At 39.4% G+C, this 405,430-nt stretch carries 317 protein-coding genes and 3 tRNA genes (1 of these 320 only partly in view); 161 read left to right on the top strand and 159 right to left on the bottom strand.

The genetic code is table 11. The annotated features are described in order from the left end of the window. Positions 1 to 32: 32 nt before the first annotated feature. The 6 genes from KO513_RS14125 to KO513_RS14100 all read right to left on the bottom strand — a co-directional run bounded on the left by KO513_RS14125 (position 33) and on the right by KO513_RS14100 (position 10,007). Entirely contained in the window at positions 33 to 470 is a 438-nt protein-coding gene (locus tag KO513_RS14125; RefSeq protein ID WP_215913891.1) for a BLUF domain-containing protein, read from the bottom strand. Positions 471 to 669: 199 nt separating this feature from the next. Beyond that, positions 670 to 2,991 carry a translocation and assembly module lipoprotein TamL gene (gene tamL, locus KO513_RS14120; protein WP_215913890.1) on the bottom strand — a complete coding sequence of 774 codons (2,322 nt, stop codon included), beginning with the start codon at positions 2,989 to 2,991 and terminating at the stop codon, positions 670 to 672. Between the two features lies 1 nt (position 2,992). After that, positions 2,993 to 7,993 carry a translocation/assembly module TamB domain-containing protein gene (locus tag KO513_RS14115; protein ID WP_215913889.1) on the bottom strand — a complete coding sequence of 1,667 codons (5,001 nt, stop codon included), beginning with the start codon at positions 7,991 to 7,993 and terminating at the stop codon, positions 2,993 to 2,995. A 135-nt stretch (positions 7,994 to 8,128) separates the two neighbouring features. Further along, on the bottom strand, positions 8,129 to 8,884 hold the full coding sequence (locus KO513_RS14110) for an alpha/beta fold hydrolase (RefSeq protein ID WP_215913888.1): 756 nt from the start codon (positions 8,882 to 8,884) through the stop codon (positions 8,129 to 8,131). Next, complete coding sequence (locus KO513_RS14105) at positions 8,881 to 9,330, bottom strand: hypothetical protein (RefSeq protein ID WP_215913887.1); 450 nt, start codon at positions 9,328 to 9,330, stop codon at positions 8,881 to 8,883. The genes KO513_RS14110 and KO513_RS14105 overlap by 4 nt, the downstream gene beginning before the upstream one ends. A gap of 167 nt (positions 9,331 to 9,497) precedes the next feature. After that, positions 9,498 to 10,007, bottom strand: coding sequence for a peroxiredoxin-like family protein (locus KO513_RS14100; protein ID WP_215913886.1), 510 nt, complete (start codon positions 10,005 to 10,007; stop codon positions 9,498 to 9,500). A gap of 242 nt (positions 10,008 to 10,249) precedes the next feature. Here KO513_RS14100 and KO513_RS14095 point away from each other — a divergent pair, with 242 nt between their 5' ends. From KO513_RS14095 to KO513_RS14055, 10 genes are all read left to right on the top strand, one after another. Then, entirely contained in the window at positions 10,250 to 11,068 is an 819-nt protein-coding gene (locus KO513_RS14095) for an SDR family oxidoreductase (protein ID WP_215438002.1), read from the top strand. A gap of 37 nt (positions 11,069 to 11,105) precedes the next feature. Next, positions 11,106 to 11,924 (top strand): SDR family NAD(P)-dependent oxidoreductase, encoded by an 819-nt coding sequence (locus tag KO513_RS14090; RefSeq protein WP_215913885.1) that lies wholly within the window; start codon positions 11,106 to 11,108, stop codon positions 11,922 to 11,924. Between the two features lie 45 nt (positions 11,925 to 11,969). Beyond that, a complete protein-coding gene (locus KO513_RS14085) occupies positions 11,970 to 12,446 on the top strand; it encodes a hypothetical protein (RefSeq protein WP_215913884.1) in 477 nt (158 codons plus the stop codon). Between the two features lie 9 nt (positions 12,447 to 12,455). Next, on the top strand, positions 12,456 to 12,587 hold the full coding sequence (locus tag KO513_RS19745) for a hypothetical protein (protein ID WP_256439093.1): 132 nt from the start codon (positions 12,456 to 12,458) through the stop codon (positions 12,585 to 12,587). Positions 12,588 to 13,520: 933 nt separating this feature from the next. Further along, positions 13,521 to 14,876 carry an exopolysaccharide biosynthesis polyprenyl glycosylphosphotransferase gene (locus tag KO513_RS14080; protein WP_215913883.1) on the top strand — a complete coding sequence of 452 codons (1,356 nt, stop codon included), beginning with the start codon at positions 13,521 to 13,523 and terminating at the stop codon, positions 14,874 to 14,876. Positions 14,877 to 15,082: 206 nt separating this feature from the next. Next, on the top strand, positions 15,083 to 16,474 hold the full coding sequence (locus tag KO513_RS14075; RefSeq protein ID WP_215913882.1) for a methylmalonyl-CoA mutase subunit beta: 1,392 nt from the start codon (positions 15,083 to 15,085) through the stop codon (positions 16,472 to 16,474). Between the two features lie 28 nt (positions 16,475 to 16,502). Then, on the top strand, positions 16,503 to 18,611 hold the full coding sequence (scpA, locus tag KO513_RS14070) for a methylmalonyl-CoA mutase (protein WP_215913881.1): 2,109 nt from the start codon (positions 16,503 to 16,505) through the stop codon (positions 18,609 to 18,611). Positions 18,612 to 18,855: 244 nt separating this feature from the next. Beyond that, positions 18,856 to 20,418, top strand: a complete 1,563-nt coding sequence (locus KO513_RS14065; protein WP_215913880.1) for a sensor histidine kinase — start codon at positions 18,856 to 18,858, stop codon at positions 20,416 to 20,418. A 4-nt stretch (positions 20,419 to 20,422) separates the two neighbouring features. Continuing rightward, on the top strand, positions 20,423 to 20,818 hold the full coding sequence (locus KO513_RS14060) for a response regulator (protein ID WP_215437984.1): 396 nt from the start codon (positions 20,423 to 20,425) through the stop codon (positions 20,816 to 20,818). Between the two features lie 166 nt (positions 20,819 to 20,984). Beyond that, positions 20,985 to 21,058: transfer RNA gene (locus KO513_RS14055), tRNA-Arg, on the top strand. Between the two features lie 569 nt (positions 21,059 to 21,627). Here the strand turns inward: KO513_RS14055 and KO513_RS14050 are convergent. The 21 genes from KO513_RS14050 to KO513_RS13950 form a co-directional block, all read right to left on the bottom strand. Next, complete coding sequence (locus KO513_RS14050) at positions 21,628 to 24,009, bottom strand: GumC family protein (RefSeq protein WP_215913879.1); 2,382 nt, start codon at positions 24,007 to 24,009, stop codon at positions 21,628 to 21,630. Between the two features lie 115 nt (positions 24,010 to 24,124). Further along, positions 24,125 to 25,348, bottom strand: a complete 1,224-nt coding sequence (locus KO513_RS14045; protein ID WP_215913878.1) for a glycosyltransferase — start codon at positions 25,346 to 25,348, stop codon at positions 24,125 to 24,127. Then, entirely contained in the window at positions 25,333 to 26,163 is an 831-nt protein-coding gene (locus KO513_RS14040; protein WP_215913877.1) for a glycosyltransferase family 2 protein, read from the bottom strand. Before KO513_RS14040 ends, KO513_RS14045 begins: the two co-directional genes overlap by 16 nt. A gap of 100 nt (positions 26,164 to 26,263) precedes the next feature. Further along, positions 26,264 to 26,926, bottom strand: a complete 663-nt coding sequence (locus KO513_RS14035; RefSeq protein ID WP_215913876.1) for a CatB-related O-acetyltransferase — start codon at positions 26,924 to 26,926, stop codon at positions 26,264 to 26,266. 2 nt (positions 26,927 to 26,928) lie between these two features. Beyond that, complete coding sequence (locus tag KO513_RS14030) at positions 26,929 to 27,915, bottom strand: hypothetical protein (RefSeq protein ID WP_215913875.1); 987 nt, start codon at positions 27,913 to 27,915, stop codon at positions 26,929 to 26,931. A gap of 11 nt (positions 27,916 to 27,926) precedes the next feature. Next, on the bottom strand, positions 27,927 to 29,063 hold the full coding sequence (locus KO513_RS14025) for an EpsG family protein (protein WP_215913874.1): 1,137 nt from the start codon (positions 29,061 to 29,063) through the stop codon (positions 27,927 to 27,929). A gap of 87 nt (positions 29,064 to 29,150) precedes the next feature. After that, positions 29,151 to 30,104, bottom strand: a complete 954-nt coding sequence (locus KO513_RS14020) for a glycosyltransferase family 2 protein (RefSeq protein WP_215913873.1) — start codon at positions 30,102 to 30,104, stop codon at positions 29,151 to 29,153. A 1-nt stretch (position 30,105) separates the two neighbouring features. Continuing rightward, positions 30,106 to 31,206: a polysaccharide pyruvyl transferase family protein gene (locus KO513_RS14015; RefSeq protein ID WP_215913872.1), complete on the bottom strand. Its 1,101-nt coding sequence runs from the start codon at positions 31,204 to 31,206 to the stop codon at positions 30,106 to 30,108. Further along, positions 31,200 to 31,964: a hypothetical protein gene (locus KO513_RS14010; protein ID WP_215913871.1), complete on the bottom strand. Its 765-nt coding sequence runs from the start codon at positions 31,962 to 31,964 to the stop codon at positions 31,200 to 31,202. Before KO513_RS14010 ends, KO513_RS14015 begins: the two co-directional genes overlap by 7 nt. Further along, positions 31,957 to 33,483, bottom strand: a complete 1,527-nt coding sequence (locus tag KO513_RS14005) for a hypothetical protein (protein ID WP_215913870.1) — start codon at positions 33,481 to 33,483, stop codon at positions 31,957 to 31,959. Before KO513_RS14005 ends, KO513_RS14010 begins: the two co-directional genes overlap by 8 nt. 98 nt (positions 33,484 to 33,581) lie before the next feature. Continuing rightward, positions 33,582 to 34,310: a WecB/TagA/CpsF family glycosyltransferase gene (locus tag KO513_RS14000; RefSeq protein WP_215913869.1), complete on the bottom strand. Its 729-nt coding sequence runs from the start codon at positions 34,308 to 34,310 to the stop codon at positions 33,582 to 33,584. 349 nt (positions 34,311 to 34,659) lie between these two features. Continuing rightward, entirely contained in the window at positions 34,660 to 35,136 is a 477-nt protein-coding gene (locus tag KO513_RS13995; RefSeq protein ID WP_215913868.1) for a UpxY family transcription antiterminator, read from the bottom strand. Between the two features lie 801 nt (positions 35,137 to 35,937). Continuing rightward, positions 35,938 to 38,100, bottom strand: a complete 2,163-nt coding sequence (locus tag KO513_RS13990) for a xanthine dehydrogenase family protein molybdopterin-binding subunit (RefSeq protein WP_215913867.1) — start codon at positions 38,098 to 38,100, stop codon at positions 35,938 to 35,940. Beyond that, the gene (locus tag KO513_RS13985; RefSeq protein WP_215913866.1) at positions 38,100 to 38,597 is read right to left on the bottom strand and encodes a (2Fe-2S)-binding protein; all 498 of its coding nucleotides are present in this window, start codon (positions 38,595 to 38,597) and stop codon (positions 38,100 to 38,102) included. Before KO513_RS13985 ends, KO513_RS13990 begins: the two co-directional genes overlap by 1 nt. A 14-nt stretch (positions 38,598 to 38,611) precedes the next feature. Further along, positions 38,612 to 39,226, bottom strand: a complete 615-nt coding sequence (locus KO513_RS13980) for a hypothetical protein (protein WP_215913865.1) — start codon at positions 39,224 to 39,226, stop codon at positions 38,612 to 38,614. A 99-nt stretch (positions 39,227 to 39,325) separates the two neighbouring features. After that, positions 39,326 to 40,759, bottom strand: coding sequence for a c-type cytochrome domain-containing protein (locus tag KO513_RS13975; protein WP_215913864.1), 1,434 nt, complete (start codon positions 40,757 to 40,759; stop codon positions 39,326 to 39,328). Positions 40,760 to 40,762: 3 nt separating this feature from the next. Further along, positions 40,763 to 42,223, bottom strand: coding sequence for a DUF1501 domain-containing protein (locus KO513_RS13970; protein ID WP_215437978.1), 1,461 nt, complete (start codon positions 42,221 to 42,223; stop codon positions 40,763 to 40,765). A gap of 3 nt (positions 42,224 to 42,226) precedes the next feature. Beyond that, positions 42,227 to 44,560 (bottom strand): PSD1 and planctomycete cytochrome C domain-containing protein, encoded by a 2,334-nt coding sequence (locus tag KO513_RS13965; RefSeq protein ID WP_215913863.1) that lies wholly within the window; start codon positions 44,558 to 44,560, stop codon positions 42,227 to 42,229. A 186-nt stretch (positions 44,561 to 44,746) separates the two neighbouring features. Beyond that, a complete protein-coding gene (locus tag KO513_RS13960) occupies positions 44,747 to 45,934 on the bottom strand; it encodes a M20 metallopeptidase family protein (RefSeq protein WP_215913862.1) in 1,188 nt (395 codons plus the stop codon). A 42-nt stretch (positions 45,935 to 45,976) separates the two neighbouring features. After that, a complete protein-coding gene (locus tag KO513_RS13955; protein WP_215913861.1) occupies positions 45,977 to 46,510 on the bottom strand; it encodes a YceI family protein in 534 nt (177 codons plus the stop codon). A 47-nt stretch (positions 46,511 to 46,557) separates the two neighbouring features. After that, positions 46,558 to 47,607, bottom strand: a complete 1,050-nt coding sequence (locus KO513_RS13950) for a formylglycine-generating enzyme family protein (protein WP_252735803.1) — start codon at positions 47,605 to 47,607, stop codon at positions 46,558 to 46,560. A gap of 204 nt (positions 47,608 to 47,811) precedes the next feature. Here KO513_RS13950 and KO513_RS13945 point away from each other — a divergent pair, with 204 nt between their 5' ends. Continuing rightward, complete coding sequence (locus tag KO513_RS13945) at positions 47,812 to 48,492, top strand: head GIN domain-containing protein (RefSeq protein ID WP_215437974.1); 681 nt, start codon at positions 47,812 to 47,814, stop codon at positions 48,490 to 48,492. Positions 48,493 to 48,494: 2 nt separating this feature from the next. Here KO513_RS13945 and KO513_RS13940 read toward each other — a convergent pair whose 3' ends face one another. The 7 genes from KO513_RS13940 to KO513_RS13910 form a co-directional block, all read right to left on the bottom strand. Next, positions 48,495 to 48,677, bottom strand: coding sequence for a CPXCG motif-containing cysteine-rich protein (locus KO513_RS13940; RefSeq protein WP_215437972.1), 183 nt, complete (start codon positions 48,675 to 48,677; stop codon positions 48,495 to 48,497). Positions 48,678 to 48,687: 10 nt separating this feature from the next. Beyond that, positions 48,688 to 49,707 (bottom strand): Gfo/Idh/MocA family protein, encoded by a 1,020-nt coding sequence (locus tag KO513_RS13935; RefSeq protein WP_215913860.1) that lies wholly within the window; start codon positions 49,705 to 49,707, stop codon positions 48,688 to 48,690. 105 nt (positions 49,708 to 49,812) lie between these two features. After that, on the bottom strand, positions 49,813 to 51,177 hold the full coding sequence (locus KO513_RS13930) for a TolC family protein (protein WP_215437969.1): 1,365 nt from the start codon (positions 51,175 to 51,177) through the stop codon (positions 49,813 to 49,815). A 2-nt stretch (positions 51,178 to 51,179) separates the two neighbouring features. Next, on the bottom strand, positions 51,180 to 54,485 hold the full coding sequence (locus KO513_RS13925) for an efflux RND transporter permease subunit (protein WP_215913859.1): 3,306 nt from the start codon (positions 54,483 to 54,485) through the stop codon (positions 51,180 to 51,182). Then, complete coding sequence (locus KO513_RS13920) at positions 54,485 to 55,621, bottom strand: efflux RND transporter periplasmic adaptor subunit (protein WP_215913858.1); 1,137 nt, start codon at positions 55,619 to 55,621, stop codon at positions 54,485 to 54,487. The genes KO513_RS13925 and KO513_RS13920 overlap by 1 nt, the downstream gene beginning before the upstream one ends. A gap of 172 nt (positions 55,622 to 55,793) precedes the next feature. Continuing rightward, positions 55,794 to 56,666 carry a leucine-rich repeat domain-containing protein gene (locus KO513_RS13915; RefSeq protein ID WP_215913857.1) on the bottom strand — a complete coding sequence of 291 codons (873 nt, stop codon included), beginning with the start codon at positions 56,664 to 56,666 and terminating at the stop codon, positions 55,794 to 55,796. Positions 56,667 to 56,846: 180 nt separating this feature from the next. Next, positions 56,847 to 58,757: an ABC-F family ATP-binding cassette domain-containing protein gene (locus KO513_RS13910; protein WP_215913856.1), complete on the bottom strand. Its 1,911-nt coding sequence runs from the start codon at positions 58,755 to 58,757 to the stop codon at positions 56,847 to 56,849. Positions 58,758 to 58,893: 136 nt separating this feature from the next. On the opposite strand from KO513_RS13910, the gene KO513_RS13905 reads away from it, so the two are divergent. Continuing rightward, complete coding sequence (locus tag KO513_RS13905) at positions 58,894 to 59,310, top strand: DUF983 domain-containing protein (RefSeq protein WP_215913855.1); 417 nt, start codon at positions 58,894 to 58,896, stop codon at positions 59,308 to 59,310. Here KO513_RS13905 and KO513_RS13900 read toward each other — a convergent pair. The 8 genes from KO513_RS13900 to KO513_RS13865 form a co-directional block, all read right to left on the bottom strand. After that, positions 59,276 to 60,340, bottom strand: coding sequence for an NAD(P)/FAD-dependent oxidoreductase (locus KO513_RS13900; RefSeq protein WP_215913854.1), 1,065 nt, complete (start codon positions 60,338 to 60,340; stop codon positions 59,276 to 59,278). The two genes, KO513_RS13905 and KO513_RS13900, sit on opposite strands and share 35 nt — an antisense overlap. Before the next feature lie 92 nt (positions 60,341 to 60,432). Next, positions 60,433 to 61,335, bottom strand: a complete 903-nt coding sequence (gene gldN / locus KO513_RS13895) for a type IX secretion system protein PorN/GldN (protein WP_215437954.1) — start codon at positions 61,333 to 61,335, stop codon at positions 60,433 to 60,435. Between the two features lie 59 nt (positions 61,336 to 61,394). After that, complete coding sequence (gene gldM / locus KO513_RS13890; protein WP_215913853.1) at positions 61,395 to 62,957, bottom strand: type IX secretion system protein PorM/GldM; 1,563 nt, start codon at positions 62,955 to 62,957, stop codon at positions 61,395 to 61,397. Positions 62,958 to 63,011: 54 nt separating this feature from the next. Further along, positions 63,012 to 63,668, bottom strand: coding sequence for a T9SS inner membrane protein PorL/GldL (gldL, locus tag KO513_RS13885; RefSeq protein WP_215437948.1), 657 nt, complete (start codon positions 63,666 to 63,668; stop codon positions 63,012 to 63,014). A 148-nt stretch (positions 63,669 to 63,816) separates the two neighbouring features. Beyond that, the gene (gene gldK / locus KO513_RS13880; RefSeq protein WP_215437945.1) at positions 63,817 to 65,172 is read right to left on the bottom strand and encodes a type IX secretion system lipoprotein PorK/GldK; all 1,356 of its coding nucleotides are present in this window, start codon (positions 65,170 to 65,172) and stop codon (positions 63,817 to 63,819) included. Positions 65,173 to 65,295: 123 nt separating this feature from the next. Beyond that, complete coding sequence (locus tag KO513_RS13875) at positions 65,296 to 66,453, bottom strand: formimidoylglutamase (protein WP_215437942.1); 1,158 nt, start codon at positions 66,451 to 66,453, stop codon at positions 65,296 to 65,298. A 109-nt stretch (positions 66,454 to 66,562) separates the two neighbouring features. Then, positions 66,563 to 69,070: a type I DNA topoisomerase gene (topA, locus tag KO513_RS13870; RefSeq protein ID WP_215913852.1), complete on the bottom strand. Its 2,508-nt coding sequence runs from the start codon at positions 69,068 to 69,070 to the stop codon at positions 66,563 to 66,565. Between the two features lie 120 nt (positions 69,071 to 69,190). Beyond that, on the bottom strand, positions 69,191 to 70,489 hold the full coding sequence (locus KO513_RS13865; protein WP_215913851.1) for an LVIVD repeat-containing protein: 1,299 nt from the start codon (positions 70,487 to 70,489) through the stop codon (positions 69,191 to 69,193). A 329-nt stretch (positions 70,490 to 70,818) separates the two neighbouring features. Between KO513_RS13865 and miaB the strand changes: the two genes are divergently transcribed. The 7 genes from miaB (at position 70,819) to groL (ending at position 77,651) form a co-directional block, all read left to right on the top strand. After that, on the top strand, positions 70,819 to 72,264 hold the full coding sequence (miaB, locus tag KO513_RS13860; protein WP_215913850.1) for a tRNA (N6-isopentenyl adenosine(37)-C2)-methylthiotransferase MiaB: 1,446 nt from the start codon (positions 70,819 to 70,821) through the stop codon (positions 72,262 to 72,264). A gap of 29 nt (positions 72,265 to 72,293) precedes the next feature. Continuing rightward, positions 72,294 to 73,562: a sigma 54-interacting transcriptional regulator gene (locus tag KO513_RS13855; RefSeq protein WP_215437930.1), complete on the top strand. Its 1,269-nt coding sequence runs from the start codon at positions 72,294 to 72,296 to the stop codon at positions 73,560 to 73,562. A gap of 59 nt (positions 73,563 to 73,621) precedes the next feature. Next, the gene (locus KO513_RS13850) at positions 73,622 to 74,140 is read left to right on the top strand and encodes an LptE family protein (protein ID WP_215913849.1); all 519 of its coding nucleotides are present in this window, start codon (positions 73,622 to 73,624) and stop codon (positions 74,138 to 74,140) included. 64 nt (positions 74,141 to 74,204) lie between these two features. Next, positions 74,205 to 75,125, top strand: coding sequence for a hypothetical protein (locus KO513_RS13845; protein WP_215913848.1), 921 nt, complete (start codon positions 74,205 to 74,207; stop codon positions 75,123 to 75,125). Between the two features lie 6 nt (positions 75,126 to 75,131). Further along, entirely contained in the window at positions 75,132 to 75,494 is a 363-nt protein-coding gene (secG, locus tag KO513_RS13840) for a preprotein translocase subunit SecG (protein WP_215913847.1), read from the top strand. A gap of 144 nt (positions 75,495 to 75,638) precedes the next feature. Beyond that, positions 75,639 to 75,917, top strand: coding sequence for a co-chaperone GroES (locus KO513_RS13835; protein ID WP_194525858.1), 279 nt, complete (start codon positions 75,639 to 75,641; stop codon positions 75,915 to 75,917). 102 nt (positions 75,918 to 76,019) lie between these two features. Next, positions 76,020 to 77,651, top strand: a complete 1,632-nt coding sequence (gene groL, locus KO513_RS13830) for a chaperonin GroEL (protein ID WP_215437917.1) — start codon at positions 76,020 to 76,022, stop codon at positions 77,649 to 77,651. 434 nt (positions 77,652 to 78,085) lie between these two features. Here the strand turns inward: groL and KO513_RS13825 are convergent, their stop codons facing one another. The 3 genes from KO513_RS13825 to KO513_RS13815 all read right to left on the bottom strand — a co-directional run bounded on the left by KO513_RS13825 (position 78,086) and on the right by KO513_RS13815 (position 81,317). After that, a complete protein-coding gene (locus KO513_RS13825; protein ID WP_215913846.1) occupies positions 78,086 to 78,442 on the bottom strand; it encodes a heavy-metal-associated domain-containing protein in 357 nt (118 codons plus the stop codon). 27 nt (positions 78,443 to 78,469) lie between these two features. Continuing rightward, on the bottom strand, positions 78,470 to 80,728 hold the full coding sequence (locus tag KO513_RS13820) for a TonB-dependent receptor (protein WP_215913845.1): 2,259 nt from the start codon (positions 80,726 to 80,728) through the stop codon (positions 78,470 to 78,472). Positions 80,729 to 80,903: 175 nt separating this feature from the next. Beyond that, entirely contained in the window at positions 80,904 to 81,317 is a 414-nt protein-coding gene (locus tag KO513_RS13815; RefSeq protein WP_215913844.1) for an HYC_CC_PP family protein, read from the bottom strand. Positions 81,318 to 81,531: 214 nt separating this feature from the next. On the opposite strand from KO513_RS13815, the gene KO513_RS13810 reads away from it, so the two are divergent. The 8 genes from KO513_RS13810 to rodA all read left to right on the top strand — a co-directional run bounded on the left by KO513_RS13810 (position 81,532) and on the right by rodA (position 90,635). After that, positions 81,532 to 82,620 (top strand): hypothetical protein, encoded by a 1,089-nt coding sequence (locus KO513_RS13810; RefSeq protein ID WP_215913843.1) that lies wholly within the window; start codon positions 81,532 to 81,534, stop codon positions 82,618 to 82,620. A gap of 87 nt (positions 82,621 to 82,707) precedes the next feature. Next, entirely contained in the window at positions 82,708 to 83,166 is a 459-nt protein-coding gene (locus KO513_RS13805) for a GAF domain-containing protein (protein ID WP_215913842.1), read from the top strand. A gap of 176 nt (positions 83,167 to 83,342) precedes the next feature. Next, the gene (purH, locus tag KO513_RS13800; RefSeq protein WP_215913841.1) at positions 83,343 to 84,872 is read left to right on the top strand and encodes a bifunctional phosphoribosylaminoimidazolecarboxamide formyltransferase/IMP cyclohydrolase; all 1,530 of its coding nucleotides are present in this window, start codon (positions 83,343 to 83,345) and stop codon (positions 84,870 to 84,872) included. A gap of 66 nt (positions 84,873 to 84,938) precedes the next feature. Then, complete coding sequence (locus KO513_RS13795; RefSeq protein WP_013992538.1) at positions 84,939 to 85,967, top strand: rod shape-determining protein; 1,029 nt, start codon at positions 84,939 to 84,941, stop codon at positions 85,965 to 85,967. 89 nt (positions 85,968 to 86,056) lie between these two features. Continuing rightward, on the top strand, positions 86,057 to 86,878 hold the full coding sequence (mreC, locus tag KO513_RS13790; RefSeq protein ID WP_215913840.1) for a rod shape-determining protein MreC: 822 nt from the start codon (positions 86,057 to 86,059) through the stop codon (positions 86,876 to 86,878). Then, on the top strand, positions 86,868 to 87,377 hold the full coding sequence (locus KO513_RS13785) for a rod shape-determining protein MreD (RefSeq protein ID WP_215913839.1): 510 nt from the start codon (positions 86,868 to 86,870) through the stop codon (positions 87,375 to 87,377). Before mreC ends, KO513_RS13785 begins: the two co-directional genes overlap by 11 nt. Before the next feature lie 48 nt (positions 87,378 to 87,425). Next, complete coding sequence (locus tag KO513_RS13780; RefSeq protein ID WP_215437898.1) at positions 87,426 to 89,348, top strand: peptidoglycan D,D-transpeptidase FtsI family protein; 1,923 nt, start codon at positions 87,426 to 87,428, stop codon at positions 89,346 to 89,348. A 3-nt stretch (positions 89,349 to 89,351) separates the two neighbouring features. Next, positions 89,352 to 90,635, top strand: coding sequence for a rod shape-determining protein RodA (gene rodA, locus KO513_RS13775; protein WP_215437896.1), 1,284 nt, complete (start codon positions 89,352 to 89,354; stop codon positions 90,633 to 90,635). Between the two features lie 32 nt (positions 90,636 to 90,667). Here the strand turns inward: rodA and KO513_RS13770 are convergent, their stop codons facing one another. Further along, the gene (locus tag KO513_RS13770) at positions 90,668 to 91,486 is read right to left on the bottom strand and encodes a DNA/RNA non-specific endonuclease (RefSeq protein WP_215913838.1); all 819 of its coding nucleotides are present in this window, start codon (positions 91,484 to 91,486) and stop codon (positions 90,668 to 90,670) included. 155 nt (positions 91,487 to 91,641) lie between these two features. Here KO513_RS13770 and msrB point away from each other — a divergent pair, with 155 nt between their 5' ends. The 4 genes from msrB to KO513_RS13750 all read left to right on the top strand — a co-directional run bounded on the left by msrB (position 91,642) and on the right by KO513_RS13750 (position 93,806). Next, on the top strand, positions 91,642 to 92,106 hold the full coding sequence (gene msrB, locus KO513_RS13765; RefSeq protein ID WP_215913837.1) for a peptide-methionine (R)-S-oxide reductase MsrB: 465 nt from the start codon (positions 91,642 to 91,644) through the stop codon (positions 92,104 to 92,106). Beyond that, positions 92,096 to 92,653: a peptide-methionine (S)-S-oxide reductase MsrA gene (gene msrA / locus KO513_RS13760; RefSeq protein WP_215913836.1), complete on the top strand. Its 558-nt coding sequence runs from the start codon at positions 92,096 to 92,098 to the stop codon at positions 92,651 to 92,653. Before msrB ends, msrA begins: the two co-directional genes overlap by 11 nt. Positions 92,654 to 92,759: 106 nt before the next feature. Continuing rightward, positions 92,760 to 93,173: a DoxX family protein gene (locus KO513_RS13755; protein ID WP_215913835.1), complete on the top strand. Its 414-nt coding sequence runs from the start codon at positions 92,760 to 92,762 to the stop codon at positions 93,171 to 93,173. 132 nt (positions 93,174 to 93,305) lie between these two features. Continuing rightward, positions 93,306 to 93,806 carry a peptide-methionine (S)-S-oxide reductase gene (locus KO513_RS13750; protein ID WP_215913834.1) on the top strand — a complete coding sequence of 167 codons (501 nt, stop codon included), beginning with the start codon at positions 93,306 to 93,308 and terminating at the stop codon, positions 93,804 to 93,806. 56 nt (positions 93,807 to 93,862) lie between these two features. Here the strand turns inward: KO513_RS13750 and KO513_RS13745 are convergent, their stop codons facing one another. Further along, positions 93,863 to 96,004 (bottom strand): carboxy terminal-processing peptidase, encoded by a 2,142-nt coding sequence (locus KO513_RS13745; RefSeq protein WP_215437879.1) that lies wholly within the window; start codon positions 96,002 to 96,004, stop codon positions 93,863 to 93,865. 192 nt (positions 96,005 to 96,196) lie between these two features. On the opposite strand from KO513_RS13745, the gene surE reads away from it, so the two are divergent. The 5 genes from surE (at position 96,197) to KO513_RS13720 (ending at position 101,137) form a co-directional block, all read left to right on the top strand. Continuing rightward, entirely contained in the window at positions 96,197 to 96,973 is a 777-nt protein-coding gene (gene surE, locus KO513_RS13740) for a 5'/3'-nucleotidase SurE (protein WP_215913833.1), read from the top strand. A gap of 67 nt (positions 96,974 to 97,040) precedes the next feature. Further along, a complete protein-coding gene (locus tag KO513_RS13735) occupies positions 97,041 to 97,325 on the top strand; it encodes a hypothetical protein (RefSeq protein WP_215914040.1) in 285 nt (94 codons plus the stop codon). Positions 97,326 to 97,413: 88 nt separating this feature from the next. Beyond that, complete coding sequence (lpxB, locus tag KO513_RS13730) at positions 97,414 to 98,526, top strand: lipid-A-disaccharide synthase (protein WP_215913832.1); 1,113 nt, start codon at positions 97,414 to 97,416, stop codon at positions 98,524 to 98,526. Positions 98,527 to 98,563: 37 nt separating this feature from the next. Continuing rightward, entirely contained in the window at positions 98,564 to 99,118 is a 555-nt protein-coding gene (locus tag KO513_RS13725) for a C40 family peptidase (protein ID WP_215913831.1), read from the top strand. Beyond that, positions 99,119 to 101,137, top strand: coding sequence for a ComEC/Rec2 family competence protein (locus tag KO513_RS13720; protein WP_215913830.1), 2,019 nt, complete (start codon positions 99,119 to 99,121; stop codon positions 101,135 to 101,137). Between the two features lie 5 nt (positions 101,138 to 101,142). On the opposite strand, the gene KO513_RS13715 is transcribed toward KO513_RS13720, so the two are convergent. Further along, the gene (locus KO513_RS13715; protein ID WP_215437864.1) at positions 101,143 to 102,534 is read right to left on the bottom strand and encodes a peptide MFS transporter; all 1,392 of its coding nucleotides are present in this window, start codon (positions 102,532 to 102,534) and stop codon (positions 101,143 to 101,145) included. A gap of 118 nt (positions 102,535 to 102,652) precedes the next feature. Next, positions 102,653 to 104,830: a S9 family peptidase gene (locus tag KO513_RS13710; protein ID WP_215913829.1), complete on the bottom strand. Its 2,178-nt coding sequence runs from the start codon at positions 104,828 to 104,830 to the stop codon at positions 102,653 to 102,655. 154 nt (positions 104,831 to 104,984) lie between these two features. Here KO513_RS13710 and KO513_RS13705 point away from each other — a divergent pair, with 154 nt between their 5' ends. Beyond that, positions 104,985 to 106,307: a hydroxymethylglutaryl-CoA reductase, degradative gene (locus KO513_RS13705; protein ID WP_215913828.1), complete on the top strand. Its 1,323-nt coding sequence runs from the start codon at positions 104,985 to 104,987 to the stop codon at positions 106,305 to 106,307. Further along, positions 106,304 to 107,218, top strand: coding sequence for a GYDIA family GHMP kinase (locus tag KO513_RS13700; protein ID WP_215913827.1), 915 nt, complete (start codon positions 106,304 to 106,306; stop codon positions 107,216 to 107,218). The genes KO513_RS13705 and KO513_RS13700 overlap by 4 nt, the downstream gene beginning before the upstream one ends. A 54-nt stretch (positions 107,219 to 107,272) precedes the next feature. Here KO513_RS13700 and KO513_RS13695 read toward each other — a convergent pair whose 3' ends face one another. From KO513_RS13695 to KO513_RS13665, 7 genes are all read right to left on the bottom strand, one after another. After that, positions 107,273 to 109,387 (bottom strand): peptidylprolyl isomerase, encoded by a 2,115-nt coding sequence (locus KO513_RS13695; protein ID WP_215913826.1) that lies wholly within the window; start codon positions 109,385 to 109,387, stop codon positions 107,273 to 107,275. A gap of 69 nt (positions 109,388 to 109,456) precedes the next feature. Next, complete coding sequence (locus KO513_RS13690) at positions 109,457 to 110,746, bottom strand: hemolysin family protein (RefSeq protein WP_215913825.1); 1,290 nt, start codon at positions 110,744 to 110,746, stop codon at positions 109,457 to 109,459. Between the two features lie 3 nt (positions 110,747 to 110,749). After that, entirely contained in the window at positions 110,750 to 110,953 is a 204-nt protein-coding gene (locus KO513_RS13685; RefSeq protein WP_215437852.1) for a hypothetical protein, read from the bottom strand. Beyond that, positions 110,946 to 111,554 carry an LPS export ABC transporter periplasmic protein LptC gene (gene lptC, locus KO513_RS13680; protein ID WP_215913824.1) on the bottom strand — a complete coding sequence of 203 codons (609 nt, stop codon included), beginning with the start codon at positions 111,552 to 111,554 and terminating at the stop codon, positions 110,946 to 110,948. The genes KO513_RS13685 and lptC overlap by 8 nt, the downstream gene beginning before the upstream one ends. A 4-nt stretch (positions 111,555 to 111,558) precedes the next feature. Next, positions 111,559 to 112,932, bottom strand: coding sequence for a hypothetical protein (locus tag KO513_RS13675; protein WP_246560284.1), 1,374 nt, complete (start codon positions 112,930 to 112,932; stop codon positions 111,559 to 111,561). Between the two features lie 240 nt (positions 112,933 to 113,172). Next, entirely contained in the window at positions 113,173 to 114,459 is a 1,287-nt protein-coding gene (locus KO513_RS13670; protein ID WP_215913823.1) for a hypothetical protein, read from the bottom strand. Continuing rightward, positions 114,459 to 115,187, bottom strand: a complete 729-nt coding sequence (locus KO513_RS13665; RefSeq protein WP_215437846.1) for a type III pantothenate kinase — start codon at positions 115,185 to 115,187, stop codon at positions 114,459 to 114,461. The genes KO513_RS13670 and KO513_RS13665 overlap by 1 nt, the downstream gene beginning before the upstream one ends. A 102-nt stretch (positions 115,188 to 115,289) precedes the next feature. On the opposite strand from KO513_RS13665, the gene KO513_RS13660 reads away from it, so the two are divergent. The 8 genes from KO513_RS13660 to KO513_RS13625 all read left to right on the top strand — a co-directional run bounded on the left by KO513_RS13660 (position 115,290) and on the right by KO513_RS13625 (position 121,367). After that, a tRNA-Phe gene (locus KO513_RS13660) sits at positions 115,290 to 115,362 on the top strand. Between the two features lie 65 nt (positions 115,363 to 115,427). Next, positions 115,428 to 116,402 (top strand): phosphotransferase, encoded by a 975-nt coding sequence (locus KO513_RS13655; protein WP_215913822.1) that lies wholly within the window; start codon positions 115,428 to 115,430, stop codon positions 116,400 to 116,402. Beyond that, a complete protein-coding gene (locus KO513_RS13650; protein ID WP_215913821.1) occupies positions 116,399 to 117,703 on the top strand; it encodes an ADP-ribosylglycohydrolase family protein in 1,305 nt (434 codons plus the stop codon). The genes KO513_RS13655 and KO513_RS13650 overlap by 4 nt, the downstream gene beginning before the upstream one ends. Positions 117,704 to 117,769: 66 nt before the next feature. Further along, entirely contained in the window at positions 117,770 to 118,267 is a 498-nt protein-coding gene (locus tag KO513_RS13645) for a rhodanese-like domain-containing protein (protein ID WP_215913820.1), read from the top strand. Positions 118,268 to 118,325: 58 nt separating this feature from the next. Next, the gene (locus tag KO513_RS13640; RefSeq protein ID WP_252735801.1) at positions 118,326 to 119,003 is read left to right on the top strand and encodes a TIGR04282 family arsenosugar biosynthesis glycosyltransferase; all 678 of its coding nucleotides are present in this window, start codon (positions 118,326 to 118,328) and stop codon (positions 119,001 to 119,003) included. Next, entirely contained in the window at positions 119,000 to 119,815 is an 816-nt protein-coding gene (locus tag KO513_RS13635) for a purine-nucleoside phosphorylase (protein WP_215913819.1), read from the top strand. Before KO513_RS13640 ends, KO513_RS13635 begins: the two co-directional genes overlap by 4 nt. A 90-nt stretch (positions 119,816 to 119,905) precedes the next feature. Continuing rightward, positions 119,906 to 120,676 (top strand): DUF547 domain-containing protein, encoded by a 771-nt coding sequence (locus KO513_RS13630; protein ID WP_215913818.1) that lies wholly within the window; start codon positions 119,906 to 119,908, stop codon positions 120,674 to 120,676. Beyond that, positions 120,663 to 121,367: a TIGR04283 family arsenosugar biosynthesis glycosyltransferase gene (locus KO513_RS13625; RefSeq protein ID WP_215913817.1), complete on the top strand. Its 705-nt coding sequence runs from the start codon at positions 120,663 to 120,665 to the stop codon at positions 121,365 to 121,367. Before KO513_RS13630 ends, KO513_RS13625 begins: the two co-directional genes overlap by 14 nt. On the opposite strand, the gene KO513_RS13620 is transcribed toward KO513_RS13625, so the two are convergent. The 5 genes from KO513_RS13620 to KO513_RS13600 all read right to left on the bottom strand — a co-directional run bounded on the left by KO513_RS13620 (position 121,364) and on the right by KO513_RS13600 (position 125,758). Next, a complete protein-coding gene (locus KO513_RS13620; protein ID WP_215913816.1) occupies positions 121,364 to 122,434 on the bottom strand; it encodes an N-acetylmuramoyl-L-alanine amidase family protein in 1,071 nt (356 codons plus the stop codon). The genes KO513_RS13625 and KO513_RS13620 overlap by 4 nt on opposite strands. A gap of 189 nt (positions 122,435 to 122,623) precedes the next feature. After that, entirely contained in the window at positions 122,624 to 123,505 is an 882-nt protein-coding gene (locus KO513_RS13615; protein WP_215913815.1) for a helix-turn-helix domain-containing protein, read from the bottom strand. 60 nt (positions 123,506 to 123,565) lie between these two features. Beyond that, positions 123,566 to 124,609: a flavin monoamine oxidase family protein gene (locus KO513_RS13610; protein WP_215913814.1), complete on the bottom strand. Its 1,044-nt coding sequence runs from the start codon at positions 124,607 to 124,609 to the stop codon at positions 123,566 to 123,568. Between the two features lie 2 nt (positions 124,610 to 124,611). Further along, complete coding sequence (locus KO513_RS13605) at positions 124,612 to 124,914, bottom strand: carboxymuconolactone decarboxylase family protein (protein WP_215913813.1); 303 nt, start codon at positions 124,912 to 124,914, stop codon at positions 124,612 to 124,614. 97 nt (positions 124,915 to 125,011) lie between these two features. Then, a complete protein-coding gene (locus tag KO513_RS13600; protein WP_215913812.1) occupies positions 125,012 to 125,758 on the bottom strand; it encodes an SDR family NAD(P)-dependent oxidoreductase in 747 nt (248 codons plus the stop codon). 136 nt (positions 125,759 to 125,894) lie between these two features. On the opposite strand from KO513_RS13600, the gene KO513_RS13595 reads away from it, so the two are divergent. The 3 genes from KO513_RS13595 to def are packed head-to-tail and all read left to right on the top strand — an operon-like array spanning position 125,895 to position 127,892. Continuing rightward, positions 125,895 to 126,542, top strand: coding sequence for a VOC family protein (locus KO513_RS13595; RefSeq protein ID WP_215913811.1), 648 nt, complete (start codon positions 125,895 to 125,897; stop codon positions 126,540 to 126,542). Positions 126,543 to 126,550: 8 nt separating this feature from the next. Beyond that, complete coding sequence (locus KO513_RS13590) at positions 126,551 to 127,351, top strand: DUF6503 family protein (RefSeq protein WP_215913810.1); 801 nt, start codon at positions 126,551 to 126,553, stop codon at positions 127,349 to 127,351. Positions 127,352 to 127,361: 10 nt separating this feature from the next. Further along, positions 127,362 to 127,892 carry a peptide deformylase gene (gene def / locus KO513_RS13585; RefSeq protein WP_215913809.1) on the top strand — a complete coding sequence of 177 codons (531 nt, stop codon included), beginning with the start codon at positions 127,362 to 127,364 and terminating at the stop codon, positions 127,890 to 127,892. Here def and KO513_RS13580 read toward each other — a convergent pair whose 3' ends face one another. The 5 genes from KO513_RS13580 to KO513_RS13560 all read right to left on the bottom strand — a co-directional run bounded on the left by KO513_RS13580 (position 127,893) and on the right by KO513_RS13560 (position 132,650). After that, positions 127,893 to 129,164: an outer membrane protein assembly factor gene (locus KO513_RS13580; protein ID WP_215913808.1), complete on the bottom strand. Its 1,272-nt coding sequence runs from the start codon at positions 129,162 to 129,164 to the stop codon at positions 127,893 to 127,895. Positions 129,165 to 129,241: 77 nt separating this feature from the next. Next, positions 129,242 to 129,961 carry a hypothetical protein gene (locus tag KO513_RS13575; RefSeq protein ID WP_252735799.1) on the bottom strand — a complete coding sequence of 240 codons (720 nt, stop codon included), beginning with the start codon at positions 129,959 to 129,961 and terminating at the stop codon, positions 129,242 to 129,244. Between the two features lies 1 nt (position 129,962). Continuing rightward, entirely contained in the window at positions 129,963 to 130,964 is a 1,002-nt protein-coding gene (locus KO513_RS13570; protein ID WP_215913807.1) for a glycoside hydrolase family 113, read from the bottom strand. A gap of 45 nt (positions 130,965 to 131,009) precedes the next feature. Beyond that, complete coding sequence (locus KO513_RS13565) at positions 131,010 to 131,900, bottom strand: hypothetical protein (protein WP_215913806.1); 891 nt, start codon at positions 131,898 to 131,900, stop codon at positions 131,010 to 131,012. Positions 131,901 to 131,930: 30 nt separating this feature from the next. Further along, the gene (locus tag KO513_RS13560; RefSeq protein WP_215913805.1) at positions 131,931 to 132,650 is read right to left on the bottom strand and encodes a DUF547 domain-containing protein; all 720 of its coding nucleotides are present in this window, start codon (positions 132,648 to 132,650) and stop codon (positions 131,931 to 131,933) included. A 238-nt stretch (positions 132,651 to 132,888) separates the two neighbouring features. Between KO513_RS13560 and KO513_RS13555 the strand changes: the two genes are divergently transcribed. The 22 genes from KO513_RS13555 (at position 132,889) to KO513_RS13450 (ending at position 163,633) form a co-directional block, all read left to right on the top strand. Next, a complete protein-coding gene (locus tag KO513_RS13555; RefSeq protein WP_215913804.1) occupies positions 132,889 to 134,235 on the top strand; it encodes an NAD(P)/FAD-dependent oxidoreductase in 1,347 nt (448 codons plus the stop codon). A gap of 11 nt (positions 134,236 to 134,246) precedes the next feature. Then, complete coding sequence (locus KO513_RS13550) at positions 134,247 to 135,827, top strand: 4Fe-4S binding protein (protein WP_215913803.1); 1,581 nt, start codon at positions 134,247 to 134,249, stop codon at positions 135,825 to 135,827. A 67-nt stretch (positions 135,828 to 135,894) separates the two neighbouring features. Further along, positions 135,895 to 136,377, top strand: a complete 483-nt coding sequence (locus KO513_RS13545) for a toxin-antitoxin system YwqK family antitoxin (RefSeq protein ID WP_252735797.1) — start codon at positions 135,895 to 135,897, stop codon at positions 136,375 to 136,377. A gap of 80 nt (positions 136,378 to 136,457) precedes the next feature. Further along, positions 136,458 to 137,153: a glycosyltransferase family 2 protein gene (locus KO513_RS13540; RefSeq protein WP_215913802.1), complete on the top strand. Its 696-nt coding sequence runs from the start codon at positions 136,458 to 136,460 to the stop codon at positions 137,151 to 137,153. A 1-nt stretch (position 137,154) separates the two neighbouring features. Further along, positions 137,155 to 138,639, top strand: coding sequence for a cellulose synthase family protein (locus tag KO513_RS13535; RefSeq protein ID WP_215913801.1), 1,485 nt, complete (start codon positions 137,155 to 137,157; stop codon positions 138,637 to 138,639). 79 nt (positions 138,640 to 138,718) lie between these two features. Continuing rightward, positions 138,719 to 140,080, top strand: coding sequence for a mannosyltransferase (locus KO513_RS13530; protein WP_215913800.1), 1,362 nt, complete (start codon positions 138,719 to 138,721; stop codon positions 140,078 to 140,080). 218 nt (positions 140,081 to 140,298) lie between these two features. Beyond that, positions 140,299 to 140,922, top strand: a complete 624-nt coding sequence (locus tag KO513_RS13525; RefSeq protein WP_215437785.1) for a GNAT family N-acetyltransferase — start codon at positions 140,299 to 140,301, stop codon at positions 140,920 to 140,922. A 53-nt stretch (positions 140,923 to 140,975) separates the two neighbouring features. Then, positions 140,976 to 142,166 carry an argininosuccinate synthase gene (gene argG / locus KO513_RS13520; RefSeq protein WP_215913799.1) on the top strand — a complete coding sequence of 397 codons (1,191 nt, stop codon included), beginning with the start codon at positions 140,976 to 140,978 and terminating at the stop codon, positions 142,164 to 142,166. Then, positions 142,159 to 143,133, top strand: coding sequence for an N-acetyl-gamma-glutamyl-phosphate reductase (gene argC, locus KO513_RS13515; protein WP_215913798.1), 975 nt, complete (start codon positions 142,159 to 142,161; stop codon positions 143,131 to 143,133). Before argG ends, argC begins: the two co-directional genes overlap by 8 nt. 70 nt (positions 143,134 to 143,203) lie before the next feature. Continuing rightward, positions 143,204 to 144,004 (top strand): pyrroline-5-carboxylate reductase, encoded by an 801-nt coding sequence (gene proC / locus KO513_RS13510; protein ID WP_215913797.1) that lies wholly within the window; start codon positions 143,204 to 143,206, stop codon positions 144,002 to 144,004. A 56-nt stretch (positions 144,005 to 144,060) separates the two neighbouring features. After that, on the top strand, positions 144,061 to 145,185 hold the full coding sequence (locus KO513_RS13505; protein ID WP_215914036.1) for an aspartate aminotransferase family protein: 1,125 nt from the start codon (positions 144,061 to 144,063) through the stop codon (positions 145,183 to 145,185). After that, entirely contained in the window at positions 145,185 to 146,384 is a 1,200-nt protein-coding gene (locus KO513_RS13500; RefSeq protein ID WP_215913796.1) for a glutamate-5-semialdehyde dehydrogenase, read from the top strand. The genes KO513_RS13505 and KO513_RS13500 overlap by 1 nt, the downstream gene beginning before the upstream one ends. Positions 146,385 to 146,429: 45 nt before the next feature. After that, positions 146,430 to 147,218, top strand: coding sequence for a glutamate 5-kinase (gene proB / locus KO513_RS13495; RefSeq protein WP_215913795.1), 789 nt, complete (start codon positions 146,430 to 146,432; stop codon positions 147,216 to 147,218). 50 nt (positions 147,219 to 147,268) lie between these two features. Further along, positions 147,269 to 148,204 carry an N-acetylornithine carbamoyltransferase gene (locus KO513_RS13490; protein WP_215437772.1) on the top strand — a complete coding sequence of 312 codons (936 nt, stop codon included), beginning with the start codon at positions 147,269 to 147,271 and terminating at the stop codon, positions 148,202 to 148,204. 4 nt (positions 148,205 to 148,208) lie between these two features. Continuing rightward, entirely contained in the window at positions 148,209 to 148,982 is a 774-nt protein-coding gene (gene argB / locus KO513_RS13485; RefSeq protein ID WP_215913794.1) for an acetylglutamate kinase, read from the top strand. Between the two features lie 2 nt (positions 148,983 to 148,984). Then, a complete protein-coding gene (locus tag KO513_RS13480; protein WP_215913793.1) occupies positions 148,985 to 150,049 on the top strand; it encodes a M20 family metallo-hydrolase in 1,065 nt (354 codons plus the stop codon). Positions 150,050 to 150,127: 78 nt separating this feature from the next. Beyond that, a complete protein-coding gene (gene argH, locus KO513_RS13475; RefSeq protein WP_215913792.1) occupies positions 150,128 to 151,408 on the top strand; it encodes an argininosuccinate lyase in 1,281 nt (426 codons plus the stop codon). 30 nt (positions 151,409 to 151,438) lie between these two features. Continuing rightward, positions 151,439 to 153,043 (top strand): M1 family metallopeptidase, encoded by a 1,605-nt coding sequence (locus KO513_RS13470; RefSeq protein WP_252735795.1) that lies wholly within the window; start codon positions 151,439 to 151,441, stop codon positions 153,041 to 153,043. 289 nt (positions 153,044 to 153,332) lie between these two features. Next, the gene (locus tag KO513_RS13465) at positions 153,333 to 154,400 is read left to right on the top strand and encodes a hypothetical protein (RefSeq protein WP_215913791.1); all 1,068 of its coding nucleotides are present in this window, start codon (positions 153,333 to 153,335) and stop codon (positions 154,398 to 154,400) included. Between the two features lie 67 nt (positions 154,401 to 154,467). Next, positions 154,468 to 162,141 (top strand): BspA family leucine-rich repeat surface protein, encoded by a 7,674-nt coding sequence (locus KO513_RS13460; protein WP_215913790.1) that lies wholly within the window; start codon positions 154,468 to 154,470, stop codon positions 162,139 to 162,141. Positions 162,142 to 162,145: 4 nt separating this feature from the next. Then, entirely contained in the window at positions 162,146 to 163,078 is a 933-nt protein-coding gene (locus KO513_RS13455; protein WP_215913789.1) for a PorP/SprF family type IX secretion system membrane protein, read from the top strand. Positions 163,079 to 163,087: 9 nt separating this feature from the next. After that, on the top strand, positions 163,088 to 163,633 hold the full coding sequence (locus KO513_RS13450) for a hypothetical protein (protein WP_215913788.1): 546 nt from the start codon (positions 163,088 to 163,090) through the stop codon (positions 163,631 to 163,633). Positions 163,634 to 163,800: 167 nt separating this feature from the next. On the opposite strand, the gene KO513_RS13445 is transcribed toward KO513_RS13450, so the two are convergent. The 5 genes from KO513_RS13445 to KO513_RS13425 form a co-directional block, all read right to left on the bottom strand. After that, entirely contained in the window at positions 163,801 to 164,649 is an 849-nt protein-coding gene (locus KO513_RS13445) for a pseudouridine synthase (protein WP_215437745.1), read from the bottom strand. A 25-nt stretch (positions 164,650 to 164,674) separates the two neighbouring features. After that, on the bottom strand, positions 164,675 to 165,625 hold the full coding sequence (locus KO513_RS13440; protein WP_215913787.1) for a carbon-nitrogen hydrolase family protein: 951 nt from the start codon (positions 165,623 to 165,625) through the stop codon (positions 164,675 to 164,677). Further along, complete coding sequence (locus KO513_RS13435; RefSeq protein ID WP_215913786.1) at positions 165,625 to 166,530, bottom strand: geranylgeranylglycerol-phosphate geranylgeranyltransferase; 906 nt, start codon at positions 166,528 to 166,530, stop codon at positions 165,625 to 165,627. Before KO513_RS13435 ends, KO513_RS13440 begins: the two co-directional genes overlap by 1 nt. Positions 166,531 to 166,541: 11 nt before the next feature. Beyond that, positions 166,542 to 167,480 carry a mevalonate kinase family protein gene (locus KO513_RS13430; protein WP_215913785.1) on the bottom strand — a complete coding sequence of 313 codons (939 nt, stop codon included), beginning with the start codon at positions 167,478 to 167,480 and terminating at the stop codon, positions 166,542 to 166,544. A gap of 284 nt (positions 167,481 to 167,764) precedes the next feature. Then, positions 167,765 to 168,850 carry a diphosphomevalonate/mevalonate 3,5-bisphosphate decarboxylase family protein gene (locus KO513_RS13425; RefSeq protein ID WP_215913784.1) on the bottom strand — a complete coding sequence of 362 codons (1,086 nt, stop codon included), beginning with the start codon at positions 168,848 to 168,850 and terminating at the stop codon, positions 167,765 to 167,767. A gap of 92 nt (positions 168,851 to 168,942) precedes the next feature. Between KO513_RS13425 and KO513_RS13420 the strand changes: the two genes are divergently transcribed. Beyond that, positions 168,943 to 169,416: a TspO/MBR family protein gene (locus KO513_RS13420; protein WP_215437726.1), complete on the top strand. Its 474-nt coding sequence runs from the start codon at positions 168,943 to 168,945 to the stop codon at positions 169,414 to 169,416. Positions 169,417 to 169,424: 8 nt separating this feature from the next. Here KO513_RS13420 and KO513_RS13415 read toward each other — a convergent pair whose 3' ends face one another. The 7 genes from KO513_RS13415 to KO513_RS13385 all read right to left on the bottom strand — a co-directional run bounded on the left by KO513_RS13415 (position 169,425) and on the right by KO513_RS13385 (position 177,879). Next, positions 169,425 to 169,964: a DUF1697 domain-containing protein gene (locus KO513_RS13415; protein WP_215913783.1), complete on the bottom strand. Its 540-nt coding sequence runs from the start codon at positions 169,962 to 169,964 to the stop codon at positions 169,425 to 169,427. Then, complete coding sequence (locus KO513_RS13410; protein ID WP_215913782.1) at positions 169,965 to 171,239, bottom strand: NAD(P)/FAD-dependent oxidoreductase; 1,275 nt, start codon at positions 171,237 to 171,239, stop codon at positions 169,965 to 169,967. It abuts the gene before it with no gap. Further along, on the bottom strand, positions 171,239 to 171,934 hold the full coding sequence (locus KO513_RS13405; protein ID WP_215913781.1) for a glycerophosphodiester phosphodiesterase: 696 nt from the start codon (positions 171,932 to 171,934) through the stop codon (positions 171,239 to 171,241). The genes KO513_RS13410 and KO513_RS13405 overlap by 1 nt, the downstream gene beginning before the upstream one ends. Positions 171,935 to 171,994: 60 nt before the next feature. Continuing rightward, positions 171,995 to 173,773, bottom strand: coding sequence for an alpha-amylase family protein (locus KO513_RS13400; protein ID WP_215913780.1), 1,779 nt, complete (start codon positions 173,771 to 173,773; stop codon positions 171,995 to 171,997). A gap of 3 nt (positions 173,774 to 173,776) precedes the next feature. Then, on the bottom strand, positions 173,777 to 176,080 hold the full coding sequence (locus KO513_RS13395) for a glycoside hydrolase family 65 protein (RefSeq protein ID WP_215913779.1): 2,304 nt from the start codon (positions 176,078 to 176,080) through the stop codon (positions 173,777 to 173,779). Positions 176,081 to 176,111: 31 nt separating this feature from the next. After that, positions 176,112 to 176,774, bottom strand: coding sequence for a beta-phosphoglucomutase (gene pgmB / locus KO513_RS13390; protein WP_215913778.1), 663 nt, complete (start codon positions 176,772 to 176,774; stop codon positions 176,112 to 176,114). Positions 176,775 to 176,847: 73 nt separating this feature from the next. After that, entirely contained in the window at positions 176,848 to 177,879 is a 1,032-nt protein-coding gene (locus KO513_RS13385; protein ID WP_215913777.1) for a LacI family DNA-binding transcriptional regulator, read from the bottom strand. A gap of 346 nt (positions 177,880 to 178,225) precedes the next feature. Between KO513_RS13385 and KO513_RS13380 the strand changes: the two genes are divergently transcribed. From KO513_RS13380 to dinB, 4 genes are all read left to right on the top strand, one after another. Continuing rightward, entirely contained in the window at positions 178,226 to 181,336 is a 3,111-nt protein-coding gene (locus KO513_RS13380) for a SusC/RagA family TonB-linked outer membrane protein (RefSeq protein WP_215437700.1), read from the top strand. Between the two features lie 10 nt (positions 181,337 to 181,346). Next, positions 181,347 to 182,921, top strand: coding sequence for a RagB/SusD family nutrient uptake outer membrane protein (locus KO513_RS13375; protein WP_215913776.1), 1,575 nt, complete (start codon positions 181,347 to 181,349; stop codon positions 182,919 to 182,921). Positions 182,922 to 183,231: 310 nt separating this feature from the next. Beyond that, positions 183,232 to 186,204, top strand: coding sequence for a DNA polymerase III subunit alpha (locus KO513_RS13370; RefSeq protein WP_215913775.1), 2,973 nt, complete (start codon positions 183,232 to 183,234; stop codon positions 186,202 to 186,204). Further along, the gene (gene dinB / locus KO513_RS13365) at positions 186,204 to 187,421 is read left to right on the top strand and encodes a DNA polymerase IV (RefSeq protein ID WP_215913774.1); all 1,218 of its coding nucleotides are present in this window, start codon (positions 186,204 to 186,206) and stop codon (positions 187,419 to 187,421) included. The genes KO513_RS13370 and dinB overlap by 1 nt, the downstream gene beginning before the upstream one ends. Before the next feature lie 73 nt (positions 187,422 to 187,494). On the opposite strand, the gene KO513_RS13360 is transcribed toward dinB, so the two are convergent. Then, complete coding sequence (locus KO513_RS13360; protein ID WP_215913773.1) at positions 187,495 to 189,147, bottom strand: solute:sodium symporter family transporter; 1,653 nt, start codon at positions 189,145 to 189,147, stop codon at positions 187,495 to 187,497. A 171-nt stretch (positions 189,148 to 189,318) separates the two neighbouring features. On the opposite strand from KO513_RS13360, the gene KO513_RS13355 reads away from it, so the two are divergent. From KO513_RS13355 to KO513_RS13330, 6 genes are all read left to right on the top strand, one after another. Further along, positions 189,319 to 192,642: a VCBS repeat-containing protein gene (locus KO513_RS13355; RefSeq protein ID WP_215913772.1), complete on the top strand. Its 3,324-nt coding sequence runs from the start codon at positions 189,319 to 189,321 to the stop codon at positions 192,640 to 192,642. Between the two features lies 1 nt (position 192,643). Continuing rightward, positions 192,644 to 196,003 carry a VCBS repeat-containing protein gene (locus tag KO513_RS13350; RefSeq protein ID WP_215913771.1) on the top strand — a complete coding sequence of 1,120 codons (3,360 nt, stop codon included), beginning with the start codon at positions 192,644 to 192,646 and terminating at the stop codon, positions 196,001 to 196,003. An 87-nt stretch (positions 196,004 to 196,090) separates the two neighbouring features. Continuing rightward, positions 196,091 to 199,324, top strand: a complete 3,234-nt coding sequence (locus KO513_RS13345) for a VCBS repeat-containing protein (RefSeq protein WP_215914034.1) — start codon at positions 196,091 to 196,093, stop codon at positions 199,322 to 199,324. Continuing rightward, positions 199,317 to 200,669 (top strand): vanadium-dependent haloperoxidase, encoded by a 1,353-nt coding sequence (locus KO513_RS13340; RefSeq protein WP_215913770.1) that lies wholly within the window; start codon positions 199,317 to 199,319, stop codon positions 200,667 to 200,669. Before KO513_RS13345 ends, KO513_RS13340 begins: the two co-directional genes overlap by 8 nt. Before the next feature lie 5 nt (positions 200,670 to 200,674). Continuing rightward, a complete protein-coding gene (locus KO513_RS13335) occupies positions 200,675 to 201,580 on the top strand; it encodes a GyrI-like domain-containing protein (protein ID WP_215913769.1) in 906 nt (301 codons plus the stop codon). 32 nt (positions 201,581 to 201,612) lie between these two features. Next, on the top strand, positions 201,613 to 202,479 hold the full coding sequence (locus KO513_RS13330) for a hypothetical protein (RefSeq protein ID WP_252735793.1): 867 nt from the start codon (positions 201,613 to 201,615) through the stop codon (positions 202,477 to 202,479). A 29-nt stretch (positions 202,480 to 202,508) separates the two neighbouring features. On the opposite strand, the gene KO513_RS13325 is transcribed toward KO513_RS13330, so the two are convergent. Further along, positions 202,509 to 206,234: a metallophosphoesterase gene (locus KO513_RS13325; protein WP_215913768.1), complete on the bottom strand. Its 3,726-nt coding sequence runs from the start codon at positions 206,232 to 206,234 to the stop codon at positions 202,509 to 202,511. A 39-nt stretch (positions 206,235 to 206,273) separates the two neighbouring features. Between KO513_RS13325 and KO513_RS13320 the strand changes: the two genes are divergently transcribed. Further along, complete coding sequence (locus KO513_RS13320) at positions 206,274 to 207,476, top strand: Pycsar system effector family protein (RefSeq protein WP_215913767.1); 1,203 nt, start codon at positions 206,274 to 206,276, stop codon at positions 207,474 to 207,476. Here the strand turns inward: KO513_RS13320 and KO513_RS13315 are convergent. After that, a complete protein-coding gene (locus tag KO513_RS13315) occupies positions 207,473 to 209,851 on the bottom strand; it encodes a GAF domain-containing protein (protein WP_215913766.1) in 2,379 nt (792 codons plus the stop codon). The two genes, KO513_RS13320 and KO513_RS13315, sit on opposite strands and share 4 nt — an antisense overlap. A gap of 116 nt (positions 209,852 to 209,967) precedes the next feature. Here KO513_RS13315 and KO513_RS13310 point away from each other — a divergent pair, with 116 nt between their 5' ends. The 7 genes from KO513_RS13310 (at position 209,968) to KO513_RS13280 (ending at position 223,261) form a co-directional block, all read left to right on the top strand. Then, the gene (locus KO513_RS13310) at positions 209,968 to 210,870 is read left to right on the top strand and encodes a serine/threonine protein phosphatase (RefSeq protein WP_215437673.1); all 903 of its coding nucleotides are present in this window, start codon (positions 209,968 to 209,970) and stop codon (positions 210,868 to 210,870) included. A gap of 45 nt (positions 210,871 to 210,915) precedes the next feature. Beyond that, positions 210,916 to 211,566 (top strand): hypothetical protein, encoded by a 651-nt coding sequence (locus KO513_RS13305; RefSeq protein ID WP_215913765.1) that lies wholly within the window; start codon positions 210,916 to 210,918, stop codon positions 211,564 to 211,566. A gap of 120 nt (positions 211,567 to 211,686) precedes the next feature. Further along, a complete protein-coding gene (locus KO513_RS13300; protein ID WP_215913764.1) occupies positions 211,687 to 215,409 on the top strand; it encodes an AraC family transcriptional regulator in 3,723 nt (1,240 codons plus the stop codon). Between the two features lie 178 nt (positions 215,410 to 215,587). Continuing rightward, positions 215,588 to 218,653, top strand: a complete 3,066-nt coding sequence (locus KO513_RS13295; RefSeq protein WP_215913763.1) for a SusC/RagA family TonB-linked outer membrane protein — start codon at positions 215,588 to 215,590, stop codon at positions 218,651 to 218,653. A gap of 19 nt (positions 218,654 to 218,672) precedes the next feature. Further along, positions 218,673 to 220,262, top strand: coding sequence for a RagB/SusD family nutrient uptake outer membrane protein (locus KO513_RS13290; protein WP_215913762.1), 1,590 nt, complete (start codon positions 218,673 to 218,675; stop codon positions 220,260 to 220,262). 73 nt (positions 220,263 to 220,335) lie between these two features. Beyond that, positions 220,336 to 222,144 carry an alkaline phosphatase gene (locus KO513_RS13285; protein ID WP_215913761.1) on the top strand — a complete coding sequence of 603 codons (1,809 nt, stop codon included), beginning with the start codon at positions 220,336 to 220,338 and terminating at the stop codon, positions 222,142 to 222,144. A gap of 13 nt (positions 222,145 to 222,157) precedes the next feature. Next, on the top strand, positions 222,158 to 223,261 hold the full coding sequence (locus tag KO513_RS13280) for an acyltransferase family protein (RefSeq protein WP_215913760.1): 1,104 nt from the start codon (positions 222,158 to 222,160) through the stop codon (positions 223,259 to 223,261). A 110-nt stretch (positions 223,262 to 223,371) separates the two neighbouring features. Here the strand turns inward: KO513_RS13280 and KO513_RS13275 are convergent, their stop codons facing one another. Together KO513_RS13275 and KO513_RS13270 are read right to left on the bottom strand one after the other, a co-directional pair. Further along, complete coding sequence (locus KO513_RS13275; RefSeq protein ID WP_215913759.1) at positions 223,372 to 225,606, bottom strand: hypothetical protein; 2,235 nt, start codon at positions 225,604 to 225,606, stop codon at positions 223,372 to 223,374. A gap of 50 nt (positions 225,607 to 225,656) precedes the next feature. Next, a complete protein-coding gene (locus KO513_RS13270; protein ID WP_215913758.1) occupies positions 225,657 to 228,500 on the bottom strand; it encodes a TonB-dependent receptor in 2,844 nt (947 codons plus the stop codon). Between the two features lie 178 nt (positions 228,501 to 228,678). Between KO513_RS13270 and KO513_RS13265 the strand changes: the two genes are divergently transcribed. From KO513_RS13265 to KO513_RS13245, 5 genes are all read left to right on the top strand, one after another. Then, on the top strand, positions 228,679 to 229,365 hold the full coding sequence (locus tag KO513_RS13265) for a response regulator transcription factor (RefSeq protein ID WP_215437653.1): 687 nt from the start codon (positions 228,679 to 228,681) through the stop codon (positions 229,363 to 229,365). Between the two features lie 111 nt (positions 229,366 to 229,476). After that, entirely contained in the window at positions 229,477 to 230,553 is a 1,077-nt protein-coding gene (locus KO513_RS13260; protein WP_215913757.1) for a sensor histidine kinase, read from the top strand. A 10-nt stretch (positions 230,554 to 230,563) separates the two neighbouring features. Continuing rightward, complete coding sequence (trmB, locus tag KO513_RS13255; RefSeq protein ID WP_215913756.1) at positions 230,564 to 231,232, top strand: tRNA (guanosine(46)-N7)-methyltransferase TrmB; 669 nt, start codon at positions 230,564 to 230,566, stop codon at positions 231,230 to 231,232. Between the two features lie 2 nt (positions 231,233 to 231,234). Beyond that, on the top strand, positions 231,235 to 231,864 hold the full coding sequence (locus tag KO513_RS13250; RefSeq protein WP_215913755.1) for a LysE family transporter: 630 nt from the start codon (positions 231,235 to 231,237) through the stop codon (positions 231,862 to 231,864). Beyond that, positions 231,864 to 232,199, top strand: a complete 336-nt coding sequence (locus tag KO513_RS13245) for an MGMT family protein (protein WP_215437643.1) — start codon at positions 231,864 to 231,866, stop codon at positions 232,197 to 232,199. The genes KO513_RS13250 and KO513_RS13245 overlap by 1 nt, the downstream gene beginning before the upstream one ends. 10 nt (positions 232,200 to 232,209) lie before the next feature. Here KO513_RS13245 and KO513_RS13240 read toward each other — a convergent pair whose 3' ends face one another. Continuing rightward, the gene (locus KO513_RS13240) at positions 232,210 to 233,556 is read right to left on the bottom strand and encodes a sensor histidine kinase (protein ID WP_215913754.1); all 1,347 of its coding nucleotides are present in this window, start codon (positions 233,554 to 233,556) and stop codon (positions 232,210 to 232,212) included. A gap of 13 nt (positions 233,557 to 233,569) precedes the next feature. Further along, positions 233,570 to 234,937, bottom strand: coding sequence for a sigma-54-dependent transcriptional regulator (locus KO513_RS13235; RefSeq protein WP_215913753.1), 1,368 nt, complete (start codon positions 234,935 to 234,937; stop codon positions 233,570 to 233,572). A gap of 217 nt (positions 234,938 to 235,154) precedes the next feature. Between KO513_RS13235 and KO513_RS13230 the strand changes: the two genes are divergently transcribed. The 11 genes from KO513_RS13230 (at position 235,155) to KO513_RS13180 (ending at position 249,701) form a co-directional block, all read left to right on the top strand. Continuing rightward, a complete protein-coding gene (locus tag KO513_RS13230; protein WP_215913752.1) occupies positions 235,155 to 236,501 on the top strand; it encodes a TolC family protein in 1,347 nt (448 codons plus the stop codon). Positions 236,502 to 236,544: 43 nt separating this feature from the next. Beyond that, complete coding sequence (locus KO513_RS13225; protein ID WP_215913751.1) at positions 236,545 to 237,795, top strand: efflux RND transporter periplasmic adaptor subunit; 1,251 nt, start codon at positions 236,545 to 236,547, stop codon at positions 237,793 to 237,795. 62 nt (positions 237,796 to 237,857) lie between these two features. Then, entirely contained in the window at positions 237,858 to 238,553 is a 696-nt protein-coding gene (locus KO513_RS13220) for an ABC transporter ATP-binding protein (protein WP_215437628.1), read from the top strand. Between the two features lie 74 nt (positions 238,554 to 238,627). Next, positions 238,628 to 241,063: an ABC transporter permease gene (locus KO513_RS13215; protein ID WP_215913750.1), complete on the top strand. Its 2,436-nt coding sequence runs from the start codon at positions 238,628 to 238,630 to the stop codon at positions 241,061 to 241,063. A 30-nt stretch (positions 241,064 to 241,093) separates the two neighbouring features. Further along, a complete protein-coding gene (locus tag KO513_RS13210; RefSeq protein ID WP_215913749.1) occupies positions 241,094 to 243,523 on the top strand; it encodes an ABC transporter permease in 2,430 nt (809 codons plus the stop codon). A gap of 34 nt (positions 243,524 to 243,557) precedes the next feature. Continuing rightward, complete coding sequence (locus KO513_RS13205; RefSeq protein ID WP_215913748.1) at positions 243,558 to 245,957, top strand: ABC transporter permease; 2,400 nt, start codon at positions 243,558 to 243,560, stop codon at positions 245,955 to 245,957. Between the two features lie 29 nt (positions 245,958 to 245,986). Then, entirely contained in the window at positions 245,987 to 246,649 is a 663-nt protein-coding gene (locus KO513_RS13200; RefSeq protein WP_215913747.1) for an ABC transporter ATP-binding protein, read from the top strand. 168 nt (positions 246,650 to 246,817) lie between these two features. After that, positions 246,818 to 247,957 carry an Mrp/NBP35 family ATP-binding protein gene (locus KO513_RS13195; protein ID WP_215913746.1) on the top strand — a complete coding sequence of 380 codons (1,140 nt, stop codon included), beginning with the start codon at positions 246,818 to 246,820 and terminating at the stop codon, positions 247,955 to 247,957. A gap of 16 nt (positions 247,958 to 247,973) precedes the next feature. Next, complete coding sequence (locus KO513_RS13190; RefSeq protein WP_215438211.1) at positions 247,974 to 248,216, top strand: NifU family protein; 243 nt, start codon at positions 247,974 to 247,976, stop codon at positions 248,214 to 248,216. Positions 248,217 to 248,286: 70 nt separating this feature from the next. Continuing rightward, positions 248,287 to 249,345: an NAD(P)/FAD-dependent oxidoreductase gene (locus KO513_RS13185; protein WP_215437610.1), complete on the top strand. Its 1,059-nt coding sequence runs from the start codon at positions 248,287 to 248,289 to the stop codon at positions 249,343 to 249,345. A gap of 26 nt (positions 249,346 to 249,371) precedes the next feature. Then, complete coding sequence (locus KO513_RS13180; RefSeq protein WP_215913745.1) at positions 249,372 to 249,701, top strand: 2Fe-2S iron-sulfur cluster-binding protein; 330 nt, start codon at positions 249,372 to 249,374, stop codon at positions 249,699 to 249,701. On the opposite strand, the gene KO513_RS13175 is transcribed toward KO513_RS13180, so the two are convergent. The 13 genes from KO513_RS13175 to KO513_RS13115 form a co-directional block, all read right to left on the bottom strand. Next, positions 249,698 to 251,434 carry an ABC transporter ATP-binding protein gene (locus KO513_RS13175; protein WP_215913744.1) on the bottom strand — a complete coding sequence of 579 codons (1,737 nt, stop codon included), beginning with the start codon at positions 251,432 to 251,434 and terminating at the stop codon, positions 249,698 to 249,700. The two genes, KO513_RS13180 and KO513_RS13175, sit on opposite strands and share 4 nt — an antisense overlap. A gap of 125 nt (positions 251,435 to 251,559) precedes the next feature. Next, a complete protein-coding gene (locus tag KO513_RS13170) occupies positions 251,560 to 252,222 on the bottom strand; it encodes a hypothetical protein (RefSeq protein ID WP_215913743.1) in 663 nt (220 codons plus the stop codon). Between the two features lie 60 nt (positions 252,223 to 252,282). Beyond that, entirely contained in the window at positions 252,283 to 253,020 is a 738-nt protein-coding gene (locus KO513_RS13165; RefSeq protein ID WP_215913742.1) for a GDSL-type esterase/lipase family protein, read from the bottom strand. Positions 253,021 to 253,039: 19 nt separating this feature from the next. After that, positions 253,040 to 254,356: a gluconate:H+ symporter gene (locus KO513_RS13160; protein ID WP_215913741.1), complete on the bottom strand. Its 1,317-nt coding sequence runs from the start codon at positions 254,354 to 254,356 to the stop codon at positions 253,040 to 253,042. A 104-nt stretch (positions 254,357 to 254,460) separates the two neighbouring features. Next, positions 254,461 to 254,862: an ACT domain-containing protein gene (locus KO513_RS13155; protein ID WP_215913740.1), complete on the bottom strand. Its 402-nt coding sequence runs from the start codon at positions 254,860 to 254,862 to the stop codon at positions 254,461 to 254,463. Positions 254,863 to 255,045: 183 nt separating this feature from the next. Continuing rightward, a complete protein-coding gene (locus tag KO513_RS13150; protein ID WP_215913739.1) occupies positions 255,046 to 255,924 on the bottom strand; it encodes a pirin family protein in 879 nt (292 codons plus the stop codon). A 68-nt stretch (positions 255,925 to 255,992) separates the two neighbouring features. Further along, positions 255,993 to 256,586 (bottom strand): Crp/Fnr family transcriptional regulator, encoded by a 594-nt coding sequence (locus KO513_RS13145; protein ID WP_215913738.1) that lies wholly within the window; start codon positions 256,584 to 256,586, stop codon positions 255,993 to 255,995. A 70-nt stretch (positions 256,587 to 256,656) separates the two neighbouring features. Next, positions 256,657 to 257,787 carry a PAS domain-containing sensor histidine kinase gene (locus tag KO513_RS13140; protein WP_215913737.1) on the bottom strand — a complete coding sequence of 377 codons (1,131 nt, stop codon included), beginning with the start codon at positions 257,785 to 257,787 and terminating at the stop codon, positions 256,657 to 256,659. A 290-nt stretch (positions 257,788 to 258,077) separates the two neighbouring features. After that, on the bottom strand, positions 258,078 to 258,461 hold the full coding sequence (locus tag KO513_RS13135; protein WP_215913736.1) for a DUF3037 domain-containing protein: 384 nt from the start codon (positions 258,459 to 258,461) through the stop codon (positions 258,078 to 258,080). Then, complete coding sequence (locus KO513_RS13130; protein ID WP_215913735.1) at positions 258,451 to 259,230, bottom strand: HipA family kinase; 780 nt, start codon at positions 259,228 to 259,230, stop codon at positions 258,451 to 258,453. The genes KO513_RS13135 and KO513_RS13130 overlap by 11 nt, the downstream gene beginning before the upstream one ends. A gap of 114 nt (positions 259,231 to 259,344) precedes the next feature. Continuing rightward, a complete protein-coding gene (locus KO513_RS13125; protein WP_215913734.1) occupies positions 259,345 to 260,316 on the bottom strand; it encodes an alpha/beta fold hydrolase in 972 nt (323 codons plus the stop codon). A gap of 52 nt (positions 260,317 to 260,368) precedes the next feature. Then, positions 260,369 to 260,932, bottom strand: coding sequence for a TetR/AcrR family transcriptional regulator (locus tag KO513_RS13120; RefSeq protein WP_215913733.1), 564 nt, complete (start codon positions 260,930 to 260,932; stop codon positions 260,369 to 260,371). A gap of 165 nt (positions 260,933 to 261,097) precedes the next feature. Continuing rightward, positions 261,098 to 261,178 (bottom strand) — tRNA-Leu (locus tag KO513_RS13115). Between the two features lie 149 nt (positions 261,179 to 261,327). On the opposite strand from KO513_RS13115, the gene KO513_RS13110 reads away from it, so the two are divergent. The 3 genes from KO513_RS13110 to pth all read left to right on the top strand — a co-directional run bounded on the left by KO513_RS13110 (position 261,328) and on the right by pth (position 263,702). After that, on the top strand, positions 261,328 to 262,269 hold the full coding sequence (locus KO513_RS13110) for a ribose-phosphate pyrophosphokinase (RefSeq protein WP_215437574.1): 942 nt from the start codon (positions 261,328 to 261,330) through the stop codon (positions 262,267 to 262,269). A 46-nt stretch (positions 262,270 to 262,315) separates the two neighbouring features. Next, positions 262,316 to 262,951 carry a 50S ribosomal protein L25/general stress protein Ctc gene (locus KO513_RS13105; protein WP_215437571.1) on the top strand — a complete coding sequence of 212 codons (636 nt, stop codon included), beginning with the start codon at positions 262,316 to 262,318 and terminating at the stop codon, positions 262,949 to 262,951. A gap of 118 nt (positions 262,952 to 263,069) precedes the next feature. Next, positions 263,070 to 263,702 carry an aminoacyl-tRNA hydrolase gene (gene pth / locus KO513_RS13100; protein WP_252735791.1) on the top strand — a complete coding sequence of 211 codons (633 nt, stop codon included), beginning with the start codon at positions 263,070 to 263,072 and terminating at the stop codon, positions 263,700 to 263,702. On the opposite strand, the gene KO513_RS13095 is transcribed toward pth, so the two are convergent. Next, a complete protein-coding gene (locus KO513_RS13095) occupies positions 263,689 to 264,288 on the bottom strand; it encodes a hypothetical protein (protein WP_215913732.1) in 600 nt (199 codons plus the stop codon). The two genes, pth and KO513_RS13095, sit on opposite strands and share 14 nt — an antisense overlap. Before the next feature lie 77 nt (positions 264,289 to 264,365). Continuing rightward, the gene (locus tag KO513_RS13090) at positions 264,366 to 268,151 is read right to left on the bottom strand and encodes a reprolysin-like metallopeptidase (protein WP_215913731.1); all 3,786 of its coding nucleotides are present in this window, start codon (positions 268,149 to 268,151) and stop codon (positions 264,366 to 264,368) included. Positions 268,152 to 268,203: 52 nt separating this feature from the next. Here KO513_RS13090 and KO513_RS13085 point away from each other — a divergent pair, with 52 nt between their 5' ends. Beyond that, entirely contained in the window at positions 268,204 to 269,130 is a 927-nt protein-coding gene (locus KO513_RS13085) for a bifunctional riboflavin kinase/FAD synthetase (RefSeq protein WP_215913730.1), read from the top strand. After that, positions 269,131 to 270,462 (top strand): HTTM domain-containing protein, encoded by a 1,332-nt coding sequence (locus KO513_RS13080; RefSeq protein ID WP_215913729.1) that lies wholly within the window; start codon positions 269,131 to 269,133, stop codon positions 270,460 to 270,462. Here the strand turns inward: KO513_RS13080 and KO513_RS13075 are convergent. Next, positions 270,459 to 270,836, bottom strand: a complete 378-nt coding sequence (locus tag KO513_RS13075; RefSeq protein WP_215913728.1) for a VOC family protein — start codon at positions 270,834 to 270,836, stop codon at positions 270,459 to 270,461. The two genes, KO513_RS13080 and KO513_RS13075, sit on opposite strands and share 4 nt — an antisense overlap. 79 nt (positions 270,837 to 270,915) lie before the next feature. On the opposite strand from KO513_RS13075, the gene serS reads away from it, so the two are divergent. Continuing rightward, on the top strand, positions 270,916 to 272,187 hold the full coding sequence (gene serS / locus KO513_RS13070) for a serine--tRNA ligase (protein ID WP_215913727.1): 1,272 nt from the start codon (positions 270,916 to 270,918) through the stop codon (positions 272,185 to 272,187). A gap of 69 nt (positions 272,188 to 272,256) precedes the next feature. Here serS and KO513_RS13065 read toward each other — a convergent pair whose 3' ends face one another. Continuing rightward, a complete protein-coding gene (locus KO513_RS13065) occupies positions 272,257 to 272,568 on the bottom strand; it encodes a hypothetical protein (protein ID WP_215913726.1) in 312 nt (103 codons plus the stop codon). Positions 272,569 to 272,774: 206 nt separating this feature from the next. On the opposite strand from KO513_RS13065, the gene KO513_RS13060 reads away from it, so the two are divergent. From KO513_RS13060 to KO513_RS13010, 11 genes are all read left to right on the top strand, one after another. Further along, the gene (locus KO513_RS13060; protein ID WP_215913725.1) at positions 272,775 to 274,559 is read left to right on the top strand and encodes a tetratricopeptide repeat protein; all 1,785 of its coding nucleotides are present in this window, start codon (positions 272,775 to 272,777) and stop codon (positions 274,557 to 274,559) included. 16 nt (positions 274,560 to 274,575) lie between these two features. Further along, the gene (locus tag KO513_RS13055; protein WP_215913724.1) at positions 274,576 to 274,887 is read left to right on the top strand and encodes a DUF4286 family protein; all 312 of its coding nucleotides are present in this window, start codon (positions 274,576 to 274,578) and stop codon (positions 274,885 to 274,887) included. Between the two features lie 4 nt (positions 274,888 to 274,891). After that, complete coding sequence (locus KO513_RS13050) at positions 274,892 to 275,194, top strand: gamma-glutamylcyclotransferase family protein (protein WP_215913723.1); 303 nt, start codon at positions 274,892 to 274,894, stop codon at positions 275,192 to 275,194. A 9-nt stretch (positions 275,195 to 275,203) separates the two neighbouring features. Further along, positions 275,204 to 276,067, top strand: a complete 864-nt coding sequence (gene rsmA / locus KO513_RS13045) for a 16S rRNA (adenine(1518)-N(6)/adenine(1519)-N(6))-dimethyltransferase RsmA (protein WP_215913722.1) — start codon at positions 275,204 to 275,206, stop codon at positions 276,065 to 276,067. 172 nt (positions 276,068 to 276,239) lie between these two features. Further along, positions 276,240 to 277,592, top strand: coding sequence for a magnesium transporter (mgtE, locus tag KO513_RS13040; RefSeq protein WP_215437540.1), 1,353 nt, complete (start codon positions 276,240 to 276,242; stop codon positions 277,590 to 277,592). Between the two features lie 198 nt (positions 277,593 to 277,790). After that, positions 277,791 to 278,753: a 2-hydroxyacid dehydrogenase gene (locus tag KO513_RS13035; RefSeq protein ID WP_215438209.1), complete on the top strand. Its 963-nt coding sequence runs from the start codon at positions 277,791 to 277,793 to the stop codon at positions 278,751 to 278,753. Between the two features lie 86 nt (positions 278,754 to 278,839). Next, positions 278,840 to 279,211 carry a VOC family protein gene (locus tag KO513_RS13030; protein WP_215437538.1) on the top strand — a complete coding sequence of 124 codons (372 nt, stop codon included), beginning with the start codon at positions 278,840 to 278,842 and terminating at the stop codon, positions 279,209 to 279,211. A 2-nt stretch (positions 279,212 to 279,213) separates the two neighbouring features. Then, positions 279,214 to 279,675: a DUF1801 domain-containing protein gene (locus KO513_RS13025; RefSeq protein WP_215913721.1), complete on the top strand. Its 462-nt coding sequence runs from the start codon at positions 279,214 to 279,216 to the stop codon at positions 279,673 to 279,675. A gap of 57 nt (positions 279,676 to 279,732) precedes the next feature. After that, positions 279,733 to 280,119: a VOC family protein gene (locus tag KO513_RS13020; RefSeq protein ID WP_215913720.1), complete on the top strand. Its 387-nt coding sequence runs from the start codon at positions 279,733 to 279,735 to the stop codon at positions 280,117 to 280,119. A gap of 183 nt (positions 280,120 to 280,302) precedes the next feature. Further along, positions 280,303 to 280,569 carry a hypothetical protein gene (locus KO513_RS13015; protein ID WP_215913719.1) on the top strand — a complete coding sequence of 89 codons (267 nt, stop codon included), beginning with the start codon at positions 280,303 to 280,305 and terminating at the stop codon, positions 280,567 to 280,569. A gap of 14 nt (positions 280,570 to 280,583) precedes the next feature. Then, a complete protein-coding gene (locus KO513_RS13010; RefSeq protein WP_252735789.1) occupies positions 280,584 to 281,084 on the top strand; it encodes a GNAT family N-acetyltransferase in 501 nt (166 codons plus the stop codon). 14 nt (positions 281,085 to 281,098) lie between these two features. On the opposite strand, the gene KO513_RS13005 is transcribed toward KO513_RS13010, so the two are convergent. The 4 genes from KO513_RS13005 to KO513_RS12990 all read right to left on the bottom strand — a co-directional run bounded on the left by KO513_RS13005 (position 281,099) and on the right by KO513_RS12990 (position 285,117). Further along, entirely contained in the window at positions 281,099 to 282,910 is a 1,812-nt protein-coding gene (locus KO513_RS13005; RefSeq protein WP_215913718.1) for a GNAT family N-acyltransferase, read from the bottom strand. Between the two features lie 89 nt (positions 282,911 to 282,999). After that, positions 283,000 to 284,250, bottom strand: coding sequence for an aspartate kinase (locus KO513_RS13000; protein ID WP_215913717.1), 1,251 nt, complete (start codon positions 284,248 to 284,250; stop codon positions 283,000 to 283,002). Positions 284,251 to 284,290: 40 nt separating this feature from the next. Then, a complete protein-coding gene (locus tag KO513_RS12995) occupies positions 284,291 to 284,596 on the bottom strand; it encodes a n-acetylglutamate synthase (protein WP_371735718.1) in 306 nt (101 codons plus the stop codon). 41 nt (positions 284,597 to 284,637) lie between these two features. After that, positions 284,638 to 285,117, bottom strand: coding sequence for a GNAT family N-acetyltransferase (locus tag KO513_RS12990; protein WP_215913716.1), 480 nt, complete (start codon positions 285,115 to 285,117; stop codon positions 284,638 to 284,640). Positions 285,118 to 285,227: 110 nt separating this feature from the next. Here KO513_RS12990 and fbp point away from each other — a divergent pair, with 110 nt between their 5' ends. Beyond that, positions 285,228 to 286,238, top strand: a complete 1,011-nt coding sequence (gene fbp / locus KO513_RS12985) for a class 1 fructose-bisphosphatase (RefSeq protein ID WP_215437515.1) — start codon at positions 285,228 to 285,230, stop codon at positions 286,236 to 286,238. An 81-nt stretch (positions 286,239 to 286,319) separates the two neighbouring features. On the opposite strand, the gene KO513_RS12980 is transcribed toward fbp, so the two are convergent. Next, on the bottom strand, positions 286,320 to 286,742 hold the full coding sequence (locus KO513_RS12980; RefSeq protein ID WP_215437513.1) for a TerB family tellurite resistance protein: 423 nt from the start codon (positions 286,740 to 286,742) through the stop codon (positions 286,320 to 286,322). Positions 286,743 to 286,891: 149 nt separating this feature from the next. Here KO513_RS12980 and KO513_RS12975 point away from each other — a divergent pair, with 149 nt between their 5' ends. The 3 genes from KO513_RS12975 to KO513_RS12965 all read left to right on the top strand — a co-directional run bounded on the left by KO513_RS12975 (position 286,892) and on the right by KO513_RS12965 (position 292,060). Further along, positions 286,892 to 287,926: a ligase-associated DNA damage response exonuclease gene (locus KO513_RS12975; RefSeq protein ID WP_215913715.1), complete on the top strand. Its 1,035-nt coding sequence runs from the start codon at positions 286,892 to 286,894 to the stop codon at positions 287,924 to 287,926. Positions 287,927 to 287,988: 62 nt separating this feature from the next. Further along, positions 287,989 to 289,590 carry an ATP-dependent DNA ligase gene (locus KO513_RS12970; RefSeq protein ID WP_215914030.1) on the top strand — a complete coding sequence of 534 codons (1,602 nt, stop codon included), beginning with the start codon at positions 287,989 to 287,991 and terminating at the stop codon, positions 289,588 to 289,590. A gap of 7 nt (positions 289,591 to 289,597) precedes the next feature. Next, positions 289,598 to 292,060 carry a ligase-associated DNA damage response DEXH box helicase gene (locus KO513_RS12965; protein WP_215913714.1) on the top strand — a complete coding sequence of 821 codons (2,463 nt, stop codon included), beginning with the start codon at positions 289,598 to 289,600 and terminating at the stop codon, positions 292,058 to 292,060. Positions 292,061 to 292,144: 84 nt separating this feature from the next. Here KO513_RS12965 and KO513_RS12960 read toward each other — a convergent pair whose 3' ends face one another. Beyond that, on the bottom strand, positions 292,145 to 292,582 hold the full coding sequence (locus KO513_RS12960) for a lipocalin family protein (RefSeq protein WP_215913713.1): 438 nt from the start codon (positions 292,580 to 292,582) through the stop codon (positions 292,145 to 292,147). Positions 292,583 to 292,658: 76 nt separating this feature from the next. Between KO513_RS12960 and pdeM the strand changes: the two genes are divergently transcribed. Both pdeM and KO513_RS12950 read left to right on the top strand, forming a co-directional pair. After that, a complete protein-coding gene (gene pdeM / locus KO513_RS12955) occupies positions 292,659 to 293,291 on the top strand; it encodes a ligase-associated DNA damage response endonuclease PdeM (RefSeq protein ID WP_215913712.1) in 633 nt (210 codons plus the stop codon). Positions 293,292 to 293,387: 96 nt separating this feature from the next. After that, complete coding sequence (locus KO513_RS12950) at positions 293,388 to 294,188, top strand: tryptophan-rich sensory protein (protein WP_215913711.1); 801 nt, start codon at positions 293,388 to 293,390, stop codon at positions 294,186 to 294,188. A gap of 4 nt (positions 294,189 to 294,192) precedes the next feature. Here the strand turns inward: KO513_RS12950 and KO513_RS12945 are convergent, their stop codons facing one another. After that, positions 294,193 to 295,542, bottom strand: a complete 1,350-nt coding sequence (locus KO513_RS12945; RefSeq protein WP_215913710.1) for a dihydrolipoyl dehydrogenase family protein — start codon at positions 295,540 to 295,542, stop codon at positions 294,193 to 294,195. A gap of 302 nt (positions 295,543 to 295,844) precedes the next feature. Here KO513_RS12945 and mfd point away from each other — a divergent pair, with 302 nt between their 5' ends. The 4 genes from mfd (at position 295,845) to KO513_RS12925 (ending at position 303,967) form a co-directional block, all read left to right on the top strand. Further along, positions 295,845 to 299,237, top strand: a complete 3,393-nt coding sequence (mfd, locus tag KO513_RS12940; RefSeq protein ID WP_215913709.1) for a transcription-repair coupling factor — start codon at positions 295,845 to 295,847, stop codon at positions 299,235 to 299,237. Positions 299,238 to 299,318: 81 nt separating this feature from the next. Then, entirely contained in the window at positions 299,319 to 300,617 is a 1,299-nt protein-coding gene (locus KO513_RS12935) for an acetylxylan esterase (RefSeq protein ID WP_215913708.1), read from the top strand. Positions 300,618 to 300,667: 50 nt separating this feature from the next. Next, the gene (locus tag KO513_RS12930) at positions 300,668 to 302,593 is read left to right on the top strand and encodes a CocE/NonD family hydrolase (protein WP_215913707.1); all 1,926 of its coding nucleotides are present in this window, start codon (positions 300,668 to 300,670) and stop codon (positions 302,591 to 302,593) included. 54 nt (positions 302,594 to 302,647) lie between these two features. Next, on the top strand, positions 302,648 to 303,967 hold the full coding sequence (locus tag KO513_RS12925; protein ID WP_215913706.1) for a TlpA family protein disulfide reductase: 1,320 nt from the start codon (positions 302,648 to 302,650) through the stop codon (positions 303,965 to 303,967). A 4-nt stretch (positions 303,968 to 303,971) separates the two neighbouring features. Here the strand turns inward: KO513_RS12925 and KO513_RS12920 are convergent, their stop codons facing one another. Both KO513_RS12920 and KO513_RS12915 read right to left on the bottom strand, forming a co-directional pair. Continuing rightward, positions 303,972 to 304,631 carry an aspartate kinase gene (locus KO513_RS12920; RefSeq protein WP_215437488.1) on the bottom strand — a complete coding sequence of 220 codons (660 nt, stop codon included), beginning with the start codon at positions 304,629 to 304,631 and terminating at the stop codon, positions 303,972 to 303,974. 150 nt (positions 304,632 to 304,781) lie between these two features. Next, the gene (locus KO513_RS12915) at positions 304,782 to 305,141 is read right to left on the bottom strand and encodes a YraN family protein (protein ID WP_215437485.1); all 360 of its coding nucleotides are present in this window, start codon (positions 305,139 to 305,141) and stop codon (positions 304,782 to 304,784) included. Positions 305,142 to 305,336: 195 nt separating this feature from the next. Here KO513_RS12915 and KO513_RS12910 point away from each other — a divergent pair, with 195 nt between their 5' ends. Continuing rightward, the gene (locus tag KO513_RS12910; RefSeq protein WP_215913705.1) at positions 305,337 to 306,830 is read left to right on the top strand and encodes a DUF1800 domain-containing protein; all 1,494 of its coding nucleotides are present in this window, start codon (positions 305,337 to 305,339) and stop codon (positions 306,828 to 306,830) included. 10 nt (positions 306,831 to 306,840) lie between these two features. Further along, a complete protein-coding gene (locus tag KO513_RS12905; RefSeq protein WP_215437479.1) occupies positions 306,841 to 308,553 on the top strand; it encodes a DUF1501 domain-containing protein in 1,713 nt (570 codons plus the stop codon). Positions 308,554 to 308,635: 82 nt separating this feature from the next. Here KO513_RS12905 and KO513_RS12900 read toward each other — a convergent pair whose 3' ends face one another. Next, positions 308,636 to 308,809, bottom strand: coding sequence for a hypothetical protein (locus KO513_RS12900; protein ID WP_215913704.1), 174 nt, complete (start codon positions 308,807 to 308,809; stop codon positions 308,636 to 308,638). A 190-nt stretch (positions 308,810 to 308,999) separates the two neighbouring features. On the opposite strand from KO513_RS12900, the gene metG reads away from it, so the two are divergent. Together metG and KO513_RS12890 are read left to right on the top strand one after the other, a co-directional pair. Beyond that, positions 309,000 to 311,078 (top strand): methionine--tRNA ligase, encoded by a 2,079-nt coding sequence (gene metG / locus KO513_RS12895; RefSeq protein WP_215913703.1) that lies wholly within the window; start codon positions 309,000 to 309,002, stop codon positions 311,076 to 311,078. A 62-nt stretch (positions 311,079 to 311,140) separates the two neighbouring features. Beyond that, positions 311,141 to 313,267, top strand: a complete 2,127-nt coding sequence (locus KO513_RS12890) for a Tex family protein (RefSeq protein ID WP_215913702.1) — start codon at positions 311,141 to 311,143, stop codon at positions 313,265 to 313,267. Between the two features lie 29 nt (positions 313,268 to 313,296). On the opposite strand, the gene KO513_RS12885 is transcribed toward KO513_RS12890, so the two are convergent. Further along, on the bottom strand, positions 313,297 to 313,920 hold the full coding sequence (locus KO513_RS12885; protein WP_215913701.1) for an HPP family protein: 624 nt from the start codon (positions 313,918 to 313,920) through the stop codon (positions 313,297 to 313,299). 542 nt (positions 313,921 to 314,462) lie between these two features. On the opposite strand from KO513_RS12885, the gene KO513_RS12880 reads away from it, so the two are divergent. Both KO513_RS12880 and KO513_RS12875 read left to right on the top strand, forming a co-directional pair. Then, positions 314,463 to 315,365 carry a histone deacetylase family protein gene (locus KO513_RS12880; RefSeq protein ID WP_215913700.1) on the top strand — a complete coding sequence of 301 codons (903 nt, stop codon included), beginning with the start codon at positions 314,463 to 314,465 and terminating at the stop codon, positions 315,363 to 315,365. A 166-nt stretch (positions 315,366 to 315,531) separates the two neighbouring features. Continuing rightward, positions 315,532 to 316,365 (top strand): phosphatase PAP2 family protein, encoded by an 834-nt coding sequence (locus tag KO513_RS12875; protein ID WP_215437464.1) that lies wholly within the window; start codon positions 315,532 to 315,534, stop codon positions 316,363 to 316,365. Here KO513_RS12875 and KO513_RS12870 read toward each other — a convergent pair. The 3 genes from KO513_RS12870 to KO513_RS12860 are packed head-to-tail and all read right to left on the bottom strand — an operon-like array spanning position 316,362 to position 320,376. After that, positions 316,362 to 318,011 (bottom strand): solute:sodium symporter family transporter, encoded by a 1,650-nt coding sequence (locus KO513_RS12870; RefSeq protein ID WP_215913699.1) that lies wholly within the window; start codon positions 318,009 to 318,011, stop codon positions 316,362 to 316,364. The two genes, KO513_RS12875 and KO513_RS12870, sit on opposite strands and share 4 nt — an antisense overlap. A gap of 46 nt (positions 318,012 to 318,057) precedes the next feature. Then, positions 318,058 to 318,615 carry a sugar O-acetyltransferase gene (locus KO513_RS12865; protein ID WP_215913698.1) on the bottom strand — a complete coding sequence of 186 codons (558 nt, stop codon included), beginning with the start codon at positions 318,613 to 318,615 and terminating at the stop codon, positions 318,058 to 318,060. 9 nt (positions 318,616 to 318,624) lie between these two features. After that, the gene (locus tag KO513_RS12860) at positions 318,625 to 320,376 is read right to left on the bottom strand and encodes a glycoside hydrolase family 36 protein (RefSeq protein WP_215913697.1); all 1,752 of its coding nucleotides are present in this window, start codon (positions 320,374 to 320,376) and stop codon (positions 318,625 to 318,627) included. A gap of 567 nt (positions 320,377 to 320,943) precedes the next feature. On the opposite strand from KO513_RS12860, the gene KO513_RS12855 reads away from it, so the two are divergent. From KO513_RS12855 to KO513_RS12840, 4 genes are all read left to right on the top strand, one after another. After that, positions 320,944 to 321,957 carry a GntR family transcriptional regulator gene (locus KO513_RS12855; protein ID WP_215913696.1) on the top strand — a complete coding sequence of 338 codons (1,014 nt, stop codon included), beginning with the start codon at positions 320,944 to 320,946 and terminating at the stop codon, positions 321,955 to 321,957. A 176-nt stretch (positions 321,958 to 322,133) separates the two neighbouring features. After that, complete coding sequence (locus KO513_RS12850) at positions 322,134 to 325,148, top strand: SusC/RagA family TonB-linked outer membrane protein (protein ID WP_215913695.1); 3,015 nt, start codon at positions 322,134 to 322,136, stop codon at positions 325,146 to 325,148. Between the two features lie 19 nt (positions 325,149 to 325,167). Then, positions 325,168 to 326,730, top strand: coding sequence for a RagB/SusD family nutrient uptake outer membrane protein (locus tag KO513_RS12845; protein ID WP_215913694.1), 1,563 nt, complete (start codon positions 325,168 to 325,170; stop codon positions 326,728 to 326,730). 97 nt (positions 326,731 to 326,827) lie between these two features. Then, a complete protein-coding gene (locus tag KO513_RS12840; RefSeq protein WP_215913693.1) occupies positions 326,828 to 330,196 on the top strand; it encodes a VCBS repeat-containing protein in 3,369 nt (1,122 codons plus the stop codon). Between the two features lie 39 nt (positions 330,197 to 330,235). Here the strand turns inward: KO513_RS12840 and KO513_RS12835 are convergent, their stop codons facing one another. From KO513_RS12835 to mutY, 5 genes are all read right to left on the bottom strand, one after another. Further along, positions 330,236 to 331,249: a GntR family transcriptional regulator gene (locus KO513_RS12835; protein WP_215913692.1), complete on the bottom strand. Its 1,014-nt coding sequence runs from the start codon at positions 331,247 to 331,249 to the stop codon at positions 330,236 to 330,238. Positions 331,250 to 331,459: 210 nt separating this feature from the next. Then, on the bottom strand, positions 331,460 to 332,014 hold the full coding sequence (gene gldD, locus KO513_RS12830; protein ID WP_215913691.1) for a gliding motility lipoprotein GldD: 555 nt from the start codon (positions 332,012 to 332,014) through the stop codon (positions 331,460 to 331,462). Next, complete coding sequence (locus KO513_RS12825; protein ID WP_215913690.1) at positions 332,007 to 333,320, bottom strand: gliding motility-associated protein GldE; 1,314 nt, start codon at positions 333,318 to 333,320, stop codon at positions 332,007 to 332,009. The genes gldD and KO513_RS12825 overlap by 8 nt, the downstream gene beginning before the upstream one ends. A 173-nt stretch (positions 333,321 to 333,493) precedes the next feature. Then, the gene (locus tag KO513_RS12820) at positions 333,494 to 333,958 is read right to left on the bottom strand and encodes a single-stranded DNA-binding protein (RefSeq protein WP_215913689.1); all 465 of its coding nucleotides are present in this window, start codon (positions 333,956 to 333,958) and stop codon (positions 333,494 to 333,496) included. A gap of 145 nt (positions 333,959 to 334,103) precedes the next feature. Next, positions 334,104 to 335,135, bottom strand: a complete 1,032-nt coding sequence (gene mutY, locus KO513_RS12815; protein ID WP_215913688.1) for an A/G-specific adenine glycosylase — start codon at positions 335,133 to 335,135, stop codon at positions 334,104 to 334,106. Between the two features lie 178 nt (positions 335,136 to 335,313). On the opposite strand from mutY, the gene KO513_RS12810 reads away from it, so the two are divergent. From KO513_RS12810 to KO513_RS12800, 3 genes are all read left to right on the top strand, one after another. Further along, positions 335,314 to 335,604, top strand: coding sequence for an HU family DNA-binding protein (locus KO513_RS12810; RefSeq protein WP_038236075.1), 291 nt, complete (start codon positions 335,314 to 335,316; stop codon positions 335,602 to 335,604). 283 nt (positions 335,605 to 335,887) lie between these two features. After that, the gene (locus KO513_RS12805) at positions 335,888 to 337,435 is read left to right on the top strand and encodes an Rne/Rng family ribonuclease (protein WP_215437429.1); all 1,548 of its coding nucleotides are present in this window, start codon (positions 335,888 to 335,890) and stop codon (positions 337,433 to 337,435) included. 132 nt (positions 337,436 to 337,567) lie between these two features. Continuing rightward, on the top strand, positions 337,568 to 338,041 hold the full coding sequence (locus KO513_RS12800) for a regulatory protein RecX (RefSeq protein ID WP_215913687.1): 474 nt from the start codon (positions 337,568 to 337,570) through the stop codon (positions 338,039 to 338,041). 11 nt (positions 338,042 to 338,052) lie between these two features. Here the strand turns inward: KO513_RS12800 and KO513_RS12795 are convergent, their stop codons facing one another. From KO513_RS12795 to bioA, 7 genes are all read right to left on the bottom strand, one after another. Next, complete coding sequence (locus KO513_RS12795; RefSeq protein ID WP_215913686.1) at positions 338,053 to 338,550, bottom strand: DUF6646 family protein; 498 nt, start codon at positions 338,548 to 338,550, stop codon at positions 338,053 to 338,055. A 39-nt stretch (positions 338,551 to 338,589) separates the two neighbouring features. Next, on the bottom strand, positions 338,590 to 339,450 hold the full coding sequence (locus tag KO513_RS12790) for a cupin-like domain-containing protein (protein WP_215913685.1): 861 nt from the start codon (positions 339,448 to 339,450) through the stop codon (positions 338,590 to 338,592). Positions 339,451 to 339,517: 67 nt separating this feature from the next. After that, entirely contained in the window at positions 339,518 to 340,612 is a 1,095-nt protein-coding gene (gene bioB, locus KO513_RS12785) for a biotin synthase BioB (protein ID WP_215913684.1), read from the bottom strand. Positions 340,613 to 340,751: 139 nt separating this feature from the next. Next, a complete protein-coding gene (locus KO513_RS12780) occupies positions 340,752 to 342,188 on the bottom strand; it encodes a flotillin family protein (RefSeq protein ID WP_215913683.1) in 1,437 nt (478 codons plus the stop codon). A 4-nt stretch (positions 342,189 to 342,192) separates the two neighbouring features. Beyond that, positions 342,193 to 342,771 (bottom strand): hypothetical protein, encoded by a 579-nt coding sequence (locus tag KO513_RS12775; protein WP_215913682.1) that lies wholly within the window; start codon positions 342,769 to 342,771, stop codon positions 342,193 to 342,195. A 66-nt stretch (positions 342,772 to 342,837) separates the two neighbouring features. Further along, positions 342,838 to 344,022 carry a beta-ketoacyl synthase N-terminal-like domain-containing protein gene (locus KO513_RS12770; protein ID WP_215913681.1) on the bottom strand — a complete coding sequence of 395 codons (1,185 nt, stop codon included), beginning with the start codon at positions 344,020 to 344,022 and terminating at the stop codon, positions 342,838 to 342,840. Positions 344,023 to 344,031: 9 nt separating this feature from the next. Then, positions 344,032 to 345,333, bottom strand: a complete 1,302-nt coding sequence (bioA, locus tag KO513_RS12765) for an adenosylmethionine--8-amino-7-oxononanoate transaminase (RefSeq protein ID WP_215913680.1) — start codon at positions 345,331 to 345,333, stop codon at positions 344,032 to 344,034. A 76-nt stretch (positions 345,334 to 345,409) separates the two neighbouring features. Here bioA and KO513_RS12760 point away from each other — a divergent pair, with 76 nt between their 5' ends. After that, the gene (locus KO513_RS12760) at positions 345,410 to 347,032 is read left to right on the top strand and encodes a glycosyltransferase family 39 protein (RefSeq protein WP_215913679.1); all 1,623 of its coding nucleotides are present in this window, start codon (positions 345,410 to 345,412) and stop codon (positions 347,030 to 347,032) included. A 7-nt stretch (positions 347,033 to 347,039) separates the two neighbouring features. On the opposite strand, the gene bioD is transcribed toward KO513_RS12760, so the two are convergent. The 4 genes from bioD to KO513_RS12740 are packed head-to-tail and all read right to left on the bottom strand — an operon-like array spanning position 347,040 to position 351,803. Beyond that, on the bottom strand, positions 347,040 to 347,657 hold the full coding sequence (gene bioD / locus KO513_RS12755) for a dethiobiotin synthase (RefSeq protein ID WP_215437411.1): 618 nt from the start codon (positions 347,655 to 347,657) through the stop codon (positions 347,040 to 347,042). 1 nt (position 347,658) lies between these two features. Continuing rightward, on the bottom strand, positions 347,659 to 348,042 hold the full coding sequence (locus KO513_RS12750; protein WP_215437408.1) for a putative signal transducing protein: 384 nt from the start codon (positions 348,040 to 348,042) through the stop codon (positions 347,659 to 347,661). Between the two features lie 15 nt (positions 348,043 to 348,057). Next, on the bottom strand, positions 348,058 to 349,203 hold the full coding sequence (locus tag KO513_RS12745) for an aminotransferase class I/II-fold pyridoxal phosphate-dependent enzyme (protein ID WP_215913678.1): 1,146 nt from the start codon (positions 349,201 to 349,203) through the stop codon (positions 348,058 to 348,060). A 41-nt stretch (positions 349,204 to 349,244) separates the two neighbouring features. Further along, positions 349,245 to 351,803, bottom strand: a complete 2,559-nt coding sequence (locus KO513_RS12740; protein ID WP_215913677.1) for a toxin-antitoxin system YwqK family antitoxin — start codon at positions 351,801 to 351,803, stop codon at positions 349,245 to 349,247. Positions 351,804 to 352,084: 281 nt separating this feature from the next. Here KO513_RS12740 and KO513_RS12735 point away from each other — a divergent pair, with 281 nt between their 5' ends. Beyond that, positions 352,085 to 353,890 (top strand): M61 family metallopeptidase, encoded by a 1,806-nt coding sequence (locus KO513_RS12735; RefSeq protein ID WP_215913676.1) that lies wholly within the window; start codon positions 352,085 to 352,087, stop codon positions 353,888 to 353,890. Next, positions 353,872 to 354,420 carry a GNAT family N-acetyltransferase gene (locus tag KO513_RS12730; protein WP_215913675.1) on the top strand — a complete coding sequence of 183 codons (549 nt, stop codon included), beginning with the start codon at positions 353,872 to 353,874 and terminating at the stop codon, positions 354,418 to 354,420. Before KO513_RS12735 ends, KO513_RS12730 begins: the two co-directional genes overlap by 19 nt. 171 nt (positions 354,421 to 354,591) lie before the next feature. Here KO513_RS12730 and KO513_RS12725 read toward each other — a convergent pair whose 3' ends face one another. The 8 genes from KO513_RS12725 to KO513_RS12690 form a co-directional block, all read right to left on the bottom strand. Continuing rightward, the gene (locus KO513_RS12725) at positions 354,592 to 355,101 is read right to left on the bottom strand and encodes a hypothetical protein (RefSeq protein ID WP_215913674.1); all 510 of its coding nucleotides are present in this window, start codon (positions 355,099 to 355,101) and stop codon (positions 354,592 to 354,594) included. Positions 355,102 to 355,169: 68 nt separating this feature from the next. After that, positions 355,170 to 355,448: a F0F1 ATP synthase subunit epsilon gene (locus KO513_RS12720; RefSeq protein WP_155601322.1), complete on the bottom strand. Its 279-nt coding sequence runs from the start codon at positions 355,446 to 355,448 to the stop codon at positions 355,170 to 355,172. Between the two features lie 77 nt (positions 355,449 to 355,525). Next, positions 355,526 to 357,034, bottom strand: a complete 1,509-nt coding sequence (gene atpD, locus KO513_RS12715) for a F0F1 ATP synthase subunit beta (protein WP_215437392.1) — start codon at positions 357,032 to 357,034, stop codon at positions 355,526 to 355,528. 182 nt (positions 357,035 to 357,216) lie between these two features. Next, positions 357,217 to 358,878, bottom strand: coding sequence for a G-D-S-L family lipolytic protein (locus tag KO513_RS12710; protein ID WP_215913673.1), 1,662 nt, complete (start codon positions 358,876 to 358,878; stop codon positions 357,217 to 357,219). A gap of 19 nt (positions 358,879 to 358,897) precedes the next feature. Next, positions 358,898 to 361,690, bottom strand: a complete 2,793-nt coding sequence (locus tag KO513_RS12705; protein ID WP_215913672.1) for a TonB-dependent receptor — start codon at positions 361,688 to 361,690, stop codon at positions 358,898 to 358,900. Between the two features lie 195 nt (positions 361,691 to 361,885). Beyond that, positions 361,886 to 363,733, bottom strand: coding sequence for a glutamine--fructose-6-phosphate transaminase (isomerizing) (gene glmS / locus KO513_RS12700; protein ID WP_215913671.1), 1,848 nt, complete (start codon positions 363,731 to 363,733; stop codon positions 361,886 to 361,888). Positions 363,734 to 363,922: 189 nt separating this feature from the next. Beyond that, positions 363,923 to 365,752, bottom strand: coding sequence for a DUF4270 domain-containing protein (locus tag KO513_RS12695; RefSeq protein ID WP_215913670.1), 1,830 nt, complete (start codon positions 365,750 to 365,752; stop codon positions 363,923 to 363,925). Positions 365,753 to 365,757: 5 nt separating this feature from the next. Next, entirely contained in the window at positions 365,758 to 366,567 is an 810-nt protein-coding gene (locus KO513_RS12690; RefSeq protein WP_215913669.1) for a glycogen/starch synthase, read from the bottom strand. A 108-nt stretch (positions 366,568 to 366,675) separates the two neighbouring features. Here KO513_RS12690 and panC point away from each other — a divergent pair, with 108 nt between their 5' ends. From panC to radA, 5 genes are all read left to right on the top strand, one after another. Further along, complete coding sequence (gene panC / locus KO513_RS12685) at positions 366,676 to 367,518, top strand: pantoate--beta-alanine ligase (protein ID WP_215913668.1); 843 nt, start codon at positions 366,676 to 366,678, stop codon at positions 367,516 to 367,518. Between the two features lie 17 nt (positions 367,519 to 367,535). Beyond that, positions 367,536 to 367,886 carry an aspartate 1-decarboxylase gene (gene panD / locus KO513_RS12680; protein ID WP_215437378.1) on the top strand — a complete coding sequence of 117 codons (351 nt, stop codon included), beginning with the start codon at positions 367,536 to 367,538 and terminating at the stop codon, positions 367,884 to 367,886. Positions 367,887 to 367,888: 2 nt separating this feature from the next. Then, positions 367,889 to 368,854 carry a lysylphosphatidylglycerol synthase transmembrane domain-containing protein gene (locus KO513_RS12675; protein ID WP_215913667.1) on the top strand — a complete coding sequence of 322 codons (966 nt, stop codon included), beginning with the start codon at positions 367,889 to 367,891 and terminating at the stop codon, positions 368,852 to 368,854. A 27-nt stretch (positions 368,855 to 368,881) separates the two neighbouring features. After that, positions 368,882 to 370,024, top strand: a complete 1,143-nt coding sequence (locus tag KO513_RS12670; RefSeq protein WP_215437373.1) for an alpha/beta hydrolase — start codon at positions 368,882 to 368,884, stop codon at positions 370,022 to 370,024. Between the two features lie 67 nt (positions 370,025 to 370,091). Beyond that, positions 370,092 to 371,453 (top strand): DNA repair protein RadA, encoded by a 1,362-nt coding sequence (radA, locus tag KO513_RS12665; protein ID WP_215913666.1) that lies wholly within the window; start codon positions 370,092 to 370,094, stop codon positions 371,451 to 371,453. Positions 371,454 to 371,590: 137 nt separating this feature from the next. Here radA and KO513_RS12660 read toward each other — a convergent pair whose 3' ends face one another. Together KO513_RS12660 and KO513_RS12655 are read right to left on the bottom strand one after the other, a co-directional pair. After that, a complete protein-coding gene (locus KO513_RS12660; RefSeq protein WP_215913665.1) occupies positions 371,591 to 372,631 on the bottom strand; it encodes an NADP(H)-dependent aldo-keto reductase in 1,041 nt (346 codons plus the stop codon). 146 nt (positions 372,632 to 372,777) lie between these two features. Then, entirely contained in the window at positions 372,778 to 373,545 is a 768-nt protein-coding gene (locus KO513_RS12655) for an exodeoxyribonuclease III (protein WP_215913664.1), read from the bottom strand. Between the two features lie 88 nt (positions 373,546 to 373,633). On the opposite strand from KO513_RS12655, the gene KO513_RS12650 reads away from it, so the two are divergent. Then, positions 373,634 to 375,715: a TonB-dependent receptor family protein gene (locus KO513_RS12650; protein WP_215913663.1), complete on the top strand. Its 2,082-nt coding sequence runs from the start codon at positions 373,634 to 373,636 to the stop codon at positions 375,713 to 375,715. On the opposite strand, the gene KO513_RS12645 is transcribed toward KO513_RS12650, so the two are convergent. Continuing rightward, a complete protein-coding gene (locus tag KO513_RS12645) occupies positions 375,712 to 377,262 on the bottom strand; it encodes a glycine--tRNA ligase (protein ID WP_215437362.1) in 1,551 nt (516 codons plus the stop codon). The genes KO513_RS12650 and KO513_RS12645 overlap by 4 nt on opposite strands. A gap of 37 nt (positions 377,263 to 377,299) precedes the next feature. Further along, positions 377,300 to 378,196 carry a hypothetical protein gene (locus KO513_RS12640; protein WP_215913662.1) on the bottom strand — a complete coding sequence of 299 codons (897 nt, stop codon included), beginning with the start codon at positions 378,194 to 378,196 and terminating at the stop codon, positions 377,300 to 377,302. Between the two features lie 56 nt (positions 378,197 to 378,252). Here KO513_RS12640 and KO513_RS12635 point away from each other — a divergent pair, with 56 nt between their 5' ends. Further along, the gene (locus KO513_RS12635) at positions 378,253 to 378,948 is read left to right on the top strand and encodes a ComF family protein (protein ID WP_215913661.1); all 696 of its coding nucleotides are present in this window, start codon (positions 378,253 to 378,255) and stop codon (positions 378,946 to 378,948) included. Positions 378,949 to 379,035: 87 nt separating this feature from the next. Further along, a complete protein-coding gene (locus tag KO513_RS12630) occupies positions 379,036 to 380,610 on the top strand; it encodes an Ig-like domain-containing protein (RefSeq protein WP_252735785.1) in 1,575 nt (524 codons plus the stop codon). On the opposite strand, the gene KO513_RS12625 is transcribed toward KO513_RS12630, so the two are convergent. From KO513_RS12625 to KO513_RS12610, 4 genes are all read right to left on the bottom strand, one after another. After that, positions 380,597 to 381,370: an amidohydrolase gene (locus KO513_RS12625; protein ID WP_215437356.1), complete on the bottom strand. Its 774-nt coding sequence runs from the start codon at positions 381,368 to 381,370 to the stop codon at positions 380,597 to 380,599. The two genes, KO513_RS12630 and KO513_RS12625, sit on opposite strands and share 14 nt — an antisense overlap. A gap of 8 nt (positions 381,371 to 381,378) precedes the next feature. Further along, positions 381,379 to 381,993 carry an NUDIX hydrolase gene (locus KO513_RS12620; RefSeq protein ID WP_215913659.1) on the bottom strand — a complete coding sequence of 205 codons (615 nt, stop codon included), beginning with the start codon at positions 381,991 to 381,993 and terminating at the stop codon, positions 381,379 to 381,381. 13 nt (positions 381,994 to 382,006) lie between these two features. Beyond that, positions 382,007 to 382,480 carry an ankyrin repeat domain-containing protein gene (locus KO513_RS12615; RefSeq protein WP_215913658.1) on the bottom strand — a complete coding sequence of 158 codons (474 nt, stop codon included), beginning with the start codon at positions 382,478 to 382,480 and terminating at the stop codon, positions 382,007 to 382,009. A gap of 155 nt (positions 382,481 to 382,635) precedes the next feature. Further along, positions 382,636 to 384,126, bottom strand: coding sequence for a catalase (locus KO513_RS12610; RefSeq protein ID WP_215913657.1), 1,491 nt, complete (start codon positions 384,124 to 384,126; stop codon positions 382,636 to 382,638). A gap of 352 nt (positions 384,127 to 384,478) precedes the next feature. On the opposite strand from KO513_RS12610, the gene KO513_RS12605 reads away from it, so the two are divergent. From KO513_RS12605 to KO513_RS12595, 3 genes are all read left to right on the top strand, one after another. Beyond that, entirely contained in the window at positions 384,479 to 386,683 is a 2,205-nt protein-coding gene (locus KO513_RS12605) for a PAS domain S-box protein (RefSeq protein WP_215913656.1), read from the top strand. Then, the gene (locus tag KO513_RS12600; RefSeq protein ID WP_252735783.1) at positions 386,680 to 387,096 is read left to right on the top strand and encodes a response regulator; all 417 of its coding nucleotides are present in this window, start codon (positions 386,680 to 386,682) and stop codon (positions 387,094 to 387,096) included. The genes KO513_RS12605 and KO513_RS12600 overlap by 4 nt, the downstream gene beginning before the upstream one ends. Positions 387,097 to 387,167: 71 nt before the next feature. Continuing rightward, positions 387,168 to 387,560, top strand: coding sequence for a response regulator (locus KO513_RS12595; RefSeq protein WP_215913655.1), 393 nt, complete (start codon positions 387,168 to 387,170; stop codon positions 387,558 to 387,560). Between the two features lie 8 nt (positions 387,561 to 387,568). On the opposite strand, the gene KO513_RS12590 is transcribed toward KO513_RS12595, so the two are convergent. Further along, positions 387,569 to 388,948: a DUF5689 domain-containing protein gene (locus KO513_RS12590; RefSeq protein ID WP_215914028.1), complete on the bottom strand. Its 1,380-nt coding sequence runs from the start codon at positions 388,946 to 388,948 to the stop codon at positions 387,569 to 387,571. A gap of 10 nt (positions 388,949 to 388,958) precedes the next feature. Then, entirely contained in the window at positions 388,959 to 391,688 is a 2,730-nt protein-coding gene (locus tag KO513_RS12585; protein ID WP_215913654.1) for a TonB-dependent receptor, read from the bottom strand. Positions 391,689 to 391,808: 120 nt separating this feature from the next. Between KO513_RS12585 and KO513_RS12580 the strand changes: the two genes are divergently transcribed. After that, positions 391,809 to 392,867, top strand: a complete 1,059-nt coding sequence (locus tag KO513_RS12580) for an endonuclease/exonuclease/phosphatase family protein (RefSeq protein WP_215913653.1) — start codon at positions 391,809 to 391,811, stop codon at positions 392,865 to 392,867. A gap of 70 nt (positions 392,868 to 392,937) precedes the next feature. Here the strand turns inward: KO513_RS12580 and KO513_RS12575 are convergent, their stop codons facing one another. The 9 genes from KO513_RS12575 to KO513_RS12535 all read right to left on the bottom strand — a co-directional run. After that, positions 392,938 to 393,531 carry a 3-keto-disaccharide hydrolase gene (locus tag KO513_RS12575; protein ID WP_215913652.1) on the bottom strand — a complete coding sequence of 198 codons (594 nt, stop codon included), beginning with the start codon at positions 393,529 to 393,531 and terminating at the stop codon, positions 392,938 to 392,940. Between the two features lie 42 nt (positions 393,532 to 393,573). Continuing rightward, on the bottom strand, positions 393,574 to 394,014 hold the full coding sequence (locus KO513_RS12570; protein WP_215913651.1) for a hypothetical protein: 441 nt from the start codon (positions 394,012 to 394,014) through the stop codon (positions 393,574 to 393,576). A 92-nt stretch (positions 394,015 to 394,106) separates the two neighbouring features. Continuing rightward, positions 394,107 to 397,361, bottom strand: coding sequence for a TonB-dependent receptor (locus tag KO513_RS12565; RefSeq protein ID WP_215913650.1), 3,255 nt, complete (start codon positions 397,359 to 397,361; stop codon positions 394,107 to 394,109). A 171-nt stretch (positions 397,362 to 397,532) separates the two neighbouring features. Then, positions 397,533 to 399,170 carry a glucose-6-phosphate isomerase gene (pgi, locus tag KO513_RS12560; protein WP_215913649.1) on the bottom strand — a complete coding sequence of 546 codons (1,638 nt, stop codon included), beginning with the start codon at positions 399,168 to 399,170 and terminating at the stop codon, positions 397,533 to 397,535. A 78-nt stretch (positions 399,171 to 399,248) separates the two neighbouring features. Beyond that, on the bottom strand, positions 399,249 to 400,544 hold the full coding sequence (locus KO513_RS12555) for a M23 family metallopeptidase (protein WP_215437332.1): 1,296 nt from the start codon (positions 400,542 to 400,544) through the stop codon (positions 399,249 to 399,251). Between the two features lies 1 nt (position 400,545). Continuing rightward, a complete protein-coding gene (locus tag KO513_RS12550) occupies positions 400,546 to 401,517 on the bottom strand; it encodes a tryptophan 2,3-dioxygenase family protein (RefSeq protein WP_215913648.1) in 972 nt (323 codons plus the stop codon). A gap of 7 nt (positions 401,518 to 401,524) precedes the next feature. After that, complete coding sequence (locus tag KO513_RS12545; protein WP_215437330.1) at positions 401,525 to 402,304, bottom strand: DUF3108 domain-containing protein; 780 nt, start codon at positions 402,302 to 402,304, stop codon at positions 401,525 to 401,527. Positions 402,305 to 402,803: 499 nt separating this feature from the next. Beyond that, positions 402,804 to 403,946, bottom strand: a complete 1,143-nt coding sequence (gene hppD / locus KO513_RS12540) for a 4-hydroxyphenylpyruvate dioxygenase (RefSeq protein ID WP_215437327.1) — start codon at positions 403,944 to 403,946, stop codon at positions 402,804 to 402,806. Positions 403,947 to 404,130: 184 nt separating this feature from the next. Continuing rightward, positions 404,131 to 405,430, bottom strand: the 3' portion of a protein-coding gene (locus KO513_RS12535) for a patatin-like phospholipase family protein (RefSeq protein ID WP_215913647.1). Its footprint extends 962 nt past the window's final position; only the last 1,300 of its 2,262 coding nucleotides appear in the window; the start codon falls outside the window, past its right edge; it ends in the stop codon at positions 404,131 to 404,133.

Below are 405,430 nucleotides of genomic sequence, written 5' to 3'. Positions count from 1 at the left end.
CGCCGTTTTTTTTGTCTTTAATTTAATACCTCCTAGATTTCATCCGGGGGTGCAGTAATGAGCAATTTCATACGCTTCCAGAAAAGTATGGCGGTTTTGTTGGAATGCACCGTTAAATCGGCCAATAGCAACAAGTTTCTTTTGAACTGTTCGTATTCATTTTTGTTCAGGTCATTCTCATCTATGGGATAGTAGACCATGCCCCAATTGGGAAAATTACGTTCCGACACTTCATTTTCCGATAACTGATATACATTCGTGTGTCGTTTGTCTTTCTTTATATTCTCAAAAAGTGATTGTACCTTCTCTTTCTCTCCTTCTAAAATTTGAATAAAACGTCTTTTGTAAAATATTAGGCAACCGGTAATAGTATTAGCCCCATTAAAATTGCGGGCCGTCTCCAAAATAGTCTCGATATCTGCGTTCGTAAGCTCTTTTATCGCTTTTGATTCGTAAGTAAGTGTATACATCAATAGAATGGGGATGTTTAGTTTGCCCGTGAAACCTTCACAACACAATATAAATTCTAAATACTTTATCCTATTCTCAAGCCTTCACTTTAGTTGAATGCCTCGCTTCAGATAATGTTAAGATAGCAAAAGTATCACAATTGAGCACTAAACACCTCTTTATCCTCTTAAAGCTAAGAAATGTACCCTCAAATAAATTTTAAAAAGGGTAACCAATAGCAAAATTAAAAATAACATTTCCGCTTCCTCCGTTTATAAACGGAGTCCGTATGCGCTCGCCTTCCGGTAAGTATGGCACTTGTAAAGGGGAAGCAAAATCAAACCTTATGACAAAACTTTGAATATCTACGCGAAGTCCAAAACCTACCCCAATACCCAATTCTCTTATCCAATCCGAACCAAACTTGCCTTCTGTAGTTAATTGCCGATTAAAAGCTATACTTTCTTCCGATTCTCCCTCGCCGGCTTCAGCCTCATTTGTCAACCATACATTACCCGCATCTACAAAAAGTGCCCCTTTAAGATAGGACCATATAGGAAACCTGTATTCTAGGTTTGCTTCCAACTTAAGATTTCCGGACTGATCAAAGAAGGAGCTGGTACTATCCTCGTCACTACGGAACGTACCGGGTCCTAACGACCGTATCTGAAATGCCCTAACACTGTAAGGGCCTCCGGAATAGAATTGTTTTACAAAAGGTAAGGTAGATGAATTACCATACGGAATTCCCCAACCGGCATACAACCTGCTGACCACCGCGTTTTCTTTGCCCCACTTTAAATAATACCTGAAATCTATATCCGCTTTGGCGTACTGTGCATATTCCAGACCAAATGCCGTGCTCTTTCCTCCGTTCAACAAACTCAAGGTGTTCCCCGCTACATCCAGCGTTGTGGACGCATAAATGGGGCGGTCCTTATTTTCATCTACCAGCTCGTTATAAGTAAACGTATAATTTAGGCCCGCTATAAATTGCTGTTCAAAACTGCTGCTCAAATACGAATTGTTGGCTAGGATTTCCTCGAATTCCTCTGTGGTATCGGTAAGGTTTACGTAGGTTATACTTATAGGGTTTAGCTCATGATACACAAACTTATTTGCATTCCAAGTATACCCAAAAGAGCCGTTAAAAGAGGTTAGCGTATAAAGTTTGCTCCGTTTAAGAATATCACCACCCAAACTTATTTTGGTCTTGGGAACGGCATAGTTAAATCTGCTGGGCGAGAAAGGCACCAATCTTGGCAAGAGCAAATTAGCCTTTAATCCTCCGGCAATACTTGTTAAGCCTGCATTATCACCTCCGGACAGTTGTGTCTCATAAGCAAAATTTCCCGTTAAACTAAAGGTTTCTCCCCCATTAAAAACATTCCGGTTGTTATAGGTTACCGCTATTCCCGGACCGGCAAAACCATTGGATTTTGTCACTGCCTGAAGTTCCGTTCTAATGGACCTTTTAGTTAAAGGCGATAAAAAGATATCCGCATTAAGCAGTCCTTTGTTATCTACCGATGACGTATCCATTTCGTTAAATCTAATATTCACGAATTTATAACTGCCCAGGGCCGCTAGCCGGTTACTGGTAAGGCGCGCCGTTTCTGAATTATATTTCTGTCCTTTTTCAAAAAGGATATAAGGTTCCAAACGTTTGGGTTTAAAGAACTCTTCGTCCTGTATAAACTGAATACCGTTTTCCTCCGTAATTTCAGAAGCTTGTGGTAAGCTATCATTTTCAATGGAATAATTGGGGTATACTGCAATGGAATCAATGGTATACGGAATAATAGACTTCTCCGGTGTACCCTTTTTCAATCGTAGAAATAAATCGAACTTTCTATTCTCATAGCGATTGGTATCGGCCTCAAAAATGAGAAAATCGGGATTAAAGTTATAGTACCCTCGGTTCTTTAAGTACCCATCAATCCGTTCTCGTTCATATTTTAAAAGTTCCAAATCAAAACGTTCACCTGCCTTTAGTTGGGTGTTGGCCATGGCCTGTTCTATCTCGCTATAAATGGGCAGACTGTCCTTATCTATTTTCCACTGCTCTAGGGTATAGGGTTTAGGCAGTTGTGCCGTATAATTCACCGAAGCGTATTTTTTGGTACTGTCTATTTCCGTGGAAACCTTGCTGTAGAAAAAGCCACGGTTATCCAACCTGTTGAGCATAAGTTCTTCAATACGCTGCGTATTTACATCACTGAGGTACACCGGCTCTTCCCCAAATTTTTTATTCAACCATTTATTTAAAAAACCGGGCTTTTCCCGTTGCGCTTTGTAATGATAATAGAGCCCAAGGCGCATTCCCAAAACTGTAGAATTGGCCGCTGGCCTAATCAAGGTATTCAACTCTTGCTCAACGGGGTTTAACGCGCGCTTTTCCTCTTCTGAATCCACCGTAATTTCCGCCCCAGTGAACAAGGTTTCGTCTTCGGGTATGTATTTACCCACGCTACATCCGTACGGGATTGCCAAGCAAAACAGTATACAAATGCGTAAAAAAGGCATGGTGCTCAATTTCATATTATTGTTCCCCTTTTTGTTCTTCTTTATCGGATTTGGCTTTCTTTTCCTTCTCTTCAACGTTATCTTTTAAGGGATTGAACAGCTGACTGAACTTATTAAACTCCCTATTAAAAATAACGGCCATACCGGTTACGATCAACTGACCGTCAATAATATTCTCATACTCACTTTTTCGAAAACCGCGCAAACGGTACCTTCCGTCTTTGGTCAGCAAATATTCCAAACTCACATTACCAATTATGGGCGTCTGTTCCTGTCCGGACTGCGCACTCCCCTCCACATCTACCGCACTACCCGCGGTTACCACCAAGCGGTCATCAAACAATTTTTTCTTTGCGTTTATATTGAGTTGCGTCCGGTCCTGGGGACTGTCCCCTTGATAATCAGTAAAGCTATCCAAGTCAAAATCTACCTCAACCCCTGTATTGCCGAACACCTTATCGGAAAACGCATTAAGCTCACCCGACAATACCTTGTTAACATTATCCCTAGCAATGGCGGCCGTTCCCCCAGAACTTCCATCACTACCTGAATCAGGATAAAACCTATTGAGCGCCAGCAATGAAAACACTTGTTTGTTCAGTTCCGCCTCTTGACCGTTCAGTTGTTGTACACGCCCATATACGGCACCGCTCAAGGCACCTTGCTCATCTTCGGGCATATCCAGGCCAAAGGATAAATCGGGTTGCAGCAGTTCTCCGTCTACGTTCAGATAGACCAGAAAGGGCAATACCTCTTGATATTTTGAACTTACACTAACGTCTTCACTTGAGACTACCGAAGACATTAAAGGCTCCGCCGAGGTTTCTACGCTGTACACCGCAGTAACATCAAGTTTTGCATCGGTAGGGTCTCCTTGCCAGGTAATGGTACTCCCCGGATTTATTTCAAACCTTCGCTTTACCAAATTATAAAGATTAGTCTCATAATGTCCGGATTTCAGCTCGTACCTACCCGAAAGATTGATTCTCCCGTTAGGTTCAATATTCAAGTTCAACGCCGCATCTCCAGAGACTTCAAGATTATCTCCTGTACGTTCGTCTATAATCACATGAAAATCGGCATCCTCGGCAATTTCCAAAACCGTTCGGACATCCATTCCCTGAAAAAAGGAAGGGGTTTCTTCCTGATCGTTACGGGTTAAGATAGCATCCGGATTTTCACGGTTTACAAAGAGTACCACCCCATCCCGTTCCTCAACATCCAATTGCGATTCGGGTACCACATAGGTGATATCGGTAATTTTTCGAATACGTAGTTTGCCACTTACTTTGGGCAACTCCAAGTCGCCCTCCACCTTTATATCGGCATCCAAACTAGCTACTCCGTAATACAGTTCATTATCCTCTTTTGTGGAGTTCAGGACTCTAAAATTCTCTGCATCCAGCTGTAAATCAAAAGAAGGGTTCATAAGTTCTTCGGTAAGCACGGCACCTTGTATCGTAAAATCGCTGCCATCTGCATCCGCTATCTGAAATGCATCAAAATAAATGCCCTCCGTATCCAATTTCAACTGTTCATCGGCAATCTTAAAAACGGAATTTAATGCGGCCACATTAAAATCAACTTTCGTAAAATCTAGGGTTCCGTCGTATTCCGGAGCGGCAGTGGTTCCCGAGACATTTATTTTTCCTGACAAGGCCCCATGCGAATCTTTAATGGCTCCCTGCGTAAACGCTTCCAAGGTTTGTAGCTCTACTCGGTTTAAATCCAAATCTAGGTTCAGTTGCGCCCCATTCTCCGAAGCCGCGTAGTCTCCAATTAAATCAAGGTCTGCACCACCATCTTTTAAGGCAAGGTTAAAATCGTAAGCGGCATTTCCCGTAGAATTTGCCTTTAAGCTTAAATTGCCCAAAGGATTCTCAAGAGCCTCCAGAGCATTGATCTTAAAATCGGCCACCAAACCCGTTGCGCCAAAAGGGTTCTCAATGATCAAATCTCCTTTTACTAGACCGGAGGCCAAGGTTTCATCCGGATTTAAAAGACTAAGAAAAGTCTGTAACCTAAAATTATCGAACACAATACCTATATGCTCCTTCTCTTGACCGGGCAACTGATCACTAAGCGTTAGAGATTGGTCGTTCCGGGTAAATTTCATGTTATTGAACTGTAATAAGTCTGGTCCAACACGAATCTGATTGTCCGCTGGAACCGACCATTTTTTCTTGTTCAGAACCAAATTGGACGGATCTATATGAATGCGAGTGGTATCTTTTGAAAGGGTGAGTTGCGAAGAAATATGTGCGACAGCCTCACTATCATCCATGGCAATAAAATCCATGAACAGTTTTTTGTTTTTCAGATTACCTTCAATAAAAGTTCGTTTTATAAGAACCGGTTCCGATACGAGACCGGCAAATCCGGCCGTAAAATCCAAATTGGTCGCATTCCCCGTTACTCTCGCATTTAAACTATCTACGGAACTTCCTTGATAGGCCACGGAAGGCACATGTACGTTTGCGTTCAATTTTCGCGTAGCGGCATCAAAATCGGCATCTATCAAAACCGAATCCAAACGGTCAACGTCCCGTAAAAACACCTCGGTCAGAAATGGCGTTGGAGACAGCTTTAAATTCATTTTCAACCGCACGGAATCCCTTACGGCCACACTGTCCTGTCCGTCTTTAAAATAGTTTTCAAATTGCCGTGTTAGCGCATTGTTCAAGCCTTGTGGACTAGCGTTGGATTTTAGACTGGCCACTAAAAAATCACTAGTTACCGAGACGTTGGTATTGGTATTGTCTATATACGATTTTAGGTTAACAGGCCCCATTTGATACTGCTCATTGTCATAGACCGCCACGCCGTTTTCTATTTGGGCATCTATGTTATAAGCTTCGGCATTACCCCAGAATTTTCCGTTAAATTGAAGCCCCGCTTTTATATTCTCTTTGGTAACTCCTAGCGCATACAAATCGGCCCCAATGACATTAAGGTCTAAATCTAACTGGGAGTTTACCGAATCCAGAACCACTTGGGTCTTTGCCAAAAGATTCAAGTTTTTATCCTTAAAAGCAAGGTCTACCGCTCCTTTCCCGTTTTTCATCTCACCTTCCAACTTCAATGCCGAAAAATCGTAATTACTGAAAGTCAATTGAGTAAAATCCGTTTTAAGTTTTGCATCCAAATTGTTCGTTTTCCCCCCACCGGAAACATCCATAGTAAATGAAACGGCACCCAGTTGCGGGTTGTTCAACAACGTATTCAGTTGTAGGCTATCTACTTTTAGGTTCCCATCAAAATACATCTCTTGCCTATCTTGGTAAGCGCCTTTGGCGGCAATAGTACCTTCTGGAATTTTTAGTTGTGCTTGTGCGGTAAGGTCGTTCACTTTTCCACTAGCTTGGGCATCTATAGTAATGGTTTTAGGCAGTGAAATTCCCAATTCTTTTTCCGAAACAAATTTTGCCACATCTTCTTTTACGGTATTGAGCGAAATAGTTCTGAAATCAAAATAAAGCGAATCCGGTTGGGTGATGTTTTGCAAGCTTCCCTGTGCAGAAAATTGGGTGGTTTGTCCCCAATTGAGCTGCATATTTTTTATATCGATTTTTTGCAACGTACCTTCTGCTGAAATTCCACCTTGCAGGGGATGTTCCGCAGCGGAGACCATATAGGCATTATCCGCCAATTCCGGTTGTAAGGTGAATGCATCCTGTACATCCACATCTATATCTTGAAGATTTAAATCTACCCGCGTACCTTCCGGGGCATCCAACACGGTTTCTATAGACGGATATTTCAAAGTCATTTGCCCTGCCAAAGAACTGTTGTTAACCGCAAATTGCAGGTCCTCCAAAGCAGCACTGCCATCATCAATCCAGGCATTAAAGTTCAGTTTTCGCAATGTAATACCGCTCTGTTCGGCAAAAGAAAATGCGTTTAATTGCATAGCCACTTCTTGCGGACGGTATTTTACCTCTTCCGCTTGAAGTTTAAAATTAGAAAGTGAAATGGCATTAGGGTTGAATTTGCCTTTTTCTAGCTGGGCCGTACCCATGGTGTAGGTAATAGAATTTTCCTGTAAATCAATTTCATCTACCTGCACTAAAAATTTAGGCCATTCAAAACCTGTAGCGCCATTGGTCGTAACGGTAGAATCTATAGTTTTTGAAGCTGCCGGAAGCTGGAGCGAAATGGCCGAACGCTGCAGCGAAATCCTATCTACTTCTATTTCGTTGGATGCCAGGTTGGCTTTGGGCAGTTCTAGCTCAAAATCCCGAACATCTAGTTTTGCGCTAATGGAATCCGGAACGGAGCTATAGTTGGCTTTCACGTTTCGTAGTTGCAGCAGGTCTACAGCAAAGTACGGTAAAGTGGTTTCCGTAGTATCTTCGGAAACGAAGGGTTTGGTCTGTTTGTAGAAAATATCCGTGTTGGATAATTTCAGTTCATCCAATTCAAATCGCAACTGTTCCAAATCCGTCTCATCTGCGTCTAGCACCAATTCACCTAATTTAATGCGACTGTCTATTCCCAAAAATTGGTCATTATAGACCAACTTAAAATCTTTAAAATCAAGTTCCCCAACGGTTATCTGCATGGGTTCACTTTCTGTGGTAACGGTAGTGGTATCTTCCGCGGCAAAAGCATCGATTAAAAAATTGAAATTGAAGTCCTCGGAATCCGGCTCTCTTGTGATGTTGGCGTTCAAACCTTCCCAAGTGGCCGACTTCAAATTAAGTTCGTTATTGAAAATTAAAGGTGAGAGGGGCAAATTCAATTCCAGATTATTAGAATACACCAAGGTATCCCCTTTGGTATCTTCCAAATACAATCCTTCTAAAAAAATATTTCCTGAAAAGGTTAAGTATAAGCGATTTATCTCAACTTTTGTATTTGTCTGTTGAGACACGTAGTTGGTAAGCTTACCCACTATAATATCCTGCCCCCACTGGCTTCGAATAAACAGTAGCAAACCAAAAAACAATAGCGCCAGCACTAAGAACACCCGTCCTAAGCGTCGCAGCCACCTATTTTTTCTTTTCTCCTTTTGCATTAAGGGCAAAGATCAGTAATAAGCACATGACTTGTACGCTTTTAACAATCATAAATTAACTTATTTGCTTTAAATACGAACGATATCTAATACCGTCACCTGCAAATGCGAATTTTAGGACGGTTTGACAGGAATCTATTTATTAAGTTTTTTAATGATGCGGGCCAGTTTTCTTGGCATTTCCATAGGAATTAAATGCCCTACCCTGCTCAAAGCTACCGTAGAAGGATTACTAAGATTTGGCAACACTTCTTCATAAATGGCTTCTGTAGAAATCACAGGGTCGTCATTGGAGAAAATTACGTCTGTGGGAATATTAAGCCCTTTTATCCGGTCTGCAATATTATTTTTCATCCCCACGTTCAACCACCATTTCCAAGTAGATTCTTCAATCTGCAATTGGGAATTGACCGCATACAACAATCTCTTTTTACCCATTTTCTTTTGGGTAGCCCCATGTACCGTGTTGGCCGCTTCGGCCCTGTCCGGATGGTTCAACATCCGTTTGCGCTCTTGGTCTTCCATGTGTTCTACAGTGGGTGGCGAAGGCGCAATCAACATTAGTTTCTGAGGTAAGTTCGTATTTTTTATCTGTGCGGCATAGAGTATCAATTTGGCGCCCATAGAATGACCGCAAAGAATGTAATCCTTTAGTTTTAACTCATCAATAATCACGTTTATATACTGCGCCATACCATAAATGGAAGGTTCGGCAAGCGGCCTTGTACCTCCAAAACCCGGCAGATTGAGCATGATACAGGTATACTTTTTCCGCAACCTTTTGGCCAACCATTTCCAACTTCCGGCATCACCTCCAAAATAATGCACAAAGACAATGGTTTTCTTTCCATGGCCTATTTTTTCATACCGCAATCCTGTATATTCTTTCATCTTTCTAATTCGTTCAGGCTCTCTTTATTAATCCTGATATTTTTTATTCTCTTTCTATGTTTTTTAAGCAAAACCTGAAGTTTAGAAGGTAATAGTGGGTCCGCAATCATATAGTTCGCTTCTTCCAACACCTTATCATCCTCTTCTATGAGCATAGCTTGAAAAGTTCCCAAATCCCCACAGGACTGCAAAGTATTGTTTCCATACCAAGTAGATAATGCGGTACAGCGTGAAGACGGTACAAAAGGCACGATCAAATCCGGATTCATGAAGAAATTTACCAATTGTGCTTGTACCAATTGCATTTCTTCAATTCGGGATGCGACCAAGGAGCCTCCAAAAGTTAATTCGGACCGCTCTTTTAAAAGTGTTAGATTGGGAATTGCTCCACAGATTTTGTTAAAGTAGATTTTTACTTTCCGATAAATTTTATAATTCAGCTCCATAATCCTATTCATTTAAGTTCGTAGATTGTTTTTAGAAGGAGAAGGGCCTCCTCTCTTAAATTTACGAAATACTTTTTATCTCTCCGAATAGGACTTGCATTAAGGTCAACCTATTATTGTTTAAAGACCACTTAACCCATCACTTGGAGACAGCATCGAGAAATGAATTACTCACCCCCTCTAGCTGGGTAATCGTTCTTTTCTATATAGTCTATGGCATTTAAAATATCTTTCCAATTGGGGCGCGCAAAAGGCATAGTCTGAATAGCACTTGCATACAAGGTATTATCCGGTCTTACCAGAAAAACCCCGGGTTCTGAAAACGTATCCGGTTCGGAATCTTTAATTCCTTCTGAAACGAACAATCCCCAATTTCTAGCCTCTTCAATGGATAATCCGTAGGCAATGGGCAGTTCGGGAACATCCCATTTCTCGCCGGCTTTCTTGCCCCGCTCCTCCGTATCACTGCTAATGGCCACTACATGGGCGCCCCTATCCGTAAAGTCCTTTAACTTTTTGGCCAGGTCTTCTAAATAATTTTTGCAAATAGGACAATGTAACCCCCTGTAAAAAACAAGAACAGTAAAGGTGTCGCTATTCTGCGTGGCTAAATTCCATCGGGTATCGTTAATTAGTGGAAGCTCTAATTTAGGTACTTCTGTTTTTGGCTTTATCATCTTTTATGTATTTTAAATTTCTGTATCTCTCATAACTAGGGTACCCCCTTATCGTTCTCACAAATTAACAGGAACCCCAATTTGCAAATAGCCTTAATAACAAAAAATAATGCCGTAAAACATTATCCAATTCGCTTATTACAAAGGCTTTCCCTTTTAATTGCATTGAGCTATCAATTTTATGTATAGGACTATTCTGGCAGGACAAGACCTGGTAATTTTATGGTCTAATTACTACAGTTATGCAAAAACCCAATAAAAGACTTGAAAACCAAACCTGTATCGTAACCGGCTCCAGTGGCGGTATCGGTAAAGCCGTGGCACTGGCAATGGGTGCAGAAGGCGCCAACGTGGTCGTGAATTATAGAAGCTCAAAAGAAGCTGCAGAAGAAGTTGCCAACGAAATCAACAAGAACAAACTTAGTGGCGAAGCCATTGTTGTAAAATGCGATGTAAGCAAAGAGCAAGACGTAAAAGCTATGTTCAAGACTACTATTGAGCATTTTGGTACTGTAGATGTATGCGTGGCCAATGCCGGTATGCAAATAGACCATCCTTTACACGAAATGCCGTTGGAGGCTTGGCAAAAAGTGATAGATGTAAATCTAACGGGACAGTTTTTGTGCGCCAAAGAGGCCATAAACGAATTTTTACGCCGGGGTATGCGCAAGGACGTTTCCAATTCTTTGGGAAAAATCATTCATATGAGTTCGGTTCACGAAGTTATCCCTTGGGCCGGCCATGCCAATTATGCAGCATCTAAAGGCGGACTTTTGATGTTGATGGAAAGTATTTGCCAAGCATACGCTCCCCATAAAATACGATGTAACAGTATAGCACCGGGAGCTATTAAAACAGATATCAATAAAGACGTTTGGAGCACCAAGGAAGGGCGGGAGAATATGCTAAAACTCATCCCATACAAACAGATTGGTGTACCCGAAGATATAGGAAGTGTGGCCAGTTGGTTGGCTTCGGACGAATCTGAATACATAAACGGAACCACCATTTTTGTTGATGGCGGAATGACGTGCTACCCAGGTTTTACTACAAACGGATAGCATATAACTATATATAATCATTATTTAAAAGAACAGTATGGATTTAAACATAAAAGGAAAAACGGCCTTGATAACAGGAGGCGACTCAGGATTAGGAATTGAAACCGCTAAATTTTTGGCTCGGGAAGGGGTCAACATTGTACTTTCGGACAAGAACAATGGCAAAGAATTAAAAGATGCGGTCAAACAAGTTGAAAAAGACGCCCAGGATGGTGCTAAAGTCATGGGCATTGCTGCGGATATATCCAAAAATCAAGAGGTATTGGATTTGGCCGATAAAATTGGAACCGAATTTGGTGGTGCACACATCATTTTTCATTCGGCGGGTGCACGGGGCGCAGCTGGAGATTTCTTGAAATTAACGGATGAAGATTGGATGAATACCATTCAAGTGGACTTGATGGGTGCCGTTCGTATAGCACGAGCCTTTGTTCCACAAATGCAAAAACTAAAATGGGGACGCATGGTTATGGTAGCCAGTGAAAATGCGTTTCAGCCGTATGTAGATGAGAGTCCGTATAATGCCTGCAAGGCCGCAATTATAAATCTTTCCAAGTGTTTATCTCGGTCCTATTCCAAGGAAAACATTCTTTTTAACTGCATTTCACCTGCCTATATTGAAACGCCCATGACAGATGCCATGATGGAGGAACTGGCCAAGGAAAAAGATATTTCGGTGAAGGAAGCCGTAGAATGGTTCGTAAAGAACAAAAGACCGCACATTGCAATGGAGCGTAGAGGAAAACCGGAAGAAGTGGCCGCTGTAGTAGCCTTTTTGTGCTCTGAACATGCCAGTTATGTAAACGGAACCAACGTACGCATAGATGGTGGTGCCGTAGAATCGGCTTTTGGTTGATTAATACCGAATCAAAAAATTAAAGTTTAATTCAAAATATATATCATGGAACGAGAACGCACTGCGTGGGAAAATGCCTTGAGCGAATTGGTAGCCGAAACACATGCCTGCCAGCGCATGTATGGTACGTTAGTACAATCGGATCGGTATCCTACTTGGCTCTCCTATTTTAAGAAACGCCATTTTGAAGAAGTAGATTTCGAGAAAATCCTAACGGATGAGTATTATGCGGTAACCGAAAGGAAAATTGCCCGTATGGCCCATATAGAACATCCTATTTTTGAATCGTTGGAAAATCAGTTATTGGAAAAGAACCTAACGGATAAGGAGATAAATCTATTGATTACTTCCAAGGAAGACGCGCTAATACTAAAATATCAAAATCTATTGGCGTTTGGTAGCTTACCAAAAACTACAAGCGCACTGCTCCAATCACAGGCCGAAGATTTAAACAGCACTTTGCAAAATTTGCGAATGGATTACAATACCAAATATAAATCGGGACCTATAAAATCCCAATAATAGAGAACTATGAAGAATATTCTAAAAGCGATATTGGCCGGTTGGGGAGCCAAAAAAATAGGAGGCGGCAAATGCGGTTGCATTGGTAGCATTGTAGTTTTTATTATCCTTTATTGGATTTTAGGCTATGTAATCAACTAAGTAAATTAAATGAGTCAATTTCGGAATTTTTTGAATCAATAGCACTTGACAAAGTAATGCATCTTTGTAACTCATAAGTAGGTTGAATAACCGTTTCAATATTGAAATGGGTATTATATAACTCGGAAGGGAGCGTTGGGGAACGCTCCCTTTTTTTGGACCGATATTGAATTTTTTAAATGGAATTGGCCGTTACTCTTTTGAATCAAAATTTCAATTTTTAGCATCAAAAAAGGAAATAAAACGCATGCACCTTTGTAACTCATAAGTAGGTTGATAAACTATTTCAATATTGAAATAGAATTTAAAACTTGAAAAGGGAGTGTTGGGGAACGCTCCCTTTTTTTGTTTATCCATTTAGAATTTTAAATCAACATATACTTCTCTATGCTACCTTTTTTAAATTCCCCATTGTTGCGCTATTTTTTCATAGAATCATCAAAAAATTATCTTACAAATCTGCACATTCACAATAAACCTTTGTACCCACACCTAACCACGTATTTCAAGCATCGAAAAATGCGATGAACGCACACTAAACGCCTAGTTAGGGATTTAATTAATTTTATGGAAAAATCGGAAACTTCAGAATACTCCGTAAGTACTACAAACATTACAACCAACTGCGATTTAGCGAATTAAAATCGATTTTAAGAGTATGGGATAATGATTAAATAACACTTTAAATTTTGGCTGTACTACCCGAAATCCTATATTTGCGCCTGCAATTTTAACCTCCCCCAAAATTAAAAAACGCCCTACAGCGCTAGATGTAAAACATTATTAAACTTGTAAATCTACTGTTATTATGTTATTGCCATTTAGTCAACTTTTACCAACAACTTTTTTTGGAAATGCCGGATGTTTTTTACAATCAACGGCTTTAAATCCTAGGGCCTGTTTCACTACCCATAATTTACAGCAATAGAGGTGATGAAAAGCTTTAAAAATTCGGACTGGGTTATCCCAATTTCCATATTGGTTCACTTGTGTATCATTAATGGTTTACTGTTCTGCTTAACACCGGAAACCTACACCAATGTATATTATATTTTTCATTACAATGTGTCTTGGCTACTTATAACCTATGGTCTAAGCTACTACACTAGAAAAAGAAAGGAACGGTTTTTCACCAACATCCATAAAGTTGTTCAACTCTATTTAATTTATGGTCTTGCCTATTTTGCCCTTTTTGGAATAACAGGTAGAATTTATGAATCGCTGGAACAGCAATTGTTCATCTATTTGATTATATGCGCGGCATTAACGGCCTATCGTGTGGTTTTCTTCTGGCTACGTAGAAAATACCGCTTATGGGGCGGCAACTCCGTTAAAGTAGTAGTTCTAGGCCGTGACAAAAATTTAAAGAAAATACGCAAGGTATTTGATGAACCTGAGTTGGGCTACCGTTATATGGGATATTTTGATGATAAAAAATCCAATAGTCCCACATTTCTAGGCCCTGTTGAAGATTGCTTTCTTTATATTCTAGAGAATAATATAGATGAAATTTATTGCGTTGCCTCCAAGTTTAACAGCAAAGAATTACGCAACCTGATAGACTTTGCGGACAACAACCTTATCCGCGTGAAAATTATACCGGATAACAAAGAAATCTATTCTAGAGGCATGTTTATTGAGCTCTATGAAACCGTGCCCGTACTCAACCTGAGAAGGGTGCCTTTGGATACGTTGTTTGCCCGCGTAGTAAAACGTACGTTTGACCTTCTCTTCTCTTCTTTGGTTATTGTTTTTATACTGTCATGGCTCGTACCCATTATGTTCATTCTTATAAAATTGGAATCACCGGGCAAACTATACTTTAAACAAAAAAGACATGGGCTTAAACGGCAGACCTTTTGGTGCTATAAGTTCAGGTCTATGCGCCCCTCCAAGGATGCGGACTCTAAAATGGCCACCAAAGGAGATATGCGCGTAACCCGTGTAGGCAGGTTTATCCGAAAAACCAGTATAGATGAATTGCCGCAATTCTTAAATGTGTTTTTAGGCGATATGAGTGTGGTAGGCCCAAGGCCCCATATGGAACTGCACACTTGGGACTATGAAGTGAATGTAGATAAATATCTGGTACGCCATTTTGTAAAACCGGGTATTACCGGACTTGCTCAAATAAAAGGCTACCGTGGGGAAATCGGAGAGAAAAAAGACATTCTAAACCGTACTAAACTAGACATTTTTTATGTAGAAAAATGGTCCTTATGGTTAGACGTTAGAATTATTTTCCAAACGGTTGTAAATGCCGTACGCGGGGAGGAAAACGCATATTAAAACCAACACCTAGCTTATAGTTCTTAGTTCTTAGAACAAAGTCCTTTCCCAGTTAATAAAGACCTATTGCTCATCTCTTACCTTATGGGATTCTGATTTACATCAGCACGTTGCTTATTTCCGTTCCCTAGGAAACTTCCCCTCCATATTTTTTGAATCGCACCTAAAATCGTACTTTTCATGAACATTAGGCTTATTCCTTTGACATGAAGCAAAAACTGTTCGACGATTTTGAAAAAGTATCCGCGAAAGCGTGGAAACAAAAGATACAATACGAACTTAAAGGTGCCGATTATAACCAAAACCTAGTTTGGGAATCTCCCGAGGGCATTAAGGTAAAACCCTTTTACCATGCAGATGACCTTCAAAACCCAATTGCCCATACAATAGAAAAACAAACCCCTTGGAAAATAACCCAATCCATACCGGTCAATGATAGTTCCGTAGCCAATAAAAATGCACTTAACGCTTTAAAGGGCGGTGCGGAAAGTATCCTTTTTACCCTCCCCTCGCCCGCTATAGATTACAAAACACTTTTAGCTGAGATTGCTACGAATCAAAAGGTTAGCATTTATTGTGAGTTCAAAAATGTCTCTACCGCAGATAGTATAAAACTAACAGAAAGCCAACCTGTGGAAGCAGCGGCCGTTTCGTTTCAAATTGACCCTATTGGGCAGTTGGCCCGTACCGGAAACTGGTTCACGAACATGGCCGAAGACCTGCAACTGACTCATAAGCTATTACAGGCATCCGCTTCAAAAGAACGCAAGAACAGTATTAGCATAGATGCGGCACTATACCAGAACGCCGGAGGCAATAGGGTTCAACAGCTGGCCTATGCCCTGGCCCACGCCAATGAATATCTTAACTGGTACGGTTCTACTATGGAAACCATTACGTTTAAAGTGGCCGTGGGCAGCAATTATTTTTTTGAGATTGCCAAAATCAGGGCCCTACGCCGACTTTGGAAACTACTAGCCACAGAATACGGGATTACTGCCAATTGCCAAATTGAGGCCGTACCCTCCAATAGGAACAAAACCCTTTATGACTACAATATGAATATGATCCGTACCACTACGGAATGTATGGCAGCTATTTTGGGCGGTGCCAATCGCGTGTGCAATCTTAATTACGACTTCATCTACCACAAGAACAATGCGTTCGCGGAACGTATTGCCAGAAACCAACTCCTTTTGCTCAAAGAAGAAAGTTACTTCAACACCTTGCAAAACCCCGCGGAAGGTGCCTATTATATTGAAAGTATTACGGACCAGCTGGCAGAAAAGTCGCTGCTACTCTTTAAGGATATTGAAGCAAACGGTGGATTTCTAAAACAATTAAAATACCATACCGTCCACAAAAAACTAAAGGAGAGTGCACAAAAGGAGCAAGAGCGCTTCAACACTTCCCAGGAGATACTGGTAGGCTCCAATGCCTATATAAACGGAAGCGAACGGATGAAAGACCAACTTGAAGTCCATCCTTTTGGAAAACAACGTCCTGTAAAGACCCTAATAGAACCCATTTTGGAAAAACGCCTTTCCGAAGGTTTGGAAAAAGAGCGATTACAAACCGAAGGCTGGCAAGCACGATAATCCGTTGGGTAGTATATAAGAGCGATACATGAGAAAAGACATACAACATATTTCCTATAAAAAGACGGCACCGGATACCACCGCAACCCAACAAACGGATTTTGAGCATCTGGATTTTGCGGCCGGAATACCCCCATTTTTACGCGGACCCTACAGCACCATGTACGTACAACGCCCGTGGACCATTAGACAGTATGCGGGATTTTCCACCGCAGAGGAAAGCAATGCCTTTTACCGAAGAAACTTAAAAGGAGGCCAAAAAGGACTTTCCATTGCTTTTGACCTGGCAACACACCGCGGGTATGATAGTGACCATGAACGGGTAGTTGGCGATGTGGGCAAAGCAGGGGTCGCCATAGATACGGTAGAGGATATGAAAATTCTCTTTGATGAAATTCCTTTGGATAAAATGTCCGTTTCTATGACCATGAACGGGGCGGTACTGCCCATTATGGCCTTTTATATTGTTGCAGCGGAAGAACAGGGTGTTGCTCCAAAAGCTCTCACCGGCACGATTCAGAATGATATTCTTAAAGAATTTATGGTACGGAACACCTATATCTATCCGCCTGCGCCTTCCATGGCTATTATTTCGGATATTTTTAGGTACACCAGTAAACTCATGCCCAAATTCAACAGTATCAGCATATCCGGTTACCATTTGCACGAAGCAGGTGCTACGGCCGAACTGGAACTGGCATACACTTTGGCCGACGGACTGGAATACATTAGAACCGGATTAAAAGCGGGACTTGATATAGATAGCTTTGCTCCTAGACTATCATTCTTTTGGGGCATTGGTATGGACCACTTTACTGAAATTGCCAAATTGCGGGCGGGCAGGATGCTATGGGCCAAACTCGTAAAACAGTTCAACCCCAAGAACAGTAAATCCATGTCTTTGCGTACGCATTGTCAAACCAGTGGTTGGAGCCTTACCGCACAGGACCCTTTCAACAATGTGGCCCGTACCACCATAGAGGGCTTATCCGCAGTTTTGGGCGGAACACAGAGCCTGCACACCAACGCATTGGATGAGGCCATAGCCTTGCCTACGGATTTTTCGGCTCGGATTGCACGAAACACCCAACTTTTTCTAAGGGACGAAACTAAAATCACCAAAACGGTAGACCCTTGGGCAGGCAGTTTTTATGTTGAAAAACTTACGGAAGACCTTACCCATAAAGCGTGGGAGCTCATTCAAGAAATTGAGGAAATGGGCGGGATGACCAAAGCCATTGAAGCCGGAATACCCAAGTTGCGCATAGAGGAAACCGCCGCAAAAAAACAGGCCCGTATAGACAGTGGCAAGGATATTATTGTGGGCGTAAACCAATATCAAACCAATGAAGATGACGGACTTCAGATATTGGAGGTGGATAATAATGCGGTACGAAAAAAACAATTGGAACGCCTAGAGCGCATCAAACAGCAGCGGGACGATGAAAAAGTGGCCACGGCACTCCGCAAACTTACGGATGCCGCACACACCAAAATGATAACCGGAGAAAATCATACTAAGGACCCATCGCAATCGGATGAAAATTTATTAGCTTTAGCTATAGAAGCCGCTAGGCATAGAGCTACTTTAGGCGAAATTAGCAGTGCACTAGAAACGGTATTTGGCAGGTACAAAGCAACCATTCAATCTATTTCAGGGGTGTACTCAAAAGAAATACAGGAAGACGAGAGTTTTAAAAAGGCCTGCAGGCTTTCCGATCAGTTTGCGGAACAGGATGGGAGAAGACCCCGTATCCTCATTGCCAAAATGGGACAGGACGGGCACGATCGTGGCGCCAAGGTTATTGCCACGGGCTATGCTGATCTGGGTTTTGATGTAGACATAGGCCCACTTTTCCAGACACCTGCGGAAGTAGCCAAACAAGCGGTTGAGAACGATGTTCATATTCTAGGCATCTCTTCTTTGGCCGGCGGTCATAAGACCTTGGTTCCCGAAGTTATTGCCGAGCTCAAAAACTACGGCCGCGATGATATTATGGTGGTCGTGGGCGGTGTTATCCCCAAACAGGACTATCCCTATTTATTCGATAAAGGGGCCATTGCGGTTTTCGGTCCGGGAACTAAAATTGCCGAAGCTGCCATACTCATTCTAGACATCTTATTGGACAATTTATAAAAACCACCTTTATTTTTAACAAAATACGGTCAAATACATACTCCTAATAGTATTTTGATAATCAGCCATGTATAAAAAATCTAACAATTTCACTTGAAATTCGTAGTAAAAATACTACATTTTAACAACCCGTTAACACCATTTTGCCCATAAATTGAACTATATTTAAGATTACTACCAAACCACTAACACCACTTTTTTCTTGAGAACACTACATTTAAAATACCGGAATACACATTAGATTATGGGAAAAAAATTGATATCCATATCCAGCGTGCTATTTTTAATTACTTGCGTAATTATATGGAACCTCTCCGTACAGCGCATTAAGCTTTTTCATAAGAATATTACCCTAGTTGAAGAAATTAAGGCAAAAAACAAGCTTAAAGATGCGGAATCACGCCTCTTTGAACTCTATAGCATCAGCAAGAAAAACGTCATTTTCTTGAGAGACCTTATAGAAACGGACCTTAAAGCGAACGCTCCATTAGAGGTTCCCCAAAAGAAGCTAAGCCAATTTCTAAAAATAGACCCAAACTACTTTCAGGCGCGCTTTATAGATTTGGAAGGCATGGAAGTCATACGGGTAGAGCATAAAGATTCGGTTATGGCCTCTACCTCACAATTTAAGGGTAAGCGGGACTATTTTAAAAAAACTATGGAGCTGAACAAAGGAGAGTTTTATATCTCCAACATGGACCTCAACATTGAAAATGGCAAGGTTGAGGTGCCGCATAGACCCACAGTGCGCTTCTTTACCCCTATCTATATAAACAACGTGCTTAGTGGTATTGTAGGGCTTAACCTGAATGCGAAAAATTGGCTGGACACTTTTAACGACCAAGAGATTACGTTCTTGAATTCCAAAAATGAAGTTTTCCATAGTGCGAATGACGAAAAGCTATATGCACAATCTACCATAGACCTTGACAAAAAAGACCGTCATGGAAACGCTTTTTATTACCAAAGGAAAGTAAGCTTGGAAGGAAACCAGACTTGGACACTCTATACCAAACCGGATATTCTATCCATTCAGAACCAAATGGCAGAGTATAAGAAATCTACTTATATAACGGCGGCCATCCTCACTATTGGTATTGTCTTGTTCCTATGTATCATTTATATGCTCTACAAAAAGAACAGCTATATAGATACTCTAAACCAGACCATAAAAAATAGACTTAGCGAACGCGATACGCTTTTAAAAGAGATACACCATAGGGTAAAAAATAATCTACAGGTCATTACCAGTTTGCTCAGTTTGCAATCCAGTTTTATTAAGGACGATAAAATAAAAGGGTTGTTCAGGTACAGTCAGTATCGCATCAATTCCATGGCTATTATCCATGAGATGCTTTACCGCTCCAAAGACCTTAGTCGCATTAACTATGGGGATTATGTACACCAATTGGCCTCAAAACTTATAGCATCTATGCGAGGGTCCGAAAAAAAAATAGACCTTAAAATTGAAGCGGAAGAATTGCACCTGAATCTGGATACCTCCGTACCGCTGGGCCTTATGATCAATGAAATCATTACCAATTCTTTAAAATACGGATTTAAGAACAAGGACGAAGGCCTTATTTCCATCAAGTTTGAAAAATTAAAATACCCTAATTTCCTGTTGCGCATTGGCGATAATGGAACGGGCTTTTCGGATGAAATTGATTTTAGGAATACCAAATCGCTAGGCCTGAAATTAATCCATATGCTCACCTTACAATTAAAAGGCACCGTAGAAAAAGACAACACAGAAAGTGGCACACACTATATAATAACCTTTCAAGAAATTGAACAGATATCCTAATACTATGAAACTAAAAGTCCTAATTGTAGAAGATAACCTGATCATACAAATGTTTATTGAGCATATCATAACCAATGTGGGCAGTACCCACGTTAAAACTGCGGATAACGGCACCGATGCATTAGCTGTTGTGGACCATTATATGCCAGATGTAGTTCTGTTGGACATTGGCTTGGGCGGAGACCTCAACGGAATTGAAACCGCCACCATTCTTAAGGAGAAGTACAAAATTCCTTTTGTGTACATCACCGGAAACTCGGATTTTAGCACCTTGGAAAGCGCCAAAAAAACCGAACCGCTACACATTCTAAGGAAACCTATAGACGAGCATGAGCTCAACAAAGAATTTGAGATTATATGCCAGAAATTATTGGAATCCAAACTGGAAAACTCCCAATAAGTGGCTGAACACCCCTGACCATGACCGATTTTCTGAAACGGCAAACACTTTAAAAATTAGGCTACTACGGCATTCTACGCCATTTTTTTTCACCGAAGAACAATTATTGAACCCTTGAAGCTTATTTTTCTAGGAAAATAAACTATCTTTGCACCGCTTTTGAAATGGTCGCGTAGCTCAGCTGGATAGAGCATCTGCCTTCTAAGCAGACGGTCCCAGGTTCGAATCCTGGCGCGATCACTTTAAATTAGAAACCACGTCCTTAGGGCGTGGTTCTTTGTTTTATGGAAAGATGCAAGACCACCGGTCTTGTGATCTTGGAATAAAATGAAGAACTAGAGCGATAGCTCGTGGTTTATAATTTGCAACATTGAGCTCCCTAGGAACACCGAAAAGGTAATCCTGGCGCGATCACTTTAAATTAGAAACCACGTCCTTAGGGCGTGGTTCTTTGTTTTATGGAAAGATGCAAGACCACCGGTCTTGTGATCTTGGAATAAAATGAAGAACTGGAGCGATAGCTCGTGGTTTATAATTTGCAACATTGAGCTCCCTAGGAACACCGAAAGGTAATCCTGGCGCAATCACTCTAAATTAAAAAGGCTTCCGATTTCTTGGAAGCCTTTTTTTATGGTCTTTTTCGTGTAAACGTAGATTTACACGTATACCTTCATTTGATTACTTTCTAGACGCCTTATTTGCTTTTTCAACAGTTACCCCAACAAATAAAAAAAGCGCCCTTTTGGGCGCTTCATTCGTTACGACATACACGTATTGCATGCGATTTTATCGTGCTATACTGGCTTGGTCTATTTTTTTGCTTTTTCGTTACCGTACATATAACCATACTTAGAACCGTAAGTGGCATCTGCAATCTTAACATCGTTCAACAGGAAGCTCATATTCTTTAATTTTCCTTCTGCTTTTGCTTCCAATGCAAATTCCAAAACTTTCTTTTCGGTTTGGCCGGCTCGTATAAGATAGAGTGTTAGATCGGCATATTTACTGATCAGGAACGTATCGGCAAGGATCATGGCAGGGGCAGTATCTACAATTACATAATCATAGGTACTTTTTAACTCTTCCAACATGGCTCCCATCTTATCTTTTCCTAATAACTGTATAGGATTAGGCGGTACAGGTCCGGAAGGCAACACCTTTAAGTTTTTGTTTAGGCTGGAATCTTCCAAATAACTGGACAGTTCTGTATTGGAACTTGCCAAATACGTACTTAATCCCTCCGTACTTATAGGTTTATTTTCATGTCTGTGTAGTTGCGGGTTCCTTAAATCACCTCCTACCATAACCACACTTTTCCCGGACTCCGCAAGTATCAAGGCCAGATTAATGACCGTAAAGGTTTTTCCCTCTCCCTGTGCAGAAGAGGTCACATAAATACAGGAACCTTTTCCAGATGTGCCCTTATCGGGCATCACATAATTAAGATTGGCCCGTAAAATACTAAAAGACTCGGATAGTACAGACCTTTCGTTTACTGAAACTACTGTAGAGTCTGCGGCCATTACATGAGGAATTTCGCCCACTACAGTAGTGCCTTTGGCAACATCTTTTAGTTCCTCCCTCGTATTTATTTTGTTGTTTAAAAACTTATTGGCGGTAATAATAAGGAAGGGAACGATCAGCCCTCCCAACAAGCCTATACCTAAAACCATCTTTTTGTTTGGGGAAATAGGCGCGTTTAAACTATACGCCTTATCCACTATTTTTGCCTTGGGTGCCTTTGCCGCTAGTGACAGGGAGTTTTCTTCCCGTTTTTGCAACAAGAACAGATACAGTGCTTCTTTAATATTTTGTTGTCGCTCAATACCTCTAAACTCACGTTCTTGAGAAGGCACTTCGGAAATTTGGGAACCCAAAATACCGGCCTGGCGGCTTAGGTTATCTTTTGTGATCAAAAGGTTGGAGCGTCTTCTTCGCAAACTTTCACTAATGTTTTCCTTTATTTCTTGTAACTGATTCCCCAAATTTACCACCAAAGGGTTGGTTTCAGTAGCTCCCTTTAACAAACGGTTTCGTTCCAATACCAGTTGATTGTACTCATCTACCAACTGTACCATTCCAGACTCTGCCAAACCCATATTGGCCGGTAACAAATTTAACTTACTGGAACTTACATGCTCAATCATGGCATTGGTCATTTCCAGTTCCGTTAACACCTCTTGTTGCTTGTTATTATAATCACTCACGTTTTGAATGATGATGGAAGATTCCGCTTCAATATTCGTAAGCATATTAGCGGTCTTAAACTTCTCTTTTCCCGTTTCTACGGAATCCAATTCCGAATTGATGATACTCAAGCGTTCATCAATAAAGAATGCCGTATTTCTCGCAATTAGGTTTTTATCTTCAATGGCCTCTTGGTTGTATTCAAAAATCAATTGGTCTAAGATGTCTTCTGATTTTTTCTGAACGTTACCTTCTATATTCAGTTGAATCAAGGTAGAATTTTCATCCATCAAAGCTACCTCCAATTGCCCCCTTAGAGCAGAGGCTACCTGATCTACCAAATAGAACTGTACCTCCACGTTCATATCCAAGTCCAAATCCTCCGTAGCCAAGGTATCCGATACCACGTTGGATTCTACGACAAAATCGGCAAAGCCCATTTCAATAATATCGCCCAATTTGTGCGTTGCCTTGTAATCACTCTCTGCTTGTTCTATGGTTACCGTATTTTCATCTACCTTCTGTATCTCCAACACGTTTTGTTCCGCCAGTATGGTTTTTTGCAACGCCACCTCATCCAAACGTACCAAACGCAATCTGTACGGGGCATCTGTATAGAGTTCTTTTGCCCCAAAACCTTTGGGCTCAAAATATCCAATATTCAGGTCCAACGCCTTTACCGCATTAGTCATTAAACGTTTGGACCGGATAAGGCCCAACTCATTTTCAATACTGCTGGTACCCAGCCCTCCTAACATGCCCAAGTCTACAAAACCACCTGCGTCACCACCGGGAGATTTGCTCTCTTCGTCTTCCAAGATAACCGAAGCTAGTGCTTTGTATACCGGCTGCTTAAGTTTCAAGTACCCTACAGCCAATACCAAGGCCAACAGCACGCTCAATACAAACCACTTCCAAAAACGTAGATACTCTTCTATGATTTCCCTAATCTCAAAAGGCTTTTTTTCTGAAACAAAGCTTTCTTTATCGTCATTATGACTCATATAACTTTCTTTTATAACTAAAAAACAAACTACTCATTAAACATCGCCAACATTCTATAAATCCAAACAATAATCAAATATCGATTATAAAATGCATACACGTATTAAATGATATTTATTTTGAAACACATTTTTCTAAATGTTGCACATAATTTAAAGCAACCTTTTCATCAGTCAAATTACTTGCAGTTAAAAATGCTTGATACGAAATTTCTTTTATCTCTTGTTCAGAAAGACTATTTATTTTGCTGATAATACTTTTCAACTCCTCTACGTCTCCTGCAGTGCACAAAAATCCGTTGACACCATCCTTTATTACCCCATCCATACCTTCGTTTCGAGAAGCAATTGTTATGCATCCGTTTGCCATAGCTTCTAAATACACTAGACCAAACGCCTCAGTTTCACTAATCATTACAAAGACATCTGTATTCATCAAAACACTGTTGACCTCTTCCCTAGGAACTCTACCTCTTAAAAAAACCTTATCATTAACCCCCAGTTTTGCAGAAAATTTCTCCAATGATTTCTTTAAATGACCTTCTCCCAAATAATTTAATTTCCACTCAGAATTAATATTTTCCGGTGCCGAGAGAGCATCTAAAATAGCCGCTGGATGCTTTCGTTTAATAAGCGTACCAACAAATGTATAGGTCTTATTTTTTGTAAAAGATTTTTCCCATTTTGAGGGAATAAATTCTCTAGGCACACCTGAATAACAAAAGAAATCCTTGACACCTGAAATATTATGATCAGCAATAAAAGCTTCTTTAATGGGTCTAGACCTGTACCCCACTAAATCTAGATTACTTACATATACCGGCCATTTTTCTGGATAATCACGCTTTAAAACCGGTGAATTTTCATGAACCACTAAACAAGTTGGCACTTTATACTTCTCCTTTAAATATTGCAAAAGAGCGGCTTGGGGAGTAAGCCAATGCGCTACCACAATATCTGGCATAAAATCATTATCTAAAAGGATTTTATCTATCACCTTTTGTTGAGACACATAACTATTCTCAACAAATTTTTTCTTAGGTAATAATTTCATCATGCTTCTTCGAAACACTTTGACCCCATCTACCTCATAATCAATTTCTTTTGGCTTAAAAGTCGGGAAGTTATATCCTACAATGCTCGCTAACAACTTGTTAAAGGACTTAAGAAATAAATAAACAATAGAAGGAAAAACGGTTTGATTATGAACAACCATTACGGAATGCCCCGTTCTAACCCATTCCTTCGTAAAATAATAGACAACGGGCGTTAAATCTTTTGGTAAATCGGAAGCAGGAAAATGAGAAGTTAATACAAGTATTTTCATTTTAAATTCCATATTTTAGGTAGAAACACCCGTAAATGATTCGTGAAATAATGAAAACATGCTATCACTAAACCATTATGCCTTCTTTCGTAAACAAAGAATTCTTCTGGGTTATTTCCTAAAGGCGAACGAAAAGCTTGCCAGCGTTTTTTAAATGTTTTTTCTGGGTTGCACCAGGTTGCCAAACTCTCATGGGTATCGCACTGCCCCAATATTCCTGGAGCTACTATATTTTCTATTCCTAATTTTTTCGCCCTTTTCCCGTAATCAAAATCGCCTAAAGCATGGTGAAAAACAGGGTCATTGGCCCCTACCTTTTCATATACATATTTTGGAATCAAGACAATATTCCCATTAAAATAGGCACAGGAAACTGCTTGGTCTTGAGGCATCACCAGTTGTCCATTTTGGGTTCTCCCGCCGTAGGTAATGGTTTTTGTATCCTTTAAAGAAGAGGTGCTCCCTACTATAATGGCCTTGTTTAATTTGCTTTCGGAAGTTTGTAGCAAAGTGGTTAAGGCCTGGGCATTTAAAATAGTATCATCATTTAGCCAAACATAAAAATCATATGACTTTGCTCGTGCTGCGCTCTCCCAAGCCAAAAGCATTCCCCTATTCCAAAATAAGTCTCCTTTACTAGTAATGATATGTACCATAGGGTATGATTCCGCTACGGCCTGAGCGGTACCATCCGTACAGCCGTCATCAACTAGATATACGTCTAGAACATATTCATCAGGAATGTCCTGAGCGAACAAGTTCTGTAATGCTTCAAGGGTTTTGGCTTTACGATTAAATACTGTAAGTAAAACAGCGATATTCTTCACTATATTTTTTTTTTAAGTTCCAAAGGGCTCCCTCTAAATAAGGACATCATTTTTTAACCTAGCAATAGACAGAATCAACTTCTACTATTTCCAAAAATACCTACTCTTTTTTCAAATAATTTATAACTCGGCGCGGCTCTAATAACCACCATTTGGACTTTATTATCTGCTTAATTCTATCCTCATTAAATCTATACTTAATTATTTTCGCAGGAATTCCTCCAACAATTGCAAAAGGAGGAACATCTTTAGTTACAACGGCTCCAGCCGCCACAATTGCACCCATCCCAATTTTTACTCCATCCATGATAATTGCACGAGCTCCAATCCAAACATCCGACTCAATTTTTATTGTCTTATATTCCTCAAAAATTAAGCTTTTTTCGACTAAGGAATACTTCAAAGGATTGTTTTTGTTATAGAATATGGGAGAAGTAGATAATAAGTCAATTGGATGTTGCCCTAAACCAATGTTAACATCATGAGCAATAGAACAATAATTTCCAATCTGAGCGTGCTGCACTAAGGTGTTTCTTGCTATATAGCTATAGTCACCTATTTGACTATGGTTGATGATACATCCACGAAAAATACGTGAATTTTTTCCGATTAGCGAATCTGAAGTAAATGTTGATTCCTTATCGATAGTAGCATCAGGAAATCTCTTTTTGTTCTCGATATCACGTGAATGCTTATTTAAAAAATCAATTAAACCCTTAACTGCACCAAATGGAATATATGTAATTCTTTTTATAAATCTCATAACTACCAGTAACATGAACCCTCAACCTCATTGGCGTTTTTGGGTTTATTCTTATTTGTTGGGCGCACCCAGTATTCATTCATTAACTCAGTATAAAAACCTTTAGTTAGACCCCATTGTTCTACACCATAAAATGGGTCTTCCCAACGATTACCTTTAATTCCAAATAACAATTGCAATGCGCCCCCTAAATGAATTGCATTTTTTCCTTGTCGCTTTACATGGGCCGCTAAAGGAAAACCATAAGCACCCGCGCCAATCAAACAGATATCATAATCCCGTTTATCAATTTCATCTTTCATCCATTGGAGGGCATGAAACCAATCGGTAAAACCGTTACTTTCGCCCCCTAAACTCTGAATAGCTGGTATAGTTTGCAATTCAAATTCCGGCAAGACCTCCGGATTCTCAAATAAAGTCTCTCGTTTTTGATATTGCTGCTCAATCAATTCTGCAAAAGGGTGAATGACTAATACTTTTTTTCCCTTTAAAAAACTGCTCCAAGGTTTACTGGACATATAAGGCTCTAGCAATATCAGCTTTACTTTTTTTACCCTACTTAGTTGTTCTTCAAAGTAAAATTCATCAGGAATCCAGCTTCCCAACACATTTACCTCTTGCATATCTCGTAGCATCAATTCGCAAAACTGTTGAATTTTGGCCTCTGTTGGCGGAAAAAAACCGCTCCAACGTTGCATTTGCTGCATCCGATTTTCTTCCCACCACCATGGTAGCGATTTGTTGCGTATATATTTTATCCAATTCTTATCCTCTCCCTTTATCCCCAAATAATTTATCATGACATTCATCTCTGTAGCTCCAAAACGTGCAATCATGGATGGCGTTTCTTTTTGTAACTCATCGTATATTATTCGGGAAGCAACATCAGCATCCTGTTCGCAATCCAATTGAACGATGGAATCCACGCCAAATACCTTACTATATAACTTCCTAAAAGCTTTAAGTCCAAAAATTACTTTCTTGTTCATAATGTGAAATATCAAAAAATAAAATCAAAAATTGAATATCCAAATAAGCTCTGAAGAGGCGGAAAAAACCCACCACGTCTTAACCCGTCAAAACTCATTAAAAAACGTACACCAAAAAAGAGCACAATGGCCCAAGCATAAAGGGTATTGAGTATTTTCTTATCCAACATAACATAGGGCAGCACAAAAGGCAATAGGTACATTCTGGAAATGTACAGGCGGGAAACCAAGCCTTCAGACGTACTTGCCAACATAACACACGTCACCATTAGCACCAGTAAAACATTGGTATAAAAATTAAATACTTTCTTTCTAGTCGTCCATATCATATACGAACAGATGGCTATCAATACCGCTGCGGTTACATATAATGGGCCCATATTGAACACCGTATCGTCTAGCGCACCTGTAGAATTTTTTTCCAAGCGCTTAAACCCATACGCTAAAAACCCAATGCCACTTACTAATTTCCCTATTAAAGGCAGCAACATAAACCCAACTGCCACACCTGCTATTGCATATAAGAACCGCTTTAAATTTCCGCCTTCCAGTTTATTATGAAGTGGTTTTATCAGAAAAAATATTAAATAAAGAAAACTAAAGGTGTGAATAAAACAGGCACTTAAGAACAAAAGCCATAGGTTCTTTTGTTGGGTAACCCTAACAGCAAAAACATACATTACTATACTTAGAGCAAAACATTGTCTGGTGATATTATTCAGGTTACTGATATATTCTGAGAAAAAAATAAGCAATGCCAATGAAGCCACTAGCGTAACCGGATCACTATTGGTTTTTTGCCAGAATATGAATATGGCATAGCTAGTGATTGCTATTGTCAGTACCGTAATACCATTAATAAAACTAAAATAGTCACCCGAGGTTAGGTAAAACCCTATATAATTTATAAAATTCCATACCGGTTCCTTAAACCCGAACACATAGGAAAAAAACGGCATAGTGCCTGCTTGTTCAAAAAGCCCCCAATAGGCCTCGTTATACCAATCTGACGGCTGCCCCGGTTTCCAGATACGTGTAGATTGTACCAAGCATGCATAGAGTGTTATGAGACCAAATAAAAGGGTATCCGTTAAGGTATCTTTCTTGTTATGGACCAATTTAACGAGTATAAAGGTGAGTATCCCCATAAGAGGATATACCGAAAAAATAATTACCCCAAAAAGAATAACAAACCTTAACAACCTATTGTATTTCTAGCACCCATTAATCCTTAATTACTCTCCCAAATATGGATAGCCGCGCATACGCCAACGTATCTTGGTCAAGTATATAAACAACACGCCCAACTGTTTGCGTTTTTTGTTGGCGTACCACTGAAACTCAAACGGACTGAATTTACCAAGAATATCCTTATCCAAATTTTTAAGGAGATAATCAATCATATCATATTCTCCCTTTCTAATAAAGTTCAAGATTTCATGTCTTAACTCATACCGTAAAAATACCGGATAGCTTTTGTTTTTGGACGTACTGTTTTTCCATTTCTCGTGAACATGATTATACCGATCTACAATATGCGAAATAACTTTGCTCGTGGAGGTTTGAGTAGCCTGACCGGGAACCATACCTACATATACGGTTAACGGAAACCCTACATATACCATGGGTGTTATTAGGGCCAAAGCAAAGAAACAAGCGTAATCTTCATTTCTTTTCATTCCTACAGGAAAACCACCTGACTCCAAAAACTCTGTTTTTCTTGCCACTGCCGCACTGGTATGTAAAAAGACATGAGGGTTTTCAAAAAAATCCCTAACAGCTATAGTATCCGTATATTTTTTAGCAAGTCTTGGTTCAATTTCATCATTGTTTCTTACCACACCTCCCGCACAAATCATACCCGCCTCCGGATATTGGGTAATGGCATGATTCACTTTCTCCAGATAATCAGGTTTCCATTCGTCATCCCCATCTAAAAAAGCAATATACTCAAACTTGCTTTCTTTAACTCCCTTATTTCTTGCTGCACTAACCCCTTGGTTTTCTTGCGTTATAATTCTTACTCGTGAATCCTTGGTAAACTGCCTTATAACGTCAACTCCATTATCCGTAGAGCCATCATTAACGATCACAACTTCAAAATCTACAAAACTTTGACCAATAACCGTTTCTAAAGTATTGACAATGGTATGCGCTTTATTATATAATGGAATGACTACAGAAATCATATTAATTCAAGCTAAGTCTTAAAAACTCCTGTCCTTTTGATTTTTCTCTTTCCATCAGTGCATCAACCTCGTGCCAATCTATCTCTTTATCTATGATTTCTTTTAATTTTTGCTCATCTTTCCCCATAACTATCCGCCCACTCAAACCTAGCGGATTTAATAACGATGCAATTCTTTGATTTTCATACGGAGTTATAACGATAAATGGTTTGTGCAATATTAACGAGAACACAACCGCATGAAAGGAACAACATATCATAAATTGACTGTAGTATACATATCTTAACCATTCTCTTGGAGCAACTATTGTGTTTTTAGCATTTTCTAATCGCACGCAAGTACCAGGATTCCTTAAATTTACCAAGTCCACACCTATATGTGTTGTCACGAAATTTACTGCTTGGCGCAATTTTTCATCAAATCTACTTGGCACCAAAATATATGAAGCAATGTATTTCTTTTTCCATTGTTCGTCATCAGATATGATAAATTTTAAATATTCATCTTTTGACAGCAAAAAAGTAGGGTCAGGAACATGATATATTTTTTTATGCTCGCTGAACAAAGATTGTATAAAATTTACCGCTTTGGTCTCCCTCAAACTAACTGAGTTAAACCTTTCAACCAAATCGTGAATTTCTTCATTCAAAAATTCAGGAACATCACACTGCCCCATACTGGCAGCGTATGAAATCTTCTTTATCTCTTTACCTCCAAAATCCAAGTAAAAAGCTCTGTTAATTGTATTTCGAGATGAAACATTCCAAATTTGGTCACTCCCAGCTATATATACATCACATTTTGGTGGATTGTTTTGAATTTCTTTCAAGGTGTAAAAAGTGCTCTCTCCCCTATTCAACAAATCTCCAAAATCCGCTCTTCTACGGAATTTTGCTTCATTATAAATATCCATCCACTTATTCCACATGACCAAAGGACTTTTAGCAATAAAGGAACGTATCGTCAACTTTCCTTCAGTTCTATAATCTATGAATTCAACGTGATGCCCTAAACTTTGTAAATACGTCTGTAATGCATAGGCTTGAAGCATTGCTCCATTATTTAATGCATCTTGAGTGGTCATTATTCCTATTTTCAACATAACTCGTATAATTTAATTTCTTTATAACAAACATCAATTGGCTTACCCAAACTATCCCACAAAATAAATACTAAACCATCCCCGTTTAACAAAGAATTTTTCTCTTGTACACTCAAGATTTCAGTACCATCGACAAAATATTGAAAACTTCCATGGTTAACGTGAATTTGAAAATCATAGTAACGGCCCAATTCCAAACTAATTTTAGCTGAACATATATCATTTACAAAACACCCATTGGAAACAACTTCAAAACTTAATAAGTTATTATCTTTCAAGTTAAATCGATATCTTTTTCCAATATCTTTATAATTGAAAGCGATTTGAAATTCAGAATTTTCTGTTTCCAATTTCGCCTGAAAGGATAAAACATAGGGCTTTTTCAAACTCCGGTTAAATTTTAGATATATCCAATCGTTTTTTCTATTCTCGCTAAAACATTTTATTTCATTTTTATAATATTGAACTTTATCATTTGCGCACTTATTATCAATAAAATATTTTGGATTTTTTCTTTTCATAAAATCTGGAGAAAACAAATCATTCCACATGAAGAAGCCAATGTTCTTTATGTAATTCCAAGTCTCGTCTTTATAGTTGAAAAATCCACCAGTATCTTGAACATCATATAGAATTTTAGTAGGCGTACTCGCAGTCGTTTTTTTACTACAACTAAAATTCTCTCTAATTCTTGAATCATTTTTTTTCTCGAGGAAGGGTTTTATCCTATAACCTATTGAATTTAATACTCTATTCATTTTTTTTCCTAAGTAAGTTGACTATACTATGTATTTTAGCTTTTTCTATTTCTGTAAGTCCAAAAAACCAAATACAAATAACTAAAAGTGTAATTGTAGTCGTTCCCGTGACCAATAGTCTTGTTACTCCCTCCTGTAATAACAAGACTAGTATCAATCCTGAAACTAAAGAAGGTATAACGGCTAAACTTTTAAAGACTACCTTTTCTATGTATTCCTTACGAGAAAGACCTATCAGGTGCTTAGAATAATATAAAACAACGCCAAATGTTCTAACTAATCTTTGCACAATAAAAGTTAGATAAATAAAGTAAGGCGGAAAATCATATTTGAAAAGTATAATTGAAGCCACCAATGGCATTAATAGCAATAGTGATACTGAAATTTGATATTTGGTTATATTTCCTGTTGCAGAAATAGCAGTCGGCAACGTTATGAACAACTGATCAATCAAGGATATTACTAAAATCAAGCGACAAAAGATAACCGTGTATTCCGGAACACTTTTTAACCAAAGTTTAAGAATCAGAGGGGTTTCTATAATTATTGGAATTGCAATTATGGCTAATAAAAAAAAAGAGATTTTACTCCCCACAAACAACGTTTTATGCATTGCATCGCGGTCATTCGCACCCTCACTTTTAACAATTACAGGGTTTAATGCTTTCATCATATTATTTGAAAAAACACTCACCTGTCCATTTATTTGCATTGCGACACCTTGTGCAGCATTTACTACTGTACCAAAAAACATGTTTAAAACTAGACCTTGTCCATAATAGGCAAGCATTGATACGGTTGTTCCCAAAAAACTCCAACCCGCAAAAGAAGTCATTTCTTTCATCAAACTCTTTTCAAAGTACTTTCTAGGCGCTATAACGCATTCTACATATTTTCTATGGCAGTACACTTGCATTATGGTACGACTAATAAAAGGGATTACCGCCATAAGAATACCGTACAGCACCAACTTATCTCCTACATAGTATACAATAATGAGCGCTACGGTTAATTTCAGCAACGATTCCAGGATGCCCACAATGGAGTAATACAACATGTTTTCATGTGCATTTAAGACCGCTTCATAAGGCACACTCATTACCGTAAAGGCCGTACTTAAAATTAAGGAACCATAAATGACCTTAGCAGCGAACACCCGATCAGGAGGAATGTTTAAAATGCCATTAAAAAAGAAGTAGCCCGCCACCAAAAGTATGAACACCAAGCCTATGGCAATCCCAAAATGCAGTACGGAACTAACATTAAAAATGTATTTCTGCTTTTCTTTATCGCCCTTACCCTCGTAAAAGGACATAAACCGTTGGGTAGCGCTAGACATGGCCGCATGTAAAAAGCCCAGCATGGCAATGGCACCTCCTACTAAGTTAAAAATACCAAAATCCGAAGCTCCTAAAGCGTTTAACACCAAACGGGTGGTATAGAGGGAGATAAACATGGTTATCGCCATCTTGGCATATAAAAATCCGGTATTTTTTATAACCCTATGGGCTGTAGACATATATTATGGTTGTTCCGTGTATCTTTTTTATCCCTAAATAAGATGGGAACTATTTTATATTAATTCTGTAAACACCTCCAGACCTAAACAAGGTGTCCTTATTTTTTATCGGTACGCGCTACCAAATGATAGGCAAAGACCCCACCATAATAGAAATAGCGTTTCCACATTCGTTTGGGTTCCTTTACAAAACGACCCAACCACTCCAAACCTAAGTTTTGCCAAACTTTGCCCGGCCGTTGTACCGTACCTGCATAAAAATCAAAGACGGCCCCAATGGAACAAACCACTCCTTTGTCTATGAGCGCCCCGTTCTGGTTCACCCATTTTTCCTGTTTGGGAGCGGTCATACCCACAAACACCACATCTGGTGAAAATTGGTTTATGGCATTTAGAATTTGGGCATTGTCCTCTGCGGTAAACTCCGGTTTATAGGGCGGCGAATAGGTTCCTACCGTTACCTTAGGATATTCTTCTGCAGCGCGCTTTTTAATCTTTTCCAAAACTGCTTCTGACGAACCCATATAAAAGCAGCGCCCTCCCGTTTGCTGCAAATGTTGCAACAGGAACTCATGAATATCCGCTCCCGCAATTTTCTGGATCCGTTCTTTTTTTAACCATTTGGTGGCCCATACGATACCTACCCCATCCGGCAGTAAGATATCAGAATCTTTTAAAGCTTTTTTAAAAGCCGCATCTTCATGGGCTATACAATACGAATATTGATTTATGGTGTTGACCATTAACTTAGGGGCAGACCAATCTACCGTTTCTAACTTTCCATTAAAAACAGGATACCCCAATACTTCTAAATTTCCTATCCCCATACGCTTTGGATTAATTGAACGTTCAACATGGTTACTTCTGCTTCTTTACATCTGCCGTTCCTTACTATACCGGGGGTTTTGAAAAGATTTGCAAACTTCTTTATGACCTACAAACCTTAGCATTAAAAACGGCTCCGCCGTTGCCTGTCACATTGGACACACACATAGCGCTTTACTTTTTTTACTTTTATGACCGCTAATCAATTGGGGTTCTATGACATCAATCCCACACTAACAGCGGCCTATCTTTACTCGATAATCGAGATTTAAAATGCTCCGACACTTGCGTCGAAATCAAAGTTGAATTTCCTTTTAATGCCTCATGGGCTCGCCCTGAGGTCGTTTACCTTTACACTACCTCTTTTAATCTGGCATTGACCACAATACCCATATCTTCCAACACCAAGGAAACCCTGGTTTTACCAATGTGGCGCACAACCGCTATCTGATCTTTTAAAAGACCTCTGCGAATTGTGGTACGATCGCCCGGTTGCAACTGGGAATACATTAACTCTTCTACAGCGTCATTGCTTACCCAATCCTTAAGCACCTCTATTTCTTCATTACGCACAATGGCCGGTTTGCCCAACCAAAACAAATAGCGCTCCACCCCATGTACCGAAAAGGCCATAGACCGATTTTTCTCGGTACTTTTAATAAACACGTACGATTTAATTAAGGGAGTCTCTACTGTTTTCTTGCGATCGCTCCAAAAGCGGACCTCCTTTACAATGGGGCAGTAGACCTGTATATCCATTTTTGTAAGACCCTCGGTTACCTTCTTTTCGTAACCTTGCCTAACTTTCAATACATACCATTGTTCCATATCAATACTTTTTTTCAATACTTGGCAAAAACATTGTTAGGGGGCTGCATAAGTACACAAAATATGTGGGAAAAACCACTTTTCAATATTAAAAAAAGGTATCTAACCGTTTGCCGTTCAATGCGTTTTAAGCTGTGGTTTTTTCATCGAAAAAACAGTTATGTTAATCGATAAAATACACCTCTTACTTGGCCAACCATTACAAAAAACAGGCACGAAACGGGTTAAAATATCCCTACACATAGCACCACTTATTCCAAAAAAACAAAACCGTAAATCGGTCAAATTCAGCAGCAAATCTAACACAAAAAAAGTCCTTAAAAGGGTATGCTACCTACTAAAACCAGAACCGGATTTTTTACGTTACAATTATGTTAAAATTGATTCCTATTTATTAAGAAATCACCAAAAAACCAGACACATAACTTCGTTTTTTTACCTGTATCGAAGTATTATTGCCTTATTTTTAATTAACATTTCGTTAACATTTTGGCCTGTTGAAAACAGACTCTTTTACTTAGCCTAAATTCCTACAATCCCATGACAGCCCATACCCACCACGCTTTTAAAGGCTTCCCACCTCCTCCAACCCTAACTCATTGATTGTAACCTTATAAAAACTGAAACGTAATCTCTAAAATCATAGTTTAAAGAAAACAAACCTCCAGAATCCGCTATAAGTAAGCTCACCCTGTTTACCGAAATACGCTATTAGATTTTAAGCCAACCAAACCCACCTTGCAGACTTTTTAGAAGAAAAAAGGCTTCCAATTTCTTGGAAGCCTTTTATATGCCTATTATTTATGTTAACCGCAGCGGTATAGATTGCAAACGTTTTCCCGTGAGCCTGCGTACGGCATTGGCGATTGCCGCACCTATGGGGCCCATTGGAGGTTCGCCCACCGCACCGGGTTTGTCCGTACCCTGAAGCAACACTACATCTATTTCTTTTGGAGCGTGTTTCATTAACGCCATTTCATACGGGCCATAGATGGTTGGGGTCAACGAACCATCTACCACTTTCATCTGTTCAAAAAGAACGGCACTCATCCCCATAATCACACAGCCTTCGCACTGCGCTTTTATCTGATCCGGATTTACGGCCAGACCGGGGTCCAATACTACCGTTACTTTGTGCACTTTAATACGATTATCCGTTACCGAAACCTCAACTACATGCGCACAGGGCGTACCCGCATCTACGGATGATGCAATACCCATGGCCCTATTATTTTTAACTTCTTCGGTATATCCTGATTTTTCGCCTGCGGTACGTATGACTTCCTTTAAACGTTTTCCGGCAGCATCGTCCTGAATATGTGCCAAGCGGAACTCTACGGCATTCGATTTAGCCTTAATTGCCATTTCGTCCATAAAGCTTTCAATGGCAAAAGTATTGGCCAACAACCCTAAACTGCGCCACCAACTTGTGGCAAAAGGCAAAGTTACATGCCAATATACCGAACGATGATTGGGCACTCCCGAATACTGTATAAACCCACCTCTAATCGCCCCAATATCCGCACCAATAACGGTAGGAACCATATTGGGTATCAATGCCGAATTATTGCCTACATCGCCACTCACAAAATGATGCTCCAAGCCGGTAAGCTTACCAGCATCATTTAAACGGCCCTTTAAAATATGATGGGTGGGCGGGCGAAACATATCATGCTGAAATTCTTCTTCCCGACTAAAAATATATTTTACGGGTTTGCCTACCGCTTTGGACATGACTGCCGCCTGTACCGCATGCGGCGTATGCAACCGTCTGCCAAAACCACCTCCCAAATACGTGGGGATTACATTTACCTGCTCCTCGTCCCAGCCCAAACGGCTGGACACTTCCTTACGGGTAATACCAATTACCTGGGTAGAGATCATAATGGTGGCTTTCTCCCCTTCCACCAGAGCCACTACCCCATTGGGTTCTATCTGGGCGTGCGCACCAATGGGGCTCCTAAATTCCATCTGCTCTACCGCATCGCCTTCAAGGGCTTCCCCTTCTTTCTGAATTATGGAAGATTTTCCGTTGCCTACGGTCATCATGGCCACAATGGCCTCCTGTTGTAAGTCTTCCGGGGCTTCCCAAACTACCGCAATGGCCTTCTTGGCATTTTCCGCTTGGATATAAGTTTCGGCTACGACACCCACAAAATCGTCCTCACTTACAATTTTTATAACGCCAGGCATTTTTTCGGCCTTATCCGTTGTAGCACTTACAAACTTGGCTCCAATTTTTGAAGGTCGTACCACAGCCCCGTATACCATATTGGGCATTATGGCATCTATCCCGAACATGGGCGCCCCATATACTTTATCCGCCAAATCTACTCTAGCCACGGGTTTCCCCACGAACTTATACGAACTTATATCCTTTAAAATGGGTGCATCCGGAACCGTCCAATCCGTTACACCTTCCGATATTTCCGTAAAGGACAGGCTTTTTCCGTTTTCTGAAACAACACCCTCCTTTACGGAAAGTTCAGAGACGGGAACGCCTAATTGCTTTGCTGCTTCTAACTTGATCATCTCGCGAAAGGTAGCTGCCAATTCCCGCAGCGGTTGCCACAGGCCGGAAATAGAGGTACTCCCTCCCGTGCTCACGCTATCTATATTACCCGTGGCCGTAGAGGCATGCACCACTTTGATATTTTCCATAGGTATTTCCAATTCATCCGCTGCCATTTGTGCCATACCGGTAAAGGTACCTTGGCCCATTTCTACTTTAGGCGAGTGTAGGGTGATGATATTATCCTTACCCAGTTCAAACCAGAGCATAGGGTTGTCCGTACTTCCCATATAGTCCAGGTCCATTTCATTTACCTTTTCCAACACGGCCCTTCTAATGGGATTCCGCAATATATAGGTCCCTACGGCTAGCACGCCCAAGGTTCCAAAGCCCCCACGGACCAAGAATTTTCGTCTGGATATTTTCTTTTTTGAAGAATCGTTAGCTGCCATTACTTTGCGTTAGTGGGTTCGTTCATTGGGATGATCTCTTGTTGTTTCTCCGCCGCCCTATGAATGGCTTTTCGCATTCTATAGTAGGTTCCACACCTACACACGTTGATAATGTTATCATCAATTTCCTCGTCCGTTGGATTGGAGATTTTGTTCAACAAAGCCGCCGTAGCCATCATAAACCCAGGTTGGCAATACCCGCACTGGGGCACCACTTCTTCTATCCAGGCCGTTTGTACGGGATGTGGATTTTCCGCATCTCCCAAACCTTCTATGGTAGTGATTTGTTTTCCCTCCGCAAATTTTACGGGATAGGAACAGGAACGTACAGCTTCTCCGTCTACATGTAGGGTACAGGCTCCACAAGCTGCCTTTCCGCAACCGAACTTAGTACCTTTTAAACCCAGCATATCGCGAATTACCCAAAGTAGGGGCGTAAGCTCATCAGCAAGCTCAACGCTACGCGATTCGCCATTGACAATCATTGAAATTTTCATGGTCAGTCTATTTTTTATTGGGATGGAATGGTATGGCCGTTTGAAAACCACTCTTCTACCGCACTGATAAATTCTTCTTTTGATACCGGTGGAAGTTCACGCGGCTCTCCTTTTACATTCGTGCCCGGCTCCCAGGCCCAAAGTACCAAATCATCTTCCGTTAAATGTTTTCTGATTTCCTCCGGGGAACGACCACCGTTACGCTCTGTATCCATCATGGATTTTGCGATTTCAAACCGATTTAAACCTTGCCACCGCATGGAGTGTGGTGCCAAAGACCAATGCGGTGCTCCCGGAGCGCCAGAATACGGATTGTTTTCAGATTGATGACAGGTAGCACATTTGGTAGCTTTAAAACCTTTATCATTTTCTCCCCTGGCCATATCAAAATGATGGGGGTGACTATCCTCTCCCTGTTTGGGAATATTATCGCTTGGGTGACAATTCAAACACCGTGGGTGTGTTAACACATCCATCATCTTATGAAAAGCCACGTCCGATACCGATTTGTTTTCATCTTTACCAACCGGTACAGGTTCATAATTGGTTTCCGCAGGTGTATACATCGAAGCCAACACCAAGCCCACCATCAATAAAAAGAGAAGGAATACGTATTTTTTTAAATTCATAGCTGAAGTAGGCCTAATTGCCTATAGCTATAAAGTTACTCATTAATTGTAGAAATCCTGAAGTCCTGTGCTATTGCGTTAGCATATCTACCAAAAAGACTACTTTGTTACCGTTACAGAGTCCGTTGCCACGAAAAAAGCTTCAATTTCCGGGGCAATGCCATAGTTTACTTGCAGCCCCTTATTTGTATCCTGTAACTCCTGAATCGCATTTTTAGAGATTCCGGTTTTATAGACATACAGGTTTTTTAGGTCTGTCATATTCTTAAAAACAACCAAGCTCTTATCCGTAATGTCGGTTTCGTACACTTTTAAAAGTTTGAGTTTTTTTAAGTTCGATAGTTTTTCCATCTCGGTATCGGAAACGGGCGTTTTATCGATTTCCAGCCATTCCAAATTCTGACATTTAGCTACCACCTCAATTTCTTGGGCACCCAGCGGAAGTCCGCTTAGGTCTAATTCCACAATATTGTTCGCGATGCGCTGCAACGCCAAGATAGGTTTTACATCATACTCCGGTGGCAAATACATATCTATGCTAAGTGCATTGGAATTGCTCGCCACGCGTTCTATAGTAAGATAATCGGAGGCAAGGTTCTGTAACGTACTATCGGCCACAAAAGGCAGTTCCGCCCATTTGGACATAGGGTCCGGTTCCATCAACCCCTTAACGAGGATGGCCAAAGGTTCACTTTTAGGCAACTGATCCAAACGCAAGGTATCCGAAGCCCCCAACGCTACCCAACGTTCCAAAATTTCAATTTCACTTGGTGTTAAGGGCGTTTTTCCTTCCGGTGGCATGTGTTCCTCATTTTCCACGGGCAAATGCAATCTACTGATCAATTCACTTTTAAGCGGGTCTCCCGGAACTAGCGTATTCCCGCTTTCACCGCCTTTCAACAATTCAGAAAAATTGGTCAAGAGCAACTCTCCCTTTTTCTTATTGGAGTTATGACAGGACACACATTTATCGTCTAAAATTGTGGCTACCACATCTGCATAAATTATTGGGTTCTCCGGAAGTTCCTTTTCTTTTTTTGAAGTTGGCAAGGCCAAAAATTCTTCGCCATGCGTAACCATTCCTCCATAATGACCGGTAAGTGCCACCAGAACCACCACAACCACTTGAAGGCCTTTTACATAGATTTTACTGTCCAGACCTTTATTGGCCAAAGCGTACCAGAGGGCTGCAATAAGGGCCACGGCCCCACCCATCCATTGGTGCCACAAGAGCAAATCTCCCTTTACCGGGGTTTCCTTACCCAAGAAAAAACCTAATATAGCGGTTACCAAAGCTGATAATACCCCAATTACCAAAAGTTCATGCGGCACCTTTTTTCCGGTCAAACCCAGAAAAACGGCAATTAGCAAAAGTACGATCGGAAAGTGAAGCACCAAGGGATGCCAACGCCCCAACCATGCCACCAAATTAGGCAATACGATACTGGAATCGAAAACCAAACAAAAAATAAGAAATACGGATAGGCCTAAAACACTATATTCTACCCAACGGCTTTTTAAAAAATTGGTCATTGATTATGCTAAAAGGTCATTGATTACATTTCCGGCTACATCGGTCAGTCTAAATCGGCGTCCTTGATATTTATAGGTCAATTGCTCATGATCTATTCCCATGGCATGCATTAAAGTGGCATGAAAATCGTTTACATGTACCGGGTTTTCAATAACATTGTATCCAAACTCATCGGTCTTACCATAATTGAGACCGGGTTTAATTCCTCCTCCGGCCATCCAAATGCTAAATGCCCTTGGGTGGTGATCCCTACCAAAGTTTTCCGGATTAAAATTACCCTGACAATAATTGGTCCTACCAAATTCACCGCCCCAAACTACCAAGGTATCCTCTAACATACCACGTTGTTTTAAATCCTGAACGAGTGCCGCCGATGCTTGATCAACGTCTTTTGCTTGGCCCGCCATAGCATTGGGCAGATTGCCGTGTTGGTCCCAACCTTGATGGTACAGTTGGATGAAGCGCACACCATTTTCCGCCAACCTACGTGCCTGCAACGCATTTGCCGCATAGGTTCCGGGCACCTGACAGTCTTCACCGTACAGTTTAACAATAGACTCCGGTTCTTTTGAAATATCCATAACATCCGGCACAGACATTTGCATACGGTACGCCATTTCATATTGGGCGATACGGGATTCTATTTCATCATCACCCGTTTCTACATGGTGCATTTTGTTCAACTGGGAAACCTCGTTCAACAAATGCCGTTTGTCCGATCTTGAAAGTCCGTCCGGGTCGTTCAGATACAGTACAGGGTCCTTTCCCGATCGCAACAGCACACCTTGATGCTTGGAATCCAAAAAGCCACTGGACCATAGTTTGGAGTACAACCCTTGACTATTTCCTTTTCCACGTGAAGTAAGCACTACAAAAGAAGGCAGGTTCTTGTTCTCACTGCCCAGCCCATAACTCATCCACGAACCCATACTGGGGCGCCCAGAAATCTGACTTCCCGTTTGAAAGAAGGTAATGGCCGGATCATGGTTAATGGCCTCCGTATGCATACTGCGCACCACGGTAATATCATCGGCAATTTTAGCAATATGCGGGAAATAATCACTGATCCATGTTCCACTTTGTCCATATTGCTTAAAATTGGTAGCCGCAGGCATCAACGGAAATTTATCTTGCCCCGAGGTCATTCCTGTTAACCGTTGTCCGTTTCGAATGGAATCCGGTAAATCCTCGCCCATACGTTTTCGCAACGTAGGTTTATAATCAAAACTTTCAAACTGAGAAGGTGCGCCCGCTTGAAAAAGATATATGACCCTCTTGGCCTTTGGAGCAAAATGCGGAATGCCCAATGGTTGGGTTACAGGTGGTGCCCCACCTCCTTTCAACAAATCGGGAATTAACAATGACCCTAGTGCCAACGAACCAATACCCACACTCAATTGTGAAAAAAAATGCCGTCTGTTTACTTTTAACGGATCCTCCTTTTTGTTTTTGTCTTCTTTCATGGCCTATTCTTTTGTAATGGTTTCGTCTAAATTGTAAATAACCTGTGCCGTAAGCATCAACGCCGCTGTTTTTACGGGACTGACCTGCAACTGCTCAAAATCGCCAACGGCAACTAATTTTTCGGCGCTTTCCACATCATCTTTATATTGCTCCAAAGCATTATGATAATAATTGTTCAATGTTAAGAGTTCTTCTTTTCGCGGGCTACGTACCAATATGCGTTTGAAAAGAGTAGCTACCAAATTGGGATTGTCCGGATCGGCTTCTATACTTCTTTGTGCCAACACCCTTGCCGCTTCCAACACCTGTACATCATTCTGGAGCACCAATGCCTGTAGGGGCGTATTTGTCTTTTGCCTACGTACTTCCGAAAAATCTCTTGTGGGTGCATCAAAGATGGTCATATTGGGTGGTGGTAACGTACGTTTCCAAAACGTGTACAACGAACGTCTATACAAATCCGCTCCTTGATCGGGAACATATTTTGTGAGGATACCACGGTTACCCCCGGCATTGGTTTCTTCCCATAGACCTGCAGGTTGATAGGGCTTTACGCTAGGGCCTCCCAACTCGCGATTAAGGAGTCCGCTTGTAGCAAGAATATAATCCCTGATCATTTCACCACTCATTCTAAAGCGCGGTGCACGGGCCAACAGTTTATTTTCCGGGTCCGCCTTTTTTAGCTCCGGGCGCATTTCCGATTTTTGCTGATATGTGGCCGAAAGCATTATTTTCTTCAGGAGGTATTTGATATCCCAGTTGTGCTCCATAAAATCTACCGCTAACCAGTCCAGTAATTGAGGGTGCGTAGGCAGGCTGCCCTGAACTCCAAAATCCTCGGAAGTCTCTACCAGCCCCTTACCGAACAACATGGCCCAAATACGATTTACATATACTCTTGCCGTGAGCGGATTGTTCTTGTCTACCAACCACTGCGCCAGCCCTAAACGGTTCTTGGGCAAGTCCTCCGAAAAGGCAAAAATGGCCTCAGGTGTTTTTGGCAATACCGAATCCGTAGGTTGATCATACTGACCTCTATCTAATATATAGGTAGTTCTAGGCGCCGAATCGTTCATGACCATTACATTAATAGTTGGCAGACTATCCATATGGATAAAAGACAATACGCCTTCCGTTTCCTCTTTAGAAATGGTCAGATAGGGAGCGTCTGCAAAATACCTTTGCTTTGCCGCAGGTGGCGCGGTCATTTGAAGTCCCTTTTCATTGACTTGATTGAAAAAAGCGAACATCTCAAAATAATTGGCCTGTGAAATGGCATCATATTTATGGTCATGACATTGTGCGCATTCTAGCGTAATACCCAAAACTCCTTTGCCAAGGGTGTTGGTACGATCCAGAACATAGTTAGTCCTATACTCTTCCTGAACAATGCCCCCTTCCTGTGTAATGGGGTGGTTACGGTTAAAGCCGGTTGCAAGAATTTGTTCTTTTGTAGCATTGGGCAACAGGTCACCCGCTAACTGCCAAGTTAGAAATTGGTCATACGGCAAGTTTTTATTGAACGCATGAATCACCCAATCGCGCCAGGGCCACATGGTGCGGTAACTATCATCTTGATACCCGTGGGAATCTGCATAACGGGCCACATCTAACCAAGACTGCGTCATACGTTCGCCATAGGCCGGAGAACTCAAAAATGTATCTATAATTTGCTCCACATCGTCATTGGTGGTAAGTTCTTCCAACTGTTCCAATTGAGGTGGGAGGCCGGTTAAATCCAAACTTATCCTGCGTATTAGAGTTTCTTTGGCCGCCTTTTCCGAAGGGCTCAATCCCTTTTCCTCCAGCTTCTCCAAAATAAAACCATCAATTTCATTTTGCGCCCACTGTGTATTTTCCGTTTGCGGGGCAGTCGTCTTTTTGGGTGAAATATAGGCCCAATGTTTTTCGAATTTAGCCCCTTGTTGAATCCATTTTTTTATGAGCTTTTTTTCATAGGAATTCAAGTCCAATTTTGAATCTGCCGGTGGCATGATAACATCTTTATCTTCAGAAATAATTGCCTGATAGGCGACACTTTTTCTTAGGTTTTTAGAGACCAAAGCATAATTACCTGGATTTTCGGGAAGTTCGGAAAATGCCCCTTCTTCCAAATCCAAACGCAGACCTGCCTTTCTTTTATTGGCATCCGGACCATGACAGGTATAGCAATTATCGGAAAGGATAGGTTTGATATGAAAATTGTAATCTACCGTTTCCGGCAATTTCATATCGGCATATTCATCGTTAGCAGAATCGAATATTCCCTTCTTATACAAAAAAAGAAAACCGATCAAACTGGCCAAAACTACCGCAACTATTATCTTATACTTCATTTTTTGGAATGGTACATTACACACTTAATGTTATTCCATAAAACTAGTAGTTAAAAGGTGTAGCTACAATTCTATCAGTTGTACTTTTTCGTCATTTATTATCATTTTTTGAATACATCGCCCCTATTTAAGCCATATCAACAAATACAACAAGGTTTGACTATGAATATGAAACCAAAATACAGTTTACGCTGAAAGTGTTCTTAAGGCCAGCCACGCCAATAATCCGCCCCCTAGTTCCAAAGCAGATTCATCAATATTAAAAGTAGGTGTATGCAGACCGGATGTAATGTTCTCTTGGGCATTTCCCACCCCTAGCATATAAAAACATGCGGGGTTGCGCTGAGTGTAGTATGCAAAATCTTCCGCTGCCATCCATTGGTCCAATTCCTCAACATTTTCTTCCCCTACATAGTCCTTTGCCTGGATTTTTAGGTTTTCGGTCAAGGTGGAGTCATTTTTTAAATGCGGGTACCCATGATTGATTTTCAGTTCGCAACTGCCCCCCATGGCTTCGGCCATTGTAGTGACCAATTTCTCCAGCTTTTCCAAGGCTGTTTTCCGCCAATCTTCATCCATAGTCCTAAAAGTACCTTCAATAGAAACTTCATTTGGAATAACGTTGATCGCACCATTGGCGATTACCTTACCGAATGAAAGTACGGACGGAATCTTAGGGTCCGCCACACGACTGACCAATTGCTGGGCGGCAACTATAATGTGAGAGGCGATCAGAACCGGATCAATAATTTTTTCAGGCATTGCCGCATGACCTCCTTTTCCTTTTACGGTTAAAAAGAGTTCGTCCATACTGGCCATGAACTTTCCGGAGCGAAAACCTACTTTCCCCACAGGAATATCTGGCCGTACGTGCTGCCCTATATGGGGAATACTGCCTAAAACGGTATATGCTTTTTCCTTGATCACGCTTATGGCCCCTCCCGGACTAAGCTCTTCCGCAGGCTGAAAAAGTAATTTTACACTTCCCTGAAAATCACCTTTCAGTTCCATTAAAATTTTAGCACAAAGTAAAAGGGAAGCACTATGGGCATCATGACCGCAGGCATGCATAACGCCATCTGTGGTGGAAGCGTAAGCTATTGTATTTTGCTCATGAATCGGTAGGGCATCAATATCCGCTCTAAGCAGCACCGTTTTTCCTTTTTCACGACCGTTAATGGTAGCCAACAAACCAGTTCCTGCAACCGATTCAATGTCCGTAATACCCAATGCCAGCAGTTGCTCCTTTAAAAAGGAACAGGTATTGTATTCTTGAAAAGAGAGTTCCGGATGTTGGTGCAAATGCCTACGGACCTCCACAAACTCCGGAGCGTATTTTGCCGCAAGACTCTTAATTTTTGCACGATTCTCCATAAAAAATATTTTAAAGCAGATTACCCACTTGAACCGAAATGCTTACTTCTTTGAAAAAAGTAAATCAAAATTAACGGTAACCTCATCCCCTACTACTATCTGGCCAAACATGGCCGTTGGGGGTTCCATACCGTAATCTTGCAGCACCAACTTCTTTTGACCTTTAATTTTAAGTCCTTCCGATGCCGTTTCCATAGTTACTGGAATCTCTACCGTTTTCTCCGTTCCGGCAATGTTTAAAGACCCCACTAAAGTAGATGTATCCTTTACCTCCTTAAGTTTAAAAATAACCTTGGGATGCGCCTCTTTTTTTAAGGCCTCATGCATTTTTTTGTCCATTGCCGCACCTCTTTCACTTTTAATATCGTCTACGGCAACCTCTAAATCAATTTCTTTGGGTGCAGTACCGTCATAAGTAAGGGTTGCGGACACCGAATTTGCGGCCACTTCCCATTCATGAACGGTAGAAGTCCCGTTTATGGTCAATGTACTGGTATCCGAAAGCGTATATTCATCCTGAGCCCGACCTACAAAGGTAAAAGCCACTAGAAGTACTAATAGAAATGTATTTTTCATGGTATTTAAATTGGCCAAAACATTAATGGCATTTTATAATCAATTTTCTATTCATCCAAAACGGTCTGCCAGAACTTCTTTTGTTCTTCCTCGGTAGGTTGAACTTTTGGACTTACCAATCTAAAACCTACATAGTTGGAATCTGTAAACCACCAAAAACTCTTTGGAATCTGTGGATCGCGCTTCTGCTGTTTTAAGCTTGAAGCCGTTCTGGCCGATGAACGTAATTTATCCGCATCATCATCCCAAGAACCACCCCTATACGAGCGTGGGTGTATTACTGTTGGAGTCACCCAAGGATTCTTCTTGTCCGTTGTGGCATAGGCATCTGCCTTGTATTCATCCAACGTCCATTCCGCCGCATTCCCGTGCATATCATACAAGCCCCAAGGATTTGGTTTTTTGGACCCCACCTTGGCATATTTACTTTCCGAATTCTTGTAGTATACCGCATACTCGTCTATCTGAGCTACATCATCCCCAAAACTATAAGCACTTTGTGTACCTGCCTTAGCAGCGTATTCCCATTCGGCCTCCGTGGGCAATCGGTAAAATTTTCCGGTAACGGCACTTAGCCATTTGCAATATACCAATGCCGAATATGCGGACATGCTTACCGCAGGAAACCCGTCTTTACCCATACCATACGATGGATCCTCATACGGCGGACTGGGACGTGTAATGGCATCAATTTTAATTACACGGTCATCATCCAATTTTACAAAAAGTTCTTTGTTCTGTTTGAAGAAAAGTTCAAACAAGTCCCATGTCAATTCATGCTTCGCCATATAAAAAGCGTCTAGCTCTACCTCCTTTTGAGGACCTTCATCGGCCTTTCTGTTCGCTTCCGATTCCGGACTACCCATGGTAAAGGTTCCACTAGGAATCAACACCATATCAAAACTCTTATCGGTTTCGGGAACGGTTTCGGTATAACCGTTAGAAGCCTCTACGGGTACTTTTTCCATTACTTTTTCTTCCGTTTTTTCCACCGCGGTTTCCTGGGTGGCCGTAACGGCTTGTGTAGATTTACAAGATTGTAGGACCGCCCCTATGAGACAGGCAGACAAGGTAATTTTGGTTAACTGAATTTTCATTGGTAAAATGGTTTTGCTAAAAATAGTTTTTTTTATCTACAATGGTCAAGCTCTACCCATTTTAAACCTTACCAACCCCAACCTCTTAACAACAGCTGTACTATTTGTTTAAAAACTAGCAAACACAATGCTCCACACCCCTTGCTATTGCCCTACAACTACCCAAAATAGCCTATATTTGTGCGAACGCTATAAATTATAAAAATGAAAAAACTACTATGCATAGCAGTGACCCTATTTGTTTCGGCAGGGGTTTTCGCACAAAAGGAAAACACAAAAGAATTAGAGAAGTTTACGGAGCTTAAAGTATATGACCGCATCGTGGTAAGCTTGGTAAAAAGTAACGAGAACAAACTTGTTATTACAGGAGACGATAAGGATGAAGTAAACATCTCCAACAAAAATGGACTCCTAAAAATAAAAATGGAGTTCGATAATTTTTTAGATGGGAACGAAGCCAAGGCCACTTTATACTATACAGAAGAGCTTGCCCTATTAGATGCCAACGAAAATGCAAAAATACGTTCGGACGAGACCATTAAAGGCGACCGCGTAGAAATCAAAACCCAAGAAGGTGGTAAAATAGATTTAAAAATAAACATCAAAGACCTCTACACTAAATCTATCTCAGGAGGGGAAGTTACCCTTACCGGTTCTGCGGACAAACAAGAGGTTATGGTGAATACGGGAGGAAAGACGTATAACAAACAACTAGACACCAATGAGACTACCGTAGTAGTCAATGCCGGAGGAAGGGCAGATGTAAAAGCTACCGATAAAGTAACGGCCAAAGTACGTGCCGGCGGTTCTATCTACATCTATGGCAATCCTAAAAGTATTGAAAAGGATAAAGTTTTTGGCGGTAAGATCAAAGAAATGGATTAGGGCTACTGCTCTATATCCACTGCTTCAAAAGCTACGAGTTCATTATCTTGAAATTGCGGGGTTACCTCAATAGGGTTGCAACATACCTCGCAATCTTCCACATAGGTTTGTTTTGAAACCGAGGGGTCCATTAGCATGGAAATTTCTTCCCAACAATAGGGGCATTGAAAAAAGTGTTCGTACATATAGACCTTTTTAAAGTTGCACCTGTTTTTTACTTTTGGACGATCGATAGATGGCATTTACTAAAGCGACCGATTTCCGCGCCTCTGCACCATCCACCATAGGTTTCCGGTTTTCCCTGATAGCGTTTACCATATCCTGAAGAACCACTTTATGATTGTGATGCCCAATGGCCGTAGGGTCTGTCGCGCCGCTTCCCTGTTCTTTTGAAGTTAATTCCGGAGCATCTTCTCCTTTTACATTCCATGCAATGATTTTCCCGCCTTCCATAATAATGCTTCCTTTCTCACCATATACCTCAACGCGTTCCGGGTAGCCTGGAAAAAGGGCCGTACCTGCCGTAATCGTTCCCATGGCCCCATTCTCATAATTTACCAATACCGCACCAACATCTTCCCCTTCTATTTCATGTACTCTAGTTTGTACATTGGCAAAGACCGAAACTGCAGGCCCCATAAGGTTCTGCAATAAATCTACGGTATGAATACCTTGGTTGATAAAAGCGGCGCCACCATCTAATTTCTTGGTTCCTCTCCACTTGCTATTGGCGTAATACGCCTGTGAACGGTACCAGTTGATACTGGCATTGCCCATAAGCAATTTTCCAAGCTTACCGGACTTTATCGCATTTTCTACCTGTTTGTAATCCGTGCTACATCTGTTTTGAAGTACACAGCCCAAAAGTACCTTTCGCTCTTCGCATAGGGCAATCAACCCATCTATTTTTTCAGTAGTTACCTCAAGGGGCTTTTCACTTAGGATATGTTTGCCCGCCTTAGCGGCAGCTTCTATTGCTATACTATGTTTTCCACTTTCATTACAAACACAGACCAAATCTATTTCTGGGTGCTGTACGAAAGTATTAAGGTCACTATAGATGGGCAATCCAAAATCAGCTTTCAGCTGCTCTACCCTATCCGCAGATTTTGTACAAAGCCCTACTATCCGGACGCCTTCCAGCTCCGAAAGACATTTTACATAGGTATGTACGATTGAACCCGTGCCAATAATTCCAACGCCAATATGAGACATATGATAGTTCTATTTTTGTAAAACTATACTACGAAGAAATTATTTGAAAGGCAAAGAATCCGTGCATTTACGGATGCCTTTTCAGTACGGTTTTAGACGATACGATTAAAATTCAACGTTAAGAAGTTGCCCGGTAAGCTGAAGCAATTGAAGTTCCGCAAGCTTGGCATCATACTTGGCCAAGTTCTTATTGGTCTGCGCATTCAAAAGGTTAATTTGCGCCTGCCGGAACTCTATGGACGTAATCCTCCCCAATTGAAACTGCTCTTTTGAACGTTCAAAATTATTTTGGTTGGTAATTACATTCTGTTCCTGAATCTGATAAATGGTCAATCGGTTTTCGTAGCTCGCCAGAGCATTAAGAATATCACGATCCACTTCTAATGTTACTTGCTCTTGCAACAACTCTTGGTTTTCATAGGCAATTTTGGAATTCTGCACCAAGGTAGTTGTTCTTCCGCCATCAAAAAGGTTCCAAGTAAGACTGGCCCCTAAGCCCAATGTAAGGCTGGTTCTGTTGCTCCCGGGAATAATTTGGCCCGGCAAAAAGGAATTGGGTGCACTTTGGTTCAAATTCCAACCGTACGAGCCCGTAAGCCCAATAGTAGGAAGGTAACCGGAACGATTCACCTTAATATCATACGCATTAATGGCCAAATTACGCTCGGCCTGCAGTATGGTTACGTTGTTCTGCTTGGCCTCGCCTATGAGCTCATCCAATTGCAATCTGGGCACAAAACGAACAATAGTATCCACTTGAAAATCCTCGGTCAAGCTTTGATTGACAATAACATTCAAATCCCTTTTAACATTGGCCAATTGCTGTTTGGTGTTCAATAGGTTAATACTATCATTGGTAACATCTACCTGAGCATTTAGAATGTCCAGTTTGGTATTCTGGCCGTATTCAAAAGCGTACTCCGCCCGTGTAATACGGTCCGTAGAAATTTCCAAAGCCTGTTTCAGCACATTTTCGTTCTCCGTAAGCCTAGCTACTTCAAAATAAATACTAAACAACTGCAACAAGGTATTCTCTATGGTCTCCCTAGCTTGTAATTCCGTAAGTTGATACTGCTCTTTTAGTCTTTTGTAATTGTAGAGCCTTCCTAAACCATCAAACAACGTATAGTTCAAGTTCAATCCGCCATTGAAGGATTGCGATTCCGCATGGTTTATTTCCAGATCAGGTCTGGGCTCGCCGGAGCTTTCAAATTGTCCCGGATATTCCGTATTGCTATTTAAATCATTGTAATTGGCGCCTGCCGTACCCGTAAGACTCGGTAAATAGCCAGAATTGAGTATACCCTGATTGTTATCGGCAATTTCTACTTGATTACCCGCTACCTTAATTCCAAAGTTGTTTTCCAATGTTAAGCGTACCGCTTCTTCTTTGGATAAACGCTTCTCTTGAGCTGTAACTCCTAGGCTGATAAAAAGAAAAATTAAGGGGACTATAACTTGTTTGATCATTCCTATTCTGGTTTCTTAATATTGCTGTTAGATGAGGCACTATTGCTTACTTCCGAACCTTTCATTACATCATGGGAAGTTCCGTTTAACGGCAGCCTAGGCTGCTCCGCCATATGTGCTTCTTCCTTCTGCTCCTTTATAGCACGTTCTACCTCTTCCTTAGTGATATCATCACCGGTTTTCAACCATTTTGTAGTTACTTTAATACGGTTACTGAACGCTAAGAACAGCGGCAATAATAACAAGGTCAGAACAGTGGCAAAAGCAATACCATAGGCAATGGATATAGCCATGGGCTTTAAAAACTGGGCTTGCCTACTACGCTCCAACAAAAGCGGAGCTAGACCTGCAATAGTAGTTATCGACGTCAAAAATATAGCCCTAAAACGTGAGCGGCCCGCCTCAAAAATGGCATCGTCAAATTTCATTCCACCACGCAAATTGCCATTAAACTTACTTATGAGTACCAAACCATCATTCACCATAATGCCTATTAAGGCGATAATACCCAATAACGATAGAATATTGACCGGAAAGTCATGAATCCAATGCCCCCATGCTACTGCAGTTAAACTAAACGGTACCAGCAAAATAAGTAACAACGGCTGACTGAAACTTCTAAACGTAAACGCTATAGTGATGTATATTAACAATAAAACCGATAGACCCACCACAGTTATGGAATCGGACATTTTTTTGGCCTCCCTGTTCTGACCTTCGTACGATGCCGTTACCGTTGGATATCTGGACTGTATTTCCGGCATTACGGTGGTACGGATTTCGTTCATGATATCCGTGGCACTTGTTGTTTTTTCATTTTTAATGTCCGCCGAAACCTGAATTTCCCGTTGTCCTTCCAAGTGGTTTATGGCCACATCTCCCCTTTCAATGATATAGGTTGCTATTTCCTTTAACGGAACTTTATTTCCGTTTGGAGTGGTGATTCGCATTTCATCCAAATCCGTAATGGAAGAGCGGTTCTCCCTATCGTAACGTACCCAAACCTTAATTTCATCTTGCCCTCTTTGAAAACGTTGCGCTTGAGAGCCAAAAAAGCCCGCACGCACCTGATTCATTACCGTACGTAGGTCAAGCCCCAATAAATACGCATTCTCTTTTAGCTCAAGTCTTATTTCCTTAATACCTGCAGGGTCATTATCCGCAACATCTTTTAGTAGGGCATTATTTTCCAGCACGGCCTTTAGCTCTTTTTTGGCAGCCTTTAGTTCGGTGATATTATTCCCCAAAAGCGAAACCGATACCGGATTACCGCCAAAGTTTCCTCCTGAGCCATAAATAAGGCTTTCAACCCCTAATACAGGCCCCATTAACTCTTGCAATCTATTGGTTACCATATCCGAACTAATGGCATCCGGACGTTCCTCACCTGGTAAAAGGTTAATATCCAAAGAAGCGGCAGAGGTACCCGGACCAATTCTCTTAATTGTATTTTCAAAAAGGACTTTATCCGTTCCCTTTAAGTACTTCTCAGTTAGCTCCTGGTTTACAATTTTAGACTTCTCCTCTATCAAAGAAATAATAGAATCCGTGATTTTTTCATTGGTTCCGTTGGGCATCAATAAATCTACGGAAACCCTGTCACTGGCAACTCTCGGAAAAAAGGCCGTTCTAACGATTCCGCCACCCACAGACCCCAATGTAAGTATCAAAGCCATAACAAAGAAAGCGAACATCAGTACTTTATAGCGCAGACCAAAACGTAAAGCAGGGCTGTAAATCTTATCGCGCATCCAAACCATGAAACGGTCTCCCATTTCATTAATGACCCTTAATTTGGCAAAAGCTCTCCCTATTGCCGTTTTTGGTTTCTTTTCTATGACCGTAAGTGCTTTTGAATGGGCCAAATGCGCAGGAAGAATTATTAGGGCCTCTACCAAGGAGACTACCAAGGTGAGGATTACGATTACGGATACCTCACTAAAGAATTCACCTATTCTACCATCTAAAAACAGGAAGATGGAAAAGGCCAATATGGTAGTGATAATTGCCGAAATAATGGGCGGTATTACCTCCATGGTACCATCAATAGCGGCTTGTATTGGACTTTTTCCTTTTTCGTAATGCTGATAAATGTTTTCCGCAATCACGATTCCGTCATCTACCAGAATACCGATTACGATAATCATACCAAAAAGCGATAACACGTTAATGGTAACATCAAAATATCCTGCAAATACGAACATTCCCAAAAAGGAGATAGGTAGACCGAATGCCACCCAAAAAGCCAAACGTGTATTTAAGAACAACGAGAGGAATATGAGTACCAAGATCATACCCACAATAGCATTCTCCGTCAACAACTCCGTACGTTGGTTCAAGGTAATACTACGATCACTGACCACGCTTAACTTTATGTTGTTGTGCTTTTGGTTAAAGTCCTCTATATATTCCTTTACCTTTTCGGCAGAACCCAAAAGGTCTTCTGTATTGGTACTCGTGATGGAAGCACTAACGGAAAGGTTCCCATCAAAATAAGAAGCATTGGGCGATTCTTCAAAACGGTCACGAATGATGGCCACATCTTTTAACCGCACCGCACTACCCGAAGCATCCGCACGGATAATCATATTAGACAGCTCATCTCCGTAATAAGACCTATTGTTGGCCCTGATCAAATATTCTTCGGAGTCGGTTTTAATATTACCTCCAGTAACCAAAATATTGGCATTGGCCACCGCCTGAGATACTTCATTAAAAGATATATTATAAGCCAATAAACTATTTTCGTTTACGGCTATCTCTATTTCTTCCAATGGATAACCACTCATCTCTATTTGAGAAATGCCATCTATGGTACGCAGCTCGTTCTCTACCTGTCTCCCTACTTGTTTTAAAGTAGCCAATGGAATCTGTTCCCCACTTATGGCAAACGTTATGGTCTCTCTAACGGCTTCTAGTTTGGAGACAATTAAAGGCTCCATTCCGGTAGGAAAAGAGGGCACCCTATCTACGGCATTCTTTACCTCCAAAAGCATGAAATCTATATCGCGCCCTTTTTCGATTTCCACATTAATAACCCCACTGTTCTCCCTTGCGGTGGAGGTAACCCGGTCTACACCTTCAAGACCTTTTAAGTTATCTTCTATCTTAAGAACAATACCCTCTTCTACCTCTTGCGGTGAAGCGCCGGGATAGGTTATGTTTATTGATATATTCTTAGAATCCGAAAGCGGGAAATAGCTAGATTTTAACGAAAGAGCGCCGGCAATACCAAACACCATAAACGCCAGTACAAAGACATCTACGGCAACGTGATACTTTATGAAATAAGAGATTATGTTTCTCATTAGTCTTTGGTTTTTGTGTTACTCTCGTCAAAAACCTTAACTAGCATACCGGCATAAGCTCCTACTACCGGTTTTGAAACAATGGTTAATCCATCAGGTACATTTTTTAGGACTACCTTTCTATCGGAAAAATATACCGGCTTAACATCAACCACATCTAAAATGGTGTCCCGTACCACAAAAATTTGGTCATTTTCAAGTAAAAGCCCCCTGTCTATTTCAATTGCGTTTTCCTCTTGTCTGGCATCTAGATTGGCCTCCAAGTACATTCCTTCCCTAAGATTTTCGTCTTTAACATCTATATAGGCCCTTATGGTCTGTGATGCCAAATCTACACTCCCGTTAATACGGGCAACTTTTCCTGTATACGTTTTAGTTCCATTAAGATTGATAAGCTCTACGCTTTCGCCCACTTTTAAAAGATCACTATAGTCCTTGCCAATGGCGACCTCCAACTCATACACGTCTGTATTAATGAATTCTCCCAATTTTTGACCAGATCTTACCAAAGTTCCCTCTGTAACCAAAGCCTCGGTTAGGATACCGCTAAACGGAGCCGAAATTCTATACTTAGAAAGACGTTGCTCCAAATTCTTTACATTATAGTAGTTGGTAAGAATACCACGACCGGAAATAAAATATTTCTCCTTTTCATCTGTCATTTCGGGCAAAGCAGGAGTCGTGTTCCCCATATTAAAATCGCTGAGGTATTTTTGCCACTTAGGGAATATCTCAGGATAATCCAACCTTAAATCCGGCATTATGGAAGTAATTAGATTGTAAAGGTTGCTTTTTGCCGATTGTACACTTGCCGCATATTCCGCAGCATCTATACGGATAATGGTTTCGCCGGCCCGGTAGGTCTGTCCCGCTTTAAAAAGCTTGTTCCCTTTTCTAAACACTCCCTGCACCTCTGAGTAGAGTTCTACCCTTTGTTTAGCACTTAAATTACCATTTGCAGGAATTACTATGGGGATACTTCCGTTTTTAACCGTGTCTACAAAGACGGTCTTAATTACTTTTTCAGGTTTTGGTCTAGGAGTTCTTTTACTGTTTACAATTGATACTGCTGCGTAAACCGAAACAATAATCAGCAAAACACCTAGTACGGTCAAGAGGATCTTTCGTGTATTCATAAGTTAGTTGGGCTATATAACCAGATGGTTGGACTACAAAGCTATCTAATAGTTTAAGTGAGCTTTGTTAAATGTATCTTAAATGTATTTTTTTTGAAATACCCGAAAAAAAAGGGACGCATAACTGCGTCCCTTTAACCAAACTAACTAATAAATTATGGAAATCTATTTTCTATTCTTCGTCTTCAAACTTTGTATCGGCCATTCTAGTTCTGCCGTACTCAACATTTTTGAAATCGATTTTATCATCTTCCTTATCATAATCAAAAACCAAGAACTGCTTTTCATCCATTGAATGAAGGCTCTTGAACGAATCAAATTTGTTGTTCTGAAGCTGTAACACCTCTAAGCTAGCCAATTGACCAAACTCTTCCGGAAGCTCTCCTCCCAATTGGTTATTGGCCAAAACAAGTTCCTTAAGCTTTGTAAGTCCGCCTATTTCCGAAGGAATACTTCCTTCCAACGTATTTTCAAAAAGACCCAAACTTTCCAATTGGGCCAATCCGCCAACAGATTTAGGTATATTTCCTTTTAGACTATTACTGGACAAGTTTAAAATTTTCAGGTTTTTTATTTCCCCAATACTCTCAGGAATGCTTCCGGTTATAAAGTTGTTGAAAGCCGTAAGCTCCATTAAACTTCTCATTCTACCCAATTCTAAAGGAAGTTCTCCTTTAATACGGTTCATTTCTATCTTTAGCACACGTAGTCTCGTAAGTTGTGCAATCTCTTTAGGAAGCTCTCCTGTAATGCCGTTAAACGCCAAGTTTAAAGATTCCAGTTTTTCCAAGTCACCAATACTGCTTGGGATAACCCCTTGAAGATTGTTATTAAAAAGATTGATTTCTACAACGTGGTTGTTTCTGACCGTTACACCCTGCCATGTAGAGATTTCTGCATCCAAGTTCCATTTTCTTTGCCATTCATCACCCTTCATTGCGTTGTACAACTCAATGAGCGATTCTTTTTCTTTCTTCGGAACGTCGGCCATAACCGTATGCACCGTAATGCACAAAAGCACTAAGTAACTTAATAGACTTTTCATACGAATACTATTTTTTTTGGTTGACAGTAAGGTTGGGCGCAATTCAAAGCGAATTACCCTACAAAAATAAGCCTTAATGTGGATGAAAAACAAAAATTATCGTTCAACGGCCCTATAATGTTGTGAAAGCCAGATATTTTGTTGTGAGCACTTTTTTCAAATGGTCATTTACGCCAAATCCTAGTAATTTTCTAGCTCCAAGGTAATTTCTTCCCACTTGGTCATCATTTGTTCCAACTGCTTTTTCTTCTTTTGATAACCATCAAAAAAATTGGGAACAGCAATAGTCTTGTCGTAATCCATTAACAATTTATGGTCTATCTCTGCTATCTCCTTTTCCAGTCTTGCAATGTCCGACTCCACTGAGCTAAGTCGGTTTTTAAGTGATTTTATTTTTTTCTGTTCCTTAAAGTCGGTTGCACTAGATTTTGGCGTGTCGCTTTTTTTTTGAACGTCCTGTTTTTTTTCTATCGCCCTAAAATCTTCAACCTTACGCTGATCCAGATAGTAATCTATATCGCCTAAATACTCTTTAATTTTCTTGTCCTTAAACTCATACACCTTGTTGGTCAGCCCTTGTAGAAAATCCCTATCGTGAGAAACAAGAACCAGGGTTCCGTCAAAATTCTGCAAGGCCTGTTTTAAGACGTTCTTAGATTGAATATCCAAGTGGTTGGTAGGTTCATCCATTACCAACACGTTAAAAGGCTGCAAAAGCATCTTGGCCAAGGCCAAACGGTTTCGTTCACCACCGGAAAGTACTTTTACGTATTTTTCCACCTCATCTCCCTTGAACAAAAATGAGCCCAGAATATCTCTTACCTTACTTCTGTTCTTTTCGTTGGCCGCATCTATCATGGTATCCAATATGGTTTTGTTACCATCTAAGTATTCGGCCTGGTTTTGGGCAAAATATCCAATTTGTACGTTATGCCCCAACTTTAATTTGCCTTCATAGTCCAAATCACCCACCATTATCTTGGCCAATGTAGATTTTCCCTGACCGTTCTGACCCACAAAAGCCGTTTTACTATCGCGCTCCAAAAGTAGATTTATACCAGAAAGTACATCTTTTTCCCCGTAGCTTTTAGAAAGTTCCTCTATTTCCGCAATAACCTTACCCGGAGTTATGGAGACCGGAAAACGGAGGTTCATTACGGCATTATCATCCTGATCTACTTCAATACGCTCCATTTTATCCAATTTCTTGATCAACGACTGTGCCATTGAAGCCTTGGAACTTTTGGCTCGGAACTTCTCGATCAAGCGTTCTGCTTGCTGAATTTCCTTTTCCTGATTCTTTAGGGCGTTCATCTGCTGTTCTTTTATTTCTCCTCTAAGCAAAAGAAACTGGGAATAGGGCTTTCCGTAGTCATAAATACGGCCCAAGGAGATTTCTATGGTACGGTTGGTAACGTTATCCAAAAACATTTTATCGTGAGAAACGATAACAACAGCACCCGCGTACCCTTTCAAAAAATGCTCCAACCAGATAATAGACTCAATATCCAAGTGGTTGGTGGGCTCATCCAGAAGTAACACATCATTGCTCTGGAGCAAGAGTTTTGCCAATTCTATTCGCATTCTCCATCCGCCGGAAAACGTGTCGGTTTTCTTATCAAAATCCTCTCGTTTAAAACCAAGGCCCAGTAGTATTTTTTCGGTTTCACCTTGGTAATTATACCCCCCTAATATTTCATAGCGATGGGTAAGATCGCTCAAGTCTACCATAAGTTGATGATAGATTTCACTCTCATAATCCGTTCGCTCTGCTAATTGGTGGTTAATTTCATCCAACTTAAGCTCTAATGCCTTTATTTCTTCAAAAGCCTGATAGGACTCTTCCAAAACGGTACGCCCCAAAACAAAATCTATATCCTGACGAAGAAAACCAATCTTAATATTTTTCTCCATGGCGATAGTACCCGAATCAATAGGCATATCTTTGGACAACATTTTTAAAAGTGTTGATTTACCCGCTCCGTTCTTACCGATCAGACCCACACGATCACCACCATTTAAACGAAAGGATATTTCCTCAAAAAGATATTCTCCGCCAAAAGAAACGGAAAGGTTATGGATATTCAACATACTTTAAAAATTCTAGATTCAGACAGGCATCATGCCCATAAGGTGGTTTAATTATTTTTGAAAAAACATTACTATTTGTAATGATAGTTACATTGAAAGAAAAGCCAAAGTTGTACTTTTATTCAAAGTTTTGCAAATGTTAAAAAAAGGAAACAAACTATACAGCATTTTAACAGGAAGTTGTCCCAAATGCCACGAAGAGAGCATGTATGAGGATAAAAACCCGTATCATCTGGGCAAAATCTTTGATATGCACGAACGTTGCTCTACCTGTGGCACCAAGTACAAGATTGAACCTTCTTTCTTTTATGGCGCCATGTATGTTAGTTATGCCGTTGGAATTGCTTTTGCCGTAGCAGCATTTGTCATCAGCTTTTTGTTCATTGGTGCAACTTTGACCACTTCATTTATTGCCATTGTTGCCACCATGATAATTTTCATGCCACTAATTATTAGATTGTCCCGAAACATTTGGATCAATTTCTTTATCCACTTTGATTCTGAAGCAGGCAGAAAATTCAGGAAAAAGACTGCTGAAAGTATTTCTGAGTAAAACGTGCAATGTCCAATTCCGAATCTAACTCCTGACCGTCTTCTGCGAACATGTACAGTTGTTTTGCAGCAGACGGACCTATAAGAACCCCCCTTGAGCCAAATCCGTTAAGGATATGCAAGCTTTTAAACTTAGGGTGCCTACCTACCAGCGGTTTTCTATCTACCACGGTTGGTCTTACCCCAGCTACTTGGTCTACCACTTTAAAATCGCACTTTAGCACCGTTCTTAATTTAGCCAATAGTCCTTCTCTGGCACTTTCTGTTGGCAGATTGGTTTTGTCATGGCGTTCGTAATTAGCACCTACCCTATAGATATTATTCCCTTGGGGAATAATGAACACCGAAGACTTTATGGCTTTATCCTCTTTTAGATCGTGAGCTTCAATAAATACGTACTCCCCTTTGGAACCTTGCAAAGGCAAATAATTAAAAAACGGATTTTCCTTTAACCCAAAACCTTCTGCAAACACAATTTTTCGGGCAGAAAGAGCGTCGTATTCTACTCTATCATCGGTATACTGCAAACGGTTGTAATCAAAGGTTTCTTCAATCACTAAGTCTTTCTCTTGAAGGTATTTCTTGTACGAGGAGACTAATTTTTCTGTATCTATTCTTCCTGTATGGCGTACTTCCCCATAACCGAACGGAGCATCTACATGAACATTGGTATTTGCGTGAACAGATGTATTCAAAAACCTATCCAATCCTTTTTTATCGGAAGCTTCAAACCACAGGTTTTGTTCTTCAACAGAATGAAACCTTCTGTATACCGGCAGCTCATAATTTAACTTAACTCCTAACTTGCGTTCCAAATGCGCATAAAAAGCCGATGCCGTTTTCATCTGTTCCTCTGCCTGCCACGCCAACGTAAACCGTTTTAGAATAACGGGGTTATATAGGCCTCCGGCCACTACCGAAGAGGTCTGGGAACTATCTGCAATTACCCTAAAGGTTTTGTTATTCTTCTCTAGCTGCTCACAGAATGAAATACCTGCTAGGCCAAGCCCTACAATTAAATAATCTATCATACGCCAAAGGTAGAAAATTGGCAATCAAAAAAAGCGCCCCGACAAAAACTGTCAGGGCGCTCAATACTATTTGAATTGGAATATTCTTGGCTCTAGTAAGCCCACATATCTTGCTCTCTATCTCTAATGACCTCTTGGATTCTACCTGCTTCCAACAACTGGAACAGAGCATTATCTGTAATGTAATCATTTACTTTACGGTCACCATGAACATTGTCTTCTCTATAAATTACACCATTAAACCTTCTTGCGTTCAACAACATATCAAAAGAGATAGGTTGCGCAGAGTTTCTTTGGTTAAAGACTTTGGCCTCGTGCAAGATGTTTCGTGCATCTGGATACCATACCCAGAATAACTCAACCTTTGCATCACTTGGATCCATAGAGTCATCGTCTATAAAGTTAACGTCAGGAGCTACCGGGGCAATACCTAACAAACGATACTTTAATTCGCCTTGGCGCTTATCAAAATACCACATTCCTTTTATACGGTATTCCTCAATATCGGCCGCAGTTAGGTTTCTTCTCATCACATACTCAGGAGAAAGTTCTTCACCTGCATTGATCTGTTCGTAACCATAATCAGTAGTATCTACTTTTTGCAACGTACTTTGAAGGTCGCTAAATTTACGCTTATCCGTAAAATAAGAATCTGCATAAACATCTTTTAGCTTACCGTTCTTGATATTTTTCAAAAGAACATCATATAATGATCTTCTATCGTTTCCTATATCAATGGTATCTGTAGGATAATATAAAGGGAAATTTACCCTTTCATCAAGATCAATAACTTCCCAAACCGTCTTAGACCAAAGAATGTCACGATCATCTACATACCCATACTCAAGGGGAGCATCATTGTCCAAAGCTTTTTGAGCTTCGGTCTTAATGCCTATTTCCTCAGGCTTTTTGGCGTTCAAGATGTTCGCCTGGGCCATCATGGAAACTGGCAACAATGTTACTGCACCAATTACTAAAGCATTTTTCCAATTCATGTTTGTAAAATTTTAAATTACCGAGCGATCAAAAGACCGCCCGGTTTTACTAGTTTTTATTAGTTTGTGATCTCCACTACAACCGGAGATACCTTCTTCAATTTATAACTCTTGTTATTTGTAATGTAAGCTTGGATATCAAATATCTGAACAGCATCACCTCTTTTAGCTCTTTTAAGGGCAGATTTGGCGTTAGCGTTCAATTTGCTTCCGTTAACACTTACGGTAGGCTGACCTGGAACTTTGAACTTAAATCCGCTTACAGCAAGGTTCAAGTCAAAATCAAAATCTTCCAACATTGCTCCTATAGTTGCAATTTCCATGTTAGCTCTAGGCATTTTAGCACTACCTGTTTGCTTACTTACAGAACCTGCAGGTCTTGGAATATCCTTAATTCTGAATTTGTTACTAAAAGGACCTACTTTCGTACCATCACTTGTAGTACCAGATGCGGTAATTGTAACTTCACGACCTTTACCAGGAGTCATTGTGTAACTGCTTCCTTGGCGTCTCGTCAGACCAGTTGCATTTGCATTAACCTTGTTATCTGCTATTCCCGGTATGGTAATCGACATTGGATTAGCCACACCACGGTAAACAACGTTCATCTTATCTGCAGCAATCAAAGCAGCATTAGGCTTATTTATAGTTGCAAAAGTGTTTTTTACTGGTACAGGAACTTCCTCACCATCTTGCTTAAAGTACAATGTACCTTCCACTGTATGATCTCCAGGAGAACCAGCTCCAATTAACATCTTAACACCACCAGCCTCTAGTTTATAGTCAGTACCTTCAGAAAGTTTTCTTCCGTCTAACGTTAACTCAGCTTTTACAGGAGTAGAAGAGTTATCAGTTTTACTGATGATAATCTTACCGTCATACTTCTCACCGGAGTAAAAAGCAGATTTGCTAGCCTGTAATGATGTTGCAAAATTCTTAAGCGATACTTGGCTTGTTAACTCACCTTCTAACATTCTTTTAAGAGCGTCTTCTTCTGTAGCTTTAACATCTGCCTGAAGAGCAGTAATCTTGGCCAAAGAAGCTACTAAAGGATATCCTTCGTAGTGGTAGTTGATCCAATCTTGCTTAGAACCGTCTCTTTTAGTTTCTTTACCGTTCTCATCTCCAGTCTGGAAGCGAGCGTTTACAGATTCTTTCAAATCTTTTGGTACGATAGCCGATACTTGTGTACGGTAGTCATTAATTCTACTCATGAATTCCTTTCCACCTTCCGATAGATTATCTCCTTGAAAGAATTTTTGATCCAAGAAATCAGAATTATCCATTCTTGCATAGTCCTTAGCATCTTCTAAACCTTCTGTCATGCCTTGCTTAAGGCCTTCTAGATAGTCATAATACTCCTGTGACATCTGCTTGATTTTCTTTGCATCTTTATAAAGCTTTCCGTATTTCTCAGAATCTTCGGAAGCTTTAGTCTCTAGACCACTCAAGAAAGCTAGGTTACTTTCTGTAGTCTTCGCGTTAGAAGCTTCCATCTTTTCGTTCATAATACCGAAAGCTGCAAGTACTTCTTTACTCATGTTTAACGCCAGCATAGCGATGAAGATCAAATACATAAGATTGATCATCTTCTGACGTGGTGTTGCTTTTCCTCCTGCCATGTTTTTTTAATTAGATTTGATTAATTATTTGATTTGGGGTTAACTAATCTCTAATTAGTTTCTGTTCATAGCGGTTAACATACCACCGTATACTCCGTTCAATGAAGAAAGGTTAGTTGCCAAAGATTCCATTTGGTCTTTAAGAGCAGATGCATTCTGTACAACTTCTTCATTAACTGAAGCTTGTTTGCTAGCACTCTCTAATTGTACTTTGTATAAGCTGTTCAACGACTCCATTTGAGCGGCAGCCTGAACCATTTCATCAGAATACTTTCTTGTAGACTCCATAGCGTCAACAGTTGGGGCAATACCCTTAGCTGCACCTTCAAAGTTACGGATGCTAGTTCCAAGGCTTTCCATTAGGTTAGCGTCAACTCCTGCTTCTTTCAATAATTCGTCTAATTTACCAGATAACGAAGCTTCTGCTTCTTTGATTTCTTGAGCTTCGTTGCTTCTTGCAACTCCTGTTGAAGCACCACCGGCCAATTCTGGGTATACTAAAGACCAATCGTATTCATCATCTACTGGTTCAAATGCACTGATCGCAAAAATAAGTGCTTCTGTAATAAGACCTATTGCTAAAAGAAGACCACCTGTTAAAGGTCCGAACTCCCAGTGAAGAATCTTGAACAACGCACCGATAATTACTACAGATGCTCCAAGGCCGTAGGCCATGTTGAATAATTTCTTTGTTGATTTTGACTGTGCCATAATTTAAGGTTTAATTTGAAAATTAATGTTAATAAAAGATTTGGTTTACTGTTTGATTTGTTTATCGTCTTCCTCTATGGCTAGAAGAATCAGATGGTGTATTTGTATTTGTGTATTTGAAAATAACTATAATCCTAATATTACTTTTTTATTGTGTTGAATCTTCTTCACCCATATAATCCTGTACGGTTCTAAAGCCGATGTAACTACGAGCAGAATCTGCATACTCATAATCTCTGGTGCTTACCTGTAGGAAATAAGCAACATCTTTCCAAGAACCTCCACGAATTACTTTTCTTGCATTTGCCCCATCGCCACCGTTAGGGTTCATTGTAGAAACAAATTCGTAAGAATTAGGGTCATAGCTAGAATTGGTCCATTCAGACACGTTACCGGCCATGTTGTAAAGATTAAAATCGTTTGGCTCATATGATTTTGCTTCTACAGTGTATAAAGCTGCATCTGCGGCATAATCACCTCTTTGCGGTTTAAAGTTTGCCATAAAGCAACCTGTATCACTAATTACGTAAGGTCCGCCCCATGGGTAAGTTCCTCCTTCAATACCACCTCTGGCAGCATATTCCCATTCAGCTTCAGTAGGTAACCTGAATTGGTTTACAAATTGCTTGCCTTTACTTTTCTGATCATCATTCTTAAACTTGGTTCTCCAGTTACAGAAAGCTCTTGCCTGTGCCCAAGAAACACCAACTACAGGGTATTCACTATATGCGTCGTGCCAGAAATAATCATTATGCATTGGTTCGTTATACGAATATTCAAAATCACGGATCCAAACGGTAGTGTCAGGATAGATTTCAAGTTCTTCTTGACGGATAAAATCTTTTCTGCTTCCGGTTCTAGAACGAGCTGCAGCTTCAATATCCATCCAGCTATACTTGTACTTCAATTTTGTAACATCAATAGTACGCTGACCGTTATAAGACTCCTCTTCAGGAATATACAAAGAATCCATTACCTCTGTATAATACTCATCTGGATACTCAGAGATATCCCAAATAAGGTCTTGGTCCTTGTTCAAGGCACGGCCTTCAAAACCAGTTTCGCCCATACCGGCATAATTATCCAGCATGTACTTGTCATAAGCAGATAGTTTAGTGGTATCTGCGTCTTTAAACGCATACTCACCAATACCTTCATCCTCAGGCCCTAGACCCAATTCATCTGCCAATACGGCTAAACGTGTTCTGGTAATGGAATCCTGTACCCATTCTACAAACTGGCGATACTCGCTATTCGTAATCTCGGTGTCATCCATATAGAACGATCTGACCGTTACAGTCTTTGTTGGTGCGTTCAGAACTTTAGCCTGGTCCTCTTCGGATTTACCCATGATATAAGAACCTCGTGGAATGAGCTCCATCCCATAAGGTTTCTCAGGATACCACTTCTTTCCTTGGGCCCCGACTAGCTCTCCCTTTGTCTTTGATCCGCAACTGCTGAGCAAAAAAACAAACGCTATAGATGATAACAATAGCTTTTTCATACTTTAGGTTAAATTTCGATTCTGGTTATAAACTGCAAATACTATGATTTAATTCTACACTCTAAAACTGTGATTTCATCAAATTATTGTATCAATGGCAATTATACTATATTTTTTTTCAACTCAATTAAAACCTTTTTTATAGGCCTTGAACCACCGTTCAGGAATGTTTTGGTCGCACGCTTCCAAATAGTCCTTTTTAGTGCATGGTAATAACGCCGATGAATTTGATTTAGTATGCGGCGTTAGTATAGATGGAACCTCTACCCACCACCTATTAGTAAGGTGGCTCTTGTGAAAGGTAAGTTCTTCGGTATCTGTAGGAACTATATACTTTGTAAAGTTTTCGCTACTTTCAAAAGGCGATTCGTTTATTCTAAAGTTATAACCCTCGATGAAATACCAAATTATCTGGGCCATTAACTGACAGGATTGATTGGTGTTTTCCATTTCATAGACCCCAAAAATACTTACTTTGTCACTAATTCCCGAATATCTGGCTATGGCACAAATCTCTCTTCCCGTAAACCCGTTTGGCGAAAAATCATCGGATAATCCTATTTCACTGGCCCTAACCGCACGGGCATCCATACTAATCATATGTGCGTTACGCAGTACAGGTTCTGCTAAGGAAATATCCGAACCCAGCTCTCCCAAACGGTAAGCATCAAAGAAAAGACGCTCCATTAAATCTATTTCTTCCTGTGCATTAAAGTAACTCTGATATCCTATATTGGAGAAATTAAAGAGATTATTGGGCTTATCCGTAATAATCTTGCTCATATAGGAATGCGATGAAATAAGCTCATCATCCATACCAAAATCAAACCTGCTATCTACCGCGACCAAGTTTACCAAGTCTACAATACCATCAAAAGACCGGTACGCAGGATAGGTTATATCTTGTGTAGCACCTATTATTATGGGCACTATCTTTTTCTCCAAAAGTGCGGAAAGTGTATTCTTTACAACAAAATAGGTATCCTCAACTGTTGCTCCTTCTTCAATATTGCCCATATCCGCCAATGTTGAGTTCCAATTACCCAACAACAACTTGTACAACTGAATCCGTATAGCGGCAATATCTAGTTTTTCGGTTTTCTTTTCAAAGGCGTTTCTGGACTCCCTAACCCCAATAATAGCGATTGAAACATTTTCTAGGTCCGGAAGACCATCTCTTTTAGTATGTATTCTAGTATGCTTTCCCAGAGATTGGGCAGCAAACAGTTCGCAGTGGGCCATTACTTTGTCTTCTACTGGAACCAGAAAATCAAATGCCATTTATTTTGAAAGATTATATGTGTTTAAATTATAGAGACGCACGTTATGCGTCTCTTTATCTATCTTTACTACAATTGGCCAATAACCAATACCACTATACTCAAACCTATTACTTTTTTGCTTTAGGTTTGGCTTTGGGCTTGGCCTTTGCCTTTGTTTTCTTCTTTGGTGTTTTTTGCTCAATAAGTTTTTGGGCCTCTTCCAATGATATTTTGGTAGCGTCTACCGTTTTGGCCAACTCCACCTTTATTTTACCCTTTATAATATTGTGCCTACCCCACCTTGCTTTCTCTATTCGGATTCCTTCTTCTGTCCAATTTTGGACCACCTTATCTATCTCTTTCTGTTTTTTAGTCTCGATCAATTCAACAAGGTCTGCCTCAGAAAGATTATCAAAATCGTATTTTTTATTAACGTTGATGAACATACCGTCCCACTTAATAAACGGTCCAAATCTACCGGTTCCTTTGGTTACCTCTTTATCTTCATAGTGATAAATAGGGGCATCGGCCTTTTGTTTTTCTTTTATCAACTCTACCGCACGTGCAAAATCGACATCAAAGGCGCTTTCTCCTTTTTCCAACGAAACAAACTTTTTACCAAAACGCACATAAGGACCAAAACGCCCTACGTTTGCCTCTACTTCCTCCCCTTCGTAAACCCCTAATTTTCTAGGAAGTTTAAAAAGCTCCATAGCCTCCTCATAGGTAATTGTGGTTAAGGACTGATCCGGCAAAAGGCTCGCAAACTTTGGCTTTTCCTCATCATCTACAGTACCCATTTGCACCATAGGCCCAAAACGGCCTAAACGTACAGAAACCTGACGCCCTGTTTTTGGGTCCTCTCCCAAAATACGTTCGCCACTGGCACGGTCTGCATTCTCCTGAACGTCCAATACATTAGGGTGAAAGTCTTTATAGAAGTCTTTCATGACCTTCTGCCAATCTTCATCACCCTCGGCTATCTCATCAAAATCTTCCTCTACTTTAGCTGTAAAGTTATAATCTAGAATGGTTGCAAAATGACTTACCAAGAAATCGTTTACAATCATACCTATATCCGTAGGAACAAGCTTTCCTTTGTCCGAACCTACCATTTCCGATAGTTTCTTCTCCTGAACGGCACCAGCCTCTAACAATAATTGTACATAGTGTCTTTCCGTGCCTTCTACGGTTCCTTTTTCTACATATCCCCTATTCTGAATGGTAGATATAGTTGGTGCGTAGGTTGACGGTCTTCCTATTCCCAGTTCTTCCAATTTCTTAACCAAAGATGCTTCCGTAAAACGGTATGGCGGTCTTGAAAAGCGTTCGGTTGCGGTAATGTAATTGTTTTTTAAGGATTCCCCTACTTTCATGGCAGGAAGCATTCCTTCCTGTTCTTCGGCTACATCCTCTTCATCAAGCCCTTCCATATATACTTTAAGGAAACCATCAAACTTTATTACCTCTCCATTGGCCGTAAATTGCTCTGAATGGGTACTTGCCTGAATTTTTACATTGGTACGTTCCAATTGCGCATCACTCATTTGCGATGCAATGGTACGTTTCCAGATCAACTCGTACAATTTAGACTGGTCACGCTCCAATGACGGAGACTGGTTGGTTATATCCGTAGGCCTAATGGCTTCGTGAGCTTCTTGTGCCCCTTTGGATTTTCCTTTAAAGTTACGAACCGTACTATATTTTTCGCCATAATTATCTATAATGGCATCTTTTGCTGCCGATATGGCCTCACCGGAAAGATTAACACTATCCGTTCTCATGTAGGTAATAAGTCCCGCTTCATATAAACGTTGCGCCACTTGCATGGTCCTACCTACTGAAAAATATAGCTTTCTTGAAGCTTCCTGTTGTAATGTTGAAGTTGTAAAAGGTGCCGAAGGCGATTTTTTAGCCGGCTTCTTATCTAAATTACCAACCGAAAAATCCGCTCCTATATTTTCGTTCAAAAATACCTGAGCTTCTTCCTTTGAAGGGAACGTCTTGTTCAATTTTGCCGTGAACACACTACCTTCTAGCGTTTTGAATTCTGCCGATATCCTAAAAGAAGCTTCTGCGGTAAAGGCTTCAATATCTCTTTCTCGCTCAACAATAAGCCGAACGGCTACAGATTGAACCCTACCTGCCGAAAGCCCTGGCTTAATTTTTTTCCATAAAACAGGAGAAAGCTCATAACCCACCAAACGGTCTAAAACCCGTCTTGCCTGTTGGGCATTAACCAAGTTATAGTTTATTTCACGCGGATTTTCAATCGCTTTTTGAATGGCCGCCTTGGTAATGGAGTTAAAAACTATACGCTTGGTCTTATCCTTATCCAACCCTAAAGTTTCCGCTAAATGCCAAGAAATAGCCTCTCCCTCCCGGTCTTCATCACTCGCTAGCCATATAGTTTCTGCTTTTTTGGCAAGATCACCCAGTTTTTTAACTAGCGCTTTCTTATCCTTATCCACTATATATTTTGGCGCAAAATCATTCTCTACATCTACACCCAGTTCCTTGGAAGGCAAATCGGCAATGTGCCCAAAACTGGACTCTACCTTAAAATCCTTTCCTAAAAACTTTTCTATCGTTTTTGCCTTCGCGGGTGACTCTACTATTACTAAATTCTTAGCCATTCATGGTTTGTTTGATAAAACAAAAGTAATTGATTTTTTTAATTAGCTGTCATACCATATATATAAGGTATAAAAAAACACCCCTATTTTCAGGGGTGTTTTCATTTCTTAAAAATTATTTTACTTTAAGCTGAAGGTACTTAACAACCGTAGGTCATTGTTTAAGTACTTGTATTGATAGAGTACTTTGTCGCCTATCATGAGCAAAGAATCTTCCAAAGGAATAACATCATAAGTAACAACATCCTTAAAATGACTTATTAACTTCAAATCATTAACATTGGTCTTATCATATACCTTTAAACCGGAAGCACCATCGCAAACAAACAGGTTGTTTCCTTTAAAACCAATACCGTAAGGACCGTCCAAAGGATAAAACTTTTCCAACTCTGGACTGGCCAAATTGGACACGTTAACGATATATAGTCCGCTTTCCGTATTGCCACAAGAGTTTTCCCCACGAAGGGTTACAAAAGCATAATCACCATCTACAACTACCGGATCACAGGCTGTGCCATGAACAAACTCCGATATAAATTCTGGCTTATCCGGTGATGATATATCATATATATACATGCCTTGTGTACCTCCTATGAACAAAATATCTCCCTGGTTATATATGGTCTCAATTGTACCATTTACGTATACATCTTCCAAAACCTTAGGGCTATCCAAGTTGGAAATATCAAAAACACTAATGCTTGACCATTCTACCGCATACAGATAATCATCTACAATTTTAAACCGAGCCAATGACCCGCCTTGCCCCGTACCACCAGTTCTTGGAGTTATCTCCGACACTGCATCGTTCAAAGCAAAATCTATAGTGGGATCTCCACCAACACCGTATTTATCCCTAAGCTCATCTTCCGAAAGGCGTTGCGTCTTTACTTCCCAACCCACTATGGCCTCTTTGGAAGCATCAAAACCCTCATAATCATAAAAATCCGCCTCCGGCCAATCCACATCAAAACCAACGGTACACCAAAATTGCTGGTAAATAGCACCCTCTATGCGCTGCACCATTTTAATATCATTGATATTAGATATATCCATAATAACCAAATCCCCATAGCTATCCGCATACAAACGATCGTCCTTTATGGAGATATCATAATTACCTTCGAGCTTTATAAATGAAATAGCACTGGGACTTGATGGATTACTGTTATCCAAAACATGAAAGCCTCTATGCACATCGTTAACGAAAACATAATCTTGGTATGCATAAATTTTACCGGACTCTATCATTGGAACAGGTTCCGTAACATCTACGGCTTCTTCCTTAAATTCAGAGAGATTCGCAATCAAAGGTGTTGCAACATGGTACTCCTTACCCGCAACATCATCTTTATCATCACTACAGGAAACTAAAGTAACAATAGCAGTTAGCAATATAAAACACAGGTTCTTCTTCATAGTTTGGTCTTTATGTTTATTGAGGCAACCTTTACACCCTATACCTTAATAAGATACACAACAATAGAATCCGTTGCGTATGGGCAGAGAGATTTTTAAATTTCCCAATTACCTTACAATCCCATAATGATCACAAAAACAACTAGGAGCAGACCAAGGACCCACAATACGTTATTTGCACTATTAGCTCTGGCTATAGAATTCAGGAAAACAGATGAACTACTATCTAGGGAGTTGTAAAATAATATTAAATTTTACTGTCAATTTGTCACAAACCTGTTTTAAGCCCTATATTTGCTGCCCGTTATATTAGAAAGGCAACAATAGATATGGAGAAAATTATAGACGAATCGCTTCAGGGTTCCGCCCTGGCACTTGGCAAGAAAAATTCCAACAGCAAAAAACTTTATATAGAAAGTTATGGTTGCCAGATGAATTTTTCGGACAGTGAAATCGTCGCGTCCATTTTAGCCAATGAAGGTTTTAACACCACCCAAAACCTTACCGAAGCAGATTTAGTATTGGTAAATACTTGCTCCATTCGTGAGAAAGCGGAACTTACTGTTCGTAAGCGTCTGGAAAAGTTTAACGCCATTAAAAGAGACCGCCCCCATATGAAGGTGGGTGTACTTGGTTGTATGGCCGAACGTTTAAAACATCAATTTTTAGAGGAGGAAAAAATAGTGGACATGGTCGTGGGACCGGATGCCTACAAAGACCTACCCAATCTGATACAAGAAATAGAAGAGGGCCGTAATGCCGTAAACGTTATTCTTTCCAAAGACGAAACTTACGGAGATATTTCCCCCGTGCGGTTGAACACCAATGGAGTAACGGCTTACGTATCCATCACCAGAGGTTGCGATAATATGTGCACTTTCTGCGTAGTTCCTTTTACTAGAGGTCGTGAACGTAGCCGCGACCCACAATCTATCATAGACGAAGTAAACGACCTATGGAACAGAGGCTTTAAAGAGATTACCCTTTTAGGTCAAAATGTTGATAGTTACCTATGGTATGGTGGCGGATTGAAAAAAGATTTTAGCAAAGCCTCGGATATGGAAAAGGCCACTGCGGTGAACTTTTCACAATTGTTGGAAAAAGCGGCATTGGCCCAACCCAAAATGCGTATTCGGTTTTCTACTTCCAATCCACAGGACATGACCTTAGATGTTATCCACACCATGGCCAAATACAAGAACATCTGTAATTCCATTCACCTTCCGGTACAAAGTGGCAGTGATCGCATATTAAAAGAAATGAACCGTTTGCATACCCGCGAGGAGTATTTTGAACTTATTGATAATATTCGCCAAATTATTCCCGATTGTTCCATTTCACAGGATATGATCATTGGTTTCCCAACCGAAACCGAAGATGACCATAAAGACACCTTATCTTTAATGGAGTATGTAAAGTATGATTTTGGTTATATGTTCTCCTATTCTGAAAGACCCGGAACTTTGGCCGAACGAAAAATGGAGGATGACGTTCCCGAAGAAACAAAGAAGCGAAGACTATCCGAAGTTATCGCTCTTCAAAGAGAACACTGCCAAGAGCGCACACAAAGACACTTGGGTAAGGTTCAGGAAATTTTAATTGAAGGCACTTCAAAAAAATCGGACGAGCATTTCATGGGACGCAACTCACAAAATACCGTTGCCGTCTTCCCAAGAGAGCATTATAAAATCGGTGAGTTTGTTATGGTACGAATGGATGACTGTACTTCTGCCACCTTAATCGGTGAAGCCGTAGGATACTCAGACAACAACTAGAAACCAACACCCCCGAAGCACAAAGAACCATGGAAAACGTACAAGCCATAAAACAACGATTTGAGATAATTGGCAATGACCCAAAACTCAACCGTGCTATAGAAAAAGCCATACAAGTAGCCCCTACGGATATTTCTGTCCTTGTAACAGGTGAAAGCGGTGTGGGTAAAGAGGCCATTCCTAAAATAATCCATTCCCTATCCCATAGAAAACATGCCAAATATATTGCCGTAAACTGTGGAGCCATTCCAGAAGGCACTATAGATAGTGAGCTTTTTGGTCATGAAAAGGGCGCTTTTACCGGAGCCACACAAACCCGAAGCGGTTATTTTGAAGTTGCTGATGGCGGAACCATTTTTTTGGATGAAGTAGGAGAATTACCCCTTACCACCCAGGTTAGATTATTAAGGGTTCTTGAAAACGGTGAATTTCTAAAAGTGGGGTCATCCCAAGTACAAAAGACCAATGTGCGCATTGTAGCGGCAACAAACGTAAACATGTTCGATGCCATTAAAAAAGAAAAATTTAGGGAAGACCTTTATTATAGGTTAAGTACAGTAGAAATTAATATTCCACCGCTACGGGAAAGACAAGGAGACATACATTTACTCTTTAGAAAATTTGCTTCGGATTTTGGACAGAAGTACAAGATGCCTACTATTCGTCTAGATGATGATGCGGTAGACCTTTTGTTAAAATACAGATGGCCTGGTAACATTCGTCAATTACGGAACATTGCCGAACAAGTTTCCGTCCTTGAAGAAAGTAGAAGTGTATCTTGGTCTACCCTAAACGGTTACCTTCCAAATTCCAACAATACTAATTTACCTGCCGTCATTGGTCAAAAAAAGGCAGAAAGCGATTTCAGTAATGAAAGGGAGATTCTTTACAAGGTTCTTTTTGACATGAAAAGCGACCTAAACGATTTAAAGAAACTCACCTTGGAGTTAATGAAGAACAATGATGGTGAAAAAGTTCAAGAAGAGAACGAAGGCCTGATCAGAAAAATTTATGGCGACCATGACGAAGCGGTAGAAGAAGAGGAGCGTACGCCATTAGAAGTGTTACACCTTCCCGAACCACGGATAGAAAAGCCCGTTAGCAAACCTACCGTAGAGGACAAGTACCATTTTGCCGAAGAAATTCAAGAAGAAGAAACCTTATCTTTACAGGAAAAGGAAGTAGAACTCATAAAAAAATCCTTGGAACGCAACCGTGGTAAAAGAAAAGCCGCAGCAGCAGAACTAGGAATATCGGAGCGAACACTTTACCGTAAAATAAAACAGTACGATTTATAACAGACCTAGAACACTACATTAGTGTTTTATGCCGTAACAACTTTAATATACATAGTACTTTGAAAAAGAATTTATACTTAGCCTTCAGCCTCATTCTGATCCTTTCGCTTAATGGATGTGGTGTTTACAATTTTACAGGAGGTAATGTAGGTACCGCCACTACATTTACGGTACCTAGGTTTCAAAATTACGCTACCCAAAACCCTGGTTCTACTTTTGAACCCGGACTGGAAAGAGATTTTACCTTGGCGCTCCAAGATCGTATTTTAAACCAAACCAGTCTTGACTTGACCTCCTCAAACGGCGATTTGTTGTATGAAGGCGAAATAGTTGAGTTCCGCATATCTCCAATGAGTGCAACAGCACAACAAACTGCGGCACAGAACCGGTTGTCCATGGCGGTTAAAGTCCGCTTTTACAATAAAACAAAGGAAGATGCAGATTTTGACCAGCGCTTTTCATTTTTCTATGATTACCCCGCAAACTCACAGCTGTCCGCCGTAAAGACCGAAGCCTTGGAAGTTATTTTTGAACGGATAACCCAAGATATATTCAACGCTTCCTTGGCAGATTGGTAAATGGTTTTCTAACTTATAGGTCCAAAAGAACAAGAATACGCAGTATTACCCGTAACCCAACACAATGAACGTACAAGATTTTACATACCTTTTACAGCACCCGGACAAAGTGGTATCTCCACTTCAGACCAAACAACTGGAAGAGGTTTTGGAAGATTACCCGTACTTTCAGGCCGCACGCGCATTACAACTAAAGGGGCTAAAAAACCTAAACAGTTTTAAATACAACAATGCACTAAAAATAACCGCCGCATATACTACGGATCGCGATGTTCTTTTTGACTTTATTACTTCTGAGGAATTTTTACAGAATACCATTGCCGATAAAATTTCGGGCAAAGCCACAACACTAGTTGAAACTGAAATTATTTCGGAGGAAATAGAGACCGCCAAAAACGAAAGCAGCCCAGTAGAAATTCCTATTCCGCTAACATCCGCAGATGCTGACAAATTATTGGACCCAAAACTCTTTCAATCTAAAGACCCTAAGATTGATGAAGAAATAGCGGAAGCCAAAAGAAAAGCTTCGGAAAAATTAGAATTGGGAGAACCCCTACCCTTTACCAAAAGGGAAAAATACTCGTTCGCAGAATGGCTTCAGCTTACCACCTTTACATCTGTTAAAAGAGAAGAGCAAAACACAGCTGCAGAAAAAACTATTAAAGAAGAACCTGAACCTATTGCATTTCCCTTAGAAGAGGAAATCCTTAAAAGGAAAAAGTTTGACCTTATTGACAAGTTCATTGCAGAAAACCCAAAAATAAAACCCAACAAAGACGTTCAAAAGATTGCTATAGAAAGCTCTGTTACGCTTGACAAAAAGGAACTGATGACCGAAACCTTGGCAAAGGTTTACCTAGAGCAAAAAAAGTATAAAAAGGCCATTCAATCTTATAAAATTTTAAGTTTGAAATATCCGGAAAAAAGTGGTTTCTTTGCAGACCGAATTAAAGCGGTAGAAAAATTACAACAAGAAAATAAGTAAGGCATTATGAGTACGTTCACCATTTTTTTAATCCTTATTATTATAGTTTGCTTTTTGCTAATACTAGTCATCATGGTTCAAAACCCTAAAGGTGGTGGGTTGTCATCTTCTTTTGGTGGCGGTGGCAGTCAAATTGTTGGCGGTGTAAAAAAGACAGGAGATTTCTTGGACAAAAGTACTTGGACCTTATCCATTTTACTTGTTGTTCTTATCCTAGCCTCTAACGTTGCCCTTAAAGGAAACTTTAGTGACACAGACTCAAAATTACTGAATGGAGACGGCATTGAGACCGTTGTTCCAGAAACAGTACCGGAAGCTTTACCGGAACAGGTTCCTGAACCAGCAAGTTCTCCTGCCGATAGTTTATAAAATAACTTACATTCATACACAAAAATGCCAGCTTAGTGACAAGCTGGCATTTTTGGTTTAACAATGTGTCAGTTTTCCCGTAATGGCATAATTTCTGCCTAGTACCACCTGAGAATATAATTTTTCAAACTAAAAACTAAAAATATGGCAAAAGTGAACATTAAACCATTGGCGGATAGGGTTCTTATTGAACCTATGGCTGCCGAAACCAAAACAGCATCAGGTATCTACATTCCAGATACTGCCAAAGAAAAACCTCAACAAGGTAAAATAGTTGCCGTTGGACCTGGTACCAAAGACGAGCAAGTAACAGTTAAAGTTGGTGATACTGTTTTATATGGTAAATACGCAGGCACTGAGCTTAAGCTTGAAGGCGTTGATTACCTTATGATGCGTGAAAGTGACGTTTTAGCAATCATATAGTTTCTTTCACATTCCATTAACCACTGGAATTTTCAAGGAAGTACATAAGATAAATTCAAAAGACTCTCACTTTGGTGAGAAAAACTAATACTAATATTTATTATGGCAAAAGATATAAAGTTTGACATTGATGCACGCGACGGCCTTAGAAGAGGCGTTGATGCATTGGCAGATGCAGTTAAAGTAACATTAGGTCCTAAAGGTAGAAACGTAATCATCAGCAAATCCTTTGGTGCTCCACAGGTAACCAAGGATGGTGTTACGGTAGCAAAAGAAATTGAGTTGGCAGACCCTCTAGAAAACATGGGTGCCCAGATGGTTAAAGAAGTTGCTTCTAAAACCAATGACCTTGCGGGAGACGGTACTACTACAGCTACAGTTTTGGCTCAAGCTATTGTTAAAGAAGGCTTGAAAAACGTTGCTGCCGGCGCAAACCCAATGGATTTGAAGAGAGGTATTGACAAAGCAGTTGAAGCTATTGTTGAAAACTTGGCCAAGCAATCTAAAAAGGTTGGTGATTCTTCAGAAAAAATAAAGCAAGTGGCTTCTATTTCTGCCAACAATGACGAAACTATTGGTGACTTGATCGCCCAGGCTTTTGGAAAAGTTGGTAAAGAAGGTGTAATTACCGTTGAAGAAGCAAAAGGTACCGACACATACGTAGATGTTGTTGAAGGTATGCAATTTGACAGAGGTTACCTTTCTCCATACTTTGTTACGGATTCAGAAAAAATGGTTTCTGACCTAGAAAACCCTTACATCTTATTATTTGATAAGAAGATTTCTTCTATGAAGGATTTACTTCCTGTATTGGAGCCAGTTGCCCAATCCGGAAAACCTTTATTGATCATTGCAGAAGATGTTGATGGTGAAGCATTGGCTACTTTGGTAGTAAACAAATTAAGAGGTTCTTTAAAAATTGCAGCTGTTAAAGCTCCAGGTTTTGGTGACCGTAGAAAAGCAATGTTAGAAGACATCGCTATCCTAACAGGTGGTACGGTTATTTCTGAAGAAAGAGGTTTCTCTTTGGACAATACTACACTAGACATGTTGGGTACTTGTGAAAAAGTACAGATAGACAAAGACAATACAACTATCGTAAACGGTGGCGGTGTTGCAAAAGATATCAAGACTAGAGTAAACCAGATCAAATCTCAAATTGAGACCACTACATCTGATTACGATAAAGAAAAACTTCAAGAGCGCTTGGCCAAGTTGGCCGGTGGTGTTGCCGTGCTTTACGTAGGTGCTGCATCAGAAGTTGAAATGAAAGAAAAGAAAGACCGTGTAGATGACGCCTTACATGCAACAAGAGCTGCTGTAGAAGAAGGTATCGTTGCCGGTGGTGGTGTTGCCTTGGTTAGAGCTAAAGCAGTTCTTTCTAAAGTTGCTACAGAAAATGAGGACGAAGCTACAGGTCTACAGATTGTTGCCCGTGCCATTGAAGCACCGTTAAGAACTATCGTTTCTAACGCAGGTGGTGAAGGTTCAGTTGTAATTGCTAAAATCCTTGAAGGTAAAGGAGATTACGGTTACGATGCTAAATCCGAGAAATATGTTGAAATGACAAAAGCCGGTATTATCGATCCTAAGAAAGTAACTCGTGTTGCATTGGAGAATGCTGCATCTGTTGCCGGTATGATCTTAACTACCGAGTGTGCATTGACCGATATTAAAGAAGATGCTCCTGCTGCACCACCAATGGGTGGAGGCGGAATGCCAGGCATGATGTAGTGGCGAGCCGCCACAGGCAATTTTTAGCTTGTTTGCGGACGACATATATTATAATTAAAGCTGCTCTTGAAACTTCAAGAGCAGCTTTTTTTTAATGCACTTATACCAACAAAAAAACCACCTTCTTTATTTACAGAAGGTGGTTTTCATGTCCGAACGGTAAGCGCCTATTCCAGGCCGTAACCTAACTACTTCTTACGAGGAGCAGCTTTCGGAGCAGCCTTTTTACCAGCTTTCGCTGCTAACGGCTTAGCAGATGATTTACCTGCATTTTTTGCTTGTGCCATGATTTTCGTGTGTTAAATAAAACTAATCTAAGGTAGATCAGTTTTTGATCCATGATATTTTCATTGGGAAAAAATTAACTAAAATTTTTTAGCCACTTTAACCTTGCCCCCACACTTTTAACACCCTAGCCATTAGACACTTAAATATTAATGATCAGCACCATCATCTGAATTATCGTCCCTATACCTACAACATGGGTGCACACTTTCGTAAGCTTCCTCTGTAGCTTTCAATTCTTTGGTATCGTGGCCTACTGCTACAATAGCAGTCTTTATTTTCATGGGGTCTGTTTTACGCTCATCCATAATAACCGCCAATTGATGCGTTGGTATATCCCACGAGGCATACTTTACCCCTTTTACATTAAGTGCCGCTTCCTCTATCCGTTCTTTGCACATGGCACATTTTCCATTAACGTCAAAGGTCATTTTCTTATTCTTTTCCTGAGCAAAGGTCACTAGAGTAAATAGGGCCATCGCCATTGATAAAACTGTAGTTTTCATTTGTATATGTATTAATTAGTAGTGTTATTAAATTTTAATTCTAAAACCTCCATAAAACATACGTCCCATAATAGGCGCATATATAATAGTAGTATCAAAGTTGGGGCCAAAAGGGTCGTCAGCCCCTAAAACCGGATTATCTTGTTGTACTCCGGATAAGTTCTCTCCCCCTACATATATTTCAAACGTATTAGAGAACACTTTTGTTATCTGTGCATTCATATGATTATAGGGCGATGATGTAGCCGCCAGTTGATATGCTACTGGATTTGAACTCGTATCCGGCAATCGTTTTTTTCCAACGCTGTGCAGAGTATAGTCAAACTTCCACTTGGAACCATTTTCCTTTGCTTTTGTCTCATAACCAACATTGCCAAAGAATATATCTTGGGCCTGTAACGGCTTCTGAAGACTTCCGCTTTGATAATCGGTTTTTACGTCATAATTTTTATACGCAACCCGCAAATCCAAACGAGGCAAAGGTTCATAATTCACTTCAACCTGAAAACTCTTTGCCTTACTATCTCCTTCCAGATTATAAAATAAGACTTCTTGCGAACTTTCCCAATCTACTACAACCTGATTTTCAAAATCGGTAATGTAATAGTCTACCGAGATATCTCCTTTTCCATTCAGAAAATTAAACCCTTGCAAAAAACTTACCCCATAATTCCATGCATCCTCGGGATCAAGACCGTATACTTCTCCGCTAGAGTTTAAGATTTTTATCTCACGTGCCGAAGCAAAAAGCTGTTGGTTCTCCGCAAAAATATTGGCTGCGCGCTTACCCCTACCAAAAGAACCTCGTAAACTTCCCTTTTCCCAAGGTGTATATCGCATGTGGAATCTTGGGGTAACGAACGTACCCAACCTATTGTGGTTGTCTACACGAACACCGGCAGTAAGACTTACCTTTTCCAAATTCTCATAACTATATTCAAAAAAAGCACCTACCGAACGGTCTTCCCTAGAATAATCAGTAGCGGTTACCATTTCATCATAACCGTCATAAGCAAAGGTCAATCCTGTTTTAAACTTGTTGCGTGTATCTCCTATGATAGAGTTGAAAAGCAAATTGGTGTAGATGCTCTCATGGTTAATATCATAAGTTCTAAAACCAAAATACGAATCCTGTTTGTGTAAACTATAAGCCGTTTGAAAACCGAAACTCTGAAATGGCAACTCCGGAAAAACGTAACCCAGTTTTAAAGAAGTATCAAAACGGCGGGTGTTAATTTCACTCCCCCATACTTCGGCCTCATTCTGCAATCCGTTTGCTCCATCCACCCTATCCGTATCAGGGTTAAAATCTACCTCTCCAACTTGCTTTTCATCATTTAAAAATCGGACGTTAAAAAAGCTTACCCAACCCTTCTCCGCATCTTGGTACTGCCAGCGGTTCATTACGTTGATTTGGTCTGCCAGGGGAGCATCAAGAAACCCATCTCCATTATCATCTTCTTTTTGGGTTCTTTTATTTCCGTGGATATAAAGTCCAGTGCTCCATTTTTCGGACAACTTTTTATTAAAATGGGTATTCAACTCATACCGGCCGTTCTCATTACCATATCCATTTATAAAAATAGAACTATCTGTTAAAGGTTTAACCAATTCCGTATTTATTTGACCTGAAATACTCTCATAGCCGTTTACCACGCTACCCGCACCTTTTGTAATCTGAATACTCTCGATCCATGTTCCTGGCGTAAAAGTGAGTCCGTACGCCTGTGAAGCACCGCGCACCATTGGAATATTTTCTTGGGTAATCATTAAATACGGGCTGGTAAGCCCCAACATCTCAATTTGTTTTGTTCCCGTTAACCCATCGGATAGGTTTACATCTATTGCGGGATTGGTCTCAAAACTTTCAGCCAAATTGCAACAGGCCGCCTTTAACAACTCCGCACTATTTACGGTTACCGTATTTTGTGGGCTAAAGTAGGTTTTTTGAATATGGTCCCGTTCCTGTTGCACCACCACTTCTTCCAGCTCATTGGAGGGCTTTAAACCGTGACGTACAGTTTTAGGGGCATTTACCAATAGGGTATCGGACTCATAGCCCACATAACTAATGATCAGCTTATTGTATTTCTTTTTATAAGGAATGGAGAATTTTCCATCTATATCCGTTACTACTCCTATTTGGGAATCCATCCAATATACATTGGCCCCCGCAAGTCCTAACGGATTACTATTGCCTGCTTCCACCACTGTTCCATCTACCTTTTCTTGAGAAAAAGAGAGCCAAGGCAATAACAAGGAAAGTGTTATTATTAATTTATTCATCTATTTAATTGAATTTTCTATTGTCAATTTGTTTGTTTTATTCGCAGTCCCCTATTGGAACAACCCAATAAAATTAGACCCATAGCCTAAAGAGAAGCTACCTTACCACATGAGATGTTCCGATTAAACCAACCGAAACCATACTACACGGTACAGCACAAAAAATTGAAGAAAATCAAATTAAAAAGACAGCATCAAGTAATTGAATATCCTTGATTATTTTGGGAGGATTGTAATGACCGTACGGAACATGTTTAGCCTCTACTGGCTCAAAAAGAGCCCCATAAGAATAAACGAATGCAACCAAAACCATTTGCTGGTCAAGGTTAAAATCGTTAAAAGAAGGTTTTACATCGTTTTGCCCTTCCATAGCGATCAACTCACTATTACAGCATGACATTTTATCTACGGTAGAACCTATATTCTCATCCAAAGACATTGCCATGCCACAATCCTGGGCATCCGAGAAAAATGCAACATCCACAAGATGCCCCATACAATAGTGCTTTTCTACTTTAAAGGAAGTAGTAGAAACCAACAGCACCAACGCCATGAAGCAAGCAAAATAAGAATGTAACTTTCGGTTCATTAAGGCAAATTTATGAAATAAACTGCCATTCTTATTTTTAACCCTGGTCTTTAACTAAAAAATTAGAGTTTCCCCTAATTCATGATTAAATGAATTTAAAATTGACATTTAGGGCAATAAAATAGAATTAGATCGTTGTAGAGGTACTAATTATAACGGATAATACTTACAGTACATCCGATTCACTAACCGTTTTCAATTTAAAATTTTAGTAATGAAGAAGAATATTAGATCAGTAGTAAAATCTGGATTTGCAATATTTGCATTAGCCTTTATGGCATCTAGCTGTAGTAGCGATGAAGGTTCTGTTTTTGACACTCCCACAGATCAGGAACAAGAAAATCCTGACGGATCAAACACAGCCACATTAATAATCAATGAAAATGATAGCTCCAATGACGTTTTAGTTGCTGAAGCGTCCGGTGAAGTAGGCGCAACCGTTCCTGGACGTATTATTTATACTTCCGTAAACAACCAAAAAAGATTGTACATCACCCAAAACATATCAGGAAGTGGAGATATGCCTTTTAATAACTTCAATATAGAAGGTAAGGACCTTAAAAAAGCATTAAAAGGTGATGGTTCTGTTGACTTAGATGGAGATACCCAAAAAGCTATTGACTTTACTTTTGAACTTCCGGTTCCTGATATTGACAATGGAGAAATAGTATACAAATTCTGGACTACGACCGGAAAGGGAGATTTTAGGGATGCCACTAAAAGAAAAGCATTGGGCGTAGGTACAATTACCGTTACAGTTGGTAATGGCACAAACGCTGCCGCCGAGGTAAGATCTTTTACAGATGTAAAATTATTTGCACCAGATGAATTTGGCAAGACCGAAACATTTTTTTCCCTTCTGAACGGCACCGAGTACAGAATAGATAGCGGCCCTGAATTTAGAGCGTTTTGGGATTTTGGATATTACTACGGGGCTTCTGGTGATTCTGCAAATGACAAAGCTTCCTTTGCCTCTACTGCAACCTATAATGATGTATTTCCTTTTGACGTTAAAGGTCTTGAAGCTGATGATACCGAGGAAAATGCCGCAACAGAAACCTTAAACCACATGTATTTTGACCTATCATCTACTACAACAGCTGAGTTTGATGCAATTGTCTTAGCGGGTGAACTAAATTTCATAAACGAAACCACCTTTGAATCAAGAACAAATCTTGCTGTTGGCGAGGTAATTGAGTTTGTGGACGAATATGGTAAAAAAGGTCTTATTAAAATTACAGATATAAAGGCCGGCTATGGCATTACGGACTACATTGTCTTTGACGTGAAAGTACAACCATAAAATATTTTAAAATATTGAAAAGAGGGTGTCGTTAATTCGGCACCCTTTTTTTGTTTACAAAAGCTTATTTTTGCACAAAAAATTAGCATGTTCAACACATTACGCACCCAAGCGTCTTCCATACTACACTCTACCGAAACAACCGTAGAAAACAGACTGCAAAACCTTTGCGAGCTTCTTAAAGATACCGTTCCCCATTATGATTGGGTAGGGTTCTATTTTAAAAACGGCAATAAGGAAGAATTAAAATTAGGCCCTTATGCAGGCGCACCTACCGATCATACAATTATACCTTTTGGCAAGGGTATTTGTGGCCAAGTTGCAGTATCCAATCAAAATTTTGTTGTACCGGACGTTAAGGCTCAGGATAATTATATTGCCTGCAGTATTACGGTAAAGGCAGAAATTGTGGTTCCACTATTTATTAATGGTGAAAACGTTGGTCAAATAGATATAGATTCCAATACCCCTGATCCGTTTACGGAAGAAGACGAACGCTTTTTAGAGTTTATAAATACCGAAGTGGCCAAAATATACATCCCATAACCCATACCTAAAAGCACTTTTTTAATATATCAATGCCGTTTATCGATGCCACCCCGTGTTATTTGACACGAATCAGTTTAAAACTTTAGCTGTTTTGTTGATAACCTCGGCTATTTTTTCTTTCAAAAAAAGTACTTTTGCGTGTCTTTTTAACTTAGTAACAACATCCTATTAAAATGAGCATCAAAAAAGCTTCTTCTGCACTTATTTCCGTATTCCATAAAGATGGACTAGAACCTATCATTAAAAAATTCCAAGAATTAGGAATTACAATCTACTCCACCGGAGGAACCGAGAAGTTCATAAAAGACCTAGGTGTTGATGTTGTGCCCGTAGAGGACGTAACCAGCTACCCTTCTATATTAGGAGGAAGAGTTAAAACTTTACACCCTAAAGTTTTTGGAGGCATCCTTAACAGACAGGACAATGAAAGTGATGTTGCCCAGTTAGAAGAATTTGAAATTCCACAATTGGATATCGTTATCGTAGATCTTTATCCTTTTGAAAAAACCGTAGCCAGCGGTGCTCCGGAACAAGATATTATTGAAAAGATCGATATAGGCGGTATTTCTCTTATACGTGCCGCTGCCAAGAACTTCAAAGATGTGCTTTGTGTTTCTTCTATGGAAGACTACGCAGATTTCTTAAACATTATCACAGAAGGTAACGGAAGTACAAGCCTAGAGGACCGCAAGCGTTTTGCTTCAAAAGCTTTCAACGTTTCTTCTCACTATGATACAGCTATTTTCAACTACTTTAATAAAGAACAACAAGAAGCTACGCTTAAAATAAGCGAAGAAAAGGGCCAAGTTTTGCGTTATGGGGAAAACCCACACCAAAAAGGGTTCTTCTTTGGTGATTTTGAGGCCATGTTCAACAAACTACACGGCAAAGAATTATCGTACAACAACCTTTTAGATGTTGATGCAGCAGTTAATCTAATGAACGAATTCAAGAACGATGCGCCAACTTTTGCCATATTAAAGCACAATAACGCTTGTGGCCTTGCACAACGCGAGACCATTCACCAAGCCTATGTAGATGCCTTGGCCGGTGATCCCGTTTCTGCTTTTGGAGGTATTTTAATCAGTAATGTTGAAATTGACAAACCTACGGCAGAAGAAATTCACGGCTTGTTCTGCGAGGTAGTTATAGCGCCAAGCTATTCTCAAGAAGCACTTGACATACTAAAAGGTAAAAAGAACCGCATTATTCTTGTTCAGAATGATGTGGCGTTGCCAGATACTTTGGTCAGAACTTGTCTTAACGGATATTTAGTTCAAGACAAAGACCATAGAACGGATGCCATAGAAGATTTACAGTACGTAACCAACACTAAACCATCGGAACAGGATTTGGAAGATTTAATTTTTGCTTCCAAATTATGTAAGCATACCAAGTCCAACACAATTGTCTTGGCTAAAAACAAACAATTATGCGCTAGCGGAACAGGGCAAACCTCTCGTGTAGACGCTCTAAATCAAGCAATTCATAAGGCTAAATCGTTTAATTTTGACCTTGAAGGAGCCGTAATGGCGAGCGATGCGTTCTTTCCTTTCCCAGATTGTGTAGAGATAGCCAATAAAAGTGGTATATCTAGCGTTATACAGCCGGGCGGGTCTATAAAAGACCAATTGAGTATTGATTACTGTAATGAAAACAACGTATCTATGGTTATGACGGGCACCCGTCATTTCAAGCATTAATTTCATTACTTTTGTCGATGAAACACACCCCTATCAAGCTAGTAACATAACCAAACAAGATTACAAATGGGATTTTTTGATTTCTTGACTGAGGAAATCGCCATCGATTTAGGTACGGCGAACACCCTTATCATTCACATGGACAAGGTAGTTGTGGACAGCCCGTCCATCGTTGCTCGTGACCGTATTTCAGGCAAGATAATTGCCGTAGGTAAAGAGGCGAACATGATGCAGGGCAAGACCCACGAAAACATTAAAACAATACGCCCATTAAAAGATGGGGTTATTGCAGATTTTGATGCATCGGAAAAGATGATCAATATGTTCATCAAGAATATCCCTGCTTTAAAAAAGAAATGGTTTCCACCTGCACTTCGTATGGTCATCTGTATTCCTTCCGGTATTACAGAAGTGGAAATGCGTGCGGTAAAAGAATCTGCAGAACGTGTAAACGGTAAAGAAGTTTACTTAATCCATGAGCCAATGGCAGCGGCTATAGGTATTGGGCTGGACATTATGCAGCCAAAGGGAAACATGATCGTAGATATAGGGGGCGGTACTACAGAAATTGCCGTTATAGCCCTTGGAGGAATCGTTTGCGATAAATCCGTTAAGATTGCAGGTGATGTTTTCACTAACGATATTATTTATTACATGCGTACGCAGCACAACCTTTATGTGGGTGAGGCTACTGCAGAGAATATAAAAATAGAAATAGGTTCGGCTACCGAAGATTTACAGACACCTCCGGACGAAAAATCGGTACAAGGTCGTGATCTATTGACAGGAAAGCCTAAGCAGGTCCAAATTTCATATCGTGAAATTGCGAAAGCATTGGACAAATCCATTCTACGTGTGGAAGATGCCGTAATGGAAACACTTTCCCAGACTCCACCGGAACTGGCCGCGGATATTTACAACACCGGTATTTATTTAGCTGGTGGTGGTTCTATGTTACGTGGATTGGACAGAAGACTATCACAAAAGACAGACCTACCTGTATATATCGCAGAAGACCCGTTACGTGCCGTAGTTAGGGGTACAGGTATAGCACTTAAAAACTTAGAGCGCTACAAGAGTATCCTTATCAAATAAAACCTAAAGATTTCGGGGCGATTTCAAAAGGGTTTAAATTTTATTTCCATTCGGAATTGCTTCGCAGGTTTCACCAAATCCATTAGTGAATGCAACAGATCATCAACTTTATCATACGATATAAGAATTTCCTTCTTTATGTCTTATTGATGATTGTTTCTTTGGGCTTTACGATACAGTCTCACTCGTATCACCAATCCCGTTTTTTCAACTCGTCCAACTGGATTACAGGCAATATCCTAGAAACCTCAAATGATGTTTCTACCTATTTTGGCCTGGATAAGGAAAACGAGAAGCTAATGCAGGAGAACGAGTACCTGCGCAAGCTGCTCTTCAACAAAAAGGAAATAGACTCCACCATCTTAGATTCGGTACAACTAACATATACTATTACTACGGGTAAAGTCATTAAGAACAGTTTCGCGGACCCCCGCAACTACGTTACCATAAATAAAGGCAAAAAGGATAGTGTTAAGCCGGATATGGGTGTAATTACCAGCAAAGGTATTTTGGGCATTGTAGAAAACACCTCGAATAATTTTGCCACGGTACAGTCTATTTTAAACGAAAAATCCAACATAAACGCCAAAATAAAGAATACCGACCATTTTGGCTCTTTGGTATGGGATACAAAAAGATACAATGTGGTGCAGTTGGTAGATATACCTAGATTGGTGCCACTTACCATTGGAGATACTATTGTAACCGGAGGAATGAGTAGTATTTTTCCAGAAAACATACCTATTGGAACCATTAGAAAATTTGACCTAAATACTTCTAAAAGTTTTTACAACATAGATGTAGCCCTATTTAACGATATGACCAACATCAAGAACGTCTACATCATAGATAATTCTTACCGCGAAGAAATTTTAGAACTAGAAAAACAAACGGAGACCAATGGTCAGTAACTACTACTTCTTAAACGTCATTCGTTTTATACTACTAGTACTGGTACAAGTGCTTGTGTTCAATAGGCTCAACTTCTTTGGGTTTATAAACCCTATGGTCTACATTCTGTTTCTTTACTGGTACCCCATAAAAGAAAACAGGGCGGCATTTATAGGTCTTGGCTTTTTACTAGGCATTGCAATAGATTTCTTTTCGGATACGATGGCCATACACGCAGCATCTACCATTACAATAGCCTATATGAGACCCGCAATTATGCGATTTGTTTTTGGTGTTAATTTTGAATTTCAAAGTTTTAAATTAAGTAACACCACTAGGGTACAACAAATTACGTATTTGGCGTTATTAATTATAGTACATCACTTTGTTTTCTTTACTCTGGAAATTTTTAGTTTGGCTAATTTCCTATTAATTTTGAAAAAAGTATTGGCTACGGGCACCGCAACTCTTATTCTTTGCTTATTATTTGGTTCACTGTTTAGTGTTCGCAAAGAGTAAATAAGCGTAAAAAATTATAAACCTCTTTAATCAAAAATTTCATCTAAGATGAAAAAGCTGTTATTATCATCCATTATCGTAATTATTGGTATTACGTTTCTCGGCAGGCTTTCCTATCTGCAGATATTCAGCTTTTCCCCTGATCAAGTTTTAGAAGACCCCGCAATAAAACGGGTATATGATTATCCTGAGCGCGGTTATATTTACGATAGAAATGGGGAGCTTTTAGTAGGTAACGATCCAGCTTATGATGTCATGGTCATACCTCGTGAGGTTCGTGAGCTAGACACATTGGAACTTTGTGGACTCCTAAAAATAGATAAAGAAAAATTTAAAAAGGAACTACGCAAAGCTACCATTTATTCGCCGCGACTTCCTTCAGTTTTTGTTCCTCAACTCTCCAAAGAAGATTACGCAAAACTTCAGGAGAAAATGCGCCACTATGCCGGTTTCTACATCCAAAAACGTTCGCTACGTTATTATGATACCAATAGTGCCGCAAACGTATTGGGTTACATTAGTGAAGTAAACGAACGTGATTTGGCAAAAAACCCCTATTACGTACAGGGTGAACTTACCGGCCGTACAGGTGTAGAAAAAGTATATGAAGATATTTTAAGAGGAAGAAAAGGCGTACAATACATTCAAAAAGATAGGTTCAACAGAGATATTGGACCCTACAAAAATGGAACCTTGGACACCCTACCGGAACAAGGTTTTGAAATAAATATTACTATAGACAAGCATCTTCAAGAGTATGGAGAGCGCCTTATGCACGGAAAATGGGGCGGTATTGTCGCCATTGAACCGTCTTCCGGAGAAATATTGTCCATGATTTCAGGGCCTACCTATGACCCATCTCTTTTGGTAGGGAGAAAAAGGTCCGCAAATTACAGCAAACTACACTACGATTCAATCTCCAAACCAACGTTTGACAGATCTATTTCATTTGAAAAAAGTCCAGGTTCTCCATTCAAGGCCATTAATGCTTTAATTGCATTGCAAGAAGGAGCCATTACACCATCTACTACATTTACTTGTCACCACGGCTTTTTTATCGGCAGAAGTAAAAAGGGCTGTCACTGTGGTGGCGGCGTAAGAACGTTGAACAACGGAATCTACAAATCATGCAACGCTTATTTTGTAGGTGCCTATAAAAAATTATTTGAACAATTCCCATCCAATAGCGACGCTATGGATGCCTGGGAGAAGCATGTTAGAAGTTTTGGACTAGGGTCTTATCTAGGCTCCGACCTTTACACGGGAAGGCCTGGTAGTGTTCCCAGTACCGCCCTGTACAATAAATGGTATGGAGAAGGAGACAAAAGATGGTCTGCCACTACCACCTACTCCAATGCCATTGGACAAGGAGAGGTAAACGTTACACCAATACAGTTGGCCAACATGACCGCTGCTATAGCCAACAGAGGCTTTTTCTATACGCCCCATGTTCTTAAAAAAATAGACGGCAAAGAAATAAGTATTCCAGATTTTGTAGAGCCAAAGCACACTACTATTGATAAGCGACATTTTGAACCTGTAATTCAAGGTATGGCAGACGTTTATCACAAAGGAACGGCACAATACATACAAATACCGGATATTGAAATTGCAGGAAAGACTGGTACCGTAGAGAATTTTATAAAAATAGATAGCGTCAAGACCCAATTAACGGACAACTCGGTTTTTGTGGCCTTTGCCCCAGTAGAAAACCCCAAAATTGCCATAGCCGTATACATTCAAAACGGATACTACGGATCTAGGTACGCCGGACATATTGCCTCTTTGATGATTGAAAAATACCTTAAAGGCGAAATCACCAGAAAAGACCTGGAAAAAAGAATGCTAGAGCGAACTTTGGAAAGTGAATACGCTAAACCATATAGTGGCAAAGAATTTAAAATAAACGAATACGATTGGAGCAAGCATTCTATAAAGTACCAAGAACAAGCAACCCAATCAGAACAATAGCATATGGCCGGTAAAAGTGTCCTTAAACGTATTGATTGGCTTTCTGTTCTATTTTACGTACTACTTCTGACCATAGGTTGGGTAAACATTTATTCAAGTACTTTTTCGGAAAGTGATTCTTCCATATTTGATTTTGGAACATTACATGGCAAGCAACTTTTCTTTATACTTACCAGTTTTGCATCTATTGTAATCCTCCTTGCTCTTGAGGCCAACTTCTATGAACGGTTCTCCAGTGTACTCTATATCATATCAATGGTACTACTACTGGGCTTATTTGTCTTTGGGAAAACCATAGCAGGAGCTACCTCATGGTATGATTTGGGCTTTTTTAACCTTCAGCCATCCGAGCTGGCAAAAGTAGCAACAGCCTTGGCCTTGGCCAAATACTTAAGTGATATACAGACCGATATAAAACGAAATAAAGATCAGCTCTACGCCTTCTTGATTATTTTAATTCCGGCTATATTGATTATACCTCAACCTGACCCGGGTAGTGCACTAGTCTTTTTCTCTTTAAGTTTTGTGATTTTCAGGGAAGGCCTACCTATCTACTATCTAGGGATTGCCTTTTTTGCCATCCTTATTTTCGTAACAACCTTAATGTTCGGTACCATTTGGATTACCATAGGCATTGCTTTGATCTTGATACTTTTCTTCCTATTAAAAAAGAAAAAATTTAAAGTTCCAATAATACCTACCGCAATAGCTGTTGTTGTAACCATTCTGTTTTCCCTTTCCGTTGATTTTGTTTTTAACAACGTTTTTGAGCAACGCCACCGTGACCGGTTCAGTCTTTGGTTACGTCTTGAAAAGGACCCTGCCAAACTGGAACACATTAGAAAAACCATTGGCTACAACACGTATCAATCTGAAAAAGCCATTGAATCCGGCGGTTTTTTTGGCAAAGGCTTTTTAGAAGGAACACGAACCAAAGGTGATTTTGTACCTGAACAGCATACAGATTATATTTTTAGTACCGTTGGTGAAGAATGGGGTTTCCTGGGAACGGCAACAGTGGTACTTCTCTTTACTTTTTTATTATTACGACTTGTTTATCTTTCAGAAAGACAGAAAACCGGTTTTGCCCGAATGTATGGTTATGGGGTAATTTCTATTCTACTCATACATTATTTTATAAATATTGGTATGGTAATAGGTGTACTTCCAACAATTGGTATTCCCCTACCCTTCTTTAGTTATGGTGGATCAGGGCTATTGTTTTTTACGGCCCTCCTATTTATTTTCTTAAAGTTAGATGCCAACCGCCTTAAGGAAGGTATTTAGAATATAGCAACGATAAAGAAGAATAGCACATCTTAGAATTTAAACTTCCAACTGCTAGTATCTACCGTACTTTCTACTTTAACCTGAAGTTGTTTAGGAAGCTTTTCAAAAAAATCGACACCTGTTCGTTTTTCTACCTCATCAACAGAAACACTAAATTGTTTTAAAGGTTTCGTGCTCTGCTTTCCTTCCATCAAAAAAGCTAGCACCTTTAGGTTCTCCCCAGCTCCACGAGATATAATTTTGTAATAATATTTAGGCACATCCACATCTTCATCCCCTATCTCTTCCAAGCCTTTTTCCAAAACTCCAGCCGTAACCACAAAAATCTCTCCGTATTGTTTGGCCCACATTCGCACTTGCATCTCCAGTTCATTCCATACTCCCGCGTTAAATTCGCGATTTTGAGGACTAATATTACTCGTGTAAAATGTTTCATTATAGGCCTGCTTGGAGAATCTTCTATCTCCCGCCGGGCATAAATGCCCTCTATCATAACCGGAACCCTTATAATTTCTCCAATCTGCAGATTTTGTTCTTACCTTGGGATCCTCAATAAAATAAGGTCGTTTACGGTCATCATAGGTCAAATGTTCTTTCTTTAATGTGTACGCCACCCATTCCGCTTGCTCATAAGGTTCATTATACGATAGTGTATAATGACTGTGCTCAACCACATCTCCTGTTGTTGAACTGGGCATAAGGGTACCGGCTATGGTGGTTTTTGGTCCATTTTCGGTTTGCTGCGAATAGGTATTCGGTGTATAAAAATTTTCGAATAACCAAAAAGCACCTATACAAACCAACATTAGAACAGAGTAGATGAGCTTATTCTTTTGAGTCTTATTCATTCTTCAAATGTACTATAAAATCAATAGGTGTTGAACTAGCTTAAATGTAAGTAAACGCTAAAAAATTCGACAAATAAGCACATTTCATACAATGCAATGTATTTATTTTGTATTATCTAATTCAATGAACAATTAGTTTAAAAGAAAGGAAAACTATGCTTACATGGAAAGATGTAATCAATTTTAGCGTTAAAGGGAATCCTCAGCCGGACAGAAGAGTAGAGAAGACCGAGGCAGAATGGCATGAACTCCTTACCCCGGAACAATTCAGGATTACCCGAATGAAGGGCACTGAACGGGCACACACCGGTGCACTTTGTAGTGCGCATGATGCAGGCAAATACAACTGCATCTGTTGCAATGCACCGCTGTTCGATTCTACCATTAAATTCGAATCGGGTACAGGTTGGCCCAGTTTTACTCAGCCTATAAAAGAAAATGCTATTAAATATGAGAAGGATTCCTCATTTGGTATGGTACGCGTAGAGGTCATGTGCAATACTTGTGATGCACATCTAGGACACATTTTCCCCGACGGGCCCGAACCTAGCGGATTACGCTACTGTATTAATTCAGAATCTATGCAATTACAAAAAGAAAGTCTTAAAAATGAGCAATAAAAATCTAGAAATAGCCACACTTGGCGGCGGATGCTTTTGGTGTATAGAAGCTGTCCTGCAAGAATTAAAAGGAGTTGCGAAACTAGTATCTGGTTACACGGGCGGTACCGCTCCCGGAAAACCAACATATAAAGAAGTCTGCTCAGGCCTTACAGGTCATGCAGAGGCGGTTCAGGTTACTTTTGACCCTTCGGTAATTTCATATCAAGATTTACTGATTGTGTTCATGACCAGTCATGACCCTACTTCACTTAATCGCCAAGGGGGAGATGTTGGAACACAATACCGTTCCGTAATTTATTACCATAACGATACGCAAAAGGAAGTTGCCGAAACCGTAATTAAAGAGTTGGCATCTTATTTTGAAGACCCTATTGTTACAGAGTTGAGTCCGCTATCCGTATTTCACGATGCCGAAGACTATCATCAAGATTATTACCGTAATAACACCACACAGGGTTATTGTAGCGCAGTAATTACACCGAAACTGGCAAAACTAAGACAAATGCATGCCGATAAGTTAAAACAGCCGCTAACTAGCTCGTAACCAATTTAGCGCAGCTAATCTACAGGAAACCGTAATTGGTCTTTCAAATTAAAAAAAATGGGTTTTAAGAAAGTAATTTTACCTCACAATCTTAAAACCCATTTCTATGAAAACCACACAACTTTACTACCGTATTGCCCTTTCTTTATTTTCATTGGCCATCGTATATGCCGTAGCCAACTCCTTTTTTAATTACGAAGCCGTAGTTATGAAATTTGAAGATTTAGGCTACCCTCCTTATTTAATATTTGCATTGGGAACGGCTCAATTACTAGGTCTTTCCGTTCTTATTTTTAATAAAAGCTCTTGGATAAGAGAATGGGCCTATGCCGGCTTTTTCTTAAATCTTGCATTTGGTATAATAGCACATCTAATGGTAAAAGATGGAAATGGCGCCCCGGCCGTATTCTGTATTATTGCCCTTTACGTAACATTCGTACAAAATAAAAAACTTAATGAGCAGGCTACATCTGCAACTGAAGACACACATACTAAACCTACGCTAAAAACTGTAGCATGATTTGGGCGCTACAGCTTTATTTATTGCGACTTAAAAGACCTGCTAAACAGCAGGTCTTTTTATTTTAGTGCCACCGCAAGTCCTAATCATATTTTACGACTAAACTTATAGACATTAATTACTATAATTACTATGGAAAAGATAGCTTTAGGTGGTGGTTGCCATTGGTGTACGGAAGCAGTATTTCAGTCTTTAAAGGATGTTGACAAAGTTGAACAAGGTTTTGTATCATCTACGGGGATACATACTAGTTTCTCCGAAGCAGTCGTGGTTCGCTTTAACCCTAGTGTCATTACTTTAAAAGACTTAGTAGAAATACATCTGCACACCCACAAAAGCACATCTAACCATAGCATGCGTTCCAAATATAGGTCTGCTATCTATACGTTTTCTGACCGGCAGTTGCACGAAGCGAATGCCATCTTAAACGAACTGCAAGTAGATTTTAAGGATAGACTCATTACGAACGTACTTCCTTTCGATTCCTTTAAACCCTCTACGGTTGCATTTCAAAATTACTACTACCGCAACCCTGAGAAACCGTTTTGTCAAAATTATATAAACCCAAAAATTAAACTGCTCTTTAAGAAGTTCAGTATACACGCAAAGGCAAATTCAATTGCGAACCTCTAAATAAAAAAGCCCTGACACAAATGCATCAGGGCTTATTCTATATAAGTATATTTTTTCTATCCTTTTACTGCGGCCAGTTTGCCGTGTTCAATTTTATTGTTCTTTAAATCTTCAAGTACATTTACAGCTTCCTCTACATAAACATCCTTAGCCAAAGCTTTATGCCATCTGTCACGTTTTTCACGTAACACAGAATCTTTGACGAACAACTCTTCTTCATACTTTAAGGAAGCAAAAGTCAACTTAGAATCATATTCATTGATTGCCTTAAAGTAATCGGACTTTTTCTTGTGTTCCTTCTCGTCTGCACGATAAGCATCATAGTTCAAAGAAATCTCCATCTCATCACTTTCGGACTTCAACCATTTAGCGTTTTCCTCAATTAGCTTGATCTGTGGATTATTTGCCATTCTCTTAGTACTGTTGGCAATGGTCTGATCGTAATCAATATACCCTTCCCAAGGCTTGTAATCCGCCGGAGAAATTTTATCCCATTTTAAAGGATTGGCTTGATCTCTCTCACCAAGATCTATATAGCTGTACTTGTCCGGAACCACAACATCACTCTTAACACCTTCCAATTGGGTAGAACCACCGTTAATACGGTAGAACTTCTGGGTGGTTAACTTAATAGCTCCTAGATCTCCGTGATCGTTACTTCTAACTATGTTGTCCAAAGGAATTACGTTCTGTACGGTTCCTTTTCCAAAGGTCTGTTTGCTACCAATAACAATAGCCCTTTTATAGTCTTGCATAGCTGCCGCCAAAATTTCCGAGGCGGAAGCGGATAGTTCGTTTACAAGTATAACAAGTGGGCCGTCCCATTGAATACGCTCATCTTTATCATCATACACATCCTTACCTTTTCCTGAAGAACGCACCTGAACAATTGGGCCATCTTTAATAAAAAGACCGGCCATTTCAACAACGGTCTTTAACGATCCTCCACCGTTATCCCTTAGATCTATGATAAGACCTTCGGCACCTTCTTCTTTTAAACGCTCTACCTCCTTAGCTACATCGGTAGCTGCATTTCTTTCGGTATAATCATCAAAATCTACATAGAATTTAGGTAAATCTATTATTCCAAACTTTTCATCGCTCTTAATAATACTTGCCGATTTGGCGAAAGACTCTTCCAGCTCAACCACATCTCTAGTAAGCTCTACAGTATCCAAAGACCCATCTATCTTACGCACGGTAAGTTCAACTATGGTACCTTTTGGGCCTTTTATCAGTTTAATGGCATCATCCAAACGCATACCTACAATATTGATAGGCTCTTCTCCTTCTTGACCTACTTTTATGATTTGGTCTCCAACTTCCAATCGGGCATCACGCCATACCGGACCACCGGAAATGATATCTACAATCTTAGCACCCTCTGGTTTTTTCTGCAAACGTGCGCCAATACCTTCAAATTTACCGGACATGCTCGTATCAAACTTATCTTTTTCATCCGGAGCAAAATAGTACGTATGCGGGTCAAATTCGTCTACAATAGTGTTTATATATTGAACGAACCAATCCTTACGTTCCAAATCATTTACAAAATCAAAAAATTCATCCAGTGTTTTTTTGGTAGAAACCCTAGCTGCCTTTTCAGCATCTTTAGGTGTCATTGGCTTAGCACTCGCACCTTCTTTTTCCTCAACGACATCTCCTCTTTCAACGCCTTTCATTTTAGAGTCATACGTTCCTAGAGTTGCATATTTAAGTTGTTGCCTCCAACGTTCCTTCAATTCTTTTTTAGAAGTAGCGAAACTCATTTTCTCGTAATCGATATTTATGGTTTCGTTTTTATTGTAATCAAAAGGCTTCTCAAGCACCTCTTTATAGATAACCTTTGCTTCCTCCATACGTTGTACCAATCTATCATACACTAGATTGAAAAATGTGATATCCGTACTTTTGATTTGATCGTCCAACTGAAACTTGTACTGCTCAAATTCTTTGACGTCCTCTTCCAAAAAATATCTTTTGGTCGGATCCAAAACATCAATAAAATCCTCAAAAACACTTACCGAAAAATCGTCATCAATATTCTTGGGTTCATAATGTCCCTTTTCCAATACATAAGTAATAAGGTCTAAAAGCAGTTTATCTTTATCGTCAGTTTCAAAAGATTTGTTGGTAAAACTGCACGAAGCAACAGATATAAGCATTACCAAAAGAGAATAGGCAAGATTCCTTTTCATATATTTTTTTTTCGAAATTTTTTAAAATAACCAATCTTGGGGAAGATTGAGATTTTCACACTTAAAAGTAATGAATTCCCTAAGATACTGAAAAAACCATGCCACCTTTAGAGGGGATACACTAATTTTTTGTTAAACGAACTTAGGTCGTTGTGTTCTGTAAACGTATTTTTGCCCTATAAAGTATTCAGCATGAAAAAACCTTTGATCTTAGTAACTAACGATGACGGAATTACAGCTCCAGGTATACGTGCTTTGATTAAGTATATGAAAGAACTTGGCGATGTTGTAGTAGTTGCTCCAAACGGACCGCAATCTGGCCAAGGACACGCAATTACCATAGACAATACGCTGTATGCCAATAAAATTGTGGTAGACAAAAAAAATGGTGCCCCTATTGAATACAGTTGCAGCGGTACACCTGCAGATTGTGTAAAAATGGCTCTTCAGGAATTATTGGACCGTAAACCGGATATTTGTGTTAGCGGTATCAACCACGGATCCAACTCGTCTATAAACGTTATATATTCGGGTACCATGAGCGCTGCTATTGAGGCCGGCATAGAGGGCATACCTGCCATAGGTTTTTCTTTATGCGATTACTCGTGGCATGCAGATTTTAAGCAAGCAGGGCATATCATCAAAAAAATAGTTAGCGAATCCTTGGCCAATGGCATTCCAAAAGGCGTAGTACTGAACGTTAATATTCCTAAGGCCCAAAAAGAGGATATCAAAGGAATAAAAGTTTGCAGACAGGCACGTGCCAACTGGAAAGAGAAATTTGACAAACGCACCAGCCCAGGTGGAAAGGATTATTACTGGCTAACCGGTGAATTTGAACTATTGGACAAAGGCGAAGACACGGATGAATGGGCCTTGGCCAACAATTACGTATCCGTTGTACCTACCCAATTTGACCTTACGGCCCATCATGCAATCCAGCAACTGAATGGTTGGCAATTTGAGTAACTAAAATTCGTTTCTTAAAGAAATATAACTTTACAGTACCAAACAGGATTGAATGAACTTAAAAATTATGAACGTTAAAAAAGAGCTTGCCATAGGATTTTTAGTAGGTATAATTGCCAATACCATTGGCACTTTGCTCTATATCTTATTATTTTCGGACTTTGGTATTGCCGAAACTTTTGAAGCAGCTATAGAACAAGGTCATATTGGCAGTCTTTTGGCCTTGGGAGCTATTCTTAACCTTATCGCTTTTTTTGGCTTTTTAAGAATCCGTAGAGACAACAGGGCTAAAGGTGTTCTTATTGCTACACTTTTAACCGCATTGGCCATTTTGTACTATAAAATCTTTTAGCCGTAAATTAACGGTAAAGAACATACGAATTTTGCCCTAACCGAGTTCTCCTTTTAAAAGGGCAAGGTATAAACTGTATTAATTTGTAATGAAGTATTATATAATAGCAGGCGAAGCGTCTGGAGACCTCCACGGCTCCAACCTTATGAAAGCCCTAATCACCAAAGACCCAGATGCCAATATTCGCTTTTGGGGAGGTGACCTTATGCAACAGGCAGGAGGAACTTTGATAAAACATTACAAAGAAATGGCCTTTATGGGCTTTCTGGAAGTCCTTATGAATTTAGGTACAATTGCCAAAGCTATTAAATTCTGTAAGACGGATATTCAACAGTTTCAGCCAGATGTTATTGTTTTTATTGATTACTCCGGCTTTAATCTCCGTATTGCCAAATGGGCCAAAGAACAAGGATTTAGAACAAATTACTATATATCTCCGCAAATATGGGCCTCAAGGGAAGGACGTATAAAAGACATCAAAAGAGATATTGATGCCATGCATGTTATTCTTCCTTTTGAAAAAGAGTTCTACGAAAAGAAACACAATTACCCAGTAAATTTTGTGGGGCATCCACTTATTGATGCCATTGAAAATAGAATTCCGGTTGATGAGCTGCAATTCCGCCAGCAGCATAAATTAGATTCAAAAAAACCGATTATAGCGCTACTTCCGGGTAGTAGAAAGCAAGAAGTACAGAAGATGCTAACGGTAATGTTATCCGTTATCAAAGATTTTTCGGCCTATCAATTTGTAATTGCAGGAGCACCTAGCCTTGACCATGATTTTTACGGGCCCTTTCTGAAAAATCCCAACGTTAATTTTGTAACCAACAAAACCTATGACCTTTTAAGTATTGCCCATGCAGCCTTGGTTACCAGTGGAACGGCTACATTGGAGACCGCTATTTTTAAGGTGCCCCAAGTGGTTTGTTATAAGGCGAATTGGCTTTCGTACCAGATTGCCAAACGAATTATTACCCTTGAATATATATCGCTTGTGAACCTTATTATGAAAAAAGAGGTGGTAAAAGAACTTATTCAAAACGATTTGACCACCAAAAACATAAAGGCCGAATTAAATAAAATACTTGATGGACCTGCACGTGAGGCCCAAATTGAAGCCTACAACCAACTTGAAAAAAAATTGGGCGGTAGAGGAGCAAGTGTTAATGCCGCTACCCTTATTATAGAAAATGTTTAATTTTGGTATAAGTCCATCTAGAAACGTATCCATTTACATGCTTCGCAAACTCCTATATATTCTAATTATCTTCCTTGTTGCCAGTTGTGGGGCCTCAAAAAAGAAAACGGCTCAAAACCAACCAAGAAGAGTAACGGTTGCAGCCAAGCCCATGGATGCACCAAAAAGAGAAAAGAAACCTAGCAGGAACGTAACGGTAGCCAAGCGTTCAAAAGCTGATGATGTTATAGATTCAGCATTAAAATTTTCAGGGGTTCGTTACAAATTTGGCGGAACGACCAAAAAAGGAATGGACTGTTCCGGATTACTTTATGTTGCCTTTGGCGAAAATGATGTAAAGCTACCACGCACCTCTTACCATATGGCCGAAGAGGGGAAAAATATTCGCGTGCGCGATGTTGAAAAAGGCGATTTACTTTTCTTTAAAACAAGTAAACGCAGCAAACGTATCAACCATGTAGGCATGGTTGTTTCCGTAGAAGGCGATGAAATTAAGTTTGTACATTCTTCCTCATCTAGAGGTGTCATAGTTTCTTCCTTACGCGAAGGATATTGGAACAGTGCCTTTATAAAAGCAACCCGAATCCTGTAAATGAAATTGCTCCGCTTCATACCCATAAAACTGACACTCGTTGTAATTTTGGGTATTGTGGCAGGAAACTATCTAAACCTAGATGTACGCTTTCCCCTATTTGCTTGCATTATTCTACTAGTTCTATTGGGTTTTTTACGTTTCAAGGATAAAAAGAAAGAATCCCTTAGTTTTGGATACTTAGCCATTTTAACCACATGTTGTATTGGTCTATTCGCTGCCGGGTTGTCACAACCAAAAAATCAAATGAACCACTACCTTAATACAGATTTTTCCGGAAACCATATTTGGCACATTAAAATTTCGGAGGCACTAAAACCTAGCTCCTATTCGGAGAGATATATTGGCAAGGTGCAAGCGCTGGACCAAAATTATGCAGAGGGAAAAGTCTTGCTCAGTTTTTCGAATGATTCTATGCTCAAAAAACTTCAGGTTGATGATGAGATTGTACTATTTAGCTCCATAGATGAAGTAAAAGCGCCATTAAATCCACATCAATTTAATTATAAGAATTATTTGAAGGATTTGGGTATATTCCATCAATTCAGATTAACAAGCTGCCAGTTTATTACTCTTGACTCTCCTTCCACCACTATTTACGGCATGGCAGCCAATGCCCGTACCCATATCATTTCTCAACTTAAAAAAGCCGATTTCGGCCAAGAGGAACTGAGCATAATTCAGGCATTGCTTCTAGGGCAGCGCAACGACATATCCGAAGAAACTTATACCGATTATAAAAACGCAGGAGCTGTTCATATTTTGGCTGTTTCAGGCTTACACATAGGGATTCTATTATGGATTTTACTATTTTTTCTAAAACCTTTGGAACGCCTGCCTAGAGGCAAAACTTTAAAACTGGTCTTAACCGTGCTTTTGCTTTGGGGCTTTGCCTTCCTTTCTGGTTTATCTGCATCCGTAGTGCGGTCCGTTACCATGTTTTCCTTTGTAGCCTATAACATGTATTTAAACCGTCCGAACAACACCTTTAACATACTGGCTTTATCCATTTTCTTTATTCTATTGGCCATCAACCCAAACCTTCTTTTTCAAATGGGTTTTCAAATGAGTTATGCTGCCGTTTTGGCTATTGTTTGGCTCTACCCGCTTTTTCAAAAATTGTGGTTTCCAAAGTACAAGCTCGTGAGGAAGATATGGCAGCTCTTGTCCGTTAGTATTGCGGCACAGTTGGGAGTATTGCCCATAAGCCTGTTTTACTTTCATCAATTTCCGGGTCTGTTCTTTATTAGCAACCTACTCATTGTTCCCGCATTGGGAATTATCCTTGGGATGGGAATTTTAGTTATTTTCTTGGCACTAATTGGCCAATTATGGGGTGAACTGGTAGTCATCTATAATACCCTAATCGGCTGGATGAACCAAATTATACACTGGGTTGCCCAACAGGAAACCTTTATCTTTAAAAATATCTCTTTTGATGGTGTTCAAATGGTATTGGCCTACACCATACTTTTTAGCTGCGTAATTTTACTTACCCGTCCTAACTTTAAAAAAGCGATTGCACTCGCAACGTTTATTGTGGGGTTTCAACTATGGACGATTTATACGGATTACGAAACTGCCCGCAAGAACATTTTATTTACTGGACATCAAACCAAAAATACGGTAGTAGTACACCAAAACGGACACCATACAATTGCTGCAACTCGTGACACCCTTAGCGTAGGGAACATGCTAAATGATTATAGTGTAGCGGAACGAACAACAAATACAACCTACTCCACCGTTAAGAACAGTTACAAGTGGGGAAACAAGAATGTTTTAATTATTGATAGTCTAGGTGTTTACCCCACAAGGGAAACCTCCGTAGATTACCTTATTCTTACCCAATCGCCTAAGCTAAATCTCGAAAGGGTCATTTCATCCATACAGCCAAAAAATATAATAGTAGACGGCAGCAACTATACTTCTTATGTAAATAGATGGAAAGAAACCTGCCTAAAACAAAAACTCCCTTTTCACGCTACAGGCGAAAAGGGAGCTTATTATTTTGATTAACGTAATTAAACGTGTTTCTCTATTTCAAAATCTTCCTGTCCTCCTGAAATTCTAGTTTCTCCGTCTTCCGCACCATGGGCCAATCGCTTTAATGGTTTTAACATGGCGATAACCAAAAGCCCAATTAGAGACCAAATAACGGCTATACCTGTAAAGATTTCAAATTCACCCAGTGATTGTGACGCCTGCCCTATTAGACCTGCCACTTTGTTCCCAAGGCCTGTTGCCGCCCAATACAATCCCATGATAATGGAGGCATATTTAAGCGGTGCCAATTTAGTTATGTAAGATAACGATACCGGAGACGCACAAAGCTCACCAATAGTATGAAGTAAATAAGCTAATATCAACCAATACATAGCGGAAGAACCGTTGGCCTCATATTGCAAGGATGCTGCACTCATAAACCCGAAACCAAGGGCCATAACTATTAGACCTACGGCTATTTTAAAAATTGACGAAGACTCTTTGCCGGCCTTACGCCATTTTAACCAAAAGGCACCCACCACAGTAGCCAAAGTGATAATGAAGAATGAATTCACCGACTGAAAAACCGATGCTGGAATTTCAAACAGACCAAAGAAATTACGATCCGTTTTTTGCATGGCATATAAGTTCATTAGTCCACCTGCTTGTTCAAAGGCCGCCCAGAATAAAATAATCAATAGAAACGAAATTAAGAGAACCTTTATCCTATCCTTCTCTATACTCGTTAAAGGTCTGTCCAAAATTTCACGATCAGCGGCATTGTTCCTGCTAATTAGGTTACCAACGTGCGTCAAATATTTCTGTCCCCAAATATAAACGGCCTGCCCCATGAACATACCTATAGCGGCCAAACCAAAGCCGTAGTGCCAGTTTATGTTCTCCCCAACATAACCACATAAAATTGGAGCAAGGAAACCACCTATGTTAATACCCATATAAAAGATATAAAAGCCTAGATCGCGTCTTTCGTCCTTAGGCTTGTAGAGTCCGCCAACCATTGAGGATATGTTGGGTTTAAGACAGCCCACCCCTAAGATTATAAAAAAGCACCCTAAATAAAACGAAGTCTCGGAATTCATTGCCAAAATAGCATGTCCTAAACACAGAAGTATTCCCCCGAGCATAACGGTCTTTTTTTGCCCTAAGAACCTGTCCGCAATCCATCCACCGGGAATTGAAGAAACATACACCAACATGGTATACCACCCATAAAGAGCAAGTGCCTCATCATTACTCCAGCCAAAACCTGCATTGCTAGAAGTAGTCTCTGCTACCAGAAACAAGGTAAAAAGAGCTCTCATCCCATAGTATGAAAACCGCTCCCACATTTCAGTAAAGAATAGAATATATAAACCTACCGGATGCCCGAACAGTTCCTTTTCATGCGGTGCCTTTTCTACTATTGCCATAAATATGTTATTTGTTTAATTGGATTTGTATCAAAACTAGTTCAAGATGCGATTAAATTACGCTTTAAAACGTTTCATACCTCTTGAGTCTGTAAACTTCTGTTGTTGGTCTGGGTTTCTAATTTTCAGGGTTCAACAAATTTTCCTGTAAAAAATTAGTCATTTTATTGAATAAGTGCACTCTGGTATTTCCTCCATAAATGCCGTGGTTCTTATCTGGGTAAATAGCCCAATCAAATTGTTTATTGGCCTGCACCAGTGCTTCTATCATGCGCATTGAGTTCTGCACATGTACATTGTCATCACCGGAACCATGAACCAACAGGTAATTCCCTTTTAACATTTCTGGATAGTTCAAAGGAGAGTTTTCATCATAACCGGCCGGATTTTCCTCCGGAGTACGTAAAAAACGTTCTGTGTAAATGGTATCGTAAAAGCGCCATGTAGTTACCGGAGCAACTGCAATGGCCGTTTCAAAAACATCATTTCCTTTTAAAATGCAGTTGGTAGACATATGGCCTCCAAAACTCCATCCCCAAATTCCGGTTCTATTTTCGTCTATATACGGCAACTTGCTCAATTCTTTAGCAGCTGCAATCTGGTCTTCGGTTTCATATTTTACAAGATTTAGATAGGTAGACTTTTTAAAATCCGCACCCTTAAAGCCCGTTCCCCTACCGTCTACACAAGCAACCACATAACCTTGTGATACCAATTGCTGATGCCACAAATCCCTAGCATCCAACCAACGGTTTACCACGCTCTGTGAACCTGGACCACTATATTGGTACATTAACAACGGGTATTTTTTTGCTGGATCAAAATCTTTAGGCTTCACCATATACATATTTAGCTCATTGCCATTAATGGTAATGGTAGAGAATTCCTTTTCGCTAATTTCGTATCCTTTCAACTTTTCAACTAAAGCATTGTTATTTTTTATCTCCTTTACCTTTTTCCCGTTTAAAGCTTTGTGCAGCATATAAACAGGCGGTGTACTTGCATTGGAATAGGTGTGTATAAAATAAGTGAAATCTGCACTAAAATCGGCATCATTGGAGCCTTCCTGTGCTACCAAAGCCTTTTTGTTCTTTCCGTTGCTTTCAATACTGTATACACCACGGTTAATTGAGCCATTTTCAGTAGATTGGTAATACACCTTATCCTCATTCTGATCATAACCGTAGTATTGGGTCACCTCCCATGGCCCCTTGGTTATTTGGTTTACAAGATTACCATCCTGATCATGAAGATAGATATGGTTGTAGCCGTCTTTTTCGCTTGTCCAGATAAAACTATCATCCGACAAAAACGTTAGATTATCCGTAATATCTATATACGCTTTGTCCTTTTCCTCTAAAAGTACGGTAGCCGCATTATTTTTAGCATCTACGGAATACAATTTTAAATGGTTCTGGTGCCTATTGAGCACCTGCACACTTAAATAATTAGAGTTGTTCATCCATTTGATACGTGGAATGTAATATGCATCCCCTAAATCTACCGAGGCTGTGGTTTTAGCCTTTATATCATATAAATGCAAACTTACCTTGGCATTTGCCTCGCCGGCCTTAGGATATTTGAATGTTTCCTGAGTAGGATATAAATCCGTTCCAAAAACATCCATAGAAAATTCGGGCACATCCGTTTCATCAAAACGCAAAAACGCAATTTTAGTGGCATTGCTATTCCAATCAAAAGCCCTGACAAAAGCAAACTCCTCTTCGTAAACCCAATCCGTTACACCATTAATGACTGAATTTTTCTGACCATCTGTCGTAAGCTGTTCCGAAGTTCCGGAAGCCAAATCAAATAAGTAGAGGTTGTTTTTGGCCACGTAGGCGACCTTTGTTCCGTCCGGAGCCAGCTTTGGCTCTTGGATTTTTGTATCTGAAACTTTGGTTAGTTTTTTGGTCTTTAAATCATACACATAAAAGATGCCCAGTGTTGAATGTCTATAGATGGATTCTAATTCTGTTGCCAATAACAACTGAGACTCATCATCACTGAATTGGTAGGAGCTAAAACCTTCTATTTCCTGTAAATTATCAGAACTAACAATGGTTTCTACCTTTTTCTGCGTAGCGTAATCAAACTTATCAATGGTTGTAGTCCCATCTGCATCCCAATTCAACAGGGTATATTGCTTACCGTTTTTCATGGACCTTAAGGCATCCAACCTTTCAATTGAGAACTCACCTCCGTATACTGCCTCTACTGTAACTTGTTTCTTTTGCGCATAAGAAATCGCCAAAAAGGCGAATACAAAAGAGACACTCAAAACTATTTTTCGCATAGAATGTTATAAAAAAGATTAAATCGCCCAAGTTTAGTGATAATTTTACAAAGAATTAAACTTTAAATCATAAAAATCCCTTGTTTTATCGAGGTTAATCGCAATCATAGGTATAAACCATTATCATTATCTTTACCCACCGAAACCAAATGTTATGACCAAGCCCATAGAGGGATTCTCAAAACTGACCAAAGAGCAAAAGATAGATTGGCTAACGGCCTCTTATACGGCCGATCCAAAGGCAGCAAAAAGCCTACTCAAAAGGTACTGGAACACAGCCGAAGACGTGCAACAACTGCATGACGAGTTTATAGAAAACACGGTTACCAATTACTATCTTCCGTTTGGAATTGCCCCAAATTTTTTAATCAACGATAAACTTTATGCCATTCCCATGGCCATTGAAGAAAGCTCCGTAGTTGCGGCAGCAAGTAAAGCGGCAAAGTTCTGGCTAGAAAAAGGCGGGTTTAAAACCCAAGTTTTAGGTACCGAAAAAATAGGTCAAGTACATTTCATATACCAAGGCAACAAAGAACACCTTATCTCTTTCTTTGCACATATAAAACCAAAGCTACTTTCCGAAGCCTCCTCCATCACCAAGAACATGGAAAAACGAGGTGGCGGCATCAATAGCATTGAACTGAGGGATAAAACTAATGCCCTGGACAACTATTACCAATTGCATTGCACGTTTGAGACGCTTGATGCTATGGGCGCAAATTTCATAAATTCCTGTCTAGAACAATTTGCTAAAACTTTTAAGGAAGAGGCGAGTTCGTTTTCTCTTTTTACCGAAAAAGAAAAGGCTATTGAAATTGTAATGAGCATCCTGTCCAATTATGTTCCTAATTGCTTAGTTAAAGCCGAGGTAACCTGCCCAGTTACAGAATTGAAGATAGGAAACAGCGAAGCATCTCTTCAATTTGCAAAAAAAATAGTACAAGCGGTAAACATAGCCAAAGTAGAACCCCATAGGGCCGTTACCCACAATAAGGGTATTATGAACGGTATAGATGCCGTTGTACTGGCCACAGGAAATGATTTTAGGGCTGTAGAAGCTGGTATTCATGCCTACGCAGCCAAAGATGGTTCTTACACCAGTCTCACCCATGCCTCCATTGAGAATGACACCTTTAAATTTTGGATCGAGATTCCTATGGCTTTAGGGACTATAGGCGGACTCACTAGTTTACATCCTCTTGTAAAATTAGCCATGGAGATATTAGGTAAACCGTCCGCTAAAGAATTAATGCAGATTGTTGCTGTTGCCGGTTTGGCACAAAACTTTGCCGCAGTACGCTCTCTAGTCACCACAGGTATCCAAGAAGGGCACATGAAGATGCACCTATTGAATATCTTGAACCAATTGGGAGCCACCGAAGAAGAAAAGAAAGCATTGACCATTTATTTTAAGAAACATCCGGCCACCCACAATGCCGTAGTAGAAGCGTTTGAAAAGCTCAGGAACACCAAATGATAAAAGAGTACTACAGTAACGGAAAACTACTCTTAACGGGAGAATATGCCATATTAGACGGCGCATTAGGTCTTGCTATACCTACTAAATATGGACAAACGCTAAAAATAACCCCTACCCAAAGCCAACAATTAATTTGGAAAAGCCTGGACAACGAAGGAAAAGCTTGGTTCAAAACTTCGGTTGATATAGGTGAATTAGCAACTGATAAAAAAGAAGTTACAAACGAAACCGTAGAAACGGTACTTTTAAATTTACTAAAAGAGGCAAAAAAATTAAACCCTAACTTCTTATCCAAAACTACAGGGCTAGAAGTTGAAACTAAATTGGATTTTCCAAGGGATTGGGGTTTAGGGTCATCATCAACCCTTATAAATAACATTGCGCAATGGGCAGAGGTAGATGCTTTTCAACTCTTGTGGAATGCTTTTTCCGGAAGTGGGTATGATATTGCTTGTGCCCAGAATAACAGTCCTATCCTCTATCAGGTTAAGGAAAAAATTCCAACAATAAAACCGGTTGCTTTCAATCCTAAATTCAAAAAACAACTTTTCTTTGTTCACCTAGACAAAAAACAAAATAGTAGGGAAGGGATTGCCCAATATCGAAAAATGGAGTTTGACCATATCAAACTCACCGAAAGTATTACCCGATTAACCTTAGAAATAACGGAAAGTAAAGATTTGGAAACTTTTGGGAATCTACTGGAACGCCATGAAAACCTTTTATCCCGAATATTACAGACCAAGACCATAAAACAACAACTTTTTCCTGACTACTTGGGGACTATAAAGAGTTTAGGCGCTTGGGGCGGCGATTTTATTCTTGCCATTGGCAATAAAGACACTCCAGATTATTTTATAAAAAAGGGCTACCGTACGGTAATTCCCTACGATAAAATGGTGCTATAAAAAAAGAGCCTTTCAATATTGAAAGGCTCTTTTTTTATATCGTTAGACCACTACCTAGTAGAAAGCAGCTCTTTTGTCCTCAATCTCCGAGGCATCTTTTAACGCATCATATACTGCAGTATTAACTCGTGCTTCACGTGAAGTTTTTACGGAAGTAGCGTACATACTATAGTTATCCAGTTTTGGCGCTTCGGTCTTCTTGGTAACCGTTAACTTATAAACTCCGGTGTTACCTTCTATAAGCTCAGAAGTAGCACCTTCTTTCATTGCGAAAGCAGTACCTACAACAGCAGGTTCAGACCCGGCTCCAGGAATTGTTGGAGACTTAACAGTTAACGCAGATGCCGTTGAGGCGCTTACGTTATTATCTTTTGCCAAATCTTCAATTGATTTTCCTTTGTTCGCTGCTATAATTTGTGCCGCTTTACGTTCTTTTCTAAGTTTAGGAAGAACTATAGCAGAGGCATCCTCTACAGACATAAGGCCTTCTTTGTATGCCTTTGTTACTTGAGCAACAGCATAACCACCGGTTAAATCAAAACGCTTGATATCCCCAATATTGGTCTCTTCCTGAAAAGCCCACTGTACAATATTTCTTTGTGCACCAAGACCTGGTAAGTTTTCATCTGTAGCCTTTATCTTGTTTACCGGGCGAACCAAGTATTCATTTTCTTTGGCTAAATCTGAGAATGCCTTGTTGGATTCAATAGACTCCATTTCAAATTTAGTAGCATCCGTAAACAATTTGTTAGTTGTATCCTCAGAAGGTTCTATCTCACGAGCCAAGGTAGCTATTTGAACAATATCCTCTTTATCATCTATTTTAATAACATGGAAACCAAAATCAGTTTCAACCATACCAATAGTGCCTACTTTATTTCCAAAAGCAAAATCATTAAAAGCAGGTACCATCCTACCCTCTTGGAAATATCCTAAATCACCTCCGTTTGGTGCAGAAGGACCGTCTGAATTATCACGCGCCAACTCTACAAACTTGGCATCTTTCTTTTTAGCCTCTCTTAACAAACGTTTTGCTTCGGCCTCAGCCTCTTCTTTGGTTCTTGTTACTTCAGGATTGGCACGTTGTGCACCTTCGTAAGCAATAAGAATATGGCTTGCCTTTACAGAACCTCCCGGCTTTCTGGCCACCATTTTAGAAACTTTAAAGAAATCGCCATCTCTATAAGGGCCAAACATTTCTCCAACCTGCAAAGTCATTAGCGTATCTGCAAACTTAGCAGGAAGCTGCTTCTTAGATTTGTAAATAGTATCAAATTTTATATCTGAATTACGATCTAAAAATGCAGCTAAATCCGTTGTATTCCTGAAACCAGCTACAGTATCGTTTTTATCCGTTTGAGCATTATACTCAACTGTATCGTCCATCAATTTTGTAATGGCATCCTTTACTGCAGTCTCATCTGCGGCAGAAGGCTTCTCCTGAAAGTATACAAACTGAATATCCCTAGCTGGTTCTTGTTTGAAATCTTCCTTATGATTATTGATGTAAGTCTGAATCTCACTTTTAGAAACAGAAATAGTACTATCGGGAATAGAAGTGAACGGAATACGTACATACTTAACATCCACCTTATCATTAGCCAGTTTGTAATCAAGCTCACCTTCTTTTAAAGTGGCACCAACTCCGGCCTTGATCAAGTTAAAATACGTTTGCTGTTTAGCGCTTTGAACAATTGCTTGTTCATCTTGCAACCAAAGATTGTACTGCTCCGGATTGTTCAACTTAAGCTCAGCAATAAAATTTCTGAATTTGTTCTGGTCAAAAACACCACTTTCATTCTGGAATTGTGGGCTCTGAGCATATGACGGAATAGTTCCAATGTAGTTTAGAATTTGATCTTGCTCAATATCAACCCCTAAATCCTGAAACTGCTGTCCTAAGATGGCATTACGCACCTCTTGGTCAAACACTTGGTTTACGGTCTGCATTGTAGAAGCGTTGGCTGAACGTCTAGAAGCAATATCTACCTTTTGGCGAAATTCATCTATTGAAATTTCCTCTCCATTAATTTCGGCTATACTAGAGCCTACTTTACCACTAACATCTCCGTTGACAAATACACCGGATATTACAAATGCGAAAAGGGCCAAGCCTATAATCAGTATTAGAACGGTTGTCCGTTTTCTTATATTCTCTAAAATTGCCATTAATTAGGGTTTTGTTTAATCAGTTTGCGAAATTACCATTTTTCCTTCAATTTATAAAGGATTGAAAAACTATTCTTTATCAAGGATTTGTAAGAACACTAAATCAATTTTTGTGTTCGATACTTCAATTATTTTGAACATGAAATTTTCTATTTGGATTTCTGAATTTTGCTCGGGAATTTCACCTGTTTCGCTCACAATTAATCCGCCAAGTGTCTCATACTCTTCACTTTTAGGAAGTTCCAATTTATAGACTTCATTTATATAGTCAACCTCTAACCGGGCCGAAAACTTAAACGTATTATCCTCTAATTGTTCTTCAATTAGATCGGTAGTGTCATGCTCATCTTCAATTTCACCAAAGAGTTCCTCAACAATATCCTCTACGGTCATGATTCCTGAAGTACCTCCGTACTCATCCAGAACCACTGCAATACTCTTTCGTTTTTTAGTCAACACATTAAGAATATCCTGAATAAGCATGGTTTCGGGCACAAACTCAACCGGCAAAAGAATACTCTTTATGGTTTTTGGCTTTTTAAATAGCTCATACGAATGCACATAACCTATAATATTATCTATAGTATCTTTATAGACCAAGATTTTAGAATAGCCTGTTTCCGTAAAAAGTTTTGCCAGGTTTTTTGGTGTCTCATGAAGTTCAACCGCCATGATTTCTGTACGGGGCACCATTACTTCGCGCGCTTTTAAGGCGGCAAATTCCAAGGCATTCTGGAAAATTTGAATCTCGGAATCTACTTCGTCCTCCTCTTCTACGGTTTCCATCTGCTCCGTAATATAATCCCCAAGTTCTATTTTACTAAAAGCCAATTGCACGTCATCTCCATCTGTTTTGAAGAACGCTTTTAAAATAGCATCGGACACCCAAATTACAAAATCGGAAATCACCGAAAAGATAATATAAAAAAGATAGGCCGGTATGGCCAAAAATTTGAGCAAGGTATTGGAGTAAATCTGAAAGAGTACTTTTGGCAAAAACTCCGCGGTAAAGAGGATAACCAACGTAGATATGACCGTTTGGGTTACCAGACTAAAATCTCCCAACACTAAATTGAGAAACTCGCTTTGGGACGGCACCATACTTTGAAACCACCCCATGAGCAGGTCGCCCATGAACAACCCATAAATAACCAAGGCAATATTATTGCCAATAAGCATAGTTGCAATAAACTTAGATGGCTTTTTGGTTAGGCGCGTTAACACCTTGGCCAAAAGACCTTCCTGCTTCTTTTCTATTTCAATGTGAATCTTATTGGCGGAAATGAACGCTATCTCCATACCTGAAAAAAAGGCCGAAAACAGCAGTGATAAAACAATAATCAAAATGGCAGCTTCCACAGCTTATTGTTGGTTATCTTGTTTGCGTTGTTCAAACTTTTTCCTGTAATTTCTTCTGAACAGAAACATTCCTATTGAAACCGCAGCGAAGAACATGAATAAATAAGTGCCTTCCCTATCCGTATTCCAATCCGTAAAAATTCTATACAACGAGAAAAAAGCTACTGCCAAATATAAATATTCGGTATATCTTAAAATCTTAATCATCCGATTCTTCTTTAATAGTCATTAAGCCATATGTTTTATGGGCGTTGAAGAAACTTAAGTCTTTATTAAAATCCATTCCTTCACCATCCATGATAGTTCCATCCTCGGGATTTGTAAACTTAAAACTCTCTTGGGTAAAAATCCAATTATCATCCTGATCCCAAAACAATTGTGGGGTTTCCAATTTCTTGCCGTCATGGCTTTCTATAACAACATTCCCTTGTAAATCTATTACATTTGTGGCAGAATAAATAATTCCGTAATCGGCTTTAATAATACTCTTCTCCCCTGCTTCATTAAAATAATCTACCAACAAACCTTTTGGAAAGGTACGGTACGGAAATTCCTGATTGTTGTAATCCTCGTTTAAGGGACTTGTTAGAACCGCAATTACACGGGTTGAAGTAGAATCTTCACTCTCAAGCATTTCCTTGGCCTCTGTATACGTGGCCGTAAAATTTTCGGTAATACCCATAGGATACACCAAAGGTGCTTTCTCCTGACCGGACCTTTTGTAGTTATCCTGACAAGAAAAAAAAACTATTGCAATGGTAAGAACCATGGCAATAGTTTTAAGATTATATCCATAAGATGAAATCATCTTTCTATAAGTTCGGTACTTTTATGCTACCACCAACCCAACAACTGAAAGATACGGTTTTACCGGCCATACCAGAGTTGAAGATATCTGTTTTAGAAGGTGCTTTTGCAGCATAACTAGCAGCAGACTGATTAGCCGCTCCTTTTACCGCTGGATCTACACGACCAGCTTGACGGGCCATATCCGCAGCCTTCCAGTAAATAGCTCTTTTCTCAAACGGAGTACTACCACAATCGTTAGCACTTGTTGCGTAAAGGCTAGCTATTAACAAATATGCTTTACCGTTGGCTTTATTAGCATTGATAGCCATTTGAGCATACTTTCTAGCTGTAGACTTGCTACCTTTTCTTTTGTTGATTACCGCTACTTTATAAGCGATATCAGATTTTTTATAAGGATCGGTCTCCAAAGTCATAGCCTTATCAAAATCTGCAAGGGCTCCTTTAGAATCTCCATTTTTCATTTTTAATGTACCACCATATACATAAGCACTAGCCGATGGATCTAAAGCCAATTGAGCTTCAAACAACTTTTGGAACAAAGGATCATCCGTACATTCTTTGTTGAACATTCTTCCTACCGCTCTTTTTACCCATGTAACATCTCCTTTTTTCTCTTCAAAACTCTTTTCGTATAAAGGAATAAGGTTATCACAATCTGCCAAAGCACCAAGCTTAGAATCTACACTACCGGCAATTTTACCATAAGATTCCGAGTTAGTAGTCGCAATTTTCAAGCTCCTTTTCTCTTTAGAAGTAATAGTTCCCGTAGAATCTTTAGGAAGTAACTTGGTAATTACACCGGTAAGTTTTTTGTTCTCTTCCTCTATTTTATCGTTTACGTTATCGTAAACATCAAAAACCTCTTGCAAGTCTTTTTTACCATCTTTGTGCAAGTCTACCAAACTTGAAAAGTACAAGTACAAGGCTTTTGGATTCTTAAAGTTTTTAGGATCTTTCTCAAAAGCTTCCCCTAACAACTTGTACAACTCATCATCAGAAGCCATTTTGTTATCGTACAAAAACAAAGCTTTATCAATACCTACTACACCTGGAGAATATTTTGCTGGAAAGTACTTGGCACTGTTATCGTACAAAGCCAACATATCCTTTACGTACCCATCTTTTTCAGCACCAGATGACTTTTCTATTTTATCGGCCAATATTTTCTCGCCGTAAATAAAGTTAGCACGGTTAATATCAGGGCAATTATCATAGACCATTTTCCAAGGAGTATAAGCCGCCTCATAATTTTTCACCTTTGCATGCTCAACATATATAGATAGGTTGGTCATACATTCTTGATTTTGAGCCTGGGCATTACTTACTCCCATAAACCCTAAAAGCATAATCGCCGTGAAGTAAAGTTTTGTTTTCATTTTTAAATTTTTACTTGTTTTTCAAATTACAAATTGCCAGTCAAATTCATGGTTAGTGCCCAGAGTTATTATGGCTCATTTTTTATGTTCTAATTTTTGGAGGGGTAATGTACTAATTTTTCACCAAGAGGTCTAAAGTAAATTTAGAAAATGCCATTTTGAGATTTTTTTTGCGAATTTACCCAATCATTCTCTAATTAACCCAATAAACCCTAATGAAATCTCAAGCATTTTACAATCTTAGTTTATCTTTCTCTTTCTAAACCATTGATCGTTTAAAGACAATCCTAGGTTGACTTTAAAATAACTCTCCTCAATTAGATCTGCTGCGGTAGTTCCTCTTTTTCCATATTCAAAACCTAAGTTAAGATTGGAAAGATTGTTACCCAACGGTAAACCCAAACCAAAAGTTATGCCAAAATCATTTATATCTTTTTCATTAACATACATTCCGGTCTTCTCAAGACGTACACCAGCCCTGTAAGTAACCCTTTTTAAATAGCTTCCAAAAGAATTTCTTTCCGGAGTATAAAAACCTCCCAATGCAAATGTGCTGGCGTCTTTGTATACTAAATTATCTATCTCCAAAAAGGCGTTGGAAAAATCAGTTAGCTTCTGAAAGCTATATTCCAGCCCCAAAAACCATTGCATATTTTTTCCGTAACCCAAGCCCAATGTAGTTGTGGTAGGTATGGTTACCCCAGTTTCTTTTAAGCCTTGAGAGTACAGATCAACTTCATTTACGAAACTTTCCGAGGACGGGCTTCCAATAAAAGAACCTATTCTCTGCGTATTTCTGGCCGAAAGATTGGCCTGTGTATTTATGCGTACCGATGTATACAAGGTGTGTTCATCATCTATTGCCGGTGTATAGCTAAGAGCATAATTCAAATCTACCCCGTTGATCCTAGAAACCCGCTCATCTTTTGAACCCAACAAAACACCTTCCGTGCTTTGCACTTTAAGGGTTTCTATTCTCCCAAAATTATAGTTCAGGGTTACACCAAAACTGAAATCCTTTGCAAATTCATAACCAACGGATACATAAGCCTTGTTAACACCGCCTTCACCGGAGTACTGATTTATTTCTTGAGACCCTTCTGCCCCGACCAAATCTTCAAAATTATAACCTACCGAAGAATAAGGCACGATACCAAAACCAACTCCCAAGCCTTTTTTAATACTTAACCCAATAGACAAGTAATCTAAATTGGTAACCGCCGTACTCTGCTGTTCGGTAAAGCTTTTTAAAGTAGTCTGTTTGTACGATAGCCCCGCAGTATAAGTGGTTATACCAAAATCATCCCTTCCTTGAATACCCAATTTACTATACGCGGCAGGGTTTCTAAGGTTAACATGAATACTATCGGCATACATACCTATGCCACCCATCATCTGGTTTTCTACGGTAGAACCGCTTCTTAACTCTCCTAAACCAAAATATGAATATGGGGAAACCGAACCATCTTGAGCGTACATGCCTGTTGTAAAAAGGCAAATTATGGCAAAACCTATTTTTCTGATCATTAGCGTTTGTTGTATTCCAACAGATAATTTAATCCCTTAAGGAGAAATTTGGAGTCCGCAAATATGGTATTTTTTAACCGTTTAGACAAAAATAGCATGTCACCGCCTGTTAAAATAACTGTTAAATCTGCAAAACGAGATTTGTATTGGTCTATTACACCGTCTATTTCTTGGCAAATACCGTTTACTACACCACTGTGAATACTGGTTTCGGTAGAGTTTCCAATGTAATCTATAAATTCTTTTGGCTTCAATAGCGGCAATTTTGAAGTTTGTTCGTGCAATGCCTTATATCTCATGTGCAACCCTGGGGAAATGGCCCCTCCCAAATACTCTCCGTAATCGTTCACCATGTCATAGGTAACGCATGTACCGGCGTCTATGACCAGACTGTTCCCTTTTGGATTATGATAAAATGCCGCAGTTGCCAGCGCTATACGATCAACACCCAAGGATTGTGGAGTGGCGTATGAATTCTTAAAAGGGGTTTTACTGGACGGTGTTAGTTCATGAACTTCGCAAAAAACGGTAAGCACTGACATGACTTTTCGGTCCAAATTTCCAACAGAAGCTATTATTCCACGTTTTATTTTAGGATAATGGTCACAAATTTCCTTTAGTTCCCGAGCTACATTTTCAACCTCGGAATTTTGCCGAAATATGAGGGTATCTCCCTCATACACGGCTAGTTTCACACAAGTATTACCGGCATCTATTACTAAGTTCATAGATACAAAGATCAAAAAATGTTACCTAACATTCATCTTTTTTTCAAAATTTGTTTGCATATCGCAAATTTGAAATTATATTTGCACCCCGCAAACGGGAATGGTGCCTTAGCTCAGTTGGTAGAGCAATGGACTGAAAATCCATGTGTCCCTGGTTCGATTCCTGGAGGCACCACAAAAAATCCTTACTTCGGTAAGGATTTTTTTGTTTTTGGACTTATCTTGCAAAAAACTACTGTTTTGACTGTAATAGATACCAACACCCCTCTAGAGGAACTACAGAATTATCTACTATCCAAAGAGTGGTTAGACCCCTCAGAAAAAATCATTTCCGTAGAAAAGCCCGGAGACGGCAACATGAACGTGGTACTGCGCATCACAACCGATCAACGTTCGTTTATCTTAAAGCAATCACGGCCCTACGTACAGAAATACCAACAGATCAAAGCACCTCTAGATCGTATTTTTGTAGAAAAAAAATTCTATCAAGCCGTTAGGGACAATGCCGTTCATGCCCACGTACCCAATATCATTGGTTTTGATTCTAACGAGCATTTATTACTGCTTGAAGATTTAGGTCATTGCGAGGATATGGTCTACATATACCAAAAACAGGCTATCTCAAACAGACAGTTAGACCGTCTTATTTTTATTCTAGGGCTCATTCACAGAAAAAAGGTATCCAGTGATTTTCCACAGAACCTAGAAATGCGCCAACTGAACCATCAACATATTTTTGAACTTCCATTTTTAGAGGATAACGGATTTCCATTGGACGATATACAACCTGGACTCCAAGAGCTTTCGCTTCAATACAAGAAAGACAAGAAAATAAAAAAGGTTGTAAAAAAGGTGGGGAAGAAATATCTATCACCCGGCACCACACTTCTTCATGGCGATTATTATCCAGGAAGCTGGATGACCGAATCTGAGAATCTGTACATTATAGACCCGGAATTTGGTTTTGTAGGTTTCCCCGAATTTGATTTAGGTGTCATGGCCGCACATATTATCATGGCCACTGGCAAAAAGGGCTATCTAAAACGTATTCATGCCGCCTATGATGGAGAGGCCGATCTGGAGTTAATGTCCCAAGTGGCCGGTATAGAGATTATTAGAAGGTTAATAGGGCTGGCACAATTGCCCCTAGAACGCAGTTTAAAAGAAAAAGGCAAGCTTCTGAAAAAAGCACGCAAACTCATTTTGTCTCCATGAAAAGACTTCTACTTTGGACGCTAACAGTCTTATTCATTGGCTGCAAAGAAAAAACATCTCCATTAGAAATCCCCGCTCCAATTGGCCAATCTTATATCTTGGACACTCTAGACCTTTCAGAAAAAACCTATTACGACAAAGTTTTAGGTGCTTTGGTTGGATCTGCTATTGGCGATGCCATGGGTGCTTCTACCGAAATGTGGTCTCGAAAAGACATTCAACTTAAATACGGCTACATTACGACCCTCACTCCCGCCGTACGACAACAATCACCAGAAGGCACGTGGGACCATAATTTAATTGCCGGCGCCACAACGGACGATACACGTTGGAAATATGCCATGGTCAAGTACCTATCGCTAAACAAAGAAAACCTTAGTGCTACTAATTTTGCCAATTTTATAACGGACTATTATGCATCGCTTACAAAGACCATTAGTGACAATGGTGCCGTACCGGAAACCGATTTCTTGGATACCCAGATTGAAAAAATAGACTGGATCAAGGAATGGGCACGTGTAAGCATGGCCTATCAAAAAGATACCGAAGCCTACCTAAAAGCCATGAACCGTTTTTACGGTGGTGAAATGTCTTGTGCCGGGCAACTGTATACTCCAATGTTCGGGCTTATAAGCAATAATCCTGAAGATGCTTACAATCTTGCCTATGAACATACTTTGTTTGACTTGGGGTATGCCAAGGACATATCCGCTTTGGTTTCAGCAATGACACATATGGCACTCCGGACCACCAATATGGATTCCATAATCAACACCGCCACCTTTATAGACCCGCTAGGCTACCAAGATAGCAGACTAGTAGGCCGTATTTCATATAACATGGCAGATGCTTCCGTAAAAAAAGTCCTAGCCATAAAACAACTTGTATTAGCCGATACCTTAACCGCAAAAGACAGCATTCTCTTTAAAATACCTGAGGGATTTAATGGGCTCCAAAAGGAATGGACCCGCCAAGAACTGGCCTATCAATTTTTGGAGGAAAATGAAAAGGCTATTCCCTTTCACTCTGGAGAAATCTGGCAAATTTTGATTACCGCTTTACAATATGGCGAAGGCGATTTTGAAAAAACCCTTCAATTTATAGTGAACTATGGCCGGGACAATGACACCGTTGCCGCAGTAGCCGGGATGATTCTGGGTGCCAAAGAAGGTTACTCCAACCTACCCGTAACCCTACGTACCCAAGCCCTTAAAGTTAACAAAGAAAATATGGGCATAGACCTTGAGGCCTTGGCGCTTGAAATGGTAGAGAAAAAGCACATTAACTTCCCCAACCCTTAGTTTTTAGTTAACAAAACCCGTTCTTTTTAGTGGTATATTTGTAATTGCACCACAAGCATTACTTTCATGAAAACATGGCTAAGCACTATACTCTTTCTTTGGGCTGTTTCGATTTCCTTTTCCCAAAGTAAAATCGATAAAACCCTAAAAAAGCTTAATACAGGATCCGTAGACTACATTCATGTTGAACAACTTGAAAACGCCACAAACCCCATTTTTATTGATGCTCGAGAGAAGACTGAATACGAAGTAAGCCACTTAAAAGATGCCATTTGGGTGGGATATGATACGTTTCAGTTGGACTCCGTTACTTCACATCTACAAAATAAAAACAAGGAAATAGTCGTTTACTGTTCCATTGGGGTACGATCGGAAGATATTGGGGAAAAGTTGAAAAAAGCGGGGTATACCAATGTAAAAAATCTATATGGAGGCATTTTTGAATGGAAAAACAAAGGCTATCCGGTTTATGATTCTATTGGAAACCCCACCGAAAATGTCCACGCCTTTAACAAACATTGGGGCAAACTACTAAATGCAGGAGAGAAAGTTTACGACAAATAAAACGTCTAATGGGTTCTAGAAATTTCAACACATTACAAACCATTAAAATCTTTCGCATTTGAGTATTATATCGCCCCAAGAAAAACAAAAAGACGCCGCTACGGTAAACTATACCAATATAGCATCAAAAAACCTTCTGCTCATTTTTACGAGAAACCCGCAATTGGGCAAATGTAAAACTAGATTGGCAGCTACGGTCGGAAATGAAACAGCTTTGGACATTTACAAGTTTTTACTGAACCACACGGTAAACATTACCAAAGACTTAAATGCCGCAAAACAAGTTTGGTATTCCGAAGAAATTTGGGCAGATGATATTTGGAGCCCTAGTATATTTGACAAAAGATTGCAGCAAGGCAATGATTTGGGCATTCGTATGGCCAAGGCCTTTCAAGATGGTTTTGCTTCAGGCTTTGAACGTATTATCATCATAGGAAGCGATATGTACGACCTTAATCAAAATGATATACAGAATGCTTTTTCCCAGTTAAAGAAAAACGATTTTGTAGTTGGGCCTGCCGAAGATGGTGGCTATTACCTTCTAGGAATGAATTCCTTTAAACCAGAGCTTTTCTCCAATAAAGATTGGGGCAAGGAAACCGTTTTAGCCAGCACCTTGGAAAACCTTAAAAACGAAAAATATCATATTTTAGAAGCACGTAACGATGTGGACGTTTATGAAGATATTAAAGACATAAATGCCTTTAAGCCCTATTTAAAACATATTAAAACATGATACAAAAACAATTAAACGAATCTGTTGCCTATTTACAGAGCAAAGGATTTGACAATCCGGAAATTGGTATTGTACTGGGCACCGGCCTTGGTAAATTGGCCGATCAAATAGAAGACCCTATTGAGGCGCATTACAACCATATTCCTTTCTTTCCCCTGGCCACCGTAGAATTTCACTCCGGAAAGCTTATTTACGGTACCCTGGAAGGGAAAAAGGCAGTGGTCATGCAAGGGCGATTTCACTTGTATGAAGGGTATGACTTTTTAGATATTACCTACCCCATTCGTGTTATGCACCAACTGGGTATTAAAAAATTATTTATTTCCAATGCTGCAGGAGCCATCAATCTGGACTATAAAGAAGGCGACTTAATGCTTATTGAGGATCATATTAACCTTCAAGGCGGATCTCCTTTGGCATTTAAAGGTGTTGGGAAGTTTGGTGACCGTTTTACGGACATGTCCGAGCCCTATGACATACCAATGCGCCAAACCCTGACTAAAATCGCGGAGAAAGAAGATATAACACTTCATAAGGGCGTATATGTTTCGGTGGTGGGACCACAACTGGAGACCAAGGCAGAATACCGGATGCTTAAAATTATTGGCGCAGATGCCGTGGGCATGAGTACAGTGCCCGAAGTTATTGTTGCCAACCATTTGAACCTGCCCATTATTGCCGTTTCTGTTATTACGGATGAGTGCAACCCAGACAATCTTAAACCCGCGGACATACAACGTATCCTTAAAACGGCCGAAGCGGCAGAGCCCAAAATGGTAAAGCTATTCAGGGAGCTGATAAAAACCCTATAGACTATACTTCTAGGTTGAAAAAAGAAACCAATAAGCTCCTATATGTAAGTTTTTGCATCTAGGAGCTACTTATTGAGAAACCTTAGAAGCATGCAATTTAAACTAATGGCTAAAATGGCAGTGTTATCAATTTTCTCCTTTGCTGGACTTTTTTCTTTTTTTGGAGGGAGAGAAATGCCTCAACACCATTTTTCCGGTAACGAGCAGAGCAAAACTTTAGACCACTCCGCTTGGAACACCCTTTTAAAGAAACATGTAGATCTTACGGGAAATGTAGACTATAAAGCTTTTAAGACAGACCAAGCCACATTAACCGCTTATCTAGATTATCTGGCGGATTCGGTTCCTTCCGAAAATTGGACCAAAGAAGAGGGGCTGGCTTATTACATCAACCTTTATAATGCCGCTACGGTACAGTTAATTCTGAACAACTACCCTACCAAAAGCATAAAAGACATAAAAGACCCGTGGGGAAAAGAATGGGTGAAAATTGGTGATGAAAGTTATTCTCTTGGCGATATTGAGCATAAAATACTTCGTAAAATGGATGAGCCCAGAATTCACTTTGCCATTAACTGCGCTTCTTTCTCATGTCCAAAATTGCTTAACGAGGCCTATACAGCCCAAAAACTTGAGAACCAACTTCAGCAGGCGTCAAAAGACTTTGTAAACGACCCTACAAGAAATATCATCTCAAAAGAAAAGCTACAGCTTTCCAACATCTTTAAGTGGTACAAAAAAGATTTTACCGAAAACGGGAACCTTATCGACTATATCAAAAACTATAGCCATACAGACATAGACCAAAAAGCCAACATAAAATACCTTACCTACGATTGGAGTTTAAATGAAAAAAAATAGACTTCAAATAAGCATTATTATTCCGGTATTGAACGAAGCTCATGGCATTGTCCAAATGCTCAATCACCTAACCGAAAATAGCTCCTCTAACAACATCAAAGAAATATTGATAGTAGACGGGGGAAGCACGGACACTACCGTTGCCCTCGCAGAGCGTAATGGCGCTAGAGTTATAACCTCCGCAAAAGGAAGGGCCAAACAATTAAATTATGGTGCCAAACACGCTTATGGAGACATACTTTACTTTTTACACGCCGATACTTTCCCCCCAAAGGATTTTGATGTTTCAATACTAAATGCCATAGCGGATGGTTACAAAACGGGTTGTTTTCAAATGAAGTTTGACAGTGACAGTAAATTCTTGAACTTCTTTGCCTGGTTTACCCGTGTTAACCACAAATTATGCAGAGGTGGAGACCAATCTTTATTCATCACAAAATCCCTTTTCACCAATTCGGGTGGGTTTAATGAGGCGTATGTAGTCTATGAGGACAATGAATTTATAGGCCGCTTATACAAAAGCGCATTCTTTAAAGTTTTGCCTCGCCACGTAAAGACCTCAGCAAGAAGATACGAAGAAAGAGGCATGCTCAGGCTACAGTATCATTTTGGAATGATGCATTTAAAAAACTACTTGGGTGCCGGACCAGAGCAACTGTACGACTATTACAAAAGAAAAATTTCGATTTAGCGGATAGGGCCTATTTCCCCTAACTCATGATCTAGAAGAATTCCTTCACTTATCCATTTGGCCAAAGCCTGACGGTTTTCAGGATCCAATATACGCCTCTGATCTTTCTTGTTTCTAATGTTCCCCACCTCTATAAAAGTCATTGCCGGGTGCGTCTTCTTTACTAAATACAAAGAAGTCCGGTCTTGAAAAGTTCCCGAATAAGTGCGGTTAGGCTGATATTTTTTATATTTTTTCTGAAAAGTCTTATGGATACTTTCCGCCAGTTTTTTACCGTTCTTGCTCTTTTCATGATGGTAGAAAAACACGTCTATATTCTGCCCTACGCTACGGCTGTCTATATGGGTAACTATAAGGCGTTGGTATTTACCCCTATTTTGTCTATATAAATCGTTTACGATATTTACCCGTTGTTTTAAACGGGCCACTTGGTTCAAAGGAATGGTTTTGTTAGGGTAGGCCACTTCATCATGATCTATTTCTAGAACACGTTCATCCCTAATCCCATCGTTTTCATCCCTAATAATAATATAAACAGTAGCCCCATGGGACAATAGTTCTTTGGCCAAACGCAACGTTATGTCATACGCATACTCATCTTCAGCAATAGATTTACCACCATAAGTTGCCATTGCTCCAGGGTCCGGCCCACCATGGCCAGAAACCAAATAATAGACTGCTCCCTTCAACTTCTCGGTCTTAGGCAGTACCGTTTCATGGTCTTTACCAAAGATGGCGTAATTCTTACCTTCTATTTTTTTAATTTCCTTGGTCTTTCTTTGAATGGAATCTACAACATCAACCGTATCCAAGTCCGCAGAAGGTATTTTGTAAGTTCTACCCGCATACAAATGAACACTGTCCCTAAGGTTTTCAATATTCATTGAGATAAAATCATCATAATGATCATATGGGTTTACCCCTTGTTTTCTTAATAAGGAAAGTATACCATCGCCTTTTTCGGCAACAACCGTCTGTATCGTATCCTGAGCGAAAGACGACATTGTAAAACCTGCGGCAACCAGAAATACCGCTACTTTTAAGCGAGAAGAAAAACTATAAACCATTAAACAAACTGTATCAAAAAACCAAAATGTATCTATTTCACCAAGAAAGTGGTTCTTTCTCTAAAAATCAAAAACAATGCCTAAAATTATTGGAATGCGGTACAAAATTAAAGAACCAAGGGATAAAACAAGAAGGCTTTAAAGAATTTAGTTAACCATTTCTTCAACAGTACACCTTTTCTTCTCTTTTTAGGTAAGTTGACTTTGACGATAACTTTTAGGGGACTGACCTATGTGCCTTTTGAAATACTTTACAAAATAAGAAGCATCCTCAAACCCCAAACGAAACGCTATTTCATTAATCTGCAATGTAGTAAACCGCACCAGTCTTTTGGCCTCCAATATAGTTCTTTCGGCAATGACTTGAGATGGCGACCTCCCTACTACCGCATTTGTTAAAGTAGCTAATGTTTTGGACGAAATATTTAAAATACGGGCATATTCAACCACTGAAAGTCCCTCTTTAAAATTAGCCTCCACCAACTCCTTAAAATCGAAAAACTGCCGTTCATAAAGACTGTTAAGCTGTATGGGATTTTGAGCGTCCTCTTGGTGAAAACGTTCTAGCTGTATCAAAAAAGCCTTCAGCAAAAAACGGATACTGTCTTCGTAACCAAAACGATTTCGCTCCTTTAATTCAGTTTTAATAAGAGAAATATAGGTTGAAGCCAGGGTTACGGTATCGCCCTCAATAGTATAGCAAGGTTTTTCCAACATATGGAATATGTTGAATTTAAGAAACATGTCCACATCTGTATGCTTAAAAAAACTTTCATTAAAATGAATAAGCCAACCTTGAACTTCTTCATTTTCATCAAATGCATGTACTTGGTCCTTAGTTACAAAGAGCAGGGTATTCTTTTTAATGGCATACCGCTTAAAATCTACCACATGCGTGCCTCCTTCATTAAAAAACCAGATAATCTGATAATAGCTATGGGAATGGGGTATAGCGGCCAAATCGCCACTTTTTTTCCTATATGTATTTAAATCGTACAACTCAAATTGAAGCTTACGCGGATGCATTTTATGCAGATGGTACTGTTCAATTTTTGTTTTCGAACGTTGCATTGATTGGGGTTGGTAGTGGTTTACGAATCCTTGGTCGCAAAAGAAACAGAACACTAACGACTACCCCATAATTTTTTGTGCCGCGTTAATGCCACTAATAATGGCACCATCCATATAGCCACCGTGAACAAGGGAAGTCTCCGCACCTGAAAACCAAAGTTTTCCGTTCAAATAGCTTTTGGTAAAAACAGGGTTCCCGTAAGACGGACTCATATAAATAGACTTTATAGTCTCGCAAGAAGTATGTCTATCTTTAGACCAATCTTTTTCTTCATAAGTAAGGTAATTCAAAACTTCGGCCCCTAAGTATTTAGATAAGTAGTCTAGAATCCGTTGTTTTCTATTTTCTTCGGAAGTATCTCTTAGCCCTTCATTTACAAAGCCCATTAGGGCAAAATGTGAATTCTCCGCATCATTGTGATCGTACAATTCCGTAACGGCACCCACTTGACCAATAACCATCCCTGAAAAATTCTTGTTTCGCCAAAATGGCTCTTTAAATGTCAACCCCACTTTTATGGCATTGCTCATCCAGGTATGGGTCTTATCCATTACAGCTCCAACCTCAACAGGTAATTCAGGAGAAAAGGAAATACGGGTAGCTATTTTAGGCGGAATGGTAACAATAACCTTCTCTCCATAAAATACTCCTTTGTTGGTTTCTACCCGTACTCCGTCTTCTGTTTCTGAAATGCTTAAAACATTAGTATTGGTCTGTATTTTGTCTAACACAGGTTTAGCTAATGCCTGAATCAAAGCTTGCGAATTTCCCTTAATACGATAGGCAGCTGGGGTGTTCGGGTCATTCTCAAAATAATGTTCGGGTGCCATGGTGCTATAGACCAATACGCTCTTCCCTTTATTATATTGATGGTACTTTTCTATACCCAGCTCATTTAAAAGCTCAATTACCGCTTCATGATGTGTCTGGAACCAAGTAGCACCAAAATCAATCCCGTTTTGGGTTAAAATGCGCCCCCCAATACGATCTCGTGATTCTAACACTCTAAAACCACTTACACCCTTGCCGAATAATTTATAAGCCGATGTTAGACCTGAGAGCCCCGCTCCTATTATGATATATTTAGAAAAATTCTCTTTCAAACTTACTTCATTAAATGTGTTCCGTGCACCACTGCAGCTCCTGCTCTTAATGCCGCGGAAACCATAGTAACTTCTGCCAACTCTTCTTCCGTAGCACCTGCCGCTATTGCCGCATCCTTATGTATTTCAAGACAATAAGGACATTGTGTTGTCAAAGCTACAGCAACTGCCATCAACTCTTTATACTTTTTTGGTATGGCACCTTCTGCTAGAGCAGCTTGATCAAAAGCCCAAAAAGCCTTCATTGCCTTTTCTGATCCTTTCCCTAGAGCTTTTAACTTCTCTAGATTCTTCATGTCGTACATAACTTTACGTATTTTAAAAATAGAAGAGGGTGAAGCAATTCGTATGTTTCCTTTGAGACAACAAACCGTTTCCATCATCCATCAATGGTTAACAAACTTAGTTTCTTCCAGACATTACACCGCCATCCGTGTCCCAAATAGCTCCCGTTACCCACGAAGCCTTATCAGAAAGTAAAAAAGAGATGGTATTGGCTACATCTTCCGGTTTTCCGTATCGCCCAATAGGATGAAAACCGTGGAAACCTTGCAAAGCTTCGTGCGCTTCTTCCTGCCCTCCAAAAACACTGTCATAAACAGGAGTTTGAACCACTGCTGGAGAAACGGCATTCACTCGGATCTTAGAATCTGCCAACTCCATGGCCAAATGTTGCGTTAAGGAATGTAAACCTGCTTTCTGCATAGAATATGCCGTTGAAGGCGTAGCTTTCACTGCCTGCTTAGCCCACATAGAGCCTACATTTACAATAGACCCACCACCTGTGGCTGCCATCTTTCTAGCTACATTCTGTGTAATGAAATAGAACCCTCTGTTCAAATCCATATATGAATTGTAGTCTGCCACAGTGTGATCCAAAAATGGTTTTGGTCTAAAAATACCCGAAGCGTTCACTAGGTAATCTAAATTATCCCAACCGCTTATTTCTGCATTTAAACTGTCCAATTCGGTTGCATTGGTAATATCTACTTTATGGGTCGTTAAATCTCCCGTAGCTTCTTCTTTAAAAGCCGCTAGTTTTTCCGGATTTGTTCCAACAACGTGTACCTCTACACCATCACTTAACAGCTTTTGTGCCGTTGCTTTCCCAATTCCGCTACTACCTCCAATTATTAATGCTCTTTTCATAGTATTTATTTTTAGATTTTTCTTTGGAACAAAGGTATTTAGGTTCTCTGGTCAAGAACGGCACATTCCGGAGAATCCATGGTAATTTTCGGAAACATATGCCCTACCTTTCCCTATTTAAAATATCTTTATACATATGAGCGGAAACACTTACAAGCCTAGGATACTGGACCACATTGTCTACACTGTACGGGATTTGGACTCGGCAATCATCACCTTGAAAAATAAGCTAGGCGTTACCGCTATTTTTGGAGGATACCATAGCACCCAAGGCACTAAAAATGCCTTGATCAATTTAGACAATGGTACGTATTTAGAACTATTGGCTGCAGATGATAACAACAAAAGTATACCTCCTCCAAGATGGATGGGCGTAGATATGCTTACAAAGGACCAAATTACCCGTTGGGCCATTAAATCCGACCAGCTTGAAAAAGACGCCAGTTTATTAAAGGATTACCATAGCAAAATGGGGTATATAAAAGCCGGAAGTAGGAATACAGCAGACGGGACGTTATTAAAATGGCAACTAATTTTACCCCTTGCCACACCAGAAATTGAGTTAATTCCGTTTATGGTAGATTGGAGTCAAACAGAAACACACCCCCATGATGCTTTGCCCAATATGGGGTGTAAGTTAATTGAACTGTATGGTACACACCCAAACCCCGACCTACTCAGCAATACGCTCAAAACCTTAAATGTAAATTTACGGATCGAGCCCAATGAAAACATGAGTTTAAAAGCCATTATACAAAGCCCAAAGGGAATAGTAGAAATTTAATACCGCATATGAAAATCACCTCTTATCTTATTGTTGCATCAGTTTTAATGGGATTCTTTTCGTGCAAGTCCAAGGAAAAAGAAAAAAAAGAAGAATCTGTTGTAAAAACCAGCTACTCCACTGACCCCTCTACCCAAAGGGAAGAACCTGACGAGGCCGAGATTTTAGTGCTAGAAGCGATAATTGCCCATGGGGGCAATGCCTACAACATAGCTCATTATGGCTTTACCTTTCGGAACAAAGAATACACTTTTAAGAATGATGGCAACAAATACACCTATACCGCATCAGTAGGAGACACCATAGACTTTCTTGAAAACGGGAAATTAGTGCGTAGCGTAAACGGCCAGCCGGTGTCACTTTCCCCAAAGGACAATGACAAGTATAAAGAAGCTTTAAATTCAGTGATCTATTTTGCCACCCTTCCCCATAAATTAAGTGACAAGGCGGTAAATAAAACCTACAAGGAGGAGATAAAAATTAACGGCGAGGATTACAAAGCCGTTCAGGTAACTTTTGACCAAAAGGGAGGTGGTACTGATTATGACGATGTCTTTATGTATTGGATCAACAAAAATTCAAAAACCGTAGATTACCTAGCCTACAAATATGCAACGAACGGTGGTGGTGTTAGGTTTAGAAGCGCCTACAATAGTAGAACAGTAGATGGTATCATATTTCAAGACTACATCAACTACAAGGCAGCTGTTGGCACCCCATTAACCGAATTGCCTGTTTTATATGAGAAAGGAAAATTAGAAGAACTTTCAAAAATAGAAACGGAGAACGTTGTAAATTTAGCCCAATAAAACAGAAAACATGGCTGTTCTTGAAGTTATAAAAATGGGCAACCCTTTACTTAGGAAGGTGTCCCAAGCGGTGGAACCAAAAGAAATAACCTCTCCCGATTTTCAAAAATTTTTAGCAGACCTTGTAGAAACCATGCGTGCGGAAAGTGGCGCCGGTATTGCCGCAATCCAGGTTGGAGTTCTCAAAAGGGTCTTTGCTATGGAAATGAAGAAGAACGATCGTTACCCGGACAAAGGTTCTTTTTCACTTACCACAGTGATAAACCCGGAGATCGAACCTCTTTCTTCGGAAGAAGTAGAAGGGTGGGAAGGATGCTTGTCCATACCCGGAATACGTGGCAGATTAAAGCGCTACAAGAAAGTAAAATTGAGCGGATACGATTCCAACGGTGAGAAGTTTGAAAGGGTTCTAGATGATTTCTCCGCCATAGTAGCCCAACATGAATTGGACCACCTTAACGGCATCTTATTAATTGACCGTATGCCCAACATGAAAACTTTAACCTTTCAAGAAGAGTACGACAAGTATTGGAATGTTTGATCAGAAGTACTGACCAATCCCAAAAACAAGTCCTCTAGAAGCATCCTTGGTAATACCATACCCATAGTCAATTCTAAAAATGGCATTGAAGATGCGCTTATGCATGAACCTAAGGCCCACTCCTGGATAAATACGGATGTTACGTTTATGGGAAAAATCACTAAAACTACCCCCAGGATTACGCCACGACCCACCATCAACAAAAACATTGCTCTGTAGCACAAACCAATTTTCTTCTATGAGGGTATGACGGTATTCCGTATTAAAAACAATAGCACCGGTTCCCCGGTCTATGGTATTACCAACACCCCGTATGTTTAAATTATTGTCTACCGTAAAGGGCGCAAAAGGCGTATTTACATTACTTGCCAATCCTAAACGGAGCCGGTTGGCCCAATTGCCCTTTTCACCAACACGCTTAAAGTAAACAAAATCGTTAAACCCAATTAAAAACTCGGGCAAACTGGAATCTTCACTCCCTACATATTGAAAATTCAAGGTGCTTCTAAATCCATCTAAAAAATAGAAATAGTACTTTATGTTTTCGTAATTGTAAATGAGTTTAAAAAGATGTTTATCTACCCTTAAAGCCCTGGGTACGCTATTGCTGGTTGCCCCGGACAGGTACTTGTAATCTTCTGTAAAAAGACTTCCCCCAAATTCTATTCGATTTTTAAAATTGAATTCGTGTAAGCCCATTACCTCAAAACCGCGATTGTTATACCTATAATCTGCGGTTGTTCCATCAAAAAAAACGGGTTCCTGAGTTGTAAAATCGTTATAACTTAAAGATAAACCAGTAGTTCTACTGAACAGATGCGGAGCCCGAACGGCCACTCCATACGAATTAAAAACATCGTATTGATAAAAGCCTCCAAGGGTTATTCCCCTTCCCAAAAAGTTGAATTCCTGTAGACCTACCCTAAAGGCAAAAGCATCATTGGAGGATGAAAAAAGGTTGGCAAAAGGAATTAACGTAAAATTCTCCTCTACATTATAAACCACTTTATATCCTGTATTGCCTTCAGTGGATGGAAAAACATTATAATAAGCATGGGATATTAACGGAAGCCGTCTTAGTCTGGAAATGTCCTCGTCCAAAAGAAGAGAATCCAACTCCATACCGGACTTTAGGGTAACCAAACTTTTTAAGTACGCTACTTTTGTTCGTTTAGCCCCTTCAACCTGAACACTTACCACCGTTCCTTCTTGCGCCAGAGAGAACCATCCATTTAATACAATTATAAAGAACAGAAGTATTCTTATAGTCATTCTTTTATATAATCAGACTGCTAACGCAATTATATCCTTTCTTAGCTACATCCCAAATCATGGGCAATAGCCGTAGATCAAAACTCTATTTCCGAAAAAAGGTTCACCCAATTATCTTCACTCACTGCCATTAAAGTAAAAGTATAATCAGCTTCTGCTTTCAAGGCCGGTGGGGTATCATTTGTAATATTCAAAACTACATTGTCCAGGTCATAGTATTGAAAATTGTTTTCGAAGGTATACGTACCGGACAGCAAATTGCCGGCATCATCCGATACAACTTGAAAATAAATTTTGGAGTCCGTATACTTCCCATCCTCCCAAGTAAACAAACGTTTTCCGGTTTCCAGGGAACCTACCTTTATATTTTTAGAAACATACTCTGTTGGCTTGGAAAGTTGTTTTAACCTAATGGGGTTGGACAGATGTATTTTTCCATCTTCTTCAAAGCTGACAATCACCCATCGTTCTTCTGCAACCGCAACTTCAAACTTTTTTAAATAGCCGTTAAAGACATCAAACGCAGGGATTTCCAATCGGTAATATTGGTCATAATCGGTTTTTGAGATAGAAGTATCTTCCGTTTCGTAGTATCTAATGTTGGTAACACCTTCCCTTGGATAAAAGAATACACTTACCAAATCATCATTTTCATTACTGGCTGCGCAGGCAATAACGTTATCAACAACCGGTGTCTTGTTGTTTAGGGCATCCTGCAATGTTGCATCTTGATTTTCTAAATCGGATGAGCAACCTACGGCTACCATCACTAGAATAAAAAAAATGACTGAACGCATATCAATATTTTTTATATACCTCTTTAATTATTTCTTGTGCCGGTTTATTCTGCGGTGTAAATCTATTGTCTTTCTCCCCTCCGGATTTCTTATGGTCTATAAACCACTTCCAAACATATCCTCCGGCAAACCATTCTTCGTTCCAAAATTCCTCAAAGATGGCTTTTTTAGCATTTACTTGGGCCACTAAGTTTACTTCATCTTCATTTTTATCTACCAACCACGGTTTATGGGCGGTGTAATCCATACTTCTATACCCAAATTCCGTAAACAAAACAGGATGATCCACTTTCTCAGAAAGTGCTGCAATATCAGTTTTCCACCGTTTCCATCCTTCTCGCAACGCCTCTACGGACGGTGTTTTTTCTTCCGACAGCGGAAAATACGCATCAATTCCTATATAATCCAAATCTTTCCAAAAAGGAACTCTGGAATATTCGTCCCAGTTGGCCGCATAAGTAAGTTTACCATCGTAAACAGCCCTGATCTTACCAATTAGTTCATGCCAATATTCCGGTCTATTGGTTACGAATTTTTCAAGCTCGGTACCAATACAAAAGATTTCAGATTGGGTTTCTTGGGCCATTTTAGCATTGGCCAAGATAAATTTATCATAAGCCACCTCTAGCTTTTTCCAATCTTCTTCGGAATTCATGTGTAAGGTGCCCGTAAATTCGCCACGCCAAATCCAAATCTGCGGTTTAACCATGGTCTTGATGCCATTTTTATGAAGCATGTCTATATATTGCTTTGCTCCCTTGTTGGTTTCTCCAAACCACTGGCGTTCCGTATTGAAGACAATTTCTGGAGAGGCCACATCTCTAATAAAGCCAAAAGGCATAATAGCCGCATGGTTGGCATAAACCTCCTTTACATCATCTATATGTTCTTGCAGAACTTGGTTTCTAGAGGCCACAAAGCTAACTCCGTTAATCTTTTTCTTGACTTGACTAGAGCAAGAGAACTGAAGTAGACATAAAAAAAGGAGTCCTAATCTACGCATGTATCGTTATTAAGACCCCTAAAATACAGTATTTATGATTACCTCTTAGAAAATGGCCCTCAAACCTAAATTAAAGGTTTGCCCGAGCCCCGTATTACTCCCTCTTACGAAGTTTGTATATAAGGCTTCAAGATTAAGCGCATTTGTTAACTGATACTTGGCCCCTCCTCCTAAAGCGGTAAAGTCTTGAGCAAAATCGTTACCCAAATCCAAACGTTGCGAATGCTGCGCCAGCGCCAAAACTGTAAATTTAGAACTAGGGAAATAACTTAAAAATATGCCCGGTGTAATGTTCAAGCTATTGTTGGCAAAGCTATCCTCCTTATCACCAAAACTCAGTTCGGAATTCAATTCGCTGAACAACTGCCATTTATTGCCTGGAAAAGTATAGTCATAAAAAAATCGGTTTTGCCAGATATATCCATTTTGATCCAAGAATACACCGTTTTCGGTTTCATTGTCTACCAAGGGTATAAAGAAAGAACTCTGAATGGAAAAATTACTAATAGACCTAAAAGGCACGAATTTTACCGATGGAGCTATTGAAGTTAGACCAGAACGCGCTGTGTTATCCTCTCCATCAAACTTAAAAACATCCAGAGCGCCTCTATCTCCTATTACATTGGAACGGAATTCAAAAATAGCACCCACATTCCAACGCTTGTTTTCACCAACTCCGGTATACGCCTCTAGAGTAGAAGTAAAAAATGTTTGTCTGGGCTCCTTGCCATCACTAAATGTACTTTTGGTTTGGGTATAGAGGTTATTGAACCATTTTAAGTCTATTTGCCCCTTACCAATTAATTTGGACGGTGTATACTGTTGAATATTACTTTGAACCGTTTGTTCCTGATCATTTGTTTCTTCTTGCGAAAATCCGATGGCAGTAGCCAAAAGAAGTCCTGAAAGAAAAAGATTTCTTTGTATTGTTTTCATAAGTTTATGTTTAAAATTTAAGGCTGCTTATTATTTTGTTTCGTTCAAGGTCCAGTCATATGGGTAATATGAAACCTTGGTTTTTTCCGGTAGTTGTTCAGACTTATACTTGTTGATAAAGTCTACTAGGCTCTGTCCATTTTGAGTGAAGTCTCCCTTATACCATTCAAAAATCTGAGAAATTTTTACTTTGTTCTTATTTAATTGGATAAACTTAGGATCGTTCAATGCCAATTTGGTCTGCTTTTCAAGTTGTGCCTCTAAAGTACTTGGCTTATACGCTTTGCTAATTATAGGAGGACATCCTAAACCGCCACATACCAATACAAAATGAAAACGTGGTTCTGCAGGGAATTTTGCCCGTAACAATTTGTTCTCAATATCATTAAGAGTAGTTTTCTTTCCTCCTATTTCATATTTTTTTCCATCAAAAAAACCACCAACGTCCATGGGCGATTTTAACGGATAGCTATCAACTATTCCTTTAATAACCAATAAATTGTAACCATTGATCCAAAACGCCTGATACTCTTTGGCATTTGCCTGTGCGACCGTGATTTTTTTTGCGGCCTCAAGCAATTCGTTTAAATCTGCGGGGTTTTCCTTAATTGCTTTATAATGAACTCGGCCGTTCGTAACATTAGTTTTGAAAAAGGCATCTGCCTTGCTAAAAAATTCATCAGTACTTTGTCCGAAAGTGGCTGATATTGTGGCTAAAGAAAATACCAAAGCCAAGATTGAATATTTCATAATTTGATAGTTTTTGTTGTTATTCTTGTCGCATAGGTCGAGACAATTTTAACATCCATACAAAAAAAATGATTTTTTTAAGAGTTTTGTAAAAAATTAAAAATCAAGGCCCTACAAGTTCGGTTTGCCTCCCAAAACCTTACAAACACCTCAAAAATTTAAAACGTTTCTAAATTAGATAAGGCGATTAAGGTGTTACCTTTAAAAACGACAGAACCCGCAACAACCGAATTAAATTATGGAGCATATCGTCATTATTGGTAACGGAATTTCAGGTGTAACCGCTGCAAGGCACATTAGAAAATTATCCGATAAAAAAATTACCATCGTATCGGCCGAGACCGATTATTTCTTTTCTCGTACTGCCCTAATGTATGTATACATGGGCCACATGAAGTTTGAACATACACAACCTTACGAAAATTGGTTCTGGAAGAAAAACCGAATAGAATTGGTAAAAGGTTTTGTTACCAACGTAGACCATGAAAGAAAAACATTGGTATTAGCTGAAGGCAAGGAACTAACTTATGATAAGTTGATTATCGCCACCGGCTCAAAACCTAACAAATTTGGTTGGCCGGGTCAAGATTTAGATGGGGTTCAGGGCTTATACTCAAAACAAGATCTGGACATGATCGAAGCTAACGCCCCAAACAACAAAGTCTGCAATCGCGCGGTTATCGTGGGTGGTGGCCTCATTGGAATAGAACTTGCAGAAATGCTACGTTCACGTAAAATTCCGGTTACCTTTCTAGTACGCGAAAACAGTTTCTGGAACGGGGTTTTGCCCAGCGGCGAATCTCAAATGATAAACGAGCATATTCTAGACCATCATATTGATTTAAAACTGGAGACCAATCTAGTTGAAATTATAGCAGATGAAAATGGAAGGGCCAAAGCCATTACTACGGACAAAGGCGAAACTATAGAATGTAATGTGGTAGGCTTAACAGCTGGTGTTTCCCCTAACATAGATTTCCTTAAGGATTCGGGCATTGAGCTTGGTAGAGGCGTCAAGGTAAACCGTCTTCTGGAAACCAATATAAAAGACATTTATGCCATAGGTGATTGCGCTGAGCAGCATGAAGGCATTGGCAACAGGAGACCTATAGAAGCGGTTTGGTATACCGGCCGTATGATGGGAGAAACCTTAGCCCAGACCATTTGTGGCAACCCAAGATCATATAATCCTGGTCATTGGTTCAACTCCGCCAAATTCCTAGACATAGAATACCAAACCTACGGTTGGGTTTTTAGTGAAAAAATCAAAAAAGAATATGAAAGCCACTTTCATTGGCGCCACGCAAAAGAAAACATCTGCATTACGGTAGCCTACCACAAAGACACCAATACGTTTTTGGGCATCAACACCTTTGGCATTCGTATGCGGCATGAGATATTTAACCGCTGGCTAACCGAGGAACGGGACGTAGATTATGTGATGCAATACCTTAAGGATGCCAATTTTGACCCGGAATTCTATTCGCACTACGAAGAACAAATTATTTCAAAATACAACTCGGTTATGCACACCAGCTTATCCGTTAAGAAAAAAAGTTGGAAACGAATTTTTAGTAAAGCTTAACCAAATACAAAATGAAAGCAATAAAAAATATAGGACTGGTCATCTTCTTAATAGGACTGGCCACTTTTACGGTGATACCAGTTATAGGTACTTATCAATTAGACCAAAACACGTTTGAAGAAATAATCAAGGAGAAAAACATTAAAAGTGATGCTTTTATCCAAACTATTAACCAAAACGTAGTAGGCAAAGAATTCAATGGTATGCTGAGTCTATCCCCGGCCATTACCACGGCTTTGGAAAACGCCAACGCACAGCACAAAAAAAATAAAGAATACAAAAAAGTAATCTATACCAGTGGCCACGATATGGCCGCCTTGATCGGGAAGAAATCCGGCACTGGTTTTATAGCTCAAAACAAAGGCCTTATGTGGTTCTTTACCTTTGGCCTGGGTATTATTGGAGCATTAATGTTCATTCTGCCCAATGTTATCCTATTAGGTAAAAAAGGCATCAAAAATGATGGTGTTTACCATGAGAGCTCTACAAACAAGGGGTGGATTGCTTGGATGGTGTTCATATTCCTGGTTTCCTTTTATTTGGTCTTATACTTTAGTCCTGAATATGCCGTAAACTGGACCTTTTTAGTTGACCCAATAAGCGAAAGTCTTAGTGGCAACCCTGCTGGTCATTGGTTTGTATATGGTTTTATGTATTGTGTAGTAATGACCGTTATGGCCGTACGTATGTACATTAAATACCGTCATAATGTATACCAAATGGTGCGTACAACATCTGTACTGTTCTTCCAGATAGTGTTTGCTTTCTTAATTCCTGAAATAATGGTACGCTTACAAATGCCATACTATGATTTTAAGAACGCATTTCCTTTGGACTATGATTTCTTTTTTCAGTGGAATTTAAAATCATTACTTAATAGTGGCGGCATAGGATTGTTCATTCTCGTATGGGGTGTTGTCCTTACCTTGGTTATTGTGCCGGTTATGGTTTATTTCTTTGGAAAGAGATGGTATTGTTCTTGGGTATGTGGTTGTGGAGGTTTGGCCGAAACGTTAGGTGACCCTTACCGCCAACACTCAAGCAAATCATTATTCTCTTGGAAAGTAGAACGTTGGTTAATACATGGGGTCCTATTGTTTGCCGTGGTCATGACAGGCATGACCTTGTATAGTTTCTTTGCCGAATCCGGTACCGTATTGGGCATTAAGACCCAAAGCGTCCAAAATACTTATAGTTTGTTAATTGGTGCTGTTTTTGCAGGCGTTATCGGAACTGGGTTCTATCCTATTTTTGGTAACCGCGTATGGTGTAGGTTTGGGTGCCCATTGGCTGCTTACCTTGGTTTTGTGCAACGTTTTAAATCCCGCTTTAGAATTACTACCAACGGTGGCCAGTGTATTTCCTGTGGAAATTGTTCTACCTATTGTGAGCAAGGTATTGATGTACGTGCGTATGCCCAAAAAGGAGAAAATATTGTACGCTCTAGTTGTGTGGGCTGTGGTATTTGTTCCGCAGTTTGCCCACGTGGAGTGCTGAAATTGGAGAATGGACCCGAAGAAGGCCGTATCAACCCTACCGAAGTATTATTGGGTAATGATGTTGATTTAATGGAATTGGTAAACAAAAAATAATAGAAACACCCCTTGTTCCTGTTAGTTTCCCGTTCATAAACCGACTATAATTAAACAATTTTAAAAAATGTTTCCTAAACTATTTCTTATGGCCGCTCTTGTTTTATTTGGACTACAGTCCAAAGGAGATGCGGTATACCATAAAGAATACTATCAAACAGGAAACATTAAAGAAGAAGGTTGGTTAATAAACGGTGAAAAAACGGATTTTTGGAAGTTTTACCACAACAACGGAAAACTAGCAGAGCAAGGGCTCTACAAAAACAATCAACGCACATCCTACTGGCATTTTTATGATAGTTATGGCAAACCTCTACAAGAGGGCCACTATACAAACGGAAAAAAATCCAATTGGTGGCTTTTCTATGATTCTATGGGAAAAGTGAACCACAAATGCCAGTTAATTAATGGTAAGAAAAATGGATATTGTCTTAAATACATCAATGAGAAGTTGACCTCGGCTGAAAAATACCAAAACGGTAAAAAAATTAAGGAATGGTTTAGTTTTAGTAGTTTTAGGCGCGAAAACAACTTATCCGACCTTAAATAACTTTCTCAGGCCTTTATTAAAAGGGCCTTCTTTTTAGATTTATGACACAATGAGCCCAATACTTTCAACACCTTTCGCTAATGCCACAACCAGACATTAAAGTCATTATTCCTGCATATAACGAAGCAGATTCTATAGCTTCGGTGATTGGTGACATCCCAAAATCGGTATCTGAAATAATTGTCGTAAACAATAATTCCACAGATAAAACAGTAGAAAATGCAACTAAGGCGGGAGCTACTGTATTGACCGAGAGCCAAATGGGGTATGGCTACGCTTGTTTGAAGGGTATGGACTATGTTGCCAAACAATCCAAAGCACCTGATATTATCGTATTTGTTGACGGAGATTATTCAGACTATCCAGAAGAACTTGATAAGCTTGTAACTCCAATACTGAATAAAGATGTAGATTTTGTAATTGGTGCGCGCGTAAAACGACTAAGAGAAGAAGGCAGCATGACCCCACAACAAATTTTTGGGAACTGGCTGGCCACTTTTTTAATGAAATTGTTCTTTGGCGCAACATTTACAGACCTAGGTCCGTTTAGGGCTATAGCTTATGATAAGTTATTAGCGCTCAACATGGAAGACAAAACTTACGGGTGGACGGTAGAGATGCAATTAAAGGCTTTAAAGAAAAAGTTGGCATATACCGAAATACCAGTACGTTACAAAAAAAGAATTGGCGTGTCAAAAGTTTCCGGTACCGTAAAAGGTAGTATATTTGCGGGCATAAAAATATTAGGTTGGATTTTTAAATACAGCATAAAATAATATGGGTTTACTTATTGCTTACATTATTATCGCAATCTATAGTGTAGCTCTGCTATTGATATTCTTCTACAGCTTGGCGCAACTTAACCTCTTGGTAAATTACCTAGGATACAAAAGGCGCAACCAAATTGCCCCAAAATTCAATCTTCTTGACCCAAAGGAGATTCCCTATGTTACTATACAGCTGCCTGTCTATAACGAGGAGTACGTTATGGAACGGTTGCTAGAGAACATTGCAAAAATAGAATACCCTAAAAGTAAACTTGAAATTCAGGTGCTTGATGATTCTACGGACGATTCTGTAAACGATACCGCAGAACGGGTAAGGGCCTTGCAGGAAACAGGTCTTGACATTCAACATATACGCCGCGAAAATCGCCAGGGTTTTAAAGCGGGAGCATTAAAAGAAGGACTGGAAATTGCAAAAGGTGAGTTTATCGCCATTTTTGATGCAGATTTTATGCCATCCGGCGATTGGTTAAAAAAGACAGTTATTTACTTTAAAGATCCGGAAATTGGCGTGGTACAGACACGTTGGGGCCACATTAACCGTGAGTACTCTACCCTAACCCGTATACAGGCCTTTGCCTTGGATGCCCATTTTACTTTGGAACAGGTAGGCCGAAACGCAAAAGGACACTTTATAAACTTTAACGGTACTGCCGGAATATGGCGTAAAGAATGCATTATAGACGCAGGAAACTGGGAAGGGGATACGCTTACCGAAGACCTTGACCTTAGCTACCGTGCCCAATTAAAGAACTGGAAATTCAAATATCTTGAAGATGTTGAGACACCAGCTGAACTTCCTGTAGTTATCAGCGCCGCTCGTTCACAACAATTTAGATGGAACAAAGGGGGTGCAGAAAACTTTAGAAAAACGGTTTTTAACGTAGTTACGGCCAAGAACATTTCGTTCAAGACCAAATTTCATGGGGTAATGCATTTACTGAACAGTTCTATGTTTCTGTGTGTTTTCTTGGTTTCGTTACTGAGTATACCGGCCATGTACATAAAAGCCATATACCCGCAGCTTGATATTGTTTTTACCCTATTGAGTTTCTTTGTACTGAGCACTATTATTCTTTTTGTTTGTTATTGGTTTACCTATAAGAGTATCCAAGGAAGCAGTTTTGACAATTTTGTAGATTATATAAAATTGTTCTTTACTTTCTTTTCTGTAGCATTAGGCTTCTCCTTACACAATTCAATTGCTGTTCTTGAAGGGCATATGGGAAAAAGAAGCGAATTTGTACGTACCCCAAAATTCAACTTGAATAACCTTACGGATTCTTGGAAAGGTAATAAGTACCTTACCAAGAAATTATCTCCAAACATGATTCTTGAAGCTGTTCTAATGGTGTATTTCCTTTTCGGAATGTATAGCGCCATTCCCTTGAACGATTTTGGACTTTTCCCTTTTCATTTTATGCTTTTTATAGGTTTTGGATTTGTTTTCACCAAGTCTTTAACTTCACGTGCATAACGCGAAGAATCTATTCTTGCAAAAAGACCACATGTCATTTAATTTTCTTATTTTTTCGATGATAGGAACAAACCGTTAAATGTCTAACCGACTTACCACATACTGGAAATTACACAAGGTGCCCATAGTATTGGCTCTTTTGAGTGCCATTCTATATTATACCTTCGCTTTTCAGTTAGTGCGAACGGACTTCATTAGACTGCTTACACTTTTTGCCGCTTCCTTTTTTATCTGTTATAAACTCATACAGTTTGAAAAGTGGAACTTTAAATTCCTTCTTGTAGTTGGTATTCTTTTTCGGTTGATTTTCTTAACAACGGAACCTAATCTCTCTCAAGACTACTATCGTTTTATATGGGACGGTCACTTGGTGGGCAATTTTATTAACCCCTACTTAAAAGTTCCCAATGAATTAATTACCCAAAGTGATTTGGTAATACCCAATGCCCAAACTCTTTATGACAGTATGGGTAGTTTAAGCGCAAAACACTTTAGCAATTACCCACCGTTAAACCAATTATTATTTGCCATTGCTTCCATTTTGGGCGGCAAAAGTATCATGGGTTCCGTGCTGGTTCTTAAGACCATGATTATCTTATCGGATATTGGTATTTTTTACTTTGGCAGAAAATTGCTAAAACATCTTAACCGCTCTCCTCACCTTATTTTTTGGTATTTTCTTAATCCTTTAGTAATTATTGAACTTACGGGAAATCTTCATTTTGAAGGGGTCATGCTTTTCTTTTTCGTATGGGCCCTGTATTTGTTATCTATTAAAAAATGGGCCTTGGCGGCTATTCCTTATGCCATGTCTATCTGCGTAAAGTTGGTACCGCTATTATTCCTTCCCCTATTCTTAAAACATCTAGGGTTTAAAAAAAGTATAAGTTTCTACGCCATAATTGGTGTTACGTGCCTTTTCTTGATTACTCCCTTTTACGCCTCAGAATTTATAGCCAACTACTCTAAAACCGTAGGTCTATGGTTTTCTAATTTTGAATTCAACGCCGGTTTATACAATGCCATAAAATACATTGCCGTTCAATTTGACGGAAAACCTTGGGAGCTTATAAAAACATACGGTAAAATAACTCCGGTAATTACTATTCTATCCGTATTGTTCTTTACTTTCTTTAGGAACAACCAACAAGTATCCGTACTTATTACTTCAATGTTGGCCGTACTTACCCTGTACTATTTTATGTCCGCCACGGTACATCCTTGGTACATTATTTTCTTGGTAGTTCTTGGGGTTTTCACCCATTATAAATATGCCGTACTTTGGTCCGCAACGGTAATTCTAAGCTATTACGCCTACTCAAAAGTAGATTTTAAAGAAAACGTTGGTTTAATTGCCGTTGAGTATATTTCCGTATATGTATTTTTGATTTACGAAATTTTTAACTCAAAACAACAATTTGTTATTTTTCGTAAAAATTAACCTCACACCTTTATACTTTCGGCATAATCTTGTACATTTGACCTTCCATGAAAGGACAAAGACACATATCTAAAACTTTGAGCAACCTTGCTCCAGTTCGCCCGTTTTCTCGTCGCCGTCGCCCGTAAGGGTGTTTCATATTTCATGGAAATAGGTGAGTCCATTTCCGCACAACGACCAACAATTCATTTTTTTTTACAGTTTAAATCCTTTTGGCAATGAAACTAATTATTGCTAACAAGTCACATGTTAAATACGCCCAGATCATTAGCGATACCATTACGGAATCTGCTAAGGTAAGAGGCACAGGCATAGCCAAGCGTACACCGGAATACATTCAGAAACGTTTGGAAAACGGCAATGCCGTTATTGCCCTAGACGGAGACAAGTTTGCTGGCTTCTGTTATATAGAAGTTTGGGGACACGAAAAATTCGTGGCCAACTCAGGCCTAATTGTTCATCCTGATTATAGAAATCAAGGATTGGCCAAAAAAATTAAAAAAAGAATTTTCGAGCTTTCGAGAGAGAAATTTCCGGATGCCAAAATATTTGGTATTACCACGGGCTTGGCCGTAATGAAAATGAATTACGAACTTGGTTACAAACCGGTTACATTTTCTGAACTAACGGACGACCCCGAATTTTGGAAAGGCTGCCAGACCTGCAAGAACTTTGATATTCTTACCCGCACAGAACGTAAAATGTGCCTTTGCACAGGTATGCTGTATGATGCGACCGTCAAAGAAAAAAAGGTGGAAAAAGAACAAGTAAACAGCAAAGCCTTCCAAAGACTTAAAAGCATTAAAGAATCGCTTTTCCTAAAAAAGAAAACAAACGAATAACCATAACAGGCCAATGGATCATCTGATTATGGCCCAGACAATACAGTTTTAAAATGAAAAAATTAGTTTTAGCATACAGCGGCGGATTAGACACTTCCTACTGCGCTAAATACCTATCAAAAGACAAAGGTTTTGACGTACATGCAGTAAGTGTAAATACAGGTGGTTTCTCTAAAGAGGAGATTGCTTCCATAGAAGAAAAAGCACTACAATTGGGGGCCAGTTCCTATACCTCTATTGATGCCGTTCAGACATTTTATGACAAAGTAGTTAAGTACCTCATCTTTGGTAATGTTCTAAAAAATAACACCTACCCTCTTTCTGTAAGTGCGGAACGAATTGTACAGGCAATAGAAATCGTAAACTACGCTAAAAAAATAGGCGCCAATTATATTGCCCACGGTAGCACCGGGGCAGGTAATGACCAAGTTAGGTTTGATATGATTTTCCAAATCGTTGCCCCTGAAATTGAAATAATCACTCCAATTAGGGATAACAAATTAGCCAGGGAGGCCGAAATTGAATACCTAAAACAGAATGGTGTAGATTATCCTTGGGAAAAGGCCAAATACTCTATAAACAGAGGCCTTTGGGGTACTTCCGTGGGTGGTGAAGAAACATTAACATCACAAAGAGCTTTACCGGATAGCGCATACCCAAGTCAATTGCAGGAAAAGGAACCTACAGATGTAAAACTAACCTTTGAAAAAGGAGAATTAGTAGCTATTGATGGTGCCAAGGACGGTCCTGTTGCAAATATAGAAAAGCTGGAGGCCATGGCTTCTAAATATGCTATAGGGAGAGATATTCATGTAGGTGATACCATTATTGGTACAAAAGGTAGGGTTGGTTTTGAAGCTGCGGCTGCATTGATCATAATAAAAGCACACCATTTACTGGAAAAACATACGCTTACCAAATGGCAACAGTTCCAAAAGGAGCAACAAGGTAATTTCTATGGTATGCTATTGCACGAAGGCAACTATTTGGATGCTGTAATGAGAAACATAGAAGCCTTCTTGACCGATACCCAAAAAACGGTTTCAGGTGATGTTTTCATCAGCCTATATCCTTTCCAGTTTAGACTGAACGGAATTTCGTCTCAACATGATTTAATGACCGATGCTTTTGGAAGCTACGGTGAAGTAAACAAAGGGTGGTCTGCAGATGATGCCAAAGGGTTTATTAAAATACTTTCCAATTCAGGAAAAATATATAACCACGTAAACCAGAAAAATGATTAAAGTAGGTATTATTGGTGGTTCTGGTTACACGGGCGGGGAACTCATTAGAATTCTTTTGCACCATCCTGAAGCTGAAATAGATTTTGTCTACAGCACCACCAGAGCAGGAAAAAAAATTACCACGGCACACGCCGATTTGTTGGGCACGACCGATATGGAATTTACCGGTACCATCAATCCTAATGTAGCCGTTGTATTCCTATGTTTGGGCCATGGTAATTCTTCCAAATTTTTACAGGAAAACGAGTTTTCAAAAGACACCAAAATAATTGATCTGAGCAACGATTTCAGATTACAGGCCGATGCTGTTTTTGAAGGAAGAAAATTTGTTTACGGACTTCCCGAACTCAAAAAAGAAGAGATAAAAAAGGCTGACTATATTGCCAACCCAGGCTGTTTTGCTACCGCCATACAATTGGGTCTTTTGCCTTTGGCAAAAGCCAACAAATTAAGGCAGGCCGTTCATATCAATGCAGTTACAGGTAGTACAGGCGCGGGTGTAAGTCCATCTGCCACCTCTCATTTTAGCTGGAGAAACAATAACGTGAGCTGGTACAAACCTTTCACCCATCAACATTTAGGCGAAATAAACGAAAGCCTAAAGTCATTGCAAGCGAATTCAGGTGAACTATTTTTTCTGCCTAACCGCGGCAACTTTACCCGTGGCATTCTTGCCACTGCGTATACAGAATATGACGGTACTCTAGAGGAAGCTATTGACCTGTACAAGGATTTTTATGCAGATGCTCAGTTCACGCAAGTTGCCGAAGAGCCCATCCATCTAAAACAGATCGTAAACACCAATCAGTGTCATATCCATTTGCATAAGCATAAAAACACATTGCTTATCACTTCGGCCATAGACAATTTGCTCAAAGGTGCCTCAGGCCAAGCGGTTCAGAACATGAACTTAATTTTTGGCTTTGAAGAAGGTACGGGCCTTAACTTAAAAGCCGGCGTTTTTTAACGATTAATAGAAAACTATTTCCGTAATGCGGTTCTACCGAACAGTAACGGAAACAACCAAAAAATTAAAAATGAAAATAGCCATTATAGGAGCAGGAAATTTAGGACTTTCCATTGCTAAGGGAATTTTAAATTCCAACGGTGCTACAACCATGTACCTGACCAAAAGAAATACTGCTGAAATTGAGGAATATGCCAACTACGGCAATGTTACCATTACCTCGGACAATAGAGAAGCGGTTGAAAATTCGGATATCCTTATTTTGGCCGTGCAGCCCGCTCAATTGGAAAAAATTTTGGAAAGCACCAAAGACCTACTTACGGAAAAACACGTGGTCATCTCTACTATAACCGGTTTTAGTATTGCTAAAATGGAGGATATTCTTGGTGAGGACTGCAATATCATAAGAAGTATGCCCAACACGGCTATTTCGGTAGGGCAATCCATGACCTGTATCTGTAGCAATGAAAAGGGCAAAAAGAAGATTGAATTGGCTAAGGCTATTTTCAATCGCATGGGACATTCCATGGAAATTCCTGAAACCCAAATGCAGGCCGCAACGGTAATCTGCGCTAGCGGTATTGCCTTTTGGATGCGTTTGATCCGCGCCACTACCCAAGGTGCCATTCAGTTAGGTTTTGATGCCAAGGAAGCACAGGAATTGGCCATGCATACTTGTAGCGGAGCAGCCAGCCTGTTAATTGAATCCGGAAGTCACCCGGAAGCGGAGATTGACCGGGTTACCACACCCCAAGGTTGCACCATTCAAGGTCTAAATGAAATGGAGCACCAAGGTCTTAGCTCTTCCCTTATTCAGGGGATAGTAGCATCCTATGAAAAAATCAGTAGAATTAAAGAGAACCAGTTGTAAAGGGCGGCCTCTCTAATAAAATACAAGAAGCTATGATCAGCTCAACAGTAAAAGTTATGAATTTATTTGATGTTTACCCATTATACGATGTAACCCCGGTTTCTGCAAAGGGGATAGTAGTAACCGATGATAAAGGAACGGAATACCTTGATTTCTACGGAGGTCATGCCGTAATCTCCATTGGCCACTCTCATCCACATTACGTAAAACGTCTTACGGACCAGCTAAATAAAATAGGGTTTTACAGCAACTCGGTAAAGAACCCTTTGCAAGAAGAACTGGCAACTAAATTAGGGGAGCTTTCGGGCTGTGAAAATTATAATCTTTTTTTATGTAATTCCGGTGCAGAGGCCAATGAAAATGCGCTAAAACTAGCTTCTTTCCATACTGAAAAATCTAGGGTTATCGCATTTACCAACGGTTTTCACGGTCGTACCTCCGCAGCCGTTGCCGCTACGGACAATCCAAAAATAAACGCTCCTATCAATTTACAGCAGAAGGTTACTTTTCTTCCGTTGAACGACTTGGAAGCATTTCAAAATGAAATAGAAAAGGGAGATGTATGTGCGGTAATTATAGAGACCATTCAAGGTGTTGGTGGTTTGGACGAACCTACTACGGAATTTTATCAGCAAATCGCTTCACTTACCAAAGCTAACGGATCGGTATTGATTGCTGACGAAGTGCAATGTGGTTTTGGCAGAAGCGGAAAATTCTTCGCTTTTCAGCATCATAACATACAACCGGATATTATTTCGGTGGCCAAAGGTATGGGTAACGGTTTTCCTGTAGGTGGTATATTGATTCATGAAGACATTAAAGCTTCTTATGGTTTACTGGGTACCACCTTTGGTGGAAACCATTTGGCTTCCGTAGCCACACTAGCGGTTTTAGAAGTTTTAGAAGAAGAAAAACTTATAGAAAACGCGGCGGACTTAGAAGGTTATTTTAAAACCTTGGCCGCAGAAATACCTCAAATTAAAAAAGTAAAAGGTAGAGGTCTTATGTTAGGTCTTGAGTTTGATTTTGAAGTAGCCGATTTAAGGAAGAGGTTAATCCATAACCAACAATTATTTACAGGAGGTGCCAAGGACAAGTATGTTTTAAGAGTCCTTCCTGCCTTGAATATTACCAAAGCGCATTTAGATACTTTTTTCACCGCCTTAAAAGCAGAATTGTAATGAGCTTATTACTGGACATAAAACAACGTAACGCCTTACTTTCTGATATGGCCCAACTTTTGGACAAAGAAAGGACCGCGATTTTAGCTGCCAATAAAATTGATATGGACGGCTATACGGGCGACGATATTGCCATGCGCGACCGCCTTAAAGTAGACCAAAGTAAAATAGACGGTATGATTTTGAGCCTGCAACAACTAGCGGCGCAAGAGGACCCTCTAGGTGTGGAACGCTTTAGTTTTGAGCACGAGAACGGTATGCAGGTAAGCAATAAGACAGCTCCTTTTGGAACGATTCTTATTATTTATGAATCCAGACCCGATGTTACTATCGAAGCTGCTGGAATCGCATTTAAATCAGGGAACAAGATTTTATTGAAAGGTGGAAAAGAATCGCTTAACAGCAATCTGCTATTGGTAGATTTATGGCACAAGGCGCTAGAAGCTAATGAGGCCGATGCGGATTGGGTTACCTATCTGCAATTCAACCGAACGGAAACACAGGCTTTCCTAGAAAAACCTACCCAAAAGGTAGATCTTATTGTACCTAGAGGTGGCGAAAGGCTAATCGCTTTTGTAAAACAGCATGCCACCTGCCCTGTTATTGTTAGTGGTCGTGGAAATAATTTTGTGTTCGTAGATAAGGAAGCTGATTTGGAAATGGCCATTGATATCATAATCAATGCCAAAACCACCAAAATATCGGCATGTAATGCGTTGGACAAAGTACTTATATCATCAAATCTAGTGCGTAAACAACAACTATTAAGTCACCTTATCCAAGAGCTTAAAAAAAGTAATGTGGAAATTTTGGTCAACGAGCCTTTTTCCGGTATGGAAGGCACTACGACCATAGAAGACGAACAGGTTTGGTACGAAGAATTCTTGGATTATAAGATTGTCATTGCCCAGTCTTCGGATATTGAAGAAGCCATTAAAACCATAAACACTTATGGTGGTGGGCATTCAGCATCCATTATTACCGCAAATAACGAAACCGCGGAATATTTTATGAACAACGTAGATACGGCAGCAGTCTACCACAATGCTTCTACCCGTTTTACGGATGGAGGACAATTTGGCCTAGGCGGCGAGCTAGCGATCAGCACCGATAAATTGCACCAAAGAGGACCTATTGGCCTTCAGCATTTGGTGACCAATAAGTGGTATGTAAAAGGAACCGGGCAAATTAGAGGGTAAATTTCAACTCCCCTTTATCTCCCAACAGATGAAAAAGAATACCTGATGAAAAAAAGGATTTTATTAAAAATAGGCTCTAACACCCTTACCAAGGAAACCAATCAGATTTCCCGAGGAAAAATAGAGGACATAGGTAGGCAGATAGCATTGCTTAAGGACGATTATGAGTTTGTCATTGTAAGTTCCGGAGCCATTGCTGCAGCAAAGCAGTTCGTGAAATTGGAGCACAACGGAGAGGAAATCAACGTAAAACAAGCATTGGCCGCTATTGGCCAACCCCATTTAATGCGTATGTTCCAAGAGAGCTTTAGGGAATTAGGGATTTTTGCCGCACAGTGTCTTTTATCGTATTCAGATTTTGAGAACCCAAAATCAAAAGCCAATATCAAGAATACTATAGACATTTTGGTAAGCAATAATTTTATTCCTGTCATTAATGAGAATGACACGGTTGCGGCAGATGAGATTCAGTTTGGCGATAATGATAAACTGGCCGCATTAACGGCTGCCTTGCTTAAAGCGGACCTTTTAATGATTGCCACCAATACGGATGGGATATATACCAAAACTTCCATAGAAAACGGAAAACCGGACACCATTGCAGAAGTATTGGGCATTGATAGTCTGCAACAAGAAATAAGCTCGCACAAATCATCGCACGGTACCGGAGGAATGCAATCCAAAGTGGAAGCGGCTACCATTGCCCAAAAGGCCGGTATTGAAACTTGGATCGTAAACGGACTTAACGACAGTTTTATAACCGATGCTTTTGAGGGGACGGGCAAGCATACCAAAATAAAGACAAAAGACGGTCACTTTTTAGCGGACCATTGATGTAGATAACATCCACAGAAAAAATAGAATAGCAAGAGAAAAGAACACAAATGAAACATTACCTTTCTTTACAAGACATAGATTCGTTGGAAAACTGGGTGAAAGAGGCCCGAAATTTAAAAGAAGCCCCAAGGAAACACAAGAGCTTAGGTTCGGACAAAACTATTGGGTTGTTATTCTTCAACAACAGTCTCCGTACTCGCTTGAGCACCCAAAAAGCAGCTATGAACCTTGGAATGGAGGTAATTGTCATGAATTTTGGAAGTGAAGGGTGGGCTTTGGAATATGCCGATGGCACGGTTATGGACCAAGGTACTTCGGAACACATTAAAGAAGCGGCACAAGTTATATCACAGTACTGTGATATTGTTGCCATTAGAGCCTTCGCTGGATTGCAGGACAAAGAAGAAGATGAGGCCGAAAAGGTTTTGAACGGATTTAAAAAATACGCTAGCGTACCCATTGTAAATATGGAAAGTTCAGTAGGCCACCCGTTACAGGCTTTGGCCGATGCTATTACCTTGGCCGAACAAAACACTAAAACAAGACCTAAGGTGGTGCTTTCTTGGGCACCTCACCCAAAGGCATTACCTCATGCCGTAGCCAATTCATTTGTAGAAATGATGCATTTGCAAGATGCCGATTTTGTAATTACACATCCGGAAGGCTACGAATTGAACCCAGAAGTCACCAAAGGAGCAACTATTGAGTACGACCAAAACAAAGCTTGCGAAAATGCCGACTTCATTTACGTAAAAAACTGGAGCAGTTACAACGATTACGGCAAAGTCTTAAACCAAGATAAAAGCTGGACCATGACCCCGGAAAAAGTGGGTAACGCTAAATTTATGCACTGTCTACCGGTACGTAGAAACATAGTAGTTGCGGATGCTGTCCTAGATGGCGACCAATCTTTGGTCATAGAACAGGCCAACAACAGAACTTACGCCGCACAAATTGTATTGAAGAAAATATTGGAACAGTAAACCCATGAAGTTATCTATTATAAAAATAGGCGGTAACGTCATTGAAAACAAAGAAGAACTCTCTAAATTCCTAAAGGCTTTTTCCGAATTGGAAGGCCCAAAAATATTGGTTCATGGCGGTGGCAAACTGGCCACCCAATTGGGCAAAAGATTAGGTATAGAATCCAAACTCATAGGCGGACGCCGTATTACAGATGAAAAAAGCCTTGAGCTGATTACCATGGTCTATGGCGGACTCGTCAATAAAAATATCGTAGCGGAGCTACAATCCTTAAATTGTAATGCCATTGGACTTAGCGGTGCGGACGGAGATACCATTCAAGCTCATAAAAGACCTGTAAAGGACATTGATTATGGTTTTGCCGGAGATGTTGATGGTGTCAACGCAACGGTTGTTACAAAGCTTCTAGAAGCAGGTCTCACTCCCGTTTTCTGTGCGATGACGCATGACGGTAAGGGACAATTGCTGAACACTAACGCAGATACCATAGCTTCCGAGTTGGCCATTGGCATGAGCTCTAATTACGAAACCACACTTTATTACTGTTTTGAGAAAAAGGGTGTCCTTATGGATGTAGCCGATGAGGAATCCGTAGTTAAGCATATTGATACCGAATCCTACAAAACCCTGCTGGAGCAGAAAATTATAGCAGATGGCATGCTCCCAAAAATGGAAAATTGCTTTCACGCCCTTAAACAAAACGTACATCAGGTACGCATTGGAGACATAGGCATGTTAGACCCTAAATCCACTTTATTCACGACACTTACGCTATAAAAATGGAACAAGCAGCATTAACGCAAAAGGCAATAGACTTATTAAAGGAACTGATTTCGATTCAATCGTTTTCATCCGAAGAGGATAAAACTGCGGACGCCATTGAAAACTGGTTCAAAGCTTTTGACATTCCTTTTAAACGTCACTTAAACAATGTGTACGCGGTAAACAAACACTATGATGAAAGCAAGCCTACCTTGCTTCTAAATTCGCATCATGATACGGTAAAACCGAATTCGGCTTATACCAAAGACCCTTTTAACCCACACATCGAAGACGGAAAACTTTATGGTTTGGGCAGTAACGATGCGGGTGGCGCTTTGGTTTCCCTTATTGCAACGTTCACCCACTATTATGCGGAGGAAAACCTAAATCATAATATTCTAATGGTAGCTTCCATGGAAGAAGAAAGTTCAGGCCCTAACAGCCTACGCGGACTACTACCACACCTGCCAAAGATTGATGTTGCCATTGTAGGCGAACCTACTTTGTTGGATTTGGCCATAGCTGAAAAAGGATTGGTCGTTTTTGATGCGGTCATAAAAGGCACTCCATCACATGCCGCACACCCCAACGATAACAACTCCATTTACAACACTATTGAAGTATTGGAGTGGTTCAAAAACTATAAGTTCGATAAGGTTTCAGAAGCCTTAGGCCCCGTAAAATTAACTGTTACACAAATTAACGGAGGCTCACAACATAACGTGGTTCCTGCACAGGTAGACTTGGTTATAGATGTGCGTGTAAACGACAAATACACCAACGGAGAAATTGCTGAAATTCTAAAGAAAGAAGCACCTTGTGAATTAAAGGAGCGCTCATTAAAATTGAATTCTTCGGCTATTGATAAAAATCATCCATTAGTGCAATCGGGAATTGCATTGGGGAGAAAAACCTACGGCTCCCCTACACTCTCGGACCAAGCCGCATTAACCTGTCAGTCCCTAAAATTAGGACCTGGAGACAGCACACGATCACATTCGGCAGATGAATACATCTACGTCAAAGAAATAGAAGACGGAATAGATTTGTACATTAATTTATTGAAAGGATTTATAAAATAGCTATTAGTACAAAGTACTGAGTATTGAGATTAATCTTGATACTCAGTACTCCATACTAACTACTTAATACTAAAAAAAATGAAACTCTGGGACAAAGGTTTTAGCACCGATAAAAAAATAGACCATTTCACTGTTGGAAACGACCGTGAGCTTGATTTACACTTGGCGAAATACGACGTTATCGCTTCGCAGGCACATGCCAAAATGCTGGGTAAAATAGGACTGTTCACCAATGAGGAAACCACGGACTTGGTAAAAGAATTGGATGCCATTGCCGAAACCATTGAAAAAGGCGAGTTCGTAATTGAAAATTCGTTTGAGGACATGCACTCAAAAATAGAATATGTACTCACTGAAAAATTAGGCGACACCGGTAAAAAAATACACACTGCACGGTCTAGAAACGATCAAGTTTTGGTGGCCATGCACCTATACCTGAAAAACGAACTTTCAGAAATAAAATCAGGCACCAAGGAGTTGTTTGATTTGCTTTTGGAACTTGCAGAAAAGCACAAAGACGTTTTGCTTCCGGGATATACTCACTTACAGATTGCAATGCCATCTTCTTTTGGGCTGTGGTTATCCGCCTATGCAGAAAGTCTTATAGATGATTTATATTTTGTGGATGCCGCTTATAAGGTAGCAGACCAAAATCCTTTAGGAAGTGCAGCCGGTTATGGAAGCTCCTTCCCAATAGACCGAAGTTTTACGACTAAAGAAATGGATTTCGAGACATTAAAATATAACGTTGTTGCCGCTCAAATGGGCCGTGGCAAAGTGGAGAAAGCCACTGCTTTTGGAATGGCAAATATTGCCGCTACCTTATCAAAACTGGCCATGGACATCTGTTTATACATGAGTCAGAATTTCAACTTTCTGTCCTTTCCAGATGAGTTGACCACCGGTAGTAGTATTATGCCACACAAGAAAAACCCTGATGTTTTTGAGCTGGTTCGAGGTAAATGTAACAAGCTACAAAGTATACCCAATCAGTTGACTTTGGTTATCAACAACCTACCGAGCGGATACCACCGTGATCTGCAATTGGTAAAGGAAATTATTGTTCCCGCCATTCAGGACATGAAGGCGTGTATTGAGATTCTTACTTTCAGCCTTAAAGAAATGCAGGTGAACAAGGGCATTTTGGAAGACCCGAAATACGATTATCTCTTTAGTGTAGACACATTGAACGAATTGGTACAAAGCGGGTTACCCTTTAGAGATGCCTACAAAAAAATGGGGCAAGAAATTCAAGAAGGCACCTTTAAGCCAAAGCGAGATATTCATCATACGCATGAAGGTAGCTTAGGTAATTTATGTTTGAAGGAGATTAAAGAGAAGATGGACAAGATTTCTTAAATTGCTAGGCATATTATAGAACCAGGCTTCATGAAAACGCAAATACAGTACCTCCATTTTTGTCTCTTTATTTTAATCATGGTGATAGGGCCAAGTATAAACGCCCAAGACACCTACCAAAGAAACACTTCTGCAGATGTACAGGCTTACGTTTTTGGGCTTACTTTAAATGATGCATCCAATAGCATAAAAGGAGAAGCTGAAATTACTGTTGATTTTAAAAACGAAGTGAATCCGTTTGCATTGGACCTCATCGCCAAAGGAGATACCTATGGCATGCAAGTGACCCATGTTTTTGAAGGAGACACAGAAGCTATCTATAGCTACGAGCAAAACAAAATAAACATAACGCCATCTGCATCCAAAGAAAAAACAAGAACTTATAAAGTGGTTTATGAAGGCATTCCTGAGAGAGGCCTTGTCATTGACACCACTAAATTTGGGCAACGTTCTTTTTTTGGTGACAACTGGCCCAATTTGGCACGGCACTGGCTTCCATCGGTAGACCACCCATCGGACAAAGCTACTATTGAATTTAGGATTACCGCTCCCGACCATTATGATGTAGTGGCCACTGGCGAAAAAATAGAAGAAAGCAATTTAGGCAACGGATTAAAATTGACTACCTACAAAGAACCCGCTCCCGTTGCCATGAAAGTAGTAACCATTGGGGTTACGAAATTTGCAAGCAAACTGTTGGACGAGGTGTATGACATTTCCGTTTCGGCATGGGTCTATCCAGAAAATCGGTTGGACGGATTCTCGGACTATGGTGTAGCTACCAAAGTACTGAAATATTTTATTGATAATATTGGTCCGTATTCCTACGCCAAATTGGCCAACATGCAGGCCAAGACCCAATGGGGAGGTCTTGAAAATGCAGGCGCTATTGCTTATTTTGAAAATTCCGTAACCGGAAAAAACGAAGTGGAAGGACTTATCGCCCATGAAATAGCCCACCAATGGTTTGGTAATTCTGCCAGTGAAAACGATTGGAACCATGTTTGGCTCAGCGAAGGTTTCGCTACCTATTTCGCAATCCTTTATCAAGAAAGCGTGTATGGTAATGACAAGCGAAAAGAGGAATTAGAACTTGACCGTAAGCAAATCATTGAGTATTATAAAAAGAACCCATCACCCATTGTAGACCCTTCCATTACTGACCCAATGAAGGTTTTAAGCACAAACACCTACCAAAAAGGGGGTTGGGTATTGAATATGTTGCGCCATAAGTTAGGCGATGAGATTTTTTGGAAAGGCATTAAGGCTTATTACAAGGCTTTTCGGAATTCCAATGCAATGACTGTCGATTTTCGGAAAATAATGGAACAGGCTTCAGGGGAAGACCTTGAGTCGTTCTTTCAGCAGTGGCTGTTTATAAAGGGTTATCCAGAACTTAAATGGGATTGGAACTACAATAAGAAGAATCTACAAATTAATCTTACTCAAGTTCAAAAGCATCATATTTTTAAATTTCCCATTGAAATAGGTCTTGTTAAAGACGGGGAAATTGTCATCTACAAAATGAATATGGAAAACGCCAGAAAAAACTTGACCATAAAACTAGACTACCAACCGGATGATGTTGTTCTAGACCCGGAATCTTGGTTGCTGTTTGAAGAGAAAAGCAACTAAATATACCCACCACCACTCTACGCTTTAACTTCCTTCCCTCTTGAACATAATACTAGGGAGGTGGATTTATCTTACAATAATCTTTTGTTTTTTTAGAACTATTTACTCCTCTAAAAATCAATGTTGTAGTCATATTTCCCCTATTCAAATATGTCTCACACTTATAGTTTTAACAAACTCACCTTGTAAATTATAGTATTCACAACAAAAATTCTTCGACAGAATACCATTCTTATACTTTTAAATACCAATTAACCAATACCCAACCATTTTTAACCTACTACCCCACATGAAAAGAATTTTCATTCCCCTAATTTCCCTTTGTATATTTTCTTGCAGTACTGATTTGGAAGAAGATACCCTGGATGCAATTAATGAAACTACCAAAACAACATCCGAAAATGAGGAAGAGACCGAAGAAACAACCTCGGAAAACACAAATTCAATTCCTGTTTTTGAAGCAGCCAACTATTCAATAAATGAGCACTCATTAGCTGCCAGTTCTATTGGTTTTGTAACTGCTACCGATAATGACCAAGATGAAATAACTTACTCCATAGAGTCTAGTGCCGATCTTGTAATTGATGAAGTTACCGGTGAAATCATAATGGGTCCGCTGCTTAAACTAGACTTTGAAACAAAGGATTCCTACACGTTTATGGTCTCTGCATTTGACGGTAAAACTATAGTTGACAAGAGTTATGACCTAGCAATTAACAATGTAGACGAAGTTACACTTCTGACGGACGAACAAAAGGAAGTTGTTGCTTACACCCAACATTTAACCTATTGGAAAGGAGATAGTAACATTCCTCTAGACTTTAACCAAAAATGGGCAAACTCTATGAAATTGTATCTCACCGGAACCATTTCAGAACAATATGAGACTACTACGGAAAGCGTCTTAAAACAGTACAATGCATTATTCTCTTCTGGAGATTTCAACATATCGTTAGTTCAAAATTCCGAAGATGCCAATGCAATTTTATTTTACGGCAGTAAAGAAGAGGTAGAAGGGGTTTGGCCTGATATGTACGATGAAATTAAAGATGGGAATTACCATGGTTTTGCTATGAGCCCGTCCGAAAATTCTGTTTTGGTCTCCACCCGAATATGGATATCAAACCCGGCCGAAGCACTTTTAAAACATGAGCTGGGGCATGCACTAGGTTTTGGACATTCTAATAAATGTGAAGACGAAGGAAGCTTTTTGTGCTCTCAAATTAGTACAGAAAATGATTTCCTAGAAGTAGAAAAAGATATTATTCGTTTTATCTACAGTTCTAAAATTACCGCTGGTCTTACCGAAGAAGAAATAGAAGCAATTCTGGCTGATATTATTCTAAATGAGGAATAGTCCATAGGATATAGTCTCCATCATTTTATCTAACCTGTACGCGAATACTACCCCAAACCAACCAGAAATGACTAAAAACCTACTGCCCATTCTGCTATTTTTATTTTTTAGCGCTAGCACAGTTGCCCAATCATTTACCTCTATTTGGAATACCAATAACACAGAAACAGGTTCTTCTGCTAACAACCAAATAACCATACCTACCAACCCCGCATACACTACTTACAATTATGATGTAGATTGGGGAGATGGTTCTACGGATACTGGGGTAACAGGTAATATAACTCACGACTATGCCGCACCAGGCACCTATACAATTGAAATAAGTGGCACTTTCCCATCTATCTATTTTAATGATGACCGGGCTAATGATAAACTAAAAATCATTGAAATATTGGCTTGGGGTGATATTCAATGGCAGACTATGGAAAATGCTTTTTTTGGGTGTGCAAATATGAATTTTGATTTAATCGATTCACCAGATTTGACCCAAGTAACTTCATTTAAAAATATGTTTAGAGGAGGAACTTCATTCAATGGAATTGTGAATGAATGGGATATAAGTACGATTACTGATCTTTCTGGAACTTTTGCAAATTGTAACACCTTTAATAGACCTTTAGATTTATGGGATACAAGTAACGTTACAGATATGTCTGAAACTTTTACTAGTGCAGGTCAATATAATGAGCCATTAGATAATTGGAATACTGGTGCTGTAACTAACATGTCCGCAATGTTTAGTAGTGCTGGTAATTTTAACCAAAATATCAACAATTGGAATGTTGCTCAGGTAACAAACATGTCTGCTATGTTTAGATATACTAATAGGTTCAATTTCCCATTAAATAATTGGATTGTAAGCAACGTAACAGATATGTCGTCCATGTTTGATGGTTCTGCTTTTAACCACCCTATTGGTAATTGGAATGTAGCTAGTGTAACAAATATGTCTGGAATGTTTAGACATGCCGTTTACAATCACCCTTTAGCTAGTTGGGATGTATCTTCTGTTCTAGATTTCTCAGAAATGTTTCAAAGACATAGAACTTTTAATCACCCCTTAAACAATTGGAATGTTACTAATGCTACCAATATGTCTAGCATGTTTGATGGTTGGTATTGGGATCAAGTTTACAACCACCCTTTAGATAATTGGAACGTAAGTAATGTTTCCGATATGAGTTATATGTTTAGAGATAACTCTGGTTTTAACCAAGATATAAGTGGATGGAATGTTAGCAATGTAACTAATATGGCAGGTATGTTTTCGCTAACAGATGTATTTAATCAAGATATAAGTGGGTGGAACGTTAGCAGTGTCACGAACATGTCCACAATGTTTCAACAGGCACAGGTGTTCAATCAACCCCTAAATAATTGGAATATAAGTAATGTAAATAATGTTTCATCAATGTTTGATAGGGCTTCAAGTTTCAATCAACCATTAAATTTATGGAACCTCAGCAATGTTACTAGTTTCCAAAACATGTTTAACCGTGCAAGTTCTTTTAATCAAGATATAACGGGCTGGAATACATCTATTATTACCGATATGTCCGGTATGTTCACTTCTGCCATTACTTTCAACCAAAACTTGGGTATTTGGGATATTTCTTCTGTGACCAATATGACAAATATGTTGTCAAATAGTGGAATATCGCAGGAAAATTATGATAATACATTAATTGGTTGGGCTGGTCAAACTGTAAATACTGGAGTAAATTTAGGCGCATCAAACCTACAATATTGCGATGCCTTAAGCCAAAGACAAAGTTTAATAGATGATGATGGCTGGACAATCTCCGGAGATGCGGTCAACTGTTCGTATGTACTTTGTACCGATATTACGATGCCGCATGCAAGTGATACAGCTACACCTGCAAATAGCGATATCCGGTGGGATCCTGCACCAAATGCCACAGGGTATAAAGTTACCTTAGAAATTGAACGTGGTGGGGTTCGTAGTTATGCTACTATTGGTGGAAATACCGCTAACAATTATGATGTAGGAAATACCGTAGGTTTAGACTTTACCAATGAATTTATGGCTAATGACACCGTATATGTTACCGTAGTACCTTATAATGGTGAAGGGGATGCCGTAGGATGCCAAGAAATTAGTTTTACTGTAGTTGAAAGTTGGGTTAACAGAACCGATGTTTTTAAGATCACTATTGATACTAGAAATTTAGATACCAGTTCTTCTGCGGCAAATCAATATAGAATAGAACTAAATGATGGCTATCCTGACTATTTAACATACGACTTTAATATTGATTGGGGAGATGGGCAGTATGATAATAATGTTACAAATGATATAACACATTCTTATTTAAACCCTGGAATTTATACAATAGCAATCATTGGAGATTTCCCTGCATTTTACCACAGTTCCAGCAATAGAGATAATAAAAAACTTATTTCAATGGACCAATGGGGAGACCAGGTTTGGGGATCTATGCAAAGTACGTTCTATTACTGCCAAAATATGGAATACAACGCAACGGATATTCCTAATCTTACACAAGTTGAAAGCATGCAAAATATGTTTGGTGCTTGTTTTTTGTTTAACGGTAACATTAATGATTGGGATGTTAGTAATGTTACTAATATGAGTGGTGTTTTCTTAGCAGCTCAAGCTTTTAATCAACCATTAAATAAGTGGGATATAAGTAATGTAACAACTATATCTACAATGTTTCTTGGTGCGGATGCCTTTGACCAACCACTTGACAATTGGAATACCAGTAATGTAACGGATATGTCCAGAACTTTTGAACAGACCGAATTATTCAATCAGAACATTAATAATTGGGATGTTAGTAATGTAACCGATATGTCTAGTATGTTCGAAAGAGCACTGCTTTTTAATCAACCACTAGATAATTGGGATGTCAGTAATGTAACCGATATGTCTAAAATGTTCGATGGTTTTGTATATGACATTCCATTTAATCAGCCTTTAGACAATTGGGACGTTAGTAGCGTAACCAACATGACAATGATGTTTAGGAGAGCAATAGACTTTAATCAAAATATTAATGGTTGGAATGTTACTAACGTAACAAACATGGCTTTAATGTTTAACAATACAGATGCCTTTAATCAACCTTTAAATAATTGGAATGTATCATCTGTAACAGATATGAATTCTATGTTCAACGGAGCAGATAATTTTAATCAAAATATTAATGGTTGGAATGTTACCAATGTAACTAATATGTCCTCCATGTTTAACAATGCTTCAAGTTTTGACCAACCACTAAACAGTTGGGACGTAAATTCCGTGGTAAACATGTCTAGTATGTTTCGTGGTGCATCAGTATTTAACCAACCCTTAGATAGCTGGGATGTAAGTGCAGTAGCAAATATGACTTCTATGTTTGAAGATGCTGTACTATTCAACCAACCTATAAGTACATGGAACGTTAGTTCTGTAACCCTTATGGAATCTATGTTTGAAGATGCCGAAGTTTTTAATCAAGATTTAAATAATTGGAACACTGCAGTAGTAACCAATTTTGAAGCGATGTTTAAAAACGCTCTAGCATTTAATGAACCGCTATCTAATTGGAATACTGGTGAAGCATTAACCATGCAAGAAATGTTTATGGGAGCTTCTACCTTTAACCAAAACATTGACCCTTGGGATGTTTCCTTTGTAACCACTATGGAAGCCATGTTCAATGGAGCAACATCATATAACCAAACCATGAACTCTTGGAACGTAGCTTCTGTAGCTACTATGGAAGATATGTTTAAAGATGCAATAGCCTTTAATGAAAATATTGGTGATTGGAATGTTCGTGGTGTTACTACTATGGAAGAAATGTTCAGCGGCGCAACCATCTTTAACCAAGACCTAAATAACTGGCGTATTTCTGGAGTAGAGAACATGGATTATATGTTCAGAAATGCATCGGCATACAACCAACCTATGGATTTATGGAATCCAGGTTTAGTAACAATGCATGCTATGTTTGATAATGCCATTGCTTTAAACCAAAGTTTGGCAGAATGGGATGTTAGTAATGTTACCAATATGAGTGACATGCTAGACCATACTGCTCTGGTTAGAGAAAACTACGACAACACTTTAATTGCTTGGTCAGAGCAAAACCTAACTCCTGGTATTACACTTGGTGCAGAAGATTTACCTTATTGTGATGCACAGGAAGAAAGACAAGCTATGATCGATAATTTTGGTTGGACATTTAACCAAGATGTTCGCGATTGTCCCATACCAGATTGTACCCTATTAACCTCTCCGCTTAATGGCGATACAGATGTACCGGTAAATACAAATATTACGTGGGAACACGCTTTATACGCAGAAGGATACCGTTTAACAGTAGGCACAAGCTCAGGAGGCAACGATATTGTAAATAATGCCACTATAACTAATGAAACCTCATACGAGTTTGCATCCGATTTCAATACTGGAGATGTAGTCTACGTAACCTTAATTCCTTTTAATACAGAAGGAGATGCTGTTGGTCCATGTACCGAAGAAAGTTTTACTATATCAAGTAATCCGGCAACCATACCAGATTGTACTACTTTAATTGAGCCTTTAGATGGAGTAACTGATGTTGCTGTAACCACAGACCTAAGTTGGAACCCTATTTCCAACGCAGATGGCTATAAAATAACAGTAGGAAACTCAGCAGGGGCAAACGACATTCTAAATTCGGAAGATGTTGGTAATATTACCACTTACGAATTTGCAACAGACTTGCCTGAAGACAGTGATATTTTCGTGACTATTATTCCTTACAACGATGAGGGCGATGCCACAAGTTGTACCGAAGAAAGTTTCCATACGGAAATAATTCCTGTACCACCGGTTTGTACAAATTTAACAACTCCATTGAATGGTGCAACTGACGTACCTATTGATACGCAATTAAGTTGGACAGCGGTATCTAACGCTACTGGATATTTAGTAGTTGTTGGAACTACTTCTGGTGGAATTGAAGTAGTAAACAATATTGACGTTGGTAATTTTACCACGTATGATATTCCTGGAGATTTACAAGAAGCTAGGATGCATTACGTAACTATTATTCCGTATAATGCAGAAGGTGATGCAACAGGTTGTATAGAAGAAACCTTTACTACAGGAGATTCTACGAGTCCTCCGTCATGCACAAGTTTATCTGCGCCAATACATGGAGCAACGGCGGTTGCCCCTGATACCAATTTAACATGGGCCGAAATAACTTCTGCTACGGGGTACAAATTATCCGTAGGTACATCTTCAGGCAGTTCTGATATTTATTCTGGCGATGTTGGCGATGTTTTAATTCACGATCTTGCTGCTGATTTACCCGAGAGCACAACAATTTATGTAAGTGTTACTCCGTACAATGATAATGGCGACGCCATGAGCTGTACAGAAGAAAGTTTTACTACCGATGGTGTGCCGCTTTGTACAACATTATTAACGCCTGCAAACGGAGCAACAAATATTGCGGTAGACTCTAATATTGAATGGAACCCTAGTGGCAACACTAATGGCTATAAATTAACGGTAACTGCTAGCAGTAGTACTGCCAATAATTTAACAGATGTTGATATCATATCAGGTACTACACACACTTTTGCAAATGACTTTGAAAGAGGTGAAACTGTTACTGTCACTATTACGCCATACAACGATACTGGTGATGCTATTGGATGCACCTCGGAGAGCTTTACTATTGTTCCTCCTCCAATACCAACGTGTACTACTTTAATAACACCAACGGCAGGAGCTGTTGATATTGCCCCAAGCACCAATTTAGAATGGAATGCAAGCACAGATGCAGACGGTTATAAACTTACCGTTATGGCAAGTAATAGCACGTTAAACAATATAACAAATGTTGATATAACTTCGGGTACCACATATATTTTCGCTAATGATTTTGAACAAGGAGAAACTGTTACCGTAACCATTATACCATATAACTCCGTTGGGGATGCTATTGGGTGTACTTCGGAAAGTTTTACAATAAAATCTGTGCCTACTTGCACAGCTCTAAGTTCACCCACAAATGGTTCTATAGATATTGCACTAGATTCTGATATTACCTGGAATACTGTAACAGATGCTACGGGTTATAAAGTATCTGTAACCGGCAGTAGCAGCACCGCAAACAACCTAACAGATTTTGATACTACAACTACAACCTATGATTTTACCAATAATTTTGAACAAGGTGAAACCGTTACGGTTACCATTACCCCATATAACGAAGTGGGAGATGCTATTGGGTGTACTTCTGAAAGCTTTATTATTGAGGCCGTACCGCCATGCACCTATTTAACCACCCCTACAAATGGCACCATTGATGTAGCTGTTGACACAAATTTGGAATGGCAACCTATTACCGAAGCAAATGGATACAAGTTAACCGTATTAGCAAGTAGCAGTACGGGTAATAACGTAACCGATTTAGTTTTATCAACCGGAACATCCTATAGTTTTCCAAATAATTTTGAACAAGGCGAAACGGTTACAGTTACCATTGTTCCTTACAATAATGTTGGAGACGCCATTGGGTGTACTTCGGAGAGTTTCACTATAAAGACCATACCCATGTGTACCAACTTGGTATCTCCTGTAAATGGAGATATCATACAAACTACAAGCGAAATTAGTTGGAATCCAGTTATAGACGCTGATGGTTATAGATTAACTATTGATGGTAGCAATAGTACCGCAAATGACATTTCCAATTATGACACAACAGATACCACTTATGTTCTTCCAAATGATTTTGATGAAGGGGAAAATGTTACGGTTACCATTACTCCGTACAATGAAGTAGGTGATGCGATGGGATGTACCTCGGAAAGTTTTGTAATACGGCCAATACCTTCTTGCACCAATTTAACAGTTCCTCTAAACGATGCAACTGATGTTTCTGTCATCACAGATATTTCATGGAATACAAGTTCAGATGCCGATGGTTATCGAATTTCAGTAGGTACATATCTAAACGGTACCGATATTGTAAACAATGAAGACGTAGCTTCTTTAACCAGCTATACCTTTGCTGAAAATTTACCTTCCGAAAGTTTAATTTATGTTACCATTACCCCATACAACACTTCCGGAAGCGCTATTGATTGTACAACAGAAAGTTTTGAAACGGAAATAATAGCTCCGGGATGTACTCAATTGTCCAGTCCGTTCAATGGAGAAAACAATGTACCGTTAGAAAGTAGCATTTCATGGAACGCAATAGATAAAACAGAAGGTTATCGCTTATCAATCGGAACAACTCCAGGTGGAACTGAAATCCTGAACAATCAAGATTTAGGTAATACTACAACATATACACACACAGAGGAGTTACCTCTTGATACACAAATTTATATAAATATTGTTCCATACAATAATGCAGGTGACGCGTTACAATGTGAAGAACAGTCTTTTACTACGGTTATACCGGAAGATGACACCAAATATGGCTTCTCACCGGATGGAGATGGAATAAATGAATATTGGCATATAGATAATATTGAGTACTACCCAGAAAACGTGGTAATGATTTACAACAGATGGGGAGATGCCGTTTTTCAAATAAACAACTACGACAATAACTCCAATGTTTTCCGTGGTGAGGCCAATTTAAAGACCAAAATGGGTGCAGGAAAATTACCGGCAGGAACTTATTTCTTCCACATTCAGATTGAAGGCGAAACTATTCTTAAAAAAACTACAGGGTACGTAGTAATCAAGCGTTAATCCAATGAAACTAAACCAAAAAATTGGCACGCTGGCACTAGGTGTTCTGCTGTCTCTTACCTCCTATAATTCTGTGTTTGGGCAACAAACACCAACATTTACAGAGTACAATTACAATCCGTTTATATTAAATTCCGCTTATGCGGGTTTAACCCAAAACACAGAAATTTCATTAAGCAATTCGGGATTTTTTAATCAGATAGAGGGTAGCCCTAAAAGCTTCTCTTTGAGTGGTCATGGATCTTTGAACCGGAATAAGATTGGTCTAGGCGCCGGTCTCATAAGAGATCAGATAGGAGTAACTACTTCCACAAATTTCTTTGCATCCTATTCCTATAAAATATTCTTTGACTTTAAAAGTAACAGACCTTATTGGCAACTTTATGATGCAGGGGTATTATCCTTTGGGATTACCGCAGGTCTTCAACAATACCAAGACAACTTAACCCAACTAGGCATAGTAGGCGACCCAAATTTTGCACAGGACATCAATGCTACCATACCAACAATTGGTTTGGGATTTTTATTTAATCACGCTTCGTTTTATGTAGGATTTTCAACGCCAAATATCTTAGGGGATGCGTTAGCTTCAGACGATTCATTAAAATTAAATAGTCCTTATTATGGATATTTTGGGTATCGCTTTTTCAACAATCGTTTTCAAGATTTAATGATAAAGCCCAACGTTCTCATAAAGCATGAGAATGGTGCCGCATTACAGGCGGATTTAAATGTTGCTGTGAGTTTTAGAAACAAATTTGAATTAGGTACGGGATATAGGACCAATAATTCTTTAAACTTTTTAGCAGGCATTTATTTATTTGATAATGTACGGGCCATATATAACTACAATTTGGCTACTAATGATTCTTCGCTAGGGAATACCCACGGAATTATTTTGAGCTATCAATTTGGGGATGGTTATGCATTAGACTAAATTTCAACTATGTCCATAAAAAAAATAATTATTGGGTCCCTCCTTTTTGGTGCAGCTATAATAGTGAGCTCTTTTTACTTGGTTTTTAGGACAAAAACAGAGGATTTATCCAATAAATTCCCTTATAACACAATCATCAATAAAACCTTAGTAACCAAACATGAATGCTATATAACCATACACCAGCATTCTTTAGAAAACCCGTATATCTTAGACTTAACTAACACTAATTTTTACGAGACCAACAAACCCATTTATAAACTGCCCATTGGGGCTTCATTAAATATTGAAAAAACAAAAGCATTTACAACACCCGTTAGTGGCTCAACACATTCTATTGTATTGGGAAGCGTTTATATTCCCGAACTAAAAGAGACTGTAAAATTTGAATTTTTCTGGGGAGAGAACCCTACTTATGGCCTTTATGACCATAACGATAATTACTACATTTACGCACTTGCTCCATGGCAAGAAAAAGCACTACCCTATAAATATTTTTGGGATGGCCGTAAAGAACCCCACGATTGGGAAGAATGGAACTTGTTATCCAATTAAGCGAGAGTTGCAGAAAAGACAAAACCGATACGAATATCGGTCTTAAGGCTTGCTGTTGTTTACTTAAACAAATAAACTATGATACAAAGATGTAACTTTCGCACGTTTCAAAAGTTACCTTAATCTTACTTTATGGTTATCAAATTCAACCTATCTCTGGCGATAAATTATTTGATCATACCCAAATTAACCACCTCTTGCTCCGTTAGGTAACGCCAGTGTCCTCTAGGCAAGTCTTTTTTGGTAAGTCCCGCATAAACTACGCGGTCCAATTTTACGATTTCGTACCCTAGAGTCTCAAAAATACGTTGTACAATGTTGGTACGGGTACTGAAGATTTCCATACCTATTTGGTTCTTGGGCGCTTTATCTACAAAACTAATATCCTGTACCTTAATTACCTTTTCATCAACAAGTATTCCTTCCTGAATCTTTTTTAAATCGGCACTACGTAAAGGCTTATTGAGTTCAACATGAAATATCTTTCGCAATCCGTTTTTAGGACTGTTCAAACGTTTGGTCAACTCGCCGTCATTTGTAAAAAGTAAGAGCCCTGTGGTATCCTTACTTAGCTTACCTACAGGCAGAAGCTCCGTTTTGGTAGCTTTGGAAATTAAACCTAGAGCGGTACGCCTACCGTGCTCATTTCGTGCAGCGGTCGTAAAATCTTTGGGTTTATTAAGCAGTACGTACTCTTTCTTAATGGGGTTCAGCAAACGTCCATCAAACTTAACCTCATCCGTAAGTTTTACTTTATACCCCATTTCAACCACGGGCTTTCCGTTTACGGTTACACTACCCGCTGAAATATAAATATCCGCTTCTCTACGTGAACACACTCCTGAGTTGGCTACATATTTGTTCAAGCGGATAACGTTAGGGTCCGATGGTTTTTTTGGTTCTTGTTCCGTTTTTTTCCGTATTGGTGCATTACCACGCGCATAACTCTTCTTGCGGAAAGTACCACCTTGTCTTCCCGAAGCTCTCTTATCATTGTTGGAATCTGATCTGCCCATATCTAAAATTTATGCAAAGGTAGCTTTAATCTTTGAACTCTACGGTAGATTGACGCTCTCTATTTACGCTAAGCTTCGTAATATCAGGTCTTGAGTAGTGCCCAACCGGGTCAAAATTCTGGCGTTCTTCATAAACCCTGTTAAAATCAAGGTCATGATACAACAGCCCTTCCCTATCCAAAACAGGCTCAAGCAACCATTCCCCATCAGGACCTGCAATACAAGAACCTCCATTGGCCATGACCTCGGGTGCCTTTTTCAATATTTCTTGCAAATGTGGTGTAGTTTCAGGAAAATCGGATCTTTTCATCAATGAGGATACAGATATTACAAAACTGCGTGATTCCCGCGCTATAAAACGGGTTATATCTTTTGTATTATGGTCACTACCCGGCCAAACGGCAATATGTAAATTCTCGCCCTGTCCGTAAAGGGCCGTACGCGGTAAAGGCATCCAATTCTCCCAACAATTAAGTCCGCCAACGGTAAATTGTTTAAGCGGGTGTACTTGTAGTCCGTTACCATCTCCGGGAGCCCATGTTAATCGTTCGTCATAGGTGGGTTGTAATTTACGGTGAACGGATTTGATTTCGCCCGCGGCATCAATATAAACCAAAGAGCAATAGAGACTATGACCTCCCCTGTTTTGGGCTCTTTCAATAATGCCCAAATACACCGCAATCTTATGTTCCTTTGCCAAAAGACACACAGAATCCAACTCACCTAGTTCAATTTGCACAGAATTTCGTGCATAGTGCGCATGTAATTCTTTATTCACTTTGGTATCCCAAGCGGCTCCATCCGTTAAGGCCAACCAAAAAGGATAACCGGGCAAAAGGGCCTCGCCAAAAACTACAAGTTCCGCTTTTTCGTTTGCAGCTTCCCGAAGAGTGGCCTCAATTTTCTTTAGTGTCGTTGCTTTGTCCAACCAAACTGGTGAAATCTGGGCCAGAGCCACTCTCAATCTATTTTCCATTATAAAATTCGATTTAATACTAGGTCTACATCAATCAAGAGAATACTAAAAACTCCTACTATGATAATAAGCTTAAGGATGTTATGCAGCCAAACATAGTCTTTCTTAGATTTTGATTTTACCAATAAAACTAAGAATAACAATAAAAGTAGCACGCAGGCCATAAAATAGTAATGCATATACCCTACATCAAACTTTAGTATTAACAAAAGTGAAGGAACCAAGGTTAGCAAAATCAATACAGAAATAAGAGTTTTAGAAACCTTACCGCCATACAAAATAGGAATGGTCTTATAGTTCTGGGCCAAATCTCCTTTTATATTTTCCAAGTCTTTGATCATCTCTCTTGCCAAAATCAATAAAAACAAAAACATGGCATGCACAAAAATTACGTTTTCAAAATTTTTGTAATACACAAAGACGGCGAAAAAGGGAGCTATGGCCAAGGTAGCGGAGACAAAGTTGCCCACAAAAGGCATTTTTTTTAATTTATGTGAGTAAAACCATATCCCGAAAATATAGGCCGAAAAGAAAAATACCGCCTTAAACGATACATAACTTGCCGCTATAACCGCCAAAAAATTAAGGATAAAATAAGTGGTTAACTTAAACTGTTGGCCAACAAACCGATCGATCATACTCTTTCTGGGTTTGTTGATCAAATCTTTCTCCGCATCGTAAAAATTATTGATAATATAACCGCTGGCGACTACCAAGGCCGAAGCTATTACGATAATAAAAAGGTTTAGATCAAAGACAACTTCCCGCACAGGTAGTTGATGTGCCAAAATATAGATAGACGCCAAGTACTGCGCTAAAACAATCATGAGAATATTGTATCCGCGAACAACAGAAAACAGACTGAATACCTTTAATAGTAAAAGCCTATTTTTTCTACTGAGCATGTATTGTGATTTTAGAAGTTGTAAACCACTTCCAAATTGTAGCCCTTCAATGCTTTTTTAGCTTTATCCAAATCTTCGGCAAAACCTAGAATGTAGCCACCACCACCGGAACCACAAAGTTTTAGATAATAGTCATTGCTCTCAATACCTTTTTTCCATAGGTCATGAAACTTTGCCGGTATCATAGGCTTAAAATTATCAAGCACCACGTGAGACAATTGTTTTAGGTTGCCAAAAAGCGATTTTACATTTCCGCTTACAAAATCTTCCACACAAGCATCTGTGTGTTTGATAAACTGGTCTTTAAGCATGTTACGGAAGCCCTCTTGTTTCATTTTCTCCATGAAAATTTGAATCATGGGAGCCGTTTCGCCCGTTGAGCCGCTATCCAACAAAAACACTGCCCCTTTTCCTTCCGGATTTTGGGTAGGTATGCTGGCAGATTCTATATTATCCTGAGAATTGATAAGAATAGGAATACTCAAATAACTGTTCAAAGGATCTAGACCAGAAGATTTTCCGTGGAAAAAAGATTCCATTTTTCCGAAAATTGCCTTTAACCTAAGTAATTTCTCTCTGGTAAGGTTTTCAAGAACCGTAATCTTATCCTGTGCGTATTTATCATAAATAGCAGCAACAAGTGCGCCGCTACTGCCTACACCATATCCTTGCGGGATGGAACTATCAAAATACATACCCCCTTCAACATCCGCTTTTAAAGAAACAAAATCAAAGGAAACTAAATCAGGACTATTTTTATGAATCATCTCTAAGTAACCTACATATTCACGAAGACTAGCATTAGATTCCTTAGCCGTTTCAGACGGGTTTTCATCCGTCTTTAAAGCTCCCTTAAAAAAATTGTAGGGAATGGAAAGTCCTTTGGAATCTTTAATAATCCCATATTCTCCAAAGAGAAGTATTTTCGAATAAAATAATGGTCCTTTCATTATATAGTTGGTTAGCTACGGTGCAAAAATACAAAATATACTTTTGATGATTCTACAATTCTGCCCCACTACACGATTAACGTTATAATTTTATCTGTTAAAACACATAAACCCCGGCATACTTAGTCCGGTTTAAAGCAAAAACCTTACCCATCTGCAGCCAATTCATGTTATGCACCTACTTAAAGATACGCTATATGTACGTTTTATGATACATAATGGATCAAAACAACATATTTTTCTTGAAGCTTGAACGGCCTAACTTCTATTAAATTATGAAGTTCTTAGTTTATTTTTTGAGCGCCGTTTCCTACAAAGTCATGAATAAATTGTCCGTTTTGGCAATACACCGCTAACTCATCCTCAATAAATTCTTGCACTTGCGCTTTCTCATCTTCAGGATAGAGTACATGAACATTGGCCCCGGCATCCAAAGTGAAGCAGACATGGGTTTTAGAATCCTCGCGGAATGCCCATATTTTATTAATAATTTCAAGTGTATTGGGCTTCATGAGGATGAAATAAGGTTGACTTGTCATCATCATAGCATGAAGCGTTAGGGCTTCGCTTTCAACAATAGAAATAAACCCGTTTAAATCACCTTCGGCTAAAACCGTTTCTAGCTTTAAAAGGTTTTCATGGGCCTGATGAAACCGTTGTTCCGCAAAAGGATGCCCGTGCATTAGGTCATGCCCTACCGTACTGCTCACCTGTTTTTGGCCTTTGTCTACCAATAAAATGGTATCGCAATAATTTTGAAAAACAGAATGTACTTTATGTGGATATTCAACTCCGTACAAGTTGGAACTTCCCTCAATTTTGGCATGTACGCCCCATTGCACTAAACTACCTTTTATACTCCGCGCGGCACTCCCTGAACCTAATCTTGCCAAAAAAGATGCCTTTTGATTAAAATAATCCTGAGTCATTTCAGGGTTTAAATTGCGCTCTATCTCCATTAGACAAAGTGCCAATGCGCTCATACCTGACGCCGATGAAGCTATACCACTACTATGCGGAAAGGAATTAGAGGTTTCTATCTTAAACTGATACTCCTTTAAAAACGGAAGATACTGATATACCCGCTCAAAAAAAGTACTGATTTTCGGTTTGAAATTTTCCTCTACTTTTCCATCCAAAGCAACATCAAAGAAAAAGCTATTACTTGGCTCGTTTAATCTCTCATAAGTTACCGTTGTTACCGTAGCACATTCGTTTAAAGTAAAACTAATGGAAGGATTAGCTGGAATCTGGTTTTCCTTCTTCCCCCAATATTTTACCAAAGCAATATTACTTGGTGATTTATAGGTGGTTTTTCCGGATAAAACGGACTTTGTATAAGGAGAGGGAATAAATTCTTTCTCGGTCATCGCGAAATATTTTGTGCAAAGATAGTTTTTACCAAGATTGTGATAACCATCAATGGAATAAATCACTATTTTAGGGGTAAACGCTTTATATTTTGAAAAAGAAAGCCCTCTACATTATATGCGCCGTAAGTATTTGCCTTGCTATTGGGTTCCTATCTAGTTTTGCTACCCAAAGCTCCGTAAACGACTGGTTTACCACCCTAAATAAACCTAGCTTTAATCCGCCTAACTGGGTGTTTGCGCCCGTATGGACCGTTCTTTACATTATGATGGGCGTAGCCGCCGGTATTGTTTGGGCAAAGGGTCTTTACCATTTATGGGTACAGACCGCACTTTACCATTTTGGATTTCAATTGCTCTTAAATGCGGCATGGAGTATTGTTTTCTTTGGCCTTAAAGAACCGCTCTTGGCACTATTGGTAATTATCACTTTGCTTATTGTACTTGCCATTACCATAAAATGGTTTAAAGTGGTAAGCAAACCTGCCGCTTGGTTATTGGTGCCCTATCTGCTTTGGGTATGTTTTGCAACCGTTCTGAACTACAAACTTTGGGAACTGAACTAACTACCGTTTCAAGAAGACATTTCAAGTAGCTTTACCATGGTGTTATAATTTCGGGTAGTGGCTTCAACCTTTAACTTTCTCTCTACAAGATTGTTGTTCAATTTTGCTTTTCCGTATCCTGTTTTACACCATAAATACACACAATAACACGTTATCGCAAACTCCTCTTGGGCATAGGTTTCTGTACTAAAAGCATCAACAAGTCCTTGCTCGGGCAGATTTTTCAACAAAACAAAATACACTTGTTTCTGGGCAATGGCATCCAAATCCGTATAAGGATTACTATTGAAAATATCCTGAAAGTCGCTTCTTGATTTTACCAGAACAGGCACATCAAAACCAAAAGTTCTTTTAATGTTTTCAGCAATTGAAACTTCTAAAGTAGCAGTGCTTACTTCCTCACTTTCAAAAACCACATTACCACTTTGTATATAGGTTTTTACATTTAAAAAACCCATTTCAGTTAACATAGACCTCAACGCTGCCATAGGTACTTTCTTCTGCCCGCTTACGTTTACTCCCCTTAACAAAGCAATATAAACACTCATTTAAAAACTGTTAACTACGGCCTGTGCGGCAATATACCCGCCCGTCCAAGCATTTTGGAAATTAAAACCTCCCGTAATAGCATCTACATTAATGACCTCGCCAGCAAAATACATACCGGGCAGCTTTTTACTCTCATACGTCTTGAAATTCACTTCTTTTAAATCGATACCGCCTGCAGTGACAAACTCTTCCTTAAAGGTACTTTTTCCATCAATTTTAAGCTCGCATTCTACAAGTTGATGCGCTAATTTCTCCAATTGATTTTTGGTAACATCGGCCCATTTATCCGTCTCATCAATACCGGAAGCCCGTACCAGATTGGTCCACAACCTACGGGGAACTTCAAGTGCCTTGGTTCTTAAAACGGTTTTTTTGGCCTCTACCTCCTTAATTTCCAAAAACAGTCCCATGAGTCCCTCAAAGTTATAATCCGGAAGCCAATTTACCCGTATCTTAAATTTGTAGTGCATGTCATTCAATAAACGTGCACCCCATGCCGATAGTTTTAAAATTGCCGGTCCGCTTAAACCCCAATGCGTAATAAGAAGTGGCCCATCCGAAGTTAAAATGGGCAGTTTGGATTTTTTGCTTTTTAATCGTGTGGTAACTTTTGAGTTGTACACTTGATTTTGGAATATCTCTACCTGTGCCAATGTACTTACCCCGGGAATACCAGCAATACGCTGGTCTTTGCAATTAAACGTAAACAGAGAGGGCACCGCAGGCACAATTGTATGGCCCATATTTTCTAGAAGCTTCCAAACTTTAGGATTACTTCCTGTTGCCACTACAAGTTTTTCACACTCATAACTATGTTTAATAGTGGTTATTTTAAACCCTTCTATATCCTCCTTTTTTTCAATTTTGGAAACCGCGCTGTGTTTTAAAATTTTAACACCCAAACGGTTTGTTTCGTTCAAAAAACAATCGATAATGGTCTGGGAAGAATCCGATTCCGGGAACATGCGCCCGTCCGATTCTATTTTGAGGGTTATTCCCCTTTCTTCAAAAAAAGCTATGGTATCACCGCTACAATAGGTATGAAAAGGGCCTATAAGTTCTTTTTCTCCCCTTGGATAGTTTTTGGTCAACTCCCTTGGGTCAAATTCTGCATGGGTTACGTTACAACGTCCTCCACCGGAAACCTTTACTTTTCCCAAGACATCCTTGCCCCGTTCTAAAATTGCAATTTTAAGATGTGGTTTTGCCTCCGCAATATGAATAGCCGTATAAAACCCTGCGGCACCTCCGCCAATAACGATAACATCAAACATTAATAAATACGTTCTGGATAATTGGTAATAATACCATCAACGCCAAAGCGTTTCATTTGTAGAATATCTTGTGGCTCGTTTACCGTCCAAGGATAAATCTTAAAACCGGCCTCTTTTATCTTTATGTTATTCTCTGCGGTAAGTTTCTTAAAGCTAGGATTAATAGCTTCAGCATTCAATTCACGGCCAACCTCCAGTGCGTCCAGTGGGTTACCTTCAATTAAAACAGCAATTCTTACTTCTTTATTTGCCTTTCGCATATCCCGCAACTCATCCCACTCAAAGCTGGAAATAATAAAATCGTTCAGTTGCCATTTACCCGATTTTACTTCGGCTCCCATCATTCTATTCACATCAACGGCCGTATTCCTTCCTTTTAGTTCAATATTCAATTGGGTCTTTCCGGCCATAACATCCAGAACCTCTTGTAGCATGGGTATTTTATGCCCGCCCTCTACGGTTAAAGCTTTTAGCTCGTTAAGGGTATACTTTTCTATTTCACCTTTTCCATCGGTTAAGCGCTCTACCGTATCATCATGAAAGACCACAATTTCACCGCTCTTTATTTTAAAAACGTCAATCTCCAACATATCCACACCCATCTCCATGGCTTTCTCAATAGAAGCTATGGTATTTTCGGTTTCATGGCCCATGGCTCCGCGGTGCCCAATAACTAATGGTTTCTTGTTTTCCATACAACTTGATAGAACTAGTGCACAAAAGATAGTCAGAATTGACAACTTATTCATGATATACTATTTTACAGTGAAAATAAAAGATTCCAGAGGATTAATATCTATGCGTACTTGGGCGGAACCGTTTTGCACTTTTAAGGTTTTCTCCACTCCGTAAAGTACATCAGTAATGATATGTTCCCCATCTGGCAATTGCCATTCACAAACAATATTTTCTGGAAGTTTTAATTCAAAACCAAACCAGTCATTGGCATCAAAGTTTGAAATGACTATAAGCTTTTCACTATTGGACCAACGTACATATGAAAGTACGTGATGGTTGTAATATACCGTATGGTCTTTATTGTAAAAGTGAATGTCTTGATATGCCCCCATTAGGGCACTACTATTAACGGTAAAAGACAATAAACGCTGATAAAAATCCCGTAACTCAGCCTCTTCTTTGGAGAGCTGGCCTCCGTCAAACTTTTTATTGTTCACCCATCTTTGATGGTGCGGCACTCCTATATAGTCAAAAATTGAAGTCCGTGTAGGGCTTCCAAATCCAGCATTTTCCGCAGCAGGCTCGCCTACCTCTTGTCCAAAATAAATCATTACCGGAGCGGTGGTCATAGTGGCCGAAACCACCATTGCAGGTTTTCCTTTGTTTGCATCACCGGCAAAATCTGGAGAAGCAATACGCTGCTCATCATGGTTTTCCAAGAAATGCAATAAGTGATGTTCAATATCTTGCGTACCGTTCTTTATAACAGGAACGTGATCCGTCCAACCATGGCCTTGCATAATTCCTTTTAGGGAATCGTACATTTCTACCTTATCATAGAGGTAATCCATTTTCCCTCTAAAAATATAATTTCTGTATTCGTGGGGGTTATAGACTTCGGCCATTAAAAAGGCATCCGGATTTTTCATTTTAATATTGGAATTCATGTAACTCCAAAACTCCACGGGTACCATTTCGGCCATATCATAACGGAAACCGTCTACGCCCATTTCTATCCAGTATAGTGCAATGTCCTTAAACTTTTTCCAAGAATCCGGAACAGACCTTTCTTCCCAAAACTCAAAATGGGCCTTATAGTCCTTCCCACCAAAATCATCTGGTAAAACATCAAAATCATAATGACCATCCGGTCTTACCCCATAATTTATTTTTACGGTCTCGTACCAATCACTAAAGTCCGGTTGCGCCAAACGCGAACCATTGCCCGTCCATTTTGCCGGGTTTTCATAAAACTTATGGTCTACCCCTTCATGGTTTTCCCCGCCCAATGGCAAATACCCATCACGCCATTCTGGTACTTGAAAAGGAGTATTGGGAATATAATAAAAGTTATTGTCCCGATGATATTCTACCGATGTATCGTCTGACGCTCCAAAAGGCTCCTTACCCTCAGGAGTTGAACCGCCTTTATACTTCCGTGCCACATGGTTGGGAACGATGTCAATAATTACCTTTAGACCTTCTTTATGTGTACGGCCGATCAAATTCTTGAACTCTTTCAGCCTATTTTCCGGATTTTTTGCCAAATCGGGATTTACATTGTAATAATCCTTTACGGCATACGGCGATCCTGCTCTTCCTTTTACTACATCCGGATCGTCATTAGATATTCCATATGCCGTATAATCATTAATTACGGCATGGTGGGGCACTCCTGTATACCATATGTGGGTTACACCCAGGTTTTTAATTTCCTGCAAGGCCTTTTTTGAAAAATCCGAAAACTTCCCTACCCCGTTCTCTTCAATGGTTCCCCACGGCTTATTAGTTGTATTGGTATTACCGAACAACCTAGTAAACACATGATATACAACCTTCTTTTTATTCCGCCCCATGCTTTAAACTACTTTCACTTGATTAGGGGTTAGCACTACACGTTCTCCGTTCAAGCGGATAGACATATCTTCCTGACCGTTAAGCAGAAACTCGGTACCACCATTTTTCACAGTTACTTTAAGAATTCTATTTCTAAAGTTGATTTTAAACGAATAGGCCTGCCATTGCTCTGGTATCTTGGGCTCAAAAGAAAGCTTATCGTCTACCACCCTCATTCCTCCAAAGCCTTCTACAATACTCATCCAAGTACCGGCCATAGAGGTAATGTGCAAGCCCTCTTCCACTTCTTTATTATAATCGTCCAAATCTAATCTGGAAGTTCTCAAATAGAATGTGTAGGCCTGCTCCATACGATTTAATTTTGCAGCCTGAATGCTATGTACGCATGGCGATAAAGAGGATTCATGTACCGTAAAAGGCTCATAAAAATCAAAATGCTTTTCCAATTCCTTCTCCGAAAAATGGTCTTCAAAGAAATAAAAGCCCTGGAGAACATCGGCCTGTTTAATATAGGGCGAACGTAAAATGCGGTCCCAACTCCATTTTTGATTGATAGGTCTTTGTGTTTTGGGCAGCTCACTAACCGTAATCAGCTCTTTGTCCAAAAATCCGTCCTGTTGCAAGAAAACACCTTTTTCCTCGGAATACGGAAAATACATATTATCCGCTACCTTTTGCCATTGTCCTACTTCATTGTCCGTAAGTTTGACCTTGCCGATTACCCTTTGGTAATCCTCATTATAACCGTCTTCAACCTGTTGTAACTGCTTTATGGTATAGTCAATACACCATTTGGCCAGATAGTTCGTATACCAGTTATTGTTTACATTATTCTCATATTCGTTGGGTCCCGTAACCCCCAAAATAACATATTTGTTCTTGGCCAAAGAAAAGCTGGCTCGTTGGTGCCAGAAACGGGCAATACCAATAAGTACCTCTAACCCCATTTCCGGGATATAAGAGTAGTCTCCCGTAAAGCGGTAATAGTTATAAATGGCAAAGGCTATAGCCCCGTTACGGTGTATTTCCTCAAAAGTGATTTCCCATTCATTATGACATTCCTCACCGTTCATGGTAACCATTGGATAAAGGGCCGCTCCATTTGAAAAACCTAATTTCTGAGCGTTCTCAATAGCTTTTTCAAGGTGATTGTATCTGTATTTCAATAAACTACGAGCCACGTTTTGATCTTTGGTAGCCATGTAAAAAGGAATACAATACGCTTCCGTATCCCAATAGGTACTTCCGCCGTACTTTTCTCCCGTAAACCCCTTAGGTCCAATATTTAAACGTGAATCCTTGCCCAAATAGGTTTGGTTCAACTGAAAAATATTGAACCGGATGCCTTGTTGCGCTTTTACATCGCCATCTATAGTGATATCGCTCATCTCCCATATTTTGGCCCAGGCTTGCTTTTGTCTATCCAACAACGCTTCAAACCCTAGATCAAAACCTTTGAGCAAAGCTTTTTTAGAAGCTTCCCTTAATGCAGATACATTATGATTACGAGAAACTACATATCCTCCTAACTTATGGAGCGCTAAAGTATCTCCTTGTTTAGCAGTTTGTACATATTCGTGGCCAACACGCAGTTCGGAAATCTGTTCCACTGGATGATGTTCTTGAGCCTCCCCATTAAGGAACAACCTGCTTTCCATAAACGTGCAGGTCTCAAAATGCGTTTTCATAGTATGCGCTTCTATAAAAGCCTGCTTGCCTTCTGAAGTCACCGAAGTAGTGTTCCAAAACTTATCGTCCCAATTGGAATCTTCATTTGTAATACCGCTATCTAGATAAGGAACAAACTTAATTTCCGCATCGCCATTTTCGGGTGTTATTTCATATTTAATAGCCCCAACCTCGTCTAAATCCAAAGACAGGAAACGTGTTACTTTAACGGAAACCTTATCATCATTAGGCAGAACGGCCGTAAAAACACGACGGTACCAGCCTTCTTTCATATTTAGTTCCCTACTGAAATTATCTACTTTTTTGCTGGTATTTAAATCTAAAGGTTCTCCGTTTATAAAAACCTCTATTCCGATCCAATTAGGTGCGTTCAGAACTTTGGCAAAATACTCTGGATATCCATTTTTCCACCAGCCAACGCGGGTTTTATCCGGATAATAGACCCCAGCTATATAACTCCCTTGAAAAGTATCTCCCGAATACGGCTCTTCAAAATTGGCCCGTTGCCCCATAGCTCCGTTACCAATACTGAAAATACTTTCTGATGATTTGACCAATTCTTTATCAAAACCTTCTTCAATAATTGACCAAGGGTCCGCTTTTATATACTCTTGCATTTCGTTTAAATTTAGGGGTGAAAAAATGGGCTTATGCCTTGGCCGACATTAAGCTTTCCAGAAAATCTAGGCTCATCTCCGTAAAGTCGTTGAAATTATAATTCGCTTCGGAGAGAACCTGGGCGTCTCCAATACCAATACTTACCATATTTGCATTGTTCGCCGCTTGTATACCTGCCACTGCATCCTCAAAAACAAGACATTTTTCCGGTGCAACGCCTAACTTACGGGCCGCAATCAAGAAAACCTCTGGGTCAGGTTTTGCTTTGGTTACGTCATTGCCGTCTACAATGGCATCAAAATAAGACAAAAGATTTACTTTTTCCAAAATGGGCCGTGCGTTTTTACTTGCCGAGCCAAGGGCAATAGGAATATTCCTTTCCTTTAAAAAATTTAAGACCTTAGGCACATCCGGTAGAACTTCGGACGCATCCATTTTTTCTATGTATTCTAGATAGTCTTCATTCTTCTCAACCATCCAAGTATCAAATTGTTCTTGGGTGGCCGTAATGCCTCCAATATCCAAAAGGATTTCCAAACACCTTTTACGGCTTACGCCTTTAAATAATTCATTCTGCTCTTTTGTGAATTCAAAACCCAATTCATTGGCCAGTTTCTTCCAAGCTAAGTAATGATACTTTGCGGTGTCTACAATTACGCCGTCTAGGTCAAATATAAATGCGGATGTGCTCATATAGTTTCAACGTATTAGATTATAATAATAGGCAACTCCTTAAAAAATTAATCCAGCAGTATTGGACCAACATCTATTTATTTATAGTAGAGCCTCTTTCTAGAAGAGTTGCCTCTATAACTTCTGTTTTATAGACTTCCTCTTCATCAAAACCAATTTCGTTCTCAAGCTTTTCAATTAACATCTCAGCCGCCCTTTCTCCCATTTTCTCTCCGTGTTGGGCAACAGTTGTTAATGTTGGAGAGGAGTAGCGGGACAAAAGTCCGTCCGTAAAGCCAATTACCGAAACATCTTCTGGAATCTTAAGCCCCTTCTTTTGAGCTGCGCCCATAAACAGTACTGCAAAAATTTCATTAACACACAACACCCCATCAAAACTTTCATTTTCAACAAAGTTCTCTATATAGGACTCTTCTATTCCTTTAAAAGGCAAAACTAAGGTTAACTTTTCATCATAGGCTATGTTATGGTCCAGAAGAGCCCTTTTATAACCTTCTGCCCTCTTTTCGCTAACGTTAAAATAACTTTCAGTAGTGACCAGTGCTATTTTCTTCTTTCCTTCGGCCAACATTTTCACAGTCGCATCGTAAGCAATCTGTTCATCGTTCATCACTACTTTATCGCACTTAATTTCATCAATGACACGATCAAAAAGAACCAACGGAAAACCCTGTTCCATTACTTCTTTTAAGTGGCTAAAGTCATTCTTCTGCTGAGTTTCCGCAGAAACGGACATAATAAAGCCGTCTATACTACCATTGGCAAGAAGTTCCATGTTGAACACTTCCTTTTCGTACGATTCATCAGACACACATACAACCACGTTATAGCCATGTTCATTAGCACACTTCTCAATACCTCTAAAAACCGTAGTGAAAAAATGATGTACTATATCTGGAATAACAACACCTATATTCTTTGTCTTTCTGTTTTTAAGGCTTAAGGCTATAGTATTGGGCCTGTAATTATACAATTTTGCAAAGGCCTTTACCTTTTGCTTAGTGTCAGCACTTATCTCATCGCTATCTTTTAGCGCTTTTGAAACCGTAGAGATAGATACCTCTAATTCTTTAGCAATTTGTTTTAAAGTAATCTTTCGTTTCAAATCTTATAACTTTTGGATAGTGAAAATAAACTATAAAATGAGTAAATGAGAACCTTCTCATTTTTTTTAACAACCTCAGGTGTTTAACAGGTAATTTTAGCACTTTTTTAATTAAAAAGAAAAACTGTATATTTGAAATAGATATCAATTCCCCGATTTCAACCTTCACTTATTATTTATTTGATATTTATTCGATATTATAATTATTATAATCGAATTATATAAAAGTTATTAACACGAAACCGTTTTCGTAGTTTTCGCAAGCGCCCGTTCGTGTGTTTTAAGGCCAATTTTATATACATTTAACATTATTTTATAATTAAACTCAACTTAAAACATCTCATTTATGAAGATCATGCTACTAAAAAACCTGATTATGGTTGCGGCTTTTTTAAGCTTTGGCATAGCACAGGCACAAGATGTATCAGGAACTGTTTCCGATGCAAGCGGTCCTTTGCCGGGAGCAAGTATTGTCATTAAAGGTACAACTACTGGCGCACAAACGGACTTTGACGGAAATTATGCATTGAGCAACGTTCCCGAAGACGCCACATTGGTATTCAGCTACATTGGCTTTGCCTCTCAGGAAATACCGGTAAATGGCCAATCTACTATTAACGTAACATTGCAAGAAGATGCCCAAGCTTTGGACGAAGTAGTAATAATTGGTTATGGCTCTACTACCGTAAAGGATGCTACGGGCTCTGTAGCCTCCGTTACTTCCGAAGACTTTAACAAAGGTGTGATTTCCTCACCTGAACAGTTAATACAAGGTAAGACGGCCGGTGTTCAAATTTCCCAAGGAAGTGGAGAACCCGGATCCGGAGTCTCTATCCGTATTAGAGGAACATCGTCCGTACGATCAAACAACAATCCTTTGTTTGTTGTAGATGGTGTACCATTACCTTCTGGAGATACTTCTTCAGAAGGAACTAATATTGGTGTAGGCTCTAGTTCCGCTAGAAATCCTCTAAGCTTCTTAAACCCTAATGATATTGAAAGCATGAGTGTTTTGAAAGATGCTTCCGCTACCGCAATTTATGGTTCAAGAGGTGCCAATGGTGTTGTAATCATAACCACAAAGAGTGGTAGAGGTGGTGCTGAAGGAGGAACATGGGAGTTCTCTTCGGACTTAAGTTTTTCAGAACCTGCAGAAGAATATGATTTACTTAACAGACGTCAATTTCTATCTGCCGTAGATGCTTTTGGAGGATCTGCCACAGATTTTGGCAACGATACTGATTGGCAAGGTTTGGTAACACGTAATTCTGCCTCTACCAATAACAACTTGGCTTATTCACGTAATTACGGCTCAGGTAACGTAAGAGCTACCTTTAATTACGGGAAACAATTTGGTGTTATAAAAAAATCTTCTCAAGAACGTATCACTGGTCGTTTAAATATTTCTCAAAGATTTTTAGAAGACAAATTAAAGCTTGATTTTCAAGGTACAATCTCACGTGTAAATGATGAGGCACCGCCATTAAGCGGTAGTGCAGGTTCTACAGGAGACCTTTTAGGGTCGGCTTACTCAGCTAACCCAACTTGGCCCGCTAGTGCAACCTTTAATCCTGGAGACAGGATTAATCCTCTAAACTTATTGAACAACTGGCAAAGTTTAAATAACACTAACCGTTATTTAGCAAATTTCTCTGCAGCATATGACATAACCCCTGAGTTGACAGCGAAAGCTACCCTAGGCTATGACAAGGCAGATGCAACACGCGAAGCTTCATTAAGTTCTAATTCGTTTAACGTTTCTAGAGGCGCAGCTGGTAATGGCCGTGGTGCTTTAAACGACCTCACCAATGAGAATAGACTCTTTGAACTTACATTGAACTACAAGAAAGAATTTTCTAATTCAACCCTAGATGTACTGGGTGGTTTTTCTTATCAAGATTTTAATGTTAGAGGAAGAAATATAGAAGGCTGGGGATATGCTACGTCCGACCTTAATTCAATGGCCAGAGACTTATCAAATGCTTCTGACATTTTAGAATCTAGAATTTCCGGTTCTTACCAACAATACGGGTATGCAAGTAATATTGCAGATGGTATTTTTGTAAACAGATTGTTTCCAACAACGGAGACTGACTTTTTAGGTGACGCATCTATTCCTGTTAGTTCAATTTTTGCTGATACATTTGATAACACAGATGAACTGCAATCTTATTTTGCAAGAGTTAATTACACCATAGCTAACAAATATTTATTTACAGCTACAGTAAGAGCAGATGGCTCTTCTAAATTTGGAGACAACAACCAATATGGTATTTTCCCTTCAGGAGCTTTTGCTTGGAAAATTAATGAGGAAGATTTTATTGGAGATGCAGTGTCTACATTAAAACTTAGGTTAAACTATGGTATTACAGGAAACCAGGACGGTCTTGGTTATGGACGTTTTGTAAGAAGAGAAAGATACTCTGACGGAAGCATTAATGATGCTGGAGAAATCAACATACCAGGTATTACAACAGTTGAATTTGCAAATCCGGATTTGAAATGGGAAGAAACCACTCAATATGGTGTAGGTCTTGACTTTGGTTTTGCCAATGATAGATTAAACGGAAGTATTGACTTTTACCGAAAAGAGACCAAAGACCTTCTTTTAAATATTGAAGCGGCACAACCATCCCCACAACCAACATTCTTTCAAAACTTAGATGCTTTAGTTCTTAACCAAGGGGTAGAATTTGCATTGAACTATGATTTTGTACAAACCGAGGATTTTAACTGGTCCGCTGGGTTCAATGTTGCTTACAACAAGAATGAAATACAAGATTTTGATGGTGAAATTGCCGCAGGAACGATACGTGGTGCAGGTCTTTCAAATGCATTTTCTCAACGCTTAGCTTCAGGACAACCTTTATTTTCTTTCTACTTACGGGAATTCGTTGGTTTTGACGAAAACGGAAACCCTGTTCACGAAGGTGGAAACGACAACCAAAAATTTGTCGGCAAAAGCGCTTTACCTGATATTACTGGAGGTTTTTCAACCAGTTTAAATTACAAAAACTGGGATGCTTCTCTATACTTCAACGGTCAGTTTGGCAACTACATTTACAACAACACGGCTAATGCCTTCTTTACCGGTGGTGCTATAGGCAGTGGAAACAATGTAACTCAAGATGTTGTTGCGCTTGCTGGAGAAGAAGGACGTTTTGCAGAAGCTTCGGTTTCAACAAGATTCTTAGAAAAAGGTGATTTTGTAAGACTTCAAAATGCCTCTATAGGTTACAATGTGCCTCTTTCAGGAGAAGGTTGTTTTGACTCTATGAGACTAAGCCTAAACGCACAAAACCTATTTGTAATTACTGACTACAGTGGTCTTGACCCAGAAGTTAGCGTAAGCCCTGCAGGTGATGACCTTCTAAACGGCTTGCCAATAGCCGGTATTGACTATAGTTCTTTTCCACGACCTAGAACTTTGACCGTTGGAATCAATGTAACTTTTTAAAAAAATTGATATGAAAATAAATATACAAATAACCACGATGTTATTTTCGGTATTGACGATGGCTCTAGCGGTCTCTTGTACCGATCTTGAAATAGAAGAGACAGATTCTTTAATAAGCGAAGATTCTGGGTCAACAGGATTTACAGGCTTAAGTGATCCAGAGTCTTCACTTAGCGATCTTTACAATAAAGTTGGAGGAGATTTCCAGGGCCAAGAAAATATGTATGCACTTTCTGAAGTGGCTACAGATGAACTCTTGGTTCCCACTAGAGGAACCGACTGGGGTGACAACGGTATTTGGAGACAATTGCACACACATACTTGGACTACTTCCCACCTATTTGTGAAAAACTCATGGAACAATTTGAATCAAAACATTTTTAGAGCTACAGAAATCATTGAAAGCAATCCATCAGCATCAGTTGTTGCAGAAGCAAAGTTTCTTCGTGCGTTCAACATGTTTTTTGTTGTAGATCTTTTTGGCTCTGTTCCTTTTAGAGGTGTAGACGAAGGACCAGATGTTAATCCAATGGTTATGAGCCGAACAGAAGCTTTTGATTTTATTGTGACAGATATACTTGATGCCTTGCCTAACTTACCGTCAGTAACACCAGGTGTTGACAATACAGGGAAAGCAACACAAGAAGCGGCTAACTTTTTATTGGCCAAACTTTATTTAAACGCTGCTGTTTATAAAGGTACAGGCACTTTTGATGCTGCCGATATGCAAAAAGTCATAGATGCTGTAGACGCAATTGAAGCAAAAGGTTTTGCCATACAAGAAGGTTATTTTCAAATTTTTGAACCTACGGACGATACCGAAACTATTTGGCATTTAAATAGTGAGATTGGAGGAAGAATATGGAATACGCTTCATTACAACCAAAATTCACCTGACAACGAAGGTGGTGGATGGAACGGATTTACTACTCTTTCTGATTTCTATAATAGTTTTGAAGGAGCTGAAAATACCAACTACGTAGGCGATGGTCAGGAAGAACGAAGAGGTTTTGTTCCTGATGCCACAACAGCAAACAATCAGAACTTAGGTATTGGTTACGGCTTTTTAATTGGTCAACAGTATAATGAAGATGGCACCCCACTTACCAATCGCCAAGGTGCACCTTTGAGTTTCACCAAAGAAATTCCTGCCCTAGTAGGTAATACTGAAGTAGAAGGTGTACGAGTAATTAAATATCACCCATTTGACCCTACTGATGAAGAAAACCAAAATAACTCATTCAGAAGACATCAAATTATGTTCCGTTATGCAGATGCTCATTTGATGAGAGCGGAAGCTATGATGCGTATGGGAGATGATGTTACGGCAATAGTGAACGAACTAAGACAAAAAAGAACTGATACTCCTGACTTAACATCTGTAAGTGAAGAAGAACTACTTGCTGAAAGAGGAAGAGAATTATTTATAGAGTACTGGAGAAGAAATGATTTAGTTAGATTTGGACAATTCACTTCTCCTTGGAGCCTTAAGGAAGTTAGTGGAGATGAAAATACAAATCTCTATCCTATACCGGAGACTGCAATTCTATCTAATCCAAATCTAGTACAAAATCCAGGGTACTAAAAATTATAATTTAAGTGTTTAAAAAGGCCTTGACAAAGAAGTCAAGGCCTTTTTTTGTTCTCTTTTTTCACTCACAAACTGAATCACTTTCAAATAACTTATACCCTACAACCATATTTTGCTTTAAATTTTAACATAATCAAATTATGGACATAATCCAAATAAAAGGAAATATTCCATAAATTAGCTATTCCACTTTTATAAGGATAGCTATGCAAATTTTTCGTCCACAACTTAACCCTTATACATTCTCACAAACCATTGGATCGGCTTCAATTGGGTATAAAAAAACTATAAAGACTCATAATATATGTATCTAAACTGCCATACATATTATAGCCTTAGGTACGGTACCATCAAAACTGACAAACTTCTAAGTTTAGCCGCCCAAAACGGCTGTAAGACTTTAGCGTTAACGGATGTTAATAATACCTCTGCCTGTCTTGATTTTGTCCGTTTAGCCCCTAAATATGGTATAAGACCTATCCTAGGAGTTGATTTTAGAAATGGTGCCAGTCAGCAATTTATCCTCCTTGCAAAAAACAATAAAGGTTATAAAAACATCAACTCTTATCTGTCCTCTTTTTTACACCAACCTGGTCTAGCCATACCTGAAAGACCTATTGAAATTGAAAACAGCTATATAATCTATCCTTTTGAAAAGGCAAGAAATTATAAGCTAAAGCAAAATGAGTATTTAGGTATTTCCTTAAAACAATTAAATGGCTTAAAGTTTTCAAAACAGAGCATTAACAAAGACCGTTTGGTACTACTCCATACCGTGTCTTTTCAAAGTAAAAGGGGATTTAATACCCATCGTCTATTAAGGGCCATTGACAATAATACTTTATTGAGCAAGTTGCCTGTACATGAACAAGGCCAAGAAACAGATCAATTTTTATCCGAAGATAAAATCAAACTTATTCACATTGATTTTCCGGAGATACTAGAAAACACATTACAATTACTAAATAATTGTAACATTAAATTTAATTTCTCCGAAACCAAACCAAAGAACCAGCGTGCATACTCTAACAATGAGGAGTTGGATTTTCGATTCCTTCAAAAATTAGCCCAACAAGGTATTCCATATCGTTATAAAAATGCAGCTCCGCAGATTTATACCCGTATAGACAAAGAATTGGCCATCATTAAGGAAAAAGGATTTGTTTCCTATTTTCTGATCAATTGGAAAATCTTAAAATACGCACGAAGCAAAGGGTATTTCTATGTGGGCCGTGGTAGTGGGGCCAATAGTATTATAGCATACCTTTTACGCATAACCGATGTAGACCCAATAGAGCTTGACCTTTATTTTGAACGCTTTATAAATATACATCGTAGAAATCCACCTGATTTTGACATTGATTTCTCTTGGTCCGATAGGGATGATATTACTCAATTTATGTTCAAACAATTTAAGAACACTTCTCTTATAACCGTTTATAACACCTTTAAATTCAAGGCGTCCGTACGTGAACTGGGAAAAGTTTTTGGGTTACCAAAGTCCGAAATAGATATACTTACCAAAGGAAAATTCAATTTTAACCAACTGGATAATTTATCTCAACTGGTTTTAAAATACAGTCAATATATACAAGGCTTCCCTAATTACTTAGGTATTCATGCCGGAGGCGTTTTAATTTCCGAAGAACCCATTCATAGCTATTGCGCCACATTTATGCCTCCCAAAGGTTTTGCCACCGCACAAATAGACATGGTAGCGGCAGAAGATATTAGATTATACAAGTTTGATATTTTGAGTCAGCGTGGCCTGGGAAAAATAAAAGATGCCGTTGAAATTGTAAGAAAGAACCATCCCCTTCAAAAGCCCATAGATATTCATAATATTAAACGGTTTAAAGAGGACAAGCGCATTAAATACCTTTTAAAAAACGCCAAGGCCATAGGATGCTTTTATGTAGAATCTCCCGCCATGCGGATGCTTTTAAAAAAGCTGCAGGTAGATGATTATTTGGGCTTGGTGGCTGCTAGTTCCGTTATTAGGCCCGGTGTGGCAAAATCAGGAATGATGCGTGAATACATTTTACGTTACCGAAATCCTGAACGAAGAAAAGATGCTCATCCTGTGCTATTGAATATCATGCCCGAAACTTTTGGGGTCATGGTCTACCAAGAAGATGTTATTAAAGTAGCACACTATTTTGGGAGACTGAAACTTCATGAAGCAGATACACTACGCCGTGGCATGTCCGGTAAATTCCGGTCGCGAGATGAATTCTTAAAAGTAAAACAACAATTTTTTGACAACTGTAAGGCCGATGAAAAGCCTGATGCCGTTACAAGTGATATATGGCGCCAAATTGAAAGCTTTGCCGGGTATGCTTTTGCCAAAGGACATTCTGCTTCATATGCCGTAGAAAGTTACCAGAGCCTGTTCTTAAAGGCGTACTACCCTCTAGAATATATGGTGGCAACGCTTAACAATGGCGGCGGGTTCTATAGCCGGGAGCTTTACGTTCATGAAGCAAAAATGCACGGAGGTATCGTCCAAGCTCCATGCATCAACCAAAGTGAGTATCTGACCACTATTATGGGCAATACCATCTATCTTGGTTTTAGCTTTCTAAGAAGTTTGGAAACCCAAACTATAGAAAAAATATGCACAAACAGAGCCCGCTATGGCCCTTTCAAAAGCTTGGACAATTTTGTTGATAGAGTTCCTGTTTCAGTAGAGCAAATTGCCATACTTATTAAAATTAATGCATTCCGTTTTACCGGAAAAAACAAAAGAGAACTTCTCTGGGCCGCCTATTTACAAACGAGCAAAACCCCAAAGGAAGAGCATGTTCCTACCCTTTTTCAACCTAAAAAAATATCCTACAAAACCCCTGAGCTAAAAAGTTCAGAATTAGAAAATGCATTTGATGAATATGAGCTGTTGGGATTTCCTTTATGCAACCCTTTCGATTTGCTGGCAAATCCTAAAGAAAACACCTTAAAAGCAAACCAATTACTTCATTATAAAAATCGGGTAGTTACAATTGAAGGTTATTTAGTAACTACAAAAAACACTTCAACTTCAAACGGAAAATCAATGCATTTTGGAACTTTTCTAGATAGGAACGGTGATTTTATAGATACCGTTCACTTTCCTCCCATAGCCGCAAAATTCCCTTTTAGGGGAAAAGGTATTTATTCTATAACCGGTAAAATAACCGAAGAATTTGAATGTATTACTATTGAGGTTATCAGCATGTACCACCAAGCAATCATTGAAGACCCCAGATATTCCGAAAACCCTAAAACCAGTGCCGTATAATGCCAGAGGAAAGAGCTATAGTACATATGGATCTTGATACATTCTTTGTATCGTGCGAACGCTTGTTGGACAGTCGCCTGAATAAAAAACCTATTTTAATAGGTGGTGTCTCTGACCGAGGCGTAGTAGCTTCATGCAGTTATGAAGCGCGGAAGTTTGGCATACATTCGGCCATGCCTATGCGTATGGCCAAGCAATTATGTCCGGAAGCTATAGTTTTAAGGGGCAATGCAGCCACCTATAGTAAATTTTCCAATTTGGTTACAGATGTGATCAAGGACAGCGTTCCCCTTTATGAAAAAAGCTCGGTAGACGAATTCTATATAGATTTAACGGGAATGGACAGATTCTTTGGGTGCCACCAAATAGCTATTGAACTTAGGGAAAAAATCATGAACGAGACAGGGCTACCCATCTCCTTTGGATTATCTATAAACAAGACCGTTTCCAAAATTGCAACGGGAGAAGCCAAACCCAACAACCAGATTAGAATTTTTAAAGGCACCGAAAAGCCTTTTTTGGCCCCATTATCCGTTAGAAAAATACCCATGGTTGGTGAAGTTACCTATAAATCGTTATGTGATTTGGGAATTAAAAAAATAGTAACCGTTCAAGAAATGCCAATGCAATTAATGCATAAGGTATTGGGGAAAAACGGGTTGTCTATTTGGAAAAAAGCCAACGGTATAGACAACAGTCCCGTGATTCAATACCACGAGCGAAAATCCATTTCTACGGAACGAACCTTTGACAAGGATACAACGGACATTAAAAAGCTTAAGAGTATTATTATTGCAATGACCGAAAATCTAGCTTACCAATTACGAAGAGGCCATAAATTAACCGCTTGCGTTACTTTTAAAATTAGGTATTCGGATTTTCAGACCTATACCCAACAACAGCGAATACCATATAGTTCTTTGGACAGCAGCATCTTGCCCGTAGTTTTAAACCTCTTTGAGAAACTGTATAATAGACGTCTGCTGGTACGCTTGATCGGGGTTAGGTTTAGTCATTTGGTAGAAGGGGGACATCAAATTAATCTGTTCGAAGACAATGAAAAGCAAATACGTCTAAGCTTGGCCATAGACAAAATGCGTGAACGGTACGGAGACCGTTCCGTTATTAGTGCCGCTGGTATGGAAGCTAAAAGTATTAGCCGATGGAACCCGTTTTCAGGAGAACCGCCTCCCCTTTTGCCCAACAGAAGAAGGTAATAGTGTATCCTGAAAAGAAAAAACCTTGCACAGAAGTAATCCTTACAAGGCCTTAAATTATATAAGCCGTTCTTTATTTTGCAAAATAGACATACAGTGCCACTACGATAAAGCAGATTGCAATACCCACCTGCTTCACATATTTGTAAGGCTCAATAGAGACTTGTTTGGTATACTCCAATTCAAATGGTTTTTCGTTAGGATATATTTTACCTATAACCAACATAATAGCCGCATTCAACACGAACAAAATAGCCATAACGTGAATAAAGTGTGGATAAGCTTCCGCTTTCACCAATGCCAATGCATCAACATCTGTTATACCGGCCGCAGCGGCCTCTCCCAATGCCCCATCAACAAACATGGGCTGTAAATAAAATTGACTGAAACAGTATAATACAACACCGGCAATAATACCGATTTTTGCCGCTATGGCAGGAACCCTTTTTGTAAGATACCCTACTACGATTATCGTAAATATTGGAATCGTATAGATACCGTTCAACTCCTGTAAGTAGGCAAAAAGACTACCTGCATTAGATATCAACGGCGCAATAAGCATAGCGCCTATTGCCAAAATAACACCAAAAATCTTACCGTATTTCACTACCGTTTGCTCTGTAGCTTCCGGATTAATATGTTGCTTATAAACATCAAGTCCAAAAAGAGTAACAGAACTATTCAATACACTATTAAACGAGCTCAAAATTGCTCCAAAAAGTACAGCTACAAAAAAGCCGACCAAATATTTAGGCAATACGGCATTTACCAATGCTGGGTACGCTTGATCAGGCATTTCCAATCCACCTTGAAAATAATGGAAAGCAATAATACCGGGAAGTACTACGATTAATGGTCCTAAAATTTTAATAAAAGAAGCTAACAGCAATCCCTTTTGACCTTCGGCCAGGTTTTTCGCTCCCAAAGCTCTTTGTATAATTTGTTGGTTTGTACCCCAGTAGAACAAGTTAATAAGCATCATACCCGTAAACAAAGTTGAAAATGGCACACTGTTGGTTACTTCTCCTGTTGAATCAAACTTCTCAGGATTTGCTTGATAAAGGACATCCAAACCTTCAAATACACTTCCATCACCAATAGCCATCAGTCCAAAAACAGGGATTAAAAGTCCGCCAATCAAAAGTCCAACCGCGTTAATCGTATCGGAAACAGCAACTGCCTTTAGACCCCCAAAAACAGCATAAATAGAACCAATAATACCAATACCCCATATACTTAGGTTTAGTGCCGTACCATCGGAAACACCCAACATCGTAGGTAAATCAAACATAGTACTGATCGCAAGCGCTCCAGAATATAGAATAGTTGGCAACAACACCACAACATACCCTGTAAGAAATAAGATAGACGTTAGTGTTTTTGTTGTTACATCATACCTATCTTTAAGGAATTGGGGAACCGTAGTTATACCTCCTTTTAAATACCTTGGCAATAAGAAAATGGCAGTAACCACCATAGCAATAGCCGCTAAAGTCTCCCAGGCCATAACCACAATTCCTTCGGTATAAGCCTGTCCGTTAAGACCAACAATTTGTTCCGTAGAAAGATTGGTCAACAACAATGACCCCGCAATAACACCAGCCGTTAAACTCCTTCCTCCTAAAAAGTAACCGTCCGAAGAATTTTCATCGGTTGTACGTGTTGCAAAATAAGATATTATGGCCACCAAAGCGGTAAAGCCTATAAAGGACAAAATTCCGATCATTATAAATTGGTTTGATATTTCGGTTAAATATATTGGATTATTTACGAAAAACTCAAAGATTAACGGACAATAAATACGAAATCACATTTGACAAAAAAAAAGGATGAAATTTCACAGGCCTGTAATTTTCTATACCTCTGGGCAATGATTATCTTGCAGACGATTTTGACTATGAAAAAAGTACTATGTTTAATTTGGGTTGGGGCGCTGTCCTTATTAATGATTTCCTGCTCAGAAAAAAAGCAAGAACCCACAACTTTATTTCAAAAATTAGAAGCCACAAGCACTGGAGTTTCCTTCAAAAACTTCCTTAAAAACACCCCTGACCTCAACATTCTTAATTATCTCTACTACTATAACGGAGCGGGAGTAGCAGCCGCAGATTTCAACAATGACGGGCTTACAGATATCTACTTTACAGCCAACGAAAGTGCAGACCATTTATACTTAAATAAAGGCAATTTAAAATTTACCGAAATAAGTCAAAAAGCAGGTATTGTTAATTCAAACGGCTGGACAACAGGCGTTACTCACGTAGACATAAACAACGACGGACTTTTAGATATATATATTTGTAAAGTTGGCAATTACAAACACCTTAAAGGAGCCAATTTACTCTATGTAAACCAGGGTAATGACAATGATGGCACTCCTATATTTACAGAAGAAGCTGCAAAGTACGGACTTGATTTTTCAGGGTTTTCAACCCAAGCTGCTTTTTTTGATTATGATTTAGATGGCGATTTGGATTTGTTCCTCCTCAACCATTCCGCTTATCCTAACCGCACTTATGGAAAAGGGGCAAAAAGAAATCAGGTTAGTGCCTATTCCGGTGATCGCCTTTACAGAAATGAACATGGAAAATTTGTTGATGTATCTTCTGAAGCTAAGATTTTTCAAGGTGAAATTGGCTATGGATTAGGTATTGGCGTAAGCGACATTAACAATGACGGTTACCCTGATATTTATATAGGTAATGATTTTTTTGAAAACGATTATCTCTACATCAACCAAAAAAACGGCACGTTTGAAGAAATTATCTCTAAAAACGATAGAAAACTAGGGCATACCACTCATTTCTCCATGGGCAATGATTTGGCGGACATCAACAATGATGGACTTACAGATATTGTTTCCTTAGATATGCTACCCGAAAATCTGGAAACTTATAAAACATCTGGCTTAGAATACCCATATCCTACCTATCAAAATTATCTGCGTAACGGGTACGCACCCCAGTATATGCAGAACACCATGCATTTAAACTTGGGCAACACTAACTTTAGTGAAATAGCACATCTAGCAGGGGTTTCAGCCACTGAATGGTCTTGGGGAGCTCTTCTGGCAGACTATGATAATGACGGACTTAAAGACCTTTTTGTTTCAAACGGCATCAAAGGAGCTACCAATGATATGGATTTTATCAACTTCATTGCCAATGACAATATTCAACAACGTATTGAAAAAGGCATGACCAAAGAAGACATGACCTTTATTGATGAAATGCCAAAGAAAAAAGTTACCAACTATTTTTTCAAGAACCAGGGAGATTTAACCTTCAAAAATATGTCCGGTGTATGGTCTGACCAACAGGCTAGTTATAGCAACGGTAGTATTTATGCAGACCTAGATAATGATGGGGATTTGGATATTGTGGTAAATAATGTTGACCAAGAAGCTTTTGTCCTTGAAAACAGAAGTGTTTCAAGCAATGAAAATCACTTTCTAAAAATAGACTTTGAGGGGCCTGAAAACAATCTTTTTGGAATTGGTGCAAAGGTTATCGCCTACGGCCACAACTCTCCCATAAGTGCAGAAAATTTTGTGAGCCGCGGTTATTTATCCGCTGTTCCTCCTGAATTGCATTTGGGCGTAGGTAAAGATTCCGTTTTAGATTCAGTAAAGATTATATGGCCAGGCGGAAAACTTCAAACACTGAAAAAGGTTCGTGCCAATCAAAAACTAACCTTCAATATCTCTAAGGCAAACGGTAATTTCTATAAAAATTCGGAGAAACTCACCCCATCAATACTAAACAACACTCCTGATTTTCTCGGTTTCTATCATAAAGACAGTCCCACTCTTGAATTCAACCGAAGTCCATTGGTCCCTTTTGCCAATACCAATGAAGGACCAAGTGTTTCCGTTGCAGATACTAATGCGGACGGATTAGATGATATTTTCATCTGTGGTGCAAAAGGTCAGGCTTCCGCTTTGTTCGTTCAGCAACCAGATGGAAGTTTTAAACCACAGCAAACCAAACTTTTTGAAGAGGATGCGATTAACGAAGATGTGTCTCAAGTCTTTTTTGATGCCGATGGTGATGGCGACCAAGATTTAATTATTGTTAGTGCCGGTAATGAATTTAAAACGGGCAAAACATTACAACCTCGATTTTACCGAAATCAAAATGGGCTGCTCAAAAAAGAAGACGAGCAGTTTGCCAGACTCTATCTTAACGCATCAAAAATAAGCGCTGTAGATTTTGACAATGACGGTGATAAAGATGTTGTGATTACTGCTGACCAGATTCCACATGAATTTGGTATCCCCCCTTTGCAATATATCTTTAAAAATGACGGCTCCGGAAGCTTCACAGACGTATCGGAAACTTTTGGACAGGAGTTTCAAAAAATAGGCAATGTTAAAGATTTTGTGTGGAAAGATTTAAACGGAAACGGCTTTCAAGACCTTATAGTAGTAGGGCATTGGATGCCGATTACGATATTTTACAACAATGGAAAATCATTGCAGCTTCAAGACAATCCTACTTTAAAAAATACTAATGGTTGGTGGAACACCATTGTGGCCGACGATTTTGACAATGATGGTGATATTGACCTTATAGCTGGAAACTGGGGCCTTAACAGCAAATTCAAAGCTTCTAAATTAGAACCTATTACACTTTATAGTGCAGACTTTGACCAAAATGGGCTTACAGACCCAATAGTCACTCATTTTCACCAATCTAAAGAAACACCGTTTGCATCAAAAGACGAGTTAGTTAAACAATTACCTTATTTAAATAAAGAATTTTTATCCTACAAAGACTTCGCTCAAGCCTCCATATCAGACTTATTTTCTAAAGAGAAATTGACAAAATCCCATCAAAAAAAAGTCTATGAATTGCAAAGTCTATTTTACGAAAACGATGGAGTTGGAAATTTTAATATAAAACAGCTCCCAACTATTGCACAAGCATCTACAATTCATGATATTGCAGTAGACGACTTTGATAATGACGGGTTTAAAGACCTTTTAATTGTAGGCAACTCAACTGAAATTAGCACGCAATTAGGTAGAATGGATGCTTCTCACGGCGTTATTTTACGTAATAACCAAAAAGGAAGTTTTGAATGGTTAAGCAACCAGAAATTTAATATTGAGGGGTCTGCAAGAAGTATTGCTAAAATCAAAGTAAAAAACAACCAATTCTATATCATTGGCATGAACAATGACGTTCCTATTTTCTTATCAAAAAAAAGCAGCAAATAGTATGCAACTAATAGCCAAAAAAGTTTTCAACGGTCCACTTTGGGCATTTAGTCTTATGATGGTTCTTATGGCTTCATGCAACCCGGAAACCAAAGAAGATACTTCTGATACACAAAAAAAAGAGACCCTTTTTAGCATGCTTCCTACAGAAGAAACCGGCATCGATTTTATCAACTCAGTAAAGAATCAAAAGAATTTCAACATTTTTAAATACCGTAATTTCTACAACGGGGGTGGCGTAGCTATCGGAGACATCAATAATGATGGATTGGCAGACATTTATCTTTCTGCCAATATGGGGCCTAACAAACTTTACCTGAACAAAGGTGATTTTAAGTTTGAGGATATTTCTGAAAAAGCCGGTGTTACAGGCAACAAACCCTGGTCTACAGGAGTTGTTATGGCAGACATTAATGCAGACGGCTTACTAGACATTTACGTAAGTAACGCTGGAAACATGGAAGGCAACAACCATGATAATGATCTTTATATCAATAATGGAGACCTCACTTTTACGGAAAAAGCAAAAGAATTCAATCTTGCGGAAACCGGTTTCTCCACACACGCTTCTTTTTTTGATTATGACAAAGACGGAGACCTAGATGCCTACATCTTAAACAATAGCAACATACCCGTTAGCAGTTTGGGATACGCAGAACAACGCAGCGTTCGGGCACAAGACTGGGAGGGTGTTCCTCATATTTTTAGGGGTGTTGGCGACATGCTTTTACGAAACGACAACGGAAAATTTACGGATGTAAGTGAAGATGCGGGCATTTATGGTAGCTTAATTGGATTTGGCCTTGGCGTTATGGTAAGCGATATTAACGGAGACCTTTGGCCGGACATCTATGTTTCTAACGATTTTTATGAGCGCGATTACCTTTACATCAATCAAAAGGATGGCACTTTTAAAGAAGAAATAAAAGAATGGACCTCTCACCTATCGCTGTCGGCAATGGGCATAGACATGGCCGATATCAACAATGATGGTCATGCGGACATTTTTATTACAGATATGCTTCCGGAAGGCGACCAACGTGTTAAATCGGTTATGGAGTTTGAGGGTTACAACATCTTTAAACTAAAGCAGAGCAAAGATTTTTATCAGCAATACATTCAAAACACATTACAACTTAACAATGGTAACGGTTCATTTTCGGAAGTAGCCTATCATAGCGGTGTAGCAAAAACAGATTGGAGCTGGGCCGGACTCTTATTTGACATGGACAATGATGGTCTGCGCGATATATTTATTACCAACGGTGTAAACCATGACCTTACCGATCTTGACTTTGTAGATTTCTTTGCCAATGAAATCATACAAAAAATGGCCCTGACGGGTAAGAAAGAATCTATAGATTCCATTATAAACAAAATGCCAGTTGCCCCGCAACCCAACTATGCTTATCGTAACAAAGGAGATATCACTTTTGATAATGCAGCAGTAGATTGGGGATTTGAAATCCCCAGCCTATCCAACGGTGCAGCATATGGAGATTTAGATAACGACGGTGATCTTGACTTAGTCGTGAACAATGTTAATATGCAATCGTTCGTATATAAAAACAACACTAGTGAAAAAACGGACAACCATTATATTAAGCTAAAATTTGAAGGTCAAGGCCAGAATCCGTTTGCAGTAGGTGCCAGTATTAAAATGTACTACGAAGACCAAATTGTCTTTCAGGAATTGATTCCCTCACGTGGCTTTCAATCTTCGGTAGATTATGTAATGGATATTGGTCTTGGCGAGACCAATACGGTCGATTCTCTTCGTGTTATTTGGCCCGATGATTATACGCAGAAGCTACAAAATATTTCAGCAGATCAACTTTTAACATTAAAACGATCGGATGCCAAAGAAAAATATGTTCCACAAAAACCATCGAACAAAAAAACACTACTCACCGAAATAAACGAAACAAAGTTAGAATCACACAAAGAAGATTCGTATCAAGATTTTGATTATGAAGGACTTATTTCCAAACTTATATCTCAAGAAGGCCCTGCATTAGCAATAGGCGATATAAATGGCGATGGTAACGAAGATATCTTTATAGGAGGCGCAGAAGGCCAATCCGGCATAGTATACACCCATTCCGGAAACGGGAAACTCTCAAAAAAACCGCTGAACTTAGATATTGATTTTGACGATACAGCCGCTGCATTTTTTGATGCCGATGGAGATGGTGACGAAGATTTGGTCTTAGGCACAGGTGGCAATCGTATTAACAAGGAAAATTCATATAAGCCTAGGTTATACCTGAATGACGGAAGAGGGAATTTCAGCAAAAGTACGGAGGACCTACCTTCGGCCTTTAAGAACATTTCGGTTATTTCGCCACAGGATTTTGATAATGATGGTGATATTGACCTTTTTGTTGGCTCCAGAAGTGTGGTGGGCACTTATGGTGTAGATCCGGACCATCTGTTTTTGGAGAACGAAGGTGAAGGAAAATTCATTGATGCCACCGAAAGGCTAGCATACGACCTTAAAGATGCCGGTATGGTTACGGATGCGGTTTGGGCCGATATAGATGGTGACAATAAGAAAGATTTGCTCACTGTATCCGATTGGGGCAGACCTAATATTTATAAGAATTCTGGAAGACGGCTTAGTCGGCTTTCTACATCGCTTGACAGCTTATACGGTTGGTGGAATACGGTAGAAGCCGTAGATCTTGACAAAGATGGCGACATGGACATAATATTGGGTAACCAAGGTACAAACGTGCCCTATGAAGCCGATAAAGAGCACCCCATGAAACTATGGATTAACGACTATGATAACAATGGCACATTAGAACAGATTACTACCCGAGGTTTTGACGGAAAGGATTATCCCATCCACCAGAAAAAAGAATTGACCGGACAAATCGTATCCTTAAAAAAGCAAAGTTTAAAAGCTTCCGAATACGCTAAGAAAACCATAGGGGAACTTTTTCCAAAAGAGATTTTTGATCGTAGCATCGTTAAAGAAGCCAACACTATGGAATCCGTAATTGCAATTAACGAAGGGGGCGGCAAATTCACTATTAAAAAATTACCATCACGTGTTCAACTATCTTGTGTTTGTGGTATTACTTGTACCGATATTGATAAGGACGGAAATTTAGACCTTATCATGGCCGGGAACAACTTTGAGTTCAAGCCACAATATTCCCGTTTGGATGCCAGCTACGGTAATGTGCTTTTAGGCGATGGAAACCTGAACTTTAAATGGCAAGATTATAACACCAGCGGTTTTTTTATTAGGGACGAGGTAAAACATCTGAAACAATTTAAAGACAAAAGCGGAAAAACCTTTCTTATTGCTGCCATAAACGATAGTGCACCTAAAATTTATGCTTTAGACTAAATGTCATTTCCAAAATTACAATTTCAAAGAAAAAACCTACTATCCGTGCATTTTAAACATACTCATATTGTTCTTTGCATTGCCCTCATGGCCTTTACTGCTTGCGGCAAGAAACAAGACTTTTTATTCAGCAATCCTCCCGCTACGGAAACAGGCATAATATTCAAAAACACCCTTACAGAAACAGACAATCTAAATATATTGGACTACCTATATTTTTACAACGGAGGTGGTGTAGCCATTGGCGACATTAACAATGACGGTCTTCCTGATATTTTCTTCTCAGGGAACCAGGTTAAAAACAAACTCTATCGCAATAAAGGAAATCTACAATTTGAGGACATCAGCAAAACGGCAGGTATTGAAGGTAATAGTACTTGGAATACCGGCTCCGTAATGGGCGATGTAAACGGTGATGGCCTTTTAGACATTTACGTATGTGCCGTGGTGGGCATTAACGGATTTAATGGATATAATGAGCTCTTCCTAAACAATGGTGATGGCACCTTTACCGAAAGTGCCGCCAAATACGGCCTTGATTTTGACTCCTATAGTTCCAATGCCGCTTTTCTTGATTTTGATTTGGATGGCGATTTGGATATATACCTTTTAAACCATGCCGTACACACACAAGAATCTTTTGGCAAAGCCGATTTAAGACTGAAACGAAACTATCAAACAGGAGACAAACTGCTACGTAATGATGGAGACAAATTTACCGATGTAAGTGAGACCGCCGGGATTTATGGTGGGGTAAATGGCTACGGATTAGGATTGGCAGTTTCTGATTTCAACCAAGATGGTTACCCGGATATCTATGTAGGAAATGATTTTCATGAGGACGATTACTATTACTTAAACAATGGAGACGGGACCTTCACGGAGAGTTCAAAACAGTTTTTCGGGCATACCTCTCGGTTTTCTATGGGAAATGATGTGGCCGACATTAATCATGACGGTTGGCCCGATTTAATTTCCCTAGACATGCTCCCCCAAGATGAAAACGTCTTAAAATCATCAGAAGGAGATGATAATGTACAGACTCAAAAGTTACGTACAGAACGTTATGGGTATGGGTACCAGTTCACCCGAAACATGCTGAATGTTAATCAGCAAAACAGTACTTTTTTAGAAACGGCACTCATGAGCGGTGTAGCTGCTACGGATTGGAGCTGGAGCGCTTTGTTTGGAGATTATGATCAAGATGGTAAGCAAGACTTATTTATATCCAACGGTATTCCAAAAAGACCTAACGATCTTGATTTTATCAATTTTGTAAGTAGCGAGCAGATTCAAAACAAAATGAACAACACCAAGCTTATGGACCAACAAGCTTTGGACAAAATGCCGAGCGGAAAGATCCACAATTTTGTATTTAAAGGTTCGGATAACTTAACCTTCAAAGATGAATCAGGACAATGGATATTTAAAGATACCTTGGTTTCTGGAGCTACAGCCATGGGGGATTTGGACAATGATGGGGATTTGGATTTGGTGACCAATAACCTAAACGGAACGGCTGCTCTGTATATCAACAACACGGACAGTAGATCAAATTACCTAAAATTAAAATTTAAAAACATAGGAAAAAATACTTTTGGCCTAGGAACCAAGGTTTTCTCATATACCCAAGGCAAGTTGCAGTATAAGGAACTCTATACTGTTAGAGGGTTTCAGGCTTCGTCCGAACCCATGATTCATTTTGGATACGGAACAACAGAAAAAGTAGACTCTATTCAAGTAGTCTGGCCCAATGGTACTTACCAAACACTAAAGGATGTTGCTACCAATCAGACCATTGTAGTGGAACCAGAAAACACAATCAAATTCAATTTTGCCAATTTGCTACCCAATGAAAAAATAATTTTTGAAAAGGAGGAGAACAACTTAGGTGTTACTTTTAACCATATCGAGGACAATTACACGGATTTCAATCGTCAAAAATTGATTCCCTATCAGGTTTCGGACCGTGGTCCCGCAACTGCAATCGGCGATTTAAATGGTGATGGGAAGAACGATATTTTCTTTGGAGGTTCAAAATACATTCCTTCGCAAATCTATATTCAAAACGATACGGCATTTGCACCGTTTCATGTAGCACAAATAGCTAAAGATTCTATTAAGGAAGATGTCTCTGCGGTAATTGCAGATTTTAATTCGGACGCAAAGAATGATTTGATTATTGGTACAGGTGGCGCGGATTTTTATAATAAAATGGAACCTTTGCTTGATTCTTACTATACTCAGAATGACTCGGCTTTTATTCCCGCTCCGTTACCCGAGAATTTTCAGAACACCTCCATTCTAGCCCCCTATGATTTTGATAGCGATGGAGACCTTGATTTGTTCGTTGGAAGCCAAGCCATTTCAAACGACTTTGGAAAGACACCACAATCAGTTTTACTAACAAACGACAACGGTATTTTCTCTAATAAAAATGAAGAAGCGCTTTCCAATTTAGGTATGGTTACCGATGCCATTTGGAGCGATTTTGATTCAGATGGCACAAAAGACCTCATCGTTATTGGAGAATGGATGTCGCCTACTTTTTTCAAGAATATTGACGGCCAACTGAATAAAATTGACAATGTTCAAAAAAATCTGAACGGACTTTGGCAAAGTATTGTTCCCTTTGATATTGATAATGACGGAGACTTAGACTATCTTATTGGTAATTGGGGAAGCAACAGCAAATTTAAAGCTTCGGCAGAACACCCTATGAAAATGTACTATGGAGATTTTGACAAGAACAAACAAACCGAAACCATAACTACTATTGAAAAGGACGGTAAATACTACCCTCTAGAAGGCTTAGACGGACTTTCATCCCAGCTAGTTTTTTTAAAGAAAAAATTCAACACCTACACCTCTTTCGCAGGCTCCACGATCGAGGATATTTTTGATAAAGAAACTTTAGAAAAAACCAAAACACTCTTAGTTCATGAACTCCAGTCAGGCTATTTAAAAAACGAGAGCGGTAAATTCAATTTTGTTCCTTTTCAAAATGAATTACAGGTGTCACCTATAATGTCTATGTTGTCCTATGATTTTGACGGCGATGGAAAAGAAGAAGTTTTAGCAGCAGGAAACTATTTTGGTGTTAAACCGTATCACGGTAGATTCGATTCTTTTGCTGGCGCCTTGATTAAAGGTGAAAATAATGTAATTTTAAGCGCTAAAATCGGGTTAGACCTTAGTCAAAAATCCGTAAGAGATTTGAATATCCTTAATCTAGGAGCAGAAAAATACCTCTTGGTTACCATAAATAATGACAGCCCCCAAATCTATAGGCTGAAAAGAAAACAAAAGACAAATGAATAAGATTTTTATCGTACTGCTTTCGCTCGTTTTTGCGATTTCGTGTAAAGCCCCGCAAAAAGAAGAATCTATTACTATTACCCCAGAAGACCTTAACGCTTCAATAGACCAGGTAACGGAGATTATGATTCATGATATATTCTCGCCTCCTGTAGCCAGTAGAATTTTTGCCTATCCTAACGTTGCCGCCTATGAGATTATGGCTATGGCAAATGACGATTACAGACCGCTGACAGGACAACTAAACGGACTCACATCTATTCCTGAACCAGATACTACCAAAGCCATCAACTATGACCTTTCCGCAATGGTGGCACATATGGAACTAAGCAAAAGGCTGATATTTTCAGAAGACCGGATGGAAGCTTTACGCGATAGTCTTTATACGATATGGCAAGGCAAGAACCCAGTTCTGTTCAATAGTTCCAAAGAGTATGGCCTACAGGTAGCAGACCATATAGCCCAATGGATGAGCAAAGACAATTATGCACAAACGCGAACCATGCCCAAATTTACGGTAGATGCAGACGATGAAACAAGATGGCAGCCTACTCCTCCTGCTTACATGGACGGTATTGAACCCCACTGGAATAAAATAAGACCATTTGCAATAGACTCAGCAGCACAATTCAAACCAATTCCTCCACCGGCATTTTCCCTTGAGGAAGATTCCCATTTTTATAAAGAGCTTAAAGAAGTATATGATATAAGTAATAAAATTACAGAAGAAGGTGACGCTTCCGAAGAAATTCAAATTGCTCAATTTTGGGATTGCAACCCTTATGTTTCGGTTACACGGGGTCACCTTATGTTCGCAACCAAGAAAATAACTCCGGGAGCACACTGGATGGGTATAGCAAAAATTGCAGCGCGCAAAACCAACAGTGACTTCCATCAAGCCTTATACGCGTATACCAAGGCCTCAGTAGCCATGGCAGATGCGTTTATAAGCTGTTGGGACGAAAAGTACAGAAGTAACCTTATTCGCCCTGAAACCCTGATAAACCAACATATAGATGACAGTTGGAAACCGGTACTACAGACCCCACCATTTCCCGAGTATACAAGTGGCCACAGCGTTGTTTCCGGAGCGGCTTCAGTAGCCCTAACGGATGTTTTTGGCGAAAATTTTGCTTTTGATGATGATACCGAAGTGCCTTATGGACTTCCAATCCGCAGTTTTACATCCTTTGAGCAAGCCGCCAATGAAGCTGCAATCAGTAGAATGTACGGAGGTATTCATTACCGAGCTGCGGTTGAAGTGGGTGTTAAACAAGGTAGGGACTTGGGCAAGTTCGTAGTTGAAAAACTCAAAATGAAAAATAGCAACGCAATGGCCCAAAACTGAGCCTCATGTTCAAAAAAATAACTGTAGTCGTGTCCGCTCTATTAATAGTAGGGGCAATTTGGTATCTTTTTATCATGCCTCAAGACTACATAGTTCGTTTTCAAACCAAGGCCTTACCGGGTACAGTAAATCAGATTGCAAAGTTTTGGGCAGATCAACAAAACAACGCCCACTTTCAAGAACAAAAAAGTCTTTCTGATTTTACAACTACACTTATTGTAAACGACACTACTTTTACTCTTAATTGGAAAATTACTCCAATGAACGACTCTATTTCCCGTGTAAAAGTTGCCATATCGGATAACGAGCATAGCCTAAAAAACAGAATACTTCTACCTTTTACAACTACCGATTTTGAAAAGCGCTCAAAACGTACTGTTAAAGATGTTTATACACTTTTAAAAAGCCACCTTTCAAACTTTAAGACCACTATAGTTGGTGAAGAGGTTATTCCTGAAAAATATTGTATCTGCGTTCCCCTAAAAGGCACCCAATTAGGAAAGGTCAAAGGCATGATGGAGAACTACTCGCGCCTAAGCAACTTTGTAGCAAAGAATAGTATTAAACCGGACGGAAGACCTTTGATAGAGGTTCAAGACTGGAATACTAAAAATGATAGCATTACCTACAATTTTTGCTTTCCCATAATTAAAACGGATAGCCTTCCCCAAGACCATGATTTTGTTTACAAAAAAATCCAGGAAAGAAAAGCCCTGAAAGCCATTTATAATGGCAATTACCTGACTTCTGACCGAGCATGGTATGCGTTAATGCATTACGCTGAAAAAAAAGGATTGAAAATTAACGAAAAACCGTTTGAAGTATTTCATACCAACCCTAATATGGGCGGAAACGAGCTAGAGTGGAAAGCTGAAATTTTCATGCCTATACAAGACCAAAAAGAGGAATAGAGTGTACCTTTGCTTCCTAAAAACACGTTGCAATGAAAGTAATGGCAAAACACTTTTCACTCCAAGTCATGGCTCTTTTTCTTTTTTACAGCTGTTCCAATCATGGTCAGTTAGCTTATGTAACAAAGTTACCAAGTAGTCTAAAAGAAAATTCCGGAATAGCTACGTACACAAATGATACAGCATGGTTCATTGAGGACAGCGGCAATGATGATGTCATTACCAAAGTGGATTTCAAAGGAGAAATCCTAAAGGAGTTTAAGGTAAAAAATGCTAAAAACCATGATTGGGAAGACCTTACGGAAGACAAAAAAGGCAACTTATACATAGGTGACTTTGGCAATAACGCTAGTGATCGTAAAGATTTGGTAATCTACAAACTCCCCAACCCCGAATATGAAACCGGCGACCATATTACCGCTGAGCAAATAGCCTTTAAATACCCCGAGCAAAAACGTTTTCCTCCTAAAAAAAAAGAGCGTTATTATGATGCTGAAGCTTTCTTTCACTATAACAACTACCTCTACATTTTTACAAAAAACAGGGCTAATCCGTTTAGCGGAGAATCACTAATATATAGAGTTCCCGATACCAAAGGAGATTATGATGCCGAATACTTGGGCAGGTTAAAAACATGTGATGATTGGGATACTTGTAAAGTTACTTCTGCCGATATTTCTCCCGATGGAAAAACTGTAGTTCTCTTGGGAGCAGGAAAGCTATGGACCTTATCTGAATTTGATTTGGAAAATTTACCCGAAAGCACCTTAAAAGAAACGGACCTCATGATACGTACCCAACTAGAATCTGTGAGTTTTGTAGATAATACTACCCTTTTACTTTCTGATGAAGAGACAAAAAAAGAGGGCGGAAATCTATATAAGTATACGCTTAAATAAACGCCTGCCCCTTGCTATTCATTTTTACGCTAGAAACCAAAACCTACACCAAAGGAGAAGCGCAAGCCATCATCACTATTGAAAAGTGCCATGCGCGCCGTGACAATATCAGCTCCATTAAGAAAAAATCCGCCTCCATATGAGGTATGCCATTCTTTGGAATTTTCCATGGGCAACCACACCCTTCCATAATCAAAGCCACCATAAAACCCCATGGCCAATGGTAGAAGTTGTGTCTTTATTTTCCTAAGACTATATCTGATATCCGTATTTTGATAGTACGATTTTTTACCGGTAAACCGTTGGTTTCTAAATCCCCTTAATCCATCAATACCCCCAATACTGGCGGCTTGATAAAATTGATAATCGTCGCCTATATTAAAATGTGCCTTCCATTTTGTAGCTAAAACCAATCTACCACTAGGTATTAACTTATAATCAAAAGCAAGACTGGGAATAACATAACCAAAAGCATTTCCGTTATCGGTACTTCTTTTATATCCTGCTGTAAGCGATGTAGACATTCCCATAGTTGGAAAAGCGGCATTATCCGTATTGGCATACGAATACTCCGCATCAACACCTACAAATTTATTACCGGTCTCCTCACCGTTAGCCTGATAGTAGGTGTTGATAAATCTATCATCACTCTCTTCTACCTCTATGGATTCGTAAGATACACCAGTTTTAAACTTAGCCCCATATTGACCTCGCCATACCAAGGCCGGAGCAAATTTAAGTGTCTGTAAACGCACTCGGTTATAATCCATTCCCAAATCGTCATCAAAATTCTCGGTACTATTACCAAAATCGAAAAAATTGATAGCAAAGTTCGGACTGGTAAAACGAGCTCCCAAGTGTAAATTCCAATTTTCAAAAACATGGGCAAACTCACCACTGTACCCTAGTTCAAAACCACTGGTCGCAAAGTAAAAGGAAGCATCTACCTTATGTTGTTGGGTAAAAGGGTTCTGCCTGAAACCGTTGTACGTATAGGTATCACTAATTCCTATTTTAACGCCATCATCAGGGTTATAACCAATAGTAGGTATAATTTGATTTACAGAATTCCGAATTTGCAGTGGCAGGTAGTTATTGGTGTTATAATCATCCGTAAGTTTTAATTTGGCGCCGCTCAATTCCTCTATGGTGTTCTTCTTTGTTTTATAATCGTAAACAGCTATGTTACCGCCTTGGCCTACCCTATAAATATCATTGTTCTGGCCACCCACCAGACGTATCTTAATAGCACTTCTTTCATCTCCGTTTACCTCAAATATATCATCATCATCCAGCCCATAAACCCAAACTTCTTTGGTGCTATTTTTATTGAAAACCTTGGAGAAAAACAACTTGTCCTTTTCACCTTTTATATTCCTATAGACCTTTACCTCTGTTTCTTTATCATTCAAGACGTTCACCTCAAACCAATCATCCTTATCGGTTCCTACCACTACCGCATATTTGTTAAGAACGCCATAATAGGTCTGCGCAGTTTCTTCAATTTTAGCGGATCGCGCCAATAAGATTCTTTTAATTTCTACTACTGTTTCATCCCTCACCTCCTTAGGAAAGTGGGTAAACGCTTTATCAATGACTTCTTCGGTAAGATTTTCCCGAATGAACTTAGCTTGCTCTTGCCATTGCTTTGGGGTTGTTTCGGTCAAAAGCGCCATATCCAAAACATAGGTTTTTGGCGAAGAGTTAAAACCTTTTACGTTTCTTATTTCTTCATTAAAACCTTCCATTAAATGTAAAGCTGGAATTATCCTTGTGGCCAGATTCATAAAAAAACCATCACCATGTTTAGAATACACCATATCACGGTCTCTAGGCACTGGTTTATAAAGAACCTTATCATTTTTCTTATCCTTAAATTCAGCCCAACGCCATTGATCTACATGACGGTCCCAATCGCCCATAACCATATCAAAAAGTCGCGCTCTTAAATACATTTCAGAGTCTACGGCATATTTCTCATCATCCCGTAAATCTTCCAGCATGCTATTCGTACTTTTTAGTTCATTGGCGTACCCAAAGCTCTTTAAGTTTCCATGACCGTCACCAGCATGTTCCTCTATCATATATAGCTCATTCCCAAAGGATTCATTAAAATCCTTAAGAGCGGGTTGCTTTGGCACATAATAAAGTACTGGGTTTGTATGGTACAGTCCCACGGCATCGGATAGATCGGCCGTAGTAAAAGGCCCATAAGGGTGAGATCCTGTATAAAAGTCGAGAAGGAAATTTTCTGTATAGGTATTTTCAAAATCACCCATTACGTATTGTTCCTGAAAGGCCATGGCCTGCAAATACAGTTCCGCATCCTTACGAAGGGCCCGCATTACAAATTCCTTACCATCCTTATCCCTTAACCGCAATGATTTTGATTGATGTCCTCCTCCTTTATGAACGGGAACAAGACCTCCCATAAGAGTATCCAAATTTACCGTTGGGGCTTCAACTTTTGTGGCATAGTATTTACGGTACCTGTCTCCCCATAGAAACTTGAAAAAACCACTTCTATCTATTTCATCCTCGGAATAAACCGAAGCTTTTACCATAGCCGGAAATTTCTCATCATACTTACCATTAAACAACTTTCTGTCCGGTGGTAAGACTTGTGAAGTGAACAAAAATTCCTCGTCCTTATTACCATCTACTCCAAAGTATCTAACTTGAGAAGAACCGTCCGTATAAACCTCCAAGGTAGCATAACCCCTTTGCCCCGTAGAAAATTTGCTGCCGTTCAAGAGACGGGTAGTTCCCGTTTTGGCTCCGGAACCGCTCACTATTTGAGGAGTATTCTCCTCCACAATATATTGCAACGTATGTTCGTGTCCCGAAGCCAAAATAACTTTTTCCGAGTATTGGGCCAAGGTCAACAACCGCTTCCTGAGCTCTGTATACCGTTTGTTACTCATATCTTCTATAGATGCCCCTGTAGTTCTTCTTAAAAGATTTACAAAACTTCCTAGAATAGGCAAAGGACCAACTTTTCCTTTAGGATACAAATGTGCCTTTGTGGAATATTGACCTCCGTGCGGACCGTAGCTAAACATAGGATGGTGCATAGCAATTATAGTGGTGTTCTGCCTGTTGTCTTTAATTTCGTCTTCGAGCTCCAGCCAAAATGCATCGCGCGTTTTAATATCGCATTTATCATTAATATCAGGGCGCTTGTCCCAATTCGTCAAGTACCACTCCGTATCTATTGCAATTACGGTAATATTATCCGTTACCTCTATGGTTTCTATAGGGCAACCATCTTCAGGAAAAAAAACATCATTACTGTCTAGCTGTTCCTGAATGTAATCTTGTTCTCGTTCCAGACCTACTAAACCTTCCGTATACCAATCATGGTTGCCCGGTATAAAAATAGGGGCTCCCTTAAAATTATCCAGGGTCTTTAATTGCGCATCCAAATCGTTCTTGGCCTTAATGTATGCTGCGGTAGAGTCTTTAGGGTCCGGAAGCCCTGCAGGGTAAATATTATCCCCTAAAAATAGCGCTGTACTATTTTCGTTCGCCTTATCTAACTTGCTCTTGAAAATTTTAAGTGCATCGTTCATACCGTTCATAGGAGATAGTCCGGCGTCTCCAATAAGGTAAAACGTATGTGCAACTGTTTTGGTGGTAGAAACATCCTCTTTACCTTCCTCATTAGCATACTTGGTCTTGGAGGTCGCACATCCCACGAACAATACCACCAATGCTATTAAAGCAAAATGTTTGCCCAATAGAATACTATTCATTCTCAATATTTTGTAATTTGGAACCATAAATATTTTTTTATGCCGGATTTACTATCAAAAACCGAAGAATTTGCAATCAACCTATTAGTCAAAGATTTAGATACCAACTATTTGTATCATAATCTTAGGCATACTCAACGAGTTGTCAAAAGTACTAAAGAATTGCTTGATTTCTATAACTTAAACACTGTTGATAGTGACGCAATAACACTAGCCGCATGGCTTCATGACACAGGCTACACCCGTGGTGTTGAAAATCACGAAGAAAGCAGCTGCGAAATAGCTAAAGAATTTCTTGCAAGCCAAGATTGTAGTGCACAAACCATTGAAACGGTCTGCAATCTTATTATGGCCACAAAAAGAGGCTATGAGCCGCAAAACCTCATGGAAGAAATCATTAGGGACGCAGATGCATCCCATTTGGCCCAATCCAGCTATGGGGAAACCTGTGAAATGCTGCGTCAAGAATTACAATTATTGGGTCTTGCAGAGCATTCACCAAAGGAATGGCGTAGAGCCAATATTAAGATGTTCCAGACAGAGCATCGTTTTTATACGGACTACGCACTTAAGAATTGGCAAGAAGGCAAGGACGATAACCTTAGAAAATTAGTAAAGCGCGATAAAAAACAAAAAAAGACCCTAAAGAAAGAGGAACTTAAAGTAAAACTAAAGAACCAAAGTCCGGAAAGGGGCATACAGACTATGTTTCGTGTTACTATGCGTAACCACCTAAAGTTGAGTGATATTGCAGATACAAAGGCGAACATTTTGTTATCCGTAAATGCAATTATTATCTCATTAATGCTTTCCAATCTTATACCAAAATTAGACAACCCCTCTAACGATTATTTGGTTATTCCGGCAGGTATTTTTGTGCTATTCAGTGTTATTTCCATGATTATGTCCGTTATGGCAACGCGACCCAATGTTACTAGTGGTGAGTTTTCTAAAGAAGATGTACAACAGAAGAAAGTAAATTTATTGTTCTTTGGAAATTTTCATAAAATGAAACTTGAGGATTATGAATGGGCCATACAGGAGTTGATTAAAGACCAAAAATATGTTTACGACTCCCTAACCAAAGATCTTTACTTTTTGGGAGTTGTATTGGATAGAAAGTATAAACTATTACGTTGGACCTATACCATCTTTATGATAGGAATGACCCTATCCGTAATCGCATTTTTTGTAGCGTTGAAATTCTACGGTCCCGAAAGAATAATTGAGTTACCTACCTAAGCCTTTAATTCGTTCATAAGGTCTTCATAGGTATACGTCTTTTCCTCATTGTTTTGCTTGGTCTTGTAGAGAATGTCTGCCCTAATGGCTTTCAATCCGCTAACACCTTGTAGACCTTCTAGCTCAACAATTTCTACTTTTCCGGTAAAATACCCTTTGGAGCGGAGAAATGTGATGTATCTTAGATATTCTAGCTCATCTTTTTTCTGCGAATAGACAATGACCATTTTTCCCGCTTGGGTCAAACGTTCATTGGTTCCTTTTATATAGGATTTATCTATACGCTTTTTGATGATCTCGTAACGTGCGTTATATGTGCCATCTACATCAAAACGTTTCTCATCCATTCTAAAACGTATAGAAAGCGAGGTACTGTACACCAATATAAGCGATGCCACGTCTAAGGGCACCGGAAGTTTAGGCTTTAGGGCGTAATGCGCATTCTCCATTTCGCACATGACCTGTAACTGCCATAAACGAAGGTTATTGAGATAAAGCATATCAAAATCGCGATCACCTACGATTTCTTCGCCTATATACATGTTGTGCTCAACACCATCTGTTTTATACCTTTCAAAATAGTGAGGAAACATGGCTTGGGCATTCTTCTGCTTTTTATCCATTAACCCAGCCAACTTCATATTGATCTGTGTAACGCTCTCATCATAGTTACGTCTGTGATCGTAGTAAGACTCCGTACCCATATCAACCGACGATTCATAGAAAAGAATCAGGTTCTTCAAGTTCTCATCTGTTTTTTTTAAATGAGAGAAAACAGGATTTATTTCTTCGGTTACAAAATTAAAGATGGCCTGTTCACTATTGGTGTGGAGGCTATCCTTAATACTGTCCGTATGATTATTTACCCTAAACATCAACTCCTCATAAATAGGCAGCTTTGTTTTCTGCCAAGCCTCTTCAAGGACCTTACCAATAGTAGACAACTGAATCATAAGATCCCGTTGTATGGCTATATTTCTAGCTTGAGAAGAATTTTTTATATCTACCTGCCCATACAAAGGATATACATCCTTAAAAACAATTTCTCTAAACGTTGGATTTCTTCCTTCGGTAGAATCTTTTACAAAGCGTTTAGCTTCTTCCTCAAAACGCCAGTATACAGAATCGTGTACCGATGTACATTCATTTTGAATCACGGCATCGATCAGGTTGCTCTCCTCAATTTTAGAACGCAATACTGCTGATACGATAAAAGGCATTATATCTTCTAACTTATTAGCATTAACACTGTTAAGGGCATTAACTTCATAAGCTACAAGTTCTAAAATTCCTAAAAGGTTTCCATTTTGCCCAATAGGTGCCAAAATAGCACTTTTGATACCTTGTTCCTTTAATCCCTTAAAAAGAGACATTTCGTCAGCAGTTTCATAATACCTATCTACGTCCGAAATGGCAAAATAACTATTCTCCTCCAGCAATTTGTGGTAGGACTTTTGGCACAAGGTACTGGCACAGGCTACTGAATCCCTTTCTCTTAAGAGGAAACTTTCCATACCACTGGCATACACCCTCTCAAAACGATTGTCTTTGGCATTGTACTCTACAAAACCAGCTTTCATGTTGGGCGTATTGAAGAAAGACCTAAAGGTTTCCTGTAAATTATCCATGAAATTCTTGCTGTTTCGCTTGTCATTAGCAATCAGGCTAGATTTTATTTCAGAGATAGAATGCTCCGCCGTAACATCAAACATATTGGATATAACAAAACCTTTTGAAACAAAACTATGTGGTGGTATTTTCTCTTTCCACAAGTCTATATTATCAAAATTGTCCAACAACTCATCCACATCTTTCTGAGTGAGCTCCTTTGCCTTGTCCGTTGGCAAAATCTCCATAAAATCTGCATTGTACAGAATTCTATAGTGACGCATTACACCGTTTTTATCCGGTATATCGTAAAAAAACGGTCTTTTAAAATCAAAATTGAACCCGTAATGAAAATTAAGGATTACGGTACATGCCACAATATACATTTGGTGTTCGGGCAAATTCCGCATTTGAGGCAAAAAGTCATCACCTCCGGCATCTTTTAATATTTTCTTAAACCGCTTAGAGGAATTAAAAATGATATTGTCATAGGGCAAAGAAGCCGCCTTTATTTCGTTGTTGGTAAGAACTTCAGAAAAGATATCCTGTAAAATTATATTAATGACATCCTTGTGTTTTTCAAGCAAAGCAACGTCATTAAACCCTGCGCGTAATTCCGGGTAGGGTTTGGCCGCATCTATAATGCGCTGTGCCATTTTCGCAGCCGTAATGTTATCGCTTTTGGCCATAACATCATACTGCCGCAAAAGCTTATCAAAGCTAATGAGCTGTATAATTGGCAAATCTATTTTACTATCTTCGTTCATCACGGTTCTTATAAGTCGCAAATACCTCCTTAAAGTTACAAAAGAAAATAATGTTTTGTTAAAACAAACTTTATGCCTTTCGTCGCTTTTTTTAGATATTTATGCAAATTTACAATATGTCGTCCAATACCCGGTTATCCAGAGCATACCAAAATGCCAAAATGGTACCTTTTGACGATGAATCGAAGTTTATTCTCTTTAGCGACTGCCACAGAGGTGACAATAGTTTTGCAGACGACTTTGCCAACAACCGAAACATTTACTTTCACGCACTAAATTTCTATTTTAAGGAAGGTTTTGATTATTGTGAAATAGGCGATGGTGACGAGCTCTGGGAGAACCGTTTTTTTGAATCTATATTTGAGGCCCATAAGAATGTATACGGACTATTGAGAAAATTTCATTTAGGCCGTAGACTACACATGATTTGGGGAAACCATGATATGGTCTACAAAGACCCACAGTATGTCAAAACGCATCTAAGCAGCTATTTTGAACCCATAGATGGGGAATCCAAAGAGCTTTTTGAGGGCATTACATACCACGAAGGCATTATACTCCAGCACAAAGACACCCAACAAGAAATCTTTTTGACCCATGGTCACCAAGCAGATTGGTGGAACTATACTTTTTGGAGATGGAGCCGTTTTTTGGTTCGTGTTCTTTGGAAACCGCTACAGGTTTGGGGTATTGCAGACCCCACAAGCCCGGCCAAAAATTACAAAGAGCTCATTAAAATAGAGCGCCGTATTAAACGGTGGATTTTAAAAAATAACTTGTTGATTACTATTGTTGGGCACACCCATAGACCACGCTTTCCGGAGCCTGGTGATATTCCGTTTTTTAATGATGGCAGTTGTGTTCACCCACGCAGCATTACGGGCATTGAAATAGAAAACGGCAGCATTTCACTGATCAAATGGCAGATATCAACCACAGATGATGGTACACTCCGTGTTGTACGGGTCTTATTGGAGGGACCACAAAAGTTGACGGACTACCAGAAAGCAAAAGGTTAGAAGAATACGTATCTTTACCGCTACCATTAACTAATATTAAATTACATGTTTAAAAAAACACTATCCATTGCCCTTATTGCATTAGTACTTACTTCTTGCTGGAAAGACAAAAGCCCGGAAGACCTTATTCGTCTAAAAGATAAATTCAAGTCTCAGGTAAATGCTTTTGAGAACAAGAAAGAAACAGCCAATAAGAACGTGAACAAAGGCCTAGAATCGCTCAATGCATTAAAGAGTGCATTGGAAGACACAAAGAACGAAGACAAGGAATTTGCAAAGGTATATGGCGATTGGGAAAAGGTAGACCGCCGCGTACAAAATCTTAACAAAGAATACGAAGATTTAAAAGAGAAGGCTTCTAATCTTTTTACTGCAATGGAAAAACAGACCAACAGCCTAAGTGATGAGACCAGCAAAAAAACGCTTTTAGGAGCCATTAAAAAAGCAAAGACCAAATACAACGGTACTTTAGCCAATACTTCAAAAGCCATTGACAAACTAAAACTTTTACATGGCGATGCCGTAGAGGTCGTAAAAGCCCTAGAAGTGGCTGCCGCCCTAAATTCCTTTGACAACATAAACGACCAGATGAAAAGTATAGAGGGCCGTGTAGATGGTATTATGCAAGAACTGAACGTGGCTGTTGTGGAAAGCAAAAAACTGTACGAAAAAAAGATTACCGAATTAGGGGAATAAGTACCTTGCATGTATTACTCTTTTTTGACGGAAAGCTTCAAAGTGCCCCCATTATCTTGAAAACTGTGCATAAAACTTAATTTCATTATTTTAGCGCCAGCCCCAATAAAAAGCAGTAGTATGAAACGGTCCCCTCTTCTTCTTTTAACTCTTTTTATGTGGATGCTGGGCACATCTGTTTTTGCTCAGCACATAAAATTCAAGACCCTTAGTACTAACGACGGACTCTCTAACAACTCCATTACAGATATTGTTAGTGACCATGATGGGATATTGTGGATTGCAACTTGGGACGGTCTTAATAGTTATAACGGTAATACGTTTACGGTTTACAAACACGACTTAAAAACCCCCAAGTCAATAGCCGGAAACAATATAGAAAGGTTAAAAAAAGACCGCGAGGGCCATATTTGGATACTCACCAAAGAGAAAAAGCTAAGTAGGTACATTGGTGACGGACAGTTTCAAAATTTTGTTTTTGATGATGCACCCAAATACATAACGCTTACTAAAAATGGCAATATTGGAATAAAAACCAGTACGTCCAGCTATACATTTACGGAAGGAAAATTTGTTAAATCCGAATTTGTTGAGGAGAAGCAAGAAGACAAAGGCATACTTAAGGGCATCTTGCTCAGCAAATATCCAAATTCAATTATAAACGATGTTCTTAAAGACCGATCCGGAAATATCTGGTACGCCACAAGAAAGAACGGCGTTTATATTATTCCAAACAATGCAAGTAATAGAGATAACGAGCAAATAGACCATTATTTCCATGACCTTTATGACCCTTATAGCTTTAAAAGTAATGAGGTAGAAAAAATATATGAAGATGGTTTTGGTAACATTTGGTTAGGACATAAAGATGGCGGACTAAGCTTGGCCTATACAGGCTCCGAACAGATTACCACCATAACGCCCCATCCCTACGAATTCCCGCACCTACCTAACGAAACTATACGTGCCATTACAACAGATTTTAAAAGTCGTATTTGGTTGGGGTACTATACAAAAGGCGTATTCTATTATGATCAAACAAAAGAATGTTTTGTAAAGTTCAAGATCAAAGAGGTGGCAAAAAATTCGGATTGGGAACGCATCCGTTCACTGTACACTGATAAATCGGGAGAAATCTGGATTGGCACCTATGCCGGCATTATCCGGATAAAAAACGGAAACTATTCACTTTACCAATCAAAAGATATCCCGGAGCTACCCAATGACAGGAACTACTCCTTTCAAGAAGACAATGCCAACAATATATGGGTAGCCTGCTGGGGCGGAGCGGCCAAATTCAACTTAAAAACAAATCAGTTTGAATCGTTTAAAGGACAAGAAGCCCTAAGTTCTTACCATATTAGAAATATAGCATACGCAGATAACGAACTACTGATAAGTACCGAGAACGAAGGTCTACTTCTATTGGACATCCCTTCAGGAACATTAAAAGACATTACGATTAATGACGGTATTTTGGGCAATAGCGTCTATTCCTCTTTTAAGGACAAGCAGTCCGGATATTACTGGATTGCCAGTTTGGGTGGCATAAGTATATATGACAAGAAAAACCGCCTAATTCATAATATTACCGAAAAAGAAGGATTGCCAAGTCACATGGTTTATGGTATGCTTTTAGATAGCGACAAAATCTGGATAAGCACCACCAAAGGGATAGCTGCCGTTGACCGAAATGACTTTTCTGTAACGTCTTTAAATATGGACGAAGGCTGGCAAGGCAGGGAATTCTCCGAAGGCGCCTATTACCAAGATCGAAAAGGCTCTATATTCTTTGCCGGAATAAATGGCCTAAACCACTTTTCTCCCACAACTATCAATATTACCAAAGAGCTCCCCAAGCTTAAAGTGCATATTGACAATAGCAATGATTTTTCCCAAGGCATAACAAAAAACTATACCGAAAATTCTTTAGAAGTATCCATAGAGCCCATTGTTTTTACTAAAGACCCCAATAATCAGATACTTTACAAATTGGTGGGATATGACAATGAGTTTAAATCCTTCTTGGACTCCCCTATTCAATACACGGATTTGCCCGATGGAGAATACATTTTTGAAGTAAAAAATTCTTTGTCCCAAGACCTTGCTTTTAAAAGTATACCTATTGTAATCCGAAAACCATTTTACAAAACTCCTTGGTTCTACATTTTGCTGTTGGCCACTATTCTTTTAGCATTTACGGGTTGGGTATTGGTACGAAACCGAAACATTGCAAAAAACCAGAAAAAACTAGAGCTTAAAATTGAAGAACGAACGCAAACCATAAACCGCCAAAAGGAAAGATTAGTTAAAGTAAACGAAACCTTGGATGAGAAGAACAAGGAAATAAACCGCCAAAGAGAGGAGCTTTTAAATTCGTATCACCAGCTTAAAAATGAAGATTTTGAAATTGAAAAATTTAAGACCTTCGTCCTGTCCGAATTTAAGGAACCGGTGTCCAAGATTATAGAGAACTCAAAACAACTTGAGAAAAATGAAGGTGTAAAACAGAGTATAAACAACGAATCCAACAGGTTGATTACATTGCTTTCGGAATGGGATTACCTTACCAATTCCAAAGATATTGGCGAACTTAAAAAATCGGCAACCAAAATAAAGCAATCCATAAAAATCTTAGTTGACGGACTTTCGGCGCACGCCAAAAAATCAAAAATAAACTTAGATTACTCCCTAAACATAGAAGACCAATGGGTTGAGTTGGACTCTCTACGCTTTAAGCTATTTTTTAAATATCTTTTTAATGACATCTTAAAATACATTTCCAAGAACAGCTTTTTAAAGGTAATTGTACGAACGGTAGATACGTCATTAGAACTTGTTATTGAATCCAACAGCAAAGTCCTTATTGATAATTTTTTCAGCATACAACATTATAGTCCTTACTATAGAGCCGCTAACACCCTACTAACGGCCATGGAAGGGACTCTGACCGTAAAAAACGAAGAAAACCTGACCATTTCTGCACTGTTGCCTATAAAAGTAGTGGACACCAATCAAAAAACGGAAGAGGTATTATGGAAACACTTAGACCTGAACCAAAAACTACCATCTGACAAAAACAATATCCTTATATTCTGTAACGACAACGATTACCTACCTGCCTTTCAGCTGTTTGACGACCCTGAAAACAATTTAGTATTTGAACGTACCTCAGCAGCAATTTCCTCCGCTATTAAGCATGTGAACATTCACTGCTTGGTGTTGTACAACATTACCATTGACGAGCAGTTGGTGCAACTGTTTCATCTTACCAAGAACAATGGAAAACAAATGGCGCTTCCTACCCTTTACATATCCGAAGATATTGACCACGCCCTACGAATACAGACCACTGAGCTTGGTGTAGATGCTTTTATACAGTTACCTGTTAGCAAATCTTTTATCCAAAGTAAGCTCACAAAGCTACTATCCGTTAGAAAAGAATTTGCCAATCACAGTGCCAAACACTTGTTTTTAGAAACACCTTTTACAGAAGACCAAACTTTATCCGTTAATGAAAAATTAGTGAAAAAGGCACTGAAGCTTATAAATGAGAATCTTCACGACCCATCTTTCAACGTTCAGAAGTTGAAAGAAATGCTTTTTGTATCCAAAATAAAATGCTACCGCGCCTTTAAAGAAGTACTGCAACAATCCCCTTCCGACGTAATTATAAAACTCAGATTGCAAAAAGCGGAATATCTCCTCCAAAACCGCTCATTGAACATTTCTGAAATAAGTACGGAGTGCGGTTTTAACGACTCAAAGTATTTTAGTCGTCTATTTAAGAAGAATTTTGACTATAGTCCAAAAGGGTATAGGGCAAAAATGGCTCAACCTTAGTGTTAACCGCATATTATCACAAGGTTACGTTAGGATTACTGTAACCAAAGTGCACCAAAAAGAAACCATACAACCCCATTTTTGAGTCATAAGTACACCTTTATGATTCTTTTTTCATCTGGTAAAGAAGCGTCTCCACCTACTTTTGGTAGATAACCAATTTTAAAATTCTACCTAAATGAAAAAAGTGTACTTATCTCTGCTAATAACATTAGGATGTCTTTCCTTTTCTTATTCGCAGGTAACAGTAAAGGGAACGGTAGTTTCCGAAACGGACGGAATGCCCATTCCTTCCGCATCAATTATTGTAAAAGGAAATTCCCAAGTGGGTACTTCTACTGATTTTGATGGCAATTTTACATTGAACCTTTCCGAAGAAAACGGAACGTTAGTAATCTCCTCTTTGGGTTTTGCCACTCAAGAAATACCATATTCCGGAGATGAAACCTTAAACATCGCTATGACCGAAGAGGCCAGTTTTTTAGATGAAGTAGTACTTATAGGCTACGGCTCATCCAGAAAAGGCGATTTAACCACGGCCATTGCCACAGTAAACAACGTGGAGACCATTGCTTCCCGGCCTGTATCCAACGTTACAGAGTTTTTACAGGGTAATGTTGCTGGTGTAACCGTATTGTCTCAAGGAGGAGATCCTACCTCTAGTGGCAACGTTGTTATTAGGGGGCTGGGAACTTTCGCCAATGAAAGTCCGCTTACCGTAGTTGATGGTGTTCCTTACTACGGGCCCGCTATAAACCCTAATGATATAGCGTCCGTTTCCGTTCTTAAAGATGCTGCCTCGGCTGCTATTTATGGAGCTCAAGCCGCATCCGGTGTTATCGTTATTCAAACTAAAAAAGGAAAGTCCGGCAAACCTCGTGTAACCGTTGATTATTACGGTGGTATACAAGAAGCTACAAACTTACCTACTCCGTTAACGGCGCAACAGCAATCTCAGGTTTACAATACCGCAGCGGACAACGCCGGAACCCCAAGACAATCTGCTCACGACCCAGAACAAAACCCTTATGGGCAAGTAAACCGTACCAATTGGGTAGACGCTATTTTTAGACCTGCGGGCATCAACAATGCAAATGTTAACATAAGTGGTGCAGGTGATAGCATGAACTACCTAACTTCATTTGGTTACACCAAAAGAGACGGTCTTTTAGAAGGAACAAGTTCAGAACGCTATAACTTTAGAGTGAAGTCAGATTTTGACCTTTCCGATAAAATCAAAATAGGCGAAAACGTATATTTCTCAAAAACCGAAGCCGTAGGGACCAATACGGACAACCCGTATTCAGGAACCATAATAAACGCCATTTACATGCCTTCTGCCTCTCCTACCCGTTATGAAGATGGTAGTTTTGCAGGTGTTGCCCCAGAGAACCTTTCCCAATTTGCAGGGGCGTACGGAGATGTGTATAACCCTTTGGCCTTGTTATTAAGACCAACTACTACAGCTCCTACCAACTTTTTAAATGCCAATGTCTTTTTACAATATGATATTGTAGACGGTCTAACTTTTAAGACTACTTACTCCTATAGTTACACAGATTCCGAATACAAAAGATTTCAGCCTAAAGTACCGGAACTAGGCCGCTCCAACCCTAACAACTATCTTGAGCAAAGTAACGCTACAACCAACCGTTGGGTATGGGACAACCAGTTAAGCTATAAGAAATCATTTGGCGATCACAATCTTGATGTTACCGCTATCTATTCCTCACAGCATACCGACTTTGAAAAACTTACCAGTAAGGGAGAAGGATTTAGCAACGAACAAGCGTTTAACCAATACTTATCCAACGCTTCCATTATACGAAATCCCTCCAGTCAAGTTTATGAAGATGCACTAACATCTGCCATTGGTAGGATTATGTACAATTACAAAAACCGGTACTTTATTTCAGGAAGTATCAGAAGGGACCAAACGTCTCGTCTAGCCGCAAACAACCAAGCGGACAATTTTCCATCTGCCACCGTAGGCTGGAGGTTATCGGACGAATCGTTCTTTAATGTTGAAGCTATTAACGATTTAAAATTTAGGGCTTCATGGGGGCAGATAGGAAATATTAATTCCGTAGGCTACTACTCATTTGATGTTCCGTTGAATACAACCGTAGTAACCATTGGCGAAGATGCCTCTTTTGATGACAAAGGTGCATTTGTGGGCAAGCAATCTAACCCCGATTTAAATTGGGAAGTATCGGAATCTGTTAACTTTGGTCTGGACGCCGCACTTTTCAACAACACGTTAAGCCTTACTTTTGATTATTTTGAAAAAAGCACCAAAGGAATGATTCTTCCTGGTCTTGAAGACCTTAACCAAGGTACGAGCGCTGCAGATGTTAACGGAGGAGAAGTTAAAAACAATGGTTTTGAAATATCCGCAAGTTACTCTAACAAAATAGGAGAGCTAGATTTCACGGTTAATGCCAATACCAGTGTGCTGGACAATGAGTTGGTAAACCTAGACGGTTATAATAAAAGTGGTATAGATTTTATTGCCCATACGGACAATGTTAGAGGGGTTCTTAGACCTTATCGTTCAGAAGTAGGTAGAGCTTTATACTCTGTTTATGTAGTACCTCAACTGGGAGTTTTCCAAAATCAGGCAGAAATTGATGCCCATGTAAAAGATGGCAATTTAATTCAGCCTAACGCGCAGCCTGGGGATTTTAAATTTGCGGATAGCAATGATGATGGAAAAATAGACGATAATGATAAGATTTTCTATGATAGTTACCAGCCAGATTTCACCTATAACTTTGGCTTGAACCTAAATTTCAAGAATTTTGACCTAGGCATGTTGTTCCAAGGGGTTTCTGGTGTTGAAGTGTTTAACGGCTACAAATTTTCCACCTATAACGCATCACTTACCGGATATAACTTAGACAACAGGGTACTAGACGCATGGTCATCTTCAAATACCGGAGCAACAACCCCAAGGTTATCTACAAAAGATGACAACCAGAACTTTGGACTAGCTTCTAGCTGGTACCTTGAAGACGCATCGTACTTAAGAATGAAAAACGTAACCCTTGGGTACACGATCAATGACCGCATTATGAATTCCGTATTGCCTGGTTCATCATTACGTTTTTACATTTCTGCGGAAAACTTATTCACGATTACGGATTACACAGGAATTGACCCTGAGGTTGGTGGCAAAGGATTGGATATTGCCAGATACCCTCTTTCCCGAACAATTACGGCAGGATTGTCTTTATCGCTTTAACAACAAAACATTTAGAAAAATGAAATTCAATAGAATAAAAATAATGAGCTTGGCAATAGGCTTTGCCGGACTTAACCTAATTACGTGTTCGGACGATTTTACCGAAGTTGACCCTTTGGGAAGCACCTCGTATGCCAACTTTTGGGCCACTGAACAAGATGCTGCAGAAGCGGTTAACAGTATGTACGAATTCATGACGGACCAAGAAATGTTCTCAAGAGGATTCTTCTGGTACATTAATGCTTCGGACGATATGATTACCGGTCGTATTAAAGCTTCCGCCGATAATATCAAGGATTTTAACATCACCGGTGGTGAAGGAGGTTACACCTCTACCTGTTACCCCAAAAGTTACAAGGTAATCCGTCGCGCCAATGATATTATCTTGAACATCCCCAATATGGACATCAGCGAAACGCTAAAAAACCAATATTTGGGAGAAGCCTATTTTATGCGCGCTTTTAGCTATTTCTGGGTAGCCCATACCTATGGAGACAACGGCAACAATGGTGGAGTTCCTATTGTTACGGAAGAAAACATGAACGATGAACCCGGTAGTTATTCCAGACCGGCAAGTGTGGTTGAAAATTACAAACAGATAGAGGCAGATCTAATGAAAGCTTCAGAACTGTTACCCTTGTTCACAGACTATTCATCCGAGAATTATGGCCGCCCGCATAAAGATGCCGCATTGGCGTATATGGCCAAAACCAATCTTTATTGGGCACAATATGACGCTGCTAGATATGCTGAAGTTGTAAAATATGCAGATGCGGTTACCAACAGTGGCTCGGGAAGGGCATTGATCAATACGGGCAATCCATCTCAAGATTACCGTGAACTGCACAGCAACCTGAACAATTGGACCAGCGAGTACATTTGGTCCGTTAACTCTGGAGTAGACAAGGGCAGTATCCTAACAGGTGTTATGCTTGAAAACAAAGGCTGGGGTAAATACAATGGCTGGGGCTATTACACTCCTTCCGAAGGACTTTATAACGAGTTTGAAGATGGCGATGCCAGAAAAGCGGTTACCGTCCTGAATTTTGGTGATGAATTTACTTTTTTCGGTGAAACCAGAAGGTACCAATCGGAAAACTCCTTATCAGGTTTTCAGTTCAATAAGTACATGTACGAATTCCAGTTCGAAAATCCTATAGGTACTTATTTAAATAGCAATGGAGATGACCCTTCAACAATTTATAATGTTCCTTTAATGCGCTACGCGGAAGTGTTGCTTATGAAGGCCGAAGCACTTATCATGGATGGTAAAAATGGAGATGCCCCATTAAATATGGTTCGGGAAAGAGCAGGTCTTCCAGCCATTACAAACTCTACCATAGAAGATTTAAAACACGAAAGAAGGGTTGAACTTGCCGGTGAATTTGCTAACAGGCATTTTGACTTAGTTCGTTGGGGCGATGCCGCAGAAGTATATGCACAACCCATCTACGGCCGCATTTACACAGACCGTTCCAATCCAGACTCACCATATACCTCAGAAATTGTATGGCCTGCAAGAAATTTTGATGCTTCGTACATGAATGTTTGGCCCATACCTAGTACAGTAATTGAATCATCCGGAATCCCCCAAAACAAAGGATGGTAGTAGTTAGTTCGTTAGTTTAGTTTTTTACGAAAGAGTGTCTCTTAACGGGGCACTCTTTTCTTAATTTTAAAGTATGTACAGATTTAAAACAAAGTATTCTCTCCTATTGGCGCTTTTTTGCATCACCTTTCTTAATGCACAACACAGCAGAAAAACCCTAATTCATTCGCACAACGACTATCTACAGAACGTACCGTTTTGGAAAGCATATTCAAACGGTCTTGATATTCTTGAGGCTGATATTTTCCTGAAAAACGGACAACTGAACGTAACCCATACCGAAGCAGAAATTACAAAGGGCAAAACCTTACGGACGCTTTATCTTGACCCTTTAAAATACGCCATTGAGAACAACATTGGCAACCCCACCAACCTTACCTTAATGTTGGATATTAAATCCGATGCCGAGCCTAGTTTAAAAAAGATACTGGCCGAACTTAAAAAGTATCCCGAAATCATATCAAGACCTGATATAAAGATTGTGATTTCTGGTCATAGGCCCAATCCCAACACCTATGACTCCTACCCCAACTATGTGTATTTTGACCATCAAAAGTTAGAAAGCGACCTTGATACGGGTGATTGGAAAAAAGTAGCTTTTATAAGTGTTGATTTCAAAAATTACTCGGAATGGAATGGCAAGGGCAGGCTTACGCAAGAAGATTACAAATCAGTATCCGAAGCTATAAAAAAGGCCCACAACCTCAACAAACCGTTTCGTTTTTGGAGCACACCGGATTCAAAAACTGCGTGGAAAGCCTTTTCGGATTTAGGAGTGGATATCATAAATACGGATATGCCCTATAAATGCGCCACATATTTGAACTCCCTTGAAAAACGCACTTATAAAAACACAGTCAAATCGGAAGTCTACCATCCTTCTTTTATAACGGACCAAAAAAATACGCCCATTAAAAATGTTATCCTCCTTATTGGAGATGGCAACGGCCTTAGCCAGATTTCTTCTGCAGTTTTGGCCAATGGGGGAGAGCTTACACTTTCACAGTTAAAGAGTATTGGGTTTATAAAAACACAATCTTCCGATGATTTTACTACGGATTCAGCCGCAGCGGGCACAGCCTTGGCCACAGGTGTCAAAACCTACAATAGGGCTATTGGGCTTGACCCGGAAAGGAAACCTGTTGAAAACATGCCGGAATATTTCTCTAAATATAATTTTGTGTCCGGTATCATAACCACCGACCATGTTACAGGAGCAACGCCTGCTTCTTTCTATGCCCACCAAAAAGACCGTTCAGATACAGAATTAATAGCCAGTGACCTTTTAAAAAGCGACCTATCCCTTTTTATGGGAGGCGGAGCCAAGGATTTTAAATTCGATTGGAAAAAGACTGAATTCAAAATTCTTAACAACATTGATGAAATAGGAAAGGACCAATCCGAAAAAATAGGTCATTTTCTTTCCGAAAAAGGAGTACCCGGAGTTTTGGAGGGTCGTGGTAATGCACTAGCCATAGCCACCAAAAATGGTATTGAATTTTTGAACTCTAAAGACAAACCGTTTTTTTTAATGGTTGAAGCCGCCCAAATAGACAGCAACGGGCACTATAACAATGTAGGTGGTATCGTTACCGAAGGAATTGACTTTGACAGGGCCATTACCGAAGCCATTAAGTTTGCGGATACTTCCGGCAATACCTTGGTAATCATTACGGCAGACCATGAAACTTCTGGTTTTAGTATTCCCCAAGGCAACCTAGAAGAAGGTATCATTGAGGGCACTTTTACTACCTATGACCATACGGCCACTATGGTTCCTGTTTTTGCCTATGGCCCCGGCTCACAATTGTTTCAAGGAACGTATGAAAACAACCATTTGTTTGAAAAGATCAAAAGAGCGCTTAACTTAGGGGATAACTAAAAGTAACCGACCTATGAAAAGATTTAAAGCACTCGATGTATTCCGGGGATTGACCGTATGCCTGATGATTATTGTTAATACCCCTGGCGATTGGAGTTCTACCTTTTCACCTCTGTTACATGCCAAGTGGCACGGCTTTACCCCTACCGATTTGGTTTTTCCCTCATTTTTATTTGCCGTAGGAAACGCCTTTGCTTTTGTAAAGACCAAATGGGGAGAAAAGCCTTTCTCCGAAGTATTCAAAAAAATTGCAAAGCGCACTTTACTCATATTTTTGCTCGGGTATACCATGTATTGGATTCCCTTTTTCTCTTGGACCGAAACAGGGGAACTAACCCCTATTCCTTTTAGCGAAACTAGAATTCTAGGTGTGCTGCAGCGTATAGCCCTCTGTTTCTTCATTGGTGCCGTGATGATATACTTTTTAACCAATAGGCAGCTGATTATAGCTTCAGTTTTGTTATTACTAAGCTACTGGGGACTGTTGGTCGCATTTGGCGACTATACCCTTGAAGGAAACTTTGCCAGAACCGTAGACCGTCTTATACTAGGCGACAGCCATCTATATATGGGCAATGGTATACCGTTTGATCCAGAAGGACTTTTAAGCACACTGCCTTCCATTGGTAACGTCTTGGCAGGCTATCTTATAGGCAAGTATATTATTGATGGCGGGATGAATTACGAGAAGCTGGCAAAAATGCTATTAATGGGTGCCGGTCTATTGGTGGTTGCTTATCTATGGGATTTAGGTTTCCCGGTAAACAAAAAATTATGGACAAGCTCTTTTGTAACACTTACCGTGGGTCTAGACATTGTAGTGTTATCCGTTCTTATTTACACCATAGACTTTGTAAAAAAGCCCGTTAACTACAATTTCTTTGAAGTATTTGGGAAGAACCCCCTTTTCATTTATCTACTTTCGGAATATGTAGCCATTGGCGCCCTCTTTATTCGGGTTAATGGTGAACAATCTCTTTATAGCTATGTGTACGAAAAAGGTTTTAGTTGGATCGGTCCTTACTTTGGTTCTCTGGCCTTTGCTCTGGTTTTTATGCTCTTTTGCTGGAGTATAGGCTTTTGGTTGGACAAGAAAAAAATCTACATTAAGGTCTAGTTGCCGCTTATTTACGAAGCTTGTAAAATAATACTTGTATTACATGAAAACAGGACATAAAAAAACCCCGCAATAGCGGGGTTTCCTATATAAAGTTGAAATCGTTTTTCTTAGTTGATTCCTACAGTCCATCCAGCAGCCCAATCAGGCTCACCAGCTTTATTACCTGCACCACTTGCATCTCCTTCTGTGTAGAAGTCTGTGTTGGCACCAGCATAGTTAGTAGCACTGAACTCAGCAGCAGGACTAGCAAATTCAATAGTTGTAATTGAAAGTGCATCCGAATCAATTCTAGCGTTAGCTTCAGTATCCGTATCTTTTACGTTGATACCTAAATCAACACCTTCTGTGTAGAAGTTCTCAACAGTAAAGCTACCACCACCTTCTTTGAAGAAAAGGGCACCTTCACTTACAGGGCCTACAACCGTAATATTTTTCAATGTAGTAGTTGTTACAGGAGTAGCATCTCCGTCATCACCGTTGTTAGAACCTTCAATACCAGCTTTGGCACCATCCTTAATGTACCAGTTAGTACCGTTACCTGTCCAACCATCGGCAAAATCTATTGAATCGTCACCACTTCCTATAGAAACAAGGTTAACACCATCAACAGCTCCACCAAAGAACTCGATACCGTCATCTCCACCCATGTAAGACTGAACGTTTTCAAAAGTAGTTCCAGAACCCACACCGAATAAAGAAACACCGTTAAACTCTTTATCGTTAGAGAAAGTAGCACCGGTATACTCAACTCTCAAGTATGTAATGCTACCTGAATTATCTTCAGCGTTTGCACCACCATAAGTAAGGTCACCTACCTCTGTAGTAACGTCAACACCTTTGTTGGTTGGAGCGTCACCGGCAATAACCAAACCACCCCAGTCTCCTTGGGCAGGATTTTCAGCACCGGATGTCATAACAACAGGAGCAGTAGCTGTACCATTAATGTTAATAGTAGCACCTCTTTCAACACCTATGAAGGCAGCAGTACCACCTGTTGCAGTAATAGTAGTTCCTGCAGGAATTGTAAGCGAACCACCTTCTTTAACAACGAATCCGCTAGTTAAAAGATACTCTACGTTAGCGTCTAACTCAACATCACCGGAAATTTCACCAGCAAGGTTCAACTGAGAAGCAGCAGCGCTATTGCTCAATCCTATAGTCCAACCAGCAGCCCAGTCAGGAGCAGCAGCACCGTTACCAGCACCTGTAGCCACACCTTCTACGTAGAAGTCAGCATTAGTACCTGCGTAATTAGTAGCAGCAAACTCAGCTGGAGTATCAGCAAATTGAATGTTAGAAATCATTAGATCATCAGCATCAATTCTAGCATTGGCTTCAGTATCCGTATCTTTTACGTTGATACCCAAATCAGCACCACTAACAAAGAAGTTTTCAACAGTAAAGTTACCACCACCTTCTTTGAAGAAAAGGGCTCCTTCACTTACAGGACCTACAACAGTAATATTTTTCAATGTAGTAGTTGTTACAGGAGTAGCGTTACCATCATCACCGTTGTTAGAACCTTCAATACCAGCTTTAGCACCTTCGGCAATATACCAGTTTGTACCGTTACCTGTCCAACCATCGGCAAAATCTATTGAATCGTCACCACTTCCTATGGAAACAAGGTTAACACCTTCAACAGCTCCACCAAAGAACTCGATACCGTCATCTCCACCCATGTAAGACTGAACGTTTTCAAAAGTAGTTCCAGAACCCACACCGAATAAAGAAACACCGTTAAACTCCTTATCGTTAGAGAAAGTAGCACCGGTATACTCAACTCTTAAGTATGTAATACTACCAGAGTTATCCGCAGCGTTTGCACCACCGTAAGTAAGGTCACCTACCTCTGTAGTAACGTCAACACCTTTGTTGGTTGGAGCGTCACCGGCAATAACCAAACCACCCCAGTCTCCTTGGGCAGGACTAGCAGAACCTGAAGTAAGCACTACAGGAGCAGCAGCTGTACCGTTAATGTTTATTTTTGCACCTCTTTCAACACCAATAAAAGCGGCTGTACCACCTGCGGCTTTAATAGTAGTACCTGCAGGGATAGTTAATGTAGCTCCAGACTTAACTATGTAAGCACCTGTAAGGTTATAGGCCGTAGCTGCATCTAATTCTGTATCTTCGGTAATATCGCCTTCTAAGTCTTCAGAAGTTCCAGTTGTAGAACAAGGCTCACAAGAACCTCCACAATCAATATCAGTTTCGTCACCGTTCTTTATACCATCACTACAAGTGGGGTCGTTTGTCGGCAAATTGTCATCATCGCTACAAGAAACCACAAAGGTCATTGCAGCTAGACTTAGCATTAAAGAGAAAATTGTTTTTTTCATTTTCTGAAAATTTAAATAGTTAGGTAATTTATTATGGTTAAAACTCGTATTTAGAAGCTGAATGTTAACGTAAGGGATAGATCAGACCCTCTCTTATAAGACAAATCGGTTACAGGACCATCTTCCAAAAATCCAGGAACTGCCGGGTTTACGGTATCCAAGTCTCCTTCTGCGTTCTCAGTAACTCTTTCAATAAGTGGGTTCAATAAGTTTTTAGCGCTAATTCCAATTTTAAAGTGTTCGTTCAATTGCATGGACGAAATGAAATCCAACGTTACAAACCCTTTATCCATCAAATGTCCACGTCCTGTACTACCAAGAGCATAAAGTCTTTCTGAAAAATAGTTAGCGGCTATAGTGGCGTTAAGGTCTTTGTTGTTCTTAAGTTCTTTGTAGAAACTAATATCTCCGTTTACAATAATATCCGATGCACCTTGTAGCGGCGCTTCCGTATTGGTAAAAGCAGCTGCCAAACTGGTTTCGCTGGCCACTTTTTCAGATTGTAATTTCTGGTTGGTGTTCAAGTAAGATATGTTACCCCCAAGACTTAATCTTTCTTCAAGAAAATCATCGGCAATCTCAATCTCGTTTTCAAATAGGTTTACCCTAGCTTCGAATTCTAGACCAAAAGCAGTAGCGCTATCCCCAGTGTTGGCATAACTTAAATCGTTAGCAGCAGAAACCACAAGGAAAGTGTTGATAGGATTCTCTATATACTTGGCAAATACTCCAAAAGAAAGAATCTCGCTTGAAGTAGGGAAAAGCTCCCATCTTAAATCAAAATTGTAATTGGTAGAGTTCTGTAAATCCGGGTTACCGTAAGAATCCTGCGTAATATCTTCCTGGAACAAGAAAGGAGCTCTTTCTTTAAACTGTGGTAAAGTATAGGTCTTACTTGCTGCAAACCTTAAGTTCTGCTTCTCGTTCAACTCATACTTGAATGCTAAAGAAGGTAGAAACTCAAACGTATCTAATTTACTTGAATCCTCACCAAAAGTTGTATTCCAGTCTATCTCCTGAGTTATTTGTTCTCCTCTTAAACCTGCAAACAAAGTAAGTTTAGGATTGAACTTGTATTCCAAAGTAACGAAAGCCGCATTAATCTGCTGTTCCCCACCAAAGGTCTGTGGGTTTAACGATCCAGGGATAGAAGCGCCACCTCTAAACGTTCCTATTTGATAAAGACCTGCACTTAATGGGTTTTGATCAAAATATTGATCAATTTGTCTAATATCTACCTCCGGCTGGTCATTTGGTCTTAAAAAACGATAGTTGAACTGTGTTGCGTCAAAATCTACCGACTTAAACCTACCATTATAACCAACAGTTAATTTTCCATCAAAACCTTCGTCTTCATTTTCTTTAAACTTGTAAGTAGCAGAAAGGTTAGCTGCAATTTCCTGCTCATCTAGCTCTTGGAAAAAGCGGTGGTTTTCAGAAGCAGCAGAAACCAATGCAAATGATTTAGGGCCATCAGGATTGTTGTTTCGTACAGGTAAAACCGTGTTTTGGCGTCTGTCCGGAACCAAGTTTTTTACGTAGTTATAGGCTCCTCCCCAATTCACATCAATATTCTCGGAAAGATTGTGCTCTCCCAATAACTGATGTACGTATAAAGTGGTTCTTTCGAAAGTAGCACGTTGAATAAATCCACCACCTTCCGGTGCATCATCTTCCCTATCCAAGATTCCGAAAAACTCTTGTTGCTTTTGGCTAGAGTTGTTCAATACCAATAGATTGTACTTAATGTTATTGGCATTATTAATTCTATACCCTACGTTACCCATTAATGTAGTGGCCGTAGAATAATCAAAAGTAGTAAAGTCAAAAGCAGAGTTAGGAAGACCGTTACCAACGTTTGGCTGACCGTTGTTGATACCTTCGTTATAACTATGCTTGTTACTAAAAGACGCTACCCCAAAAATGCTCAACCTAGATTCTTCGCCTATAGTATAGGAATCACCCCCTTTAAGTGAAAAGCTTGAATTAACCGGAGTACCTACAGCTTCCCTGTCCCAACTGGTATCAAAAGTATCGGAAAAAGGATTGTTTGGAATATCCGCGTTATAGAATCCTGAAAAATCAGGACCATCGTTCAAATAGAATTGATCAACACCCAAGGCTTCAGTGTTACCACCAACAGAGGCACTAACATCAAAAAAACCATCACCATTGTAATTTCTGGAAACAATATTAACGTTTGCTCCACCAAAATCTCCGTAATTGGCTGCATTGTATGTCTTATCTATTCCAATAGATTCTATAATGCTTGAAGTAAAAACACCTAGATCGATGTTCTTTTTTGAAGTGTTGTTAGAAGGTAACGGAAGACCGTTCAATGTTGTAATATTGAACCTATCTCCCAAACCTCTTACGTAAACGTTTCCGGAACCTTCTTCTTTAGAAATTCCCGTTACTTTAGTAACTGCAGTGGCCGCATCGCTAACACCTTTACGCGCTAATTCCTGGGCACCAATAGAAGTTTCTAGGGTAATCGCTTTTTTCTGGTCAAGTAAAAGTGCCATTTCAGAATCCTTTCTGGAAACCGTGGTTACCACAACTTCACTCAATTCAAATCCGCCGCCAGCACTCATCGGCACATTTATTGTTGTTACTTTTCCAGCTTCAACCACTACATCTGGAATGTCTACAGTTTCATATCCTAAATAACTATAAGATACAACGTAAGTTCCTGGCTCAAGACCTGCTATTTCATAAAGTCCATCAAAATCCGAAGTTGTACCTGTAGTAGTTCCTTTTATCACTACATTAGCGAATGGCAAGGGATCGTCATTCATCTCTTTATCAGTAAGTTTACCGATAATACTCCCAGTGTCTTGGGCGCTTAATTGAATTGAAAAAAGGCAAAGGGCAATAAAGTATATTAGTCTCATTATCTAGTTTTATAACGCCGCAAATAACGCCACGTGAAGTAAAAGTCGAGTTACGTGTATGTTAAACCTTTATTGCAATAAGGTTAGGTTTATGTTACTATATTAAATCAACGTTAAGAGACTTTGGTATGTCGGTATTATATTTACTTTTGACGAATTAACCATCTTTACAGACCTTATGAAAAAGAAAGACATTAAGATATTACTTGTTGATGATGAGCCGGATATACTAGAAATAGTAGGTTATAATCTTACTGCAGAAGGCTATCAGGTCTTTACCGCCAAGAACGGAGTGGAAGGTGTGGCCATGGCAAAGAAAAAACAACCGCATTTAATTATCTTAGATGTAATGATGCCAGAAATGGACGGTATTGAGGCATGCGAAACCATTCGTGCCACTGCCGGACTGGAGAATTCCATCATTACTTTTCTTACCGCCCGTGGCGAAGACTATTCCCAAGTAGCAGGTTTTGATGCGGGTGCGGATGACTATATTACCAAACCAATTAGACCAAAAGTTCTAGTAAGTAAGGTTAAAGCACTTTTAAGAAGGTTAAAGGAAGAAGCGGCCCCACAAGATGACATTGTAACCGTAGGTAACATTATTATAAATAGAGAAGAATACAAAATAATCAACGATGGCGAAGAGATTGTTCTTCCTAGAAAAGAGTTTGAACTTTTGGCCCTACTCACTTCCAAACCTAGTAAAGTTTTCAAAAGAGAAGTTATTCTTGACAGGGTCTGGGGTAACGAGGTTGTTGTTGGTGGGCGCACCATAGACGTTCACATTAGAAAACTTAGGGAAAAAATTGGCGAGGAGCATTTTAAGACCGTAAAAGGGGTTGGCTACAAGTTTGTTCTTTAATTAAGTCTGTCCATTAATTAAGTTATACGTCTTTTTTGTAGTAATTTTGGGCGGTGACTCGTTCCATGATTATACATACCCGTTTTTTGGCACAAACAAAACCGTTTTCTTATGTCCGCTAAGCTAAGGAGGTCATATCGCTTTGCGCTAAGGTCTTCTTTTATGATTTCCGTGGCATTTGTTTCGCTTTTGGCATTGTTCCTACATCTTTTCAATGCTTTTAATTGGACGGCAATCATTATTTCTGCCCTACTGCTATTTCCTATTGCCTTCATAGTTTTACAGATACGAATAGAAAGGTTCATTTATCGTCGTATTAAAAAGATTTATGATGATGTTGCCATGTTGGAATCATCATCTATTAGCACAGGCCCCATAACGACCGATATGAAAACCCTAACTGAAGAGATAGGGAAGTTTGCCCAAGACAAGCGTGTAGAAATAGACACCTTAAAAATTAGGGAGGAATACAGAAAAGATTTTCTTGGCAACGTATCGCACGAGCTTAAAACCCCTCTTTTTACCGTTCAAGGTTATATAGAAACCCTCTTGGATGGTGCCATTAACGACAAAAATGTACGCCGTAAATATCTGCAAAGAGCCAATAAAGGCGTAGACCGGCTCATCTATATTGTTAAGGATTTAGACCTCATTACGAAATTAGAGGTGGGAGACCTTAATCTTAAAAGAGAACCGTTTGATATTATTGAACTTATACAGAATGTCTTTGACCTCTTAGAAATGAAATCGGCAAAGAAGAAAATCACACTCACTTTTGATATGGAGTATGATGAACCCATAATGGTCTTTGCGGACAAGGAAAAAATACAACAGGTAGTAACCAACTTTTTGGTAAATTCAATTAAATACGGCCATACCAATGGCACTACCGAGGTAAGTGTAGAAAACCTCATCAAAAACAAAGTAATCGTTAGGGTAACCGATAATGGCGAAGGTATTCCCAAACAACATATACCGCGCCTATTTGAACGCTTTTACCGCGTAGACAAAAGCGGTAGCCGTACTGAAGGTGGGTCAGGTCTTGGTCTTGCCATAGTAAAACATATTGTAGAGGCACACGGAGAAAAGATATATGTAGAAAGTGAAATAGACGTAGGTTCGGAATTTTCATTTACTTTGGAAAAAGCAAAAACTAATACCGAGACTAAAGTCTTACCTAAAATTTAATTTTACACTATTGGGAAGCAAGAACAAACTTAAGCGGTTTAAAGAGAACGAAACCTTTTCAAATGTAATCCAACCTAACCGGGATGCAGTAAAGCAGGGGTTCGAAAAAAGAGGAAAGTGGAATGATTTTTTTGGAAATGACAACCCAATTGTACTAGAATTAGGGTGCGGCAAGGGAGAATATACCGTAGGGCTGGCCAAACAAGACCCTAGTAAAAATTTCATTGGTATTGATATTAAGGGGGCTCGCCTTTGGAGAGGTGCAAAAACCGCTCTGGAGGACAATCTTAAGAATGTAGCTTTTTTAAGGACACAGATAGAACTTATAGACGAACTTTTTGCCCAAGACGAGGTTTCCGAAATCTGGATAACTTTTCCCGATCCCCAAATAAAATACAAGCGAACAAAACATAGAATGACCAACGAAGCTTTCTTGGCCAAATACAAGAGAATTTTACGGCCAGATGGCCTTATGCACCTAAAAACCGATAGCGAGTTTATGCACGGTTATACCTTAGGACTACTACACGGTCTAGGATTGGAAGTGAACTACGCCAACCATGATGTGTACAAAAATGAGGGCAGTCCAAAAGAAGTATTGGAACTTCAGACTTTCTACGAAAAACAGTATCTTGAAAAAGGTAAGCCCATTACCTATATTCAATTCAAGGTACATTAAGCATGCAGCATCTTTTGATTCTTTTTTTTGCTACTTTTTCGGCAGCTTTTATGGCCACGGTACCTCCTGGTCTTTTGAACATGAATGCCGCAAAAGTTAGTGTAGAAAAGGGTAAACTTAACGGAATTATTTTTAGCTTGGGAGTAGCCGTAATGGTTATTCTACAGGCAACTATAGCAGTTTACATCTCAAAATTCCTTCATAAAAACCCAGAAGTTGTAGATATACTTCTAAAAATTGCGGTAGTGGTTTTTGCCTTTTTTATGGTATACTTTTTTGTAGCCGCCAAGAGAAATAAAGTACAGAAGATAAAAGCGGTAAAGGTTAGTAAAAAAAATAGTTTTTTTAAGGGCGTACTTTTAGCAGCGTTAAATCTATTGACCATACCCTATTATAGCGGACTTAATATTATGTGGAATGCGTCCGGTTGGATTAAGTTTCAAGTTTGGGATATTCTTGTATTTATTCTAGCGGCGGGTTCGGGCACTTTTACCGTACTTTATATGTATACCGTTTACTTCAATAAGCTTGAGCACAAATCAAATCGATTTTCGCAGAACAGCAATTATATTCTTAGTGCTCTTATGTTGGTTCTATTGATTATAACCATTCTAAGAATTATATTTAGCTAATGAATCCTGATAACAAAAATTTCTTCCAAAAAGTATATGAAGTGGCCCGGCTCATTCCAGAAGGTCGTGTTACCTCATATGGGGCAATTGCCAAATATTTAGGTGCCGCCCGTAGTGCCCGTATGGTAGGTTGGGCCATGAACGGAGCCGGCAGTATGCCAGATGTACCCGCCCATAGAGTGGTAAACAAAATTGGTTTACTCACAGGAAAACACCATTTTGATGGCACTAACCTTATGCAGCAGCTCTTGGAAAATGAAGGAATAACCGTAGTTGACAATCAAATCATCAACTTTGAAAAGCATTTTTGGGATCCTTTTAAGGAGCTAGGTTAAAGTTCTTACCTTAATCAAAAGTGAGTGTAAAAACAGTTTGGTCCCGGGAAATTACTTGAATAGTTCCCTTATGCAAGCGCATAATCTGCTTAGACAAACTTAACCCTATACCGGTTCCCGTATTTTTAGTTGTGAAAAAAGGAACGAAGATTTCCTCTACTAGGTCTTCAGAAATTCCCGGGCCATTGTCCCGCACCTGCACAAACTTCTTTCCTTTTCTATTGATACCGGCTATAAAATCAATTTTCCCGTTTTGTTGATTGCCAATGGACTGCTGTGCATTTTTACCCAAATTCACCAATACCTGAGTAATCTGCTTTACATCAATATAAAGTTCCAAATCTTGCGGATCTATGGTAATTGAAATCTCAATTGGGTCTACTCCGGATTTATTATCCAATAAGAGCTTTACCTTCTCCAAAAAGTTTTGCGCACGTATCAATTCCCTATCAGGTTCCGGTACACTTAAAAATTTACGGTAAGAGTGCACAAAGTTCATCAAGTCGCTTCCTTGCCCCTTTATAACTTCAAGCCCTTTAACTGTGCTCTGTAAATGTTGCTCTTGCAATTCCTCTATGGCCAGTAAATTTTCTCCCTTTTTATAATATTTTAATATCGATTCCGAAATTGAGGTTATGGGGGTAATGGTATTCATAATTTCGTGCGTAAGCACCCGAATTAACTTCACCCAAGAATCCGTTTCCTTCTCGTCCAGTTCTTTACGTATATCTTGGACCACCACCAATAGCAAAGGCTCGCCATCAAGGTTCATTGCTGTAGCTTTTACGGCCAGTTCCTTCTTTTCACGTTCATTGGTCAACTGATGAATACTGCTTTCAAACGGATTTAGATCTTGAAACTTGGTGTACAATTTTTCGTCTATTTGCTTTAATTGTTTCACATGGTTCAAGGGGTGATAGTTCAGCAATTTTTCAATCGTAGGATTTGCATAAAGAATATGTCCTTTGGGGTTGACAGTCATAATCCCAATATCTGCCTGTTTTAAAATTTCTTGATAAAACTGTTCTTGCGCCTGCTTTTTAAGGTGAATATCTTGCACCATAGCGTTGAGCATATTAAGGCTATGGTTCAGTTCTTTTAGTGATTTACTACTTAGTTTTTCTGGAAACCGAAGAGTAAAATCCTCATTCTTTATGGCATCAAAAAAATATGCTATTTTTCGGTTGGTCTGGTTTACATAGTAAATAAGCGAATAGATCTGCACTACAAGCAAGCATAGGGCAAAACCTACCAAAATGTACTTTTCCCCAAAAAACAAAAATCCTACTGCCAATGCGGTCAAGGACAAGAGAACCGTACGGAGAATTAATTGCAGATAAATGTGTTTACTTACCATTTGCTAAATGTGCTTATTTCCCTATTTTCTTTAACTTGTTGTACAAGGTTTGCCTAGAAATCCCCAATTGTTCTGCGGCCGCACTGTAGTTACCATCATTTTGCTCCAAAGCACTGTTGATCATTAAGAGTTCCATTTCCTCCAAGGTATTGGGACCGTTTAAATTTGTGGCAACCGTAGATTTATTGCTCAGTAAAAAATCTTCGGGTTTTAGTATGTTCCCTTCCGATAGGATTACGGCTCTTTCAATAGTATGCAAAAGCTCCCTTATATTTCCTGGCCAAGCATACCCAATTAATTTATCTTGCGCCGCTTGATTGATACGAAGTCCAGGTTTACCATATTTAGAAGTAAATTTTTTCAAATAGAAATCAGCCAGGACCAAAATATCCTGATCCCGTTCCCTAAGTGCCGGCACCTCTACTCTAATGGTATTTATTCTGTAGAGCAAATCCTCCCTAAAGAGACCGTCCGCTACCATTTTATCCAAATCTTCGTTCGTAGCACATATCAACCTAATATCCACCGGAATAGCTTTATTGGAACCCACCCGAACAATGGTCCTGTTCTGAATGGCGGATAACAGTTTAGCTTGCGCCTGCAATGAAAGGTTTCCTATTTCATCCAAAAAAAGAGTACCTCCATTTGCCGCTTCAAACTTACCCGCCCTATCCTCTTTGGCATCGGTAAAAGAACCTTTAGTGTGGCCAAAAAGTTCGCTTTCAAAAAGGTTTTCTGAAATGGAGCCCATATCCACGGAAATAAAAACTTCGTTATTTCGGCTAGATAGCTTGTGAAGTTCCCTAGCAATCAACTCCTTTCCTGTACCATTTTCTCCTGTAACCAGAACATTTACATCGGTTTTAGCAACTTTAGACACCAATTTTAGCACTGCGTTCAAGGCTTTTGAATTGCCAATGATGTAATTCTTATTTTGATTGATAACCTGCTTTAAATGGCTTTCCTTCTGTTTTAGCTCCTTAACCTCCTTCTTGGACTTTCTAAGTTCATAGGCAGATTTTACGGTGGCCAATAACTTATCATTGTTCCAAGGTTTTAGAATAAAATCAGAGGCTCCTTCTTTCAAAGCCTTTACGGCCAAATCTACCGCACCATAGGCAGTCATCATAACAACCGAAGTCTGTGGGGCTTTTTTCTGTAACTCTCGTAACCAATACAGCCCCTCATTTCCTGTATTTACCCCAGCCGAGAAATTCATGTCCAACAGCACCATATCTATTTCATTAAGATTTGGGAAGGACGTTATCTGGTTAGGATTTGAAATAGTCTGTATAGAGCTGTACTCAAATTGCAACAATATTTCAAGAGCGCTAAGAACGCTCTTGTTATCATCAACAATCAAAATTTTTGCATCTACCATAGTAATCTTGTTCTACCGTAAACTAAAACGGCACCTAGTAAAACTACAATTTCAATATTATAAATTTTTAACAGTGTCTAAAAATTTGACACTTGCTGTACACATATTTTACAAACCAAAACGTCAATAACAAAATACAAATTTACAGTATGTTGATTTTCAGTATTTTAAAATATTGGCACGGGAATCGTATTAAGTTTGGCACACTTGATATATTATGAGCATTATTTTTAAATACTTAATTTGGATTTTGTTACTTATCTCCGCCAAACTAGCCGGCCAAGATTCGTGGACCTTAGATGCCTGTGTAGCCTATGCTTTGGAAAACAACCTGCAATTGAAAGATTATTCTTTTAACACTAATTCCAATGAGGAGACCTATAGACAGTCTATTCGTAAACTTTTGCCAACCGTTACGGGTTCCGGAAATTATGTAATCAATTTTGGACGTAGTACCGATCCCTTTACCAATGATGTGGTTACTACAGATTTTTTCTCCAACCGTTACACGCTAGAAGGTTCTGTTGACCTTTTCAGGGGATTTCAGAAAATGAATAACATAAAGGCTACCAAACTTCTGTATAAAGCTACTCAAGAAGAAAATCTACAGCAACGTTACTTACTGGCTTTTAGAGTAATGCAGGCTTTTTACGATATTAGATTTTTTAAAGGATTAGTAGCCATATCAAAAGAACAGATGACGGTATCCCAATCCAATTACGATCTGGTTGCCAAACAAATAGAATTAGGACTCAAAGCCGGAGCCGACCTGTACGAGGCCGAATCGTTATTACTTACGGACAAACTGAACCTTACACAAAGTAAAAACCAATTGGCCGCGGCTAAGCTTCAACTGATACAAGAAATGAATCTAGAAGGAACCAGTGAAATAGAGGTACAAGACGGTCTAAACCATACCATGGAGCCCGAAAATTCACCTAATGTACAATCGGACAGTATATATGCCAAAGCAAAAGAATTTATGCCCATGCTCAAGGCCCAAGAGTTACGGGTAAAAGCTGCCAAAAAGCAACTGGCCATAGAAAGAGGTTCCTTACACCCGTCACTATCTTTATTCTCTGGAATTTCCACCGGATATTTTGAGACTACAAGAGATTCCCTTGGTGTTACCGTTCCTTTTAGGGACCAGTTCCGAGATAATACATCGCAGTTTATAGGGGTAAGTTTAAGCGTACCCATCAGTAATGGATGGGCTGCTCGTTCCCGTATCAAACAACAGAAAATTGAAAAATTACGAGCCGAAAACAATTTAAAGGTACAGGAACAACTCGTCTACCAGACCATACAACAATTAGTACAGGAATATCAATCCTTAGAGGTTGAGCGCGAGCAGAGCGCACAAAAAGTACAAGCGCAGGAACTGGCTTTTACCATTGCCCAAAAACGGTATGAAAAAGGCCTTATTAATGCCTTAGAATTATTTACCGCCAAAAACTTGTTTGCCAGTGCCCAAAATGAAAACCTGCAGGTAAGGCTCAGGTCGGAAATCAATCAAAGCACTTTGGAATTTTACCGAGGCCTACCGGTTTTTGATATTGAATAATACACAAATACAAACTAGCTAAAAACGACAATTATATAGCACAATGGATATACAACTAGAAAAGAAAAAAGGATTACGCCCCAAACATTACGGCTACATTGCACTGGCAATACTACTGCTTTTTGTGGGTTATCAACTGCTTTTCGCCAGCTCCGTCTCTACTTTTCGGACTGATAAGGAAAAACTCTCCATAGCCTCAATAACCAATGGTAAGTTTGATGATTACATTACCATTAGCGGCAATGTGGCTCCAATTGCCACCATTTACATGGATGCCTATGAAGGGGGCCGGGTTAGTGAAAAGCTAATTGAAGAAGGCGCTATCGTCAAGAAAGGGGATATAATCCTAAAACTGGATAATATTAACCTGTACGAGCAAATACTACAAAGCGAAAGTGGGCTGGCCTTGAAGCAAAACGATCTACGCTCTACGAAGTTAACTTTTGACTCAAGACAAGTTGAAGGGCGAAGGTCTTTGGCTACCGCAGCCACGGAATTACAACGATTAAAACGAAATTTTGAACAAAACGAAGCCCTGTTCGCCGAGGAACTCATATCAAAGGAAGCCTATCTTACCGCAAAAGAAAACTACGAACTTTCTCAAAAACAGTACGATATCATAAAAGTACAGACCGAAAACGATGACCAAGTTAGAAAAACCTCCTTGCCCGTTCTGGAAGCGGACCTTAACCGAATGCAGAAAACACTGGGTATGGTCTATCAGCGGCTAGACCACCTGAATGTACGTGCACCGGCAGACGGTCAACTAGGTTTTCTTGATGCAGAAATAGGCCAAAATATTACTCAAGGACAACGAATTGGACAGGTAAACGTACTTACGGATTATAAAATTGAGGCGAATATAGATGAACACTATATTGACCGGGTAAAAAGAGACTTAGTGGCCGTTTTGGAACGTAATGGCAAGCAATTTCTCCTGCGGGTACGAAAGGTATATCCGGAGGTACGCAACGGTAGGTTTAAAGTAGACTTGGTCTTTACGGAAGAGAAACCTGAAACCATCCGTACCGGACAGAGCTACAATATTAAATTGCAATTAGGAGAATCTAGTGACGCCTTATTATTACCTAAAGGAAGCTTTTTCCAAAGTACTGGCGGGCAGTGGCTATTCGTAGTTTCCCCAGATGGTGGAGAAGCCAGAAAACGCGATATTAAAATAGGAAAACAGAATTCAAAATATTACGAAGTCATTGAAGGCCTCCAAGCCGGTGAGAAAGTGATAACCAGTAACTATGACTCTTTTGGCGAAGCCGAAAAAATAGTTCTAAAATAGCATCAAACTGTCACTTCACACACAAAGCATCATCTTTATAACAACAAAAATCAAACTAAAAAATGATACAGATAAAAAATCTTAAAAAGAGTTTCAAGACCGAAGAGGTAGAAACCTTGGCCCTGAATAACGTAAACCTTAAAGTTGAAGAAGGCGAATTCGTTGCCATTATGGGGCCCTCCGGCTGCGGAAAATCTACATTACTTAACATTATAGGCATGCTAGACAGCCCAAATGAAGGCTCCTATGAATTTGCCGGTCATGAGGTAAGTCGCCTTAAGGAACGCCAACGCACAGAACTACGAAAGGGAAATTTAGGCTTTGTATTCCAGAGCTTTAACCTTATTGATGAGCTAACGGTTTATGAAAACGTAGAACTGCCCCTAATTTATCTAAAGATGGGTAAAGCGGAACGAAAACAAAAAGTACGCGAGGTTTTGGAGCGTATGAAAATTGCACACAGGGAGAAGCACTTTCCACAACAACTTTCCGGTGGTCAACAGCAACGTGTAGCCATTTCAAGAGCGGTAGTAACCAACCCAAAATTGATTCTTGCCGATGAGCCCACAGGAAACTTGGATTCCAAAAACGGTATAGAAGTCATGAACCTATTAACGGAACTTAATCAAGAAGGAACCACTATTGTAATGGTAACGCATTCCGATAGGGATTCGCATTACGCCCATAGAGTTGTAAATCTATTTGACGGTCAAATTGTTACCGAAAGCCAGAACAGGGCTATTGGTGCCATTATGTAAAGGAGTTTATTCATCAATCAAAGTAATTCAAAAGGTCCCCTAATCAAGGACAACCAATTGTAAAGACGAAAATCATGTTCAAAACATATCTTAAAATAGCATGGAGAAGCCTTAAGAAACAACCATTTTTCACTTCGTTGAACATATTTGGTCTTGCCATTGGTATGGCCGGTGCACTGCTCATTTCGTTGTACATCTATGAAGAATTGAGCTATGATAAAATGTTTCCTGATGCCGAACGGATCCATCGTGTAAACAATAATATAAAATTTGGTGGGGACGAGCGTCAATTCGCCGTTACACCTGCCCCTATGGCTGAAGCCCTCAAATCCGACTTTTCTGAAATTGAGGTAGTAACACGCTTTAGAACACGTGGTAGCGCCCTTGTGCGCAAGGCCGATGACTTGGCAAACGTAAAGGAAGAACATACCACCCATGTAGACCCCTCTTTTTTTGAAATGTTCGGCATAGAGCTATTGGCGGGTGATGTAAATACAGCTTTAAAAGACCCGAATACCTTGGTCTTGACCAGAACGGCCGCCGAAAAGCACTTTCCGATCACCAATGCGGTGGGGCAAAATATAGTGCTTAACAATGAGGAAAACTATACCGTTGTTGGGGTTATCGAAGATTTTCCGCAAAATTCCTTTTTGAAAGGGTACACCGTTTTTGAGGCGATGGCCGGATATGAAGATGCCGTAGTGGGCAATTGGGGCAGTAACAATTACCAAACCTTCATTAAGTTGATTCCCACGGTTAACGCAGACGATATTCAAGAACAGTTGCGCGGCTTTTTGGGCAAATATGTTATTCCTGGTGTTCAACAATTTATGCCGGGCATAACGGAAGCGCAATTTAAGGCGGCCGGCAATCATTTAATCTTTAGCACCATTCCTTTGACCGATATCCATTTAAAATCCCATAGGGTGGCGGAAATGAGTGCTAACAACGACATACAGAGCATATATATCCTTTCTTTTATAGCTGTTTTTCTTTTGGTCTTGGCCAGTGTCAATTTTATGAACCTCTCTACCGCCCATTCACTGAAAAGGGCAAAGGAGGTCGGGGTTAGAAAGACCTTGGGCTCCAATAAAAGAGACCTGGTACGCCAGTTTTTGGTAGAATCGGGATTGGTATCTTTTTTGGCTTTGGGCTTAGCCTTGGTTTTGACCCTTGTAGCCTTGCCTTATTTTAATACCCTTGCCGATAAAAATATTTCAATACCTTTTCAAAATCCCATTTTTTGGTTGATTTTGTTGGCTTCCGTTGTTGTCTTAGGATTGTTTTCAGGAAGTTACCCTGCTTTTTTTATGTCGCGATTTATGCCTGCAACGGTATTGAAAGGAGGTAACGGAAATAGTGTTGAGGGCGGTAAAATTAGAAATTCCCTCGTCGTATTTCAATTCGCCATTTCGGTTTTTTTGATTGTTAGTACCTTGGCGGTATATCAACAATTAAAGTATATACAAGGCAAAGATTTGGGCTTCTCAAAAGACCAGGTCTTGATTGTAAATGACGTGTATACGGCAGGAGACAAGGTATCGTCGCTCAAAGAACAAGTGAAACAATTGAGTTTTGTTGAAAATGCTACGTTGAGCAGTTATTTTCCTACTCCCTCGTCCCGTAGTGACACCACTTTTCTTCCTGATTCGGGTGAAACCAGTGTGGAATCTTCCATTAATATGCAAACTTGGGACGTTGATTACGATTATGTTTCCACTATGGATTTTGAATTCGTGGCAGGCCGAGATTTTGATAGGTCCTATGGTAATGACTCTACGTCCATCATTTTAAACGAAACGGCTACAAGAATAATGAATTTGAGTCCGCAAGAGGCTATAGGCAAGCGCTATACACCAGATTTTGATTCTGATACTCCAACGTATTATACCGTTGTTGGGGTATTAAAGGATTTCCATATAGCTTCACTAAGAGAAGATATCGATGCCGTAAGCTTGCACTTGGGAGATGAGGCTTATGCCATGGCAGTAAAAATTAAGCCTGGCGATTTTGCCAATGCAATTGCTCAAATTGAAGGGGTCTGGAATACTATCGTACCCGGTGAGCCATTTGATTATTATTTTATGGAAGATGCCTTTAATGATACTTATGCCAGTGAACAAAGGTTAGGCAATATCTTTATCATATTTACGGTACTCTCCCTTTTAATTGCCTGCTTGGGACTCTTTGGCCTCGCGGCCTTCAATGCCCAAAAACGCACCAAGGAAATAGGGGTTCGCAAGGTTTTGGGCGCCAGTGTTGGGCAGGTTGCTTATGCCTTAACTATAGACTTTTTAAAATTGGTCGGACTTGCGATTCTGGTGGCCCTGCCGTTAGGCTGGTATGCTATGAACCGATGGTTGGAAGATTTTTCCTATCGCATAAATATTCCATGGTGGATATTTGGTCTGGCGGCATTTTTGGCCGTTCTCATATCCGTAATCACTGTAAGCTATCAAAGTATTAAGGCAGCCCTAGCAAACCCCGTAAAAAGTTTGCATGCCGAGTAAAAACATCCATCAAACAAAAAAAAGAAAACCATGTTAAAGAATTATATAAAAATAGCTTGGAGAAACCTACTGAAGAACAAACAGCAGACCATCATAAATTTGCTAGGGCTTACTTTAGGTACCGTGAGCTGTCTTACTATTCTATTGTATGTCTTTGCTCAGTTTGGATATGACCAACACCACAATGAAGCGGATACAATTTACCGTGTAGAGACGATAATAGAGCGCAATGGGCAAGAAAACTATGAAAGTTCAACCTCATCTCCTCCTATAGCTTTTGCCCTTAAAGAAGATTTTGCCGAGGTAGAGGAAGCAACGCGTGTTGTTCTTACCGATGTTTTTTATAGCACCTTAATTCGTGCTTCGGAAAGCAAGGATGCCTATTACGAGCCACGGGTTTACATGGCCGATTCCACTTTTTTTAAAGTTTTTGATTTTGAATTTATTGAGGGCAATAAGCTTACCTCGCTAAACGAACCCAATGCGGTAGTACTTTCTTCCTATTTAAAACACAAACTGTTCGGAAACCAAAATGCTATGGGCAAGACCATAGTTTGGGGCACCGGAGAAGATACCCTCATCTTGACCGTTAAGGGCGTTTTTGATGAAAAAGCGAATAAATCCCATCTGAACCCCAACTACGTGGTAAGTATGAGCACCCCAGGCATGGGAACTTTTGTACAAACTTTTGAGAGTTTTGCTACAAATAATTTTGTGCATAGCTACGTAAAATTATCCGCTAACGGTAATATTGCCCAATTTCAAGCTAAAATGCCCGGATTTATTGAGGATAGGGCCGCAAAGGACCTTGCTGATGCAGGAATGAGTAGTAAGGCCTTGGAATTAAAAAAGGTTACGGATATTCATTTACGTTCCAATGGCCGTAAAAACCAATTAGACAAGGTTTCGAGCATTACATACCTGTATTTTCTTTTGAGCCTTGCATTTTTTATTCAACTGGTAGCCTGCATAAACTTTATTAATCTCAGCACGGCAAGAGCAAGCAGACGCGCCCGCGAAATAGGGGTACGAAAAGTAGTTGGTGCAGGAAAAAATGCCCTAATGCGGCAATTTTTGGGCGAATCGTTACTCTTGTCGCTTTTCGCCATACTGATCAGTATACCTATCGTAATTTTGTTACTACCATTGGTAAATGAGCTTACCCAGGTATCCCTTACCTATTTGAATCTTTATCAATGGAAGTTAATATCGGTTCTTTTGGCGCTGGGAATAGGAACGGGTTTGGCTGCCGGCATCTATCCTGCTATTATTCTATCCTCAATAAAACCCGTAAATGCCCTCAAGGGGGGCACTATAATGCAATCCGGAAACGGTACGCTAAGAAAAGCGTTGGTCGTATTCCAATTTGTGGTTTCCATTGGCTTGGTAGCTACAGTAATTATCATTTCCCAACAATTTAGGTTTACTCAGGAAAAAGACCTTGGCTATACGAAAGACAATTTAATTGCCCTACGGATAGGCACGGATGACGCGTCTAGTAAATTTGAGTCCTTAAAATCTGCATTTTTGAATATTCCCGGAGTAATTGATGTGTCCAGCGGAAATTATGCTCCCTCTGAAATTATATTGGCCGATAATGGATGTTATCTTCCCGGAGGAAACAGCGAGAACAGAACGGTCGTAAATCGTAACGGCGTAAGCGACGGATATTTTAGAACCATGGGCATTCCTTTTTTAGAGGGACGCGATTTTACGGAGGCGGATACCGTAGACCAAATTATTGTGAACGAGGCCACCTTAAGGGCTTTTAATATTAAACAAGAAAATGCCTTAAGCTCATCACTCATGCAGGGTTCCGGAGAGGATACTTTTGAAATGCGAATTATTGGTGTTGTGGCAGACTACCATTTTGCATCCCTAAGGGAAGAAATTGAGCCTTTGTTTCTTCATAAGGAAACGACACCAAATTGGTTATTTCTAAAAACAAAGACCAATAATTATAGTGAATTACTTACCCAACTGGAAGGCCAATGGAAATCTACGGTAAGTAACGTTCCTTTTGATTATAGGTTTGTAGACAAAGAGGTAGAAAGACTCTATGATGAGGAAAAGCGGCTTGGCTTAATCTCCGTAGCTTTTACCGTACTGGCTATCTTCATAAGTTGTTTAGGACTTTTTGGGCTTATTTCATACGTTACGGAACAGAAGAAAAAAGAAATCGGTATTCGTAAGGTACTTGGTGCAAGCGTACGATCGGTAGTGCAACTATTAACTCGCGATTTTGTAACGCTAGTATTGATTGCATTTCTAATTGCCTCGCCTATTGCCTACTATTTCATGTCTAGATGGCTAGAGGGTTTTACGTATAGAATTGAAATTGAATGGTGGGTATTTTTGGTCAGTGGCGGTTTCGCCCTTATTATAACAATGTTGACCGTGGGCATGCAAAGCCTAAAATCTGCTGTAGCCAATCCGGTAAAGAGCTTACGAACGGAATAATCAAATACATCAATCCAGTCAAAAGACAACAATCATGTTCAAAAACTATTTAAAAATCGCCTGGCGAAACCTTCTGAAGAACAAAGGCTATTCCGCTATCAACATTGGCGGGTTGGCATTAGGAATGGCCGTTACCTTAATTATAGGTCTCTGGGTGCACGATGAACTCTCGCACAACAACTATTTCAGCAAAAAAAACCGCATTGCACAGGTTTTTCAATCCCAGACCTTTAACGGAAACACAGATAGCGGTCCGGCTATACCTCGCCCATTGGAAATGGGCCTCAGAAACGGCTACATGGACAATTTTAAACATCTGGTCATGGCTTCCTGGAACAACTCCGTATACCTCAACTATGAGGACAAAAGCCTTTCCAAAACAGGAAATTTTATGCAAGAGGAGGCCCCGGAACTTCTTGGGCTTACTATTCTTAAAGGCGAAAAAAACGGATTACGAAAAATTAACTCCATTATGCTTTCCGAGTCTGTAGCTCGAGCCCTCTTTGGAGAAGAAAACCCTATCGGTAAAGTGGTGAGGGCCAATAGTCAGTATGACATGGAAGTTACTGCAGTGTTCGAAGACATACCCATGAACAATTCATTTAATGATTTGGAGTATATCATGCCATGGGAAAAGTACCTGACTATTTTTGAATGGATCCAAAATGCAGAGGACCAATGGGGAAACAACTCGTTTCAGATGTTTGTTCAGCTTGCGGATAATACCAGTATGGAACAGGTTTCCTCCACCATAAAGGACGTTAAAAAGAACCTTAACGAAGATACAGCAGAGTTCAACCCACAGCTATTCTTGCTACCCATGAAAGATTGGTACCTAAGGAGCAGTTTTGAGAATGGAAAACAAGTAGGCGGTCGCATTAAATATGTATGGTTATTTGGTATTATTGGTGGCTTTGTACTGCTTTTGGCCTGTATCAACTTTATGAACTTGAGTACGGCCCGTTCGGAAAAAAGAGCCAAAGAAGTAGGCATTAGAAAATCAATAGGCTCACAACGCAACCAATTGATTTATCAGTTTTTGAGCGAATCATTTTTAGTAGTTCTATTCGCATTTTGTTTGGCCATACTAATCGTGCTTCTTTCTTTGGACGGATTTAACGATCTTGCAAAAAAAGAAATAGCCTTCCCTTGGAAAGACGGTCTGTTTTGGGGAATTTCATTAGCTTTTATCCTATTTACCTCTTTATTGGCAGGTAGCTATCCGGCACTCTATCTATCCTCTTTTAAACCGGTAGATGTTCTCAAAGGAACGATGACAACGGGTAAATACGCAGGGCTGCCCCGCAAAATATTGGTGATACTACAGTTTACCGTGTCCGTAGCATTTATCATAGGTACCGTTATCGTAATGCAGCAGATTAATTACGCAAAGGACCGCCCCGTTGGTTATGACAAAGGAGGTTTGGTACAAATACCAACAATGAGCCAGGATTTTGAAGGCAAATACGATTTAATGCGAAGTGAATTTTTAACATCTGGCGCGGTAATGGAGATGTCATCTTCAAGCGCTCCAACTACCCAAATATGGTCTAACCGAGGCGGTTTTAATTGGGAAGGAAAACCCGAAGGCTTCCAAGAGGATATAGCATGGACGGATGTTAGCCCGGAATATGCCAAATCTTTAAACCTTAAAATTCTTGAAGGAAGGGACTTTTCAAGGGAATTCGCCACAGATTCAAATGCGGTGCTTATTAATGAAACGGCCGTAAAGTATATGGGGCTTACGGACCCTGTTGGAAAATTTATAAAAGACGATGATGTTGAAGACCCTTTTGCTCCCCTAAAAATAATAGGCGTGGTACAGGATATGATTGCGCAGTCTCCTTACGAACCCGTAAAACAAGGTATTTATGCCTATGACAAGCATGGTAATGCCAGCTTTTACAACTTACGGTTGAATCCTGACAATAGCGCTAATGAAAACATTTCTACTATTGAAAATGTATTTAAGTCCCATTTTCCGGACATCCCTTTTCAATATGATTTTGTAGATTCTGAATATGGCGAGAAATTCGCCGCAGAAGAGCGTATTGGAACACTTTCGGCCATTTTTACAGCACTGGCCATTTTAATTAGCTGTTTAGGGCTGTTCGGACTCACTTCCTTTGTAGCGGAACAGCGTAAAAAAGAAATAGGGGTACGAAAAGTTTTGGGAGCTTCGGTTTTCAACGTTTGGAACATGTTATCCAAAGACTTTCTAAAACTAGTGACCATTTCTTGTTTCATTGCCGTTCCAATCTCATACTATATTATGAACGGCTGGCTACAAGACTACCCATACAGGGTAATACTTGAATGGTGGATTTTTCTCTTGGCCATAGTAGGTGCTCTTGCCATAACCATTCTCACGGTAAGCTTTCAAGCCATAAAAGCGGCCAATTCAAATCCGGTCAAAAGTCTAAGAATGGAATAAATAGGAGATACTAATAAAAGAACGAACACATGTTACTTCAACTAAACCATATTTTTAAATGGGTTCAACAAGGTGGGCAAAGAGTCTTCTTGCTGAAAGACATCAATCTTCAAGTAGAAGAAGGAGAGTTTATTTCCATCATGGGACCCTCCGGGTCTGGAAAATCTACTTTACTGAACGTCATAGGAATGTTAGATGATTTTAATGAAGGTGTATATAATTTCCTTGATGAATCCGTACATCAACTTAAAGAAAAGCATAGAGCCAACTTGTATAAAGAATACATTGGTTTTGTCTTTCAGTCTTATCATTTAATTGATGAATTAACCGTCTACGAAAATCTGGAAATGCCTTTATTATATAAAAAACACTCCAGTTCTGAACGTAAGGCCATGGTAGCCGATATGTTAGACCGTTTTAATATTGTAGGCAAAAAAGACCTGTTTCCCACACAATTAAGTGGCGGCCAGCAGCAAGTGGTGGGCGTGGCAAGGGCATTAATATCAAATCCAAAACTAATTCTTGCCGATGAACCCACAGGTAACTTGAATTCCCAGCAAGGAGAAGAAATTATGCAACTCTTTAAACAGCTTAATGATGAAGGGGTAACCATTATTCAAGTAACACATTCAGAAAAAAATGCCGCTTATGGTAAGCGCATCATTAATTTATTGGATGGGAGGATGGTGTAAGCCCGTTTATCAAAAAAACTGGACTGAGTTGAGGCCCAGTTTTATAGAATATTATGAGAAACTAAACCTCCATAACCAATACCTATCTGCCCATATTACATTTCAATGCAAACGCTTTAGTTTCTTGCCCTTATGCCGTATCTTTGTTCTTTAGAATGATTTTATATAATGAAGATTGATAAAAAAGCAGTTTTAAAGGCACTAGAGAACATTACCGTACCCGGTGAGGGACAGAATATGGTAGAAAGCGGTGCGGTTAAAAATATACAGATTTTTGGCGACGAGGTTGAAGTTGATATAACCATTGGCAATCCCAGTCTACAGGCCAGAAAAAAGACCGAAGTAGAAATCTTAAAAATCATACACCGAGAGGTATATGAGAAAGCAAAGATAAAAGTCAACATAAAGGTAGATGCTCCGGCAAAACCCAAGACCAATGAAATTAAGGGCAAACCGTTGCCCGGCATTCAAAACATTATTGCGGTAGCTTCCGGAAAAGGTGGTGTAGGTAAATCTACAGTTACTGCAAACTTGGCGGTAACCCTTGCAAAAATGGGTTTTAAGGTTGGTGTTTTAGATGCGGATATCTACGGACCATCCATGCCTATTATGTTTGACGTTCCCTTAGAAAAACCACTAGCGGTCAACGTTAGTGGAAAATCAAAAATGAAACCGGTTGAGAATTATGGCGTAAAGCTATTATCCATCGGGTTCTTTACCCAACCCAACCAGGCGGTTATTTGGCGTGGTCCCATGGCTGCAAAAGCCTTGAACCAAATGATTTTTGATGCGCATTGGGGTGAACTGGATTTTATGCTGATTGACCTTCCACCGGGAACAGGAGACATTCACCTAAGCATTATGCAAGCCATGCCCGTAACAGGGGCCGTGGTGGTAAGTACACCTCAGAACGTTGCCTTGGCGGACGCTAGAAAAGGGGTGGCCATGTTCCAACAGGAGTCCATAAATGTTCCCGTATTGGGAATAGTGGAAAATATGGCTTATTTTACACCTGATGAGCTTCCTGACAATAAGTACTATATTTTTGGTAAGGAAGGCGCAAAAAATCTGTCTGAAGATTTAAACGTACCTTTCTTAGGAGAAATTCCATTGGTTCAGAGCATTCGCGAAGCGGGTGACGTTGGTAGACCAGCGGCCTTGCAAACGGCCACACCGGTTGAAGAAGCTTTTGAAGAGGTTACAAAAAATGTAGTACAAGAGGTTGTAGGGAGAAACAAAAGTCTTCCCCCTACCGAGGCAATTAAGATAACAACTATGGCAGGCTGTTCTGCCGTTAAGAAAAAATAATATGACATCCGAAAATATGACATCCGAAGAATTAAAACAGAATGTTGAAAAAGCCCTAGAGGAGATTCGTCCTTTTCTACAGAGTGATGGAGGTGATATTTCCTTAATCTCTATTGATAACGAAAACTCTGTAAAGGTAAGGTTAGAGGGTGCATGTGTTGGATGTAGCGTTAATCAAATGACGCTAAAAAGTGGTGTGGAAATGACCATAAAAAAGTACGCTCCACAAATTGAAGAGGTCATAAATATTGTAGCCTAAATCCTGATTTTAGTCATATTCTTACAGACGTTTTAACCCTAATTTTGTCTGACCTTTAATGTAAAACTCAATGATCAAAACAGACTTATTGATTATTGGAGCTGGCCCAACAGGGCTTTTTGCCGTTTTTGAGGCAGGCCTATTACAGCTCAAGTGCCATTTAATTGATGCACTACCACAAGCCGGGGGCCAATGTTCCGAAATCTATCCCAAAAAACCCATTTATGACATTCCTGGTTTCCCCGAGGTATTAGCGGGCGACTTGGTTAACAATTTAATGGAACAAATAAAACCTTTTGAGCCTGGTTTTACTTTAGGCGAAAGAGCACAGACCATAGAAAAATTAGAGGACGGCACTTTTATTGTGACGACAAATAAAGGAACCAAACACCACGCTCCTATTGTAGCCATTGCTGGAGGCTTGGGTAGTTTTGAACCTCGCAAGCCACTTCTTGAAAACCTCCAGAAGTACGAGGACAATGGCGTTGCCTATATCATTAAGGATCCTGAGGTCTACCGAAACAAGAAAGTGGTAATTGCAGGAGGAGGAGATTCCGCTCTGGATTGGAGTATATTTTTAGCCGATGTAGCCTCAGAGGTTACTTTGGTACACCGTAGAAACGAGTTTAGAGGTGCATTAGATTCCGTTGAGAAAGTGCAACACCTCAAGAACCAAGGTAAAATAAACCTAATCACCCCTGCTGAAATCGTTGCTCTTAAAGGCGAGGAAACCCTAGAGGCCGTTTCCATTAGAAAAACAACAAATCCTAATGAGGATGTTACCTTAGAAGTTGATAATTTTGTGCCGCTTTTTGGTCTTTCTCCCAAATTGGGGCCCATTGCAGATTGGGGCCTTGATATTGAAAAAAATGCCATAAAAGTAGATACGTTCGATTATCAGACCAACGTACCGGGAATATATGCCATAGGCGATGTTAATACCTATCCAGGGAAATTAAAATTGATTCTCTGTGGTTTTCATGAAGCAACATTAATGTGCCAAAGTGCGTACCAACGTATTTACCCGGATAAAAAATATGTAATGAAATATACGACCGTAGGCGGCGTAACCGGTTTTGACGGAAGTAAAAAAGAGGCACCAAAGGCGGTTGTAAAATCCATTGATTAGTAAAAGTTTATAATTCAAGAATTCTAATGTCCGACATAAAAATAAAAATAACCGACCGTGATGGTGTAACCCATGAGGTAGACGCCCCAACCGATATGAACATGAACCTTATGGAGGTCGTACGTTCGTACGAATTGGCCCCTGAAGGAACTATTGGAATCTGCGGAGGCATGGCCATGTGCGCTTCTTGCCAATGCTATGTAGAATCCAATCATGAACTTCCTGAGAAGTCCGATGATGAAGATGCCATGTTGGCCGAAGCTTTTGATGTTAAAGACAACAGCCGTTTGGGATGCCAAATTCATATGACCCCAGATTTAGACGGCCTAGAAGTAGAACTGGCTCCTGAAAGTTAGATTCTTGCCTGGTAGGTAAACAAGTTGTAGTACCTACCTTCTTTTGAAATTAGCTCGTCGTGGGTGCCTTCTTCGGCAATTCTACCATTTTCAATAACTAAAATCTGATTCGCTTTTCGGATGGTACTTAACCTGTGCGCTATTACAAAAGTGGTACGCCCTTCCGTTAAAGCTGCTAAACTCTTTTGAATCAAGGCTTCGCTTTCTGTATCCAAATTAGATGTAGCCTCATCTAGAATTAAAATTTTAGGGTCGGCCAAAACGGCCCTTGCAATCGCAATACGTTGGCGTTGCCCCCCGGAAAGCTTAACGCCGCGCTCCCCTATCAAAGTGTCGAGTCCATCTTCAAACCTATCTGTAAACTCATTTACATAAGCAGCTTCAACTGCCTGTTGCAATTGCTCTTCAGAAGCATTTGGTCTAGGAAACAGAATATTCTCCCGTATGGTTCCCTCAAAAAGAAAATCGTCTTGCAAAACCACCCCTAAATGTTGTCTAAAACTATTTAGGTTTACTTTAGAGACGTCCTTGCCGTCTATAGTAATCCTTCCCGACTGAGGGTTTAAAAAAGTAGCTGCCAATCCTGCAATGGTAGATTTTCCCGAACCAGAACTCCCTACCAAGGCGACTACGTTTCCGGATTTCACTTCAAAGTTAATGTTGTGCAACACCTCCTTATCTTCCTCATAAGCAAACGAAACATCATCAAAAACAATATCCCCTTTAATCTCATCTAGAACAATCGTTCGGTTTTCTTCATCTGACTCAGGGGTCATATTCATAAGTTCTTCCGTACGGTCCAATCCAGCCAGTGCTTCGGTCAACTGACTACCAATATTGCTCATTTGAACAATAGGAGCTATCATCAACCCTAACAAAAATGTAAAGGTTAAAAATTCACCAATAGTAAGCTCATCCATCATTATTTTATAACCTCCTATACCCATAATACCCGTAGTGGCAATCCCCAAAAGAAAGGTTGAAGAACTGGTCATAAAAGCAGTGGCGGTCAAACTCTTTTTTACATTTTGAAAAAGACGGTCTACTCCCTTTTCAAAAATTTTATTTTCTTGCTCTTCCGCATTAAAACCCTTGATTACGCGAACGCCACCCAAGGTTTCCGTAAGTCTACCCGTGACCTCGGCATTTATTTTTCCTCTATTTCTAAAAATGGGCCTTATAATCTTAAAAGCCTTTAACGCTATAATAGCAAATATGGCAAGAGGCACCAAGGTGAACACAGTCATCGTCCAACTGATCCGCAATAACAATATAAGTGAAACTACAGCGGTAATTGTTCCGCCAACAAGTTGGACCAACCCAGTACCGATAAGATTACGGACCCCTTCCACATCGCTCATAATACGGGAAACCAAAGCTCCAGATTTTGCATTATCAAAAAAGCTTATAGGTAACGAGAGCACCTTTTTCTGCACTTGAGCCCTAAGCTCAGAAATTAGAAACTGTGCCTGTACACTTAAGATTTTAGTCAATAAAAATGAGGTTACCGCTTGTACCAAGATTGCTAAGGCAACAGCACCAACAAGCAATTTTAAAAAATCCAGGTCTTTATTGGGTATAATGTCGTCCATTAAATATTTAAGGGACATAGGTGCAACAAAACTTGCTGCTTTGCTTATTACAATAAGCACAAGACCTATAAACACAAGATTTCGTCTGGGCCAGATAATGGTCTTAAATGCGGTAAGGATACTAACTTTCTTTTCGGCCATGGAAGATGTTTTGAAGAGGGCAAAGTTACGGTAAAAACAGTGACTTTGCTTTTTAAGAAAGTTATCTAAATCATAAAGCTAAACCACTAGCGAATATTGAGAATACACAGCGCAATCTAGAAAATTTAATCTTCCGCTTCCTTTGTAACGATCAAGGTAGCTTTAGAACCTTCGGAGAGCAACCATTTATTCGCGTAGATAAGCTCTCCCTTATCATCATAAACGTTGATTTGTGCGGTGTTAGGAGGAGAAGAACCCACGTTAAGGGCCTCAAAATCTATACGGTTAAAACCTTCTTTTAAGTCAACGTTCACGCCTTTAAAAGAGCCGGTTAGGAGAATATTGGGGTCGGCCACATCACCGTTAACATATATTTTTACACGATCGCCATCTACAAATTCGTGATCACGACAAACGATACCCACAAACTTCCCGTTGTTTTTTACATCGCCCAAATACATATCTGCAAAGTGCTGTTTAGAACCTTCCTTGGGTTGTCTTGGCCCTACTTTTGGGTCTATTTTCATACCTGCCCCGGCCTGAACCAGTTCGCGGTCATCGATCATCTTTACAGGGTTGCGTTTTGCAATATCAAAATCTACCTGAGGCTGGTCATCCACCACGGAGGGTATTTTTAACGAAGTGCCTTGGTCAGGCTTGGCGTTATCATCAATCTTATTGGCGGCATCAATCTTAAGGTCTTTCTTTTGGGGAATATCCGTCTGGGCCATCCCCGTAAGGGAAAACAGCAGTGCAGCCAATACCAGTACCGAATATTTTTTGATCATTGTATAAAAAAATGCAAGATAAAGATAACAAATACCCTGCCATAGGGGCTTAAGGCAATGTTAAAACGATAAATTACTAAAAATCGTATCGGCAATCAATCTATGTCCTGTTTTATTAGGATGTATAGGGTCTTTGCCATAACACTCTTTTTGACTTGCAAAAAGCGGTTTCCTAATATTTATCTCGGCATTGGCGTAAGGATGCTGCATTTCTAGAATAATATCGGTAAACTTTTCAAGCACTTCCGCATCATATTTAGGATAGGGATTTTTATAACTATAGGACATTGCTTTTTCATTTTTTTTACTGGACTCGGCCAAGGGTGGTGGAGTGAGTAAAATGGTCTTGATATCCCTTTGACGCATTTTTTCAAGAAAAGAATAAACGCCAATTTTAAAGCTTCTGAACAGTTCATCGGAAGGTTTTCCGTAAATACCGTCATTAATACCATAGCAGAAAAGGGCTACATCTATGGAGTTTTTGTCCAAAATCTCATCTAACCGTTCAAAAAGGTACGGCCTGGGGCCGGGATGATCCTGTTCTGTAAGTCCGCTTACGGTTTCACTACTCTTCCCAAAGTTGATGAACGTAATATTGAGTTCCGGTTTTTCTAGATTGAATTTTTCCTGAAGCATTTCAACATAACCATGCCCGCCTGCGTAAGTAATGCTATCGCCAAAACAACCCACAACCTGGTTTTTCTTTAATTGAAATTTGGAGTTATCAAAGCACCCCATTAGGCTAGTACCTACAACTGCCAGTGCCGTTCTATTAATGAACTGTCTTCTTTTCATCATCGTGCAATGATTCAATAATTTATATAAAAATATCAAGAATGAGCACCCCTATGAGCCCCATAACTCCCACTGTGGTTTCCATTACTGTCCATGTTTTTAAGGTGTCCTTAACCGATAGATTAAAATACTCCTTATAAAGCCAAAACCCGCTATCATTAACATGGGATAACATTAAACTTCCCGAGCCAATTGCTAAAACCATTAGCTCCGGACTAACACCTGTATTGGCGATTAACGGCAAAACAATACCCGCCGCTGTAAGACCAGCCACCGTTGCGGAGCCTACACAGACCCGAATGACCGTTGCTATAAGCCATGCCAAGATAAGTGGAGAAATAGTAGAACCTTTTAGCATTTCACCTATATAATCGCTCACCCCACTATCTATAAGCACTTGTTTTAACGCTCCCGCACCCGCTATAATCAAAAGTACCATGGTAATACCAGAAACGGCACTGGAAACGGAATCCATTACATCTTTCATTTTTTTACCCCTAGCCAGTCCCAAGGTATAAATGGCCACCAGAACAGATATAAGCATTGCCATTACGGGATTACCCAAAATATCAGTTGCTTTTCTAACAGCATTCCCTTCGGGCAACAACAAGGTCATTACAGACGCGAAACCGATAAGAATTACAGGAAGCAGTGCCGTAAGAATACTGGTAGCCGTACTTGGCATTTCATCATCCGTTAAAACTTTTGGGTTTAAAAATTCCTTAAGGGGAGTTGCCTCTACATTTTTAATAGCGCGTGATAATAGTGGCCCTGCAACGATAATAGCAGGTATGGCCACTAGAATACCATACAATAAGGTTTTCCCGATATCGGCATTAAAAATAACCGCTATACCTGTAGGCGCCGGATGCGGAGGAAGGTACCCGTGTGTTACGGAAAGAGATGCCAACATGGGCAAACCCACATAAATTAAAGGAAGCCTGGTAGCTGCGGCCACCGTAAAGACCAAGGGTATTAAAATAACAAAACCCACCGTATAGAACATGGGAATACCCACGATAAAACCCGTAAGCACTACGGCCCATTGAATGTGTTTCTTTCCAAATTTTTCTACCAACTGGGTAGTAATACGTTGTGCCGCCCCGCTGTCTGCCACCAACTTACCCAACATAGCACCTAGACCCAAAATTAGTATTAAGTATCCAAGCGTATTTCCAATACCGGATTGTATGGATTTGGTTACCGTTTCAAAATCCATTCCTTCTGCCACCCCAACCAACAGGGAAACGATAATGAAGGCGATAAAGGCATTGAGTTTAAAACGGGCTATTAAAATGAAGAGAATGAAAATTCCGGCAATAACAATGGCAAGTGGCATGGGCTAGATTGGTATTAAGCCCTCTAAGATACTAAATTAGATAACAAATGAAACTCGAAAAAACACACTTAAGCCCTTCTTTTTAAGTTGATGGATCCTAAGGTTTATGAATAGTTTTCCGAAAGGGTTTTTAATACATTAACCGCCTTTTCACCCACCTTGTGGTCTACAAAAATATGGTCATGATAGTAGGCCGCAACAACGTTACAACTGATGTTATTTTTTGCCAGTTCCGAAGAAAATAGCGCGGTAAGCCCTACTCCTTCTAATGATGAGTGGATTTCCAAAGTTATCCAAGAAGCGATGTACTCATACGGAAGTTGTAAAGCATCGGCTTTTTGCTTGGCTATAATTACCGTAACACCCTCCTCTTCTTTAAATTCGCAAATTGTATCCGCTCTTGAGATGTGATCCACATTGGGCAAAGTTACAAATACGTATTCACCCTCATTTAACTTGGGGGTCATACCTTTTATCATTTCCGCTAAGTTTTTTTCTCCTGCCATTTATTTCAATTTATAACAATTGTGCTATTTCCAGCCAACAACCAGATACTAAAACTACATTGGTTTAAATTTCTATACAAACATATAGATGCTTAACTAATTGGTGATCTCAATACGATAAAGTCTAAAAAAAAGAGAGAACCCATAGAATTCTCTCTTTTAATAGTACCGGAACAAGCCCTATTAACCTTCTAAATACCCAAACTTACCATTATTAAAATCATGAAAAGCTTGCATTAACTCTTCTTTGGTATTCATAACAAAAGGGCCATGAGCGGCAATTGGTCCGTTTAGAGGCTCACCACTCAACACCAACACCAAAGTGTCTTCAGATGCTTCCACCGTAAAATCTTCACCATCATTAGCCATAAGTACCAAATGATCTGTAGGAGCATGTTCTTTACCGCTCACTGTAATACTTCCCTCAATCACCAACACAACCGTATTGTAATTTTCGGGAAAGGAGAAGTCCGCTTTAGCTCCGCTTTTTAAATGGGCATTTAACATATGAATTGGTGTAAAAGTAGACGCAGCTCCTTTTATGTCTTTGTACACACCAGCTATTACCTCTATTTTACCCGCACCGTCCGGAAGTATATAGTTACCCAAGTCTTCCTTTTTTAATGCCTGATATTTGGGTGCGCTCATTTTATCTTTTTGGGGCAAGTTTACCCAAAGTTGTACCATTTGAAAATCGCCCCCTTTTTTTGCCCATTCCTCCTCATGATATTCTTTGTGTAATACTCCGCTTGCAGCGGTCATCCATTGCACATCACCTTCACCAATTACGCCACCACCTCCACTACTGTCATGGTGGGCTACCCTACCTTTATAGGCAATGGTAACAGTTTCAAAACCTCTATGCGGATGAACGTCCACCCCTCTAGGATTATCCGTTGCCGAAAAGTGAAACTTTGAATTATAATCCATCATTATAAATGGATTCATACGCTGCATATCCAATCTAAATCCGCTAGGGATAAAGTTATGTACTCTAAAACCATCCCCAACAAAATGTGGGTCTCTTGGTTTTGCCACTAATTCTACTGTTCTTGTTTTCATGTTTTTAAGATTTTATACCACAAAAGTATTGCGATAGGCCAACCTGTGCATTGATGTATGATAAGAACCTATTTTCTGAAATTTTTATCCGCAAGACTTTTTCTTACCCTGCTTAGGCTTTCTGGCGTAATACCCAAATATGATGCTACCATGGTTTGGGGCACACGCAAAAGAATATCCGGGTACATTTTTACAAATTGCAAATATCTTTCCTCTGCAGACGAACTTAAAAGTCCGTTTACTCTTTTTTGTAAGTGTCTAATATGGTTGTGCAACAACCGGGTATTGAAATCTGTAAAAGATGGTATTTTTTCCGATAAATCCTTAATGAACCTCTCGTCTATTAATACTACCCGACTCTCTTCCAACGCTTGGATATAATAAACCGAAGGTGAATTAAAATAGCTACTCTCGCGGTCCGTAACAAACCAATTTTCCGGAGCAAAAGCTATAACGTGCTCTTTACCCTTAGCATCTATAGAATACTGTCTTAAAAGGCCCTTTTCCACGAAAAAAGTATGGGTACAACGTTCTTCCCTGCGCAATAAAAAGGAATCTTTTTTTATGGTTTTAGTTGTACAATTATCAAGAATTGCCAAAACCTCGTTCTCATGAACATCAAGATTTGTAGTTAAAAAAGTCCTTAAGGTAGTGCTGTTCATTTTCCTTGTTCAATTCTAGTCCTAAAACTAAACAAATACGAACAGATTATGACAATCTCATTAATCCAAACTACTCAGATATATTTAAGGGAATTGTGAATTTAAAGTCGCTACCCTTTCCAAAAGTACTTTCCGCCCAAATTTCACCTCCCAATTTTTCTACGAATTCTTTACAAAGAACAAGACCAAAACCAGACCCTTTTTCATTTGCCGTTCCCACACAAGCCATATTAGTGTTAATCCCGAACAATTTTTGACATGTATCCTCGCTCATTCCTACACCGTTATCGGAAACCGTGATTTCTACATAGGTCTCACCGGCTTTAGATGATACATTGATATGCCCACCAGGTTTAGTAAACTTAATTGCGTTTGAAACAAGGTTACGCACTACGGTCCTTATAATTTTATGGTCAGAATTAACGGAAATAACACCTTCTTGATCATAATTAAGGGTAATACCCTTTGTGGATGCAATAACACTGGATAATTCCAGAGTTTCCTCTATTATCTGATTAATGCAAGTTCTTTCGGTTCTGAAATCTATCTGTCCCGTTTGGGATTTGGCCCAATTCAAAAGGTTATCCAACAGGTTAAGACTGTTTTTGGTAGTTCTATCAATGAGGGTTAAATATTCTTTAGATTGAGCAACATCATTTTTTTTTACGGAATCATTCAATAAATCCGATAGCAGGCTTATATTGTTAAAAGGACTTCTTAAATCATGGGCAATGATAGATAAGAGTTTGTCCTTAGTAGCCGCTATCTCCCTTAATTGGGCCTCACTTTCTTGCAACTGCTTTTCAGCCTTTTTCATTCCAGTAACATCACGAACTACGCAAATAAGGAATTTATCACCTCTTTCGTCAATATACCGAGATTTTCTTGTAGATATAATCTTTGTTTGCGCACCCCTCACCGTTATACTCTCTTCACTGATATTCTCAATGCCATCATTCAAAACCTGCCTATCTACCTTTAAAAAATAATCTCTCTCTTCAGGTCTAACATCTTCGGCAAGTGTTTTACCGATTATTTCTTCACGAGACATATCCATCATCTTACAGAAAGCATCGTTCACTAATATCAATCTACTTTGACTGTCTTTGACGAACACAGAATCTCCCATATGGTCTAGGACAGTTTGGGTATATTTTGCCTCTGTATTTAAGTCAATATTCCGATTTAAGGGTTCACTCATTTCTCCGTTTAAAATTATAAAAATAATCAAGGAAGCAGCTACCAACACTACCAAGAGTATAGCTTTAGGCCTATCTCATAATTTCTACGGGGGGAAGTAGAAATCTGTTAATCAATGATTAACAGCCCCTAAATTTAACATTTTTTTTAGAAAAGTGTTATTGAAAGTAAATGTTTTAAAACTGCAGCATTACTCTCAACATGACATATAGATGAATACAACATGCCGCAACCCTGTTATTCATTAGACCAGACCAGCATATACCTATACTTGCTCGTTGCAAAAAATAATTACAGAACATGTCTCAAAAAAAGGTTTTCTAGCTCTTCCTCTAGAGCTAAACAAAGTCCTGGGTGAGGTTTTGAACTTTGTATAATGGTACTTCTAGAAGCTGTAAGCCAGCGAAATCTTGATGGCAAATCCAATTTACCTATAGCACCTCCTTTAGGTTCACCTTCACAAACCAATTCCCAAGCGGCCAAATATGCCTCTATAGCCTCAAAATCTATTTCATTTGAAAACGCCCGGATACGTTGGCGGTCAATAACAAATTTCATTTTAAGAAACTTCTTTCGTTTTGAAAACACGATAGCTCCTATATTAATAAATTCCTCCCGCTCTACCTTTGGCACCAACCTTATTATGGCATACTCGTATGTAACCCTATCTTGCATCTTCCGCCTCTTTTACTAACACATCTAACTTTCCCAATCTTGTGTTCAAAAATTTCATGTAGGCATCACGCTTCTCATGAGTTGTTAATGGGTCAGATTCACTAGACAGCCAATCTTCAGGTATTTTAGAAACAATTTCCGCAATGACTTCTTCACTTATTCTTTTCTTAATGATACCGGAAGCTTGGGGCAATTGAGTGGCACGTTCTAACAGCACATGGTCTTTAATCGCGGGAAAAGTCCGCTCCAGATGCGTTTCCCAAGTTTCCCAATTATGGTGAAAATAAAAACTGGAACCGTGATCGATCAGCCATAATTCTTTATGCCAATTCAGCAAGTTGGTATTTTTAGCCGTACGATCTATATTACTAATCATACTATCTAGAAGTACAACTTTAGAAGCGGTTAAAGGGTCTGCAACAGAAACTAAAGGGTCATAAACAATAGCTCCGGACAGAAAGTGTAACCCAAGATTTAAGCCTACGCTAAATTTAAGCAAATCTTGAATTTCCTCATCAGGTTCGGTCTTACTGAAGCTATCGTCTAAGTTCATAAAAACAATTTCCGGCACCTTAAGTTCCATGGCACGAGCTAGTTCTGCGCCAATAAGTTCGGCAATTAAAGCTTTTTTTCCTTGACCGGCCCCTCTAAACTTTAAGACATAAAGAAACTCATCGTCTGCTTTAACTATACCAGGTAGCGAGCCGCCTTCCCTTAAGGGTTTTATATACTGTACTACGTTTACAGTTCTAATTTCAATTGCATTCATATGTGCTAAGGTAATGAAAGTTGTGTTTTACGATTGAGCTACGTTATAGTTATTACGGCAAACAAAAGAAGCCTCACAAAATGAGGCTTCTTTATTAGTTTAGTTTGAGGTTTTTCACTTTTTAAGCTTACTCAAAAAACTTCTCATTTTGGGGATGATTTTATCCGCATCTTCTTCCAAAGCAAAATGACCGGTATCGTAAATGTTATAATCAATATTTTTTACATCTTTTTTAAAGGCAATCGCCCCACTCTCTGGAAAAAAGGCGTCGTTCTTTCCCCAAACAATTAAAAGTGGCGGTTGATTCTCCCTCAAATATTCCTGCCATTTTGGGTATAGCTTTACATTAATTTGATAATCATAAAACAAATCTAATTGAACGGCATGCGCGGTAGGTCTGGACATTCTCAAATAATCTAAATGCCAAGTATCCGGGTTAACCTTTTCGGGATTACGTGTACCATGTGTATATTGCCACTTAAGCCCTTCTAATGAAAAAGAATGTAATAATGCTTTTTCAGATTGCTCGTTTCTATTTGCCCAGAATGCTTTAGTATCTTTCCACGCTGCTCCCAAACCCTCTTCATACGCATTACCGTTCTGATTTATAATTGCTGTAACCCGCTCTGGATGGGCCGTAGCAATCCTAAAACCAATTGGAGCGCCATAATCTTGAATCATTAACGCATAGGAAGTAATTTCCTTTTTTTCCAAAAAAGCATCTATTGTAGCGGCAATGTTATCAAAAGTATATTCAAATGCACTAGCAGCTGGAAAATCGCTATTTCCAAAACCGGGATAATCAGGGGCTACTAAGTGATATTCATCAGATAATTGATCCAGCACTTTTCTATATTGGTGGGAGGACGTGGGAAAACCATGCAGCAAAACTATAGACTCATTTTCGGGGTTACCCGCTTCTCGGTATGCTATATTAATTCCGTTAACTTCTAAAGTCCGATACTTAATTGTTGTCATATTTTCTTTGTTTTTAGATATTAGATTTGATTTTTCTACATCTGGCATTGTTTTCCCAGACATAGATAGTGGCACAATAGCCAAAGCGTAAAGAATTAAGTTTTTCATAGTTTTAACATTTATTACCGAATGTTCGGTAAAATTAATTGGTAAATTTTTTTTATTCGTTTAGGTATCTAAATTCAATATCCTTTAAAGTTTGTTTAAATATATCTAAGTCGTTCAACCCTTTAGTAACTACAAGACTACCTTGAATTTCCAATAAGGTCTGTACGGCATACTTTTTCGCTTTTTCATCGGTCAAGCCCAAATCCTGACCTAAATTTTTGAAGGCATCAATCCAATGCAACATGCCTTTCCCTATTTGCTCACCAAATAATTCCAGACCAGAACCTAAAGAAAATGCCCTTAAGATGCATGCATCCTTTCCATTGGCATAAACACCCCTAATACTATCCAAACCGTTAACCAATCGTTGTGCGGGAGATACACTATCATCCCGTAAAGCCTTGAATACTTTTTCTTCTGCCCGTTCCCCTAAATAATCCATAACAGCAATAGCCATACCCTGCTTTCCATCCGGAAAACGATGATACAAACTAGCTTTTTTAAGTCCTGTTTTCTGGGCTAATTCAGAAAGACTAGCCCCGTCATAACCTTTTGACCTAAAAACACCTACTAGGCTTTCAATAATTTGTTTATCCAGTACTTTCTGTGGTCTCATGGGGCAAATATACAAATTATTTAAATTTTACCAAACGTTCGGTAATTATTTTTAAAATGGTTGCCTTAACCATTAATATACTTTTCTACCTGTCCTATATGGTTATTGGATTTCAGGTATAAAAAAAGCTGAGAATACATTCTCAGCTCTTCATTTTTAATCTTGTACTCGAGGTGGGAATCGAACCCACACTCCAAAGGAACTGGATTTTGAATCCAGCGCGTCTACCAGTTCCGCCACTCGAGCATTAAAATCGGACTGCAAAAGTAAAAATTTTTTTCTTCCCCACACAAAAAAATAACAACATTTATGCTTTAGCAAGACAAATAAATTTCTAAATTTGCACCTCGCTAACAAAACGACTTGTCAATAAACTAATTCACAATACGTTACCCATGGCTTACCAAGTTCCCGAACCTAAGATTTTCGCATGTACCCAAAGTACTGAGTTAGCAAAAAAAATAGCCAAGTTTTATGGGGCCGAATTAGGCAACGTAATCTTCTCTAGATATAGTGATGGTGAATTTCAGCCTTCCTTTGAAGAGTCTGTTAGAGGTACCCGTATTTTCATTATCGGTTCAACAAACCCTAGTTCGGAACACCTAATGGAAATGTTATTAATGCTAGATGCCGCCAAGCGTGCCTCTGCTAGACATATAACCGCTGTAATGCCTTACTTTGGTTGGGCAAGACAAGACAGAAAAGACAAGCCAAGAGTACCTATTGCGGCAAAGCTAATTGCTAAAATGCTTGAAGCGGCAGGTGCTACACGAATTATTACAATGGATTTGCATGCCGATCAAATTCAAGGTTTTTTTGAAAAACCTGTTGACCATTTGTTCGCATCCACTATGTTCTTACCATACCTAAAAAGCTTAAACCTGGAAAACCTGACCATAGCTTCACCAGATATGGGGGGTTCCAAAAGAGCTTATGCGTATTCCAAAGCATTGTCTAGCGATGTAGTAATCTGTTACAAGCAACGGGCAAAAGCCAACGTAATATCGCACATGGAGCTTATTGGCGACGTAAAAGGAAAAAACGTGGTCTTAGTAGATGATATGGTGGATACCGCCGGAACATTGACCAAGGCTGCCGATTTAATGATGGAAAGAGGTGCACTAAGTGTTAGGGCCATTACAACTCACGCCCTATTATCCGGTGATGCCTATGAGAAGATAGAAAAATCCCAACTATCGGAACTAATCGTTACAGATTCTATTCCGGCAAGACGGGATTCGGATAAAGTAAAAGTATTGAGCTGTGCAGAGCTATTTGCAGATGTTATGCATAGGGTTCACCACAATACTTCCATTGCATCAAAATTTTTAATGTAGCTCAAAGGGCTACCCAATTTAGAGTATTAATTTTTTAAACCATATAATGAAGTCAATTAAAATTAAAGGATCAGAAAGAGAAAGCGTGGGCAAGAAGGCAACGAAGGCCCTACGTAATGCTGGACAGGTTCCTTGCGTAGTATACGGAGGGGAAAAACCATTGCACTTTTCAGCAGATGAGTTAGCGTTCAGAGATTTAGTCTACACCCCAGCCGCACATACCGTAAAGGTTGACTTAGGCGATGTTAAGGTAAAAGCGATTATGCAAGACATTCAGTTTCACCCAGTGACTGATAAAATTTTGCATATCGATTTCTATCAACTTTTTGATGATAAGGAAGTTACCATGAACATTCCTGTTCGTTTAGTAGGTAATGCTCCTGGTGTTAGAGCTGGTGGTCGTCTACTTTTTAGAAAGAGAAAACTTGCCATTAAAGCACTTCCGGACAACTTGCCAGATTATTTTGATATTGATATATCGAAATTGAAAATTGGTGAAAACATTACCGTTGAATCTTTATTGAAAGATGAATTTACTATCCTACACCCAGAAACAACTGTGGTGGTTCAAGTTAAAACGCAACGTACAGCAGTGGCCGTTGATGACGACGAAGAAATTGAAGGAGAAGAAGGAGAAGCTACTGAAGCAGCAGCTACTGAAGGTGGTGAAAGCCAAGAATAAATTTCAATTGAAGTTTTATAAAAAGCGCCCTAATTTAGGGCGCTTTTGTATTTTTACACCTTAAGGTTGCCGCTTGGCATCTACTTTAGAACATAATCATGAACAAGAACCATTTATTATGTTTTATCAATTTCTAAAATCAATTTTCAACAAGAGCAAAAGTGTTCTAGAAGAAACAGATACCATGAAAAAATACCTCATCATTGGCCTAGGGAATATAGGTAGTGAGTATACAGAAACCAGACACAACATTGGCTTCAAAATATTGGATGCCCTAGCAAATGATGCCAGTTTTTCATTTGAAACCGCAAAATTGGGAGATATAGGTCTTTTCAAAATTAAAGGGCGTAGTGTGCTTTGCCTGAAACCATCTACCTATATGAACCTTAGCGGTAAGGCCCTAAAATATTGGATGGACAAAGAAAACATTCCTTTGGAAAACGTATTGGTAATCACTGATGACATTAACTTGGAATTTGGCACTATACGCCTAAAGACCAAGGGTAGTAATGGCGGCCATAACGGTCTTAAGGACATACAGAATGTACTACAGACCACAAACTACAACCGACTAAGATTTGGCGTAGGTGCAGATTTTGGAAAAGGAAGACAAGTTGAATATGTTTTGGGTGAATGGACCGAAACTGAAAAGAATGCGTTAACAGAGCGCTATGAAAAGACTACAGAGCTTATAAAATCCTTTGTTCTGGCCGGTGTTGCCCGCACTATGAACCAATTTAACGGGTCTTAAATTCCGAAACCGAACTGGCGGAACTATTTCCTTCTTCATCGGTTGTAACAACTTTCCAGAAATAGACTTCTCCAGAGGTTACTTCTACCTTTAGTTCACTAACTCCGGCATCCGTACTTTTTAATAAGTTGGTGGGTGGGTTTTGGGTAGAAAAATAAATAGCGTACGTCTCTATATCATCATCCAAATCCTTGCCTGACCACTTTAAGCTTACCTCATTATTAACATCTTTGAATGCAGTGGACCCTTGTACCGGAAATGTCAATTCTGCAGGAAAAGGCACGTGACTAATTTCTGAGCCAGGATTATAGAACAACCAAGAATCACTACTTGTTGCCGTTGTGGTTTCTGAATTTTTTGAAATTACCACCCAAGAAAAAGGGGTACCCTTTGCCAATGAAAGGGTTTCTATGGTATTAGATGTATTTTTTGATTGAACGGTACCTGTATTGAGATTCGTAACCTGTAGCTCATAATCTTCCGTATGATCTGCCGCTCTCCAATTAAAGCGAACAATACTACTGGCATCGCCATCACTTTGAACGGGTGTGCACTCTGAATTTTTAGCAGGGGCAATTAAATCCACTTTTTCAGGCGCCTTCGGCGAGTCTTTTTTACAACTCGAAAAGAGTACTAATCCCAACAGTATAAAAGTTAGTATCCTCATCGTTTTATCACTTTAACCGATTCATTAATTGTTTCTCCCTTGATTTTCACAATATACATTCCGGAATGCAATACCGAAAAATCCAAGTCTACTCCCCCACCTCTAGGTGTACTCTGTTCACTTTTCACCAAACTACCTCCAATAGTAAAGATATCTATTCTTACTTTTTCCGTAGATGCCCCTAATAAAACGCGTGTGCTTTCATTAAACGGGTTTGGGAATGCAATAGGTTTACTCCCCACAAAAAATTGGTCTTCATAAATACCTTGACACGAAATACCCGTTGATACCCGCAGTACATTACCCCCTGATTTCAAATCTAGTGTAATCTCGGATTTATCGGTCAGTAGCGTTTCACCATTTAATTCAATAGTATACAGGTCCGCTCCTTCCATAGATAACAACAACTGCTTTCCATCTAAAGAAACAGAGGATGTTACCCCCAAAGGCTCTGGTTGGGATACGGTTACCTGAGCACAAAAAGGTTCATAATCAAATCCGGCACCTGAAGCGTTTACACACAACGTGTATACCCCCGAGTTTAAATTTGAAAGCGAGAACGAGTCCGTAAACATATCGGTTACATCTACACTGTTACCAGATATAGTTACCGTATAATCCATAGACGTTTTAGCCTCTATAGAAATGACCCCATCATCATTATTTCTACAGGACTCACTTTCTACCGTAATCTCAAAATTATCGGAAGCAAACCTATGCACCTCACAACCAGAGGAGTCCACCTCCGCCCCTTCGGGCGTATTAAGGCATAAATCGTCTCCATCATCAAAAACACCATCATTATCTGCATCCGGTCTAAATTCGCCTTCTACACAAATATCCAGAGAGAACTCGTTTATCATACCTCCATCCCTAGAGGCATTATCCACTACCGTTAAGGTCCATTCACCCAATACGGACTCGCCTTTAAAAGAACTTAGCGAACCTAATGGTTTTACCGTACCCTTAATTGCCGTTGTAGCTGTAGCTCCACAAGAGAAACTAGAAGCACTATCATCAAAAATTGCATCTACATTCCTTAGATTGCCGCATGAACTAGAAATTAACGGAACCACTGTATTAGATGGAGATGTTAGTGTTACGACCAAATCCTCAAGGTACTCGTGATCAATGTTCAACCTTACATTTATATCATCTACCTTTAAATCTTCAAAAAAGGCAATTTTTGAAATTACCGTGGTTCTTTCCGTAGCACTTATTTCCAAAGGAAGGTCACGCGCAGGCTTATTGGCACAATCTACTTGTATGGTAGTGAACTTACGAACTGTACTGTAAGGTCCTTCGCCACATACGTTTAAAGGCTTTACTCGCCAGTAGTATTCTTCCTGATTATTAAGTTCCGTAGGCACATAACTATTTGTAGTAACCGTGACCAATTCTACCAGGTTGGCAAAAGCGGCATCGGTTGCAATATGCACCTCGTATGAAGTATAAGAAGCATCCTCCTCCCACTGTAGCAACTCTGTTGTTGCGGCATCTACTAAATTATTGGCAGGAGCCGTAATCGCTACTGCAGGAAAGTCCGTGTCGTATATCTTTAAGTCTAGGATAATTTCTTTTGTTACGCTAGCAGAGACAGCTGTGATAGTCAATGAATACGAGCCTTCAGGAACGTTTTCGGTATTTTCGATTAACATATCCACTCGGGTTCCGTCTACTGAAACGGTATCCGGCATAAAAGTAACCCCTAAATTATCAGGCCCATCCGTTACCTCAAAAGTAACTTCTTCATCAAAACCCAAATAGGTTTCATGGTCAAAAGGAATCACAAGGTCATCAAAATGACAAGCTTCATACTCCAATCCTGAAAAGTTCATCACAAACTGCGATGCCTCAATGGTAAAATCAGTAGCATTCACAGCATAATACACATTGTCCGAAGCTTTGACCATAACCCGGGCCTTATCTGTAGCAATACCCGGTACTACCACTTTATGAGATCCATCGTTAACCACACCTGATGCCAAGGGAACCGTAAAAGTTACACCGCCATCAATAGAAAGCACAAGGTCTACATTTTTAGTAGCAACCGGTAACTTATCCGTTCCGGCAACGTCCCAATCTATCTGTAACACTTCACCCGCCACATAAGTTTCGGTAGATGCTTGCGAAGTAACCTGAAAAGGCCCTGCACTGTTTACAACGGCAAGATTCATTAATTTGGAAACCACTTGGCCTCCACCTGGTGCATTATCCCTAACCGTAAAAGCAAAATTCATCTCTCGCTCAACGTCCGACACCGTTTCCCAAGCAGAACCTCTCGTAGGGAAGGTCTGCACCAAATTACCACGAACTACTTGTGACAACATTGGAAAGTATCTTACAGGTGCCAAACTTGGAAGTCTAGACCTGAAATTTGCACCGCTTGCATTATTTGGACCAAAAGAGGCCTGAGTAACCACGCCATTGTCTATTTGTTCCCATGTATAGGTCAGCACATCTCCTACATCAGGATCTGTGGCGCTGCCCTCCAATATAAAAGCAGTGGATTTTGGTATCACATAATCTTCCAAATCTGCAACAACGGGAGGATTATTGGAAATACCCGTAACCTCCCCACAGGTTTTTGTCTTTAGATTATCTATAATTTGCTTAATACTAACGTAATGAAAATAATCGTCTCCGCTGGCCGCTACGTCATCTACATCCGCTATACCTGCGTAGCCCATAATGGTAGACCCACTACCCGGCTCTACTTGAACCAAGGTTCCTTCAAATTCATGTGACCAAGTATGGTTTGCCCCTAATTGGTGTCCCATCTCATGGGCCACAAAATCCAAATCAAACTTGTCTCCTTTAGGCACTCGGCTGGATGAATATGCACTACCCTTTCTATTGGTTACACAAATAGCCCCAATAAAACCGGCGTTACCCCCATTTTCACCTTTATGAAACACATGCCCAATATCATAGTTTATTTCTCCTATCTCACTGGTCATTACCGCCTGGCCCTGATCACCCAACAAGCTTAATGTACCCGTATACGGGTCTGTAGCCGCATTGGTATAAATTATCTTGTCCGTTTCTGCTACAAGCTCCAAACGCACTGCTAAATCCGTTTCAAAAACCTCATTTACCCTTGTTATAGTGGCATTGATACCTGCTAGTGCATCAACCACTGTACCACCATGATATTCCGTATATTCCGCAGTTGCCGAAACGGCCAACCTGTATTTTCTAAGTACACGGTCATCCAGAGGTTTGGCCGTTAAGCTGGCACCGGCGGACAAAACCTTTTCTTGGGTACTACAAGCAAAATCTTCATCACCTGTACTTTTAGCACTCCCGGAATACACCATATAGGTATCTCCCTCTACCTTCTCAATAAAACTGTTCTCTCTTTTTTCCGAAGAAATAATCATGGCCTGCACTTCCTTTTGAGAAATACTGAACCGTATACGGTTTTCCCTATTATTTACATCATAACCGGAAAATGATTTTATTTCTGGGTATTTTTTTGAAAGTTCTTCGGACAAAACGGGCGTTTCACGAACACTATACGCTACCATTTCTCCGTTAGAATTTGGAAAATGAACAATTTTTGAAACGCTCTTTGATGTTGTAGAGCGCTGCAAATCCTGCTTAAAAAGTTTCTCTTGTAAGGAAAAAACTTTTGCGTTCTGCATGTTCAACCCCTGCGAAAATCTCTTGTAGGAAGATTTTTTCATCGAAGAGCTTTCCCAATATTCGCTCTGTGCCGAGGCGGAAAAGGAAAGAAATGCTATGGTAATTGAGAAAACAAGACGTAATTTTGTAACCATCAAGGGGGTTTAGAACAAAATCAAATATAAGTCTTTTTATTATTTTTAACAGGTGGTAACAGTCCAAAGCATTTTCAAAAACGATAAACGGCATTCGACTGCCATTACCATAGGCACTTTTGACGGTGTTCATATTGGTCACAGAAAAATACTGGAGCGTTTGATAAATAATGCCGCTGCACTAAACCTTAAATCTACCGTATTGACCTTTTTCCCGCATCCGCGGATGGTTTTGCAAAAGGATGCAAACATAAAATTGCTCAATACCATTGAAGAAAAAACCAAAATATTAGAGGAGCTAGGATTGGACCAATTGATCATTCATCCTTTTACGCAAGAATTTTCCCGTCTCTCCGCCACTGAATTCGTTCGGGACAACTTGGTGAACCAGCTGCAGATCAAAAAAATTATTATTGGTTACGACCATCGCTTCGGCAGAAACCGAAATGCCAATATTACCGACCTTAAAGCTTTTGGCAGCACCTTTAATTTTGAGGTGGAAGAAATATCGGCACAAGAAATAGATGAAGTATCCGTAAGTTCAACCAAAATACGTAAAGCGCTCCAAGAAGGCGATATTACCACGGCAAACAGCTACTTAAGCTACAACTACATGCTCACGGGCACGATACAAAAAGGAAAAGGCCTTGGCAGACAACTTGGTTTCCCTACCGCCAACCTCCATATTGCGGAATCGTATAAATTGATACCCAAAAATGGGGTCTACGTGGTTAAAAGTCAGCTTTTGAATAAAACCGTTTACGGGATGATGAACATTGGTTACAACCCTACCGTTGCTGGCAAAGAGAAAACTATTGAGATTAACTTTTTTGATTTTGACCAAGATCTTTACGGTCAAAAACTACAGATAGACATTCTACACCGCATACGCGACGAGCACAAGTTTGAATCTGTAGAAGCCCTAAAGACTCAACTGGAAAAGGACAAACAAACCTCGCTCTCCCTAATCTTAGAATAAATGCTGAATCGTTTTCTCTTTTCGAAAATCGATAACTCACAACTGATTATATTCCGTATTTTTTTCGGAATACTTGTTTCCCTAGAATGTTACGGCGCCATTTTAACGGGTTGGATCAGAAGAACGTTAATAGAACCAAAGTTTACCTTTAATTTCATTGGTTTTGATTGGCTCCAACCTTTACCGGGGTTTGGCATGTACTACTATTTCTTTGTTATGGGTACACTGGGCGTACTTATTGCCCTAGGCTACAAATACCGGCTTGCCATTATTTCCTTTACCCTTATGTGGGCGGGCGTTTACCTGATGCAAAAGACATCGTACAACAATCATTACTATCTTCTGGTACTTATTTCGCTCATCATGTGTTTTCTACCGGCACACCAAAGTCACTCATTGGATGTAAAGCGAAACCCAAACTTAAAAAGCGACAGTATGTTCGCTTATGTAAAGTGGATTGTGATTTTTCAGCTACTTATTGTCTACACCTACGCTTCTATTGCCAAACTATATGGCGATTGGTTAGATTTTGGAATTGTTCGCATTCTAATGCTCAACAAAGCCAGCTACCCTATTATTGGAGGCCTGTTGCAAGAACCGTTCATTCATAAAATTATTGGGGTCTCGGGTATTTTATTCGATTTACTGATTGTTCCCGCACTACTTTGGAAGCCCACTCGAAAAATTGCCTTTTTCGCTTCTGTGTTTTTTCACCTGTTCAATTCCATTGTTTTTCAGATTGGTATTTTCCCGTATTTATCGTTGGCCTTTACCGTGTTCTTTTTTGAACCCGAGACTATACGGAATATCTTTTTTAAGAAGAAAAAACCTTACCTCCTTCAAAAGGTAGAAGTGCCATCCTACAGAAAACCACTACTTGTTATAGGAGGCATTTATTTTCTAATACAAATTACGCTCCCCGTAAGACATCATTTTATAAAAGACGATGTTTTATGGACAGAGGAAGGGCACAGATTAAGTTGGCGCATGATGCTCCGAAGCCGCACAGGAACAGTAAAATTCTTGGTAGTCAATCCAAAAACCGAGGAACAGACCGTAATCAAAACAAAAGATTACCTCTCCAAAAAGCAACAGAAGAGAATTGCGGGCTACCCAGATTTTATATGGCAGTTTGCCCAAAGGTTAAAAAAGGAATATGCCAAAAAAGGAGAACATATAGAGGTGTACGCACAAAACTCTAAAGTTAGCGTAAACGGAAAACCTTACCGCCCGTTTATAGACCCTAAAGTAGATTTAGCCAACACCAAGTGGAACTACTTTTGGCATAATGAATGGATTTTTCCATCACCTACCTACGAAAAAAAACCTTAGAATTTTTTAGCCCGCTTGCAAAGTTGTAACGGCATGCCCCATGGGTCACGTAGCATTACAAGATGTAGATCTTCACGCTTAACTTCCTCAACAAGAGTAGCTCCTTCAGCAACAAGTCTTTGTTTATCTGCTTCGGCATCATCAGAAACAAAAGCCACATGAAATGTTGCGGGGTGGCGCTCCTCAAAGTTACTTAGCGGTTCTTCCGGCTTTTGGTACAACTCTAGCATCACCCTCCCAGTAGAATCGGCCAAAAAGGTCATAAAAGGAGGCTTTTCCTGTCCAACAACAACAGTTAACCCTAAATGCGTCACAAACCAGTCTACTCTTTTGTGTATATCCGTAATGTTCAGTGCAAAATGTTCAAAAACCATAAAATAATAAGATTATAACGGCCGTAAATGTATTGGTTTTTAATCATTAGTTTAAATTTGCAGACTAAATTTAAGAGCAATGTTACAGCTACAGGTCGTTAGAGACAAAAAAGACGACATCATAAACGCATTAAAAAAGCGCAATATAGATGCCGCACCATTGATTAATGAAGTGTTGGAGTTGGATGAAAAAAGACGTGCAACACAAACTTCCTTGGACAACACCCTAGCGGAAAGCAACAAACTTTCCAAAGAAATAGGCATGCTCTTTAAGACTGGAAAAGCCCAAGAAGCCAACGTTCTCAAAGAGAAAACAGTGACCTTAAAGGAAGATTCCAAAAGATTGGGCGAAGAGCTTAATACTATTTCCGAAAATTTACAGAGCGTTCTTTATAAAATACCTAACGTTCCCCATGAATCAGTTCCTGCAGGTAATTCAGATGAGGACAACGAAGAGATTTTTAAAGAAGGAGACATACCTACTTTAAATACCGATGCTCTACCCCATTGGGAATTGGCAAAGAAATATGATATCATAGATTTTGAATTGGGCGTAAAAATTACAGGTGCCGGTTTTCCCGTATACAAAGGAAAAGGTGCCAGATTGCAACGTGCCCTAATCTCTTATTTTTTAGATAAAAATACAGAAGCAGGTTACACCGAAATGCAAGTACCGCACTTGGTTAACGAAGCATCCGGTTTTGGAACTGGGCAATTACCTGACAAAGAAGGGCAAATGTACCATGTAGGAGAAGATGACCTTTACCTTATTCCAACTGCCGAAGTACCGGTTACCAATCTTTTTCGTGACGAGATAGTTGCCGAAAGCGATTTCCCTATCCGCTATACGGCTTACACACCTTGTTTTAGGAGAGAGGCAGGAAGCTACGGCGCACATGTTCGTGGCCTTAACCGTCTTCACCAGTTTGATAAAGTGGAAATTGTTCGGGTGGAAAACCCCGCCAATTCGTACCAAGCTTTGGATAACATGGTAGAACATGTAAAAAATATCCTTAGAGAACTAAAATTACCATACCGCATTCTAAGACTTTGCGGCGGTGACCTAGGTTTTACGGCAGCCCTTACTTTTGATTTTGAGGTGTTTTCCACGGCGCAGGACCGTTGGTTAGAAATTAGCTCTGTTTCCAATTTTGAAGCCTACCAGGCCAACCGACTAAAACTACGGTACAAAGACGAAAACGGAAAAAGCCAGTTTGCCCATACATTAAACGGAAGCTCTTTGGCCTTACCGCGTGTTTTAGCTGGGATTTTGGAAAATTATCAAACTGCTGATGGTATTCAAATACCCGAGGTATTGGTACCTTATTGTGGATTTGACCGTATAGATTAATTTTAAGTCCAAGAAAATAAAATCGGCCAGAACAGTTATCCGTTCTGGCCGATTTTCACCTAACACAATTTACAACTCTCCTTCTCCTACTTCTTCTCCCGAAGCATATACCACATAATTCTTATTGGTAGTATTGAAAGTAACTCTAATTGGTTTTTCGTTTCTAACCAAATCTAAATAATCACTGTATCTATCTATAGGTTGATACCCTACACCAGTTTTTATATTCTCGTTATACGTATTCCCGGAAAGATTTCCCTCTCTAAAAATCAGATATAATCTATATCCGTCCGCACAATACAAATTAATCCTACCGGAATTCTCTCCATTGGGATAAAGGAACGCCGCGTAACGATCACAATTTTTTACAAATGTTGCCATAACTCTATATGTATTTAAATGAAACAAATAACAATTTGATTATAAATGTATTACACAATAATAAAGGTCAGATATGGTATTGTACGAACAGTCTGCAATCTTGTATAAATTGAAACAAATACGATTTAAAGCCTATTTACTCCCAAATTATAGTCCCCTTAACAGATTCTTTTCCCAAGCTGCCTTAAATTTGTTAAATTTCATATATGAAGGCTCTCCATACTATCGCCATTCTTCTTATTACCTTCTCTACTGTGGCCCAAGATGATTTCTTGGCCAAACAGTATTTTAATGATGGTGATTATGAAAAGGCCGTGGTGTACTATAAAAAACTAACGGATAAAAATCCTAGTAGAACAGATTATACAGAAGCTCTTATAGCCACCTACCAACAATTGGAACGTTATACGGATGCCGAAAACTTTTTGCTGGAAAAATTAAAAAATGCCCGGGCATACCCTACACTATTTATTGAAATGGGGTATAATTACAGATTACAGAACCAACCGGAAAAGGCCAAGGCATACTACGAGAAAGCAATCGCTAAAATAGATGAAAATCCTAATTATGGATATGGTATTGGCTACCGCTTTCAGAAATACGCTTTGTTAGACGAAGCCCTTAAGGCCTACACCAGGGCTATGGAACTCAACCCCCAGCTGGATTACAATTACCAAATGGCCCGTATTTACGGAGAACAGGGCAATATTGAGAAAATGTACGTATCCTACTTAAACCTCATTAGCGAGGGCAAAACATCAAAATCTAACGTGCTTCGTAATATTGATGATTTTATAACTGCGGATGCTGAAAACGAGAACAACCTTATCCTTAAAAAAACGCTATTGCAGAATGCGCAAAAGAATCCGGATATTCTTTGGAACGAGCTTTTGAGCTGGCTATTTGTACAACAAAAGCAGTATAGTAGCGCCTTTCGTCAGGAAAAGGCTATTTACAAACGCTTAGAAGGTTCTAATATGCAACGCCTTAATGCCCTTGGGAATTTAGCTCTTGAGGACTCCGAAACCGACACCGCTCAAGAAATCTTTCAATACATTGCGGATAACAGTGCAGACGAGGTCACTAAACTTAATGCACAACTGAACCTTATAGACATTCAACTTTTAGAGCCCACAAAAAAAAGTTTAGAAGCGGTAGAAAAGCAATTTAACAATCTGATAAATATTCATGGTTACAAGGCCCAGACTTTACAATTACAGGTTGCCTACGCCAACTTTTTGACCTTTAAACAAGAAACTCCAGAGCAAGCTATCAAAATTCTAAAACAAAGTTTAGAGCTTCCGTTAAACGCCCGTGGAAAAGCTTTCGTAAAACTGGCATTGGGAGATATTTTGGTATATGATAAAAAATTTAATGAGGCGCTCATCTATTTTTCACAAATACAGCAAAATCTAAAAAATGATGTGCTGGGGCAAAATGCACGGTTTAAAGTGGCCCAGACCAGTTTTTACAAAGGCGATTTTGATTGGGCCCTCACCCAGTTAAAAGTGCTCAGAAGCTCAACATCGCAGCTTATAGCCAATGATGCCATGCAGCTGAGTTTATTAATTTCGGATAACTCACTGGAAGATTCAACCCAAACTGCTCTTAAAAAATATGCCCGGGCAGACCTTTTGGCCTACCAGAATAAAACCAAAGAGGCCATTACGGAACTTAATGACATTCTTGAAAACCATAAAGGCGAAAAAATTGAGGACGAGGCCCTTCTAAAACAAGGTGAACTTTTAGAAAGCACCAAAGCCTACGAAGCTGCCGAATACAACTACCAAAAAATAACTGAATTCTACGCCAATGGTATTCTAGCGGACGACGCTCATTTTGCACTGGCAGAACTCTATAGAAATAAACTAAATCAACCTGAAAAAGCTAAGTCGCATTACGAGAAAATTATTTATAACTATCAAGACAGTTATTATTTTCCACAGGCGAGAAAGAATTTTAGAATGTTGCGGGGCGATGCTGTAAATTAAAATAAAAACCAACACTATGTACATATACAATGTAACAACAAATATAGAAGAATCAGTTCATGACGAATGGCTGATATGGATGCGTGAAGTCCATATTCCGGACGTATTGGCTACAGGCAAGTTCCTGAACGCCAAAATGAGCAAAATTCTGATAGAAGAGGATATGGGCGGGGTTAGTTATTCGGTTCAGTTTACAACGCTGAGCAGAGAAGTACTGGAAAGCTATTATTCTGAGGACGCTCCCAGATTGCGCGAAGATGCACACAAAAAATTTCCAAATAAATTCGTTTCGTTCAGAACCGAAATGGAGGTGGTAAGCGAACATTAGTACCATGCAATACCTTTTTACTTACGGTACACTTCAAGACCTGAACGTACAGGAACAGGTTTTTGGCCGTACCTTAAAAGGAGAGCAGGATGTTTTAGAAGCGTTTAGAATTTCCCCTGACAAAATAATGGGCAGATACCTCGTTGCCGAAAAAACGAACAGCAGGGAAGACCAAATTGAGGGCATTGTTTATGAGCTTAAGCAAAGCGAGTTAACAATGGCCGACCTCTATGAGGGAGAGGCATACAAAAAAATTGAAGTCGGCTTAAAATCGGGCAAAATAGCTTGGGTTTATGTAAAGGCTTGAGAAGAAAATATGGGCAAGAAAAAGAAAAAGCAGTACGAACAGACACATACAAAATCATGGAAAGAAGACAGTCCAGTCAAAGCTAAAAAGCACTTAGGGCAACACTTTCTAAAAGATGAAGAAATAGCCCAAAAAATTGCGGATACCCTTTCTTTGGACGGGTATAGGAATGTAGTTGAAATAGGGCCTGGAACGGGTGTACTAACCAAATACCTGTTGCTGCAAGACATAAATCTAGTAGCAATGGATCTGGATGCCGATTCTATTGTCTATCTCAATCATAGTTTCCCCTTGGAACACCCCAAGGCAATGGCAGGAAAAAGTACGCTCCAGGTAATTGAAGCCGATTTTCTAAAGTATGACCTTACCGAGATTTTTGGTGAGGAACAATTTGCCATAACCGGAAACTTCCCCTATAACATATCTACACAAATTGTTTTTAAAATGCTGGAAATGAAAGCACAGGTGCCTGAATTTTCCGGTATGTTTCAAAAGGAAGTTGCCAAACGTATTTGCGAAGGAGAAGGCAACAAAACCTATGGTATTCTATCCGTACTGGTGCAGGCCTATTATGATGCCGAATATTTGTTCACGGTTTCGCCCCAAGTTTTTGACCCTCCACCAAAAGTACAGTCCGGGGTGCTCCGTTTGGTCCGTAAAAAGAATTTCACGTTAGATTGTGATGAAAAATTATTCTTTAAAGTGGTTAAGGCCGCATTCAACCAACGTAGAAAAACCATAAGGAACAGTTTAAAAGTATTTAACCTCTCACCGGAACTTAGGGGAGATATTATTTTTGACCAACGTCCCGAGCAACTTAGCGTGACGGATTTTGTTGCACTTACAAAAAAAATAGCCTTGGATCTAGACTAGGTATTTTTGGTCTGTATATACTTTATTTTCCTATAATTATAATCTTGACAAATTTATAGGGTGATTTTTATCTATAAAGCGTGCTAAGAAATCGTAAAGAGCACAGTGCTTTAAGCCTTTTTCTTTAGCTTTGCCGCAGTTTCTTCATAAATGCTTTATATGATAAGATAGGATGACGCCATTTAAACTCACAGATGAACTTCTAGCTGAAATCGAGCAGCTAATTGAATCCCGAGGAGATACCAGCTTGGTAAACCTGATGGAGGAAATACATTATGCCGATATTGCCGAAATCATCAATGAGTTAAACGAAGATGAAGCCACCTATCTGATTAAACTTCTTGAGAGCGATAAAACTTCAGATGTCCTAACAGAATTGGACGAAGACGTACGGGAGTCCATCTTGAACAATCTTTCCGCAAAAGAAATTGCAGAAGAGCTGGATGAGTTGGATACGGATGATGCCGCGGATATTATTGGAGAACTTCCCAATGAGATTATCCAAGAAGTTATTTCCGAATTGGAAGACCGGGAACACGCCAAGGATATTGTAGACCTTTTACGTTATGATGAAAACTCTGCCGGCGGACTTATGGCCAAAGAGCTTGTAAAAGTACGCGAGAGCTGGGACGTACTCAAATGTGTAAAAGAAATGCGCGCCCAGGCCGAGAACGTTACCCGTGTCCACTCCATTTACGTAGTAGACGATACGGACAAACTAAAAGGACGCCTATCTTTAAAAGATTTACTTACTACCTCTACACGCACGCACATTAGTGAAGTGTATATTCCAAAAGTTGATTCGGTAAACGTTAACGAAAAACCTGAGGAAGTAGCAAAAATCATGTCAAAATATGACTTGGAAGCCATTCCCGTAGTTGACGAAATAGGAAGATTGGTAGGCCGTATTACTATTGATGATATTGTAGACGTTATTCGTGAAGAGGCCGAGAAGGATTACCAAATGGCTGCCGGTATATCTCAAGACGTAGAGGCAGATGATAGCATTTGGGACCTTACCCGAGCACGACTACCTTGGCTATTTTTAGGCCTAGTGGGCGGTATTGGCGCAGCGGGTATCATGGGCGGTTTTGAAGAAATGATCAGCAAACATGCCGTATTGTTCTTTTTTACCCCGTTAATTGCGGCAATGGCCGGTAATGTTGGGGTACAATCCAGCGCCATAGTTGTACAAGGTCTGGCTAATGATGATTTAAAGGGCAGCGTTGGGAATCGCCTTATAAAAGAGTTGCTTTTAGCACTCCTGAACGGTACTATCCTTGCTACCATTTTATTACTTTTTACCTGGTTATGGAAGGGTGATTTCCTCACCTCTCTATCCATTTGCCTCTCTTTAATTGCCGTTATCCTAGTGGCGGGCTTCATTGGCACCTTCATCCCATTGTTTTTGCATAAAAGAGGCATTGACCCTGCCATTGCCACAGGACCGTTTATTACGACCAGTAATGACATTTTTGGTATCCTCATTTATTTCTCCATTGCAAAATTGGTGTTGGGCATCTAGACCAAAGCATGTATTTCATTACCTTTGTTCGCTATTCAGTGGAGAAGACCATTTAATTATTATCCATCTGAAAAAAAAATACCGCCTCAGGTAGACCAAACATCCTTTTCAATATATGAGCCGTTCCATATGGAAACAATAGGGTTTGTATGATTAATTTGAAAAGACACAAAACGCCAGAACACTATGGAAGGAAAAATGAAGATTTTACATGTGGATGTCAACCATCCGCTCTTAATAGAACAGTTTAATGAACTAGGTTTTCAGAACGATGAAGACTACACTTCTTCTAAAGCAGAAATTGAAGCTAAAATTCATGAATATGACGGACTCATCATTCGCAGTAGATTTAGTATTGACAGTGAATTTCTGAACAAAGCGTCCAAACTTCAATTTATAGGAAGACTGGGTGCGGGACTGGAAAACATTGATGTACGCCATGCCGAAGCCAATGGTATATTCTTGGCAGCGGCGCCTGAAGGTAACAGAAATGCTGTAGGGGAACATACGCTGGGAATGCTTCTGTCTCTTTTCAACAAACTACAAAAAGCAGACAAAGAAGTTCGCTCCGGAAAATGGGACCGCGAAGGCAACCGTGGCATAGAACTAGATGGCAGAACTGTTGGTATTATTGGGTATGGCAACATGGGCAAGGCATTCGCAAAAAAACTGCGCGGTTTTGATGTAGAAGTTATTTGTTATGACATACAAGGTGGTGTAGGCGATGAAAATGCCCGCCAAGTTGGTATTATGGAACTGCACCAACGTACAGACGTATTAAGCCTACATGTACCCCAAACGGAACTTACCATTGGCATGATCAATACTGAGTTTATAGGAAAATTCCACAAACCGTTTTGGTTAATGAATACGGCAAGAGGTAAAGCTGTGGTTAGCGAAGATTTGGTTTCAGGCCTTAAATCAGGTAAAGTTTTGGGTGCGGGTCTAGATGTATTGGAGTACGAAAAGGCCTCTTTTGAAAATATGTTCACGACCCACGCCAATGGCACAGCAGACCTTAGTCAGATACCAGAAGCGTTTCAATATCTTATTCAGGCAGAAAACGTATTGCTCACACCCCATGTAGCCGGATGGACCGTAGAAAGTCTAGAAAAACTGGCACAGACCGTAGTAGATAAGGTAAAAGCAAAATTTTGCTAACTTAGAAGACCATAATCCAAATTGCATGTACGTTCCCCCAATCGGATTATGGAGCGTATAGTTTGTTCATCCAAAATAAAAAAGCAATGCAATTAGGTAACTTTTCGGTAAGCCTGAATGTCAAGGACATTCAGGTTTCAAAGCAATTCTATGAAACTTTGGGCTTCTCTGTTTTTGCCGGAGATATTGCTCAAAATTGGCTAATCCTGAAAAATGGTGATGCCACTATTGGTCTATTTCAAGGCATGATCGATAAAAACATCCTTACTTTTAATCCCGGCTGGAATTCCAACGCAGAACCCTTGGATTCCTTTACCGATGTTCGGGAACTTCAAGCAAAGTTTAAGGCCCAAGGTTTACAATTAGATGTTGAGGCAGATGAAAGTTCCTCCGGACCGGCTTCCTGTATGCTAAAAGACCCGGACGGAAATCCTATTTTAATAGACCAACACGTTTGATCATGAATTATAAAGCAGATTCACCTGAGGCTTATATTGCACAGCTTCCTGCCGAACGCCAAGAAGTCATATCCAAATTGAGAAAAACAATTTTGGACCATCTTCCTACTGGATTTGAGGAACAAATAAGCTACGGAATGCTTGGCTACGTAGTACCATACTCCCTTTATCCTGACGGTTACCATTGCAATCCCAAACTTCCACTTCCCTTTATAAACTTAGCTTCTCAAAAGAATTTTGTAGCATTATACCATTCGGGAATTTATGCTAATCCAGAACTCTATGATTGGTTTGTAGCGGAGTATCCAAAACATTGCAAACGCAAACTGGACATGGGCAAAAGCTGTATTCGGTTTAAATCTATGACAGACATACCTTATGAACTCATTGCTGAACTCAGTACAAAAATGAGCGTAGATGATTGGATCGCATTGTATGAAAAAAATACAAGAACCAAAAAGTAACTATATTGACTACCATCTACCATTAGCAATCATTTCATAAATTTAGAACGGATTCATATGAAAAACAGAGTTACAGGTTTAGGAGGCTTCTTTTTCAAAACAAAAGACCCTGACGGGATAAAGACATGGTATAAAGAACATTTAGGACTTAATACGGACCAATATGGTTGTACGTTTTGGTGGAAAGATAAAGAGGGAAACGACTGTTCTACCCAATGGAGCCCTATGAACGAGAATACCAACTATTTTGAACCTAGCAAGAAACAGTTCATGATGAATTTTAGGGTTGAAAATTTGGTTGAGTTGCTTGAGGTTTTAAAAGAGGAAGGGGTTACCGTAGTGGGCGAAATAGAGGAATACGAATACGGTAAGTTCGGGTGGATCTTAGACCCCGAAGGCAACAAACTAGAATTGTGGGAGCCTATTGACAAGGCTTTTTTATAATCGAAAAAACGACTTACATTTAAGAACAGAATAACCAAAACAACCAACACGATGTCCGACGAAAAAAAAGAATTTGGATAAGACTTTGCAGAAGATGCCAAAAAAGCCGCAAACGAATTTCAAGAAGAAGTAAAGAAGACCTTTGACCCTAACAGTCCCGATAACGGCAAAATTGTGGCCATTGTGGCACATATTACAGTAATAGGGTGGATTGTGGCACTCATAATGAACTCGCAGAACAGAACAGAATTTGGAAGTTTCTACATTAGACAGACCCTTGGCATTTGGCTGCTGACCATTGTTCTAAGTATTATCCCCATTGTAGGTTGTTTTGCCGCTGTGATCGGACTGGTATTAATCGTTATGAGCCTTATAAATGCGGCCAGTAATAAAATGGACCCCACAGTTGTGGTAGGTGAGTATTTTCAAGATTGGTTTAAAAGTCTATAATTTTCAACTTTTTTATGGTAGAAATTCAGTTAAGGGCCATGCTCCCCGAAGATTGGCCTTCCGTTTCTAAAATTTACGTTGATGGCATGGCAACCGGATACGCCACGTTTGAACAACAAACTCCCACATACGAAGCATGGGATAAAGCGCACCTTAACCATTGTAGAATAGTAGCTGTTGAAAAAGAAAAGTGTTTGGGTTGGGCGGCACTTTCGCCGGTATCTAGCCGCTGTGTTTATGGAGGTGTTGGCGAAGTCAGCATTTACATCTCTGAAGAGGCACGGGGAAAAGGCATAGGTTCAAAACTTATGCAAGCCCTAATCATGCAAAGCGAAGAGAACGGGCTATGGACACTGCAATCCGGGATATTTCCCGAAAACAAGGGAAGCATCAGACTTCATGAAAAAATGGGCTTTAGGTATATAGGAAAACGTGAAAGTATTGGTAAAAGAGACGGTCTCTGGAAAGACAACCTATTGTTTGAAAGAAGAAGTACTGTAGTGGGCGTAGATTAATTTAAAACAGCCCCCTAAATGTTTTGTTGCGCCTCCATAAACTTACGCTCCAGTTCCGCCTGAAACTCTTCCATTACAGGTTTTACCGTACTCTCGGGCAAATCTGCGATCTTAATGTACATTAACCCATCTATAGCGTTGTTAAACAATGGATCTACATTAAATGCAACTACTTTCGCATTTTGCTTGATGTATTTTTTAATGAGAACGGGCAACCTAAGATTTCCTGGTTCTACCTCATCGATCAATTTATCAAACTTATTTAAATCAGCTTGGGTCTCATCAAAAACAAACTCCTTATCGGCATCCTTCAACTTTACCTTAAATTCTTTTTTAGGTCGTACATACTGGGCTACATAGGGATCCCAATAGTTACTCTTCATAAACTCGATCATTAACGATTTAGAAAAGTTGGAAAATTGGTTACTGATACTCACTCCACCAATTAAATATTTATGTTCCGGATGACGCAGCGTAGTATGTACAATACCCTTCCAGAGCAAGAACAACGGCATAGGTTTTAATTGATATTCCTTTACGATATAGGCCCTTCCCATTTCTATGGACTTGCTCATCATACCAAAAAGTTCAGGCTCAAACCGAAATAAATCTTGAAGATAAAACCCATCTATGCCATACTTGGCAAAGATTTCAGAACCAAGCCCCATACGGTAGGCTCCGGCAATTACCTTTGCCTCGTTATCCCACAAAAACATATGGTGATAGTACGCATCAAACTCATCAATATCTATAGAATTGTTGGTGCCCTCGCCAATTTCACGAAAAGTAATCTCTCTTTGACGACCAATTTCTTGAAGCGTAAACGGAATTTCATCCGCAGGTGCCAAAAACACCTCATAGTTCTTGCTTTGCACCATTCGCCTATCATTCTCAACAAGCTTTTCGATCTCGGCCTCTATAACCTCTCCTCTAACGGGCTGGGCTATTTTTCTAGGCTGTTTGGGTAACTTTAGAGATGTGGGTATTTGATCTATTAACCTCTCCTTTTCATAAGCATTGGCCAATATGTATGTTTTTCTCCGCAATAACTCGGAATACTCTTCCAACGTTTCCTGTTCTTTCTGAGTTGCCACGGAAATAGGCTGACCAATACGTACTTTAATAGGTCTGTTTCTTTGCGAAAATACTTCAGAAGGCAACTTTGCGGTACGGAACACCCCACCAATCTTTGCCAGGCGATAAAACAATTTACTATTCTTGGCGTGAAAATAAATGGGAACAACAGGTACCTCTGCTTTTCTAATAAGTTTAATAGCCGTTTCTTCCCAAGGTTTATCTACCGCTATTTTACCCTCTTTGCGAGTAGATACCTCTCCTGCAGGAAATATCCCAACGGGGTGACCTTGCCTTAGATGCAACATGGCCTTCTTAAATCCCGAAATACTGCTCTTGGCCTCTTTACGGTCTTCAAACGGATTTACCGGAAAAATGTACTGTGCCAAGGGTTTAAAACGCTGTAACAAGAAGTTGGCCATTACCTTATAATCTGACCTATGGCCCAGCATCAACTTTAATAAGACTATACCATCTATCCCTCCTAAAGGGTGGTTGCTTACCGTAATGAAAGGCCCTTCTTTTGGCAAACGTTTTAAGTCTTCCTCGGGTATTTCATAATCAATTTCATACTCTTCAAGAACGGCATCCAAGAATTCCGAGCCCTCTAGATGGCTCATCTTATCATACCTCCTGTTCATGTTAGAAATCATCGTGACCTTAAGCAGTATCCAAGCCGAAAACGTACCAAAAACCCCGTATTTATCAAGTTTGGTAGCTTTGGCCACTTCTTTTGCGGTCACTAAACCCATAGTTCTTTTATCAATTAGGTGACCGCTAAGATAGGAAAAACACTAGAGGAGACTCCCTTTTTAACAAATTTAGACTTACACGATCAATATTACTTTACCACCAACTGTAGTGTCTCCTTACCCCTTTGCTCTAAAAGAACTTCGTGTCCGTTTTGCAAAGACTCAATAGCCTTTTCATCAAAATGCCTTATGGTATAGAGAGATACGCCTTCATGGTGCACGACCTTGAACCTGCTTTTAAGTAAGTTTAAAAGATCCTCTAAACGTCCAAAACGATTATCGACACAAACCGAAAAACTAATTGCGGAATTCTGTATCAGGTCTACCTTCATCTTGTGGTCATGGAACAACTTAAAAAGTTCACTTATACTATCTTCTACAATGAACGAAAAATCCAATGAGGAAAGCTTCATAAGAACTTGATTTTTCTTCACGATAAAACAAGGCACTTTTGGCTCTATGCCAACTCCTTTACCTACAGTGGTACCTGAATCTTTTGGATTTAGAAATGATTTTACGTGAAGTGGAATCTCTTTTTGCTGCAGAGGCTGTAACGTTTTTGGGTGTATTACGGATGCTCCGTAGAACGCAAGCTCAATGGCCTCACGATAAGATATGTTGTTCAACAGTTGGGTTTCGGAAAAATACCTTGGATCGGCATTAAGTACACCGGGTACATCTTTCCAAATAGTAACCGAATCCGCATTTAAGCAATAGGCCAATATAGCCGCGGTATAATCCGAACCTTCCCTACCCAAAGTAGTTGTAAAGTTATTGTCATCACTACCTAAAAAACCTTGGGTAATGTTCAATTTGGATTTATCTATACCTTTGGAAATGCGGTCTTGGGTCTTCTCCCAGTTTACGGAAACATCACGATAACTGTCATTGGTTTTTATAAAATCTCGAATATCCACCCAGTTGCTTTTTATCCCTACATCATTCAAATAGGCATTGAGGATAGTTGTTGAAATTAATTCGCCATAACCCACGACTTGGTCGTACACAAAATTATAATTGGGCGATTTGTTCCAAGCCAAAAAGCCTTGTACCTCATCAAACAAACCTTTGACCAAAGCAAATACCTCATGGCCATTGTTTGAAAAAAGGTCTCTAAGAATAGCATCATGATATGCTATTGTTTCTTGAAAAGCAGCCGTTAAAGCGGACTTATCATTAAAATAGGCATTTACCGTTGCTTCCATAGCATTGGTAGTTTTGCCCATGGCGGATACAACAACCATAGTATTCTCATGGCCTGTTTGCCTTAGTACATTCACCACGTTTTTTACTCCATCAGCATCTTTTACCGATGCACCGCCAAACTTAAATACTCGCATATGTTTTACTATTTATCTTAAATTTTTTATACTAAAAAGATTAAAGCTCCTCTAAAATAGATGTACCTCGGGAACCATCTCCAGAGGTCCACTGCCAACTTTCATGTAGCTTTATTTTTCCTTCTTTGTTTATTTCTGGCTTAGACAAGCATGTGCCTGTCATTAATGCTCCATCTGTATTTACTTGATGGTAGCGCATGTCTATATTTCCGTTTTCATCTACCAAACCTATGAGATGGCCTTTTACAATCTTACCTCCTGCATACTCAGAAGTGAGAATGTTGCCTGTCTGGCGATACTCAAAAATAGTCTCTTGTGTAGTTTCCCCGTTATCGGAATTCTGCACCGGGCGGAATCTTTTACCATCGTAGTTCATTACAATAGACCTTATTGGAGTTCCAAAAATGTTTTAATGCCGTTCTCGTCTAATTGCACCACGTCCCAGTCGCGCATTACCCTTGCCCCATTTTTTTCATAGAAAGCAATGGCCGGCTCGTTCCAGTCCAATACTTCCCAACAGATTCTTCGTACACCCAAGTCGTTCCCATAATTGACCACTTCTTTTAAAAGGGCACTTCCCAGGCCACTACCACGCATCTTTTCCGTAACAATAAGGTCTTCTAGGTGAATTACCGGTCCTTTCCAAGTAGAGTATCTTGGATAGACCAAAGCCATACCCACAATCCCTTCTTGGGTCTCACCAACAAAACAGTGAAAAAGTTTTTTTTCACCAAAACCATCGTTTTTCAAATCCTCTACGGTTACCTCAACAGCATTGGATTCCTTTTCAAAAACAGCTAGTTCTTTAATTAATGTCAGTACTTGCGGCATATCACCCTCTTGGGCTTCACGAATTGAATAGCTCATAATTGTTATAAATAAAACACGAAGTTATAAATTTAAACATTCAAATCTAAACCAATGGAACATAGTTTCACAAAATAGCCGATATTTGTGGTCAAATAAACAGCCTAAACATGCACCATAAAAAAAACCAAACGCTCGGAGAGTTTATTATTGAAAATCAAGATTCGTTTAAATACTCATCTGGAGAGCTTTCAAAATTAATCAATGCCATTCGTTTGGCGGCAAAGGTGGTTAACCACGAGGTAAACAAAGCCGGTCTAGTGGATATTCTTGGAAAAGCCGGTGAGACTAATATTCAAGGGGAAGACCAACAGAAGTTAGATGTCTTTGCCAATGAAAAATTCATAAACACCTTAGCTAACAGGGAAATTGTTTGTGGAATAGCTTCTGAGGAAGAGGATGATTTTATAGCCATTAACAGTAACGACGAGGATAACCAAAACAAATATGTAGTACTGATAGACCCTTTGGACGGATCGTCTAACGTAGACGTAAATGTTTCCGTAGGTACTATATTTTCTATCTACCGAAGAGTTACCCCTGTAGGTACACCCGTTACCATTGAGGATTTCCTACAACCCGGAAATAAGCAAGTAGCTGCAGGATATGTGGTGTACGGAACTTCAACCATGCTTGTTTATACTACGGGAGATGGCGTAAACGGATTTACATTGAATCCCGCTATTGGCACCTTCTATCTATCGCACCCTAACATGCAGTTTCCTGAAAATGGAACTATCTATTCCGTAAACGAAGGTAAATACGTGCATTTTCACCAAGGGGTAAAAGATTATATTAAATATTGCCAGGCCGAAGAAGGAGACAGACCTTATACCTCAAGGTATATTGGCTCTTTGGTCTCCGATTTTCATAGAAATATGATTAAAGGCGGTATCTACATGTATCCTAAAAGTAGTGTAACCCAAGAGGGCAAACTGCGTCTTTTATACGAATGTAATCCTATGGCGTTTTTAGCTGAACAGGCCAACGGACTGGCAACTGGTGGCAAGACCCGCATCTTAGATATTGTTCCTACAGAATTGCACCAACGTGTGCCTTTCTTCTGCGGAAGTAGAAAAATGGTAGAAAAACTACAAGAATTTCTAGACAAATACCATTGATTACACCAAATACCCAAAAGCATCCTAAAAACAAAAAAGCCCGGAAACCATTTATTTTCCGGGCTTCTTTTATGCTTTACCTTAGTGTTTCAAAAGGTATAAATAATCATCAAAATCTATTCTTCCGCTAAAAATAGCAACAGACTTCTCAATTACCTTATCGGCCTGCTCTCCTGAAAAACCAAGTCCGATAGCGTACTTTTTTAATAGTACCATTTCCTCATCATCTATGTGATGGTCAGAAAAGATAATACGGAAAAGATCATAAAGACGCTCCAATCTGTTTTCTGAAGTATGTGGTGGGTCAATAGGATATTTATTCTCCTTTTTCATCACCTCTTTATACTCGGATTCGGTTATATCGAACTTTGCCGCAAAACGGTCCAACATACTTTTTTCTTCCGAGCTTATTTCTCCGTCTACACTAGCCAAAGTTGCAATAGCCGCAAAATGTGCTAAGTTTCTTCTGTGCTCTCCACTAGTATATAAATCTGCGATTGCCATATGTATTAATTTTATTGGCAGCAAATATAATTTTTTTAGAGGTCATTCCCTTCCTCCCATATGATTATTTTGAACCCGCCTTTTGGCATTACACCACATCTTGATGTATACGGATGGCATTTCAGAATATTACGTAACATTCAATGAACATGAAAAAACCGCTTCTTGAATTCACCGATAAAGGTATTTATTGCAGTGCCGCCAAGGTTTATCTAGACCCGTGGAAACCTGTAGATAAAGCCATAATCTCTCACGGTCATGCAGACCATAGCAGGTGGGGACATAAACAATATATTACACATCATAGAAATGTACCCATAATCAGTCACCGTCTTGGGGAAATCAATGTTTCCGGTAGGGAATGGGGAGAATCCTTTACCATCAATAATGTAAAATTCAGCCTTCATCCTGCTGGCCATATTATTGGTTCATCACAAATTCGAGTAGAACATAAGGGCGAAGTATGGGTGTTTACAGGAGATTACAAAACCGAGAACGACGGTATCTCCACCCCCTACATACCCATTAAATGCGATACCTTCATTACGGAATGCACCTTTGGCCTACCCGCTTTTAAATGGACTCCCCAGCAAGAGGTTTTTGAAGATATCAACCAGTGGTGGACAGATAACCAGGCCGGGAGAAAAACCTCAATTCTATTTGGTTACAGCTTAGGAAAAGCACAAAGACTACTCAAATATCTAGACACGGATATAGGCAAGATATACACCCATGGGGCCATTGAGAACATGACCCAAGTGCTTCGCCCATTAGTGGATTTTCCCGAAACGACCTTAATTACCAAGGAAACCAAAAAAGAGGAGCTTCTTGGAAATATTGTTCTGGCCCCGCCCAGTGCACACGGCAGTACTTGGATCCGTAAAATGGTTCCCTACGTAACGGCTTCCGCAAGCGGTTGGATGACTTTTAGGGGAGCCCGCCGCAGAAGGGCCATTGACAAAGGTTTTGTTCTGAGCGACCACTGCGACTGGCAGGGACTCTTATCCAGCATTGAGGCAACGGGAGCGGAAAAAATCATTTGCACCCACGGGTATACCGAAATCTTTTCAAGATACCTGCGCGAAAAGGGTTATGACGCCCGTACGGAAGAAACCCAATACGGTGATGAGGAAGACAGCGCTACCCCAGAAGAGACCACACCCCTTGAAACCCAGACCTCATGAAGCAAGAACAAACTATATCGGAAATTGATAATACTACCGTTTTTGAATTGAAAGAACTTGGTATGCGCGGTTTTGCCGCATTGATAAAAACCTTGGACAGCACCAATAAGACCAATGTTAAGGTCCAGGCCTTAACGAGTTATTTTTTGGCAGCGAGCGACAAGGACAAAGTATGGACGATTGCCATTTTATCGCATCGTCGCCCACCTCGTCCCGTAAACACCACCCTATTGCGGGAATGGGCTTCCGAACTGGCCAACATTCCACTTTGGTTGTTTGAGGAAAGCTATCACATTGTGGGCGATTTGGCCGAAACCATCGCTCTCATTGTTCCATCCAGCAAAACATCCACAGAAAAAACATTGACCCAATTTTTGGAGGAGATGATAGCATTAAAAAAGAAATCGGACAATGATAAAAAAACCTACCTCTTTGAAAACTGGAAAGTACTTGATTATTATGAGCGTTTTGTTTTCACCAAATTGATTACCGGAGGGTTTCGCATTGGTGTAAGCCAGAAATTAATGACTAGGGCATTGGCAAAGGCCACTAAAATAGATGAAGATATTTTGGCCTATAAACTTATGGGTAACTGGGACCCTAACGTAATTAGCTTTCAAGAGCTTATTTTAGAAGAAAACGAAAGCGATTATCTGTCCAAACCCTACCCGTTTTATCTTGCGTATGCTATTGAGGATGAGCCGGAAGATTTGGGCGATGTCAGCCTGTGGTCCGCAGAACATAAATGGGATGGCATACGTTCGCAGGTAATTCTTAGAAATGACGAGCTGTTTGTTTGGAGCCGTGGTGAAGAATTGGTGACCGATAAATATCCTGAGTTCAATCAATTTAAAACAACCATTCCCAATGGCACGGTGATAGACGGGGAAATTCTACCCTATATTGATGGACAAATAGGCACTTTCAACGATTTGCAGACACGCATTGGACGCAAGACCGTTTCTAAGGCCTTACTTAAAAAGGTACCCGTTATCCTAAAGGCCTACGATATTCTGGAATGGGAGGGAAATGATATTAGAAACAAACCATTTGCTGAGCGCAGAGCCATTTTAGAAAAATTATACCAAAAGACGAACAATTTAGACATACCGTTTCACCTTTCCGAAACGATGCATTTTAGCTCGTGGGAAGAAGTCGCCAAGGAGAGGGAACGCTCCCGGGAAATGTTCAGCGAAGGACTCATGCTTAAACGTAAGGACTCCCCTTATTTAGTGGGAAGAAAAAAAGGGGATTGGTGGAAATGGAAAGTAGACCCGTTGACCATTGATGCCGTCCTAACCTATGCCATGCGAGGACATGGTAGACGCAGTAATCTGTTTACCGATTATACCTTTGCTCTATGGAACGAAAATGACGAAGGTGAAAAAGAACTGGTTACTTTTGCCAAAGCCTATTCAGGATTGACCGATGCAGAATTTAGAAAAGTTGATGCTTGGATCAAGAAAAACACTTTGGAACGGTTTGGACCCGTTCGCTCGGTTACCCCTCATCACGTGTTTGAAATTGCATTTGAGGGCATAGCCTTATCCAAGAGGCACAAAAGCGGTGTGGCTACTAGGTTTCCAAGGATATTGAGATGGCGCAAAGACAAAAGTATTCATGAAGCCAATTCCTTAGACGATTTAAAGTCGATGATTCCTTAATTCAACGATGAACAGAGAAGAACTTTATCAAGTCGCACAAAATTGGTTCGACCAACAAAACTGGAAGCCTTTCAAGTTTCAAAAAGATACTTGGAAAGTTTTCCTACAAGGTAAAAACGGACTATTAAACGCTCCTACGGGCAGTGGTAAAACTTATGCACTCTGGTTTCCTATTGTCTTAAACTACATCAAGAAAAATCCGCAGTACAAGACCAAACACAAAAAAGGCTTAAAAGCAATTTGGATTACCCCTTTACGGGCGCTTTCCCAAGAAATCAGGCAATCAGCAGAACGGGTCACCGCAGATTTGGAAACCCAGATGACCGTAGGCATAAGAACCGGTGATACAACGGCCAAAGAACGGGCAGGACAGAAAAAACAGATGCCCGATCTACTGATTACAACGCCTGAAAGTCTTCAGCTTTTATTGGCTACAAAGGGCTACGATAAGATTTTTAAAGACTGTTCTGCAATCGTGGTTGATGAATGGCACGAACTATTAGGCACCAAACGAGGTGTTCAAATGGAACTGGCCTTATCCCGTTTGAAAACCATATCCAAAGACCTCCGTATTTGGGGAATATCAGCAACAATTGGCAACCTGGACCAAGCTCGGGAAGTATTATTAGGCCCACAGACCGATGCCTTGGAAAATTCCGTCATGATAAGGGCGAATATCAAAAAGAAAATCAAGGTAAAGAGCATCATTCCCAAGAAAATGGAAACCTTCCCGTGGCGTGGGCACCTAGGACTCCATTTACTGGAAGATGTTGTGCCAATTATCAACAATAGCAAAACTACCCTGCTATTTACCAATACCCGTAGCCAGTGTGAAATATGGTTCCAGAAAATCTTGGAAAAACACCCAGAATATGCAGGAGAGATAGCCATGCACCACGGAAGCATCAACAAAGAAACGCGGCTTTGGGTAGAACAGGCCATCCGAAACGAGAGTCTTAAAGCCGTGGTCTGTACCTCTAGTTTGGACTTGGGTGTGGATTTCGCTCCCGTAGAAACGGTTATACAAATTGGCGGACCAAAAGGCGTAGCCCGTTTTTTACAACGTGCGGGCCGTAGTGGCCACCGACCCGGAAAAGAAAGTGTCATTCATTTTTTACCTACCCACGCCATGGAACTTATTGAAGCATCCGCACTGCAGGTGGCCGTCAAGGATAATGCCGTGGAAGACCGTCTGCCCTACCTCAACAGTTTTGATGTACTCCTTCAGTATTTGACCACTTTGGCCATCTCGGACGGGTTTTATCCCAATGATATTTTTCCTGAAATAAGACGAACTTTTTGTTACCAAGGTATTACCGAAGACCAATGGCAATGGCTACTGAATTTTTTGGTGATGGGCAGCCAAAGTCTAAGCAGTTATGACGAATATAAAAAAGTGGAGGTTGAAGATGATGGCAAGTTTAAGGTGAACAACCGCGGTATTGCCATGCGCCATCGTTTTCAAATCGGGACGATTGTTGGTGATGCCACCATTACCGTCAAATACCAAACCGGAGGCTACATCGGCTCCATTGAAGAGTATTTTATTTCTAAATTGACACGAGGGGATGTCTTTACATTTGCTGGAAGAAATTTGGAATTTATCCGCATTAAAGGCATGCAGGCCCATGTACGCAACTCCACTAAAAAGACGAATAAGGTTCCTAGTTGGATGGGAGGCCGACTTAGTTTTTCGGCACAGATGTCAGAATTGCTTCGTCAAGAACTATACAAAGCTGCTGCCAATGACTTGCAAGGTCCGGAATTAAAATCGCTCAAACCTATTTTTGACAAGCAGCGGGAAGAAAGTATCGTTCCCACACCTGCAGAATTTTTAATAGAAACCTTTAAGACCCGAGACGGGTACCACCACATATTCTACCCTTTTGAAGGCAGGGCCGTTCATGAGGCTATGAGTAGTTTGCTGTCTTACCGAATTAGTCTGTTGCAACCTATAACGGTCTCCTTGGCATTCAATGACTACGGTTTTGAGATGTTGAGCGATAAGCCCATAGACATTCAAGCGGTTTTGGACAATGATTTGTTTACTACGGATTATATGTTGTCCGATTTGCAGAAGAGCCTCAACTCCAACGAAATGGCACGGCGTAAATTTCGTGATATCGCCGTGATAAGCGGTATGGTCTTTACCGGTTATCCGAATAAGGGTATTAAAATGAAGCACCTGCAAAGCAATTCCCAGTTATTATTTGATGTTTTTAAGGATTATGAGGCCGACAACCTACTCTTTCAACAGGCTTTCACTGAAACTTTTGAGCATCAATTGGAAGAAGGGCGTTTACGAATGGCCCTTACGCGAATTGAACATCAAACTATTGTCTGGAAGGAATGTTCAAAAGCCACTCCCTTTTCGTTTCCGATTATAACGGACAGACTGAGAGAAAAACTGAGTTCGGAAAAATTGGCCGATCGTATTAAGCGGATGACCAAGATTCTAATGAAAAAATAAGAGCAAAAAAAACCTGCTAATCCTTAGGACTTAGCAGGCAGATTATCTTCAACAAAATAAGCTTATGTTGTGCTCAATCTTATATCATTTCTTTTTGTAAGTCGCTTTATAAACATAAGTGCCATTTTCATCCTGGTCTACAGTTGAAATAGTAAGCTGATCTCCTGAAATTGTATAATCAGCAGTTTCTCCATCAAAGCCATCTTCAGCAGTAAACAATTTACCTGCATCAGTTATTTCCCACTTCCCAGAGAAATTATCATTATCATCTACCACACATTCATTCTCATTACCTTCAGCAGGATCGTAATCTATATATTCAAAAACTCCATCAGATTTAAAAATTACAGTCTCTTCCAAATCACAATTATCCAGTTCAAAGGGGTCGTCATTTTCCGATTCTGAAACAAGCTGCCAAGAGCCTATCAATGCATCTTCTGGGCTTTCTGAACTATCGTCATCACTACATGAAGAAAATAAACCAAGGGTAATTGCACTGAGTAAAATAAAACTTCTTTTCATAAGTAAAGGTTTGTGGTTTTTGTTATTTGATTTTTAACAAAACGGGTCATTCATCCTTTTAGTATCTTTGTTCGTTATGGCCCCATCTTTGGAAATAAAAAAACACCATTTTACCATGCACCCTTCAGGGGCACTTTTTTGGAAGGAAAAATCAACGCTTCTCATAAGTGATGTGCATCTAGGAAAGGTTTCTCATTTTAGAAAATTTGGTGCCGCGGTTCCAAAATATGCAGTACATAAAAATTATATTTTGATGGACGAACTCATCAAAACCTACCAACCTTTCAATGTATGTTTTATGGGAGACCTGTTTCATTCGCACATTAATAAAGAATGGGCATTATTCGAGAATTGGGTGGCAAAAACCCCATCAAAAATCACATTGATTACCGGCAATCATGACATCATAGCTCCTGAAAGATTTGAAGCATTGGAAATAGACCAATTTGACGAACTAATCGTAGAAGACTTTCTTCTGACCCACCACCCTGAAGAAAGAGAAGGTTTGTTCAATTTTTGCGGACACATACATCCTGCGATAAAACTGAAGGGTTTTGGGCGTCAACACTTGAGACTCCCTTGTTTTTTCAAAACAAAAAATCAAATGATTTTGCCCGCTTTTGGCGCATTTACGGGGACGTATGTTCTGGAACCTCAAGAAAGTGACCAGATATTCGTAATTGCTGATGACGAGGTCATTAGGGTATAACGTTTATGCCTGCCCATATTAAAAAAGTCCTTTTTAAAAGGGATGCGATACACTAAAATAAGTTGAGCAGATTACATTTGTCCAAAGCAGAAAAACATGGCCAAAACATATTCTATCCTCAATCTTTTTTCGGTAATTATAGTGATTTTAGTCAATTATCTTTCTCAAGCATTTCGGTTGAATGGAACTACCATAGGAGAAATCAGTAGCAAATATGATAATCTCTTTACTCCTGCGGGATATGCTTTTTCCATTTGGGGAATCATCTTTTTAAGTCTTATCGGCTATTCTATTTTTCAGGTGAGACGGGCTTTTTTCAGCAAAAAGGAAAGTGACTTTATTAATCAAACGGGATATTGGTTCTTTATCGCCAACATGCTCAATGCGGCATGGGTGCTGGCCTTTGTATTCGATTATACCGGATTATCTGTTTTAATAATGCTCGGAATTCTATTTTCGCTCATTAAAATTATTCTGAATACGAATATGGAAAGGTGGGACGCTCCTATTGAAATTATTGCTTTCACTTGGTGGCCTATCTGTATCTACAGTGGATGGATTGCGGTAGCAACTATTGCTAATATTTCCGCTTATCTAATGAAATTGGGTTGGAGCGGAGGTTCATTTTCAGAAGAAGTATGGACACTTATGCTTCTCGGTATTGCCACGGCGATAAATCTGACCATCACTTGGAAACGGAACATGCGCGAATTTGCACTTGTGGCCGTTTGGGCTTTTATCGCAATATTTGTTAGACACCAAGAAAATTATGAACTAATTGCCTATTCAGCACTTGTTGCATCCGTAATTCTGTTTGTTTCTTCAATGATACATGCCATCAAAAACAAAGACACCAGCCCAGCTCATAAACTCAAGGAACGACTTAATAAGCATTAAGCGCTTAAACCATGGATTTAATATCATTGGACCATGATGGATACGTAAATATGGTCTTTTTTATTTGATCAGCGGTCATACCTTGATTAATTGCCATAGCAAATAGATTTATAGTCTCACCAGCTTCAGGGCCAATAAGGTGAGCACCAACAATTTCCTGAGTACGCTGATTCAGAAGAATTTTATACGCGTATACCGGAGCATTAACACGTTTGGCATTGAACCAATCCGGCACCGACTCAAAATTGACAATCACATTTTTATACCTTGCCTTTGCCTCTTCTTCGGAATAGCCTACAGAAGCTAAATTTGGTAACGTGTACACCACAGAAGGAGTAACCGGTACATCAAACTCATTTTTGTTACCTTCAATAATATTGTTTGCTACTATACTTCCTTCTATTCCAGAAAGTGGTGTTAACGGCAAACCTTTATCCGCAACATCCCCACAAGCATATACATTTTCGTTGGTTTTGTTCTGTAGATATGCGTTTGTCTCAATCCCGTTATCGCCATAGGCTACATTTCCATTTTCTAGTTTCAGCTTTGCAATAGCAGGAATACGACCGGCCGTATTAAAAACAGAACGCGTTTTTAATATCTCTGATTTTCCTTTTTTATCGTAAGCAATCTTGTAGTTTTTAGAACCCTTTTTTACGCCTGTAATTTTAGCTCCAAAAATAAATTCGATGCCCAAGTCTTTTGAATAGGAGGTCAATTCTTTTACCAAATCCGCATCAAAAGGCTTAAGTGGCCTTTTGCCCGAATCTATTACGGTTACCTTAGCGCCCGCTCTAGCAGCAATATGTGCAAACTCCATACCCACATACCCCGCTCCGATAAAGGTAATGTTCTTTGGAAGCTTCTTTTGACCCAAAAAGTCATCACTTGCCTTTAAATGTTTATTCCCTTTGAAATTCAATTTTCTAGGCTCATACCCTGTTGCGATAACAATCTTGTCCGCTTTTACAGTTTTCCCCTCAACGGATAATGTCTTTTCATCCAGAAACTCGGGCGATTGATGGTATAAGGTGATACCTCTATCCTTTAAATCCTCTTCTGTTGCTTTGGGCACCGGAGAAGTGAAATTTTCTTTAAACTTCATCAACTTTTTCCAGCTCAGATCAGGAATACTTTTAATTCCCTTACCTAGAAGTTGGTTGCTCGTCTCTAATAACTCAGTGGCACCCAACAACACTTTTTTTGGGTCACAGCCCCGGTTGGCACAGGTTCCGCCATATTCTCGTTTATCCGCCATGGCTACAGTAAGGCCTGCATCAACACATTTTTTTGCAACTACCTTACCGGCAGTTCCACTTCCTATCACAAATACATCATATTTTTGTTCCTTCATCTGAATCCATTTTTAGCACAACCGCAACCAAACGGCAATCCTCGAATTAGTCAAACAAGTTCCCTTTTTTACCTGAAACCTATTGATGCTACCGCTACAATTGTGAACGCTATACCACGGGGTTCATTAATTTATAGCAATACAACACAAAAAACCGATTAATAGGGTACAAAAACATGAGCCGAGTTCGCTACCTTTACACTCACAAAAATCGAGAGACCTGTTCATTATCAGGTCAAGGTATTATCATCTTGAACGGACCGGTACAACAAAATCCGTTTAAGTTCTTAAAAAACTAACGGTTGACGCAATCTTCTATTCAACAACTGTTTTCTCAGTCTCCGCAAACGCAGAAACTGCAGGACACTATTGCCCAAAAATTCACGGAAAACGCAAAAAGCACTGAGTCTATTATTCTAAAAGGCCTTTCCGGCTCTGCGCTGTCGTTTACTTTTTCCGATGTCTTTCAAAAAACAAACAAGCCCTTTCTCCTCATATTCAATGACAAAGAAGAAGCTGCCTATTACCTGAACGATTTGGAGCAGATCATAGGCGATAAAGACGTGCTCTTTTATCCTGGTAGTTACCGCAGGCCTTATCAAATAGAAGAAACCGACAATGCCAACGTGCTCTTGCGTGCAGAGGTTCTTAACCGTATCAACTCCAGAAAAAAGCCGGCCATAATCGTCACCTATCCTGATGCTCTTTTTGAAAAGGTCGTCACCCGGCGGGAACTGGAAAAAAATACGCTCAAAGTTAAGTTAAACGACACCTTATCACTGGATTTCCTTAACGAGGTACTTTTTGAGTACAAGTTCAAAAGGGTGGATTTTGTTACGGAACCGGGTGAATTTTCGGTGCGTGGCGGAATTGTAGATGTTTTTTCGTTTTCCAATGATGAGCCCTACCGTATAGAGTTCTTTGGTGATGAAGTGGATAGTATTCGTACGTTTGATGTAGACACACAACTCTCTACGAGCAAGGTGAACAAGATAAACGTTATTCCTAACGTAGCCAGTAAATTTCTAGAGGAGAAAAGACAAAATTTTCTTGAGTACGTTTCTTCGGATACTGTCATATTCGCCAAAAACACCGATTATATTTTTGACCGTCTGGATGATTTCTTTGGAAAGGCTATAGAAGCTTTTTCCAAACTTTCGCAAGACATCAAACATTTAGAGCCCGAAGCGCTTTTTATGAATTCGGAAAATTTTAAATCACAGTTGAGAGGGTTTGGGCTTATGACTACCGAAGCTTCTGCAACCCCCGAATTGATCAGCAGTGCCCCGACCGTTCATTTTAATACGCACCCGCAACCTTCTTTCAACAAGAAATTCGACTTGTTGATTGAAAACCTCAATGCTTATAAAGCACGTGGGTATACCAATTATATTTTTTGCGCCAGTGACCAACAGGCCAAACGTTTTCAGGCCATTTTTGAAGAGGTCAATGAGAAGGTCCATTATCAAACCGTGGTAACACCCATTTTTCAAGGTTTTATTGATGATGACCAAAAACTGGTGTGTTATACGGACCATCAGATTTTTGAACGTTACCATAAGTTCAACCTTAAAAACGGGTATGCAAAGAAGCAGGCCATTACCCTAAAAGAGCTGAACAAACTTGAAATTGGGGATTATGTAACCCATATAGATCACGGGATAGGGAAATTTGGTGGACTTCAAAAAATTGATGTAGAAGGCAAAAAGCAGGAAGCCATAAAACTAGTGTACGGCGAGCGCGATATTCTGTATGTGAGTATTCATTCGCTTCATAAAATATCCAAATTCAACGGGAAAGACGGGGCCGTTCCTAAAATTTACAAATTGGGGTCTGCAGCTTGGAAAAAACTCAAGCAAAAGACGAAAACCCGCGTCAAGAAAATTGCGTTTGACCTTATTAAAATCTATGCCAAAAGACGCTTGGAAAAAGGTTTTCAATATGCCCCTGACAGCTATTTACAAACAGAACTAGAAGCTTCTTTTATTTACGAAGACACTCCGGACCAAAGCAAGGCTACCGAAGATTTTAAAAGAGACATGGAAAGTGAGCGACCCATGGACCGCCTTATTTGTGGTGATGTTGGCTTCGGAAAAACCGAAGTGGCCATCCGTGCAGCCTTTAAAGCGGTAGACAATGGCAAGCAGGTTGCCGTGCTCGTACCAACTACTATATTGGCATTTCAGCACCATCGTACTTTTGCGGAACGTCTTAAGGAGATGCCCGTAAACGTAGATTACCTGAATCGGTTTAGAACGGCAAAAGAGCGTAAGGAAACTTTGGAAAAGCTGGAAGCAGGACAAGTAGATATTATCATTGGTACGCACCAATTGGTCAATAAAAACGTAAAATTCAAAGACCTCGGGCTCCTTATCGTTGATGAGGAACAAAAATTCGGGGTTGCGGTCAAAGACAAATTAAAGTCCATTAAAGAAAATGTAGACGTGCTAACGTTAACGGCTACTCCTATTCCTAGAACGCTACAGTTTAGCTTAATGGCCGCGCGTGATCTGTCGGTCATAAAAACACCCCCGCCCAACCGTTACCCGATTGAAAGCAGGGTCATTCGTTTTGGGGAAGAAGTTATACGGGACGCTGTTCGGTACGAGATAGAACGCGGCGGGCAAATATTTTTCATACATAACCGCATTGAAAATATCAAAGAAGTAGCAGGTATGATTCAGCGCCTTGTACCCGATGCCAAAGTAGGTATTGGTCATGGCCAGATGGACGGAAAAAAATTGGAAGCCCTCATGCTCTCTTTTATGAACGGCGAGTTTGATGTACTGGTATCCACGACCATTATAGAAAGTGGCTTGGACGTTACCAATGCCAATACCATTTTCATTAACAACGCTAATAATTTTGGACTGAGCGATCTGCACCAAATGCGTGGCCGTGTGGGGCGTAGCAATAAAAAGGCATTTTGCTATTTTATCACCCCTCCTTATGAATCCATGACCGCAGAAGCCAGAAAACGTATTGAGGCACTGGCCCAGTTTACGGAGTTGGGCAGCGGCTTTAATATTGCTATGAAAGACCTTGAAATTAGGGGTGCCGGCGATCTATTAGGCGGTGAACAAAGTGGCTTTATCAATGAAATTGGATTTGAAACCTATCAAAAAATATTGGGTGAAGCCATAGACGAACTCAAGGAAAACGAATTTAAAGACCTGTATGAAGAAGTAGAAGGTCATAAGGAGAAAGTTTTTGTAAAAGAAACCCAGCTAGATTCTGATTTCCAGTTGCTTTTCCCAGATGATTATATCAATAATATTACCGAAAGGCTTACCCTTTACACAAATCTGAACGAGATTACGGACGAAGAGAACCTACAAAAATTCGAGGCCCAGTTAATAGACCGTTTTGGAGAGCTTCCTACCGAAGCCGAAGATTTACTGAATTCCGTACGTATCAAATGGATTGCCAATAGCATAGGTATTGAAAAAGTAGTAATGAAGAAAGGCAAGCTAATTGGTTACTTTATTTCGGACCAGCAGTCGCATTTTTACCAAAGTCCGGTTTTCACCAGAGTCTTACAATTTGTGCAAAGTCATCCGCAACACTGTAAAATAAAGGAAAAGCAGACCAGAAACGGACTTAGGCTCTTATTGGTCTTTGAGCGAATAACATCCGTAGAAAAAGCATTGAAAGCCATGGCTCCATTTGATGAAATCGTTGAGCCGGTTTCATAAAATGTTTTAATTAAACTATATTAGTTAGGGCTAAAACTATAGAGTTTTGGCCCTAATTCTTTTGTTTACCAAACAACTTATATGACCATGAAACTAAAAATCTGCTTTAGCCTAGCGGCAACTCTCTTGTTGTGCTTTAACCTCAGTGCCCAACCTAGCAAAGAACTCGTAAACGTGATTGTGACACCGGACCATACGGATTGGACCTACAACGTTGGTGAACGGGCCGAGTTTTCAATCACAGTCTTAAGAAACAACGTACCTCTAGAAAACATCACCATAAATTACACTGTTGAAACCGACCCAGGTTATCGCTCCGTAAAAATATGGAATCAAGGAGAGCTTAAGTTGAAAAATGGTGTTGCAAAAGTAAAATCGAATAAATTCAATGAACCTGGATTTCTGCGCTGTACGGCCAAAGTAATTGTAGATGGCAAAGAATATAGTTCGTACGCCACTGCCGGCTTTTCTCCCGAAAAAATAAAGGCCACGACCACATTACCTTCAGATTTTGAAGCCTTTTGGAACAAGGGTAAGGAAGAACTAGCCAAGATTCCTATGAATGCTGTTATTACATTAATGCCAGAACGATGCACGGACAAAGTGAACGTGTACCACGTACGATTGGACAATATAAAAGGTAAGATCTACGGTATTCTTTGCACTCCCAAAAAAGAAGGAAAGTACCCCGCTATTTTGCATGTTCCGGGAGCAGGTATTCGACCCTATTATGGCGAGGTAGACGAAGCAGCCCAAGGTTTTGTTACCTTTACCATTGGTATTCATGGTATACCCGTAAACCTTGACAAGCAAGTGTATGATGACTTACGAGCCGGAGCTTTAAGTAACTACAACACCATGAATTTAGACGATAAAGAAAATACGTATTACCATAGGGTTTACCTTGGCTGTATTCGCGCTGTAGATTTTCTAGAAAGTGTATCCAATTTTAATGGCGAGGATATTGCCGTTACCGGAGGAAGCCAAGGAGGTGCCTTGTCTATAGTAACCGCAGGGCTTGATGACCGTATTGACTATCTGGCTGCATTCTACCCAGCATTAAGCGACCTTACCGGATTTTTACATGGCCGTGCCGGTGGATGGCCACAGCTATTTGTTGATGACTTTACGAACAAATCAGAAAAAATTGAAGTTTCAAAATACTACGACGTTGCCAATTTTTCACGTTTCGTAAAAGCAGAAGGTTGGTATAGTTGGGGCTACAATGACAATGTTTGTCCGCCCGCTTCTACCTATTCGGCATACAATCTTATTCCGGCCAAGAAAGAACTTCACGTTTTTCAGGAAACCCGTCACTGGACATTTCCGGAACAACATGAACTCAAAAACAAATGGTTGTTTTCAAAGTTAAGAGACTAGTCAAAATTCTTGCAATTGCCTATCTTTAAGCACACAGAAAAAACACTACTATGAAAATAAGGTTTCTACTAGTTCTCTTCATTTTTACGGGAGCTTTGGCGTCACATGGCCAAAATGCCGACTCACTTTACTTTAGACAGCATTATGACTTAAAGGAATACCGCATTCCTATGCGTGACGGAGCTGAGCTTTTTACCGCAGTTTACACGCCAAAAGATAAGTCTAAAGACTACCCTATTTTACTCAACCGCACATGCTATAATGCCAGTCAGTATTCAAATTTTAACTACAGTAGTTACCCTTCAAGATATTTAATTGAGGACGGTTATATTCTAGCTTTTCAAGATGTTCGAGGTAGGTACATGTCAGACGGTGAGTTTGACAACATGCGCCCTAATATCCCGGGAAACAATCGTAGGAACAAAAAAGATATCGATGAAAGTTCTGACACGTATGACACCATAGATTGGATGATAAAGAAAATAAAGGGCAACAATGGCCGTGTTGGTATGTATGGTATTTCATATCCGGGACATTATACCGCTGCTGGAATGATAGATGCACATCCCGCATTAAAAGCATCCTCGCCTCAAGCCCCGATTGCCGATTTTTTCTTTGATGATTTTCACCATCAAGGAGCTTATTTAGAAAGTTACACCGCCGCATTTGCCGTGTTCGGATATCAAAAAGACAGCCTTACCAGAGACCCTTGGTACATGGATAAATTAATGCGTCTGTATGGCAACCCAGCTGCTGATGCCTATGATTTTTATCTGAACTTAGGACCACTTAAGAACATTACAAAAAACTATCATCACGACAACTTTTTCTGGAACCAAATTGTTGAACACCCCAATTATGATGAATTCTGGCAAAAAAGAAATATCCTTCCTCACCTAAAGGATATTGACCATGCAGTAATGACCGTTGGAGGATGGTTTGATGCTGAAGACCTTTACGGACCTTTAAACATCTACAAAACCGTTGAAGCCACTAGTTCAAAAGCCAAGAACAGCATTGTAATGGGCCCTTGGGATCATGGTGGCTGGGCTAGAGAAAAAGGCAAGACTGTACACAACCACATTTATTTTGGGGATAGCATTTCTTCCTTTTATCTAAAAAATATTGAACGAAAGTTCTTTGCACATCATTTAAAGGAAGATGGTCCGGACACCCTTCCGGAAGCCTATATGTTTGATACCGGAGCTAAAAAATGGGAGACTTTTGATACTTGGCCCCCTAAAGAAATTGAGCCTATTAGTCTTTATTTTGGTGAAAACGGTCAACTAAGCATCAATGAACCAATTGATAAAAAGGCGGTTTTTGAATACACTAGCGATCCAAAAAAGCCAGTTCCATACACATCACAAATAGAAGGGTTGACGTTCACCCCAAGAAGATATATGTCCGATGATCAGAGACAAGCTTCAAGAAGACCGGACGTACTAACTTTTGAGACGGATGTTCTTGAAGATGACCGGGTTTTGGCAGGTGAAATTATGGCTAAGCTTAAAGTGGCCATGACCGGTACGGATGCCGATTTTATTGTAAAACTGATAGATGTTTATCCTAACGACCACGAAAATTACGAACACAATCCGGATAACATTATCATGGGTGGCTACCAGCAACTGGTACGTGCCGAAGTTTTTAGAGGACGATTCAGAAACAGTTTTGAAAATCCGGAACCATTTGTACCCGGTGAGCCAAGTGACGTTAACTTTAGATTGCAGGATATACTGCACACGTTCAAAAAAGGGCACCGTATAATGATTCAGGTTCACAGTACTTGGTTTCCTTATATTGACCGTAATCCTCAGAAATACGTAGACAATATTTATAAAGCCAATGAAGATGATTTTATTAAGTCTACTATTAAAGTATTTGGCTCCTCGTCAGTGGAAGTAGGCGGTACGCAGGATTGTTGCGCACCTGAACCGTTTCGTACTGCGAACGAAAATCCAATAAAAGACTAGGGTATCGCTCCAAAACTGATACTTTTGTGGTATCATTTTTGGAGCATTTATATCATGAAAAAAATTCTAGTCGTAATTACGCTACTTTTTGCGTTTTTTGCACAGGCACAACATAGCATTTCCGGAACTTTTACACCTGCCAGCAAATACAAGTATTTATTGGCTTATAAGCTAAAACCGGGCTCACAGTCCTTTATTGCAAATACGTCTATTAAAGATGGTAAGTTCACATTGCAAATACCTGAAAACGCCAGTCCGGGCATGTACCGCTTGGTTTATGCGGTTCCCCAGGACGAGTTTTATTTTGATGTCATTTACAATGGCCAAGAAAATATAGAACTAGCTTTTGATGAAAACCAGGGCGTTTCCTTTATTTCTTCAAAAGAAAATAAAATCATGGACTCCTACTTCCGAGCAATTGGCTCATTAGTAGAAGAGTTGGTAGATTTTTATGTGGAAGGAAAATCCGATAAGAAAGAATTCAAGGAATGCACGGAGCAACTAACTGCTACCCAAGAAGCCTATGAAGAGCAGGCCAAAAATCTAATGGTAGAGCACTTTATTAAAGCCAATGAACCTTACGTTCCCTCTCAGTTTGAAACCGTTCAGGAATATATAGCGCATAAAAAAGAGCATTATTTTGATTACCTAAAAGTAGACAACAAAATTCTACAAGCTTCTGATTTTTTAACTGATAAACTCAAGAACTACGTATTTACGGCCTTACCTGCAAAACAATTGTCTGCCACAGAAACGGAAAAAGCAATCCAGGCCAATATTAAAAAAGTAAACACCCAATTGGCCCCAGTTGCTGATGCCTATAAGTTTGATGTATTCTATAACATATGGAAAATGAGTTCCAATGGTGGGCTACACGAAACTACGGATTTTGTTTACAACAACTATTTAGAGTCTCTTATCCCCGCTTCCAGTGACCCCAATAAAGCTCAGACCTTAGCTGCTCAGCACCGCTTGCGAATTGGCGCGAAAGCACCGGAATTGGAATGGACCACGGGCAATGCCCAAAAAAAATTAAGCACTATTGAAGGAGCAGAAAAGTATCTACTGGTTTTCTGGAGCAGCACCTGCTCGCACTGCTTAAAAGAGCTTCCCCAACTTCATAAAGAACTAAAACAGTACAATACCATAAAGGTCATTGCCGTAGGTTTGGAAGACGATACTACTACATGGACACCTGAATCTGCCAAACTACCAAATTTTGAACATGTCATTGCCCTAGGCAGATGGGAAAGCAAATATGCAAGATTGTATGACATAAGCCATACTCCCACATATTTCTTGTTGGATTCTGATAAGCGCATTATTGCTAAACCAGAGAGCGATAAAGATGTAGTAGAACTACTAAAAAAATAACCTTTTAAAGGGTTTTTAAGTCTTTTATAGTCTTGAAAGCTACATCTACCTGCTTGTCATCTACTAGGATAGTAAATTCGTTTGTTGTGGATATTACTTCATATAGTACTATTCCCTCCCAAGCTAAGCGCTGAAAGATAAAGTAATAAATCCCCGGTACGGATACGTTCTCAGCAGGAAGCTTTACTGTAATAGATGACAGGTTCTTGGCCTTTTGGGTACACTTTTCATTCTTAAAGAGTTCCTCTACCGTACCATCCAGACTATTACTTACTACAATATTCAGTTCATTTACACCACGCGAAGACGTGTAAAATACATCTTTGTTCTTATTTACCTCTTCTAACAGTTGGGTCTGGTTCTCAAGAATGGACTCAGAGACTAAAAATGTAAAATCGGTGAGCGAAGAACGCACCGTAATCTCACCAATATTTTTTAAAACCTTTATGATTTTGTGGGTTGCCCTGAACTCTAAATCATCTGATAAACGTTTTAAGGCCATAACAATCGCTCCGTTGCGAATGTCTTTTCCTAATTCATTTTCAATTTCAGGTTTTACAATCCTTGAAAGTGACGTTAAATTTATGATGCCCTGTGCCAACGCACTTTGCAAGAAAGGCTTCTTTTTAATGTACTGTTCCACTACGGAAGAAATCGTTTTCATGGGTTCACAAGTATTGGTTGCTGAGCAAAAATAACATATTGTTATAAATAAAACAAATTGTGTTGTAATCTTCTTTCTTAAAATTTTTGCAACCCCAGTTTTTGCCCTAAAAATGGGAAGTATCCCATGATTTTAGATTTTAAAAAAACATTAAAAATGATAAAAAGCACTTTCCAAATGTTCAATTTTAAAGATTTTACTATTCTTTAAAATGGTAATTACATCAAAACGAACCTCTACATCTAGGTCATTTTCAACAATGTAGTTATCCGCAGCGGCAACGAGCAGCTTTATTTTTTTTGGGGTTATCGTTTCCGCTATAGGTATAATTTGGTCGTTACTACGGGCACGCACCTCAACTATGGCCAATACATTTTCCTTTTGGGCTATTATATCAATTTCCGCTTTTAAATAACGATAATTTTTATAGAGGATATCATATCCGTTCTCAAGCAGAAAGTCGGCAGCCAATTTCTCCCCTTCTTTGCCAAATTCATTATGTTTTCCCATAAAACCACCTGTAAATCTTAATAAAATGTGTCATTCGTCGAAAAGTCGCGTAAAACAACATCAAAAATTGGATTGCGTTCGTAAATAAAGCAACAGTACATCGAAAATACCAGAAAAGACATACTATCCAAAATCTTTGTGCGTTAAGAACTAGCCCCAAACACATGAAACGGTTCTTTAAAGCCTACGAAAATTATGGAATATTTTGTTAACTGTAATACGGCGCCATTGGCACCGTATACAACTCCCTTAGACAGAAATAGGGCGGCTCATCTGTACAGAAGACTCGGTTTTAGTGCCTCTAGAGAGACCATTGACCAAGCCGTTGGTTCTACAGCAGAGACCATAGTAAACACCCTAATGAACCAAGCGCAAAGCGCAGCACTTATCCCACCGCCCGAATGGGCAGATTGGAACGGTAGTAACTATCCAGAAGACGACACCCAAAGAAATCAGTTAAAACGAACCCAGGAAACAGATTTTAGTTTGGTCTATGCCAAAGACTTACTGAACAACAACCTGCGTGATCGTATGAGCTTCTTTTGGAGCAACCATTTTGTTACCGAACTGGATATCTATGAATGTACCCCTTATCTATATTACTACGTAAACTGTTTGCAACGTAATGCCCTTGGCAATTTTAAAACGTTCGTGAGTGAAATTGGACTTACGGATGCCATGCTCTATTATTTAGATGGAGTTTACAACAACGGTTACAACCCCAATGAAAACTATGCCCGTGAACTTTATGAGCTTTTTACCCTTGGGGAAGGAAACAATTATACCGAAGAAGATATTATAGAAACCGCACGCGCCCTCTCCGGTTACGTAGAACGTGGTGAATTGGGTTGTGAAAAGGTAACTTTTGATGCGGAACGCCATGATGCCGACAGTAAAACCATTTTTGGACAGGCGGGCAATTGGGGATACGACGATGTTATTGATATCCTATTTGAACAACGGCCTAATGAAATAGCGGAATTTATATGCAGAAAATTATACGAGTTTTTCGTGCACCCGGACTCACAGGACAGTGCAGGTAACGCCCAGACTATAATTTCCGGCATGGCAACAACTTTTATTGCCAATGATTTTGAAATTGCCCCAGTACTTTCCCAATTATTCAAAAGTCAACATTTCTTTGATGATGAAGCTATCGGGGTAATTATTAAAAGTCCTTTCGATTTTTATTTCAACTTATTAAAAGAAAGTAGTTTTAGTTATGATGATACGGTTCTAGCCAGTCTTATAAACTATAGCGGACTCCTTAGTCAGCGTATGTTTGACCCCTTTGATGTGGCCGGTTGGCAACGAAACCGTTCTTGGATCAACACCAATTTTATGATTGGCCGGTGGCTGACCATAGAAACTATTTTGGAAGACTTTTTTAATGCCGATGATGAGCAGTTCAGAGCCTTGGGGCTCTCCATATCCGGTAATGACGGACTCACCAGTAACAACCCTGATATTGTAGCCAGACCAATTATAGATTTTATTCTTCCAAAAGGCCTGTTGAACGAATCTGAATACGAAAAGGCATACACTATTTTTAGAAGTGACATCCAACCGCAATATTATGAGGGAGGAAGCACACCAACTTGGACTTTGGCCACGGCAATGGAAGGACCAACCCAAGTATATCTACTCTTACAATATTTAGCCAGACAACCTGAATTTCAACTAAAGTAAACCTACTACTATGTGCGACAATCATCATAATCATCCCCATAAAGGCATAGAACACGACGGTCATGACCAAGAACATAAAACTTGGAGCAGACGTTCATTTTTACAGGCATTGGGCATTGCCGGTTCAGGTTCAATGATGCTGGGCAGTAACTTGCTTACCGCTTCTGCGCCATCACCGTTAACATCTGCCATAGCAAATGCGGAAACCGATAAAATTTTAATCTTGATTAGGCTTTCCGGTGGTAACGACGGCCTTAGCACGGTTATTCCCATTGAACAATTTGATTCGTACGCCAACGCAAGGCCAAATATCTATATTCCAGAAAGTAAGGTTTTAAAACTTACAGATGAATTTGGTGTCCCTTCCTACATGAAATCTTTAGAACCCATGTGGGGAGAAGGTCAGTTTAAGGCGGTTCATGGTGTAGGCTACGAAGGCCAGAGTCTATCTCATTTTACGGGATCCGATGTTTTTGCAAATACCGATTTAACCTCAACAGGTTTTAGCGGACTAAATACAGGTTGGATGGGAAGGCATTTTGAGGAATGCTACCCAGATTATCTAATTTCTCCCCCACCCGCTCCGGCGGCCATCCAAATTGGTCAGTTTGGCAGTTTGGTTTTTCAGGGAGACGAAACCAACTATGCATTTGTTACTTCAAATGTGGAACAACTAGAAGAGATAGCAGAATCCGGTGTTCGCTACGGTCTTGAGCAGGAACTATTTAACGACTGTATGTATGGCGACCAATTGAAATTTTTGAGAGGTGTTGCCAATACCACATATGAATATTCAGGTGTAATACATGACGCTTGGTCACGAGGTCAAAACCAAGTAGAATATCAAAAAAATAGCTTTGCTAGGCAGTTGGCCCTTTTAGCTAGGTTGATAAAAGGAAATTTAGGCACAAAGGTCTATATGATTTCCATGGGTGGTTTTGACACACACGGTAATCAACCTTTAGCCCACGAACGCCTAATGAGTACCCTGTCTATTGCCATTGATAATTTTTATGAAGATTTGGCTTATACGGAACAGGATGATAACGTTCTTAGTATGACCTTCTCCGAATTTGGAAGGCGTATTTTTGAAAATGGCTCCAATGGTACCGACCATGGCAAGGCCGCACCAACACTTTTCTTTGGTCCCGGTCTACAAGGCAGTGCCTTTGTTGGCGAGCACCCTACGCTAGACAATCCGGATGGAAGAGGTAACTTGGAATACACCATGGACTTTAGAGACCTATATGCCACAGTTTTGGCAGAATGGCTCTGTGTGCCCATACCTTTAGTAGAACAACATTTATTGGGGCATACCTATGCTCCGGTAAATCTAGGATTTAATTGTAGCGGCACGGATTTTCCGGACATTGTATATAGCGATGGAGAGCCAACCATACCAACATCTCCGGATGGTGGATTAACGGACAAACCGGTAATTCCTAATAGGGAAGAATTAAATGCCATAGTCCATAAACCGTTCTATCCTTCGGAAAACACGCCGCATATCTACCTAGAAATGCCCGTTACGGCACATGTAGACATCCAGCTTTTTAATATTATTGGACAAAAAGTAGGAACCATTAGCAACGCTATTATGTCCGAGGGAGTAAATGAGATAAACATTAAAGAAAACATTCCCGGGCATTTGGCCGCAGGCAAATACATTTACCGCATTCAAGTGCAGCAGCATAAAATGAGTAAATCGGTTATGGTAGCATAACCATTTGCAAATTCAACTTATAAAAAAACCTTCGCTATGAATTTCTCATTCGCGAAGGTTTCTTATATCCAATGTATTTTTATCAAGCAAGCTTAGATTTATTCTTGGTCTTGAAAGATAGTTCTTTTGAGATGCGGGAAGCTTTGTTTTTGTACAGACGGGTTACGTCCTCAGTATTCACTTCACTTTTTATCGATTCAACACTCTTTTTAATTTTTTCTAGGTTCTTTAAATTCTGGGGGTTAATTGTACTCATAGTTAACAGTTTAGGTTAATGTTCATTAATAAAACCAAATAGAACGGAAATTAGTATACATCTTCGGTAAACTGCATAGCTACTTCACTCCTATCAAAAATCACTGTTTTTGCCCTCACTATTTTCATTCCATATTCCACTTGTGTAATGCAGTGCAAAATCAGTACTTTTGCACCCTAATTCATAATCAATGGCCCAGAAGCTAACACAACCAGAGAGATATACAATTACAGCCGCTTTACCTTATACAAATGGTCCAATACATATTGGTCATTTGGCAGGTGTTTATGTACCCGCAGATATTTACGCACGTTACCTACGTTTAAACGGAAACGATGTTGCCTTTGTTTGCGGTAGTGACGAGCACGGTGTAGCTATCTCTATGAAAGCGAAAAAAGAAGGTATTACACCAAAAGAGGTCATTGACAAGTATGATGGTATCATCCGTAAATCGTTTGAAGATTTTGGGGTTACTTTTGATAATTATTCGCGTACCTCTAGGGAAATTCATCATAAAACAGCCTCCGACTTTTTTGTAAAGCTATACGAGCAAGAAGGTTTTATTGAAGAAACCACCGCTCAACTTTATGATGAAGAGGCAAAACAGTTTTTGGCAGACCGCTTTGTAGTGGGCACTTGCCCTAAGTGTGGGCATGAAGAAGCTTATGGAGACCAATGTGAAAATTGCGGTTCTACTTTGAACGCAACCGATCTTATCAATCCAAAATCTACCATTACCGGTACCGTACCTACCACCAAAGAAACCAAACACTGGTTCTTACCGTTGGACCGTTATGAAGACTTCTTGAAAGAGTGGATATTGGAAGGCCATAAATCCGATTGGAAACCCAATGTATACGGACAATGTAAAAGTTGGATAGATGACGGATTAAAACCACGTGCTGTAACCAGAGATTTGGATTGGGGCATTCCCGTACCTGTTGAAGGTGGTGAGGGCAAAGTGCTTTACGTTTGGTTTGATGCGCCCATAGGCTACATTTCCTCTACTAAAGAATGGGCAGAACGAGAAGGCAAAGACTGGGAGCCATACTGGAAAGATGAAAACACCAAACTGGTTCATTTTATAGGAAAGGACAATATCGTTTTTCACTGTATTATATTCCCTGCTATTCTAAAAGCCCACGGCGGTTATATTTTACCTGAAAATGTTCCTGCCAACGAATTCCTGAATTTAGAAGGTAACAAACTTTCTACTTCCAAGAACTGGGCGGTATGGTTGCATGAATATTTAGAGGAATTCCCTGATATGCAGGATGTACTTCGGTACACTTTGACCGCGAATGCTCCCGAAACCAAGGATAACGATTTTACATGGAAAGATTTCCAAGCCAGGAACAACAATGAGTTGGTTGCCATTTTTGGAAATTTTATTAACCGTGTAGTGGTCTTGACCAATAAATATTATGAAGGCATTGTTCCAACTCCTTCCGAATTTACAGATGTAGACAAAGAAACCTTGGAGCAACTACAAAAATATCCTGAAATTATTTCCAGTTCAATTGAGCGCTACCGTTTTAGGGAAGCCGGGCAAGAATTGATGAACCTGGCACGCTTAGGAAATAAGTACCTGGCGGATGAAGAACCGTGGAAAGTAATTAAGCAAGATGAGGAGCGTGTAAAAACGATTATGTTCGTTGCGCTTCAGATTGCCACGGGCCTATCCGTATTGAGTGAACCGTTTTTACCCTTTACTTCGGAAAAACTTAAAAATATATTAGCCGTTAATTCAGAGGAAGCCGCTTCTTCTTGGGCCGAAGTTTCAACCAAAGAAACATTACTCCCTGCTAATCATAAAATAAATAAAGCCGAGCTACTTTTTAGAAAAATAGAAGACAGCGAAATACAAGCTCAGTTAGATAAATTGGAAGCTACTAAAAAAGCAAACGAAAACGCGAACAAAGAACTTATGCCACAAAAAGACACCATTACTTTTGACGACTTTACAAAATTAGACATGCGCGTTGGCACCATTGTAGAGGCAGAAAAAATGCCAAAAGCCAAAAAGTTGTTGGTCTTAAAAGTAGATACCGGTCTAGATACCAGAACTATTGTTTCTGGTATTGCGGAGAGTTTTACGCCAGAAGAAATTGTTGGCAAAAAAGTAACCGTTCTCATCAACTTGGCACCACGTGCATTACGCGGTGTTGAAAGTGAAGGTATGATTCTTATGACCGAAAACGAAGAGGGCAAATTGGTTTTTGTAAACCCAGATGAAGAGGGTGTTGGTAATGGGGAAGGAATAAGTTAGAACTTTTTCCACTCTTCATTTAACATTGCACTAACTATTTAAACATTGGTTACTAAGGGCTTATGCAACTCATTTCCTATATATCCAAGCACACTCAATTCCCTCAAAAGAGTATTGAGAATACTGTAGAACTTCTAAATGAAGACTGTACCGTACCTTTTATTTCTAGGTATAGAAAAGAAAAAACAGGCAATCTAGATGAGGTTGAGATTGGAAATATAGTGCAGTTCAAAACCCAATTTGAAGCACTTGAAAAGCGAAAAACCGCTATTCTAAAGGCCATTGAGGAACAAAATGGGTTAACGGACGAACTCCGGCATAAGATTGAACAGACCGACGACCTCGTTTCCCTAGAAGATCTTTACCTTCCTTTTAAGAAAAAACGAAAGACCAAAGCTGAAACCGCCCGTAAAAACGGACTAGAGCCGTTGGCGAAAATCATAATGGCCCAAAACCATGGCGATATAGAATCGGCTGCGGATCAATACACCAATAGTGAAGTTGCCAATGCAGATGAAGCTTTGGAAGGAGCCAGACACATTATTTCGGAATGGATCAATGAACGCATTTCTATTCGTAATCTGGTAAGAAATCAGTTAGAGCGCAGCGCCATGATTGTCACAAAGGTTATCTCAACTAAAAAGGATGACGAAAAAGCCCAGAAGTTCCGTGATTATTTTGACTGGAGCGAAGCTTTAAAACGATGTCCATCGCACCGCTTATTGGCTATTTTGCGTGCCGAAAACGAAGGCTTTATACGTGTTAAAGTTGAAATTGATTCGGATGAAATGCTCAGACTTATTGAAGACCGGGTTATAAAATCCAACAATTCCTGTACGCCTCAAATAGAAATGGCCGTTGCTGACGCTTACAAACGTCTACTCTGCCCTTCTTTATCAAATGAGATACTTAAAAATGCCAAGGAGAAAGCAGATGAAGATGCCATAAAGGTATTTTCTAAAAACCTAAAACAATTGTTGTTGGGGGCTCCGTTGGGAGAAAAACGGATTTTAGCAATAGACCCTGGTTTTAGAACCGGTTGCAAAGTGGTTTGTTTGAGTGCTCAAGGCGATTTAGAACATAATGAGACAATCTATCCGCATGCCCCTCAAAACAAGGACAAGGAAGCTATAAAAAAAATAAGCTCACTCTGTGACGCCTATAAAATAGAAGCCATTGCAATTGGTAACGGAACCGCTTCCCGTGAAACGGAACAACTGGTGAAGCGCATCCATTTTAAAAATCCAATCGAAGTCTTTGTAGTTAGTGAAGCTGGTGCATCTATTTATTCCGCCTCAAAAATTGCGAGAGAAGAGTTCCCAAATTATGATGTTACCGTTAGAGGTTCCGTATCCATAGGAAGACGACTGGCAGACCCATTGGCAGAACTTGTAAAAATAGATGCAAAATCTATTGGAGTGGGCCAGTATCAACATGATGTGGACCAAGGTAAATTACAAACTTCTCTGGATAGCGTGGTGGAGAGTTGCGTAAATTCGGTTGGTGTAAATATCAATACCGCTAGTGTTCCTCTTCTTAGTTATGTATCCGGTATTGGACCAAAATTGGCCGAAAACATTGTAAACTATAGAAACGAAAACGGAGCTTTTAAAAGTAGAACGGAAATTAAAAAAGTACCTCGCTTAGGAGGTAAGGCTTTTGAACAGGGAGCTGCTTTTCTCAGGATAAAAGATGCCAAAAATCCTTTGGACGATTCTGCCGTACACCCGGAAAGTTATAGTATTGTTACCAAAATAGCTAAGGATAAAGGTATTCCTGTTACCAAATTGATAGGAAACAGCAGCGTTTTGCAAAGTATAAAATTAGAGTCCTATTGCACTGAAACCATAGGTTTACCCACACTAAAGGATATTGTAGACGAGCTTGAAAAACCAGGACTTGACCGTCGGGAGAAAGCTAGGGTCTTTACCTTTGATCAAAACATAAAGTCCATTACGGATTTAAGGGAAGGCCAATTGTTACCGGGTATTGTCAATAACATTACCAATTTTGGCTGTTTTGTAGATATAGGCATAAAAGAAAGTGGACTCATTCACGTATCTAACCTAGCGGATACCTTTGTTAAGGATGTTAACGAACATGTTAGCCTACACCAACAAATTATAGTTAAAGTGCTACAGGTTGATGTTCCGCGCAAGCGTATTCAACTTAAATTACATAAAAAGTAGGGATGTACTAAAAGACAAGTAGCACATTTTTATGTAGCACAAGGCTTCTTTCCTTTATGAGCTCTTTTCTTTATAGCATGTGCCAGCCTGCCGTTTGCAGGGTATCTTCTATGTTTTGTAATGTTATTAAAAACAAGGGCCGTAGCAAAGAGAATTACCGTACCCATTAAAACAGGTGAAACTACATAAAAATAACCCAAGGATTTAATTTTTGCCGTACCTATGACAGCAATTAGAGCCGTGGCACCACCTGGCGGATGCAAAGTTTTAGTTACCTGCATAACTACAATAGAGGTGGCAACGGCCAATGGTGCAGATAACCAAATTACATCTGGCAAAAGCTTGTACACCGTAACACCAATGAATGCAGATAACAATTGCCCTCCAATAAAATTACGAGGCTGCGCCAACGGACTTTCAATAGCTCCGTAAATCAATACACTAGAGGCACCAAAAGAACCGATCAAGAGTACATTTTCTAGTTTAGGCAGGTAAAAAGACTGCAAAAGGGCAATAAGACCAATACCCATAAACGCACCAAGAAAAGACCAAAATTGCTCTCTAAAATCTACTAAGGTTTCTTTATAGATTACATATTTTGAAATACGTGCCCTGCGGTTAATTTTTCTACTTAGCTCACTTCCTGTTTTCATTGCAAATGCTTCTTTTTACAATTCAATTTCTTTTCAATTCCACTAAGAACCGGCAAAGATATAGGAACGAAAAACACTAACAAAAATAAAACTCTATTTATCCTATCTTTTTTATAGGATTAAATTCAAAAAACAACTATTCAGTAATAATACACTTAACCTCAACACATTAAAATTTGATGTTTTTTGAACATGGAGTATGAATTTTAACTTTTCAATCTTATTTAGATTTATTTAAAATAGTTACATTTGCCCATATTTAGAATTTAAGCGGGTGTCAAAGAAAAAGAAATCGTCTAAAAAGAAAGACAAAAAAAAGGCAAAACCAGAGTTGCTGCAACAACGTCTGGAGAAGGTTCTATCTTGCGACACTAAACTTAAAAGCAAGTGCTGTAAAAAGTACAAAAAGAACGAAAGCAAAAGATGTGGTAAATGTCCGTGCTTTGACCTTCTTAAAAAAGTAGCGTAACCAACCGTTCACCTTCCATTTTATCAACTATCCATTTTCTAGTTCCTGAAAAGCTTATAGCTATATTTGTGGTATGCTAAAAATAGCGCATCATCCTATTTACAGACATTCCTTACCAGAAGGGCACCGTTTTCCAATGCTTAAATATGAATTGCTTCCCAAGCAACTGCTACACGAAGGTACCTGCACACCAGAGAACTTTTTTGAACCGGAAATACCCAATGACAAATACATTGTAGCCGTTCACGACCCTGAATATTTCTATGATTTACTCAACATTAAAATTCCTCCTAGACAGGCAAGAAAAATTGGGTTTCCTCTTACGGAAGATTTGGTAGAGCGTGAACGCATCATTGCAGACGGCACAATGAAAGGTTGTTTATATGCCTTAGAAAACGGTATAGCGATGAACATTGCTGGAGGAACCCACCATGCCTATTCCGATCACGGTGAAGCTTTTTGTATGCTGAATGACCAGGCTATTGGGGCAAGATATCTACAACAGGAAAAATTGGCCAAAAAAATACTCATTGTTGATTTGGACGTACACCAAGGTAACGGCACTGCCGAGATTTTTCAGAACGACACCTCGGTTTTTACATTTTCTATGCACGGAGAAAGTAATTACCCTTTCAAAAAAGAAAAGTCGGATTTAGATATCGCCTTACCCAAAAACACGAATGATGATGATTATCTTTTAATCTTTAAGGAAACCTTACCCAAACTTATTTCTAAAGAAAGACCTGATTTTATTTTTTATCTCTGCGGTGTAGATGTTATAGGCTCGGACAAATTGGGAACATTGGCCCTAAGTATGGAAGGATGCAAAAAACGGGATTCTCTAGTATTGGAAATTTGCCATCATTTGCAAATACCCGTACAATGCAGCATGGGTGGTGGTTATTCCCCGGACATCAAAACTATTGTAGAGGCTCGCGCCAATACGTTTCGCCTAGCTCAGGAAATCTATTTCTAAAGTTTAGGCTCAATTATTTATGATTCCCGGCAATACTCTTTCTATCCATTTATTTTGTAAATTAACTGAAAGTAACCTCTAAATACAGCCAAACCGCACAATCCTATCTATTTTTTCATTTTCAAAGGCTGAAACTTTAAAGAATACGTCTAGTTTTGCAATTATTATGAAAAAGACCTTAGCCTTACTCCTTACCATCTTTACGATGGGTTCCTATGCCCAGGACTCAATTGTTCCTGTACCTGAAAAACGGTGGGATATGTTCAAGTATGATTTTGTAAACATGTTTAAAGGCGTTGGTTACTCCTACTCCAGACCTTTTCACTGGAAAGGGCAACAATGGGCGCAATTTGGCGGTGTAGTAGCAGGTACAGGTGCCGTTTACCTTTTGGATGATGATACTTCTCAATTTATACAAAGACAAAAAGAAAGCGTACCCCATATTATTAGGGAATACGGCGAACTTTACGGAAGCCCCGAGAACAATTACCTGGCAACTTCCGGGGTTTATTTAGCTGGATTGATAACAAAAAACGAAAAATTACGTCGTACCGGAGTACTCTTAATATCATCGGCCACCTCGGCCGGTTTTTTACAGCAAGTATTAAAATCTGCGGTAGGACGGGCAAGGCCGGTAGCCGAAAAGGGAAAAGACACTTTTGACCCCTTCAACTCGAACAGAAACTATCATTCTTTCCCCTCAGGACACGCCTTATTGGCCTTTACAAACGCGTATGCGATTGGAAAGCAATTTAAAAGTCCGTGGGTAAAAGCAGGTATTTATACACTAGGAGCCGTACCAGGCATTTCTAGAATTTGGGATGGCCAACATTGGTTAAGTGATTTTGTATTTGCTGTAGCAATCAGTGTAGCCACGGTAGAATCTATAGACCGTTACCTAGATAGAAAATACAACGAAAAATACAATGACCAGGCCAAGAAAATGAGCTGGAACCTTAATTTTGGCCCCGGAACTTTAGGAGTGGTTCTTCAGTTTTAAAATATTAAATACGTACTAAGAACCAAGACCGTTATGGCCGCCCCTACAACAAAGGCATATTTCCAAGGTTCAACACTTACAGCATCGGTAGTCATTGGTTTATAATCCGTTTTCCTTGGATAAAGTTTACCAATCACCAGCATAATTATAATGTTCAAGACGAACAAAATGGCCATTACATGTAAAAAATGCGGATAAGCTTCCGCTTGTATCACACTCAACGCTTTGGCATCGGTTATTCCGTTCTGTGCTGCTTCCGCTAATGCGCTATCCACATAATAAGGCTTAATAACAAATTGGCTTATAGAATACAAAACGACGCCTGAAATCACCCCTATTTTAGCCGCTATGGCTGGAACCCGTTTGGTAAAGAAACCTATTACGATAACCGTTAAAATGGGAATGCTATAACAACCGTTCGCTTCTTGCAACCAGGCAAACAGTCCTTGAGGCGCATTGGCAATCAATGGCGCTACGCACATACCCAAAATACCCAGAACAAGACCAAATGTTTTACCTGCTTTTACGGTTTGTACCTCTGTGGCATCTTTCTTAAAATATTGACGATACAAATCAAACCCGAACAAGGTGGCACTACTGTTCAAAAGGCTATTGAAGGAGCTGAGAATTGCACCAAATAACACTGCGGCAAAGAGGCCAGTAAATGCAGCTGGAAGCACCGTAGCAACCAGTTTTGGATAGGCTTGGTCCGGATTATCAAGATTCCCCTCAAAAATATGCCATGCTATAATACCCGGAAGAACCACAATTATGGGTATTAAAAACTTTACTAAAGCAGCAAGTATAACCCCTTTTTGACCTTCCTTTAAATTTTTAGCCCCAAAAACACGTTGCAAAATTACTTGGTTGGTTCCCCAATAAAACATCTGCACGAGCATCATTCCCGTAAAAATGGTCCCAAAAGGAATGGAAGCATCCACATCTCCCTTTACATTAAATTTTTCAGGGTGACTTTTCCAAAGCATACTCAATCCCTCAGAAATACTCCCATCGCCAATAGCCATCAATCCAAAAACAGGAATGAGAAGACCACCTATCAAAAGCCCTATAGAGTTGATAAGGTCAGAAACCGCAACCGCTTTTAATCCTCCAAAGATTGCATATATAATACCGATGATACCAATACTCCACACACAAATCCACAAGGTAACCGTACTCGAAAGTCCAAGAAGACTAGGCAAATCAAACATTGTACTAAACGCCAACGAACCGGAATACAATACCGAGGGAATTACTACAATAACGTAACCTGATAAAAATAAAGCCGTGAGAATAGCTTTTGTACCGTGATCGAACCTATCCTCAACAAATTGTGGAATAGTGGTTATACCGCCCCTCATGTACCTGGGAAGCAGGAACACAGCTGTTATAATCATGGCAATTGCCGCCAAAGTCTCCCATGCCATCACCAATACACCTTCGGTAAATGCTTGTCCATTAAGCCCTACAATCTGTTCTGCGGAAAGATTGGTCAAAAGCAAAGAACCGGCAATTGTAATTGCTCCTAAGCTTCTACCTGCCAAAAAATACCCATCGGCAGATTTTTCATTAGTGCTTCTTGTAGCGTACCAAGCAATGAACGCTACTAAGAGTGTAAAACCTACAAAAGAAACAATTGAGAGCATGAATTTGAAATTTTAAATTGGTATGGAACAAAAAGTTACAAGGGCACTAGTTATCAATTTTCTTTAGTACGCGACACGGATTACCTACGGCCACAACATTATCGGGAATATCCTTTACAACCACACTTCCAGAACCTATAACACTATTATTACCAATAGTAACCCCAGGATTAACGATTACTCCGCCACCAATCCAGACATTGTCTCCAATATGAATTGGTTTTGCATATTCTATACCAGAATTTCGGGCTTCAAATTCCAAGGGATGCGTAGCGGTAAGTAACCTTACCCCCGGTGCAATCATTACATTTTTACCTATGTAAACCGGCGCGGCGTCTAAAATAATACAATCAAAGTTAGCGTAAGAATTTTCTCCCCAGTAAATATTGAACCCGTAATCACAAGTAAAACGGTTTTCTATGTAGAAATTCTTGCCCGTTTCGGCAAATAGTTCTTTGAAAAAATGTTTGCGCTGCCGCTCCTTATCCATTGGTATGGCCTCAATTTCACGCATTAGTCTACGTGCATTCAACCTACCTTTTACCAACTCCTTATCATGTGGATTATAAGGTTGACCAGCGATCATTTTTTCCTTTTCAGTCATTGAATTCAATTATATTTTCTCGGTCCTGATAATTCCGCAAACTGGAACTTGAACCTCAAGTACTCCTTTCGAAAATACTACATTATCTTCCCTAATCAAATTTCCTTGGCAATCATAAATTTTGCAACGGTAAGCGCCCCAATCCTTTGTGCTCCGGATGACAATATGGTCTGCTATTTGACCATTTAAAATATCCATACTCTTATATTCTTCATTAAACTCTACAACCCACGCGTCATAAACTCCTATAATTGCATGCCCATCTTTAGACACACGCTTTGTTGGGTAGTTGGCGAGAGGCTTTGAGGGAAGGAAATTACCGTTCATGAGAACATTGGCGTTTTCATTCCAATACTTTGTATAAAAACCAATCATGTTTACATACTCTTTTGGTGTTTCACTCAGCATAATAGAGAGCTGAGGCACACCAAAAAGTGTATTAATTACTTGTAATGCGGCAATTTCCAAGGGTTCGTCCGCATGCCATGTAACCATATCCGAATGAACGGCGGTATTACCGGCAAGCATACGTATATCGGCAATTCGCAGTCGGTTCATGGTAGCATCTCCAGGGCAATCAAAAGCGCGGAACATGTTTCCATATTTACGCATTGCAGGTCCGGTGTATTTTTGTCTAAACTCAATAAAAATTTCAGGGTTTATAGCTGTCAACGCCTCCTTTACATCGGTCAACAGGCGATCTACAGCATCATTTATTGAAGTATAGTCTGCATCCGGTCCTAGTTGGGTAGGCGTGTCCTTATAAAATCTGAAGTCATCTATAAAATCTAGTTTAAAACCATCTAGATTCCAGTCTTTGGCCGCGCTTGAATAGATATCTATTAAATACTGTCTTACATCTGGATAGCGTGGATCAAAAACTGGTGCCCATCTATGGTCTTCCGTCAAGAATTTGCCTTTAAAGCGTTTAAACGCTTTTGACTTTTCCCCACAAAAAGGAACAGAGTACCAAAGGGCTACCTTCATACCTGTTTTATGCACATTCCTGACAAATTCTGCCATTTCGGGAATGCGGTCCGGTTGCCAATCCCCGGTAAAATCATAACCTCGGTTCGAATCGAACGTTTGCCATCCATCATCTATAATAATGGCCTCATAACCTATGTCCTTGGCAAGTTTGCACTCCTTAAGTAGTAGATCTACTTCAAGATTCTGATGAAATTGGTACCAAGTGGAGTACAATGGTTTTTTTGCAATATCGGGGACATAGGCAGGTTTCAACTCATCAAACGTCTCCCACCATGAGGAAACCGCTTTTAAACTTTCAGAAAAATGCTGATTCTGATTATCCAATCGCAATTGCACCTTAAAGTTTTTTATGGGGTAATGTTGCTCCGTAAAAAAGGTGATATGGCAGTAAAAACAATTGTCCTCTTCCCTTAAACGCGCATTCATCTCCAATTTGTTGATTGCATTGGAACAAGCAAAGGTTAAGATATTCTCGTCACTGTTACCAAAAAGTGAAATGACAGGAGAGTCAATAGAAATTCTAGACTCCATATTATCCAGCTCCCAGTCTGCCTGAATACGCTTGTTAAAATCAGTTGTTGGCTTCCATACCCCTTTTACATTAATTGCCGGAACCTTCCACTGTAGGGTTATTGGTTCAGGAATTCGCTCCTCGTTACTTGATACTTCAAAATTGTAAATGACCGTACCGTCTTGATCGTATATTTTTTCTAGAGTGGTTTGAAAATTATCATCCGCTCCAATAGTATTTATCTTGGGGCCGTCGGTCATTAGAGTCGTGTTTGAAGTCATCTATTTATATATTGTAATAAAAAATTAGTGTTTAATTAAATTCTACCAACTCTAAAGTCGTGTAAGAAAACGTAATATAATTTTAATTATTGTGCTATGATATTCTATGCTACTAATCAAATATACAGCGAATTATTAGAATCTCAAAAAAACCATAGAAATATCTCAATTACATCAAATATAATAGATTTGCATAAAAGAATGCAAAAAGATTAGCAGAGACCCGTTATGCAAAAGACTTTATCTAATTGTAGGAATATACATATATTTTTTAACAAAAAACATAAAATAGTGGACATTTATTAATTAGAAAATGTACCCCTCATTTTAACTCCAATTGATCTCTACGGGGTTTTCAAACGATTAAAGCGGATTCCCTCTACGATAGTGTCCACTCTACTCATTTGACAAAACTCAAAGCACAACCAAAAGCCTGCATTTGCCCTAGTACGCTTTAATCTCGCCGGCCTACTCATAAAATTAAACCAAAACTGTCATTTATTTATTATATTATCCGCGTTCATAAGTAAAATTGCATTGTCCCCTATGTCTATAATTACATCAATAATAAACCTCAAAAAAATAGACAACTTATCAAAACATGACCAATTGGTTCATGGTATAATAGAATCTATTAATAAAGGTGAACTAGTAACAGGAGACAAACTCCCCTCTATAAATACAATGGTTAACGAATTAGGCTTCGCCAGAAAAACTATTGTTAAGGCTTACGGCGATTTAAAGGGAAGAGGTCTCGTTGAATCAAAAAAGCTTAAGGGATACTTTATAGTAAGTGAGAAAACCAATGTGGTTTTACGAATTGCCCTTTTAATGTATTCTTTTCACCGTTTTCAAGAAGAATTTTACAATGCCTTTAGAAGTGAACTAGGCAAAAAATTTCAAATAGATGTTTTTTTTCACCATAACAATAGTGATGTTTTTGAAACTATATTTTCAAATATCCGTGCCAAATATGGCATGTATGTTATTGCGCCTATTCAAACTCAACCTATAAACACTCTTCTTCAAACGATTAACCCAAAGAAGCTATTAATTGTTGACAGGTATCTGCCTATGGGCAGCGACTATTCTTTCATAGTACAGGAGTTTGAAAAGAGTACTTACACCCTACTTGTTAAACTATTGGAGCCAATAAAAAAATACGACAAAATCGTCCTTTTTTATAGAGATGATTTAGATTACCCCCCTGGAACATTACGTGCATTTCAAAAATTTTTAAAGGATTATAATCTACCAGGGGCCGTTGCAAAGACATACAAACCAAAATCTGTTGAGAAAAATTGTTTATACCTTTTTATAAGTGACACTTATATATGGGAGGTACTAATGGATTGCCAACAGAACAATCTATCTATAGGTAAAGATGTTGGCGTATTATCTTTCAACGATCATATTGTAAAGGAATTAGTTTTTGGAGGGCTAACTACAATATCGATTAACTTCAAAGAAATGGCTATTAAAGCTGCCAAACATATTAAGCTTAAAGATATTTCTCAAACAGTAATGCATCCCAGCCTAACTAGACGCAACTCTCTATAAACACCTATAAAGTAGTCTCCTGATTATCTTGATTGCCAATTCATAATTCACACCCTCAAAATTTGTTAAATAAGTAATGTTTTGCAGTTTTTTTACACATATGTGAAAATTATTTTTAATTTTACAAAGTAGCATAGACTATCATAGTACATGAAATCAAACTTAAACTCACTTTTATGAAAAGAAAATCTCTAACTCAAATCGTCGGTGTTGTCCTGTTGATCTTTGGTTTTGTGGGCCACGCCCAGACCGTTAGTATTTCGGGAACAGTTTCAGATGACCAAGGCCCTTTGCCCGGTGTTAACATTGTAGAAAAAGGAACAACTAATGGTATTACCACTGATTTTGATGGAAACTTTACGATTTCCGCAAGCTCAAACGAAGCAACTTTAGTATTTAGTTATATTGGATACGCCACTCAGGAAATTCCAATAAAAGGTCAATCTGTCTTAAATATTACCTTGGAAGCAGATGCCCAAACCCTTAATGAAGTTGTTATAGTAGGTTATGGTACATCTAACAAAAGGGAACTTACCGGTTCAGTTTCCACAATAAAGAAAGATGCTATTGTAAACGTTGTTGCGGGTAACCCAACTGCATCTATTCAAGGTAAATTGGCCGGTGTACAAATAGAATTACCGGGAGGTCAACCAGGAGGAAGCGCTAATGTATTTATTAGAGGCGTAAATTCATTAAGTAATGCCGCTCCTCTTTATATTGTTGATGGACTTTTCGTTGACAACATGGACTACGTGAATCCGAACGACGTACAAGATATTTCTGTTTTAAAAGATGCTGCTGCAGCGGCAATTTACGGAGCTAGGGCTGCGAACGGTGTAATCTTAATAAAAACCAATCATGGTATTAAGAACGAGCGCGTGAAAGTTACATTTAAATCCAGAATAGGTTTTGACACTCCTAGCAAGAAACTTGATTTTATAAGTGGTCAACAATATACAGACTATTTAAACCAACGTTTTGAAAATGATGGAGAAGCTACAAGAGTAACCCATAATGGTGTGAACACAGACTGGCAAGATGAAAATTTAAGTTCTGGTGTTGTTGAAGATATCGGTTTTGGAATCTCCGGTGGTGGTGAAAACTCATCTTTCTACGCTTCTGGTAATTACTTTAACCAAGATGGTATTTTAGCTGGCTCCGGATTTAAGCGAATTAATCTTAGGGTTAACAGTAGGTCCCAATTTGGGAAATTCACTCTTACGGAGTCTCTAGGCATTGCCGAGGGGAAACTACAAGAGAACAATTGGTTTGGCTGGGACGGGGTATCCGTTCCCACACTTGCTTTAAGAAACCCTAACAATGATGGAGGTTTTGAAGCACCGTCTCAAGCGATTCATGGACCAGGAGGCATCAACCAATATGGACTAGCAACATTAGAAGACAATTTAATAACCACAAGAACGGTTTTTGGTAGTGTTAAATTAGACTATGATATAACTGAATCCCTAAAAGCTTCCATAAACTATGGTATTGATTACAGAAATAGAAAGTTCTTTCAATTTACCCCTACATACTTCATGAGTACTGTAGACGCCGTGTTAAACGTAAATGACAAAAATGACTTAACCGAGGTAAGGTCTGACGAAATTAACATTGTACTTGAGCCCACACTTTCATACAACCAAACATTTGATAAGCATAAAGTTGGGGCTGTTCTAGGGTATACCTATTTTAAAGAAAATCAGAACTTTAGTGGAATATATGGACAGGGCACAGCCGCCAATTCCATAAAAAATGTTGGAGCCCTTCCATCTACTGACCAAAACATTTTACTGGGTCAAAACAATGAAGCCGGGCTGGAATCTTATTTCGGCAGACTTAATTATAGTTATGATGGAAAATACTTGTTTAGCGCTACAATGCGCCGTGACGCCTCGTCTAGATTTGACCCTGAAAACCAAGCTGGATATTTTCCATCGTTTTCTGCAGGTTGGAATGTGAGCGACGAAGATTTTTGGTCCATTGAAAAAATTAACTATTTCAAGATTAGAGCGTCTTATGGAGAATTGGGTTCGTATCCTGATACCTACTACCCAACATCTGCTGTATTTGCAGAAAATGTTTCAAACGTTTCTTTTGGAGGTGCCATTAACCCTGGCCTAGCCCAGACTGCATTGGCAGATACTGGCTTAATTTGGGAAACAACCAAAACATTTGATATAGGTGTTGATATGGGGTTATTTGATAACAAACTTTATATTACCGCAGATTATTTCTCAAAAAATATTGAAGACGTATTGGTAGCTATTAATGGCCCCTCTACAAGCGGAGTAAGTTCTCCTACCATAAGAAACGCAGGCTCTCTTGTAAATAAGGGTCTTGAATTTGATGTCACCTATAGGAAACCAGAGGAAGGCAATTTTAACTATACCATTGGCGGTAATATTTCTTTTAATTTAGAAGGTAAAGCCGATGAAATCCCTAATCCCGTATTAGGCCCTGCCATAGATGAAGATTTAAGAGTAGTCAACAGAACCCTTACCAATCAACCTATAGGCGCCTATTATGGATATAAAGTAGAAGAAAAAGTCAATCCTGCAACTGGTGATTTTGTTCGAATAGATGTAAACGGCGATGGTCAGATAACTGCCGAGGACCAAACAGTAATTGGAAACCCTACCCCAGATTTTATATACGGCTTAAATTTTACAGCTAACTACAAAGATTGGGATTTTGGTTTAAACTTTAGCGGTGTACAGGGTAATGAAATTTATAATGTTGGCCGTTACTATAACATTCTTTGGCAAGATGGTGGCAAACTATCAGAAGTACTTAACTCTTGGACACCATCTAATACAGACACCAATATTCCTAGAGCTTCTATTTCAGATGCAGCCGGGAACAAGGCTCCTTCTTCTTTCTTTGTAGAAGACGGGTCATATTTTAGATTAAGGAATCTTGACGTGGGTTATACATTCAAAAATGACGTATTTGGACTAGACTGGGTACAAGATATTCGTTTGTCCATGAACGTACAGAACGTGTTTGTAATCACTGGCTATAGCGGCTATGACCCAGACGTTTCTTCAACCAACGGAGGTCGTGCAAATAGAAACACAGGTGTACCTGGTTTTAGAGATACAGTTAACCCATTGTTAAGTAGAGGCCTAGATGCAAGGGTTTATCCTAATGCAAGAACTTTTATGTTTGGCGTCCAGGCTACTTTTTAATCAATAAATCATGACAAAAATGAAAAATAAAATAAATATACAATCCATTAGTTTAGTGCTCACCGCAGCATTAATTATAGGTGCATGTTCGGATGAATTATTAGAGCAATCAAATAACAATGCAACCTCTACGTCTAATTTCGGCACATCTGTATCACAGGTAGAAGCCGCAGTAAACGGTGCATTTCATCCACTCACCAACACCTTTTTTTGGGGGCGTATTATCCATACAGGGGCAATGTTACGATCAGATGAATTTAATGTCTTCCCTTTCGGATCCAATACGGCAATGTCTACTTTTCAGGGAAACCCTGGTGATAGATGGGCTACCGAACCTTGGCAACAGCTATATAAATCTATTGCCCGTAGCAACAATATAATTATCAACACCTCTGAAGAAGGAATTCCAGATACCACAACTAGAAATAACCTAGTGGGCCAAGCCTATTTTTTACGAGGTTTCAGTTATTGGTACTTGGTTAACTTATATGGCAGCGTACCTCTAATTACAGATTTACCAGATTTAGATAATTTGGCCGTAGAGCAGGCAAGTGTTGATGCTATTTGGAAGCAAATTATAGAAGATTTTGAAATGGCTGAAACAATGTTACCCGACTCATGGGAAGGTTCAAACTTAGGAAGACCCACTTCAGGTTCCGCCACAGCCTTTAAAGGCAAAAGCTATCTGTACATGAAAGACTGGACCAATGCACACCAAACGTTAAGTACTCTGGTTGGCAAATACAGTTTGTTACCTTCAGAGAATTATAGTGACAACTTTACGACTACCAACGAAAATAATGAGGAGTCTATATTTGAATTGCAATTTTTAGGGCAAGACACATTTGTATGGGGAACGGATATTCCTGGTACAGGAACCATGGGCAACTATCATATTGACTATGCCCCCCCAACAAAATCGCCTGATAATGGTCATCTTGTGAACCCTTGGTTAAAGGATTTATTTGAAGCAGAAGGAGATGTAGTCAGAAGAAATGAGACTTTGGCTTATGATTACCCAGGTTCAACTGGCTACGGCGGCACAGACTTTTTGACAGATTTTGCTGCTGATATTGAAGTTGCTGAGACTGCTGGTCTACCAGCTATTTTCTCAAAAAAATATGCGGGTCTGGATTTGGGCGTAAGAGCTGATGTAGATTTTCTGGGAACAAATGTAGGCAACAACTGGCGTATTATGAGATATGCCGACGTATTATTGATGCTCGCAGAAGCATTGAACGAAGATGGACAAACCACTCAAGCCGTTCAATATATAGATATGGTTAGAGAAAGAGCTGAGTTACCGCTAATTTCAGATACTAATCCCGGAATTGGTCAAGCAGACTTTAGAAATGCTATAATCAACGAGAGAGCAATGGAACTGGCCGGAGAAGGGCACCGTTTCTTTGATTTGGTTCGTTGGGACTTAGCAGACGATTATTTGGGCGCCAACTCATTACATGGAGCCCATCCAAAATCACTATCAGGAGGAACTTTCCAAACGGGAAAACATGAATTAATTTGGATTCCAAATTCAGAACTTGATGCCAATTCAAATTTAAAGCAAAATCCTGGTTATTGAATATCTTTGAGTTAATTTGAGTTGTTTTAGTTAGAAAAGCCAAGTGATTTAAATCATTTGGCTTTTATCGAATAATACTAGGTTCAAAATGCAGAAAATGACCAGAATTCTATACATATCACTTGGTGTGCTCATACTACTTTCAGGTTGTAGTGAGGGTGAAAAAAAATATCTTTTCAAATTTATAGACTCTTCTCATTCTGACATCCATTTCTCAAACACTATCCAAGAAAATGATAGCATAAACATCATTGATTTTCAATACTGTTATAATGGCGGTGGAGTGGGAATCGGAGATTTTAATATGGATGGCCTACCGGATATTGTTTTTACCGGAAACCAAGTCTCATCAAAAATCTATCTCAACCTTGGAAACCTTAAATTCAAAGACGTTTCTGAAATTGCCAATTTAACTACATCATCATGGGTTACAGGTGTTTCTATCGTAGACTTAAATTCAGATGGTTTTGATGATATTTACCTAAGCGTGGGCGGAGCTAACTGCAAAGACAACTGCAACAATTTACTTTTCATCAACCAAGGAACCAATTCTCAAGGCATTCCCAAATTCATAGAGCAAGCGGAAGAGTATGGACTAGATGATGGGCGTTATGCCCAACAATCTGTATTTTTTGATTATGACCAAGATGGAGATTTAGATGTTTATGTAGCTCATAATGGCAATACATCATATGACAAGAACACACCAATGCCAAAAAGATATGTACCTGAGCATCTTTCAGATTATATGCTTAAAAACGAATCTTTGCCAGATGTTGACCACCCTGTATTTGTAAATGTATCTGATGAAGTTGGCATAAATAAAAAGGGTTTCAGTCTTGGTGTAACCATAAATGATTTTAACGATGATAATCTGCCCGATGTATATGTAACAAATGATTTTATTACTGAAGACCTTCTATACCTTAATCAAAAAATAGAAGGCAGCAGCTCTAGCAAATTCCAAGAGGCGAGCCAACACTATCTCAGCCATGAAACCTATAATTCTATGGGGGTGGATATTGCAGACATAAACAATGATTTGCTTCCTGATATTATGGCCTTGGATATGTTACCCAACGAATATCAAAGACAGAAAAAAATGCTAGGCGCAATGAATTATGACAAATATCTTCTTTCACTATCCAATGGTTACTCCTCGCAGTATATGCACAATACGCTACAAATCAATAATGGAAAAATTAACGATAAGGTATTAAAAGCTAGTGAAATCGCTTTTTTTTCAGGAATATCCAGTACCGATTGGAGCTGGTCACCATTAATAATCGATTTAGATAATGATGGCGATAAGGATATCCACATAACTAATGGTTACACGAAAGACATAACAGATTTAGATTTTATAAATTATAACAACCTTAATAATGTCTTTGGAACCCCCGAAACAAGAGATAGGGAATTGAAAAAAATGGTCAAAGGGTTACCTGAGGTAGCGTTAAATAATTTCATTTATGAGAATAAAGGGAGTTTAAAATTCTCTAATGTTTCCGAGGTATGGAGCCCTAAACAAAAATCGTTATCCAACGGAGCCGCCTACGCAGATCTAGATTTAGATGGAGATTTAGACCTTATAATCAACAATATCAATGCAAAGGCGTTTCTTATAGAGAATAAAGCCTCTGAAAATCAAAAAAATAAATATCTAAGAATAAAGTTAAAAGGCACGGCACAGAACCCAAAAGCTATTGGAGCTAAAATTACTCTATGGAGCAATGGTGAGGCACAAAGCAATTATCAATCTGTTGTTAGAGGGTACTTGTCATCAGTAGAACCAATTGTACATTTTGGCACCAAATCATCTGTCATAGATTCACTACGGGTTATTTGGCCCAATGGCGGATTAACACTGTTAACGGAAATTAAGGCAAACCAGGTCATAGAATTAAATCAGGAAGACCAGAAACTAGATGCCAAACCCAATCCCTCCAAATCCTATTTATTTACTGAGACAAAGGAAGTACTTAATTTCAAGCATATTGAGAATCAATCCAACGATTATGTTTTTCAAAGGCTATTAATGAAGCAATATTCAAAGACAGGGCCATCAATAGCCGTTGGTAATTTAGATGGAAATATAGGAGATGAAATTTTTATTGGTGGCTCAAAAAATCAACCTGGTCAAATTCTATTTCAAGACGTCTCAGGAAAATATGTCCAAAAGCAAGAGCTAGACGCAGATTATGAAGATACAGATGCTGTTTTCATTGATATTGATGGTGATAATGATTTAGATCTTTACGTTGCAAGTGGGAGTAACGAATTTGTTAGAGATTCTAATTTATATCAAGACCGTATTTATTTAAATAATGGCAGCGGTTCTTTTGAAAAAAACAGCATGGCACTACCGGAATTTAACGAAAGCACTAGCTGTGTAAGACCTGCTGATTTTGACAATGATGGAGATATTGATTTTTTCATTGGCGCCGGAATTGTTCCAAGAGAATATCCTTCAATTCCGCAAAGCAGGATTCTTATGAATCATGAGGGTAATTTTACAGAAGCGGTCATTCCTGAATTACAAAACATAGGCATGGTAAATGATGCCATTTGGGAGGATATTGATGGAGATAGCTGGCCCGATCTAATTGTAGTTGGAAAATGGATGCCAATCTCAATATTTAAAAATAATGAAGGAAAATTGACTCCAATGCCAATTGATTGGATTATTGGAAATGAAGCTAGTGCAAGTACATCAGGTTGGTGGAATTGCATAAAATCTGGCGATTTTGATAATGATGGAGATGTAGACTTCCTTCTGGGCAACCAGGGCACTAACGGTTTTGTTCAACCGAGTGCAGAATACCCTGTTTATATATATACAGGAGATTTTGACAACAATGGAAGTATTGACCCTATCTTGGCTAAATACTTTCAAATCAATACTGACAAAAAACTCATGCCTGTACAAACCCGTGATGACATTATTCAACAATTGGTAGCCTTGAAGAACGACCACCTAACTTATGATGAATTTTCACAAATTGATTTCCTAAACCTACTTGATATAAACGACACCTCAAAGAAAACGCTAAAGGCATCCATATTCGAAAGTTGCTATATAGAAAACCTAGGAAATGGGACTTTTAAAGTAAGACCTCTTCCAGAGTCTTGTCAACTTGCCCCCATTAATGACCTAGAAATACAAGACTTTGACAAGGATGGCAATTTAGATGCCTTGTTAGTAGGAAACGATTTTACGGCCGAATCTCTTTATGGAAGATTTGATGCTCATATAGGAATATTTCTAAAAGGAAACGGCTCTGGAGAATTTCAAGCCATCCCGAGCAAAACTTCGGGTTTTTACGTTCCAAACCAATCTAATTCAATAGTACAGCTAAAAGATAACACAAAAGAAAAATTGATTCTTGCCGGTCAAAACAACGATTCAATTAAAGTATTTAAATTAACAGTTAATAAGGGCACTACAACTGCTAAAAACAACTAAAAAGCACAGCGCATTTTGGCTCAGGACCTTCCAGTCGTATTACAAGGAATTACGCTTGAACAGTTTTGATGTAACTATAACCTGAGAAGTAACATTGTTTTTTACGTGCTGAGCCGCTAAAGTGGCCATATCCTTAAAATCTGTGGAAATGGTAGTGATGCCGTCAAAGACAATTTCCTTGATTATATGATCATTGTGGGACAACACCCCAACATCTTCACCTACTGACAATCCCTTAGTATGACAATCTTTAAGCAATTCCCATAGAGACGCATCGTTTATGAAAAAATAGGTTGTTTCCTTTTCAACGGAACCTTCAATGTAATCCTCTACAACAACGCCATTCAACCCATAATCGGCAATAAATCTATGGAATGCGATTAGTATACCTCTTGGATAATCTCTATTTTCCGCATAGAAAAGAACTATTTTCTTGAACTTTTTAATTTCCGGAAGCAGTTCTACCAATTTATCAAAAGTAGTTCCTTCAAACTCTTGCGAAATATAAGAATACTCTTCTGGCATGGGTAAATACCGGTCAACAATCAATAATTTCTGAGGCTCAATAGTTTCAAGAAGTGGTCTAATGGCTTTATCGGGAATTGGAGCCACCACGTACATTCCATACTTCCCACGAATATTGTTAAAGATGGTTTCAAAAATAGAAACATTATTATGATGAAAGAAGACATCTATCTGATAGCGGTTTCCTAACTCCTTTCTAAAAGTATTGTAAAAATCTTCCTGAAAACGCTGAAAGGAGAATAAAAGCAAGGCTATTCTAAGCGTTACTTTAGTTTCATCACTTATTATAAAATAACCCTTGAGCTTTTTGGACTCTACTAATCCTCTCTCTTTTAACTCTTCATATGCCTTAACGATGGTTTTTCTAGCGTAGCCAACATCAGATACCATTTTGTTTATGGAAGGTAACTTATCCCCAACAGAAATTTCACCCGAATCCAAAGCTTCGATAACACCATGTACCAATTGCTCATGCTTGGTTAAACTATTTACTTCTTTTAGTCGATGGATTATCTGGAGTAAAGACATTAGATCCTATTAAAACAATTATGAATTTTGTAAGTATAATAATACAAATTTATTATAATAAACTTCTATTTCGGTCATTTTAAGACAACAAAAGCTAAATATTTTTCATGAAAGCAAACTTAACTTCATATTTATGCTAAATATATAAATCTCAAGAAGATTTTAATTGCCTAAGATAAACACAACAAGTTTAAAAAATACAGACCCTACCTAATTTTTCCATTTTAAAGTCTCCATAATTCCTCTAATATCATTTTGAAGATAAGCAGCCGCAGGGTATATGGAATCATAATTGGGCCTTGTATAAAAATATAGCGCACCGGTAATAAAATTCTTAGTGCTATCCGTTACATAAAACTGAGCTTGTGAAGCTGCATTTCCGCTAACCTCATAGAACATACCATATACGTTGTTCTTTTCATTAACGAAAGGCTGCTCTAAAATACCATCTGCTTTTACGGAATGTTCATAACTCAACTTTTGAGCGTCAGAAAGCAATTTGTCCACATTGTCATCCACCTTTTTGTAATTGATATAGATTTCGCCCTTCATTTCCGGGTAATCTAAAACTAAAGAAGTCTCCGTATTACTTTTAATTTTCGCATTTGTGTTATAACTGAACATAAAATACTCTGTTTGCAACTCTCCCTGCTGGGGAGCATCATACTCCAAACGCAACTGAGCTTTGGGCTTGGGCAAAACCTCCTCCTTACATCCAATGACCAATGCGAGCAACATTAAAAGAAATAAACGATATCTATACATTTTGGGGCAACGTTATTTTTATTTGTTTTAACCTCTTTTTATCCGAGCTTTCTACTACAAATTGATATTCGTTAAACGAGATTACCTCTCCTCTCTTAGGAAAACTTCCGGCTATCTCAAGAACAAAACCTGCAATGGTCTCAGACTCTCCTTTTTGTTCCTCAAATTCGGTTTCATTCTCAATTTTGGCTACTCGATAAAAATCCTTTAAGGCAGTTTTACCATCAAAAACGAAATTAAAATCGTCCAATTTTGAAAACACAAGGTCTTCATCATCAAACTCATCACTTATATCGCCTACTATTTCTTCTATAATATCCTCTAGAGTTACAATCCCCGAAGTCCCCCCATATTCATCCACAACTACGGCCAAATGGTTCTTCTTCTCCTGAAACTCTAATAACAGATCATCTAGTTTTTTGTTTTCCGGAACAAAATAAGGTTCACGAATAAGCGTCATCCAATTAAAGGTTTTCCTATCTATATAAGGTAGTAGATCCTTAACGTAGAGCACACCAAGAACATTGTCCATATTTTCCGAAAAAACCGGAATCCTAGAATAGCCATGGGTCTTTATTTCGGACAGTATCTCTAAAAACTTCATATCCTCGCTAACCGCAAAAATATCTATTCTGGGGCGCATGACCTGCTTTGTGTCCGTATTCCCAAAAGTAACTATTCCCTGTAATATCTTCTGTTCTTCCTTAGTAGTATCACCTTCTGCCGTTAACTCCAAGGCCTGCGAGAGATGGTCTACACTTAAATTGGATTTTTGTTTGCCCAATTTGTTATACATAAAAATTGTACCCGCTCTCATGGGGAGGCTAAGCGGACTGAACAAAAAGTCTAGAATATTTAGAGGATAAGACATTAAATGGGCAAATGCTATTCTGTTACGGTTCGCGTAGACTTTGGGCAATATTTCTCCGAACATTAATATTAAAAAAGTAGCGACCACTACTTCCAAAAGAAACCGGACCCATTCTAATTCCACATTCGCAAAAAGTGAATTGCCAATAGTACTGAAGAGCAATACAACGCCAATATTAATGGCATTGTTTGCAATAAGAATAGTGGCCAAAAGCTTCTTGGGCCTATCCAAGAGTTTAACTATTATATTCCCGCGAACACTTTTCTTTTCCGAAATCTCATTTACATCTGTAGGTGAAAGACCAAAAAAAGCAACCTCCGCACCAGAAATGAGGGCAGAAGACATTAATAGTACAACTAGAATTGTAATTTCAAATGCAAAAGCACCTGTAAAAGTGACAAAATAAGGTACTAAACTAAGGGGGTCAGGGTCCAACAGTCAGAAATTTAGTAATAAAAGGCGGTTAGTGAATATAACTGCGCACCACACCCTTGCTCTAGATATACACCGGCATTAGGTGATTTTATAAAATTACAATGGTTTGTGTGCGCTTGCTTCATATTTTAATTGCATCTATAGAGGCTGTTACTAAAAATACATCTTTTTTCTTAGAAAGGAAGGTCATCTTCCTGCTCTGGCCGAACTAAAGGCGCGGCCTTAGGACTACTTGCTGTATTTGAAACGGAGTTTTGCTGTGGTTGTTGCCCACCTCCTTGCTGATTTGACATATTCTCTTTCTTAGTAGTAAGAAACGTAAAGTCCTGCACATGCACTTCGGTACTATAACGTGTGTTGCCGTCTTCTCCTTGCCATTGGCGGTTTTTTAAACGCCCCTCTACATAGACCTTATCTCCTTTACTTAAATACTTTTCACATATTTCAGCAGCTTTATTACGCACCACTACGTTGTGCCAATCCGTATTGGTAACACGTTCTCCCGTTTGCTTGTTCGTGTAGGTTTCGTTAGTAGCAATAGGAAAGCGGCCAATACATCCTCCATTTTCAAAATAATGCATTTTTACTTCATCGCCCAAATGGCCAATTAACATTACCTTATTTAATGTACCGCTCATAATCTACTTTTTTTTGCAAGTTTGAATCTACAAATATACTTGTTTTTTAACCTCCACTATCAAGTGTTACTGTTACGATTTTTATAATTTACGGATAAAGTTGAAGAAAATAAAAAAACACTAAGGTTCCTTTTAGTAATAGAGCTTACAATTTCCTCAAAAAGTCCGCTATTAATACTGGAACCGGGTATTTTTGTACCGCTGCCATTGAAATACCTTCCTTTAAATCACTTTTGACCTGTACAATCCAAAACGTTGTATATAAATGTTGATGGGAAAGTTTATGTACAATAGGGCTGACATTAAACTTATTTATGGAAGCAATACTGATCTCATAGTCCAAACCCTTTACATTTACCAAAAACTCTTCATCTGAAAGCTCTTTCTCTGATTCAATAAGAGGAAATTGCCAAAGATTTTGCCAAATTCCCTTGCCCTTTCTCTGCTCTAGAATGGTCTTTTCATCTTGGGACATGAAAACAACATAGTTAAAATAACGGTTCCGAACCTTGGTCTTTTTAAGCTTTACTGGAAGTTGGTCTACTTTGTTATTTTGAAGTGCAACACAACTTTCATTTAAAGGACACACGCTGCAATTGGGATTTTTAGGAGAGCACTGTATGGCACCAAACTCCATGATTCCTTGGTTATAATCACGAATATTACCCGTATCCATAACCTCTCTGGCCAACTTTTTGAAATATTTAACACCTTCCGTGCTATTGATAGGCAAATCAACACCAAAATACCGAGCCAATACCCTGTAAACATTACCATCTACCACTGGTTCGGGCCTATCAAAACATATAGACGAAATGGCACTTGCAGTATAATCTCCCACACCTTTTAAAGACAATAACTCCTTATAGGTATCAGGAAAATTACCACCATATTCATTAACTACCATCTTAGCCGTAGCATGCAGGTTTCTTGCCCTGGAATAGTATCCCAAACCCTGCCAAAGCTTTAAAACTTCTTCTTCCGAAGCATTGGCCAAGTCGTGAACTTTGGGGTAATTGCTAATGAACTTAAGGTAGTACGGAGTACCTTGAACCACCCGTGTTTGCTGCAACATGATCTCCGAAAGCCATATTTTATACGGATCACGGGTTCCACGCCATGGAAGGGTTCTTTTATTTTCTTGGTACCAAGTAAGGATTTTATCTGAAAAGATCATTTTTACCGCTAGTTCATGCCAAAATTAACGGATTATAAACGGATATACATTACCCAGAATAGCCATAAATTGAAAAGTGATGGTGAACGACTTAAAATTAACCCTTTAGCACAAAAGATTAATTTTAATTTATATATTTGCATCCCAAAAAAATTATACTGAAAATTTAACACGAAAGATGACGAAAGCAGAAATTGTATCGAAAATCTCAGACAAGCTGGGAATTGAAAAAGGAGACGTACAGGCTACAGTTGAGAGTTTTATGGAAGAGGTGAAATCTTCTTTGGAAAGTGGTGATAATGTGTACCTTCGCGGTTTTGGTAGTTTTATTATTAAAACTAGAGCCGAAAAAACTGGAAGAAATATTAGCAAGAACACTACAATTAAAATACCGGCACACAATATTCCTGCATTCAAACCTGCAAAGGTTTTTGTAGAAGGTGTCAAAAGCAACGTACAAGTAAAATAAATATACTAACTTAAAGTAGAATTTTATGCCGAGTGGTAAGAAGAGAAAAAGACATAAGGTAGCTACCCACAAACGCAAGAAGCGTAGGAGAGCTAACAGACACAAGAAAAAATAGTTGCTAGGGGTTGAAATTTTCAACCCCTTCGCTTGTTTTTTCACCCCATACGTTCATTGACATAGAGATTGCAGAAAATCTCGGCGAATTCCAGTAATTCGTTTTAATAATTGTTTAATCTATTTGCCTACTTATTAATTAAGTAATGGCAAATACAAATACATTCAGGTGAATAGAGAATTAATCGTACGATCTAGTTCTGATGCCGTCGATTTTGCACTCCTAAAAGATGGAAAGCTCACTGAATTGCATAAAGAAGAAGACAACAACGATTTTTCCGTTGGTGATATTTTCTTGGCAAAGGTTCGTAAACCGGTTACCGGTCTAAACGCCGCCTTTGTAAACGTTGGTTATGAAAAAGATGCTTTTCTGCACTATCATGACCTTGGCCCACAACTGGCCACTATGCTTAAATTCATAAAAGGCGTGAGTACCAATAAAATTACGGATTACTCACTAGCCAACTTTCCATTTGAAAAAGACATTGACAAGAATGGCGTAATTACAGACGTCATCAAAGCCAACCAGTCATTATTGGTTCAAATCGTTAAAGAACCTATTTCTACCAAAGGACCTAGAATTAGCTCCGAACTTTCCATTGCGGGGCGTTATTTGGTAATGGTACCTTTTTCCGATCGTGTTTCCGTATCTCAAAAAATAGGAAGCAGTGAAGAAAAAGAAAGGTTAAAAATACTGGTAAGAAGTATTAAACCTAAAGGATTCGGCGTCATTATAAGAACAGTGGCCGAAGGCAAAAAAGTAGCGGAACTAGACAAAGACCTAGAAAATTTGTTGGCCAAATGGTCAACAATGTGTAAAAAATTGTACAAGGCCCACACGCCTTCAAAAGTATTGGTCGAGCTCAACAGGGCATCGTCTATCCTTAGGGATATTTTTAATGATTCCTTTACTGGAATTCATGTAGATGATGAAACCCTTCATGATCAGATCAAAGATTATGTGCTAGAAATTGCACCTGGAAAGGAATCTATAGTTAAACTGTATAATTCATCCGTTCCTATTTTTGAAAAATATGGAATAGAGCGACAGATAAAAACTTCTTTTGGCCGTACCGCCAGCATGAGCAAAGGTGCGTACCTTATTATTGAACATACCGAAGCACTTCACGTTGTAGACGTGAACAGCGGTAACCGTTCCAACAAGGCCAAAAACCAAGAAGATACCGCTTTAGAGGTAAACCTTCTGGCAGCTTCTGAAATAGCCAGACAATTGCGCTTGAGAGATATGGGAGGCATTATCGTTGTTGATTTTATTGACATGGTAAAAGCACCGCACAGGAAAAAACTTTTTGACCATCTTCGCGATGAAATGAAAGATGACCGCGCCAAGCATAAAATATTACCTCCTAGTAAATTTGGACTTATACAGATTACAAGACAACGGGTACGGCCCGAAATGAACATCAAGACCACCGAGGAAAATCCGAATGGTAATGGGAAAGAAATAGAAGCCCCAATAGTCTTGATAGACAAAATTAATGCCGACCTTGAAAAGTTGTTGAAAGGCCCTAAAAAAGATAACGGAATTACACTTAACATTCATCCGTTTATCGCGGCTTATATTACTAAAGGCTTTCCTTCCATGCGTTCTAAATGGTTCTTAGAACACAAAAAATGGATTAAAATTCAACCTAGGGATGCGTATACGTATCTTGAATACCGTTTTAAAGATAAAGACGGTAAAACCATATATTAAAAGTTTTTAAAGCGACCTTCGGCAACGATGGTCGCTTTTTTTATGCCTTATATTTAAATTCAAAGTTAGCTTCCTTACTACTTCAAATTGTATTTTTGTTTCTAGATACATTGGCAAAACCAGAATTTTTATATGCATGAACAACGCGCCTATTCCATTGAAGAAGCCAAAAGAAAACTAGAAGGGTATTGCGCTTATCAAGACCGCTGCCACAAAGAGGTGATTACAAAACTCAAGCAAATGCGAATGATTCCTGAGGCCATAGATCAAATTATAGTTCACTTGATCAATGAGAACTTCTTGAACGAAGAACGTTTTGCCCAAAGTTTTGCCCGAGGTAAGTTCTCCATGAAAAAATGGGGCAGAAATCGTATTGTAAGTGAGCTGAAGCAACGCAATATCTCTAAATACAATATTACCACAGCACTAAAAGAAATAGACGACGAGGCCTATCTAAAAACTCTGGACAGCTTAGCCTTAAAAAGACTGGAGCAGATTACCGAACAAAATCCCTTAAAACGAAAGAAGAAATTAGCGGACTATCTTTTATATAGGGGATGGGAAAGCCATTTGGTCTACGAAAAACTAAAAGAGCTTGTTCCCTAAACTATATTCTTTTATAAAAAGTTGAAAACAGCCCCTATGTTAACCATGAATTGGTTGTGAAGCTTATCGGCAGGTTCCAAATCCTCAATTTTATATTTGGCAATAGGAAAACCTAATTCCGTATAAATTCCCAGACCGTCCGAGAAAAAGTAACGTGCACCCAAATGAAAACCAAAATTCTTAAGACCCAGGTCCAATCCCGGATAGATATCTACCTCATCACTAAGCCCCACTATATTTCCTAAATGCGCACTAAAACGGGCCTTTGTATCAAAACGCTCCCAAGTACTGGCAGAAACACTCTCATCAATACCCAAAAGATAGGTTGCCGTTGCGCCAATAGATATATTCTCACCCAATCCAAAATCATAAGAGGTCATAATTCCCGTGCCATGGCCTTGAAAATTGGCCCCAACCTGGAACTTTTGATCATCCCTACCCTCATAAGCCTGAGCCGATAGAAAAGTAGTTGTAAGAAGTAAGCAAACTGATAGAATGTAAAATTTCATTTAAAGTGTGTTTTTATGAAAAATGGATGCTCGAAAAAATTAATTGGACACTCTTTTAGAGGTTCGCTCTATGGCCTTTTGGTTTTTTCGGTCTATCCATTTCTGACCTTGTATTTTTCGCATTAAGATGTCAAAATTACGCATTATGAAAACATTATAAAGCCCCTCGGCAAAATTTATGGGGTTCTTTGGCCAAGACCTTAGACTCATAGAAAATCCGGGAGTTTTGTATTTCATATAATGCCAATATCCTTCGGGCATATATAGCACCTCACCATGATTCAATTCCGTTTTATAACCATTGGCCTTTTGCAAGGCGGGCCACTTATTAAAGTCCGGATTATCAAAATCTATGCTTTCATGGGTGATAAGCGAATTGGGCACCTTGTACAAATATTTAGTCTCTGAAGGCGCAAACAAGATACACTCCTTTTTTCCTTCAAAATGAAAATGGAAAATATTGGACATATCTATATCATAATGCATAAAGGTGTAGGAGTCCATCCCCCCAAAAAAGAGCATGGGCAACTTTTTCTTTAAGGTCAATCCAAAATCGGGAAACTCGTAATCCTTTTGAAGCTGAGGCACTTCCTTTAGTACATTCCAAAGAAAGATTCGGTATTTGGTAGGTTTGGCCTTTAGCAAATCAATGTATTCGGACATCTTCATTTGCGCATGCGGCTCATTAAAACCATCTTCATGGTTTACCGGGCGATCATCATAAAGAGGAACAGTTTTATCTCCTGCAACCTCCCGAATATAATCAAGGTTCCATTTTTTAAAAGCCGGCCAATTTTCTATGGCGCGTTCTATCACCACAGGTTTCTGCGGTTTAAAATACTGTTCTAAAAAATCTTCCTTAGAGATTGTTGATACCCTTGGAATAGCCGCTAATTTCAATGGAATTAAGGTTATGTATAGTTGGCAAATTTAATTAACCTTATGGAAATATTTTCTTAAAATTAACCTAATCTACCACTTTACTCTTTGCCTTAGCCTCTTCATTACGCTCAATGGTATGGCCCGGTCGGCTCCATTTAGGCTTTTCACCAAGAGGTTGCAACTTAGATTCCGAAGCCTCCACAGTTTTGGGTTGCGAAACTTTGGTAAACGGCTTTTGAGGATTTAATCCCAATAATTTGAACATTTCCATATCCTCGTTTACATCAGGATTTGGAGTGGTCAATAACTTGTCTCCCGCAAAAATTGAATTGGCACCGGCAAAAAAGCACATGGCTTGTCCTTCCCTGCTCATTTCCGTACGCCCAGCGGATAAACGCACTTGGGTCTCTGGCATCACAATACGCGTGGTAGCCACCATACGGATCATATCCCAAATGGAAACAGGTTCCATATCTTCCATTGGAGTTCCTTCTACAGCTACTAATGAATTGATAGGCACAGATTCCGGCTGAGGATTTAGACTAGCCAAGGCCACCAACATTCCGGCACGATCTTCAATTGCCTCTCCCATTCCTATAATACCGCCGCTACAAACTGTTACGTTGCTTTTACGAACGTTATCTATAGTTTCTAGACGATCCTCAAATGCGCGGGTAGAAATAACATCTTTATAGTAGTCTTCCGAAGTATCCAAATTGTGGTTATAAGCATAAAGACCTGCCTCTGCCAAACGGTGAGCCTGGTTTTCGGTTAACATACCCAGGGTACAACAAACCTCCATATCCAACTTGTTAATGGTACGTACCATTTCCAGAACCTGATCGAACTCTGGGCCATCTTTTACGTTACGCCATGCAGCTCCCATACAAACACGAGAACTACCGGAAGCTTTTGCCCTTAATGCCTGAGCTTTTACGTGCGAAACTTTCATAAGGTCGTTTCCTTCAATATCCGTATGGTATCTTGCCGCTTGAGGACAGTACCCACAGTCTTCCGGGCAACCGCCTGTTTTTATGGAAAGTAAAGTAGACACCTGAACCGTATTGGGATCATGATGTTTTCTATGGATGGTAGCCGCATCATAAAGCAACTCCATTAAAGGTTTATTATAAATATCAAGAATCTCTTCTTTGGTCCAGTTATGTCTAGTCTCGCTCATAGTCTTTTAAAATCTGGCTTCAAAAATAACCTTTCTAAATTTAGAATACCAAATAAGGCCAAATAATCATGCTTATAGAAATGAAAAAAGCCCGCTGACATAAATCAACGGGCGTTTATACTATAGATTAAAAACCGATTTATTCCTCTTCTTTTTCCTTATCCGAGTTAACAGATTTTACATCTTTGGCCTCGTTTTCATCGGCTACATCCTTGCCTTTCAAATACTCCGGCAACTGCATTCCGGCCATATTGAACATTTCCTGCAACGGCGGAACCGACTTATACATTCCAGAGATAAAATTAGCCGTTGAGCCTTTTCCATCTGCTGTCTTGGCTCCGGAATCCCACACCGTTACTTTATCAATTTTAATGTTTTTGATAGCTTCTGCTTGGGTTTTTACCAATTCAGGAAGCTTATCGGCCACTAATAACAATACCGCATCTTTAGGATTGTTGCCTGCAGCTTTTACAATTTCGTCAAGACCTTGTGCTTGCTTCGTTAAGATTTCGAACAGACCTTTTGCCTCGGCCTGTGCCTTGAACAAAATAGCATCTGCCTCACCTTTTGCTTTTCTACGGATCATCTCTGCTTCCGCTTCGGCATCAATCTCAACTTTCTTTTTGTCTATTTCCGCAGGAACTACAATATCCGCCATTTGAGAACTACGTACCCTTTCCGCTCTTGCAACTTCCGCATCTTTTTCTGCCGCATAGGACTCTTCCAGAGCTTTTGCCGCCTGTACTTTTTCCGCAGCAATTGCCGTTCTTTCCGCTTCCGCTTCCCTCTGACGACGTAATGAATCCGAATTGGCTACATTGATTTTTGCAATATTCTCCCCTTCTACAGCCTGTGCGTTTGCAGCTGCCACCTGTGTACGTTGATCCTGTACCGCATTGGCCTCACCAATAGAACCATCCCTATTTTTCTCCGCAACGGATTTTCTTGCCGCGTTAATAGCGTGTGCCGCTGCTTCCTTACCTAAAGCTTCTATATAGCCCGACTCATCTACAATATCCGTAATGTTTACGTTGATAAGTTTGAGACCAACTTTCTTTAATTCCGATTCTACACTCTGCGAGATATTGGTCAAAAATTTATCTCGATCCGAATTGATTTCCTCAATATCCATTGAAGCCACTACCAAACGTAATTGACCGAAAATAATCTCTTTTGCCAAATCTTGAACCTCTTGCATACCCTGCCCCAAAAGACGTTCGGCGGCATTTTGCATAATTCCCGGTTCCGTTGAAATACCAATGGTAAAACGAGAAGGCACATTCACCCTAATATTCTGCTTACTTAACGCGTTCACAAGATTAACCTCAATGGAAATGGGGGTTAAGTCCAAATATTCATAATCTTGGATCACCGGCCAAATAAAGGCCGCACCACCATGAATACATTTAGCCGAACTACCGGCACCTACTTTACCATACACCACAAGGATACGGTCAGAAGGACAACGTTTGTACCTTCTAATAAACGATATGATGATGATAAAAAAGAAAAGAATAGCAAAGCCAATGGCAAGCAACGAGGCGCTTCCCGCTAGCTGTAAGGGTATTAGTAACATTTGGTTATTTATTTAGGGGTTCAACAATTAAAATTCCGTTTGCGGTAACTTCTTTTACGATAACTACATTGCCTTGCACAAGATCTTCATTAGCATTGGTCAATGCTTCCAGTTCGCGCAGTGTTCCCTGCACATTTATACTTACTTTACCAATGCTCTTACGATTGGCTCCAATAGTTAAATACACCTCTCCTATTTGATTAAGGGCATTCTTAAATTTGAGAGTACCGCTGCTTTGTAGTTTACCCAAATAGTAGAATAAAGATGCCATGGCCAACATCATTAGCAAGCCACAAATGACCGATATGAGCACTGTAACAACTTTAGACATTCCAGCGTCCATACAGGCAATACCGGACCACCCGAAAAGAGTAAAAAAACCGACAAGATTTTTGAAGGATAAAAATTGAAAGTCAATACCGGTGTCCGCATCAATCTCTGCATCTACATCGCCATCTATATCATCTACCTCCCCACCAATAAAAGTTAATAATAGAAGGATAATGAGAATTACGGAGGCTACTAAGGCCGTTACCCAATAGATTTTCTCAAATAAAGTCATCATTTCGAACCCTAGTTCCATAAGCTAAAAGTTAGGTTGGCGATTAAAGATAAGAATAATCTTACCTTAAACTAATTCGAAAGCGGACTATACGTTACGAGACAATAGAATAGAAACTGCATTACCCCCAAAACCTACCGCATTTACCAAAACTTTACTAAGTTTCTTTGGTGTAGACGAATAGGTAACGAAAGGTACTTTTACCACCTGTTGGTGCTGCAACATCAAGACCGCCAATTCTATGCTTAACGCTCCCGAAGCTCCAAAAGTATGCCCTACTTTCCATTTATTTGTAGTCAGAAAAGGCAACTTGTTACAAAATACTTTCTCAATGGCCTTATACTCAGATATATCTCCCTTAATTGTTCCTGGTGCATGCATTACAATGGCGTCCACCTCATCAGGATTTATTTCTCCCAAAGCCATTTTCATGGAACTCTGAAAACACTCCGCATCCGTAGAGATAGAAATATTATGGCGCAAAGGCTCTGTGGCATACCCTACACCCTCAATTACGGCCAAGGTTTTAGAGGAAACTCCATTTTCCAAACAGATAACGGAGGCGCCCTCTCCAAGAACCATCATGTTCCTTTCCTTTTCAAAATCCAAAGCACGGTTCGGGAACTCATTCCCCTTATTGGTATCCGTATCCTTTTTGTATTGGGAATATATCTTTAGTGCCTTCATTTGGGCAATGGTAAAAGGCGTTAACGGGGCTTCGCTACCACCTACTAAAAATTTGTTTGCCATACCGCTCCTTAACCATGCAACGCCATTTAGAACCGCATGAAGTGCGGTAGAACAGGTTATGGAATGGGAAATTTCCGGACCTTGGGTCTTAAGGTCATGTGCAATCCACGAGGAGATATTCCCTAAGGTTGTAGTTGGTGAAGTGAGTGTTGCCGTTTTATGATTTTCCAAAAACTCTTGATGGTATTTTTCAAAAAGTGCCGTTGCCCCTCTTGAGGACCCTATGTTAATTCCAAAATCATCTCCCGCTTTCCATCCGGCTGTGGCAATGGCCTCTCTTGAGGCATACAAAGCGAAAAGAACGGAATCATCAAGGCTTTTATATTTATTGTCCGAATTTCTGAGTGCCTCTATCGCTTGTTTAGACTCATTGGACAAAGCGGCTATCCATTCCAACTCCTCTCCAAATTCATTTTGAATAAAAAAATGGTTGTCTTTAGAGTAGTTCGCCCAAGTTTCGCTGGAAGTTTTCCCTAATGGGGAAATTGAGCCTATGGCGGTAATGGATATTGGTTCTTTCAAACGGCAAGTTTAAATACTGTTCAATAAATCTTCTATGGTAGCATATATTTTTTGCAACTGCGCATCCGTAATCACATAGGGGGCAGAAATATAAATGGTACTACCAAGGGGCCGCAAAAATACACCATTATCCATAAAATGTTTGAACATTTGGTCACGTAAATTCCCGTAACGTTCCATTTTTACATTAAGGTCCAAGGCGTAAATAATACCGCATTGGCGGGTACGGGCTACTTTTGGGTGCTTTCTAATTTTAAGGTCGAACACCTGATGTGATGCGATTATGCTTTGAATTCTACCTTGGATATCCTGTGATTGCAACAGTTCCAGTCCGGCCAAAGCCGCAGTGCATGCCAATGGATTACCCGTATAGGTATGACCATGGAATAAACCTTTAGCCAATTCATCGCTATAAAAGGCATCATAAACCTCTTGGGTACAACTCGTAATTGCCATAGGAATCAAGCCCGCAGTCAAGGCCTTGGACATGCAAATTATATCAGGTTTGGTTTCAATATACTCTGAAGCAAAGGGTTTTCCGGTTTTTCCGAAGCCCGTCATTACCTCATCGGCAATGGTGAGCACTCCATGCTGTTTTAGAAGGCGTAAAATACGGTCTAGATTTTCGGCTTTGTGCATTTTCATTGCCGCAGCACCTTGTACCAAAGGCTCGTAAATGAAGCCTGCAATATCATTTTGTTTTAACCTCGTTTCCAACTGAAGTAAGATTTCCTCAATATTTTCATCCGTAGGAACGGCAACTCGCTCTACATCGATAAAAAATTCCTCAAATGGGCCGTTGTACACCGAAAGCCCAGAAACGGACATGGCCCCGAACGTATCTCCATGAAAACCTTCTTCAAAAGCAAGCATGGTCTTGCGCTTTCTACCCTGATTAAAATGGAACTGTAAGGCCATTTTAATGCCTATTTCTGTAGCCGTGGAACCATTATCGGAAAAGAAGAGTTTTTGTTGGTTTTTGGGCAAAACCTTTATCAGCTCTTCGGACAGTTTTACTGCAGGTTCATGGGTAAATCCGCTAAACACCACCTGATCTAACTTTTGCATTTGAGCATGCACCTTGTTGGTAATATACTCATTGCAATGGCCATAAGCACTGGTATACCAAGAGGCTATACCATCTATATATTCCTTTCCATTCTCATCGTACAAAACAGCACCTTTTGCCCTAACTATTCCTAACATGTTAGAATGCAGTTTATGCTGCGTTAATGGGTGCCACAGGTGTTTTTTATCTCTAGCGGATAGCGTTTCGGTTACTAGAGTTTCTGATGTATTTGCCTTCTTCATGATGCAAAGATGAGGAATTAAAACTTTTTTTTTGAAGTATTTTGTTGATCTTTAGCCCAACAAAATCTATAAAAACATGAAGTTTTTTGATACCGGATTTTTACACCCGACCAATACCAAAAACCTATACTTGCTATCGTTTTTAATAATTGTTCTCTACACGATATCCCTTTTTCACAATCTACACCTTGCTCCTCTATACACAGAAGAACCGCGTCGCGCCCTTGTAGCCCTAGAGATGCTGTTGAACAACAATTTTGTGGTTACTACCATTTTGAACCAAACTTTTTATGACCATCCCCCACTTTGGAACATTGTATTAGCGGGTAGCATTAAACTTTTTGGCTACAATACCTTTGCCCTTAGATTTCCTTCTGCTTTTTCATTTTTACTCACCGGTATTCTCTCTTTTTATATGGGAAAGAAATATGTTAATACCAAATTTGGCATTTTAGCCGCTTTCTATTACTTGGTATGTGCAGATATCTATTTTTATTTTTCCGTTACCGCAGAGATTGACATCTTTTATTCCCTCCTAGTGGTTCTAAGTATTTTTAGCATTTTTCACTTTTATCAACAACGGCGGTTTTTCCTTATGTTCGGTTGTGCCTATTTTTTTATTACACTTGCTTTTTTAACCAAGGGGTTTGCTTCCTTTGCTTTCATTATAATTACACTGGGCATTTATTTACTTTATAAAAAAGATTTAAAAAGACTTTTCTCCTGGCCTCACATTTTCAGCTTTTTATTATCGGCAGCAGCGGTCTATGCTTACTTCTACATCTACGGAAGCTATGAAGATTTGGACAGGTACGTTTCGGAAATGTGGGGCCTAACACAGCAGCGCACCTTACTAAGCGACAAATTTGACGGGATGATCAAACACCTTTTCTTTCTTCCTTTAAACTTTTTAGCGGTAATATTTCCAGCAACTTTATTTCTTTTGTTCATTTGGAAAAAAGAGCAAATACGCAACATTAAAGCAAACCCCTATTTGTTGTTCCTAACCCTTATTTTTCTTGGCAATTTTCTGGTATACTGGGTTTCGCCGGGAGCTAGAATGCGTTATACCTATATGTTCTTTCCTATGGTCATAACAGTGCTCACCTATCCTTTGTTTCTTCAACTTAAAGAAACCAATTGGAAACATAAAACGTACCATATCTTCTTTAAAGTTCTGATGATCACTACCTGTATTGCTTGCTTGGCTATTCCGTTCATTGGTTATTTTTCAATTATTCCACATCTAAAATACACCATGCCAATTTTTGGGCTAGTTGTAGCAGCAATATTTCTTTTTCACCATAAGACTATAGGTTATACCAAACACCTTTTTGTTATTGCTTTTATTGTAATGTGTAGACTGGTCTTTGACCATGTTGCCTTACCTCTAAAGGCATTGACCTCCTCCAGCGCACCGCACCAGACCTATGCAAAAGACATTCATAAAATTATTGGTGACGAAGCTCCGCTCTATGTTTTTACCCAAGAAGATTTGCGCACCCATATTCAGACACCTTTTAAACTCTACGCGACCGCAGCATACCTAGAAATGTCCCGTAAGGTCATTGTAACAAAAACCGACCAATGCGAACTGCCTGGTTACTATATATTTAACCAGCAAAATTTAGAAGACCGTACACCGCTATACAAATTTACAATCAGTGAAGTGGATATGGCCCTAGTGCGAATAGACTAAAAAGAGACTAAAGAGACTTTAGTGCAGACCTGAATTTATCAGCATATTTCTTAACAACGGCCTTATCAAAACTAGCCTCTTCATCTATACGACCAATGGCAGAAACACCGGTTTTGTGCAGAATAATATTTTCGGTTTCAGGATTAGAGGCTCCGCTAAAAAGTATGGACACATCGTACCCTTTTTGCTGCAACCAACCCACCGTTAAAAGCGTGTGGTTAATGCTCCCTAAATAATGCCTGGATACCACCACAACATGATAGGTGGGCATAATTATATCCAAGACCGTATCATTCTCGCTAAGGGGCACTAAAATTCCTCCGGCACCTTCAATAACAAGAGAATTATCCGTTTGGGGTTCAACAATTTCTAGTCGGTCTATCTTTACACCGTCCCTTTCTGCAGCAGCATGCGGACTCATTGGTGTTTTTAACTCGTAGCTACTTTTATGAATAACGGTCCGTTCATTGGAAATCAAGGACTTAACCTTATCACTATCCGTATTGTCCAAATCTCCGGCTTGTACAGGTTTCCAATAATCGGCCTCTAGGGCTTCCGCTATAATTGCCGAAGCTATAGTTTTTCCTACTTCAGTTGAAATTCCTGTTACAAAAATCTGCTGCATGCTATTGAGGTTTTGTTATCATGTTACAATGTAGGCATTTGTATTTTTTTTCCTCAAAAAATGGAAAAAGTTTATATAAAATTCCTTTTCTGTTATAATACACCTCTGATTTTTGCATTTTACAGTTAGGACACACAATCAAATTACCATTATCATCTATGGCATAGGCCCTAATTTCATTATAAATTTCTACAGCCTTTTCCCTATCTTCCGTGTAGACCTGTACTTTAACCCCGCCAATTGCATTACTGATCATTGGGTCTGAATTAAGTGTATATTCATCTTTCAAGAAAACAGATATTCCCTCAGATTCCAATTTTCCCTTTAGAATCTGAACATCCGCCGGATATTCAAAAGAAGCTATGGTATAAAATTTCTCTTTCATACTAGACCGTATCCATTACATTACCGTTTTGAGTAAATTATCTATCTCCTTTTCAGAATTAAAACTATGAAGACAAATTCGCAAACGTTCCTGACCTATAGGCACAGTGGGCGAAAGAATAGGCCTGATATCAAATCCCTTTTCTTGAATTGCCTTGGCCATATCGCGCACCTTATCGTTGCCTGGCACCAAACAACAATGAATGGCAGAATTACTGGAAATAAACTGCCCCTGCAATCCTGAGCTAACCAATTTACGGTTGAAATAAGATATGTTATGTTTCAATTTCTCCACCTCAACACATTGATTCTTAAGATGGCTGTAAGCCGATAAAACCGAAGCGACCGAATGTGGTGAAAGCCCAGTGGTATAAATAAAACTCCGAGCAAAATTCACCAAGTACGTTTTTAGCGAAGCACTCCCCAAAATAGCGGCCCCATGGCAACCCAAACCTTTACCGAAAGTTACAATTTGGGCAAAAGCTTCTTTTTGCAAATTCAATTCATGGAGCAAACCTTCACCTTGCTTCCCAAAGACCCCAACGGCATGGGCCTCATCAACAACGAGCCTACAGTTGTATGTACCACATATTTTGGCAAACCCAACTAGATCGGGCGTATCTCCATCCATAGAAAAAACAGATTCCGTTACCACATAAATTTCTATCTCTGGGTGATTACGACTTCGCTCTGCTTTACACCTTGCTTCTAAATCGGCAAGATTGTTATGTTTAAACTTGTAACTTTTGGCATTGCCCATTCGCATTCCATCACGAATACTGGCATGAATATATTCATCATACAGAACAACATCTCCTCTTTGGGGCACGGAACTAAAAAAACCAATATTGGCATCATAACCGGAATTAAAGACCAGCGCAGCTTCCGATTCGTGAAATGCGGCCAACTGCATTTCCAGTTCTGCGTATAGTGCGTGATTCCCGCTTATTAATCTAGAACCGGTAGCCCCATTTATTACGCCTGGCGTTTGTTTCAGGATATTTTGGGCAACATGGTACAGCTCGGGTTTTTGAGCAAGGCCCAAATAATCATTTGAAGAAAAGTCTACCCATTTTGCATTTGGCACCGGCAAATTGCGCATGGCGTTCTGCCGGGCCCTATCCTCAAGTTTTTGTATTAGTTTATGGGGCAGGTTTACCATACCCCAAATGTAAGCCGTTTAATTAAAACATACATATTTGATCAATACAGGATACCCTCGTTAAAATACTTCATTTCCAATCCTAGCTTTTGCGAGAAAAAAGTATGTTCTCCAAAATAAAGCCTTTCTTCGGATGAAAACAAAAGCTTATCATCTTCTCCGTAAATGGACAGTAGAAGGGCATCCCCTTTTTTATTGAGACTATAGTATGCCAAATTTTTATCGTTATACCCCTGTTTCAAATATACCGTTCCGCTCACAAGTTGGCCTTTATCGAAAACGGCTCTCGCCAACTCTTTCCCATCCATATCATATTTTACGACGCCTCCATTCAGCTGTCCTTGCCACAATTCAAAACTGTATTTTATCTTCTCTTCATTAGGAAAATACTTCTTACAGCTCACTATGCCATCCTTTGAATAGGACTTGACCAATAGGCCTTCTTTAGTTTTTATATCTTCTTTAAGCAGTTGCCCGCCTTTATAGGTTTGAATGGTATTTTTATAACTGGAAACTGATGTCCTCACGCCATCCATGGGCATTCCGTCTTTATACAGCATTTCCCCTATTTGCTCGCCATCCTGATCATAATATGTAGCTTTTCCATTTAATTTATCATTCTGGTAAATTTCTTTTGACAGCAAAACACCTTTATATGTAAAGGTTTTAAAAACGCCTTCTTTTTTGTCGTTCTTGAAGGTTCCTTCTGCGAGTAGGTTTTTACTATAATCCAACTTTTTGTAATCCCCAGATTTCTTGCCCTCTTTAATCTGAAACAATTCCCTTGAAATTGGGTCGTAATACTCACCGCTCCATGGTTTTTGATTCTTGAATTTTACTTCGGCAATTAATTTACCGTCCCTATCATAAAAAGATGCACAGCAATTAACATCCATGTTTTCAACCAGTACCGGATTAATACTACCATACTTAGCATCATTTCCGTAATCATATTTTTTAAAGGCGATTTGTTCTCCATTTTTGATCACCTCATATTCTTGAACCGCATCCGAATCTCCAAAAAATTTATATCGCGTTCCTTCCTTTTTTATATAATCAAAAGAACCCAAAACCTCTTCTGTTTTACTGTAGAAAGTCCCGGTTGATTCCACATACTTTTTATATAAAGTTTCGCTCTGTTTCTTGCCGTTACTATAAAACTTTATTTCCTTGGTTTTATAATAACCTTCTCCATCATATTCTTCTATTCTCTTAAAAACAGCAGAAGAATCTTCATTGATCTTTCTTTTTCTCCAGTAGGTTTTACGAATTAGCCCTCCGTTTTCATACTCTTCTATTCCGCTTACGGAGCCAATATTATAATCGTAGGTATAACGCTTACCCTCCAAAGGTTTTGGATATGAACTACTGTTTTCTAGCGCTAGCTCTCCCAACTTGTTCCCCTCCTTGTCATAATAGATTTCTATTTCGTTGGTTTTTTCAATTTGAACAATATCGGTCTTATAGAAAAAGATAATTTCCTTGATCAATTCTCCATTTTCATAAGTTCTTTGTCCCAATGAATTAATTTCCGTACCGTTCATGGGCTTATAGTTTTCATACTCCATCTTTGCCAGCTCGGAACCATCTTCTGTATAACTTACCTGAAGTATCTTTTGCCCATCTTTAAATTTATTTATTGCTTTTACCTGACCGTTCAAATAGTAATCTGCGTCCTCACTTATTTTACCATTGGTGTAAGTTGTTTTTCTAGCAATTTTATACTCATTTTCATAATTGTCCTTGTAGTTTCCGTAAGCAAAATTTATTAAGGTTCCGTTGTTGGGGATAATGCCATAAGCATCCATTTTATAGTTTATCCTACCCATCTCCTCTCCTTCCGGAGTATAATAAATATGGGCCAAATCCGGCTCCTTCTGAAAGAACGATCGGAGTTTTCCGTTGGGATAGTAAAAAGTCTGCCCCAATACCGTACCTCTACTGTAATAGTTAATGTTTTTAACTCGCATGGGGCCATACATATAAGTTACCTCTTCTCCTTTGATATTGCCGTTGACGGAAGTTGTTTTTTCCCCAATATATGTACCTCCTTCTCCATAATATTTTGAACTGAGCTCGTATATATCTTTGGTGCCAATACGCTCAAACCGTATACCGCCTATATCATCTTGATAGACGATTTCCTTTATGGTATCACCCGCCTTTTCCATATAGTACATACGGTCTCCATAACTTGTATTCCTTTTTCCCGATATAAATTGACCTTTGCTATATTTTGCCTTTAACTTATTCCCTTTTAAATAGGTTATAAAATCTCCTTCTAGGTAACCTTGCTCATAATCGCCTTTTTGATAAACAGAGCCATCTTCATTATACCATGTTACCTTACCTTGCCAAATGTCCTTTTCCGCGGATAGTGAAAACCCTTCCATTTGTCTCTTCCCGGACAGGTAAAAATCCTGCATATGAAACAACTCACCATTTTTCGTAACCGGAATTCTAAAGAACGAAGCACTATCTTTCACCGTAACCGGTTTCCAACTTTTATTATAGTAGATAGTGTCATTTTGGGCATGTACAACACTTATTGAAGCTATTACTAAGATGAACCAAGTGTAACTTTTTAAAGAATGAATCATAATGAGGTTTTTATTGACAACAAAGGTAAGATCAAGCATTTCTTAAGAACACCCCTTTTTCAGGGGTTTTATCTAAACGGAAAGATTATAGAATATCGTCCTGAACAATAACTAGGGTTATTTAAAATTTATTGTGAATGGCCTACACATACTGAAAAAAGTAATACCCCTCTCCTATGTATGCATTTGGTTGGTCACACAGGGACTAATCTTATATACTAAATTGAAATGTAGAGAATACACTCTTTAAATGGTATATTAGTGACATTAAATTTACATTAATGAAATTCTACCTTACGTCCCTATTGCTTACTACCATTAGTATACTTTTTGCCCAAACCAATAGCTATGAAATTTCTTTTGAAAACGCCATTCACCATGAAGCGGTTATCAAAGGAAGCTTTCCAGAGTTAAAAACGGATACGATCTCTTTTAGAATGAGCCGTACGTCACCTGGCCGCTATGCGTTACATGAATTTGCCAAGAACGTATATAATTTTAAGGCTACGGACAGTAAAGGAAAAACTTTGGAAGTTCTGCGCCCAGACCCCTACCAATGGCAAGTAATAGGACATGACGATCTTATTAACATAAGCTATACGCTCTTTGCTAACCGAGGTGATGGAACTTATTCACAGGTAGACGAAACCCACGCACACTTGAACATACCTGCAACGTTCATGTATACTCCTGCGCTTAATGAGAGAAAAATTAAAGTGGATTTCAAAGTTCGAAAGGATTTAGGTTGGAAAGTCGCCACCCAACTTCCTTTGGTTTCCGGAACAACCTATTCTGCCCCCAACCTCTATTATTTTATGGATAGCCCTACGGAAATCAGTAACCATTCCGTTCGTGAGTTTGAGGTAGAGGATAATGGAAAGAAGCAAAAAATACGTTTTGTATTGCATCATAACGGCACCGATGAAGAATTGGATGCCTATTTTGAGAACGTGAAGAAAATCGTTTTGGCGGAGAGAGATGTTTATGGAGAACTACCCGAATTCGATTATGGCACCTATACCTTTTTGGCCTGTTACATTCCCAATGCATCTGGTGATGGTATGGAGCACCGTAATTCAACTATACTCACCAGCACACGTAGTTTAGCAGAAGGAGGCATAAGTGGTAACATAGGTACCGTATCTCATGAGTTTTTCCATGCATGGAACGTAGAGCGCATACGCCCCAAATCATTGGAACCTTTTAATTTTGAAGAAACCAACATGAGCGGAGCATTGTGGTTTGCCGAGGGTTTTACAAGTTACTACACCAACCTTATACTTTGTAGGGCCGGGATTATTTCGCCCACAAAATATGTAGAGGGTATTAGCGGTACTTTTAATTATGTTTGGAACTCACCTGCACGCCAATTTTTTAATCCTATAGAAATGAGCTACCAAGCTCCGTTTGTAGATGCAGCCACTTCCGTAGATCCTGTTAACCGGGAAAATACTTTTATCTCCTATTACTCTTACGGGAGTATTTTAGGACTAGCGCTTGATCTATCCCTGAGAGAAGAAAAACTAAACCTGGACGATTTTATGAAACACGTCTGGATGCAATATGGTAAAAGCGAGCAACCGTATACCGTTGAAAACCTGCAAAAATCCTTAGCAGAATATGCAGGGAATGATATTGCTCAAAATTTCTTTGGCAAATACATCTATAAAAGCGAAATGCCCGATTACAATTCTCTTTTAAACTCCGTTGGTGTTGCACTCAAACAAAATCCGGAAGAACCTTATTTTGGGGCATCGGTTTCTTTAAATGGCGACGGACACGGTCAGATACAATCCAATCCCAAAATGGGCACTCCAGCATATAAATCCGGATTGAACAAAGGAGATATTATAACTCATATAAATGATGCCGGATTCCCGGACGGGCAACAGTTTAGCGCTTATATAGCAGGGCTAAAGGTTGGGGATACCCTAAACATTAAATTTACAAGCCAAGGATTCACAAAACAGACCAAACTTATTTTGGAAAGAAATCCGGATTACCATCTGCAACTAATGGAAAAAGAAAACATAAAACCTTCAAAAAAACAGTTGCGCAATAGACAAGAATGGCTAAAAGTAAATTAAAAGTGATTACCACTACAGTTACAACAGATAGTGAGCTAAAGCAAATTCTAGCGCTTCAAAAGAAAAACCTGTCCTCTACACTTTCTCCCAAGGAAAAGGCCCTAGAAGGTTTTGTAACCGTAGAACATACTTTTGAAGTTTTAAAAGCAATGAATGATGTATGTCCGCATATTATAGCCAAATCAGGTAGTCTAGTTGTTGGTTATGCCCTCTGTATGCATCCAAAGTTTGCAGATGAAATACAGGTTTTAAAACCTATGTTTACCCAAATAGAATCCGTTATTCCCAAACCAGAGAATTATATGGTTATGGGACAAATCTGCATTGATAAGGCATTTCGCAAGCAAGGTATATTCAGAAAATTATACGAAACCATGCAAACCGAAACAAGAGAAAATTTTAACTCTATCATCACTGAAGTAGATGCCACAAATACCCGTTCTTTAATTGCACATTATGCTATTGGTTTTAATGAATTACAAACTTATGAGTCCGCTGGGCAAAAATGGGTGATTGTTTTACTTCAATAAACTTTAAAAGTAAAGCAGTAGGCTATCTTCAAAATTGAACTATGACAGTTTTACTATCAACGTCTTCCTGACCGAAAAAAGTCAAGACCAGCGTATTTGTATAAGAAGCCAAAGGGTAAATCCTTGAACTTCTATTCTATGCCTTATTTAAAATATATATCCTCAAGAAAATCAATCAATTTCTATCCATTTTTGTTTATTAGCTTGGGTAGCATCCAGTAAACTTATCTGTAATTTTTGAGCCAGTACTTTGCCTTGTTCCATAGCATCCTTTTTACTTTCTAAGAGCGAGATATTAAAATGTTTGTTTCTGTTGTACCATAAATTAACCTCAAACTGAGCTTTTGAATTTTTAAAAACAGAAATGTACTCCAAGTTTTGAAAGTCCTGCCATTTCCCTTTCTTAAAAGGGCCTACCCTATAAACAGACTTGTAGCGATAATTGTCAAAGTCAAAATAATAATCCCTTGTTACGGATGACCCTAGTCCTCCCATAAATGTAATTACGGCTACCTCCAAAGCATTTACAGCACCTCTAACCTCTCTGGATTCACCGTATAAATCAATAGTGACCAAAAAACGATAGAAAAAATAAATAGCAGCGGTGAAAAACACAGATGCCAGTACCAGTTGCCAAAATGGACGGTTACCCCCTGAAATAATTACGTTGCTCTTAGCCATCTTTATAAAAACGAAAAAGCCATACGGTTAAGTATGGCTTTTTAATATTTATTGCACAGTGCAAATCTCTAATCGGCCAATACAATTACCCGATTATCACTCATTTCAACAGTTCCACTAGAAATGGGAAGTATTACCTTTCCGCTAGCGTCTTTTGAAAATTTAGAAGCATGTGCCTCATCTATCGTTATGTTTCCGTCCACACGAACATTACCTTCTTGAAGTAAAGAAACTATAGCAGCGTGACCGTTCAAAATTTGAAACTCGCCATTAACTCCCGGTACAGTTACCGATGTTACTTCGCCTGAAAATAAAGTAGCTTCTGGTGATACAATTTCTAAATACATCCTTTTTAGTATTGAGTAGTTAGTATTTAGCAATTAGTTCTGCACACACAGTACTAATTACTATGTACTGCTCCTAATTAAGCTTCGGCCAACATTTTCTCACCTGCTTCTATTGCCTCTTCAATGGTTCCTTTAAGGTTAAAGGCAGATTCAGGAAGGTGATCTAACTCTCCGTCCATAATCATGTTAAAACCTTTTATGGTCTCTTTAATATCAACCAACACCCCTTTAAGACCAGTAAACTGCTCTGCTACGTGGAAAGGCTGTGAAAGGAAACGTTGTACACGTCTTGCACGACCTACTGCCAACTTATCTTCTTCGGAAAGTTCTTCCATACCAAGAATAGCAATAATATCCTGTAACTCTTTGTAACGTTGTAACAACTCTTTTACACGTTGTGCACAGTTATAATGATCATTACCTAAAATCTCGGCAGTTAGGATACGAGAAGTAGAATCCAATGGATCCACCGCAGGGTAAATACCTAACTCCGCAATTTTACGGGAAAGTACTGTTGTTGCATCCAAGTGAGCAAAGGTTGTTGCAGGAGCCGGATCCGTTAAATCATCCGCAGGAACGTATACCGCCTGTACAGATGTAATAGAACCTCTTTTAGTTGATGTAATACGCTCTTGCATAGCACCCATCTCTGTTGCCAAAGTTGGTTGGTAACCTACCGCAGAAGGCATACGACCTAGAAGAGCCGATACCTCAGAACCCGCTTGCGTAAAACGGAATATATTATCTACAAAGAAAAGTACATCTTTACCTTGACCTTCTCCAGCACCGTCACGGAAGTACTCAGCAATTGTCAATCCTGACAATGCCACACGAGCGCGTGCTCCTGGTGGTTCGTTCATCTGACCAAAAACGAAAGTTGCTTTTGAATCTTTCATAGCGGCTTTATCAACCTTTGCAAGATCCCATCCGCCTTCTTCCATAGAATGCATGAAATCATCACCATACTTGATAATACCAGATTCCAACATCTCACGAAGTAAATCGTTTCCTTCACGAGTACGTTCTCCAACACCGGCAAATACAGAAAGACCACCATGGCCTTTAGCGATATTGTTAATTAACTCCTGAATCAATACGGTTTTACCAACACCTGCACCACCGAACAATCCAATTTTACCACCCTTTGCATAAGGCTCAATAAGATCAATTACCTTAATACCGGTAAAAAGAACTTCGGTAGAAGTAGAAAGATCTTCAAATTTAGGAGCGTCTCTGTGAATAGGCAAACCATCTTTACCTGCTTTAGGCAAATCGCCCAAACCATCAATAGCATCACCAATTACATTAAAAAGGCGACCATACACATCATCACCAACCGGCATTTGTATTGCGCTACCTGTCGAAAGCACATCTGTTCCTCTACTTAGACCATCAGTAGAATCCATAGAAATTGTTCTCACAGTATTTTCACCAACGTGAGACTGTACTTCTAAAACAAGTTTAGAACCATCTTTACCAGCGATTTCAAGAGAATCGTAAATTTTTGGAAGGGCATCTCCTGATTGGAATTCCACATCGACTACTGGCCCAATAATCTGGGAAACTTTACCTGTAACTTTTGACATTACTTTATTAGTTTATGAATTCAAATTACTTACTGTATTGAAAAACACCTTAATACAGCTATGTTTTTCAGGCTGCAAAGGTATGTTTTTCAACTTGAATTGAAAACTACTTTTTATTCTTTTTTCACCATAAAAAAAGGCACCGTTAAATGGTGCCTTGTAAAACGTAAGAAAATCTATACCTATTGCAATGCCGGCGAATAGTTCGTTGGGAAATTCCCAATGTTGAACAAAGACCCGGATGCCTCAAAATTAGATTGATATGTAGCATCTATTGCTTTCATAAATTCATTCGCAATAAGTGCATACCCCCTCGCTGTCAAATGCACTCCATCAAGAGAAAAACCTCCTCCTGTTACTAAATTGGCGGTCAAAGTAAAATCACCGTCCGTAACACCGCCTTGGGCCAAATCCTGCAACAATTGGTTGGCATCTACAAACGCCAAGCCAGCAGCAGAAGCGGCAGATGTAATTGTAGCATTAAACTGATCCGTAGCAATCTTAATTTCATCTTGTTCTTCTGGTGTTAAGACCCATTTATCGGCTAAAGGTAACGTTATACCCTCTACAGAAAACTGACCGGCTACCGCTGCAGGAAGATTTGCTGCAGAAAGTGCGGCAAAAGATTCTTCATTAACAGTTCCGATAACTTTACTACTAGGTAGCACCAATAAATCATTTTCCGTTGCAGGTCTGGTCTGCCCGTAGGTTGTTCCCAACAGACTGGCTACCAACGGAGCCGCTTCCTGAGGCAGCCCCAGCTGCGTAACAAATACCGGAAAAGCAGGGTTTGCATTAAAAGCACCTGTAATTTGGGCTGAAATATCTACAAGAGCCTCATCTTTGATAACGACCGCATTGTCTAACGTATCCGAAAAAACAACAACTCTCTCGGTCTCTCCCAAAGCCGTATACACTTGATTCAATGCACCGTAAACCGTATTAAGAGTTGGCACCTGAGCAGCAAAATCATTTTCTTCAGGATCTATAGGATCATGAGGAACAGTTGTAAAATGCGGAATTGAAGTTACATATGGAATATTTGCCATAACCCCTTTTGCCCCACTGGACGTTAATGTAGTTACGAGCGTATTTATTGCGAAGTCAAAAGTTGGCTGATCCGTAATAGGATTTGTTCCATCACCTCCTGAAAGCGCATATCCAAGTACATCATTATTTCCAATCCACAATGTAAAAAATGTAGGTGATTGGGCCATGGCCAGTTCTAAAACCCTAGCATCTGGTGTAGCACCCGTCATTCTAACAAAATAAGGATTGGCCAATTGAGCCGATAAATTGGCTATATTTCCATAACCTGGCGCCAATAGATGAAAACTTTTCGCTCCTGGGACACCCATGTTATTAAATGGGCCAGATGGATTATCCACGGCAATATCGGTCAAGGGAGATACAGGTGTGAAATCATTTTCATGAGGAATAACTCCCAATAAATACGGCCCTGAATCAAAATCATCATCGGGATCAGTATCACTATAAAAATAAAACCGTGGATCTGTAATTTTAGCCCCTCCCAACAAAAGCCCTCCAATATTATCATTGATTAAAGGCTGAGTAAAACCACCACCACCAGCAAGACTGAACTTTTGAGATAGTAAGTTTGGAAAAGAGTTAGTCTGACCGGCTTGAAACAATGCGCCGTCAGTAAAACCTGCGGTTAACGAATTCCCCAAAGAAACATAGGTTGAAAAATCTGCAGAGCCCGCATTTAATTCGGCAAGTGCCTCCGCCATTACTTCTGGCTCAAGATCAACATCTTCAGGGTCATTACAGGCAGTAAAGGCCAAGATACCTAAAGAAAAGTATATATATTTTAAGTTTTTCATTTCAACTTGAGATTAAAAATTAATTGTTAATTGTCCAAGATAAGTAGTACATAGAACCAATATAACCGGTACCGAATGCCGTGTAATATTCCTTACCAGTCAAGTTTGTGCCTCCCAATTTAAATGAAGATTTGATACTTGGAACTTCATAATTGATTTGTGCATCAACTACATGAAATTCTGGAATAACGCCGTTACCAAAAGTAGCTTCCCAGAAATAATCATCGCTAAACCTGTACGATACGTTAAATCCAAAGTTTTTAAATAACTGTTCATTTCCAAAAGATGCCTTGAACTTGTGTTCAGGAGTGTTGAAATTCAACATTACATCCGGATTGGCTTCACGATCAAAATCCAATTTTGTATACGTGTAACTACCTCCTAAATTATAGTCGCCAAATACTTTCATATTAAGGCCTAAAGACGCACCATAAGAACTAACATCTGCATCAGTATTAGTATACGTACTATACGCTTGAAAATCTCCGTTAGCTATTGCCGCTACAGAAAGGGCACCATCACCAACCTCTCCGTAGAAAGGAGAAACTACAACTTCTTGTGAAATAAAGTCTTTATATGTATTGTAGTAGGTACTAAAGTCTATTACAAGCTTATCAACCTTACCTCTATACCCGACTTCAAAAGACGTTACTCTTTCAGGTTTAACTAAATCCGGATTTGCAACTTCAAGAACGGCGGGGTTTCCCGTTGCCCCTAAAGCCGCCACAGACGCAGCAGAATAGGAATTATTATAAGCCGCAGCACCGGTTTGGGTTACCGTGGATGGTTGTTGAAATTGAAGTTGACCAGTAGCACTTACATCAAAATCTCTTGAATATTGCCCCAAGTTATCCGGTGCAGAACCAATTAAAATGGCCCTACCGGCATCCAAACCAATGAAAAGATCTTGTGTAGTAGGGTTTCTGAATCCGGTTTGAGCAGAAGCCCTAATATTATGGTCTCTGTTCAAAGTATAACCCGCAGAGAGTCTTGGCGAATAAAATCCGTCAAAAAACTCAGACTTATCATAACGAATAGACCCTGTTAACTTCAAGCTTTTCTCTCCCGCCAAAGGCAAGGTCTTTTGGATCTGAGAATAAATTCCAAATTCAGAATAGTCAATTGGACCATCTTCTTCCGAATCCGTATAAATGGTACCTAAGGAATTTAAACTATACTCCCTAAATGAACCACCAACTTGAATTTCTGCCCAATCAATCAAATGACTAAAGTTATAATTACCATCTGCATGATAATACTTAGATTGATCGTAAAATTGAGATCCCTTGCTTAGGTCCGGGTCTTTAATCACTTTATTAAAAGCAGCCTCAAATTCGGGCGTACCAGGAAGATACCTTCCGGATTCTGCTTGTGCCCTACCGGCAGCGTGAGCCTGTTCGTCTGTGGCGCCGGCCAATGTTGCCTGAACATAAGCTCCCGTATACTCTCCAAACCAAGTATTATTATCTTTCCAAGTTTGGTTAATATTGATTCCGGTAAATACCATATCATAAGAATCACCTGCTTTATCACCAACCACATAACCCCTTACAAAAAAGTTATCGTTTCTAACCTCAAGCTTATGCTGCTCTTGAAAGAATCCGTCAATATTGTATCTATTGGTACCCTGGTAAATTGTTGTACCTGTACCCACCTTACCTACGTAGGAAATCTCCAAACTTTTGCCTTCGATTGGCCTGTAATACAAGCCCCAATCCGCCTTTATACTTTCAGCGTTGTATTGGGTAAGGTCACTTTCATGATAACCTGTTCTACTTACGATTTCAGAAGGAACCAGAGCGTTAGCTCCTGCAGGCAATACACCTAAACCTTCCAAAGTAAGGGCTACATCCTTAATGTTCGTAGAAACCTCATCCCCATAAACATTAACACCGTCATAATTCAAATTATCCCTAGTTCCCCCGGGAGTATTCTTGTCATCTATATTATTAGCCGCCCAGTCAGTTCCCTTTAAATATCCGAAATTGACTTTTCCTGCAAATTTTTCACTAAACTTATATGCAGCTCTAATGCCAAAATCCGTGTACGAATTGTCACCTGCAGCTTTTTGGGATGTTATACCTCGTTTAATAGACACACTTATACCCTCGTAATCAAAAGGGTTCTTACTACGCATGAACAAGATTCCGTTAAAAGCGTTTGCACCATATAGTGCAGATGATGCACCCGGTAACAATTCAACACTTAAAACATCTGGTTCAACTAAACCTACCAAGTTACCAATTGGAAAGTTCAATGCAGGTGTTGAGTTATCCATACCATCAACCAACTGCATAAAACGCGTATTTGCAAAAGATGCAAAACCTCTAGTATTGATTGATTTAAAGGTTAAACTATTTGTGTTTACATCAACCCCTTTTAAATTTTCAAGACCACCATAAAAATCTGCGGCAGTACCGTTCTTTATTTCCGAAACACCTATTCGCTCTACCGTAACCGGTGACTCAAAAATACGCTCGGGTGTTCTTGAAGCAGATATAACCACTTCATCCAAAAATGTTTGGGACTCATTAATTACAATGGTCAAGGTTTGATTGTTAGAGGTGACTTCCTCCGTAGTATCGGAATATCCGATACTGGTAATTCTTAACTGAAAAGGGGGTACTTCAGAAGTTTGCAAATTGAAATTACCGTCAAAATCCGTTGTGGTACCAATCGCTTTTCCTTCGATAACGATATTGGCCCCTGGTACGGGCTGACTGTTCTGATCTACCACTTTCCCGTTTACCGTTGTTTGCGAAAATCCAAAGCTAGACGCCAACAGCAAGGCTAAAAATAGTATTGCTCTCATGTTAAGTTTAAGTTAAAAACGTTAGTAACCCGAAGTTACATTTTTTTTTTGACCAATAATCATAAAATGAAAAAAATTATGCATGCATAGTATATTTTTCCTAAAAAAGACCCCTAAAAATTATAAATTCACCAAAACAAAACAGGTCCCGACATATGTCGGGACCTGTTAAAAACTTATACTTATCTTAAAATACTATTCCACCGTAACGGATTTTGCCAAATTTCTAGGCTGATCTACATTACAACCGCGCATTACCGCTATATGATAGGATAAAAGCTGTAATGGTATAGTTGTTAGCAATGGCGTAAGACTTTCTAAAGTCTCAGGAACCTCAACCACATGATCGGCCAACTCCTTAACTTGGGTATCGCCCTCTGTTACAATAGCGATAATCTTACCTTTTCTCGACTTTATTTCTTGAATATTACTTACTACCTTTTCATAATGCCCTTTTTTGGTTGCAATAACAAAGACTGGCATTTGCTCATCTATTAATGCAATTGGACCGTGTTTCATTTCCGCAGCAGGATATCCTTCTGCATGAATATAACTGATCTCCTTAAGCTTTAAAGCGCCTTCCAAAGCTACCGGAAAATTGTACCCTCTACCTAAATACAGACAATTGGTAGAATCTTTATATACTTCCGATATGATTTCTATTAAAGCGTTGCTTTCTAAAACCTTCTCCACTTTTGCGGGAATAGTTTCTAGCTCCGTCAAAAATTCATGGAACCTAGATTGGGAGAAAACTCCCTTTTCTTTGGCCAACTTTAATGCAATTAACGTAAGAACGGTTATTTGAGTAGTAAATGCCTTAGTTGACGCCACCCCAATTTCTGGACCGGCATGCGTATACGCACCAGAATCCGTTTCTCTTGCTATAGAAGAACCAACCACGTTACAAACTCCAAATACATAAGCTCCTTTTTCCTTAGCCAGTTTTATTGCCGCCAAGGTATCTGCCGTTTCTCCCGATTGAGAAATAGCAATTAATACATCTTTATCTGTAATTACCGGATTCCTATATCTAAATTCCGAAGCATATTCTACTTCTACAGGTATTCTCGCTAAATCTTCAAATATATATTCCGCTACCAACCCAGCATGCCATGATGTACCACATGCCACAATGATAATACGGTTGGCATTCATGAACTTTTCGATATTCTCATCAATCCCAGCCATCTTTATGAGGCCTTGGGCAGCACGTAACCTACCTCTATAAGTGTCTAAAATAGCTCTTGGTTGCTCATATATCTCTTTGAGCATAAAATGATCATACCCTCCTTTTTCAATTTCCTCAATATTCATTTTGAGCTCGAGGATATTAGGATATGCTACCGCATCATTCTTTATCTTACGAAGTTTAATTTCCTTACCTAAACGAACAATGGCCATCTCTTCATCCTGAAGATACACTGCATTATTGGTAAATTCTATAAAAGGGGAAGCATCCGACGCAATAAAAAACTCGTTATCGCCAATACCAATTGCCAACGGGCTACCTAATTTGGCAACCACTATTTCATCCGGTTTCTTTTTGTCGAATACGGCTATAGCATAAGCACCCACAACCTCATTTAAAGCAATCTGCACTGCTTGACCTAACTTTACGCCTTCGGTCTTTTGAACCTCCTCAATAAGGTTTACCAAAACCTCGGTATCCGTATCGGATTCAAAAGTGTAGCCTCTTTTAATAAGCTCTTTTTTTATGGACTCATAGTTTTCGATAATTCCGTTGTGGATAATTACCAAATCACCTGAATTTGAACAATGCGGATGAGAGTTTACATCATTCGGTACACCGTGGGTTGCCCAACGTGTATGACCAATACCCAGTTTCCCTTCTAAAGAAATAGAACCTTCTGCCTTCTTCTTTAAATCTTCAACTTTACCCTTGGTCTTTGCTAAACTTATTTTTTCGCCATCGTAAATTGCAACACCGGCACTATCGTACCCTCTATATTCAAGACGTTGTAAACCTTTTACGACAATCGGATAGGCATCTCTATACCCTATATAACCTACTATTCCACACATACTGTATATGTTAATTTAAGTTGGGGAAAATAAATATTCATCACAAATGTACTAGAAGCTAGCCAAATGCCCTTAAAACACACTTATAAAACGAAAAATATCGTTAATTGGTATAAGTAAGGCCAATCTGAACATCTGCTAGTATAAAACTTACATTACTAAAAATTAGAGTAGTTGTTTTGTATAAACTTAGTTGGTTTCGGTATAGAAAATTTCAAGCTTGAGTTTCTTATCATCTTCCGCCCCATCAGCACTACCATAAAGGACAGTACCTAAAGGTGAAACTGTATTGGCTATGGGCAATTGTTGTTCTTCTTCATTCTCCAACATAGCATTTCCCACAGTATTAAGAAACAAATTGGGCGTAGTGGTAAGACCTAAAGTTACATTATCTTCATTATTAACGATAAGGCTATTGATATACGTTGTTATGTTAACACTGTATTTCACACCTTTACCATCGCTATCAGTTTCTATTATTCCTCCATACTCGGTAGACCTACCATCCGCATCACTTGTTGATAACGGTAATATGGTATTCGTTTCCGAATTATATAGATAAAGGCGTTGTGGCTCAGCACCTAAATTATCATTGGCAACATAAAATACAAGATTGGCATTGTTGATAATCCAATTATTGGATTTTATCTTGTTAAGTGCGTCTCTACTATTTGCTTCATCAAACAATTTAACTTCAGCAAAAGCACCTGCCCCTCCTTTTAAATAGATTTTTGCTGCATTTTCACCTGTATCCAAGTTATCCGTTATCTCGGAAGGATAGGCTTCATTAATAAATGTATTTACGGCATTACCATCTGTACCCAAAAATTGACCTTGCGAACTAAACGAATCCCTTACAAAACTCAACACTACATCCTTTTGTCCTGCTTGCTCTGTAACTGCACCGGCAGAATCTGCAGTATCATAATTATATGTAATGGTGATGTTTGCCGATTTTATATCGAACAAAAACATGACATCATTACCTCCCGATGAGAGAGAAAAATGCAATCCGCGTAAAAACTCTTTAAAGTTTGCTTGACTTTCAAGTTCTGTAGAACCCTCCTTATCCAAAATATTCTCCTGAAAAAAGTCTTTGTCCAAAGCTACTCGAATTCCAGGTGCCAAATAGTTGAATTGGGTAGACTCATCAACATCTTCAGTAGAAACATCATCTCTTTTAGGCACAGGTATCTGATCTCTGCTAATTACAATTTCTTCGGAACTTGCCTCGCTATCATACAATACCTCATCAACAAAAGTGGGCGCAAATTCCTGACTTGAATAGTATTCTTGGGCCTCTTGAAAATTGGCTGAAGGATCAAGATCACGTAAAAAATAAGTGGACCGCTGTACTTTTAAATTAAAGGATGGATTGTCTCCTTCACGATATAAACGACCATCAACATAAATACTATCCAAATCAAAAGTCTTGGCAAACTGATCCCTTACAAAATTTGCGTCATCCGTATCATCCTTACTATCAAGAGGGTTAGACCCTTTTGTTTTTTCTTGATTATCCAAAAGTCCTCCTCCATCAGTATCACTATTGGGGTCTAACGGATCCTTATCCAGTTCATCTATAACGCCATCCAAATCAGCATCACCTGAAGGATTTGTCAAAAACGGGATGTACAAATAAACAGACTCTACAGTTTCATTTTCTTGAATCTGTGCCGGCACACTAGTGTTTTCAGTATCTTCCAGTTCCTGACTATATGTGCCAAAAGTAGGCGAACCACTAGGCAACAAGACCTGAGTGGTTACCTGTGCTTCGGTTTTACCATAAAGTGGATCATCATAAATGCCCAATTGATAAATTGGCAATCTATTCGTAGATACGGCCTTCACCTTTTTATTATAGGCAAAGACATCAAAGACGGCCTTATTATTTTTGAACGGCTCTCCACCAACTACGCCAGAACCAATGGTTGTCAAGTCTTCTTCACAAGACGTAAAGATGGTAACCAATACTATTACTGCAAGAGCAGGGAGCTTTAATCTGTTCAAAAAAATCATTCGGGCTATTTTAAAACTTCAGTGTTATAAAAATTGGCATACGCTTCCTCAAATTCTTGTAAGGAAACATACGGCAACACAGGTTTTTCAAGGTTGGATATGTGACTTTGTAAATCTTCCGGAATTTCTTCCGCTGCTAAAATAACCGCATCAGAATGATCTACGGCTATCTTTAACAAATTATTATAGGTAGGAGTTTTAAGTGCTTCAATACTATCTTCTGAAATACCATCAAAAGCCACCTTCTTTATCATTTCAGAATCCAGTTCGCCATCAAAAGACTTACCGTAAACAGAGGTTACAATTTTACTGGTATCGAACAAGGGTTCGTCCGCATAGTATTTCTTCAGGTACAATGGCAATAAAGACGCCATCCAACCATGAACATGTATAATATCTGGAGACCAGTTCAATTTCTTAACGGTCTCAACAACACCTTTAGCAAAAAATATGGCTCTCTGGTCATTGTCCGGAAATAAATTCCCATCAGCATCCGCAAACGTAGCCTTACGCTTAAAGTACTCGTCATTGTCTATGAAATACACCTGAATTCGCTCACGAGGTATAGAAGCCACCTTAATGATTAGCGGCATATCCATGTCGTTAATAACTAAATTCATACCGGACAAACGTATAACTTCATGAAGCTGATGTCTACGCTCGTTGATATTGCCATACCTGGGCATAAAAATCCGAATTTGGCCACCATTGCTGTTAACCATCCTAGGAGTTTCATAAGACATTAGGGAAACTTCGTTCTGCGGAAGATAGGGCACTAACTCCGAGGATACGAACAATATCTTTTTACCATTCATATATGCAATGTTTTTTGTGTGTATTTGGTGCAACGTGGCTGCAAAATTACAAAAATTCTACAGATTAGCCGTAATTATAGTAAGTTTGCTCGCTTTTAAACCAAACCTATGCTGGTATTCAAAACTAAAAAAGAACTCTTAGACCACATTTTAAACCGGCCTAAAACAAACACTTTAGGACTCGTACCCACTATGGGCGCACTCCATACGGGGCATGCCTCTCTAGTTCAAAAAGCGGTTAACGAAAATAACATCGTTGTGGTAAGCATATTTGTCAATCCCACTCAGTTTGACAATAAAGAAGATTTGGCCAAATATCCCCATACTTTTGACGCCGATTTAGACCTCTTATCGAAAATTTCGGAAGATATTTTAGTCTTTTCACCTTCTGCAAGTGAAGTCTACGACAACCAAATAGAAGCCAAAAAATATAATTTTGAAGGTTTGGACACCGTAATGGAAGGTGCATTTAGAGATGATCATTTTAATGGAGTAGGTACTATTGTTGAAGCGCTACTTTTACTTGTAAAACCGGACAAGGCTTACTTTGGCGAAAAAGACTTTCAACAGCTACAAATCATAAGAAAACTTGTAAAACAAAAAGAAATTCCGGTTGAGGTTATAGGTTGCCCAATTGTTAGGGAAGCCCACGGTCTTGCCATGAGCTCCAGGAATGAAAGGTTATCGCCCCAATTACGACAAAAAGCTGCATTCATCTACAGAACGTTATTAACTGCCAAAGAAAAATTTGGCACGAAAAGTGCAGATTATGTAAAGGATTGGGTTAAAGGACAATTTAACGAACAGTTAGATTTAGAGTTAGAATATTTTGAAATAACAGATACGGAAACTTTAGGCCCGATCACAACAAAAAAAGAAAACCTAAAATATAGGGCGTTTATTGCCGTTTATGCCGAGGGCGTTAGACTAATAGATAATATTGCCTTATAATTAATTACCTTTGTCAGATGCAAATAGAAGTTGTAAAATCCAAGATTCACCGTGTAAAAGTCACTGGCGCCGATTTAAATTATATTGGCAGCATTACTATTGATGAAGATTTAATGGATGCAGCCAATATCATTAGAGGCGAAAAAGTACAAATTGTAAACAATAATAACGGCGAAAGGTTAGAAACCTATGCCATTCCAGGACCAAGAAATAGTGGAGAAATTACACTAAACGGTGCCGCGGCAAGAAAAGTTGCAGTAGGTGATATTTTAATCCTTATTACCTACGGCAGAATGGATATTGAAGAAGCTAAGAAGTTTAACCCCGCATTGGTTTTTCCTGATGAGGGCACAAATTTGTTGAAGTAAACTTGAACGAAAAACTTAAAAAGATACTAAAAACTGTACTCCCAATAGCCTTGGGAGTTTTTTTAGTTTGGTACTCTTACTACAAGACCTCACCGGAAGACAGGACACAAATTTTATTTTACGTAAAAGAAGCCGACCTTTTTTGGGTAAGCATATCCATTATACTTGGCATTCTTGGCCATATTTCACGGGCTGTACGCTGGAACTATTTGTTAGAACCGTTAGGATACAAGCCTAAGATTATAAATAATGTGTTTATTATTTTAATGGCCTATTTTGCCAATCTGGGTATTCCCAGAACAGGTGAAATTCTTAGGGCTACCGCCTTAACAACCTATGAAGACGTTCCTTTTGAAAAAGGATTTGGCACTATTGTAACGGAGCGGGTTATTGATGTAATCATGCTTCTTTTCCTTATTGGTCTTACATTAATTTTACAGACCGATAGTATCTTGGGCTTTTTGCAGGACAGGGGTTTTAACTTAAAAAGCTTATTGCTTTTAATGGGTGCAGGTGTCATTGGACTCATATTTTTCTTTTTCTTCATTAAAAAATCTACGCATACACTGGCCGTGAAAATCAAAGGATTCGTAAAAGGGCTCATGGAGGGCGTTTTTAGCATCTTTAAAATGAAAAGAAAATGGGCTTTTGTGATACACACCCTCTTTATTTGGGGTTGTTATATTGCTATGCTTTGGGTCATAAAATTTACCGTGCCGGAAACCATTTACCTATCTCTTAGTGAACTTATGGTTGCCTTTGTAGCAGGGTCTTTTGCAATGACTGCTACCAATGGCGGCATAGGCCTCTATCCTATTGCAGTAAGCAGTGCTTTGGCCATTTTTGGCATTAGCGCAGTTTCCGGTGATGCCTTTGGGTGGATTATGTGGATTGCACAAACTCTCATGATCGTTGTTTTTGGGGCAATATCTTTTCTGGTATTACCGTTATTCAACAGAAACCGATAAGGTTTTGTTGTACCCAAAAACTGAACCATGTTACGCAAACTCACTTTTTTTGCATGCCTGCTATGCGTTAGTCTGAACGCACAAGTCACACAGGAAATTTTTGAATCGTTTAAACTGCAAGAGCGGCGCGATGTAAAATACTATTTTCCAGAAGACTATGATGAAGAAAAAAAGTACCCCTTAATCGTTGTTCTTGACGGCGAATACCTGTTTGACCAAGTAGTGGCCAACGCCAAATTTTATCATAAGTTTCATGGTATGCCCGCTAGCATTGTAGTGGGTATAGAGCAGAGTAAAAAGAGCATCCGTTTTGACGATTGCGCTTTTGAGCCAGATTCAGGTCTTCCCTCCGAAAAAGCAAAAAAATTCTTTGAGTTTTTAGGGATGGAAATCATACCCTACCTAGACCTCAATTACAGCACCGCCCCGTTTAAAATGATTGTAGGTTATGATATTACGGCCAACTTTACCAACTATTGGCTCTTTAAAGAAAATTCACTTTTTAACGCATACATAAATATATCTCCGGATTTGGCCCCAGAAATGGAAACAAGGGTACCTACACGTCTGGCCGCGTTTGATAAGCAGATTTTCTATCAGTTAATAATGGAGTCCGAAAAAAACAAGAATACACCACGGGTTCTACAGATGGACAAAGCTATTAAGGCAATTGATAAAGAATCTCTTCATTACAATTTTTTACAATATGACGGTGCCGACCATATTTCAATAGCTACTTACGGGCTAGGAAAGGCCTTTGACAACATTTTTGGCATGTTTAAACCCATTAGCCCTAAAGAGTACAAAACACAGATATTGACATCCGAAGAACCTGCTTTTCAATATTTAGAAACCAAATACCAAAGCATAGAGGATTTGTTCGGATTCAAAAAAACCGTAGACCTTAATGACATCATGGCTATATACGCCGCATGCCGTAAAAAGGAAGACACAGAATCTTTAAAACCCCTTGCCGAACTTTGTAAAAAAGAGTTTCCGGATACGATGATGGGCTTTTATTTTGAAGGTGAATACTATGAGCAATTGGGCGAACCCAAAAAAGCTTTTAAAACTTTTGAAAAAGCTTTTGCTATGGATGAAATAGATTTTCTTACCAAAGAGATGGCTTTAGAAAAAATTGATGCTTTGAAAGCTGATTTTGGATATTAATCCTTAAGCTACAATTCATAAAATACCAAACAAAGTTTTACCTTTAAGGTCAACTTAAAATTTAAGGATGGCCAAAACAAAAACAGCTTTTTTCTGTCAGAATTGTGGTACCCAATACGCAAAATGGGTAGGACAATGTTCTGCCTGCAAAGAATGGAACACCGTAGTTGAAGAAGTCATTCAGAAAGAAGAAAAGTCAAGTTGGAAGACAAGTAGCGTAACTGTTTCAAAAATAGCAAAACCATTACGGGTCAATGAAATTAGTACGGATAAGGAGCTTCGGCTAAACACTTTTGACCTGGAATTCAACCGTGTATTGGGAGGCGGTCTGGTACCTGGCGCATTAGTTTTATTAGGAGGCGAACCGGGCGTAGGTAAAAGTACTTTGCTTTTACAAATTGCACTGAAACTTCCCTATAAAACACTCTACGTTTCGGGGGAGGAAAGCCAAAAACAAATTAAAATGCGGGCGGATAGAATTCACCCCAATAGCGAAACGTGTTTTATCCTTACAGAAACCAAGACTCAAAATATTTTTAAGCAGATAGAGACTACAGAACCGGACATAGTCGTTATCGATTCCATTCAAACCCTACATTCCGATTATATTGAATCGGCTGCGGGAAGCATATCCCAAGTACGTGAATGCACCGCCGAACTCATTAAATTTGCCAAAGAAACCAATACTCCCGTTATCCTAATCGGCCATATTACCAAAGATGGTTCTATTGCCGGCCCAAAGATTCTGGAGCACATGGTAGACACCGTTTTGCAGTTTGAAGGCGATAGAAATTACGTTTACCGTATCCTTAGAGCCTTGAAAAACCGTTTTGGCTCAACAGCGGAATTGGGTATTTATGAAATGCTAGGTGGTGGACTCAGACAAGTGAACAACCCATCGGAAATATTGATTTCCAAAAATGATGAAGGACTAAGCGGAACGGCCATTGCATCTACTGTAGAAGGTATGCGGCCTCTAATGATAGAAATACAGGCCCTCGTTAGTACCGCAGTGTACGGAACCCCGCAACGCTCTACCACCGGCTACAATGCCAAACGTCTTAATATGCTTTTAGCTGTTTTAGAAAAAAGGGCAGGTTTTAAGCTTGGGGCGAAAGATGTTTTCCTGAACATTACCGGAGGAATTTCCGTAGACGACCCAGCTATTGACCTAGCTGTTATTGCCGCCATCTTATCCAGCAATGAGGACATACCTATTGAAAAAGGGGTTTGTTTTGCCGCAGAAGTAGGACTTGCCGGGGAAATTAGGCCTGTACAGCGTGTAGACCAGCGTATTTCCGAAGCGGAGAAACTTGGTTTTACCTCTATCTATGTTTCCAAGAACAATAAAATTACTTTAAAAAACACAAAAATAGAAGTACACCTAGTTTCAAAAATAGAAGATATGGTCAGTGCGCTTTTTGGATAATGAATATATTTAAAACAAAAAGCAGCGCCCTATCGCTTATCACGAAGGATACGGGCAGTAACCAAAATTATGAGGATTACTGCCACAATTACGATCAGCTGTCCAAGACCTACCTTTAGAAAAAACATACAACCCATTTATGGTGCCGGATTAGGAATTGAATTGTGTATTGCTCCAATCCCCTCAAGCACCTCATCACTTAGCTTCAGGTCTATACTCTCAATATTTTCCTGTAATTGTTTCATTGAAGTTGCTCCAATAATGGTACTTGTTACAAATGGTCTTGTGTTAACAAAAGCCAATGCCATTTGCGCCATAGAAAGTCCGTGCTTTTGAGCTAGGTCATGATACTGCTCCGTAGCCTTAATTGCCGGGTCACTACTATATCTGTTATAGTTAGGGAACAAAGTAATTCTGCCCGTTGCAGGCTTCATACCACCTAAATATTTTCCAGACAACGTTCCAAAACCCATTGGAGAATAAGCCAACAGCCCTATTTTCTCACGTAACGAAATTTCAGAAAGACCAACCTCAAATTGGCGGTTCAGGAGACTATACGGATTCTGAATAGTGATTGCACGGGGCAAACTAGCATGTACTTTACTTTCTGTTAGAAAACGCATGGTTCCCCAAGGTGTCTCATTGGATATGCCTACGTGTCTAATCTTTCCTTCACGAATTAGATCGCGCAAGGTTTCTAATACTTGGTGGATATTATCTTTCCAATGGTCAGATATATCATGTTTATATCCTCTCTTCCCGAAGTAATTGGTATTTCTCTCTGGCCAATGTAACTGATAGAGGTCTATATAGTCTGTTTGTAGACGACCTAAACTGCCTTCAACGGCACTACGGATTGCTTCAGGCGAAAAACCAGTGGTACGGATAAACTTTGTAAAATCTGCTTTCCCGGCTATTTTTGTAGCTAGTACAACTTTATCACGGTTACTATTTTTCTTGAACCATGTTCCAATTATTTTTTCCGTTGCAGAATGGCGGTCCGGGTGTGCAGGAACGGGATACAACTCAGCTGTATCAAAAAAGTTAACACCGTTTTCTAGAGCATAATCCATCTGTTCATGGCCTTCCGCTTCTGTATTCTGCTTGCCCCAGGTCATTGTACCAAGGCAAATTTTACTGACTTCAATATCAGTGTAAGGTAGGGTAGTATTTTTCATGTATTCTTTGGGGTATTTTGGGGTACTATTTTCAAAAGCCCCAAATTTAAGCAATTTGAAGGGTTAGGAAAAACCCCTTATCGAATGTTATCTAAAAATCGCCCAAAAGCTCATTTATTACGTGTCAATCAATCTCATTTACCACACTAAGGCTTGTCTACCTCAACCAAAATAGGACAATGGTCACTATGTTTTGCTTCAGAAAGAATAACAGACCTCTTTAACCGATCTCTTAAAGGTTCTGCCACCATGGCATAATCCAAACGCCATCCTTTATTATTATTTCTGGCATTAGCCCGATAACTCCACCAGGTATAGTTGTCCGGTTCTTTATTAAAATGCCTAAAACTGTCTATAAATCCACTTTCCATAAAATTACCTATCCACTCCCGCTCAACCGGTAAAAATCCTGATACATTTTTGTTACGAACAGGGTCATGAATATCTATGGCCTCATGGCAAATGTTATAATCGCCCAAGACAATGAGGTTAGGATGTGTTTTCCTAAGTTCATCGGCATATTTCTGAAAATCTGCCATATACATTAATTTATGGTCCAACCGAGCTAAATTCGTGCCCGATGGCAAGTACATGCTCATTATAGAAATATCTCCAAAATCCGCCCTGATATTCCTCCCTTCAAAATCCATGTAATCTATACCTGTTCCCTTTTGGATGGCATCCGGTTGTTTTTTAGACAAAATAGCGGTTCCGCTATACCCTTTTTTCTGAGCACTAAACCAATAATTGTACTTATAACCGGCCTCTTCAAAAAGTGAGAGGTCTAGTTGCTCCTCCATCGCTTTTATCTCCTGAAGACAGACCACATCCGGACCAACCGTTTGCAACCACTCTATAAAACCTTTATTCAATGCGGCACGTATGCCATTTACGTTATACGATACTATTTTCACGTCTGTTACTTTTTTACGAAAATAAGCATTGTGGACCAAGAAGCCCGTGAAGTTTCCTATTTTTACGCACTTCTAACAAAAGCCCCAAATGAAGCCTATTTTTTCAGCCCTTACCCTTTTACTTTTTGCACAACTTGCAAATGCGCAAAGCCCAATTCAAAAAGATAGTATTACCGTGTTAGAAGAAGTAATTCTAACGGACACCATCCTAAAAAAACAAACTACAGGCATTGTTCCTTCTACCATTATAGGCTCAAAAAGTTTTCAGAACTATAGCCCTGTAGATATGGTTTCTGCCATTAACCAGATTCCTGGGGTATTTGTGCTTTCGGGAGCTTTGAACACAAATAAAATTACGATTAGAGGTATCGGGGCCCGTGCCCAGTTCGGGACGGACAAGCTTCAACTTTATTATAATGATATTCCTGTAACAAATGGCACGGGCGCTTCTACCATTGAGACCTATGACCTAGAAAATCTGGACGGCGTAGAAGTTATTAAAGGACCAAAAGGCACAGCCTATGGTACAGGTCTTGGCGGAGCTATCATTCTACGGTCCGACAAAAATCTGAAAGAAACCTCTAGTCTTGAAAATAGTTTTACAGCAGGTTCGTACGGGCTCTTGAAGAACAATCTTAGATTCTCGCATTCAGACAAAAAACTCTCCCTGATGCTACGGTATGGGCATATGGAAACGGATGGATATCGTGAAAACAACAAGTTTGAGCGCGATGGAATTTTGATTAATACTTCGTATAAAATCAACTCTAAAAACACCCTTTCTTTTTTATTGAACCATATTGATTATTCTGCACAAATACCAAGCTCTTTAAGTAGATCTGCTTTTGACGAAAACCCGAAACAAGCAGCTTTTACATGGAAATCTTCTCAAGGCTTTGAAGACAACAACTACACCCTTGCCGGACTCTCTTACCAACATAAATTTAGCTCACGATTAAAAAACACTACCAGTATCTTCTATACTTATCTTGATCATTATGAGCCAAGACCCTTCAACATTCTAGATGAAATTACCAATGGGTATGGTTTTAGAAGTAGATTTCTTGGCGATTTTAATTTTCTCCAAGGGAAAGCCGAATATACTTTTGGGGCCGAACTGTACAAAGACGAATACAATTGGGGCACATTTGAAAATTTATACCAAGAGAATAACGGTAATGGCAGCCTGAAGGGAATGCGCATTAGCAGAAACAAAGAATTCCGTAGAAAATTTAATGGTTTTGGATCTTTGACCCTACCCTTTACCAATAAACTAACGGCCCAAATAGGCCTTAACATTAACAAAACGCATTATGACTTTAGAGACCAGTTCAATACCGGCTCAGATAACAAAAGTGCAAAACGCAATTTTAACGCCATTGTGTTACCCAGTCTTGACGTAAGCTACCACTTGAATACGGACCATTCCGTATACGCCAATATTAGTCGAGGTTTTTCCAATCCAAGCTTAGAACGATCTCTTACCCCGGAAGGCGTAATTAATCCTGATATTGCACAAGAAACAGGCATGAATTATGAAATAGGCGGACTGTTTAATTTTTTCAATAAAAACTTTCGGGTAGACGTGGCTATCTACCGCATGGACATCAAAAACCTTCTAGTAGACCAACGCATTGGCGAGGATCAATATGTTGGAAAAAATGCAGGAAGCACCAAACATCAAGGAATAGATCTAGAGTTAAGCTACGCCATTAAACTATCGCCACAACTGCAACTCAGACCTTTTATAAATTATACTTTGAGCGATTTTAGCTTTGCAGAATTTATTGATGAAGACAACGATTTTTCAGGAAACCCGTTAACAGGTGTCCCTAAAAACAGATTAAATTCTGGCCTGCAGTTACAAATGAAAAACGGTTTTTATTGGAACACAACCCACCAATATGTAGATCAAATATCATTGACAGATGCCAACACCCTCTACAGTGACGAATTTAATGTACTCAACTCAAAAATTGGTTATAGAAAACAATTATCCGCCCGCTTCTCTGTTGGGTTTGATTTTGGGGTCAACAACATTTTTGACACCAAATATGCCCAATCCGTTCTTATTAACGCTACTGGGTTTGGCGGCAGTGAACCGCGCTATTATTATCCAGGAAACGGACGTAATTGGTATGGAGGCTTAAAACTAGGAATGAAAATTTAAGCCTCTTGCATTTTCATTAACCAGCTTTTCATATCTACCGCTTTGTGAATAATTGACCTTAAACTAGATATGTCAACACGTTCCTGCTCCATTGAGTCACGATGACGAATGGTAACGGTATTATCCTCTACCGTTTGGTGATCAACCGTTATACAGAATGGAGTACCATTGGCATCCTGCCTTCTGTAACGACGCCCAACAGCATCTTTTTCATCATATATTACATTGAAATCCCATTTAAGGTCATCAACGATTTTATGGGCTATTTCTGGTAGACCATCTTTTTTCACCAATGGAAATATAGCCGCTTTGGTAGGAGCCAAAACAGCCGGTAATTTTAAGACCGTTCTAACCGAACCGTTTTCCAACTGCTCTTCCCTTAGCGAATTAGAGAATACGGCCAAAAACATACGATCCAAACCTATTGAAGTTTCCAATACGTAAGGCACGTAGCTTTCTCTGGTTTCCGGATCAAAATATTGTAGTTTTTTTCCGGAGAATTTCTCGTGGCTAGACAAATCAAAATCCGTTCTTGAGTGTATTCCTTCCAATTCCTTGAAGCCAAAAGGAAAACGGAATTCTATATCTGCGGCAGCATCTGCGTAGTGCGCCAATTTCTCATGGTCATGAAAACGATAATTTTCTTCACCAAGACCTAGGGAAAGGTGCCATTTTAAACGGTTCTCCTTCCATTTTTCATACCATTCCTGCTGTGTACCCGGCTTAATGAAAAATTGCATTTCCATTTGCTCAAACTCCCGCATACGGAAAATAAATTGGCGCGCCACAATTTCATTACGGAACGCTTTTCCTGTTTGGGCTATCCCAAAAGGAATTTTCATTCTTCCGGTTTTCTGAACGTTCAAGAAGTTCACGAAAATACCTTGTGCCGTTTCCGGACGTAAGTAAAGGTCCATAGCAGTTTCTGCAGTAGCACCTAACTTAGTTCCGAACATGAGGTTAAACTGTTTTACGTCTGTCCAATTTTTAGAACCTGACATAGGGCAAGAAATATCCAACTCCTCAATAAGTTTTTTAACGTCTGCCAAATCTTCATTCTCCAAAGACCTACCTAGTCTTTTTAAAATTGAAGTTACTTGTTCTTGGTAGTCCACCACTCGTGGATTGGTAGCCAAAAACTGTTCCTTATCAAACTTATCACCAAAGCGCTTAGCGGCTTTAGCCACTTCTTTTTCTATCTTACCTTCAATTTTTGCAACATGGTCTTCAACAAGAACATCTGCACGGTATCTCTTTTTGGAATCCTTGTTATCTATTAACGGATCACTAAAGGCATCTACATGACCGGAGGCTTTCCAAGTAGTAGGGTGCATAAAAATCGCGGCATCAATGCCTACAATGTTGTCATTAAGCTGCACCATTGCTTTCCACCAGTAGTCCCGTATATTTTTCTTAAGTTCGGAACCGTTCTGCGCGTAGTCATAAACGGCACTTAATCCATCATATATTTCGCTAGATTGAAATACGTAACCGTATTCCTTTGCATGGGAAATTACCCTCTTAAAATCATCTTCTTGTTTTGCCATGCGGCAAAAATAGAATATTAGGGCAATGAGTAAAAATTTATTTTAATTCAAATTCACTTGAAGACAGAAGTTTTTGGTTTTCAAAAATATTCAACCTGTAAATACCTTCCTCTAAAGATCCTTGGGGCAACGTAATGAAGTCACAAACATTGGTTTCTTCCCCACTAAACACAAACGCCACTCGCTTGCTATAAATATTCCCGTTTACGGCTATAGTGTTTGCATTATCTTCTATAACCCGCATATTCGGATCTAAAAATTGGAAGTAGATTACCTTTTCGGCATTTAGTTCGTGGCCGTCCGCAACTACGGTAACACAACCGCGCAATTTTTCAATAAGTGATGCTTTATTGGTTTTTATTGGTTTGCCCGAGCGTAAACGAAAACCACTGCCTTCCGTATTCTGTAGGGCCAAGTATTTTTTAGCTTTGAGTTCCTTGTTCAACTCGCTAATCTTTTTTCTTTGAAGAGCCTCAGCTTCGGCAAGGGAACTACTTTTTCCTCGTAAAACCTCTATTTGCTTCTTGGTTTCCTCATATTTATCCGAAAGAAGCATATTGTTGTACCTCAAGAAATTGTTCTTAAGCTTTAAACTATCGTTTTTAGCTTCCAACCTACGTAACTCGGTTTTATATTCCCTAAGTTTTTCTACGGTAAAATTTAAACGACCAACGGAATCCAACAATTGTTGCACCCTATATTTTGAACTTTCTAGCTCAATTTCATTTACCTCATTAAGTGCCGAAAGTCTATCAACATCGGTTTTCATTATAGTAAGGTCTTTTACCAGCAGCTCTTTTTCTTGTTCCAAGAAAACAATCTGACTTCTAGATTGTGCATAGCTATAGTAAAATGCTATTAAGATACCTATGATAACTGCAACTAGGGCAGTAAGTATTATCTTGTAGTTAAATTTAGTATCTTGAACGTCCATTGGGGCGTGTGGGGCTTTAAGGTAGGTTGCGCTAAGGCTAAGGTTTGGTGTTTAAAATGTTAACAAATATACTAAATGATATCAATTCGGTCTTAGCACCACGGGTGTGTTTTGGATGTAATGTTCATTTAAACAGAGGAGAGAAACTCATCTGTACCATTTGCCGAAACGATTTGCCGCTTACCGATTATACTTTTAACGACGAAAACCCCGTTGACCGTATATTTTATGGCAGAATTAACATAAAAAAAGCAAGTTCCATGCTTTATTTCTACGAAAAAGGTATCGTTCGCGAGCTTATACACCACTTAAAATATAGAAATCAGGAAGAAGTGGGTACATTTTTAGGGGACTGGTACGGGCAACTTTTAAAGGAAAACAATGAACTTACCAACGCAATAGACCTGGTAATTCCCGTTCCCCTGCACAAGAAAAAATTAAGACAACGCGGTTACAACCAAGTAGCTTCTTTTGCACAGCGTTTGGCGTTTCACCTAAACGCAGACTATTTTGACCACATTTTGATAAAAACAGCAAATACAAAAACACAGACCAAAAAGGGAAGAATAGGCAGATGGCAAAATAAAAAAGACCTGTACACTCTCTCAGACGTTAACTCACTAAAAGACAAGCGTATTCTTTTGGTAGATGATGTTATCACTACCGGTGCCACCATGGAAATATGTGCTAGAACATTAGCCCAAGCGCCAAATACCACAATATTTATTACCAGTATGGCGGTTGTACCTTAAGTGTGGAATTAAAGAAAATTAGTTGTTTCTTTGTGCCATAGTTCAGTTAATATGGTCCGCCGGTTTTTCACCTTTTTATTTCTATTCATGATTGTTGCCGTTCTATGGCAATGTGCACGCAGGGGAAGCCCAAGTGGCGGCCCTAAAGACCTTACCCCCCCTACTTTGACCAAGACTGAACCGGATAGTATGACCACCAACTTTAAGGCCAGCCGTATCCGATTGTATTTTGATGAGTTTATAAAACTAAAAGATATTCAGGAACAACTCATAGTTTCTCCTCCGTTAAAGTATCAACCGGACATAACCCCACAGGGCGGAGCAAGTAAATACCTTGAAGTAAAATTTAAGGATACGTTACGCGAAAACACAACGTACACCCTTAATTTTGGGCAAAGCGTACAAGATAACAACGAGGGCAACCCCAGTAGTTTTTTAACCTATGTTTTTTCTACCGGAGACTATATTGATTCCCTTGACCTTACCGGCGCGGTTAAAGATGCTTTTAAGAAAAAAGCGGATGATTTTATTAGCGTAATGCTATATGAAATTGATACGGCCTATACAGATTCTACCATCTTTAAAAGACCTCCAAACTACATTACCAACACCTTGGACAGTGCAGTTATATTTAAGCTTAAAAACCTTAAAGAAGGGCAATACAAACTTTTTGCCTTAAAAGATGAAGCCAAGAACAACATGTTCGATCAGAATGTAGATAAAATTGCCTTTCTTCAAGACACTATAAATTTACCCACAGATTCTACTTACGTACTGACCCTTTTTAAGGAAATACCCAATTACAGTATGGCCGTACCAAGTCTGGTGGCTAAAAACAGGATTATTTTTGGTTATTATGGCGATGCCAGTGATGTGGAAATAGAACCAATAACATCTATACCCGATACCGTCAAGACCAAAATACTTAAAGAAAAAGACAAAGACTCCCTCAATTTTTGGTTTACTCCCTACGAAATGGACTCTATAGTCTTTACCGCCACGAACGAAAGATTAAAAATCATAGATACCTTTACCGTAAAGGGCAGAAAAGTTGATACGGATTCGTTGAGACTGAACCCCAATCAAAACGGTTCGCTTAATTTTAGCGACCCTTATTTTATTTCGGCCAATACACCGATAAGCGCTGTTGATTCTACCCTGTTTTTTATGACGGACCAAGACTCCTTGGCTGTCAATTTTACCACAAAGTTGGATACGATAGACAACAAAGTTAATATTGATTTTGCCGTAGAACCTAACCAAAGCTATCAATTAGACCTTTTACCCGGTGCCATTACGGATTTCTTTGGACAGGCAAATGACACAATCTCTTACTACCTATCTACGAGTAGCTATGCGGATTATGGAAATTTGAGATTTAACATTACTGGAGGTGACTATCCTTTAATTGTTCAGTTAACCGATGAAAAAGGTGCTTTAAAAAGGGAAATTATAGCCACTGAACCCAAAGTGTTCGAATTCAACAATCTTGAACCTTCCAAATATCTTGTCCGGGTTATTTTTGATGCCAATGGCAATAGCAAATGGGATACGGGTAATTTCCTAAAAAAACAGCAGCCCGAAAAAATTAGCTACTACCCTGATGTTATTGAAGTAAGGGCTAATTGGGAAATGGAACAAACTTTTATTATTCCAAACTAAAACGGTCCCTATCGTTCAGAAACCTAAGCTTGGCGCGCACGTTCTCAATATGTTTTTTTGATAATGACGCCGTTACTATTTCCTCGTTTTCAGAAAAAACCAAATCTTTGCCCAAACTATCAAACACTACGGAATGTCCCGGGTATGCATGACCTACATCATCCGAACCAATTCTGTTGACACCTATACAATAGCTCATATTTTCAATAGCACGTGCTTTTAACAAAGTATCCCAGGCGGTAATTCTCGGTTCCGGCCAGTTGGCTACATAGACCAACACATCATAATCTACGGTATTTCGTGACCAGACAGGGAAACGCAGATCATAACAAATCATAGGGCAGATTTTGAACCCTTTATAATTTACGATGAGCCTTTCGCTGCCTGCCTTATATACTTTATCCTCGCCCGCAAGAGTAAATGTATGGCGCTTGTCATAAACCGAAGTTTTTCCGTCCGGCTCAACAAAGAACAACCTATTTTTATAAATTTTATTTTCTGAAAAAACAATACTGCCCATAACAGCTGCTTTGTTTTCTTGGGCCTTTTTTTTTATCCAGACCAATGTCTTCTGTCCCTCTTCTGTTTTGATATTCTGTGGCTCCATAGTAAATCCGGTAGTGAACATTTCCGGAAAGATTATTAAATCAACATCAGAAGGAAGAGCTCTTAGTTTTACATCTAGCGCCACTCTATTGGCTTCAGGGTCCTCCCACTTCAACGAGGTCTGTACCAAGGCTACGTTCAATAGTTCATCCATAGAAAAAATCAATCAAAATGTACATCAATTTTATTTTCAACTGCCATGCTATGCAATTGCTTTAGCTGCGATTCCAAAATCCGATCTATTGAAAGCTCTGGTAAATTGTCCATATCAAAAAAAGCGGCCCCTTCCATATCAAAACCATGATTAAGCTCACCACCTGTAAGCTGGCATAGAAAGCAAAGCTTATACACATAAAAGGGTTGTGGCGGGTGCGGGTGCAATTGCTTGTCATATACCGCCAACAATCTTATAACACTGGTGCTCAAACCGGTTTCCTCCTCTATTTCTTTAGTAACACAGGCAGATGGCGGATATCCCACTTCGGCCCAACCACCAGGTATAGTCCATTTACCATCAATGCTTTCTCTAGCCATTAAAACCTGATTCTTATCGTTCAGTACAAGCCCACGAACATCAACTTTTGGCGTTGGATAATCCGTAACGGGCATATAAAACTCCTCTAAAACGGGTAATGGCTTATTCGCCAATGAAGCAATCAACTGCAGCGCGATTTGCTTAAGCTCTTCATAACGCTCTCTGTTATATTCGTCCTCTGCATAAACAAGACCCGTTTCCGCTAGGGCCTTAATTCTTTTAATCTGCTCCAGTTGCTTCATTTAAATTTCTGAATTAATCGTTAGTACCCAATAAACTTATAAGTTCCGGAACGCCTTGCATCTTGGCATGGTCAAACGCCGTATTGCCCCTGGCGTCTTTTGCCGTTGTGTCCGCTCCATGTTCCAATAACAGTTTTGCTATTTCCAATCTATTAAAAGTTGCCGCATATATCAGACAAGTTGCCCCCATTGAATTACGTTCATTAACGTTAGCTCCTTTTTCAATCAACATTTTGGCAATGCCCGCAAAACCTTTAAAACATACGCCCATTAGCGCTGTGTTCCCTGAAGCATCTACCGCATCTATTTTAGCCCCATTGTTCAAAAGCACCTCGGCCGTCTCTATCTGATCATAATATGTAGCCAAAATTAACGGAGTAGAACCCCTTTGATCTGTAGTATTTACCAATTCTGGATTTTCCTTTAGCATTGAGACCACCTCTTGTGTATTGCCCAAACGTATTTCATTAAAAAATTTGTCACTCATAATCTGCTAGTATCATGTAGGTCTTGAGAATGATTAATGAATAAACACACCCTATACCTTTCAATTTATAAATTTAAAAAAAAGAGCCACGGTATGTGCCGCGGCCCTATAAATAATTACTCCAATTTTACTTTCTACGAAATGGATTTTAAAAATTAAGCTCCAACCTCTTCCGGTTTTACATTGGAGTTTGGATCAATCCCTCCTTTTCTATCGTTTAGTGCCTTTTCAACACCTGCTCCATAGGCTGGGTCAGCTGCATAAAAATGTTTCAACTGCCTTTGCACTATTTCTTCCGAAACTCCGTCCATGGCAGTGGCGATATTATTAAAGAGACGTTGTCTTTGACCATCATTGAACATACGGAACAAATCTCCAGGTTGCTTGTAATCCCCAAACGTATCGTTCTCCTCATAACGCCTAACGTCTCCGTTAATTCTCATTGGCGGTTCCTCTGCACTTGGCACTTCTTCTGCTCCTCCTTTTGTATTAGGTTCATAATACGCATCCGGATTTCCAAAGTCGTTGCTAAAAAATCGCATAGCGCCATCTTTATGATAGTGATTTACTTCATTAATAGGTGCATTGGCGGGAAGTGCTTCATAATGTGTTCCCAAACGGTACCTATGTGCATCGGCATACGAAAAGATACGGGCCTGTAGCACCTTGTCCGGTGAGAACCCAATACCTGGCACTACGTTAGATGGGGAGTAAGCGGCATTCTCAATATACTGCCAATAATTATCCGGGTTTTTGTTTAGCTCAAGCTCTCCAACTTCTATTAACGGATAATCGCCATGTGGCCACACTTTTGTAAGATCAAACGGGTTATACGGTGTTTTTTCTGCATCTGCCTCTGGCATAATCTGCACCTTTAACGTCCATTTTGGGAAGTTTCCAGCTTCAATTGCACCAAAAAGCTCTTCTTGATATTTTTCTCTGGTTTGACCTATAACCTCAGCAGTTTCTTCATTGGTATAGTGCTTATGGCCTTGCTGTGTTTTAAAATGGAATTTTACCCAAAAACGTTCACCATCATTGTTCCAAAAACTGAAGGTATGCGATCCGTACCCGTTCATGTGCATTGGTGTAATTGGAATACCACGATCGGACATTAAAATAGTTACCTGATGAAGGCTTTCAGGAGATAGCGACCAATAGTCCCACATTGCTTCAGGGGAGCGTAAGTTAGTCCTAGGGTGTCTTTTTTGTGTATGTATAAAATCTGGGAATTTATAACCGTCCCTTAGGAAGAAAACCGGAGTATTGTTACCTACCAAATCCCAGTTACCTTCTTCTGTATAGAATTTTAAAGAAAAACCACGTACATCTCTTTCGGTATCAGCAGCGCCCAATTCTCCAGCAACTGTTGAAAAACGTGAAAGTACAGGAATCTGGTTACCTACTTTAGAGAATATTTTTGCACATGTATACTTAGAAATATCATGGGTTACCGTAAAAGTACCCATAGCACCCCATCCTTTGGCATGAACCACTCGTTCCGGTATTCTTTCACGATTTTGGTGCGCCAACTTTTCCAATAGCTTGTAGTCCTGTACTACAACGGGGCCTCTTTCTCCCGCTGTTTTTGAGCGCTGGTTGTTTGCTACCGGAGCTCCAGCCGATGTTGTCAATTTTTTCTTCATTTCTAAATATTTTTAAACAACCCATTTCACTGAGTATCAATTATTTTCCAAATAAAGGTACCAAAAAGAGACAAATACAGTATAAAAAAATAATATTAAAATATTATTCAAAAATAGATTTTAACTATTACACCGATTGATTGAGATAAGATTTTTAGTAAAAGCATCTAATTTTTAATAAACAATGTCTTAGCCCGACTCGTTTAATTCAACCTAACACAAAATATGACAGATTTTTCGTATATTATTGTCGTATATTTTTTAGGATTGTGTTAAATATGGTCTCTTATGTTTCATAAGGAAACGTACTATTCATTGTTAAGTCCTATTTTTACGATAAAACCCCTAAACATTGCAAACTCTTTCTATAACTTCCTTAATCAAAGATTCCCCCACAGCAGTTGCTATTTTGGATACGCAACTACGCTTTGTAGGAAATTCTAGAGTGTGGCTAAACGATTTCTGCCCTGATTATGAATCAATCATAGGCGAAAATTATTTTGATATACTTCCCAATACCCCAGAAGAATTAAAATCCGTACTTCATGAATGCCTTGAAAAGGGATTAAAAAAACTTAACGAGGGAGAAAAATTTATTTTCCCCAACGGCAAAGTCCAATGGCTGAAATGGAGAATAAGCGCTTGGACCAATAATAACAACGAAATAGGAGGTCTCATAGTTACCCTAGAAGATGTAACCGAAACAAAACGTAGTGAGGAACTCTATGCTAAGGCTGAACGTGTTGCACGAATAGGTGGCTGGGAGGTTGATATGTCCACAAATTTTGTGCATTGGACAGATATAACCAAAGATATCCATGAAGTACCCAGAGATTTTAAACCGAATCTAGAAACCGGCATAAATTTTTATAAAAAAGGAGAACATAGAGAAAAGATAACAAGCTTGGTAACCAACGCCATTACAGATGGCACTCCTTGGGATACAGAGTTGATAATCGTTACTGCTAAAGGAAATGAGGTATGGGTTAGGGCAAAAGGCGAAGTTGAATTTCTAGACGGGAAATGCGTACGTATTTTTGGAACCTTTCAGGATATTGATGAAAAAAAGAAAACTCAACTCAAGTATTACGAGGTTACCCAGAGACTTGAAGTTGCTACTAAAGGAGCCAATGTAGGTATATGGGACTATGATATCATAAACAACCAACTCGTGTGGGACGATAACATGTACCAACTCTACGGGATTGAGAGAAATGATTTTAAGGGTGAATACGAAGCTTGGCAAGCAGGCCTGCACCCTGATGATAAAGCCCGGGGAGACCAAGAGATTGCCAAGGCCATATCCGGAGAAAAAGAATTTGACACTGAGTTTAGAGTTGTTTGGCCCAATGGGGAAACTAGGTACATAAAAGCCTCAGCGGTAACCCAAAGAAATTCTGATGGGAAGGCCATTAAAATGACAGGAACCAATTGGGACATTACAGAGCTTAAGAATACCCAGATGATGCTCACTAAAAGTCAAGAGTCTTTTTTTGGAGCCTTCGAAAATTCAGACACAGGTATGGCCATTGTTAGTATAACTGGTAAATGGATTAAAATAAACGAAAGTCTGTGCTCTAGTTTAGGCTACACTGAAGAAGAGCTTCTTAAATTAACCTTTCAGCAAATAACCCACCCCGAAGATTTACAGAATGACATAGATTTACTGAACCAAACTATTGCCGGAGAAATACCTAGCTACCAGATGGGCAAACGTTATTTCCATAAAAACGGCAGCATTGTTCATGGTATTTTGACCGTAACCGCAGTTAAAAATATTAACGGTAAAATTTTACACTTCATTTCACAAATTACTGATATTACCCCGCAGATAGAAAACGAAAAAAAATTAAAACGTTTGGTTGATATTACCTCAGAGCAAAATGAAAGTCTTTTAAACTTTGCCCATATCGTATCACATAATCTACGCTCACATTCCAGTAATTTGGCTATGCTTACCAATTTTTTGGTCAAAGAAAAAAGTGATGAAGAACGCCAAAACCTTTTGGGTATGCTCAGAGGCGCATCGGACAGTCTTAACGAAACCATACTACATTTGAACGAGGTAGTTCAAGTAAAAGTTGGTTCTTTAGAAAAGATGAAAAGCATTAACCTATACGAGGCTATAAAAAATGTAGAAAAGAACTTGAACCTTCTTATCCAAGAAAAAGGTGCGATTTTAGAAACTAACGTTCCTGAAAATCTTACGGTTAGTGGCATCCAGGCTTACATAGACAGTATTGTGCTTAACCTAGTCTCAAATAGTCTCAAATATAGTTCTCCGGACAGAAAACCTCTAATTCAAATAAATTCAGAAATCCAAGAAGAAGGCGTAGTTCTTTCTTTTAAAGACAATGGTTTAGGAATAGACCTGGAAAAACATCGTGAAAAGCTCTTTGGCATGTATAAGACTTTTCATCGCAATAAAGACGCTAAAGGTATTGGTCTTTTTATTACAAAAAACCAAATAGAAGCCATGAACGGTACAATTGAGGTAGAAAGCGCCGTTGATGCAGGAAGTACGTTTAAACTACACTTTAAAAAACCATTGACATGAATATGAATATCACTAAAATTAAGAGCGTCTGCATTATAGACGATGACCCAATCTTTATCTACGGCACCAAACGTATCATGAACGAGGTTGATTTTGCTGACGAAATTATTGTTTATAACGATGGCCTTGCTGCATTTGATGGATTAAAAGAAATGACCCAGAAGGGAGAGGAACTACCCTCTATGATTTTTCTGGACATTAATATGCCTATTATGAACGGGTGGGAGTTTTTGGATGAGTTTGTTCAGCTACCCAATAATAACGCAGAAAACATAATCATATATATAATCAGTTCGTCCGTTGACCCTCGTGATGTTGTCCGGATTCATGAATACAAAGTTGTCAACAACTACATTTTAAAACCTATTTCAATAGAGGATCTTCATAATATTCTTCAAAATGTAGGTAATTAAAGCTATTTGTTTATTTTAGGCGATTGGACAAAATCATTAAACCTAGAGCTAAGCGAATATTACTTTATTGAATGGGCAATTTTGAAAAAACATGCATTATAGACGATGATGCGATAGCCGTTTTTGGATTAAAAAGAGCAATGCAAGCTTTAAAATTCTCGCCAGAACTCATTATTTATGAAAACGGTCTTGACGCCATAGAAGCTTTTAAAACAATGATAGAAGGTGAAATGTCTCTCCCTTCCCTAATTTTAATAGACATTAATATGCCAGTGATGGACGGATGGGATTTTATTACCGAAATGCGTAAAATATGGCCCAAAGACCTAGAAGAGCCAACAATTTATATGATGACTTCTTCTTTAAGCCCTATGGATGTTGAAACGGCCAAAAGCTTTGGGTTAGAAAATAATTATCTCATAAAACCCATTTATGCAGAGGTTTTACAAGGCATTTTAGTATAATACTAAATTTAACCTTTCTTTTTTGGGGAAAAATCATCCGGTGCTATTTTAACCTGTTTGGTTGTACCCATGTCTCCCGAGTCGTTCCATATATACCATTCATTGAAATCAAAACTGCCATTTCCTCTCGAAAATTCTGATTTACGCAACGCCCGGCCATCTTCAAATTCATGATTGGTTCCACTGCCATCTTCTCCTACAACCCCAAATACATCAATTACTTTTCCGAATGGATCTACCAGTTCAAGATTATCATCTCCGTTAGAATCTGCCGGACTATTGGTTCCTACACCTAAATCAGGCGAAAATCCATAAACCGCTTCAAACTCCCCGGCGTTTGGTGAAATCACTATATAACCATTTGCATCTATAGTTAGAGCGGACAAGTCTATTTCTGAACTGACTTCTGTGCTCGCATTTGTATACCGCTTTAGGCTCCAGCCTTTAAGACTTAAACTTTCATCTGAAGAATTATAAAGCTCAACAAACCTGGCCGAAGCATTATTGTCCGGATCGGCTAATTCTGAAATCAATATATTTTCAGAAGTAAATTCATCTACCAACTCGGTACAGCGTTCTTGATTGAAGTTTACATCTAGCACACTACTAATGCCAATCCTGTAATCTTCATTCTCTCGTATCAAAACTCCTGTTACACTTCCTCTACCCTCCGGCAACAAATCGGCTTGAAAATCAGAATACCCGCTGTTCAGCATAATAATTTCATTATCGTTACAATCTACCAGAATACGTTCTGTCTCCTCTCCTGCAAGTGCAAAAGGTTGCCCTAGTTCCTCTTCCTTAAACTCTACATCAGTAAGCGTAACGAGCGTGTTGGTAAATTCCTTTTTCACATCGGAAATCGTTATTACTGTAGGCTCAACAAATACCTGTTCATCACAAATTCTGAAAACATGTTCATTAACTATAGCAGCCGGTAACCTCCCTACCGAAACATTACCAAAAGAGGTAAAGGTAGCCCCCAATTTAAATACGTCCTTACTCTTTCCTAGGTATAAACCTTTTAACTTTATTCCGATTTTTGTTCCCACCGGATAAAACAAATGCGAGTCCCTAACGTCTATTTCTATTTGGAATCCCTCAGTTGGATTAACGGAACTATCCTGAAAATATAGTACACTAAAAAAGTTTCCAGCTTCATCTGAGGAAACAACATACCCCTCAATTATCAAATCATCTTGTATTTGGAAAGTTTCGCCCTTATAAAGACTTTTCACATCTGCATATGTACTATTAGCTGGCAGGTTTGAAGTACAGTCGTTTGGTTGCTGTTCATAATTACGGCTCTTTATACAACTGTTAAAACACACAGTTACAAGAAACGAAAAAACAAAAATCAACTTATTGAATCTATGCCTATCTCCCATCTGTACCATACTAAAAGCTATATGCCAAGTTTAAAAAATACGTGCGTCCATAACCGTACCAATACTTAGGAGCAAAGGATGGTGTTCCACTTAAATTATCTTGCTTGAATTGACCGTAATTACCATTTCTACTTTGCTCATAACCTCCCGTCCGGAACACGGAATCAAAAAGGTTGTTGACACTTGCAAAAACACTGATGTATTTTCCGTTCTTCAACCAAGATTTCCCACCTACTAAATTCAGCAGGTAAAAATTATCCAGCGGTCTTTGAGCCAGTGCATTACTCACATTTTCTTCTGTGGCATCCGCAAACGGGCTATTGGTTTCAGGATCCAAATAAAAACTTCGGGTCCTGGTAAGAGTAGATATGCCTGCATAATTATTTGCCAAGTAATTAGTAGTAGCTCCCACCCACCAATATTTGGGATCACGATACTCTATACCTATTGCATAAGCTTGTTGGGGACCTTGCGCCAATTTATAATCTTTGATTTTGGCAATACCCAAATCTACCGTGCCCTCTAAATTTATAAGGTCTTCTTCCCTTCCTGCCGTATCAAAATTAATGGCAACATTTGGGTCGCTCGCATATACATACTTGCCTACAGCAGCCACAGCGGTCAATTTTACCGCTGACGACAACTGATGTTCCAAACCTAGTTCCGTGCCCATATGCAGCTTGTCTAGCCCCGTGAGAACCTCCTGGACGAAGTCTGACCCAACACCGGCATCAACAAAGAAGAAATTTACGTCCGTTGTATTTTGAAAACGGGTGTAAAATCCCGTAAGCCTACCCGTTAATTTAGGAAGGCGCAGAAAGTAATTAAGGTCTACGGTCGTATTTATTTCATTACTAATGTTGGGTACAACGTTATTATTCTCGCGGGGGTTAATAAACACATTTTGAAGTACCGGCGGCCTGGTCATGTAGGAACCGTGAGCGGACAGCCAATGTCTTTCCGTTAATTTATAAGTAAAACCAGATTTGCCTCCCAATGAATTGAATACCGCTGCATCACTTTTACCCAATGAACTCTGCGGGTATCTATCATTTTTAAAAAGACCTACTCGTTGGTAATTGGTAGTCGCATATTTACCGGATATAAATGCACTCCACCTTTCTTGACTATATTTAAATTGAACGAACGACTCAAACTGATCGGCCTTCATCTTATAATTGTAATTGAATATGTCATCCTCTCCTTTTTCAACCGTTCCGTTACTATCGTTCAGTGTTTCGGAAAACGGGTCAATATCAGCATGAAAATCCGCTCCCAACAAATCATTAATTTTAGCATAATTTTCAGAATTCAGGGTTTTACAACTCAACCCAAAATCCATTAAAAACCTCTCCGTTAAGCTTAAATTTCCCAGGGTATTTAAACTTACCCGTGTATCATCAGCTACATCATCATATAGCACATAAGCGGCATTTCCATTGGTATTAGCCGTGTAAAGCTGACTCCAATTAAGTTGGGGCTCGTTCAAAAAACCTTCTTTGGCCGAATTAGCACTATTAAAATTGGCCCCTATTGGGCTATTGATATAGTAACTGGGCATGTACCTATAGTAGGTTGGGTCCGGATTGGGTGCATTATAATACCCTAGCCGACTTCTAGAATTAGAACCGGACTGGTAGACCATTCCCGTATTTAAACTAAACCGATCAGCGCTAAAATAATGGTTGAGCATAAAAATGGGTTCCGAGATTTTTCGCTCTCGAGAGTTTCTGATTTCACCATCCTGCCCTCCCCAATAGGGATTGTATTTTTTTCCGGCCAAAGCAAAGACCTCCTCCGTAATAGCAGAGGAACGACCTCGTCTATTTGAGGCCCAAAGTGCAGTAAGGTTTATGCTGTTCTTTTCATTGAATTGATACTCCAATGCACCAAAAAATGAAAATGCATCGTACAGTGTACCCTCTATATACCCTTGTTTTGCCCACCTTCTTGAGCTGGAAACCGAATACGCCAAACCATTTTTTTGAACCCCGGAAGTGTAAGTAGCCATTAATCTGCCCGCATAGGTCCTGTTGGAATATGAGGTAGATAAACGTGTACCGGGCCGCAAACCAGAAGGTCTAGTATCTATATTGGTGTTACCCGAAATACCGCCAAAAGTATAGTCCGATGCTTCTAGGCCATTGGTAAATTGTTGATTTCTGGTTACATCGTTCATACCTCCCCAATTGTTCCACTGAGGGCGACCATCATAAAACTTGTTCATTGAAATACCGTTCAACAACACCGTTCCATTCTGTGAATCATAACCACGCACGCGAAAAAATGCCTGGCCAAAATCAAAAGCTGCTCTATTTAAAAATAAATCTCTAGTTGCCCTGAGCAGACCGGAAGAATTAGAACTTACTTCATCATCCAACAATTCTGCATCACTCAATGAGATAAGGTTATCCGCCTGTTCTATCTGAATATCTTCCTCCAAGTAAAGTGTACCTAAATCCAAGTTTCCGTTTTCCACAGAAATGGGTACCCTTTTAAGAATATAATCGGTCGCTTCAATCTCTAAAATGTAATCCCCTGAATTTTGAATCGAAAGAACGAACACTCCTTCATCATTAGATACCGTATACGCGTTCGTACCTTCCAAGTTAATCTTAGCATTTTCAACAGGAATTTTTGACCGGTATGAAAGAAGTATACCTTCTACAGAAAAGCTGGCTTGAGACCATATCGCAAAATGCCACATGAATAAAAAGGTACCACAAAGGAATAATCTCATTAACGGGGTTTAATGGTCGGGAATCCCTAACAAGATATCGAAAACACAAATTATCCTACAAGAAATACCTACAAAAATCATTGTTTTTTCGTTAATTGGTATTCGTATCTATCTAACCGTATGAATTTTAGGTTTACATTACTCTTACTATTGTTTGCTCTTGGAGGGTATTCTCAGGAAGACAAATTGTATAAAATTAGAACTGTTGCATTTTATAATTTTGAGAACTTATTCGACACAGAAAACGATACCCTTATTTTTGATGACGACCGAACTCCCGAAGGAAAAGATAACTGGACACTTGAACGTTACAATAAAAAAGTTGATCACCTTTCCCGTGTTCTTTCGGAAATTGGATTGAACACTAGTAAAACTTCCCCAGACATCATAGGAATTTGTGAGGTAGAAAACCGAAAAGTTATAGAGGATGTAATTCACCATCCTAATTTAATTTCAAGAGATTATGGGATAGTGCATTATGATTCTCCCGATGAACGCGGGATCGATGTTGCCCTGCTGTACAAAAAATCCGTATTCCTACCTACTTCATCTGCAAGTCATAGACTATTGCTTATTAATGATGATGACGAAAGAAATTACACAAGAGACCAACTTATTGTTGGCGGACTTTTAGACGACGAACAGTTCTATTTTATGGTAAACCATTGGCCTTCTAGAAGTGGTGGCGAAGCAAGAAGTAAGCCCAACCGCATGGCCGCAGCAAAACTCAGTAAACGTATTATAGACTCTGTACAACGGTTGGATGCCGATGCGAAAATCATTAGCATGGGCGATTTTAACGACGACCCCACCAACGATAGCTTTAAAAAGATTCTTAAGACTAAAGGTAAGGCCAACAAATTGGACAGCCTAGGTCTTTACAACCCCATGGAGAAACTCTATAAAAAGGGAATAGGGTCTCTTGCGTACAGGGACAAATGGAATCTTTTTGACCAGATTTTCTTTACCAAAAATCTTTTACAGCCTAAAGAAAGGTTTTATAAATTTTGGAAGGCTAAAGTTTTTAACGCTCCCTATTTAATTACCAAAAAAGGGCAATACAAAGGCTACCCCAAAAGAACTTATGCCGGTGGAAGTTACACCGGAGGATATTCAGATCATTTTCCGGTTTACATCTACCTAATAAAACCTGTTATGGACAAAACCCCAACCGAATAAGAAACTAAAACGACCTAATCATTCTACAAAAATGAATAGGTCGTTCTAAGTATTTTTTTTATAAAAATTGTTACTTCAGTTCGGTAATTTTAATGTTTTTCCATTGCACTTTAATTCCTCCTCCATCATGGATCTGTAAAATGACCGACCCTTCTCCGGCGCCAATAATTTTGTCGGTCAGCGTAATCATTTCAGTACCGTTTAACCACGAAGTAATCTCATCTCCGTTTACACGAATTTTCATGGTATTCCACTCGCCCATTTTAAGGGCCTTATCTTTTTCGGGCGCCGGTTTTATGAGCCAGTTTCGGCCATATGATTCGTAAACTCCCCCTGTAGAATATCCTGGTGGCGCCACCTCTACTTGCCAACCACTAACCGTTGTGCCTTCTACAGTAGAACGAATAAACACACCACTATTACCGTCTGCCAACTGTCTAAAGTCCACTGTTAGCTCAAAATTTTTATAGTGTTCATCCGTAGCCAAATATCCATATTGCTCATCCGGACCACTCTCACAAACCAAAAGACCATCTTCTACATACCACTTTTCAGTACCGTAAATTGTCCATCCGTCCAAGTTTTTACCATTAAAAAGTTCCTTTTCCTGTGCAAAGGTAGAGACCGCAAAAAATGCGAATACGAATACTAAAATGTTTTTCATGTTGGTTGGTTTGAGTTAGCAAAGTAAAATGATTCCCGGAAGTTAATTAAACCATTGCCCCCAAGGAATACGACTAAGAATAAATACTAGACCTAAACCATAGAAAATAGCAATGCTTTTGAACTTCTTGTCTCCTTCAACAAACTTCTTGTGACGAGACCACCCCACTGTTATTAAAACAATGGCGATAATATTTATGAACGGATGCTCTACCGCCAATAATCTTGATGCCGAATTAAGACCGCCCATACCCAATGCCTGAATAGCTTGAAGTCCGCTTGGAGAAACAAAATATAGTATTAAGCCTACCAATAGTTGAATGTGCGACAAAATCAACGTAAAAAGACTTAGGCGCAAATCCTTTTCCATAGTAAACATTTTGTTACCAATCCAGCCCATAATGGCGTTGGAAACGGCCAAAAATAGCAGAGCGAGAACAACATAGGCCAAATAAGAGTGAACCACCTGAATAACTTCGTACATAATAGATATATTTTAAGCTTTAAATGTACTGATTTTTGGGCATAAAAAAACCCTGCCGATCGGCAGGGTTTTTAAATTATGTTGTAAAATTCTTATTTAAAAATGTAACGAACACCTATTTGTGCTTGCCATCTTGAGCTTTGGATACCTTGATCGTCTATTTGCTCAATCCTATCTATTGTAGACGGATCAAAACTAAACTGAGGAGTGGTCCCATCTGCTTCCAAACCTTGGAAATCAATTAAGGATACGGCATCAAAATTCCCAACAGTTTTTAGAGTACCCCAGTTTTTGTTCAACAAATTAGTAAAGTTGAATATATCAAAAGACAACTGAAGCGTATGTTTTTTGTTTCCTCCAAAATTCATAGAGATATCTTGTAATACCTTTAAATCTACAATATGACTCCACGGACCTCTATCCGCGTTTCTATCTACATACTCGCCTCTACGTGAGGAAAGATACTCATTACCGTTAATATAACCATTTAAAGCAGACCATTGCTCCGCCACAGGCACAGTTACATTACCGTCCCCATCTACAATATCTACCAAATTAATATCTGACTGATTGGCCGGAACATAAATTAATGCATTATCCCTGGAGTCATCATTCAACAATCTATTTCCATCAGGGTTACCGTATATATAGGAGAATGGACTTCCATTAACACCTTCATAAAATACACCAAGCGTAGTCTTAAGCTTATCGTTCCATTTTAGTTCATATGAAGCGTTAGCCGATATTCTGTGCCCTTGAGAAAAATCTGAAGTAGCCACACGTAATCTTGAATTCTTACCATTTACAGTTTGGATATTTCTCCATTGAGAACTATTCTGAGAAGAAGTACCTTCAAAAATAACATCAGAATCACCATAACTATAAGATACTTGCCCAGCAAAACCATTCTGAAAAGGTTTTCTTAACGTAAACGAAGCGTTATAAGAACTTCCCTCACCAGTGTTTGAAGCCAAAATAATTCTATCATAAGTACTGTCTATATCTCCCCCGGAATATATAGATCTGTTATCTCCTGAACCTGTAAGATTTGCTACAGGTGAAGGAACGTTAAGATTTTCGTAATAAATAGCATTGATGTTATCATTCCAAATGAAATCTGCAGAAGCAACTAAATCCCATATTGGTAATTTTTGATCAATGGCTAGATTCATTTTTAACACCTGTGGCAATTTAAAGTCTGGAGCAAACAAATCAATATTTCCACCAACTTCACCTGTACCTGGTTGAGCACCTACAGGCTGATTATTTATATCCGGGTTGAAAAGAGGTGTTTCCGTAAACCATGCTCCTTGGAAAGTATAACCTCCCGTAACACCGTTATTATTATATGTTCCACCAGGCCATACCAATGGTAATCTTGATGTAAAAATTCCTAAACCACCACGAATTTGAGTACTTCTATTTCCTGTAACATCCCAGTTAAATCCAACACGTGGTGAAAAATATGACGTAGTAGAAACTTTCTGACCAACTTTAGCCCCTTTCAAATCCTTCCCTGCAGCTTCAAGTAATGGAATTGCTCTAGTATTGAAGTCCTCGTTAACAGCACCATCTTCCCAGAAAGGAGTATCAAGTCTAACACCTAACCTAAATTTGAAGTTATCAGTAAACTGAATTTCATCTTGGATATAAAAACCTAACTGAAAAACAGAGAATTCAGCAGCTCCAGATGATGTATCACCTACTCCTTCACTAATTAAAGAATATCCTCTTTGATAGATATTTGGTCTTTGATTCGTTAGGAAATCATTTAAGTTATTATACTCATATGCACCATAATTTGAAGCCAAGAATAAGTTTTTAGCTCTTGAATACTCATTATGAGTTCCTAATGTAATTGTATGCTTTCCCGAATAGATTTCAAAATTGTTTGTAAGTGTCAAAATATTTTGATCTAACAAATTGGCTGTAGAAAATTGTTCTCCACCAATTGAAATATCACTTCCTCCAGGGCCATCGTTAATATCAATAAAAGGGAATGGCTCTCCATCAGGGTCACGATCATCCTTAACCGCAGTATACCCTAAAATAAAGCTGTTGGAGAACTTATTTCCAAAACGAGAGCTAAGTTCTAATGAAGTTGAGTTTGTTGTTGTTTTAAAAAATTCAGAACCATTAATAAAACCAATATCGTTATTATCCGAAGTTCTAGCTTCTAAATTTTCTCCTCCAACGTAACTGTGTTTAAGTGATAACTTATGATTATCATTTATATTCCAGTCAATTTTTGCCGTTAGTTTATTACTCTCAAGTGTACGCGTGTTATTATCATATGAGCCTGGATCGTATCCGTAGCTATTAATAAGGAATTCTCGTAAAGTATTTAAATCACTTGCAGAAGAATTACCACTGTAATTATCAATGTTAAAAGGCTGCGGTGTTTCATCATTTTGTCTTTCGTAATTAACAAAATAGAAAAGTTTGTCTTTTACTATTGGCCCTCCAATTCTAACCCCGTAGGTCTGAGCGGTAAAATCGTTAAGTTTAGTTCTTTCTCTATCGCCAGCAGATTCTACCGGTGTTTTACCTGCTAAATCTTGACTCCTATAAAAGTAGTAAGCAGACCCTTCAACTTCGTTTGTACCTGAACGAGTGATTGCACTAATTGCTCCACCAGAAAAACCAGATATTTTCACGTCAAAAGGAGCAACGTTCACTTGAAACGATTCAATAGCATCTACAGAAAATGGGTTAACCCCTGTTTGACCTCCATTAGTTCCAGAACCAGCCAAACCAAAAACATCATTATTTACAGCACCATCAATATAAATGGCATTATAACGGTTGTTTTGCCCTGCAATAGAAATTGAAAAACCATCATCTCCTTCTGAAATTTGTGCCTGTGGAGTTAACCTAACAAAATCTGCAATAGATCTAGAAGCTGAAGGAACAGTTGCAATATCTCTTTGATTAATTCTTGTTGAAGCACCTGTTTTGTCCGAATCAAAAACTCCTGTTGGACTAGCAGTTACAACTACCTCGTCTAGCTCCGTAGATGACTCACTCAATTTTGTGCTAATTCTAACCGTTTCTCCTAGGTTTAGAAAAACTCCTGTACGTTCAAAATTATTAAACCCTACATAAGATATTGTTACGGTGTATGGACCACCTACTCTCATGTTAGATATTCGGTAGTACCCATCAAAATCAGTCGTTGCCCCATACTTAGTTCCCGATGGTGTATGAACGGCAACAATATTGGCCCCTAATAGCGGCTCATCTAAATTGTCTGTTACTTGACCCCCCAGTGAAGATGTGGTAACACCTTGTGAAAAAGCCATTGCCGTCATCAGAAATGCGACACAAGCTAAATAAATCTTTTTCATTTGTTCAGTTTTTACGTTTTCTCAATTTGCTGCAAAAGTGCTGCATTTTGCTGGTGCGAATGTTAAGAGAAGGTTAAATAACCCCTTTGCGAATATACTGAACAAAGGCGCAACTTCCACTCAAAAATAAGAAGTTGCGCCAATATTATAAAAAAATATGAAAATTCTATTTTAACCCTTAAAATAACGCAAAAGCTGCAAAGTAGAGCTGTCATGATCGGCAATTTCTGAACCTTTAATATCTTTCAAAATTGTTCCTGCCAGTTGCTTTCCGAGTTCTACGCCCCACTGATCGTAGCTAAAGATGTTCCAAATAACCCCTTGCACAAAAATTTTGTGCTCATAAAGCGCTATTAAGCTACCCAAACTCTTAGGAGACAACTTATCTATAAGAATTGTATTTGTAGGCTTGTTTCCTTCAAAGACCTTGAAGGCCAATAATTTTTCGATTTCATTTTGGGCCATGCCTTTACCCTCCAATTCTTCACGCACCTGCTCGGCAGTTTTACCGTTCATTAGCGCCTCTGTCTGAGCAAAGAAATTGGCCATTAACTTGTTATGATGATCAACGTCTCCGTGCAAGGATTTTTTAAACCCGATAAAATCTACTGGAATAAGTTTTGTTCCTTGATGTATTAACTGAAAGAAAGCATGCTGCGAATTGGTCCCCGGCTCTCCCCATATAATGGTGCCAGTTTCATAACCTACACGTTTGCCGTTACGGTCAACACTTTTACCGTTACTCTCCATAATACCTTGCTGCAAATAGGCCGAAAACCTGCTCAAATATTGCGTGTAAGGAATGATTGCCTCTGTCTCTGCTCCGTAAAAGTTGTTATACCATACACTTAACAATGCCAGAACAACAGGAAGATTGTCTTTAAAATCTGCAGTTTTAAAATGCTCGTCCATTTCATTGGCTCCCATTAACAACTCATCAAAGTTATCAAACCCAACGGCTAAAGCTATTGATAGGCCAACGGCACTCCATAAAGAAAAACGGCCACCTACCCAGTCCCACATAGGAAATACGTTTTCCGCAGCAATCCCAAACTCGGCTATGGCTTCTGTATTGGTAGATACCGCAGCAAAATGCTTAGCAATATCTTCTTGTGTACCATGCTTTAAGAACCACTTTTTTATGGTAGTTGCATTACTTAATGTTTCTTGGGTGGTAAAGGTCTTTGACACTACTACAAAAAGAGTAGTCTCCGGATCAAGTTCTTTTAAAACCTCGTTAACGTGATCACCATCTACATTGCTGACGAAGTGAAGCTTCAGGTGATTTTTATAGAATTTAAGGGCTTCCGTTACCATAGCCGGTCCTAGGTCAGAACCTCCAATACCAATATTTACAACATCGGTAAAGGCTTTACCTGTATATCCTACAGCATTCCCAGAAATGATACTTTCTGTAAATTCCTTAATATGTTCTTTAACCTGGTAAACTTCTTCAACCACATTTTCACCATCCACTAAAATTGTATCGGATTTTTTAGCTCTAAGCGCTGTATGTAATACTGCACGCCCCTCTGTTTGGTTAATTTCTTTGCCTCCAAATTGTTTTTGGATGGCATCGGCCAAATTAACTTCATCGGCTAATTGCAGAAGCAAGTTTACGGTTTCATCAGTAATTCTGTTTTTAGAGAAATCAACTAGAAAATCGTTCCATTTTAAAGTAAACTTTTCTGCCCTAGAAGCATCAGATGCAAAAAGGTTTTTTAACTGTTCCTCTTTAGTATTTTCAAAGTGCTGGGCAAGTTTTTTCCAAGCAGAAGTTTCAGTAGGGTTTGTGCTCTGTAATGACATTTTGGGTTTTTTAATGTGTTAGAAATTACTACGGCGAAAATAAGCCATATTCATTCTAAACCAAAACCTTAAGTGTCGTTATTTTTCGGCGGATGCCAAATCTTCAACTAGAATATCTTCTTCTACCGGACTTTCTGGATATACCATACAATCCAACTGATCTTTTATTGGATTGATGTAATTGAAGTAGTCTGGCTGTAAGGACTCGTCCAAAGGCTCTGCCAACGGAAGTTCTTCTTTTAAAGGATCCACTTGTCTTCCGTTCTTCCAAAAACGGTAACAAACGTGAGGACCACTGGTATTACCGGTCATTCCGATCCAACCTATTACATCTCCCTGCCTTACAAATTGCCCTCTTTTTACATTCTGATTGCTCATATGCAAGTATTGGGTAGAATAGGTTCCGTTGTGTCTGATCTTTACATATTTACCGTTCCCGCCTCTTCTTGTTGATTCGGTTACCGTACCATCTGCAGTTGCCAAGATAGGTGTTCCTTTTGGCGCAGCATAATCCGTTCCTTTATGAGGTCTTATCTTATTTCCGTAATAGCGTATTCTTCGCTTAAGGTTATATCTAGATGAAATTCTACTGAACTGAACCGGAGCTCTTAAAAACGTTCTTCTAAGGTTATTGGCTTCTTCATCAAAATAATCGACTATGCTTTTTAGCGAATCGTTTTCATAAGCGAAAGCGTAAATAGGTCTTCCGTTGTGCTCAAAGTAAGCTGCTTCTATGGCACCTGCTCCTGCATAAATGGAATCATTGATGTACTTTTCCTTATAAATTACCTTGAACTTATCTCCTTTCTGAAGACGAAAGAAATCTATGGTCCATGCATACACTTCGGATAGGCTGTTGGTAACGGTATAATCTATGCCTTGATCTAAAATAGCCTGAGACAAGGAAGTTTCAATAACTCCCGAAGCTTCACGCTCTACATAGGTAACTTCTTTCTTATTTCTATAAGCCTTAACCGTATCCCTAAGATCAACTACGGTATAATTAATGGGGTCGTTTTCATAAATGAATACTTGCGCCGCCTCTGTAGTATCTTTTGACTTTAAAATAAGATATGGTTTGCCCACACGAATCTTGCGAACATCAAAAGTATCTTTAAAATCTTGGGTTATTTTGGCAATCTTGGGGTAGTCTACTTTGTTCTGAAGCATAAGCTCACCAAAACTATCACCATTTTTCACGGTGTCTAGCTGTACGGTAAACTCATCTAAATTAAACCCGAATTGTTTCATTACAGGTTTCTCTATAGGAACTATGGCAGCCATTTGTTTGACCGGTTCTTTTAGAACTGGCTTGTCATCTTTACAGGAAAGTGATATTAAAATAACGAAAAGAAGGCCCCAATATTTATTCATTTTACTCTGCTTGTTTCTTGTCCGGGTTAAAGATATGGTCTACCCACTCTTTCCCCCAATTATTTAACTCTTGTTTTGAATAGATTTCCGGAAAGAATACAATTTTCTGAAAACTTGGAGGTAAATAGTTCTTCCAATTTGTTCCTCCTGTTGCATCTATTTCCTCTTTGTCTTTTCCTAAATACCTATGAGCAGAACCCATATGCATTAAAGGCCAGTTTACATTGGCGTTCATATCCAATGTCTTTAACGCATCTATTAGCTCTTTATTATCTTTCTTATTGGCAGGTAGTTGCTGATATTTTTGGTAAATGGTATTGTGCTCTACTTGCTTTGCTATTCGTATTAGGCGCGGGGTATACCTATACTCAAACTGCTTCAATGTTAACGTCTTCTCTCCGGTGGCCAAATCGGTGGCTCCTTTTTTCCAATAAATTTCCTCATACAGTTCTTCAAGACTATTTTCCGAAGAAAAGGAATCTCTCTCCGTATGATGGACCAAATTCTCCATAGGAGTGGAATAAATCTCGATCATGCGGTATTGTGCCGACTGAAAACCACTTGCCGGGAGCAAGGCCATACGGTATTGAAGAAATTGTTCTCTCTCCATACCCTTTATCATAATACTAAAAGAAGATATCAACGCCTTAAAATAGCTATTGATCCGTCTCGCTTTTTCTATAAAGAAATCTATCTTTTGCGATTTATCATCAACCAACTGTTTTTGCTCATGAAGAATAAGCTTAAAATACAGCTCAGTAATCTGGTGGTACATGATAAAAATTTCCTCGTCCGGAAAATAGGTGCGTGGTACCTGAAGACTTAAAAGGGTATCCAAATGAATATAATCCCAATACGTGAGGTAACGTTGATAAAGAAGCCCATCTAAATAAGAACTTAAATCCTGACCGGAGTCTTTATACTTCTCTTCTAGTTTTGAAATTTGTGAATCTATTCGCTCTTTATCTCTCATTAGGGTTTTAATCCATTATTATCTTGAACTGATGCTTAAGGCCGTTATACCCGTCAAGGTCAGCTTTGATGGACCCAACCGCCAAATCTGCCTGTATGCGTATAGGTATTCTGTTATCGTCTGCCGAAACCCATAAGGAAAGACTTTCTTTTTCCTTAAAAACACGACCGGACTGTACCAAAGGCCTAAATTTATAACATTCTACCTTACCGAACTTAGTTTTAAGCACTTCTGTTCCTAAATATTTAAGTTTAAAGTTAAAAACACCGTCATCATCATACAGCATTTTCAATTTTACGGCTTCGCCTTCAACTAAATCACTTGGCTCGTAGTTGTTTCTAAGATAGTAGAATGCAGATATTAAATCCTGAATACTGTCCTGTAGCTCAAAATTATACTTTTTATTGTGTTTTTTATCGTTCAGAACAGCTTTATCCTCTTCATGATCAAAGTTTATCTCAATATCCTTGGTATAACCACCTTCGTTTATTTTTCTAATGAATTTATAAGGCTTACCATCCTTTTTATCAAAATAGCTTTCATACGTATCGTCTACCTTAAAAAACACACTGGCGAAACCCGTAGTTTTTCCACGACCCACCACATGATAAACCGGCACACCATTCACCACGTCAGACTTTAGATGCAGTGTAGCGTAACTTGCATTTAAAAAACCATAATGCATTCTAAATTTTAACCATTCGCCAGGTTCAAAGGCGGAGGTACTATTCTGGGCGGAAGAAGAGAAAATAACGAGAAGAAAAAGTAAAGTAATTGCTTTTTTCATAGCTATAGTATTACGATAAAAATACAAAATGGACCTTTACCATATTAAGGGCTTACAATTACTTAAACAAAATTTATTCCAAAGTATTGTACGCATACCTCAACCCTGTTATTTTAGAACTTAAAGTATAAATTATGCTTAACCCAGGCCAGACCCGCAGCTTAGAATATAAAACTAAAGTTAGGCTTAAAAAAAAGCCCCAACATTTCATGTCAGGGCTTTTCCTAAATAACCAACCAAACTTTAAATTATGAAAAACCAATACTTAAAGTTGTAAGGGAACCACCCCTTACGCCTACAAATTTAAGGCATAGTTTCAATCCTCAATCCGTTTTAACTTACTTTAACTATTACATTAACAGTTCTTTTTGCTAACGGCTATAAAATTGGCATTTCATTAAGATATAGGGGTCGCTTTTCACTTAAAAACACCCCTTTTTAGACCAAAAACGAGGTATACTTTCACAAATAATATACCTGTGCTTTAAGATAATAACTATTACAAGGTTCCTCTGGACTCCTGCTCTCTTTCAATTGCTTCAAAAAGCGCCTTAAAATTACCTTTACCAAATGATTTAGCTCCTTTTCTTTGAATAATTTCAATGAACATGGTTGGCCTATCCAAAATAGGTTTGGTAAAAATCTGAAGCAGATAACCCTCTTCATCCCTATCAATAAGGATTCCCAATTCACTAAGAGGGGCCAAGTCCTCATCTATTTCACCCACACGGTCCAATACATCTTCATAATAACTTGAGGGTACTGTTAAAAATTCAACGCCCCGATCTCTCAATGCCGTAACCGTTTCAATAATATTATCCGTTGCCAATGCCATATGCTGCACACCCGCTCCGTTGTAAAAATCTATATATTCTTCTATTTGCGACTTTTTTCTACCGTCTGCCGGTTCGTTTATGGGAAATTTAATTCGGCCGTTACCATTGCTCATAACCTTACTCATTAGCGCCGTGTATTCTGTTGAAATGTCTTTGTCATCAAAAGAGACCAACTGGGCAAAACCCATAACCTTGGCGTAAAATTCACACCATTTGTTCATTTCGTTCCAGCCTACGTTACCCACCATATGGTCTACGTACTTTAGTCCAACATCAGAAGGTTTGTAATATGGGTTCCAAGCTCTGTAGCCCGGCATAAAAACTCCTTTGTAATCTTTTCGCTCTACAAAAACGTGAACCGTTTCTCCATAGGTGTGAATTCCCGAAAGTACAACCTCACCATCCTTATCCTTAATCGTTTTGGGCTCCAAGTAACTTTCCGCTCCTCTTTTGGTGGTTTCCTCATAACTTTTAGAAGCGTCATCTACCCATAAAGCAATAGCTTTTACCCCATCTCCATGAGAATCTATATGCTTATTGATATCTCCTCCCGACTTTAGCGGAGAGGTGAGCACCAATCTAATCTTATCTTGCTGTAAAACGTAGGAAACCCGATCTTTAAGCCCAGTTTCCAGACCTGCATAGGCCAAAGGCTGAAACCCCCATGCCGCCATATAGTAATGGGCCGCTTGCTTTGCGTTACCTACATAAAGCTCTATATAATCCGTTCCCAAAAGAGGTAGAAAATCTTCTGCTTCCGGGTTTTCCTTGGGTAAATTCAATGAAGTAGTATCTAAAGTTGACATATCTGTATGTTTTTAGTAATGTAAATTGTTAAAAGCTGAAAAATAGAACTCGTGTTCAAGCGTGGAGCAAGAACTAAAAAGTGGGTATTTACCACATGGCCCTAAGATGGGCAGTAATATCAACTCTTAATTGTAGCATATGTAACAAATATCGTAAAAAAACACCACTTTAAACCTAAGCGCATTAAAACCAATACCCTAAACTAAAAAAGAAGTTATTGGTCTTCCCTTCTGGAGACCATGAATAATGCATTTGCATAGGCCCCATAAAAGATTCCCACCCATAACCAACGCCGTAACCGGAATAACTTGGTAGAGTAAACCACTCTCCCGTTCTAAAAAGATCATCGTCTACATTGGCATAGTTTGCAGTAAGCATAAAGTGGTTCTTAGGCGCAAATTCATAATCCAACCTACCGTAGGCTTTTACAAAAGCGTTACCGGGCAAAGCCAAATAATCATATCCAAAGAAAGGCGTAAAATTGTTTAAAAGATTTGTACCGAAGCCCCCTAGAATAAAATCAAAGGAGGAAACGCTTGAAGTACCCAATTTAAAACCTCCTTCTGCTTCTACGTTTACGGAGAAATTTTTAAAAAATGGCACTGCCGTACCCAACCTAGCCTGCGCAATTGAGAACTCCTTAAAGTTTTCGTTAAAATCAGATGAAAAGACATAGAAATGAAAATCACCATCAAAGTACAATCCTTTTGAAGGAAAGTACTTATCATCATAGGTGTCAAAAGTTAACTGCCCAAAAGCGCTATAATAACTACTCTTTTCAAGAAACGTTCTTTGATCAGGCGTCTTACCTGTAGGACCTACCGGTGCGTTCTGCCCTAATGTCTTGGTGCTATACTTTAAAAATTTATGTTCCAACCCCGTTCTAAACGCAAACTCTTCTCGTAAAACCGTTTGCACATAGACCTGATTGGTAAAATCCGTTACATCTATGTTTATTGAATTTAAATTTGCCCCGGCCTGAACATCAAAATTGCTTCGCACTAAATCAAAGCTAACGTCCTTTTCAAATTCATTAAAACTTGAATTAAAACCAAAACTCCAATAAAAACCCTTATCCACATAATATTGTAGTTTGTACCTGATATTATCTCCAATAATAAAGTCAAAAGAAGATACATCATCTCTGGTAATCAAACTTTTTCTTGTATAATTCAAGATGGCTGCCGTCTTGTAGAGATTATCATAGTGAGCACCTAGACGAATAAAGGATTTACTTTTATTTTCATTCAAATCTAGAATCATCTCTTGCTCGTCATTGTCTTCGTCATCCTGTATTTTATAGTGGATTGTATGAAAATTTCCAGTTGCGGCTAGATTACTGATACCCTGCTGTACTCGTGAAAAGGTGGTTGGTTTATCTGTATCAAACCTTAATTTTCCTTTAACGTAACCTCTGGAATAATTCTCACTCTCCAATATAACCAAATGACTGATACTTAACGTATCTGAAGAAACGATTCTC

The organism is Zobellia sp. B3R18 (assembly GCF_018860715.1).
GTDB classification, from domain to species: Bacteria; Bacteroidota; Bacteroidia; order Flavobacteriales; family Flavobacteriaceae; genus Zobellia; species Zobellia russellii.
This window is presented reverse-complemented; position numbering and strand designations above follow the sequence as displayed.

Excerpts from the sequence above, each read along its gene's own strand:
- KO513_RS14125 (WP_215913891.1), bottom strand. The coding sequence starts at position 470 with ATGTATACACTTACTTACGAATCAAAAGCGATAAAAGAGCTTACGAAC.
- tamL (WP_215913890.1), bottom strand. The coding sequence starts at position 2,991 with ATGAAATTGAGCACCATGCCTTTTTTACGCATTTGTATACTGTTTTGC.
- KO513_RS14115 (WP_215913889.1), bottom strand. The coding sequence starts at position 7,993 with ATGCAAAAGGAGAAAAGAAAAAATAGGTGGCTGCGACGCTTAGGACGG.
- KO513_RS14110 (WP_215913888.1), bottom strand. The coding sequence starts at position 8,884 with ATGAAAGAATATACAGGATTGCGGTATGAAAAAATAGGCCATGGAAAG.
- KO513_RS14105 (WP_215913887.1), bottom strand. The coding sequence starts at position 9,330 with ATGGAGCTGAATTATAAAATTTATCGGAAAGTAAAAATCTACTTTAAC.
- KO513_RS14100 (WP_215913886.1), bottom strand. The coding sequence starts at position 10,007 with ATGATAAAGCCAAAAACAGAAGTACCTAAATTAGAGCTTCCACTAATT.
- KO513_RS14095 (WP_215438002.1), top strand. The coding sequence starts at position 10,250 with ATGCAAAAACCCAATAAAAGACTTGAAAACCAAACCTGTATCGTAACC.
- KO513_RS14090 (WP_215913885.1), top strand. The coding sequence starts at position 11,106 with ATGGATTTAAACATAAAAGGAAAAACGGCCTTGATAACAGGAGGCGAC.
- KO513_RS14085 (WP_215913884.1), top strand. The coding sequence starts at position 11,970 with ATGGAACGAGAACGCACTGCGTGGGAAAATGCCTTGAGCGAATTGGTA.
- KO513_RS19745 (WP_256439093.1), top strand. The coding sequence starts at position 12,456 with ATGAAGAATATTCTAAAAGCGATATTGGCCGGTTGGGGAGCCAAAAAA.
- KO513_RS14080 (WP_215913883.1), top strand. The coding sequence starts at position 13,521 with ATGAAAAGCTTTAAAAATTCGGACTGGGTTATCCCAATTTCCATATTG.
- KO513_RS14075 (WP_215913882.1), top strand. The coding sequence starts at position 15,083 with ATGAAGCAAAAACTGTTCGACGATTTTGAAAAAGTATCCGCGAAAGCG.
- scpA (WP_215913881.1), top strand. The coding sequence starts at position 16,503 with ATGAGAAAAGACATACAACATATTTCCTATAAAAAGACGGCACCGGAT.
- KO513_RS14065 (WP_215913880.1), top strand. The coding sequence starts at position 18,856 with ATGGGAAAAAAATTGATATCCATATCCAGCGTGCTATTTTTAATTACT.
- KO513_RS14060 (WP_215437984.1), top strand. The coding sequence starts at position 20,423 with ATGAAACTAAAAGTCCTAATTGTAGAAGATAACCTGATCATACAAATG.
- KO513_RS14050 (WP_215913879.1), bottom strand. The coding sequence starts at position 24,009 with ATGAGTCATAATGACGATAAAGAAAGCTTTGTTTCAGAAAAAAAGCCT.
- KO513_RS14045 (WP_215913878.1), bottom strand. The coding sequence starts at position 25,348 with ATGGAATTTAAAATGAAAATACTTGTATTAACTTCTCATTTTCCTGCT.
- KO513_RS14035 (WP_215913876.1), bottom strand. The coding sequence starts at position 26,926 with ATGAGATTTATAAAAAGAATTACATATATTCCATTTGGTGCAGTTAAG.
- KO513_RS14030 (WP_215913875.1), bottom strand. The coding sequence starts at position 27,915 with ATGAACAAGAAAGTAATTTTTGGACTTAAAGCTTTTAGGAAGTTATAT.
- KO513_RS14025 (WP_215913874.1), bottom strand. The coding sequence starts at position 29,063 with ATGGGGATACTCACCTTTATACTCGTTAAATTGGTCCATAACAAGAAA.
- KO513_RS14020 (WP_215913873.1), bottom strand. The coding sequence starts at position 30,104 with ATGATTTCTGTAGTCATTCCATTATATAATAAAGCGCATACCATTGTC.
- KO513_RS14015 (WP_215913872.1), bottom strand. The coding sequence starts at position 31,206 with ATGTTGAAAATAGGAATAATGACCACTCAAGATGCATTAAATAATGGA.
- KO513_RS14010 (WP_215913871.1), bottom strand. The coding sequence starts at position 31,964 with ATGAATAGAGTATTAAATTCAATAGGTTATAGGATAAAACCCTTCCTC.
- KO513_RS14005 (WP_215913870.1), bottom strand. The coding sequence starts at position 33,483 with ATGTCTACAGCCCATAGGGTTATAAAAAATACCGGATTTTTATATGCC.
- KO513_RS14000 (WP_215913869.1), bottom strand. The coding sequence starts at position 34,310 with ATGGGGATAGGAAATTTAGAAGTATTGGGGTATCCTGTTTTTAATGGA.
- KO513_RS13995 (WP_215913868.1), bottom strand. The coding sequence starts at position 35,136 with ATGGAACAATGGTATGTATTGAAAGTTAGGCAAGGTTACGAAAAGAAG.
- KO513_RS13990 (WP_215913867.1), bottom strand. The coding sequence starts at position 38,100 with ATGGCAGCTAACGATTCTTCAAAAAAGAAAATATCCAGACGAAAATTC.
- KO513_RS13985 (WP_215913866.1), bottom strand. The coding sequence starts at position 38,597 with ATGAAAATTTCAATGATTGTCAATGGCGAATCGCGTAGCGTTGAGCTT.
- KO513_RS13980 (WP_215913865.1), bottom strand. The coding sequence starts at position 39,226 with ATGAATTTAAAAAAATACGTATTCCTTCTCTTTTTATTGATGGTGGGC.
- KO513_RS13975 (WP_215913864.1), bottom strand. The coding sequence starts at position 40,759 with ATGACCAATTTTTTAAAAAGCCGTTGGGTAGAATATAGTGTTTTAGGC.
- KO513_RS13970 (WP_215437978.1), bottom strand. The coding sequence starts at position 42,223 with ATGAAAGAAGACAAAAACAAAAAGGAGGATCCGTTAAAAGTAAACAGA.
- KO513_RS13965 (WP_215913863.1), bottom strand. The coding sequence starts at position 44,560 with ATGAAGTATAAGATAATAGTTGCGGTAGTTTTGGCCAGTTTGATCGGT.
- KO513_RS13960 (WP_215913862.1), bottom strand. The coding sequence starts at position 45,934 with ATGGAGAATCGTGCAAAAATTAAGAGTCTTGCGGCAAAATACGCTCCG.
- KO513_RS13955 (WP_215913861.1), bottom strand. The coding sequence starts at position 46,510 with ATGAAAAATACATTTCTATTAGTACTTCTAGTGGCTTTTACCTTTGTA.
- KO513_RS13950 (WP_252735803.1), bottom strand. The coding sequence starts at position 47,607 with ATGAAAATTCAGTTAACCAAAATTACCTTGTCTGCCTGTCTCATAGGG.
- KO513_RS13945 (WP_215437974.1), top strand. The coding sequence starts at position 47,812 with ATGAAAAAACTACTATGCATAGCAGTGACCCTATTTGTTTCGGCAGGG.
- KO513_RS13940 (WP_215437972.1), bottom strand. The coding sequence starts at position 48,677 with ATGTACGAACACTTTTTTCAATGCCCCTATTGTTGGGAAGAAATTTCC.
- KO513_RS13935 (WP_215913860.1), bottom strand. The coding sequence starts at position 49,707 with ATGTCTCATATTGGCGTTGGAATTATTGGCACGGGTTCAATCGTACAT.
- KO513_RS13930 (WP_215437969.1), bottom strand. The coding sequence starts at position 51,177 with ATGATCAAACAAGTTATAGTCCCCTTAATTTTTCTTTTTATCAGCCTA.
- KO513_RS13925 (WP_215913859.1), bottom strand. The coding sequence starts at position 54,485 with ATGAGAAACATAATCTCTTATTTCATAAAGTATCACGTTGCCGTAGAT.
- KO513_RS13920 (WP_215913858.1), bottom strand. The coding sequence starts at position 55,621 with ATGAATACACGAAAGATCCTCTTGACCGTACTAGGTGTTTTGCTGATT.
- KO513_RS13915 (WP_215913857.1), bottom strand. The coding sequence starts at position 56,666 with ATGAAAAGTCTATTAAGTTACTTAGTGCTTTTGTGCATTACGGTGCAT.
- KO513_RS13910 (WP_215913856.1), bottom strand. The coding sequence starts at position 58,757 with ATGTTGAATATCCATAACCTTTCCGTTTCTTTTGGCGGAGAATATCTT.
- KO513_RS13905 (WP_215913855.1), top strand. The coding sequence starts at position 58,894 with ATGTTAAAAAAAGGAAACAAACTATACAGCATTTTAACAGGAAGTTGT.
- KO513_RS13900 (WP_215913854.1), bottom strand. The coding sequence starts at position 60,340 with ATGATAGATTATTTAATTGTAGGGCTTGGCCTAGCAGGTATTTCATTC.
- gldN (WP_215437954.1), bottom strand. The coding sequence starts at position 61,335 with ATGAATTGGAAAAATGCTTTAGTAATTGGTGCAGTAACATTGTTGCCA.
- gldM (WP_215913853.1), bottom strand. The coding sequence starts at position 62,957 with ATGGCAGGAGGAAAAGCAACACCACGTCAGAAGATGATCAATCTTATG.
- gldL (WP_215437948.1), bottom strand. The coding sequence starts at position 63,668 with ATGGCACAGTCAAAATCAACAAAGAAATTATTCAACATGGCCTACGGC.
- gldK (WP_215437945.1), bottom strand. The coding sequence starts at position 65,172 with ATGAAAAAGCTATTGTTATCATCTATAGCGTTTGTTTTTTTGCTCAGC.
- KO513_RS13875 (WP_215437942.1), bottom strand. The coding sequence starts at position 66,453 with ATGGCATTTGATTTTCTGGTTCCAGTAGAAGACAAAGTAATGGCCCAC.
- topA (WP_215913852.1), bottom strand. The coding sequence starts at position 69,070 with ATGGCTAAGAATTTAGTAATAGTAGAGTCACCCGCGAAGGCAAAAACG.
- KO513_RS13865 (WP_215913851.1), bottom strand. The coding sequence starts at position 70,489 with ATGAAGAAGAACCTGTGTTTTATATTGCTAACTGCTATTGTTACTTTA.
- miaB (WP_215913850.1), top strand. The coding sequence starts at position 70,819 with ATGGAGAAAATTATAGACGAATCGCTTCAGGGTTCCGCCCTGGCACTT.
- KO513_RS13855 (WP_215437930.1), top strand. The coding sequence starts at position 72,294 with ATGGAAAACGTACAAGCCATAAAACAACGATTTGAGATAATTGGCAAT.
- KO513_RS13845 (WP_215913848.1), top strand. The coding sequence starts at position 74,205 with ATGAACGTACAAGATTTTACATACCTTTTACAGCACCCGGACAAAGTG.
- secG (WP_215913847.1), top strand. The coding sequence starts at position 75,132 with ATGAGTACGTTCACCATTTTTTTAATCCTTATTATTATAGTTTGCTTT.
- KO513_RS13835 (WP_194525858.1), top strand. The coding sequence starts at position 75,639 with ATGGCAAAAGTGAACATTAAACCATTGGCGGATAGGGTTCTTATTGAA.
- groL (WP_215437917.1), top strand. The coding sequence starts at position 76,020 with ATGGCAAAAGATATAAAGTTTGACATTGATGCACGCGACGGCCTTAGA.
- KO513_RS13825 (WP_215913846.1), bottom strand. The coding sequence starts at position 78,442 with ATGAAAACTACAGTTTTATCAATGGCGATGGCCCTATTTACTCTAGTG.
- KO513_RS13820 (WP_215913845.1), bottom strand. The coding sequence starts at position 80,728 with ATGAATAAATTAATAATAACACTTTCCTTGTTATTGCCTTGGCTCTCT.
- KO513_RS13815 (WP_215913844.1), bottom strand. The coding sequence starts at position 81,317 with ATGAACCGAAAGTTACATTCTTATTTTGCTTGCTTCATGGCGTTGGTG.
- KO513_RS13810 (WP_215913843.1), top strand. The coding sequence starts at position 81,532 with ATGAAGAAGAATATTAGATCAGTAGTAAAATCTGGATTTGCAATATTT.
- KO513_RS13805 (WP_215913842.1), top strand. The coding sequence starts at position 82,708 with ATGTTCAACACATTACGCACCCAAGCGTCTTCCATACTACACTCTACC.
- purH (WP_215913841.1), top strand. The coding sequence starts at position 83,343 with ATGAGCATCAAAAAAGCTTCTTCTGCACTTATTTCCGTATTCCATAAA.
- KO513_RS13795 (WP_013992538.1), top strand. The coding sequence starts at position 84,939 with ATGGGATTTTTTGATTTCTTGACTGAGGAAATCGCCATCGATTTAGGT.
- mreC (WP_215913840.1), top strand. The coding sequence starts at position 86,057 with ATGCAACAGATCATCAACTTTATCATACGATATAAGAATTTCCTTCTT.
- KO513_RS13785 (WP_215913839.1), top strand. The coding sequence starts at position 86,868 with ATGGTCAGTAACTACTACTTCTTAAACGTCATTCGTTTTATACTACTA.
- KO513_RS13780 (WP_215437898.1), top strand. The coding sequence starts at position 87,426 with ATGAAAAAGCTGTTATTATCATCCATTATCGTAATTATTGGTATTACG.
- rodA (WP_215437896.1), top strand. The coding sequence starts at position 89,352 with ATGGCCGGTAAAAGTGTCCTTAAACGTATTGATTGGCTTTCTGTTCTA.
- KO513_RS13770 (WP_215913838.1), bottom strand. The coding sequence starts at position 91,486 with ATGAATAAGACTCAAAAGAATAAGCTCATCTACTCTGTTCTAATGTTG.
- msrB (WP_215913837.1), top strand. The coding sequence starts at position 91,642 with ATGCTTACATGGAAAGATGTAATCAATTTTAGCGTTAAAGGGAATCCT.
- msrA (WP_215913836.1), top strand. The coding sequence starts at position 92,096 with ATGAGCAATAAAAATCTAGAAATAGCCACACTTGGCGGCGGATGCTTT.
- KO513_RS13755 (WP_215913835.1), top strand. The coding sequence starts at position 92,760 with ATGAAAACCACACAACTTTACTACCGTATTGCCCTTTCTTTATTTTCA.
- KO513_RS13750 (WP_215913834.1), top strand. The coding sequence starts at position 93,306 with ATGGAAAAGATAGCTTTAGGTGGTGGTTGCCATTGGTGTACGGAAGCA.
- KO513_RS13745 (WP_215437879.1), bottom strand. The coding sequence starts at position 96,004 with ATGAAAAGGAATCTTGCCTATTCTCTTTTGGTAATGCTTATATCTGTT.
- surE (WP_215913833.1), top strand. The coding sequence starts at position 96,197 with ATGAAAAAACCTTTGATCTTAGTAACTAACGATGACGGAATTACAGCT.
- KO513_RS13735 (WP_215914040.1), top strand. The coding sequence starts at position 97,041 with ATGAACGTTAAAAAAGAGCTTGCCATAGGATTTTTAGTAGGTATAATT.
- lpxB (WP_215913832.1), top strand. The coding sequence starts at position 97,414 with ATGAAGTATTATATAATAGCAGGCGAAGCGTCTGGAGACCTCCACGGC.
- KO513_RS13725 (WP_215913831.1), top strand. The coding sequence starts at position 98,564 with ATGCTTCGCAAACTCCTATATATTCTAATTATCTTCCTTGTTGCCAGT.
- KO513_RS13720 (WP_215913830.1), top strand. The coding sequence starts at position 99,119 with ATGAAATTGCTCCGCTTCATACCCATAAAACTGACACTCGTTGTAATT.
- KO513_RS13715 (WP_215437864.1), bottom strand. The coding sequence starts at position 102,534 with ATGGCAATAGTAGAAAAGGCACCGCATGAAAAGGAACTGTTCGGGCAT.
- KO513_RS13710 (WP_215913829.1), bottom strand. The coding sequence starts at position 104,830 with ATGCGAAAAATAGTTTTGAGTGTCTCTTTTGTATTCGCCTTTTTGGCG.
- KO513_RS13705 (WP_215913828.1), top strand. The coding sequence starts at position 104,985 with ATGACCAAGCCCATAGAGGGATTCTCAAAACTGACCAAAGAGCAAAAG.
- KO513_RS13700 (WP_215913827.1), top strand. The coding sequence starts at position 106,304 with ATGATAAAAGAGTACTACAGTAACGGAAAACTACTCTTAACGGGAGAA.
- KO513_RS13695 (WP_215913826.1), bottom strand. The coding sequence starts at position 109,387 with ATGGCAATTTTAGAGAATATAAGAAAACGGACAACCGTTCTAATACTG.
- KO513_RS13685 (WP_215437852.1), bottom strand. The coding sequence starts at position 110,953 with ATGATTAAGATTTTAAGATATACCGAATATTTATATTTGGCAGTAGCT.
- lptC (WP_215913824.1), bottom strand. The coding sequence starts at position 111,554 with ATGATTTCATCTTATGGATATAATCTTAAAACTATTGCCATGGTTCTT.
- KO513_RS13675 (WP_246560284.1), bottom strand. The coding sequence starts at position 112,932 with ATGAAAACAAAACTTTACTTCACGGCGATTATGCTTTTAGGGTTTATG.
- KO513_RS13670 (WP_215913823.1), bottom strand. The coding sequence starts at position 114,459 with ATGATCAGAAAAATAGGTTTTGCCATAATTTGCCTTTTTACAACAGGC.
- KO513_RS13665 (WP_215437846.1), bottom strand. The coding sequence starts at position 115,187 with ATGAACTTAGTAATAGATGCCGGTAATACTTGTGTGAAACTAGCCGTG.
- KO513_RS13650 (WP_215913821.1), top strand. The coding sequence starts at position 116,399 with ATGAAAAGACTTCTACTTTGGACGCTAACAGTCTTATTCATTGGCTGC.
- KO513_RS13645 (WP_215913820.1), top strand. The coding sequence starts at position 117,770 with ATGAAAACATGGCTAAGCACTATACTCTTTCTTTGGGCTGTTTCGATT.
- KO513_RS13635 (WP_215913819.1), top strand. The coding sequence starts at position 119,000 with ATGATACAAAAACAATTAAACGAATCTGTTGCCTATTTACAGAGCAAA.
- KO513_RS13630 (WP_215913818.1), top strand. The coding sequence starts at position 119,906 with ATGCAATTTAAACTAATGGCTAAAATGGCAGTGTTATCAATTTTCTCC.
- KO513_RS13625 (WP_215913817.1), top strand. The coding sequence starts at position 120,663 with ATGAAAAAAAATAGACTTCAAATAAGCATTATTATTCCGGTATTGAAC.
- KO513_RS13620 (WP_215913816.1), bottom strand. The coding sequence starts at position 122,434 with ATGGTTTATAGTTTTTCTTCTCGCTTAAAAGTAGCGGTATTTCTGGTT.
- KO513_RS13615 (WP_215913815.1), bottom strand. The coding sequence starts at position 123,505 with ATGCAACGTTCGAAAACAAAAATTGAACAGTACCATCTGCATAAAATG.
- KO513_RS13605 (WP_215913813.1), bottom strand. The coding sequence starts at position 124,914 with ATGTACGACATGAAGAATCTAGAGAAGTTAAAAGCTCTAGGGAAAGGA.
- KO513_RS13600 (WP_215913812.1), bottom strand. The coding sequence starts at position 125,758 with ATGAAAAGAGCATTAATAATTGGAGGTAGTAGCGGAATTGGGAAAGCA.
- KO513_RS13595 (WP_215913811.1), top strand. The coding sequence starts at position 125,895 with ATGAGCGGAAACACTTACAAGCCTAGGATACTGGACCACATTGTCTAC.
- KO513_RS13590 (WP_215913810.1), top strand. The coding sequence starts at position 126,551 with ATGAAAATCACCTCTTATCTTATTGTTGCATCAGTTTTAATGGGATTC.
- def (WP_215913809.1), top strand. The coding sequence starts at position 127,362 with ATGGCTGTTCTTGAAGTTATAAAAATGGGCAACCCTTTACTTAGGAAG.
- KO513_RS13580 (WP_215913808.1), bottom strand. The coding sequence starts at position 129,164 with ATGACTATAAGAATACTTCTGTTCTTTATAATTGTATTAAATGGATGG.
- KO513_RS13575 (WP_252735799.1), bottom strand. The coding sequence starts at position 129,961 with ATGCGTTCAGTCATTTTTTTTATTCTAGTGATGGTAGCCGTAGGTTGC.
- KO513_RS13570 (WP_215913807.1), bottom strand. The coding sequence starts at position 130,964 with ATGCGTAGATTAGGACTCCTTTTTTTATGTCTACTTCAGTTCTCTTGC.
- KO513_RS13565 (WP_215913806.1), bottom strand. The coding sequence starts at position 131,900 with ATGAAAACAATACAAAGAAATCTTTTTCTTTCAGGACTTCTTTTGGCT.
- KO513_RS13560 (WP_215913805.1), bottom strand. The coding sequence starts at position 132,650 with ATGAAATATTCAATCTTGGCTTTGGTATTTTCTTTAGCCACAATATCA.
- KO513_RS13555 (WP_215913804.1), top strand. The coding sequence starts at position 132,889 with ATGGAGCATATCGTCATTATTGGTAACGGAATTTCAGGTGTAACCGCT.
- KO513_RS13550 (WP_215913803.1), top strand. The coding sequence starts at position 134,247 with ATGAAAGCAATAAAAAATATAGGACTGGTCATCTTCTTAATAGGACTG.
- KO513_RS13545 (WP_252735797.1), top strand. The coding sequence starts at position 135,895 with ATGTTTCCTAAACTATTTCTTATGGCCGCTCTTGTTTTATTTGGACTA.
- KO513_RS13540 (WP_215913802.1), top strand. The coding sequence starts at position 136,458 with ATGCCACAACCAGACATTAAAGTCATTATTCCTGCATATAACGAAGCA.
- KO513_RS13535 (WP_215913801.1), top strand. The coding sequence starts at position 137,155 with ATGGGTTTACTTATTGCTTACATTATTATCGCAATCTATAGTGTAGCT.
- KO513_RS13530 (WP_215913800.1), top strand. The coding sequence starts at position 138,719 with ATGTCTAACCGACTTACCACATACTGGAAATTACACAAGGTGCCCATA.
- KO513_RS13525 (WP_215437785.1), top strand. The coding sequence starts at position 140,299 with ATGAAACTAATTATTGCTAACAAGTCACATGTTAAATACGCCCAGATC.
- argG (WP_215913799.1), top strand. The coding sequence starts at position 140,976 with ATGAAAAAATTAGTTTTAGCATACAGCGGCGGATTAGACACTTCCTAC.
- argC (WP_215913798.1), top strand. The coding sequence starts at position 142,159 with ATGATTAAAGTAGGTATTATTGGTGGTTCTGGTTACACGGGCGGGGAA.
- proC (WP_215913797.1), top strand. The coding sequence starts at position 143,204 with ATGAAAATAGCCATTATAGGAGCAGGAAATTTAGGACTTTCCATTGCT.
- KO513_RS13505 (WP_215914036.1), top strand. The coding sequence starts at position 144,061 with ATGAATTTATTTGATGTTTACCCATTATACGATGTAACCCCGGTTTCT.
- KO513_RS13500 (WP_215913796.1), top strand. The coding sequence starts at position 145,185 with ATGAGCTTATTACTGGACATAAAACAACGTAACGCCTTACTTTCTGAT.
- proB (WP_215913795.1), top strand. The coding sequence starts at position 146,430 with ATGAAAAAAAGGATTTTATTAAAAATAGGCTCTAACACCCTTACCAAG.
- KO513_RS13490 (WP_215437772.1), top strand. The coding sequence starts at position 147,269 with ATGAAACATTACCTTTCTTTACAAGACATAGATTCGTTGGAAAACTGG.
- argB (WP_215913794.1), top strand. The coding sequence starts at position 148,209 with ATGAAGTTATCTATTATAAAAATAGGCGGTAACGTCATTGAAAACAAA.
- KO513_RS13480 (WP_215913793.1), top strand. The coding sequence starts at position 148,985 with ATGGAACAAGCAGCATTAACGCAAAAGGCAATAGACTTATTAAAGGAA.
- argH (WP_215913792.1), top strand. The coding sequence starts at position 150,128 with ATGAAACTCTGGGACAAAGGTTTTAGCACCGATAAAAAAATAGACCAT.
- KO513_RS13470 (WP_252735795.1), top strand. The coding sequence starts at position 151,439 with ATGAAAACGCAAATACAGTACCTCCATTTTTGTCTCTTTATTTTAATC.
- KO513_RS13465 (WP_215913791.1), top strand. The coding sequence starts at position 153,333 with ATGAAAAGAATTTTCATTCCCCTAATTTCCCTTTGTATATTTTCTTGC.
- KO513_RS13460 (WP_215913790.1), top strand. The coding sequence starts at position 154,468 with ATGACTAAAAACCTACTGCCCATTCTGCTATTTTTATTTTTTAGCGCT.
- KO513_RS13455 (WP_215913789.1), top strand. The coding sequence starts at position 162,146 with ATGAAACTAAACCAAAAAATTGGCACGCTGGCACTAGGTGTTCTGCTG.
- KO513_RS13450 (WP_215913788.1), top strand. The coding sequence starts at position 163,088 with ATGTCCATAAAAAAAATAATTATTGGGTCCCTCCTTTTTGGTGCAGCT.
- KO513_RS13445 (WP_215437745.1), bottom strand. The coding sequence starts at position 164,649 with ATGGGCAGATCAGATTCCAACAATGATAAGAGAGCTTCGGGAAGACAA.
- KO513_RS13440 (WP_215913787.1), bottom strand. The coding sequence starts at position 165,625 with ATGGAAAATAGATTGAGAGTGGCTCTGGCCCAGATTTCACCAGTTTGG.
- KO513_RS13435 (WP_215913786.1), bottom strand. The coding sequence starts at position 166,530 with ATGCTCAGTAGAAAAAATAGGCTTTTACTATTAAAGGTATTCAGTCTG.
- KO513_RS13430 (WP_215913785.1), bottom strand. The coding sequence starts at position 167,480 with ATGAAAGGACCATTATTTTATTCGAAAATACTTCTCTTTGGAGAATAT.
- KO513_RS13425 (WP_215913784.1), bottom strand. The coding sequence starts at position 168,850 with ATGACCGAGAAAGAATTTATTCCCTCTCCTTATACAAAGTCCGTTTTA.
- KO513_RS13415 (WP_215913783.1), bottom strand. The coding sequence starts at position 169,964 with ATGAGTGTTTATATTGCTTTGTTAAGGGGAGTAAACGTAAGCGGGCAG.
- KO513_RS13410 (WP_215913782.1), bottom strand. The coding sequence starts at position 171,239 with ATGTTTGATGTTATCGTTATTGGCGGAGGTGCCGCAGGGTTTTATACG.
- KO513_RS13405 (WP_215913781.1), bottom strand. The coding sequence starts at position 171,934 with ATGGAAAACAAGAAACCATTAGTTATTGGGCACCGCGGAGCCATGGGC.
- KO513_RS13400 (WP_215913780.1), bottom strand. The coding sequence starts at position 173,773 with ATGGGGCGGAATAAAAAGAAGGTTGTATATCATGTGTTTACTAGGTTG.
- KO513_RS13395 (WP_215913779.1), bottom strand. The coding sequence starts at position 176,080 with ATGCAAGAGTATATAAAAGCGGACCCTTGGTCAATTATTGAAGAAGGT.
- pgmB (WP_215913778.1), bottom strand. The coding sequence starts at position 176,774 with ATGAGCACATCCGCATTTATATTTGACCTAGACGGCGTAATTGTAGAC.
- KO513_RS13380 (WP_215437700.1), top strand. The coding sequence starts at position 178,226 with ATGAAGATCATGCTACTAAAAAACCTGATTATGGTTGCGGCTTTTTTA.
- KO513_RS13375 (WP_215913776.1), top strand. The coding sequence starts at position 181,347 with ATGAAAATAAATATACAAATAACCACGATGTTATTTTCGGTATTGACG.
- KO513_RS13370 (WP_215913775.1), top strand. The coding sequence starts at position 183,232 with ATGTATCTAAACTGCCATACATATTATAGCCTTAGGTACGGTACCATC.
- dinB (WP_215913774.1), top strand. The coding sequence starts at position 186,204 with ATGCCAGAGGAAAGAGCTATAGTACATATGGATCTTGATACATTCTTT.
- KO513_RS13360 (WP_215913773.1), bottom strand. The coding sequence starts at position 189,147 with ATGATCGGAATTTTGTCCTTTATAGGCTTTACCGCTTTGGTGGCCATA.
- KO513_RS13355 (WP_215913772.1), top strand. The coding sequence starts at position 189,319 with ATGAAAAAAGTACTATGTTTAATTTGGGTTGGGGCGCTGTCCTTATTA.
- KO513_RS13350 (WP_215913771.1), top strand. The coding sequence starts at position 192,644 with ATGCAACTAATAGCCAAAAAAGTTTTCAACGGTCCACTTTGGGCATTT.
- KO513_RS13345 (WP_215914034.1), top strand. The coding sequence starts at position 196,091 with ATGGCCTTTACTGCTTGCGGCAAGAAACAAGACTTTTTATTCAGCAAT.
- KO513_RS13340 (WP_215913770.1), top strand. The coding sequence starts at position 199,317 with ATGAATAAGATTTTTATCGTACTGCTTTCGCTCGTTTTTGCGATTTCG.
- KO513_RS13335 (WP_215913769.1), top strand. The coding sequence starts at position 200,675 with ATGTTCAAAAAAATAACTGTAGTCGTGTCCGCTCTATTAATAGTAGGG.
- KO513_RS13330 (WP_252735793.1), top strand. The coding sequence starts at position 201,613 with ATGAAAGTAATGGCAAAACACTTTTCACTCCAAGTCATGGCTCTTTTT.
- KO513_RS13325 (WP_215913768.1), bottom strand. The coding sequence starts at position 206,234 with ATGAATAGTATTCTATTGGGCAAACATTTTGCTTTAATAGCATTGGTG.
- KO513_RS13320 (WP_215913767.1), top strand. The coding sequence starts at position 206,274 with ATGCCGGATTTACTATCAAAAACCGAAGAATTTGCAATCAACCTATTA.
- KO513_RS13315 (WP_215913766.1), bottom strand. The coding sequence starts at position 209,851 with ATGAACGAAGATAGTAAAATAGATTTGCCAATTATACAGCTCATTAGC.
- KO513_RS13310 (WP_215437673.1), top strand. The coding sequence starts at position 209,968 with ATGTCGTCCAATACCCGGTTATCCAGAGCATACCAAAATGCCAAAATG.
- KO513_RS13305 (WP_215913765.1), top strand. The coding sequence starts at position 210,916 with ATGTTTAAAAAAACACTATCCATTGCCCTTATTGCATTAGTACTTACT.
- KO513_RS13300 (WP_215913764.1), top strand. The coding sequence starts at position 211,687 with ATGAAACGGTCCCCTCTTCTTCTTTTAACTCTTTTTATGTGGATGCTG.
- KO513_RS13295 (WP_215913763.1), top strand. The coding sequence starts at position 215,588 with ATGAAAAAAGTGTACTTATCTCTGCTAATAACATTAGGATGTCTTTCC.
- KO513_RS13290 (WP_215913762.1), top strand. The coding sequence starts at position 218,673 with ATGAAATTCAATAGAATAAAAATAATGAGCTTGGCAATAGGCTTTGCC.
- KO513_RS13285 (WP_215913761.1), top strand. The coding sequence starts at position 220,336 with ATGTACAGATTTAAAACAAAGTATTCTCTCCTATTGGCGCTTTTTTGC.
- KO513_RS13280 (WP_215913760.1), top strand. The coding sequence starts at position 222,158 with ATGAAAAGATTTAAAGCACTCGATGTATTCCGGGGATTGACCGTATGC.
- KO513_RS13275 (WP_215913759.1), bottom strand. The coding sequence starts at position 225,606 with ATGAAAAAAACAATTTTCTCTTTAATGCTAAGTCTAGCTGCAATGACC.
- KO513_RS13270 (WP_215913758.1), bottom strand. The coding sequence starts at position 228,500 with ATGAGACTAATATACTTTATTGCCCTTTGCCTTTTTTCAATTCAATTA.
- KO513_RS13265 (WP_215437653.1), top strand. The coding sequence starts at position 228,679 with ATGAAAAAGAAAGACATTAAGATATTACTTGTTGATGATGAGCCGGAT.
- KO513_RS13260 (WP_215913757.1), top strand. The coding sequence starts at position 229,477 with ATGTCCGCTAAGCTAAGGAGGTCATATCGCTTTGCGCTAAGGTCTTCT.
- KO513_RS13250 (WP_215913755.1), top strand. The coding sequence starts at position 231,235 with ATGCAGCATCTTTTGATTCTTTTTTTTGCTACTTTTTCGGCAGCTTTT.
- KO513_RS13245 (WP_215437643.1), top strand. The coding sequence starts at position 231,864 with ATGAATCCTGATAACAAAAATTTCTTCCAAAAAGTATATGAAGTGGCC.
- KO513_RS13240 (WP_215913754.1), bottom strand. The coding sequence starts at position 233,556 with ATGGTAAGTAAACACATTTATCTGCAATTAATTCTCCGTACGGTTCTC.
- KO513_RS13235 (WP_215913753.1), bottom strand. The coding sequence starts at position 234,937 with ATGGTAGATGCAAAAATTTTGATTGTTGATGATAACAAGAGCGTTCTT.
- KO513_RS13230 (WP_215913752.1), top strand. The coding sequence starts at position 235,155 with ATGAGCATTATTTTTAAATACTTAATTTGGATTTTGTTACTTATCTCC.
- KO513_RS13225 (WP_215913751.1), top strand. The coding sequence starts at position 236,545 with ATGGATATACAACTAGAAAAGAAAAAAGGATTACGCCCCAAACATTAC.
- KO513_RS13220 (WP_215437628.1), top strand. The coding sequence starts at position 237,858 with ATGATACAGATAAAAAATCTTAAAAAGAGTTTCAAGACCGAAGAGGTA.
- KO513_RS13215 (WP_215913750.1), top strand. The coding sequence starts at position 238,628 with ATGTTCAAAACATATCTTAAAATAGCATGGAGAAGCCTTAAGAAACAA.
- KO513_RS13210 (WP_215913749.1), top strand. The coding sequence starts at position 241,094 with ATGTTAAAGAATTATATAAAAATAGCTTGGAGAAACCTACTGAAGAAC.
- KO513_RS13205 (WP_215913748.1), top strand. The coding sequence starts at position 243,558 with ATGTTCAAAAACTATTTAAAAATCGCCTGGCGAAACCTTCTGAAGAAC.
- KO513_RS13200 (WP_215913747.1), top strand. The coding sequence starts at position 245,987 with ATGTTACTTCAACTAAACCATATTTTTAAATGGGTTCAACAAGGTGGG.
- KO513_RS13195 (WP_215913746.1), top strand. The coding sequence starts at position 246,818 with ATGAAGATTGATAAAAAAGCAGTTTTAAAGGCACTAGAGAACATTACC.
- KO513_RS13190 (WP_215438211.1), top strand. The coding sequence starts at position 247,974 with ATGACATCCGAAGAATTAAAACAGAATGTTGAAAAAGCCCTAGAGGAG.
- KO513_RS13185 (WP_215437610.1), top strand. The coding sequence starts at position 248,287 with ATGATCAAAACAGACTTATTGATTATTGGAGCTGGCCCAACAGGGCTT.
- KO513_RS13180 (WP_215913745.1), top strand. The coding sequence starts at position 249,372 with ATGTCCGACATAAAAATAAAAATAACCGACCGTGATGGTGTAACCCAT.
- KO513_RS13175 (WP_215913744.1), bottom strand. The coding sequence starts at position 251,434 with ATGGCCGAAAAGAAAGTTAGTATCCTTACCGCATTTAAGACCATTATC.
- KO513_RS13170 (WP_215913743.1), bottom strand. The coding sequence starts at position 252,222 with ATGATCAAAAAATATTCGGTACTGGTATTGGCTGCACTGCTGTTTTCC.
- KO513_RS13165 (WP_215913742.1), bottom strand. The coding sequence starts at position 253,020 with ATGATGAAAAGAAGACAGTTCATTAATAGAACGGCACTGGCAGTTGTA.
- KO513_RS13160 (WP_215913741.1), bottom strand. The coding sequence starts at position 254,356 with ATGCCACTTGCCATTGTTATTGCCGGAATTTTCATTCTCTTCATTTTA.
- KO513_RS13155 (WP_215913740.1), bottom strand. The coding sequence starts at position 254,862 with ATGGCAGGAGAAAAAAACTTAGCGGAAATGATAAAAGGTATGACCCCC.
- KO513_RS13150 (WP_215913739.1), bottom strand. The coding sequence starts at position 255,924 with ATGAAAACAAGAACAGTAGAATTAGTGGCAAAACCAAGAGACCCACAT.
- KO513_RS13145 (WP_215913738.1), bottom strand. The coding sequence starts at position 256,586 with ATGAACAGCACTACCTTAAGGACTTTTTTAACTACAAATCTTGATGTT.
- KO513_RS13140 (WP_215913737.1), bottom strand. The coding sequence starts at position 257,787 with ATGAGTGAACCCTTAAATCGGAATATTGACTTAAATACAGAGGCAAAA.
- KO513_RS13135 (WP_215913736.1), bottom strand. The coding sequence starts at position 258,461 with ATGCAAGATAGGGTTACATACGAGTATGCCATAATAAGGTTGGTGCCA.
- KO513_RS13130 (WP_215913735.1), bottom strand. The coding sequence starts at position 259,230 with ATGAATGCAATTGAAATTAGAACTGTAAACGTAGTACAGTATATAAAA.
- KO513_RS13125 (WP_215913734.1), bottom strand. The coding sequence starts at position 260,316 with ATGAAAAACTTAATTCTTTACGCTTTGGCTATTGTGCCACTATCTATG.
- KO513_RS13120 (WP_215913733.1), bottom strand. The coding sequence starts at position 260,932 with ATGAGACCACAGAAAGTACTGGATAAACAAATTATTGAAAGCCTAGTA.
- KO513_RS13110 (WP_215437574.1), top strand. The coding sequence starts at position 261,328 with ATGGCTTACCAAGTTCCCGAACCTAAGATTTTCGCATGTACCCAAAGT.
- KO513_RS13105 (WP_215437571.1), top strand. The coding sequence starts at position 262,316 with ATGAAGTCAATTAAAATTAAAGGATCAGAAAGAGAAAGCGTGGGCAAG.
- pth (WP_252735791.1), top strand. The coding sequence starts at position 263,070 with ATGTTTTATCAATTTCTAAAATCAATTTTCAACAAGAGCAAAAGTGTT.
- KO513_RS13090 (WP_215913731.1), bottom strand. The coding sequence starts at position 268,151 with ATGGTTACAAAATTACGTCTTGTTTTCTCAATTACCATAGCATTTCTT.
- KO513_RS13080 (WP_215913729.1), top strand. The coding sequence starts at position 269,131 with ATGCTGAATCGTTTTCTCTTTTCGAAAATCGATAACTCACAACTGATT.
- KO513_RS13075 (WP_215913728.1), bottom strand. The coding sequence starts at position 270,836 with ATGGTTTTTGAACATTTTGCACTGAACATTACGGATATACACAAAAGA.
- serS (WP_215913727.1), top strand. The coding sequence starts at position 270,916 with ATGTTACAGCTACAGGTCGTTAGAGACAAAAAAGACGACATCATAAAC.
- KO513_RS13065 (WP_215913726.1), bottom strand. The coding sequence starts at position 272,568 with ATGGCAACATTTGTAAAAAATTGTGATCGTTACGCGGCGTTCCTTTAT.
- KO513_RS13060 (WP_215913725.1), top strand. The coding sequence starts at position 272,775 with ATGAAGGCTCTCCATACTATCGCCATTCTTCTTATTACCTTCTCTACT.
- KO513_RS13055 (WP_215913724.1), top strand. The coding sequence starts at position 274,576 with ATGTACATATACAATGTAACAACAAATATAGAAGAATCAGTTCATGAC.
- KO513_RS13050 (WP_215913723.1), top strand. The coding sequence starts at position 274,892 with ATGCAATACCTTTTTACTTACGGTACACTTCAAGACCTGAACGTACAG.
- rsmA (WP_215913722.1), top strand. The coding sequence starts at position 275,204 with ATGGGCAAGAAAAAGAAAAAGCAGTACGAACAGACACATACAAAATCA.
- mgtE (WP_215437540.1), top strand. The coding sequence starts at position 276,240 with ATGACGCCATTTAAACTCACAGATGAACTTCTAGCTGAAATCGAGCAG.
- KO513_RS13035 (WP_215438209.1), top strand. The coding sequence starts at position 277,791 with ATGAAGATTTTACATGTGGATGTCAACCATCCGCTCTTAATAGAACAG.
- KO513_RS13030 (WP_215437538.1), top strand. The coding sequence starts at position 278,840 with ATGCAATTAGGTAACTTTTCGGTAAGCCTGAATGTCAAGGACATTCAG.
- KO513_RS13025 (WP_215913721.1), top strand. The coding sequence starts at position 279,214 with ATGAATTATAAAGCAGATTCACCTGAGGCTTATATTGCACAGCTTCCT.
- KO513_RS13020 (WP_215913720.1), top strand. The coding sequence starts at position 279,733 with ATGAAAAACAGAGTTACAGGTTTAGGAGGCTTCTTTTTCAAAACAAAA.
- KO513_RS13010 (WP_252735789.1), top strand. The coding sequence starts at position 280,584 with ATGGTAGAAATTCAGTTAAGGGCCATGCTCCCCGAAGATTGGCCTTCC.
- KO513_RS13005 (WP_215913718.1), bottom strand. The coding sequence starts at position 282,910 with ATGGGTTTAGTGACCGCAAAAGAAGTGGCCAAAGCTACCAAACTTGAT.
- KO513_RS13000 (WP_215913717.1), bottom strand. The coding sequence starts at position 284,250 with ATGCGAGTATTTAAGTTTGGCGGTGCATCGGTAAAAGATGCTGATGGA.
- KO513_RS12990 (WP_215913716.1), bottom strand. The coding sequence starts at position 285,117 with ATGAGCTATTCAATTCGTGAAGCCCAAGAGGGTGATATGCCGCAAGTA.
- fbp (WP_215437515.1), top strand. The coding sequence starts at position 285,228 with ATGCACCATAAAAAAAACCAAACGCTCGGAGAGTTTATTATTGAAAAT.
- KO513_RS12980 (WP_215437513.1), bottom strand. The coding sequence starts at position 286,742 with ATGGCAATCGCAGATTTATATACTAGTGGAGAGCACAGAAGAAACTTA.
- KO513_RS12975 (WP_215913715.1), top strand. The coding sequence starts at position 286,892 with ATGAAAAAACCGCTTCTTGAATTCACCGATAAAGGTATTTATTGCAGT.
- KO513_RS12970 (WP_215914030.1), top strand. The coding sequence starts at position 287,989 with ATGCGCGGTTTTGCCGCATTGATAAAAACCTTGGACAGCACCAATAAG.
- KO513_RS12965 (WP_215913714.1), top strand. The coding sequence starts at position 289,598 with ATGAACAGAGAAGAACTTTATCAAGTCGCACAAAATTGGTTCGACCAA.
- KO513_RS12960 (WP_215913713.1), bottom strand. The coding sequence starts at position 292,582 with ATGAAAAGAAGTTTTATTTTACTCAGTGCAATTACCCTTGGTTTATTT.
- pdeM (WP_215913712.1), top strand. The coding sequence starts at position 292,659 with ATGGCCCCATCTTTGGAAATAAAAAAACACCATTTTACCATGCACCCT.
- KO513_RS12950 (WP_215913711.1), top strand. The coding sequence starts at position 293,388 with ATGGCCAAAACATATTCTATCCTCAATCTTTTTTCGGTAATTATAGTG.
- KO513_RS12945 (WP_215913710.1), bottom strand. The coding sequence starts at position 295,542 with ATGAAGGAACAAAAATATGATGTATTTGTGATAGGAAGTGGAACTGCC.
- KO513_RS12935 (WP_215913708.1), top strand. The coding sequence starts at position 299,319 with ATGACCATGAAACTAAAAATCTGCTTTAGCCTAGCGGCAACTCTCTTG.
- KO513_RS12930 (WP_215913707.1), top strand. The coding sequence starts at position 300,668 with ATGAAAATAAGGTTTCTACTAGTTCTCTTCATTTTTACGGGAGCTTTG.
- KO513_RS12925 (WP_215913706.1), top strand. The coding sequence starts at position 302,648 with ATGAAAAAAATTCTAGTCGTAATTACGCTACTTTTTGCGTTTTTTGCA.
- KO513_RS12920 (WP_215437488.1), bottom strand. The coding sequence starts at position 304,631 with ATGAAAACGATTTCTTCCGTAGTGGAACAGTACATTAAAAAGAAGCCT.
- KO513_RS12915 (WP_215437485.1), bottom strand. The coding sequence starts at position 305,141 with ATGGGAAAACATAATGAATTTGGCAAAGAAGGGGAGAAATTGGCTGCC.
- KO513_RS12910 (WP_215913705.1), top strand. The coding sequence starts at position 305,337 with ATGGAATATTTTGTTAACTGTAATACGGCGCCATTGGCACCGTATACA.
- KO513_RS12905 (WP_215437479.1), top strand. The coding sequence starts at position 306,841 with ATGTGCGACAATCATCATAATCATCCCCATAAAGGCATAGAACACGAC.
- KO513_RS12900 (WP_215913704.1), bottom strand. The coding sequence starts at position 308,809 with ATGAGTACAATTAACCCCCAGAATTTAAAGAACCTAGAAAAAATTAAA.
- metG (WP_215913703.1), top strand. The coding sequence starts at position 309,000 with ATGGCCCAGAAGCTAACACAACCAGAGAGATATACAATTACAGCCGCT.
- KO513_RS12890 (WP_215913702.1), top strand. The coding sequence starts at position 311,141 with ATGCAACTCATTTCCTATATATCCAAGCACACTCAATTCCCTCAAAAG.
- KO513_RS12885 (WP_215913701.1), bottom strand. The coding sequence starts at position 313,920 with ATGAAAACAGGAAGTGAGCTAAGTAGAAAAATTAACCGCAGGGCACGT.
- KO513_RS12880 (WP_215913700.1), top strand. The coding sequence starts at position 314,463 with ATGCTAAAAATAGCGCATCATCCTATTTACAGACATTCCTTACCAGAA.
- KO513_RS12875 (WP_215437464.1), top strand. The coding sequence starts at position 315,532 with ATGAAAAAGACCTTAGCCTTACTCCTTACCATCTTTACGATGGGTTCC.
- KO513_RS12870 (WP_215913699.1), bottom strand. The coding sequence starts at position 318,011 with ATGCTCTCAATTGTTTCTTTTGTAGGTTTTACACTCTTAGTAGCGTTC.
- KO513_RS12865 (WP_215913698.1), bottom strand. The coding sequence starts at position 318,615 with ATGACTGAAAAGGAAAAAATGATCGCTGGTCAACCTTATAATCCACAT.
- KO513_RS12860 (WP_215913697.1), bottom strand. The coding sequence starts at position 320,376 with ATGACCGACGGCCCCAAGATAAATACTATTGGAGCGGATGATAATTTT.
- KO513_RS12855 (WP_215913696.1), top strand. The coding sequence starts at position 320,944 with ATGTCTATAATTACATCAATAATAAACCTCAAAAAAATAGACAACTTA.
- KO513_RS12850 (WP_215913695.1), top strand. The coding sequence starts at position 322,134 with ATGAAAAGAAAATCTCTAACTCAAATCGTCGGTGTTGTCCTGTTGATC.
- KO513_RS12845 (WP_215913694.1), top strand. The coding sequence starts at position 325,168 with ATGAAAAATAAAATAAATATACAATCCATTAGTTTAGTGCTCACCGCA.
- KO513_RS12840 (WP_215913693.1), top strand. The coding sequence starts at position 326,828 with ATGACCAGAATTCTATACATATCACTTGGTGTGCTCATACTACTTTCA.
- KO513_RS12835 (WP_215913692.1), bottom strand. The coding sequence starts at position 331,249 with ATGTCTTTACTCCAGATAATCCATCGACTAAAAGAAGTAAATAGTTTA.
- gldD (WP_215913691.1), bottom strand. The coding sequence starts at position 332,014 with ATGTATAGATATCGTTTATTTCTTTTAATGTTGCTCGCATTGGTCATT.
- KO513_RS12820 (WP_215913689.1), bottom strand. The coding sequence starts at position 333,958 with ATGAGCGGTACATTAAATAAGGTAATGTTAATTGGCCATTTGGGCGAT.
- mutY (WP_215913688.1), bottom strand. The coding sequence starts at position 335,135 with ATGATCTTTTCAGATAAAATCCTTACTTGGTACCAAGAAAATAAAAGA.
- KO513_RS12810 (WP_038236075.1), top strand. The coding sequence starts at position 335,314 with ATGACGAAAGCAGAAATTGTATCGAAAATCTCAGACAAGCTGGGAATT.
- KO513_RS12800 (WP_215913687.1), top strand. The coding sequence starts at position 337,568 with ATGCATGAACAACGCGCCTATTCCATTGAAGAAGCCAAAAGAAAACTA.
- KO513_RS12795 (WP_215913686.1), bottom strand. The coding sequence starts at position 338,550 with ATGAAATTTTACATTCTATCAGTTTGCTTACTTCTTACAACTACTTTT.
- bioB (WP_215913684.1), bottom strand. The coding sequence starts at position 340,612 with ATGAGCGAGACTAGACATAACTGGACCAAAGAAGAGATTCTTGATATT.
- KO513_RS12780 (WP_215913683.1), bottom strand. The coding sequence starts at position 342,188 with ATGTTACTAATACCCTTACAGCTAGCGGGAAGCGCCTCGTTGCTTGCC.
- KO513_RS12775 (WP_215913682.1), bottom strand. The coding sequence starts at position 342,771 with ATGGAACTAGGGTTCGAAATGATGACTTTATTTGAGAAAATCTATTGG.
- bioA (WP_215913680.1), bottom strand. The coding sequence starts at position 345,333 with ATGAAGAAGGCAAATACATCAGAAACTCTAGTAACCGAAACGCTATCC.
- KO513_RS12760 (WP_215913679.1), top strand. The coding sequence starts at position 345,410 with ATGAAGTTTTTTGATACCGGATTTTTACACCCGACCAATACCAAAAAC.
- bioD (WP_215437411.1), bottom strand. The coding sequence starts at position 347,657 with ATGCAGCAGATTTTTGTAACAGGAATTTCAACTGAAGTAGGAAAAACT.
- KO513_RS12750 (WP_215437408.1), bottom strand. The coding sequence starts at position 348,042 with ATGAAAGAGAAATTTTATACCATAGCTTCTTTTGAATATCCGGCGGAT.
- KO513_RS12745 (WP_215913678.1), bottom strand. The coding sequence starts at position 349,203 with ATGGTAAACCTGCCCCATAAACTAATACAAAAACTTGAGGATAGGGCC.
- KO513_RS12740 (WP_215913677.1), bottom strand. The coding sequence starts at position 351,803 with ATGATTCATTCTTTAAAAAGTTACACTTGGTTCATCTTAGTAATAGCT.
- KO513_RS12735 (WP_215913676.1), top strand. The coding sequence starts at position 352,085 with ATGAAATTCTACCTTACGTCCCTATTGCTTACTACCATTAGTATACTT.
- KO513_RS12730 (WP_215913675.1), top strand. The coding sequence starts at position 353,872 with ATGGCTAAAAGTAAATTAAAAGTGATTACCACTACAGTTACAACAGAT.
- KO513_RS12725 (WP_215913674.1), bottom strand. The coding sequence starts at position 355,101 with ATGGCTAAGAGCAACGTAATTATTTCAGGGGGTAACCGTCCATTTTGG.
- KO513_RS12720 (WP_155601322.1), bottom strand. The coding sequence starts at position 355,448 with ATGTATTTAGAAATTGTATCACCAGAAGCTACTTTATTTTCAGGCGAA.
- atpD (WP_215437392.1), bottom strand. The coding sequence starts at position 357,034 with ATGTCAAAAGTTACAGGTAAAGTTTCCCAGATTATTGGGCCAGTAGTC.
- KO513_RS12710 (WP_215913673.1), bottom strand. The coding sequence starts at position 358,878 with ATGAAAAACTTAAAATATATATACTTTTCTTTAGGTATCTTGGCCTTT.
- KO513_RS12705 (WP_215913672.1), bottom strand. The coding sequence starts at position 361,690 with ATGAGAGCAATACTATTTTTAGCCTTGCTGTTGGCGTCTAGCTTTGGA.
- glmS (WP_215913671.1), bottom strand. The coding sequence starts at position 363,733 with ATGTGTGGAATAGTAGGTTATATAGGGTATAGAGATGCCTATCCGATT.
- KO513_RS12695 (WP_215913670.1), bottom strand. The coding sequence starts at position 365,752 with ATGATTTTTTTGAACAGATTAAAGCTCCCTGCTCTTGCAGTAATAGTA.
- KO513_RS12690 (WP_215913669.1), bottom strand. The coding sequence starts at position 366,567 with ATGAATGGTAAAAAGATATTGTTCGTATCCTCGGAGTTAGTGCCCTAT.
- panC (WP_215913668.1), top strand. The coding sequence starts at position 366,676 with ATGCTGGTATTCAAAACTAAAAAAGAACTCTTAGACCACATTTTAAAC.
- panD (WP_215437378.1), top strand. The coding sequence starts at position 367,536 with ATGCAAATAGAAGTTGTAAAATCCAAGATTCACCGTGTAAAAGTCACT.
- KO513_RS12670 (WP_215437373.1), top strand. The coding sequence starts at position 368,882 with ATGTTACGCAAACTCACTTTTTTTGCATGCCTGCTATGCGTTAGTCTG.
- radA (WP_215913666.1), top strand. The coding sequence starts at position 370,092 with ATGGCCAAAACAAAAACAGCTTTTTTCTGTCAGAATTGTGGTACCCAA.
- KO513_RS12660 (WP_215913665.1), bottom strand. The coding sequence starts at position 372,631 with ATGAAAAATACTACCCTACCTTACACTGATATTGAAGTCAGTAAAATT.
- KO513_RS12650 (WP_215913663.1), top strand. The coding sequence starts at position 373,634 with ATGAAGCCTATTTTTTCAGCCCTTACCCTTTTACTTTTTGCACAACTT.
- KO513_RS12645 (WP_215437362.1), bottom strand. The coding sequence starts at position 377,262 with ATGGCAAAACAAGAAGATGATTTTAAGAGGGTAATTTCCCATGCAAAG.
- KO513_RS12640 (WP_215913662.1), bottom strand. The coding sequence starts at position 378,196 with ATGGACGTTCAAGATACTAAATTTAACTACAAGATAATACTTACTGCC.
- KO513_RS12635 (WP_215913661.1), top strand. The coding sequence starts at position 378,253 with ATGTTAACAAATATACTAAATGATATCAATTCGGTCTTAGCACCACGG.
- KO513_RS12630 (WP_252735785.1), top strand. The coding sequence starts at position 379,036 with ATGATTGTTGCCGTTCTATGGCAATGTGCACGCAGGGGAAGCCCAAGT.
- KO513_RS12625 (WP_215437356.1), bottom strand. The coding sequence starts at position 381,370 with ATGGATGAACTATTGAACGTAGCCTTGGTACAGACCTCGTTGAAGTGG.
- KO513_RS12620 (WP_215913659.1), bottom strand. The coding sequence starts at position 381,993 with ATGAAGCAACTGGAGCAGATTAAAAGAATTAAGGCCCTAGCGGAAACG.
- KO513_RS12615 (WP_215913658.1), bottom strand. The coding sequence starts at position 382,480 with ATGAGTGACAAATTTTTTAATGAAATACGTTTGGGCAATACACAAGAG.
- KO513_RS12610 (WP_215913657.1), bottom strand. The coding sequence starts at position 384,126 with ATGAAGAAAAAATTGACAACATCGGCTGGAGCTCCGGTAGCAAACAAC.
- KO513_RS12600 (WP_252735783.1), top strand. The coding sequence starts at position 386,680 with ATGAATATGAATATCACTAAAATTAAGAGCGTCTGCATTATAGACGAT.
- KO513_RS12595 (WP_215913655.1), top strand. The coding sequence starts at position 387,168 with ATGGGCAATTTTGAAAAAACATGCATTATAGACGATGATGCGATAGCC.
- KO513_RS12590 (WP_215914028.1), bottom strand. The coding sequence starts at position 388,948 with ATGGGAGATAGGCATAGATTCAATAAGTTGATTTTTGTTTTTTCGTTT.
- KO513_RS12585 (WP_215913654.1), bottom strand. The coding sequence starts at position 391,688 with ATGAGATTATTCCTTTGTGGTACCTTTTTATTCATGTGGCATTTTGCG.
- KO513_RS12580 (WP_215913653.1), top strand. The coding sequence starts at position 391,809 with ATGAATTTTAGGTTTACATTACTCTTACTATTGTTTGCTCTTGGAGGG.
- KO513_RS12575 (WP_215913652.1), bottom strand. The coding sequence starts at position 393,531 with ATGAAAAACATTTTAGTATTCGTATTCGCATTTTTTGCGGTCTCTACC.
- KO513_RS12570 (WP_215913651.1), bottom strand. The coding sequence starts at position 394,014 with ATGTACGAAGTTATTCAGGTGGTTCACTCTTATTTGGCCTATGTTGTT.
- KO513_RS12565 (WP_215913650.1), bottom strand. The coding sequence starts at position 397,361 with ATGAAAAAGATTTATTTAGCTTGTGTCGCATTTCTGATGACGGCAATG.
- pgi (WP_215913649.1), bottom strand. The coding sequence starts at position 399,170 with ATGTCATTACAGAGCACAAACCCTACTGAAACTTCTGCTTGGAAAAAA.
- KO513_RS12555 (WP_215437332.1), bottom strand. The coding sequence starts at position 400,544 with ATGAATAAATATTGGGGCCTTCTTTTCGTTATTTTAATATCACTTTCC.
- KO513_RS12550 (WP_215913648.1), bottom strand. The coding sequence starts at position 401,517 with ATGAGAGATAAAGAGCGAATAGATTCACAAATTTCAAAACTAGAAGAG.
- KO513_RS12545 (WP_215437330.1), bottom strand. The coding sequence starts at position 402,304 with ATGAAAAAAGCAATTACTTTACTTTTTCTTCTCGTTATTTTCTCTTCT.
- hppD (WP_215437327.1), bottom strand. The coding sequence starts at position 403,946 with ATGTCAACTTTAGATACTACTTCATTGAATTTACCCAAGGAAAACCCG.